The organism is Chryseobacterium sp. c4a (assembly GCF_009900745.1).
GTDB lineage: Bacteria > Bacteroidota > Bacteroidia > Flavobacteriales > Weeksellaceae > Chryseobacterium.
In genome coordinates, this window is the sequence record NZ_WXVU01000001.1 from 461,370 (window position 1) to 922,742 (window position 461,373).

A 461,373-nucleotide genomic window follows, 5' to 3' on the forward strand; every position below is an offset into this window, starting at 1 on the left:
AAAGCTTAATAATATCATGCTGGCTCCACCTAATCCCCAATATATTAATTTCTTCATTTTTTAAAACGTTATCCCTATGCTTGCTGCCGCAAAATTATTGTTCTTTTCCTGAATCTTCTGAGACTGATACTGTACTCCTATAAAGAATGAAGGAAGTTTTTTAAGTTTAAAATCATATCGTGCAACTGCTCCGAAAGTTGTTATATCACTTGTCTGGAAAATATGATCTTCAATAATCCAGGTGTCTACAGATGAATATCCGGAGGTCGTTAAAGCATTTACGTTATTTCCAACCACTCTTTGAGAGAAATAAGGTTGTACAGTAAGTATTTGATTTTCTTTGATCAGTTGTTTGTAATCTGCATTAATTCCAAAGTAATAGTAGGTAAACTTTTGTCCGGCATCAGGGTAGGCTCTTCTTTCTTTAATTTCTTCGTATGTGAAAAACGGAGTTGCTATAATGGAGAAAGTTTCCTGATTATACTGGTAGAAACCTTTTATAGCAGTGGTATAGTCTTCTTTACGATACGATTTTCTTTTATAGATTTGCTGTAAACTTGAGGTATTCAGTGAGTATCCATATTCATAACCTGTTTTTACAGAAGAGATGAAGCTGGCTAAAACCCCGAAACGATTTTTCTCATTAATACTGAAAAATTTAGCACCTTCTACTTCAAGTGTTTTATTTTCAAGATCGGAAAGGTCATAATATAAGTTGGAAGAGGGGCTATTGACATAGCTTTTAATATTATTTGATTTCCCTATAACAGCCTGAAGGTAAAAGTCCTTTCCTTGTCTGTTCATGATCTGTAAACCTCCTTTATAGGCAAATTCGTCAAAAGTAACATTAGGGTTCGCACTTCCGTTAAAAAGATAATTTGAAAACCCAAAGCCAGTCATCTGATATACAAAAGGTCTTCCCAATAAACTTTGGAAAGTAAGGGAACTGTTTTGGTTGTATTTACTGAATTTACCGAATATACCTATCTCATATTCTCTGAACATTTTGTAGTTCACTCCTGTTTGGACATTGAGATCAGCAGTTGTGCTTTTTAGCCTTGGATCTTTGGCTCGGAATCCCATTTGAGCAAGATAGCTTATCTGCGCTGCAAAGCTCCATTTATTCCATTTCTGTAAATATCCTCCGGTAAACTGATACCGCTCTATATTGAGTTTTCCACCCGCAGAATCTACGGTGGTATAAGGGGCTACGCGATCATAATCCAATGATTCATTCCATCTTACAAGCCCTATTTTAAGGTTTTGATAGCTTGCGTTTCCCCAGACATAGCGATTAGGTTTTAGCTTTTGGAATGATTGAGCTTCGACAGTTAAGTCCTTGTCCCCATTTCCCAATTGCTGACGGTAAGCTTTCTTATCATGGTTATGGTAGCCCACTCTGAATTCTGAAAACGAAACAGGGCTGTAACCTGACATAGAAGCAGGGTTGTTAAAAAGATTATTTTTAAAACTTCTTTCCATATCATATTGATTTTTGATCGTCTTAAAAAGACTGATGCTGTCCTGTGCTTTTACAAAAAGAAAGCACAGGTTGGTCAACAACAGAAAGAAAATTGTTTTTCTACTTAGCATAATATATTGAAAAGTGTAACCTTATTTTGGATGAACAATACCGTTTTTTAAACTAGCTTCAGAATCTTTCACGAAGTCATTGGAAGAATTGTTGGTATCCATATACAGGTTGTTATTTGCTCCCATCGTACCAATTATTTTACGTCTTACGGATTTTCCGAAGCGGTTCGGATCACTGTCTATGGTACCAGCAGAAGTCCATCCTGCATCAACGCTTGGTGAAGTCAGAATATGGACAAATTTTGTAGGAACACTATTGTTAACCCCATCTATAATCCATGTATTTGGAATGGAATACGCGCTTCTCGTCATGACAGTTCCTGCTGAAGAGATATAGCTGTAATTGTATTTTTGTTTTTGGAGGAAAGTGTCCTTTGTTTCACTGGCCGGAAAACGGGCAATTACAAAGCTTTCAAAACCTCTGTTATGGATAGTGAACATATTGTTTGCAGCAGTATAGGCCAAATCTGCATTGGGTACATCCGGATTATCAACTTGTCCTAATGCCGGAACTGATGATGGAAATTCAAAATCAGCATTATGGAGGTCAAAGGCTGTGCTTGTCTGTGCTTTGTGATTGATGGCATTATCTGCTACTACAATAAAGTCACCAGGCTTTACAGGATATTTTTTAATTTTCCCTTCCGGATCGGTAGGAAGAATCAACACTCCTTTTACCGGGAAATATTTGGTAGCATCGTATGGGGTGGGGTTATCATCTTCAGTGGTCATGAACCTTGAATTCGCAATGATCAGATTATCCGCATACAGAACCTTGTTTGTATTGTTTACAATTTTAAAGTAACGGCTTGAGTTATAATTTTTACCATCCGGGGTTTTTATTCCTGTAAAAAATATTTCTTCAATGATAAAATCCTCATGAAATGTTTTGAAGAATAAAGGAATCGTAATGTTGTTGGCCAAAGTGACGATGTCAGCATTTGCTGTTCCGGCAACATCAATGGTTTCGAGAGTATTGTTAACCACTTTACCGTTCACCGTAATTTTATAAGAGCCATGAGGCAGTTCTATAGAAACAACATTGGCTTTTTGGCTTTTTCTTCTGGTAATGGCTCCCGTATTTACCTCTATAGCTTCAATATCCAGTGTTTCATAAATGGAAATATTTTCGCCGCTAAAAGATAGGGTGAGTACCCCATTTTGTGCGGTCTGTACTCCGAATTCATCATTTGTACATGAGGTTACTGTGAATGCAGTTCCCATCATGGCTACAAAACTTAATAGTAGAAATCTTTTTTTCATGTTATTTACTTTTTATATTTTAAAAATTGTAGTTTAATTCCATTCCGAAATAAGGTGTATTCATTCTTTTTCTGTACACCTTTACATTGTTGAATGTATAAGGTGCACTATAGTTGAAAAGTCTGTTTATAAATAAAGAGGCACGAAGGGTTTTGTAAATACTTTTGGTGATCTTTATGTTTCCTGTCATTGTAAAAGTGTAAAGTCTGTCTATATTATCAGAGACAGAAACATTTCTTACCAGCCATTGCTTATAGATATCAGTTTTGTCTGCTTCAGTGAAGGGATGTACTACACCATCCAAACCATAATAAGCAATAGGCTCTGCGATTCTTCGGTCATTTCTACTGTGATCATACAGGCTTCCTTGTACAGAAGCTGAAACAATCAGATCGAGGTTTGGAAGATAAGTATCAATAAGCAGGTTATAATTGATATTCGAATTAACATATCCGTTGTCATTTTTGTAGATTCCATAGTAAGGGAATATGTCTGAGCCAATATTAGCAGAAGGCTTGAAAATAATAGGGGTAGAATTTCTGTATTGGGATTTAAACCATGCTCCGGTGAAAGTAAATCTTGTATTGATTGCTTTGATTCTTGGTGATGTATAACCAAATTCAATACCCTGTTTCAACGTTTCACTACCGTTTTCTGTAGTGGAATAGGCTCCAAAGATAGTTTTAACTTCATAAGGAACATTCGTTAAATCTGGCCCATTGGGAGTCCATTGGGTGATATCCACCTTTGTAGGGTCATATTGCTTATACGTATGAACAGCTGTTTGATCCATCGTACGGAACCCATTGGTCATGCTTTCTTTAAAGTAAGTCATAAAGAATTCATGATTTCTGTAAGACAGATCCAGGCGGATCTCCTTTTTAATGCTTTTTGCTGCCTGAAGTTCTTTATTTTCCTTTGATTGAATATAGGTCATGAAGTTTACATATCGGTATTGTGCATCATTGTGATAATAATTCAGCTGAGTATAATCCCAATATTCTTTGTTCGGATAAAGCATTAATAAAGTTGGTTGTTTGTAGAAAAGGCCATACCCTAAAGTAACATCTGTTTTTAAAGGATAATCATTGATCATGAGATGAGGCAGGCTGTATTGAAAGTTTAGCCTCGGTTCAGCAAAAACTTTTTTACTGATGGCATAAGAGTTGTCTATTCCCAGATTTTTTGATAGTCTTAAACCTGCGTATAAAGTGAATTTATGCTGATTAATCGCATAGCTCATCTGATCGCCCACAAAAGCAGCCAGCAGACTGGATGCTGGGATAGCATTATAAGGTCTTGGTCTTGCAATTCCTGTGGTCGCAGAGGGAGGTGTTTTCATATCATACTGAAGCCCTCGGCCATTATTTTTTGAATATTTCCAGTCCACTCCGGCTTCGTATTGATGGGTAATTCCGAAGATTTTCTTTGTACCGTTTACTTGGAAGAAAGCGGTAATGTCTAAAGGTTTTCCTTCTGTAGAAAATTCAGTGATATAGCGTAAATCAGGATAATATCCTACGTTTTCTCCCTGTTCTGTGGCAAGGGAAAAGGATCTTGGCCCAGATAACTGAATTAGTTTTACCTGTTCCAGTTTTTCAAACCCCTGACGGATAGCTGTATTTAAAGTTAATTTGTTGAAAAATGAACTTTTGTCCAACTGATAAATAAAGTTATTTGTTACACTGATTCTCTTATTATTAGATTCATATTTATCAGTGGAGGGATAACCATTGTCCGGATCATATTTTTTATTATCAATATTGGTAGAAAAATCGATGGTAGATTTCCATTCCAAAGGTTTTGACCATAGTGTTGATATTTTCTTTGAACGGACGGATGCAGTGATACGTTGATAGGTTTCAAAATCATCAGTAGGATTAGATTTTGAGTCAAGAAAATCAGCACTTGCACTCAGTTGCCATTTATCGTTAATCTTAAAACCTTTGCTGAGATAATATTGCTTACTGAAACCATCGGCTTTAAATCTTGCCTGTAGAGGCGAAGCCTTTATTCTGCGTTCAATTTTGATTAATCCTGAGGTAAGATCTCCATAGGCTGCTGAGGGAATACCACGGATCACTTCAACCTTTTCAATGTCATTGGTAGAAATGGTTCTCATATCAACTCCTGAAGAAGCCGTTTCTCTATATTTCGGACCTTCAGAAAATTGTCTGTTGTCTACTGAAACCTGCATGTCAGCATTTGAATTGATGATATTGTCATCAATCATGAATTGCACTCCAAGAGATGATGTCTTGTATTCATTCCCGGAATAGCCGGCAGTATTTTCCCGAAGAGTAGCTCTATTCGTTAAATTTAAGACCGGTGTTTTTGATAGTCCACCAGGAAGAAGTTCCATAAGATCAGTAAAACTGGAAGGCTGTAAATGCTGCATGGCCTGTCGATCAATCACTGATTTTGTAGTCAAGCCTTTACTTTCTTTAGAAAATATAACAACTTCTTCCAACTTATTAATTGGCTGAAGTTTAATAATAAGTTGATGAGGAGCAGTAAGACTGATGTTCAGCTCTTTTTCCTGAAAATTAGGATGAAGAACTTTCAAATGATATCTTCCATTGGGAATAGAAATATCTGTATGACCGTTTTTGTCAGTAGTAAAAGAGGTTTGATTGATGGTAACAGAAGTACCTTCTAATTCTTTATTGTTTTCATCGAATACAGTAATGTTCAGTTGAGATTTTTCATTTTGTGCCTGTACGAACTGTACACTGAAAATGGAAAGGAAAACAAAAAATAAAGATCTAGTCATTTTTATTTATTCTAAATAAGCATGCCGCGAAATTATAAAATATAATAACGCTAAACAATGTTTATTTAGAATAAATTAAAATAAAAAAAGCAAAATTCCGGAAAATACCCGGAATTCTGTTATATAATCTGAGTGGAATGTTATATAATATTCACCTCTCTTTCAAGTTCTATTCCGAACTTTTCTTTGACAGAGTTAATGATTTCAGTGGAGAAATCGAAGATTTCTTTACCCGTTGCTTCACCTGTAGCATTGATGATGACCAGAGATTGAAGTTTATGGGAGGCTGCATTTCCGATTTGCTTGCCTTTCCATCCACATTGTTCAATGAGCCATCCGGCAGGAACTTTTACCATATTTCCGTTGGGATATCCTTGTATATTTTCGAATTTCTGTTTTAATTCTTCAAACTGTACTAAAGGGATTGTTGGATTTTTGAAAAAGCTTCCAGCGTTGCCAATTTTTTTAGGATCAGGCAGTTTGCTTTGTCTGATGTTGATAACCGCTTGGGAAACATCCTGAATGGTAGGGTGAGCGATTCCAAGGTTTTCAAGTTCAGAGGTAATGGCACCATATTCTGTTTTGATATGATGTTCTTTTTTGGTCAGTTTAAAAGTAACTTCTAAAATTACATATCTTCCTTTTCCTTCCTGTTTGAAGATAGAATCTCTGTATCCAAATCTGCATTCTTCAAGATCGAAAGTTTTAAGTTCAAGATTTTCCAGGTCTAGTACCAAACAGCTTACAAATACATCTTTGATTTCGGTTCCATAAGCTCCGATATTCTGCATAGGTGAAGTTCCTACATTTCCAGGAATCAGAGAAAGGTTTTCTAATCCTCCATAATTTTTTTTCAGGCAATACATCACGAATTCATGCCAGTTTTCTCCTGCTTTTGCAGTAATAAGAACTTCGTTTTCGTTGAGGTCTTTCTCAGAAATTCCTTTTAAGCCAAGTTTAATGGCAAGGCCGTCAAAGTCTTTTGTTAGCAATATATTGCTTCCGCCTCCTAAAAATAAAAGAGGTAAAGATTTTTCTTTTGAGAAATTAAGAGCATCTTTTAATGTTTCAATGCTGTTGATTTCAGTAAAGTATTTTGCTTTAGCATCAACGCCGAATGTATTGTAAGGCTTTAAGGAAAAATTTTCTTGCATGTTTTTATTTGTATTCTTTGGGAAGAATTTTGTCTAGTTGTTCTTTAAGCTGTTGAAATTGCTTATAGTGAATAGTGTCAACAAATGAGTTGACGTAGATGTGTGCTTTTTTGGGGGTACGGATCTGAAAAGCTTCATCCATTCTGTCTACCGATTGTTGGCTTGGAGAACTTTTGATGTAATCCAGATCTTTAACTTTAATGGATGAGGTAAGTTGCTTCCATGTATCAGGATTGATGCCTGATGCCCATGTTTTGTGTACTTTATTGGAAGTAGTTCCTTTTTCTGCGGTAATTGAATCCTTAGTGACTTTTATGATTCTGTAATATCCATTGCTTCCACCAATATTGGACATTCCGATGAAAGTAATCTCATGTGGATTTTTACTGGTGGTAGGTTGATCAGACTTTTTATGGTCACAAGAAAAAAATGCCGACAGCAAAAAGATCGAAAATAGTATTTTCAGATGTATATTTTTTGTTGTCGGCATCATTTATTATTTATAGGCTAAATTCTTCTCTATACTGTTTTAAAGCTTCTTTCAGAATTTCAACACTTCTTTTAAGATCTTCTTCTTTCAGTACGTAAGCGATTCTTACCTGTTTTTTACCTAATTCAGGATTACTGTAGAATCCTCCTGCAGGCGCTACCATGATCGTTTCTTTGTTGTTGGAATACGATTCAAGCAACCATTGTGCAAATTTCTCAGTATCATCTACCGGAAGTTCAGCAACGCAGTAGAAAGCACCTTTTGGCTTAGGGCAGATCACACCCGGAATAGCATTTAAAAGGTCTACTAAAACATTTCTTCTGTGGGTATATTCTTCTCTTACTGCTCTGATGTAAGCTCCGTCATTCTGGTGAGCGGCTGTTGCTGCAATTTGTCCCAAAAGAACCGGGCTTAATCTTGCCTGTGCAAAAAGGATGGCAGCATTACGGATTTTTTGAGAACGGGTTACCATACATCCGATTCTTACTCCGCACATAGAATAACGCTTGGATTCTGAATCGATAACGATACAGTTGTCTTTTAGTTCAGGGAAATCAAGAATAGATACTTGTTGTTTCCCATCATATACATATTCTCTGTATACTTCATCAGAGATAATAACAATGTCATATTTTAAAGCGATCTCAGCTAATTTTTTAAGCTCTTCACGGGTATAAAGGTATCCTGTTGGGTTACCTGGATTACAAATGATGATTGCTCTTGTTTTTTCTGTGATCTTTTTTTCAAATTCTTCAATCGGTGGCAGGGCAAAACCTGTATCAATTGTAGATGGAACTGCTACTACGTTTACATCGAATGTGCTTGTGAATCCGTTGTAGTTAGCATAGTAAGGTTCAGGGATAATCACTTCATCTCCATCGTCGCACAGTGTTGAAATGGCGAAGTTTAGGGCTTCAGAACCACCATTGGTAACAATAAAGTTTTCTGGAGTAAGATCTGAAAAACCTAAAGAATGGTAATACTCTGTAAGGGCGTTTCTGTAATCTAAATTACCTTCAGAAAGTGCATATTCCAATACTTTAAGATCGATGTTCTTTAAAGCATTTAATGCTGTTTCCGGCGTTTCAATATCAGGCTGCCCGATATTAAGATGATATACTTTTATTCCTTTCTGTTTTGCTTGTAACGCAAAGGGAACCAGTTTTCTTACCGGCGATGGCGGCATATGCAGTGCTCTGTTTGAAATATTCGGCATTGTTCAAAAATTTGTATGACAAAAATAGGATTTAATTTCTCAATAATAAAATTAAGAGTAGGAAAGAAGCGGCTTATTATCCACTTGCAAAGCATATAATTTGAATAGGTTTAATATTAATGTCTTATGTATTTTGATTAATTTGTAAATATTTATTAAAAATAAGTTATTTATGTTAATATTTTTCTTAATTTTCAAAATAAATATAAATAAAATGGCAATAAATTTATTTTTTAGAGTACTTCCTGCAATTGCTCTTCTCTCAGTCGGTTCTATTACGGCTCAAAATTTTCAAACGATGCCTGTTAGCTCTGGGTTTACAGCTGATGTAATTGCTAACGGAGTAGGCTCAGCCCTTAGTTCTACAACAACGGATGTAGATGGTGTATCTTTTGCATTTGTAGCGACAGATTTTCAACTTTCACCAACAAGTACACCTCTTACGTACGGTGTTCCTGCAAATGGTGTTATTAATTCAATTGTTTCCGGTACTCCGGGGCTTACTTATCAACTAGCCAATTTAAGTGCTAATAATTCTTTGAAATTGGCAACTGCGGGAGACAACGGAACTCTTGTATTTACCACTCCAAAGGCTGCTACTAAGTTATATATGCTCGCCACAAGCGGTAGCGGAACATCGGTAGTGAGTGTAACAGTAACTTTTACAGACAATACAACTCAAACATTTTCTAGTATAAGCCTCTCTGATTGGTATGGTGGAAATAATGCTGCTATTCAGGGGATTGGAAGAATCAATAGGGATAACAATAACTTAGAACCCAATACCAGCAATCCCAGATTGTATCAAAATGTTTTGAATATTGATGCCGCTAATCAGACAAAACCTGTACAGAGTGTTACAATTACAAAAAGCTCAGGTTCGGGAATTCCTAATATTTTTGCTTTTTCGGCAGATGTATACACCGATTGTATTGCTCCAACAACGAATGCAGCAACGGCAATCACCTCGAATTCAGCACAAATATCTTGGACTGTTCCTGCAAGCAATCAGACTACAAGTTATGATATTTATTATAGCACAAGTGCAACAACTCCAGCTGGCAATGTAAATCCTAATCACTCAAATGTGCCGGGAACTTCTTATACTCTTAACAATTTATCGCCGAGTACAACATATTATTATTGGGTAAGAGCTAATTGTAGTACGGCAACAAGTAAGAGTGTATGGTCATTCGTTAAATCTTTTACAACACTGTGCGGATCAGTTGTTCCTTCATATACCCATAATTTTGATGTCTTTCCAGGAAATTGCTGGGCAAATGCTCTTTCAGGAGGAACTCCGGATACAGGGTCTACAGGATCTACAACGTATTGGTTTCAATATAACTTCTTAAATGGGGCTGCCAATGCTTCTGCACGAATGAACATATATGGATCAAATAAAACAGGATGGTTAAAAACCGTAGCTTTTGATCTTTCGGCAGGTGGATATAAAGTGAAGTTTAATTATGGAGTAACCAAGTATTCCGGTACAACTTCTTCGGCAATGGATAGTGATGATGTCGTACATTTCCTGATTTCTTCTGATAATGGAAATACATGGAGTATACTGCAAACTTGGGATGCCAATAATACGCCGTCTAATACCTCTAATGAATACACATTCAATCTGGCAAATTATATGAGTGCTAATACAGTATTTGCTTTTTATGGAAGTACAGGCTCAACAAACGGAGGGCTTGATTATAATTTTTATGTAGATGATTTTACCGTTGAAAACGCGCAGTTGAGTACTTCAGAAGTAAACAGTCCGGTGAAAAAAGCATCAGTTCACCCTAATCCGTTCAAAGATATCTTGTATATATCCGATACAAGAGATATTAAGTCTGTAACAGTAACAGATACTACTGGAAGAACAGTGAAAACAGAGGAAGGTTCTGTAAAAGAGCTGGATCTGAGCAGATTGAATTCCGGATTGTATTTTGTGACTCTTTATTTTAAAGATGGCTCTCATTCTACTGTAAAAACAATCAAGAAATAATTTTTTTAGTGTAAATAAAGTGGAGCGGCGGTACATGATTGTGCCGCTGCTTTTTTATATGTTCCAATAATATTTTTTGTTAATTTTAAAACCTAAAAACTTACTGAAAATGCAAATTTTATCCACTTCTGTTGAAGATTATATCTCAAAGATTCCCGAGGAAAGACAAGAGGGCTTTAAAAAACTTTTTGATGTTATTAACAATAATCTGCCAAATGGTTTTGAAGAAGCCACCAATTATGGAATGCTGGGTTGGGTAGTTCCATTGAAAACATATCCTGCAGGGTATCACTGTACACCCGGTACACCTTTACCTTTTATTAATCTGGCTTCACAAAAGAACTTTATAGCATTGTATCACATGGGCTTGTATTCTCGTCCTGAACTTTTGGATTGGTTTGTGGCAGAATATCCTAAATATTCCAAAAGAAAACTTGATATGGGAAAATCTTGTGTACGTTTCAAAAAAACAGAAGATATTCCTTTTGAATTAATCGCTGAGTTGAGCGTAAAAATGACGGTAGAAGATTGGATTGAAATTTATGAATCACAGTATAAAAAGAAATGAGGTAAAGTTGGAAGCTGGAGGAGGGAAGTTGGAAGTGCTTTTTGTGTTACTGACTTCTTCTAGTTTTTGATGGAAACAATTCTCAATTTTGAAAAGGGTAATTAATAGGATTTTGAGTTATTTTGCGACTGGATTAACTTCCATCTCCCTTTCGTTAAAAAGCCCTGTATCATATCGAACTCAGGGCTTTTTTTGAATGAGGAAGACTATTGTCATTTGGTTTATATAGTTGAAGAATGGAAGCTGGAGGAGGGAAGTTGGAAGTACTTTTTGTGTTACCGACTTCTTCTAGTTTTTGATGGAAACAATTCTCAATTTTGAAAAGGGTAATTAATAGGATTTTGAGTTATTTTGCGACTGGATTAACTTCCATCTCCCTTTCGTTAAAAAGCCCTGGATCATATCGAACTCAGGGCTTTTTTTTGAATGAGGAAGACTATTGTCATTTGGTTTATATTGTTGAAGAATGGAAGCTGGAGGAGGGAAGTTGGAAGTACTTTTTGTGTTACCGACTTCTTCTAGTTTTTGATGGAAACAATTCTCAATTTTGAAAAGGGTAATTAATAGGATTTTGAGTTATTTTGCGACTGGATTAACTTCCATCTCCCTTTCGTCAAAAAGCCCTGTATCATATCGAACTCAGGGCTTTTTTTGAATGAGGAAGACTATTGTCATTTGGTTTATATAGTTGAAGAATGGAAGCTGGAGGAGGGAAGTTGGAAGTGCTTTTTGTGTTACTGACTTCTTCTAGTTTTTGATGGAAACAATTCTCAAGTTTGAAAAGGGTAATTAATAGGATTTTGAGTTATTTTGCGACTGGATTAACTTCCATCTCCCTTTCGTTAAAAAGCCCTGGATCATATCGAACTCAGGGCTTTTTTTTGAATGAGGAAGACTATTGTCATTTGGTTTATATTGTTGAAGAATGGAAGCTGGAGGAGGGAAGTTGGAAGTACTTTTTGTGTTATCGACTTCTACCAATATTTTGAAGGGAAAATATCTCCAATTTTAAAAAGGTTAATCAATTGGCTTTTCAGTTATTTTCCGACTGTATCAGCTTCCCCCTTCCAGCCTCCCTCTTCCCTTCTTTTAAAAATTAATATCCCAGATTCCTGCTTTACGTTCAAGTTCGATCAAAGCAGTTGCATTATCTGCAAGAGCCTGATAGTAATCCTTTCTTACTCCATTATAGGTTCTTTGAGCATTAAGCACTTCGAGAATAGAACTTTCTCCTCTTTTGTAGCTGTAGGTGATACCTTCCAATATGCTTTTTGCTTCAGTAAGCATTCCGTTATGAAATTGTTTTACCTGTTTCTGGGTGGCCATGTACTGTTGGTAAGCCTGCATTACTTCAGCTTGTATTCCCTGTTCTATCTGATGATATTCAAGTTCTGCTTGAGAATGTGCCATTTCAGCTATTTTTACCCCTGCGTTCCTCCTGTTTGAAAATTTTAAAGGAATACTGATTCCTAATTTTACAGCATTTACTGTTGGGGAAGGAGCAATTTCATTCGTAGCTTCAGTGTGGCGCTCTGCTCCAGCATTAATTCCAAGGTCTATTTTTCGGTTTGCTTTTTCAAGGTTGATCTGCCTTTTAGCAACTTGTGTATTCTGTTTGGCTGCCAGTAGATCTGCCCTTGTATTTAATGCCTGAATAAGAAGATCATCAATACTAAAATCTCGGTTAAAAGCATTAAAGTCTCCAGCTACATCTCTATTGGTTATTTTACCATCATTAAGAAATATAGCTAATCCGGTCAGTGCTTGTTGTTCTGCACTTTCGGCCTGATATACCTCGTTGAGAAGGGAAGCGGCCTCCAGTTTACTTTGTTTTGAAGTAACCAAAGAAATTGTTCCCAGGCGATACCGGATACTGTCTGATTTTGCAAGCTGCAAGATGTTTTTATAGGAATCCTGTTGTACTTCTAGAATGGCTTTTGATTTTAAAGCATCTACATATCCTAAACTAGCATCAGCGCGTAGATTTCTGAAAAAATCCTGGAGTTGAATTTTACTTAATTCCGATTGATCTTTAGCCAGGTTTATTCTTGCTTTTCTTTTGCCGCCTAATTCTAACGTCCAACCCAAAGATGCTCCGTATACATATCCCATATTCTTTGCAACTCCATTGTTGGTGGTTTCCATCTCCAATTGCGGATCGGGAAACATACTTGCCGTTTGAATTGCAGCTTCAGCCATACCTATATTGTATTTTTGAGCCGCATAACCCAGGTTTTTCTTTCCAACAAGACTCAGGTATTCTTCAAAATTCAGAACTTCTTTTTCCTGTGCCTTTACCTTATTGTTTAAGCTGAATAATAAGGTCGCTATTACGATAAAGAGAACTCTAATTTTCATATGTAAGTGCTTCATCTGATTCTAAATTTTGTTTTTCGTTGCGACGTTCTGCCATAAAATAAATGGCAGGAAGAACGAAGAGTGTTAAAATAGTCGAGAACATTAATCCGTACACAATTACAGTCGCTAGAGGTCGTTGTACATCCGAGCCAATTCCGGTAGCCAATGAGGCTGGAAACAATCCAATTACTGCAACGGTGGCTGTCATTAATACTGGCCTGAAACGGTCTTTAGCTCCTTTTGTTACAGCAAGTTTCAGATCATATCCTTTCTTACGAAGGTCATTGATATGAGAAATCATAATCACACCATTCTGAATGGCGACTCCGAAAAGGGCGATAAATCCTACGGCTGAAGATACATTCAAAGACATTCCACGGATGTTAAGAGCCAGCATTCCTCCAAATAAAGCCAATGGAACAATTGACATTAATACCAATGCCTGTTTGAAATCCCCAAATGCGCCATACAATAACAGGAACATAATAGCTAATGCCAAAGGAACAATGAATGCCAATCTGGAATAAGCTCTGTTTTGGTTTTCAAATTGTCCACCCCATTTGATCTGATACTTTTCATGGTCATATTTGATGTCTTTTTCAATCTTGTCCTGTGCTTTTTTCAGAAAAGAAGAAAGGTCTGTTCCTCTTAAATTAAGCTTTACAGTAAGATGTCTCTTATTCATTTCACGGGTGATGGTACTTTCTCCGGTGCTTAATTTCACTTCGGCAACCTGTGATAAAGGAATTTTGGCTCCTGAAGCTGAGGTTAACATCAGGTTTCCTATTTTATCCGGAGTATCACGGCTGTCTTCTGTGTAACGACAGGAAATATCATAAACTTTATTACCAATAAAGATCTGCGAGATAGCTTTTCCACCTAGAGCAACTTCAATAAGATCTGCAACATCTGCCACATTCAATCCATATTGAGCAATCTTATCTCTGTCTGCAATAATCTGCAACTGGGGTAGAGGAGGTTCCTGGTCAATTGCAAGGTCAGCAGAGCCTGGAATTTTATTTAAAGTAGACAATACATTTTCAGCAATTCTTCTGGTTTCTTTGAAGTCTTCTCCATATACTTTTACTACCAGTTCACTATGAGCCCCGGAAATTTTATCCATTACTCCGTCAATCATAGGTTGAGAGAAACCAACTGTGAACCCTGGCATTTCTTTGTAATCAGCAGCCAATTCTTTGATGAGATCTGCCTTGGTTTTCCCGGATGGCCATTGATCGTAAGGTTTTATTCCTACAGAAACTTCAAAGTGAGAAGCCGTCCATGGATCGGTTCCGTCATCGTTTCGGCCAGCCTGAACCATCATATAAGTGATTTCCGAATGTTTCAGTGTTCTGGCGCGTAAAGTATCACTCATTTCTTTTGCTTTGGCGAGAGAAATACCCGGAGGTAATTGTACCTGCAGCCATATAGAACCTTCATCCAGTTCAGGAAGGAAGTCTTTTCCTACAGTATAAGAAAGTACTCCGGCAGATAATAAGACAATGATTACGGGAATCATTACCTTTTTAGGCGTTTGCATGATTTTTTCAATTCTTTTCCCATAAGCTGCGCTTATTTTTTCAAGCCATTTGTTGTGATATATTTTTTGTGGTTTTCGATAGATCACATAAGCCAGACCTGGAATAAGGAGCAATGCTACAGCAAGAGCACCTAATAAAGCGTATCCTACTGTAAATGCCATCGGTGTAAATAGTTTTTTCTCTACTCTTTCGAAGGCAAACAATGGAAGATAGGCTGTAATAATGATAATTGTAGAAAAAAAGATAGGTTTTGCTACTTCAATTACCCGCTGTGTAATTGTTTTTTCTTCCAATGGTTCTTCAGGGTTTTCTTCTCTTTTCTTCAGGATAGTTTCCAGCATTACAATGGCTCCGTCTACAATAATCCCGAAGTCGATAGCTCCCAGAGAAAGAAGGTTAGCCGGAATATTGGTAAAATGCATCAAAATAAATGCAAATAATAAAGAAAGCGGAATGGTAATAGCAACCAATAAAGCACCTCTCCAACTTCCTAAGAATACAATCAGAACAATAATAACGAGTACAATTCCTTCAGTAAGCGTATGAGAAACCGTGTGAAGGGTAGTACTTACAAGGTCTGTTCTGTCAAGGAAAGGGTGAATTTTTACACCGGGAGGAAGGGTTTCATCATTTAATTCGTCGATAGCCTGATGAACGCCCTCTAATACTTGTGATGGATTTTGTCCTCTTAATAATAGTACAATTCCTTCTACACTTTCAGGATAGTTTCGCTTTCTGTCTGTATATCCCAGAATCCCTTTTCGTTCCAGGTTTCCATATTTCAATGTTCCTACATCATTCAGGAATACCGGTACCCCGTTTTCAGTTTTTACTACAATTTTTCCAAGGTCATTTAAATCTTTTACAAGACCTATCCCTCGAATAACATAGGCTAAATTTCCACGAGGAAGCATGCTTCCTCCGGCACTTACATTATTTTTTGAAATGGTTTCGGTAACTTCCGATAATGAAAGGCCATATTGCTCAAGTTTATGGGGATCTAATTCTACCTGAAACTGAGTGGTAATTCCACCGAAATTGGTCACATCAGCAATACCGGAAACTTGTTTGATACGCGGAATGATTACAAATTTTTGTAAGTCTGTAAGTTCCCGTAAACTGTGATTATTACTTTCAATAATATAACGGTATACTTCTCCAATAGGAGAGGTTAGAGGATCAAGGCCAGGCTGTGCACCATAAGGAAGGGTGACATCCGTAAGTCTTTCCTGGATACGCTGTCTTGCCCAATAGTCATCTATACCATCATCAAAAACCATGGTAATCATAGAAAGTCCGAAGGTACTTTTACTTCGCATAACGTGCATTCCCGGAAGGCCATTAAGAGCTCTTTCTAATGGAATGGTAATTTGCTGTTCTACTTCTTCAGCAGCTAATCCAGGAACTTGGGTAACAACCTGTGAGGTTACGTCAGCGATGTCAGGATAAGCTTCTACAGATAATTTGGTCCAGGAATAATAACCAAAGAATCCCAGTAAAAGGAAGAGTGCCAACATCAGCCACCTCTTCTGTATAGAGATTGTCAAGAGTTTTTTCATGTTCTTAATCGGTATTATGTACAGTACAAATAGGTATTGTACTTTTTACATCAGTTCATTTTACATTATTTTGCATCCAGCATATAAATTCCACCTTCGGTCATAATGGTGTCACCTACTTTTAATCCGGAAGTAATTCTTACCATTTTCTGATCCGTTTCTCCGGTGGTAACCGAACGCTTGGCAAATTGATTTTTGCCTGTTTTAATCCAGACATACTGAGAGCTGTCTTGCTGCATTAATGCACTGATAGGAATCATAATGGTTTTTTCAGGAGTAGTAGCAAAGTTGACAGTCGCATACATGCCGGGTTTTAATTTTCTATCCGGGTTATCGCATTCGATAAGGACTTTTATGCTTCGGGTGTTTTCATCTACTACTTCATTGATGTGGTATACTTTTCCGGTAATATTTCTGTCCGGATAAGCACTTACTTTTACAGAAACATGGTCTCCAACATTGACAAAACGGATATCTTTTTCCTTTGCATCCCCTGAAATCCAGACTTTGGATAATTCGGCAATGATGATAACAGGATCAGCATCACTTTTAAGAAATTGGCCATTGACAATTTTATTGGAGATAATTTCTCCATTAATCGGGGCTCTTACGATGAGAGGACTTCCGATACCTCCGCCTTTACTGTTATAAACCTTCAGGGCAGAAGAAGCATTGGAAAGTGATGTTTTTTTATTTTTGAAATCTGTTTCTGCTTCATCAAGTTCTTTCTGAATCCCGACTCCATGTTTTACCAGATCCTGTTGACGTTTGTAATTTTTCTCTGCAAGCTGTACATCGTTCAATGCATCTGTGTAATCTTTCTGAACGGAAAAATAATCAGAGGAAAGGATTTCAAAAAGTGGACTGTTGGCCGAAACATTTTGCCCAAGCCGAATGAAGGATTGTGTAATTCTTCCTGAAAAAGGGCTGGCAATCTCTGCATAATGATTGGGGATAGCCTGAATTGTTCCGGCAGAAACCACGCCGTCACTATGTTCTTGTTCAGAAACTATTTCTGTTTTTATTTTTTTGAATACCGGATTTTTTTCAGGAACGATTACATTTTCCCCCTTTACCAGGAGATCCTGATCCTGAGAATCTTCACTTTTGGAATTTTTACAAGAGGTAATAAATGTCAAAAGTACTATTGTGAATACTATTTTTCTCATATAAGATGTTTATAACCACTAATTTAATTTTAATTTTTGTTTTATTTCAATATAAGGTGATGTATGTTTTGAATACCTTAGATACTTGTTTTTTGTCGTTGCAAAAGTATTCCCATCCTTTCTGATAGCGGGTTAGAGAACCTTTAGAATGCCATTAGAAAATTATTAGAAAGGATGAGATTTCTGAGAAATTACAGCCATTGGCCAAATTTTTTAATGAACCATTGTTTCACAAACTGAGTAAGGATACAATATCCGGTAAGAATTCCTATCAGATAGGGAAAGTAGCTTAAAGGTAAAGGCTGCATTTTCAGATATCCTGCTAATGAGGTGAAAGGAATCAGTATTCCGATCAGCATGATTAAGCTTGTTAATGCAACTACCGGTGTAGCGGCCCAGCTTTGGATAAATGGAATCTTTTTGGTTCTGATAATATGAACAATTAAAGTTTGAGACAATAACCCTTCCACAAACCACCCGGTTTGAAATAAACCCTGATGTTCCGGTGTATTGGCTTTAAAAATAAAGTACATCACAGCAAAGGTCACATAATCAAAAATGGAACTCAGAGGGCCAATATAAAGCATGAATTTCTTAATACTATCAGCTTCCCATCTTTTAGGTTGTTCCAGAAAATCCTTATCCATGGTATCCCAGGGAATAGAAGATTGTGAAATATCATATAAAAGATTTTGAGTCAGAATTTGTAGGGGAAGCATTGGCAGAAATGGAAGCAGTGCGCTGGCACCGATCATACTGAACATGTTTCCAAAATTGCTGCTGGCTGTCATTTTAATATACTTAATGATATTCCCGAATGTTCTGCGCCCATAAATAACACCGCTTCTCAATACCATTAAGTCTTTTTCAAGCAAAATGATATCTGCACTTTCTTTAGCAATGTCTGCTCCTGTATCTACAGAAATACCAACATCTGCCTCTTTAATGGCTGCTGCATCATTGATTCCGTCACCCATAAATCCTACCGTATGCCCTTTGGATCTTAATATCTTTACGATGCGTTGTTTCTGTAACGGGCTTACTTTGGCAAAAACGGAATATAAATCCATGTCTTTGCTAAGTTCTTCATCACTCATATCCTCCAATTGATCACCCAGCATGATCGTATTGATTGGAATTCCTACATCATTACATATTTTTTTAGCAACAATGTCATTATCTCCAGTAATCACTTTTACTTCAATCCCTAATTTATGTAAGGCTTTGATACTGGGCTCTGCTGAAGGTTTAGCGGGATCAAGAAATCCAATAAAACCTGTAAGGATGAGGTTATTTTCATCTGCAACAGAATAATTCAGTGGATGATTGCCTTCAAATTCTCTGATGGCAACCAGTAAAACACGAAGTCCTTCTGCATTGAGTTTTTCAGACATTCTGATGATTTTTTCCTTCATAAGATCATCCAAAGGAATGATATTGTCATTTTCAATATGAAGGCTATGGTCATCACCCGGATCTAAAGCATATTTACACAAAGACAACATTTCTTCTACGGCTCCTTTTGAAATTATAAGGTGTTTTCCTTTTGAAGTATTTAGAATAACAGACATTCTTCTTCTTTCAAAATCGAAAGGAATTTCGTCTACTTTCAGGTAGAGCTCATCAGCTTTCATGAGATTATGAACTTCGGCATGATCAAGAACAGCCTGATCTAAAAGATTTTTTAGTCCGGTTTGATGAAAGCTGTTGAGGTAAGCCCATTTCAGTACTTCATCATCTTCAAGACCACGCACGTTGAGGTGGGTTTCCAGAACAATCTTATCAAGGGTAAGAGTTCCGGTTTTATCCGTACAGAGAATATCCATAGCGCCGATATTCTGGATGGCGTTCAATCTTTTAACGATTACTTTTTTCTTACTCATGTTAACAGCGCCTTTAGCAAGATTAGCAGTAACAATCATAGGCAGCATTTCAGGAGTAAGTCCTACTGCTACGGCAATAGCGAATAATAATGCCTGCATCCAGTCTCCTTTTACCACTCCATTGATCAAGAAAATAATGGGAGTCATGACCAGCATAAACCGGATCAGTAAAAAGCTTACTTTATTGACTCCGATATCAAATGCCGTTTCAGGTCTTTTAGAAATAAGGCTTCTGCTGATGCTTCCAAAATAGGTGAAAATGCTGGTGTTGGCAACCACAACGGTAGCTGATCCACTCACGACATTGGTTCCCATAAAACAGATGTTTTGAAGGGTGAGTGGGTTTTTATTTTTCGCATCACGGATAGGAAATGCATTTTTTTCAACAGGTAAGGCTTCTCCGGTGAGAATAGATTCACTGATGAAAAGATCTTTGCTTTTTAAAATCCTGCAATCAGCAGGAACCATATCTCCGGCAGAAAGAATCACGATATCACCCGGAACTATTTCAGTGATTTCTATTTCTTCACTTTCTTTAAACTTTCTTTTGGTAAGACAGCTGGTTTTTACCATTTTTTTCAATGCTTCTGCGGCCTTATTACTTCGGAATTCCTGGATAAATCTTAAAACAGTACTGAACAATAGCATTACTGAAATAATAATACTTGTACTGAGGTCTTTTTCTCCTTCAGGAACGAGGATTACATCGATGAATAAAGAAATAACAGCAATACATGCGAGTATATAATTAAAAGGATTAAAGAAAGAATGGGCAAATTGTTTTAACCATGAGGGTGCTTTTTGAGTGGCAATTTCGTTTTTACCGTAAATTTTCAAACGGTCTTTTACTGTGTTTTCGCTAAGGCCTTCTTCTGAAGTTTCAAGCATAGCATAAACCATTTTTTCGTTCTCTGAAGCGGCTTCTTTTAATTTAACAAGAGCGGCTGAGTTGAGATTTTTGTTGGAAGATTTTTTTAACATGGCTTTTAATTGTTATAAATCGTTTTCAGTACCTATAATTTCCCAGCTTACCTTGATGACTTTATCTTCAATGGTAAGTCTGCTTGCTGTTTTTTCCATGAAACTGTCTTGTGGGGTAGAAGCATGAACTTCTGCCGTGATAATAGCATTTTCCGGAACACCGTTATCATCGCTGGTAAGAGATTTCAACAGGACTTTATCATTTCCACTCAATGATTGCATGAGCTGTACCCGAATATGATTTTCTACTTCGCTTTTGCATTTGATGCTAAGTAAATATTCAGTGTAGTGATTTCTGTTGTTGATATTGTTCCCTAGTTTTACTCCTAATGGTCGGAGAATAAGATGGGTGAGGATAATAAAACCACTGGTAATAGCAGCTTCAACGGGGAGTCCCAACGCGGAAAGTGCTCCTACAGATGCAGAACACCAGATAGTGGCTGCGGTATTGAGACCTCTTACGGTAAGACCGTCCTTCATAATAACTCCACCTCCTAAAAAGCCGATACCACTAACAATGTAAGAGGCAATTCTTCCAGTGGCATCGCCTCCGATCCGAATGGATAGAAGAACGAATGCTGCAGAGCCAAGACATACTAGCGTATTGGTTCGGAGACCGGCACTTTTTTGACGCCATTGTCTTTCAAAACCTATGCTGGCACCCAGTGCGAATGCCGTGAAGAGACGAAGAGTAAATTCTAACGTATTCATAACCTTTCTGTTTTTATGGCACTCAGCCGTATACAGAAAAGTATATTGCTGAATGTTAGTTGTTGTAATAATGTGACGGATCAGTATCCATAGTGATTTTCTTTGCTGTAAAGGTATTGTGACTTATGATGAAAAGCTGTTAGAAAGGCTTTAGAATGTTATTAGAAAACTATTAGAGAGCTTAGAGTAAGATTTTTGAAATAAAAATTATATATTTGATAGTATCATATGATACTATCATTAATGAAACCTCCTTATCAGATTACCCATCAGATGTTATTATTAATTGCTTCTATTTCAGAGAGGATAGGGGCGATTAATGCCGCTCTTTTATATAAGCCTACGACGGAATTAAGAAAAAAAAATAGGATTAAAACCATCCAGTCTTCATTAGAAATTGAAGGAAATACGCTTACAGAAGAACAAATTACAGCCTTATTAGAGAATAAAAGAGTAGTAGCCCCTCAAAAAGATATTCTTGAGGTTCAGAATGCTATTAAAGTATATGATCAGCTTATACTGTTTAATCCGTTTAAATTAAGAGATCTGGAAAAAGCTCATACTATTTTAATGAATGGTTTAATTGAAAGTGCAGGTAAATTAAGAGCTACAAATGTGGGGATTGTAAAGGGATCAAAGGTAGAACATATTGCACCTGGAGGAGCTATGGTCGAAGGCTTAATGAAAGACCTTTTTAAGTACTTGAAAAATGATAAGGATTTGTTGCTGATAAAAAGTTGTGTTTTTTATTATGAATTTGAATTTATTCATCCATTTATTGATGGAAATGGTAGAATGGGAAGGCTGTGGCAAACATTAATTCTTATGCAGCAATACCCTGTTTTTGAATTTTTACCTGTTGAGAGTTTAATAAAGCAACAACAAAATACATACTATAATAAACTTTCAGAATCAGATAAAAAAGGAGATTCAACCCCTTTTATAGAGTTTATGCTCGGAATTATTCTGGACGCTTTGGATGAAGTCCTGCAATCACAAAATAAAACGCTTTACACAGAAGATAGAATCTTATTATTTAAGGATAGTATCGGTAAGGGTAGATTTAGCAGAAAGGATTATTTACTCCATTTTAAAAATATATCTGCTCCTACGGCAAGCCGGGATTTAAAATGGGCTACTGAGCAGAAAATTTTAATCAAATTTGGAGAACAGAGATTAACTGAATATCAATTTTTAGATTCTCATTGAAACAGATTTACCAATGGTTACAGATGAGTAATTTTACTTCTAATCTGTAACCCTCTTTTAAGGTGAAATTTCAATACATTTGCTGCAAATCTCTTTTTATTATGGATCCCAGCAGTTTATAATTTATAGACAAGAGTTTGTTTTATCCCTTGCATTCTATGTTTAGGGTTATTTTTATGAATTATAAATAAAAAAAATGAAAAAAATAAATATTGCAATACCTGCAACGCTTTTAGCAATTATCTGTGTGCAAGGCGGAGCATCTATTGCCAAACAGCTTTTTCCGGCTATCGGAGCTATTGGAACAGTTACTTTAAGAATTGTACTTTCAGCCATTTTGCTGACCTTGATCAACCGACCAAAATTTTCCCAATTTAATGCACAAAAATGGAAATATTGCGCGATGTACGGGGTAGGGCTGGCTTGTATGAACCTTATTTTTTATATGGCAATTCAGAGGATTCCTTTGGGATTGGCGGTTACTGTAGAATTTGCCGGGCCTTTGTTTCTTGCATTGGCATTATCCCGTAAAGTTCTGGATGTGGTGTGGGCACTATTAGCCTGTATAGGAATATTACTTATTGTTCCGTGGAAGAGTGATCATATAGATTTAGTAGGACTTGGATTAGCTTTTCTGGCTGGAATATTCTGGGCTATTTATATTGTAATGGGTGGAAAGGTTTCCAAGATCATGGATGGGAAAGATGCAGTAACCACAGGAATGTTATTTGCCAGTCTTGTGATTATCCCTTTTACGATTTGGGATGGTGCTGTTTTCAATATTACACCTGCTATTTTTGCAAAAGGATTAGGAGTTGCTATCTTATCGAGTGCTTTACCATTTTCACTGGAAATAATGGCTTTAAAAAGACTTCCCGCCAAAACATTCAGTATTCTGATGAGTTTGGAACCTGCATTTGCGGCTCTTTCAGGGTTGGTATTCCTTGCTGAAGAGCTAACATTTTTACAATGGATTTCTATCGGCTGTGTAATTGCCGCAAGTATAGGAACCACAATATTCAATAAAACAGCCACGGCTCATAATTAAAGATATTAAGCTGTCTCAATCTCAAATACCACTATAAAAACAGTTGTATTATTTTCTGAGGTAACTTTAATCGCTGCCTGATGCAAATGAATAATTTTCTCGGTAAGGAAAAGCCCGATTCCGTGCCCTTTTTCTTTTTTGGAGTTTTCACTTCTGTAAAAAGGTTCAAAAATGTGAACTAAATCTTCTTTGGAAATAGTGATGCCGGTATTGGTAAAACTTACATAAAGTTTTTCAATATCTGCTTTAACATCGATGGAACATAAATGTTCTGGTGAATATTTACAGGCATTATCAATAAGATTATTGAAGGCAACCTGCAGTAGATATTCATTTCCTTGCATAGTCAGCTGGTGTTCCTCTACGGCATCATCAATATTCAGGGAAACTTTATAGGTCGAATTTTCTTTTATAATCTTGGAATATGATTCCAGAAGGACTTCATCCATCCTTATTTCCGAGAAACTGATTTCATTAGGATCATAACTTGCCTTAGCGAGATCCATTAAACTATTGGATAATTTAACCATATTACGTGCATCCTCTAAAGCAGATTGAATGGTTGATTGATATTCTTCCTTAGTTAGTTCTTTTTCAGAAGCCAGTTCTAACTCAGTGATAATTGCAGATAATGGGGTTCGAAGTTCGTGTGAGATATTGGAAACAAAATATTTTTGGGAGTCAAAAGAATTTTCAAGACGTTCCAGCATTCCATTAAAATTCTGAGCAAGTTCATTAAGCTCATCTTTTTCTCCGGTGGTTTTAAGGCGTAGCTGCAACTTTCCGGCAGTAATTTTTTTGATCTGATTGACCATTTCACTCAGAGGGCTCAGTGTTTTTTTGGAAAGGAATATCCCAGCCAGATAAATCAATAGCAAAATACTGATGAAAGAAGCAATACTGATGGTGAGAAGATGGGTAAGATATTCATATCCATATTTATCATAGGAAGCAGCGGTAACCGCGTAGGTATTTCCATTATGATGATATACCATTCCAACAACCTGTAAATTATCTAGAAAGAAATTTATTTTCTTTTTCTTAAATATCTGAGTAAGCATTTCCGGTGTTTCTTTTACATAATCTACTTTAGCATCATCATGATAAACAAGTTGATCTTTAGAGTTATAGATAGCCACCTGAACTTCATTCAGAGTTCTGTTGTTATTTTTATACAGCTTATGCATTTCCTGCTCCGGCAGTGAGCTTTGGAAAAATAGATCAGCCTTGGCAATAGCTTCATTCTGCAGTTCGCCATAATAGGATTTTTCACGAGCTTCTTTGGAAGAATAATAGATGGTAATACTGTAAACACTTAAAAGCATTGCAGTGATTAATGTAAAAAGCAGGGTAAGCCTTGTTCTTATTTTCATGTTGACGAAAATTACACGTTTACCATATTAAACATTTCCCGTTTCGTAGTCTTTTTTTAGAATAAAGCCCATTCCAGCTTTGGTGTGAATCAGCTTATTTTCAAAATCTCGGTCAATTTTTTTTCGCAGATAATTGATGTAGACATCAATGAAATTGGTTCCGGTATCAAAATGAGTTTCCCACACTTTTTCTGCAATTTCACTTCTGGAAAGTACTTTTTCAGAATTTTCCATCATGAATTTAAGCAGATTGAATTCCTTTGGAGTGAGTTTTATGAGAACATGATCTCTGCTCACTGTTTTTTGTTCCAGATTCATTTCAATACCTTCATATTTAAGAACGAAAACCTTTTGTTGTCTCTGTTGTGAAAAACGTTTCAGCAAAACATTGATTCTTGCCACCAATTCACGCATTTCAAAAGGCTTGGTCATATAATCGTCAGCTCCGGCATCAAACCCTTCCAATTTATCATCTGTTGTTCCCAATGCAGTAAGCATTATCACGGGAAGATTAGGTTTCAGAGTCTTTATTTCATTGCAGAATTCAAGACCACTTTTTTTAGGGAGAACAATATCGGTGACGACCAGATCATAGTTTTTTTGTAAAGCCAGTTTCAATCCTGTTGATCCATCATATGCTGTGCTTACTTCAAATTCAGTTTCCTGAAGTCCTTTTGTAATAAGCTTGGAAAGTCTGTCATCGTCTTCTACTAATAAAATATGAGGCATAAGAATGTGGAAGTGTTTTGTGGGTGTAAAGATGAGGTAATATTCTTCACAAATGTAATGAATTCTATTTTGTAATTTTGACGCATAGAGAATAAATACATGTCAGAATTTAAAATACAAACGGTTAAAAAAGTTAGAATAGTCGGGCTTTTATGTTTATTGCTACTGTTTTTGGTTCAATGTACTGCCCATCAAAATACAATCCAGCTTCAGAATGGAGATTTACTTTTTGTTACGGCTAAAGAAACAGGGCTTTCCGGAGCTATTAATAATGTTACTCAAAAGCAAACAATAGCTTCTTTCGACCATATTGGTATTTTGGAAAAGGAAGGAAAGAAATTATTTGTATTACACGCAGCTCCAAAAGGTGGTTCGCAAAAGCAAAGTTTAAAAGATTTTGTTGAAGATCAAAAAAGAGATCAGCAGAATATTGTGATCTATCGCCTGAAAGCTGAATATCAGAAATCAATTCCTGTTGCTATTGAAAAAGCACACTCCATGTTGGGAAAACCTTACAATTTCAATTATATTTTAGATGAAAATTCTTATTACTGTTCAGATTTTGTAGAGAGAGCATTTCGGGAGGATCATATTTTTAAATTGGAGCCTATGACGTTCAAAGATCCTAAAACAGGAAAAATCAATACCTTTTGGGAAGACTTTTATGGCAAGAAAAATCTGAAAGTTCCTGAAGGAGAGCCTGGTTGTAATCCTAATGGGTTGGCTGGATCAGAAAAACTAGAAAGGGTAGGAGACCTTTAGGATAATTAGAAAGGAAGCTGGAAGAGGAAGGGTGGAAGTTACTATTAGACATATCATTTGTAAAGTTTGCACTTAAAATAATAGAGTATCATGATTGATAAAAAAGATGGTCTTTATTCTTGTAACTTTATGACTTCCAGACTCTATCTTCCGGGTTCCTGCCCATATACTTTTCCCAAATTTGAATTAAAATAATAGAGAAGCTGTGATGGCTTCTTTTTTTTAAAGTTAAAATTTTAAAAAATATTAGTCCACTAATTTGGTGGACTAATATTTTTTTATATTTTTGTGACAGATTTAAATGCAGAACAAAATATGATCTGAGAATGTTTAACTAAAAAATGTTTAGCAATGATTACACCTAACCCTAGTTTGCAGGTTTTTCAAAATACACTGAGCCTGCCTAAAAAAGAATTATTATTGGAAATAGAATTGAATGGCAAAATGAAATTTGAACATTTAATGAATACCATCTATAATCAAATGGGGATCTGCCATAGAGTGTTATCAGCGAACGTGGAATATGTGAACGGATATAGTTTTGGTTCAGTACAATTGTATATTAATATCAATTCAGAAGACTATCAGAAATTGGAAGTCTATCTGAATAAAAATAAACTTTTGAGTACAACGGTGGAGTATCTCTGCCGAAAGTATTCTTAGGAAGATTCATATAGTTTTAATTACTCGAAGTGTCCGGTTCTTTTACTGGGCACTTTTTATTTTTATGCTTTTGTGGATTAAACAGATATTTTAAAATGAAAAGGATAGAATAAAGAATAAAGAATAAAGAATAAAGAATAAAGAATAAAGAATAAAGAATGAATATTCCAGGGTAAATTTTCAGCTGTGTTAAAAATTACAATTGAAGAAGTGAAAATGCTCCTCCTCCGGAGGGGTGTTAAAAATTCTTTGAATTTTTGACGGGGTGGTTCTAAAGAGAACCTCTATTATTTTTTTAACGCAAAGTTTTATTTCCCCAATCTTATATTCTAAGGAAGCAAAGTAAGAATCAATTAAAATTGATTTAACGAAACTTATGCTAGAATGATGAGATATAGTAATAAAAAGCGCTCAGATTTCTCTGAACGCTCTATAGTAATAAAAATAAGTTTAGATTCTTTCGATGTCGGCACCAATTGCTTTTAGTCTACCATCGATATTTTCATATCCTCTGTCGATTTGTTCGATGTTGTGGATAATAGATTTTCCTTCTGCAGAAAGGGCTGCGATAAGAAGGGCGTTTCCGGCTCTGATATCTGGGGAAACCATTGTAGTTCCTCTTAGCGGAGCTTCTTGGTTTAATCCGATTACCGTTGCTCTGTGTGGATCACATAAAATGATCTGAGCTCCCATATCGATTAATTTGTCTACAAAGAATAATCTCGATTCAAACATTTTCTGGTGAACAAGGATACTTCCTTTAGCCTGAGTTGCCACTACTAAGATAATAGATAATAAATCCGGAGTGAATCCTGGCCATGGAGCATCAGAAATAGTAAGGATAGATCCGTCAATAAATTTTTGAATTTTATAATGTTCCTGAGCAGGGATGTAGATATCATCACCGCTTTGCTCAAGCTGAATTCCTAGTTTTCTGAAGGTATTAGGAATTACTCCCAATTGGTTCCAGTTTACATTTTTGATGGTGATTTCAGATTTCGTCATAGCAGCAAGGCCAATCCATGATCCGATTTCTACCATATCAGGAAGCATGGTGTGCTCAGTTCCTCTTAAATAATCTACTCCTTCAATCGTAAGAAGGTTAGACCCGATTCCTGAAATATTAGCTCCCATTCTGTTCAGCATTTTACATAATTGCTGAAGATAAGGTTCGCAGGCAGCGTTATAAATTCTTGTTTTTCCTTTTGCTAAAGCAGCCGCCATTACAATATTAGCTGTTCCGGTTACAGAAGCTTCTTCCAATAAGATGAATTTTCCTGTAAGTTCTTTAGCTTTTAAAGAATAGAAATATTCTTCTTCATCGTAATGGAATTCAGCACCCAGTTCAACCAATCCCTGGAAATGAGTATCCAATCTTCTTCTTCCGATTTTATCACCTCCCGGAGTTGGCATATAAGCTTCTCCATAACGTGCCAGCATAGGCCCCATCAACATGATAGATCCACGAAGTTTGGCTCCGTCTTTTTTAAACTCATTGGATTTTATATAGTCGAAGTTTACTTGATCAGCCTTGAACGTATAGTCTCCATGACCATTTTTAGTAACTTTTACTCCAAAATCTCCAAGAATTTCAATCAATCTGTTAACATCATGAATGTCTGGAATATTTTTAATTCTTACTTCCTCGTCGGTCAATAGAACCGCACATAAAATTTGAAGAGCCTCATTTTTGGCTCCTTGTGGAGTTATTTCACCCTGCAGTCTTTTTCCTCCTCTTATTTGAAATGTTCCACTCATTATTTTCTGTTTTTATGATTGTTATTATGCCTTCTTTTGTTAGGTTGGTTGTTGTTATTATTCTTATTGTTGCTGTTATTCCTATTGTTGTTATTGTTATTATTTCGGTTGTTGTTATTGCTGGTATAGTAGATCTTACTTTTTTCAAGAGAGTCGATTCCTGTAAGATCCAACCTGTTTTCAGACAATTCTTTTAGGTGTCTGAAGATAACATCATCCGTTACGTGTTCTTTATTGTAAACATTATAGGATTTCTTCATATTGTTGGCAATCACTTCAATAAGGGCTTCTTTTTCGTCACCGGTTTCCAGTTCAATTGCTTTTTCTATTAATTGAAGAATACTTTTTCCGTAAAATTTAAAGTCACCCTGAAGTTTTGGATATTCCATTCTTTTAGGCTTTTCTGCCAATTGTTCCATTGTAGGGAACGGGTAAGGAGAATCTACATCCAGATCATAATCTGCAAGAATATAAAGATGATCCCAAAGTTTATGTTTATAATTTTCTTCGTCGCGAAGTTGTGGGTTTCTCTGACCCATAAAATCGATGATTGCCATAGCCATTTCGTTCCTTTCCTCTTTGGTAGGAAGTTCTTTACAGCGCTCAACCAACTGTTGTATAATTCTGCCGTATTCCGGCATATGAAGCTGAGTTTTTTGGGTATTGTATTCCATAGTATGCAAATATATGGATTAAAAGAAAAATTGTTTCGAGAATCTTAAAAATTTATGATTTTTTAATGAAAATTTCAGTTGTGATTCTTATTGAATTATTATTTAAATCTAAAATATTTCTCTTTATTTTGAATTTGTTTTCAATAAATATGTAACTTGTTTAATATATTGATAATTGAATTTTCTCATGAAAAAAACACATTTTATTCTTTCCCTATTGGCTTTAGCACTGGTTAGCTCATGTCAAAGTACCGATGAATTAAGTACTGAGTCCCCGAAGGGGCAAGAGGTACACGATAAAATAGTAAATGTAACCCATCATGATGGAAGACCTTTCAGTACAGGAAAGGAATTCGGATCGGTGAATGGTAAATTTGTTGCCGGCCCTGGCGGAAGCGTTTTGATGCAGGGATTTTACTGGGATGTTCCTGATGGTGGTAATTGGTGGAATACCGTTAAAGATAAATTAACGGCATGGTCTAATGCAGGAATGGGTGCTGTATGGCTTCCTCCTGCTTCAAAAGCCCAAAACGGAGCATATTCTATGGGGTATGATCCTACCGACTATTATGACTTTGGAAATTTTAATCAGAATGGAAGTGTTGAAACCCGATTTGGATCAAGAACAGAATTGGAAGCCTTAATTACAAAAGCCCATGCCGAAAATATGCAGGTCTATGCTGATATTGTAATCAATCATAACAGTGGCGGGCAGTCTGAAGCCAATCCGTTTACGGGAACCAATACTTGGACAAATTTTTCAGGAGTAGCCTCCGGAAAGTTTCAAAGAAATTATAATGACTTCTATAAAAACGCTTATGGAAATAATGATGAAGGCTCTTTTGGAGGATTTCCGGATTTATGCCATGCGAATCCTCATGTACAAGACTGGCTGTGGGGCAGAGATGATTCAGTGGCAAAATATTATAAAAATGTCATGAAGTTTGATGGCTGGAGATTCGACTATGTAAAAGGATTTGGACCCTGGGTAGTGAATACCTGGAATTCTAAAGTAGGAGGGTTTTCTGTAGGTGAATTATGGGATTCTAATGTGAATACCTTAGAATGGTGGGCTAATAATGCCAACAGTTCCGTGTTTGATTTTGCCGCTTATTATAAAATGGATGAAGCTTTTGATAATGGAAACTTAAATGCCCTGAATGATGATATGATGTGGAAAAGAAATCCATACAAAGCAGTAACCTTTGTTGCTAATCACGATACTGATATTATCTATAATAAAATGCCGGCTTATGCTTACATTTTAACCCACGAGGGATATCCCACAATTTTTTATAGAGATTATGAAGAATGGCTAAATAAAGAAAGATTGAATAACCTGATCTGGATTCACAACAATAAAGCTACCGGAACCACTTCTATTTTGTATACTGATAATGATGAATATATCGCAAGACGTAATGGTTACAATGGAAATCCAGGGCTTGTCGTATATATCAACACATCATCAAGTTGGCAGGAAAGATGGATCGACACCAACTGGAGTAATCAGCAGATTAAAGATTTTACAGGAAATTCAAGCTGGTATCCGACAACGCAGGGAGATAAGAGGGTGAAAATTCAATGCCCACCGAACAGTTATTCAGTATGGTCACTGAATTTATGAGTAATGAGTAATGAGTAATGAGTAATGAGTGGCAGATTCATCGCTCAAAATTTAATAAATAAATCATTCTATTTCTCGCGGATTTTGCGGATCATTCAGATTCTTATTATTGTTTGAAATTTTTCTGATTATAATATCGTCATCTGCTTTATCCGGAAAATCTGCGAGAGATTATTTTTTTGAATATAGGGGTTCTATACCTGGATGAATTTTTTCTTCTGATGCTGATCCGGAAGAAAACATTTTTGGTTGGCCAGCTTCATTCTGTTTCTTGAAATAACATCGTAAGCTTTGTCACTTAGAGAAGCCGGTAAGATCTTACCAATGGCTGAAAGTTTATAAATTCCACCCAATATACTAGCAATTTGTAGTACAGCTCTCGATTTTATAAGGTAATATTGTTTAGGTTTCCAAAGGTATAAAGTATTGAAAACTTTAGTTTCTAAGCCTCTTTCAGATAGAAATTGTTGTCCAAAGTCGGATTGCAGTGAGGCAAACATGAATTTGTCTTTTGTATCTCTTTCCAAAATCCATTGTACCCAGAAGTTGCAGACTCCGCAATCTCCATCAAAAAATACAATATGTTTATCTTCCCAGTTTTCCACTACTCTTATTTATTAAACATGATCCTCCTTTCTGTATCTTCTTTGGTTTGTTTGAAGTATTTAACAAGATCCAGACGCTGCTCATCAGTAAGTTTCGCATCCTGATGCCCAAGATAGTAAGATTCAAGTGGCATTTCTTTTTTCTCCACCATCTCTATGCATTCTTCTAATTTACGAAGCTGTCTTTGAGGCTCATATACTGCAAAGGTAGAAAAATTAAGATGCTTTCGGCCTTCATTGATATGATTTTTTACATACCATGAAGCGGGTGAAATATCGGCATACCACGGATACTTGGTTTCATTAGAATGACAGTCATAGCAGGATGTTCTGATGATTTTCGCTACTTTTTCAGGGGTGTTTTTTATTTTCAAAAAGTCCATGCCGGGTGTGGGACGAGGATTGGTCTTGTCAATAGGAAAAAACTGAATGATAACGAAAGCTACGAGGAAAATAATAAGTACTTTTTTCATAAGGAAGTATTTATGTTGGTGAATTAAAGGTAGTTATTTTTTTTGGATGGAGGCTGGAAGAGGGAAGCTGGAAGTATTTGAAGACAAGTTTCAGATGTTGTTTTTTTAACAAAATTTATTCGGAAGCTGTGAATGAACATATTTTAGGCGGGAAGTTGGAAGAGGGAAGCTGGAAGTATTTGAAGACAAGTTTCAGATGTTGTTTTTTTAACAAAATTTATTCGGAAGCTGTGAATGAACATATTTTAGGCGGGAAGTTGGAAGAGGGAAGTTGGAAGAAGGAAGCTGGAGGTATTTGAAGATAAGATTTAAATATTTTATGAAATTTGAAAAGATTTTAAATGTAGCCCTCTTTAATAGGGGCTTTTTCATATTTCTCTGTTAAAATAAATGTCTTAAAGTTGTTATCAACCTGGTATAAACTTTCAACTTCCAGCCTCCATCTTCCTTCTTTTCTCTCTTACATTGAGTTATTCTAAATAGAGCAGAGGGAGTCAAACGGATTTAAAAAATGACTAACTTAATACCACAATTGTGTCTTGAATTCAAGTGCTGTCGAAATATCAGATTATAGTTTTTGACTATCATTGAAATAATTATTAATAGATTGTATTTATTATTTGAACGTTGTAAGTTTGTCATGTCCTTACAACAAAGGAATTACACTAAACTGTATTAATTAATATAAAAAATAAATAAACGACAATGGAAAAAGATTTGAATGACATCAGTAAATGCCCGTTTCACAACGGAACAATGAAGAAGAGTGTAGCAGGTGAAGGTACTCAAAACAAAGATTGGTGGCCAGACCAATTAAGGGTAGACCTTCTTCGCCAGCATTCATCACTGTCTAATCCTATGGATGAGGGCTTTGATTACGCAGAAGCATTTAAAAGCCTTGATCTTGAGGCGGTAAAAAAAGATCTTCATGCTTTAATGACAGATTCACAGGACTGGTGGCCTGCAGATTTTGGACATTATGGGCCATTATTCATCCGTATGGCTTGGCACAGTGCCGGAACTTATCGTGTAGGAGATGGTAGAGGTGGAGCAGGAGCAGGGCAACAACGTTTTGCACCTCTGAACAGCTGGCCGGATAACGTAAGTCTTGATAAAGCAAGAAGACTATTGTGGCCTATCAAACAGAAATATGGTAGAAATATATCATGGGCGGATCTTTTAATTCTTACAGGAAATGTTGCTCTTGAATCTATGGGATTCAAAACTTTTGGATTTGCTGGCGGACGTGCCGATGTATGGGAACCGGATGCTGATGTATATTGGGGATCTGAAAAAACCTGGTTAGGAGGAGATTTACGTTATGCTCATGGTTCTGAAGGGGTAGTTGAAGGACATTCGGCAGTTCTTCCTACAGATGAAAAAGCAGATGGAGATATTCACTCCAGAAACCTTGAGAATCCATTAGCGGCAGTACAAATGGGATTAATTTATGTGAATCCTGAAGGGCCAGATGGAAATCCGGATCCAATTGCAGCAGCTAAAGATATCAGAGATACATTTGGACGTATGGCGATGAATGATGAGGAAACTGTTGCTTTGATTGCAGGGGGACATACTTTTGGAAAAACCCATGGTGCAGGGCCTGCGGATCATGTTGGTAAAGAACCGGAAGCAGCCGGAATTGAACAACAAGGATTAGGATGGTCAAGCAGCTATAAATCAGGAAGTGGTAGAGATGCTATTTCCAGCGGGTTGGAAGTAACCTGGACTGAAACTCCGACACAATGGAGTAATTACTTCTTTAAGAACTTATTTGAAAATGAATGGGAATTAACAAAAAGCCCTGCCGGAGCTCATCAATGGGTAGCAAAGGATGGAGCAGAAATCATTCCTGATGCATTTGATGCTAATAAAAAACATAGACCTACTATGTTGACAACGGATCTTTCTTTAAGATTAGATCCCGTTTACGAAAAAATTTCAAGACATTTTTATGAAAACCCTGATGCGTTTGCAGATGCATTTGCAAGAGCATGGTTTAAATTAACCCACAGAGATATGGGGCCGCGTGCCCGTTATCTGGGATCAGATATTCCTCAGGAAGAACTTATCTGGCAGGATCCTATTCCGGAAGTAAATCATGAATTGGTAAATGATACCGATGTTGAATCTCTTAAAGCTAAAGTTCTGAATTCAGGATTGAGTATTTCTGAATTAGTTTCAACGGCATGGGCTTCTGCATCTACTTTCAGAGGAAGTGATAAGAGAGGCGGAGCTAATGGTTCAAGAGTAAGATTAGAACCTCAAAGAAACTGGAAAGTAAATAATCCGGTACAATTACAAAAAGTATTGGGAGTATTGGAAGGAATTCAAAATGAATTCAATGCTCAGAATGGTGGAAAGAAAATATCTTTAGCTGATTTAATTGTTTTAGCGGGAAATGCAGCAGTAGAAGCCGCAGCAAAAAACGCAGGACAGGAAGTGAAAGTTTCTTTTGCTCCGGGAAGAATGGATGCTTCTCAGGAACAAACTGATATAGAATCTATAGGATATTTAGAACCTGCAGCTGATGGATTCCGTAATTATCTGAAAACAAAATTCACAGTTTCTACAGAGTCTTTATTGATAGATAAAGCGCAGTTATTAACACTTACCGCTCCTGAATTAACTGTATTGATAGGAGGAATGCGTGCTTTGGATACTAATTTTGACGGTTCAAAACATGGGGTGTTTACCAATCGTCCCGGAGCTCTTACCAATGATTTCTTTGTGAATCTTCTGGATATGGGAACGCAGTGGAAAGCAATGTCAGACGATAAAGAAGTATATATGGGTACAGACCGTAAAACAGGTCAGCCAAAATGGACGGCTACCCGTGCAGATCTTGTTTTCGGATCCAATTCTGAGCTAAGAGCGGTTGCTGAGGTTTACGGAAGTGCTGATGCACAAGGTAAGTTTGTAAAAGACTTTGTGGCTGCATGGACGAAGGTGATGAATCTGGATAGATTTGATCTTGCTTAATTAAGCATTTTAAATAGTATAATAAAAAAAGACAGCAGTGATGCTGTCTTTTTTATTTGAAAAAAGAGGATTTAATTACTTGGGTTTATTAAAGGTATATTTATACCTCGGGCATATTGCTCCAAGTTCAAAATCGTATTATTTATATTCCTTTTATTAAATTGATTATAGCGTTCTCTAGCTTTATTATCCATATATGGAGATGGGGTCGCTTTATTACGTATTTTCATGATTTTTTTAATTCTAGGTCTGCTATTTCTTGGTATTGGAGTTTGATGAGCTCTAAAGGGTAGGGTGGTTATTGATTATTCTACTACATCTGATTTAGAAACTTAATGTATTTTCTAATCTTTCGATTAATAGATTGTCCTGACTGCTTATCTCCCAAAAACCTCCGTCAAAATAAGCAATGGTCAGGTAAATATTTCTATACATTATATTTTCTTCCTCAATGGTGTACTTTTTAAACTGATCGGTTGTATGATCAATAAGTAATAATAGATCAAATATCTGACGAACTCCTGAAATTTTTCTTTTCAAATCATCAAGATTCACGATCAGTAGATCACTTTCTTTATTGACATGATCATAAAACTCCATGAATGATCCCTCAAAGTTTTCATTAGGCAAACCATCAAAAGATGGAATTGCAAAAAAATATTCTGTAATAGGAGTATTATGGTTAATTACTATATCCAATATTTTAAGTAATTCTGAGCTCTCATTACCAATGCTGTCTATTTTTAATAATTTATTTTGTACCATGTATGGAATGATTAGAGGTTGAGGATTGGATGTTTTACCTGGTTGATTGTTTTTTCTCGTTAGTGACTAAATTACATTAATAAATGATTAATGATCATTATAATTTATTACATCACAAAATTATATGTTCCATTCAAATTTATCGTAAAAAATAATTAAAAACTAAAAAACAAAACCTTCACTACTGTGAAGGTTTGTTGATATTAAGAGAATGATGTATTCACTAGTAAAAGTTTAATTGGCGTTCTTTTCAAGTGCATTTGGAAATACTAAAAAATGAACTGTTTTATTTTTATTCTTGACCAATAGGTGTTTTTTATGAGTATAATATTTTCTTTATTTCTGTTACATCAAAAAAACGCTCATTATATATATCTGATTTTAAAATATTTTCAAAATATTCAAGATTGCTATTATCCGATTGAATAAGTTCTTTTATAAAAGAGAGATAATGGCTTTTATGTGTAATTCTAAATAAAATCAGACTGGTCAATAATTGTTCATTTTGATCACAAACATCATGCTTGTTCTAACGAGTATTGAAGAGTATTTTAGCAAAACTTCAAAATATAGAGCATGATCATGTATTCTCTAATATGTCTCAATAAAAGTAAAAGCCACTGCAATTGCAGTGGCTTTTTGTTGATTTTATGTATTAATAATAAGCATTCTTATTTCATAATTTTAAATCATTTATCCTAAAGGGGAGTCAAATAAAAGACCTTTCATAACACCAATGGTAAGTATCACTAAAAAGAAGAGTAAAAAATAGGCGAAGAAATTCACAAGTCGCTTTTTATTATCCTGACTTTCCAATGAATTGGTATTATAATTATTTATAAAACTCCTCATTCCTAAAATAAATGCAACAATCATTGATGTAAATGTGATATAAAGGATGATAGGTTGCTTTAGTTCAAAAAAGAATAAGATGACTAAAACATCTATTAACCCAATAATCCAGCTTAATTTAAATATTTTAAGGGACTTTATATCTTTTCCCAGCAATAAAAATATTGCATTTGAAAATATAATGATAAGAAGGATTATTTGTAAGATTGTATTCATTTATAAGATTAGATATTTAAAAATTAATTAGAGAAAGGATTAGGGAAAGTAAGCTTTAGATCTCCACCCAAACCTAGGCCATCTGCTACCTTTCCTGAAACACCTACAGAAAAACTATTATTTTTAGGATTGTAAAGATAAGATGCTCCACCTTTTGCACCTACTGCACCAATAGGAATAGAACCTGTTAGGTTAATTCCCCATTGACCATTAGGAGAAGTAGCACTCCAGTTCCCTTCAATCTCAGCTATTGAAGCAATTGCACCAACATCAGCTGACCATCCATATTTATTAGTCTGCAAATTAGCCCCTGCAAAACCTGTTAGCCCCTTTGCGCCCAGAGAAAAAGCTAAAGTACTTGTTGTGAAACTCAATTTTGCCTCTCCGACAGTTCCTTCTAAATATCCTTGAATATTTGCGTTACTACCGATTAAGTTTGGCGCAGAAAGCCCACCTTTTACATTCAGTAGCTTTATATTAAGATTGGTATCTAAGCCCTCAAAGTTAAGGTTTTTCAAACCAGCATTATAATCAACTGCTGTGAAATCAAATGATGAAGCTGTAAATGAAGAAACGTTTCCATTCAGTTTAGAGAACCATTTACCATAATACATACCGAATGTATGCTCTTTACCTTCATTATAAATCATGGTTTCAGACCAATCTCCCGGCCCTCCTGGCCCTAAAGTAACACTTGAACCACGAGAACTTGTATATTGATTATTTGTAAATCCGTCAGAAAAAGCACTATATCCCATGGATATGTAATTATCTTTTGTCACTTTGTCATGCCATTCCCATTGAGTCCCTTTTAATCCCCAACCCTCAGGTGCTCTTCCATCTGGATCAATAAATCTGATAGGGTTGTTAAATGCATAGTTATATGGACTATAGCGAGTCATTTTTTCTGCAAGTGGATCTGTTACTCCCCATCTACCAAGATCCGGCATATACATCCTTGCTCCATAATCATACATTCCTGTTTCCTGAAGTTCCTTTCCGTTGTACTTATTATGATAAGGTATATCGAAATCTTTAAGATTATCAAAATCATTATATCCCTGATGTGATAACCCAAACGGATAATAATTATTTTCTTTTAAATAAAACCATCCACCACCATCAGCAGCAGCAAACGTAAGTCTAATATTCCCTAAATGATCTTTATAATCATAGATATATTGTGTTCGCTGCAGATCATAAGTTCCTTCTGTTGTTGGAATTAATTTTAAAATACCATTTTCATATTGGAAGCCGTCCAAATATTCTGTTGTTTTATTTCCATATACCTTTTTTAGTTTAGCTCCATCGGCTCTATAAAGATAAGAGGTGTTTCCTTGTGCCGCTAAAATTTGTTTAGGTAAATTCAAATAATTATACGTTATAGATGAAATCCCTTTATCTTTTTGACTCGTCATATTGCCATTGAGATCATAATCAATAGTATTCCCTCCATTAGGGTATCCGGAAGGGTTATTTCTATTATCAGTAACCTTTGTTAGCTTATTTGATAAGTTGGGGATCTCGTATTCATAAACAAGCTCATCAATATGCATTGCAGTTGAAGATCCGGGAGGCGGGGACTGGAATCTATTTAATGTTTTAATATTCCCATTAAGATCATAACTTACCTCTTCGTCATAAAAATGGTTTTGTACATTAGAAGTGAGATAAGGTGTTAAAAAAGTTCCTTTAGTAACTCGGTTTAAAGGATCATAAGTATAAGAATATCTTCTATGGATTTTATCACTTGATGTTTTCCAATCTACTTCAGCAATATTTCCATTGTACTTTGCAATCCCGTTTTGAGTATCTTGAGGGTTTTGATATTTTAATTGCATGGCAAAAAAATCATTCCCTAAATTTTCGGGGTCATTAATGTTTGTTAACCAGCCTCTGATATTATATTTGTAATCAATGGATTGTAAAGGCTCGTAATTGTCTGCATCATATCGCCCTATTTTTTTATTAGCAAGTTGTCCCAATTCGTTGTAGCTGAGACCTGCCAAGGGTTCTTCCTTATAATTATTGACTTTATGCTTATGTGAAACCAACCTATTCTGGTGGTCATAATCAAATACTTCTCTTATCTTAGTTTCTTGATCATTTGCTGTTCTTTTATGATAAACATAGGATTCTTTAATAATACCTGTAAAGTCTAATAATGCCTCATTTTTAGTAAATCCTCCTAAATAATTGATAGAGTGAGAACCAATTTTTCTTCCCTTGGAATCATACCACGTAAAAGTCTTCGTCCAGTTATCATCATCTATATTTTTTACATAGGATGCTACTGCCATAGATTTGGTATTTACCGTCGAATTCTGTGTATCCGTTATGGTATTTTGACCTAAAATAGTGGCAGGTATTGCAGGTGTTCCTGTTGGATAAGTATCATAATAATTCACACTAAGTACGGTCATGCTTCCTGTAGGAAATGCACTCTTAGTATAATAAACATCCAGCCCATTCTGAGAAAACGGAGTGGCACTTCTTGTTTCATTATTTCCGGGATTAGCGGTCATCTTATTGATGGCAGTTTGCATGGCAGTTCTGGTCGCTGTATTTGAAAAGAAGCCACTATATACAACTCTTCCGAACTTATCATATTTGGTAAACAGCCACCCTTTTTTCATGAAATTATTAGTGGTCGTTCCTAATATAGCATCTTGTGATAATATGACTCTGTCCTGTTTGTCATACACCATAAACTCCCAGCCTTTGCCAGGCAATTTCTTTTCAACAAGTCTGCCTTTATTATCATAACGATACTGATAACATAGATTATTGAGCAGAACCTCAGTGATTACTTGATGAACTGCATTTGGAGGTATAACAAATGCCAGCTGATCATATTCATTATATACATAATAAGTATCTACATGAACTGTAGCGCTCATGATCTTTCTTACCAATAAGGTTTGGCCTTTTGCATTCTTGAATTCTACGGTTTGGTTTCCATCTTCATCAGTTACCGTGTTTTTATACAAAGTACCAGGGGCGTAAGTCTCAGTAGTGGGTAAACTTACTTCACTTTTAGTAGCCTCATTTTCCCAAATAGTCTTTGCAGAATACTGATAGACTTCATTGGCACCATTGGTTTCATATTGGAATTTTATAGGTTTATTTGCCCAGTCTTTTCCCACCTGAATCTGTTGTTGAACTCTATCCAAAGGAGAATTTTCAAAAACTTTTTCGGCATAAATTTTTTCTGTTCCGTAGAGCGTACTGCTTACGTTATTTAACGGATCAGTAACAATAGCTCCGTTTAAAGAGTTAGCTTGGGGAATAGGAAGGAATTCTTTGGATTGTCTTCCAAACTGGTCGTATTCGATATGAGTAACAATATCATTTCCCAGTGGAGAGGCTTTTACATTGACAACTTGTTTAGATCTTCCCAGACCATCAAAGTATTCTACAACACGAACTTGCTTAGCGTTATCACTAGGTTGAGTTACAGGTTCCAAATAAGTACGTACCTGTGTGTAATTTTCTGTAGTAGATAATTGAGCCTCTATATGTATTGATATAAGAAGTAATCCTATAGTTATTATTGATTTTTTCATTGCTTATTCGCTTTTTTGAAATTGGAAGGTGAAATTCAGGTAGTTATATCTGCCAGGTGTTATCGTTCCCGATATTAATTTTGCAGATACGTTTCCGATGTTGTCAACTCTGATTTCCCATGTACGATTGGCTGGAGTCGTTCCAAAAGGCCCACCTGGGAGTTCGTCAAAAGTGAAGACTACTGCTGTTTTAGATCGTTTACAATCTCCTTCAATAACTCCTAATGAGCGATTGGTATTAAAAAATGTTGGATTTAACCCTTGGGTAGCAATATAAACTTGGAACTTCACATTTTTCCCATCATTGTAAATTACAGGAGTATTAGAAAGTACTAATGAATTATATGTGACAAAATTACATTGTGAAGCTATACATATAGCATTTTGATTGGCTAAATATTGTCCATTTGCATTAAGATCATTTAATGCTTGCTGCTCTGCGTCATCTTTTGAGGTAGAAGAGTAAGTTTCAGCAGGAACAGTATAAGTATAAGTGCCCCCTGCAAAACCTGGTCCACAATTCCTTCTTGTAAATGTTTGAGTCTGTTCTGAATTGTAAAATATGGTGGGGTAAGTATATGGAGAAGCATAACTATACTTAAAATCTTTAATGATTTCTCCTGATACATTAGTGATTTTATCCAGTCTATTTTTTGTATCGTATATATAATTCTCTCTTGTCCCTGAAGAAGACGTTTTACTTGTAAGACCTACTAAAGGATTATAAGTAGATGTCGTTATTGGGTAATCCTGTAAAGCTGGATTTTTCCTAAAGGTCTCCAATGCATTAATTAATGTCTGCTCTGAGTTGATGTCTTTATCGATATCAGATTTTTTTACGATATCTAAGTTTAAATAGGCTGTAGGGCTTGCAGAAAGACCGAATATTTGCATTAACTCTGCGTAGGTAATTCCCTGAATCTGAGCAATAGGTAAAGTCTGGTGATATCCCCATATTGTTGTAACAGGAATATCTTGTTTTGCTTTATTTTGTAATAGATTTCCTTTATCATCATAGAGTTGATAATACATTTGATCTTCCGTCTGTACATTTGAAATAGAAGAAAAATCAGCATTTAAAAGAGAGTTTCTTGTTGTTCCTACTTTCCAAGTATTTGAAGTATTGGCATCTTTGATATAAATTTTTTCAGATAAATTGCTTTTACCTGTTGTATTTTTTTCTATGGTCATTACAGGTGCTATGAAATTCTCATTGAGCATATTTTTGTAAGTAGCATATTTACCGCCGGCATAATCAAAATCATTGCAGTTCCCTGTAAGGCAGACATCATTTAACCTTAATGCATCTCCTGGATAATAAATATTTTTTGTGATTTCACTTCCATCTGTCAAAGTCTCTTTGGTTTCGATAGGAAAAGGATGCCAGTACAAATATTTATCATTATAATTTTTTTTAATATTTCTCGTAATGCTTTTATTTCCAAAATATTCCGTTGTTGCGATACTATCGAGCAAGTATGGGAGAACAGGAATATACATTCTTCTTCCTTCGGCAGACGGTAAGCCTTCTGTAAATACATAATAATTATTATCTGTGATTTTACAATTTGAACAATTGTCTGTTGGTTCACTTAGAGGCTCAACATTATTTAGAAAATTTTTGTATGTATATTCTGTCGTACTTTTAACAACACCATTAACATCCATCAATTCCACTTTCTTTGGTTTTCCTCTTTCGTATTCTTTCGATAAAAATCTTCCTCCTCCAAGATTCGTTATTCCATGAAAATTAGGATTCTTAAAATACAAAGATTTAGCTTGGTCTGGATTAGTTTTTCTGTTAGTAAAAGAATATTTTCTTATTCCTTTTTCATCAATTTCCTGAACTTCTGTATAATGTATTAAGTCAGAACTATACATATTCGGGGAAAGATTTTCTGAAGATGTGGTTATGGCCCCACTATAAGTGATCAAACCATTTGGGTTCATAAAAACAACAGGCGTGGGTTTTGAATAAACTCCCTGATCTAAAATTCCTGTTGACTTATTTGAGCTATCTACATACTTATAATTTTTAGTGTATGAATGGATTCCATCATTATTAACTTCTTTGTACAATCTTGCTCCATAATATTTGGCTTCAGCGGCATCTTCAACAACATTGCTCTCTTTATAAATCATGGAATACTTGTGAGATTCATAAAAGAATTCTTTGTATCCTCGTGTAGGAATTAATATTCTTTTTAATAAACCTGCTTTGAATATTTCTTTATCTGGGTTCTCAGGATCAGTATAGGTTATTTTACCATTCCAGAAGCCCATTGTATTCTTGTTTCCGGCATTATATGGTGGAAAAACATTTGTTTTATAATAGTCAAAAGAATATTCCTCATCTTTTTCATTCGAAACCTTTTTTAAAAAAGTTCTCTTGTAAGTTCCCCCTAGATTATCATAAGATAAAGAGACATTTTTTACGAGCAGATTATTCGTATCAAAGACTGTTATTTTCTTTAAATAAACCTTTGTAAGCTCTAAGGGATTTGTTGTTTCATCATACTCAAAATTCAATTTTCCAAAATCACTAATATTGATAGTTTCTAATATACATTGTTTAGAATATATAGTTTCCGTATTCTTTTCGCCTGAAACTATTTCACCAATAGTTCCGTCATATACGGAGCGTGATGATGTAGTAATAGCACTATTTTCTTGTCTACCGATAAATAAATTATTGCTTTTTAAAGTTTGTTTGTCTGGAAATGAGATTGTAAAACCACTACTAACATTTTTCCCTTCATTGATAAAATTATTTAAAATACTTTTGTTACTATTTTTGTATGTAGCATCTATTATTCTTCCGTTATATAGGATTATTTTTTTTAAATTCCATCCAACTATATAATTTGTTCTTATATTTCTTTTTGCAGAGGTATTATACACACCTGGAGTAGCGTATTCAGAATAATCAACATTTAACTGATGGTAGTTAATTTCTAATTCATTAGATGAGCCTCCAAAAATAAATGTGTTCCCCTTATCATCCTTTAAAGTGATTTCAGAAAATGTGATTTCTCCAAAAAGAGGTTGGCAGCCCAGATTATTGATATCTATAGTTAGATTAGCGTTTTCACAATAAACAATAGTTTTTCCATTGTGATCAATAACAAAATATCCTTTATATCCCAAAAAGTCAAAGTAATATTTGTCTGTCATCCATGTAAAATAATCATCAGAAGTGTTTATAGGATTTTCCATTAACATCTTCTTTGTAGAAGTAGAAGAACTAGGTCTAAAACAATCTTGCTCATTACCACTTACTTTGTTATAAAATAATGAATATTTTCGAGTTAAAGGTCTCCTTGTTTCTCTTGTAATTTTGCCAAATAAATTAACATTCCAATTAAGACCTACAATATCGGGTTCTATATGTGGTCTAAACCCATTAGACTCATAGCTAAGGTTACTTGCTAATGTTAGGTCATTTCCAAGACTGATTTGATAAAGAGGAACAGAAACATTCGCTAATCCTGAGTATAATTTATTATTGGTTTCTACATCTTTAATCAAGGCGTAACTACTGATACTCTTGTCTTGAGAATACAAAAAAGTATTCATGAGCAGGAGTAGGAGGTAAATATAATTTTTCATGGTACAGTTTTATTTCTTAATTAGCTTCGCATTTGCGGTTTTATTATTATCCGTTTTTATGGTCACCAAATAAGCACCCTGCACCAAAGCCTGGGTATTCATCTTGGTCACTCTGTTTTTCGTTTTAAAATTCTGAAGCTGTCTTCCGCCCATATCATACAACATAATATCAGCCTCCTTGAAGTCAAAGCCGATTTCTACATACGCATAATCGGATACCGGATTCGGGTAAATTTTGATATCGTATTTTTCAATCAGATCATTGACCTGCTTATCAGCCAGCTTTACAATCTTCCAGTTTTCTTTACCCAATTCCTTGGCGCTTGTTCCAGCTAAAACTATAGAACCGTCTCTGTTCAGTTTTAGATCCGAAAGTCTTTCTTCTTTTTGTCTGGATTCTCCACTCACATGCTTTCGCCATTGCTCGTTTCCGTTTCCATCCAGATAAAGCATCCAGAAAGTTTCGTCATTTTCTTGTATTCTTCCTTCTGCTTGGGTATAGCCACCCAACAAAATTCCTTTTGTTACATCTTGATTCTTGGCTCTCGGATCTTGGCTCTGTATCACACTCATTCCCATCAGGATATCACGGTTTTTGAAATTATAGGACTTTTGCCACTGTTCATCTCCTCTTTCATTAAGAGCAATGAGCCATAGGTCTGTTCCTTCTTCAATCCCTACGGTTTTGTTTCCTGATCTTTCGGAACGGGATTCACCACCGATGATGTAACCATTTGAAGTTAAAGCCAACGTTCTGATATGATCGTCTGCTTTACCGCCATAGTTCTTTTCCCATTCTACTTTTCCGTTTTTATCCAGTTTGACGATCCAATAGTCGCCTTCACCGAAGTTTTCTGTGGATTTTGCGATGCGAGATACGGGATTTGAGGTTTGAACGTTTGACACGGAACCCGCATCTCGCATCCCGGAACCTTTCTCAGATCCCGAAGCACGAACCTCGGAACTTCTTGAATAAATCCCTAGAAGAGCTCCGCCATCTTTCGTCGGAATTATTCTCTCTACTTCGTCTAAGCCTTTTCCGCCTAATACAAGCTGAGACAGTTCTTTTCCATCTTTGTCCAGTCTGATGATCCAGACATCTTTTGAACCATAGCCTTTGGAAGAGTTTTGTACATTTCCGGCAACGAAAAAGCCTAAATCTGTGCTCTGAATTACTGCTTTGGCTTCTTCATCGGAAGCGCTTCCTAATGTTTTCTGCCAAATTTCATCACCAAACTCATTGATTCGGATCAGCCAGATATCTGAACCGCCTTTGGAATCATCTTTCTTATCCAGTCCTTTTCCGGAATACGATGTTCCAGCCAGAAGAAACCCTCCGTCCTGAGTGCTGACAGTGGCTGACAAGTAATCATGATTATTTCCTGAAAAATATTTTTCCCAGGCTTCTCCTCCTTGTTGGTTTAATTTAACCAAATGGAAATCGTAACCGTTGTTTTGCTTACTGCCTGAAGTTTGCTGTTTGTCGCTCTGAATAGAGCTTCCTGTAATAAGATACTGCTGATCGATTGTTGTTGTCACCTGACTTAGAAAATCCTGAGTGGAGGATTTAATGTCTTTCTGCCAAACAACTTCCTGAGCAGACATACTTACCATTGTGCATAAAGTATATGCACCGAGATAGAGTTTTTTCATTCCCAAGTATTCTTTGAATTATTATTAGTTAATTTTTTTTGCAAACTTAACGTTTATTAACATTGTTTTTGCTTCATGTTAATGTGATTTAATGTGATTTTTATCACTGTTTGGTGGAGGTATTATTAACAAAAATATGTTTGCAGAACGTCAAATCATGACGTATTAAAATTTAATGTTGAAAGTGATCAATTGGAATGTAGATAGGCAATTTGAAACAAGGTGTGTAATGCTGAATTATAATGAGATTGGAAGAATGAATTAGGAGTAGTTTGTCCTATGAAACTTTTCCACTACTGTTTGGAATTATTATTTCCGAAATTTCTGTATTTATTTTTTTAAGTTTCCATTGGATCTGGATAAGAGAATTTATTGATGAACAATATTACCAATCAGACTATAATAATAGCTAAACGCGAGTAGGAGGGAGAGTATTAACTTATTGGGAAAGAAGGCCGGATTTTTGTCAAATTGTACAAAAAACAAAAACCACCCTTTAAAAAGAGTGGTTTGTAGACCCACAGGATATAACATGTTGTATTTATTTATACTTTATTGAATTTGCTTAGTCTTTTAAAATGCTTATTAATAAATGTTTATGTTTTATTGAATTCAAATATATTCAAATGTATTCAAAAATTAGGGTGACCAAAAAGATGACTAATTTTAGAATTTTAAGTATATTTGTATATGGCAAAAGTAAAAAGATATAACAACGAAACAGGGAGCGTTAATTTTAGATTGAAAGAACCGACAAAAGCAATCTCCCGAATTATGGGACGATATTCGTTCAAGGATTTGAAAGTGGACTTTTCAACAGGTCTGAAAGTTGCTTCTAGCAATTGGGATACAGATACTAAAACTGTTACTTCTGGCGGAGATAAAAGAGAAATCAACCAGAAGCTAGCTAAATTCAAAACTTCGATAGTGGATGCTCACAAAAATTTCAACGAGCATTACAACCGTATGCCAACAAAAGAAGAGTTAAAGACCGTTGTAGATAATGCAATATCAGGGAAAGAACTTACAACTGTACAGAAAAACAAAAAATCTTTTGATGATGTGTTCCAGGAGTTCATGAAGGTAACGGAACTTAAAATCCAACGTGCCATTGCTTCAGGTCAAAAACCCCTGCACAGAAGTTATGTATCATCTTTCAATGTAATGTATACGGATTTGAAGGATTTTGCTAATGAAAACAATATCTTTTTGGATATTGATAAATTTGATGAAGTGCAATGTTTGGAGTTCCAAAACTGGCTACTTGATACGGAAAGAGTCAAGTCATTAAACACGCTCAAAACCCGAATCAAAAGATTATCACAGGTACAGAAACGTGCATTTGAGAGAGGGTATACTGATAACAGAAGTTATATGCAGGATGAATATAAAGTAAAAGTTCCGCCAACGTTCCATACTGTATTAACTGAACCCGAAATCAAAATATTGTACGAACATGATTTTTCCGATGCTCCGAGATTAGAGAGAGTTCGTGATATGTTTGTGTTGGGCTGTCATACCTCACTTAGATTCGGGGATATTACACGTATTGAGGGAGGACATATTGACCATAACAGTAAAATGGTCAACATCCTGTTAAAAAAAGGTTCGGGAGTAGATAACTATAAGACAGTTCGTTTTTCTTTTTTTGGCTATGCAGGTGACATCCTGAGTAAATACAATGATGATATAAAAAGCATTGCCATATCCAACCAAAATACTAATGAGTATTTGAAAGAACTGTTCAAAGCTGTACCTTATTTCAATGAAAAGACAATAACCCGTGAACGCCCTACGAATGACGGAGTGGAGTTTGAAACGATAAACTTTGCAGACAAAATAGCATTTCACGATTCACGGAGGAGTTTCTGTACCAACCGATATATGGAAGGCTGGGACTTATTGGAAATATGGCAGTATACAGGACATACGGATGAATCTGTTTTCAAAACTTATTTCAAACCGACCTTTGAACATGAGCAGATCAGACAGGAAAGTATCAAAGCAAGAAACGAAAAGTTGCAAAAAGCAGATTTACAAACCAAAGAGATTGAAGAGCTGAAAGCCCAGATGCAGAAAATGCAGGAACTCATTGAGAGTGGAAACATAGAGCAGTTGGCAGAAATTATTAATATTAACAAAAATGTTTCATAATCCCCAAAACTTAAAATTTCGGCACGGTATTTGAATTTGTTTTTAAAGTTTCAATTCTGAAAAGTATGATATATCACATAATGGTGATTAATGTGTAAGTAAGATGTGAAACGAGCGAAAAAGTTCTTTAAGATTATTTCAAGTAGTTATATAAGTCTTCACTGGAGCGACCATACCAAGCATAATGCTAAATATTGGGGGAGCAGGATCTTTTTCAGGCGGATAATAATGTCTGAACTTTAAAAAGTGAAATAATTACGCCAAAGATTGTGTAAATACAATTTTTGAAGGTTGCGGGAATCCCTCCGAACTAAAATAAGAGGCGAAGATTTATATTTCAATGGAGAAATTATATTTAATCAACGAAATAATCATATTTTAAACGTAACCAAAAAGACCAATTACTTTAAAGAGTATCAGGGGAGTCACCTATTTAAAAACGATATTGGCAAAAATCGAAGAGTACCTAGAAATAGGGTCGTGGGATGCACACATTATAACGCAATGTTCGGAAAGTACAGGGAAGAATTATGCCTTTTCGGTAAGTCGGAAGCAGTCAACACAACTGCAAAAGGGGTCGCACCTTATAAAAAACGTGTTCTGCGAAATGTCGGGGAATAATTATGCCCGAGCAACAAAATTTTAACAATTATTAACAAATATACAGACTCAACCTTAGCGGTTGGGTCTTTTTTTATGTCTAAACATCAGGAAATCTCGAAAAGGGGTTTCCTTTTTTTGTGCCTGTATGCCAGGAAATTGAACAGATAACAATAAAAAAATATACATTATGAACAACAACAACAACAACAACGGTGACAACAGACCACTATTCCAACTTACAAAAGAAGAACTAATGCAGGATTTTGAACAGGTAGTTCGAAAAGTAGTCAATCAAATGCAGGTTGAGCAACAAACCTCAAAAGACGAGAAACAAGTCTATACACGAGTTGAAACAGCAGAGTTACTAAATGTGAGTGTAACAACACTTCATAACTGGAATAAGCAGGGTATTTTGAAGCCTTCTGCAAAGGTCGGTAAAAGAGTGTATTATTCTAAAGACGAGGTATTATCAAGGCTGAGAGGGGAATAGGTGTGCGCATAAGAAAGATCTTTTTATTATTATACCGTATAAAAACTTAACTTTTTTCTACTCCCGATAATTACAAGGCTGATGAAAGCAGGATCTTTTTACTACTACACTGCGCAACTCTGCGTACACATGCCGTAAAAGCCTCGTAAATACCCCAAAAACCAACTAAAACATTTCGTATAACAATCCCTGAAGACATTGCAAAAAAAAAGCTTTGTACAGCCCTTGTTATGCCTTTTTTATAACATTATTATGAGTGAATATTATATCTTAATACCCAAAAGTCTAAATCTGGAACAAAGATTATCTAAATTTCCACCTGATTTTGAACTGAGCCGAGATTATTGTCATTATTTTATCTCTGAATTGATTAAAGAATCATGTAACAAAGACACGGAAGAATATGGCAGCTTTGAATCAGTAATAAATCATTTTATTCCACGATGCGCAGGAATAAATCAATCTATTTACAGAAACTCTAAACAACATGTAGAATATCTTTATCAGGATTTCGGTGGTGAGGGGCGGATGCTTTGGAAGCGGAATTATAAACCAGGTGGTTGTTATGCTTATCACTTACCTGAATATTATTGGGGTGACGGTAAATTAGAAATGTATTGTATCACTGAAAAAACTTTCGCTCGTAAAATCATAAAAATTAATGCACCACAGATTGACAATACCGTGCGAAAACGTTTTGATTTCACTCGTGGGTATTTTGATGTTTCCCGCTTTGAATTAGACGCAGAATCAGCCTTAAATGAGCTTTATTTGGATTATTTGCAGACAGGGGACTATAACAAGTATCTTTTGAATGCTCAAAGAGTAGTAGATTTTAAAAATGGATGTTTTAATTTCTACAACAAGCCTGAAACGGACGGTAGACTACATACCGCTATAACATCATTTTCTAAAATATGCAGGAAGTATTTGAAATATGATGGTGAGAATCTGGCGGAAGTCGATTTGTCGTCCTCAATTCCATTCTTCCTGTCCTATATACTCTCTATTCCTACTATCTGCGGGGAGACTAAGGCGGGGATACTATGCACACAGCTATGCAGTCAGGATATACTCTATCATTATATGATAGTAGAATCTTTGGTAAAGCCTTCTGACAGGGAGATAGCGGATTTCAGAGAACTTGTGCTGAATAACCGACTTTATGAGTACTTTATGGACAGTTTTATGAACCTGCCAAACTTTGAATCAAGTTTTGAAATTATGTTTAACAGACAATTTGATGGTGATGAAGACGACCTAAGAAAATATAGTAAAAATAAATTCTTAGCCATGCTTTTTGCACATCCTAAAGATTATATTCAGGAACAAGCAGTATTTTACAATCATTTTCCTAAGATATATGAACTTACCAAAAAGTTCAAACGAGTGAAATTTGAAGGTGTTCCGACCTCAGAAAGACATAAAAGACTTTCATATTTATTGTTTCAATTAGAATCTCATTTTATGGTTCACACGATTGCTCGGGAAATAAACAATACTTATAAAAGAAAGATTCCGTTTTTTACATTGCATGATTGCTTAGTAGTAAAAGAATCTGATTTAGAACAAGTTTATGAATTGATGTATGAAATATTTATCCGTGAGATTGGTTATGCTCCTAATATGACCCAAAAGGTCTGGAGATAGGTTTTATTGTGATTAATATATTTACACTCTAAAAATAAATATTATGAGTGAAAAACATCACATTGAAAAAATTAGTGGTTACAATGACAAGATTTCTATTTACAATCTAGTCTACAAAAAATTCAAGTTTAAATGGTGGATTCGCATTATTATTCCGCCATTAATACCAACAGTAGCATCCTTTATGCTTTTATTCTGTCAAAAGGATTTATGGATTCTCTTAACCTTTCCTATTATGGTGTTCTTTAGTGTTGTCTCTGTCAATTATATGATAGGACGAGTTGAAGTAGTCATTAGAACCTATTACAGTTATGCTTTGAATGATAATAACAAGTATAATTATGATTCCTTTTTGGAAATACAAAAACAGGAACTACTTAATTTATTGGGAAATACTCTGACTAAAAAAGATAATTTGCTCTTTTTGATTGATAAACTTTCTGCACAACAAAACAAATATTCTTATGGGCTTTCGGTGCAAACAGTAGTAATAACAATTTCAATTATTACAGGTAGTTTTTTATCTAAGTTTTTAGATTACTCGTCCAATATGCAAGATTTTTACGATGGTTCAAGGATTCTAATTTCTGTTTTACTACTAATAGGATTTACAATAATTATTGTTGATATTTTCTTGGTAAAAGGTTTTGTGAAGCAATATATAAAGAATAAAAACAGATTGGTAAGAACATTAACTAATATTTACTTGGATAAATATATTGAGTGATTTTTAGCTAGTACTTGAAATGATTGACAGATTTTACGTATTTTGCAGAACAAGTTGAGATTATGAAAAAACTTTATATTTTCCCTATTTTTCTGTATTGTTTATCTTTTGGGCAAGAGAAAAAAGATTCTTTAAATTCGGATTCTAAACTTTTATATGAATTTAAGTTCCGTTGTTTTCAGTTGCCAGGCTCAAAATGTCCTCAATCATTTAATTCAAAGGATGATAAACCTAAAGAAACTAAAAAAAACAAGAAAAAAGAGATTCCTAAAAAAGAAGATGAGCCTTCTGCTTACTATATCTATTCAAAACAGGCGTAAATACTAAAAAAACTGGTTCTACTACTTTGGTTGTATAGTAAGACCAGTTTTTGAAAATGTCCCTTTATAAATTTAAGGAGTTTTTGTAACCGTATTTGTAATGACAAATATTAGTTATTTCACGCATTAAAGTTTAAAATATGCCCGAAATCAACTCATAAATTAATTTTCCAGCTTAATCCTCCACCAGTTTCCGAAGCATTATTATCTTCAATCCATTTTATGGCAGAATCTGAATAAAAAAACGTTTTTTCTTTTGAAAATCTTTTTAGAAATTCTTTTCTGAAATCCTTAATAAAGTCATCACACCAAAGAGTAAAATCATTTGATTTTTTTTCTAAAACATCTTCTTCGTTCCAGAAAGATTTTACATAGTAAAACCTACCTCTGTGTAAAATATTTCTATCATAGGGATAAAAGCCTCCCAAATCAAATTCCAATAGGTAACTCTCATCAATGCCAAAATATTTTATATGGTTATTTCCTGTAGTATTTATTTTTACTTTTTTAACAAATTCATTATTTGATAAAAATATTTGGAAAACATCATTCTTTGGAATCTCACTTTGTAATTCTATTTTATCATCACTTGAAATATTTTGATTTAAAAGTATTAAAGCTCCTTTTTTATGAATAAACTCATTTATTTTTTCATGCTCTTCAGGAGTTATATAAAAGTTTAATTGTTTTGAACTCATGTTAACTATAATTATGTTTACGGAGATACTTTTCCAGCACTTCCAACTGTATTATTAATTGGATTGTAAGGCTTAAACTCAGGTCTAACTCCTGTAGCTCCTTCGATGTCATCTAATGCCTTTCTTTCTCTTGAGATAGGTTTACCTTTTTGGGTCTGTTTTCCTACTTGGATTTGTTTTACTTCACCTGTAGTTGGGTTTGTGCCCTCTACATCTACGAATCTTTTTGTTTTGGTGCCATCAGGTGTTCTAACCATTACTTCTTTTTTAATGCTCGTAAACCCTGCATCTTTTAATTCTTCTTCTGCTTCTTTTACTGCTGCCTTATGTGCTGGACCTCCCGTTTTACCATAAGGATTAGGAACTTTACCTATAGTGGTTTCAGCAATCGTACTGACTTCACTTTCTGCTTTAAAAACTCCTTTTATAGCATTCCATGCTCTACCAAAGAAGCCAATTTTTGCAAGACCAGTGACTACAACCTCTTCAATTGCCATTTCAGGTAAGGCTGAGTAAACAGTAATAATTGCTGGTTCTAAAATAGAGTTTCTCGTTTCATTGAATAGTTGATAGTTTTTGCTATCTCTGTAATTGGTAACCCCATCCAATTCAGTCATATACTTAACATTGGGGTCTTTGCTGTCCATGTCAAAACTTGTCATTTCCAGCCCTTCCAACTCTCTACCTAAACCAATTTTATTTTCCTGAAATGCAAAAGGTGAGTTATACGTGTACTTTTCAGCCAAAGGGTCAATATTGAAAAATCTTCCTAACTCTGGAATATTATTTCTCCATTTAAAAGAACTCCATCCTGTTTCCTTTTGTCTTTCCTGACCTTGAAAACCGTAAGTATAGCTTTGCAACTGGGTAAAAGTTCCGTTATAGCCCTGATATTCCAGCCCAAAAGGATAATAATTTGTCTCCCTATCAATGGTTGCTGTGTTGTTTGAATTGTAATAAGCTAATCTTACATTTCCCCAAATATCGGAATAATTATAAACATATCTTTTCTTTTGGTAGTCATAATATCCCTCACTTGTTGGAAAAAATTGTAAATTGTTAAAGCCACTTTGTCCGAAATACTGGAAACCATCGAGATAATCAGTGTTTTCAGTTAAAACAACTCCACTTCTTGGGTTTAAGTAACTGTATGCTTTTTTCAGTTTTATACCATCTGCACGGTACGAAAATAGTATATCATTACTAAATGATGTTCCTTGTTGAAAAGTAACCTTATTAGGGAGATTCAAAAAGTTGTATGAAATATTACTTATTCCTTTGTCAACATGATTTATCATGTTTCCGTTAAGGTCATAGGCAATTGTATTGCCACCATTCGGATAGCCTAAATTATTACTACTGTTATCAATGACATTAAGAAGTTGATTTCCTTTGTAGGAGCTGTAAACCAAATCATCAATCAACATTGCATTATTGTTGTACGATTGGTATCGTTTCAGAGTTTGGATATTCCCATTCTCATCATAAGTCAAAAATTCTCCGTAGCCATTGGTTACTGGAACAGTTGCCAATGGTTCAAGGTATGAAGCATCTGTAAGCCTGTCTAACTTGTCATACTTGTAACCGTATCTTCTCAAAGTGTTTCCATTGGCTGTTTTCCAGTCAAACTCTGAGATACTGCCATTGTATTTTGCTGGTGCAACAGATGATGAAACAGGATTATCATATTTTAATTCAAATCCAAACAACTTGTTATTAAAGCTGGATTGGTTGTTAGGATTGTTAATTGAAGTTAACCAACCTCTGATATTGTATGTATAATCAATAGATTGTAGAGGTGTTCCTGTGGTGTTTCCAGTCTTTTTATTGATTTGTTGCCCAATCTCATTATAGGAATTTTCAGCCAGTAATTCCTCCTGTAAATTATCTACTTGGTGATATTGCTTTAAGACCCTGTTTTGATTGTCATATACAAATCTCTCTTTTACCTTAACTTCGGTATCACTAGATGTTTTTTTGTGATAGATATAGCTTTCCTCAACCAATCCTGTAAAATCTAATTTAAACTCTTTATTGGTATAGCCTCCTAAATGATTAAGAGTCTTTAATGCTACAGGTCTTGCTCTACTGTCATAGTATGTATAAGTTTTAGTCCAATTGTCATCATCAATGTTCTTTACATAACTGGCTACTTGAAGGCTGTTTGTTGAAGCATGGTTATTTGCGTCCAATGTTTGAGGTAAAGTGTATTGACCTAAAACTGTTGTTGGGATTGCTGGGGCTTCTAGTGGGTAGGTATCATAATAATTTAATGTTAAAACGGTCATGCTTCCAGTTGGAAAAGCCTGTTTATCATAATAAATGTCAATCCCTTGCAAATTGAAAGGGGTTCTGCTTCTCCTTTCATTGTTTCCAGCATTGGCAGACATATTATTCAATGCACTTTGCATTGCCTGTCTTGTAGCTGTGTTAGCAAAGAATCCTGTATAAACTACTCTGCCAAACTCATCGTATTTGGTGAAAAGCCAACCTTTAGTATTGAAATTGTTATTTACTGTTCTTAAAACTGCATCCTGTGCTAAAACTGGTCTATCCTGTTTATCATAAACTGTGTATTGCCATCCTTTGCCAGGTATTTTCTTTTCAACTTCTCTATTTCTCCCATCGTATCGGTATTGATAGCATAAATCATCTAAAATAGCCTGTGTTACAACGTTTCCATTGCTTTTAATCTGCTTGACAGCCTTAGGTGGAATTACGAATGCTTTATGATTGTATTCATTGTAGACATAATAGGTGTCAATGTCTTGTGTACCATCGGTATTGCGAATTAGTAATATTTGACCTCTACCGTTTTTAAACTGAATGACTGGATTTCCATCTTCATCAGTTACAGTTGTTTTATAGAGTGTTGCAGGTTTAAAATACCCATTGTTTTCCGCTGTAATGGTTAATGTGGAAATAGTGTTTGTAACATTATTAACTGTGTTTATGGTTGTGTTTGTAACAAATCCTAAAACCTCATTTGCATTGTTAGCCTCATACTTAATTTTTTCAGTATGACCTGAATTCATTTTCCACGAATCACCAGCCTGAGCAAGTTGTAAAACTCGGTCTAGTGGTGAGTTTTCAAGCTCTTTTTCTGCATAAGCATTTGATACACCATAATAAGAGTTTGCTGTACTTTCATTTGTTACACCTGAATGTATTGCAGAGTTTAGGGTACTTAATGGAGTGGGTAAAATTTCTTTTGTTCTTCTCCCGAATCCATCATAAGTGATTGGAGTAACTAAGTCTTTTCCTGTTGTTGTTTCTTTAACATTTACAATCTGTTTAGGTCTTCCTAAGCCATCGTAATATGTTACTACCTCAGACTTTTTGGTACAATCATCATTTAGGCATTTAGTAACCTGCACATAGTTTTCATTTGAGGTGGGTGTTTGTGCGTAGGTAAACGCAGTTACAAGCATTCCGAATAATGCGAGTAAATTTCGTGATAAATTTTTTCTCATAATTACTTGTGAATTTTTTACATATTAATTTTATTTGGGCGACAATTTAAAAAAAATCATTGGTTCAACGTATAGGTATTTTCCCCATATTTTGAATTAATATCTTTCTTTTTTGCAAAGCTATATCTGTGGGGCGACAAAACTTGACGTATCTTTTTTTCTCCAAATTTTCCCGATTAGAATAGTTAGATTAGTTTGAGTAGGATATAAGTAAGATAATATTTGTAGTATGTATTGGTACTATCTTGCAGATTCTTTGTTAACCTTTCTTTTCATCGGTGTTTGCAGAGATAAAACATAAGCCCCAACCTATAAGGTCAAGGCTCTGTTTTTTTACTACATTTTTACCAAATCAAACCAAGTTCCGTTACTGTTATCTTTCCACTGAATCTGAGTTGCTGAAACTTTTCTGAACTCAAAACTTTGTGTTGTGGTTGTGATGTTGTATTTTACAGTAAAGTTATACTGTGTACTGTTGTTAACTGTTTCGTCAACACTTCCACCGTTAGGACTTGATTTGATTGTTCCTGTCATGCTCTGTTCGCTTACACCTGTTACGAGTAAGATAAAATCATCTGCTGTAAACTTATACAGCTTATTTGAAGTTGTCCCATTTGTTACACCCCATGTTCCCTGAATCCACGTGGGAGGGTGAAAATATTGAGTTGTTGCAGGGTTTGTTTGCTGTGTGTTGTTATCATCATCATCATTGTTGCTCGAGCAATTTACGGTTACTAATGATAATGTAGCGGTTAGCGATAATGCTAGGAATAATTGTTTTTTCATAATTGAAATTTTGATGTTAATTATAGTTTTGGTTATTTCTTTTCTGTTCCTCAACCCACATTTCATGCTCCATCTGTAGCTGTCGGGCTTGTTCGTGTTCTTCGGGTGTAATGCTTTTCCATTCTCTGATAATCTGTTCCTGTTCTTCTTTGGTCAAAGTTTTTGGAGTAGGTTTTTGATTAGATAAAGTTGTATTGCGGATTTTAGATATTCTTTCTTTTTCCTGACTTGCTTCTGCATAGCTGTCAAATCTCATCATATATCTTTCAAGAATGTTTTTGTCAAACAGATAGGCATTGCATTTAGCCTGTGTATCGTCTAAAATCATGTATTCCTCATCCATGCTAATAGTGTAAGGTGTATTAAATATTCCTGTTACAATTACAGATTCTTTCCCGAAATATTTGTCTTTTACCTTGAAGACTACAAATGAGTGTTTTACGGCTGTTTCGGGCGTGTTTTGAGGGATTGGTGCGTTTGAGTTGTTTAAGGTTGTTTTTACTGTGTCTATGGCTGTTTTAGGGATTTCAATTGGCTCTTGTTTGGTCTTGTCACAACTCATGCCTAAAATTGGTAGTATCAGAATCAAAACCTTTAGACGGTATCTTTTAAAAAACAGTGCGATGAGTGTGTATGCTAACCAAAATAGTAGGAGATATTTGTAATCGCTAAAAACAGATTTTGTGTATAACACGCCTTTATTAGAGTAGCTCTTGAACTCAGAATCATACAGTAGCTCACTACACATCATGCCGTTTGTAGGTAAATCTATCTTTGTTCCGAATGGCGTAGTCTGATACAATGCACCAACAGGCGTTGTACGGGTGTCGTATGTTCCGCTCAAAACAACCTTATGTCCGTAATCTATTGTGGGATTGCTAAGATTCGGGATATATGAAAATGTACTGAAATGTTGGACTGCAAAAACCGTTACGAATGCTAATACAAAACCTATAAGCACTGATTTAGGGATGTTGCTGTCAACCTGAATAGTTTTCTTTTCCATCGGGTTATTGGTTTTTTAGGTTTGCAATCATTTCTAAAAATATCTCAAAGTAATCCGAGTTTTTCATAAAAGTTTCTCGGGATATGTTGTAGATATTTTGACGATACATCTCGTAATGGCTTTCTGTACCGTATTTGTGGTCGGCATAAGCTGCGTTAATACAAACTTGTCTCAGGCTGTTTTCGTCATATACTTGTGATATGACTAGTGGCAATACCTCTCTGCCATCTTTGAGTGTGATTTTGTCTAGTCCGTAACCTTTGAGTTCACGGTATTTGTTTAGATAATCTGTTTTAGAAAGATTGTTGCAATCAAATTTTTCCTGTGAGAATACTGTTATACCCACGAACAGCAGGAGAGAAATAAAGACTTTTTTCATAGTGATTTATTGCATCACTCAGTCCCAAAGTGAAAGGTTATTAATGCAAAAAGCGTGGGACTACACTCAATTTGCTAACAGAGGTTCTGACAAAACCTTATACCACAAACAAGTAATAGCCCGCACGCCATAGCACGGGCATCAAACTGTTTATTCTGTGGTATGTTGAAACTGTCAGATTTCTGTTAACAGAATAAAAGCAGACGCTTTATATTTTTTTCGTTAAAATTCTAACCGCAAATATATAAATTTTGCTGTTGTTGATTAAAAAAGTTTTGTATTTTGTAAGTTAAAAGAATTTGTGTTTTGAAAAAATCCATAATTGTAAACGACAAAATTGAGAAAACTGAATTGATAAAAGTTTCACCTTTTCGAAAAGAAGTTCGAAAAACTACACCGCACAAGCATAATAATTATTTAGAGATTATTTGTTTGCTTGAAGGAAAAGGTACACATACCATTGATTACGTTCAATATCCAATAAAAGTACCCACTGTTTTCTTTGTGCGCAAAGAGCAGGTGCATCACTGGGATATAGAAACTCTACCAGAAGGTTATGTATTGTTATTGAAAAAAGTGTTTGTAGAACAATCAATGGATAACGAACTTAAAAATCTTCTCGCCAGGTCAAGTGCCTTAAATTGCTTGCATTTGCAGGAAAAGGATACAGTTGAAATTCTCTTTCAGCTACTTATTTTTGAAAAAGATTATACCGTCATCGAAGGAATATTAAAGGCATTATTAGCTAAAATAATTAATAGTGCTCAACCAGTCTCAATGAGTGTAAAAAAGAACAATGATATTATGTTGTTGTTTCGGGAATTGCTTAATAATACAGAGGATTTAAAAAATAATGTTGCCTATTATGCTGAGAAATTAAATACAACACCTCAAAACTTAAATTCTATTTCAAGAAAAACATTAAATCTTTCTGCTTCGAAAATAATAGCGGAACATATCATTGGAGAGGCAAAAAGATTACTAATTTATACAGAGAATAGCATATCTGAGATTGCGTATTTACTTAACTTTAATGATGCTTCTCACTTTGTAAAATATTTCAAACGTCATACAACATTTACACCGCAAGCATTTCGTAACAATTAAAAAAAAACATATTATTTTCAAATATACCATATAATATTAAAAGTGTTGTAGCAATTTTGTATTTACAGATAAACATTATATGCTATGAAATACTTATTTATTATCCCGATTATATTGATATTATTTGCTTGTAATCCATCAAATAATAATTCACAGGCTCTACAAAGCCAATTAGACAGCCTAAATCTAAAATTAGATAATAGCTATAGACCAGGATTTGGTGAATTTATGAGCAATATACAGGTTCATCACAATAAACTTTGGTTTGCAGGTATCAATCAAAACTGGAAGCTTGCAGATTTTGAAATAGGTGAAATTCAGGAAAATATAGAAGGTATTAAAGATTATTGTAGAAACCGTCCTGAAACAAAGTCTTTACCAATGATAAATCCTGCATTGGATAATCTCAGAAAAGCTATTGAACAACAAAGTAGCAAAGCTTTTAAAGAAGAATATATCAATCTAACGAATACTTGTAATACTTGTCATCAGGTAACCAAACATGAGTTTAACGTAATTATAATACCATCTACACCTCCATATAGTAATCAAGACTTTAAATTACACAATGAAAACTAGTATTATCAAAACAAAGGAGCTACCATTGTTAATTCCCAGAATGATAGTTGGGCTTACATTTCTTTCAGAAGGAATACAAAAGTTTATTACGCCCGAAACGGTTGGTTCAGGTCGTTTTGTTAAAATTGGATTTCAAAACCCTGAATTTTGGGCTACAATGGTTGGCGCAGTAGAAATTGTATGTGGTATTTTATTACTTCTAGGTTTATTGTCCAGATTGGCTTCAATATTTTTGCTGATTATTATGGTAGTAGCATTTATTTCTACAAAAGTTCCCATCCTTACTGAAAAAGGATTTTGGAGTTTTGCCCACGAATATAGAACTGATTTTGCAATGACATCATTATTAATAATGCTCTTTTATTTTGGTAGTGGTAATTATTCGATTGATAAATATATAATAAATAGTGGAAAAAAGTCGTAATCTGAAAGATATAGCTCAGCTTTTTCTGAAATTGGGAATGACAGCATTTGGCGGACCAGCTGCTCATATTGCTATGATGCAACAGGAGGTGGTCGTGAAAAAAAAGTGGATAAGCGAACAACATTTTTTGGACTTATTAGGAGCCACTAACCTTATACCTGGTCCTAACAGTACGGAAATGGCTATCCACATCGGTTATGACAGAGGAGGATGGAAAGGCTTAATAATTGCAGGGTTATGTTTCATCCTGCCTGCTGTTTTTATTACTTTAATATTTGCGGTACTGTATCATAATTATGGACAGTTACCTGAAATACAACCTTTTATCTATGGTATAAAACCAGCTATTATTGCAGTTATTATAGGAGCTGTCTATCCATTGGCAAAAAAATCGATAAAATCATTATTTTTAGGTCTAATAGGACTTGCGGTACTGATAGCTTCTCTATTGGGTACTAACGAAATTTATTTAATGTTTGGAGCGGGTTTATTGGCTTATTTGCTATATTCTATTAAGAATAATACGATTCAAAATTTTATACCCTTTGCTTATATTAAAATCTCACAAATATCTTTTTGGGATGCAACCAATATTAAATTGTTTTTGATATTTCTTAAAATTGGTGCAATCCTTTATGGTAGTGGGTATGTGCTTTTTGCTTTTTTAGATACGGAATTAGTACAAACAGGTTTTTTAACAAGAAAACAACTTATTGATGCAATTGCGGTGGGACAATTTACACCTGGTCCTGTTTTTTCATCAGTCACTTTTATAGGGTATCAAATTAACGGATTATACGGTGCAATTGTTTCAACAATAGCAATATTCTTTCCTTCATTTGTCTTTGTAGCATTTCTCAATCCATTAGTAAAAAAAATGCGCAACTCAAAGGGTTTGTCGGTATTTCTTGATGCAGTAAATGTAGCCTCTGTAGCCATTATATTATCTGTTTGTCTTGTAATGGGCAAGGAAAGTATTGTTGACTGGCGAACCATTTTAATTGCAATTATAAGTGGCATCATTGTTTTTAAATTTAAAAAAATCAATACTGCGTTCGTTGTTGCTGGAGGTGCGTTATTGGGATTTGTACTATTTCAAATTTAATTAAGTTGATTAATATTCGTTTTATTTATTATTTAGAATTAATTTTTCATTCAAGAGTAGATGGTAAACCCTTTCGCTAGTTTGAGTTTAAAATCAGTTGATGTAAATAAAAAAATATGAGCTTTGTCAATATATATCTACCTATTTACCCCAAAACCAACTACACAATCTTACCAAACAATCTCTGTAAAGAATTATAAACATAGGTGTTTTCAGGGTTTCTGTAAGATATTACCAATATATACTAATATTTATCTACTAATTTATCTCACTCTAACACACTTTTATTAATCCTAAATCAATATTTCGGAAAACTGTGGTAAACGGTTTGTGATAATCTACGTGGAGTAGTGGCTTTACCTGCGGAGTTTGGGGGAAAGTGTACAATACTTGGGTTACTATTTACACCACCCGTCAAATTTTCATGTAAAAACGTCCCCCCTGTCCCCAATCTCAAAATTTTGAATATGTATCGGGTGTGTACCTACTATGACGGTTTGGGTGTGGGATGTCAGGCTTTTTTCGTAGTGTCCCCTATGCTTGGATTTTGTTTTTCTCAAACTGTTTTTATTTTTCCTGCGCTCGGAGTGGTTAAAAAGATTTTAACTAGTCTTGTAAATTGTTGATATTTTGAGTAAAAAACGTCTGAAAAGCTGGTAGTTATCGTATTTTTTGCGTATCTTTACTCTGTACTTTACTACTAAAACTAGCCTTATACTCACGTGTACAAGGTTTGCATATAAAACAAAAAAATGCCTAGAAGTGCTCGAACACAACTAGGCTACATCAATAAATTTTAACGTATCTAAAACTTATCAACATGACAAATTTACAAAATTGTCTGCGAAATTGTGCTATCTACTGTGGCACTTATGCGAAGTACAACAATTCAAGTATTTACGGCAAATGGTTTAATCTTAGCGAATACGGAAGCTATGACGAGCTACTGGAAGCAATGCACGAACTACACGAAGACGAACAAGACCCTGAATTTATGTTTCAGGATTATGAGGGTTGCGAACTGTTTGAAAAATTAGGATTGATAGGAGAAAGTTTTTTATCTCCCGAAATTTACGACATTGCCGAGCAAATAAATGAATCAGAGTATGATATTGAAGTTTTTGAAGCTGTTTTGAGCAACTTTTTAGATATGGATTTTCAAAGTGCTTATGAGTATGCAAATAATTTTTACTATGGTGAGTTTGCAAATGATATTGAGTTCGTGGAATATCTATATGAAAATGATATACCGTTCAATCTCCCGAGTTTTGTAGTAATAGATTGGGAAGCTACGGCAAGAAACATCATGTATGATTATTTTGAATCGAACGGACATTATTTCCGTAGCTAAAATACAATCAGATTCAAATAGATTCAATTGGATTCACTCCGAGCATTTTTTATCAAAAGTATGACTAAAAAAGTGACCAAACGCCAAAAAGTGACCAAAAATAAAATGCAACTTGCTGTAAATTAGCGAGTTGCATTTATTAAGTGGTAGACTCACAGGGATTCGAACCCCAGATGACTGAACCAAAATCAGTAGTGTTACCGCTACACCATGAGTCTGTTTTGATGCTGCAAAATTAGAAAAATTATTTGAACTACAAAAACCAAAATTAAAAATTTAATAACATAATTGAGTGGTAATGGGCTTATCCGTTGATAGCCAAATAATTATTTTTTACGAAAAATTTTCAAAATGATGAAGATTTTTAATACTAAATAATAAAATCTTATCTTTGCAAAAAAATTGGGCTCCAAAAGTTGGAGTAACCCATTAATAACTTATCCTTAGCGTAGCAAAAAGGATTATTAAACATTTTTTATGTCAAATATTGTCGCAATCGTTGGCCGTCCCAACGTAGGAAAATCCACGCTTTTTAACCGTTTATTAGAGAGAAGAGAGGCTATTGTAGATTCTACAGCCGGTGTAACCAGAGACCGTCATTATGGGAAATCTGACTGGAATGGAGTAGACTTTACAGTAATTGATACCGGAGGATATGATGTAGGTACTGATGATATCTTTGAAGAAGAAATCCGTAAGCAGGTACAATTAGCAGTAGATGAAGCTACTTCTATTATCTTCATGATGAACGTAGAAGAAGGACTTACAGATACTGATCACGAAATTTACAGATTACTTAGAAGATCAAACAAACCTATCTATATTGTAATTAATAAAGTAGATTCATCGAAAGAAGAACTTCCTGCAACAGAATTCTACCAATTAGGAATCGATAAATACTACACTCTTTCTTCTGCTACAGGTTCTGGAACAGGAGATTTATTGGATGATATCGTAAAGGACTTCCCGACTACAGAATATAAAGATCCTTTCGAAGGACTTCCTAAAATCACGATCGCAGGTCGTCCGAACGTAGGAAAGTCTACAATGACCAATGCTTTATTGGATGTTGAAAGAAATATTGTAACTGATATTGCAGGAACTACAAGAGATAGTATCCAAACTTTATATAACAAATTCGGACACGAGTTTGTATTAGTAGATACAGCCGGGATGAGAAGAAAGTCTAAAGTAAATGAAGACTTAGAATTTTATTCCGTAATGAGATCCATCCGTTCTATTGAATATTCTGATGTGGTAATCATCATGGTAGATGCTACCCAAGGATGGGAGTCTCAGGATATGAATATCTTCGGATTAGCACAGAAAAACAGAAAAGGAATTGTAATCCTTGTTAACAAATGGGATTTGATCGAAGACAAGCAGACGAATACAATGCGTGATTTCGAAAAATCAATCAAAGATAAAATCGGTCAGTTCCAGGATATTCCAATTCTATTCGTATCAGCTTTAACGAAGCAAAGAATTCTGAAAGCTGTAGATATGGCTATGGAGGTTTATGAAGACCGTAAAAAGAAGATTAAAACTTCAAAATTGAATGAAGTAATGCTTCCTATTTTCGAACAGACACCACCGCCGGCATTGAAAGGAAAATATATTAAAATTAAATATTGCGTTCAGCTTCCTACACCATCACCGCAGTTTGTATTCTTCTGTAACCTGCCACAGTATGTGAAGGAACCTTATAAAAGATTTACTGAAAATCAGCTTAGAAAAGAATTCGGATTTACCGGAGTTCCAATTGAAGTATATTTCAGACAAAAATAAAAGAACAATGTTCATAAAAAAATCTGGTAAGACAACTTACCAGATTTTTTATTTTAAACAAATTCTTATGTATAAATGATCAGAATGTCTTTATCATAGAGGAGAAATTTCTGCTTTTATAACCATTTTTCATATACTAACCTTGCAGGGCGATAACCTTGTGAAGCCAGCCAACGTTGCATAGTATCATTGTTACATAAGGTAAAACGATATATTTTTCGGATGTTATAATCAGAATATGCTTCTTCAAATGCTTTATTAAGAGCTGAGTATATGCCTTGTTTTCTATATTCTTTTTTTACATATCCTTCAGATACATAGAGGTCGTCAGCGTCTCCGAGTTCAAAATTACTATCATCTTTTTCATCAATATATCCAAACAAGAAGCCTATAGCTCTTCCATCTACTTCTGCAATAAGAAAAGTGCCATCATTTTCTTCCTCACATTCTGCCATAAACCGGAGGTAGTTGTCACGGATATGGTTCCAGTCTGCTGTTTTATCATTCATTTCTTTTTCAGAAATATGCAGCTCACCTACCAACTCATCTACAATAGGTAGATTTTCTGTGATCTTTATTTTTTTAATAGAATAATTCATAATGGTGTTTTTGTTTTTATAGAGAGGGGAGGCAGGAAGAGGGAAGCTATTGTATTTAAAAAATCAATAAAATGATCAATATAAATTCTAATGCGTAAGATAACTTCCATCTTCAGACTTCCATCTTAATTATTTTCCTCTTAATGGGCTTCCGTACCATGAAGTATTATCAGAAAGAACTTCTCCTTTCATCACGAGGGAAAGAGGGTCAATATTAACATTGTTTCCAATTTCCGTATCATATAAAATAATCGTTCTGGAATTAATCGTAGTCTGGCTTCCAATTTTTACACTTCCTACCTTCATGATTCTGTCTTCAAAAAGATGGGTTTGAGGGCCACAGTCTTCATTCAGCATAGATTCATCACCGATGGATACCATGTCGAACTCTGTAATGTCAGTCGTATTAAGCCATACTTTTTTACCGATTTTTACGCCTAGAAAACGCATAAAGAAAGGCAGCCACCATGTGCCACGAAGGAAATCAAGGAAGAATTGTACCGGAAGAGCTTCGTATATTGTGGTTATTCCTTCACTTAGCCATACTTTCAGACTGTACATGGGCATTTCGGTTTTCTTATATTTTCCTATAAATATCCATTTTAATAATGCTGTAAAGAAGAAAGAAGGTAGAGCAACTATTCCCAGATAATAAAACGGAGCAAGTAATAATAGATATACTATTTTCCCTTCAAGATAAGTACTAGTATAAGCAATAAATAAAACACTGCATATAATAATAACGGTTTGTGGAAGAATGATTCTGATTCCTTCTACAATTGCTCTTGCTAATTTCAGACTAAAAGGTGGATTGTAGGTAAGATTATCCTGAAATACATCCGATTTCTGTCTTGAAGGTAGACCTATTGGCGGAGAGCCGAACCAGTCTCTTTCAGAAGAGTTTTTAAGTTGATCTTCAGAAGGCGCTTTGCTCAATACACCAATCAGCATATTGTCACCCAATTCATATCCTTGTGGAATAAGTCCGCTGTTTCCTACAAAACTGTTATTTCCAATGGTTGTTTTGGATAAAATTAATTTTTCATTTCTCACATCATGTTCTCCAAGAATAACGGCATCAGCAATAAAAGAGCCTTCACCAATTTCCAAAAGATGGTGTGAAACATCGCTGGCTGTTGATATTTCAGCATTTTTCCCCACTTTTGCACCCATCATTCTATAAAATTTACTGATATAGATTGAAGCAAAAAGCGGATGCACAATAATAAGCGATAGATTAAAGATCTGATCCTTGATCCATTTTCTGTAATAGGTAAAACTGTATACAGGATAGATTCCCGGTTTCATTTTATATTGTAAGATTCTTGTAAGAATGCTTACTACTGCTATAAACAGTAAAATATACACAGTGGAAAGTATAGGAGCCTGCCATAGATAATAAAAACTATAGTCAGAGGAACGGTCATCCAGATAATACAGGGTATACAACGTTGGTGCTAGTGGCAAAACGATCAGAAGTGGAAAGAAAAATAAAGAACACGAATAAAGCAATGCATATCTGTTTCTCTTGGCAGCTGATGATAGTTTTGGAATTTCAACTTCTTCTCCTGTTTTTACTCTTATCTTTTCAGCGGGACTGCCATTCCATACTTCACCGAACCCAATTTTTCCACCTTCATTCAAGCAGCTTAAATCCTGAAGCTCACCAAACTCTTCAATTACTGTATCTCCACATACGATTACGGAAGATCCCAGATAAGAATGAGCTTTGATATGAACTTTTCGGATTCTTAGAATACCATTTTCAACAGAAGCATTATCAATGCTGCAGCCTGAGCTGGTATTTACATTTTCATCAATGGTAACAAGATCCTCTGCAGCAATAGGCAATAAACTGAGCTGCGCACTTGGATGCACTTTTACACCAAGTAATCTTAAATATTTAGGATATAAAGGGGTTTCCACAATAAATTCAGAAGGCATCAGTCTTTTGATGGTTTTCCATAGCCACCATCTGAAATAATACCAGCTCCAAAGCGGGTAATCTCCTTCCTTGATTTTGCCAATCACTAACCATTTGGTCAAAACAATAATGAGTGAGTATACTGGCGGAATTAAAGTATACAATAAAAATGCACTCAATAAGGCATAATGTAACCCATAGCCATTAAGCTGAAAATAATAATAACTTAAATAGGGAAAGAATATTTGAATACTCAATAAGGCAAACACTACCAGAAGGCTTATGGTTTGAGCAATATTACAAGCGATATACTGTAATGTTGAAACCCTGTGGAAAGGTTCATGATGTGATGCTTTTTGGCTTTGCTTATTTTTAAGACATTCTGAATAGGCAGATAAGGGACGATTTTCATAAATCTCCTTCAATGAAGCGGTTGGAATTCCTGCTTTTTGACGTAAATGGGATACCAGTGTCGCAGCAAGGAGAGAATGTCCGCCAAGATCTGTAAAAAAATCTTGATTCAAATTAATTTCTTTTCCCGGAAAGACCCATTTTAGAGTCTGTAATAATCTTTCTTCTACAGGAGCTTCAGAATCAATCTTTATATCTTCATTCTTTTCATGAACAGTAAAGCTTTCCGGGATAGGAAGGCGTTTTCTGTCAATCTTACCACTTGGCATCCTTGGCATTTCCTTCATCTGAACAATGGAAATAGGAACCATATAGGGAGCCAGAAATTTAGCCAGCTCTTTTCTCATTTTATTTTCATCAAATGAGGTGTCGTTGCTCATAACAGCATACCCAACAAGCTGTCCCTGTCCGTTGGAGTCCTCTTTTACCGCTACAGCAGCTGAAGAGACATCCTGAAGTTGATTCAGGCGTGTTTCTATTTCTCCAAGTTCAATTCTATAACCTCGAAGTTTAATTTGATCATCTATCCTCCCTTGAAAATCAATGAACCCATCTTCTCTGATGACAACAGCGTCACCTGTTTTATAGATTTTATCTCCTGGAAGCTCAGGAAAAGGATTAGATAGAAATTTTTGCTCAGTGAGTTCCGGAAGATTAAAATATCCATTACTTACCCCCGGCCCGGAAATAATCATTTCACCACGTTCTCCTCGGGGAACGATATTCATATTTTCATCAACTACAGCGATATGATAATTGGGAAGAGGTGGGCCAATAGTGAGCTCATCCTGAATCGTCAGCTTAACCATGTTGGAGGAAACAGTAGTTTCTGTAGGGCCATAGCTATTAATAAAAATTCTGTAAGGCTTTGCCCATTTTTCCTGAACTTGTTGAGTACAGGCTTCTCCACCTGTATTAATAAACCGTATGTTGGGAACTTCATCAATAATAGCCAAAATACTAGGCACAGCATGAAGTACCGTGATTTTATTTTCTGTTAAAACCTGGCTGAGTTCATCAATAGCTTTTACAGTAGTAGCATCGGCGATCCAAATGGTAGCTCCGGCAAAAAGACTGATCCATACTTCTTCGCACCACATATCAAAAGAAACCGAGAACCCTTGATAGACAATATCTGTGTCTTTTATTCCTAGAAAATCTTGTTCAGAACGGATCAGATGGCATATATTTCGGTGGGAAATAGGAATTCCCTTAGGATTTCCTGTACTTCCTGAAGTAAATAATACATAAGCCCAGTTATCCGGATCTGGAATGTTATTAGGAGCAGGAACGATTCCTTGAGGTTGGGCTGGAATTGCTGATGGCGCACAGTGGATATGAGCATCTGTATCAGAAAAATAAGTTTTAACATTGATATCAGTAAAAACTTTCTTAATTCTGTCTTCCGGCATTTCCCTGTCTAAAGGAATGTAAGAGGCACCGGCTTTTAAAATTCCAAGTATGGCAACAGGAAGTTCAAGGCTTCTGGGATACCAGACTCCTACACGATCACCAGGCTGTATGCCCTGGCTTTGTAATTGTGCAGCGACAGTATTACTCCAGCTGTCTAATTCAGCATAGGAGATTTTTTTATCTTTAAATATAAAGGCCGTTTTGTCTTTATATTTTTCAAAGGTAGGAACTAATAATTCAGGCAGAGTTTCATCTTTTATAAACTCCGGACTGATTTTACCTAAAATCAGGCTTTTCATCATTAAAAAATATCATATATGTGTTGGGAAAATTACATAAATATAGTGTATTTCCACTCATGTTCAATCTGCAAATTCGTTTTTTAGTTGTAATTTTGCTGCAATTAATGTTTACTAACTCTAATTAAAAACCTAAAATCTTCATGCTTACTATTTTATCGCAAAATTTTTCCCTTGTTAATGAATGGATTAATGAACTTCGAAACGTTGAAGTTCAGCATGACCGAATGAGATTCCGAAGAAATATGGAACGAATCGGAGAAATTGCGGCCTTTGAAATCAGCAAAGGACTGGAAGTAAGAGATGTTGAAATCCAAACTCCTTTAGATACCATCAAAAGCAGAGAAATTGCTGTACAGCCAGTGATTACAACTATTTTAAGAGCAGGTGTGCCATTATTTGAAGGAATTCTTAATTATCTTGACAGAGCAGACTGCGGTTTCGTTGCGGCTTACAGAAAGCACGATGCCAACGATTATTTCTCCATCAAACAGGATTATCTTACTTGCCCTAATATTGAAGGAAGACCTCTTATCGTAGCAGATCCTATGTTAGCAACCGGAGCTTCACTCATAGAAGCAATCAAAGATTTGCTTACTAATGGAAACCCAACCCAGCTTCACATCGTAGCAGCGATTGCTTCAAGACAAGGGGTAGAAACCGTTCAGAATGCATATCCTGATGCTCATATCTGGGTAGGAGCTATTGATGAAGATTTAACATCAAAAGGATACATCACTCCAGGATTAGGTGATGCCGGAGATCTAAGCTACGGAGAAAAATTGCAAAGATAATTTTAAGAAAAATTCCAGAAATCTTTTATTAAGTTCAAACATAATTTGGTCGTACAAATCCTCTTGGGTAAAGTACGGCCAATTTTGTATGGAGTGGTGCCTTAAAAAAGTGTTTTTAATTTTGTCAATAAGCTCACTCACAACAATGACTGTCTTTTAAACATCCATAGCCATCACCAGTATGCTCACCTTATTATTACCAATATTTAAAATTTCCCAGGCAATAGATGAAACAGTAGTTCCTGTTGTAAAAACATCATCAATCAATAGAATGTGTTTTCCTGTAATGGGTTGGGTCACAGAAAATGTATGAATGGTTTTGAGCCGATGTTGTTTATCCTTTAAAGCTTGGGCTTTGGAATAGTGATTTCTTTTAATCAAATGATGATCAAATGGTATTTCGTAGTGTTTTGAAAGCGTTTCTGTAAACAAATGAAGTTGATTGTATCCTCTTGCTCTCAATTTTTTAGGGTGTAAAGGAACACTTACCAAAAGATCTGGTCGCTGGTCTTTAAAATCCAGTCGTTCAGTAGTCCAGTTGGCAAGAATTTTTCCTGTTATTTCTCTGTTTTTGTATTTTAATTCATGAATGATTTTTCGGCTTAAACTTTCTTTTTCAAATTGTATGAGTGCATAGGTATTCTCAACGGGGAAAAGAGTTTTGCACTTTTCTTTAACCGGGTTGCTTTCGAAATAATCATAATGTGTAAAATGAATTTGATTAAAGCATACATCACAAACCAAAAGATCTGCTTCAATGATTCTGTTGCAATGAAGGCATCGGTTGGGAAAGAGCAAGTCTAATATCATAAGTGTGTTTTTACTAAGATATGAAATAGTTTTCAGTCTCTATTTCAAACACTCAGACACTCAGGTTTCAATTTAAAAATCCTTTCTGATTTTCTCAATAGCATTTTTCATGCTTAGATTAAAATGTTCCTTTTCCAATCGTACCGGTGGAGCCTGTCTTACCTCACAATCCGGGATGCTGCAGGATTCACAGGTTACCCCTACATTAATGGTTTTTAGCGAAGGTGATTTTATAAAACCAATTTTTTTGATCGTTTGTGTATTGAGCAAGATTCCCAAGCAATAACTTCTATTGCTGCCGTCAGAAAAAGGATTTTTTTGAGAGGTAGAAATCACAAGATAGCTTATTCCCTGATCTTTGTAATGAGAGATTTGGGCATCTGTAAGCGTTTCATTTTCCTTTAAATGATGGAGGTTTTTTACAGCGATCCACCTTCTGCAATAATGTTCATTGGTGGCGTTCGCGTGAGGAGCCTGTTGATGATTAAGGTGAAGTTCTTTAAGTATTTGAATTTTTTCTGAACCTTTCTTTTTAACCAGACATAAATAGAATAAGTCTTTAATACCCATTTCAGCAGAAAGAATATTGGTTAATCGATAATAAAAAGTTTCAGGTGAGTTTGTGAAACTATTGATAAGAGCCGCAAACTTCTCGGGCTCCCATGCATTTTGTTGAAAAAACTCAGACGCTTTTTCAATAGCGTGTTCCTTTGAAATTAATAAAGCTCCTGCAAAATAAGAAGCATAGAAATTATTCAGAATTTCTTCAAAACTTCCAAAATCAAGCCATGAATAAGTGGTAGGACGAACTTTCAGTTCCAGAACATTAAATCCTATTTCTTTGGCAAGAATAAATGTCTTTTGATCCTTTTCGAGCTTTTTATTCAGAAGTAATAATTTCTTTTCAGGAATAAACAGAGAACGGAGATTGTCTAATGCTCCATATTTTTCAAAATCCTCCGACTGAATCGTATAACTGAAGGTTTCTGTAAGAATATTTTCCAGAATATCAGATTTTAAGTTTTTATCAATCTGAAGATGATTTTCTTCCGTGAATAGGCTTACTTTTTCTTCAATTTCCGGGAAATAATTGTCATACAATTCCTGGAATGATCTTAAAACAGCAAAATAGAACCTTTCCTTCCCAAGGTTATAATTCTGAGAAATTTCTATCAACGCATTAATAAAGGCGGTTACTTTTCTGGGGGCATCACTAATAATACTGATGAGGTTATTCTTGTTGATCCCAAATAATTCCAAAGGAACTTCCTTAAAAAAATCAGATTGTAAGATTTCATTAAAAGGAGCAAGACTTTTATCCAGTTTTGTGGAAACAAGGTCATCGAAAGTACAGCTTAAAGCTTCAGAAAGCTGAATGATTTTGTCATGTTTCGGATATTTCTTTCCATTTTCAATCTCGTTGAGGTAAGATTTTGATAATCCGGTTTTTATAGCAAGATCCTGCAAAGACCAATTTTTCTTTTGCCTCTGTTGTTTCAGTTTTAGCCCGAAAACCGTTTTGATAAAGTCACTTTCTGGATTCATTACTCAAATATAAATAATTAGATGCGATTATTCGCATAATAATTTTTAAATAAATTTAGCGAACGTTCGCTATTTGTGAAAATTTTTGTTTATGTTTGTAACATCAAGTCACAAAATCAATATGTTATGGAAACCAAGACTCAATTAAAAATAACGGCTCAGAAGCAGTTTGAAGAAATTTTCACTCCAGATTTGATCGATTTTTTAATCGCATTGCATCAGAATTTCAATCATAAGAGAGTAGCACTGTTGGAAGAAAGGAAAAAAACGCAGAAAGAATTTGATCAAGGTATACTTCCAAAATTTCTAAAAGAAACAGAAGATATCAGAAATGGAAATTGGGTTTGCGCACCTTTGCCTGATGATTTATTAGATAGAAGAGTAGAGATTACAGGGCCTGTTGATCGTAAAATGATCATTAATGCTTTAAATTCCGGAGCATTTACCTTCATGGCGGATTTTGAAGACAGCAGTGCACCAACTTGGCAAAATTGTATGGAGGGACAGATTAATCTTTCTGATGCAATTAGCCGAAACATAGATTTTGTCAACGAAGCAGGAAAAGCTTATCAGCTAAATGAAAAGACCGCTGTACTATTAGTACGCCCAAGAGGATTGCATCTTCCAGAAAAACATATTAAGATCAATGATGAAGAAGCATCAGGATCACTTACGGATTTTGGAATTTACTTTTTCCGAAATGTAAAGAATCTTTTGGAGAAGGGAAGTGGCCCGTACTTTTATCTTCCAAAATTAGAACATTATAAAGAAGCAAGATGGTGGAATGAGGTATTTGTTTTTGCTCAAGATTATCTTGGAATTCCACAAGGTACAATTAAAGCAACCGTTTTAATTGAAACCATTACAGCTTCATTCCAGATTGATGAAATTTTATATGAACTAAAAGAACACAGTTCAGGACTGAATTGTGGAAGATGGGATTATATTTTTTCTTACATCAAAAAATTCAGAAACCTTCCGGAATTTATTGTTCCCGATAGAGATCAGGTAACTATGACTTCCCCTTTTATGAGTGCTTATTCAAAAAGAGTGATCGAAGGTTGCCACAAAAGAAATGTTCATGCCATGGGCGGAATGGCAGCACAAATTCCGGTGAAAAATGACGATGAAGCCAATAATATCGCTTTTGAAAAAGTAAAAAGTGATAAAGAAAGAGAAGTGAAAAACGGACATGATGGAACATGGGTAGCACATCCTGCATTAGTTTCAGTAGCCAAAGATGTTTTTGATCATTATATGCCTTCCAAAAACCAGATCGATAAGAAATTTGAATACAATATTCAGGAGAGTGATCTGCTGGAAATTCCGAAAGGTGAAATCACAGAGAAAGGTGTGAGAAAAAATATCAATGTGGGAATTCTGTATCTTGAAAGTTGGTTGATGGGAATAGGTGCAGCAGCTATTTATAATCTAATGGAAGATGCTGCTACTGCAGAAATTTCAAGAACACAAATCTGGCAATGGCTAAAGAATGAAGCTGTATTAAGTGATGATAGAACATTAACCCGAAATATGATTCTTCAATGGGAATCTGAAGAAATGGATAATATTGAAAAATATGTTGGTGAAGCCCGTTTTAAAAATGGAAAATTTAACCTTGCCAAAAATCTTTTCAATGAACTGATATTCTCAGAAAATTTTGAAGAATTTTTAACCCTAAAAGCATATCCTTTTATTTAATTTGAGCAGTGCAGAGTGTTTTAGAGTTTGAATTTTATATCCATTTAATCGCTCTAATTCTCGTATCCTGCATCTCGAACCCCATATCTCAACAAACAAAATCCAAATATTATGAAAACAAGACAAGAACAAATCCAGGCTCTAGAGCAAGATTGGTTAACAAACCCACGTTGGAACGGTGTAAAAAGACCTTACACAGCAGAAGAAGTGTTAAAACTTCGAGGTTCTTATAAAATTGATTACACCATTGCAACAGAAATGTCTAAAAAATTCTGGGATAAACTTAATACCCAAGATTATGTAGCAGGATTGGGAGCCTTAACGGGTAACCAGGCTGTTCAGGAGGTCGATGCAGGATTGGAAGCGATCTATCTTTCAGGATGGCAGGTAGCAGCAGATGCCAACTTATCTGGAGAAATGTATCCGGATCAGTCTTTATACCCGGCGAACTCAGTGCCTTCTGTAGTGAAGAAAATCAACAATGCTTTATTAAGAGCAGATCAGGTGCAATCTGTAAGTGGTAATGGAGAGAAAGAATATCTTGTGCCTATTATTGCAGATGCTGAAGCCGGTTTTGGAGGAAACCTGAATGCATTTGAGCTTATGAAGCAGATGATCGAAGCAGGAGCTGCCGGTGTACACTTTGAAGATCAGCTTTCTTCTGCTAAAAAGTGTGGCCATTTAGGCGGAAAAGTATTAGTTCCTACTCAGGAAGCTATTAATAAATTAATTGCGGCTCGTTTGGCGGCAGATGTATTGGGAGTTCCAAGTCTTATTATTGCGAGAACAGATGCTGATGCAGCAGACTTATTAACTTCAGATATTGATGACAGAGACAAAAAGTTTGTAACAGGAGAAAGAACATCCGAAGGATTCTACGTCGTAAAGAATGGAGTAGAGCAAGGGATAGACCGTGGTTTATCTTATGCACCTTACGCAGATCTGATCTGGATGGAAACCTCAAACCCAGATTTAGAGCAGGCTAAAAGATTTGCAGATGGGATTCATGCACAGTTTCCTGGAAAAATGCTGGCTTATAACTGCTCACCTTCATTCAATTGGGCTGCTAAACTGAGTGTTGAAGAAATGTCTACTTTCCGTGAAGAGCTTGCAAAAATGGGGTATAAGTTCCAATTTATCACATTAGCAGGATTCCATGCATTGAATACAGCGATGTTTGAGTTGGCTTTAGCTTATAAAGAAAGAGGAATGGCAGGATATTCAGAACTTCAGGAACGTGAGTTTGCTTTACAGCAAAAAGGATTCCGTGCTGTAAAACATCAGTCTTTCGTAGGAACAGGGTATTTTGATGAAGTTCAGAATATTGTTACCAACGGATCTTCAGCTACCGTAGCGATGAAAGATTCTACAGAAACAGCACAGTTTCACTAATAGTCAGTTTTTTGCATTATACATATTTTCGAAGTCCTCCCCGGTTTTTGGGGAGGACTTTATTTTTTATAGATAATATTTTGAATGATTTGATTGGCTTTTAACAATGTTTATGGCTTCTTTAGGCAGAAAAAAAGAGAATCGTTGTAAATGAAAAATTATATTATATTTGGACACTGAAAAAAAGTAAAATTTTCGAAAAGTATATATTATTATAATGAAACTAATTAAATTATTTTTTATTGCAGCAGGATTAACTTTAACTGCGAATGTTGCTAATGCTCAACAGAAGATCGGGAATATAAACACTGATGAAGTTTTCAATAGCTTACCTGAACTAAAAGCTGCTGGAGAAACAGTTAATAGTCTGACAAAAACGAAGCAGGCTGAAATTGATAAAATTATCAATGAATATCAAACTAAGCTTAAAACAGCGCAGGATAAAGAAAAGACTTTAACGGAAGCGAACAGAGCTGCTTTGACTAAAGAATTGGAAGCTGCACAAGCAGAATTAGATATTTTAGCTAAGAAAATAGAAGATACAAGAGCACAAGCGGCTAAGGAAATTTCTACTAAACAAAGTGAATTGTATGCTCCATTACAACAAAAAGTAAAAACTGCTATTGCAGCAGTGGCTAAAGAAAAAAGCCTAAACTATGTATTTGATATTTCAGCAAGAGGTTCCAATCTTGTATATACAGAGGGTGGAGAAGATATTACCGATCAGGTAAAAGTAAAATTAGGTGCTTCTGGAACAGCTAAGCCTAAAAAATAATTTCAATCTATTGAATATCATAAACGGAATCAGATCAATCTGATTCCGTTTTGTTTTTTATAAATAGCTATTTTGTTCCAAAAGTATTGAACAACTTTTTTTTAAATCATACATTTGAGTAAATATTTCAGCAAGATGAATTTAATGTACGAAAAACAAATCAAAGTAACCCAGGAACATATAGACCAAAATAACCATGTGAATAATGTTCAATATGTACATTGGGTGGAAGAGATTGCTGCCGAACACTGGAATCTTTTAAAACAAAAAACAGAATATGAAAATGATGTCTGGATGCTTCTGGATCATCATATCCGATATAAAAAACAGGTTTATCTGGATGATATTATTACGGTAAAAACGTATCCGCAAACACCCGAAGGTGCAAAGCAGCCAAGAAAAGTAGAATTCTATTGTAATAATGAACTGGTAGTGGATTCAAGTACACTTTGGGTTCTGTTTGATACAGCAGCAAAGAAGATAAAACGGCTGGAAACTGATTGGCTGGAGAAATTAGAAAAGCAGATTGAAAAATAAATTAAGAAAAATAACGATAGAACATACAGAGTATTTGTATGCTGTTACCGATAAATATGATGCTGTTTCCGAAACTAATACCCTTACGGTAAAAGTATTTTTAAGTGGTGAAAAACAGACTCCATTAATTATTGATTTTCTAACCTTTGAACATTATTTCATGGGGCAACCTCTAAAATCAGGAATCAGTTTGATGAATGCAGTAACAGATTCCTTAGAAAATGTCAATATCAATGAACCAAAATACATTCAAAAATTTATTGTAAAAGGAATAGAAAAGGGCTGGAATGGAAAGAATAAAATGGAAAAACAAAATGGTTTGAATTATTTAGCTGAATTAGGGTATGAAATAGGATCACTAAAACCTAAATGAAATATGCCGACAGTGTATTAAAATAAAATTCAAAAATTCTGTAACATAATAACGTTCCTAGATGTCTTATCAATAATAGATCAACAGACAATGACGAAATCCGTTTTAGCAGCTATTTTTTTTAATATATCCATTTTAGGCTTCAGCCAGACAGCAGAACAATCCAAAGCAATTGACAGCTATATAAAAAATGTTATCCAGATCAATGAAATTCCCGGGATGGCCGTAGGAATTGTAAAAAATGATAAGGTGACATTTCAGCAATACTATGGGCGTGAAAATCTGGAAACTGGTAAGAAAGTGAGTGCCACATCCATGTTCAGGATATTCTCTATTACAAAACTTATTGCCAATATAGGTCTTTTTAAACTTATTGAGGAAGGAAAAGTATCGTTGAATGATAAAATTTCAAAATATGTAGACAACCTGCCCAAAGGCTGGGAAAACATACAGGTGAAAAATCTTCTTTCCCATTCTTCTGGACTTCCGGATATGTTTGATATTAACGATTTCCCAGAAAAAGCAACTCCTAATGAGGTTATAGATCGCTTATCAAAAGAAAAAATAGAGTTTGAAGCCGGAGATCATTACCGGTATAATCAGACCAATTACCTTTTGATTACAATGATTATTGAAAAAATAACGGGGAAAACTTTTGAAAAATATATTCTGGAAAATCAATTTCCGGACTCTAAGAATAAGGTGGCAGTTTCTTCCAACTCGGTGGAGGAAATTCCTAATAGAGTAGTGAGGTATATTTATAATCCGGAAAAGAAACAATATGAAAAATTAATGGCTATTCATGGGCTAAGATCTCATTCTTCCAATGGCCTGGCCGTTACCCTTCCTGCTTTTTTACAGTGGAGTATCCATTTCAGCAAAAATGATTTTCTGAAACCGGAAACAAAAAAAATGATGTGGAAACCATTTGATTATAAAAATAACGATTGGGAATTTGGGCATGGTTGGGAAATTACGGATTCTAACAATACAAGATCATACGGTTTTTCCGGTGGAAATGTAAGTGCATACAGTATCTTCCCGGATCAGAATATGGCGATTATTGTGATGTATAACGGAAGTAAAGGATTTCCAGTAATGTATCAGATGGTCAATCATATTGCAGGAATTATAAATAAAAATCTGATGGATCCCTATACATTGGCTGAAGAAATTGCTATTTCTGAACCGCTTGCTCATCCTGATCTGAAAAAGAAAATCTATGGTTATAGGTTAGAAGGAGACAAAGTGATTTTTTCCTATCAGTATCCTGAAAATTTAAGTACAGAGTTTATTAAAAGTATTTCTGTGGCAGGTAATTTTAATAATTGGAATCCGAATGATGCATCTTATCGGATGATTCCCAAAAAGGATAATGTTTTTGAATTGGCAGTACCTAAATCTCAGTTTGAAAAAGGAAAAACTTATGGATTTAAGTTTGTAATGAATAATAAAACCGGATGGTTAACAATACCATACAATGCAGCGAATACAGACGGAACTTCAGATAATAATCTCACCCTGAAAATTGATTAGAATTTTATTTGAAAATCATTGTAATAGAGACAGTCTTTTTCTTTGTTAAGCGGTTTTGTCATATCTTTGCAATATGATACGTATTACAAAAATTTTTACATTCGAAACAGCCCACGTACTGTACAACTACGATGGGAAATGTAAAAATATGCATGGACATTCCTATAAACTGTTCGTAACAGTGAAGGGAAAACCGATTAATGATATTGATAACCCTAAAAATGGGATGGTGGTTGATTTCGGAGATATCAAAAGTATCGTAAAATCTGAAATCGTAGATGTTTGGGATCATGCAGTGCTTCTGAATGCGCTGACTCCTCACAAAGAATTGGGAGACGATCTTGAACAAAAGGGCCATAAGGTAATCTATTGCAGTTTCCAGCCAACCTGCGAAAATATGCTATATGCTATTGCTGCTAAAATAAAATCAAGACTTCCCGAAGGAATTTCCCTGGCTTATCTTAAACTTCATGAGACTGAAAATTCTTATGGAGAATGGTTTGCAGAAGACAATCAATAATTATTATCTCATAAAGCTCACAAGGTGTTAAAAACAACAATTAATTTAGAACCTGGAAAAAAAGTATACTTTGCTTCGGATCAGCATTTCGGTGCCCCTACACCTAAAGAAAGTAAGGTGCGTGAAGAAAAGTTTATACGATGGATGGATCAGATCAAGGAAGATGCACAGGTTTTATTTTTAATGGGTGACCTTTTTGACTTCTGGCATGAATGGAAACATGTGGTACCCAAAGGATACATACGTGTTCTGGGAAAAATTGCTGAACTGAAAGACCGAGGAATCCAAATTTATTTTTTTGTAGGGAATCATGATCTGTGGATGAAAGATTATCTTGAAGAAGAAATCGGATGTACCGTTTTTTATCAGAAACAATATTTTGAAATGGGTGGAAAACAATTTTTATTGGCTCATGGAGATGGTTTGGGGCCTGGTGATAAAGGCTATAAAAGAATGAAAAAAGTCTTTACCAATCCAATAGCACAATGGTTTTTCAAATGGCTTCACCCTGATATTGCCATGAAAGTAGCTTTGTATATGTCTCAGAAAAATAAAATGATCTCCGGAGAAGAAGACAAAGAATTCTTAGGGGAAGACAAAGAGTTTCTGATCATTTATTCCAAAGAGAAGCTGAAGACTGAAAAAATTGATTATTTCGTATATGGACATCGTCATCTTCCGATGGTGCTGGATTTAGGACACAATTCAAAATACATCAACCTTGGAGATTGGATTTCTTATTTTACCTATGGTGTTTTTGAAAAAGACTTTGAATTAAAGACATTCGAAAAATAAAACAAAAAAATTACCCCTAAAAGAGGTAATTTGAGAATGAGTGGGGGACTCATTCTGTTTTTAATCCATATTCCATTTAGGTACTTGCAAGAAGTTTACCAAACTCAAATTCAGATATTAAAAAAAAGTTAAATAAAAATATTTTATTCAGATCATTACTTTACACTGAAGTAATAGAAGATTGAAAAAAAATTATGGAGACGCAAAATATATTCAACATACAGACCGAGCAGGATTTCCTGAATGCAGCATTGAAAACATTTCGTTATCAGTATGAAAATGTTGAGATATATAAAAAGTTTGTAGATTTTCTAAACATCAATCCGGATGAGGTTGATAACCTGTCAAACATTCCTTTTCTGCCCATCGAAATGTTTAAAAATCATCAGATTCTGGATAAAAATATGACAACGAATCTTTATTTTCAAAGTTCAGGGACTACACAGATGAATCTTTCCAAGCACTTTATTGCTGATACAGGTTTGTATGAAGAAAGTATTTATAAAAGCTTTGAACAGTTTATCGGCAAACCTGAAGATTTTATTTTTCTCGGCTTGCTTCCTAGTTATCTCGAAAGACAGAATTCATCCCTGATCTATATGGTAGATTATTTAATGAAAAAATCTGCGAAAGCTGAGAATGGATATTTTCTTTACAATCATGCTGATCTTTTTGATCTTTTAAACCAATTGGAGGATAAAAAAGTAATCCTTTTCGGAGTTTCTTTTGCTTTATTAGACTTCTTGGACTACTGTCATTCTGAGCGTAGCGAAGATTCTTTGAGTATTCTTGAGAACTTAATCATTATCGAAACCGGAGGAATGAAAGGCAGAAAAGAAGAAATGACAAAAGATGAGCTTTTGAAAATTTTGCAGGATGGTTTCAAGACTGATAAGATCTATTCAGAATATTCAATGACAGAATTGTTATCCCAGGCATACTCTCTTGGTAATAACGAATATCTTTGTCCTAATTGGATGAAAATTAAGATCCGAAATGCAGAAGATCCTTTCTCTTATGAAAAAGAAGGAAGAACAGGGGCAATCAATATCATCGATTTAGCCAATACTCATTCCTGTTCATTCATCGCTACTCAGGACTTGGGTAAAATAGTTGGTGATAAATTTCAGGTGCTGGGAAGAATAGATCATTCTGATATCAGAGGATGCAGCTTACTGGTAAGCTAAATAAACCCTGCTTGGGGATTCATGATGCAGGATTTCTGAGAATAAAAAGAGGTCTCATTTCAAATTCTAAATGATGCTTAAAATAGAAGAACTTGTTCACGCATATATCCACACCCATTGCGATTTTGAAAAAGAACTCGTGCTGACTAATTATTTTCAGGCAGATTGGGAAGCAGATATACTCATTATTGATGCTGAAGGAATGAGTCATGAAATTGAGATCAAGCTCTCCAAAAGTGACTTTAAAAATGATTTCAAAAAATCATATCTTAATAAAGATACAGGAGAAAAGTTTCTGAAACATGATAAAATTTCCTGTGGAGATTATGTCTGTAATGCTTTCAGCTTTTTGTTGCCGATGGGAATGGTAGAATCTAATCTAATTCCTGAGCATTGTGGAATTATTGAATTTTATCATAATGCTGACACCTGGGACACCGAATTCTATCTCATCCGTCCTCCCAAAAGGCTTCATGAAGATTCTTATTGGAAACTGAATGATAAAGATCTGTTCATCAGAAAAATGGCTCTCAATTTATTACAACGCAAAATGGAAATCAAAGGCAAACATGAAGAACTGATTTTCAAAAATCCTTTTGATCTTAAAAATAAAAAATAATATCAGAGTACTTATAACAAGAGTAGATGAAATTATTTTTGTTACTTACATTTCATTTTTTACCACCACATAGTCACATAGATATAATCCTTTATTAGTGGCAAAATCTTCCTAAAAGTAAAGCATTTTCATCATAAACCTGCGTCTAATAATAAGAATAAGCTTCTATATAAAAAAATCCTGTCTGATGACAGGATTTTATAGTGATTTGTAATTCTAAAATTAATTAATCCGTGATTTCTGCAGAATCTCTCTGAAGTAAGAACTTGTAGATCAATCCGCCCACAATTCCACCAAGAATCGGAGCTACCCAGAACAGCCAAAGCTGTGACATAGCCAAACCGCCAGTGAAAACAGCCTGAGAAAGTGATCTTGCAGGGTTTACGGAGGTATTGGTGATTGGAATAGAGATCAAGTGAATTAAAGTAAGGGCAAGTCCGATAGCGATACCCGCAAACTTACCATTAGCCCATTTATCTGTAGCACCCATAATCACGATAAGGAAGAAAGCTGTTAATAAAAACTCAGCAAGAAATGCTGCACCCATGCTAAATGCTTTTCCGTTGTATACTGCTTCTCCATAAAAATTGGTAGCAAATGCTCCCGGTTTTGAGAAATCTACAACTCCGGCTCCATTAAGGATCGTGTATAAACATCCTGCAGCTACAATAGCTCCCAGACATTGTGCTACAATATAAGGAACAAGATCTTTTGCAGAAAACCTTCCGCCTGCTAAAAGTCCAAAAGAAACTGCGGGATTGAAGTGCCCACCTGAAATATGTCCTACCGCATAAGCCATTGTAAGAACAGTAAGACCGAAAGCTAAAGCAACTCCTAAAAGTCCGATACCGATGTCAGGAACACCCGCTGCAAAAACAGCGCTCCCACAACCTCCGAAAACAAGCCAAAATGTGCCGAAAAATTCAGCAAAAAGTTTTTTTATCATATTGTTTATTTTTAAATGTAACTCAAATGTAAAATTTATATCTTAAAGTAAAAAGTTAAAACTGAAAAAATATTTCAAAATTGGAGCAATAAAAATTACAAATTCAGCAAATTGGTTTGATGTTTGTTTGGGATTTGTGGGGATACTATTATAGATAGATTTGAATGAAATAACATAATTGTTTTATTCTTCGTAAGTAATTTAAAGTGGTGGTTAATGAGAAAGTTTCTTTGTGTGGTCTTTGTACCTTTTATGTATAGTTTACATTATTCGCAGGCAGCAAAAAAAGCGCTTCCCTGCTATGATCTTACAACTGTTTTAAAGGTGGAGCCTACTGCGCTTTATAAACCCCATCTGGACGCGTCCAAAAGTTTCGGGATCCATTTGTTAAAAGATTCCAAAACCCTACAGAAGTATATTAATAACGGGAAGTTTCATAAAATAAAAAAATCTGGAAAAGGATATCAGGTACAAAAGCTTGATTATAGCAAAGCCTATATGGTTTCTAAAGGGAAAACAACCTTGGAGAATATCGGATCCAAATTCAGTAAAGCAACAAAAGGAGGAACATTCACGGTTTCATCCATAACCAGAACACTGGAAGATCAATGCAGGTTGAGAAGGGTCAACTCCAATGCTTCTCTTGGAATAAGTTCTCATAATTATGGGAACTCCTTTGATATTTCTTATGTAAGATTCAATAATGTTCTCAAAAATAATCCGAAAATGGAAGTAGCTTTAGAGAAAGTTTTAAAGCATTATGCGGATGCTGGGAGAATTTATTACATCAAAGAAAGGCAACAGAGTTGTTATCATATTACAGTGAAAAATTATTAATTAAATTCCTACTTGCACAGCATGTTTAGTTTGTATAATTTTATACAACTAAAAAACCATGCTTATGACAACATTAGACATCGTAGAGTATTTGCTTCCTGTGGAAGAGTGTATAGCTGCCGCAAATAGATGGGACTCTTGCCGTTCCGATTTTTCCAAAATGAAAGATTTAATTCCTACGAATTATGTCTTTAACATTTCTGATGGCACACTCAATTGGATGAAAAGCTACAAAGATTATCCTGAATTTTGTGCTGCAATGGGAATATGGAAAGATCAGGTGATTTTGATCTTTTATCCATTGAATGAAAAAGGAGACCGAATTGATCAAAGAGAATATCCTTTTAGCTCTCTTAAAGAACTTGATACTGATTTACCCCTGCAAGAAGTTCAGGAATATACTATTGTTAAAAATGCAATTCTTTCCAAAAGCCTTGAAAAAGTAGAACAAACCTCAGATATGGCTTACCCTATCTCTAATAAACCTATTCTGGATCAGGATGTAGCGATAGAGGCTATTGAAACTTGGAGAGAATCAGGGATGGATTGGTTCTATAAAGAGTATCAGGAGTCTAAAGGAATGAGCATTTTTAAAAGATTCTATGTGCCTACAGCAGATTTATGTCTTGCCGATTATGGTTTGAGAGAGATTAAATGTTCTTTTGGACTTAAATATAATAAGGTGTATGGAAGGATGCTGGTAACTCTGATCTTTATTTCATTCCACGAAAATCTTCAAAACTCACCACGTGCAAATATGATTTCCAATTTGTATGACTGGGCAAAACCATGTCCCCCTATTTGCCGTATCCCGGAGATGGAAAATGGATTTTAAAATAATAAATTAAGGAATGGCAGATCTTTATAAGACGATTTTATTCCTAAACTATGGATTGCTTCTTGGCGTTATAGTGCTGGGAGCTATTAAATACCGCATATTAAATCATAAAGAAAAGCAATATTTTTATTGTATTGCTTTTCTGTTTTTTATTGAACTGCTGAATCTTGTTCTGCCTTATATTTTAAGGCTTAATGATACTTCATTCCTTTACCCGTTTTACATTGCTGGAGAATTTTTTCTACTAACGGGTTTATTTATTAGAAAATTAGGGTTCTCGAATTTATTTTTGAAATTGGGTGCAGTGCTTGCTGTTGGCTTTATGATTTTAAAATATGGCTTTAATTATCCTGCCAATAGTGATATTGTAAAGGTAGTTTCCAACATTATAATCATCTGTCTTTCGGGATTTACATTGATTGGTGAAATTAAAAATACATCAGTTCAGAATCGCTTTCTTTGGGTAGATACCAGTATTTTTTTCTATTATTCAGTTTCAGTATTTATTTTTATTATCCAGCATCAGATTGTCAATCTTTCAGAGAACAATTATTACATTCTCTTCAGTGTTAATAATATTCTTTCCAGTATATTATATTGCTCACTTATATATACCTTCATCCGATTAAAGAAGTAACTTTAAATATCAATCTTTTAATTCTTATAATTGTTACCATAGCAGTTATAGTCTCTTTTATTTTATTGGCTTACAGGGCTTTTATCAGTAGAATTATTAAGGAGAAGAATGCTCAGCATGAAGTAGAGGTTCTTTATCAGAAAAAATTAATATTAGAAAACATCAAAGCTCAGGAAGAAGAAAGGAAAAGAATGGCTGTTATGATTCATGATGATATCGGAAATAGGCTTAATATTCTTTCCTTATGGCTCAATAACCTTGATACCCAGGGGGATGAGCTTATTAAGCAAAATATTTATAGCCAGATGTCTTCACTGATTGATGCTTCCAGGAGTATTGCTCATTCATTGTATCCGGTTAATCTTGAATCGGTAGGGTTGGTTTTATATGTAGAAGAGCTCATTGCCAATCTTTCTCATAAAATAAATATATCTATGCAGGTAATACCCGGATATGAGAAGAAGGATCTCTTTGTAGAAGTACAGTTATACCGAATTATTCAGGAGTTTACCACCAATGTCATCAAGCATTCCACAGCGACAGATCTTTGGATCTATATTAAAGATTATCCACAGAATATGGCGGTTGTTATTTCAGATAACGGGCAGGGATTTGAGTATGAAAAGGTGAAAAAAGGCATGGGAATCAAAAACATTGAATCCAGAATCAAATCGATGAATGCCATTCATAAATGGAAAAAATCTTTTATAAATAAAGGAAGTCGTTTAATTATTAAAATTCCAAAATACCATGAGTTCCCAAATCAAAATAGCACTGATTGATGATGAACAGCTCATCCTTGAAGGAGTAAAAATGCTGCTGTCCAATGAAAAAAATATATCAGTGTCTCTTACTGCCGATAACGGCCCAGAGTTTATAGAACATCTGGAAAAGCTTTCTGAAAAAGAATTTCCAGATATTGCACTGGTAGATGTTCAGATGAAACCCATGAATGGATTTGAGCTGGTAGAAATTCTTAAAGAAAAATATCCAGATCTTAAAATCATTATTTTGTCCTCTCATTATAAGACCTCGATCCTTGGTTATATGGTCAAATTAGGGGTTTCTGCTTTTCTGCCAAAAAATTCAGATAAAAAAACGTTTATTGATGCCATTACGATGGTAAATAAAAATGGTGTTTTTTTTACTGCTGAAGATCATCAGATGTTGTTCACTTATATGAATAGTTCAGCTAAGAAAAACTCACTTTTTGAAACTGAAGATGAGCTCTCTGAAAGAGAAAAAGACGTTGTGAAGTTGATCTGTCAGGAGTTTACAAACAATGAAATAGGAGAAAAACTTTTCATTAGCCCCAGAACAGTTGAAAGTCACAGGCAGCGTATTCTTGAAAAAATAGGCGCTAAAAATACAGTGGGAATAGTGATTTATGCCATTGTTAATAATATTTACACTCTTGAAAAAATATAAAAAATATAATAGGATTCCGTAGAAATACGGAATTTTTTATTTAGTACTTTTCACTCTAGCCAAACTGCTCTTTCTTCCGTTATTTTGGAATGTCTCTTTGAGGGATTTTAAATAAAAACATAAATGTACAGAGATGATCTGTAATAAAAATTAGCAAAAGAATGAATGGCAGTAGAGTGATTTCCGTTGGGATTTTTTTTGACGGTACGGGAAATAATGGAGTAAATGCACTTTCATCAGATAAACCATTGAATAATAATGAAAGCTATCATGGTGCATTCACCAATATCTATAAACTATATAAATTATTTATCGGTAACGAAAAAATATACATTGAAGGAATAGGAACTGTAACAGGAAGTGAAGACAATAATTTTGCTATAGCAACATGTGCAAATCCGCCTTATGGAAAAGGATATTCTTCAGATGATAAGCTTCAAAAAGCAGAAGACTTTGTCCGGAAGATCATTCACGACCAAGACGATGAATATCATTTTTATTTATATGGATTTGGAAGAGGAGGTATGTTGGCAAGAGCTTTTAGCCATTGGTTATTTTCAAATTATTCTTTTACCAATATCAAAATAAAGTTTTTAGGAGCTTTTGATACTGTAGAATCAAAGCCCTTTAATACTTATAATTTGAACGTATCTCATCATATAGAAAAGGCACTTCATATTTGTGCAGCTAATGAATCCCGATTCTTTTTTCCATTGACTGGCTTTTTTGAAAACTCAAGCATGATGAAGGATTCTCAACTTCAAAATAATACCTCTGTTCTCAAAGAGATTTTTGTGCCGGGAGTGCATGCAGATATTGGAGGTGGATATTTGGAAGGGCCACAGTCTGTTTATATTTCTACAGATTTTGCCAATTCGGATGATTTGAAGAATTATGTTCAAAATATAAGAAATGGAAAACAAGGAATGGAAGGGAATCAAGTTTGGGATGCCTTACTTTCTGGATTTGGAATTGAAAGAAAAGATGCTTTTTCAAAAGCTTATATCTCCAGGGATAAAGTATACAGTGAGCTTTCAAAAATATATGGAAAACTAATGTTGAAAGAATCTAATGAGGTTTCCCCAGTATTTAAGATAGGAAATGATCTTGAAATAGACTATAACAGACATGCTGTATTAGAAGATTTTTATGAAGAATTACAGGATTATATAGAGCAGTTTTCCGTAGCTGAAAAGCCTTCCTATAATTACAGAAAACTGGTTGATTATATTCATATTGCTGCCAATTTCGGGCTGTATCATGATCGATTGAAGAATAGATCTGAGTATGAAATGAATGTCGAGCTGCTCAATAATGGATTGAACGTTTCGAGCAATACTACGGTAGATCAGAAGAATAACGTAAGACTTTCTGTTGAACTTCATCTTCCTGAAGATAGTTTCGTGACTGATTTTTTATACGGAACCAATGTTCCTAATAATGATATTTGGACTCGGTCAATTATCAAAACTCCGGTGACGAGACTGGTGAAATAAATAATGAGTGTTAGTCCTTTAGTTTTAAATTTAGGTTGTAAGGGCATCTGATATGATGCCCTTTGTATTTTTTTAGAAAAAGAACTTTATTATATTTCCTTTTGAGCATTAGAATAAGATTCCTCTTTAAGATCCTGAATCAGATGTTCTATCATCTTTTTTGTAATTCCGGGTCTAATGATGATATGACTGAATTTACCATGGGTAGCCAGTTGCCATTTATATTGCAGTTCTTTATTGACGCGTGGAATAAGAATGGTTAGACTATTTGGATTTTGCCATGCATCAATGCCGAAGTCTTTCATTTTTGTCAGGGCATAGGCTGTGAGGGTAAGGCATTCTTCAAGGCGATTACGCAGACCTTCAGCTCCTAAATATTTGATACTATACCAAAGAAGGAGAGGAGTAATAGCATTTCGTGAACCTGTAATTGTATCATCAAGGCTGTCAAGGACATCTACATAGCTTGAAACCTTTTCTTTATTGTGTTTTAAAACAATAACAACTCCACAAGGAATAGGTGATCCTATGAATTTGTGACCACTTACAATAATAGAATCAGCGCCTTCACTAAAATCAAAATAAGGTTTGGGAGTTAAAAATTGGGCATAGGCCCCACAAAAAGCTGCATCACAATGGATATAACGCTTCTTGATATTAAGTTTGTCTAAAATATGTTGAATTTTCTGTATATCGTCTCTTGCCTCTTTAAGAGTAGTTCCAATATTAGCAACCATAATAACAGGGTGCTCAGCATTGATAAGAATTTTTTTTTCAAGATCACTATAGTCTATTTCACCAGTAATCTGAGTCTTGATTTTCTGATATTGCAAGCCTAAAATATCAATATTCTTCTCAATACTGTAATGAGCTTCCTCTGAAAAATAAACAATACCTTTTGGATATAATCGCTTGGCAAGATAAAGAGCATATAGGTTACCTTCTGAGCTTCCATTGGTGACATATCCCCAATAATTGTTTTCTGGAGCCTTGAGCAAATCAGCAAAAAAGCATACAACCTCCCGTTCAAAAGAATGCGTATTCATATGATAGGAACCTCCATGGTAAAATGAGTCGCCAGCATTGTTAATTGGAAATTTTAGAAACTTATAGAGAGGACTGTAATCAAAATCAAAAGCTACAGGGTATCCAAGAAAATAATTGATCTTTTCATCCAGATAGCTCTCAAGCTGATCAATTTTTTTTTTGTCTTCTGGTAATAAATTTTTATTCATTGGGTATTAATGGTTTTGTGTTTCATAAAGATAAGAATATTTTATTATGTTTTCATTTTGATGGTAATAAATTTTTATTAATATTTTATTTTTGTTAAATTGATTTTATGTTTAGAAAAATATTTGTGATATTTAATAATGTAATGATGCCTTTTAAGTAGAATCGTTGAGTTTTAAATTAGATATTTTATACTGTAATTTTGAGATTCTCATTTTTGTTACTTTGATATTGAGTTTGATTTTAGATAAAAAGAAGGAGAAGAAATATTAAAATTTCTGTAGGCTGATGATTACTTACTAATAAAAGAATATTCGGAACGAATAAGATCTTTTTAATGTTCTATTTTGTTGGAAAATAAATTGATTAAAAGCTGTCCGTTTTTGGCAGCTTTTTTATTTCTGGAGTATTCATTTCTTTTTCCGTACTTTTGCCCCGAAAATTCAATTACTCATTACTAATTATTAATTAAAATGCTTTCGGTTCAAAGTTTAGGATTACATCATTCAGGAAATTATTTATTTCAAAACGTAAATTTCACCATTAAAAAGGATGATAAAGTAGGGCTCGTAGGAAAAAATGGAGCTGGAAAATCTACTTTATTGAAAATGCTATCCGGAGAAATTAACTTCTACGAAGGAGAAGTAGTTACAGAAGGAAGCATTACCATTGGTTTCCTGAAGCAGGATCTTGATTTTGTAAAAGGAAGAACTGTTTGGGATGAAACTATGCAAGCTTTTGAACAAATCAATGCTTGGAAAAATGAGTTAGAAGAGGTTAACCATCAAATGGCAACCAGAACTGACTATGAAAGTGATTCCTACACAGATTTAATTAATAAAATGACCGAGCTGAATGACCTTTTAATGAACCATGATGCCTACAATTTGGAAGGTGATATGGAAAAAGTGCTGTTTGGTCTAGGGTTTAAAGCAGATGATTTCCAAAAGATCACGGATGAGTTTTCAGGAGGATGGAGAATGAGAATCGAATTGGCAAAATTACTTCTTCAAAAGAATGATATTATGCTTCTCGATGAGCCTACCAACCACTTGGATATGGAATCTATCATCTGGCTGGAAAATTTCCTTAAAGATTATCCGGGAGCAATTGTTCTGGTAAGTCACGATAAGCAGTTCATGACTGCAGTTTGTAACCGTACCTTTGATATCAACAATAGAAAAGTAGACGATTATAAAGCCAACTATACCAAATATCTTGTGATGCGTGAAGACCGCCGTGAAAAGCTGATTCAGGCTAAAAAGAATCAGGATGCGGAGATCAAGCAAATGGAAGATAACATTAATAAGTTCCGTGCAAGTGCTACAAAAGCTTCTTTCGCACAGTCCCTTATTAAGAAACTGGATAAAATTGAACGTATCGAAGTAGATAACGAAGACGTTTCAAAATTCAATATCCGTTTCGTACAATCTATGGTTCCTGGAAAAGTAATTTTCGAAGCAGCAAACCTTGGAAAAGCTTACGGTCAGAAGCAGATCTTTGATAATGTAGATTTCATCGTTCAAAGAGGAGACAGAATTGCCCTTTTAGGACAAAACGGACAAGGAAAAACAACATTAGCTAAAATTTTAGCAGGAGATATTAAAGATTATTCGGGAGACTGGAACCTTGGACATAATGTAAACATCGGGTATTTTGCTCAGAATCAAGAAGAAGTTTTAACACCGAATAAGACAGTTCTTGAAGAAGCAGAAGATGCAGCAACAGAAGAAACAAGACCAAGAGTAAGAGACTTATTAGGATCTTTCCTATTCCAGGGAGATGCGGTTACAAAGAAAACAAAAGTACTTTCCGGAGGAGAAAGAAACCGTCTGGCTCTTTGTAAACTGTTACTTCGTCCTTTCAATACGTTGATTATGGATGAGCCTACCAACCACTTGGATATTCAATCTAAAGAGATCATCAAATTAGCGTTACAAAATTTTGAAGGTACACTGATTGTAATCTCTCACGACAGAGAATTCCTTCAGGGACTTTGTGATAAAATCTATGAATTCCGTGATGGTAAAATGAAAGAATTCCTAGGAGATATCAATGAATACCTTGAATACAGACAAAAAGAAAGCATCAGAGAAATTTCTGCAGAAAAAGCTAAACTACATGGTGCTGAGGAGGTAAAGGCAGAAGCAAAACCAAAAGTGGAAGAAAAGCCGGTGGTGAGCAGCAGCCAGACATCCAACATCATCACCAAGGAACAGAAAAATATCCAAAATAAAATCAAAAAGGTAGAAGAGAAAATTTCTGAGCTTGAAACGAAAGTAGAAGAAATGGAAGCTTCTTTCACTAAAGAAAATCCTTCCGATGAAACTTTAGAAAAATATAATAAAGCTAAAGAAGAGCTGGAAAATGCTCTGCAGGAATGGGAATATTTAGGTTCTCAATTGGATTAATAATGAATACAAAATACTAGGGTTCGGAACTCGAGATACGGGTTCCGAATTTTTTTATTGGAAAGACAGATTAGACTTCAGCATCACATCATAAATATATAATGATCAATTTATCCATCAAAATGGTGTTTTAACTTTCAAATTTTAGTTGCTAATTTCCATCATCATTAATAGATTATTCAAAATTAACACGAAGTTTTAAATTATTTTCCTAATTTTGAACCATGATTAAAGAAAGCAGAAACTTAAAGAGTTTTATCTCCAGACTATTGTGTGGAGTGTACTTCCTCGCGCTGCTTTCTCAGAGTTTTCACCATCATGATTCAGTAGACTATTTTAAGGCGTTTAATCTTAAAAAAGTCGAAAATTCAATGACGAAAGCTACACATAAAGAGAAAGCTGGCGATTGTCTGGCTTGTCATTTTTTGGCTACCGGGCATACTTTAGCTCCTGAAGAATTCAGCTTTAGCTTTGAGCATTATACGCACGAAGTAAAGCAAATTATTGCCATTCAGGAGAAAATCTGGTCACAGACCAAATTTACCTTTCAACTTCGTGGGCCACCCGCAATTTCTTAATCAATACTCTTATTGGGTTGAAACTCTATATACTTTAGAGGTCAAAAATTAATGTTCAGCGTTTAACGTTTATATTTAAAGTTGTTGTAGAACAACTGTCGGTTTGTAATAGGCAGTAGATATCTCAAAGATTTTCTATGGGCTGATGTATAATCCGGGACTTCATCATTAATACATTGTACTCTTGTACAATTGAATCGACCCATTCAATAAATTTTAACGAAAAATGTACCCTTTATTAGAGGGTATGCAATCAATCTATTTACAATGAAATTGATATATTGCCTGTTGCTGATCTTTTGTGGATCGGTATTTACGAGTGCACAGAAAACGTATACTGTACAAGGAACTGTTCAGGATTTTCATGATAAAACCATGTTGGAAAATGCAGTGGTGAAAATCGGAAACTTTACAGCAAAAACAGATAAAAAAGGAATATTTTCCTTTGGTAAAGTCCCTGCTGGGAAGTATACACTCATTGCAAAACATCCTGATTGCAATGATTATACTGAAAATATAGGAGTTGATCAGGATCTTCACATCGTTATTACACTGGAACATCATAGTAATGATATTGAAACCATTACAATACATGGAAATCATAAAAATAATGGTTCATTGGTTATCAAAACAGTCAGTAAATCTGATATAGAGAAGAATTCTACCGATAATCTCGGGAATTTATTATCTAGAATTTCAGGAGTAACTGCTTTGAAAACTGGAAATAATATTTCAAAACCTGTTATCCATGGTCTTTATGGAAGCCGTATCAGTATCTTAAATAATGGAGTACGATTGGCTGAACAGGAGTGGGGAGTAGAGCATGCTCCTAACGTTGATATCAATAATTTTCAACACATTGACGTAATTAAAGGGGCATCAGCATTGAAATATGGAAGTGATGCAGTAGGCGGAGTCGTAGTAATGGAGCCTGAAATTTTTCCTAAAAAGGATACCATTAAAGGGTCTGTCGGACTTACCGGAATTTCCAATGGAAGAGGTCTTGGGATAGATGTAGATGTTGCAAAGACATGGAAAAACGGCTGGGCTGTAAAATCTGGCGGAAGCATTAAAAAATTGGGTGATCAAAGTGCTCCTGACTACAATCTGAAGAATACAGGAATGGATTTTTCATCCTTCAATTTTACGGTTCAGAATAATACCTTTGATAGGGGAATCTCATTTGATTATTATCTAACCAATCAGAATATTGGAATTTTAAGAGATTCACATGTTTCTACATCCGAAGATTATGAAAGAGCAATGACTGCCAATCCTCCTGTTTATTCAGGAAAATTCAGTTATGATATTGATAACCCGAGACAGGTCGTTGAGCATCATATTGCCAAGGTCTCTGCATTCAAAAGATTTGAAAATATCGGAAAATTATCAGCAACATACAGTTATCAGTATAACCATAGACAGGAATATGACATCAGAAGAGGAGAATTGAAAGATACTCCGGCTCTTGACCTGGAATTAATGACCCATCAGTTTAATATTAATGACTTGATAGAAAGAGGAAAATGGTCTTTGGAAACAGGAATTGATGCAGGTTTTCAGAATAACTATTCTGATCCGGCAACAAAAGCAAGACGTCTGATCCCGAATTATGATAAATATTCTGCAGGTGCTTATTCTATTTTCAAATATAAAATTTCTCCAGAATTCAACTTCGAAGCAGGTGCTAGATATGATTTTACCCGTTATGATGTAACCAAATGGTACGATAAAAGTGACTGGGAAAAATCGTATGCAGATGCTTATCCACAGTTTTATGTGAAGACGGATCAGAACAGAATTCTTACACGTCCGCAGCTTAATTATAACAACGTTTCTTTCAACGCAGGATTGGAATACCGTCCCAATGCCAACTTTGATCTGAAATTTAATTACGCTAAAGTGGGAAGAGCTCCTAACGTAGCTGAATTATTTTCAGATGGTCTCCATCATTCTGCAGGAGTAATTGAAACCGGAGATATGAGTCTGAAAAATGAACAGGGACATCAGTTTAATCTGAATATTGATTCCAAATTCAATGTTCTGAAAGGATTGAGCGTTTCCGTAAATCCTTATTTTTTCATTACTAAAAATTTCATTAATGAAGTTCCCGTGGGAATTAAGGCTACAATCAGAGGTGTTTTCCCGGAATGGGAATACCAGCAGATTGATGCGAAAATGTATGGTGTAGATTTAGATGTTAACTGGAAACTGACAGATGACCTGACCTATGTAGGAAAGGGAAGCTATGTATATGGACAGGATGATACGAATAACGAACCGTTGATTCTAATGATGCCTCCTAATTTTTCCAATGCGCTGCAGTTTAAAAAAGAAAAATGGAATAACTTCTATTTCACAGTTGAAAATCAAACGTTTCTAAAACAAACCAGATTTCCAATCCGTAATGTACCATTGGAGCTTTATGAAAATGGTGAGCTGGTGGATAAAATACTGGACATCAGTACTCCGCCAAACGGATATTCACTTTGGAATATCCAGACCGGAATTAATATCAGCAAAAACTTTTCTGCAGGACTTATCGTCAACAATCTGTTCAATACTTCATACAGAGAGTATCTGAACCGTTTAAGATTCTTTGCGAATGAGCCTGGAAGAAACTTTATTTTAAGCTTTAGATACAAATTCTAGAGGCCTTAAAAAAACTACTTAATCAAAATTTTACAATTTTAAAATCTTAAAAATGAACAAACTATTCAATACTAAAAATATTATCAAATTATTAGCTGTTTTATTTATTACTGTTACTACGGTTATTTCCTGTCAGAGAAATGGCTCTGCAGAAGAAGATGATCTCCCTCAGGAAGAACTTACCAACATTATTTTGCTGGTAAAAGAAGAGGGAGCGGCAAATGCTATTTCTTATGATTACAGTATAGGAGCAGGAGGAACACCCACTATTCCTCTTAAAGACGGGAAGAGCTATATTGTTGAAGCAAAATTCAGAAATGGTAATGAAGATGCTACGAAAGAAATTATTGATGCTAAAAATGAACACTTTTTGATTTTCGACTTTCCAAAGTCTGATATTACAGTAGAAAGACAAGACGGTGGCGATTTAAGAAATGATGGAAAAAGAGTAGGGCTAAGAACAAAATGGACGGTTGCAAAAGCAGTAAATGGTGATGCACCATTCTTAAAATTAACTCTTATCCACTCTCCGGAAAGTGTAAATGACGCTAAATCAGGAACTGCATGGGGAAGCGTGACAGGAGGTGAAACCGATGCAGAAGCGAAATATAACCTAAGTAATTAGGAATAATTAATCTTGTTTAAACCACCGAAACTCTCGGTGGTTTTTTATTTAACAATATTTGGCTGTTTTAGTTGATTTTAAATGGGTGATTTTCATAAAAAATTCATATTTTTGCAACCTAAAATTTTAATCAATAATGAAGGTTACCGCACAAAACCATGATGATGTAAGTGCATTACTTACTGTAACATTGGAGAAATCTGACTACAAAGAAAAAGTAGAAAAGCAATTGATTAATTATGCTAAAAATGCGCAAGTTCCTGGATTCAGAAAAGGGAAAGTGCCTTTGAGTATGGTTAAAAAACAATATGAAGCAGGAATTGCATTTGAAGAAATCAACAGACAGGTTTCTGATGCTTTGAACAACTATGTTAACGAAAACAAGTTAAGATTAGTTGGTCAGCCTATTCCTCAGCCTGTAAACGAATTAGATTACAATGCTGATCAGGTAACAGTTGCTTTCGAAGTAGGATATGAGCCTGCATTCACTATAGATTTAGCTAAATATGAAGCACCTCACTATAAAGTAGAAGCTTCTGATAAAGAAATCAGCAAGAGTATTGAAAACATGCAGAAGCGTTTCGCTGAGCAAGTTCCTCAAGATAAAATCACTAAAGATTCTTACATCGCTTTAGAAGTTTCTCAAGTTGTGGAAGAAGATGCTGAAGGAGAGCACCACCACCACCCAAAGAACGTTACTATTACAGCTGAAAACAAAGAAGCTTTCAAATTAGTAAAAGCGTTGAAAATGGACGGATCTGTAAAAGTAACTAAAGAAACTCTTGCAGGTGATGAAGAATTAGCTAAAGAATTAGGATTCAGCAAAGAAGAAGTAGAACACCTACACCACAACGAAATTGAAGTTAAAGTAAAAGACTTCTATTCATTGAACTTAGCTGAGCTTAACCAGGAGTTATTCGACAAAGTATACGGAGAAGGAAACATTAAGTCTGAAGACGAGCTTAAAGATAAAGTTAAGACTGAATTAGACGAGTATTTCCAACAAAATGCTGACGTTCACTTCGTGAATAAAGTATTGGAGCAAGTTACTGAAAAAGAAGAAGTAGCACTTCCTGAAACTTTCTTAGTAAAATGGTTAATGTTCTCTAACCAGAACATCCAGTCTGAGGAGCAAGCTAAAGAAATTCTTGAAAACGAGAAAAACCAATTGAGATACCAGATCATCGAAGGTAAATTGATGACTGATAACGAAATTAACCTTGATTATGCTGATGTATTGGCACAAGCTGAGCAATTAGTGAAAAACCAATTGGCGATCTACGGAATCCACCACTTAGGTGAAGAGGAGATCCAAAAATATGCTGTTGAGATGTTGAAAGATCAAGAGCAAGTAAGACAAATCTCTTCTGAAGTTGCTATGGCTAAATTAAAAGATGTAATTCTTGAAAAAGCTAGCAAAAAAGAAACTAAAATTTCTCACGACGAATTTTTAGAAGAGCTTAAAAAATAATTATACGCAGATATAAATATTTCAAAACCGCCAAGTATTTGGCGGTTTTTTTATTTCCACTCCTTTGTTCTTTGTCTGAGTATCTTTCAGCATTGTGACTGCCTTTTATCAATCGTCATTCATCACTTATTACTCATTAATCATTACTCATATTCTTATCCATGTCCGCCAATATTCCTATATTTACCCTTTAAACTTATTACATATATGAAAAAGATCATCATTCCATTTTTCTGTGCCGTACTTTTCTCTGTTCCGGCAGCAGCTCAGAAGAAAGATGCCGCTTCTGTAACAACGGAGGCTGTAAAATCAAAATTAACGCCTAAAGAAGTATTGGATAATTACTTTAAAGCATTAGGAGGAAAAGAAAAATTAGAGGGTGTAAAAACTCTTTATATGGAAAACACTATGTCTGCTCAGGGAATGGAAATTAACATGACCACTAAGAAAATGGGCAACAAATTCAAATCTGTACAGTCTTTGATGGGACAGCAGATGGTTCAGTTTTTCGATGGAGAAAAAGGATATTTTGATCAGATGGGGAACAAAACTGCAATTCCTGCAGACAAAGTTGCTGAGCTAAAAAAAGCAAAACCAGTGGATGCATTAGCATTTGATGGAGCTACTTTTCAAAATGTTACTGTAGAAAAGCTAGACGGTAATGATTATAACGTATTGTCTTCAGATAAAGGAAAATTTTATTTTGATGCAGCTACAGGACTTTTATATAAAACGATTGCCGGAGAAGGTAATGTGACTATAGAAAGTTATATGTCGGCAGATGGATTAAAGTTCCCTCAGGTTGTTGAAGCAGAAGGTTCTGGTCAGAAAGTGACTATCAGAACGACAAAAGTTACAGTGAATTCCGGAGTTACGGATGCTGATTTCAAATAAGCAGAGTAAGGTAGTTGGAAGTTATTGAGAGTAGTGGTTACTATTAATACATTATCTTTCATCTGTTTTATATACAATATAGAAAGCCGAAATTTATTTTCGGCTTTTTTATGATCTTATTTTAACAATACTTTAGAACGCACTTTTTTATTAGTCTATAAATAATATATACTTTTGTCGGGAAAAATAAAGTATATGAAGAAAAGGTTAATTCCATTGATGATTGTCAGCTTGATTTCCCCAAGATTTTTCGGACAAAATATTCCTATAGATCCTTCCGTAAAAATCGGTACTCTTTCCAATGGAATGAAGTATTATATCAAAAAAAATACATTGCCTGAAAAAAAAGTGGATTTTCGTCTGGCAATTAATGTAGGTTCCATTCTCGAAGATGAAAATCAAAGAGGTCTGGCTCACTTTATGGAGCATATGAACTTTAACGGAACCAAAAATTTTCCTGATAATAAACTCGTAGATTTTCTACAATCCATAGGTGTAAAATTTGGACAACATCTTAACGCATATACCAGTTTTGATGAAACGGTTTATATGCTTCCTGTTCCATTAGATAAGCCAGGAAACCTGGATGCCGGATTAAAAGTTATGGAAGATTGGGCATTCAATGCAACGCTTTCGGATAAACAAATCAATAAAGAAAGAGGAGTTGTATTAGAAGAATTGAGACTGGGACTTGGTGCCGACAAAAGAATGCAGGACAAATATCTTCCCAAACAACTGTATAAATCCCAATATGCAGAGCGACTTCCTATGGGAAAGAAAGAGGTGATTCAGAATTTTAAGCCTGAGGTTATCAGAAAATTTCATCAGGATTGGTACAGACCAGATTTGATGGCCATCGTTGTCGTAGGAGATATTGATGTAAAAGATGTTGAAAAAAAGATTAAAAATAATTTTGAAAAATACAAGAATCCGTTACATCCAAGAGAAAGAAAAAGTTTCAATCTTCCCAATCATAAAGAGACATTGGTAGCGGTAGAAACAGACCCTGATGCTACAAGCTCAGGAGTACAATTTATCATCAAAGATACCGGAATATATCAGCCGGACATCACAATTGAACAGTATAACCAAAGTATTGTGGAAGGGTTAGTCAATATTATGCTGAATAATAGACTGGGAGAATTAATTAACTCAAATAATCCTCCTTTTACTTACGGAGCCGTTTATCACGGAGGAACGTATGCAAGGTCAAAAGAAGCATTTCAAGGATCAGCGATAACCAAAGAAGGAGATCAGCTGAATGCTTTGAAAATTCTTCTGGAAGAAGTAGAAAGAGCCAAAAGATTTGGATTTACACCATCTGAGCTGGAGAGAGCAAAAACTCAAATTCTTTCTTCTTATGAATGGGCTTATCATAACAGAGATAAGAATGAAAGCGGAGATTTGATTGGCGGTTTCGTGAGTAATTTCTTAAGGAATGAACCCATTCCCGGAATAGCTTGGGAATTTGAGCAGGTTAAAAAGTTTTTACCGACGGTAACACTTACAAAAACCAATGGGATTATTGAGAAGCTTGTAAAAGATGATAGCAGAGTAGTGGTCATTACAGGCCCTCAAAAGGACAATATCACAATGCCAACAGAAGCGATGGTTCTTGAAACGTTTGATCAGCTGAAATTGGCTGACCTGAAGCCTTACGAAGAAAGGAATAAAGTTGAAAGTTTGATAAAACCTTTTAAATCCGAAGGGAAAATTACCAAAACAGACATAGATGTTCAACTGGGAACAACAACCTGGACTTTAAGTAATGGAGTAAAGGTTACCTTTAAAAAAACGGATTTTAAAGATGATGAAATTGTATTTGCAGCTTTAAGTTTAGGAGGAAGTTCAATAATTTCTGATGTAGACTATAACAAAACACAATTTGCCTTTGATGCCTTATTAGAGGCCGGAATAGCAGGACTTTCCAAAACAGATTTAGCACATTATCTGGCAGGTAAGCAGGTAAGTGCCAGTTCCTACATCGGAGGACTTACAGAAGGTATTTCCGGAACCAGCTCTAAAAAAGATCTGAAAACTGCTATGGAATTAATATATGCCTGCTTTACAGATTTAAATTATAATCCCGATTCTTTCAATGCGTATAAAATAAAAAAGTCTGCAATGCTGACTAATCTGGCTTCGGATCCTGAATATTATTTTTCCAGTGAACATGCAAAATTTGTCAATCAGAAAAATCCAAGATTTATTGGCCTTGAGCCAACCGAAAAAGATTGGGTTAATACAGACTATAAAAAAGCCTATGATATCTATCGGAAAAAATTTGCTAATGCAGGAAACTTTCAATTTTATTTTGTAGGAAATATTGATGAAACCCAGTTTAAAAATGAAGTTTTGCATTATCTTGCAGGCCTTCCTGCTTCAGGATCACCTTCTACCTTTAAAGATACGGGATACAGACCGATAGAAGGAGAATATACAAAGGTTTATAAGAAAGGGAAAGAACCTAAAAGCCTTGTAAACATTTCTTATAGTGGAGAAACTACCTATAATGAAAAAGAAGCATTTGCCTTATCCGCTCTTGGAGAAGTAGTAACTATTAAAGTTCTTGAAAAGCTGAGGGAAGAAGAAAGTGGGATTTATGGAGGGGGAGCAAGCGGAGGAATGAGTAAAATTCCTTACAGTACTTATAGTTTCAGTATTAATTTCCCTTGTGGCCCTGAAAATGTAGATAGGCTTACGAAAAGTGCTACTGCTGAACTTCAAAAAATTATTGATAACGGCCCTGAACAAAAAGACCTTGATAAATATAAAGAAGGAGAATATAACGAGTACAAGACAAGCCTTAAAGACAATGGATTCTGGCTGCAGGGAATTGCTCAGAACCAAGTAGACGGAAGTGATAAACATGATATTCTGAATTATCAGGATAAAATAAAAGCACTTACCGTAAAAGACCTTCAGAATGTTGCCAGAAAATATCTATCTAAAGGTAGAAATATAGCGATATTAATGCCTGAAGATGGCTGGGAAAAAACAGAAAAGGCTGACAGTAAAAAAGAAATTAAGGATAGCGCAGGAGCAAAACAATAATAAATTACCTGTTACTCATAATAAAAAAACCGCAGAGTATATCTCTGCGGTTTTTTTATTCAAATCTCGATAAGATTATGAACCATATTCTTTCTTCCATTCATCAGCAGCTCCGCTCAGAACATTATAAAATTCTTCGCCATACTTTCTGATTAATGGTGTTTTCAGGAATTTATAAACAGGAACCTGAAGCTCTTTTCCAAGCGTGCAGGCATCACTGCATACATTCCATTCATGGTAATTTAAAGCCGTAAATGAAGAGTATTCTGTAACACGAATAGGATAAAGGTGGCATGAAATAGGTTTTTGCCAATCTACAGCACCATCTTCATAGGCTTTTTCAATACCACATTTTGTAATTCCTTTATCATCAAAAGTTACATACGCACATTCACGGTTTTCTACCATAGGAGTAACATACATTCCGTCGTGTGGGTCGGTAGTCCATGTACCTTGCTCTTCCAGGGCTTTGATACCCTCTTGAGTAAGATAAGGCTTAATCTTGTCAAAAATACCGTCCAGTATTTCAAGCTCATTTTTGTCCAGGGGAGCTCCAACATCACCTTCCACACAACATGCACCTTTGCATTTGCTAAGGTTGCATACAAATTCTTCGGAAAAGATTTCCTCAGAAATCAATTTATCGTCTATCTGAATCATAATTTTTTAAAATAAATCAAAAACTGTACCTGCTTTAAAGGTCAGTAAACTCAAAATAATAAGCCACAAACCTACTTCCTGCATCCAATATTTGGGTAAGAATCTCATCATTCTGCTTAGAATAATACTTGATGGAAATGCCAGAAGCAGCAAATATTCATAGCTTTTATTCATGTAGAGAATGATTGTAACAAGCTGAGCTAGGGAAAAGACCAACAGAAAAGTATATTTATATCTGCTTATAGGACTTTTCTTATTATAATTTTGAAAATGGTCATACACAGCATAAATAAGCATTAATACTACAGGAATTAAAGGAAATAATTCTGTATAATCTGTGACCGGTTTCATCTTTCCAAATGGGAAATAATCGATATTCCATGAAGTAAACTGTACAAAGTACATCACAGAAAAATAACTGAATACAATCAGAATCATTCCTAAAAGGAACCTGAAAAGGTTTAATCCTATTTTAGCAGAGGTAGCAACCACGTGAATGATTACAAAAACAGCCATCGGCCAGGTAGTAGGTAAGAAGATAAAGTTCAGAGCAACAATAGCTCCTACCAATACATATGATTTCTTCCTTATATCTTCATCTGCACTCGTTAAAAGTAAGATAAGAAACGAATTGGTTAACAATGAAACTGCAATTCCTATGTCTAAATTACCCGGATACAGTCCAAAAATAAAGAACGTGTATAAAAATAACGGCAGATGAGTCTGATAATTAAGGGCAACACTATGAAAACAAAAATATCCAAGAGCAATTCCCAGAAAGGTAATTCCGGCAATAATAGCTTCATAAGTATTGAAATTCAGTATGTTAAATATTACAACAACTAAAAGAAGACAACCAATATAAACAGGAATTGAAAAAATATTGCTTTCTTTTGAAAGTAATTTAAACATTTTTTATAAATTTGTACAAAGTTAATTTAAAAAAGGAAAATAATGACGTCTTTCTTTCTATTCTTAAGCAAAGTTTTCAAATCGAGTTTCGGGTTCTTTGATGCTTTTGGAAATGTTTTAAACTGGATTCTGTTTGCAGTTTGCTGTGTATTGTTCACTTATTGGTGCTATGTACTAGTTGTAACACTAGGTGGTGACAAAGATAAAGACTATTATTCTCCAACGGAAGGTAAGCACCCTTACTACGATCCGAATATCTACAAAAAAGAAGGTTAATTAATTGGTTATATAGTAAAAAACCGATCAAATAATTTATTTGATCGGTTTTTTTATTACTAACGATTAAAATTTTCTTTTACTTAGTCGTGGATAGGAAGTACCAGAACAGGAATATTTGAACTTTTTGTAAGTCCTTTGGTAAGACTTCCTACGAATACATCATAAATTCCACTTCTTCCATGGGAGCCCATCACAATATAATCTGCATTTTTAGCTTTGGCGTGCTCTAGAATGATGTCTTTTGCCAATCCTTGTTTTAAAAGATGTTCACAATCGACATCATGGGCAATGATTCTTTGCTCAATCCTATTAAGCTGAACCAATTCTTCCCTGATTTCATTCGCTTCCACTTCCGGGAAATATTGGAATCCCATATCACCAATGGCAAAGCCGATATCTGATGGTGCAACATGGATCAGGTAAATTCTACCATTAAGTTGTTTTGCAAATTTTATGGCACCGTCTACCAATTGGTCTGTTTTGTCCCCAAAATCTACGGGTAATACAATATTTATCATAACCTTTCATTTTGTTACCTAAAGATAGGAAAAATTTACCAAACTTTTATGTTAAATACTTATAATATTCGGATGTCAAGCATTTTTTCTTCGCCAAGGTAGGCTTCCAGAATATCATTTTCCTCTACTTTTCCAACTCCTTTTGGGGTACCTGTATAGATGAGATCTCCTACTCTTAAAGTGAAGTACTGAGAAGCAAAAGCAATAATATCATCGAAATGGAAAAGCATATCTTTCGTATTTCCATCCTGAACTTTCTCTTTGTTTTTAAGAAGTGAAAAAGAAAGGTTCCCAAGGTCAAAATTTTCCTTTTTGAAGAAGTTTCCTACAACTGCTGAACCATCAAATCCTTTGGCTAGTTCCCAAGGCAGCCCTTTTGATTTTAATTCGCTTTGAAGGTCTCTGGCTGTAAAATCAATTCCTAAACTCAGTTCTTCGTAATGTTTATGAGCGGTTTCTTTCTGAATATACTTTCCCCCTTTAGAAACTTTTATAACCACTTCCAGTTCATAGTGGATATCATTGGAGAATTCAGGGATATAAAAATCATTTCCCTTTAAAACCGCTGTATCCGGTTTCATAAAAATAACAGGGTTCTCCGGAATTTCGTTTCCTAATTCTTTAGCATGTTCGCTGTAATTTCTTCCTATGCAGATGATCTTCATAACTCTTTATTTATTTTTAGGTTGTTCCATTGTTTTTCAATGAAGCAGCCTTCTTATTAATGTAAATATTATTTTGTGCTTATTCGTGGGTAAATTCATTCCCACAATAGTAACACACAAACTTGTGGCTCGTTAAAAATGAAATACCAAAAAAACTGGTCGCTCTGTCATCTCTGTAGATATGATTGGAGCCACATTTCGGACAAACAAAATCAAATTCCGGATCTTCAATAGTGTGCTCTACTTCTAATGAGTATTGTTCATTCTCTTTATAATCCTGTAGAACCTGACCTGCTTTTTCCAGATCTTCCTCAAAAACCTGAAGTTGAATACCGCCTACAGCTTGAGACAGCAGCCAATCCGATTGGATTAGCTGTTCATTCGCAATGAAACTATTGATTCCGTTTTCAGCCAGAATCTGTTTGTCCCTATTCGCTTCAAGGGCAGTTTCATAAAATTTAAAACGAACCAGATCAGACATATTTAAAATCTGCTTGACAGTTGAATTTTAGTAAATACTTTCTTGGTATACAATGGGAAATCAGCATTCTGAAGCCATCCGTAATATCCAAGATCTTTTTGGAAGACCGCTTTTACCCCTTGTCCTTTATATTTTCCGAAATTGAAGATCTCCTCCTGCTTATCATTATATCCGATAAATCCAGCAAGATCTGCGTTTTTATTGTGGAAAGTAAATTCACTTAAAGGAGCAATTTCGTTCGGAATATCATCATATTTTCCTACTTGTGCATCCAGCACTTCAAAAGTGGCCATTACATCAGCTTCTGCAGAGTGTGCATTCTCTAATGTTTTTCCACAATAAAACTGATAAGCAGCTCCAAGGTTTCTAGGTTCTTTTTTGTGGAAAATAGTCTGTGCATCTACCAATCTGAATTTACTAAGATCAAAATCCATTTCTACTCTTAATAATTCTTCAGCCAAAAGAGGTACGTCAAATCTGTTAGAATTAAATCCTCCTAAATCAGCACCGGTAATCATTTCCATTACTTTAGGAGCAATGTCTCTGAAGGTAGGGGCATCTTTTACATCTTCATCATAAATTCCGTGAATTTCACTGCTTTCTTTGGGAATCGGCATTTCTGGATTCACTTTCCATGTTTTGCTTTCTCTGGAGGCATCCGGATTTACTTTTAAGATACAGATTTCAACAATTCTATCTTTTCCGATGTTGGTTCCTGTTGTTTCCAGATCAAAAATACAAAGGGGTTTATGGAGTTTTAAGTTCATGTTAATCAATAATAATTTGAAAATATGTTCATCAAAAATCAAAAGGTTTCTAACCTCTGATTTCTATTTTAATTGTCTTTGAAAAATAAGTGATATCAATATATAGTAGATTACCAGCATTGGGATTCCTACCGTTTTAAAAATAGTAAGAATTGCAATACCACCTACTAGCAGTACTATTTTGGGATAGTTATCCTTTAATGCTTTAGATTTAAACTTCATTGCCATCATTTTGATAGGGCTTATCAGAAGCCATGAAGTAAGGAAAGCAAGGATGATAAGCAGTAATTCGTTTTCAAAAAGGAAACTGAAATTTCCGGTTTCTTTAAAAGCATAATACAGTCCGAATAATAAAACGGTATTGGTTGGTGTATTTAATCCTTTAAAATAATATCTCTGTTCCTCATCAAGGTTGAAAATAGCAAGTCTTAAACAAGAGAACATCGTCACTACTAATCCAATGTATTTAATTTCAAATGGAAGCTGAAGCCCAAGAAGTTCACTGTCAAATGGTTCTAGTGCTTTATACATAGTAAGTCCGGGAATTAATCCGAAACTTACCATATCAGCAAGAGAATCAAGCTGAAGACCTAAGTTGGAGTTTGATTTTAAGGCTCTGGCTACAAACCCGTCAAAGAAATCAAAGATAGCGGAGAGGATAAGGCATATTGCCGTTGTTTGATAGTCTCCTAAAATAAGATGTATTGCACCCACACTGCCTGCAAATAAATTAGCCAGGGTCAAGGCATTGGCCAGATTATTCTTTATAAAATCCATAGACACAAAATTACAGTTTTTAAAAATTCTATCTCAAAATAATATGCATTAAAAAATGCAATAAAGTGATTTTGATGTAAATTTGCCCCATGAAATTTTTAAAAGGATTTAGAAAACAGGAAGTTCTGGCATTGCTTTACAGAATTTTTTTAGCCTATTTTTTTTATCAGATTGCAAGACTTTTATTCTGGTATTTTAATAAGGATCTGATTAAAGTAGATTCTGTTTCAGAATATTTTAAACTGGCATATCATGGGACAGCCTTCGATACTACGGCTATTTTGTATGTCAATGCATTATTTATACTATTGAGTCTTTTGCCACTGGTAATTAATACCAAGAAAGGGTTTCAGAAAGTTCTTTTCTGGATTTATTTTCTAACGAATGGGTTGGCGTATGGAATGAATTTCGGAGACTTTATTTATTATAAATTTTCTCAGTCCAGGCTTACATCAGCCGTATTTCAGGTGGCAGAACATGAATCTAATGTCTCTCAGACTCTGATGATTTCTGTAGGACAACATCCTTTTGTCCTGATTTGGTTTATCGTTTTAATGGGATTGTGGGTTTTCCTTTATAAAAAAGTAAAGGTGGATGAAACAAAACCAACTCATTTACTTCCTTATTTTTTATCCTCCATTGTTACTTTATGTATTACAGCAGTTTTAGTTGTAGGTGGGATTAGAGGAGATTTCAAACATAGCACAAGGCCTATTAATATGGTGGATGCTACCCGTTTTGTAACGAATCCGCTGCAAGGAAATTTAGTTCTTAACAGTACATTCTCATTTTTCAGAACTTTAAATACCAATAACTTCAAGGAAGTTCATTTTGTAGATCAAAAATATATTGAAGAAAATGTACAACCTTATAAAGTGTATGACAGAAAGGTGGAAAATCGCCCCAATATTGTGATTTTTATTGTAGAATCATTCGGGAGAGAGTATTCCGGAGCCTTTAATAAAGATAAAAATATTAAAGATTATGTTTCCTATACACCGTTTATGGATAGCCTGGCAGCTCAGAGTCTTATTTTTCCGAATGCTTTTGCCAATGGAAGACAGTCTATTCATGGAATGAGCAGTGTATTAGCAGGAATTCCGAGTCTTACTGATGCCTTTACAGGTTCTCCTTATTCCAATCAAAAAATCCAGTCTATCGTTTCGGTTTGTAATGATCTGGGATATGATACCTCTTTTTACCACGGAGCACCTAATGGCTCTATGGGTTTCCTTGGATTTGGAAATATCTTAGGATTTAAACACTATTTTGGTAAAACGGAATATAATCATGATGAAGATTTTGATGGAATGTGGGCTATTTGGGATGAGCCATTTCTCCAGTATTTTGCTAAAAATGTAGGAAAGAAACAGCCTTTCATGACGACCGTTTTTACAGCGTCTTCTCATCATCCATTTAAGATTCCTGAAAAGTATCAGGGGAAATTTAAAAAAGGAAAAATAGAAATGCATGAACCTATTCAATATACGGATTATGCAATTAAAAAATATTTTGAAACAGCTAAAAAAGAGCCTTGGTTCAACAATACGATTTTTGTTTTTACAGGAGACCACACCAATCAGATTTATTATCCTGAATATGAAAAGGCAATGAACCGTTTTGCAGTACCTTTAATTTTTTATTCCCCAAATCCGGCATACCAGCTTAAGGGTGAAAACTCTGAAATTGCTCAGCAAATAGATATTTACCCAACGCTTGCTGATTTAATAGGATATAATAAACCAATCAGAAGCTGGGGGAGAAGCTTGGTGAGTGATAAGAAATATCCTGGAATTATGGTAAACTCAGATGGAAATAATGAACAGTTTATTATTGGAAATTATATTTACAGATTTGATGGTAAGGATATTGTAGGAGTATATGATAAATCCGATCTTGCTCTTGAAAAGAACCTGATTAATCAGTTAAAAACACCTGAAGTAGAACAAGGAAAACAAACCGCAAAAGCTTGGTACCAGGATTATATGGATAGAGTAATTAATAGGAAGCTTCAATAAATAAAGTCATTTATAAGCTCTTTTATGCTTTGTATAATAAAAGTTTTTGTTCGTTAAGAATTAATTTATATTTTTATCAATACATAGAAAAGTATTTTGTATTAAAATTAAAACTATAAGAAATATGAAAAAAATAATGTTAACATTCGCGCTTTCTTTATTTGGTGTGATGACATTTGCGCAGATAGAAGGAAAGTGGAAGACGATAGACGATGAAACCAAACAGGCTAAATCTATTGTAGAGATTTTTAAGAAGTCTGATGGTAAGTATTATGGGAAGATTTCTCAGTTATTGACGAAGCCAGCAGATCCTAACTGTACAACCTGTAAGGATGACAGAAAAGGGAAACCGCTTGTTGGATTGGAAATCATCAGAGGATTGAAAAAAGAAGGTGATGAATTTTCCGGAGGCAACATTACCGACCCTAAAACAGGAAAAACTTACAAATGTACCATTACAAGAAGCGGAGATAAGCTTAATGTAAGAGGGTATTTAGGATTATCATTATTAGGAAGAACCCAGGTTTGGGAGAAAGCTAATTAATATAAGTTTAAATAGAATTTTAAAATGACATTTCAGAAATGAGATGTCATTTTTTTTTGAAAAAGATGTAACGAAAATAAAATCTCCCCACTTATAGAATATGAGAACAGGACAGGAGAAAATATTTGTAGAATTTTTTAAGCCCAATCAAAGGCTTATCCACAAAATATGCAGAATATATACAAACAATGCTGAAGATCATGAAGACCTTTTTCAGGAAATCACGATTCAGTTATGGAAGTCTTTTCTGGGGTTTAAAGGAGAGGCTAAGTTTTCTACCTGGATGTATCGTGTAGCGCTTAATACAGCGATTACATTATTCAGAAAACCTCGGAAAAAGGATTCACAAGCAGTAGATATTGACGTTTCATCCCTTAAAATGGAATATGAAGCATATGAAGATGACGAACATAAATTGCAAAAGATGTACAAGGCCATCTATGAACTGTCTGATGTGGAAAAAGCTTTAATCATGATGTATCTTGAAGATAAACCTTATAAAGAAATTGGAGAAATTCTGGGAATTACAGAAGGAAATGCAAGAGTAAAGATGAACAGGGCTAAGAATAATTTAAAAATCAAAATCAACACAAAATAATATGGACGAATTAGAATTACTTAAAAAAGACTGGAATAAGGAATCCACAGATTTTAAAGAATATTCAGAAAAGGACATTTATAATATGATAAAAAATAAATCTGTTTCCATTACCAAAACCTTATTGCTTATTGGGCTGATAGAAGTTGTATTATGGAGTTTATACGGATATCTGGATCAGGAGTTTCCTTATATAAGAATTGCAATGTTTTTAGTTTTTACAGGATTGATCATTTTTCTTTTCATTAGAATGAAAACCGGACAGGACAGTATTACATTAATGAAAAGTATTCTGAATCTGAGAAGATTGATCTTAGGATATGCAGGTATTTCACTGATTCTCCTGGTTACAAATAATATTCTTTATTTTGATCATAATGTGAGGGATTTTATGGCAGGGTGGAATGACGGCCTGAATAGTAATAGCAGCATAAGAGTTTTACCTACTAATCCTGATGCTATAGTACCTGTACTTGGAAATTATATTATTTTTGGAATTGTTTTACTTATTACTTTTTACTTATTATACAGAGTTTATAAAAGAACTTACGGTAGAATTTTGCAGGATTTGAGAAAGAATTACAAAGAACTGAGTTATCAGGATGAAAAATAAATCTAAGAAAAGAAGTCGTAAGTTATCATTAGCCGTTTTAAAATAATGGTTTTAATTTTAAAAAGTCAATGAAACGATGTTCATTTATTCTTTCAAACTAGAAGAAACTTCCCTCTTCCAGCCTCCAGCTTCCTTTCCCGTAAAAATCCTTTTTTGAATTATTATTAATATTGAGACTTCTCATTCAAATGAAACGCCTTTTTATTATGTGTATAATAAAAAAACACTATTTTTGTAGTCTAAATTTTTCAAGAAAATATGGCAGAATATACTTTTCGTGAGGTAATTGCACAGGCAATGAGCGAGGAAATGCGTAAAGACGAGTCCATCTACCTGATGGGGGAGGAAGTTGCAGAATATAATGGTGCATATAAAGCTTCAAAAGGAATGCTGGATGAATTTGGTCCAAAAAGAGTGATCGATACACCGATTGCAGAACTTGGATTTACAGGAATCTCTGTAGGAGCTGCAATGAATGGAAACAGACCCATCGTAGAATTTATGACTTTCAATTTCTCTTTGGTAGGAATTGATCAGATTATTAATAATGCTGCGAAAATCCGTCAGATGAGTGGAGGACAATGGAATTGCCCAATCGTTTTCCGTGGACCTACTGCTTCTGCAGGACAATTAGGAGCTACTCACTCTCAGGCTTTCGAAGGTTGGTTTGCCAACTGTCCGGGACTTAAAGTGGTAGTACCTTCTAACCCATACGATGCAAAAGGATTGTTGAAAACCGCAATTCAGGATAATGACCCAGTTATCTTCATGGAATCTGAGCAGATGTATGGTGATAAAATGGAAATTCCTGAAGAAGAATACTATTTACCATTAGGAAAAGCTGATATTAAAAAAGAAGGTAAAGATGTAACTTTAGTTTCTTTTGGTAAGATCATGAAGTTGGCAATGCAGGCAGCTGAAGATATGGAAAAAGAAGGGATCTCTGTTGAAGTGATCGATCTTAGAACAGTTCGTCCTTTAGATTTCGATACTATTTTAGCATCTGTAAAGAAAACAAATAGATTAGTAATCTTAGAAGAAGCTTGGCCATTCGGATCTATATCTTCTGAAATTACATATATGGTACAGCAAAAAGCATTCGATTATTTAGATGCTCCAATCAAGAGAATTACTACTCCTGATGCACCTGCACCTTACTCTGCTGCATTATTTGCAGAATGGTTCCCTAAACTTGAAAAAGTAAAAGAGGAAATCAAAAAAGCGATGTACGTTAAGTAACTATAATAGAAAAAAACTTCCGAAAGGAAGTTTTTTCATTTATTATATTCATGAAGAAAAATTCTTGGGGTCATAAAATTGATATAAATTTGCGCTTTTAAAAATAAATTGGCTGATATGGCAGAAGTTACAGAAGGCGGTCATCACTTTGACTTAAAGAAGCTTTCATTTGTAGGCGTTATAGTTTCGCTTGGAATCGTTTTCGGAGATATTGGTACCTCACCACTCTACGTAATGAAGGCGATTGTGAACGCAAGAAAAGATGGCGCAACAATGCCGTTTGATGAGTACATCGAAGGAGCATTATCCTGTATCATCTGGACATTGACGCTTCAGACCACCCTGAAATATGTGATCATTGCTTTAAGAGCAGATAACAAGGGTGAAGGAGGAATTCTTGCGTTGTATTCACTCGTAAAAAAACTCAAGAAAAAATGGCTGTATGTAGTCGCCATTATTGGAGCTTCCACGCTCGTCGCAGATAGTGTAATCACCCCCTCCTTAACGGTGATGTCTGCAATTGAAGGGTTAAAAATCTATAACCCCGAAACTCCGGTAGTTCTCATTACCTTAATCATTCTATTCATTGTATTTGTCGTACAGCAGTTCGGAACAGCGTCCATTGGGAAGTTCTTCGGGCCGGTGATGGTGACCTGGTTCCTTGTTTTAGGAATTTCCGGATCAATGCATATCTTTGATCATATTGAGATTATCAGAGCTTTCAATCCAATGTACGCGTACAACCTGATTACGCACTCATCCAGTGCTATTGTGATTATGGGAGCCGTATTTCTATGTACCACAGGAGCAGAAGCTCTATATTCCGATTTAGGACACTGTGGAGCAAAAAATATTAGAATCAGCTGGATTTTTGTTAAGCTTATGCTTATTCTTAATTATCTTGGACAAGGATCATGGTTATTGGATAATTACCATCAAGTACACAATGGAGTAAATCCTTTCTTTGGAATTATGCCTGAGTGGGCTGTTTTACCAAGTGTAATTCTGGCTACAGCAGCAGCAATTATTGCCAGCCAGGCGGTTATTACAGGATCATTTACCATGTTCTCAGAAGCAATGTCTATCTCTTTCTGGCCAAATCAGCATATTGAATATCCTTCAGGGATTAAAGGGCAGATGTATATTCCTAGAATTAACTGGGGACTGATGGCTTTTTGTTTTGTAGTGGTGATATTCTTCCAGAAATCAGAACGTATGGAAGCGGCTTATGGGCTTACCATTACCATTACCATGTTGATGACTACCATTCTTCTCTTATTCTGGCTGAGCCGTACAAGAGTGAGTAAGATTTTTATTGCTGGTTTTGCTGTTGTATATCTGTTCCTGGAGTCAGGATTCTTCTATGCTAACGTAATTAAGTTTGTAGATGGAGGATGGTTAACAATGGTATTAGGTGGATTTATTGCCGTGTGTATGTATGCGTGGTATAACGGAAGATTGATCAAAGCGAATTTTATCCAATATGTAAAAATTGATAAATACATTTCTATCCTTAAAGATATGAAGCTGGATGAAACCATCCCTAAATACGCTACAAACCTTGCTTATCTGAGCAGAGCTAAAAGAAATGATGAGGTAGAATCAAAAATCATTTATTCCATCATCAAAAAGCAGCCGAAGAGAGCCGACCATTATTTCATTCTGAGCATTGTTAATCAGGAAGATCCATATACATTCAAATATACGGTAGATGAAATCTTGCCTGGAACTGTTTATAAAATCAATTTCCTTTTAGGATTTAAAGTAGATAGAAGAATCAATGATTATTTTAATATGGTATTGAGAGATCTAATGGCAGACGGAACGATTCCTTCAAGAAGCAGTCATCCATCTTTAAGAGCTCACGATATACCACCAGATTTGAAATATGTGATCATAGATAACACCTATATCAACGATATACTTTTAACTGTTAAACAGAAGATTACTCTTAATATTTACAACTTTGTGAAGTATATCGGAAGTGATGACTTTAAAGCCTGGGGAGTGTCTTCTCACAACGTAGAAGTAGAATCTGCTCCGATTACAGAGCTTACTGTTTATGACAATAAAATTGAACAGTCCGGGTACTTCAGACACAACTCTTAGCTCTCAGAGCATTTAAACCATAATATCTATTTAAATAAAAATCAATAAATTTGTAGATAATTTTTTTAATGGATACAGTACAAAAAGAAAAAAATATAGCTTTGATCAAGGATGTTTTAAGAAACTACCTATTAGAAAAGGGGTTCAGAAACACACCTGAAAGATATACGATATTAGAAGAAATTTATAATATGGATCATCACTTTAATGTTGATGATCTATATCTTCTGATGATGCAGAAGAAATATCACGTTTCTAAAGCAACCATTTACAATACTATTGAGATTTTCCTTGATGCCGGATTAATCCGTAAACATCAGTTTGGCGAAAAGACACTAACCTCTTCGTCTTATGAGAAGTCTTATTTTGACAAACAGCATGACCACTTGGTGATCTACAAAAAAGACTCCGATAAAGAAATCGAAGAAATTATTGAATTCTGTGACCCTAGAATCCAAGGAATCAAAGAAGCCATTGAAGAAGCATTTGGCGTAAAAATTGATTCTCATTCGCTATATTTCTATGGCACTAAGAATGACTAATTAATGAGAATAATCCTTTTTCTGTTCATCTTTATTTCTGCGTTCAGTTTTGCGCAGGACAAAACTCCTGTGAAGCGAGATCCCTATTTGCAGACTCCTTCCTCAGCCCAGCCCAAACAGCTGAAACCAGAAGATAAAGTGAAAATCATCCATGCGGATGAAATTAGAAAAGACCCGGCCAAATATGACGGGAATCAATATTTTATAGGCAATGTTCAGATTGAACACAAAGGTTCTGTGCTTACTGCAGATGAAGTAATTATCTATAGTGATGAGAATTTCGTAAAAGCAATAGGCAATACAAAACTTCAAAATGCCGATGGTTCAGTAATCACAGCAGGAGAAATGGAATATGATGGTAATTCTCAAAAAGGTGTTGCCCGAAAGAATGTTGTCCTTACAGACCCTAAACAAACTATAAAAACAGATATTCTGTATTATGACAGACTTGCTAATCAAGCCTATTTTAATACAGGAGGTACCATTTCCGATAGCCAAGGTAATGTGATGTATACAAAATCTGCAACCTATTTTCTCAATACCAAAATGATTGATTTTGTAGGAAATGTAAAAATTGATAACGCTCAATACATCATTGAAGGTGTTAATATCAAGCAGAATCAGAATACTAAAGTGGCTGAGTTTTTTGGCCCAACTACAATTACCAACAGAGCCAATCCTAAAAACAGGGTATATACCGAAAGAGGAACTTATAGAATGGAAACTAAAGAAGCTTTCCTGAATAAAAATTCCAAGATCTTTTATAATGATAAAATCCTTACCGGTGATGATATGTATTTTAATCAAATCACAGGTTTTGGGAAAGCAACAGGGAATGTAACGCTGGATGACCCTAAAGAAAGGAGATATATAAAAGGCGGATATGGAGAAATTTTTGAGAAAAAAGATTCTTCTATGATGACTAAAAATCCTTATGCTGTTAAAATTATGGAAAAAGATACCGCGTATTTTGCAGCAGAGAAAATTATATCTTTTCAAAAACCAGATTCCTTAGATATCAGAATAAAAAAGAGTTTTTTAAGAGCTTATAAAAAGGCAAGAATCTATAAATCCAATGCGCAGGGAAGAGCTGATTCTATTTCTTTTAATGAAACGGATGGGATTATGCATATGTTTACAAAACCTATTTTGTGGAGTGGAGAAAAGCAGGTGACAGGTGATAAAGTAGAAGCCTATTTTAATACTAAGAATGAAAATATAGATTCTTTAAAAGTGATAGGAAATGCCCTTGCTATTAGTAAAGTTGATTCTTTAACCTTGAAAGATGAGTTCAATCAGGTAAAAGGGAAGTATATGACCGTTTACTATGAAGGAAATGATATTAAAGAAGCCAGAGTCGTAGGAAATGCCCAGTCTATTGCTTATGTAGATGATGTAAATAAAGAAACCCAAAAACCGGAAAGAATAGGAATTACCCTTTCAGCTTGCGGTATTATAGGAGCTTTATTTGAGGAAAGAGCTTTGCAGATTATCTCATGCAGTATAGGATCTACTTCAGATACCTATCCGATGAGTAAGATAGAGCCTTCAAAAAGAAAATTCCCTGATTTTAACTGGAATACAAAAGATAGGATCAGAAAGTGGCAAGATATTTTGGTGGATACTCCGAATTATGAAGAAATAAAGTATTCATCAGACAATGAACTGTACAATCAGGCTCAGGAAGCTATAGAGAAAGAGCAAGCCAAAGAAGAGGCTAAGAAACCAAAAAGAACAAGAAAATAATACAAAAGAACCGCTTATTACAGCGGTTCTTTTTGGTAGGAGTAAGATCACTATTCTTTAATGAAGGTATATTTATTTTGATTAGCGGTTTTCAGAATGTAAACCCCTTTTGATAAATTATGTACAGGAATAGTACTTTCTTTAGTATTCCCGGATTGTATCAGTTGGCCTGCTGCATTGTAGATTTCATATTTCTGATCTTTGCTGCCTTTTATACTGATCATGCTTGTTGCAGGATTAGGAAATAAAATGCCCGCTTCTTTGTTGTTTTTTACTTCACGGGTGGAAAGATTAGGTAATACTAGGTTTTGTGCATAGATCCTGCTGGTAGAATCCATAGATTTCATTTCCTGAAAAGTAATAACATTTTGTCCATTAATAGGTTTTAATGTCGTTATATAAGTCTTGGATGCCTGAAAGGTTGCCATTGGAAGAGTTTGTTGAGGCCAGCTGAAATCTCCATTGTTATTTAGTAGTACAGCATACAAAGCATTGGAGTTGGCATCTATTTTTTTCTGAATAACAAAAAAAGGATTCCCATTTACCAGATCCAAATCTCCTACATGGTGCATTAAATTGTTATCAACAGGGAAAATCTGTTTGGCATTGTCTGTTAGAAGTCTGCCACCTGTATTTTTATCAAACTTTTGAACAAATTCTCCACGCATTCCCTGGCCGGAATCTGTATAATGAGCAATAGCCCAGATATGGGGTGAACCCGGTACAGTATTTATTTTGACATCTATCTGGTAGTTTGAAGAATCTGAGGTAAAACGAGTTCCATCATTTCCCCACGGTAGATTTCCATCAACATTTATTCTTTGTACATAGCCGTACAATGCATTATTGTCTATACCTATAAATGCACAATACACAGAATTTCCGTCAGTAAAACTACTGTAATCTGAAGTGATAGTGGTGGTTTTTGTTGAAATCTGTTTAGGAGCGTTCCATACAGTTGTTCCATTCAGATTAATCTTCTGTGCAAACAGATTGGCATTAATTCCTCCGGTATTTTTATTGAATAATATGATACATTCATTGTTGGATAGTTCCAATATATTTACCGGGATCGTTTCTTTAGTAAGGTCATCAGATTTTATTTCCAGGGGAGCAGACCAAACAGCTTGCCCGTTCGGATTAAAGCGCTGAACTTTTGTATACTTTTCACTAGTTGGCGCATAGGCTGCCAGGATATCACCATTGGATAAAGTAAGAATTTTAGGAAAAGTGGCTTCCCCAAGCGCAATGCCATTTGGCCAGGCTGAAGTTCCCTGTGGTGTTACCTTAAATAAATAACCGGGATTTGAGTTTTCTGTACCTGTAACTCCAAGGTATAGATTGTTGGAAGAATCAACAGCTATTCCATGTACAGCGATATAGGTAGACATGGGAATTTGGCTGCTGAGCAGGATGCCATTAGCCCCCAATTGTCTGTTGCCATTTTGATCCAGGATCTGCAGCCATAGTTCAAAATTTTGTGGCGCATTTACTTTTTTCCAGTATGCTACATAGGTTTTTCCATTATTCATAGGAGCTGAAAATGCATACACTTCGGAATCAATGTCTATTACTTTTAGGTTTTGATTGAGATCAGGATTCCATTGAGATTTTAGTGTTGTGATACTGCAGACGATTGCAATGAGAAAAAATAGACTTTTCATAATGTGTTATTTTTAGTATCCCTAAAATATGTGATAAATCTCCAGATCTGTATAAAAATGGGTGTTAAATAATGTCAATTTTATAGTCTGTTTTATAATTCTTTTTAAAAAGTAAAAATAATACAGGGTATTAGCGTGTTTTAGCGAAAATATCATGATGAACTGGCCTGTAATGATAAAGCAGGATCATTGTTATCATATAATAATGCGGAGATTGAATATAAAAATGAATCTATTATTTTCAAATGATGTAAGAAAATGTAATTTTATATCTACATGTGGTGATATTTTTTAATAAAATATCATCCGAAAAAGTGAAGTAATCCTATTTCTGACCTTTGATTTTTAATTTTTTTTTCTGTTGTAAATATCGATTTTTTCCTTTCTGTACAGTTATTTTTATTGATTTTGTTTTCTTATAACATATTTGAATTATTATTTTTTTTATTGGGACATAATTATGTGATTATAATATTTTATACATTTAATAAGTCAAGCCAATCTAAAAATGACAATATGAAATTAGAATTTATTACCCTGATTTTTATTATTTGCAATATAAAGATCAGTGCGCAAGTTGGTATTTCAAAAACTGCAGGTTTTCAGCCAGATGTTCGCGCTCAATTGCATGTAAAACAAGATGATTATGCAACCAGACTCCCTAGAGCGAATACAGCCTCAGTATTGCCAGCCTCATTAACGGGTACTACAGGAGATGGAACACAAGGTTCTGTAATTTTTAACCGTGAAACGGGAAGTGTTGTTCAGAATGATGGAACAAGTTGGAAAATTTCAGATCCTATTGTAACCACCATGAAGAATAATAAAATGGCTCGTTTTATAAGAAATGCTACCGTTACTACTACTTGTGATCCATGTGTGCTTTTGCCGTTTCCGAATTGTATTCTGGGATCTAATCAACAATGTGCGGCAGTAGATGTCCCTTTTACCACTGGAGTACCAGCACTGAATGAAATTTCAACTGATGTAGATCTGTTAAGTACAACAAGCAATGTGATCAACTTTAAAACAAGAGGGCTCTACAAAATATCATTTAAAAGTGGTGCTATTAATGTAGGAACTCCTACTTGTGTCGGAGCGTCAACTAACTTGTATTCCAGATTGAATTTAGAAGTAAGTTCTGATAATGGAACAACATGGAGGCCTGTTAATAATACAGTAAGTAATACTACAGGCGGATTACTTTCATTATCGTCAATACCTGTTGGATCCATTGATGTAGGGCAGTCTCTTGCATTTACTTATGTAGGTGTTTTTAATGCGAATGACAGAGCAAGACTAAGATTTTTTGGTAACCAGACGATGTTGGTAGGTGGTTGCTTGGGAAATAATATGTTTTTTGCCATGAATACTACAGGAAACTCGATATCAGATATTATTGTTGAAAAAATAAATATGCAATAAGATGAGAAAGATTACATTAATTATATCGCTTTTTAGCCAATATCTTCTATATGCTCAGGTAGGTATTGGAGGTAACATCTATAGCACAAAGAATATTGTAAAAGTTTTGGATGGAACCAAGGGAGCCCTACTATCTTATTCCAATAACTTTACCTCATTTCCACAATATAATGCTGGTGTAACAGATGTATTTAACGATTATCCAAATTTGGTAGGAGGACTTATTTACAATAAAAGTGATGATCAGTATTACAAATACGATGGCTATGCGTGGAATCCTGCAAGACAAATTCAAGGAATATACCAGCCTAAAGGCTCAAGATTGGGAATTTCTTCAGGAATTTCAATCCCTTGTATAGCTTTCGGTTTAGGGATATGCCTATCAACAGGTTCTGCTGTTTATTTAGCTCCTGATGATAAAAGTGAAGTTCTTGTGGATAATCTTACATTAAAAAATACAAGTACTGTAACGATAAAACAGGCCGGAATCTATGATGTAGGTGCAGCTTTAGGCTTTACCGGTGGATCTCTTGGAGCTCAGGTTGGAGTTACAGAATTTAAATTAACATTACAGGTTAGGTATACTTCGGGCGGGGCATGGGAAACCGTTGTTACCAAGTCAAACTATTCCCTCATATTTGTTATTGATACCAATGGAAATAAGACATGTAGTTTTGCTCATACTCTTTCGCTGCCTGTTGGAGCTGAGCTAAGAGTAATTCCTACAATCAGAACCATTGGTGGGTCAGGAGGCTCACTAGCGGCTTATGGTACCGATTCCAATTCAATCAATTCTTACCTCGCAGCACGTTTAATTAAAGCTTATTAAGATGAAAAAATATTTATTCGGACTGTCTTTATTGGCGATCAATATGTACAGTGCACAGGTGAATTTCACCAATATATCTAATCCGGATTCTAATGCCAGTGGAAATGATAAAGTAATGATGTATATTACTAATACCAGTGAAGCAACTGGTGTAAAAGGTTTTGGACTTCCGGCAGTAAATGCAGCAACAGATCTTCCTTATACAGGGGCAAGCGCTCCGGCAAGTAGAATAGAAGAATTAAGAGGAATGCTTTTGTTCGTTAAAGCCACAGGTCAAGTCATGGTCTTTGATGGTTTAGTATGGAGCAAAGCTTTTGAAATTGAATCCGACAATATTTCAAGATTCCAGCTTAATTCTGTTTCAACGACTACTGGTTCTGTTTTTCTACCCATCAATAGTACAATTGATAAGGCTAATTTTCTGGCAGATCCATTAAAGCTTAAAACAAATGTTCCAACAACAGGAGCAAATCTTAATCGATTATATATAAGACAAACAGGATTATACAGAGTTAATCTGAATCTGAATTTTACAGGGCCGGCAGGATCATTTAGTAACAGATTGGGAGCCAGTTTATATTTGAATGATGTGAAAAGGTTTCAGCTATTGGAAGACACCGTTAATTTTGACGGAACCAATCGAAAGATCAGCCTAGATATTTCAGTATATGCGGTTCAGGGGCAGTATATTACTCTGGATGCGATTTCAGAAGTGGGAGGAACTACAGCTTATACTGTAACGACAGACAGCTATGTAACTGTAGAAAAAGTATTATAACACAAAACAAACCTTTATATTTTAATTGAAAGTCACTCTTCATACACGAAGAGTGACCTTTTTATTCTTGATCAATTATTTCGGCGTTTGATGAATCTTTTATAGCTTTGCTGAAATTTTTTGAGACAATGGAAATGCACAAAGATTTTTTTATATATCAGGCACAAACCACAAAATTTGCTGCAGGTTTTGAAGTTGAAAAAGCAGAAGGAAATTATATCTATGGTACAGATGGAAGAAAATATCTTGATTTTGTAGCAGGGGTTTCTGCTAATACACTAGGGCATTCACATCCAAAAATAGTCAATGCAATCAAGGAACAAGCTGATAAATATCTTCATGTAATGGTGTACGGAGAATATGCTCAGGAAAAGCCCATTGCATTATGTAAACTACTTGCAGAAGCTACTCCGGAGCCTTTGGAGGTAACATATTTGGTAAATAGTGGTGCCGAAGCTATTGATGGAAGTTTGAAGCTCGCTAAAAGATATACCGGAAGAGAAGAAATTATTTCCTTTAAAAACTCTTATCATGGGAATACCCATGGAGCATTAAGTGTTTCAGGAAATGAAAATCATAAAAGAGAGTTTCGTCCTTTATTACCAATGATTACTTTTATCGAATTCAATAATGAAAATGAGTTTGATAAGATTACAGAAAAAACAGCGTGTGTAATTCTGGAAACTATTCAGGGAGCTGCCGGATTCCTGGTTCCGAATGATGATTATCTGATCAAGCTGAAAAGAAGATGTGAAGAAGTAGGAGCTCTTTTGATTTTGGATGAGATTCAGCCTGGATTTGGAAGGACAGGAAAATTATTCTCATTTGAACACTTTGGAATCGTTCCCGATATTCTTGTTATGGGAAAAGGAATGGGAGGAGGTGTTCCAGTAGGAGCATTTATGAGTTCCAGAAAAATTATGGAAACTTTATCCCACTCTCCAAAGTTGGGACACGTTACTACTTTTGGAGGAAACCCACTGATTGCAGCAGCCAGTTATGCTACTTTAAAAGAAGTATTGGAAAGTGGTTTAATGGAAGAAGTTGAGGAAAAGGAAAAACTATTCAGAGAACTTTTGGTGCATCCTAAGATTAAAAATATTAATGGTAAAGGTTTAATGCTTGCTGTTAATCTTGGAGATCCGGAATATACATTAAGCGTTGCTAAAAAATGTATGGAAAGAGGACTTATTGTTTTCTGGCAGTTGTACAGAAATGAATATTTAAGAATCTCTCCACCGCTTACATTATCGCTGGATGAAATCAGAAAAGGCTGTCAGATCATACTTGATATTCTTAATGAAGATTAAAGATAGAGTCTCTCCAAATGGAGAGATTTTTTTTATGCTTTACATCATAGTTTTATGGGTTCATACTTAACATAATACATATTTATAATCTCTGATAAATATCATGCAGATTCTTTAAAAAAGTAACTGCAATTTTGTGTAATAAAAAAATTAATTTATATATTGCGGGACGATAAAAACAAAGATTATATGGCGAAACATAAAGTCCATTACGAATTTCCAATGCACTGTTTATCAGAGATTTTGTATGAATATCTGGCTACTGCAGAGGGATTGTCTGAATGGTTTGCGGATGAGGTTACAGAGAAAGGCGATGATTTCTTTTTTAGCTGGGGCGGAGGTCCTGCTGAAAAGGCCACTTTGATCAGATATAAGCCTGAAGGTTTCGTGCGTTTCAGATGGGAAGAAGACGAAGGAACTAAAAACTTCTTTGAAATGACTATCGTAATAGACGATATTACAGAAGATTTATCACTTAATATTACAGATTTCTGTGAAGAAGGTGATGAAGATGAAAACGCAATGTATTGGGAAAATCTTATTGAAAACCTCAGAATAAAATTAGGTGCTGCATAATGTAGACCTGTATCAAATGATAAAACTGATGAACGATTTATCGTTCATTATTTTTTTGTAAATAAATCACATCAAAATTTGGAAAATCAATATTTTACATCTGACACATTAAATGTGAGAAATAGAGCCTTTCTTTTGGGCGATGCAGTGAAAGTTTCTTTTTTTATAAGAAATGGTAAATTGATCATGGATGAAGAATGCTATTTCTTCCTGATGGCTTCCATGAGAAAGATGAGAATGAATATTCCCTTAACCTATACACTGGAATTTTTCCAGTCGTTATTCCAGAAGGATATTGTAGATGGTAAAGGAATACAGAATGGGATTATCAATTTCCAGGTATTTAGAAATCAGGATGCTTTAACATTGGCAAAATCTTCAATTTCCTATTTTTATGAAGTTGTAGAAGCAGATGATGTACTAGCTGTTCAGGAAAGACCATTGGAGTTGGATATGATCAAGGAAATCAATGTTAATAATAATCTTTTAAGTAATATCAGAGTACATTGCCCGGAGAATATCTATGGTGGAATTTATGCCCAGGAAAATGATCTTGATGATGTTATCCTTTTAAATCCTAATAAAAGAATTGCCCGTACGACTTCCGGGAATCTTTTGTTTATGGAAGGAAATGTAATAAAAGTTCCCAAACAAACCGAAGGAGCTTACATTTCTCCTTTAATGGAAAATTTTGTTACTTTCTTACATAAAAACAATCTAGCAGATATTCAGGAACATGAGATTATTGCATTTGAATCTCAGAAAGCAGAAGAAATTTTGATGATTTCTGATGAGAAAGGCATATTTTCTGTAGGTAAAATAAGAAATAAAACCTTTGAAACTTCCCGATTCACAGAGTTGGTAGAAAGTTGGAAAAAGAGTTTTAACTCATAAAAATTGACAAACCCGGTAAACAACAACGTTGCAAAGTCCTTTACCGGGTTTTATTCTGAATAAATCAGAAATTGTTTCTTTATTTAATTTCCGTTGAAGATTTCAACGAATTTTTTTGCGATTTCTTGCTGTCCATTTTCACTGGTGATATAAGCTCTGTCTGAAGAATTATTAATAAACCCTAGTTCTACCAATACAGCAGGGGCTTTAGTCTCTCTTAAAATATGAAAATTACGCTCTTCAATTTTACGGACTTTGAATTTTTTATAGATTTTTCCCGCTAGTTTCTTAGACTCGTCAGCATTCTGAACATATATTTCAGCTCCATGTTTAGTTTCTTCCATAGGTGAAGTATTGACATGAAGAGAAATGACCATTTCCGGGTTCAATGTATTAATGAGATCGGTTCTTTCTGAAAGACTGGGATAAGTATCTTCGTTTCTTATTAAAATCACTTCATATTGATCTTGTTTTCCGCTAAGTTTTTGAATTTTCTTTGCAATACTTAAAGTGATGTTTTTTTCAGTAAAGTTACCATATACAGCTCCATGATCATTGCCACCATGACCAGCATCTATGACAATGTATTTCTTGTTAAGAGGAGTGAATGATAAAAAAGCAGTCGAAAAGATTGATAAAGCAAGTAATGTAATACCTTTCATTTCAGTGATTTTTGGTTTTTCAAAGAACGTGAAAACTTTCTTTAAAATTGGTTAACGAAATCCTAAAATTTGTTAATTGTTTTGCTGATTTGAAAAGTATATGCTTAATTCAATGAAATATCCTCAGGAGAATTGGCCCAAAGTAAAAATTCACCACCAAGATTCTGCATAATAGATTTCCATAACGTTTGATCATTAGGAAGGGTATAATCTAAATTATAAACATCTACTACTGTCCACATCTTTCTCTGAACCTCACTATCCAATTGATTAGGTGCCCATCCGGAGTATCCCGAAAATATTTTTACATTATGAATATCCAGCTCATTAGCCAATACAGCGTTGATGATGCGTTCTATATCTTCAGTAAGATAATATTCATCAGTAATATCAGTGTAAATTTCAGTAACCTTTTCATTGCTTTTTACAATGAAGAATACCTTATCATTTTCCACAGGACCACCATCATATACCTCGATTTTGAAATCAAAGAAATCTTTGAATTTACTGCTCATCTGGCTATTCTTTTTGTTTAGTATCAAACCAAAAGCTCCGCTTTCGTTATGTTCAATAACCAATACTACCGATCTGGAAAAAATATCGCCGGAAATGTCAGGTGTCGAGATTAATATTTTACCTTTGTATGAGTGATTCATACTCAAATTTAATAAAAAATATTTATGGAAAACCTGCACGACAAAAGAAAAGTGTACGATAAATCCCAACTTATTGAAAGTGAGATAAAACAAAATCCAATTGAGCAGTTTAGAGACTGGTTTTTGGAGGCTAGTGAGAGCGATATGATCTCAGAAGCTAATGCTATGGCGGTTTCTACAGTGGAAGAAGATGGTTGTCCCAGAACAAGAATGGTACTGTTGAAGGCATATACTCACGAAGGATTTATTTTCTATACCAATTATAATAGTAAAAAAGGAAAAGCAATAGAACATAATCATAAAGCTTGCCTGCATTTTTTCTGGCCTAATCTGGAGAGACAAATCATTATTAAAGCTAACCTTGAAAAAGTAGCAGATAATCTAAGCGATGGTTATTTTCATTCAAGACCAAAAGGAAGCCAGCTGGGGGCGGTAGTTTCTCCACAAAGCCAGGAAATTCCTAACCGGGAATTTTTGGAAGATAAATTAAAAGATCTGGAGAAAGAATACGAAAATACAGAAGTTCCAAGACCAGCTCATTGGGGAGGATATCTGGCAAAACCTTATGAAATTGAATTCTGGCAAGGAAGACCTAATCGTCTTCACGACAGAATTGTATATACATTGGAAGATCTGGACTGGAAGATATCAAGATTGGCTCCATAAGATAGACGGGCATAAGATCTCTATGAAATAATAGCATTAAAATTCTATAGAAGCGGGCTTTAGCCCGCTTATTTTTTATTGTGGTATCTGAGGCTTTAGCCTAAACTTAATCATCTTGATGCCTTTATTCTCCTTAATGGTTCTTTTAATGGTCGTTTTATTCCATTCTTGCGACTTTGTTTGGTGTCTTGTAAAGATCTAAACAGTAGAAAGGTTCGCGTTGAGTTTAGAAATTCGGATTCATAATTCAGAATCGATTCAATGTCAGTAATAATTAGACATAAAAAAAGACCGTCTCTTAGAAACGGTCTTGAATTTTTGTAATCTGAATGATTATTTTTTCTTAGCACCAGAAACTGCATTAGATAAATCAGCTCCAGCCTTGAATTTAGCAACTTTTTTAGCAGCAATTTTAATTGGTTTTTTAGTTGCAGGGTTGATCCCTTGTCTAGCTGCTCTCTCAGCTACTGAGAAAGTACCGAAACCTACTAAAGAAACTTTTCCGTCTTTTTTCTTTAAAGTAGAAGTTACGTTACCAATGAAAGATTCTAAAGCAGCTTTTGCTGCAACTTTAGTGATACCTGCATCTTTTGCGATTGCGTCGATTAATTCAGACTTGTTCATAATTTTTAATATTAAAGTTAGTTCGTAATTATAGCAAATATAATACTATTTTCTAATTGTGCAATTTTTTTATAAAAACTTATGCAAATTTTTTACTTTTCAGTGAAAATAGTTAAAATATGATAATTCGTATTTTAACGAAAAATCTACGTTACGGGTTACTAAAATCGTGCCAAATGCTTATGTTTATTGACTTTAGCAAAAACTTAATATTATTTCCTGTATTTATTAAATCCTAAATTGTGTATAAAGTATTGATGTTTTTAAGAATATAATTATTAATAATATAAGTAATGGTCTATTTCTTTGTGTTTTACAAAATTAAACCCCATTGTTTATGGGAGTTTTTTAATGGTAGTGAAGGTCTGTTTTATTAATTTTTATTAATAAATTTGCAGCATGTTAATAGAAGTTTTTAAGTCAAAGATCCATAGGGTAAGAGTTACAGCCTCAGACCTTAATTATATAGGAAGTATAACGATAGATGAAGATCTTATAGAAGCTGCAGGTTTAGTAGTGGGAGAGAGAGTCTATATCGTCAATGTAAACAACGGAGAACGTTTTGATACGTATGTGATCAAAGGGAAAAGAAAATCCGGAGAAGTATGTCTTAACGGGCCTGCTGCAAGAAAGGTACAGAAGGATGATATCATCATCATTATTGCCTATGCACAGATGACTCCTGAAGAAGCTAAAGACTTCCAGCCGAAGATCGTTTTCCCGGATGAAAAAACAAACCTTCTTACGTAATTCATGGAGAAAACATCAAAAAGTCCTTTAAAATCAATACTTACAATAGTAATATCGCTTGCTTTTGCAGGCTTTTTTTTATGGCTTGCCTTGCGTGGGCTTGATTTTAAAGTGATTCAACAGTCATTGGCTAAAGCCAATTATCTTTGGGTATTGTTTGCCTCTGTATTTGGCCTTTTGGCGTATTGGTTCAGAGCGATTCGTTGGAATCTTATGCTGGAACCCATGGGACATCGCATTTCCAATTCCAATTCACTTTGGTCTATTTCATTCGGATATCTTATGAACCTTACTATTCCCAGAAGTGGAGAAGTGGCAAGAGCTACAGCTTTGTATGGGGTGGAAAAAGTTCCTGTAGATAAATCTTTCGGAACAATCATCCTGGAAAGAGTCGTGGATCTGGTTTGTATGCTTGGTTTTCTTGGGCTGACATTATTATTTAAGTATGAAGCGATTTTATCTTTCTATGAAAATTCAGGAGTAAATATTAATCCAAGCAAGATTTTACTCGTTCTTTCTATATTAATTGGTGGAACAGTTTTGTTTTTTGTTTTTAAAAAGAGATTAGCTAGTGTTCCATTTTTAGGTAAGATAGTAAATTTTATAGACGGAATATTTCAGGGATTAACCACTATCTTTAAATTAAAAGAAAAAGGGAAGTTCATATTATATACATTAGGAATTTGGATTTCGTATTATTTTGCAGCATATCTTGTATGTTTTGCGCTTCCTGAAACTTCCGCATTTACCTTTGCAGATGGTTTCTTTATTATTGTTGTGGGAACCATGGGAATGATTATTCCTGCCAGTGGTGGTATTGGAGCTTATAATTTAGCCATGAAGTATGGTTTTATGGCTCTTTTTATCTCTGTTGGAAAAAGTGCTGATCTTGGAGGGGAAATGGGGCTTACCTATTCTTTTATTTCCTTGCCGCTTCAGATTGTGATTATGCTGGTAATGGGACTTATTTCTATTCCAATGCTGGCAAAAGCAAGAAATGAAGCTGCTTCAAAGAAAGATTTTTAAAAATTAACTCAATAATTATATAATACAAAGGTTCAATTTTTTAATTGAACCTTTTTTGTTGGCTTTAATTTAAGTGGGAAAATTAGACTTAATTGCTTTGTACCCATTATTTTTAGTAAATAAATTTGGTCAATTCGTAAATCAAATCTATCTTAATGCGAAAATAATTCATAACATAAAATACTATGGCAATTAATCTACAGAAAGGACAAAAAATCGAGATCGGATTGACTAAAATGACGATAGGACTTGGTTGGGATCCTAATGAAGGGACAGGCTACGACTTTGATCTTGATGCGTCTGCAATCATGATCGATTCTGATAGAAAATTAGTAAGCGAGGAATATTTTGTTTTTTATAATAACTTGAACTCACCGGATGGTGCTCTTACCCATACGGGAGATGATCCAAACGGAAAAAATAGCGATGGAGATGATGATGAAGCGATTGTAATTGACCTTGATAAAGTAGATTCAAGGGTAGAGGAAATTCTTTTTGTAGTCACTATCGAGGATTTTGAAAGAAGAAAACAAAACTTTGGACAGGTGAGAAATTCTTACATCAGAGTAGTAGATAACAGCACACACCAGGAGATTGCAAAATATGAACTGGATGAAGATTTTTCTATTGAAACCGGAGTCGAGTTCGGAAGGCTGTATAAAAGAAACGGAAGCTGGAAATTTGAAGCTTCAGGAATAGGCTACAGAGCAGATCTTGGATTCTTCCTTGAAAAATATTATAAAGGACAAATCATCAAATAAAAATTAAATACACAAAATAACTATGGCAATTAATTTACAGAAAGGTCAAACAATTGATTTAAGGAAAAATGACCGTGGAGAAAGTGTTTATGATCTTTCAAAAGTAACGATAGGTTTGGGATGGGATGTAAGAAAGCAAGGTGGTTTCTTTGGTAAGCTGTTTAATAAGGAAGCAGAATATGATCTTGATGCAGTAGCATTTCTTTTAGATGGAAACGGAAAAGTAGCTAATCTTGGAAGAACGGTTCAGACTAATGATGGAAGACAGGTTGGCCTTTATCAAGGGGATGTGGTTTTCTTTAATTCTATGCAGCACCCAAGTGGAAATGTATGGTTGACAGGAGATAACAGAACCGGTGCCGGAGATGGAGATGATGAGCAGATCATTGTAAAACTAGATCAGCTGGATCAAAGCTATCAGAAAATTGTATTCCTGGTTACCATTTATCAGGGGAGAAGCAATAATCAGCACTTTGGAATGATTGAAAATGCATTCATTCGTGCAGTAGATGCTTCAGGTAAAGAAATTACGAAATACAGCCTTTCCGGTGATTCAAGTATGAACGGAATGTGTGCAATGGTTTTTGCTGAGGCTTACCGTCATAATGGTGACTGGAAGTTCCGTGCAGTTGGAGAGCCTCACAATACAGATAACTTTATTGATATCCTGAGACAACAGTATTCGTATTCAAACTAAGTTTTAGATTTCTATTCAACATACAAGCCGGCTGGGAAGTCTTCGACTTCCTCCGCCGGCTTCAGAATTAATAACCACTTTATGACCAGAAGATTATTAGCCTATTTTTTACTGGATACTTCGGGCTCTATGAATGGGGAACCGATCCAGGCACTGAACAATGGATTCAGTGGGCTCATCAGTATGCTTCGTGCAGATCCGCAAGCAATGGACAGCCTTCATTTAAGTGTCATTACCTTTGATAGAGAAGTTAAAAATATCATTCCATTAACAGCTCTTGCCAATTTTTATCCCATGGAAATTACCTGTCCGGATAGTGGCCCTACTCATACGGGAGCAGCTCTGGAAATGGTAGCTGAGCTTGTTCAGAAAGACCTTGTAAAAGGCTCTGGAGATGAAAAAGGAGACTGGCAGCCTTTACTTTTTATCTTTACTGATGGAAAACCATCGGATATTCAAAAATACAGACAAATGATCCCTGTTCTTAGAGGTCTTGAATTTGGAGCCATTGTAGGCTGTGCAGCAGGCCCTAAAGCGGATGAACAGTTTCTTAAAGAACTGACAGATCATGTTGTAAAACTGGATACCACAGATGCTATCACACTTTCTTCCTTTTTCAAATGGGTGAGTTCTTCTATTACGCAAGGAGGGCACTCTCAAAATACGACAGATCACGTAACATTGCCTCCGCCACCATCGGAGCTTACTATTATTATTTAAAAAATTGTCTTTACAGTTATGAGAAGACTGCCTATTTATTTTTTGATTGATGTCTCCGAGTCAATGGTAGGAGACCCAATCGAGCAGGTACAGGAAGGTATTTCCAATATTATCAGGGAATTGAAAAAAGATCCATATTCATTGGAAACGGTTTACATTTCCGTGGTTGGCTTTGCTGGAGAAGCTGAAGTGATTACTCCGCTTCAGGATATTATTAGTTTTTATCCGCCTAAAATTCCGATTGGAAGTGGAACTTCACTGTCTCAAGGTTTGATTAAGATCATGGACTGTATTGACCAGGATATTGTAAAAACAACTTATGACAGAAAAGGAGATTGGAAGCCTATTGTTTTTCTGTTTACAGATGGTGTTCCTACAGATGATGCTACCAAGGCGATCGAAAGATGGAACAGCAAGTATAATGGAAAGGCAAATACTATTGCCGTTTCTATAGGTGAGAATACCAATTATAAGCTTTTGGGTTCACTGGCAGATAACGTTTTACTATTCAATAATACAGATGAAAATTCATATAAAGAATTTTTCAAATGGGTAACGGATTCTATTAAAACCACCAGTCAAAGTGTTACAGAAGCGAAGAAAGAAGGAATTAATTTGTCTAAAATTGATTCCATTATCCTTGAAAAAGTAGATCCACAAATGGAACAGCGCTTCCCGGATAATAATTTTGTGGTTTTGAACGGAAAATGTTCAGAAACGGATAAGCTCTATCTGATGAAGTTTAAAAAAACATTCGGAGAATCAAGTATTCCGGGGATGTCAACCAGATATTATAAATTAGAGGGAGCGTATAAAATTGATGAAAAATCTTATTATCGGCTTTCTTCTGCCCAAAGAAGTAATCTGAAAATTTCGATAGAAGAGCTTCAGGGAGCAACTTCTTGCCCACAGTGTGCCAATCCTATTGCGCTGGCAACCTGCTCATGTGGAGGAATTCATTGCCTGCAGGGAGAAGGGTATAATAAGTGTCCTTGGTGTGGTACTTCCGATTATTACGGATATTCCGGAGGCGGATTTGATATCAACAGAACGTTAGGATAATCCTATTGCCTATGAAAATACCTTCATTTTATTTTGGGATCGGGAAAAAGCCTATGGAAAAAGGAATAATTTATAAAGAAAAAGAAGAATTTAAAGAAGTTCACTGGGTATTACAACCTGCTCATTCGGGGAAGTTCTATGAATTCAGCTTTGAGATGGATGATTTTCCGAATATCAAAATTAAAGATATTAAAAACCTGAAAGAAACCGGGCTTACGTTTGAAAATAACCGGATTTCAGGAACTCCGATGGCCAGCAATCTTTACCATTTGGATATTGAATTTTTCCATACAGAAGATAAAGAGAATATTGAGGAGAAAAGAGTTCAGCTAATGGTCAATATAGATCCCAAAGATTTATGGAAAAATGTTCCCAGTGATCAGAGTGCAGATTTTTATAAAGAAGATGAGGTTTCGTTTCAAGGAATATTTTCAGACAGAAAAATTGTTGTAGCTTCCAAACGAGGTCGTTCTCATGCTCATGAAGGAAAATTTAGGGAAGATGATTTTGCAGTGAAAGAACTTCCTGCCAACTGGAATATTGTCTCTGTTTCTGATGGAGCGGGTTCTGCTATCTTAGCAAGAGAAGGATCAAGATTAGCTACGGCTTCTATGAATCAATTTTTCAGCTCTGCTGAAATTCTCAATGAGATTGAGAGAAATGTTAATATCCTGTATGGAGCAGAATGGTCAAAAAATGAACAGGATAGAGCTAAAGAGAATCTTATAAGACAACTTTATGAAGGGGTTTTAGATGTTCATCATACATTGGAGAAAACAGCTTTAGAAAATAATTTTTCTATCAGCGATCTGCATGCTACTCTTATTTTTACCTTAGTTAAAAAGTTCAGTTTCGGATATGTCATTCTGAGTTTTGGGGTAGGAGACTGCCCAATCAATCTTATCAGTCCCGATTTTTCCAAGATAGAGCTTTTGAATACCATGGATGTGGGAGAATTTAGTGGTGGAACCCGGTTTATGACCATGAAGGAAATTTTTAACGATCAAATTGTTTCCCGTTTCAGGATCACTTGTGTTGAGGACTTTTCATATCTGGTGCTCATGACAGATGGAATATATGATCCTAAGTTCCTTACCGAAAATAAGCTTGAAGATACAGAAAGCTGGAAAGCATTCTTTAACGATCTTAATGGGGCTAATGATGATGGCTTGAAGGTAGACTTTATCAATGATATGGAGATTGCTCAACAACTTCTTCGTTGGACTGATTTCTGGAGCCGTGGAAACCATGACGACCGTACGCTTGCCATAATCTATTAATTAAAATATGAAAAACACTATAAAGGTTGTTTCTGTTCTGGATGCAGACAAATCTTATGAATATGTAGATGAAAAACCAATTCAGGGCGGAGTAAAAGATGTGTACTTTTCTCCGGATAGAAAGTATGTAGTTGCATTTTACAGAAATCCCTTGGATGAAGGCCAGAAGGAAAGGATTAGAAGAATTGTTTCTACCTATTTGCAAAATATTCAGAATGGTAATTCTGCTGAATATTTTCTGAATGAAATCTTCAGATGGCCTTATGATATTGTAGAAAAAGAAAAATTGACAGGGATTGTAGTTCCTATATACCATCAAAAATTCTCTTTTGCCAAAGGATATATAGGTTCAGATAATATTCAGGGTGAAGATAAAGTAGGAAAGTGGTTCACAGCTCCTATGTTCAGAAATCCACAGTATCCATTAAGACTTGATCAATCTGAACTGGGAGACTGGTTAAGTTATTTTCAAATTGCCATTAATATCAGCAGAGGAGTGAAGAAGCTTCATCAGATGGGATTAGCACATTCAGATTTGTCTTATAATAATATTCTGGTAGATCCTGTTACCAAATCTGCTTGTATTATTGATATTGATGGACTTGTTGTTCCAAAATTATTTCCTCCGGAAGTTATAGGAACTGCAGACTTTATTGCTCCTGAAGTTTTAAAAACTCAACATTTGGGACTTCAGGATCCTGGTAGGCATCTGCCCAATCAAAAAACCGATTTACATGCTCTTGCTGTCCTGATCTATATGTATCTGCTGAGGAGACATCCGCTTCGTGGCGGAAAGATTTGGGATCTGGATTCTGAAAAGGATGAGCTTATTTCTATGGGTGAAAAAGCTCTGTTTATAGAACACCCTAATGATCCTTCTAATAATGTAAGAGCTGAACACCTTAGAAAATGGGATGCCTTTTGGGGAGATCCGCAAAAAATTCCTTATACCATAACAGGTCCATACATTGCAGATTTGTTTAGAAAAACATTTATAGAAGGATTGCATGATCCAATCCGACGCCCCACAGCCAATGAATGGGAAACTGCTTTATTGAAAACCGTAGATCTCATACAGCCTTGCCAGAATTCCGACTGTACTGAAAAATGGTATGTTTTTGATAATACCAGTAATCCTAAATGCCCTTTCTGCGGAACTCCACATCAAGGAACACTTCCGGTTCTGGATTTGTATTTTAGGTTTGAAGATGATGTATGGAAACCAGAAAATCATAGATTGATGGTATATCATAATCAATATTTATTCAAATGGCATGTATCCAGAAAGGTGATTAGAAATGAAAACTTAACCATACAGGATAAAATGCCTGTAGGATATTTTACATTTCATCAGGGAAAATGGGTACTGGTGAATCAAAGTTTATCAGGAATGAAAGATATTACTGAGCAGAAAGAAATTCCGCCAGGATCTATGGTAGAACTTACTGATGGGAAAAAAATATTGTTATCTGCAGAGGAGGGTGGAAGGCTGATCTATGTGACAATGGCAAATCAGTAATTCAATTTAGAAAGAGGTATAATCTCAAAAATAGTATAAAATATTTAAATTCAATAGAAGCGGGCTTTAGCCCGCTTTTTATATTTTGTTCTAGTTCTAATGGCTTTAGCCAAAACTTATTATTGGTGATTACTCGTGTAGAGTATTTGTGCTATTAGTGTTTTCAAAAGGTGAGAATTCCATGAAGTAGGAGTGTTCATCCTCACTTACCGTTTTGAATCCCAGACTTAGGTAAAGATTTTGTGCTTTGTTGGTTTTTAAAACACTTAAAGAAGCTGTTTTTCCTGTTGCAGAAGCTTCCTCCAGAATATCCGATAGAATCATTCTTCCTAATCCTTTACCTTGTTGGATGGGATCAATCTGAAGCTGTAGAATATCAATATTTGTGTTGGATTTGTCTATTTTTAGAAGTCCAATGGGCTGATTATCCAGGAAAATAATATGAGCTTTGTCAAACTGATAAAGAATCCGCTGAAGGGTTGTTTCCCGGTCTGTAGGAAGGTTGGATTCAGCATAATGAGGAACCATAGTTTTTGTCCTAAGTTCAAGCAGGTAATCAATATCGTTTTCTGTAGCTTGTTGGTAGATAAGTGGAGTTTTCATAGTCTTTTTGAATTCGAATTTCAGGCCATACTGAAAAATTAATAAGAATCTACAATGACAATTCTTGGATTTCTTTGAATGTCAATCTTTGATTTCATTTCGATAGATCTGATCAGAAAATCATAAGCATAGCAAATGGTCTGTGAATAGGGACCCTTACTATCTGTAGCAGACACCTCTCTAATGAAATTTACTTCATCTTCAATAACTTCAAATAGAAGGGAATTGCTTTGATTTTCAGTTTTAATACCATCAACAATTTTTTCCTTTTCTTCAGTCAACTGATAATCATAACCATCCAGTTTATTTTCGAGAATTTTTTTCATAACGAGGATGACATAATCGTTGAAGCATAGAAAATCTTCAGAAAGGATATTGGTACCACCATCCTCGCTTTTTATTTCGTCAACAGGAAAATAATGGATATAATTCGCATATTGAAACATATAGGCATAGCATACCGTAGTCGATGGAATTTCATAGAGAAGGTTAATTCCAGAATGATCATATAGCTTTTCGAAATATTGATCACGTAGATTCGGAAAAGATTTGCGGAACTGGGGATATACTTCATTATCAAAAAATAAAGTGAGCTCAAACAGCTCATCAGGAGTAATCATATTAATATCATTTTTAACAGTTTCCAGAATTTTGTCAAGGCTGATATTATATGGGTAACTGCTAAGTTCCTTTTTTCTGTCTTCAATATGATCTTTGAATGTTCTTGTATGATATATTCTGTGCTGGAGATCTTCATGAAGATTAACTGCAGCTTGTTCTCTATCAAACATATAAATTGAAGTATGTCTTCCCATGGATTAGTTTGAGTATATATTGAAAATTTATTTGCTGTTTTGCCTAATCAAATGTAATATTTCTTTGCTGAAGATAGGCTTCATCAATATTTTCTTTTTCAAGACAATCCGGATACATGGTGATCTTTATAAACTCTTCATCATGGTAAAAACCACCTAAAAATAATTCATTCTCTATTATTTTTACCTGGATGGTAAGCGCATTAATCAGGATTTCCTCATCCTTTAAAGTCTGAATATTAAAAATAAAAAGTCGCTGATAATGATTGTCTTTATACTTAATAATCAGATAATTTTCATAAAAATACAACAGGCCATCCCGGAAAATTGGCTGTCCCAAAGTAGTAATAGTCGGGTTCCAGGTAATCACTTTTTTTTCCTGCAGCCTAACCCGAACCTCTTCTTTACCGGCTTTATTACATTGCCACCATGCAATAACTCCATGACCATTGATGGCTGTTTGATGTGGAGATACCGAATTTTCTGTACCCGAATGATCCGTCCATACAATTTTTTGTGGACTCATTTCAGTTTGTACGTCATCGGTGGTTAGCTCTTCATCAATCAGCGTAAGGATTTCAGCCTGCGTCATTATTTTTGTTTCTAGGAACGAAGATATTGATTTAATTGGATTTGGAAATAAAAGTTAATATTAGATCGGAAAGAAAAGCCGGAAGTTATATACTTCCGACATTTACGCTCTCATTATATCAGCTCAAAAAAACTTCTTCTACCGATTTTTATTTTCATTGCTTTTACAAGTTCTATTGGCCTATCAGGATCTACTATTTTTATGGAATCCACCTGAACACCGCCACTTTCAATCAATCTTCGGACTGCAGATTTACTGAGATCTTTTTTTAGTTGATGGCAAAGCTCAAGAACTGTTGTTGTACGCTGATTTAAAGTAGTGATGGGAACAGGCTCAAAACTTTTTTCATCAAAATTTTTATTCTGAAATTGTTTATTGAAGAACTGTTCTGCATTTTCAGCAGCTTCACCATCATGGTATTGGGTGATAATATTTTTAGCCACGATTTTTTTGATGTTCATCGGATTTTCACCATTTTCTATTTTTGATTTCAAACTAGCTTTCTCTTCTATGGAAAAATCAGTCGTAAGGTCGATAAACTCATCAATTAAAGCATCAGGAATAGACATGGTTTTTCCAAACATTTCATTCGGTTCATCAGTCAGACCAATAATATTGTTTAAAGATTTGCTCATTTTTTCTTTTCCATCAAGACCTTTCAGTAACGGCATGCACATGACAATTTGAGCAGACATCTGATGAACTTCTTGTAGCTGTCTTCCCATAGTGCAATTGAACAGTTGATCGGTTCCTCCCATTTCGATATCACATTCAATCTTTACGGAATCGAAGCCCTGAAGAATAGGATATACCAGCTCATGCATAGCGATAGGAGTATTTTCCGTAAACCTTTTATTAAAATCATTTCTATGCATTAGCTGAGCTACGGTAACATTTGATAATAGCTGAATAATTTCAGAAAAATTTAAAGCATCCAGCCAATCAGAGTTGAAAACAATCTTTGTTTTTTCAACATCAATGATTTTAGAAAGCTGATTGATATAAGTTTGGGCATTATTTTGAACATCCTCAGCGCTTAATGGTTTTCTTGCTTTATTTTTTCCGGTAGGATCACCAATTCTTGCTGTAAAACTTCCTACCACAATAATAATTTGATGACCAAGATCCTGAAATTGTTTTAATTTTTTGAGAACAACGGCATGTCCCAAATGCAAATCGGGAGCAGTAGGATCAAAGCCCAGTTTAATAGAAAGCTTTCTGTTTTCTTCTTTAGCTTGTTTTAATTTCTCTTCCAACCCGTTTTCCGGTAGGATGATAGAGACATTTTCTTGTAATGTACGAATCATGTTGCAATAGTTTTAAATGAAAAAAGCCCGGACAATGCTGTCCGGGCTCTATATGTTAATTGAGATTATTTAATTTAGAATACAGATATAGAAAGTCTTCCCGAACGATAATTCGGAACGTAATATTCACTGAAGAATGGAAGACGCAATATGCTGTTTAAATGTTTCATTAATATTGTAAATATAACAGGATTTTTCCTGAAGTTCCAATATTTAAACCATTAAGATGTATTGTAGTGGTTATAACAAGATTTGTTTTTTAAAGAAAAAACTTAACCATTTACGAATCTTAATGGTCTAAAATAATGGTTCAAAACAATTTTACTTGCCATTTGTTTAGCTAATTCTGTGCCACAAATCTTTAAAAAGGCGCTTATATGTTTTTTATCATGTTATAAACGTTTTTCCATCTTATAATTGATGAGGTTAACCCCTTTTATATGCACCGTTTGTTCCTGAATGACCTTAAAATTCATTCTTTCAAAAAAAGGTTTAGCTGTTTTGCTGACATCAGCAGTTAGATATTTTTGCTGTTGTAGTAAAGCCTTTTTTTCAATTTGTTGGTAAAGTTGAGAGACAATTCCCTGATGTTGATACTCTTTGTGAACAAATAATAGATCGATATAATTTTGCTGATCAATAGTGCAGAAACCAACCATTTTATGTTTAACCTCAGCAATTAAAATATATTGTTCCTTCATCACAGTCAGCCATCTTTCTTTATTCTGCGCACCAGATTTCCAGGCTTCCAGCTGACGGGGATTGTAATCATCCTTACAAACCGTTGTAATGGTATCTTGAAAAAGAATAAGCATTTCTGTAAGGTCTTCCTTATTTCCTTCTCTGATGATTAAGTTATCGGATATATTGTTGTTCATAAAGCTTTTGTTGTTCTTTATTGAGCAAAGGATAGAACAGATTCATCAGTAAAAGGGTATAAGATTGTATGGCTGCTTTTTTATTAAGTTTTGAAATCAATCTGTTGTGGGTAAGCCAATTATCTGCAATGATGAAAATCTGCTCTGTAAGGCTGTTGATAATAAAATCGGGAATATCTTTTTTTAAAACATCATTCCTTTGAAGGTCAGAAAAAATCAGTTGAAATTCTTCTCGTCTGCTGAAATTGATGCCTTCATATTGTTCCTCAACCTCCGGAATTTTTTTTAAAACATCTACTAGGTTAATGAAAATAAATCGATAATGGTAAAAGATCTCACAGGTAGAAGAAGTTAAGTGATAGAGATCTTCCAGCCTTTTGTTTTCTTTAGCTTTCATTTTGTTGAGCAGTTCATCCATTTTCAAGGTGAGTTCTGCAAACAGAATTTTAATAATATCTTCAGAATGTTTGAAATGGTAATGAAGATTTCCAGGGCTTATGGAAAGTTCAGCCGCAATATGCCTGGTGGTAATATTGTTGTAACCCCTTTCATTAAAGAGTTCCAGTGCCTTAGCCAAAATTTTTTCCTTCGTGCTCATTCGCCAAAGATAAGAATATTAGGAAAGGTAATAAATCATATTCCTTAAATTAGAACATTTGTTCTAATTTAGTATATTTGCCTTTCAAATCTTATCACAATGAAAGGAAAACAAAAATTTGATTACGAGGCTGCTGGAAGTCGTGAAAAGAAAGATGAAACCGATATCCAGGATATAATGGCAAAAGTACTGCAGGTGCTTATAGGATTTATTATGGCAGTGCTGCATATGTAATGAAAAAAAAGATTTCATATTGGTTTTTGCTGGGATTAGCTGCCTGGGTACTTATTGTTCAGCTAAGAAAGAATGGTATGTTTATTCCTTTTATCAATAATCATTTTACTGATTGTATTACCGTTCCGATGTACTGTTACTTGATAGAATATATCATGAATTCACTATTGGGATTTCGCTGGAAACCGGATTTCAAATTTGTAATGACTTCAATTTTATATCTGTCTTTTTTATTTGAAGTACTCTGTCCAAGACTATCACCCTTATTTACCGGAGATATTTTTGACGTACTGGCTTATTTTCTTGGCGGAATGCTGTATTACTTTTTCAAGATTAAATCATTTTTTACTATCATAAAAAAGACCGGCAGAACCTTATTCTAAAAAAGGCTGCCGGTCGAGGGTTATTGTTTTTATCCTGTTTTTGTACGCTGTGAAGAGTAGGGGAACTGTTAATTATTACCGCTGTTCGCTCTGTTGGAATCTTCAAACTTCACCTGTTTTGTAGCTCCTTTTACATTATTATTCCCGAATTTATAGGTAAGAGAAAGGTGAACATTTCTGATAATTCCCTTGTATTGGTAATCAATATTGTAATCCGGATAATATTCTATTCCTTTTTCACGGTTGGTATTCAGTACATCATTCAAGTACAAATTAACCAGAAGCTTTTTATCCATGAATGCTAATTTCACTCCGGTGTACAATGATGCATTGGTATAGTAATAGGTATTTCCATCTCTGTTGGGAAGGCTTCCCCATAATCCCAGTAAGAATGTTACTGTTTTATCTTTATTGAGGAAGAAATTATTGTCTATGTTTACATTGGCACTGTATCCTGGAGGAACAGGCAGAATGGAAGGATCATAAGATTTTGCTTTGGTATAATATCCATTCACAAAAATGTTGGATTCCAGCCATTTCAATTTGTTGTAATTATAACTGATGTTGATTCCGGTTTGATTTTCATTATAGAAATTCTTAGCAATGGTATATCTGTAATTTTCATCAATCATCTGAATTCTGTCCCAGCTATCTTTATTATAGCTGTGATAAAGTGTAATGTTGAGGTTGTTATTCAAAACATATCCGAATTCAAAGTTATCAGAGAATGATGGCAATAGATAAGGATTCCCAGTGGTATACTCAAAATTGGAAGTGAAATATTTAAACGGATTCAGGTTTCCAAAATAAGGACGTGAAATTCTTCGGGAATAACTCAATGAAAATGAATTGTTTTCATTAGGCTTATAGCTTAAATAAGCTGTAGGGAATAGTTTACCATATTTGATCTTTGTAGAAATATTATCATTCATAGAAATACCTTCCAGAGTGGTGTATTCATAACGAAGACCTGCTTTTGCATCCCATTTATCGTTGATTTTAAAGTTGGTCGAAAAATAGGCAGCATAATTTTCTTCATTATAAAGGAATGTATTGGTTTTACCTGCATTAAGCTGATTTTGTCCGTTGATAATATCGAAGAAATTAAATTCAGAATCATTTTTGATCTTCGTATATTTTAATCCTGATTCTGTTTTTATTTTACCAAATGTTTTTTCCAGATCAGCCTGTCCTGAGTAAATTCTGTATTTGCTGATAGGATTAGCCATTGTGTAGATCTCTTGAGGAGTATAAGTATTGGAGAAATTTCTAGCATTGGAATTATTGAGCATTATATTAGCTGTTACATTCAGTTTGCCTCCTGCACTGTCAATTTTAGCTTCATAAAATGCAGTAGCATTGTGAACACTCCTGCTGTTTCTGTTATTGAAATCAGAAGAAATATCAATAACTTCTTTTCCATTGAAACGTGTCGATTCACTTACTCCTATTTCTTTTGGATTGCTGTGTGAATAATTATAGTTGATGCCGAAAAGATTTTTATCATTAATCTTATATTCTGCCTTTATATTTCCGCTTTTATATTTATAATTATTAAGGTTGTCACCATCTTTGTTCCAGTAATGATTATTTGAAATACCGGACATATTATTGTATGTATTATACTGCCAGTAATTATCTCCGGCAGATAAATTTGTACTTAGAGAAAGCTTTTCTCCCTGATAATTAAAAGTAGCTCCCCCTCTTGATGAAACGGTAGGTTTTCCCCAAAAATAATTTCCCGAAGTCTGAATAGATCCGTTCCAGCCTAGATTGGCATTTTTTTTAAGAATAATATTAATCAATCCACTTTTTCCTTCCGCATCGTATTTTGCAGGGGGAGTGGTAATGACTTCAATTTTAAGAATATCATCGGAGCGGATTGTCTTCAGGTAATTGATAAGTTCCTGTCCGTTTAGATTGAGCAGCCTGTCATTGATCATTACGGCTACATTACTTTTCCCTGCAATACTTATTGCTTCATCACTGGTTTTTACCATTGGTGTTTTGGCTAGAGCTTCTATAGCATCAATACCTTGTGATGCTACAGAATTCTCTACATTGAAGACCAGGCGGTCTACTTTTCTCTCGAATAATTTTTTCTTTGCAGTAATGGTTACTCCTTCTACTTTCTGTAGCATCGGTTCATCCTTGATCTGAATGTCCTTTCTGATGTTCCCTTTTACTGTAATTTTCTCATTGTTGGTTTTTACCCCGTCTTTTATGATCTCAAGTACATAATCTCCATTCTCCTTTAAAGGAATTTTAAATATTCCTTTCTCATCTGTAATGGCGGAAAATTTAGTTTCATTTTTTGTGATGAGCACTTCTGTTTCTGCTACAGGTTTATTTTCTTTGTCTGTAATCGTTCCTTCCACACTTTGTGCCCATGCGAAAGAAGAAGAAACAAAACTTAAAAGAATAATAATTTTCCGGTTCATAGTTAGCTTTTTTATACAAGACAATTATTTTGGAGAAAATATTACATCCATTTGTGAAAAATCTTTTATTTGAAAAAATACCTGAGTATTCTTTTGGCTATTTTTGTATTGTCTATAAATTTTACATCCATGCACGCCAAGCTTTTACAATACATGAGTTCCATTCATGAATTTTCCCAAAAGGAGATTGAAATGATTCAACAGTATTTTGAGCCTATCTCTTTTTCAAAAAATACAGTAATAGAAGAAGCTGGGAAGGTTCCCAATTATCTTTATTATATTGTTTCAGGATATCTTAGATTGTTTTATTTGGATGAAAATGGAAATGAAGTGACGACTCATATCAACTGTCCACCTGGTTTTTTTACCTCCTATTCTCATTTTATCAGTGAAACAGTCTCGGATCACAATGTAGAGTGTATTACAGCGTGCGAACTTCTAAGAATTACAAAACAAGATCTCGATCACCTCATCAATGAGAGCCAGGCAATGAAAGACTTTAGTATTTCGGTATTTCAACACTCAATAACTTATAATGAAAACCGTTCCAGAGAGTTGTCTGCACTCAATGCAGAACAACGGTATCTTAAACTTTTAAAAGATTATCCTGAAATTATTCAGCATGTTCCTATCCGGTATATTGCATCATTTTTGGGAATGAAACCGGAAAGCCTGAGCAGAATCAGACGAAAAATAATTAACTAACAAAAGTCAAGTGGTTCCTGAAATAAGTGGCTGAACTTTGCTGCATTAAAATGAATGTAATGACAAAGAATAATCTAAGCCTTGTTTCAGGTGCTAATGGACATTTGGGAAATAATTTAGTCAGATTTTTATTAAAACAAGGTATTCCGGTGCGGGCAACAGTTCGTAATATCCACAATACAAAACCGTTTGAAGGCTTGAATTGTGAATTGATACAAGCCGATATTACGGATAAAGCATCTTTTGTAAAAGCACTTCAGGGAGTAGAAACGTTTTATGCGGTAGGCGCTTCTTTTAAACTATGGGCTAAAGATCCAAAGAAAGAAATTTATGATGTCAATATCAAAGGAACCAGAAATACCATTGAAGCAGCTGCTGAAGCTGGTGTGAAAAGAATAGTTTACGTAAGTTCTATCGCAGCTCTTGATTATACACAATTGCCTACAAAGGAAAGCAACGGCTACAATCCGGATCGCAGAGACATGTATTATAATTCCAAAAATGATGGTGAAAAACTGGCTTTTGAATTGGCAGCAAAACTTGGAGTAGAGCTTGTTTCTATTATGCCGTCAGCTATGATTGGGAGTGAAGCCTTTTTACCTTTAAATGTTTCCTATGGAGTCTTGAAGCTTATTCTGAATAAACAGATTCCCGTGGATACCAAAATTACTTTGAATTGGGTGGATGTGAAAGATGTAGCGGAAGGATGTTATCTGGCTGCCCAAAAAGGCCGTCCCGGAGAACGCTATATTCTTGCCAATGAAAAATGTATGACCATTACAGATACAACAATTCTGGCCAATAAGTTATATCCGGATTTGAAATTGAAAGTTCCAAGCTCTGTTCCCAAAGGAATTCTTTTTACCATTGCAGCAATGATGGAATTCTCTGCAAAACTGAGCAGAAAAGCTCCGGTATTAACGAGAAAAGATATTTCAATGTTTTCAGGATTGCAACAGGATTTTGATATTTCCAAAGCCAGAAATGAGCTTGGTTTTAATCCTAAAAGCCCTGAAAAATCTGTACAGGAAGCTTTTGACTATCTGATACAGCATCCTGAATTGTTGAAATAAGTTTAAAACTATAGTTGAATGATAGAGCCCTTATAAAATTTAGTAAGGTCATACAGATCGGTAAAGTATTTTTGGAGATCTGTATTGCTTTTATCATCGAGGGGTTTTATTCCGGAATGATTTTCTGCCAATGCATATAAAGATGGGTAATCAGGTTTCAGATAATCAGAAAGAATATTTTCTTTGTTCTGTTCTCTGCCGATTATTTCAGTGAGGAATATTCCGTAGATCAAAAATTGGGTGAAATTCTGGGCATTTATAATATAATTCAAATTTTCTTTGGACAGTTGCTCATAATTGGTAAGAACCTGCAGGTAGTTTTGTGTATGTAAAGGTGATTGTATTTCGTAAAAAAGATCAATACCATTAATGAATAGTTGTGTTTTTATTTCTTCATGATCAGAAGGGTAGCTTTTACTAAACCATAAAAATATATTGAGAAGCTCTTGCTGAGTAAGTTCTTCCACTGAGTCCTTTACTTTATCTTTTATGATCTCAAGGCTGGCTTTTCCGTCAGGCTGAAGGAAGCTCAGAAAATTCTCTTCTTCACGGCAAAGCTTATTGTACAAATTGATTTTGGCAATATTTGGGTTGGTTTTGATGAAATAAAGTTCTTCTGTCATAACGAATCACCAAATATTTTTATAAAAATGGTAATTAAAGATACAAAATATGCTGAAACATAGATTGAAAAATGTTATGCGATGAATGGAATCCGTTTTTAATATGGAAGCGGGAAGATGGTGGCTAGAGGTTTTGGATCCTATAGAAACAAAGAATTTTCTGATATCAAATAGCGTTTTAAAAATTATTTTAAATCGAAAATAAGCACGTCGCAGATAATCGCGCTTACGTGGTTCATACTTAATACCGAAATAATCAATTATTTTATTAGTAAAACTCAATGTTTCAATAACGGAAAATTTTGCTTGTATGTACTTCATAACTTCCATCCTCCATCTTCCTTTCCTAATACTTTCAAATCGTTTCATGCAAAGCAATCCTGTTTCCTTCGGAATCTTCAAATTCAGCCACTGCAAAACCATATTTTTCATCCGTTCTTTTGGGATAAAGAATTTTTCCTGCATGCTGAAGAACCTTCTCCAATGTCGCATCAATACTTTCTGTTTTAAAATAAATAATAACCCCGTTTTGAGTAGGCTTATACACATCGCCTTTAGCTAAAGCTCCGGTAATTCCACTGTTTTTTTCCTCAAAAGGGAAGAGAGCCATTTCATACTGATCGATAATTTCCTTTTCAAAACTGAAATTGAATACAGCTGAATAAAATTTTTCTGCACGTTTAAGATCATTAACAGGGATTTCAAAATAAACAACAGGATTGGATGAATTCATGAAAATTTATTTTTTAAATGATGGAAGTTCTTTTATTTCTGGCTTAAACTGTATTTCTGCAGCTATTGATTGGAGAAGAGATCTGGCAACGGAAAGCGGATGTTCCGGGAATTCATGATCGTATTTCTCCAATTCGGATTTATTCATCAGTGTTCCTTGCTTAAAATCGGGATCATAAGGATCTTCAAACCAATTAGCTATCGTCTCTTCTTCAATGGTTACTTCTCCGGTTTCAATCAGGTTGTTGAGAATAACGGCATCTCTCATTCCTGTAATGCCAATTTCGTTAGCCTGAATTTTCACAACATAGCTACAGTTTTCAAAAGGAATGGTGATAGAGGCAATATAGATCATCCCGGTTTCCTGCTGCGGAACTTTGATAATGGTTTTTACGCAAGGAATATCGTGGATTTGGACAATATCCGTTTCAATAGTACCACCATTGGAGGTTGCAGCAATATTTCTGTAAAATTTCTTCAGATAGGCAAGATCTTTAGCTGTAGGAAGATCAGGTTCTTTGTCAAAATAATGTAAAACAATCAGTGCAGACTGTTGTGGATTTACCCATCTGATAGCATGATGATCCTCAGATACCTTCTCCCATCCCTGATCGGGAATGATTACAGAATGGAGATTAACTTTTATTTTTTTCTTCTTGCTGAAAAATTTGAACATGGCTGATCTTTTAGCTTAAAGATCGTATTATTTTGACAATTAAAAGAATTTCAGGAAAAGAAATTTGAAGATATTTTAATGAGCAGATAGACATTCTCAATCAATAAAAATAGATAGACTTCTCTATTTTTTATGTAGCTTTGTTAAAATTTTCAGGATGAAAAAAGAAAAAGTACGCGATAGGATCATTAGAGTAGCTTCTGAATTATTTTATAAACAAGGATACAATTCTACAGGAATCAATCAGATTATTGCTGAGGCAGATATTGCGATTGGATCGTTGTATAATCATTTTGCATCCAAAAATGACCTTCTTCAAGCCTATCTGATTAAAGAAGAACAAGATTGGTTTCAAGGGTTTGAAAAAAGTATTGCCTCTATTTCTCATCCGAAAGAAAAGATATCAGCCATCATCGATTATCGTAAAAAATTACAGAAATCATCAAAGTTTGCAGGTTGCCCTTTCATCAAAATTGTTTCGGAAACCGGAGATGGAAATACAGCTGTATCTGCTTTTGCAAAAAATCATAAAGAAAAACAAAAGGTGATGATCAGCAATATTGTAAAAGAATATGATAATGAACATCAGCTATCGGACTCTGAAGCAACTACCGAAAATATATTTTTACTAATAGAAGGAGCCGTGATAACATCTACCATTACTAAAAATAATGACTCTTTTGATCAGGTTAAAAAAATGATTCAGGGTTTATTACCCTAATTTTTTTATGAATTTAAAAATAGATATATCTATATAATTATGAAATGTAACTATTTGAAATTGTTTGTTATACTTTTTGGTCAGTTATTAACGATCATGGATATTTTCATTATTAATGTCTCCATACCCTCTATACAGCGTGATATTCAGGCTTCTAATGGTGAAATGCAGTTGATGATTGCAGCTTATCTCATCGGATTTGCTTCTTTTCTGATTACTGGAGGCCGAATGGGAGATGTATATGGGAGAAAAAAGATTTTTATTCTTGGGTTGATTTTCTTTATGGTAAGTTCAATAGCTTGTGGAATTTCACAAGGAGCGATACAACTCATGATTTCAAGGCTGGTACAGGGAATAAGTGCGGCATTGATGGCTCCTCAGGTGCTTTCGATGATTCAGATTTTATTTACTAAGCATCAACAGCGTACCAAAGCAATGGGTTGGTACGGAATTACTATTGGAATCGGAACCATTGCAGGGCAGTTTCTGGGCGGATACTTTTCATCATTGACAGCTTTTGAAGAGCCATGGCGGCTTATTTTTCTGATCAATATTCCAATAGGTCTGATCGCCATTATTTTTAGTCTTTGGATACTGGTAGAATCTAAAGTGAATACTAAAGAATCCTTTGATGTGGGAGGTGTTGTTCTATTATCCATGGGACTTTTCAGTATAACATATGCACTTACCGCTTCTGAGAAAGACGGTTTTTCAATTCAGAGTATAGTATTGATTGTCATTTCTATCTGTATTTTGATCTACTTTATAAAAAATCAACAGCTTAAATTAAAAAACAAAAAATCATACCTTGTTGATTTTGAATTATTTCATTATAAAAATTTCAATCTGGGGATTATTGCCGTTTCTTTCTTTTTTATCATGCTGGATTCTTATTTCTATATTCTGTCTTTATTCTTTCAGGATGGATTGAAGATGAGTCCGTTGAGTGCAGGTGAAATTATTGTGTTTCAAGGCTTTGGATTTATACTGGCTTCTGCTTTTTCAGTAAAATTGATTCTGAAATATGGGAAAAAAGCCTTGTTGGCAGGACTTGGCTTTATTGTGCTGGTGCTGATTCTTCAGATTATTTTCTTCAATAGCGATACTGAATTTTACCTGTTTTATGTATTGTTGTTTTTGCATGGAGCAGGAGTAGGCTCTGTAATTCCTTCACTAGCCAATATTGCTCTTTCGGGAATGCCTGAAAAGCTGATAGGAAATGCTTCCGGAGTTTATAATACCTTCCAGCAGATTGCTGCGATCATCGGAATTGTAGCTGTCGGAAGTGTGTTTTATTATTTTCTCGGAGATAAACCTTTGGTAGAGCATTATCATACCGCATTTACAATAGCTATCCTGATTAATATTATATGCCTGATTATCGTTTTGGCGGCTATTTTTAAAGTACCGGATCATGTTCTTCCTAAAAGCAGAAGATAATTATTGAATTGCCCATTCAACAAAACGGTTCATCACTTCTTCCCAATGAGGTTGATCATGATTAGGTTCTCCGTTTTCCACTTCAAAAAAATGATGATCGGTATTCAGGTATCTTTTATAGGTTAAATTATTCTTATAGGCTCTGATGAAATAAAGCGGAACAAGGTCGCAAAGGTCACTGGCAATATCATTGGATCCGTACGCCATATAAATCGGTTTATTGAAGGCTAGCCAGTCATCAAGCAAAGGAACGGAAAAGGATTTCCAAGACAATAATGAAGGTTTCTTTTTCAGTATTTCAGGATCATTGGCATCCTTGTAGAGTTGATATTGTTCTGCAATAACAAGTGTTTCAGGCATTGAAACAATCACCAAATGATAGTACTTTTTAATGTTTTTGATATCAAAATTGGCAATACCGTCGCCAATCATTCACATTCCTTTTTTGAATTTACATACGTAGATTCATTGTTGATAACCTTTCCGCTTTGAGAAAAAAATAAAGATGAGGAAAGAATGAATAAAGGTGATAAGTATCTAAGTAAAAATTTCACAGAGAATAATTGATTTTAAAATTTCGTTTTATTAGAAACAAATTTCTTTTGAGAAAATAATAACAGGTTTAAATGTTTCATGGAGTATAGTTTTAGTTATACAGAAAATGATGTAGTAGCAAGTAGGAATATTTCACCACTGGCAGGGGTTAGTCCATCTGTTCTGTCAGAGAAATAGAGATTTCGGATATCGGATGTAGAAATAATCTCGGTGCGATCAAAACAGGCATCTTGAGCTAAAAATAAAACTTCAGAAGGGCTAAAGAAGCTCACAAACGGAGTTCCTGCTTCACGAGCCCCTTTTTCGGCCATTTCCTGCATAGGCTGATCTTCTTCTTCCAATAAATCTATGGGAAGATAAAAAGCCATGGCTAATGTAGAACTGGGAGCCAGTGTTGCTATTTGTTTCAGGGTAGAAATTATGGCTTCTTTGGTAAGATAGAGCGTAACTCCGGTACAGACAATTACAGCAGGTTTGTCAGAATTGAAACCTGCTTTTATCAGTTCATTCCACCATGAAGAAACTTCAAAATCAACCGGAACAAAATGAAGATTTTTTGGTAATCCGTATCCTGTTTCTTCTAGCCGTTTTTGCTTCCACGCCAATGTTTCAGGTTGATCTATTTCAAAAATTTGTAGTTTTGAAGCAATATCCTGCCTTCTTTGCGCAAAAGTGTCAAGTCCTGAGCCAAGGATAACATACTGATGAGTTCCTTTTTCACTTTCACGAATTATTACATCTTCGATGAATCTGGAACGAGCTACAATAGAGGCTCTTAGCCTTTTGGTATATTTCATATCCGGACGTTCCTGCCATCCTTCCTCGGGAGCAATAAGCTGTAATCCTATTTCATCTTCAAGAACATATGGGGCATCATCAATCTGAACATGTAAACCTCTCCATAAAGCTGTTCTTACAGCAGTATTGTCAGGTTGGAGAAGAATTTGATCGTTCATAGGATTTATTTTTCTGCGGAGATTAATAACATCATAGGTCTGCGGAGTTCTTCTTTCATTTCCGGAATTTCTTTCAGCATTTCAGAGCTGGGTTCCGGTTCAATAATTTCTTTGATTTTGAAACCATGTTTCAGTAAAGTATTCAGATAAGAGGTGAGAGTTCTGTGGTATTTAATAACGTTTTCACCTAAAAATGTTGTATTTCTTTTTCCCTCCATAAAATATCGATCAACGGGCCAGCTGGTTTTTTCTCCCTCTTTATCGTAAACCCAGTCCTGACTTCCTTCAGCGGTAAAGACAGGATGTTCCACTGAAAATACAAAATGCCCGCCTGAAGTTAACCATCGATAAATATTTTGGACAATGGTATCGAATGATTCCATATAATGTAGGGTAAGTGAACTTAAAATAATATCAAACTGCTCTGCCGGATAGTCAACATCTTCCAAAGCTTTTCTTTCGTAGATAATACCTTTCAGAGTATTGATCTCTCTTGCTTTAGTAAGCATTTTTTCAGAAAGATCAATGCCAATAACGGATGTTGCTCCGTTTTCTATTGCATATCGACAATGCCATCCGAATCCACAGCCAAGATCAAGTACATTTTTCCCTTTAAAATTGGGTAACATATTTTTCAAAGCATGCCACTCTCCGGCACCTTCCAGCCCCAATTGGGAACGGAGCATTTTCTCATACTGGTCAAAAAAAGACGGATTATCGTATTTATTTTCTTTCATGGCAGAGAATATTTGCTGTTTATGAAATTGAGATTAATGAATGATAAAATTACAACTATTAGCCGGGAAATTTTAGAACGAGGATTCTGTTTTTTCAAAAAAAAATCCTTTACCGAAATAAAGGATTGAATGTATAGTGTAAAAATGATTTTATTTTCTGCCCTCACGAACTGCTCGAATTAAATCTTCGTTTCGCTTGTTAGCTCTGTCATTATTTAGAGACATCACCGCCCAAATTGCAGCCGGAAGCCATCCAATTAAGGTAATCTGTAAAATAAAACAGATAATTCCGGTGAGAATCTTTCCTCTGACAATAAAAGAGAGAAAAGGAAGTACAATAGCTAAAAACATGATTTAAATTTTTAAGGTTATTATATCGTTTTAGGTATTAAATATATTGATTTTTAGGGTAATGAAAAAAAAAGGGAACCGATTAATCTTTCATATTCTTATTCCATAGAGCTTCAGCATAGTCTCTGAATTCTTTTGGGCCTTGCTGGAAAGCCTTGTCAAAAGTATAAGATCCTCCTGCAAATACAGGCTTACCATGATTTTCCATTCCGGTTTGTATTTTTGTTTCTCCACGCATGGCAAACTTTTGTTTTCCTTCATACATGATGATTTTTAAATCGGAAGGACTTACATCTCCTTTACAGGCCATTTTATACATCATCCAAACTTCAGCGATCCCGTTTTTATCAAGATCTGTTACCGCTAAAGTATTTTTCTTGAATTCAGCATCAATGTCTACCATACAGTCTTTAACGAAATCATTAACTTTCCATACGAGCTGATTATTTTCCAAAGAATAGCACTGGGCAAAAACTTCAGCATCACTGCCATCATTTTCATGGGGAAAATTTTCATTGATATAGACTCCGGTTTCGGAAGTAATAACAGCATATTCTCCGGTTTTATCTTTCCATCGGAATCCGTCTTTAAAGTTTCCTTTATATTTCAATGCTGCTGGAACCTGAGCAGAGTCTATTTTGGTAGTGGTTAAAGAGTTTGTTTTTTCTACCTGATTAACTTCCGGAGATTGAGCTTCTGAAAGAGTGTCTTTTTTTTCTTCTTTACAGTTTAAAAGGAATAGAAACGGAAGGCAATAGAGTAGATGCGTTTTTTTCATAGATTATTTTTTGGTCTGCTAACAGGGCTCGAACCTGTGTCCTCCCGGATGAAGAGCCGGGTGCTCTGCCGCTGAGCTATATCAGAAATTAGGATAGGTGCAGGGCTCGAACCTGCGTCAATCCGGTTAAAGAGCCGGATGTTCTACCACTGAACTAACCTATCCTTTATTTTTTCTTCAGAGTTTTCCAGAAAAATATTTGTTTTTTTCCTATTTTATAAAAGAAAATTTTGAACAAAGGAACAACGAACGGCAATCGTTTTGAAAAAACGGGTAGTCTGAGGAAGTGACGACTGAAAAATTTATTTATTATTATTTAGCATATTGCGTAAAAAAAGAATTTCGTTCTTCAGTTCCTCTAAGTTCCTGTCTTTCTCCTCCAGTCTTTTTTCATACTGTTCTTTCAGTTCTTCAGAAAAATTTTTATTGATAATAGCAGCATTATCTCCCTTGTCATTATGCTGGTTAAAAACAATCCCTTTCTCTGCTAACCAGGATAAAATATCCACTTCTAAAACAGCTTCTATTTTAGCTAGATAGTCTAACGAGGGAGTGCTCTTATCACTCTCCCAGTTGGAGATTGTTTTTTGTGTTGTTTTTAGCATGAGTGCCAATTCTTCCTGGCTTATCCTTTTACTTTCTCTTGCTTGTTTAAGTTTTGCACCTATTACCATATTGTAAAGATAAATAATTTAGGAATTCTTTTCTGAAAATTAGAAAAATACGTTATAAGCTTATATAAAAATATTGTTTACTTTCGATTAGTGCAAAATAAGAAAAAAATGCGACATGTTTAATTATTCACTGTAAGTACCTTTGTATAAACTATTTAACATAATAAAAAACTCACTATTAATTAGAGTTATTTATTAAAATTTTATATTTTTAACTTATAAACAAAATCAATTATGAAAAAATTAACATCATTAAAAAATGGTAAAGTACTTAACACAGGTAGCCTAAAACAGATTCAAGGAGGCAAAAGGCTTCCTGATGGTGTATGTAGTGGTACCGGAACTGCTAACGATCCTTATGTTTTAGCATCAGTAGTTATTCCTTCTGGCGCATCTGATGGATGCTAGTATAGGACTTTAATTATGGCTTCTTCTATATGGGGAAGCCTTTTTTTAATTATGATTTTAATTTTATCTACTACCCATGATGACGATACCAATGTTGTTATGGAACATTTAGCGAATATGGGGGAAATCTGTATTCGTATCAACGATATCGATATTTTTAATGGAACAACAAGAATATATTATAAAATTTCTTCTCCTACTTCTTTAACTGTTGAGAATGAATTAATTGGGAGCGTAGATTTGAGCCAGGTTAAAGTAGTATGGTATAGAAAATGGGGTAATTTTAATAAATATAAAGATTTACTTAATGAGAATATTTCAAACGAAATGTTCCAATATTTACACTCAGAGTATTCTGGTATTTTAAAAACGATCCTATATTTTTTGAATGATAAAAAATGGATAAATCATCATTCTAATATCAGCAGATTGAATAAAATTGAAATGTTGACTATTGCAAGCAATATAGGACTAAAAATTCCTTCCACAGTAATTGCAAATAATTTTTATACTGGGGAGAAAGATTGGATAACCAAGTCTATTAATGAAGGAACTGTAATTAGCCATAATCAAAAAAACTTTCCTCTAATGACAGTAGAATATAATAATTCTATAATTTTCTTTTTTCCAAGCCTATTTCAGCAGCATATTTATAAAGAATATGAACTTCGGGTTTTCCATTTAAATGGGAAAAATTATCCTATGGCTGTATTTTCTCAAAATGATAAGCAAACTTCTGTAGATTTCAGGAATTATAACCAGAATAAACCGAATCGATTTATCCCTTACCAATTACCTGAAGATTTAAATAACAAAATTTGCCAACTAATGAAAACATGCCACATAGATACAGGTTCTATTGATATTATAAAAGGGATAGATGGGGAATATTATTTTTTAGAAATTAATCCCTCTGGACAATTTAGAATGACATCTTACCATTGTAACTATAACCTGCATTATGAACTGGCAAAACAGTTAAAAAGAATGAATGATGAATAAAAGCTTACTACAGGAACTTAACCCGCATAAAAAAGAATTATTTCCTGCTATTTTTGCTCAGGTTACCGAGAATAAAAAATTAGTAACACAGTCACTAAGAAAAATTGAGGCTAAAAAGTATCAGTCAGAAATTTTTTGTTTAAAATCTTATAAAGATGGAATTAACCCACCTAAACCTTGATATTAATAAAAGATGTTTTTTTTTTGCATGTTGTATCCCAGTGAAAGGCATTCAATTAGGGGCTATTTACGATTTGCAAAGGGATGATATTGAACGGGTTCCTAATTCTATTATTGATTTTATTCATAATATTCATTCCAAAACTGTAGTGAGTATTATAGAAGAATGGAAAGATGATGAAATTGCGCAGGAATATATAGAATTTCTGATTGAAAAAGAGTTTATTTTTTTTGCAAATGAAGACCATTTTCCAAATCTTTCAGATGATTGTTTTAATGATGATGTTTCAAAAATTGAATTTGCTACAATTCTTTTATCAGATGATTTGATAAAAGAAGCACAACATATTTCGGATAGGGTTGATTATTTGGGAGTTAAACGTTTACATTTACATTTTTCGCCTGATATGGACGTGCAAGAAATTCATAATTTACTAAATTCTCTTCAAAAATCATGTGTTATAGATTTATCTGTATCATTGCCTTACCAGAAAAATTTTACTACGTCTAGAGTATTAAAAGAACAAAGATTAAAAAGTATTTATTTCTATCAATCTCCCTATTCTAAGGAAGATAACTATGGTAGAATAAATTTATATTATTTAAAGCAAAATGAGAATAGTTTATTTGTACCCAAATCGAGTATTGATACAATAGCTATCAATCATAGAGCATTTCTGACAGCAAAAAAATATAATCTCGGCTTATATAAAACTATCCTCGTAGATTATTTGGGGAGAATAAGGTTAAATGGTACAGATAAAAAAGACTATGGCTCATTTTTAGGCTCTAAGGATGAAATTGACAGAAGTTTATTAATCCTCTCCGAATTATGGAATTTAAATAGGAATAAAATTAACCCATGTAAGAACTGTGAATTAAGATATGCCTGTACTGCTAGTTTTATTCCAGAATATGACCAGGAAAAAGAAGAATATTTCGTAAATTGTAATTATAATATTCACACTAATGAATGGATTTATTAAATATATAATTATATTGGCTTTATTCTGCTTAACGAGTTGTCAAAATTTTTATTTTTTAAAAGAGCAAAGAGTAGAATCTGACAAGCACTCATACTGGAAGTTTAAGCTATACTTTGATCAAGGCAAAAATCAATTAGATTTTTATACTTATGGGGATTATGTATATAACAAAGTAAATAAACAATATATATATTTCACTTCTTCAGAAATGAAAAAATTGCTATATCATAGTATCCCACAAAATTATACAGAGCAGTTTTTATTTATGTATACTTATCAGCCTACATTTTCAAATATTTTAGGCTTTTATTATAAAGGAGTTTCTATTGAGGAAGTGAAAAAAAGATATTCTGAAATACCACATAAAGAAGACCTAAACCAAGTTTTTTCTTGTTACCCTTTCGAAAAATTTCAGGTTTTTGATTTGTTCAAAAAAGTAGATGGTGGAGTGATAAGGTTTGTAGCAATAAATAATCCTAACTATCCTAAAGATCCCGACTATAAAATGTTTAACAAAGAAATTAATGATATGTTCTTTGAAAATAATAATTTATTATGGGATGGATATGTAGAACCTCTTAATTAAAAAGCTTTATGAAAAAAAATATTTTAACTTTCCTTTTTATTTTATCCTGCTTTGCTGCTTTTCAGGGACAGACATTTAGAACTTATTATCAGATGACATACAAAGTAGATTCTACAAAAAATGAATCAGTAAATAAAAAGATGCTATTAGATGTCAAAGATGAAATTTCGAAATTTTACTCTTACGATTTGTATCATATAGATTCGTTAGCACTTCATAATGTAGATGTTCGGACAAAATCAACGGATTTTGATTTTTTGATAACAAAAAACAAAAAAGAGAATAAAATAGAGAAATATTATATAATTGGGTTGGACAGGTATTCTCTGAAAGAAGACTGGCCTAAATTAGATTGGAAAATTACAGAAGAAACAAAAAATATTGATAATGTAAACTGCCAAAAAGCTACTTTACATTATAAGGGGAGAGACTGGACAGCCTGGTTTGCTAAAGAAATTCCTTTTCAGGAAGGACCTTATGTTTTTAACTCTTTGCCTGGTCTTATAGTAGACATGAGAGATTCAGGATATAATTATATTTTTACAATGACTGAACTTAAAAAAGATAATGGAGAAGTTAATATGGAAAACGATTTCATTCCGGTTACTCAAAAACAATTAAACAAACTTTATTTGGATTATTATAATGATCCTTACAAGGAACTCAAAGCAGGAAAAGCAGTAATGAAGGTTGTGGATGAGTCAGGAAGAGTAATAACCCCTAACTTTAAGCAGCTTACTGAATTTAAACAAAAGTTTATAAAAAATAATAATAATCCTATTGAGTTGGCAGATGCTGTAAAGTATCCATAAATGACCGTCCTTTGAACTGTTTGGAAGCCAGTTCATGAATAGCTAATTGTCCTCTCATTAATTCAACGATCATTTCCGCAACATCTTCGGGGCGGCGGCGCTGATCTAATGATTGATAAAGTTGTTCAATGGTGTTCATTCCTTATTATTTTGCTTTTTTTATGAAATTAATTCTTTCAATGTTTTATCCGTTTTCATCAGCTCTCCCTGAGGAATCTGATGATTAAGATAAGTAAACAGCAAATCGGTTACCCAAGTATTTTCAAGATCATGGATATAATAAGACGATATTAATCCAAAGTCATCTGAAATATAAGCGGGTAATTCAGATGAGCCTGTAGCTTTGAAAATAGAGATGAAAATTTCTTTTCGGAATTGCGTAATAGCATCTTCAGTTTCTTCATCTATTTCTTTTCCATCCACAGTTTGATAAGCTTTCATCCAAGCATCAGAAAACTCTGAGGAATCTCTGTTGTCCAGGATTTTATCAATCTTTTCTGAATCAATATGGTGAAGAGCAGCTTTTAATGCATAATTAAAAGCTGTTTCTAATGTATTTAATTTTTCTGTCATAATTAAAAAGATACCACAAAGACATTTATTGAGCTTGAGGATCAAAATAGGCTTTAAAAGTAAGTGGGTTCTCCACTTTTTCTTCAGCTTCTTCAAGATATTCTAAATATTCTGACTGATGTTTTTCCATATAAACCATCACAATGGCTAGATTTACAAAAAGATTTTTATCCTCAGAACCTAATTTTAAAGCTGTTTTTAAATAATCCAATGCCTTCTCATTTTCTCCTATATCAGAATAAATTGCCCCAATGTTGATGAGTGCAGAGGTATTCTCCGGTTCAATAAGTAGAATTTCATCTAGTTCTTTAACCAGAAGATCGTTTAGAGCATCCCAATGGTCATCATTTTCCCATCTTTTCGCCTGGAGCTTTTTTACGTTTTCTAGTCTTTTTGTTATTGTATTCATGATTTAAAATTACTGAATTATTTTTCTTCCGTATAATCCCTTCTTTCAGTTGTGGTTTCCAGTGTAGCAGGCCGGAATATCTGATAAAAATTTCATTTATAGCAGACAATTTCAATTGTAAAATTGGGATGACTTTGAGATGTTTTTAATCCTGTATTGTAGATAAGATTCCATTATTGAAATACAGATAGGTTCCAAAACCATAAACCCATTGTTCATGAGCGTATCCTTTCATGGTAATTCTGTTGATATCCAAAGGTTCTCCCCATGCAATTCTACACATTTCCATACTCATTCCTATGGCAACTCTATGGTCAGCAATCATACTTCCGAATTTTGCACCATACTTGTTGATGTATATTTGTTTGGATTTTTTATCTTCTGCAATACGTTTTTGCTCATCTGCTTTTTCCTGCTTCATCTTTTGAGCTTCTGCTAATTTTTTCTCCTCCTGAATTTTATTGTATTGGGCTTCAGTAATGAAAGAACTGCGTAATTTGTCGATGTCTAATACTACTGAATAGTTTTTATTCGTAAGATAAAAAAGAGGTGTTAAATATTTTTGATTAGAAGTTTCAGTTAAGCTTAAATCTTCACAAAACCATATTTGTTTAGGTTCAATATCCAGAACTTTTCCCGTTTTACTGTCAATTAATTCTGAAATGTATTTTTTAGCAACCAAGTTTTGTCCTACAAAATCTTTTTTAGCTTTTTCAAAATAAGGAACGAGAAGAAAAGGATAATTTTGAATAGAGCTTGCCATATCTACATGCCAATATAAAGAATCTCCGGTTTTATCATCTTTTAGTTTTACCTTCAATTCTGCACTATTTTTAAGAACATCCGAAGGCATATCTTCCAGTTTTTTATAATGTCGATTACTGGAATATTTATCTCTTGCAGTAATATCCAAAATGGTAAAGTATTTTCCATCTGCATCGGATAAAATATCCAGGTAATTCATACTGCTAGAAGATTTGTATTTCTTTGACTGGGGTTTATAAAATACTTTATATCCTACATATTGTTTATAATCCACAAATCTTTGCTGTAGTTGAATGTTGCTTAAACTGTCAAAAGCCTTTGGTTTATAATAAGGTTTTTCAACTAAGCTTTCGTTTCTGATGGTAACTTGTGAATAGACGAAATTCGAAATAAAAAGGAATAAAAATAATATAGTTTTCATAATTGTTTTTAAGGTGCGAAACTATAAAAAATATATAATAAAGAAAATTAATATTGATACTTTGTTTCAGCATCCGGCCTATTCTCAATGCTGAAAATGTAATCCAAATTCAAAGGATTTTCCATCATAATAAACTTGACAGACAATATCTCTGATTATTTCCATTGATTCGGTATAAAAAAAACCATTAAGCTTTACTAAGTCTTAATGGTTTTCAATATTATTTTTTATCCAAACGCCCTCTTCAGCAAGCTTTCCACTTTAGGCTCACTTCCTCTAAAGGCTTTATACAGTTCCATAGGATCTTTTGTTCCTCCTGAAGAAAGAAGTACTTTATATTTGGCTGCAATTTCCGGATTGAAAATTCCATTTTCTTTAAAATACTGGAACGCATCAGCATCCAATACTTCTGCCCATTTATAAGAATAATATCCTGCAGAATAACCACCCTGGAAAATGTGTGAGAAACTTGGGCTCATTGCTGTCTCAGGATTGGAAGGGTAAAGTGCTGTCGCTTTAGTGTATCGATCTTCAAACTCTTTTACACTTTCATTCTCCAGCTCTGCCACTTTGGTGTGATAATTCATATCCAGTAATCCGAAACCTAATTGTCTTAGCGTCTGGTAACCTTCCATAAAGTTTTTAGATTGTTCGATTTTTTCAATTTTTTCGTCAGGAAGAACTTCTCCTGTTTTATAATGTTTCGCAAAAGTTTTCAAAAATTCTGGCTCATAGCAGAAGTTCTCCAAAAACTGAGAGGGTAACTCCACAAAATCCCATTTCACGGAAGTTCCGGATAAAGTAGGGTATTGTGTATCTGCCATCATTCCGTGAAGCGCATGTCCGAATTCGTGGAATAACGTCGTTACCTCCTGAAATGTTAATAAGCTAGGCGTATCTTTTGTCGGCTTGCTGAAGTTACAAACAATAGAAATATGTGGACGTGAGTTTTCTCCGTTCTGTTTATATTGATTTTTATAGCTGGTCATCCATGCTCCGGCTCTTTTCCCTTTTCTTGGGAAATAATCTACATAAAGGAGAGATTTATAATTTCCGTTTTCTTTTACTTCGTACACTTTTACATCTTCGTGGTATTTCGGAATATCATTTCTTTCCTCAAAAGTTAATCCGAATAGTTTTCCAGCCAATCCAAAAACAGCATCCTGAACCTGGTTTAATGGGAAATAAGGCTTCAGCTCTTCATCATTAAGATCATATTTTGCTTTACGAAGTTTTTCAGCATAGAAAGCATGATCATAGCTTTGCATATCTTCAATTCCATCTGCTTTTGCTAAAGATTTCAGTTCATCAATTTCTTTGCCAGCGTAAGGAGTAGCTTTGGTTAAAAGTTCATTTAAAAAATCAACAACTTTTGCCGGAGATTTTGCCATTCTTTCTTCTAACACATATTCTGCATAGTCTTTATATCCTAAAAGCTCAGCTTTCTGTTGTTTTAATTGTAGAAGTTCTTTGATGAGGTTTTGATTGTCGTGTTCTCCGCCATCAAAGGATTTTTTACCATTTGCTAATGCCAGTTCCTTTCTCAGTTCACGGTTTTCAGCATAGGTCATAAATGGAATATAGCTTGGATATTGTAAAGTTACTACCCAGCCTTCAAGATTTCTTTCTTTAGCTTCCTCAGCAAACTGTTCAATAATCGCTTCCGGAATTCCTGCTAATTGTTCTTTATCCGTAATATGTTTGAAATAGGCATTAGTAGAAGCCAGTACATTTTGTCCGAACTGAAGAGATTTTATTGAAAGATCCATGCTGATCTTTTTTAACTTTTCTTTGTCTTCTTCATTTAGAAGAGCACCGCTTCTTACAAAACCTTTATAAGTTTCATTTAAAAGCATTTTCTGCTCTTCATTAAGAGTATATTTTTCCTTTTCATCATAAACCTTTTTGATTTTGTTGAAAAGCGCTTCGTTCTGAGAAATTTTGGAAGAATATTCTGTTAAAATCGGAGAAACTTCCTGAGCAATCTGTTGGATTTCATCGCTGGTTTCTGCAGAATTTAAATTGAAAAAGATATTAGAAACCACATCCAATTGCTCGCCGGAATAGGCTAATGCTTCAATAACATTCTCAAAAGTAGGAGCTTCGGGATTGTCAACAATAGCATTGATTTCTTCCTCAGATTTTTGAATTAATTCCTTAAATGCTGGAAGATAATCTTCATTTTTAATGTCACCGAATGGTGCTGAGTGATATGGAGTGTTAAATTTTTCGGTTAAAATATTCATTTTTCGATTTTTAGTTAAACGTAAATGTAAGGATTCATCAGGGAATCCCAGCTGAAATGCTCAAAAATAATGCCCAAAAGCCAAGGTGTGACAAAAATGCCTTATCTTTAAATAATCTTGTCCTATGCAAAGAGGGGATGATGTCAGAATATTTAATTTTGAAAGCAGATGAGAGACTCATTTTGAAATAAAACAACCTTAAATAAATAGACTATGAAAACACTCTTAAAATTTATCGGCATTATTCTTTTGCTGGTTATCGTATATGCTGTTATTGCCATGCTGGCTTTCAGTAAAGATTATCACTATGAAAAATCTGTTGTTATTAATGCCCCAAAGGAAAAAGTATGGCAATATGCAGGCTCCTTAAAAGGATATAATATGTGGGATCCTTTTTCAAAAGAAATAAAAAATATTAAGATCACTTATTCCGGAGAAGGAGATAAAATGGGTGATTCCTATCACTGGAAAGGGGATGATAGTGAAGGTGAGCAAACTATTACAGAAATAGCTCCTAATGAAAAACTGGGTACCCAGCTTCATTTTATAAAACCTTTTGAAGGAAATGCCAAAAGTGCAATTGTACTAACTCCTGAAGGAAATGGAACGAAAGTAACATGGATGATTGATAATGAGTTGAATACCATGATGAAGATCATGAAACCTATGATGGACAGTAATATGGATAAAATGTTCGGCCAGGGACTGAATGACCTGAAGAAATTATCAGAAAAATAAATAAGAAGCCTTGTAAATATTGTACAAGGCTTTTTTATTGGATAGGAGCTTCTCCGTATTTGTTTTTTCCAGTATCTCCTTCGTTAATAAGCATCAGAAAACCATAAAAAGGGATGAGCTGATACCAGCCGCTTTCTCCCATATCGTGACACCTTTTGGTTCCCTGTGCGAACAGGAAAAGCAGTCCTGGAATAAGTACAAAGATTGAAATGGTTAATAATAATAAAGGAGGAACTATTCCCTTACAAAGTTTAAGTGTTGTTGTAATTCCGAAATCAATCAATAAAGTGAGTGCATATTCTTTATTGGAGATTCTCCCTTCAAAAGCAAAAGGATTTTTAAACATGATTCTATTTTAGTTTTTATAATTTCAAAAGTATAAATTATTTTTAAAATATTATCTTTATATAAAGAAACGATTCTATGGAGAAGATTGTATTTGAAAAAAGCGACATTAGAGACTTCGTAAAAAACACCATTGCAGAAAAAATTGAGAAACTTAAAAACTTCATCGAATTTACTCTGGAAGCCAGTCGTGATATCAAGAAAATACCGAAATATGACAGTATGCGGGAAGAAATGCAGGAAGAAATCTACCAGATGCAGCGTCAGTTGGGTGCTTTAAATGATCTCAAACGAAACATGGGCAAAGTTCTGAATACTGCAACAGATCGTATTCAGATCGGTTCTTTGGTGATAACGAATAAGGCTCGTTTTTATATCTCTGTGTCGTTAGGTGAATTTTTCTTTGAAGGTGACCGGTTTTATGCCATTTCTCCTGAAAGCCCCATGGCCAAAAAAATGATGGGAATGAAAGCCGGTGACGAATTTACTTTGAACAAAATTCATCAGAAAATAGTGGAAGTGTTGTAGATTTGTCAATTGTAAATTTAGCATCACAAATGAATAGGGAATTAATGTTGTCTGCAAAAATTGAAAAGCGCAGCAAATTGCCCATTCCCATTGACTCTGATATCATTTCTCAGCCAATACCACATTTACCACTCGAAACCTTGTACCCCGAATCTCGTACCTCGAACCCCGACTCAAAATCTTTCCCCATTCTCCTGTAAATTAACTAACATGTCGTATTTTTGTCTCTATGAAGAAAGCAGAAGTTTTAAAAGAAATAATAGAGCAAAGAAGAAGTATCTTCCCAAAAGATTATACTGACGCAGAAATTTCTCAGGAGGTTATTGATGAGATCTTACATTCGGCAACTTTGGCTCCCAATCATAAGCGTACTAAACCTTGGCGTTTCAAAATATTTAAAGGAGAAGAGAAAGCAAAATTGGCTTCAGAAATGCAGACTATCTATAAGGCTACTCAACCTGAGCAACTTTTCCTTGAGAAAAAATATAATGATATTGGCTTTAAAATTAATAAAGCTAATGTAGTGGTTTCTATTGTTGTTAATTTCAGTGGAATGGTTCCTGAATGGGAAGAGATTGCGGCCACTTCAATGGCGGTTCAGAATATGTATTTAAGCTGTACAGCAAATAATGTTGGTTGCTACTGGAGTTCTCCAAAAATTGTTGATCATTTGAAAGAATCTCTTACCATTGAAGAAAATCAGAAATGTCTGGGACTTTTCTATATGGGAGAAGTATAATGGATGAAGAATATTTACCGTAATTATAATGAAGAAGATCTGATTGTTGCCTATCTTCATATGACGGATCATACCGGCACAATAAATAATGAGATGCGTGAGGTGATCAATCAAAAATTTGATTATAATGAATTTGTAAGTAAAGCTGAAAACCGAAAAATTCTGATTAAAGAAAAGGGTAGGGTTGCTTTTGAAGTTTATCACAGTGTACAGAAAGATGAAACAATCTATTCTATTCTTAACAATATTTCATCAGAAATGATGGATAAAGAGGAATTGAAAATTTTTATTCTTGAAAAATTTGATCAATTTTCAAGAGTGAAAGAAAATGACAGGATTGATAAAAAAACGATTTATAGAAGTCTTTTAGGAATTATTATAGCTTCTATTAATGGTTTACTTTTTCTTTATACTATACTTTCATTTACTTCTGAATTTTCATTCTTTTTACTTATACCGATTTATATCTTAAATTATTTGGTGATTAGATGGATTACAAAGAAAACCAGAGATAACATCATTGTATTTTTAGCTGTTTTGATTTCTGTTATTATTTCAACTGTTTTGCCTTTTATTTTGTTGGTTTGAAAAAAATATGAAATTATATCAATTTAAGATTATCTAATTGGAAAATTTATTCTATCTTTGCACTCTTAAATATTTAACTGGGACGAGTTCCCGTAAAATTCAAACATTATGTCAGTAAAAATCAGATTACAAAGACACGGTAAAAAAGGAAAACCTTTTTTCCACATCGTGGTTGCAGATTCTAGAGCTAGAAGAGATGGTAGATTCATCGAGAAACTAGGAACTTACAACCCAATTACTAATCCAGCAACTATCGAGTTGAACGTTGATTCTGCTGTACAGTGGTTAAACAACGGTGCTCAGCCTACTGATACTGCTAGAGCTATTTTATCTTACAAAGGTGCTCTTTACAAAAAACACTTACAAGGTGGTGTAGCTAAAGGTGCTTTTGATGAAGCTGAAGCTGAGAAAAGATTCAACGCTTGGGTAGAAGCTAAAGATGCTAAAGTACAAGGTAAAGTAGAAGGTTTAGCTACTGCTAAATCTGATGCTAAGAAAGCTGCTTTAGAAGCTGAAGTAAAAGTAAACGAAGCTAGAATTGCTGCTGCTGCACAAGCTGAAGCTGATGCTAAAGCTGCTGAAGAAGCTGCAAACGCACCTGCTGAAGAAGTTGCTACAGAAGGAGAAGCTGCTGCTGAAACTGAAGAAAACACTGAAGCTTAAGAACATTTCCGGTTATGCGTAAAGAAGATTGCTATTTGTTGGGGAAAATAACACGCAGACACGGACTTGCGGGCAACGTTATCCTTAAATTGGATACCGACCAGCCTGAGCTTTACAATAAATTGGAATCAATATTCGTTGAAATCAACGGATTATTGGTTCCATTTTTTATTGCAAAATCATCATGGAGCAAATTAGATGCTCTGAACCTTGCGTTCAAAAACTCTTCTGAAGCTATGGTAGACCAGTCTTTAGGCAAAAATGTTTACCTTCCGTTAGCTTCTCTTCCCAAACTTACAGGGAAACAATTCTATTACCACGAAATCATTGGATTTGAAATTCTTGATGAAAATGATAACAACTGTGGAGTGATCAGATCTGTAAACGATCAGACGGCACAGGTGTATTTCATCACCAATCTGGATGGAAAAGAAGTAGTAATCCCTATGATCAAAGACTGGATTCTTGAAGTTAACCGAGAAGAAAGAACGATCAAAATGGTACTTCCTGAAGGTCTTATTGACGTTTTTCTAGTTCCTTCTAAGAAAGACGAATAAATTTCTATCTTATTTTTCTATTCTTCTTCCCAAGAATAAACTATTTACCTATTTCAGGTAATAATTTAATTAAACAATTTTCTGAATTCTCCAGGCGATTGCTTGGTCTTCTGTTTAAAGAGTTTACTGAAGGACTGCGGATGTTCAAAACCGAGTTCATAGGCAATTTCACTCACTGATAAACTCGTTGTGCTTAAACGTTCTTTTGCTGAATCAATTAATTTATTCTGAATATGCTGCTGTGTGTTTTGTTGTGTATGAAGACGAAGTAAGGTTCCAAGATAGTTGGGTGAAATATTCATTTGTTCGGCGATACACTTCACAGAGGGAATTCCATTTTCTATCAGGCTTCCGTTTTCAAAATATTGGGAGAGAATCTCTTCAAATTTATAAAGCAATTCATGACTTGATTTTTTTCGGGTAAAAAACTGACGTTCATAAAAACGGTCAGAATAAATCAGTAATGATTCAATCTGTGAAATAATCAGTTCCTGTGTGAATCTATCTGTGTTTGACTGATATTCACGTTCAATATTTTTAAAGATTTCAATCATGATATTTTCTTCTTTATCTGAAAGAAAAAGGGCTTCTTTCACCTGATAACTAAAGAAATCGTATGATCTTATTTTTTTGGTTAATGAGGTATTCCAAAGAAAATCAGGGTGAATCAGCAATAAAAATCCTGTAGGCTCTACCTGGATATTCTGTCTTATTTCCAGACTTAAAAATTGTTGTGGTGAAACGAAGCACAGTACTCCCGAATCAAAATCATACTGCTGTTGCCCGTAATTGAATTTTTGATGGACATTTTTCTTTAATCCGATTGAATAAAAATTCTGAATCCATCTCAATTCTTTGTCTTCTACAATATAATGCACTTTACTGTAATCTATCAGACTGATCAGAGGGTGCTCAGGATTTGGAAGATTACAGAAAGCATGAAAATCTGCAATAGAATCAAAGCGGATGGGTGTTTTCATAATAGCTAAGTTAACTGTTTTTTGTGAAAAGTATAAATGCATTGTTTCAGAAATCTTCAACTCCGCTCAGCATGAACGAAGATGAAGGATTTCATGATGATATTAAATGGCTGTTGAAACAGTCAGCTTCTCCCATTTTTCAGCATCTTTCTTTAAGATATCAATTTTATTATTGAGAAATTCCATTGTTCCTACGCCTAATAATAAATGAACAGGAGGATTTTTCTCTTTACTGATCTGAATCAGAACATCAGCTGCCTTTACGGGATCATTAGGTTGGTTACCATTAATTTCATTAAGGTGAGCCTGCTCAGAAATTCTCGCTGCTTCATAGGCCTGAATAGGATTTGAAGGGGTTTTCACAGAATCTTTATGTAAGAAATCCGTACGGAAGTATCCAGGGTAAACAACTGTAGCATGAATTCCAAAATCTTTTACTTCTTCCGCCAATGCTTCTGTAAATCCGGCAACCGCAAATTTTGTTGAACAGTAAATTCCCCAGCCCGGAAAATTTGCTGAATATCCACCTACAGAAGAAATATTGAAGATGTTTCCTGATCTTTGCTCACGAAGATAGGGAAGGGCATTTCTGATGACATTTAATGTTCCGAAAACATTCACTGCATAATTTTCTCTAGCCTCTTCATCAGTAAGCTCTTCCAGAGTTCCAATTTGTCCGTATCCTGCATTGTTGACTACTACATCGATTTGCCCGAAATGTTCCACTGTTTTTGAGATCACAGATTTTATGTCATCGTTGTCTTTAATATTGACATTAAGTGGCAGGAAGTTTTCAGATGTTTTTCCAAAGGCGGAAATTAGAGATTCAACGGTACGGCTGGTAGCCGCAACCAGATATCCTTCGGATAATAATTTTTTTACCAATTCGAATCCCAAGCCCTTTGAAGCTCCTGTCACAAACCATACTTTTTTTGTTTCCATTTTTAAATATTTTTTGTTTAAATGATGGTACAAAGATGAAAACTTACACTCATGAAAATGTAGCCGAATCGGAGAATGATGTATCCAAATCGTGAATGCTCATTCTATTTGAAAAGATTTCAGCGAACTTTCAGTAGCTTTCTGAATTTCAATGGTGTGATTCCAATATTTTCTTTAAAATACAGGGTAAAATGACTTTGATCTGCAAAACCGCATTCCAGAGCAATATCTGTCAACGAAGATGCGAATTGAGAAGTTCAATTGATTTATTAATTTTTAATTTCCGGAGATATTCTCCTAGATTGCAATGGAAATATTTATGAAATTCTCTGCTTAAATGAATAGGATGGATGTTCAACGCCTTAGAAAGCTCAGACAGATTAAGGGTTTCAACAACATTTTCATATAGAATCTCATTAATCTGACCTACCCACAGCGGTTTTCTTTCTTTCTTTGATTTCCCTCTCCTGGGTTAATTAACTGAAAAGGTGTAGTAATAGCTGACTGATCGCCATTTCAAAAGATGTACTATTGGTTTTTGTTTCTTTAAAAATCTGCTGAACCAATAATTTGAAGGCCGGATTTTTTATATTGAAGCTGCCTTCAATCTTGTTTTTCTGAAGATCAAAATGCTCAAACCAATTTTGAGTGATTTTAATGTGGAAACCTCTGGTTTAATATTATAGTGCGGATCTTCCCAATGATGATACTATAATGTTCCTGCTGAGCATCCGTATGTTTCTTTTTTGTTTCTTTCTGTCATATTACCTTGAAGGAGAAAAGTAAAGTATGCATTTTCGTGATAATGCCAGTCCACTTAAGGATGAGTATATTCGGTATCAGTGATCGTTAATCCTTCTAAATTGATCCTTTGATTGGTTTCCCCAAAATATTCGCCGTTACAAAGACTTTTCATGATAGATTTTGTTTTAATTGGTCAATCTGTTCATACATTTTATTAAAAAATTTTTTCCTGTCACGATTTCCTGAAGTATTCAGTGATTTTGAATTTTTAATCTGATGCTCAAAATAATTCAGCGTTTCCTGGCAGGTCTTAGCATCATTTATTAAGATATATCCAAACATATTTGTAGGCAAAGCAAAAAGTGACTGCTGTGGGTGATGGAAAAAAATGTCATTGGAAAGATGCATCAACTCATTTTCGTATAAGTGGAACTTTGGATTGTTTTCTGTCTTTTGCTCGATGTATTCTATCAACTCTCTTAATTCCTGCAAAATAATTTGTGCTTCGTTTATTTTCAGAAGATCGGTTTCGTAATAAAATAAAACTTGTTGTAAAATACTGGAAACTGTCATATCATTCCATAATTCAGCAACATTTTGCTCTTCATATATTCTTCTTAATTTTTGAGTGTCGGCTTCAAATTGTGGTGGAGAAAACTGTAGAAAAGGGATAAAAACCTGTTTGGCATTTAGTAAATTCATCCAGACATAAATCTTAAAACGGGAAAGTAAAGTATCCGAAAGGGTATAGAAAAACGGAATATCCTTTGCCGAATAATAAATGGTCATTTTATCAGAAATGGGTAAGTTTTCAAAAACACTCAGATTATTCTGAAAGAAAGACTGGAGATCCTCTGTTGTAGTAACAGCAGAAGTTTTTTTAACCAAAATCTGATGATCTGAAGAGAGAAATTGATCTAACGAGATCTGGTAATATTTTGCCAACTCCAGAGCTTCTTCAAAACTGAATTTTGCTTTCAGGGAAGTTCTTCTGTGGGCAGCATCATAGCTAATATTAAGAATATTGGCAATCTCATCATTCAATGATTTATCACCGATTCTTCTTCGGATTTCCTTTAATAATGCTTCTTGGTGCATGTTTTTGCGATTTTCACAAATTTACTATTTTTTTTAATTTTTTTTCACATTTAATACTGGGTTTTCTGCTGATAATTTTGAGCTATAATTTTAAAATCATGAGTTATGAAAGCACAATTTTTTTTAATACCAATGCTTTTATTCGGTAGTCTTATATATGCTTCAGACACGATAAGTGTTGATTCGTTAAAGCACAGATTCATTGCGGCTTCTCCTTCAAAAAATATCAAAAATGTAAATGGGCTTCTGTTTAAATATTTTGATCAGGAAGAAAAAATGATTCCCAAAAAAGTCAATGGGTTGGGAATGGGATTTAATCCTTTAGGACTTTTCTTTCCTGCTTTACTTATTGTGTATTTGCCTGGTGCAGATCGATGGAGCTTAAACAATGATTATGGAGTTGTTCCTGAAAACAAAATGAATAAAATTAATGGAGTTCAGTTGTCATTGATTAATATGGAACCAACGATTACCAATGGGTTGGAGATCAATGTTTCCAGTAATATCAATACGTATGCGGTAACTCATGGAGTTGCTTTTTCTCCTATTCTCAATTTTCATCATGAAATAAAAGGGGTTTCTGTAGCTCCATTGGCCAATGTAGGGCAAAAATGCAGAGGGCTTCAGATTGGACTTTATAATAGTTGTAAAGATTTCCGGGGCATCCAGATCGGCGGATGGAATGAAAACGGAAAACGAAAATTGCCTTTTATCAACTGGAATTTTAAGAAACAAAAAAACAATGATCAACCATGAAAAATTTAGTATTAATTGTGTTTACAGCAATAGGATTGAGCCTGAATTCCTGTGTCAGTTTCAGCAGAAAAATGATTCAGGATGACCTTTTGGAGCTAAGAAAGAAAATGTTCAGATGATTGATGGACAATATGAATATAAAGGCTATGAACATATTGTGAATAACAATACAAAATCTGATAAAATAGGAAGTGTTGGAGAAATGTTGGCTATGAAAAATGGAGAAGTGAGGGATTTTGATAAACTCATTATAAAATCAGTACCACTAGCGAAAAATAAAATATATGAAGTACAATTCATTTTTTTGAAAGATAATACTATTGGATATACTTTTAAATATAAAGCTAAGTTGAAGAATGGTTTGTTTTTACTGGATAACTTCACTTCTCATTGTGATGAAATTCCTTATTTGTTTGGAGGCTGCCGTAATTTTCAGTCAAGAATAGGTTTGACACAAGATCATAACCTTCTTATTCAGGATTATTATGATAACAATGGAGCCTTATTACTCTTTTTCTGGTCAGGATATACCATCAATTACGCAGAAAAATATAAAAGAATTAATTAAAAATAAATATCATGAAAAATATACCTTATCTATTGATCTTATCCCGTTTTATTTCAGCTTTTGTTATTCTGTATCTGGGATATTATGTTGGAGATTCAGCCAGAAAATATATTCTGATCCTAATGTATCTGGGATTGTTTACTGATATTTTTGATGGAATTATAGCCAGAAAAACAGGTGTTTCTTCAGAAAAATTAAGAAGATTGGATAGTCAGACCGATCTTGTCTTCTGGTTATCTCTGGGCTTTGCTTCTTATTTCCTGAATCCGGAGGTGATAATTAATGAATGGAAAAGCATTCTGTTGATCTTTATCATGGAGGCCTCATGTTATATTGTAAGTATCTGGAAGTTTAGAAAAGAAACCTGTACGCACGCTTTTATATCTAAAATGTGGGGACTAAGCCTACTGCTTGCCTTCACTTATCTTATAGGTTTTCAGGAAGCAGGCTGGGCTTTTAATTTAACAGTGATTCTGGGGTTAATTTCCCATCTTGATGTTATTCTGATTATTATATTCCTTCCGAAATGGCAATATGATGTTCCGAGCTGTTATCATGCCTTGAAAATCAAGAACGGAAAGCAGCGAAAAAAGACCATTTTCTTTAATTAAAATAGTAAATAATTGATAAATGATTTTTAAAGAGGGCGCAATCATCAAGTTGCGCCGTTTTTTTGTAACTTTGCAACCATTAATTTTTATACAAAAATTTATTATCAACAAATGAAAAAGCAAACGATCAAAGAAATCCTAAAGGATTACAAGAAAGTATTACATCATGACATTACAGTTTACGGATGGGTAAGATCATTCCGTGCTAATCGCTTTATTGCACTTAATGATGGTTCTACGATTAATAATTTGCAGATAGTTGTTGATTTCGAAAATTTTGATGAAGAACTTATCAAGAATATTAGCACAGCTTCTTCTCTTAAAGTTGTAGGTGAAGTAGTGGAAAGCCAGGGAGCAGGACAATCTGTAGAAATTGTTGCTAAAAAGATTATTATTTTAGGAGATAACTTTACAGAAGAGCTTCAAAGCACCATTCTTCAGCCTAAAAAACACAGCTTGGAGAAACTTCGTGAGCAGGCACACTTAAGATTCAGAACCAATTTATTTGGAGCTGTTTTCAGAGTGCGTCACGCAGTGAGTTTTGCTGTTCATTCATTCTTCAACCAAAACCAGTTCTTCTATATCAATACTCCAGTTATTACAGGAGCTGATGCTGAAGGAGCAGGAGAAATGTTCGGAGTTACCAACTTCGATCTGAATAATATGCCAAGAACTGAAGAAGGCGAAATTGATTTTGCTCAGGATTTCTTTGGCAGAAAAACCAACCTTACCGTTTCAGGACAGCTTGAAGGAGAAACTGCAGCGATGGGATTAGGAAGAATCTATACATTCGGGCCTACTTTCCGTGCAGAGAACTCAAACACTACAAGACACCTTGCAGAATTCTGGATGATTGAGCCGGAAGTGGCTTTCAACAACCTTGAAGATAACATCGATCTTGCAGAGGATTTCTTAAAATATGTAATTCAATATGTATTGGATCACTGTAAAGATGATCTGGTGTTCTTAGACAACCGTTTTGCTGAAGAACAAAAGTCAAAACCTGAAAAGGAAAGAGCTAAAGAAGGTCTTATTGAGAAACTTGAAAATGTAATTGCTAAACGTTTCAAGCGTGTGAGCTATACAGAAGCTATCGAGATTTTAATGAACTCAAAGGAAAACAAAAAAGGAAAATTTGCTTACCCTGTTGAAAGCTGGGGAACAGATCTTCAGTCTGAGCATGAAAGATTTTTGGTTGAAAAACATTTTGAGTGCCCGGTTGTATTATTCGATTATCCAAAAGAGATCAAAGCTTTCTATATGAAGCTGAATGAAGACAACAAAACGGTAGCTGCAATGGATGTTCTTTTCCCAGGTATCGGTGAAATCATCGGTGGATCTGAAAGAGAAGCAAGATTAGACGTTTTAAAACAGAAAATGGCAGATATGCATGTAGATGAGCACGAACTTTGGTGGTATTTAGATACCAGAAAATTCGGTTCTGTACCCCATGCAGGTTTTGGTTTAGGATTAGAAAGACTCGTTCTTTTCGTAACAGGAATGACGAACATCAGAGACGTAATTCCTTTCCCTAGGACACCGAAAAGCGCTGAATTCTAGAAAAATAAAAAAAAGCCTTCATCATCAGATGAGGCTTTTTTTATTTTTCAATAGTTTATTATATTAAAAGTATAAAGCAAAAATCATGCTAAATGTATTTTTTATCAAATAAATTTATTAAATTCGTAGAATATGTTATGTTAAAACGCCAATATTAATATGCTTAAACAACACTTACAACTCAAATTAGGACAGAAGCTGGCTCCTCAGCAGATCCAGTTGATGAAGCTTATTCAGCTGCATACTCTTGAATTTGAAGAGGAGTTGGAGAGAGAGTTAGAAGAAAACCCTGCTTTGGAAATTGCCAAGGAGGATTCTAAGGAAGATGAGTATTCTTCCCTGGAAGACGCTTATCAGGATGAGGGTACAGAAAGCATTGAAACAGACTTCGACGTTAACGAATATCTTTATGACGACGAACCAAGCTATAAAACTGCATCCAGTAACTACTCTCCGGATGATGAAGAATTTGATAATGAAAGTCTTTTAACGGAAGGACAGTCCTTATACGATTATCTTACAGAACAGATTCATCTGGTCAATATCAGTAAAGAAGATCTGAAGATTGCAGAATACCTGATCGGGAACCTTGATACGGATGGATATCTGAGAAGAGAGATCAAATCGATTGTAGATGATCTTGCTTTTTCACAGGGAATTTATACTACAAAAGAAAAAGTAGATGATATCCTTGAAAATTATGTTCAGAAGCTGGATCCGCCTGGGGTGGGTGCCAGAGGACTTCAGGAATGCCTGTTATTACAGATCGAAAAGAAAGTAAGCTTTGATAAAGCTGTTTCTTTAGCTGCCAATATCCTGAGATTCCAGTTTGATGCTTTAACGAATAAGCATTATAACAAGATTATCCAGAAATATGATATTGAAGAAGATGACCTGAAAGATGCTTTGGACGAAATTTCAAAATTGTCACCAAAAGTAGGAGGAAACTTCGATACTCAAACGATCACCATCAACCAGGAAATTATTCCGGATTTTGTGATTCAGGTGAAAGATGGACAGGTTATTCCAATGCTTAACAGTAAAAATGCACCTACATTAAGAGTTTCTGAAGAATATAAAGACATTCTTACAACGTATTCTCACGATAAAAATTCTTCTGAGCACAAACAGGCTGCTTTGTTTATCAAGCAAAAATTAGATGCTGCAAAATGGTATATCGATGCAATCAATCAGCGTCAGAATACCTTATTGCAAACGATTACAGCCATTGTTAAATTCCAGAAAGATTATTTTATTACAGGTGATGAGAAGTCTCTGAAGCCAATGATCTTAAAGGATGTAGCAGATATTACCGGATTTGATATTTCTACCATTTCAAGAGTGGTAAAAAGTAAATATGCAGATACTCCAAACGGTATTGTTTACCTCAAGGATCTTTTCTCAGATAGTTTAACTAATGATGATGGTGAAGAGGTTTCTACTAAAGAAATCAAAACTCATCTTCAGGAGGTTATTAATAAAGAGAATAAGAGAAAACCATTGACAGATGATGCTTTGGTTGTCATTTTAAAAGAACAGGGATATAATATTGCCAGAAGAACGATTGCAAAATATCGTGAACAGCTTAATATTCCGGTTGCAAGGTTAAGAAAAGAATTATAAAAACTTGTAACATATCCAACAATATAAAAAGGTGAACAAATAATGTTCACCTTTTGTTTTTATATGATTCGATAAGTATATCTATTACGCTATCAGAAATACAGTATCACTTATTCTTTTGAAAAGACTGAATGTATTGATCTGTTTTCCAAATTCTTTATTTTCCCAATATACTTTTCCGTCTTTATAATCATTAATCAGCGCAAAACTACCACCATTGATTTTTAAGAATGCAATAGCAGGAAAAGGCAGCTCTTCCAGATCTTCATGTTCCAGTTTTACTACCATGGCTTCAATATCAAAATCATCTTTTAATATATTATAAAAACTGAAAAAATTGTAATCTTCCACTGGAATATGGTAGTCTTTTATTTTTTTTGTTTTTATATTTTGTTGTATAAATTTTTTCAACAAAAAATTAAAAGAAGTTAAGTAGTTATTTTTTTCAATCATAAATGCGGGTAGTTTTTAATAAATATAGTATGCATTTTCACTGATACGGCTTAGAGGATTTCTTATACTTATCTTATAAGGAATGCTTTCTTCATTTTTGAAATGAAAATCAATCGTACTAATTACCTTTTTACTTTTTCCTATCCACTGATTATCTTTAAGCTTATAGAGAGAAAATTGATTGTAATGAAGATTTTGTTCTAGTATATTGAGAATAATAAGTTTGTTCTGATCTTGCGGATAAAATATAAGATGAGATCTTCCAATTTTATACGACTGTTCTTCAAGAAAGTTAATATGTTGTTTTTCAGTATAGGAAAGAAGCTTCGATTTGAACAATAAAAACCTGTAATAGATATGTCTGTTATTTTTCTTTATTTTTTCCTTTATTTTCTTTAAGGAATAGGTGAACTTATTGAACGAATAATTGATTCCCTTCGGGGAAATTGAAAAATTACCTTTAGATCTAATCGGATCAATAAAGAAATACGGATTATCTTTAACATTGATAAGGTGAATCAATAGGTATTGCTTTTCAGTTATACTGTTAATAATATTTCCTTCTATCCAATGATGAACAACTCCTGAATAGGTAAATTCCTGTACTATATTTTTATGGTAATATTTAATTTCTTTTTGAAGTTCGAGTCTTCTTAAAACAAGGGTAAAGCTTTCAATTTCCGTAGTAATATCTGTAATGTCTTTGGTGTGAACAAGGTCAAACTCAAAGTTGCATTCATCAAAACAAAAGTGTCGTCTATTTTCTAAAATATGAGCGTAATCTTTACTTTGTTTAAAAAGATTAATGCATTGCTCATTGTTTCTGAATAAAGTAAAGAATCCGGCGGGATAATTTTTAAGAGGCGAGATCACATCATATTTTTTCAGCATTTTCTCGGTAATAAAATATCGGATATTGCCAAAAACAATATCAATATCACAATATCCCCAAAAGTCATAATTTTTCAAATATTTCTGAAAAATAAGACCATAAGTAGGTTTAAAATCACATAATTTATAACCATCCAAAATATTGATAGAAAGATTCAGCTTTTCACTGGCAATTTTACTGAATTCATTTAGATCATTTATTTTTATAAAATGGACATTAGCTATATGAAAAGGGGCTTCCAAATTGGTAAATATGAAAAAATCTACATCCGAATTGTATTTGCAGCTAAACAAGAAATGGTCGAAATAGGAAGGCCAGCTTTTCCCAAAATAACAGTTTATTAAAGCAATTCTAGTCATTCTATGTAAGTCTTTTCATATTTAATAATGAATCATAACTTTTGTGTAAGAAATAATACAAAATAGATTCATAAAGATTAGGTTTTGAGGCAAACATTCTGTTGATAAACATGTGAATGTAGCTTATTACTAACGATTTAACCATTTGTTCAGGCTGTAGCTTTCTAATGTCAACAATATAGCCGGCAGTTCTTTTTGTTCTGAGGTTTATTATTTTATTAAAGTCACTATTTTCTGTCAAAAGATTGAGAAGATCACTTCTATTGTTTCTGTATTTATCTTTTAGGGCTGTTTTTGAATCTTCATCCACCATATTCCCGTATCCATGGGCTAGCTGGTTCATGATATCTCTCTTTTCAGTTGGGGTATAGCCAAAATCATTCAGGATTCTGTCAACTCCTACAACGGCCAATTTCCAGGTAACTGTTTCCGTTAATTCTGCTTCTTTTAATAATGAACAAATACACTCACTGTCAAAATGGAAAATACTCTCCATGTGATCAATGGTAGATTCTCCATATCGTTCAATCTCTCTGTTGTAGGTATCCATAACAATTTTATGGATAATCATTTCCTGAGTCAAATATTTATCAAGTAGCTGATAAACCTGATTTGAAATGCTATGATTCTCAGATGAAGTTAAAAAACGAAGCCTGATATGGTGATCCGGATCATTATATCGCATGAAAAACCATTTTTTGATGACACCTTTTTTAATAAGGCTATTGGCGAATTTACAAATGACATTTTTGATAATTTGATCGGTCACTTTTGGACTACAATAGATCTTATAGAAAAGCCATTCGCTTCCCGGAACAAAATTTCTGGTCACCGTATTTTTAACGGTAGGGATTGATAATATTTTATTTTTTTTACTGCTTATATTATTCCATGGAATAAGAAACTCATTGCTGTGTATATTTCCATCGATATCTTTTACGATACTTTCATACTGATGAGAAAGATTTTCAAAAACCCGTATATTCTTTTCTTTAGTAAGATGATCCAGCAAAATTTCCAGAGAAACATTCTCATTCATAAATACAGGAAGCTCCATATCTCTTTCTGCAAAAGTAAAGATCTCAGGAATTTTCCTTTCCTTTAAATAATCTCTGAAACTGCTTATAGATGGTTGTTTTCCATTAAAAATTTTCTCATAAGACAGATGCCATGATGTTCTTGATAAAATAACATTATTGACCATGACCCTTGGAAGATAATCATAATTGGTGAACATCCCCCAATTCCATGAATAAGAAGGAGTTGCATTCTGATACTGGAGATCACAAAGAAAATGATAAAGAGGTACTTTATGTAAATTATAATTGTGAGCAGATGAAAGACTAGGAATAACTTCTTTATTGTATTTTTTGGAACGAAGAACAATTCTATCATTTTTGATAGAAATCATCAGGTCATTCAGATAAATAGGCTCACTGCCAGTGTTATGAGGAGTAAGAATTGGGATTTCGTATTTTCTTAAACAGGGTCTAAGAAGAATATTTCCAACTCTTGGTTGTGGAGTATGAGCAATTTCTGCAATGATTTGATTTTCAAAGAAATTTTCTTCCTGCAATAAAGCCGCTTTTACAGATTCTTCCAACTGGTCATCCAGATGACAAAAGCGTCCGATAAACGTTGATGATGACGGCCCATCTGTGAATTTATTGAAAATAATAGGTTGTTTTTCCTGATCCTCATAAATTTGTACCAGCGAAGACATTGAAAATGGTACATTCTTATCTTCATGTAAAAAGGGTACCAAATCATCCTGTGTAAGCTGTATTAATTGATTATTGTTTTGGACAGCATCAATTAATTTTTTACCTAAAAATTCATTCCACTTTAGAGATCCCCGAACTACATTGGAAGTATTTTCAGATTTAAATTGAATTCCCTCAGTCAAATCAGGAGTGTCATGATCTGAATGTAATGGATAATTGATACCTGACAACGGATCAAGCGCTAATAATAAAGGGATTTCCTGCTGATCGTATCTTGCTGTAAATGTTTTTTTGAAATTTTCAAGTGCATCAATAGTGTCCTCTGCTCCAATTTGAAAGGCTAAGGAAATTACCTTTTTAAAATCTTTAAAAATATTCTTATTAAGTGAATTCGAGGTATTGCCTTTTAATAAATCGGTCTGAAGAATGTTTTTCTTGCTGCTTATAATCCCTATGGTATTTAATATTTGATAAATCTTATCAATAGCATTACCAATTTCGTAGGTTTTATTTACTTCCTGTACAATTTCAAATATGGAAATTAGTTTAGTTATAAGCTGTGCATCATCACTATCTTTTTCCGAAGCAGGGATCTTTATTTCTTTTAAAAACTGATAGATAGAATCCTGATAATGTTTATCCGTCACTTTTGGAAAAAGTTCACTAACAAGAATTTTTGAATCGATAAGTTCATTGATATAGTCAAAACTATCTTCATAAGAAATACCTTGATTAACCAATATCTCTATTATAGATGGAAGTTTTAGTCCACTTTGACAAGCTTTTATAATAGAGTTTAGGTATTTATTTTTTTCTGTAGAAATAACTTCATAGCTCAGCCTTCCATCTTTTGATGAAGGTTCAATATAGCGATATTTGTTTTTAGTGCTGTATATCGTATTGTTAGGATAGAATTTACAGGATTGTCTTATAAATATTTTTTGATCTAATATTTCAACAATATCATGGATAATTTGCATGTCTAATCTGGCGTGCACTTTATCCTGTTTTTTATCCAATGTTACCAGGGTATGATCATCCCATTGTCCCATGCTTACTCCGGCATTGGTACCAAATGGAATCGTTCTGAAATGAATTCTTAGCCAATATTTAAGTAAAGATTTCTTCATTTTATCAACTTTCTCCTTTGGAAGTTTTTTTTCATCCCAAAGAATAAGCTGACTATATAAGTCTGGTGAAGATAGATAAATGGCTTTTCTGAAACTTTCTGTATTGAGATCTTTTTCCCACTCTTCAATATTTGTTTGTGGAAATGAAGGAGTTCTCAGCACATAAAAGTTTAATCTTTCTATATCGTTATATTTCATCCTATGTTCATTAAATAAATTTTATCCCAATCCTTAGCTTTGTCAGGATATTGATAATCCAATAATACCATTCCTACTCCGGAAATACCTTCCAGAAGCCCGGTGTGTTCTATCCATACATCATTTTTAGGATCATAAGGGAATTTTATTCCTTTTTCCAGTTGTTGCAATGTAATAGACATCCAGTAATCGTGAGCCTCTTTGAGTTCCTCTCGTTGAAAAATTTTGAAAAATTTATTGAAAATATGAGATATCCCCGATGTACCATGACAGATCCCTGTGTCGATACAATCATGTGTTGTACTAGAAAATACGCCCGATTTATCCAATCTGATTTTTGCAGAATTTAAAATCATATAAAGGCAGATGTCTTTAAGATTTTCATCTTGCAAAACGATATAAGCCTTCCATATGCTAAGTGCTACACCTAAATCGCCATAGCACCATGCCAGCCTGTTTGATAATTGTTTTTCACCGGTAACCACATTGATCTTGGAAGGAAATATATGGGTTGCATTTTTATTTTCTTCATAGAGGTTTATAAGAAAATTAACAGTTCCTCTGATTAATTTCTCACAGGTTTCTTTCTCACAGTTTTTATCATAACATTCTGCTAAAAAAGAAATGATGGATGGCAAACCATGCGCCAGACCAAGATCGCAGATATTATCCTCTTTTACTATATGATCAATCCAAAAAAATGAATTGTTTTGTTCATGTTTTAAATGGTCAATATATGACACTATTTTTGCTACTGTATCAAATCTTTGAATTTCAATGAAATAAAGACCTAATCCAATAAGACCTGTGAATAAATCATATTCTTTTTTGTCTACACAGGTAGCAAGTAATTCTAAGAAAAATTCGATGGAATCTTCTTCTATTGCATCAATATCTTCATCAGTAAGAATGTCGGCAGTATGTAAAAGCCTCATAAAATAGGTTACCGCCAGACTGCCACTGGCAAATGAATAATAAGGAGCTTCAGAAGCCAGGTCGATGAGGGTTTCAACTCTTTCAATCTCTACATCCTCATGGTAAAATAGTGAATAATAACTGCTACCCAGGCTGAAAGTAATATTTTCAGCTGTGTCCACATTACATTTTTTTGAAATTTCGTTTAGAAAAAAATCAATTTTATCTTTATACATATTGGCTTAATATTTCGATAGCGGTTAAAGAATCCTTGTGTGTTCTGGAGATATTATTAAAGATAAATTCATTATATCCGTAAAGTTCTTTGAACTCCAGAAGTTTTTCATGAAAAAAGTTTCCGTCCCCGATAAGATTTATATTATTTAAATCATCATTGGTACTGCTTTTGGCAACTTTTATCGCTTTTTGTTTTGTTTTATGACAGCAGCCGGAAAAGGTCAATACCATTGAAGGTTCTTTTCCATGTTTTGCTTTGTATTCTGCTTTAAAGTTTTGTAACTCTTCTTTTAAATAGTCTTTGTTGGATCCTACATGAAATATAGATCTCGCAAAGTTAAGATCATGCTGTAAAGACACATTTAACCCAGAATGTGAAGAGCCCATATACCATACATCAGGAATATTACCTTTATAAGGCGGAATAATTAAATCCTTTTTAAGAAATTCACTTTCTTCCCTTAAGAAACTTAAAGTAGATTCCAGTTTTGGAAGGAAAGATGAATAATAGGTATCCTTATCAACACCTGCATTAAAGTATTGAAAATCATATTCACCTACCAGACCTTTTACAAATCCAAGATCTATTCTTTTAGGGTATAAGCTGGACAACAGTTTGTAATTATGAGCTACTCTGAATGGACTTTGCAGAGGCAGAATAATTCCTGCAATTCCTATTTTAATTTTATCTGTTAATCCTAATAAGATGGGAAGCAGCATTTCAGGAGTAGACCAGGCCATATCATGTGCTTTTGAAAAATAATTTTCAGTAACCCAGAATCTTGAGAAACCTATTTCGTCTGCTCTTGTAGCATAATCGATAATGTCGTATAATGACTTTTTAGAATTGTTGAGTGAATTTTCTCTGATCCCAAACTCTAAAAGACCTATTTTTAATTTTTTTGCCATGATAAGCTTTTAAAAGCAGCTACTCCCTGGGGAGTAGCTTTCTTTTGTAAAATGTTCTGATTTAGAATGATCCGCAGATACATGCATTAGAAGATCTAGTACTTCCTGCTGTACATGTCCAGTGTGTACAGTCTGCAATAGATGTAAATGCTAATTTTCCTGCCTTTACAGACTTCATTTCATCAGAGTTCAATTGTGATAACTTCTCTTTTTTAAGAGTTAACTTTTTTGTAAGCTTTTTGCTCATGGTTAAAAAATTTAAAATTTACCTACTCGTTAGCTTTTCGGTTTCCGCTTTATATGTATTAATTATAATACCTTATTGATGGATAATGTTAAGTGTAAGACATTGTTTGGAAGAATAACTGGAGGTTTTAAAAATCCTCAAAACTGAGTGTATTCTTTTTTATTCAACAAATTAGTCGCGTTTATTTTTAGTGTAATTAACATCTATATTTGAAATAAAACTTCCCATGCTGGTTTCCCAATTTCCTTGACTCTGGTAGTGATATAACAGATCATTTGACAATGTCTTCTTGGCTGATATTCCAAATATGAAATCTATATCATCCTGAGGAATACTTTCTACAAGTTGTAAGGTAATAGCTAGTTTATCCAGATGAGTATAGATGAGTTTATATTCTTGCAGATCAATGGTTTGCCAGCCTGTTGTGGTCGTTTTGAATATTATATTTTCATTAAGAAGTGATTCATAGGGTAATCCATCCTTAACGCTATATATATTTAATTTTAAAGTAATTTCTTTAAATCTTGAACTGGGAATAATATGAAAACTATAGCTGTTAAGCTTAGTCCAGTTATAGATACTGAATATTTGCCCTTGTTCAATGGTAGGAACGTTTTGATCAAACATTTTAGAGAAGGTAAACATAGGTCTTTTTTTTACCCCTATAATTTCTTGTTTAGTTTTCTGTCCGGTTAAATTAATTTCCCGGATGGGATTCACCTTTCGGCTTAATTTGATATCGGAATTCTTTATGATCTGATTTACTGTAATTTTTTTACTTTCATATCCGCTTGCTTCAATGATAACATTTTCATTTTTATTGGTATCATTAGGAATTTCCAAAGAATATTTACCATTGATATCGGTAATAGTACTTATTTTTTCTTTCCCTATACTGATTGAACCGTATGAAATAGCTTCTCTATCTTCATTCGTGACAGTACCTGAAATTTTTTGTGAAAAAACACGTATAGTAAGTAATAAGGCGCAGATGGCCATTACAATTCTCATCGTTGGTTATTAGATTTTTAATTATTAATTTTTGTTTAGCCAATATAGGAATTATTTCATATTAATCACAGGGGAAGGAATAAAATTGTAGTATTTTTTTAGTGAATATATTTTTTTTGACCGTAATATGTGTTTTGTTTTTATAATATATCAAAAAATAGTGTTGAATTTGTAAATAAGCAAAATCAGGCTGCAGATACTTATTGAAGGGGCGGTAAGCTTACATATATTCAAAATAATTCTAATTTTAAGGATATATATAAATTACAATTTCATTTTTTATAAAAAAAAATAAAATTCACCTTGAATTAGGTGAATTTTTTGTCTTTTTTGTTTCATTTTTTTAATAAAAATATGATTTTTTTATAGTGAGGATGCTTGACCGATATTTTTCGTTATAAATTTTTCACATTTTCCAGCCCCAATTCCTTCATAGAAATCTCCCGCATTTCCACTTTTCTGATCTTTCCAGAGATTGTCATTGGAAACTCATCTACAAATTTCCAATATTTCGGAACTTTATAATGGGCAATTTTTCCTTTACAATAATCTAAAAGTTCAGCTTCAGTAATCGTAAATCCTTTTCTTACTTTTACCCATGCCATTACTTCCTCTCCAAATTTTTCACTTGGGATACCAATGATTTGAACATCCAGAATATGGGTATAGGTGTATAAAAAGTCTTCAATTTCTTTAGGGGAAATATTTTCTCCACCGCGGATGATAAGGTCTTTAATTCTTCCGGAAATGGTAATATATCCATCCTTATCCATCACTGCCATGTCTCCGGTGTGCATCCATCGGGCATCATCCAGTACTTTCTTTGTGTTTTCAGGATCATTCCAATACTTGAGCATCACAGAATATCCTCTTGTACAAAGTTCACCATGTTCACCACGCTTCAATATTCTTCCATTCTCATCAACGATCTTTATTTCAAGATGATCCTGAACTGTTCCCACCGTACTGACTTGTTTTTTTAACGGAGTGCCAATTAAAGTCTGAGTAGATACCGGTGACGTTTCTGTCATTCCATAACATATACTCATTTCTTTAATATTCATCAGGCTTTCTGCCTTTTTCATGATTTCAGGAGGGCATACAGATCCGGCCATTACCCCGGTTCTTAAACTTGAAAAATCATAAGATTCGAAATTTTTTACAGCAAGTTCGGCAATAAACATGGTAGGGACACCGTAAAGAGAAGTGCATTTCTCATCCGAAACAGTTTTTAATGTAATATCCGGATCAAAACTGTCATTAGGGATGACCATACAAGCGCCATGAGTTGTACAACAGATATTTCCGATGACCATTCCGAAGCAGTGATAAAAAGGAACAGGAATACATACACGATCTTTTTCCGTATACTTGAGCCGGATACCAATAAAATATCCGTTATTTAAAATATTATGATGGGAGAGGGTAACACCTTTTGGAAACCCTGTAGTTCCTGAAGTATATTGAATATTAACAGGATCATCAAATTGTACATGTTCCTCGAAGCTGTGAAGTACCTCATCAGAAATATCCTGTCCATTGTTAACAAATGCTTCCCAGTTATCATCAAAGAAAATTTCATGCTCCAAAGTTGGACATACTTCCTTAGCATATTCAACCATTTCTTTGTAATTACTGGTCTTAAAGCTTAAAGATGAAAAAATAAAACGAACCTCAGATTGATTCAGTACATAGGTAAGCTCATGGGTTCTGTAAGCCGGATTGATATTCACTAAAATGGTTCCTATTCTGGCTGTTGCATACTGAAGAAGTACCCATTCATAACGGTTGGAAGACCATATTCCGATTCTGTCACCGGTTTTAGCTCCTAAAAATATCAATGCTTTGGCAATAGCGGTGGTTTGATTGTAAAATTCCTGATAGGTGGCTCTGTAATCCTGATGAACACAGACAAGTGCTTCTTGGTTGGGGAATTTTTCGACAGTACTTTTCAGATTTCCTCCAATAGTCTGTCCTAATAATGGAACCTCAGAAGCTCCATACACATAAGATAAAGGCATAGTAAAAGATTTGGTGAAATAAAATTAACAATAATATCTTGAACTATAGCCTATGAATGCTAATTTTCCTGTGAATCGATCTCTTTGAGTTGTTTTAGGTTTTTATCAAGTTTCTTGATGATGCTTCCATACACCAGCTTGTAATAAAACCAGATCATGGATACAGCTAATAAAGTACTAACTGTAATTCCCACAATAATAATGGTAAGATTAGAGCTGCTAGGCTGGATATTTTGAGTATTTAAGGTATAAAAAATAAATGCAATCAATACAAACGTGAACATAAGAAGTAGCACAATACTGATCAGAATAAAAGCATTCACTGTCTTTTTGAAATTAATAATTCTGGTAATAAGACCTTTCAGATTTTCCTCAATTTTAATTTTTCGGTAATTCTGATAAAACTTCAATACAAAATAGGCTGTTATAAATAAGCTTAAAATTTTGATAGCAAGATAGAAATGTCCAAAATTATTTTCTACTTCTGTAGCTTCCTGTGCTCCCAATCTTTCCAGTACATTACGGAAACTATCAGATTCTTCTTCCTGAAAGAAGTAGAATAACCCTAAAACAGAAAATAATAAAAACTCAGCAACACTGATCCAAAAAATATACTTTACATAATTGCGTGATTTTCTATTCAACATCTGAAGAATTTCACTGTTGTCATATTTTGGTTGTACAGGCTGTTCCTGCCATGTTTTTTTAAAGCTATCTAAATCAAATTCAGGCATATTTTTCCATCTGTTCTTTAAGGGTTTTCTTTAATCTGTTCATTTTCACACGTGCATTAACTTCAGTGATTCCGAGGTTTTCTGCGATGTCCTTGTAAGGCAGATCATCAAGATACATCATGACAATGGCTCTTTCTATATTAGGAAGAGTCTTGATTACAGTATACAAAAGCGAAATTTGTTGTTGTTTTTCATCATCATCTTCCACAAAATCCTTGTGGTTGATGTCCAGTTCATTCGTAGGAAGGCTTTTGCTTTTTTTTCTAAAGAGGGTAATGGCTGTATTAAGCGCTACACGGTACATCCATGTTGAAATCTTGGAGTTTCCTTTAAAAGAATCATAACTTCTCCAGAGTTGTAGTACAATTTCCTGAAAAAGATCTTCTTCGTCCTCCAGCGAATTGGTATATAAGCGCGATACTTTAATAATCAAACCCTGATTATCTTTGATAAGCTGCGCAAATTCTTTTTCTCTGGAATTCATAGATGTATAATGGCACGAAGATAATAATAATGTGGTAATTGCGGAAGAATAATTATGGCGAAATCAAAGATAATTCTGATCATATCAGGAACCCTGAAGCTGGAGACTGAAAATTATTCTAAAGACTTACTTTAACAAACCTTAAAATCTGATCAGGCAGCCTGGAAAGAACTAATATAAAATGTCTGATAGTTCAACCTTTGTACCTCAGTGACTTCCAGTTTCTAGCCTTTAACTTCCAGCCTTCTTATACTTTTCCCGTGAAATTTCTGTATCTTTGCACTCGCGAGAAAATCGGCTTGTTGATTTCCCATTTATGGGAGGTAGGAAAGTCCGGACACCATAGAGCAGCAAAGCGGATAACATCCGTCACCCGTGAGGGTAGGACAAGTGCAACAGAAAGCAGGTACAGTTCGGCTGTAGTGAAACCAGGTAAACTCTTTGCGGTGCAATGGTAAGTATATCGGTTCTTTTCAGCAATGGAAATAGGGGCGGCTCGTCCTGAAAACCGAGGGGTAATCAGCTCAAGTTTTGCAGCAATGTAAGACGTAGATAAATAACAGGCGCTTCTTCGGAAGTACAGAATCCGGCTTATAGATTTTCTCGTAATTTTATAATGAAAATTTCATTGATAAAAAAAGTCCTCAGATCATTATCTAAGGACTTTTTTTTTATTCACTTTCCAACTGTTTCTTTGCAGCCTCTAAACCTGATTTTTCTTTATCTGAAAGTTGAGGATACTTTAGATTCATTTTTTCAAGAGTATCTATAATGATCTGAATTGCTGCAGTTCTTGCAAACCACTTATTGTCCGCAGGCAGAACGTACCAAGGAGCATGGTCTTTTGATGTTTCGTTGATTGCGGTTTCATAAGCTTCCATATATTGATCAAACAGAGCTCTTTCTGGAAGATCTCCCGCAGAAAATTTCCAGTTTTTTTCCTGTTCGTTGATTCTGTCCAGAAGTCTTTTCTTTTGCTCATCCTTAGAAACATGCAGGAAGATTTTAATAATGGTTGTTCCGTTTTGAGCCAGATGTTTCTCGAAGTTTCTGATGCTTTCATAGCGGTTTTCCCAGAATGTATTGTCAAAATCTTTTACAGAAGACCATGTTTTTTCATTTAAATTATATTCAGGATGAACTTTACATACTAAAACACTTTCGTAGTGGGAACGATTGAAGATTCCGATCATGCCTTTTTGAGGTAAAGCCAGATAATGTCTCCAAAGAAAATCATGAGAGTATTCCTTTGAACTCGGGGTTTTAAAGCTGGTTACATTACATCCTTGTGGATTTACACCTCCAAAAACATGTTCTATCATGCTGTCTTTTCCGGCTGCATCCATAGCCTGAAGTACCACAAGAAGAGATTGGCTGCCATCAGCATATAGCTTTTCCTGTAGTTCACGAAGTTTTTCTTTTTCCTGAATTAATAATTGTGTTCCTTCTTCTTTGGTAAGTTTTCCCTTATAAGAAGTAGAAGTTTTTTTTATTGAGAATTTTCCACTTACCTTAAAGTCGTCTGAGAAATTGGTGTCCATATATTTTTTTATTTAAAGATAAAAGATAAAAGATAAAAGATAAAAGATAAAAGATAAAAGATAAAAGATAAAAGATAAAAGATAAAAGATCTTGTCGCTAAACTACTATTATCTGTTTAAATAGTCACTGTTTAAATAGCCATGCGGATATCAACATCAATAGGGGCGGGCTTTAGCCCGGCCGGTTAAATAAATAAAAACTCCATTGGCTTTAGCCAAAACCTAAATGAAAGATTTGTATGGTGATGAAATACATTTATTTTGTTCAATATCTATTACCATAAATATAACAAAAAACCGCCTCCATAGAGACGGTTTCTTTATTTTTAAGTAGAGAATTACTTCGCAGCAGCTTTTTTAGCAACTTTAGCAGCTTTTTTCTCAGCTTTAGCAACTTCTTTCTGCTCAGCAGGAGTTAATACTTTTGGTTCAGGAGCGTTAGCATCTACGTTTCCTTTGATGTAAATTACGCTTCTGCTGTTAGCAGGGTCGTTAGAGAAAACTTCAATCATTTTGTTGAATCCACCTGTAAGGGCAGTGTTGTATCCAACTTTGATCTTAGCAGATTTCCCTGGCATAATCGGATCTTGGCTGAATTCTGGAGTTGTACATCCACAAGATGGTTTTACATTTGAAATGATCAAAGGCTTATCACCAGTGTTGGTTACTGTAAAGAATCTTGTACCATCAGAACTAGGCTTAATGTTACCATAGTCGAAAGTAGTTTTATCAAACGTAATAGTTTGTGCAGATGCTAGAGCAAATGTTCCGAATAATGCAATTCCTGCGATTAATTTCTTCATATTCTTGAATGTTAATATGTTTGTTAGATAAATTTTGTGAAACAAAGTTAAAAATTATTTTAATTCATGCTTAAAAATTTTTTTCTTTAGACTATTTTTGCAAATTGCAAGCCAAAGAAATAGAATTTATGCAGATTTCAGAAAAGTACAATCCACAGGAAACAGAACAGAAATGGTACAATTACTGGTTGGAAAACAAATATTTCCACTCAGAACCTAATGACAAACCACCATATACCGTGGTCATTCCACCGCCAAACGTAACGGGGATATTACACATGGGACATATGTTGAACAATACCATTCAGGATGTTCTGGTCCGTCGCGCAAGAATGCGCGGGTTTAATGCTTGTTGGATTCCGGGAACAGATCACGCTTCTATTGCTACCGAAGCTAAAGTTGTTGCTAAGTTGAAGTCTGAAGGAATCAGCAAGTCCGATATTACCCGTGAGCAATTCCTTGAGCATGCTTGGGAATGGACAAATAAATACGGAGGAACAATTCTTGAACAGCTTAAAAAATTAGGATGCTCATGTGATTGGGACAGAACCCGTTTCACTTTAGAAGACAAGCTTTCACAACAGGTTATCAAAAGCTTTGTAGATCTTTATAATAAAGGTTTGATCTACAGAGGATACAGAATGGTAAACTGGGATCCGGAAGCCAAAACCAATATCTCAGATGAAGAGGTAATCTTTAAAGAGCAGAATGGAAAATTATATTTCCTTAAATATAAGATTGAAGGCTCAGAAGAGTTCCTTTCAGTAGCTACGACACGTCCTGAAACTATTTTCGGGGATACTGCCGTATGTATCAATCCTAATGATGAGAGATATGCTCATTTGAAAGGTAAAAATGTAATTGTACCCATTGTTGACAGAGTAATTCCAATTATCGAAGATGAATATGTGGATATTGAGTTTGGAACAGGAGCTTTAAAAATTACTCCTGCACACGATATCAATGACTATGAGATCGGGCAGAAACATCAGTTGAAAATGATTGATGCATTGGATGATGACGGTAATCTTAACGAACATGGTCTTCATTATGCAGGTCAAAACAGATTTGATGTAAGAAAGCAAATCGCAAAAGAATTAGAAGAAAAAGGTCTTTTACTAAAAGCAGAAGATTATGTAAATAAAGTAGGAACATCTGAAAGAACAGGGGCAGTTATTGAACCTAAAATTTCTGTACAGTGGTTCCTTAAAATGTCTGAAATTGCTAAACCTGCATTGGATGTAGTAATGGATGATGAAGTGAAATTCTATCCTGAAAAGTTTAAAAACACTTACAAATACTGGATGGAAAACATCCGTGATTGGAATATTTCTCGTCAGCTTTGGTGGGGACAACAAATTCCAGCTTATTATTACGGAGCAGGAGATGAAGATTTTGTAGTTGCTGAAACGAAAGAAGAAGCTTTAGAATTGGCAAAACAAAAAACAGGAAATCAGGAGCTAACGGTAGAAGGTCTTAGACAAGATGATGATGCTCTAGATACTTGGTTCTCTTCATGGTTATGGCCAATGTCTGTATTTGATGGATTATTGGATCCTGAAAATAAGGATATCAACTATTATTATCCTACCTCTGACCTGGTAACAGGGCCAGATATCATTTTCTTCTGGGTAGCTAGAATGATTATGGCAGGATTGGAGTATAGAAAAGAAGTTCCATTTAAGAATGTTTATTTCACAGGAATTGTAAGAGATAAGCAGAGAAGAAAGATGTCAAAATCTTTAGGAAACTCTCCGGATCCACTTGAATTGATGGAAAAATATGGCGCTGATGGTGTTCGTGTAGGTATTCTATTAAGCTCTGCAGCTGGAAATGACCTTCTTTTTGATGAAGATTTAATGCTTCAAGGAAGAAACTTCATGACGAAGATCTGGAATGCTTTCCGTTTGATCAACATGTGGAACCATGAAGATAAACCAGCCATTGCTACCGATAATCAGGCTATCGAATGGTTCGAAAATAAATTAAATAAAACCATTGTTGAGATCAATGATCAATTCGAGAAGTTCAGAATTTCTGATGCACTTCATTTGATCTATAAATTAATTTGGGATGATTTTTGTGGTTGGTATCTGGAAGCCATTAAACCTAACTATGGAGAAGGTATTTCTAAAGAAGTTTATAACAAAACAATATATTTCTTTGAAGAATTGATGAAACTGCTTCATCCGTTCATGCCTTTCTTAACAGAGGAATTATGGCAGACGATTTCAGAAAGAAATATTGAAGATGCTTTAGTTATTGCACAGCAAAAAGAAGCTACTACCTTCGATGAGACGATCATTAAAAACTTTGAAACAGCTGCAGAATTGATCTCTGGAGTTAGAAATTACCGTCAGACAAAAGGTATTTCTCCAAGAGAAGCTGCTGAAATATATACCAATGCTGCTGAATTTGCTAATGAAGCAGTCGTAAGAAAACTGGCAAACGTTTCTGATATTCATTTTGGACAGAAAACTGATAAGCCAAGCTTTACATTCCTTGTGGGAGCAACGGAAGTTTCAATTCCTTTAAGTGAAAACTTAGATTTAGGAGAAGAAAAAGCTAAAACTGAAGAAGAATTAAAGTATCTGAAAGGATTCTTAATTTCAGTAGATAAAAAACTTTCCAACGAAAAGTTTGTAGCGAATGCAAAACCTGAAATTGTAGAGGTTGAGCGTAAGAAACAAAAAGATGCTCTTGATAAGATTGCGATCTTGGAAGAGAAGCTGAAAAGTTTATAAATTTAAAATAAAGACAATACGTTGTCTTAATATCAGGCTGGGTACAGATGAATAACTTGTATCCAGCCTGATGGTTTAAAGAAAAGATATAAAATGACACATATAGAAAACATAAAGAAACTATTTTCGAAGGACTTTGTAGAAAGCCCGTTGTTAGAAAGTTTTGAAGTAGGAAAAATCTATCTATCCAGCGGTAAGCTGGTAGCTTGTGATCCTTTGATCACGAATGATATGCTTCCTTTTTCTACAGAGTTTCCGAAAGGAGAATTCTCTGTGATGTTGCATAAGGAGAAGGACAGTAATTGTGTAGCCTATGCAGAAATTATTTTTAATAATACAGAAATTGCAGACTGGAAATTAGCGACTACTGCTGGGCAGAAAGTAAAAGAATTGGCAGAGGGAGAGGTTTTTGGATATCCTGTAGAAAGTGGCATGGGCTGTTTCATGGATGTAGATACTCAAAACAGTCTTAACGAGCTGGAGCAAAAGCTTTATAACAATAAAGGAGCAGATTTCATGGGGATTTATGAAGAGTTTTTTCATGGGCATTTCTTTGATGAAAAAGGAGCAATAGACCAATATGCATTTTTAAAACCTTCAGACAATCATCCAGGAACTATATTCGCTTTTGAGACAGGATATGGTGAAGGTTTTTATGCCAGTTATGTAGGTTATGATAAAAATCAATCACCAGTGAAAATTATTACAGAATTTATTGAAATAAGTTAGGTAAATTTAATTATTTTTGGCACGGAATTTAGTCTGTTATAATTTTTAAACTAATATCAAACACAATGAATTTCTCATCAGAACAACCCAAAATTATCGTTGTAGGAAGCTCCTCAATAGATCTTGTTTTGGAAACCGATAAACTTCCCCTTCCTAATGAAACAGTACTCGCTGTAAACTCAGAGAGTTATTTTGGCGGGAAAGGAGCCAATCAGGCTGTAGGAACTGCAAGATTAGGGGCAAGCGTTTATTTTATAGGTTGTGTTGGAATGGATCCCCTGGGGCAGCAAATTATGAGAAATCTGGTGGGTGAAGGCGTAAATGTTGGTTTTGTACATGAAACAGACAAAGAATCAACAGGTACAGCGTATGTAACAACATGTGAGGGAAATGCTGCTATTGTTGTGGTGCCCGCAGCCAACAAGTATCTTAAAAAGTCTCACATTGATGAGGCTGACCGCTATTTCCATACTTCTGATCTTATCCTTATACAACTTGAAGTTTCTATGGATGTAGTAGAGTACACCGTAAAGAAAGCTAAGAAATATGGTAGAAAAGTAGGTTTGTACGCTTCACCTGCCATGAGAGTGAGTGATGAGGTTCTGGAGCAGGTAGATTTTATTGTAGCTAAAAGCAATGAGCTTTTTATTATTTTTGGTGAAGAGAAACGAGAAGAGGTTCTTAAAAAATATTTCAATAAGGTATTTGTAAGAGACGATACCAATTCTACGGTTTACTTTGATGGTACAGAAATGAAGTACTATAGAAAGAATAAAGAAAAGACCGTTTATAAGATGGGAATGGGTGATGCATTTACTTCAGGATTTGCCATTGCATTGTGCCATGGGAACTCTATTGAAGACTGTGTGAAATTTGGAAATGAAGTTTCATCAAGAGTTTCAGGAAGTAAGGGATCCCAAACCGGATTACCAAGAATGTCAGATTTCTTTTCTTAAAACTATTTACGGCATATCGAAAGTTTAAAACTAAACGTAAAAATATACTTAAAATGTCCACTTTTATAGTGGATTTTTTCTTTTACCCCCTATGGAAAAACTAATACTCACCACAGAAGACCATGCTTCCCTGACTGCCCATCTTTTTCAGCCTGAAAAAAGTAATGGAAAATTATTGCTTATTAATTCTGCAACAGGTGTAAAACAGCATGTCTATTTTTCTTTTGCCAACTATTTTTCAGAGCAAGGATTTACGGTAATTACTTATGATTACAGAGGAATAGGACTATCTAAACCAGAGAATATGAAAGGCTTCCATGGATCTATGAGAATATGGGGCTCAAAGGATTATAAAACCTTAACAACATATATTCAAAATCAATTCTCGGAGTACAGAAAATTTTGTTTAGGACATTCGGTGGGGGCTTTAATACTAGGAATGAATAAAGATTCTAAGATATTTGAAGAATTGATATTTGTTGGAACTCAGAATGCTTTTGTTGGAAACCTCAGACTGAAAACAAAGATCGAAGCCTATCTGGGCTTTGGAATTGTACAGCCATTAACGACTTCATTATTAGGGTATTTTCCTGCAAATTGGTTTGGGCTTGGAGAAAGTCTTCCAAAAAATTGTGCATATGACTGGAGAACCTTAATTTTAAACAAAAAATCAACCAATAGATTGTTGGAGAAAATTGATGATTATTCTAAAAATTTAACACAAAAAGTTTTTGTAATTCGTGCAGAGGATGATGTTTGGCTGACAGAAAAAGGAGTGATGAGTCTTTTAAATAATACTTATCCTAATCTTAGGCCAACGTACAGACTGATTAAAACAGCTGAATCTGAGAAAAAAGAAATTGGACACGTTAATTTTTTTAGAAGTTATAATCACAAGCTCTGGGATATTATTTTAAATGAACTGATAGATTAATGAAAAGCACGATTAACAACACCGTAGAATTTGTAAAAGAAAAATTAGAAGGAGCAGAAGCAGGACACGATTGGTTTCATATTGAAAGAGTGTGGAAGCTTGCTAAAAAAATAGCAGAAAAAGAAAAAGAAAGCGATCCGGTTGTAGTAGAACTATCTGCATTATTGCATGATATTGCAGATCCTAAATTTCACAATGGAGATGAAACAATAGCTCCGAAAATATCCAGAGAATTTTTAGAAAGCCAGAATGTTCCTAATGAAACCATTGAAAAGGTTTTATTTGTGATTGAAAATATTTCATTTAAAAACAGAAGCCAGGCACCTGCCAATCCACCTATTGAACTTAAAATTGTACAGGATGCTGATCGTATTGATGCCATTGGAGCAATAGGAATTGCCAGAACATTCAATTTTGGAGGATTTAAAAACAATCCGATGCATGATCCCGATGTTCAGCCTAATTTAAATATGTCTAAAGAACAGTACAAAAAATCTAATGGGACAACGATTAATCATTTTTATGAAAAATTATTGTTGCTAAAGGATTTAATGAATACTGAACATGGTAAAAAAATGGCCCAGGAAAGACATGATTATATGCTGAATTTCCTAGACCAGTTTTACAAAGAGTGGAATGTAGATTAACATGCTCTCAAAAAATCTGAAATCAGTATCTTTGCAATATGGTATTTTTCATTCTTGTTATCTTTTGGGCGTGTATCTTTTCTCTGATTTTATATAAAGTAAAATCGGGAAGACTGGCAAAATGGGCAAGACTGTTCCGTATTGTGACAGTAGTTTCTTCGATCTCTATTTTTACGTATTGGTTTATTAAGAAAAGTGCCGTAGCATTTGTTGATAATTCTGTAGGACTACAGGTTATTAATAAGCTTCCGCAAGCACTCGATTTCTATTTGATCAACGTTAATAAAATCGATAAAAACACTAAGCTTGAACCTAAGCATATTGGAAAAATACGCCCGGAATATTACAGAGTAGAATATCTGAAAATGGATAAATCTGATGAATACTGGATTGTAGGCTATCTTGGAAAGAAGAATCTGGTTTATTTTTCACAGCATTCTGTTCCTAACAAGAATATTGACCAGATTGTAGAAGTACAGAATTATATCAACCAAAGTATGAAGTTGTCTGAAGCTGCTAAAAAGCAGGTGGATGCTTACAATTATGAAAATACAAAGCTGGGGATCTGGATCACATTAGATTTTCTGCTTTTATTTCTCAACCTGGTATTGCTTCTGAAGAAAAATAAATAAGAAACTAAATTATATATTCTCTCGCAGATTTTACTGATTGTGCAGATGATTAAGTTGTATTAATCTGCTTGATCTGGAAAATCTGCGAGAGTTTTTTTATTAAGGATAATCCAGAATGAGCATAATCTGCTCCTTATAGTCTTCTGGGCAGGCTTTTATCAATTTATCCTTATTTTGTTTACTGATCTGTTGGGGTTCCAGCCATTCTGTTTTATTAGAGTTCAGACTGTGATTGTCATATACTCTTTTTATAGTATGGTCTTCATAGAAGATGTATTCATCTCCAAGCCAGTTGCCGGAGATGCTGATTTTGCAAATTTCCTTTTTCATGACATTTATTTTTTTAAGTATGCTTTATTCATGCAAATAGAGCATTACTCTAATGTATAAAATTTTCCGTTATGAAAAGGATTTTATCGGGGTATGACCAGTAAATTAAAATTAGTCTATTTAAAATTTTAACTAAAACAGACTTCCTGTACTTTCAGTGGCCATTTTGGGAATATGGATATCTGTTTTCCATTCGTCGTTCATTTTTTTGATAAAATAAGCGGAAAGAAGGGGAGATGCCTTTTCAATATTCTGGTGAACAAAGAAATACAGATTTTGAAGACCATCTTTTTTCCATTGGGAAAGATGTTTTAGCCAGTCGTCTAGTCTTTCATAGTCACTTTCTGCATTGGCTCCTACATAACGGATGAATGCATTGGGAGTGGTAAGACGCATGTGAAGCATATCTCTTCTTCCTGCAGTATCTACGATAATGTTGGTGATATTATAGGCTTCAAAAAGCTCACAGGTGGTATTCAGAATTTCTTTATTGGTAAACCATTCTGTGTTTCTAAGTTCTATGGCAAGGGGAACTTCTTTTGGCCATTCTTTGACAAATTTTTCCAACCTGTCATAATCTTTGGGCTTAAAATTATCATGAAGCTGAAGAAAAGCCATTCCTAATTTTTCATCAAAATTAATGACTGCAGATGCAAAATGGGTCACAGGATCCGTAACATCAATGAGTCTTCTGAAGTGAGAAACGGTATTGGTAATCTTAGGGAAGAATTTAAAATTTTCAGGTGTTTTTTCTTTCCATGTTTTCACCTGGTCCGGAGTGGGCATTCCGTAAAAGGTCGCATTTAATTCAATCGAATTAAATTGAGTGGCATAATATGTTAGTTCATCCTTAGTTCCTTTAGGATAGAATCCTTTAAGGTCTGTTTTGTTCCATTTGGCGCATCCGATGGAAATGTTTTCAAGCCCTTTTTTATTAAGGCTCAAAATTTCTTTGGTTCTGGAGTGATCTTTAGGAAGGGTGAAGTCTATTTTTGATGGGTCTTCTACTTGTCCGAATTTCATATTAAGCGATTTTAAACTTTAAAATTAAGCATTTTTTTGCTGTAATCTTCATGGAAATAGTGAAAAAACATGCCATAGATCCCTCATGTATATTAAGTTTTTTTTAAGGAAATATTAAACTTTGTGTTACGCTATGTTAATTGTATGTTACCATACTTGATATTTTATCGATCTAATTTTACAGCAAGTTTTGTAGCATTAAAAATTATGAAGAAAAAAATTATCTGTGCATTTGCTTTATTATCTTTTGGGTTTGCATTTTCACAGGAGACCAGCTCTAAGATTTTCGGGAGATTAAAAGGGATATCTTCCGAGGTTACTGTGAAGGTAGTGCATATTCCTACCAATAGTACTTTTGAAACTAAAAGTAATAACAAAGGACAGTTTAGTTTAGATAACCTCCAGCCGGGAGGGCCTTATAAGATTGAGATATCTGATGGCTCACAGGTTATTTATGAAAATCCTAATTTACAACTTTCTTTAGGAAGCAATGATCTGCCAGTGGTAGACGTTGGTAATAAAGAGAAGTCAATTGATGAGGTAAAGATCACTTCAAAAAAAGTTAACGTAAAAAATGGCGTTGGGATCAGCCAGGCTCAAATTTCAGGACTTCCTAACATTAACAGAGGAATACAAGATGTTACTAAATTAGTGCCTCAAAGTGCTAATAATTCTTTTAACGGAACCAATTTCCGTTATAATAATGTTACGATTGATGGTTCTATTAATAATGATGCAATTGGTTTCAGTCCTTCATTAGGAGGGCAGACTGGGACTTCAGGAATGCCCGGAAGCAGTACCCGTTCCAACTCTATCAGTTTAGATGCTATTCAGGATGTACAGGTTTATATTGCTCCTTATGATGTGAAACTGGGAAATTTTCTTGGAGGAAGTATCAATGCAGTGACCCGAAGTGGAAGCAACGATGTAACAGGGTCTCTGTATGTATATGGAAGAAATGCTGCGATTACGGGAAGAAACAGAGTAGGAGATAACTCCAAAATGCCAAGTGATTTCTCCGATTTTATCTATGGTGGAAGAGTAGGACTGCCAGTGGTAAAAGATAAGGTGTTCTTATTTACGAACCTGGAGTATACCAAAAGGGTAGACCCAATATTTTATAACGCCAATGATCCTAATGCCCTGATAGATGAATCTGTCGCTCGAAAAATTTCAGACTTTGTACAGCAAAAATATGGATTCAATGTAGGGAGCTTTAATGGATACAATAACTTTTCTGAAAGTGCTAAGCTTTTTAACAAGTTAGATTGGAAGATCAACGATAAACATACTTTATCCATCAAAAATAATACGGTATTTTCACAAGCATCCAACCTTGAAAGAGATGGTGCCAATTTCAGATTTTCGAGTATGGATTTTGTTCAGAAAAATACAGCATCCACAACAACTCTTGAGCTGAAAAGCCGATTTAATGATAAATGGAGTAATAATTTAGTAGTCGGATACTCCTCGATTCATGATTATAGAGATCCAACATCAGGAAATGTTATGTTTCCACAGGTTGAAATCAGCCATAACGGTGGAACTATTTTATTGGGAAATGATAGAGAAGCAACTGTTTTCAATATGAAACAGAAGACTTTTGAAATTACAGATAACCTTACTTATAAAACCGGAAACCATACTTTCTTGTTAGGAACTCACAATGAATTGTATAATATCAATTATGGTTTTGTAAATGCTTTGAACGGAAGAATATCTTACGGATCACTTGCTGATTTTTATAGTGGTACTCCTGCAAGGGTAAGAGGAACCTATCCTTTTGGTGGGAATAGCAGACAGGATCTTTTCGACAATCCTTATGCTCAATATAAAGTAAATCTTCTTTCGTTGTACTTACAGGATGAGATCAATTGGGGAAGAGTAAGACTTTCACCAGGAGTAAGAGTAGATTATACAGACTTGCCTAATAAACCACAATTAAGCCCACTTGTTAATCAATCCCCTCAGGATCCTTATTTCGGAAATACCTATAACTATACTCCATTAAGTCAGTTAACGAACACTTATCTTAATAAACCAACATTATCTCCACGACTTGGTTTTACCATTGATGTTACAGAAGACAGATCTATGGTACTAAGAGGAGGATCCGGTATTTTTGTGGGAAGAATTCCCTTTGCATGGCTAGGATACGCTTATTATAATGACGGAGTTGGTTTTGGAAGTTATGATATTAATAAGCCAACGGCAGCACAGATTGCTCAGTACGGTGATCCATTGGTTGGAACTAATCTTCCAACTTGGCAGAACCCAACGAAAGATCCGAAATCATCTAAAGTACAGGTTGACCTTATTGATAACAACTTTAAAATGCCAAGAGTATGGAGAAGTTCCCTTGCATTTGATTATACTCTGGCAGGATATAAACTGACATTGGAAGGTATTTATACGAAAGTACTTTATGACTTAAAATTCCAACAGGTAAATAAAACGGATAATGTGACGTATTACAGTTATGATGTAAATCATGAAATGCCGATTTATACAACCAATATCAATAGTAAATTCTCTAATGCTTACCTTTTATCCAATACAAAAGAAGGATATCGTTACAACCTAACGGCTCAGATCTCGAAATCATATAATTTTGGATTTAATTTCTTCGCCGCTTATACCTATGGAGATGCTAGAGATATTACCAATGGTATCAGAAACTCTATGGAAAGTAACTGGCAGATGAATCAATCATTAACACCTAATGAGCCTCAGTTAACAACTTCCAACTTTGCTATCAAACACAGAGTTGTAGCCAATCTTGGATATGCTTTTAATATTTCTAAATCTAACAGATTATATACCAATGTGTATTTTAATGCACAGTCAGGAAACCCTTTCTCATGGGGATTTATAAACAATACGATTGCTAATACGGGACAAGCTGCAGGTCTGGCTTATATCTTTAAAGATGCTACAGAAGCAGCGAAATATATTGTTCCTGTAAAAGATGCTTCAGGAAATGTATTGGTAAGTGCTCAGCAGCAAATTGCCGATTATGAGAATTATGTTAATAATAATTCGTATCTGAAGTCAAGAAGAGGAAAGTTTACAGAAAGAAATGGAGACAACACCCCTTGGAATATTCAGGCAGATATTCGAATTATGGATGAGATAAGATTAAGCGAAAAATCTAAAAACACGCTTCAAATCTCTTTAAGCATCATCAACTTTACCAACTTATTGAATAAAGACTGGGGTAAAGTGTATTTTGTACCTAATACCTTTAATTCTACAGCAAGTGTAGGACTTACCAAAGTTGGAAATATAGCTACAGGACAACCTTCAGCTGGAGATCCTACTTATAACTTCAAAACCCCTGGCTCTGCTTATACTATCGATCAGTTTGCATCACGATTCCAGGCTCAGATAGGAGTAAGGTATAATTTCTAATTAGTACTTTTTATATTACTCAATATACTTCTTTTTCAAAGGCCCGGATTTTCTTTCCGGGTCTTTTTTTGTGAGTAATGATAAATGATTGGAGATATTGGCCAGTCCATTAGGTAATTGTTTATTCACTTCAATAGGAACGGGCTTTAGCCCGTTTTATAAATAAATAATATTTCCAATGGCTTTTAGCCAAAACTTATTTAGGAAGAAGATGATTATCAATAAAAAAGCACACCTAAAAAGGTGTGCTCCACTATATAATGTGTTTATTATTTGATCTTATGCTTCACAGCTTGAACAAGATACAAAGTTCACCATCATTTCTTTTGAAACAGAAGAACTTCTTTGGTAGTAAAGAGTTTTTACACCTTTTTTCCAAGCTTCGATATACAGATAATTTACATCTTTCACAGGCATTGTAGAAGGAATCTGAAGATTCAGTGATTGTGCCTGGTCAATATATTGTTGTCTTTGTGCAGCCTGAGAAATAATCTCCATTGGAGAGATCTCTTTGAATGTTTTGAATACTGCCTTTTCATCAGGAGTAAGCTCATTCAGGTGTTGTACAGATCCATGGTTCAACATGATGGTTCTCCATGTTTCCTCGTTGTCTAACCCTTTTTCTTTCAATAGCTTTGCAAGATATTTGTTCTTACGCATAAAGTTTCCTTTAGCAAGACCTGCTTTGTAATAGTTAGAAGAGAAAGGCTCAATTCCAGGAGAAGTTTGTCCCAAGATGGCAGAACTTGAAGTGGTAGGAGCAATAGCCATTGTAGTGGTATTTCTTAATCCATATCCTTTCAATACTTCCGGCTCTCCGTAGATGTTAGCTAACTCTCTTGAAGCCTGTTCAGCCTGTTCTTTGATATGTCTGAACGCTCTTGCATTGAACTGAGTCGCTTCAAAGCTTTCAAACGGAATCATGTTTTTCTGTAGGTAAGAGTGGTATCCTAAAACGCCTAGTCCAAGTGCTCTGTGACGCATTGCGAAATTTCTTGCTCCTTGTAAGTAGTAGTTTCCTTCAGTTTTATCGATGAATTCAGATAATACAGCATCAAGGAAGTAAACGGCTAATTTAACAGCATCTGTATCTTTCCACTCATCATATAATTCAAGGTTCATAGAAGACAGACAGCAGATGAATGATTCTTCCATCGTGGAAGGAAGCATGATCTCAGAACAAAGGTTACTTGCGTTTACCGTCATTCCAAGGTCTTTATATACCTGTGGCTTATTTCTGTTTACGTTATCGGTGAAGAAAATATAAGGAAGACCTTTTTGCTGGCGGCTTTCCAATACTCTTGCCCAAACTTTACGTTTGTCCATATCCCCATCAATCATATCCTGCATCCAGTAATCTGGTACACATACTCCGGTGAATAGGTTTTGAATCGGGCTACCAATATCTTTAATGGATAAAAATTCTTCAATATCTCCGTGGTCAATGTCTAAGTAAGCCGCGAAAGCTCCTCTTCTTACGCCTCCTTGAGATACAACATCCATTGCTGTATCAAAAAGTTTCATGAAAGATACTGCTCCGGAAGATTTTCCGTTATCGGTTACCGCTGTACCTCTGTTTCTAAGTTCTCCAAAATATCCTGAAGTTCCCCCTCCGATTTTTGTCTGCATGATTACCTCACCCATTTTATGAGTAATTCCTTCAATGCTGTCCGGAATGTGAGCGTTGAAACAAGAAATAGGAAGACCTCTCTCTGTTCCCATATTAGCCCATACAGGAGAAGAGAAACTGATCCATCCTTTGGTAATCATTTCTTTGAAAGCTGGCTGAAGTTCTGGTTTGTATAACCTTTTTGCAGCAGCAGTGGTAATTCTGTCGATAGCTCCGTCTACCGTTTCACCTTTCAACAGATATCCTCTGTTTAGCATTTGCTCAGACTCTTCATTGAGCCACCATATATTTGAATTTTGCTCTTCCATAGATGTTATATTTTCGAATTCCGGAATGAGATTGTCACTCCGGAATTTCGTTTTTTTTATATTATTGATTGTAAAAATTCTACTTTATGAGAGTCGTTCAGTCCACTTTCATCTCTCAATTTTTGAAATTCCTTAAAAGATGGAACATTCAAAACTTCATGCTGAACTTCTTCATTAATGTAGTTTGAATAATGTAGAAAAGTAACGCCATCCTCCTTTACAAAGACCTTATATTCAAATGTTGATTGATCCAAATTTTTGAAATCATTCAGGAACTTTTCAATGTTGGTCTTATTTGTAGGAACAAATTCAGGTTTTACGGTATAGCTTACAATTACATTAATCATAGTTTGTATTTGTGTTTATCTTGATTTAAAAGCTTATGATCCTTTCGGAAAATAAATGTGCTAATACTATCTGCTTTGACGCTCGCTTCGCTCGCGCCCTTACATTAGAACAAATCGTTCGCTGTAATACTCTTATCGTGTTTCGTGTAATCTACAGGTCTTTTTGCAAAGAAATCATCTAATGAATTGGCGAAAACTTCCTCTTCGAACCATACCATTGGTCTGTATTGTTCCGGAGTGATGTTGTATCTTGTTTTCATGTTGATTTTCTTCAAGCTGTCATCTACACGGTATTTCATGAAGTTCAATAGATCTTCTTTAGATACGTTATCAATTTCTCCTAATTCGAAGATCCATGTAAGGATATCACCTTCTTTTTCGATAGACTCGTCTACAAGAGTATAGATATCTTCAATATCACTTTCAGTTAAAAGATCTGGTTGTTCTTCACGGATTTTGTTGATCAGGTAAATTCCTGCATTAGCGTGAATTTGCTCATCTACTGAAGTCCATGCGATAATGTTAGATACATTTTTCATGAACCCTTTGAATCTTGTGAAAGAAAGGATGATGGCAAATTGAGAGAAAAGAGATACGTTTTCTACTAAGATACTGAATAACAATAGTGCAGAAACATATTCTTTTGGAGTAGCTGAGTTGGCATGCTTTAAAGCATTTCCAAGGAACTCAATTCTACCTTTTACAGCAGGAATTTCAATAACATTAAGGAATTCGTCATTATATCCTAATACCTCTAATAAACGGGAATATGCTTCAGAATGACGGAACTCACATTCTGCGAAAGTAGATCCTAATCCATTGAATTCCGGTTTCGGAAGGTGGTTGTATAAATTCCCCCAGAATGTCTTTACAGACACCTCGATCTGTGCAATGGCTAAAAGCGCATTTTTCACAGCATGCTTTTCATGTGGTTCCAACTGCGAATGAAAATCTTGTACATCTGCAGTAAAGTCCACTTCCGAATGTACCCAGAACGATTTATTGATGGCTTCTACGAATTGTAGAACCTCTGGGTATTCAAATGGCTTATAGCTTACTCTCTTATCAAAAATTCCCATATTAAAATATCTTTATAATTAAATAATTCAGATCTCTGTGGATAATGTTCAGAAGATGTGTAACTTTTTGTTTTTGTGGTGATTGTGAATTGAAGTTGTTCACAAGAAAAGCTTTCTTTTCTGATCAGAATCTATTGACAAAGTTCGAAAAAAAGAACTGATTTTGAAAGAGGTAAATACTAATAGGTTGACTTTTAGCTGTAAAAGTTTTCCACATTTACATGAAACTGGCTCGAATAATAGGCTAGAAGGGGATATAGGGGGTAAATACATGGAAAACTTCAGTTACGGTTAAACAAAATTTTATAAACTATTATAAATAAAGGTTTAATGCATTAAACAAAAAAATATTTGAATAAATTATCATTCTTGTAACAATTTGAAAATATCATCTACTTATTGGGTATAAAACATACATCACTTAATGTTAGTAATTCAGGATTTACATAAGTCATACGATACAGGGAAAAGCAAGCTTCATGTTTTGAAGGGGATCAATCTGAATATTTCAGAAGGAGAGTTTGTTTCAATTATGGGGAGTTCCGGTTCCGGAAAATCTACCCTTCTTAATATTATTGGTATTCTGGACGAAAAAGATTCCGGAATCTATGAATTGGACGGGGTTCCTATTGAGCATTTATCAGAAGTAAAAGCTGCAGAATACAGGAGTAAGTTTTTAGGGTTTATTTTTCAGTCCTTTAATCTTATCAGTTACAAGACTGCTTTAGAAAATGTAGCTCTTCCTTTATATTATCAGAATGTACCCAGAAAAGAACGAAATCAGAAAGCTTTAGAATATCTTGAAAAAGTAGGACTGGCACAATGGGCTAATCACCTTCCTAATGAACTTTCTGGAGGGCAGAAACAAAGAGTCGCGATTGCGAGAGCTCTGATTACAGATCCTAAAGTGGTATTGGCAGATGAGCCTACTGGAGCATTAGATTCAAAAACAACTCACGATATTATGAAACTTCTTCAGGATATTAACAATGAAGGAAAAACAATTATTGTGGTAACCCACGAACCTGATGTGGCTGCACAAACCAAAAGGAATGTCGTGCTGAAGGATGGAGTCATTGAAAGTGATGAGTTTATTAAGCAGATTGTATTATAGGTGAATAGTGAATGGTCAATTTTGCTTCGCAAGTGAATTCTATGATGAGGAAGATAAATAATTTATAACACACACAGATGAATATGAAAAAAAATAAAAATGTTTTTAAATCTGAACCATTATAAACTTGATGTTTATCAGTCAGCCAGAGAATTAAGAATAGAATGTTATAAGATTTTATCTAAAATTCCTGATCATGAAAAGTTTAATATAATCGACCAGATACGAAGAGCTTCTACTTCAGTGGTATTAAATATTACCGAAGGATGTTCAAGAAAATCTGAACTGGAAAGGAAAAGGTATTTTGAAATTGCCAGAGGTTCGGTTATTGAGTTGGATTCTTGTTTTGATATCGTTATAGAATGTAATTATATTAAAATAGAGGAATTATCAAAAATTGGAAATTTAATAAAAACAGCATTTATCTTGTTAAGTAAAATGTTGAAAAAAGATTAGAAATGTGAAAATGAATTTTGCTTCGTAGTTAAAGTTTTGTGAAGAATAAATTGACAACAAAGTTAATTGACTTCGAAGAAAATTGACAGCGCAGCTCATTGACTTTTTACATCGTAAAAAATAAAAACTATGTTTGACCTAGATCGTTGGCAGGAAATATTCAGTTCTATCCGTAGTAATGTACTTCGGACGGTACTTTCAGGTTTTACAGTGGCTTTAGGACTGTTTATTTTTATCGTACTTTTTGGAATAGGAAAAGGACTTCAGAATGCTTTCTCAGAAGGATTTGCTGGTGATGCTAAAAACCTGATTACTATTTATACAGGAAAGACAACCCTAGCTTATAAAGGATTACAGTCCGATAGAACTGTAAGTATGAATAATGACGACTACGATTTTCTTGTGAATACAGATAAAGAAAAAGTAGGCGCAGCCAGCCCAAGATATGCCACCAACTTAATGGTGAAATATGGTAAGGAAAGTGGACTGTATCAGGTTCATGGAGCTGAACCGGGAGAGCAGGTTATTGAAAACAGAAGGCTTGTTGAGGGACGTTACATCAATTCTTTTGACTTGTCGAGAAAACAGAATGTAGCCGTTATCGGAAGAATGGTTCAGAGAGATCTTATTAAGAATGGAAGTTCTATAGGTAAAGAACTGGATATTAATGGAACCATGTTTAAAGTTGTAGGAGTATTTTCAGATGACGGGGGAGACAGAGATGAAAGACATATTACAGTGCCTATTTCAACTCTGCAGCAGATGAAAAAAGGCTCTGATACCGTGAACACAATTTATATTGCCTATAACGATAAAATGCTTACCCCTGATGCGGCGATTAAATATGGAGACGAGCTAAGAGATAAATTAAAAGTGAGAAAAAAAGTTTCTCCTGATGATGAAAATGGAGTTCGTGTTTGGAATAATGCCAAAAATATGAATGATACTTTCGTTTTTATGGCAGTTCTTACTGCAATTGTAGGGTTTATTGGATTGGGAACATTATTAGCAGGGATTATCGGGATCAGTAATATTATGGTGTATATCGTAAAAGAAAGAACCAAAGAAATTGGGGTACGAAAAGCCATTGGAGCTAAACCGGCAGGGATTGTTGCTTTAATCGTTCAGGAAAGTGTTGTAATTACTGTGATTTCCGGATTTGTTGGAATTGGAGTGGGAGTTTTAACATTAAGCCTGATTGGAGACAGTCTTGAAGAGTTTTTTATCAAAAGCCCAAGCGTAGGATGGGGGGCTATTTTTATGGCATTTATTGCATTGGTTTTCTCTGGATTAGTAGCAGGATTTGTTCCGGCATACAGAGCCTCGAGAATTAAACCGATTGAAGCATTAAGAACAGAGTAATAATTTGAAAATAGAATGATTTGAAAATGAAGTAATGAAAGCTGTTGGCTTGTTTACTCTTTTACAACCATTAATAACTTATAATTCAGAGAGGTGAATATCATATTTAAAAAAGATACTTGGCAAGAGATTTATTATTCATTGAAAAATAATAAACTTCGTACATTTCTTACCATGATTGGGGTAGGATGGGGCATGTTTTTATATGTGAGCCTTCTTGGGGCAGCAAAAGGGATGGAGAATGGTTTTGATAAATTGTTTTCCGGGTTTGCAACCAATTCCATTTTCATGTGGGCACAGAAGACCTCTATTCCATACGAAGGATTTCCGAAAGGAAGAGAAATTCATTTGAACTTGTCTGATATGGAAATGCTGAAAAAGAAATTGACTGACATTGATTATATATCACCTCAAAATTCAAGAGGAAGTTTCACAGGAGCACCAGGAGAATCCATGGCAAGAAATGGGAAAAATGCCACCTATGGTCTTACTGGGGATTACTCGGTAGGAAATAAAATTTCAGAAAAAAAACTTATTTATGGACGCTACATCAATGATGCAGACGTTGCAGGAAATAAAAATGTTGTGGTCATCGGAGAAGAGATCTATAAGAACCTCTTTGATTCCAAGAAAAAAGAAAATCCAATCGGAAAATCCATTAATATTAAAGGGTTATTCTTTAATGTGATTGGTGTTTTTAGAGTAAAGAAAGGGGGTGGTTTTGAAAACGATCAGAGTGCTTTTATTCCCTTGTCCACTTATACTAAAATGTATAATGCCGGTGAACAAGTTGATTTATTCGCTATTGTCGGAAAGCCTACTGCTAATCTTGCTACTCTGGAAGATCAGATAAAGCAAATTTTAAAAACAAAAAATAAAGTTTCACCTGATGATACCAATGCTTTTGGAAGCGCTAATGTAGCCAAAGAATTTAAAAAGCTAACGGGTTTTCTTACAGGGATGCAGCTTCTGACGATAATTGTAGGAACATTAACTATTCTTGCAGGGGTTATTGCGATTTCAAATATTCTTTTGATTACCGTAAAAGAAAGAACCAAGGAGATAGGAATCCGAAGAGCATTGGGAGCTAAACCGGCAGAAGTAAGAAACCAGATTCTGTTAGAAAGTGTTGTGATCACACTATCATCCGGATTGCTGGGGTTTATGTTTGGAATCTTTGTGCTGATGATTTTAAATATAGCCACTCAAGGACAGGATTCATTTCCTTTCTATAACCCAACGGTAAACTACGGGAATGTATTTGCAGCGATGGCGGTAATGGTGATATTGGGATTAATTATTGGGATGATCCCAGCACAGAGAGCGGTGAAAATTAGACCAATTGAGGCGTTAAGAACAGAATAATAATTTGAAAAATGATATAATTTGAAAATTTGAAAAATAGAAGAAAACGTCTTTTAATTTTTAAATCATTCAATCTTTAAATAAAAAATAAACTATACATATGAAAAAGAAATTCACTTGGAAAAAAGCCATTTATATAGTCTTGGGGCTTTTATTTGCAGTGGCATTGTTCTCCGGGATTGGTTATCTTGTAAAATCAAACTCCAAAGAAAGCGAAGCTTTCCTTACCCGTAAACCTAGTATTCAAAATATGGATGACAAGGTAATGGCCACCGGGAAAATTGTTCCAAAGGAAGAAATTGAAATAAAGCCCAATATTACAGGGATCATTGATAAAATTTTAGTAAAAGAAGGAGATAAAGTAGAAATAGGACAACTGATCGCTACAGTGAGAATTGTACCTAGTATTTCCGAGGTGAATGCTGCACAGCAAGAAGTTCAGAATGCACAGATTCAGATTAGCAATGCCCAGATGAATGTAGGAAATATGCAGAAGCAATTTGATATACAAGACAAACTGTATAAACAAGGAGTAGCTTCTAAGCAGGATTTTTTAAACTCTCAGCAGCAACTTTATTCTCAACAGCAGACTCTTAAAAATGCTCAGCAACAGCTGAATACAGCACAGAAAAGATTACAGATTGCAAAAACCGGAGCAACTCCTGAACTTCAGGGACAAGGGCTGGCAACAACTCAAATTCGTTCAAAAGCTTCAGGAACTGTTCTGGAAGTTCCTGTGAAATTAGGAAGCCAGGTGATTGAAGCGAATAACTTCAATGCCGGAACAACAATTTGCTCCGTAGCAGATTTGAACTCTTTGATCTTCAAAGGAGAGATTGACGAAGCTCAAGCAGGAAAATTAAAGCAGGGAATGGGAATGAATATTGTAATTGGTGCTTTACAAAACAAAACTTTTCCTGGAAAGCTAACGATGATTGCTCCAAAAGGTAAAGATAATGCAGGGACGATCAAATTCCCGGTAGAAGGAAATGTAGAAAACCCTAACAACGAATATATCAGAGCCGGATTCTCAGCTAACGGAGAGATTGTATTAAGCTCTCAAAAAAATGCTTTACTGCTGGATGAATCCTTAGTTCAATATGAAAAGAAACAAGGGAAAGATGTTCCTTTTGTAGAAGTTAAGCAACAAGATGGTAAATTTAAGAAAGTATACCTGAAACTTGGTGCAAGTGACGGAATCAACGTTCAGATTCTTCCAGGATCAAATATCACTAAAGATTCTGAAATTAAAGTTTGGAACCCATCAGATAAAGACAAAGAAGAATTGAAAGAAAAAGCGAAAGCAAAATAATAAACTTACACTATACATTTTAAACAGTTTTAGATCCCGGAGAGATATTCTTCGGGATTTTTTTTGATTATAATTTAGGATGAAATGATTCGTTAAAAATTTAAGTTTGTTTAAAATAATTTGTTTTTTTAGCGATAAAGTATTTTAAGATGTAATAAATCAGAAGCTTAAAATGTCTTATTTTTAGTTTTAAAATATTGCCATGAAGAAAAGTAACCTTATTCTTATTCTTTTTATCATAGTCAAATTTATTCTTCAATACTCATTGATCAGTCCGGAATACGAATTGCAGCGGGATGAATATCTACATTTGGATCAGGGAAACCATCTTGCCTGGGGGTATATTTCCGTTCCTCCTGTCAGTTCATGGATATCTTGGGTGATAGAGGCATTAGGTGGTTCTGTATTTTGGATTAAATTTTTTCCGGCTTTATTCGGAGTATTAACGATAGTCGTTGTATGGAAAGCTATTGAAGAACTAAAAGGCGGCCTTTTTGCTTGCGTTCTTGCATCACTGGGATTGCTGTTTTCCGCATTACTTCGTTTGAATATGCTGTATCAGCCCAATTCACTGGATGTTCTATTGTGGACTTCTTTTTTCTATATTCTGATAAAATACGTCAATACAGAAAAAACAAGCTGGCTTTATTGGGGAGCTGCTATTTTCGGAATCGGTATTTTGAATAAATACAACATTGTCTTTCTTGCATTAGGATTTATTCCTGCGCTGCTAATAACGAAACAAAGAAAAATTTTTACAAATCCACATACTTATGGTGCTGTACTTTTAGTTTTAATAATTATTCTTCCCAATCTTATCTGGCAGTATAATAATAATTTTCCGGTAGTTCATCACATGAAAGAGCTTTCCGAATACCAATTGGTAAATGTCAATAGATTTGATTTTTTGAAATCACAGCTTTTATTTTTTATCGGGGTAACTTTTGTTATTCTGTTTGGGTTTTATGCTTTATTGTTTTATAAGTCTTTTGAAAGAATCAGATTTTTCTTCTGGGGGTATGTTATCACAATATCAGTATTTATGTTTTTTAGAGCAAAAGACTATTATGCGGTAGGTATTTATCCTATTTACATCGGCTTTGGGGCTGTTTACCTTGAGGAAATTTTAAAAAGCGGATGGAAGAGGTTTCTCAAACCTATTTGTATTCTACACCCTATTCTTTTGTTTTTGCCAATATATAATCTGGCATTTCCTAATAAACCTCCGGAATCTATAGTTCAGAATCCGGATTCTTATAAAAAAATTGGACTCTTACGTTGGGAAGATGGGAAAGATCATTCTTTACCTCAGGATTTTGCAGATATGTTAGGTTGGAAAGAATTAGCTCAGAAAGTAGATAAAGAATATTCGAGATTGTCAAAATCCGGAAATACCTTAGTACTTTGTGATAATTATGGGCAGGCAGGAGCTATTAATTTTTATTCAAAAAAAGGAGTAAAGGCCGTGTCATTCAATGCAGATTATATCAATTGGATGGATTTAAGCAAGAAGTATAAAAACCTAGTTAGAGTTAAGGATGCCCAAGAAAATGAACTTCAAAAGACGGGTGCTTTTTTCAATTATTCGATATTGGCGGATTCTGTCACTAACCCATATGCAAGAGGAAGAGGAACCGTTATTTTTAGCTTTGAAGATGCAAAAATTGACATTCGTAAAAGACTTCAGAATGAAATTGATGAAGTGAAAAGCCGAAATTAACGAACATATAGCTATAGTTGAGGCTAATAGGTGTAAGAGGTGTGGAAAAAAAAATGCTTAATCCAGGTTAATTTTTAGAATAGTTTATTCTTGAGGTTTATGATTAATGAATGTTGTTGAGCATGGTACGTTTTATATATTATTTATTTCGGATTTGTTGTATCCTTTAGTTCTGATTTAATATTGTGAATAGGTTTTATTATTTTTAATTTCACCTAAAAACATAATATGAAAAATTTAATTTTAATATTGGGGCTTCTGATATTATTTTCATGCAAGGGAAATAAAGAGAAGACAGAAACCGATATTCCGCTAATCCCTATGTTTACCGAATTGCAAAATAAAGCAAAAGCTATATTTGGTGCTTTACCTGGCTTTGTGGATAATCCAATGAGCCCTATAAGTGACGAAAAAGTGCTATTGGGAAAAGCATTGTATTTTGATCCTATCCTTTCAAAGAATGGAACCCAAAGTTGTAATACGTGCCATAATTTAAACACCTACGGAGTAGATAATAAAGCTTTTTCCCCTGGAGATGCTAAAGGTTCTGTAGGAGTAAGGAATTCACCTTCTACCTTGAATGCAGCGCTTCATACAGCACAATTTTGGGATGGAAGAGCAAAGTCTCTTGAAGAACAAGCCGGAAAGCCTATTCTAAATCCTATAGAAATGGGTATTCCTGATGAAAATTTTGTTATTGAAAGACTTAAGAAAAACGAAAAGTATCAAAAAATGTTTGCCACTGCTTTTCCAAAGGATAAGAGTCCTATCAATTGGGATAATCTTACCACTGCAATTGGAGCATTTGAAAGAAAATTAATCACTCCTTCCCGTTTTGATAAATACATGGAAGGAGATAATAATGCTTTAACGGATAAAGAAAAACTCGGACTTCAAAACTTTATTGATGTGGGATGTATCACTTGTCATACTGGTCCCGCTTTAGGAGGTAATTCTTTTCAAAAATTCGGAGTATATAAAGAATATTGGAAAGAAACTAAAAGTACTAAAATTGATGAAGGTAAGTCGGCTATTAGTAAAAATGAAGCCGAAAAATATATGTTTAAAGTTCCTTCTTTGAGGAATGTTACTAAAACTTCGCCTTACTTTCATGATGGGAGCGTGACAGATTTGAAGGAAGTTATCAGAATAATGGGGAAGATACAATTGGATAAAGAATTAACATCAGAGCAAGTCGATAATATATATGCTTTTTTAGAATCATTAAAAGGGGAAGTTAATCCTGAATTAGCAAAAGCACCCTAATCTTTTGAGCAGATATTTTGTCAAAAAATGATTCCTGAACATCTGAATTCAGGAATCATTTTTTATTTACTAATTAATTAATGCAATAAAGTTGCATTAATTAATTTTTATTGTAATTTTGTATATCAATAAATTAAATCTCGACAGAAGATATGCAAAACAAAAATTTTGATGTTATTATCATAGGAGGGAGTTACTCCGGATTATCTGCAGCAATGGCATTAGGAAGATCTCTAAGAAACGTTTTGGTTGTAGATCATGGAAGACCATGTAATAAACAGACTCCACATTCCCACAACTTTATTACCCATGATGGGAAAACTCCAAAAGAAATTACAGAGTTAGCCAGAAAAGATGTTGAAAAATATAAGACGGTTCAATTTTATGATGGTGAAGTTATAAAAACAGAGAAAAGTGCAGCTGTTTTTCGTGTTGAATTGTCTTCCGGTGACGAGTTTTATGCTAAAAAACTCATCTTGGCTTCCGGAGTGAAAGATGTAATGCCGGATATTCCCGGATTTTCTGAATGCTGGGGGATTTCTGTTATCCATTGCCCCTACTGCCACGGTTATGAAGTAAGAAATGAAATAACAGGAATTTTGACAGACGGTGATTTAGCATTTGAATTTTCAAAGCTAGTCTTTAATTTGACAAAAGAACTCACACTATTTACTAATGGGAAAACAAAACTTACCCATGAGCAAGTTGAAAAATTAAAACAGAATAAAATCAATCTTAATGAAGGAGAGATTGAGAAAATTGAACATGAAAACGGACAGATTCAGAAACTCATCTTTAAAAATGGAAATGCCGTTTCCTTAAAAGCATTATATGCAAAAATACCCTTTGAGCAGAATAGTAATGCTTCAGATGATTTAGGATTTGAACTGACGGAACAAGGGTTTGTTAAAGTAGATTTTATGCAGAAAACATCAGTTCCCGGAGTCTTCGCTTGTGGAGATAATGTAAGCATGATGAGATCCGTAGCTAATGCCGTTGCACAAGGTAATTTAGCAGGTGCATTTGTGAATAAAGAGCTTTCTGAAGAAGAGTTTTAAAGATTTGCCTTACACAATCGGAGGATGTAAATGATTTGATTGTTTTTCCGTCTTTTCATTGTTTTGTGTTTAAAAATCATTCCTGTTGATACTAAAATCTCAACGAAAAATCCGTACATTTGGGGTGAAAAATTTCAAAAACTAAAAGTAAAATGGATATTATTTTCGACCTGATTGAAAAGGAAAGACAAAGACAAGCCCATGGATTAGAACTTATCGCATCAGAAAATTTTGTTTCTGAAAATGTGATGAAAGCAATGGGGAGTGTACTGACAAATAAATATGCTGAAGGGTATCCCGGGAAAAGATATTACGGAGGATGTGAAGTGGTAGATGAGGTTGAAACATTGGCCATCAACAGAGCAAAAGAACTTTTCGGTGTAGATTATGTAAACGTTCAGCCGCATTCCGGATCTCAGGCAAATGCAGCCATTTATCTTGCAGTTTTGAAACCAGGAGATAAAATCATGGGAATGGATCTTTCAATGGGAGGACACCTTACTCATGGTTCTGCAGTGAACTTCTCAGGAATTCAATATGAAGTAGTTTCTTACGGAGTAGAAAGAGAGACTGGTCTTATCGATTATAACCAAATGAGAGAAGTTGCTTTAAGAGAAAGACCGAAAATGATGATCGCAGGATTCTCAGCTTATTCAAGAGATCTTGATTATGCTAAATACAAAGAGATTGCAGACGAGATCGGTGCAACACTTTGGGCTGATATTGCTCACCCTGCAGGTCTAGTAGCTAAAGGATTATTAAACTCTCCATTTGAGCACTGCCACGTTGTAACGACAACTACTCACAAGACATTAAGAGGACCTAGAGGAGGGATGATCATGATGGGGAAAGACTTTGAAAATACATATGGCCACAAAACTCCAAAAGGAGAAACAAAAATGATGAGCCAGGTATTGGATGGAGCTGTATTCCCAGGAATTCAAGGAGGCCCGTTAGAGCACGTAATTGCTGGTAAAGCAGTAGCATTCGGTGAAGCTTTGGATGGTCAGTTCGAAACGTATGCAAAACAAGTGAGAGCTAATGCTCAAGCTTTATCAAAAGCAATGATCGACAGAGGATTTGATATTGTAAGCGGAGGTACAGATAACCACCTGATGTTGGTTGACCTTAGAAATAAAGGAGTAAACGGTAAAGAAACAGAAAAAGCTTTAGTGCTTGCTGATATTACATGTAACAAAAACATGGTTCCTTTCGATGATAAATCTCCATTTACAACATCTGGTATCAGATTAGGTACAGCGGCGATTACAACAAGAGGACTTAAAGAAAACGATATGGAAACTATTGCAGGATTAATCTCTGAAGTAGTAGATAATATCAAAAATGAAGAAGTTCTTGCCTCTGTAAGAAAGAATGTTAATGAATTAATGGAAGGGAAAGCATTATTCAACTACTAATATATAGTATAATATAAGATAAAGAATGGGCGAAGGCTCATTCTTTTTTTATTCACATGGAAAAGAAATCTTTTACTTTTGATGAAATTAAACAGAAATTGGTGAGCTATTGTGTTTATCAGGATCGTTGTCATGCAGAAGTGGAACAGAAAATGAGGGAGTTTTTGCTGATAGATGAAGCAAAAGAAGAAATTATTCTCTACCTTATGAAAGAGAATTATCTCAATGAAGAAAGGTTTACGAGAAGTTATATACGCGGCAAGTTTTACATCAAACACTGGGGGAAAAACAAGATTAAAATGAATCTTAAACAGAAGCAAATATCTGAAAAACTGATCAGTATGTGTTTTGATGAAATATACGAAGACGATTATATCAAAACCATCACAAGGATTTATGAAGATTATTCTTCCAAGCAAAAAGGTCTGCAGGAATATCAGAAAAAAGCAAAGACCATAAAATATTTGATGAGCAGAGGTTTTGAATATGAGAAAATAAATGATATTTTTGACTGAAATGTAAATAAATCAAAAAAATAAATACATTTAGAACTAATAAAAAAGGAAAGATAAATTTTTAAAAAAAGAGTGTATTGATTGTAAATTTCACCTTACACTGAATTTTTATGGTATGATTTTTGTCAATCATTTTGCTCTATTGACTGACTTGTAATAATTTCAATAAATAGTTAAACATCAAATTTATTTTTGATTTCAGTAACAGAATAGAATTTTATTTTATTTTTGCATAATTGTATCGAAATTATCATTGGTGGATAATGGGATCTTACACTAATTAAAAATATGGACACAAATATAGACAATGTATAATTCTCTTAGAAAAAAAATATTTGGAGGAGATAATATTGTCAATCTCTCAGACGTAAGATATCTTCCTAGATGGATAATACTTGTAATAGATATTATTATTCTGGTTATATCTTTATTTCTTTCTACCTACATTATAGAAAAAATTACCCAAAAGGAATTTGTTTATCATGAAGATAAAAGTATTGTTTTTGCTTTTATTATAATGGTAAATACATTCTTTATGTATATCTTCAAAACCTATGCGGGGATTATCAGACATTCTACCTTTATAGATCTGTTTAAACTTCTTATATCGTGTTTCTGTACAATGTTTGTTGTTGCCACGATCAATGTAGTATATTTTTGGATAACAGGTGGAAAGTTTATTCTAACCCCTTATCTTGTTTTATACTTTGTAATCTCTTTTATGGGATTATTTCTATTCAGATTATATGTGAAAGAGTTTTTTCACATTGTGAGAGAGTATAGAAGAAGTGCATTGAAAAAAAGAATATTAGTACTAGGGATTGATGAACAATCTATTGCCATTGCAAGAGCTATTTTGGATAATCCTAATCTTCCTTATCAGGTAGTAGGTTTTTTGACCCAGAGAACCGATTCAAAAAGAGCCTCGTTACTTGGCAAACCTATCTATGGAAAAGAAAAGATTGAAAATAGTACTAAGGATGATCTTGTTATTGATGGAGTGATTATTGTAAAAGAAATGATGGCTAAGGATGAAATGAACTCTTGGGTCAATTTATTCCTGGAAAAAGATTTGAACGTCTTTAAAGCTCCATCCGTTCAAAAATTAAGAGATAGTGATTTAGGTGGTTCAATAAGAAATCTTCAAATTGAAGATTTACTTAATAGAAAGCCAATTAAAATCGAAAATGAGGAAGTTAAAAGCAGGCATTTTGGTAAAAATGTCTTAGTAACAGGTGGTGCTGGCTCTATCGGGAGTGAAATTGTTCGCCAGGTTGCTCAGTTTACTCCTTCCTTAATTGTTGTTCTTGACCAGGCTGAAACTCCATTATATGACATTGAACTTGAAATGAAGGAAAAATTTCCTCATATAAGGTTTAAGTTTGTTCTGGCTGACGTATCCAATATGAATAGAGTGGAAACGTTATTTCAAACCTATAATTTTTCAATGGTTTATCATGCTGCAGCTTATAAACATGTGCCATTGGTTGAAGATAATCCTAATGAAGCAATTCGTGTAAATGTGTTGGGATCAAAGAATATCGCACTTTTATCAAGCAGATATAAAGTGAATAGATTTGTAATGATCTCTACAGATAAGGCTGTTAATCCTACAAATGTAATGGGAGCATCAAAAAGAGCTGCCGAATTATTTGTACAGTCATTGCAACATGCTGAAGGAAATACAACAAAATTCATAACCACCAGATTTGGAAATGTTTTAGGGTCAAACGGTTCGGTTATTCCTCATTTTAAAAAGCAAATTGAAGCAGGTGGGCCCGTTACTATAACTCATCCGGATATTGTAAGGTATTTTATGACAATTCCTGAGGCTTGTGAACTTGTTTTACAGGCTGGAACCATGGGACAAGGAGGCGAAATATTTGTTTTTGATATGGGTGAACCTGTTAAGATTTTAGATTTAGCCAACAGAATGATAAAGCTATCAGGGTTTGAACCTAATATTGATATAAAAATTATTTATACTGGATTAAGACCTGGAGAGAAACTATATGAGGAGTTATTAAGTGATAACGCTAAAACTCTTCCTACACACAACGAAAAAATTATGATTTCAAAAGACCCTGCAATGTCATTTGAAGAAATAGATAATCTGATTCATCTCATTACAGAGGCTTCCATAATGAAAGAGAAAGTAGAGGTCGTAAAAATTTTGAAATTAATAGTTCCTGAATTTAGAAGTAATAATTCTATTTATGAGGTTCTGGATAAGTAAGAAAAGAAGAAAAATATAAATGTATATTTGTACAATTTAAAAAATATGAAGGGAAAAATATTGGCAATATTTTTGGCATTAGCATTCGTTTCTTGTAAAGTAAACCAAACTAAGCCAAATGACTTGAACTATATGCAAAATATAGAGAAAGTTGCTATAGAAGCATCAGAAAAAAATTCTAAACCTACAATACAAGCAGGCGATCAAATGATTATTTTGATCACTGCAAAAGATATGGACGTGGTAAAACCGTTCAATCAAAATTATTCATCATCAGAACTTGTACAAAGTAATACAATGGCTGGAGGAAACACACCCAATCAAGGAATGGTGACTGTCTCAGGGCCTACTTATATTGTAGATGCTAATGGTAATATTGATTTTCCTATTCTAGGAAAAATAAATACTTCAGATAAAACATTGGTTCAGTTCAAAGAGGAATTGAAACAAAGAATGACGAAATACATTATTGATCCAACAGTGAATGTTAGATTGGTAAACTTCAAGGTTACTGTTTTGGGAGAGGTAAATAGGCAAGGTGATTATGTAATATCTAATGGACAAGGCACTATTTTAAATGCACTGGGGCTAGCAGGAGATCTTACAATGTATGGAAAAAGAGATGATGTTTTGGTTATCAGAACAGAAAACGGTCAGGTTACCCATGGAAAAGTAAATTTAAGGGATGCTAATTTGATCAATTCACCATATTATCATCTTAGACAAGGAGATGCAATTATAGTGGCATCAACTAATACTAAAGATCTTACAGCGAAACAAAATCCTAATACAGGACTTTACCTAACTGCAGCTTCTATTGCTATTACCGCAGTAGCAGTTGTCGTAAGTTTAATCAAGAAGTAAAATAATTAATGGACAATCAGAGCTTTCACCGACCAGAAGAAAAGAAAAGTATCCTTGAAAATTTAGATGTAAAAGAAATTATTAAGCCATATGTAAGAAGATGGCCATGGTTTATTGTAACTTCAATTATAGCCGTTATAATTGGTTTTGTTGCATTAAAATTCATGACTCCTATATATAATGTTCAAACAACAGTTCTTATAAAAGATGCTAAAAGTTCTTCACCTGGAGTTGCAACAACAGATTTAGGTGTTTTACCTGATTTATCTAGTTTTGGTGGTTTGAAAACCAATAGTATTGCCAATGAAATAGAAATACTAAAATCCAAAAAGCTAATGAGAGATGTTGTCATTAGCCAGAATCTTCAAACGAATATCATTGCTAAAGGTAAAGTAAGAAACTTTGAGCTTTACAAAGAAACTTCTCCTATCGAGGTTAAAGTTATTAATGAAAAGAAAGATTTTGTATCGTCAACTGAAACAGGAGTTGTAAAGTTGAATATTGATGGGGATAAGCTAACTCTAAATTTGGACAAACCTGAAAAACAAATCATTTCAGGCTTTGGGAAAACAATCAGTCTTCCGTATGCTAATATTATTATAGTTAAGAATAAAAAATTTGACCCAGCGTCTATTAAAGATATAGATGTTAAGAATTTAGAATTATATATCTCATCAATTGAGACTAAAACCAATAGCTTACAATCTGATCTTGAGGTAAATTTGGTGAACAAAGATGCTACGGTTGTGAAGCTGGACATGAAATATCCACAGATTAGTAAAACAGAGGATATTCTTAATTCCTTGATTATAGCATACAACATGGATGCTATTGTAGATAAAAACTCAGAGTCTAAAAAGACCCTTGATTTTATCGAAGATAGAATTAAAAAATTGTCTGTAGAACTTGGACAAGTTGAGAATCAGAAAGAAAGCTTTAAATCACAAAACAATCTTACAGATCTTGAAACTGAAGCTAAAATCAATCTTCAAAGTTCTGCTGAAGCAAGAGCAAAACAATTGGAAGTGGACGCTCAGCTGGAACTTACGAATTCTTTAATTAATTTCGCTTCCAGACAAGGGCAATATCAGGTTTTACCTTCTAATGTTGGCCTCAATAATGCTGATGCTACAGCAGGAATTGTTTCTTATAATCAATTGATTATACACAGAAACCGATTGTTGGAATCTGCAACTACAGAAAACCCAGCTGTTGTTGATGTAACGAAGCAAATTAATGCGATGCGTACTTCAATAATGCAAAGTTTGCAAAGAAATAAAACTGGTTTAGAGCTTGCAAGAAATGAATATCAAGGAGAGCAGAATAAAGTTTCAAATAAGATTTCAAAATTACCATCTATAGAGAAAATATTCAGAGGTATTGAAAGACAACAGCAAATTAAAGAGAATCTATATCTTTTATTATTACAAAAGAGAGAAGAAACTGCAATCGCACAATCTATCACGGCTCCTAAGGCTAGAGTAATAGATACAGCATATGCTTCTAATGCTCCAGTTGCTCCTAAGAAGAATATTATTTTGGCAGTAGCTTTCCTTATAGGACTGGTTATTCCTTTTATTATTATTTATTTATTAGAGCTGCTGAACAATAAAATAACAACTAAGCATGATTTAGAGAAATTGATTCATGCCCCTGTAATTGCAGAATTACCAAGTCTTGAAAAAGGAGATTCTGAAGTGGTTCGAATGAATGATATTACGCCTATGGCGGAAGCATTTAGAATTTTGATTACCAATATGAATTTCATGCTTCCTAAAACAAAGAACAAAGGGAAAGTGATATTTGTTACTTCTACAGTAAAAGGAGAAGGGAAAACTTTTACCTCTGTAAATTTGGCTTTAACATTAGCTAACCCAAAGAAAAAAGTAATTATCATAGGATCGGATATTAGAAATCCTCAGCTACAGAGATATAACCCTGCTAGAAAAGGATTAATGGGACTTACAGAATATCTTTATTCGGATAAAACAAAGCTGGAAGATGTTATTCATGTTTCAACTTTTAATCCATACCTAGATGTTATTTATTCGGGGATGATACCTCCTAATCCTACTGAGTTATTGTCTAATGGACGTTATGAAATACTTCTTGACGAACTTAAAACGAAATATGATTATATCATTTTAGATACAGCACCATTATTATTAGTAACAGATACATTCTTGATCGCGGAGCTTGCGGATGCTACATTATACGTATCAAGATCCAAGTACACAGAAAAAGCTTTGACTGAATTTGCGAACAATAATATCGACCAGAAAAAAATTAATAATGTAGGGTTTGTATTAAATGATGTCAATAGAGAAAACTTAGGCTACAGTAATAAATATGGATATGGATATAATAATGTAGAAGAAAAAAGCCTATTTCAAAAAATTAAAAACCTGTTCACAAAATAGATGAAAACTTATAAAATTGCCATTATTGGTCAAGGATATGTAGGGTTACCATTAGCTCTGGAATTTGCAAACTATTACCCTGTTTTTGGTTTTGATATTAATACTGAAAGAATTAGCCAACTTAATAATGGTAATGATATAACATTTGAAGCTGATCCTGACAAGCTTTTAAAAGGATTGAGTAGTTATACATCTTCCCATGGGAAAATAGGATATAATCCTACGAGTGAACTATCAGATATATCAGATTGTAATATCTTTATAGTTACAGTTCCTACGCCTATTGATAAATATAATGCACCTAATCTAAATCCTCTGATCTCTGCTTCAAAAATGCTTGGCGAGATCATAAAAAAAGGAGATATTATTATTTATGAGTCAACCGTTTTTCCAGGCTGTACAGAGGAAGAGTGCGTTCCTGTTTTGGAAAAATATTCAGGGCTTGTATTTAATCAAGATTTCTTTGTAGGATATTCTCCGGAAAGAATTAATCCTGGAGATAAAGTAAATACACTTACAAGTGTGAAAAAAGTTACATCTGGGTCTACTGCAGAAATTGCAGAAGAAGTGGATGAGCTATATAAAAAAATTATTACAGCAGGAACTCATAAAGCTTCTAGTATTAAAGTGGCAGAAGCTTCAAAAGCAATTGAAAATGCACAGCGTGATGTTAATATTTCTTTTGTTAATGAACTTGCTCTAATTTTTGATAGAATAGGTATTGATACCCATGATGTTTTAGAGGCGGCTGGAACTAAGTATAACTTTTTAAAGTATAAACCAGGGTTAGTGGGAGGTCATTGTATTTCCGTAGATCCTTATTATCTGGCACATAAAGCAGAACAACTTGGCTATCATCCTGATGTAATCTTATCAGGAAGACGTGTGAATGACTCTATAGCAAAGTTTATTGCATCAAAAGTAGTGAAGCTACTCATTGAGAAGGGCGGTGTTATTAAAAATTCTGAAGCTCTAATCTTAGGAGTTACTTTTAAAGAGAATTGCCCGGATGTTAGAAATACAAAAGTAGTTGATATTTATAAAGAACTCATTGACTTTGGAATTAATGTAGACATTTATGATCCATGGGCAAATAAAGAAGAAGTGGAGCATGAATATGGAGTTCATATTTTAGCGAAACTTGAAAATAAAAAGTACGACTCTATTATTCTAGCAGTATCACACAACGAATTTTTGGAAATGGATATTCAAAAATTGAAAAAAGATAATGCAGTGGTCTTTGATGCAAAAGCTTGTTTAGATAGAAGCTTAGTAGATGCTCGGCTTTAATACACCTTTATAAAACAATATTCAAACAAAATAAAAACATTCATAATGAAGAAGAATTTAGTCATTTTTGGAACGCGTCCAGAAGCTATAAAAATGGCTCCTTTGGTGAAGCAGTTACAACAGGAATCTACTTTTGAGACTAAGGTTTGTGTTACCGCTCAGCATAGAGAAATGTTAGACCAGGTTTTGAATTTCTTTTCAATTACTCCAGATTATGATTTAGATATTATGAAGCCTAATCAAAATTGATTTAATAAATTAAAGAATAGATTTAAATAATATTTGGTATATATTAAACTGGACTGAACATAAATAGAATTTATTATGAGTAAATACAGATGATGAAAGAAATTAATAAGATATTTAAGAATTTAAAGAATAATAAAAATTTAGTAGGTAATTTTTCTTATTTATTTATTATCAATATTGCTAATTATATTATTCCTTTTATCACATTTCCTTATATCGTTAGAATAATTGGTGTTGAAAAATTTGGGTTACTATCATTTGCTTTATCAATAATTACTTACTTTACCATAACAGTTGATTACGGATTTAATTTATACGCTACTAGAGAGGTATCTATACATAGAAATTCTATAACAAAACTAAATGAAATATTCAGTAATGTTATCTTTATTAAGATAATGTTATCCATTCTATGTTTTTTCGTATTATGTATTATTATAAGTTTTTTTCCAATCTTAGCAAATGATCCACAAGTATATCTTTATACATTTGGTATTGTGATAGGCCAGGCTTTATTACCTGTATGGTATTTTCAAGGTATAGAAAAAATGAAAATAGTTTCTGTACTGTTCTTTATTTCAAAATTTTTGTCATCAGTACCTATTTTTTTTTTAGTAAAATCAAAAGAGGACTATTTAATAATACCTTTATTAAATTCCATACTTTCTATAATAATGGGAATTATAGGGATTGTTATTGTATATAAACAAGGTGTTCGGTTCATTTCTATTTCTAAAAGCTCTGTATATGATTACCTGAAAAATGGATGGCATTTGTTTTTGTCTAATCTTTCGGTATCTCTTTATACAATTTCAATAACTACAATTTTAGGGTTCTTTTCAAATAATACGATTGTTGGTTATTACAGTATTTCAGATAGGCTTATAAGTGCTATTAAAAGTGTTATTTCTCCTTTCTCTCAGGTATTTTATCCATACCTTAGTAATATATTATTGACCTCTAAAGAGAAAGTGATCGCAATAAATAGAAAATTATTAATTTTTGGGGGGATCTTTTTTTTAGTTCTTTGTTCCGGATTGTTCTTGTTCGCTAATGAAATAATATGGGTTATATTTCATAATAATTCTAAAGAGGTTATAAATGTTTTCAGAATAATGTCATTCATTCCTTTCATTATTTATGTACATACTGTTTATGCTTTATTTACAATTTTAGTTTTTGGCTTTAATAAAGAGTATAGTAAAATAATTATTTCTGGTGGAGTTATTAATTTATTAATTGCATTTATATTAATACCCTTATATTTCCATATTGGAGCAGCACTATGTGTTGTTATTATAGAAATATATATTGGTGTACGATATATATTATTCTTAAATAGTAAAAATATAAAACTTATCTAATAGTGAAAAAAGTATATATATATTTATTAGCTTCGTCCATTAAAGATGGAGGAATGGCTAGGAATTTTGCTTTTAAAAATTACATATATCCTGTAGATGTTAACATTAATGTTTATTGTAAAAATATTTTTGAGAGGGTACTTTTAATGATAAGAATGACATTCTTTTTTCTTTTTAGCAAAAAGAAAAAAGTTTTTATACATCAAGGGACACTTATATATATATATCCTATTATTCTATTGAAATTCGGTCTCATTCGATTTTTATTCAAAAGAGGAATAGAAATTTTTATTAATAATAATACGGTGTATTTTGAAGTTAATGATTTGCCATATGAGCAATCAATAGATCTTGGATATGAAGTTAAACAAGAAAATCTTTTCTTCGAGAAATTTTTATATAGTCAATTGAAACTAAATTTCATATTTGCTTCCAAAGAAATGAGAAATTATGCTTGTGAGCAATATAACATTGATATACGTAATACACAGGTTATTTTAAATGGAGGATATGATCTTGAAAGTAATTTTGAAACCAATAAAGAATTATTAAGTTCAAAAATTAAATATGTTTATTGTGGCACCCTAAATAAAGGAAGAGGGATTCAGGAAATTATAGAAATATTTAAAGAAAATACAGATTTACTTTTAGTCCTCCTAGGAACAGAAGGAGAATGGATTTCTGAAGATACAGAAATTACTGAAAATATTATTTACTTGGGTAGTTTAGAAGAACAAGAAGCTCATAAAATTGTCGCTCAATGTGATATTGGTATCATCAATTATGATGAGGATAAACTTTATTATAATATTTGTTTTCCTACAAAGGTATCCTTTTATATAACAGCTGGTATAGCTGTTCTTTCTACCCCTTTAAAGGAATTAGTAAATGACTTTGGGGATGTATTTATTTTTTCAAAAATTAAAGATTTTGAAAAAACGATTCAACAGATTTCCCATGAAGATGTTGTAAAATACAAAAATAAAGTTATAAGTATTAAAAATAATTACAGTTGGAAAAGTCTACTTTCACAACTTGAATTTTAATAAAGATTATTCTATAAGTAAATAGACGAATTAATTATGTGGATATATTATATAGTTTTTTTGGGAATAGCTCTTTTAGGAGGGATGCCTATCAATAGAACAATCAAGACACTTGCGATAATAATAGTGCTCACACTATTTGCAGGAAGCAGATTGTATATTGATAATGATTATTTTTTATATCGGTTTTTTTTTGAATTTATTCCCAGAAGCTTTTCTGAATTTAAGCAGGAATTTGGGGTTGATAATTGTATTTACTTTGTAACTTCATTTTCAAGACTTCTCTTTTATAATACAGAGAGTATCATCAATTTTTCATTTTTAGTCTTTGCTTTTTTGGGTGTTACCACAAAAATGATTACCATCTCAAAGTATGCTCATTATTATTTTTTATCCGTATTAATATATTTTACAAATCTTTTTCTTATTCAGGAAATGACCACGATTAGAGCTGGAGTAGCTGCCGGAATATTTTTAATGGCACTTCCGGATATGATTGAAAAGAAATATTGGTCATTATGCCTGAAAATTGCATTATGCTTTGTTTTTCATTCCAGTAGTGTATTTTTTATAATCGTTTTTGTATTAATTAAATTTGTTAAGGATATTAAGTACTATTATATTGCTTTAGGAATTTCAGCTTTGTTAGTTCTTTCAAATGTAGATATTGTAAGCCTCTTAAGATTAGATCTAATATCCCCTAAAGTAGCAGTTTATCTCGAAATTATGCGTTGGCTTGATGAGGGAAAAGTTAATATATTTAATTTTAGAATTATTATTTCATTATTTTTCTTAGTATATTTTGCTTTTGTTTATAAAAAGCATATAAAGAATGATGCGACTTTCGATATGTTATTTAAAATTCACATTATTTCTTTATTCTTATTTTTTGCTTTAAGTTTATCTGCAGTTACATTCTCGCTAAGATCCTTTGAGCTTTTAAGTGTAATTCATATTCTTCTTTATCCACTTATCATAAAAACAATGCATCCAAAGTTTAAAATTTTTGGACCCATTATTATTATCATTATCTGTATATTCCAGCTTTATTATATGTTGGATATAGCTATTATGTTCAAACCATATAAATCTTGGCTTTAATATGATCTTATTCGGAATTGTCACCTATAAAGAAATATTTTGGGAATGTAAAACCTTTCAGACCCTTTTACACTCTTTTAGAAAAAATAAAAAAGAGGGTGAAAAAATACATGTATTTGTATTTGATAATACAGATATAGATACCTGGAATTTAACAATACCAAGTTTTGACGATATCAAGCTTTATTATATACATAATAAAACGAATCCGGGAATTTCTTTTGCATACAACAGTATCGCTGAGTATGCTAAAAATGAAAAAATTAATTATATAACATTTCTGGATCAGGATACAGAATTACCGTTAAACTTCTATGAGGTATATAGTAATAGTTGCTTGACCAATCAACCATTGTATGCTCCTAAAATTTATGCTGAGGATAAACTTGTTTCTCCAAGCAGATATGTTAATTTTAGGTCTGTTTTATTTGAGGAGATCACTGAAAAAGAACTACCCTTACAAAGAATTTCTTGTATCAATACAGGAATGATGATAAAAACAGAAACTTTCTTTATGAATAAAGGATATAATCCAAGTCTTAGATTAGACTTTTGTGATCATGAATTCATTGAAAGGCTTTCTCGCTTTAATATAAATATGTCAATTCTTCAGGTTAGGATTAACCAGAATTTTTCATTTTTAGAAAATACCAAGCAACAAGACATCTCAAGATATAAATTATTTGTAAGAGATCTAAAAGTATATGCCAAATCAAGTGGAAAGGAAACAAAAATGTTTTTTTATGTAGATTTACCAAGGCTGTTAAAACTTACATTTAAACATAAAACCTTGGCGTTTTTTAAAATCAGATTAGGAATCAATTAAGAATTAAAATGGAGAAGAACAATAGTGTATCAATATGCATGGCAGTATATAATGGAGAGAAATATATACAAGGACAGCTTATCTCCATTCTTGATCAACTGGATGAAGGTGACGAAGTCATTATTGTAAATGATTTTTCCAAGGATAATACCGTTGATATTATCAAATCATTTCAACACCCCCAGATCAAGATTTTTGAGAACGAAAAAAATATGGGCCATGTAAAATCATTTGAAAAAGCAATAGCACTTTCTCAAAATGAATTTATCTTTCTGAGTGATCAAGACGATCTTTGGATGCCTAGTAAAATAAAATTTTTTAAGGATTATTTAGATAAAAATAATGTACAATTAGTCTCTTCAAGTTTTATATGTTTTGATAATGATTATAATATTAATAATGACAAAATTTATAAATTAGATAGAAATACATCTGATAAATATTTTGAAAATATTATTCGTATTTTCTTAGGCAATATTCCTTATTTTGGATGTGCAATGGCATTCAGAAGAGACTTTTTAAAAGTTATACTTCCTTTCCCAGATTACATCGAGGCGCATGACCTATGGATTGGGATGGCATCAAATATTATAAAATCTAATTTACATATTGAAGAAAATAGTATTTTGCATAGAATTCATAATGCCAATGCAACAACATCTAAAAGATCAATTATAAAAAAAATAAATTCCAGATATATCTTTTTAAAATCTTATATTGAGCTGAATAAGAGGAAGAAAAATATATAGATTATTTGAAGCCAAAACATACACAAAAACATAAATGAGGAAATATCAAATTTGTACTAAAACCATTATGGACACGTCTGATTCGGGTATCATTTTTAATGAAGCTGGAGAAAGTGACTATTATACAAATTTCATTGAAAATATATTGCCTGTTTGGAATTATGGAAAAGGGAGAGAAAATGACCTAAATGAAATCACAGCAAAAATCAAGAAAACCAATTCTAATAAAGATTTTGACTGTATTATAGGGTTAAGCGGAGGATTAGATAGTTCCTATACTGCTTATATTGCCAAAGAAAAAATGGGGCTTAGGCCTCTGTTGTATCATGTAGACGCTGGATGGAATACACATCAGGCCGTAGGTAATATAGAAAAACTTGTTAATGGTTTGAATTTAGAGCTGTATACAGATGTTATCAATTGGGGGGAAATGAAAGATCTTCAAAGGTCTTTTTTCCATGCTCAGGTACCAGACGTAGATATGCCACAAGATGTGGCTTTTTTTTCAAGCTTATATAAGTTTGCGAGAAAGAATAATATTAAATACATTTTAACAGGATCTAATTATAGCACAGAATGTTGTAGAGAACCTGAAGAATGGGGAGCATACCCAGGGATTGATTCAATTTTAATTAATGATATTCATGCTAAATATGGTAATAAAAAGCTGAAAAGCTTTCCAATCATAGATATTTTGATGTACAAAATTTTCTATCGATTTATTTTAGGAATGAAGGTTTTTCATCCTCTTAACTATGTTGAATATGTAAAGAATGATGCAGAAAAGTTGTTAAATGAAAAATTTAATTGGCAACCTTTTCAGCATAAGCATCATGAATCTCGTTTTACCAGCTTTTATGAAGACTTTTGGCTTCCGCAGAAGTTTGGTTACCAAAAAAGGAGAGCTCATTTTTCAAGCCTTATTTTAACAGGGCAGATGTCAAGAGAAGAAGCTTTGAAAAGAATTTCTATACCAGAAATCGATGATCAGTCACTTAAAAATGAATTTGATTTCGTCGCACAAAAACTAGGTTTTGAAATTGAAGAATTTAAAAATATTTTTGATAAGCCTAATAGAACCTTAAATGATTTTAAATCTAAACGTAAGCTGATAAGTTTAGGTATAGAAATGACAAAATTTTTAAAACTAGAAAGAAGGCTGTTCAGATGATTACAGTTATAAATTATGGAGTAGGTAATATAAATGCATTTATAAATATTTATAAAAAGCATGGCATCCCAGCCAATATTGCAACCCATTTTCGAGATTTAGATAATGTAAATAATCTTATTCTACCAGGAGTCGGATCATTTGATTATGCTATGCAAATGTTAAATGCTTCTGGGATGCGGGAAAGATTGGATGAGCTTGTCTTGAATGAAAAAAAAAATGTGCTTGGTGTATGTGTAGGAATGCAAATGATGGCTATGTCAAGTGAAGAAGGAAAATCTGAAGGATTAGGTTGGATAAGAGGTAAAGTAAAGAAAATAAATACTGCACCAATTAAGCATAGATCAAAATTACCTCACATGGGATGGAATATGGTGAAATCCATCAAAGATCATGTGATTTTTAAAGATATGCAGGAAGAAGAACTTTTCTATTTTCTACATTCATATTATTTTGAAGTTGAAAATGAAAAAAATTGTTATGGATTGACACATTATGGAAAAGATTTTGCAAGTATTATCCACGAAGAAAATATATATGGAATACAATGTCACCCTGAAAAAAGCCACACAGCAGGAGAAACTTTTTTAAAAAATTTTGCAAAATTATAAAAATATGCTGCAGCCCAGAATCATAGTAAACTTATTGTTGCAAGAGGATGAGCTTGTGAAAACAAAAAAGTTTAAAAATCCACAATATATAGGTGATCCTATAAATACTGTGAAAATTTTCAACGAAAAAAAAGTTGATGAACTTTCTATATTTGACATTGGGGCCACAAGAAATAATATTGAACCCAATTATAAACTTATTGAACAAATAGCAGCACAATCCAGAATGCCGGTTTGCTACGGAGGGGGAATAAAAAATGCAGCGCAGGCTCAGAAAATTTTTAATTTAGGTATTGAAAAAATTGCTTTAAGCAGTGCAATATTTCAGGTACCCAACATCATAGAAACTATTTCTGAAAAAGTGGGAGCCCAAAGTGTCGTTGCTGTTTTAGATATTAAGAAGAGCTTATGGGGTGGCTATGAGGTATTTATTAATAATGGAAAAACTCAAGTAAAGGATAATCTTTTGTCCATATTAGCTATGCTTGAGAAGAAAGAAGTTGGTGAAATTGTAATCAATAATATAGACAATGATGGTACAGGAAAAGGATATGATTTCCATCTTATTGAAAAAGTAAGTAAAGAAATCTCAAAACCTTTAACTGTTTTAGGAGGAGCAGGCTCCTTAGAAGATATAAAAAAACTTTTTAAAAATTTTGGAATAATAGGAGCAGCTGCAGGAAGTCTATTTGTCTTTAAAGGAAGATATAATGCGGTTTTGATTAATTATCCAGATGCAGAAACAAAAAATACTCTTTATAATATAGATTATGCAAATTAAGAATAAAACACTTTTAATTACAGGTGGTACAGGATCTTTCGGAACCGCGGTATTGAGAAAATTTATAGAAACAGACCATTTTAAAGAAATCCGTATTTTTTCCAGAGACGAGAAAAAACAGGATGATATGAGAAATCAGTTTAAAAATAATAAATTGAAATTTTATATTGGAGATGTAAGAGATTTTAATAGTATAGAACCTGCTATGAGAGGGGTTGATTATGTTTTTCATGCTGCTGCATTAAAACAAGTACCTTCTTGTGAGTTTTTTCCTATGCAGGCAGTAAAAACAAATGTTGAAGGAACACAGAATGTTATTGAGGCAGCTGCTAAAAATAAAGTACAAAAAGTAATCTGTTTAAGTACTGATAAAGCAGCTTATCCTATCAATGCCATGGGAATTTCTAAAGCAATGATGGAGAAAGTAGCCGTAGCAGCTTCCAGAAACTTAGAAGACACTGTTGTATGTCTTACCAGATATGGTAATGTAATGGCATCAAGAGGATCTGTAATTCCTTTATTTATTAAGCAGATTAAAAATGGAGGAGAGATCACCATCACAGATCCTAATATGACCCGTTTTTTGATGTCTTTAGAAGAAGCCGTTGATTTGGTATTGTTTGCATTTGAACATGGAAATCCTGGAGATCTATTTGTGAATAAAGCTCCTGCAGGAACTATTGGAGACTTAGCACAGGCGTTGAAGGAAATGTTGAAAGCAGACAATCCTATAAAAATTATTGGAACGAGACATGGTGAAAAATTATATGAAACACTATGTACTCGTGAAGAAATGATCAAGGCAGAAGATATGGGAGATTTCTATAGAATTCCTGCAGATAATAGAGATTTGAACTATGCTCAGTATTTTTCTGAAGGAATAGAAGATATATCAAAAATTGAAGATTATCATTCTCATAATACTCAGCAGCAAGATGTAGAAGGAATGAAAAATCTTCTATTAAAACTTCCTTTGATTAGAAAAGAGGTTTTGGGAGAAGATGTGATGCAGTATCCTGATTAAAAATTAAAAATGAAACTCCCGGAAATTTTTGAAGGAGGACAGTTTTCTGATGAAAGAGGAAGACTTATTTTCAATAATATCTTTGATGCCTCTGAAGTTAAAAGGCTATATTATCTTGAAGATATAGATACTGAATCGATAAGAGGCTGGGTTGGGCATAAAGTTGAACAACGTTGGCTTTCAGCAATACAAGGAAAATTTATAATCAAATTGATATCTATTGATAATTGGGAAGTTCCTTCTAGGAAGTCCGAAATTATGGAATTTGAATTAAGCTCCGGAAATTTAAATATTTTACATATTCCTCAAGGATATGTAAGCGCAATCGAAACCAAAGAAGAAAAATCAAAATTATTAGTAATGGCAGACTATTCTTTAGGTGAAATAGACGATAATTATCGTTTCCCTATTGATTATTTTGAAAATTTATAAGATGAAAAAAATAGGAATTACAGGTCAAAATGGGTTCGTAGGATCTCATTTATATAATACATTAGGTTTAAAGCCAGATCAGTTTGAGAGAATAGATTTTGAAAGAGATTTCTTTGAGTCTCCTGAAAAACTGGATGAATTTGTGAAGCAGTGTGACGTAATTGTCCATTTGGCCGCAATGAATCGTCATCCTGAACCTCAGGTGATCTTTGATAGTAATATAGACCTAGTAAATAGGTTAATCAGTTCGTTAGAAAGAACAGGATCAAAGGCTCATGTTTTATTTTCATCTTCATCACAGGAAGAAAAAGATAATTTATACGGCAGATCCAAAAAAGAAGGAAGAGAGCTTTTTGCTGCATGGGCTGAAAAATCTGGAGGTCACTTTACAGGATTAGTAATTCCAAATGTTTTTGGTCCTTTCGGAAAACCCAATTATAATTCATTCATTGCAACTTTTTGTTATAAACTTACTCATGGAGAATATCCTGTTATTGACCATGATGATGAGGTGAAACTGATTTATGTGGGAGAACTTGTAGAGGAAATTATCAATAAAATAGAAAGTGAAACATCTGAAAAATTATATGAAGTTCCATATACCTCAGCCAATAAGGTTTCAGAAGTACTTAAAAAATTAGAAAATTATAAGAATCTATATTTTGAAAATGGAGAAATTCCGGTATTGGAAACTACATTTGATCTAAATCTTTTTAATACCTTTCGTTGTTATTTTGATATCAAAAATCATTATCCAGTCAAGTTTACACAACATATAGATCCAAGAGGAGCATTTGTAGAAGTCATCAGATTAGGAATAGGGGGTCAGTGTTCATTTTCAACAACAGTTTCGGGAATTACAAGAGGTAATCATTATCATACCCGAAAAATAGAACGATTTGCGGTAATAAAAGGCAAAGCCTTAATTCAATTGAGAAAAATTGATACTGATGAAGTGATGGATTTCTATTTGGATGGAACGGAACCAGCTTATGTAGATATGCCAATCTGGTACACTCACAATATTAAAAATATTGGAGAAGAGGAACTATATACTATTTTCTGGATTAATGAACCATTCAATCCAGAAGATCCCGATACCTATTTTCTAGAAGTTTAAAAATTATTTTTGATCTATAATTTTTGGAGCCTTAAAGGATGAATTTCTATTTTTCATAAGTTCATTTTTTAGGGCTCTATTGCTATCAGGATCCATATCAATGGTATTCCTTGAAAGATCAGCATCATCACTTACAATAACTTTTGTAGGACGCGAGCTTACAGTAACATTTTTTTCAAAAATATTATTGCTGGTGCTGCCTACTAGTTGGTAGAGTGTCTGAGATTTATCCTTATTAGCAGTATCTCCGTCTCCGTTTACAGCAAAAAAATTGTTGTTGATTACGTTATTATAAGAATTACTGACAGATACACTTACATAATGTCTTTCAAAATAATTATTATTAATCATATTGTTGGATGCTTGATCGATAACAACGCCTCTTCCCGTGCTTTTTAAATTGGATAATTGAGATGTTTTATCAACATTCAGATAACCTGCAAGGTTATTTTCTATCATATTATTATTGATGAAATTAGCAAATGATCTTCCCGTAATATAAATTCCAATAGAATTATATCTCATTTCACTTTTAGTAAGATATACACTTGTAGATTCTTTGTCAAGTAAAACACCAATACCATTATTGCGGATAAAACAATTCGTTATAAAAGTATAGTATGCTGATAGAATCTCAATTCCGTTATTAGCAAAGCCCTCTATTTGAATATCCTCAACTCTGGTTCTTAATCCAAAAATTTTTATACCCGTACTTTTGGTGCTGTTTGCATACTGAGGTTTAGGATCAAAAACATTTTTATCATCACAATTAGGGCCTAATAATGTCAGGCTTTTAATATAATTATACCCATCTATTATGTGCTCATCACCATTTCTTTCCAGAATGATAGCTTCAGAATTGGGGTTCTTTACTTTTATGATTGTACTATTTATAAACTCACCTGTTATACTAATAAACTTATTGAGGATTATAGGTTTTGAAATAATGTAGGTGCCAGACGGAATAAAAAGATTTACATGTCTCTTTTGTTTTCCATATTTCATGTTGATATCGTTTACTGCTTTAGTAAAGGCATTGGTGTCATCAGATACACCATCACCTTTTGCCCCATAGTTTTTAATATCGATATTTTGGGAGAATGAGAAAACAAATACTGTTAGGAAACACAATGTTAAATAACTTTTCATACATTATCATTAAGGAGTTTAAATATAAAAAATTATCTTTGTAATGGCAAAAAAAATGCAATGAAGAGATTAAAAGTAATGACTGTCGTAGGAACACGACCAGAGATTATCAGATTATCAAGAGTGTTATCTGCTTTAGACAGTTCTGAGGCTATTGAGCATATCATCGTTCACACAGGACAAAATTATGATTATGAACTTAATCAGATTTTCTTTGAAGATTTAGGGCTTCGCAAACCAGACTATTTTCTTGAAGCAGCAGGAAAAACTGCTACAGAAACTGTAGGGAATATACTTATTAAAATTGACCCGCTTTTAGAAGAATTAAAACCTGATGCATTTCTTGTTTTAGGAGATACAAATTCTTGTTTGTGTGCAATTCCTGCAAAAAAACGTCAAATCCCGATTTTTCACATGGAAGCTGGAAACAGATGTTTTGATCAAAGAGTTCCGGAAGAAACTAATAGGAAGATTGTAGACCACACTTCGGATATTAATCTAACATATTCTGATATTGCAAGAGAATATTTACTAAGAGAAGGCCTTCCTGCAGACAGAATTATTAAAACAGGTTCACCAATGTTTGAAGTGCTCAATCATTATTTACCTCAAATAGAAAGTTCTGACGTTTTATCAAGATTAAATCTGAAAGAAAACAAGTATTTTGTAATTTCATCCCACCGTGAAGAAAACATTAATTCTGAAAGAAACTTTAAAGGATTAATGGAATCTTTAAATGCGATTGCAGAAAAATATCAATACCCGATAATTGTCTCTACGCATCCACGTACCAAAAATATGATTGATAAGATGCAGATCGAAATGCGTCCTGAAATACAATTTTTGAAACCTTTAGGTTTTCACGATTATAATGCCCTTCAGATGCGTTCATTTGCTGTACTTTCAGATTCTGGCACAATTTCTGAAGAATCTTCAATTTTAAATTTTAGAGCCCTTAATATCAGAGAAGCTCATGAAAGACCTGAAGCAATGGAAGAGGCCTCAGTAATGATGGTTGGACTTTCTCCTGAAAGAATTTTACAAGGGCTTGTTCAGCTACAACAACAGCACAAAGGAAGTGAAAGAAATTATAGACAAGTAGCTGATTATTCAATGCCAAATGTGTCCGAAAAAGTAGTTCGAATCATTATAAGTTATACTGATTATATTAACAGAGTTGTCTGGAGAAAAGGATAGGATGAATATATTGTTTCTTACCTTAGTTAAAATAAATACCTTGCAGGAGCGAGGTATCTATCATGATTTGATGCGTGAGTTTTCAGATCATAACCATCACGTTTATATTGTAAGCCCAATAGAAAGACGTGAAAATCAAAAAACTGATGTGAAAGTAGAAGGGAATGTAACCTTTTTAAATGTAAAAACCTTAAATATTCAAAAAACAAATTTTATTGAAAAAGGTATTTCTACATTGACCATAGAAAAACTATTTTTACATGCTGTTAAGAAATACTTTTCAAAAGTAAAATTTGATCTGGTAGTTTATTCTACTCCTCCTATTACATTTACAGGAGTGATTAAATATATCAAAAGAAGAGATAATGCTAAAACATATTTACTCCTTAAAGACATTTTTCCGCAAAATGCAGTAGATATGAAAATGTTATCAAAAAAAGGGATCTTATATAATTATTTCAGAACTAAGGAAAAAGACTTGTATACCATTTCAGATAAAATTGGTTGTATGTCTGAAGCTAATGTAAAGTTTGTTTTAGATCATAATGCCTATTTATCTAAAGAGAAATTAGAAATTAATCCTAATTCTATAAAATTACAACCATCCGCAGATATTTCAGAGGTTGAAAAAAAACGGATTAGAGAAAAATACCAGATACCAGATCAAAAAAAGGTTTTCATATACGGCGGTAATTTAGGAAAACCTCAAGGGGTAGATTTTCTTATAGAAACATTACAGGCAAAATCTAGTGATAGCAATGTGTTTTTTGTTATTGCAGGGTCAGGAACAGAATATGATAAGTTAAAAAATTGGTTTGATAATTTTAAGCCTAAAAATGCATTATTGTTTTCAGCCATCCCTAAAACAGATTATGATCTTTTAGTTCAATCCTGTGATATAGGGCTTATTTTTTTACACAAAGATTTTACTATTCCTAATTACCCTTCCAGGTTACTTTCTTATTTAGAATTTAAAATGCCGGTATTGGCTGCTACAGATCCAAATACAGATATCGGTGATGATATTGTTAGAAATAATTGTGGTATGGCAGTTTATTCAGATGATCTGAAGGCAATGATTAATGCTATTGACAATTTTAGGGACATGGATGATGCACAATTTGAGATATTCAGACAAAATAGTTTTAACTTTCTAAAAAAAGAATTTCAAGTTAATCACTCTTATTCCAAAATAATTAATGCTTAATGCTATGTAAAGAAATATGTTTTTCCTACTCAGTTTTAATATATAATTCAGCAATCAGTTTTAATAGAAATTTTAATACAATAAGCTTTATGAAGAATGAAATGAGATCATTCAAATGTATATTTTTTAACATATCTAAATTTTAAAAAAAGATGTATAAAACTTTTATAAAGAGATTTTTAGATATTATTATTGCACTTACGGTTATCATTTTTTTATTCCCAATATTTTTGATAATTTATATTTTGGTTAAAATTGATAGCCCTGGTAAGTTTTTTTTCTTTCAGGAAAGGTTGGGTTATCAGGGAAAAGTTTTCAAAATATACAAAGTGCGTACAATGTATGATAAAGAAAGAGTTGCGGATCGAGAAATATTAAAAGGAGATGCAGAGGTTACAAAAGTAGGAGAATATTTGAGACGTTTCAAAATAGATGAATTGCCACAAATTATTAATGTTTTTAAAGGGGATATGACATTGGTGGGACCCAGACCATGTTTACCAAGGCAATTAGCAGAATTTAATGAGGATGGAAAAAAACGCATTGAAGTAGTGCCTGGCCTTACAGGATTATCACAGGTAAATGGTAATATTCATTTATCATGGGAAGAAAGATGGAAATATGATAGAGAATATGTGGAAAAGCAAAGTTTTTTACTAGATACAAAAATCATATTCAAAACATTTTTAATACTTCTTAATGGAGAAGACAAGTATATAAAACGTCCAAATGTATAAAATTTTAGTAATAGGAGCGGTGAATTCTACCGCACGGATTATTCATAAATTGGCTGAACATAACTTAGAAGTTGTGGGAGTTTTAGGGCATGAACCCAAAAATAAAGAGAAAGTTTCCGGATGGGCAGACCTCTCATCATTATCCTCGAAATTTAATATCAATTATAGAGGCTTTACAAAAATTAATGATGAAGAAAACCTAAGCTGGGCCTCTGAATTAGCTCCGGATATTATTTTTGCGGTAGGCTTTTCACAACTATTATCTGAGAAATGGTTTGCCATTTCAAAATTAGGATGCATAGGTTTTCATCCTACTGTGCTTCCCATTGGAAGAGGAAGAGCTCCTATGGCTTGGATTACACTAGAACAGACTTCTGGTTCTGCTTCATTTTTCCTGATGGGAAAAGGAGCTGATGATGGACCCATTTTTGCTCAATCAGTATTTAAAGTAGAAGAAAATGATGATGCCCAATGTGTAGAAGCAAAAATATTAAACCACATCGATATTGCATTAGACCAATGGTTGCCAGAACTGAAAGAAGGACTATGGAATCCTATTCCCCAATCAGAATATTTGGCCTCTTATTATGGTGTTAGAAAAGAAGAAGACGGGTTAATCAATTGGAATGATAATGCTGATTATATCGATCGATTAATTAAAGCAGCATCCCATCCACACCCTGGTGCCTATACCTATTGTAAAGATGTAAAGGTAACGATCTGGAAATCTAGAAAAGAAAAGGAAATTCAGTTCAAGGGAGTGATTGGCAGAGTTTTATTAAAGGATGAAACCGGAAAACTTCTTATCCAAACCGGAAATGGCCTCCTATGGATTGAAGATTATACATCGGAAGAAGGAGGAGATCTCTCTATTAATGTAGGAGATAAATTAGGGTATAATATTGAAGATGAAATTTATAAAATAAAAAACATTTTAAAAAATAAAAGATGAACAGAGTCGTTGTAGTAGCCCCACATCCTGATGATGAAATAATTGGATGCGGTGCAACCATTGCAAAGCATATCAAATCTGGAGATGAAGTAACCGTGATTGTTGCAACCAATGCCTCAGAAGGTGCTCCTGAACTTTTTCCAATGTCACAAGTAGAAAGTGTTCGGGCAGAAGCTCTTGCTGCGCATCAGTTTTTAGGAGTAAAAGAAACCGTTTTTCTTGATTTCCCTGCACCTGCGCTTAATGCATTCCCTGAATTTAGAATTTCGTTGGAAGTCGCTAAAATATTTCAGAGAATTAAACCTACTCATTTATACCTTCCTCATCCTGGAGATATTCATCAAGATCATAAAGCAATTTATCGAGCATCTTTAGTGGCTGCAAGACCGCAAGGATCCGATAAAATACCAAATATTTATTGCTATGAAACCCTTTCAGAAACAGAATGGACACCCATGCAGGAGAAACCCTTTGTGCCTAACCATTTCGTAGATGTGACGGATGTTTTCTCTAAAAAAGCAGAAGCAATGAAGTTTTTTACATCACAAATTAAACAGTTTCCACATTCTCGTTCAGTAGAAACTTTTGAGGCTTTGGCAATGTATAGAGGATCTACCGTAGGAGTTGAAAGAGCTGAAGCATTTTCCGTTGAAAGGCAGTTAGTTTTATAAAAGTAATCGAATAGTAGTATTATAATACGGTAATACTCTGTAAATTTACTTTTGGAGCTAAGTATTACTTAGGTTAAAAAATGATATAACGATGAATTTTCAACATCAATAGTGGGGGAAATATTTACACAAAAAACAAATGAATAATATACTTATAAGTTCCGCTGGTCAAAGAGTATCATTGGTTCGAGCATTCCAAAAAGAACTTAAAAAAATAGACCCAGGTGCAAAAGTCTTTACAGTAGATCTAAATCCTGTCCTGGCTCCTGCTTGTCATGTTTCAGATGGATTTGACAAAATTGATCGGGTTACAGCCCCAGGTTATATTGCTGAGTTATTGGAAATCTGTAAAAAGAGGAGTATCAAGATGATTGTTCCTACTATTGATACTGAACTTTTAGTATTGGCCGAAAATAAAGACCTTTTTTTGCAAAATGGTATCATTCCTGTTGTTTCTTCATTAGATTTTGTGAAAAAGTGTAGAGATAAGAGAATTATTAATGAGTTTTTTCTGGAAAATAATATTGATATTCCTAAAAAAATGGATAAAGATAATTTAACCTTTCCATTATTTATAAAACCTTATGATGGATCATTAAGTGCTGATACGTTTTTAATAAAACAAGCTTCTGATCTCACAGATTATCACTTTCAGAATCCTAAGCTGATGTTTATGGAATACATGGATCATCAGATTTATGAGGAATTTACAGTGGATACTTATTATAATACAAATGGAGATCTTAAATGTGTTGTACCTCGTAAACGTATTTTTGTAAGAGCTGGTGAAGTCAATAAAGGAGTTACCAAGAAAAATGAAATTGTAGAATATGTTAATGAAAATCTTTCTCATATAGAAGGGGCTGTAGGGTGTTTAACCATGCAGTTTTTCTTACATCCGGAAGAGAAAAGAATAGTAGGAATTGAAATTAATCCTCGATTTGGTGGTGGATATCCGTTAAGTTATCTTGCCGGAGCTAATTATCCTGAATGGTTGATTAAAGAATATATTTTGAATAATGATATTTCTTATTTCAAGGATTGGGAAGAGAATTTATTAATGCTGCGCTACGATGATGAAGTTTTAGTTAGAAATTATGAAGGGTAAATACATTATATTTGATCTTGATGATACATTAATGTATGAGATCGATTATCTTGAGTCTGCATACTATGAAATAGCCCATTTACTTGATCCAAATGATCAGGATAATTTATATCAGGATATGATGAGGGATTATCATGAAAATAAAGACGTATTTGGAATGTTGGAAGAAAGATATTCCCACAATAAAGTAAAGTTATTAGATATGTATCGGAATCATTTTCCTATGATTAAAATGGGAGATGACGTGAGAGACGTTTTAAACTATATTAGCCAAAACAACTATAAATTAGGGTTGATCTCAGATGGAAGATCAATTACCCAAAGAAATAAATTGAAAGCTCTAGATATAGAAGATCTTTTTGATAAAATTATCATTTCTGAAGAATTCGGAAGTATGAAACCTGATCATAAAAACTTTGAAACTTTTATGGACGATAAAAATTTTGAATATTTTTATATTGGAGATAACACTAAAAAAGATTTTGTTACTCCCAATAAATTAGGTTGGACTACAATTGCATTGAAAGATGCAGGTAGAAATATTCATAAGCAGGATTTTGATTGGTCACCAGAACATAAGCCTCAGTTTATTGTAAATAATCTAAAAGAAATAATAAATTATATAAACTAATACTCACCTTAGTTTTAATTAAATAAGAACATACAATGTCACAAAAAATATGGTTATCCTCTCCACACATGGGAGGCAATGAATTAAAATATATCAACGAAGCATTTGATGAAAATTGGGTGGCACCACTTGGTCCTAATGTTAATGGGTTTGAAAGTGACCTTGAACAGTTTTTAGGTAAAGACTCGAAAGTGGCAGCTCTTTCTGCAGGAACAGCAGCTCTTCATTTAGCTCTTATCGAATGTGGTGTACAATATGGAGATGACGTTATTTGTCAGTCGATGACATTTTCTGCTTCAGCGAATCCTATTGCGTATTGTGGAGCAACTCCTGTTTTTATAGACAGTGAATCTGATACGTGGAATATGTGTCCAAAAGCTTTGAATGAAGCAATTGAAGATAGAATTCAAAAAGGTAAAAAACCTAAAGCAATTATTGTTGTTCATTTATATGGTATGCCGGCAAAAATGGATGAAATTACGGCTATTGCAGAGAAATATCAGATTCCTATTATTGAAGATGCAGCAGAAGCTTTAGGTTCCACTTATAAAGGACAAGCTTGTGGTACATTTGGCCGTTTTGGAATTTTGAGCTTTAACGGGAATAAAATCATTACAACTTCAGGAGGAGGCGCTTTAGTTTGCCATACTCAGGAAGATAAAGATAAAGCTGTTTTTCTATCTACTCAGGCTAGAGATAATGCTCCTCACTATCAGCATTCTCATATCGGTTTTAATTACAGAATGAGTAATATTGTTGCTGGTATCGGGCGTGGACAGATGGAAGTCATTAAAGATAGAGTACAAGCACGCAGAAATATGCATGAATTTTATGTTGATATTTTTAAAGACATTAAAGGTGTAACTGTCTTTTCAGAACCTGGAGATAACTTTTATTCTAATCATTGGCTGTCTGCAGTAATCATTAATCCTGAAACAGGCAAAGATAGAGAAGCTTTACGATTAGCATTTCTTGAAGACAATATTGAATCCAGACCGCTTTGGAAACCAATGCATTTACAACCTGTCTTTGAAAACGCACCATATTATGGGACAAATATTTCTGAAAAATTATTTGATAATGGATTGTGCTTACCATCAGGATCTAACTTATCAGATGAAGATAGAGAAAGAATATCAAAAGTGATCAGAACATACTTTGGATCTTAATTTTGAAAAATAAATGAATAAGTATAAATATTGGAAAATAGTATTTGACCTTATTCTTGCGGTAGTTCTGATTATTTTTCTGATGCCATTACTACTTATTTTATTTATCATTGCAAGTTTAGATACATCTTCTAATGGAATTTTTTTTCAAAAAAGGATTGGACAGTATGGAGAGAGCTTTACTATTTTTAAGTTTAAAACCATTCATAGCAAAAATAGAAATTGCTCGAAGGTAGGAAAGATTCTTAGAAAATTTAAATTGGATGAACTTCCCCAGCTTTTTAATATTTTAAAAACTGAAATGAGCTTTGTTGGCCCAAGACCTGATATAGAAGGTTATTATGACTTACTTGAAGGAACAGATCGAAAAGTATTAGAGCTTAAACCTGGTTTAACGTGCGAGGCGAGTATTGTGTATCGAAATGAAGAAAATATACTCCGAAGACAAGAAGATCCTTTGAAATACAATGATGAAATATTATTTCCACATAAAGTAAAAATGAATCTTGAATATCTGGAACATCTGTCCTTTAAAAATGATATTAAAATTTTATTTAATACTTTATTAATTATTTTAAAATAAACAATATAGAATTTCTCCCTAGTTATGAAAATTAAAGAAACCCCACTTAAAGACTGTTACATTATTGAACCTACCGTTTTCGAAGACGAAAGAGGGTATTTTTTTGAAAAGTTCAACGAAAAAAAATTCGAAGAACTTACAGGAATGAATGGCCACTTTGTTCAGGATAACATTTCAAAATCTTCTTATGGCGTGTTGAGAGGAATTCATCTTCAGAAAGGTGAACATGCACAAGCCAAACTAGTTTCATGTCTGGAAGGAAGTGTGTGGGATGTAGCAGTAGATCTTAGAGAAGACTCTCCAACATTTGGACAATGGTTTGGAATTGAACTTTCAGCCGAGAATAAACTGCAGCTTTATGTTCCAAGAGGTTTTGGACATGGTTTTTCCGTATTAAGTACAAATGCAGTATTCTCTTATAAATGTGATAATTTTTATAATAAAGAAGCAGAAGGAAGCGTAAGATTTAACGATCCAGATCTTGGGATAGATTGGAAAGTAGATGAAAAAGACGCTGTACTTTCAGAAAAAGACCAGAATGCACCTGGCTTTAAAGAAAAAAACTTTTAAATATAATATTGAAAACCACTTTTTTAAAGTGGTTTTTATTTTTGTAATCATTACTCTTTTAATATTTTGTATCTTTGCAGACTCAAAATCAAAAAGATGCGTACAAAATCTGTAGGGAAGAAGAAAATCAATGTAGTAACACTTGGATGTTCCAAAAATGTATATGATTCCGAAGTATTAATGAGCCAGCTAAAAGCCAATGGTAAAGAAGTGGTTCATGAAGATCGTGGAGATATTGTTGTTATTAATACCTGCGGATTTATTGATAATGCTAAAGAAGAGTCTATTAATACTATTTTAGATTATGTAGAAGCTAAAAACAGAGGCGAAGTAGAAAAAGTATTTGTTACAGGTTGTCTTTCCGAAAGATACAAACCGGATTTGGTAAAAGAAATTCCAGATGTAGATCAGTATTTTGGTACAAGAGATCTTCCTATGTTGTTAAAGCATCTTGGTGCAGATTACAAGCATGAATTGGTAGGGGAGAGATTAACAACCACTCCAAAGCACTATGCATACCTTAAAATTTCAGAAGGATGTGACAGACCATGTTCTTTCTGCGCAATTCCTTTGATGAGAGGAGGTCACGTTTCTACTCCTATTGAAAAATTAGTTTCCGAAGCTCAGAAATTAGCAAAAAAAGGAACGAAAGAATTGATTCTTATTGCTCAGGATCTTACCTACTATGGATTAGATATTTATAAGAAGCGTGCATTAGGAGATCTACTTAAAGAATTAGTAAAAGTAGAAGGAGTAGAGTGGATTCGTCTTCACTATGCTTTCCCAAGTGGCTTCCCTGAAGATGTTTTGGATATTATCCGTGAAGAACCTAAAATTTGTAATTATATAGATATTCCTCTTCAACATATTAATTCAGATCTGTTGAAATCTATGAAAAGAGGGACTACCCATGAGAAAACCGATGCTCTTTTAGGAAAATTCAGAGAAAAAGTTCCGGATATGGCTATCAGAACAACACTGATCGTTGGTTACCCGGGAGAAACAGAAGAAAGATTCCAGGAGCTTAAAGATTGGGTTAAAGAACAAAAATTTGACAGATTAGGATGCTTTACATATTCTCATGAGGAAAACACTGGTGCTTATGTTTTAGAAGATGATATTCCACAAGAAGTAAAAGAAGCCAGAGTAGAAGAAATCATGGAAGTACAATCACAAATCTCTTGGGAAAAAAACCAGGAGAAAGTAGGACAAGTGTTCAGATGTATCTTCGACCGTAAAGAAGGAAATTACTTTATCGGAAGAACAGAATATGATTCTCCTGATGTGGATAATACGGTTTTAGTATCTGCTGAAGATACTTATATTTCCATTGGAGAATTCGCTGATGTGAAGATTACTTCCGCTGAAGAGTTCGACCTCTATGGAGAATTGGTATAGAAATATAAAATACTATTAATCAGTGAGAAAAGTTTTGATTTCTCAATGAGAAAAGTTGAAATATTAAGAAAATCAACAGATTTAAAAATTATGTTAAATTATATATCTGTTTGATTTTCATGTAATTGTGTTTTTGAATGTTAAGATTTTTTAATTTTCTTTTATAAAGTATGCAAATTAAAAAATTATGTCTTAAATTTGCGCCATAAGCAATGTTTTTAAATCATGTGCTATCAATAAGTTATTTATTAAAATTGAGCTAAAAATTCAAAAAAAATGTTTTTTTTACCTATATTAGCCATAAGATAATAATCGCAAGTTGAGATACATTTTCCCTTTGGAAATATTGATGAAAAATAATGTAATTAAAATCTTTAAAAACTTATGAAAAAATTTTTATTAACAGCGACAATGCTCGTTGCCTTTACGGCTCTTTCCAAGGCTCAGCAAGGGCGAGTGGGGATTAACACAACCACACCTGCCACGACTCTAGATGTAGTAGCCAGTACTGATGCTACTAGACCTGATGCCTTATTAGTCCCTCGTTTGTCAAGAGCTGATTTAGAAGCTAGAACTGGAGCTTATGCTAATGGTAATGCTACTGCTGCAAGTGCTCAGAATGGTGCTCTTGTATTTGTAAACGCATTAGGAGGTACAGGAACTGGTAAAACAGTGAATGTTACTGCTACAGGATTTTACTACTATGATGGTACAAACGGTAATAACGTTTGGAAAGCTTTAGGTGGTGGTGGTGCAGTAGCTCTTCCAACTTGGAGAAGTGACAATGCTGCAAACGTAGCCATATTAGAATCTGATGCCAACAACTTTGTAAGATTAATTGGAGGTCTAGCCACTACTGTTGTTACTCTCCCTGCTCCAACTCCTGCAATGATAGGTAAGGTGTTTACAGTTCTTGAAGTAACCGGAGCTGGTGCTCCTGCTATTCAAACTGCAGGTGGTACTTATAAAGGAAATAACGTACCTAACATAAATCCTTTTGGAGGGTATCAATTCGTAACGGATGGTACAGACTGGTTCAATACAGGTTCTAACTAATTTAAAAACATCAAAATGAAAAATACATTTTTATTAATCCCATGTGTTGTTGCTGCTTTGTTTGGAACAAAAGTTTCAGCACAGGTAAAAGGTAACCAAACCCTTGGAAATTCATCTATTAACTTAAGTACTGCTTTTTTTGATGCTTCCAGTTCAACCTTATGGAACGGCGCAAGCCCAGCAGCAACGAATGTTGGTAAAGGATTTATATTCCCTAGAGCTGACCTTAGAAGTTTAGTTCTAACAAATAATGGTACTTATTTAGCCTCTAACAACCCTAACAGATTTGATGGTATTATTGTTTATAATACAGCTTCTGGTACTACTCCTGCTACAGGTTCAGGTATCGGAAACCAAACAGTAACTCCAGGATTCTATTATTTCTCCAACCCTGGGTCTCCAACAACTACTGCAACAGGACAATGGCTACCATTGGGAGGAACTCCGCCTAAGGTGAATGTCCTTACAACAGAAACTGTAACCAATACTTTAGTGAATAACGCTCAGGTATATGCTATCAAAGGAACTTTCAACGCTACTGGTACTACTACAAGTGTGAGCATTCCTGCACCGGCTGGTATCACTGCTATGTATGCTATTACAATCTACAAAGCTGGAACAAATACAGTATATGACAGAAGTTTATATTCTTATGATACAACTTCCGGTAATGCAGTTACAGGATCTCCTAACATGTCTGTAGTATATCCTAACGGAACTTATGACTATGTATTAGAATACTTAAAATAAAAAAAATATTTAATTACATATTAAGACCAATGAGTTCACTCATTGGTCTTTTATTTTTGATGGGAAAGAGCCAGATCAGATTTTTATGTTATGAATCTTTAATCATCACATCATAGGTCATCAGATCAGATATAAAGGTTTTTAAGCCTTTTTAGAGCCTTTACTGGTTCAATATTGATTAAACCCAGATATTGAGGCTGCTTTGTTGGTATTTTTAATCGATATGAATTGACAATATAATATAGAAGAATTGGTGTCATTTTTTATAGAAAAGCTTTTTAATCTGATTCTTAACCCCTATTTTTGAAGAACAAAATTAGAAAGAGAAAAAGATCTTTACATAAACTTAGGGTTAAAATTGAAAATAAAGAAGACAATAATTCATTTAGAATGAGATTTGAAATGAATTTAGCTGTTAAAATAATTTAGAAAGATGAAGCTTTATGGTGTTAGAGCTATTCTATAAGCTAGTTTACCTTGATTAGCTTCTTAACACTTTTATCTTTTTATCATTCAGATTTATGTTGAAAATTAATAATTGTTCATTTTATAACTTGTTGATTTTTAGATTTTTAGTTAATTTGTTTTTTAGAATTATGCATGAATTAGTTAATTAAATTAACAAATCACCTATTTTTTTAACACTTTTTAACAGTGTTCTTTAAAATGCCTATTCATAGGGGCTTACAAAGATAGTTAACATATGTTTTGGTTTTTGTTAACGGTTTTTAACATTTGGAATAGGGAGATCAAAAGATTCCTGATACATTTGCCCAGTCAAAACCAATAAAAGTTCAAAATGATGAAAAGATTCATTCTCGTAATCATAATGATGATTTCAACCTTAGGTGTTTACTCGTTTACAAGTAATGCCTTAGATGCGAAAAAAACAAGTTATGCATCGTACTACCACGATAAATTTAACGGTAGAAAAACTGCTAGCGGAGAAATCTTTGATAACTCAAAGTTTACTGCAGCAAACAGAACGCTTCCATTTGGAACAAACGTTAAGGTTACTAACCTTAGGAATGGGAAAGAGGTAATAGTGAGGATAAATGACAGAGGGCCTTTCCATTCATCAAGATCTTTAGACATGTCTAAAGCTGCGTTCGATGAGATCGGAGATATCAATCATGGTACTATTCCGGTCGAATATGAAATTGTCGATTAATCTTATGATTTAAATTAAAAAAGCCAGCTGATTTCAGCTGGCTTTTGTGTTGATAAGATATACAATGTATCTATACGTTTAATTCTAATAGAGCAGGACAGTGATCTGAATGAACAGCCTCCTTTAAAATAACAGCGCGTGTAAGTTTATCCTTTAAACTATAAGAAGTAAAGTTATAATCTAATCTCCAGCCTTTATTTCTTTCCCTTGAGTTTTGCCTGTAGCTCCACCATGTATAATTGTCGGGTTCATTGTTAAAGAATCTGAAACTGTCAATGAGTTCACATTCATTGATAAAACTGGTCATCCATTCTCTTTCCATAGGAAGAAACCCTGAAACGTTCTTTAAGCCAACAGGATTGTGAATATCGATAGCTTCGTGGCAAATATTAAAATCACCAGATATAATCAGGTTAGGAATCTCTTTCTTTAAATTCTTGATGTATTCAAGGAAATCATGGCAAAACTGCATTTTGAAATCAAGTCTTTCGATATTTGAGGCAGAAGGTACATAGACTGAAATAGCAGAGAATTCGTCAAAATCAGCACGGATAATTCTTCCTTCATTATCATAGCTTTCAATACCACAACCATACTCTACATGATTAGGTTTTATTTTGGAAGCAATTCCGACCCCACTATATCCTTTTCTTACTGCTGAATGCCAATAACTGTGGTATCCTAATTTTTCAAGACTTTCGATGTCTATCTGATCGTTTCCGGCTTTACTCTCCTGAATACAGATCACATCCGGATCAGCAGTTTTGAGCCAACCCAGAAAATCTTTGGTAAATGCAGCCCTGATTCCGTTGACGTTATAGGTAATTAATCTCATTGGTTTTCTATAAATATTTTAAAATTCTCGTTGTATTTCGATGGGATAAATTCGGTGATATCATAATCCGCGATCTGATGGATATGGAAAGGATCTTCTGTAATGATCCGTTCGATTTCATTTTTCGATGAAGCCCTACAGATAATAATTCCTCCGGTTCTAGGTTCTTTCCTTCCAGAGGTAATAAACAGCCCTAAGTCATAATATTTTTGAAGAAAGGAATTATGTTCCGGAATATGGTGCTCTACATTTTCTATAGCTACCTTATACGTAAGCGAAATAATGAACATATTTTTATTTTCTACGAAGATATGAACTCTCAGAGACTCTATAAAAAAGAAGCGGGAAAAATAATTTTATAACTGCTTTCTGTTATTTCTTTTTTTTTTAAATGATTTAAAATATTGGAAAGAAAAATGGTTCTTCATCACATCATGATGAAGAACCATTTACTTTTAATGACAACATATCCTTTTTAAAATATGTATAAGCTGATATTCGTATGGACTAATTTTTACTTAATAATTACTTTGGAATATCCAGATTAGCCTTTGCCCAGCTCATGATTCCAATGACCGGAATTTGTTGCTGATGATTAAAGGTTTGCTCCATAGGCCAGCTTACCCCTGGATGTGTAAATACCAGTCTGTATTTATGGAAAATATTTTCCGGATCATTTTCGAGCGACGTTTTTAAATGTTCATTATCCCATAAAATACGGTCAAAGGGCTTATTATAAAGTGTTTCCAAATGTTGAGCAATTTGTGTGAATGTTGCTGTTTCTCCTGATATAAAAACCGACATATTAATAATTTCTGGTTGATGAAATAATACTTCGACCGTTAATTTACCAATGTCTTCACAACAGGTGAGTGTCAATGAATTTTCCCAAGATCCTAAAGCATGGATGGTTTCGTTTTCTAAACTTACTACACCAAAATCCTCTCTAAAAAGGAAACTGGTTATCATTCCTGTAGATACAATAACCCATTTAGTGTTAGACTGGCTGCGTAATAAATCACGCACATCAAGTTGTTCATCAAATACAGGTTGTACGCTGCCACGACCTATTTTATCATAATTTGCACCAAATTGCCAAGGTACATAGCGAGAAACTCCACCTTCTAAAACCGCTTTAGTAATTTTTACCTGCATGCCTTTTCCGATAGAAAAACCACTGCAGCAGATGACAGTATCATACTTGGAGAAAACTTTTGCCAGCTCATTAGTACTGCTTTTAACTAAATCAATCGGCTCGAGAGTGGTGTTCTCAAAGACTTTGTTTCTCGATAAATCATGAATGGAATTTGTACCTGGTTGTACAAGCGCTGAAATTTTGAATTCTACCTGATGAGTACTCTGATAATCATAGAGAGCCTGAAGCATTGATAAGCCAACTTCTCCCGTACCAATAACTAAAAATGAATGATTCATTGTATTTACTATTATTTGTTTCTGATGCAAAATTAGAATGCTTAAGAAAAATAGTTAATGCAAAAAAACGTGCAATAATTGCAAAAATTCTAGTTGGTACGATATTCCATTGGTGTTTTGCCTGTATTCTTTTTGTAGAAGTTAATAAAGTGTGGCGTTTCCTGAAAATGAAGGCACCAGGCAATTTCTTTTATTGAATAATTAGAATGTCTTAGCAGGACATCCGCTTCTTCTATAATACGGTCATGAATTAATTGTTGTGTAGTTTTACCGGTATTTCTTTTTAGATATTGATTGAGATTGCCAGTACTACAATTCAGTTTAGAAGCAAAGTATAATGGTGTTTTACCTCGCAAAGGCTGATCAGGATTAATAATGAAGAATTCGGTTTCCAATTGTTTAAAAAAACGCTCATCAAGGGTATCTTCATTTCGATTTGATGAAATGATACTTGCCGGGATTGATTTTTGCACATAATGGATAATGTCAAAGATCCGTCCACGGATTACCAGTTCTTTAAATGCATAATCCGATGTGTTTTCCTTTTCTATATCATTAAATAATGTAAAAAGATGATGGTATTCCGATTCAGTTAGAGAGTGTGCAAATACTTTTCGATCATGAAAAACCGGCCAGTTACGTAAGTTGATCTTGGAGGTTCCCCGCAGAAAATTATCAGTACATATACAATATGTTCCTTCAAAATTTTTGTCATTGGTCTGAAAAGAAGATCGTGTTAGAGGATCTGTGAATACAATAGAATAACCAGAAATAGGGATATAAAGATCATTGCATTGATACATCCCTTCACCTTTAAGCAAAGCAATTTTGAAAAATGGCTTTCGTTGTAGTCTTTCACAAGCAGATAAGTCTCTTTTTAGATCTTTCCAATACAGCAAATCGAAATGTCCGGTATAATTCGTTTCAACGATCTTTTCACTATTTACATATTGATTGTAAAATAGCTCAATATCAGGTTTGTTCATTTTACTCAATTTATTAACTCAGAACCTTTATGTAATACCTTTTGATCATAAGTCGCTAACAAATGTAGTGAAGAATTTTCATGATAGGCTATTAGAGTTTTTTTACTTCTTTCGGAGTGATAACAATCTGGTAGAAACTATTTTGATAAGATCTGAAATTATCATATTAAAAAAGCGGGAAAAATCAATTGATTTTTCCCGCTTTAAACCCAAAATTAAATAAACTATGAAAAAAACTACTTGGGTTCTAAAATGCTGATAGGAATGATACATTCTTCCAATGAGATTCCACCGTGTTGATAGGTTTCTTTATAGTAATTTACAAAATGATTGTAGTTCTTAGGATAAGCAAGGAATATGTTGTTTTTAGCAAAAATATATTTCGAGCTCAGGTTTCCTTTGGGAAGGAAAAGTTTTTCCGGATTGGTAATCGCCCAAACATCACTATCATCATACGTTAAACTTTTACCTGTCTTATATCGGATATTAGTAGAGGTTTCTCTGTCGCCCACTACTTTACTTGGTTTTTTAACATAAACAGTTCCGTGGTCTGTGGTAATTACTAATTTATATCCGTTTTCAGCTGCTGTCTTAATAATTTTCAGTAATGAAGAGTTTTCAAACCAGTTAAGCGTTAGAGAACGGAAAGTCTTATCATCACGGATAAGCTGATCCACAATATGGTTGTCTGTTTTAGCATGAGAAAGGATATCGATGAAGTTGTAAACAATCACCAATAAATCATTGTTTTTATGCTGATTGAAATCATCATAAATTTTTCTTTCAAAATCCGCGTTCAATACTTTCAGGTATTTCATAGATTTTGAACCAAGACCAATTCTTTTCATTTGATCTTCCAGGAAGTCACGTTCAAATTCATTCTTGTTTCCTTCTTCATTATCGTTAAACCATTTATCTGGAAAACGTTTTTCTATTTCTGATGGCATTAACCCTGCAAAGAAAGAGTTTCTTGCATATTGGGTAGCCGTTGGAAGAATACTGTAATAATAATCTTCAGAGATTTTATTGTAATATTTTGTAAATAATGGTTCAATCACTTTCCACTGATCATATCGAAGATTATCAACCATTAATAAAAGTACCTTATCTTTTTCTACCTCAGGTTTTACTTTCTCTTTGAAAAGGGTATGGCTCATAAGAGGTTTGTCCGAATCAATAAGCCAGTCAGCATAATTCTTTTCAATAAATTTGGCAAACTGGATATTAGCTTCCTCTTTCTGAGACTGTAGAAGATCAGCAAATTCATTATCTGCCACTTTGTCGAACTTAATCTCCCAGCTAAGGATTTTTTTATAATATTCTGCCCAGTCCTGATACGTTCTCAAATAAGAAAGTTCCATAGACAGATTTCTGAATTCCTGTTGGTATTGTAAAATTGTTTTTTGTTCTACAAGATTATCTTGCTGAAGGTTTTTCTTCAATGAAAGCAAGATCTGGTTCGGATTTACAGGTTTTAGAATATAATCTGCAATTTGAGAACCGATAGCCTCTTCCATAATATGTTCCTCCTCACTTTTGGTTACCATTACTATTTTTAAAGAATTATCTTTATCCTTAATCATAGGAATTGCTTCCAATCCGGAAATACCCGGCATATTTTCATCAATGAGCGTTAGGGCAAATTTCTCTGAATCCATAAGTTCCAAAGCCTCATTCACATTGTTAACAGGAGTTACCTGATAACCTTTCTTTTCTAAAAATACGATATGAGGTTTAAGTAAATCTATTTCATCATCGATCCATAATATCTTTTCTGACATAATTTATTTTTTACATGGTTATTGTATCAAAATGTTGACCAAATCCTTTTAAAATCTCACAAAATAGGAAGTTTAAAAGTTAAATATTAGTTAAATGGAAATACCCCTTGATATTTCCCATTTCAATACGTTTCAATTCTTATTTTTTATATACAGCAAAGCTCTTTCCAAAACTTCATCTTTTCCGTTTTTTATTCCTTCTACATTTGGTTTTACCAGAATATCCGGGATAATTCCGATTCTTTGGGTTTCTCTGCCATCAGGATAATAAGCACCGAGTCCGGTAAAGCAAGTGTCTAAGCCGGCCAATTTAAATCTGATAACATCTCCATTGGCACCTGAAGTATTACTACCAATTACTTTGGCTTTTGGATGTTGCTTGAACATCATGGTTGTAGTCTCTGCCTGGCTTTGTGTATTTTCGTCTGCCAAAACAATTACATTTCCTTTATAATAATCGGGATTCATTACACCAATATTGTTCTTTCTGCTATAAAATTTTCCAGGGTAAGTAGTTTCTGAGAAGTTAAACAGATAATAAGTGCTGGATTGAGGGAGTAGCAGTTTACTTAAATGAATGATAGTCTGATTGGGGTAATTTCTACTATCGAAAATGATAGATTCTGTGGATTTCAGATTTTTATACATTTCATTCACATCATCTTGGGTAAGAATTCCCATGTTGACATATCCGATTTTCTTTTCTTCATCTAAAAATTTCCATTTTTGAGGAGTCGGAATCTTTACCATGATGATATCTTTAAGAAGATAAGTTTTGGCAATGATTTCTAAATTTTGTCCATTTCTTTCCAGCTTCACCGAAAGAGAATCACTTTTACTAAAAAGAAGCTTATTTTTTATCTTATTTACTTTACCCCATGAATTAGACGCTGGGACATATTTTCCAAGGGAATTGACCATTTGAGGAATTGTTTTTCCATTGACATCGTAAATAGCATCACCAATATTAAAAGGTGTCTCTTCGTGAAACTTGTTTCCATTGATTTTTGTGATCACCAATTTTCCTTCGGCATAAGAATATTCTACCGGAAGTTTTTTGTCGCCATATTGAGTAAGGTTTATCGTTGGCGATGAAAGAAAAGCATGCGAATCGTCAGTCTTTGTTACCAGTTCAGCTAAGGTCAGCTGATAATCCTTATCGTTATTGATGCTGACAAATTTGGGAATCATTTCTTTTAATACATCATTCCAATTTTGATCTGTTTCATATTTATAAGGAAAAAAATATTCCACATAATTCCAGTATCTGAAAAGTTCTAGTAAGCTGGTTATTTTTAAGGTAAATCGTGACCCATAAGAATTTTCATTCCGGAAGAATATTTTTCGCCCTCCCGTTCCTATATAATGATTGCTTCCAATATTACGATTGCTTTCAATATAGCGAAGCTTTTGAGAGATTGCTTCCGTGAATATATCACGATTATCCATCCAGCTTAGGTCAAAATTTTTCAGAAAATAAGTTTTATCATTTTGAGGTAAGCACCCCGTACACTCATCAATTTTTCCAAGACTTGTAATCCAATTAGAGTACAACGCGTTCAATGTGGCCTTATCATTAATTTTTTCAAGCTCATTAATTTTTTGAAAAAGTTGTTGATCCCAATTCAGAGTTCCCTTGGCTACGTTGGGATGGTAATACTTTAAAAATCCCCAGACTCTGCAGAGAGATTCCAGTTTTTGATTTTCAGATAAAACCTGTGCGGAAAAATGTAGACTTAAAAATAAAAAAATGAAAAGAGAATACTTTCTCATCAAAAGATTGAGTTTTTCTCAAAGATAAGTGATTAATGTAAGAATAGCAAAGGTTTTTTGAGGAATAATTAAGTAGGAAATCCGGGAGTTGGAAGAAGGAAGTTCCTGGATGTTGTAACAGTCAATATATAGTAATGATTTTCAAAATCAGCCAACTTTAATTATTCATTGTGCTCAATAACTTCCAGCCTCCCTCTTCCAGCTTCCTGCCTTAATACTAATTTAATCCTCCCTCAAAATTAAAATCCCTAACTTTGTTTACTTATATAGAAGTTCCAATGCAGAATAAGCTAAAAATTATCAACGATCCTGTTCATGGATTTATCAAAATACCTCACGAAATTTTATTTGATATTATTGAACATCCTTATTTTCAAAGATTGAGGAGGATTGGGCAGACCGGCCTGTTGAACCTGATTTTTCCGGGAGCGACGCACACAAGGTTTCATCATGCCCTGGGAGCGATGCATTTGATGTTTACAGCATTAGAAACCTTAAAGCAGAAAGGCGTTAAGATTTCTGAAGAAGAAGAAAAAGGAGCGATGCTGGCTATTTTAATGCATGATATCGGACATGGGCCATTCTCTCATGCTTTGGAGAGTATGCTGATGGACGATTGGCATCACGAAAAACTATCTTTGCTTTTGATGAATAAGCTGAACGAAGAATTTGATGGTCAATTATCCATGGCCATTGAAATGTTTCAGGGGCAATACCACAGAAAGTTTTTTAATCAACTGATTTCATCTCAGCTGGATGTAGACCGATTGGATTATCTGAAAAGAGATAGCTTTTTTACAGGCGTGTCGGAAGGAAATATTAATACACAGAGAATTATTTCCATGATGAATGTTTGTGAAGAAGGAGAATTGGTTATTGATGCAAAAGGTATTTATTCTATAGAAAATTTTTTAACCGCCAGAATGTTCATGTACTGGCAGGTATATTATCATAAAACCTCTGCTTTGGCAGAATTTCTATTAGTGAAGATTCTTGAAAGAGCAAAATATCTGATTTCTCAAGGGGTTGAATTGCCGGCTACAGAGAATTTAAAGTATTTTTTATACCGTGGAAAAAGCACTGCAACGGATGAAGATATAGAAAGATTTACCAAATTGGATGATAATGATGTGATTCAAGCCATGAAAGAATGGCAGAATTCCGACGATTTTGTCTTATCCTATTGGTGTAAAAGTGTTATCGAGAGAAATCTTCCAAAAACTATTATTTCATCACATCCTTTTGATCAGAAGATTATTGAAGAAAAAATAAAAATTACCAATGAATTTTTTGAAATTGATAACGGGACAGAATTGGTTCATGAGATAAAAAGAAAACTTTTACCATACGATACCGAAAAGCAACCCATTTATTTATTGCAGAAAAATGGGAAAAGAATGAAGCTTCACGAGTCGGAAGATCAGCTTTTATCAGGGTTGATGGTTAATAAAACCACTCGTTATATTCTTATGTTTCCAAGAGATATATCCCGTTTAGATTCTTAAATAATATTAAAATTGAATATCTGAAATCAAAAAATGTTTGCAAATTATAGAATTTCTTATCTTTGCAGAATATGGAATTCACAGCTTCGCAAATTGCAAGTTTTATTGACGGAAAAATAATAGGTGATGAAAATGCACTTATTACAGGGGTTTCTCCAATTGAAAATGGAGAATCAGGACATCTTTCTTTTATAGCACAAGATCGATTTTCTCATTTTTTAGATACCTCAAAGTGCTCTGTAATCATCGTTTCGGAAAAACTTCTGAATAAAAATAGTTATAACCCTACCTTAATTGTAGTAAAAGATGCTTATTTATCTTTTCAGATTCTGATGAACTTATATCAGGAGATGAGAGGAAGAAAAGAAGGCATTGAAGATGGTTCATCCATTCATGATTCAGCTGTGATAGGTGAAAAAGCTTATATAGGAGCATTTACGTATGTTTCCGAAAAGGCTAAGATTGGTGATGGGTCGCAGATTTATCCACATGTATACATTGGAAAAGGAGTAAAAATTGGTAAAAACTGTAAAATAGACAGTGGTGCCAGAATTTATGACTACTGTATCATTGGAGATAACTGTGTCATTCATTCTAATACAGTAGTAGGAGGAGATGGTTTCGGGTTTCAGCCCACGGCTGAGGGATTCAAAAAAATTCCACAGCTTGGAAATGTAATCATTGAAGATGATGTAGAAATTGGTTCAAACTGTAGTATAGACAGAGCCACTATAGGTTCTACCATTATTGGAAAAGGAACAAAAATTGATAATCTGATCCAGATTGCTCACAATGTGAAAATAGGACAAAACAATGTTATTGCAGCGCAAGCTGGAATTGCAGGTTCTACGACTATTGGAGACTGGAATCAAATCGGTGGTCAGGTAGGTGTTGTCGGACATATCAAAATCGGAAACCAAGTGAAGATTCAGGCTCAGAGTGGCGTGAACTCTAGTGTTAACGATAGAGAAACTTTATATGGTTCTCCGGCAATCAGCTATAATGACTATTTAAGAAGCTATGTACATTTCAGAAATTTCCCTGAAATAGTCAACAGAATAAATAATCTTGAGAATAACTCAAAAGATAATACTAATGAGTGATATGCAAAAAACGCTTCAGGAAGAGGTAACACTTTCTGGAATAGGCCTTCATACTGGTAAAGAAGTAAAACTTACCATCAAACCCGCAAAGGAAAATACGGGATTTGTATTTGTAAGAACCGATTTAGAGGGCAACCCTCAGGTTGAAGCTGATGTTAATTATGTAGTAGCAACAGAAAGAGGAACAACGTTAGAAAAGCTTGGCGTAAAAATCACTACCTGTGAGCACCTTTTGGCAGCTTTGGTAGGTTGTGATATAGACAATGCAATATTGGAAATGGATGCTTCTGAGCCGCCTATTTTAGATGGATCTTCAAAATATTTTGTAGAAGCTATCGAAAGTGTAGGAGTGGTAGATCAGAATGTTGCCAGAGAATATTTGGTTGTAAAAGAAGTACTTACTTACAGTGATCCGGCTACAGGTTCGGAAATTACAATCATTCCTTCAGATACTTACGAAGTAACTACTATGGTAGATTTTGGAACTAAAGTATTAGGAACTCAAAATGCTACCCTTAAAAATATTTCCGAATTTAAAGACGAAATCTCTTCAGCGAGAACATTCAGTTTCTTACATGAATTGGAAATGCTTTTAGATCACGGATTGATCAAAGGTGGAGACATCTCCAATGCGATCGTTTATGTAGACAAGGATCTTACTCCGGAAACTACAGAAAAATTGAAAAAAGCCTTTGGTAAGGATAATGTATCCATCAGACCAAACGGTATTCTTGATAACCTTAACCTAAACTATCCTAACGAAGCTGCAAGACACAAATTACTTGACGTAATCGGTGATTTAGCTTTAGCAGGAGTGAAAATTAAAGGGAAAGTTATTGCTAACAAACCAGGCCATTTCGTAAACACTCAGTTTGCGAAGAAACTAAATCGTCAGTGGAAATTGCAGAAAAAGAAAAACGTTCCGGATTTTGATCTTACGAAAGAACCGGTATTCGATATCAACGGAATCATGAAGCTTATGCCTCACAGACCTCCGTTCTTATTAATTGATAAAGTTCTTGAACTTTCAGATTCCCACGTAGTAGGATTGAAGAATGTTACCATGAACGAACCTTTCTTCGTTGGACACTTCCCTAAAGAGCCTGTAATGCCAGGTGTACTTCAGGTAGAAGCATTAGCTCAGACAGGTGGTATTCTTGTGCTGGCAAGCGTTCCGGATCCTGAAAATTATTCTACATATTTTATTAAAATAGATAAAGTAAAATTCAAGAGAAAAGTAGTTCCAGGAGATACTATTATTTTCAAAATTGAATTAATAGAGCCTATCAGAAGAGGAATCGTACACATGCAGGGGTACGGATATGTAGGAGATACAGTGGCAGTAGAAGCAGAGCTTATGGCTCAAGTTGCAAAAAATAAAGTTGATTAAATGATTCATCAGTTAGCAGCCGTAGATAAACGTGCGAAAATCAGCAAAAATGTAATTGTAGAACCCTTTACTACAATTGCAGGAGATGTAGAAATTGGAGAAGGAACATGGATTGGTCCAAACGTTACCATCATGGATGGGGCAAGAATAGGAAAAGATTGTAAGATTTTTCCCGGGACTGTAATTTCTGCAATTCCTCAGGACTTAAAGTTCGATGGAGAAGATACACGAACCATTATTGGAGATAATACTACTTTAAGAGAATGTGTAACAGTAAATAGAGGAACAAAAGCTTTAGGGTATACCAAAGTAGGAAGTAACTGCCTTATCATGGCGACTTCTCACGTTGCTCATGACTGTATCATAGGAGATAATGTGATTATTGCCAATGGTTGTGGTATTGCAGGACACGTTGAAATCGGAGACTTTACCGTAATGGGAGGGTTATCTGCTGTTCAGCAGTTTGGTAAGATCGGAAAACATACCATGATTTCAGGAGGATCTTTGATCAGAAAAGATGTTCCCCCTTATGTAAAAGTGGCTAGAGATCCTATTTCTTATGCGGGGATTAATTCAGTAGGTCTTAGAAGAAGAGGATTTTCCAATGAGAAGATCTTTGAAATCCAAAAGATTTACAGAGCCATTTTCCAAATGAAGATGAACGTTTCCCAAGCGTTGGCATATATTGAAAAAGAAATGCTTCCTACAGCTGAAAGAGATGAAATCCTTCAATTTATCCAAAACTCCCCAAGAGGTATTGTAAAAGGATACGGAACAGGTAAAGACAGCAACTAATGAAAAAGTTGTTCTTCTTTTGTATTTTAGTTATTTCTAACTTTTATCTGGGACAAGATCAAAAAATAAAAGGGATGGAGTTTTACTACGGGTTTTCAGATTATAAAAAAGATAGTTTGGTTAACCCCAATGTGTATGCAGAAGTAAAAAGCCAAAATGAGGATTATATAAAAATGTCAGCTTTCAGATTTATAGATACTGACAAAAAAGCCAAGAAAGCCAATAATGCATGGCTGATGAAATACCAGGATAACCTGTATTTTAGTATGACTTATGCCTCTTTCATCTATTCCTTTGATACATTTGCAAAGGTGAATGTAATTGGAAAGAAGTATTTCTTGATTTATTTAGATGAAACAAAAGACAGAAAAGCCATTTCATACAATAATCCTTATGGAGGAAGCCTTGTAGGATTAGCTATAAATGCAGGTTTGACACCAAAATCTGCATGGAAGGATAAAAAGGGAAACTCTTATAAAGTTCTTCTGGTAGATGTTGAAAAATCAAATAATACTTTTGATAAAAGAGATGTTAGTTTTGGATTCATTGTAGATACAAAATTAATTCTTAAACTTGTGGATAATGATCCTGAAGTAATTTCAAAATTAAAAGATAATAAGTATTATTTAGAAGATATAATCGACTTAGTGAATAAAGAGAATAATAAATAAAAGAATATAATATATTAATGGCAACAAGTAACGATATTAGAAAAGGTCTTTGCATCGAATTCAGCAATGATATTTTTAAAGTAATTGAGTTCCTTCACGTAAAACCAGGAAAAGGTCCTGCATTCGTAAGAACAAAATTAAAGTCTGTGACAAACGGAAAAGTATTAGATAATACATTCTCTGCTGGTCACAAAATTGAAGAAGTAAAAGTAATCACAAGAAAGTTCCAGTATCTTTATGATGACGAGAACGGATTCCACTTCATGAATAACGATGATTTTTCTCAGTTATATTTAAATAAAGAAATGATTGAAAACTCAAACTTGATGAAAGCAGGTGAAGAAGTTACCATCATTTTGAAAGAAGCTGATGAAACTCCACTTTCTGCTGAACTTCCACAATCAGTATATCTGGATGTTATTGAAGCTGATCCAGGGGTAAAAGGAAACACTGCTACCAACGCTCTTAAAAACGCAATCGTTGAAACAGGAGCAAGAGTAATGGTTCCTTTGTTCATTGAACCGGGAGACAAAATTAAAGTAAGCACTGAAGACGGTAGCTACTTAGAAAGAGTAAAAGAATAAATAAAATTTACATAAATTCGGGTTGCATTAGCAGTCCGAATTTTGTTTTATAAGAAAATCTATTGTTATGAGATTCCATTCTCCGCAAAAGCTTAGAACAATCGCAGATTTAATAGGCTCAAAATTTGTTGGCCCGGAAGACTTTGAAGTATTGGGTACCAATGAAATTCACATGGTAAAACCTGGTGATATTGTTTTTGTAAACCATCCCAAATATTATGATAAGGCACTGAACTCTGCTGCTACCATCATTTTGATTGATAAAGAAGTAGACTGCCCGGAAGGCAAGGCGCTGCTGGTTTCTGATGATCCTTTCAGGGACTTTAATAAGATCAATACCCACTTTACGAGAATTTATAACTTTACAGAAGAGCTTCACGATGCTGAAATTGGCGAAGGAACAAAAATTCACCATTCTGCAGTAATCGGAAACAATGTGAAAATTGGGAAAAATACTTTAATTTTCCCTAACGTTGTTATTGGTGACAGAACAGAAATAGGAGATAATGTGATTATTCAGTCCGGTACAGTAATCGGAGGCGATGCTTTCTATTACAGAAAACTGGATGGTAATTTTGACCGCTTAATTTCTGTAGGAAATGTAGTTATTGAAAATAATGTTGAAATCGGAAATAATTGTACAATTGATAGAGGAGTTACAGCCTCTACAGTTATTGGCGAAGGTTCTGTTTTGGATAATCTGATCCAGATCGGACATGATACAGTTATCGGGAAAAAATGTCTTATTGCTTCCCAGGTGGGAATTGCAGGATGCTGCATCATTGAAGATGAGGTAACCATGTGGGGACAGGTTGGAATCGCTTCAGGACTTACCATTGAGAAAGGAACAGTATTATTAGCTAAAGCAGGAGTGAATAAAGATCTTGAAAAAGGAACTTATATTGGGCTCTTTGCCGAAGATTTCAAGACTTATCTGAAAAAAGAAGTAAAACTGAGAAATCTCAAATAAACAATTCCAAAGGTTTTGTCCAAAATCAAAGAAATTTGAGTAAATTTGTGAGCATTAATAAAATAATAAATAAATTAAAACAACAATAAAATGTCAATTTTAGTAAACAAAGATTCTAAAGTAATTGTACAAGGATTTACAGGGAACGAAGGAACTTTCCACGCTGGTCAGATGATTGAATACGGAACAAACGTAGTAGGTGGTGTTACTCCAGGAAAAGGAGGTAGCGAGCACTTAGGGAAGCCGGTATTCAACACAGTAGCTGACGCTGTTGAAAAAGCAGGAGCAAACGTAAGTATTATTTTCGTACCGCCGGCATTTGCAGCAGACGCTATCATGGAAGCTGCTGAAGCAGGAATCAAAGTAATTGTATGTATTACTGAAGGTATTCCTGTAGCTGATATGGTAAAAGTAAAATCTTACATCGCTGACAGAGACTGCAGATTAATCGGACCAAACTGCCCTGGAATCATTACTTCTGAAGAAGCTAAAATTGGTATTATGCCAGGTTTCGTTTTCAAAAAAGGTAAAGTAGGTATCGTTTCAAAATCAGGTACCCTTACTTACGAAGCTGCTGATCAGGTAGTAAGAGCAGGTTACGGTATTTCTACAGCAATCGGAATCGGTGGTGACCCAATTATCGGAACTACTACAAGAGAAGCTTTGGAATTATTTATCAACGATCCTGAAACTGAAGCTGTTGTAATGATTGGTGAAATCGGTGGAGGACTTGAAGCAGAAGCTGCTAGATGGTACAAAGCTAGTGGATCTACTAAGCCAGTTGTAGGATTTATCGCTGGACAAACAGCTCCAAAAGGAAGAACAATGGGTCACGCAGGTGCTATCGTAGGTGGTGCTGAAGATACAGCTCAGGCAAAAATGGAAATCATGAGAGAGAATGGTATCAACGTTGTTGATTCTCCTGCTGATATCGGTTCTACTGTAGCTAAGATCCTAGGATAATATAAAACCACATACTATGAAAAAACTTTTATTAGCCTCAGCTTTAGTCCTTTCTACATTATCCTTTGCACAAGTGCAGTGGAAAAATACTAGATTTGGACTTACAGCGGGTTTAAACTATTCAAGAGTATCTAATGCCCATAATCCTTCAGGCCCAAGATATGCCTTTCAAGGTGGAGCTTTGGCTTTAATTCCCGTAGGAAAGGCAAATCAGTTTTTTATCCAGCCTGAGGTTTTATACTATGGGGCAGGAGAAACTGGTAAAGATAGTGATGCTAAGAATGCTAGTGGTTATAATGCAGTATATGCTAATAACTATCTGAGTGTGCCTCTTTATTTTAAAGGGTACTTTTCAGAAGCTGAATCTGAATTCTTCGGATTAGTAGGGCCTAGATTTAACTTTTTGCTTAATCAAAACGTTAAAGATGTTCCAGCAAACAGACCTTATTATGATCCTAATGTTACTGACCCTTCACAACCTCCGGGAGTGAATGGAAAAGCAAATAGCTTTAACTGGGGAATAGGATTAGGAGTAGGATATAGCTATAAGAGACAACTTGAAGTAGCTTTAAAATATGATTTAGGTCTTTCAGATACTTATCCAAATCTTGCAAAAGAAAAAGGAGGTTCTGATAAGAAAAAATCTGAACAGGTTATAGCACTTACATTAAGTTACATATTCAAATAAATTATTTTATTCAGAATATAAAAATAGAAATCCCGGAAAGTATTTTTCGGGATTTTTTTATGGTTCAAATAAGCAGTAAATAAGCCTGAGAGTTTTAAAAAAATGTTCTAAAAATACTTGTAGCTGATTTCCGAATAGATATCAGATGTTTATTATTTAAAATAAAAATGACAAATCTGCTATTTGCAAATTTGCCATTTTAAAAATTATTTGTTTATAAGACTAGCCTTTGATCCACTTCCAAAGCTCCTTCAAAGTAGCTTTATTCCCATACATCAAAATTCCTACACGATAGATTTTTCCGGCAAGGAAGATCATAAAGATAGTGGTTGCCAATAATAATATAATCGATAAAGCAATCTGCCATGCAGGAACTCCAAAAGGTATTCTTGCAATCATCGCAACCGGCGAAGTAAATGGTATAATTGATAACCAGAAGCCCAATGGGCCGTCAGGGTTGTTCATTAATGAAAAACTACCATACATTCCTAAAGTTAAAGGCAAGATGGCAAATAGAGTGAATTGCTGAGTTTCTGTTTCATTATCCACTGCAGAACCAATAGCCGCATAAATTGAGCTGTAGAAAATATATCCTAAAAGGAAGAAAACAATAAACACAAAAATGATCAATGGAAAATTAAGTTCCAATAAACTGTGTGAAATCTGAGTAGCAAGCTGAGCGATATCCAGTTTACTTGCAATTTGTTCGTTAGCACCAGGTACATTTTGCTGAAGAGAGGAGAAGCCGGTATTAAGAACAAGAGCACCAATTACAGACATTGTAATCCAAATAAGAAACTGTGTAAGGGCTACCAGAGTTACTCCAAGGATTTTCCCCATCATAAGTTCAAATGGTTTCACAGATGAAATAATGATCTCTACAACACGATTGTTTTTTTCCTCCAAAACACTTCGCATCACCCTTACTCCATAAATAATGATGAACATGAAGGTAACATACATCAGAACCATACTTAGCCCGGATTTTACCCCAAAAGTAAGATCAGAATCCTCTTTGTTGTTATCTGCAACATTAATGGTCTTCAGACTGAAACTCTTATCAAGATCATTAAGCTGAGTTTCCTGAATCCCTAATTGCTTTATTTTTTCCTTTTTAACAACATTCGTAATATCGGAAATGATTTTCTGCTTGGTATCAAATCCCATTTTACTGTTGATGACCAATCTCGCTCCGGTTTCAAGTTCTTCATAATTTTGTCCTTTTAATTCAGGTAAAATTAATATCCCATCCAGAGATTCATTTCCTTTTAAATTATTGATTTTAGACTTTTCATCGGCAGCGGAAACATATACATAATTTAGTTTATCATTAGACTTCAGCTGATTGGTGAATAGTCCACTTTTGTCAACAACTTCAATAACACTGTGTGACTCGTTGGCTTTAAACATTAAGCCGATCACAGAACCAAAGGCAATAATCAGGATAGGAGCCAATAAAGTCAATATGATAAAGGATTTTTTCTTAACCTGCGTAAGAAATTCCCTCTTTGTAATTAAAAAAATATTTTTCATAAAATTAAGAATGGTTACTTACAGCGTTAATAAACACTTCATTCATACTAGGAATTCTTTCATCAAATGATCTTACTTTTCCTACATGAACAAGATCAAGAAGAATATTATTCTGATCCGCTTCATTTTTCAGGTCAAAAGAAACCAGGCTGTTTTCATTTGAGAAGTTGAAGATCTCGTATTTGTTTTTGAAGCTTTCTAATTGTTCATTATTCACTTCGGAAAGGGTAATTCCAAAAATATTTTTCTTGAATTTTTCCCTTACATCGAAAACTCGTCCATCTATAATTTTTTTGGAGTTGTTGATCAATGCTACATAATCACACATTTCTTCCACACTTTCCATTCTGTGGGTAGAAAGAATGATGGTTGTTCCATTATTTTTAAGATCAATAATCTGATCTTTGATCAAATTGGCATTTACAGGATCGAAACCTGAGAAAGGTTCATCAAGAATTAAAAGATGAGGTCTGTGAAGTACAGTGACTACAAACTGAATCTTTTGTGCCATTCCTTTAGAAAGTTCAGAAAGCTTTTTCTTCCACCATTGGTCGATATTAAGTTTATCAAACCATTTTTTTGCCTCGTTCAGAGCATCATTTTTACTCATCCCTTTCAGTTCTCCGAAATAAAGAATCTGATCACCCACGCTCATGTTTTTATAAAGACCTCTTTCTTCAGGCATATAACCGATATCTTTGATGTGATTTTGGTTCAGTTTTTCTCCATTGATTAAGATCTCTCCGGAGTCGGCCTGGGTAATTTGGTTGATGATACGGATGAATGATGTTTTTCCGGCTCCGTTAGGCCCTAAAAGTCCATAAATACTGCCTTTAGGAACATGGATGCTGAAATCATCCAATGCAACCTTTTTCCCGGCATTATAGGTCTTTTTAATATGTTCAGCTTTTAGCATTAAGTTGTTTTTTACAATTAGTATAAAAAAGTCCTTAAAGTTACGGAAATATTAAAAGAGATTGGTATAAAAGAAAAAATCCTGATGATTATCAGGATCTTAATTTATTGTTTTACGATTTGAGTAACTTTCTGCGTATTGTCGCTTAAAAGATAACGAATCAGATATTTTCCGGGTTTTAATTTTTCAATATTAATCTCTCCGGAGTTCATATTGACAGTATAATTAGCGACTTGCATACCCAAAATAGAATAAAAAGTCACACTTTTGATTCTTAAAGAAGAATCTTTTGCCTTAATGATAAGGAAATCCTTTGCAGGATTTGGATAAGCAAGCAAAACACCATCATCTGCTTTCTGAGTGATGGAACTCGGCTCTCTAAGCTGAGCTTGTAAATTGTTGGAAAAACCAACAAAAGTGCCTACAATTAGAATTAAAAGTAAAAGTTTTTTCATCAAATTTATAATTTCTCGAATATATATAACAAATATAACAAATTCTACAATTTCTTACAATAGTTTTTTGTATAACTTGTATTAAATTTGTAGAAACTTATTCAAAAAGTATTCCAAAATGATACATTCAAGAAATAGAAGACTTAGAGTTAATGAATCTATCAGAAGTTTGGTAAGAGAAAATGTGCTTACAACTGATGATTTTGTAATGCCGATCTTCGTAATGGAGGGCGAAAACATGCAAGAACCGATCCCGTCGATGCCGGGAATTTTCAGGCGAAGCATAGATTTAACAGTAAAAGAATGTAAGGAATTATTTTCTTTAGGTGTAAAAGCTGTCAATTTGTACATGAAGGTGTCCGAAAATCTGAAAGATAATACCGGAAAAGAAGCATGGAACAAAAACGGATTGATGCAGAATACGATCAAAGCGATCAAAGATGCTGTTCCGGGAATGGTGGTAATGCCAGATGTTGCATTAGATCCTTATTCAATCTATGGACACGACGGAATTATTGAAAATGGAAAAATCCTAAATGATGCTACCAATGAGGCACTGGCAAAAATGTCAGTATCCCATGCAGAAGCTGGAGCAGATCTTGTAGCGCCAAGTGATATGATGGATGGCAGAGTGCAGGTGATTCGTGAAGCATTGGAGCAAAGTGGATTTACAGATGTAGGTATCGTAAGCTATGCTGCAAAATATGCAAGTTCTTTCTATGGGCCTTTCAGAAGTGCTTTAGATAGTGCACCAAAAGAAAATGTTGAAATTCCAAAAGATAAGAAAACATATCAGATGGATTTCCACAACACTCGTGAAGCGTTGAACGAAGTATTTAAAGATATTGATGAAGGAGCAGACGTTATTATGATTAAACCGGGACTTCCTTATCTGGATATCGTTTCCAAAGTACGTGAAGCGATAGATCTTCCAATTGCTGTTTATAACGTAAGCGGTGAATATGCAATGGTGAAAGCAGCGGTTCAGAACGGGTGGTTAGATAATGATAAAACCATCATTGAGAATCTTACATGTTTCAAAAGAGCAGGTGCAGATATGATCTTCACTTATTTTGCTAAGGAAGCAGCAATGATCCTCAACAAATAATAAATTTTACATCCATAAAAAAGAGATTACTTCATCAGTAATCTCTTTTTTCTATAATGATACTCTGTTATCCAAAACATACTTTGTAATAAGGTTTCCCTATTTATCATCTACACAGATATTGGTAGGGCATAGGTACCAACCAGCCGGACATTTGTCATGTGAATCAGGAAAACGAATATTTCCGCCATTGATATCCTTCAACTCTTTTTTGCTTCAATTTTTATACTAATTATTTTTTTGGTTTGTTGTGATCTAAGGTGATAAAAAATATCACATAGCTTTAAAATATTTGTCTTTTTACAAAAAATGGATTTATGGTCAAATTTTATTATCATTGCACAGGAATTTCAACAGGTCATCATGAAAAATAATGATAAGGAGTTCCGATGTAAGCTGGACAGCACAAAACCAGATCATTTTTCTTAAACAGTTTTATACCTATTGGTCTTTTTCAGGATTTATGATTTTAGAAAAGACCTTGTTACAGCTATCAATAAAATATAATATAATAAGCCAATGAATATCACTCTTAAAGAACATTATAGAAAACCGATTCAGTATGTATTAGGGATTTTATCTGTAATATATCTTTGTTTTATATGTATTTATAGTGTTGATCAATTTGATTTGGGCTTCATTCCCTCCATTGTAGGAAGATTGCAGCAAGGGCAGGAAATGTATAAGGATTTTGATTATATACGTCCTTTTTTCACTTTGATATTCTGGGATTGTTTGCTTAAATGGATTCCTGCCAATTCACCATACTTTATTTTGATTTGCAGAGTCTTTTTTATAATGCAATGTTTTGCTACTACTTTAATTTTTCAGAAACTTCTTTTTGATAAAATCAGATATGAGCTCAGTTTCCTTTTTGTGATCTGTTTCATGCATGTATTTCCAATTATGCCATGGCATACTGTAGACGGGATATTCTTTGGAACTATTTCCCTTTATTTTTATAAAAGAAAATGGTTGTTGAGTACACTGGTATTTCTTGGCATAACGGCACTTACCAAACAATCTTTCTTTATCTTTAGTTTTGGCTTGTCTCTTTTTGTATTTTGGGATATTTTTAGAAAAAGAACCTTCATCCGAAAAGATATCGTTGTTGCTGGGATCTCATTTTTGCTATTACTCTTTGCTGTTTTTCAGTATCATATTATTGAAAACTTTACCTCATTTTGGCATCTGGTTTTTAATACTTCAATAGCATCAAGCTTCTATGATAGTAGTATTGCGCCTTACTTATTTAAAAGCAAATGGCAATCTGCAATCCTGATCTGTTTTTTAATCATTATTTATTTTGCTAAGATTAAAAAAGAAGTCTTTGAGTATATTTTGCTCATACTATTTCCTGTTTTGGTCATTTATCCATTGTTTAATCATGGAGGTTATATAGGTATTAATACTTTATTTTTAGTGCTGGGAGTTCTGTTTTTAAAGTACTCACCTCATGAAAAAAATGTATTCTTTTTGTTATTTTTAGGTTGGACTTCCACAATATCATGGGGAGCAAATACACCCACTTTCTTTGTCTTTATCCTTATGATTAAATTTCTGGAAGACAAAACCCGTTTCTTTTGGAGTTTATGGTTAGTATCTTTAAGCTCGTTCTTACTGATCAGACTAAATTATCCTTATTTCTCTGAGAATGTATTTTCTTCTCGCTATATTTTTGTAAAAGATATTCCTGCCGTTTCCGGATTATGGATCTCAGAACAAGAATATGAATATATTGTAGAAGCTGAAAATCTTGAAAAAGAATATCCTTACATTATATTCCTACCAGGTTCTCCATTATTAGACGTGATTAATGGAAAATATCTGGATAGGGCATCCTGGGAAATGGATGTGGAATATCCGACATGGAAGACTGATCTGCCTAAACTTAAAGCCCATACCTTTGCAGTAGATGAAAAGAAATTTTCCCTTTTTAAAGATGGATTTTATAAAAGTTCATTTACAGTGGAGGTTATGAAAAATAAAAAGATCATTAAGAAAACAAAACATTTTGTTATTTATGGAGAATAATAAATACCTTAGTTAGTTTTTGTGATAACTCAAAATAAAAAAAGGCTGTTCTTATGGGAACAGCCTTTTTCTTATCCAAAGCAGAATGAGTCTTTTGGATTAATGGGCTTATTTCCTCCATCATCAAAAATGCAAACATTGGTAGGACAAAGATACCATCCTGGCATGCAATTACCATAATCATCAGGATATCCAACAAACCCACCATTAATTTTCTTTAGATCTTTTTTAGTTAATTTTTTCATGATAAATTTTGTATTAATTTGTAATTCTAAAATAATTAATATTTATCACAAAAGGTTGATTTTTTGTTGAAAACTAATTTTTAAGATGTTTTTAAATGATGATATTGTTTTTATAACCAGCTTTTTCTTCCGTATACATAAGTATCATCAAACTGTTTGTCGCTCATAAATAAATAGAGAATCCCTTCAATAAAAGGAATAACGGAAGCAACACCACAAGTCACTATATTCAGAACTAACTGAATGATACCTTCCTTAGTATACCCGAGGTAAAATTTATTTAAAGCCAACCAACCTACAAGAATTCCTAATAAGGCAGCAGGAATTTTTTTTTCTGAACGGTAAGGCATATTGTTCTGCTGCTGGTTTCCTGTACCTTCTGTTTTGGTATAACCGTAATTTTCCATTTCTTAATGTTTGTAATTGATTTTGTATAGTATAAGTAGTTTGAAATGATGGAAAGTTACAAGAGATTGAAAGTGAACAAGTTTAGATTCCTGATAAACAAAGTTTATATTGGTAATAAAGAAAGTTTATATTTTTGATATATTTGCCTTATGATTTTACGAGGAGAAAACTTAATCAAAGAATACGGTCCTAAAAAAGTTGTAAAAGGCGTTTCTGTACAGGTTCAGCAGGGAGAAATTGTTGGTTTGCTTGGTCCTAACGGAGCAGGAAAGACTACATCGTTTTATATGATCGTAGGATTGGTTAAGCCCACTTCAGGAAAAATATTTCTGGATAAACAGGAAATTACTACCGATGCAATGTACCGAAGAGCTCAAAAAGGGATTGGTTATCTGGCACAGGAAGCTTCCGTTTTCAGAAAATTGTCTGTAGAGGAAAATATTATGGGAGTATTGCAGTTGACAAAACTTTCTAAGCGTGAGCAGCAAATTAAATGTGATGAGCTGATTGAGGAATTTTCTTTACAACACGTTCGTAAAAACAGAGGAGATCTTCTTTCCGGAGGAGAGAGACGTAGAACGGAAATTGCCCGTTGTTTGGCAACAAGTCCCAACTTTATCCTTCTAGATGAGCCTTTTGCAGGAGTAGACCCAATTGCGGTAGAAGATATCCAAAAAATTGTAAGAAGTCTGGTAGATAAAAATATCGGAATTTTGATTACCGATCACAACGTACAACAAACGCTTGCGATTACCAACAAAACATATATTATGTTTGAAGGAAAGATCCTTAAAGAAGGACTTCCGGAAGATCTAGCCAATGATCCACAGGTAAGAGAAGCTTATCTGGGGGAAAACTTCGTATATCAAAGCATTTTAGACAAACCTAAAAAGAAAAAATACGCGTACAATATCTGGGCAGGTAATTTTGATTCCAAAGCTCACTTACAGGGATTTGTTGATGAAAATTTCAAGGAATATGATAATCTGAGACTGATGTATGGTTTTGAAGATGTCAGTTTTGCTTCATTAGGTAACTCAGAGATTGAGCATATCTTTAGTGAGGTAGTGGATAAAAATGCAAACAACTCATTTGTTTTTCAGAAAAAAGAAATCAATTCACAATATAGCCTGGAGCAGGCGGAGGCAGAATCTAAAAAAGTAAGCCACCCGGAATTGCATTATCTTACGACATATATGTATGAAGGATAATCGATATTGAATAGGGGGACTAAAAGTGTTACCGGTTGCAGCATGACTTCTTGGTGGAAACAATCATGAATCAACTTTTTTAGAATCGAATATGATTTCCCAATTATTAAAAGCAAGATCAGATAAATAATGTTGATTCATACTGCTTATAAACGCTTGATAAGCAGTGTCTAAAAAAGATTTCAATTTACAATTGTATGAAACAAATACACAGGGCTTCGAAATACAATTGATAATAGGAGTATCATCTTGTTCTAATAGATCTATAAGACTGCCCAGTCCTGTTGTATTAGCCTTCTCAGAAATAGTTATTCCTCCACTCTTTCCTCTTTTGGTAATTACTAGATTGTTTTGAGCCAGAAATTGAACCACCTTAATAAGATGATTACGGGATATGTTCATTTTTTCTGATAATTGATCTAAAGAGCAAGAGATTCCTGTCTTATTATTTTGATTCAGATATATTAAAACCCGCAAACTATAATCTGTAAAGTGGTTCAGTTTCATTGATGATTAATTAAAATGGAGTAATTGAGGGCCGAATTCTTCATAAAGGATATTTTCTTTGCCAATACCAAGCTCTATTAAAGAATTGTATTGTGCTTTTATAAAAGCTTCGGGCCCACAAATATAATACTTTGCCTTATCAATCAGAATTTCCTCTTTAATTTTGTGTAAATCAATTCTTCCCTTTTTTATCGTTTCAGAATCTCGATCAATTGTTTCATAAAAAAAGTGAGTTGTTAACCATAGATTGTTTTTGTTGAGATCTTCAATATGATCTCTGAATGCATGTACTTTTTCGTCTCTACAGCTATGAAGCCAGATGATTGTATTGTTCTGCAACGTTTTCTTTTTCGTCTCCAACATGCTTAATAATGGAGTAGCACCTATCCCTCCACTAATTAATACTAACGGATCTTCTGAAATTGGATCTGCATAGAAAATACCTGCAGGAGCACTTACCCATATATCATCACCAATATTTTTCTGATGAAGCGTGTTGGATACCATACCGTCCGGAAAGTCCTTATTGTTTTCTTTTTTTACAGAAATTCTATAATAATCCGGGGAGAATGCAGATGATAAACTATATTGCCTTGGCTGCTCATGCCCCAATGAAGGAATGAATATTTTTACAGAAATAAATTGTCCAGGAAGATATTCTGCTATTGCTTTGTTGTCTTTTGGTTTTAGATAAAAAGATTTTATTTCTGTACTTTCTTCTATGATATCTGCAATGATGAATTCTCTCCAACCTTTCCAACCTCCATTTTTGTTCAATGTTGATTGGTATAGATCATTTTCAATGGAAATCATCACTTGTGCCAGCTCATTATAGGCTTGCGTCCATGCTTCAATAAGTTCAGTATTTGCCGCTTCTCCAAGTACTTCCTGTATGGATGAGATCAAATGTAATCCCACAATTTCGTATTGATCTGGTGTGATGTTTAAACTTACATGTTTATTTCCGATAGATTTTAATGCATTAATGAGAACCTCTGGGTTTTCAATATTTTCTGCATAGGCAAGGACGGCTCCAGCTAATGCATTTTGTTGTTTACCACTAACCTGATTACCCATATTGAAGATATTTTTTAATTCAGGATTATGTTTAAACATTCTGGTATAAAAATGTTTTGTCAGATCTGTTCCGTTACTTTTTAAAATTGGAACTGTTGTTTTTACGAGTTCTTTTTGTTTTGTATTCATTTGCTTTTTTTTATTGATGTAACAAATGTACAAAAAATATTTAATTGTTGTATTTAAAATACAACAATTAAATATTTCGATTTATAAACAATAAGAAATAGGTTTAATTTGTTTTTTATAGGTTGTTTTTGAAAAAAGGGTTAATTTTACTTAACATCATTTCCCTATGGCAAAACCATTCAACAGAACAGTTACTTTATTTGGGATTTATAAGCAGCTAGTTCCATTCATCAGACCTTATCGATTAATGATCTACGGAACTTTGTTTCTAACTTTTCTTGGTGCTCTGGCAGCACAAGTGAACCCGATCGTCCTTAAATATACAGTAGATGAGGTGACCAAACTAACCCATCTTCCCCATCCAATGACTGAAGGGATTCATATTTTGATCATCATTTCTATTATTTTGCTAGGAAAGGAACTGTTGAATATTTTCATCAACTTCGGACAGAAATTTTATGGTGAAAAAATCAGGATTAATGTCAGCTCTGTTCTTGCACAATCTGCTATTGATAAGATTTTGACCTATCGGGTAGCTTACTTTAATGATGAAAACCATGAGTCCGGGAAATTACAGATCAGGATAGACCGTGGTATTGAAAGTTTGACCAAGTTGGTACAGAATTTTTTCATTGATATTCTTCCTCTTTTTTCCAACGCGATTATTGCACTCATCATCATGTATATGCAGAATGTATATGTGGGATTAGTTTCTACGATTATTGTTCCGATCTATTTTTACATCAGCTCACTGCAGGCTAAGAAACTGAGTGGTGTGCGAAGACAACTTAGGAATCGACGAGAGAAAAAAACTTCAGGACTTTTGAATCTTGTTAATTCTATTATGGTGATTAAAAGTTTTGTCCGTGAAAAATTCGAAGGTAAAAAACAATATGACCTTCAGATGCAGCTGATGGAAAGCCAAATGTTTACAAGAAGAACCAATTTTATTTATGATGGTTTAAAGACTTTCATCGAACAGTTTGGAGTTGTTTTAATTATTCTTTTAACCGTTTATTTGGTACTGGATCAACAAATGACCATTGGTGCTATTATGCTTCATATTATGCTTTTTAACAACGTATCTGCGCCTATCCGTCAATTGCACAGGATTTATGATGATATGAACGATGCAATGATCTATGCTGAAGGCTATTTTGAGATTCTTAATGCTGATGATGAAACAGAGCCTAATGGCAATTTTGTAGAAAAAGATATTAAAGGCAATTTTGAGCTTAAAAATGTAAATTTTGCTTATCCTAACGGAACCCATGCCCTACATGATGTTTCCATGAAAATTGAAAACGGAAAAACTACAGCACTGGTTGGATTAAGTGGAGCCGGAAAATCAACAGTGATCAATCTTTTATGTAAATTTTATCTTCCCAATTCAGGTGAAATTCTTTTGGATGGAGTAAACTTAAATGAATATGATAATACCTTTTTGAGAAGTGACCTTGGGCTTGTTCTTCAGAAAAACCATATTTTTCAAGGGAGCATTGAGGATAATATTCGTTATGGAGATATGAATGCAAGTTTTGAAGAAATTCAAGCTGCAGCTAAAAAAGCATATCTTCATGATCAGATTATGGATCTTCCTACAGGTTATCAACATGATGCTACTCAGCTTTCAGGGGGACAACAACAGAGAATTGCGATTGCAAGACTGTTTCTAAAGAATCCTCCTATCATATTCCTTGATGAGCCCACAGCCAGTCTGGATGCGATTGCTACCGAACAAATCAAAAACTCATTAGATGCCATTAAAGAGGGAAGAACTGTTATTATTATTTCTCACTCATTATCTCAGATTTTAGATTCAGATACAATTTATGTTATGAAAAAAGGAAGAGTTGTAGAAAATGGAACTCATGATGAATTGTACAATAGGGAAGGAACCTATCGTGAAATTTTTGATGCTTCAGCTCGAAGCTTAAATCTAGATAAATTGGTGAATACTCTTAAAGAAAATTAATATTTTTGCTCACTTACGACCTCAGCCAGCAACTGCCACTCCATGAATGATCACTATCTAAAAAAACTCGACCGCGTAACCGCTATTCTTACTCAGCTTCAATCTAAATCTTTAGTAAGAGCTCAGGATTTGGCTGAAAAATTTGATGTTAGCATCAGAACTATTTATAGGGATGTTAAAACCTTAGAAAATGCAGGAATTCCGATTGTTGGAGAAGCAGGAAACGGATATTCTTTGATGGATGGCTATAAACTTCCGCCAATCATGTTTACCAAGGAAGAAGTTTTGAGTTTTATTACAGCAGAGAAGTTAATGCAAAAGTTCTCCCATCAAAGTTTGGGGAATCATTATCAAACAGCCATGGAAAAGGTACGCTCAGTATTGAGACATTCTGATAAAAATCTGATTCAGAATATTGAAAAGCAGATTGATGTTTTTAATTTTTACAATCAAAAACCAGATGATTCCCTAAAGAACGTCATTCCCATTATTTTGGAAAGTATTGCAGAGAAAACTCAATTGAATATTGAATATCAAACAGTAGATTCAAGAGTGACAAACAGAACCATTGAAGCTGTTGGGATTTTCTTTGAATTTAATTTCTGGTATATCATGGCTTACTGTACACTGAGAAAGGATTTCAGACAGTTCAGGATAGATAGGATTCTGCAGATTTCCAAAACACAGACTCCTTTTTTACAGGAATATGGTCAGATCAACGACTACAGAAAGTCACATGGAAATAAAGTTAAGGCTAAATTGTTGGTTGATAAAAAAATAATGGCCCATCTTGTCAATTCTAAAAAATACTATGGATTGATTGAAGAAGTGGAAACAGATCAAGGGATGGAGCTTACTTTTGAAACAGAATGGATCAATGATGGATTTCCCCGTTGGGTCATCACTTTTGCAGATTATGCCACAATTCTTGAGCCGGAAAGTCTTCGGACAAGAATGAATGAACTTCTTGTTAAAATGATGGGAAGACATCAATAAAAACCTCAGCAGAAAGCTGCTGAGGTGGATTGACTTTTATTGGCAAATAGATGAAATGGTTTTTTAAGACTTTTTATTAAAATCTCTCCCAGAAAAATGGCGGCTCAATACCTAATGCTCTTAAATAAACATATCCCTGTGCGCGGTGATGAATTTCGTTGTCTACGAAATAAAGGATATTCTCATATACCGGAAATTCATATTCTCCGAATAAGTTGAAGGTCTCCTGGAAACGTTCTTCAGAGATTTGTCCGAAATAATGATTGATTACTTCAGTCTCTTCATCCCATTTTTTTAGAATTTCCTCTTTAGAAGTCGGATTAAAAGCTTTTTCATTGTAAGCTTCCATCTGATTTTCAACGATTCCCTTTAAAGCAGCTCCTCCAATCATGATGAGTTCTACTGCCATTTTAGAGAAAGGTCTCATTCCACCAATAGAAAATTCAAATAATTCTTTTTCAGGAAAAGCTTCAATAACTCTTCTTGTAAGGTTTCTGTGTCCCTGCCAGTCTTTTAATAATTGCTCAGTAGTCATGAATTGCTGGGTTGCTGTTGCTGTAGTTGCCATAATGTATCGGTTTTGTTTGTTATTGTTGATACAAAGGTAACCATGAGTGGTGACAACAGTTTGTCAGTAGGATTTTTGATGCTGAAAAAATATTTTATTTCTTTGCTAAAATATTGAGGTATACTTTTCCGTTAAAGAGAAGTATATTAGTAAAGAAAATGATTATTTAGAATTATGAAGAAGTATATTTTGCCTGTTATCACCACTTTTTTATTAGTATCATGTAATAAAATTGAAGAGAAAATTGACCAGACGGTTCAGGAAACCAAGGAAAAGGTACAACAGAAGGCTCAGCAAGCAGTAGAAGAAACTGTTCAGAAAACAGTGAACGAATCTATTAATTCACTGACCAATTCCGAGGATGTGAAATTCAGTAAAGTTTTTCCTAATGTAGGATCTGAAGTAATCTCAGAAGAAAAAGGGAAAAAAATAAAGCTTCCAACAGGTACCGAAGGCTATATCTTTAAGTACAAAGCAGACATTGCAGTATTGCTTCCTCTTTTAGAAAAACAGGCCACTTCAAATGAAGAGAAATCGGATAAAACAGCTAGAAAAATTGACGGACAAACCATTATCAATAAAATAAGTCTTCTTTCAAAATTTCTTCCTGATAATACTTTTGATACAAGCTTTTTAGAAGATATAAAAACGGATAAAAGTATTCAGTATTATAAACTGAAAAGATTTCCAAACAGCAGTACAATTATCTTCAATCCCAAAAACAAGACCATCATACAGTATGTAGAGGTAAATAAATAATTTGGATATGGCCGGTTTCTCCCGGCCATTTTTTATACCCAGTCATTACGAGACATGGGTGAGGTAATTTCAACCTATTGAAATTATTTATCAGAAAGAATAAAATAATGCTTTTTTGCAATATCAGTTAAATATTTTTCATATAGAAAAGAAAATTGTTGCTATGTTTCTTTTTTAGAGTGCTAATAAGCTATTTTATACTTTATTTTATATTTGTGAATTAGTAACATTTTCTTGTTTATGTGATGAATTTTTTATTTTTAATTTAATTTTCATGTTTAATATTAAGTATTTTTATAAATTTATTTAATTATTAATACTTGACATGAAAAATAAAATCTTTAAAAAAAAAATCTGCGCATTAGTATTAAGCGGAGCTGGTACTATGGCATTTGCTCAGGAAACTGTAAAAGAAAACAGTATAGATGAAGTTGTGGTTACTACGGGTAGAACTAAACCCAGAACCATAATTACCTCTGCAATTCCTATTGATAATATTTCGGCTGTACAGCTAAAATCCACGGGGCAGGTTACTTTTGATAAAGCTTTGACATATGCTGTACCCTCTTTCAACTCATCACAGCAAACCGTTTCTGATGCAACGGCTCATTTTGATCCGGCAGATTTAAGAGGATTAGGGCCATCCAGAACATTAGTTTTAGTCAACAATAAAAGAAAAAATCAAAGTGCTTTAATTTATGTAAATGATACGCCAGGAAAAGGAGAGGTAGGTACAGATCTGAAAAGCATTCCATCAGCAGCCTTACAGAATGTAGAGGTATTGAGAGACGGTGCCTCTGCACAATACGGCTCTGATGCTATTGCAGGAGTGATTAATATTATTCTTAAGAATAGTGTTGGAAAAAGTACAGTCAATCTTTTTTCAGGTATTACGTCAGAAGGAGACGGCTTTAATATCGGAGCAGACTTTAACACAGGTATCAGAGTGGCGAAAAATGGAAGTTTAAATCTTACTTTGGGATATTCTTCTCAAAATAAAACTAACCGTGCAGGCTCTATTACAAAAGATGAACTTTTCGGGGTAGATAATGCCTGGACGCAAGCTCATCCTGGCTTAGGAATGATTATAGGCCAGCCGGAGACAAAAGTGGCTAATATGTTTGTCAATTTTGAATTACCAACAAGTGAAACAGGTAAATTTTATGCTTTTGGTGGTACAACTTATAGGAATGGAACCAGTTATGCTCTGTATAGAACACCCTACTGGGTCGCTTCAGATTTTGGTTTGTTAACTCCAAAAGGACAACCTTACAATGGATTTCAGCCTGAATTTAAAACAGATGTTTATGATTATAATTTAACCTCCGGATGGAAAGGCATGTTGGGAAAATGGAGTTTTGATGGGAGTGCAACCTTTGGCTCTAATGCGGTAAATTATGTTGTAAACACCATAAATACATCTTTGGGGGCAAATTCACCAACCCGTTTTAAAGCAGGTGGTCATCAATTTAGTAATATTATAGGGAACATAGATATCAACCGGGATTTTGGAGCAGTTGTTTTAGGAGCTGGAGTGGAAGTGCGCAATGAAAACTACCAGGCAACCGCAGGAGAGGAAGCATCTTATATTGGAAGTGGTGCAGAATCATTTCCAGGACTGCAGCCACAAAATGAAATCAATAAAAATCGCCAGAATATTGGAGCCTATATAAATGCTGAATGGGATGTTACGAAAAACTTTCTAGTCGGAGGAACTGTGAGGTATGAAAACTTCAGTGATTTTGGAAATAATGTTTCCTGGAAAGTAAATGCAAGATATAAGTTGCTGGATGATAAATTAGTTTTCCGAGGGTCTGTTTCTACAGGATTTCGAGCCCCTTCATTACACCAAATTTATTATTCCAATGTTCAAACCAAAATTACAGGAAATACTGTAGCTAACCAAGGTACCTTTAATAACGACTCTCAAATTGTAAAATCTGATCTTGGTGTCCCCAAATTAAATGCTGAAAAAGCCTTTAACATTACTGGAGGATTTGCCATAAAACCTATTAAAAACCTTACTATTACAGCAGATTATTACAGAATAAAAATTAAAGACCGTGTACTTTTCTCAGGAGATATTGGTTATAAAACCGGATCTCCGGGTAGTCCGGATGTTACAAACCCTGTGGAAGTAATATTAAACAATAATAAAATAACCTCTTTGAAGTTTTTTACCAATGCAGTAAATACAGTTACTGAGGGGGTAGATTTCGTAGCTAATTATACTTCCGCTATAGGTAAAGGAAGATTGGGAATTATTGCTGCCTTCAATTATAACGAGACAAAAATAGTAGATAATATTGCTGTTCCACCTATTTTGGCTGCAAATGGTTACTCGGAAAACTTTTTTGATAGAAAAGAACAATCCAGAATTATCTCCGCAAGACCAAAAACAAAAACAATTCTTAGTCTTTCGTATGATATTTCAAAGTTTAATTTTAACCTTAATAATACTTACTTTGGTTCTGTTACATGGCAGCATGCCACTGATCCTGCCAAAGATCAGACATTTTCTGGTAAGGTAATTACAGATATTGTTTTAACATATAAAATCACGAAAGACCTTAAGGTTTCCGGAGTTGTAAATAATTTATTTAATATTTATCCGGATGTTATAGATAGCAAAGGAGATGTAGTAACAGATCTTGGAGGAAGATTCAAATATCCTTGGGAAGTAAATCAGTTTGGATTTAATGGAACCACTTTTCAGCTAAATGTTAATTATACTTTTTAATCTATACTCAAAAGATATAAGATCCTCATCTGTAAATATAAACTGACATTCATTCCGAATGTCAGTTTATTATTTTTCAGATAGAATAGGAAGTTATTGCTACATTTTACTTTTTACATTGTACAAAAAAAGGTATTTTAGTAGTATGAAAATTTATACAAAGACAGGAGATAAAGGTCAGACGGCGCTTTATGGCGGAACAAGAGTTTCCAAAGCCAGTGCAAGAGTTGACAGTTACGGAAATATAGACGAACTGAATTCATTCATAGGAATTGCTAAAAGTCATATTGAAGATGAAGAAGTTTTAAAGCAATTGAAAAAAATCCAGTTCGATTTATTTACCGTAGGTTCAGAAGCTGCAACACCAGTGGATAAACTGATGTTAGCCAATGGAAAATCGCGCCTTCCAATCATCATTTCAGAAACAGAAATTGAAGAATTGGAACAATGGATGGATGCTTTTGATGAAAAATTGGAACCTCTTCAGTATTTTATTCTTCCTGGTGGTGGAAAACCTGCAACATTTTTACATGCAGCAAGAACCATCTGTAGAAGAGCAGAGCGTTCATTGGTATTCTTAAATGAATCTGAAGAAGTGCGTCCTGAATTAATTAAATATTTAAACCGATTATCAGATTATCTTTTCGTACTGGCAAGATATATATCAAAATTAAACAACGAACCGGAAGAATATTGGAATCCGAATGAAAGATAAAACATTGCTTTTCATCAACGGAGAAGCTCCAAAATCCTTTCCGAATCCAGATCATTATGATTTAATTGCTTGTACAGACGGTGCTTTTCATTATTTAAAAAGAATGAATTTTCCGTTAGATAAACTCGATTTTATTTCCGGTGATTTTGATTCTCACTCAGGGTCAGATGAAAATATTTATCAGGAAAAATTTATCCACACTCCGGATCAGAATCATACCGACTTTTATAAAGCTTTGGATATCATTGTTGAAAAGGGTAGTAAGCATGTTGAAGTTTTTGGTGGAAGTGGGGGTGAACAAGATCATTTTTTAGGAAATCTTACGGTTGCTTATGCTTTTAAAGATAAATTGGAAGTGAAATTTTATGATGAACTATCAGAATATTATTTCATTCCTAAAAACTTTACAGTAAAAGGAGTAAAAGATAAGATGGTTTCTTTGTATCCGTTTCCTGCGGCTGAGAATATTACAACAAAAGGACTAAATTGGCCTTTGGATAATGGAAGCCTAAGCATAACTTCAAGAATTGGAACCCGAAACTTTGCCGTTGAAGATGAGGTTTCCATTACCTACGAAAAAGGAGACCTGTTGATTTTTATCGGGAAAAATTATTTGTGATAGAATTTAAATAAAACCCTGCAAATAATTCAATAGGAACGGGCTTTAGCCCGTTCAATAAAAAATAAAAAATTCATTGGCTTTAGCCAAATAAAAAATATTGAATACATTTATCAAAATACCAATAGTTACCATTTCATTATTCTGTATTTTCTCATGTAAAACACAGCATTTTGAAACCCCTGAATATGGTAAAAGTGAAACGGAAAAATCCCTTAAAATCAAAAAAGTTCATAATTTCCGAACGGTAGGAAATATTAAAAATATGGACGGACGAGCTTTAAAAGAAGGAATGTTTTACAGAAGTGCCCATCTTCATAAACTGAAAAAGAAATCTTTTGATGAATTCGGAAAATTGGGAATTGCAGAAATTATAGATTTAAGGAACTCAAAAGAGATTTTTGAGAAACCAGATCATCTTCCCAATGGGATTACCTATAAAAAATATTCAGCTTTTGAAGATGAAGGCGATCAATTGTCACAGGCAAGGAAACTTGTATTGAAAGGAAAGGTGAATGGATCTGATGCTGATAAAAGAATGATCGACTTCTACCGTGAATATGTTACTGAAAATCCGGGAACGATCAAAACGATTATTACAGAGATATTAGAATCTGAAAAACCGATCCTTTATCACTGTACGGCAGGTAAGGACAGAACTGGTATTGTTACTGCTTTAATTCTTACCATACTGAAGTTTGACAGAGCAACTATTTATAATGAATATCTCTTATCGAACAACTTCAGAAAACCCTTAGTAGAGAAAAGATTAAAACTAGCGAATAACTTACATTTCCTTTATCCGAAGATGGATTTACATGTTTTGGAAAAGTTGAGCTGGGTTGAAAAAAGATACCTTGATGCAGCTTTTGGAGAGATCAATAAAAAATATGGTTCTACAGATGCTTATATTCAACAGGTATTAGGTATTTCTGAAACCAAAAGAGAGGGATATATTCAAAAGTTTACGTATTGATTATCAGTAGTAAATTTCTCTAAACAACAATATTGTTGTTTTATTTAAAATTATAATAATTTTAACACCTAAAAATCAAACTTTTTTAGCAATTTTGCATTTCTTAATTCACTTGTTTAGAAATGAAAATAAAGTACTCGGAACTTATTGATCAGACATTATACTTTCCTACGGAGGAATTTAATGTTTCTGAGAACAATTTGTTGTTTCACGACGTTCCACTGATGGACGTAGTTGAACAATTTGGCACTCCGCTAAAGATTAGCTATCTGCCGAGAATTTCTCAAAATATTCAGAAAGCGAAAAGCTGGTTTAAAGAAGCTTTTGAAAAAACTGAATATAAAAAGAGTTATACCTACTGTTATTGTACAAAATCCAGTCATTTCAATTTCGTATTGGAAGAAGCATTGAAGAACGAAATTTCTATTGAAACTTCTTCCGCTTATGATATGGATATTGTAAAATCTCTTTATGAAAAAGGGAAAGTAGATAAAAACATTGAAGTGATCTGTAATGGATTCAAAACTGATGATTATCTGAGTAATATTTCAGATATGATCAATAGTGGTTTTGAAAACATTACTCCAATTCTGGATAATTACCGAGAATTGGATAAACTTACAGAAAGTATTGATTCTACATTCAACATCGGAATCAGAATTGCTTCTGAAGAAGAACCTAAATTCGAATTTTATACCTCAAGATTAGGAATCGGGTATAAAGATATTATTCCTTATTACAGTCAAAAGATCGCTGAGCACCCGAATGCAAGATTGAAAATGCTTCACTTCTTCATTAATACGGGGATCAAGGATACTTCATACTACTGGAATGAATTGTACAAATGTCTTCGTGTATATGCACGTTTGAAGAAAATTGCTCCGGAAGTGGATTCATTGAATATCGGAGGTGGTTTCCCAATCAAAACGTCTTTGAACTTTGATTACGATTACCAATATATGGTAGAGGAAATCGTTTCTCAGATCAAGAAATTCTGTGAAGAGGAAGGAGTAGAAGAACCAAATATCTATACTGAATTCGGAAGTTTTACCGTTGGAGAAAGTGGGGCTAACCTTTATAAAATCATTTCTCAGAAACGTCAGAATGACAGAGAAAAGTGGAATATGATCGATTCTTCTTTCATGACAACTCTTCCTGATACATGGGCGATTTCAAGACACTTTATTATGCTTCCGCTAAACCGTTGGGAAGATACTTATGAAAGAGTATTTTTAGGTGGTTTAACGTGTGATTCAGATGATTATTATAACTCTGAACAGCATACCAACGCTATTTACCTGCCAGTTTTCAGTGATACGAAACCTTTGTATATCGGATTCTTCCATACAGGGGCATATCAGGAAACGATCGGAGGTTATGGTGGAGTTCATCACTGTCTGATGCCTCAGCCGAGACACGTTCTGATCCAGAAAGATGAAAACGGTGAGTTACAATATGAAATTTTCCGTGAAAAGCAGGAACCGGAAGATGTATTGAAACTTCTTGGATACAAATAATTTTGTTATTAATAGAAATGGGCTTTAGCCCGTTCAACAAAAAATAAAATCTATTGGCTTTAGCCAAAACTTAAACAAAATAAAAGCTCTCAGATTCTGAGAGCTTTTATTATTTAAAAATATTTTGAAATTTTATCCAGTTCAAGGTCTTCATAATCTGAAACCACAGTGTCTGCCAGTGTATAATCCTGGTTTTTTGAATGTGGACTTCTGTACGCGGCACAGAAAATTTGTGCTCTGTGGGCAGCCAGAATTCCGTTCGTAGAATCTTCAATCACCATACAGTTTTCAACAGGTTCACCAGCCATCTCAGCTGCCAGGAGAAAAACTTCCGGATGAGGTTTGGATTCCTTTAAATCGGCACCACTAATTTTTCCGCTGAAATATTTTTCCAATCCGAACTTTTCAAACACCATATTGATGGTTGTCATAGTCGCAGAAGAAGCCAGAATGAGTTTAATACCATTTTCATGATAGTGCTGAATCAGGTTTCTTACACCGGGAATCAGATCAAACTCATCATCATTGTAAAAATAATCTTTGAAATGAGATCTTTTGATTCCTGCAATAGACTCGTAAGTCTGATCTAAATTAAATTCCTTAATCAGAGTTTCTGAAACCCTTTTGGTAGATGCTCCCGTAAAAGAGGTGTATAAATCTTCGGAAACTGCAATTTCCAATTCATCAAACGTTTTGAAATAGGCTTTTCTATGTAAGGGTTCTGTATCTACAATTACCCCATCCATATCGAAAAGAACAGCTTTTAAAGACATATATTAAGTTTTACACAAAAATAGGAATTTGAGTTGAAAGGGGAAAGCTCAATAAAGCAGGAAGTCTGAAGAGGGAAGCTGGAAGTTATTGTAGAGTAAGTTTTACTATAACTTTGATAAATAAATTGAAAAAAAATTAATAAAATGGAATTGAAATTCTTTTCTTGAGCTTCATGACTTCCTACTTCCAGCCTCCAGCTTCCTGACAAATATTAAAGGATAATTATCATCTACAAACTCTCCCAGCTCTTACTCTCCAACTCACAAACTCTTCGTATCTTTGCGATTAATTACAACATTAAAATTTTTAAATAAAGCATGAAAACATACGCAGGAATTCCAGAGGAAAACGCAACGTTGGAGAATTCGAAAGTAATGTTGGTAACAGTTCCTTACGATGGAACTTCAACATGGGGAAAAGGAGCTGATAAAGGTCCTGAATTATTCCTAGACGCTTCTGAAAACATGGAACTTTATGACATTGAAACTCAAACTGAGCCTTATCTTCAGGGTGTGTATTTAGCTGGAGAAGTTTCTGAAAACTCTACTCCTGAAGCAATGACAGAAGCTGTTTATCAGAAAACAAAAGAGCTTTTGAATAATGAAGGAAAAGTATTTACTTTATTTGGAGGTGAGCACTCTGTATCTATCGGTTCTATCCGTGCAGTAGGTGAAAAATTTGAGAATCTTACCGTTCTTCAATTAGATGCTCATACAGATCTACGTCCTGAGTTCCACGGTTCTACTTCTAACCACGCTTGTGCAGTGTTTGAAGCTAACCAGAAGCATAACTTAGTTCAGGTGGGAATCCGTTCTATGGATGCTGAGGAAGCTCAATATTTACCGGAAGGTAGAGTATTCTTTGCTCACGAAATCGCTAATAACGAAAACTGGGTAAATGATGTATTGGAAAAAGTTTCAGGAAACGTTTATATCACGATTGACCTTGATGCTTTTGATCCTGCTATTGCTCCATCTACAGGAACTCCTGAGCCAGGGGGATTACAATGGTATCCAACATTGGAATTATTAAGAAAAGTATTTGAGAAATGTAACGTAGTAGCATTTGATATTGTAGAATTAATGGATTCTCCAATGGCTAAGCCAACAGCTTTCCTTGCCGCTAAGCTATATTACAAAATGCTTGCTTATAACGATATTTATAACAACAACTAATATTCCGCAAGAATCGGATTTTTTCTGCCGTATATTCTTTGGAAATTTGTGAGGTAAAAACAACATATAATGTCCACACAAAGTCAAATAGATTACAACAGAATTGCTAAAGCGATAGAATATATCCAAAGCAATTTCAGACTTCAGCCAAGTTTGGAGGAAGTGGCAGAGAATATTCACTTGAGTCCGGCTCATTTTCAGAAGATCTTTACAGATTGGGCAGGAACAAGTCCGAAAAAATTTTTACAGTTCATCAGCCTTGAACACGCTAAAAATTTATTGAAGGAAGAAAAGGCAAGTATTTTTGATACCGCTTATGAAACGGGGCTTTCCAGTACAAGCAGATTGCATGATTTGTTTGTAAAAATAGAAGGAATGTCTCCGGCTGAATATAAAAATGGTGGAAAAAGCCTTGCGATTAATTATAGTTTTTCAGAAAGTCCGTTTGGAAATATCCTGGTAGCTTCTACAGAAAAAGGAATCTGCTATATGGCTTTTGAAAACGATAAAGAAACGGCATTAGGGAATTTACAGCATAAATTTCCTAATGCTTCTTTTTTTGAAAAGCAGGATGTACTTCAGAAGAATGCATTGTCCATATTCGATAAAGACTGGACGAAACTCAATACCATCAAGCTTCATTTAAAAGGTACCGATTTTCAGTTAAAAGTTTGGGAAAGCTTATTAACCATTCCTATGGGAAAACTGTCTACTTATGGTAGCTTAGCAGAGAAAATAGGAAATCCTAAAGCTTCTAGAGCCGTGGGAACGGCAATAGGCAGTAATCCTGTAGCATTTTTAATTCCCTGTCATCGTGTTATTCAGTCTACCGGACATCTCGGCGGCTACCGATGGGGAAGTGACAGAAAACAGATGATTGTAGGTTGGGAGAGCTCGCAGCTTTATTCGTAACTATTTAAACCACAAAAGTTACAAAAGTTTTTTAGACCCTTAAGCTTCCGAGAATATACGATTTTCACTAATATCTCAGTTGAAGACGTAAATAATCCCTTTCTTTTGACGGGGTGTTTTATAATAAACTACAATTCCTTTTCAAAAACATTATGTAATTTGTATTACCAAAATCAAAAGCAATGCTCAGCCTGTTCGATGAAACACCAGATTACCCTTTAAGTCTCCTTCCAAATGATGGAACTGTTCTGTACTATGGAAAAGTTTTCTCAAAAGAAGAGACAGAAACTTATTACGATTATCTTTTCAATCAAATTCCATGGGAACATGATGAGGCCGTGATTTTTGGAAAACTGATCCTTACCAAAAGAAAAGTAGCCTGGTTCGGCGAAAAAACTTTCGAATATACTTATTCCAATAGAACAAAATATGCAAAACAATGGACTCCCGAATTGCTGAAATTAAAACAGAAATGTGAGGAAGTTTCAGGAAAAACCTATAATTCCTGCCTGCTTAATTTATATCATGATGGCAGTGAAGGAATGGCTTATCACAGCGATGGAGAAACTGATCTGAAAAAACACGGAGCCATTGCTTCCCTGACTTTCGGAGCGGAAAGAAAGTTTTTATTTAAACATAAAACCACTAAAGAAAAGGTTGAAATATTCCTGGAGAACGGAAGTCTGCTTATTATGAAAGGAACAACTCAGGACAATTGGCTTCATAGGTTACCACCTACCACCAAAGTGAAAACTCCAAGAGTGAATCTTACCTTCAGAACGATTGAAGAATAAACCCTTACCGATTAAGCTAATCCCGCAGATATATAACGTAATCATCTGCAAAATCCGCTTAATCCGTGAGAGCATAAAACAAAAAAGCTGTTCGAACGAACAGCTTTTTCAATTTATTTTAAGACATCAGCTTCAATAGAGCTGTCACCATACACTTTAATAAATGCTTTAGTGTAATCTTCCTTCGAAGCAAAATTCGGATTATCCATGAATTTCTGAGGGTTTACAGCAAAAAGCGGAAACCACGTACTGCTGATCTGGATCTGAATTTTATGCCCCTTTTTGAAAGTGTGAACTACATCCTGAAGTCTGAAGTTCACTGCTGTTTTCTGATCCGGAACTAAAGCTTCTCCTTTCTCTTTAGTGTTTCTGAATCTTGCAGGCATTATTTCACTTCTTACCATTTGGTGGTAGTTTCCATAAATTACGCCATCTTTCTTTTCAGTCGGTTTGAAATCTTCAGGATATACATCGACTAATTTTACAGCAAAATCAGCATCCGTAGAAGAAGATGAAATATTAAGTTTTGCCATGATCTCTCCTGCGAAGGCAATATCTTCTGTCAGGACATCGGTGGTAAACGTTAATACATCAGGTCTTCCGACAGCAAACCTTTGGTCTTCCGACATGTAATTTTTTGGAGTGAATCCATTAAAATCTTTTAAATGATCTGAGCTTAAAACCGGATTATTTGGATCACTATAATATTCAGAATATCCTTGCCCTGAAGTTTGCTTTAATGTTTTATCAGAAAGATAGAAATTAACTTTTTGAGCATTTTTAGGAGGATAAGAAGCAAATTCTTTCCATTGTTTTGATCCGGTATCATACATTAAAGCTTCAGGAAGCCCTGCATCTTCTTTTGTATTTCCTTTCAGATAATGACTGAAGAATTTTGTTTCTACATTTTTTTGGTAGTAGGTTGCAATACTATCTCCGAAGTAAGTCTCACTGTGAAAGTGTTTCCCTTGTTCCTGAGACCACCCACCATGCGAAAATGGCCCCATTACAATTGTATTTTTCGCTTTAGGACTTGTTTTTTCTATTGTTTTATAAATGTTTAAAGGCCCTGAAAGATCTTCAGCATCAAACCAGCCCCCGACAGTCATTACTGCATGATTGATATTTTTCAGGTGAGGAAGAAGGCCTCTCTTTTGCCAAAATTCGTCATAGTTGGTATGATTCATAATTTCCGTCATAAAGAAATTATTTTTATAGTATTTTTCATAGCCATCTTTAAGAGTACCCATGTCTCTATAGAACTTTAGGCCATCTTCGGAAGTTTGTTTCACGAAAGAATCCATATACCATGCCTTTTGTTCCGGTTTTGTTTTCTGAACGCCAAAAACGGGAAGCGTTCTGAAATATCCCAGCATAAATCTTCCGTTATGAAGAAAATCATCATTCCAGAAATCAGAAATTGGTGCTTGTGGGGAAGAAGCTACTAAAGCAGGGTGCTGTGCCAATGTTCCAACAGCTGTATAAAACCCAGGATAAGAAGTTCCAAATTGTCCTGCTTTGCCATTATTATCTTTAATGTTTTTCAAAAGCCAGTCGATAGTATCGTAGGTATCTGTACTTTCGTCAACATCTTTTTTTGTTTTACGTTCTACCTGTGGAGTCATATTGGTAAATGTACCTTCACTCATATATCTTCCACGTACATCCTGATATACAAAAATATATTTGTCTTTCATCAGGTAGGTGTTAGGTCCCACTTTTGTTTTATATTCATTTTCACCATAAGGAGCAATGCTGTAGCAGGTTCTTTGCATGAGAAACGGATATTTGTTCTTATTTGAAATATCCTTAGGAATATACACTGCAGTGAAAAGCTTCACACCATCACGCATTGGAATATAAAATTCTTTCTTGGTAAAATTATCTTTAACGAAATTGTCTTTTGGCTCAGCTTTCTGGGCTTTTCCAAGAGCGAAAAGAAGAATGAATAAAACTGAAATATGGGTTTTCATAAGTAAAATTTGTGGCTAATTTAGAAATAAAAATACTTTCCCACCATTTTCTCAGATGAATCTTCTTTTAAAAGTAGATTTGTTTTGATTTTTTACTGTTGATTGTGGAGTTTGTAAAAGAATGTTTTGTGATGAGGAGAGAATTGTATAGATAAAAACCACTTCGTCAAAAATTCTTTGGATTTTTGACACTCCTCCGGAGAAGGGGAATGTTCACTCCTTCAACTGAGATATTAGTGAAAATCGTAGATTCTCGGAAGCTTAAATGTACTTTTCAAACAGTTCGCAGTAATTTAATAAATAATTTAAGTGTTTAAAAAGCTTTTGTGGTTAAAAAAAAGCCGGAAAAATTCCCGGCCATTGATTTAAAGTATATAAAAGTATGGTGTTTATTTCTTTTTCGGTTTTTTGCCTGCAAATTTATTCAGTTTCATACTAAGAGAAAACATGATATAGCGTTTCAGAATAAGATCTTCACGGTCTTCAAAATAAGAATCTGTAATGGTTCTTTTTACGCTTTGGTTTTGATTCAGTACATCATAAACCTTTATTTTTGCTGTCAGCTGCTTATTATAAAATGAATATCCCAGGCTGGCATTCCAGAAATAGAAGTCTTTTTTAAATCCTGGAGCAATATTCGAATTGGTGTTGTAAGAAAAATCATTTCCAATAAAAAAAGCCTTTTGAAACAGATAATTAGTTACTTCAACTCTTAAAGATTGATTGGTGGTATTTACGGTATTTACATTATAATTGGTATAATTTGAAAAACTATATCCAAGGCTATAGGATGGTTTTATGGTAAATATATCTTTAATTTCATAATTCAGGTTAAGTCCCGGATTGAAGCTATAAGCTCTGCTTTTATATTCCTCTCCATTAATAAACCCATTATTAAAATTATAATTCATACTAAATCTTGGAGCAATTCTGAGTTTATGGTCATTCCATTTAAAAGTTTTAGTAAGGCCAAAACTGAAACTGAAATTTTTGTTTCCGCTTATATTGCTGTAAGTAACAATTTGCCTTCCGGAATTATCATATTTGGAATAATTGATAACATCATTATTTCTATAGGTAAATCCAGCCATAACATAATAGTTTAGATTTTTAACCATATTATAACTATTGAAAGCGATATTAGATTCGTTTGTCCATGTATTTTTAAGGTCAGGATTTCCGGTATTAGTAATAAGAGGATTGGATTCATCCTTAAAAGGAATGAGCTTTCCGGCATCAGGAATGGTGAAACTCGAAGAGTTGGAGATAATTAATGTTTGACGGTCAGCAAAAGAATATCGGAAATTGGTTGAATACTTGGGAAGTACAAAGTTTTTCTGAAAATTATACAGCTTTCCATCAAAGACAGAATTAACATTCATATCCGAAATATCAGCATTTACAGTGGCCCAGACACCGAATTTCTTTTTATAAAGATAATAGGATAATTCAGGAGAAAACTGATTAATTCTTTGATCCATGCTGTTGGAGAGGCGACTGTTATATTGAGAATACTGCCCCGTAACAGGATCAAAATCATTGAAATCCTTTATATCCTTTGATAATTTAGAGTTGTATTGCAAGCTGATCCCTATGGTGGCAGAATCTGAAATAGGTTCAGTATATTTTGCCATAAAATTATAGTTATTATCTTGAGAACGGGTTTTCTGTAGCTGATTACGGTTGTCAGTGGTGATATCAGAGTCTTTATAGAACGTATTCAGAGACTGATTGATATTGTCATTATTAGATTCAGAAATAGTAGTATTGATCATAGCCATGATCGACCTGTTCTTTTTCTTAAAATTTTTGAAAAAATTAATATTAGGACTGAAGCTATTGCTTTCTCCTTTAGTTCTGGTTATATTCTTACTTTCATTCAACAGTTTATCATCCCTTAAAGTTGAAGAGGTAGATTGCCCTGTATTGAATGTTTCTGATTTAGAAAATGAGGGAGCTATGTAGATATTGGTCAACGAATCCAGTTTGATCCCTACAGAACTGTTAAAATTATATTGTTTTGATTCATTTTCATTGTTGCTCTCAGAATCTGTTTTGAGAGTGAAATCAGGGAGAAGTGTTGTTTTTGAGGCTTTGGATCGGGTTTCATTATTAGAATTTGTGTATTGTAGGCTAAGATTTTCAAGATTGCCATCCTTTCCAAGTTTGTCATTATAGTTCAGTCCAAAGCTGCTGAACTTTTGAATCCCACTTCCTTGTCCTCCACTTGAGCGTCCCATTGTATCAAAGATCTGATCTCCTGAACTGCTCTTTGAATTGATGTTATTAGCAGATGCCAAAACACTGATTTTGGTATCTCCTTTAAAATAGTTTAAGAATGCATTCCCTTCATATCGTTTATCAGAACCATAGCCTGCCAATATTTTTGAGATTAAACCTTTGTTTTTCTTTTCGTCAATATTGAAATTAATGGTGGTGTTTTGAGATTTTGGAGCTCTTTTGGTCAGTTCCTCCTCTTTAGTTTTAGTTGTAGTAAATTGGATGTTTTTAATAATATCTGCTGGTAAATTTTGTAGTGCCGTCTTTCCTTCTTTGTCAAAGAACGGTTTTCCATTGACCATAATCTGATCTACGGCTTTTCCATTTACTGTTATTTTCCCATCATTACCGATTTCTACTCCGGGAATTTGTTTCAAGAGCTCATCGATTTGACTGTCCGGACGTACTTTAAGAGCAGAAGCATTGAACTCTATGGTGTCATTTTTTATTTTCACCGGCAAAACGGTAATCTTTACCTCATCAATTGTAATTACTTTCTTTTTTTCAAGCTCTATATCCCCCAGAGATAGTGATTTTTGGATTTTCTCAAGAGTCTTTGAATAAGAATATTTTTCGGTGTCAATCTTTAAAAAGGAAGGCTCATTTATCTCATCAGTCTGTAATGAAAATTTACCTTCTTTATTGCTTGATGTATAATTGATGATTGATGAATCTTTTGCCTTTAGTAAATATATGGTAGCATTTTCCACGGGCTTTTTTTCCGGATCGGATACTTTTCCGTCAACATATAGTCTTTGGGAATATACAATCAGGAAATTGCATATCAAAAACAATAATAATAAGATTTTCTTCATTGAGCTTTCCAAAACGTAAAAATAAAAAAACATCCCAATATAGGGATGTTCCTTGTGAATATTTCAAAAAATATTTTATGCTCTTAAATATCTTGAATAAGCATATCCTTCCTGGCCGTCAGCAGTTTTTACTTTCCACCAGTCATCAGAAGTCTGCTCGATTAAAGTTACTGCAGAACCTTTTGCAGCTTTCCCTACTACAGCAGCTTCAGTAGAAGGCTCTTGTCTGATATTCAGATTAGATTCATCTGTAGCTACCGTAAGAGAAGCACCTGAAGCAAGACCTGCAACTTGTACATCGATGTTGATATCTGAAGCAGAATAAGTAGAATCAATAGCTCCTAAAGCATTCCAAACTGCATCTTTTGCTGCAGTATTAGAAGCATCTCCGGAAACATATAGAATTCCGTCCTGTTCCTGAACCTGTAGGTTTGAAATCCCAGCAGACTGAGCCGCTGAAACTACGCTTGAATATTTATCTTGTAATGTACTCATCTTAATTTAATTATTTTACTGTGTAGTTAAATTTAACTTTACCAACTTTTAAAGCGTCAACAGACTGCTTGATTTTCTTAGCTTGTTCCTTAGAAACATTTCCTGTAAGGGTAAGCTCATCATTGATAACTTCTACTTTTACTGTTGGGAAATCTTTTACTGCATCCTGAACTTTTTTCTGAACAGCAGGATCTACAGCAGATTTAGTTTCAACAGGTGCAGGAGCTGGAGTAGCTTCCACTTTAGACATATCCATTACGTCTTTTACTCCTTTGATTGCTTTTAATTGTGCAATCATAGCATCTTTAGACGCTTGATCCGCGAAAGTTCCGCTTAAGTGAGCCACACCTTCTTTTACTTCAACAGAAGCATTGGGATTAGAAGTTACTACAGTGGTAGCCTGAGTCTGAAGATCGGCATCAGAAACTTTCTTTTTACAAGAAACTGCCCCGAAAGATACAGCTACAGCTAATGCAGCCATTGCGATAGTTTTTTTCATATTGTATATTTATTAATGTTGTTATACAATCAAATGTAATAATAAAATTTGTACCAAAAGAATAAAAATTCAATAAATGTTTCTTAAATTTTTTACAATATTTTCTGAACCAGCGATTTAATTTTTATGTTTCAGAAACTTAATATGGCCTTAGCGTGATTAGAATAAAATATTCTGCCAATTCAAAAACCATTATATTTGCGCAAATTGAACTATATATATGAAAGGACAGAATAAACTTTTTATAGCAATTATCATCGCTCTTATCCTGGGAGTAGGAATCGGAGGAGTTGTACACGTACAATATCCGGACAGTGCAGAACCATTTTCCAAGAATATTAAATTATTGGGAACCGTTTTCATCAGGTTGGTACAGATGATTATTGCGCCTTTGGTTTTTACTACCCTTGTGGTGGGAATTGCCAAAATGAGTGATATCAAAATGATCGGAAGAGTAGGAACAAAAGCAATGCTTTGGTTTATTTCCGCTTCTTTGGTTTCTCTTTTTATCGGGTTAATGCTTGTGAACTGGTTAGAGCCAGGACACGTCACTAAATTACCTGTTCAGGACGTTGCTTCAGCAGAAGATCTACTGAAAAGCAGTAAAAGTTTCTCTTTAGAAGACTTTGTAAAGCACATGATCCCTAAAAGTTTATTTGAAGCCTTCGCAACCAATGAAGTATTGCAGATTGTAGTATTTGCGATTATGTTTGGGGTTGCTTTAGCGAATTTAGGAGAAGAATATTCTAAACCGGTGGTGAAACTTTTTGACATCATAGCTCATGGTATCCTTAAAATGGTAGGATATATCATGTGGTTTGCTCCTCTTGGAGTGCTGGGAGCCATTGCTGCTGTGGTAGCTACCAATGGTTTTGAGATATTTAAAGTATACGCCATCTACTTGAGAGACTTCTTCTTTGCATTAGGTGTGCTTTGGCTGGTTCTTTTATTGGTAGGATATTTTATCTTAGGAAACAGATTGTTTGATCTATTAAAAAGAATCAAAGAACCATTGTTGATTGCTTTCTCTACAACCAGTTCAGAAGCGGTATTCCCGAAACTGGTAGAAGAACTTGAGAAATTCGGATGTAACAGCAGAGTAGTATCTTTTATTCTTCCTTTAGGATATTCTTTTAACCTGGATGGAAGTATGATGTATATGACATTTGCTTCAATCTTCATTGCACAGATCTATGGTGTAGAAATGACGATTGGGCAACAAATTACAATGCTTTTGGTATTGATGCTTACTTCAAAAGGGATTGCCGGAGTTCCAAGAGCTTCTTTGGTAATTATTGTAGCAACCTGTTCAATGTTTGGAATTCCGCCGGAAGGGATTGCATTGATCTTGCCAATTGACCACTTCTGTGATATGGGAAGAAGTATGACGAACGTATTAGGAAATACGCTGGCTACTTCAGCAGTATCAAAGTGGGAAGGACAGCTAACCGAACCTTTAGACAAAATTTAAATAATGAGTTTAAACAACTTATCAACTTATAAAAGCCATATTGAAAAATATGGCTTTTCAGTTATCAATGACGTTTTCTCCGATGAAGAAGTTGACCAGATCATTAAGGTTTTGGATCATATAGACACTTCCAAAGACAACTTCAGGAAATCAGAAGACTTATTTGCTATAAGACAGTTTTTAAAAGAAATTCCGGATGTTAAAGACCTCATCTTTAATGATAATGTTAAAAAGATCATCAAGGAAATTTTTGGTGACCGATATTTTGTAGTAAAGAGTATCTATTTTGATAAACCTGAAACTTCTAATTGGTATGTTGCTTATCATCAGGATTTGACGATTTCTGTGGATAAAAAACTGGAATTATCTGGTTTTGGCCCTTGGACAACTAAACAAAATCAATTTGCTGTACAACCGCCATTGAACATCCTGGAAAACATCTATACGATCAGAATTCATCTTGATGAGACCGATGAAAATAACGGAGCTTTAAAAGTGGTTCCGAAATCTCATGCTAAAGGAATTTACAGACCGGAAACAATAGACTGGAATGTAGAAACTGAAGCTATCTGTAAAGTAGAAAGAGGTGGTGTAATGCTTATGAAACCCCTTATACTGCATGGCTCAAACAGAACTACCAATGGAAAGAAAAGAAGAGTTATTCATATAGAATTTTCTGATAGAGAACTTCCGGAAGTCCTTCAATGGGCAGAAAGAATGAATTGATAAAATACAAAGCCCTTCAAAAAGTTTGAAGGGCTTTGTATTTATAGTGAACGATCTTGAATGAACCTTCATCTATTCCTACTATTTTGCTGAAATTTCATCAACAAAGATATACGTTTCACCACCTGTTTTCTGACGCGATCCGGGAAGTTTTCCAAAATAATAAGCTTTCACTTTAAGGTATCTTGCTTCAGTAGGAAGAATTTCTGTGGTAAAATCTTTGGTTTGTACTTTTTCATCTTTAGGATCAATATCATTTTCGATGGTATCCAGAAGAATAAAATCTTTAGCATTCATGGAGGCATAGTATTCTACTTTTTTGGGGATCAGAATTCGTGCTTTATTGTCCTGAAGGTAAGTAGAAGAAATCTTGGTGATTTGTTGAGGCGACTGAAAATCAATGACAGCTTCAAAATTTTGTCCCAAATATCCCTGCCAGTTTCCGTTTTTCCAATCTATATCTCCTCTTATTCCGTCAATTAATGCGAATTTTCCTGTGGCTGTATATTGAGGATCAATTTTTGAAAGGGTAGTAACTTCCCAATAATTAGGTCTTTTATTGAAGTTGGCTGTGGCTATTGGACTTTTTTCCCTTTTTCTTTCTGCATACGCCTGAACTTGTGTTGTTCTGCTGATAACAAATGGCTTTTTATAAGCTATAAACTTCTTTTTTTTGTTGATATCACGGGCATCCATGGTCATATAGTAGATTTTATCTCCAATAGCTTGTGGAGTGATCTCAACTTTGGTAGAAAAATCAAAGATTCTGTCTGCTTTAATGATTGGAGAAGCAATACCTTCTTGAAAAGCAGCGGGATGATCATTGACATCAATCACAGGATTAGTATGTTGAGAAGAATTTTGTGCATTCATAATCTGGGTCATCAATAAAGACAATGCAAGCAGCCCTTTTTTCATGTTCTGATATTATGAAGGGATATAAATCAAGTACAATACCAAAGGTGAGAAAAGAGAATGGGAAATTGTGAAAAAGTGGGTTGGAAGCTGGGAGGGGGAAGTTGGGAGTACTGTTAGTTGAGGAATAACTTTCAGTTTATTAATGGTAATTAATTGTTAAGTTTTGAAGAGAGTGGGAGGGAAGAGGGAGGTTGGGAGTGCTTTTAGCCGATGAATAACTTTCAGTTTATTGTGGGTAATTAATCCACAAGTTTAGAGATTCTGTTAAGGAAATATCAGTTATAATCAGACTTCAATAACTTCCCTCTTCCAGCTCCCAGCCTCCTTTCCTCTTAATATGTAATAAAACTCAATCTCAGATTGTCTTATATAAAACTATGATTATCAAATTATATGAAGAAGATATTACTTTCAGCGGTTATTTTATTACCTGCAGCTCTTTTTTCTCAAACCATTACAGGGAAGATTACACAAACGGGAAAAGCGGTTTCTTATGTTGAAATTATGGCAGTGAAGGATCAGAAAAAGCAGACTGCTATTTCTGATGAAAAAGGAAATTATTCACTGAAACTTTCTGAGAAAGGGAATTATAATATTAAACTGATACAGGACGGAACTGAAGTTTCTGTTATGGACATTGCTATACAAGGTGATGTAAAACAGGATTTTTTTATTGAAGAGAAAAAAGAAAAACAAATTGAAGGGGTAACACTCACTGCCAGAAAAAAATTGATTGAAAGAAAGGCTGACAGATTGGTTTTTAATGTTGCAAATTCTGTGGCCTCTCAGGGAATGGATGGCGCAGATGCACTATCTACAACACCATTAGTAAAGATTGATGAAAATACCGGAGTGTCCATTGTTGGAAAAAGCGGAGTATCCGTTATGATTAATGACAGAATTCTCAACCTTTCTTCAACCGAACTTATTACTTATCTTAAAAGTTTAAGGTCAGAAAATATAGAAAAGATTGAAGTAATTACTGCTCCTCCGGCCAAATATGAAGCCCAGGGAAACAGTGGTCTTATCAATATTGTTCTGAAGAAAAATCAAAATTTGGGATGGAGCGGAAGTCTTACAACAAGTTTTCAGCAACAGACTTATCCTGGTTTTTCAAACAGTACAACGATCAATTATCAGAATGAAAAATTACGCTCCTCATTAAAGTTGAGACAAAGCAAATACCAAAAACATTCTTTTGAAAACTACAGAATAACGGGAATAGAAGGACTTAAAAGCCATGATGACAGGAAAGATTTTGGAGATGGACTTGGAGCTAATTTGAGTGTTGATTATCAACTCAATGAAAAATCAAATGTAGGCTTTATTTATGATTATGGATTTGGACATTCCAATATGGATATTGAGAATACTTCGGATTACTTTCAGAATGATCAGTATACCAATACGCTTTCTACTTACGCTGAACATAGGGGGAAATCTGCGCAACATACAATAAGTGCTTACTATGACTTTAAGTTTGGAAAGCAGGATAATAAATTGAGCATTACAGGAAATTATTTTTCCAATCTACCTAAAACGACTATAGATTTTACAACGATAGAAAACTCCGGGAATGAATTTGTTGTGAGATCACCATCAGTAGTGGATTATAAAATTTATTCAGGTCAGGCAGATCTTACTTTGCCTTATGAATTTGCTAAAACAGAAGCTGGAATAAAATTTACCAATTTCGATAATAATTCAAGTATCTTTTACCAAAACCTTGAGAGTGGTAGGTATGTAACGGATGTTTCGAAGAGTAATGAATTTAAGTACAATGAGAAAAATTATGCTGCTTATTTCAGTCTTGAGAAATCATTCAATGAAAAATGGTCGGCAAAAGTGGGTCTTCGCTATGAGTATTCTACGGTGAATGGAAACTCTCTTACTTCCGGACAGCAGTCAGAAAATTCTTATGGTAAGTTTTTCCCGACCGCTTATGTGAGTTATAAGAGTGATGAGAATAATACATTCAGTCTTAATTATTCTAAAAGGATCAACAGACCGGGATTCCGTGCGATTAATCCGTATCGCTGGTATATCAATGTAAACTCATACTTTACAGGAAATCCTTTTTTACAGCCTTCCATTAATCATAATTTTGAATTTTCTCATGTCTATAAAGGGAAATTGTCAACTACGCTTTATTTTCAGAGAACATTGGATGGCTTTGGTCAATTGGCTAGTCTGTCCGGAGAAAGCAGAACAAGTACCTTTTTCAATTATTATCATCAAAACAGTATAGGTGCGACCATCAACTATTCAGATACTTTTTTCAAACGTTGGGAAGCCAATTACTCGGCAGATTTATCGTATACCAATATGGGCGTTTTTACTACTGACGCTTCTTCTAAAAAAGGATATGGTTATGATTTTGATATTCAGAATAATATATCACTCAATAACAAAAAAACGGTTCAACTTATTGCCAACTATTGGTTTAGGCTGCCTTCGAATTACGGAAATATACGATGGGAATTTATAGGGAATTTTACAGCTGGGTTAAAGATGAATCTGATGGATAAAAACTTACAGGTTAATGTCATTGTTTCAGATATTTTCAAACAATCAAGAAGTAAAGGAGAAATATTTTATACCACCGGGTCTCATTATTTCAACAACTATTATGATGCAAGAAGGCTTACTGTATCGGCAACTTATACATTCGGAAATAAGAAGGTAAAAGGAGCCAACCGTAATGTCAATTTTGATGAAAAGAACAGAGCGAATTGATGCTGGAAGCTATGATTAATTGTAAATACTTAATAAGATTAATCAGAGGAAGGGTATTATGATGATTGTATTATTAAATTTAACGAAAAGATCTTATAATATAGCTGTAATATTTTGAGGAAGCAAAGCTGGAATCAATTTCATTGATTCTTTTGAAGCGGACGCATAGTACAGCTTAATCGGCGACTTTGTCACTGTCTTAGCTCCCTTAAAATAATACATAATCTAAATGAAATCTTTGCGTTTTAAAAATATAATGTAGGTTTATGTAAACGTTTTTATAATCATTTAGTTAATTGAAAGGCTGGAAGTAACCTCAAGCCTCCGCCTTCCAGCTTCTTTATCTCTACACCTCACCTTCAAACAGGTCATTAAGATATTCTTCCTTATGGTTTTCCAGTCTTGCGGTTCCCAGGTATTTTTTCCATGCCTGAGACTCATGATAAACGATGCCCATTTCCCAAACGCAGTACGTTGGAAGATGGGTTTTATTTCTATCCCAGATCTCGAATTTTCCGGTTCCATCGTAATAGACACTTTCCCATAATTCATTCTCACTTCGCCAGGTACAGACTAGAAGAAGGTAATTTTCACCACATCGGTGCATAATGACAAACCCAAGATCTTCAATATCCTGAAAGTTTTCACTGGCATTTTCAATACACATTTTAGCATTTTGAATATCCTGTGCAGAAACATCTACAGGATTTTTAGCCAGATTATACCATTTGAATCTGGTTTTTCCTACAACGAATATTTCTTTGGGTAATGCATATTTAGACGGATAAGCAGTCGTTTCCATAGATTTTATTTTAATGACGGGTGATTCTTCATGATGAAAAAACAGGATAAACAAAATTTTTAACGATCTGATTTATCACCTGATATTATAGATTTTATTGATTCTAAATTACCGAAAAAAAACGTAAATTTGTAAACAATTTATATTTATATGTTGACGAAAGAAAAGGTTCAGGAATTCCTTAAAGAAATAGAAGTAGATGACTTGGTGAATAATCTTCAGATTATGGGTAATGATGTTTATATTGACATGACGGCTCATTCACCGGCAATGCACGAAAAGAAAAAGCTGGAAGCTGCCATGAAGCAGGCTTTTGCTAGTGAGTTTGGAGAAGACGTTCATTTAAAACTTAAAATCGTATCTCCGGAACCTAGTGAAATTCAGCAGAGTCAGATTAAAGGAAAACAAATTCCAGGAATTCAAAATATTATTGCTATTGCTTCAGGTAAAGGAGGAGTAGGAAAGTCTACAGTTTCTGCAAATATGGCAGTAACTTTAGCTAAAATGGGTTTTAAAGTAGGATTATTGGATGCTGATATCTATGGACCTTCCGTTCCTACAATGTTTGATACAGAAGGTGCAAAGCCAATTTCTGTAGAAGTAAACGGAAAGAGTATGATGAAGCCTATTGAGAATTATGGCGTGAAAATGCTTTCAATAGGATATTTCTCCGGAGCTAATCAGGCGGTTGTATGGAGAGGGCCAATGGCTTCTAAAGCATTAAATCAAATGATCAGAGATGCTGCTTGGGGTGAATTGGATTTCTTATTAATTGACCTTCCTCCGGGAACAGGTGACATTCACTTATCAATCATCCAGGAAGTTCCTGTAACAGGAGCTGTAATCGTAAGTACACCTCAGCATGTGGCTTTAGCAGATGTAAGAAAAGGTATTGCGATGTTCCAGATGGAAAGTATCAATATTCCGGTTCTTGGATTAATCGAAAATATGGCGTATTTTACACCGGAAGAACTTCCTGAGAATAAATATTATATCTTTGGAAACCAAGGAGCACAATATCTGGCAGAAGATCTAGGAATTCCGGTACTAGGAGAAATTCCTTTGATCCAAAGTATCAGAGAAGCAGGAGATGTAGGAAGACCAGCAGCGCTTCAGGAAGATTCTAAAATTGCAGAGATCTATACTGAAACAGCAAGAAAAATGGTAGAAAGCCTTGTAGAGAGAAATAAAAACCTTCCTCCAACAGAGGCTGTGAAGATCTCCACAATGGCAGGATGCTCTCCAAAAGCAAAATAATAATAACTTTCAATCAAATTTGAAAAAACCGAATTGAACTGAAAAAAATATGGAAACAAACATAACGCACGAAGATACAGTAACAAGAGTAATGGAAGCTCTAGAAAGCATCAGACCGTTTTTAAATAAAGACGGTGGTGATATTGAGCTTATTGACGTGAAGGATAATCAGGTTTTTGTAAAACTTCTGGGTAACTGTTCCGGATGCTCGTTGAATTTTTCAACCTTAAAATTAGGGGTGGAAAACACAATCAAACAACACGCACCGGAAATTGAAAAGGTAGTCAACGTAGAATAATACTCTATCTGAGAAATTATAAATAGACAGGCTTTTATATAAGGCCTGTCTTTTTTGTTTTGATGAAATTAGCTCAATATAACTCTCACTTTGCGTTCTTCAAAGATCTCAATAATTATGTCAAAATATTCTTTTAAGACTTTTTTACTTCTATTATGATTTTTCCAATTAATTTCAGCCATTGATTTAACTCCAAAACCTCCGTAGAAACAGTCTACTAATGCATTTAAATTTCTGCCAAAATATCCTCCAGATCCATTAACTGTCTCTCCAATGGCACAATAGAATTCATTGATATTATCAAATAAATTTCCATCAAGTTCTATTTTTACATTTGGATGATCTATTTCTGGGGTTTGAATGTGAAATGCAAAACCAAGCCAGCCCTGTAATTCTTTTTTATGAAATTTTTTCCATAAATTTTTTTCAATGATTTCATTATTGATATACATTTTCAAAGCTTTCTGATAGCCAAAAGACTCATTCCAAACTATACCGTTTATTGTTAAATCATTTTCTTCACATCTTACAATCCTGAAATTAGAAATGAATGTTCCATGCAAAATTTTTTGATTCGAATCTAATGAATAAATAAATCCATTATTCTCTTTATTTTTAATTGATTGTTTGATTTCTTGTTTTGCTTTAGCAGTGTCACTAACATTAATCAATTTAATTTTGCGGTAAACGTATCTTGATTTTCTGCTTTCTAGAGAATCTACCTCATCTATATAGAAAATAATTTCTGGATTATTATCTGTGTCTAATGCAAATCCAAACATTATGGTTAATAGTTTTAAATAATAGTTATTATTTCTATTGTTTTACAACCTTGTTCCCTACTCCAGTAAGGGAAGCATTAGGTTTGCCTGATTTTGTGCCGGAGGTTCTATAGTATACCGTATTATTTCCGCCTTCTATATTGACGTTGTCTACTTTATCAATATATACTTTGTTTCCGGTTCCCGAAACAGAGATTTTTCTTGCACTTCCTTTAATTGTTACGGTATTATCACCTCCAGAAATTTCTGCATTTCCCCCATTGAGAGTATAATTAAGTTTATGCCCAACACCGTCTACCTGTATTGTTTTACCATCAGTTTGTTCCACTCCTTTTGTAGATTCTGTTTTTTTGGATTGAGAAAATGCTGTACCTGTTCCCAGTAATAGAATCGCTAAAATAGCTCCTGTTTTAATACTTTTCATATTGAATTTGGTTTTTTTGTTGGGATAAATATAAGTACAAAATAATTTTCTTATAGTTAATCAAAAGTTAAATGATTACTTTTTTGAAGATGAAACGTGCCTATTTAAAAAGAATAGATAGAATGAATACGGCTTGTACTCTAAATTCAAATTAAGGGTTTGTCCTCATCATAAAAAAAGCCTCTAAAATTAGAGGCTTCAATCAAATCGTAAAAATGTAGATTACTTTACAATAATTCTTTTCAGATGACCTTCTGACGTTTTCACAAGGTAAACTCCTGTAGAAAGATTGGAAGTATTTATTGTTAATGCATTTTTTTCTTTTCCAATCAATTTTCCGGACATATCGTATAATTCATAGTCTTGTTTTCTGTTGAAATATAAGGTGTTCCTTTTATTGACAGGATTCGGAAATATATTGAATGTCGCTTTTTCAGATTGTATTTCATCGGTTGCTAGAGTAAGAGGAAGAGCCACTTCATACATCGATAAAGTTCCGCTGATTTCATTCGCGATAATCACGTATCCTTTATGAGTAGTGGTATTTTCCGGAGCTATATAAATAATTCCTTCAGGGCCATTGTCTCCACCATAGGCTGAGGTAGAACGAGAATGTTTATAATCAGTAAAAGTAGGATTGTTGGGATTTGTAATATTATAAACCATTACCCCTCCTGTTCTTTCCAGAGTAATGAAAGCATAAGTTTGTCCGTTGATGTTTCCAAGAGCAACCCCTTCCGGCTCTGGGCCTTTTGCACGGCTTCTGCTTTTAATGGTGTTGGATTCATTATCTGCATTGAAAATCAATGGGTGATTAGCGGCAATATATCGTTCAAACTGATCTCCACTGTCATACACTTGCTGTTTAGTATCTGCATTAAAAATAGAGAATGAACGAGCTCCCAATGCTGCAATTTCTTCAAAATCTGCATCACCATCCGTATTTCCTGTAGCAGAGGAAACTCTGAATCTTCCCAGATTATAAGATGCTTTTAGTATGCTGGAATTCGGGAAAATAGCAGGATCTAAAGTATAATTGTTGGCTCCTACCGTAGTTCTCTCACTGTATCCTGAAAGATCTTTTTCATCTCCTTCATTGGCTGTTACAATATAATGGGTATTTCCTACTTTATAATTTTGTACAGCATCAGGAAGATAATAGGCTTTTACAGGCCAGTTGGCAATAAGAACCTCACCATTATTGTCGGAAGCATCAAAACCATTCCCCGGAAGGCTCATATCTTTTTTACCCAATCCCCAGATTCCTGTAATATTCTTAGTGGTAAGGTCAACCTCAGCAATGGCATTGTTTTCCTGTAGTGTTACCCACGCTTTTTGGCTGTCTGCACTTACTGTAATGTATTCAGGTTCCAGATCCTGAGACAAAGTATTGTTGGTTCTTACTTTTCTTAAACCAGTAGCTGTTAAAGCAGTAACCTGAGAATCAAAATTATTAAAATTAAGGGTTGTTACATTACTTTGGCTAAGAGTACCAATACCTCCGGAAATATCAATGATACTGATGGTTCCTTCTGGATCTATGGTATAAGCATCATTAGGCTCTCCTTCGTTGGCTGTCATTACTTTTGTTCCGTCTGGTGTAAAGGTTACCATATCCGGTAAAGCACCTACAGTTACCTGTTTTAGGAAGTTTCCGTTGATGTCAAAGAAAACTACAGATCCGTTTTGTTGTGGATTGGGATTTGGAGACGCTGCAGCAATAATTCCATTTTTTACAGCAATACTGGTAATTCCCCCATAAGCCGCCATATTGATTGTATTAACAACCGATGGTGTAGTAGGATTACTGAAATCAATAATATCAAAAACATCTGTAAGAGAACTGATGGTAAACAATCGTTGAGTAGCCGGATCATGAACTACAATTTCTGTAGAACTGTTATTGTTTCCGGAAGGATCAAAGCTTCCTATATAATTCAACTTAATCTCATTGGAAGGAACCGGTGCTGGCTTATCATTATCTACAATATAAATAGTTGCAGAATTATCCCCTGAAATGGTTGCTCCCGCTGGATTTTCTAAACTTACTACAAAATATTCAGCTTTTTGTTCTTCCAAAGTATCATCAATAATAGGAATGTTGACGGTATAGCTCGTTGTGGAAGGATTGATATTGATGGTCTGATTCGTTAAAGTAAAATCATTGCTATCTGCAGTACTGAAAGGAGCAGGTTTTACAACAAGATTAACTGTTGCTGCAGAAGGATTTGCTACATTAATTTTGAATGCCAATGTTCCGGCGTTTTCATTCACCTTAATAAAATTTTTCTCAAGAGAAACAGAAGTCCCGGCAGTTGTAAAAGTGGTGGATGTTCCTATAGTGATGGCATTATCACTGAAATCTTCAACAGTATTAGGTTTAAGAGTCAGATAATACGTTTGTCCCGGCACTAAGCCGGAAGTTGGGATGATGGTGATGGTATTATTGCTAAAAGCAGTGGTAAAGGGAACTTGTGTACCTGTAGCGTTTCCAAGGCGGAATTCTACAAGATTTTGTGCATTAGAATCGTTTATCGCAGAATTGTCCGTTAATCTTACGTTTTCATTAAAGGAAATAGTAGGATTAACTGTTGTTGAAGCATTGTTGGTATTGTTTGCAGGCAGATAGGTTGTTGTAGGTGGTGTGGTATCTGTACTTCCTGCCGGTGTTGCATCCACTGTAAAATTATCAAAACGGTTGTTACCACTTGTTCCGCCTCCTGTGGCGGAGAACTCAACTTTTAGTTTAAAATTAGGATTATTGGAAACTCCAGCCACTGCTGAAAAATCAAAACTAATTAACTGCGGGTTGGCATCCTGAGGAGAAACTGTTTGATACGGGATAAAAGTAGTGCCGTCTGTCGTATATGACCACGACTGAGTTCCTGCTCCCTGCCCGGATCTTCTTGTCGTAAACTTTACAATGACATTATTGTAACCTGTTGTTGGCAGATTAAACTGTAATGCTCCACCAATAGGGTTGTTGAACCTTAAATGAGTTCCGGATATATCGCCGTTTCTGGAATTTAAATTGTCAATATTAAAATTTTGTCCGGTACCACCAGTAAAATCAATTACACTTGTACCTCCGGCTATTGCAGTAAGAGAGCCGTTTACCAATGTAGCAGAAGGGGTCGTAATGGTCGCTTCGGACACATTATTGTTAAAATTCCAGTAATGGATAAGTGTCTGCCCGAAAAGCCCAGTCTGAAAAAAGAATGCGGCAATGACAGACCCTTTTAAAAGGTAGTTGTTGATCATTTTTGACTTTAATTAGATAAATACAAAAATGAACTTTATGTTTCGTAATTATTTTAATGTAATTTTAAGAAATGTTTAAAAAATAGGTCTTTTTCTGATAAAAGATAAAATAATAGTGTAGTTTAAGATTCAGCTATTTTGCAACCTTGCCTGAAAAATTTAACATTGTTCCTGATTTGGCACCTTCCAAAGGATGTTTCTGCATATAAAAATACCCTGAAACTGCAGTCAGAACCAAGAGTACAAAAATAACCAGAACAATTCTTTTTAACATGTCTCTCATATCGCTAAATTTTTAATATCTCTAATTTCTAAAGTTGAAGAAGGATACCCTTTTTTTACGGTATTGATCATCGCTTTTCCAACTTCGTGTAAAGTTAATGATTTTGATGGTAAAAAAATAGGAAAAAACCAAATAAAAGGTTTGAAAAACCATTTTACATTGATCTGGCCGTCAACAGGTTTCATAAAACCGGGTCTGAAATTGTAAGCGGCTTTAAAATTCATTTTTTTCAAAGCATTTTCTGTGCTGCCTTTTACTCTTGCCCACATCAGTTTTCCGCTTTCCGTGCTGTCGGTACTAGCTCCGGATACATAATTGAATACCATTTCCGGGTTTTGGTGTAAAACAACTTGTGCAAAATGTAGCGTCGTATCATAAGTGATTTTAGTGTAATCTTCTTCATTCATTCCCACACTACTGATCCCGGCACAAAAGAAGCAGGCATCATATCCTTTAAGATTTTCATCATTGAGATCGATGGATAAAAAATCGGAAACGATATATTCTTTCAGCTTTGGATGGTTTTTTCCTGATGGTTTTCGGCTGGCACTAAGGATCTCAGAAACATTCGGATTTTCAAGGCATTCCATAAGAACACCTTCACCTACCATTCCTGTAGCTCCAGTAAGGATTATTTTAATTGAGTTCATTGCTTTGCTATTGATAGTTGTATGACGAATGAGAGTGGGGGATTACTTTAAAAAAAAGATAAAAGATAAAAGATAAAAGATAAAAGATAAAAGATAAAAGATAAAAGATAAAAGATAAAAGATAAAAGATAAAAGATCTTGTCGTTAAACAACTTTTATCTGTGTACATATGCATGAGGATATCAACATCAATAGGGGCGGGCTTTAGCCTGGCCGCTCAATAAATAAAATAAACCAATTCATTGGCTTTAGCCAAAACTTAAAAATGGTGGATTGGTAATGAATATTTCAGTTTATAGGTATAATGAGATTGCTTCCTCAGCTCGCAATGACGATTAAGAATGGTAATAGATGCGTATATTCTAGCCCTGATTGCAGTGGCATCCTTTTTCTGATTGGGGAAGGAGAGGGCGAAAAAGATACAGCGGAAAGCAGGAAATAGCTCCTAAAAATAAAACCGGACGAAAACTGCCCGGTTTTGATTGAAATTATGTTTTAAAAACTATTTCTTATGTTGTAATTTACTGTAAATATTCTGGATTAAACCATCAGCTACAGAGATTTTTGGAACAAAAATTTTATTAATATCCGACCAGGCCATTACATTATTGAAGATACTCAGGGCATGTACCAAAACATCAGCCCTATCTTCCCTTAGACTGTATTGGGTCATTCTCTCTTCTACAGAAAGTTCATTGAATTCTTTGTGAACCTTTTTCAGATGAGATAGAGACATTGGCTTTCCGTCTTTGGTTTTACTCATGGAGAATACTTTATTGATGTTTCCTCCTGACCCGATGGCTACAATTGGTTTTTTGCTGACAATATTCTTTTTGATCTCTTCCTTCATTTCTTTCCAGTTATCCAGAGTAACCAGATTGTTGAGGAGACGGATGGTTCCGATATTGAAAGATCTTTCATAGATCATTTTACCATTTTCATAGAAGGTAAGCTCTGTAGAACCACCGCCTACATCAATATATAAATAGGCAAATTCTTTGTCAAGGCCTTCAGCGACATGGTTTTCATAAATTAGAGTAGCTTCTTCATCTCCTGAAATGATCTCAATATTGATTCCTGAAGCTTCTTGTACCTGCCTGATAATTTCATCACCATTGGCTGCATCACGCATCGCACTGGTGGCACAGGCTCTGTAATGGTCTACTTTGTATATTTTCATCAGGTCACTGAAGATTTTCATGGAATCGATGACCATTTTTTCTCTTTCCGGGCCTATTTTTCCGATAGTAAACACATCCATACCTAATCTCAGAGGGATTCTCAGAAGGTTCAGTTTGATGAATTCCGGTTTTTTGTTGTTTATCTTTACTTCATTGATGAGAAGTCTTGCGGCATTACTTCCTATGTCTATTGCTGCGATCTTCATTTCTTGCTTGTTTTAGCTTTTAAATACTTATAGGTTTCTATTTGTGATCGACATTCTTTTTTATCATTCCTTATGTATTCATTGCTCAGTTTTTTGTCTAAAATCCTTGCTTTTACGTTATCACGAAGTTGGATATCAAGAATGTCTTTCAATTCTTTTTTTAGGTTCTTGTCGGTTATTTTAGCGGCAGCTTCAATTCTGTAATCAAGGTTTCTGGTCATCCAGTCGGCAGAAGAAATATATATATCTTCAGCCCCTTTATTGTAGAAATACATGACTCTGGCATGTTCCAGGTATTCATCTACAATACTGATAGCCTTAATTTTCTCCTTGAATTCCTTTTGATTAACGGCACAATAGATTCCTCTTACAATAAGTCTTATAGTAACTCCTACAGTAGCAGCATCATATAATTTCATAATTAATAATCTGTCACTCAGGGAATTTGCTTTAACAATAATCTCAGCTTTTCTTCCTGCTTTAGCCTCTTCAATCTCCTTATCAATATGGTGAACAATCTTTTCACGCATAAATTGAGGGCAAACTAATAAATTTTTACAAGTTTTCAAAATCGGAAGATAATCATCTTTCGGTTTTTTCAGCACGTTGAACACTTTATTGATATCCGCCATAATGCCTCGGTCAGAAGTCAGAAGCAAATGATCACCATAAATTCTTGCTGTTTTTTCATTAAAGTTTCCGGTACTTACAAATCCATATTGGATGGTTTTGTTGTGGGCCCTTTTTTTAATCACACAAAGCTTGGCATGAACTTTTTTACCCGGAAGTCCAATAAGTACTGTAATTCCTTCCGGTTCCAGCATTTCTTTCCATTCCAGATTGGATTCTTCATCAAACCTAGCCTGAAGCTCAAGCATTACAGTCACTTCTTTTCCGTTTCTCGCCGCATAGATTAATGCATTACTGATCTTCGAGTTGCTGGCCAGTCTGTACGCTGTGATCTGTATGGACTTTACATCCGGATCCATGGCTGCTTCACGCAGAAGATCAATCACCGGATTGTATTTGTGGTAAGGAAAAGTAAGAAGTACATCTTCTTTCATGATAACATCTGTCACTCTTTCTCCATGTTCAAACGCCTGATGGGTGAAAGAAGTTCGTTCTTCAGGTCTTTCATATTTTTCAAAAACATCAGGGAAGTCCATGAAATGTTTGAAATTATGAATTTTTCCTCCCGGAATAATACTGTCTTTCTTGGTCAGGTTCAGTTTTCTGATAAGGAGTTCCAGCAAAGCCTTATCCATATCTTTGTCAAAAACAAACCGGGTAGGTTTTCCTTTTCTACGGTTTTTAAGTCCTTTTTCTATCTTTTCTGCAAAGTTGGTACGGATGTCATTGTCAAGATCCAGTTCTGCATCTTTCGTTACTTTAAAAGCATTAGCTGCAAACTCATCATATCCGAAATAAGAGAAAATATGTGGTAAATTGAAGGTAATTACATCTTCTAGAAGCATTACATTTTTTTCTTCAGGATCTTCAGTGGGAAGCAGTACAAATCTTCCTACAAAACGGGAAGGAATTTCGATAATGGCATAATTGCTGGAATATTGCCAGTCTTTTTTCCTCATGGCAACGCCCAGATAGAGACTTTTATCTCTTAGGTAAGGCATTGGAGTATTTTCATGAAGGAGAATTGGAATGACATTAGATTCCACCACTTCGTCAAAGTAGTTCCTTACAAAATCCTTTTGTGCTGTTGTCAGGTTCTTGGAATTCTTGATGAAAACTTTGTGATCTGCCATTTCTGTCTGGATTTTTTTCCAGGTTTTATCGAAATTCAGCTGTTGTCTCATCACTATTTCATTGATTCGCTGAAGAATTTTGGAAGGTGGCTGATAAAAGGATTCGGCTATTACTTTTTCCTTAAAATCCATGGCACGCTTTAATCCGGCAACACGAACCCGGAAGAACTCATCCAGATTGTTGGAGAAGATTCCAAGGAAACGTATTCTTAAATGCAGAGGAACTTTTTCATCCATGGCTTCCTGCAAAACCCTTTCATTAAAGGCTAACCATGTAATATCTCGTGGATTAAAGTGTAATGACATTCTGAATGTGTATATTTTATCAAAAATAATAATTCGTACTGTTTCCGGCTCTATTTCTTAGGTTAAACTTTGATTAATTTTAACGAATTGTGATAAATGATTGAAGCGTAAAGACTGGGAAATGGAAAGTAAGGAGTTGGATAGTTACTTTTAGTACTTGAATAGTCTGTTTTCGTTATAAAATGGTTTAAAAATTCTAAAAATAAAATGGATCATTATCCTTTGTGATCCTAACTTCTCATCTTCACCCTCTTATTTCAAACCTTTGTAAACCAACTTTATCCTTGAAAGTGGGATTATAGTAATATTGTATGTATTCCATACTTTGTGATTTATTTAAAATATTTTTTTACATTTGAATAAACACCAAAAAACAACACAAATGATCTCTATTTTCAATCACTTTCTGCGTGATTCCTACTTATTTTATGAAGATAATGTAAGGTTGCCTACAATGCATCCTCTGATAAAATCTTAGCTATGCCAAAATATATAACCCTCGATATTCTTGATGAATATTAAGGTTTTCTTTGGAAGAAACAGAACGGGTAAATTTCAGTTAAAAAATTTAGGAAGCATTTTCTTCCTGTCTGAAATAAGAAATAATACAATATCAATAAAGCACAAATGAAAAAGAAAATTATTAACGAAAAAGAAATTCCTTCCAATGAGGACTATTCAAAGTTTAAAAAAGCGCCCTTTGTACAAGAGAGCAATGCTAAAAGTATTTCTGATCATCTGATAGCAGGAATCAATCGTGTGGTAAAACTTGAAGTTCATGCGAATGGAAAACCTGTTATCCATTTTAAACATTTCAAATTAACGCAAAGTGCGGTAAAACATCATGAATTTGAAATCATTCTTGCCCATGACAGCCTGGAAAACAGACAGACCCAGAATCTTGAAGATGCCCATAAACTATTGGGAAAAAGATTAACCGCTACTTTCTCTTATAAAGATGTAGAAAATAGTCCGAATATGTCATTTGTAGGAGTAATAACTAATGTAGGATTCAGCCGGGAAAAAACCAGTCTTGGAGATGTTGTACTCAAAGGGTATAGTCCTACAATTTTATTGGACGGAGCTCCCCATACTCAAAGTTTTGGCGGAACCCAACCTGTAAATATGGGAATTATTGCCAATGAAGTGATCAAACAAGGATTAGACAGTTCTGATTTTGATTTTAATATTGATACGAACGACAGTTCTCAGATTTTGTACAGCAGCCAATACGAAGAAACCCATTACAATTATCTGGCAAGGATGGCTGAAGCGTATGGTGAACAATTCTTTTATGACGGCTATGTTCTTCACTTTGGAAAACTTCCCAAATCCGGCAACCAGCATATCCAATTAATTGAAGGAAGCAACGTAAATGATGTAAGAATAGAGCTCAAAGCTGTACCCATTAAACCTCAGTTTTATGGATATAACAGTAATGAAAATGAAAAATTGACCTCGGGAGATACTTCTGTAAAGCACCTTGGAGATCTGGCAAGAACAGCTTATAACAATAATGATAAAATTTATAAAACACCTTCTTTAAAAGTTGCTCCTATCAGAGCAGTCACCCATCTCGATGTGGAATACTCCCAGAAAAGTGCTTCCGGAAGCAAAGCAGTAGAAGTGATGAATGTTTCAGGCTCAACTTCCATTCCTTTTCTTCATCCGGGATGTGTGGCAGATATAAAAATCCGGGAACAGGATTCTAATAAAACCCGCCATCTTACTACCCTTATGATTACCAAAACGGTTCATGAGGTGAATGCCAGAGGATATTATACCGGAAGTTTTGAAGCCATTTCCGAAGGAACAGGATATATGCCCCAACCGGAATTTTACATGCCAAGACCGGAGCCTCAGATTGCAACGGTAGTTTCTAATACTGATCCTGCAGGGCAGGGAAGAATTAGTGTGAGGTTTGACTGGCAGCTGAATGAAACTACTGATTTTATTCGGATGATGAGTCCGGATGCCGGAGGAACAAATCAGATTACACAAAATCGTGGCTATGTAGCGATTCCTGAAGTAGGAGATCAGGTGATGGTTAACTTCCAGCATGGTCATCCTGACAGACCTTTTGTAATGGGAGCCATGTTTCATGGTGGAACAGGTCTTGGTGGGGGAGTTAATAATCATATGCGTTCTATACAGACCAAGTCCGGTATAAAAATTTTGATGAATGATAACGAAGGAAGTGCCAACATCATTGATCCAAGCGGAAATAATTACCTGATGGACGGGCAGGGAAATATTATCATGACCGCACCCAATGATATTACCTTCAATGCAGGGGGGAATTTATCCATTAACGTGGGACAAAATATGAGTACTACCGTTCAGATGAACTCCAGTGAATCTATTGGGGTCAATAAATCCCTGAGTGTAGGAATGATGAATATGCTGACCGTAGGAAAAGATTTTGTCACCAATGTTATTGGAAAACTTAGCCATTATGTAAAAGGAGATATGGAAACTTACGGTGAAAAAGAGCATAAAACTACTTCTCTAAAAGAAATGCAGGTAAGCAGTGGAAATAAGATAGAACATCACGCAGAAAAAGAACTAAACAACAACAGCAATGAGAAATCTAAAAATCACTGATCCCTATCTTTTTCCGAGGATGGAAATCAATGATATTTTCGTTAATATCATGGGAAGCCAAAGCGTAGCCTTTCAGAACGAAAGAAATGGAGCCTGTTTTTTCTTTTCTCGAAAAGAGGAAGAGCTTCAGGGCGAAATTATCTATTATCATCTTGTGAACGGAAAACAAAATGTTTTCTGTACCAATGGTTTTCGTTTTTCCTTCCAGGGAAAAACCTATGAACTGAATGCTCCCGGAGACTCTGTAAATGTAGAGGACGGATCCATCGTTGTTTGTTTAAAGTATAGCTATATGCTGGAGTTGCTGCAGAACAGTTTTTATGCGGAAAGTCAGGAAAAGGTATATGATTTTATAAAAGAAGAATTTTTAATACTATTATCATGAGCATAGAATATTTCGTAGAAGGAAAAATAAAAATTGAGGTAAAAGGAGATTATAAGGTATTTTCTAAGGGAAATATCACCTTCAATAGCGAAAACTCTCTGGAACAATCCGGAAAAGAATCCGGGGTTAGCTATAATAAAGCAAAAACGATACACCCCAATGATAGCCCCGTAAATTTATTGGAGGTAAGTCTCAATCTTTTTTTTGATGGCACTCAAAACAATAAAACCAATACTGATCTTGGGAAGGATTACGAGGAATCTAACCATGATGATGACAGCTATACCAATGATTATTCTAATGTAGCCAGAGGGTTTGATGCTGTAGATCCTACTGTTGAACATCAAATCCGTGTCTATATAGAAGGTATCGGAACTAAAGATGGGGAGAGTGAAATGCATTTTTTTGGGAATGTTCCTAATACTGGGATCTTATTTGGGACAGATGGGCGTGGAGTAAGAGCAAAAGTAACGAAAGGCTGTGTGGAAGCAGGAAAAAAGCTGGCAAAATATACCCAGAAAGACATTCATCTGAAAATAAATGTATTTGGTTTTAGCCGTGGGGCGACTGCTGCAAGGCATTTTCTGCATATTGCTACGAACCGTGCCAGAATTCTTAAAGGATCTAGCAAAGATGGAATGGCGATTCCACCTCATGAAGCAGAAGGTAAACGAATTAAAGTAAGACTGGATGACGATCTGGTATTGAACTATGGTTATTTTGGAGCTTGTTTGATTGATAATAAGGTAGTTCCTAAAAAAATAACATTCAACTTTGCCGGGCTATATGATACGGTAGCTTCTTACGGGATGAATCACCGGGAAAAGTCGGTGGCTGGAATACCCATTATTCATGGGGATACCAAACAGCTTGGGTTGGATGCTGTAAAAAAGTCCTATTTTACTTTACAGATTGCGGCTGATAACGAATATCGTGATAATTTCGATTTAACAAATATTGATAGTACAGGAGTAAAAGGATTACAATTTATATTACCTGGTGTGCATTCTGATATTGGAGGCTGTTACGTCAACCAGAATGAAGAAAAAGTAGATCTGTATACAGAAAGAGAAAATGGAGGAAGAAGGTGTGAACAGTTCAGGAAAATATTAATAGAGGAAGGTTGGTATACTCGGGATGAAATTGAAGTAAAAAAGATCATCTCTGTACACAAATATGGTGTCAATACAAAATACATATTAGTAGGGACAAGAAGACCATTTAATACTTATGATAAGGTATCGCTCAATACAATGTTTTATTATTCAAGTCAAGAGCAGTTTGGAGTTAAATATAAACAAAAGATGATTGATAGTCACAAAATCACAGATCCTTTCCTAATTGAAATACATAATCAGTTAAAAAATTATATGAATGCTTGCAGTACATTACGAAATACTTATATAGCAGAATTCAACAGAAATAATTCATCGGGAGACTACTTATCAAAAATAAAAACTTTGCATTATGAAGATTTTGTAGATTTGGACAAACTTAAAATATTGAGAAATAAATATCTTCATTGGTCTGCCAGTGCCACTAAAATAGGATATGGGCCAAGAGTAGGAAAGGTTGAGAGTGGAAAAAATCGTACAAGAAACATACAATATGGGTAAGATAATTTTTAAATCAACAACATTGAATAAAGTATTATATATTTTAGGTATACTTTGTGGTATTATTTGTTCGGGGCAAAAGATTCCCAACTTGGAAGGAGAATATTATTTAAAAGAAAGCAAAGCAGGTCTTTATATTTTTAATAAAAACCAGTTTCTTGTTTTAGGGTATGCTACTGCAGTTAAAGGAAAAGTAGAGGTGATGGATGATGAGGTGATTTTTAAAGTAGATAATCCTGATAATACTTTTTTATTGTACGGAAGAGACTCAGGAAATGATCGGATATTTTTTGACGAAAATATATTAAGACATGGCATTCTCTTTGGATATGCGCCCACAAAAGAAACGGAACCGTTGCTAAAATCTGTACAAAAAGAAAAATCTATTTACTGTTGGTCTCAAAAATATTTTTTGCCTTATAAGAATGATGATTTTTTTATAATCAGATCAGAAGATGATCCCAATTTATTGACTTATTTTAATAATGATAAGAAGTACACAGATCTTTTATTGGAATATCTTCCTGCAGATCAAGATGTGTCCTTTTTAAATGAAATATTTCTTATTAAAAATGGGAAATTACATTTTGATAAGAAAAATGTACAAAAGAGAGACTTACATCTTACAGCTGAAATTAAAAAAATTATAACTGAAATTGATCAGGTAGATTCTGTGTTCAATAAAGAAGTTATATATCTTAATGAAGAATATCAACCAGTTGTGAGTGAGGCTGTTGATCTTAAACAGTATTCTTATAATAAATTATCAAATCAGTATACAAGAAAGAAAATATTAAAAACTGATCAAGAAAGTATTAATATTTTATATAAGTATGATAAAATAACTCCTATAATATATTCAAATGCTAAATTCAAACAGGATACTAATAGTTTTTTTAATGTGAAATGTTTAAAAACACCTAAAGCATTTATAGAGGAAAATAATGACAAAAAAGCAAAAGATAGTACGGTTTACATAGAACCTATGAAGTGAGTTAAACTAATTTTACATTTTAATAACTAAAATATGAAAACTATTTTTTACTATTTAATTTTCTTATTAATTTTTACACAATGTCAAAAGATGGATGATAAAAAAATGGCTTTCCAGGTAGAAATATCGCAGCCTGATAATAAATATGAAATTACCCCTGTTTTTGATAAAATAAAAACGTTGGAAGGAAACCGTGCAGGATTGCCTTATGGAAGTTCTTCCGGGAATTGGGGAGATTCAGGATCATCGTGGACGGAACAATATGGAACCCCTATTGGTGCAGATATTACTTATTATGCTGATTATGAAAATAAGTATTATCATCTGGATGCAGATTTTTCAGTGGATATTATAAAAGATTATATGGAACGGGCTTATTCCAGATGGGATGATTTAAAAGGCGAGACTCAAGAATATAAGAAATTGGGTAGAGGATATAGTGCCTCCAATGGTGTTAATGCTTATGATAGTTTTTCTACATTAGTTTTTGGCTTTGCCCCTAAAGGCATGGTGGTGGTATGGCTCAATTTTGGAAATACCCGTATAGAACTGGGAAGATATCAGGCTGAGCCTGTTACAGATCCAGCAGAGATAGCCAAAGCAAAAGAAAAATACCTTAAGATGTATCGTATAAGCCCTGAACGTTATGTGGAGTCCCAGAAAGAATATTTTATTCCTGATGCCAGTCCAAAAGAATGGGATGATTACAGACAGCGTTACCATTGGCGTCCGGTGGTTACATCTGCCAATCCAAAATTCAGATTGTTTGAAGTACTCAATTATACTTATAACGGGGAAAAAGAAGGGGCATTAAGGCCGTGGGTTTTAAATATGCCTTATAAAGAAAGAGCGATTCCTCAGGAAATGGTATTTACATGGGAAACCGGAAAAGAAAAACAGGAACAACGAAATGCCCGTGCTTTTTTCAACTGGGAAAAGACCAATGAAGCGTTTAAACAGGCAGGAAATAAGATCGATATGCAAGTGAAAATTGCTCCGGATAATGATTCTATAGAAATTTTACTCAATGGTAAGCCTTTGGAAACGGACAGTATCCGTATTTACCAATGGTCAGGAGATTATAAGGAAAGCTATAAGTAAGTTTTTCAATCAGTTTTTCTTTTAAAGCGTCTGTCAGAACAATCCCTTTTCTAGTCTTTTTTCGGAAGATAAGAGAAAAAATTTCCACATTAAATAAAATAAAACCCTGATTATTTCAGGGTTTTTGTCTTGATTGTGTCATTTTGTCACAAAAAAAGGTATGGTATAAATGTTGTGAAATAGACAGTGTAAATTAAATATTAAAAATTAGAAAAAAATAAAAATATTATGAGTAAAATAATTGGAATTGACTTAGGAACAACCAACTCTTGTGTTGCTGTAATGGAGGGTAAAGACCCTGTTGTTATTCCTAACGCAGAAGGTAAAAGAACAACTCCTTCTATCGTAGCATTTACAGAAGATGGAGAAAGAAAAGTAGGTGATCCTGCAAAAAGACAGGCTGTAACCAACCCAACTAAAACAGTTTATTCTATCAAAAGATTTATCGGAACGCACTTTAAAGAAGATGCTAAGGAGATCTCAAGAGTACCTTATAAAGTGGTTGCAGGTCCAAACGATACTGTAAAAGTAAAAATTGACGATAGAGAATATACTCCACAAGAAATTTCTGCAATGACTCTTCAGAAAATGAAGAAAACTGCTGAAGATTATCTTGGACAAGAGGTGACAAGAGCAGTAATCACTGTTCCTGCATACTTCAACGATGCTCAAAGACAAGCTACTAAAGAAGCTGGTGAAATCGCTGGTCTTAAAGTAGAAAGAATTATCAACGAGCCTACAGCTGCAGCGTTAGCTTACGGTCTTGATAAAAACCATAAAGATCAGAAAATTGCTGTTTATGACCTTGGTGGTGGTACTTTCGATATCTCTATCCTTGATTTAGGTGATGGTGTATTCGAAGTATTATCTACAAACGGTGATACTCACTTAGGAGGTGATGACTTTGATGATGTGATCATCAACTGGATGGCTGATGAGTTCAAAGCTGAAGAAGGTGTAGATTTAAAATCAGATGCAATTGCACTTCAAAGATTGAAAGAAGCTGCTGAAAAAGCAAAAATCGAATTATCTTCTTCTCCACAAACTGAGATCAACTTACCATATATTACTGCTACAGCTACAGGGCCTAAACACTTAGTGAAGACTTTAACTAAAGCTAAATTCGAGCAATTATCTGCAGATCTAGTAAGAAGATCTATGGAGCCAGTTGCTAAAGCATTAAAAGATGCAGGTTTATCAACTTCTGATATTGATGAGGTAATCTTGGTAGGAGGTTCTACAAGAATCCCAATCATCCAGGAAGAAGTAGAAAAATTCTTCGGTAAAAAACCATCTAAAGGAGTTAACCCGGATGAGGTTGTAGCTATTGGTGCAGCAATCCAGGGAGGAGTATTAACAGGAGACGTAAAAGACGTATTACTTCTTGACGTTACACCACTTTCTTTAGGTATCGAAACTATGGGTTCTGTATTCACTAAATTAATTGAAGCGAATACTACAATCCCAACTAAGAAATCTGAAGTATTCTCTACAGCTTCTGACAACCAGCCAGCGGTAAGCATCAGAGTAGGACAAGGAGAAAGATCTATGTTCAACGATAACAAAGAAATCGGTAGATTCGACCTTACAGATATTCCACCAGCACCAAGAGGAGTTCCTCAAATTGAAGTAACTTTCGATATTGATGCAAATGGTATCCTAAGTGTATCTGCTAAAGATAAAGGAACTGGTAAAGAGCAGTCTATCAAAATCCAGGCTTCTTCAGGTCTTTCTGATGAAGAAATCGAAAGAATGAAAAAAGAAGCTCAGGAAAACTCTGCAGCTGATGCTAAGAGAAAAGAAGAAGTTGAGATCTTCAACAAAGCTGATGGATTGATCTTCCAAACTGAAAAACAATTAAAAGAATTCGGTGAAAAACTTTCTGCTGACAAAAAAGCAGCAATTGAAGCAGCTCACGGAGAATTGAAAACTGCTTTCGAAGCTAAAAATGTTGATGACGTAAAAGCTAAAACTGAAGCGTTAGATGCAGCATGGATGGCAGCTTCTGAAGAATTATATGCAGCAGGTCAACAGCCGGGTGCTGATGCTGGTGCTCAAAACGCTGGCGGAAACAACGCTGGTGCTGAAGATGTACAAGATGCAGACTTTGAAGAAGTAAAGTAAGAAGTTTCAATAACGATTACTACTAATAATAAATCGCGGTAAACTAAGTTTGCCGCGATTTATGTTTTCTAACCATTAGCATACACTGTTCAATAGACAAGCAGAACAGCTATAGTTGGTATTGAAGTCTGAAAAAGAATATTCCCTGTTGTTGACAATTGCCTTAACAAAAATAATGTTACCCTGGTTGGCACCTGTAAAGACTCCTATCAATCTTACTTCTACTTTTTATATACTTCTCCATCCAGCATAATCTGTCTTGTCGTTCTAGTTGGAGCTCCACTACTTCCGTTCATAGGAATTCTCATTATTTACCCTGATAAAAAATGCTTAAAAGTTTGTCACAAATGAATTACACTGTGTGTCTTTATTTCGGAAATGTAATAAGGGCTTTTGGTATGGTCAAAATTTTAGCTTTAGAATATTTTTTTTGTTTCTGAAGATGAAATTATGGTAGAGAATACTAAATAATCTGATGATATTGGAAAAGCTTGAAGATATTGTTTATCCCTTTTATACTTTAATCATAATGACAAAAATAAAAAATTTAATATATGAAAATGATTTTGCATATCACATCAAGTGCTAGAGGAAACGATTCTTATAGTAGACAATTAGGTAAAGAAATAATTAATACTTTAAAAATCAAAGACCCTTCAATCCGGATTAAAACATGGGATCTGGTAGAGGAGCATCCGCCATTATTTACGAATACGATGATTCAGGGATTTTATATGTCACCGGAAGATCCTGCTTATCATTCTTTTGAAGATTTGAAATATGCTAAGAATTTAGTAGGCAGAATTAATGAAGCAGACATTATTGTTATAAGTACTCCTACCTATAATTTTTCAATTTCTGCTCATCTTAAAGCTTGGATTGATCAACTGGTTCGGGTAGGTATTACGTACAGATTTGATCAAACGGGGAATAGAGTAGGACTTATTACGAATAAAAAAGTCTATTTGGCAGTTGCTTCAGGTGGCAAAAAAGTTTCAGATCATCAGCAAAATGATTATATCTCCGATTATATAAAAGATGTTTTAAAAGCTTATGTAGGGATAACTGATGTTGTTACTTACAGAATAGAAGGAACTGCTTTCCCTGGGTTTATTCCTAATTATGAAGAATCATTAAATGATTTTCAATATTAGCAGAGGCACACAAAAACGCTGATCTAAGAAACACAAAAGGATAGCATTTCTTCAGAATAGATAAAGCTCAAAAGATTGATCTCTGAGCTTTATCTTATAGTTAATAAATACTGATATACGACTGGTAAAAAGTGAATTTCTTTGCTTATAGCTGAAAAAAAAGGTGATTCTGATAAAAAAGCACCGGCTGATTCTTGGATTTTCAACCAAACAAATTGCAACTTATACTTCAGTAGCAGTGCATGCTGTAGAAATACGAAAAACCAGATTCTGTAAAAAATATTCGATTCCTTCCGATATCGATTCCCATTTATGGATGAAAAATTTGATTAAATAATTAATTGATCTATACTTATTTGTAGTAATATTACACCATTAAAATTTGAAAAGAAGACGGAAATAGGAAAAGTATTTTAATAGTTACAAATTGATTTTTTATAGTATAAAATTACCATTACCATGAAAAAAAATCTTTTAAAAAAAGAGGCAGCGGATTTCCTTGTTACAAGAGTTAATAATCTGTCAGCTACTCACCAGCCTCAATGGGGAATCATGACAGCCAGTGAAATGCTTCTTCACTGTAATTCGTGTAATCAACAAATTTTAGAGGAAAGCAGAGGCAATGAAAGAACTAAAATAAAGCAATACCTTTTAAGAATTCTGGCTCTTTATCTTGCGCCTAATTTTAAAAAAAACATTCAAAGTGAATCCAGACACAATACCAAAGGAAAAACCAATGATCTCTATTTTGAAAAATATAGAAATGAGTTTATTCGTTTAATTCATGAGTTTCCTGTAAATACTCACCCTTTAACACTTTCCCATCCGGCTTTTGGTAATATTTCCACTCATGAATGGGGAATTGCTGCATACAAACATATGGATCACCATTTGCGACAGTTTGGAGTGTGAATTTTCAAAAGAGATTTAAAATTTGTTTAAAATTGAGATGGAACTATCATATTGAAGTATATTTATCCCCTCAATTTTAACATGGGAAATACAAAATATATGAAAAAGGTTATCGGTATGGTAGGGCTGCTGGCTATGCTCACAAGCTGTAACAATTCTGATCGTAAGGAGCACACAAAAGATGTATTGAAAGAAGAAAAATCTTCATCCAAAGAAAAAGAATCAGCCGCTTCCCAAAACAGGATTTCCAAAGAGGAAGCCGTGAAATTGGCTGTAAAACAATTTGAAGCTTATTTACCTAAAATTCTTAAAACCTACGATGATGGAGTTATTGATCTTCAGGATCCTCATGTAGGAGATTTTACCGGGGACGGAATAGACGATGTCGCTATTTACTGGAATATAGCACCTGAAGGAGGAAATGCTCTGATAGGACAAGGATTATCATTATATAAAAATGACGGACATAGCGTTAAAGTGATTGCGGGATATGAGCCGGATTACCTCTTTGCTTTTGATACGATTAAAAATGGAAAAATTATCGTAGAAAAACTGGAATATACTGAAGAGGACGGAAGATGCTGCCCTTCAATAAAAACTAAGCATGCCTTAACGATTAAAGGAAATAAAGCGTATTAAGCTAAATAGACATCTTAAAAATCTGAGCAATCGGTCAGGTTTTTAAGATGTTACTTTTTTTCTAAAATATTTTTGCCCCAATCATTGATATTATCCAGCAAAGGAAGGAATGAAGTTCCCAAATCGGATAAACTATACACTACTTTTACAGGTGGCTTTGTTCCGAAAACAGTTCTGGTAATGAGCCCATCTCTTTCCAATTGCCTCAGTTGAAGACTTAAAGTTGTTTCTGTAATAAAAGAAAGTTCCTTTTTGAGCTCTCCAAACCGTTTGTCTCCGTTTTTTAAATGACAAAGAATGACTCCTTTCCATCTTCCGCCAATAAGATCCATCACAAAACTTACCGCACAGGGATAAGATTTTTGCCCTACGTTGATGTAAGACGTTTCACACTCTTTTTCCATATTTTTTTATAGTATCTAAATTGATAGTTATTTTATGCTAAGGTTACAGACCCTATTTTTACACAATAATAGACATAAAACAGGAAATAATAAAATGTATCAATTAGCACAGATTAACGTAGCCAAAATGATTGGAGTCAATATTGATGATCCGGTAATGAAAGAATTTGTTGAGCATTTTGATTCAGTGAATCAATTGGCAGAAGAAAGTAAGGGTTTTGTCTGGAGATTAAAAGATGAAGACAATAATGCTACCGGTTTTAATCCATTTCATGATGAACAAATTATTATTAATCTTTCGGTGTGGGAAGACCAGGAATCACTGGAACACTTTACCTATAAAACATTTCATGTTGATTTTTTACGAAGAAGAAGAGAGTGGTTTCAAAAATATGGGAAAGCGTACTATGTACTCTGGTGGATCAAAGATAACCAATATCCAAGTATAGAAGAAGCACTCGAACGCTTAGAATATCTACAACAGAACGGATCTTCTGAATATGCCTTCAACTTTCAAACACCATTTCAGAAACCGGAATTGATTATTTAATTGTTGTAGAGAAAATATTCTTGAATAGTTTCATTAAGTTTATTAATATTAAATCTATAAATATATTGCGGTAAAAGTGTTTTTTGAAAAATTACAATTAATTCTGGGATGAAGATGATTACTTTTAAACTGCTTAATAAGTAATTGATTGATGTATATAATATTAAATTCATTAAATTTATAGTGTGGATAGTTATTATGCTCAAAGTATTCACAAAATAATGTATGAAAGTAAACCATGTGACCAGATTAATTTTAGTAATTTTCTCTTTACCTTTTGGAAATCTCACTTTTGCCCAAACGAAATATCAAACCGACTTTCTCGAGTTCTGGTCTAATATAAATAGTCGTTATGCCTATTTGGATCAACAACATATTGATTGGAAAAAAGTTCGAGATATCTATGAACCACAATCAAAAAAGGTAACCAAAGATTCAGAATTTGTGAGGCTGCTTGAAGATATGCTGCATGAATTATACAATGGGCATAATTCTTTAAATATCAATCTAAGCACATCGAATAGATTAATTCCATCAGAATCTGATATGTATGTTGAAAAAATAAACGGACGGTATTTTATCAAAGATTTAAGAAAGGGTTTTGGTGCGGATCTGTCTGGATTGAAAATCGGGATGGAAGTTGTACTTTTCAATGGAAAGCCAGTGGAAGAACAATTGGCGCAATTCCTTCCTAAATTTACCCATCACCATAATCAAAAAATGTATCGGTATGCAACGGATATGCTTTTTGCCGGAACTCATGATGTACAAAGAACAATCACTGTTTTGGAAGATGGCAAAGAAAAGGTGTTTCAACCTATTACATGCGAAGAGGTAAATGAATTATTATCTAAAAAAGTAGTCAATAAAAATACCGCATACATTAAAATTAATAATTCATTAGGTAATGATGGCGTAATTGCTGAGTTTGATAAGGCTGTGGACGAGTTTTTACCCTATAAAAATCTGATAATTGATTTAACAGAAACTCCAAGCGGAGGAACTTCTACTGTGGCCCGGGTAATAATGGGGAGATTTATTCAAGACGTTTTGCCTTATCAAATTCACGAATTTGATGAAAAAGAATATGATACAAAAAGACATTGGGTGGAATATGTAACACCTAGAAAAAAGAACTATAAAGGAAATGTTTATATCCTGGTGGGAAGATGGACAGGAAGTATGGGAGAAGGAATTGCAATTGGATTTGACGGGATGAAACGTGCCCAGATTATTGGAACTCCAATGGCGGGATTACTCGGAGCTATTTCAAATTTTCAACTTACTGGAACCAAAATAAGTGTTCAGTTTCCAACTGAACGTTTATATCACATCAATAATACTCCGAGAGAGTTATTCGTACCTGGCATTTTGACGCAAAATACTGAAGAAACAATTCAAAAAGCAAAAGAAATACAATAGTCTCCTAATTATTGAGAACATTTTTATTTTCTTCTTCACTCAGACGATTCAAAAAGTAAGATGGAGGTATGCGATACCTTTCCTGAAAGTTTTTTGCAAATGCCTGTGTAGAATTATAACCTGCTTTGCTCGCGATGTCCTGAAGACTCATATATCGTGTTTTTCGTTTTGTTTTCCATTGATTAACAATATATTCTAGTCTGAGATTGTTGAGGTATTCAGCGAAATTAGCATGTTTATAATGATTGATTATTTTTGATAAATAGGAAGTATTGGTACCACATTTTTTAGCCAATAAAGGAAGAGTGGTTTCTTTTTTTAAGAACTGTTTTTCGTCTTCAAATTGAGAGAGTGCTACTAAAACTTTTTCAACAGTAAGGGGGTTTATATCCAGCTCATTATAATAAGTCTCTTCTTTTTCAATTTGATTTTCCTGTAGCAAACTTTCCTCTACCTGTTCCTTTCCTTTTAGAAAACCTTCATACAAGTTTTTAAAATATCTTTTTCTATCGTAATATTTTTTCAAAAGAACGATAAGAACAATGATAATGATAGAACCTAAGACTAAGAGAGATAGATATATATAATGCTGCCTTTTGATCTTTTTTTCTAGGGTATATTTTTCGGTTATAAGCCTTTTGGTGTCATATTCTTTGTTTAGCGTATTGGATAAATATTGATAGTCTTTTTCAAATACTTTATCCAGTAGAATGAGCTTATTGACGTAATCCAGCTGTTTTTCAATATTACCTGTTTCTCTATAATAAAGGATGAGGTTTTCAAAAGCAGGTCGAAAAAAAGGGTCTAGTTTTCCGGTATCATCGTAATCTTTATCCAATTCCTGAAAATAAAGTAATGCTTTTTCCCTTTGATCCAGTTTCCAATAAGACATTCCCAGATAAAACTTATTCGTAAGATGTTTCCAGTTATCATTATAGAGTTTCAAAGCTTCATTTAATTTGGTTATAGAAGCTGTATAATTCTTTTCAAAGTATAGATTTACTCCTTCTGCAGAGATAAAGTAGGGATAATACTGTTGAAAATTTTTATTTTCTTTGATAAAATTTTTTCCTTCATTGATCAAATCAATGTTTTTTTTAAGCTGATGAATATGAGTATTATTATCAATATAATTAATGAGTGCATATAGATAATAATATTTATAATCAGTTCCTTTTACCTTTTCATGATTTTGCCTGAAAAAATGGACACTGGCTTCAAATAGCTGATCCGCTTCTTCATAGGATCCCATATAGTTTTTTACTGTTGCTATTTGATATTTTGCATTATGAATGAGATATTGATCATGCTCTTTTTGGATATAATGATAGCCTTTTAAATAACTGTCAAGGGCTTTGGGGTAGTTTTCATTGCTGGCATAGGCCATTCCTAAGGAAAGATAACTGTCTCCTATAAGGTTATTGTCTTTTATTTTTTTTGCTAAAGCAACAGTACTATCTACATATTTGATTTGTTCTTCTCCTTTTTTACTAAAACTGGCAAGAAGATAAGCATGACCTAGCTGAGGTAAGTTATTCTCTTGTTTAGCCTTTTTAATAAAATAGGTGATGTATTTCCATTGCTCCGGGGGATTTTTTTCCAACGTTTCTATTTTCATTTCAAGATCAGAATAAGATGTTTTTATTCCATAACTGTTTAAATCCTGAGCAGAAAACAAAGGAATGCAGAAGAATAAAATACCTATTTTATATAAATGAAATTGAAAATATTGCTTCATTATAAGCAATGTAGAAAAAAAATATCATATATGTGTGATATTTTTTAATGAAATTTCAATTATTTGATTTTCAGTGTTTTGTAAAATTAAATTTATATTTATAAAGATCTTTTTTATAAATATATCATCATCTTAATACTTGTAAAAATACTTTTTATAAGTGTAGCATCGTAGGTGTTGTCAATATTTGGAATCCTGGATTAAGCTATCCTACTTTTAGAAAAGCAAAAATATTGATTATGAAAAAGATAAGAATTTATAGTTGCCTGCTTTTATTATTCTCAGCCTCGTTAATCTCTTGTAGAGGAGATGATTTTGAAGAAGAGCTGCCAAGTAAAAGTCTATCAGTAAAAAATTCTAAAATAATATCTTCAAATGTTGTGCCTACTTCTTTCGGAACGGATAGTAACAAGATAGATACTTTACGCTCAGGAGAATATCAGGAGATTGAACCTGATATTGATCAGGAACCTAAAGGCATACCACCAAAAAAATAATCAAATTGTTTTTTGAAATGATTGCCATATTGTACATAATGAATATGCTATGCCAAAACTCAAGTGTCTATTTTACCTTTTAGGTCTTTTTTTTACAGGGAATATCTTGCAAGCGCAAAGTATACATGGAAGTATTTTTAGCAATGGCGGTCAATCAGTATCCTATCTTGAAATAATTATTAGCAAAGGGAATATCAGAAAAACAACCCTTAGTGATAAGGAAGGAAAGTTCAATTTGAAATTACCTGAAAATGGAAATTACATCTGTGAAATATTTGATAATGGGATCCATATATATAGGAAAAATATTGTAATCAATGGAGATATCCTGGAAAAATTTAATGTATCCGGGAGAGATGAAAAAGCGATTCAGGAAATTGTTCTTACGAAGAAAGTTATAGAGCAAGTAGGAGATAAGACTTTTTTCAATGTTGAGAATAGTGTTTTATCAAAAGGAAATAGCGGGCTTGAAGTTTTACAGAAAAGTCCCAAACTGAATGTAAATGCTGCCGGAGAACTCACTCTTAAAAATAAAGAGGTAAGTGTTCTCATTAATGGAAGGAAAATGAATTTATCAGGATCAGAGTTGAATTCATATTTACAAAGTTTAAGTTCAGAAGAAATCAAGAGAGTAGAAATTCAGGATATGGCATCTGCAGATCAGGATGCTACTGTTACAGGAGGGGTTGTAAATATTGTGTTAAAAAGAAATCCGAAAGGGCTTCGGGCAATCGCAAAAACGTATTATTTATTCAGAAAAGAAAAATATCAGGTTTATAATGGCGGTTTGAACATCAATTATGGAGATGAAAAATGGAATATGTATTCTGATATAAGCTATAATGAAAATAATGACTATGGAACCTCCAACGGAGTTTTTAAATACTGGGATGGGCAACGGAATATTAATGAAAATAGGTTTAAACAGTATTATGATAATACAAGTTTTCGTTTAGGATCTGTTTATTATCCTAATGATAAGAATACAATAGGGATAGAAGGATATTACAGCAAGAGCAATTCTAAAATGAATTCTGAAGGAACGCTGAACATCTTCAATGAAGATATACAGACTGTAAATAGTAGAAATAATTCATTGTCAGCTTCACCATCAGATTTATGGTATCTAACAGTCAATTATACATTAAAAACTGATGACTTGGGAAGCTCCATTAAATTCATTGGGGATGTAGGAAGAAATATTATGAAACCTTTTAATGATGTTATTTCTGCCTATCCAGAAAGTCCACAGAAAGACAGCCACTTTTTGTATGAAACTCATTTTGTTTCTAAATATTATACAGGACAGCTAGATTGGACGCAGAAGTTGAAACAAAATTGGGAACTCAATGCAGGAATAAAGCTGGCCAGTGTAAAGAGAGATAATTTGCTTGATGTACATTATATAGACAATATGGAATGGTCTGAGGATCTGAATCAAAAACAGAATTTTGATAACCGTGAGAATATTGTGGCTGGATATGCGATGGGGAGTAAAACTTTTGGAAAACATTTTCTGAAAGGAGGGCTGAGAATAGAAAATACAACAATAAAAGGATTTAATAGAGTTAATGGACAAGAGGTAAAACAAGACTATACTAAGGTTTTTCCAAGCTTATTTTATAAGTATGATCTTGGAAATAATAAGAATATTTCATTTGCATTTAAAAGTGGTATTGTGAGACCCTCATTTAGGGATTTGAATCCATTTGTAATTAAACAAAATGACTTTTTATATCAGATAGGAAATTCAAATTTATTGCCTCAGTATAATTATAATTTTTATCTGGATTATACTCAGAATAAACAGACTGTTTCATTGTATGCAGCCCTTACTGAAAATATGATCCACAACGTGTATTATAATGTAAATGAAATAACCTATAACCAACCTTTGAATTATGGAAGTGCGCAAGGATACGGATTAGATTATACCTATAACTCAGATGTTTTTAAAGGAGTATATCTTAATCTGACAACAGGGATTTTTTATAATGTGTTTAAACCTATAGACCTTCAGTCTATTCAAGGAATTGCATTTTATAATAATGTATATGCCCAGTTTAAGATATCAAAGACTACTCTTATTGAGCTCTTTAATAATTATACAACAACCAGTAAATATAGAAATGTAGATATGGCTCACAATTATAAGATGGATATCGCATTTCAAAAATCAATACAGGATGGGCAGATATTAATCAAGTTTAAAATATTTGATCTTTTTAATACCCAAAGAGACAAAAGCCTGTCACATTATAGAGACTTTGATTTTAATTTTTATCAAAAGAGGGTAACGAGAGGATGGTTGATTTCTTTTCAATACACTTTTGATAATAAGCAAAAAATGAATAATAAAACAGTCAATTCTGATAATGAAAGCAGAAACAGACTATAAAAAAAGTGATCACTAAAAAGGAGAAAGCTGAAAATCCTTACAAAGAGTAAGCACTAATTTCAAAATCAAATTAAAATGGAAAAGAAGCAATTAAACCCAGCTGCATTCCTAGGAATCGAAATCTTATCACCTCTTGAGAAAAAAATGATTAAAGGAGGATATCAAGAACAACAACAGCAGCAACAACAGCAGCAACAGCAACAGCAGTTGTCGCCGCAAACTCCTCAAACTCCTCAAACACCAACAACTATTTTGGTGTAACTCATTCACTTGCCTTGAGGGTAAATCCCTCAAGGCTTTTAAATCAAAATATTATGAAAAAAATACTTTTAATTTTAAGCTTAATTTTTATGTCTATTACGATATCTGGGCAAAGTACTCCCACTACACCTATAGCTAATGCAGGAGTTACTGCAGCAGGAATCACTTATTCTTATAGTGAAAATAATACCTCAATAGCCATTTCTCTTGCTTATAATCAGGCATTACAACAAAGAGTTTTAAATGTTGTTTCAGCGAACTTTCCTCAGTTTGATGGAAGCCAGTATGTTAATGATAACAGTATTTATTTTGAATCGATAACAACTCAAGGGTATTCGATGAAGATTGAACTAAGACTAAAAAATAATGTATCATCAAGTAATCCGGATTTTCAGAAAGCAAAATCGGATGTGAAGAAAATGTATAATGAAATTTATGGATTATGAGTACTCTGACTCAAAATAAATTCACTAAAGAATGGTGGGATGATTTCCTGGATAATACCGATTCTCTCAAAAAAACAAACGTTTTTTCTGATTGTATGCCTCATGATGAAACTGAAGAAATGAGAGCCGGAGTTTTAGATATCATAAGATTGATTATTAAGAACAAAGCTCCTAATTATGGATTCAGATTATTTATTGAAGGCAAAACACTCACCGAAAAAGAATTAGAACTGTTCTTCGAAACCTCTATTCCCGAAGAGGGCGAGACATTTGAAGATTGGTCTGATAGATGTTTTGGAGATAAAAAATATGGTATTATCATTAATCGAGGCGAAAAATTTAACCCATCATTGGTAGAGCAAATTGCCAAAAAGATACAGCCTTTAGTGAGCAGTGTAGGCATTCCTAGGCTAGGGGTTACTTTTACCATTTTTATTGGAAATTATGGATGGACTCCTCTAGGTATACATACCGATGGAATCGGAGAAAATGTAATGCATTTCCATTTAGGAAAAGGCAATAAGACCATGTACACCTGGGACAGGAATACTTATGATCAGCTGGTAGAACCTGAGAAAAGATTTAATAATACCAATATTGAGGAAATTCTTGATCATGCCAATGTATTTGATTTTGCCAATGGTGATATCTATTTTATGCCTTATGGTGAGTATCATGTAGGTAAATCTGATGATTTGTCTATAGGTCTTACCCTGTGGTTTAATAACCATACGAAGACGGCTCTTTTCAAAAAAATTATGGACAACTTTCTAACGGAGAATGTGAATGAAAGCGTTGATATTTTACCGATGGATTTATCAGGTTATGATGAGTTGAACAATTTTAATGATATTGAGGATCTATTTATTGGCGAAAACCTTTCTGAATTAAGCTTTGTTGATCTTTTGAAGGATGCTTATAGAGATTATAAAATAGCCCTGTACAGTAATTGTGGTTTTTGGGAATCTCCTTTTCCTAAGGCCAAAAAAGTAGATCATTCTCAGGATTTTAATGTACAAATTGTTCAGCCATTTAAGATTCTATATTATCAGGATGAGCTTCTGCATTTGTTTATCAGAGGTAAAAAGATTAATATGAATAGTAATGATTCTTTCTTGAATCTTATAGAAGAGCTTAATAAAGGCTCGAAATTGAACAAAATGGAAATATTTGATGTATTAGATGATTCCTGGGATCATTCAATCAAAGAATATGTTATAGACCTACTTAATGAACATCATATTATAAATGTAGAATATGTTTAAGTTCATTCCCCAACATGACCAAATGGACTGCGGCCCAGCTTGTCTTGCCATGATTTGTGCTTATTATGGGAAGGATTTTGGGCTGCAGTATCTTCGGGACAAAAGTTTTATTACCCGTGAAGGAGTATCATTGTTGGGAATAAGCGAAGCCGCAGAAAAAATAAACTTAAAACACATTGCAGGTAAATTGAGACCACAGGATCTCAATAGTGATCTTTTGCCTTGTGTTCTCCATTGGAACCAAAATCATTTTGTGGTTCTTTATAAAATATCAAAAAGTATTTATTCTGATAAACTTATTTATAAGATTGCTGATCCCGGACATGGAACGGTTTCCTTGTCGGAAGATAAGTTTAAAAAATCCTGGTTATCTGATGGTGAAAAAGGAGTTGCTCTTTTCCTGGAACCTACCGACGAGTTTTATCAACAAATTCCGCCAGAAGAGGAAGAAATTTCAGCAAAATATATGTTGAACTTTTTTAAGCCATATAAAAAACAAATATTTCAATTGTTTTTTTTACTGCTTGCCGGAACACTCACTACTTTAGTATTTCCTATCCTTACACAGAAACTTATTGATGAGGGAGTTGCCCAAAAAAATCTGTCAATTATTACTTATATCCTGTTGGCTCAACTTGCCTTTTTTATGGGGAATATCATTTTTGGGATTTTCCGTAACTGGATTATGCTGATTTTAGGGACTAAAATAAATATTCAGATTATTTCAGACTTCTTAAAAAAACTTTTAATACTTCCTATTAAGTTTTTTGATACTAAGCTTATGGGAGACTTTAATCAACGTATCCAGGATCATGAGAGAATTGAGAATTTTCTTACCTCTCAAAGTCTTTTAACCTTATTCTCGATGATTACATTTTCTGTGTTTTTTGGAGTTCTTTGGTATTACGACTTCCGGATCTTAGCAGTATATGTAATTTTTACAGTCATTTCTGTTGTCTGGTCTTTGTATTGGCTGAACAAAAGGAAAATATTGGATTACTTTCGTTTTCAGCAGAAAAGTGAAAACCAAGAATCAATCTATGAGATCATCAACGGAGTATCCGAAATAAAACTTAATCAGTTTGAAGACTACAAAAGACAAAAGTGGGAGGGAATACAGCAAAAATTATTTAAAATCAATATTCGTATTTTAAAACTTGATCAGCTTCAGCTTTCTGGTTTTGACTTTATTAATCAACTGAAAAATATTGTAGTAACTTTTCTTGCTGCATCATTTGTTGTCAAAGGAAATATGACATTGGGAGCCTTGTTAAGTGTTTCATATATTATTGGACAAATGAATTCTCCCATAGGCCAATTGATTTCATTTTTCCGGTCTTTACAAGATGCAAAATTAAGTTTAGCCCGCTTGAATGAAGTACAAAACCATCCTGAAGAAGAAAAGGATAGCCATTTACCGTTACTTAGTCCTCAATATACAGAGCAAAACGGCATACAGAAAGGTATTTATTTTAAGAATGTGTCATTTCAGTATGAAGGGCCTCAGTCGCCATTTGTTCTAAAAGATATTAATCTTTTTATTCCGGAAGGAAAAATAACAGCCATTGTAGGAGCTAGTGGCAGTGGAAAAACTACTTTGATGAAAATGTTATTAAAGTTTTATGAACCGGTACAAGGTGAGATCAGCTTTAATCATCTTAATATAAAAGATATTTCACCTAAAGATTTGCGTAAGAATTGTGGAGTAGTCATGCAGGATGGCTTTATATTCTCAGATTCAATAGAAAGGAATATTGCTACCAATGATGAAAATATAGATGAGCAAAAACTTGAAAATGCATTACGGATTGCTAATATAAAGAGTTTTATAGAAGAGCTTCCTTTAGGTGTAAATACAAAAATAGGATCTGCTGGAAACGGTATTTCAGGAGGTCAAAAACAAAGAATACTTATTGCCAGAGCAGTGTATAAAAACCCACACTTCATTTTATTCGATGAGGCTACCTCTGCATTGGATGCAGAGAATGAAAGTATTATTCATCACAATCTGCTTTCATTTTTTAAAGGAAAAACAGTTATTATTGTAGCACATCGTTTAAGTACCGTTAAAAATGCTGATCAGATTATTGTGCTTAAGCATGGGAATATCGTTGAGCAAGGAAACCATCAACAGCTTGTTAATAAAAAAGCAGATTACTATAATCTGGTAAAGAATCAGCTTGAATTGGGAGACTAAATCAATTGATCAAAAAAATATAAGAATATTATATTCGGTGCTGATGAGGCCAAGGTTTTCCTTTTCCTGTTTCACATAATAATTTTAAGCTTCTCAGAAACTGTCCCCAAGTATAGTTGCATTCTGCAAACATAGGAGAGTAGGTTTCCCAACCTTTATGATTAAAAAATAATAAGGTTCCGCTATCGTATACCAACTGTTCTATCTGTCCTTCTAATTCGGGGTGCATTTTACGCAATGTTTCCTTATCTCCGGAAATAAGGTGAAAGGAAATATCCGTTCCTATCCATTCATGGGCACCTGTAATACAATGCCATTGAACTTCCTCAAAAGGAGTAAGTTTTACAATTCTCATTTCTTTAAAATAGTCGGGGCCAAAAGAAAATCTGGCAATACTACCGGGTTCTGTATTGGCTTTTGTATGGGGAGTCCACCATGCAGACAATCCAGACTGGCTGCTGATGGCGCTGTATACTTTTTCCTTTGATGAGCCAATCAGTAAAGAATGATAAATATTAGGCATGTATTAAATGTTATAAAGGTTTAGTTTTTAATAGAATACTAAAAATACAAAATAAAAATAAATCATAAAAAGATAAAATGCTATTATTCATTATTTTAGATTTTGGAACGGTAAAGCTAGAGATAGGAATTGTTTTTTGTACTTTAGTATTGATAAAAACTGTTCTGATGGGATAAAACTTTGTTTTTCAATCAGATTGTTTTACCCCTATAAGTAAAATTAATATATGAAGTATTATTCTATTGTATTTTTTGTCATTTTGATGCAGGCTTGTGAGAAGAAAAAGGAAGCTCAATCTATTATACCAGCCAAGACTGAATTAAAAGAAAATAAAGATAAAACAGATTCCACCATACACCATACCCATAAGATTTCAGAGACAATAAAAGATGGGCAGGATGACGTAATGCTGGCTGAAGATATCCGGTTTAATGGTAAGGTCAAAAGGATTTTTGATCTTAATGATTTTGAAAAGGTTTTCGGAAAGGCAGATAGTACTAAACTAATGGCTGATGAACAGCCATGTGCCTATATTTTTGAAGATGGAAACGTAAACGATAAATATCTTTATAAAAACAGTTCATGTTTTGAAAATAGCGAAAAGAAAGTAGGAGTTAGCAGCTTTAGATTTCTCAATGGAAATTTTATTCTGTACAAAGGAATCAGAATCGATTCAAAAACTACGTTGGAGGATATTAAAAAGATATTTCCCAATTCAGTACGAAACTTGAGCCATCTAGAAACATATAGTGAAGGAGAACTTCCCATGATCACATTAAGAGAAGATAACAATGGAGTCTCTGATGGACACATTAATATATACTTTAAAAACAACAGAATATATTCAATCAGCTGGTGGTTTCCATGTTAAAAAATGGAATTGGTAATGAATGCAACCGGAATTGAAAAGAGAATGATTACAAGGAAATAATAAGAATACAATCACCAAAAATATTGAAAATGAAGTTTACGAAATACCTTTCATTATTTTTTCTAATTGGATTACAGTTTATATGTTATGGACAAACACAATCAGGAAATCAGCCGCTGCAAACAAAGGCTGAAGCATTTATCAAAAAAATAATTCATCTCATTATACAGAAAGATTATGTTGCATTGAATCAGTTAACGACTCCAAAAGTGTACTGTTATCTATGTTTTGAAGATACTCCGAGAAAGAGTTCATTGATTAAAAAAGATGTTTTTTACAAGCAACATACCACTAAGATTTTCAATAAAGATCTGATTGATAAACTGAACCGAAATGAAATAAAGTTTTCCTATGACGGATCTGACTCCGGCTTCAAAGACAGAGATTATATCGTATTGTACACCATTGCTCGCCCAAATGAATTTGGAGACGGTCATGAAGGAGCCCAATTTGTTTTTTGGCTAAAAGAGGAAAAAGATAACTTTAAACTTTCAGGCGTTGAAACAATACCTTAAAGATCAAAACCCATTATACATTGTAGAAGCATACAATCTAAGATAAATCTATTTTTCTGAAGTTTTTGGTCTTATAAGATAATAGAGTTGGCGTTCTTCATCAATCAGTAACAAGTAATCTCCGTTTTTAGGCTGGTACACAAAATAAGAAAAAGGATCTCTTACCTGGTTGCCTGAAGAATCTATGAAAACCTCCTGCTTGTAATGTAGTTTTTTCTTGGGCATTTTGATGGAAAAATAAGAAGTCCCAGTCCATCCATTGCGACTGGATCCATTTCCCGTTCCCCAGCTAAGGTTTTTGAGACTCCAGAAAGTACGATCACTCCATTTTTCTTTTTGAACATGTTCTCTTTTGATGATTCCGGAAGGCTTATCTACCTCATAACCGGAGTTTCCATAGTTAATGGCTTTTGGGTTTGGAGTATTCTTTGGGTAACCATGCCAGTCTTTTTCAGCATAAAAGTAATTCCAGACATTATCTTTAAATACAGTCAGTTTGTACTTATATTCATTCCCGGTTGTATCAGAATGAATGATGTCATCATACATATATTCTCTGTCAGAAGTAATGGCTTCTGTTTCAGCTACTGAGAATATTTTAGCATCGTTTATATTTTTATATGGATAATGAGTAGTATCTCCGTTCTTCATCCAGTTGGTATAGGTATTTTGATCTACATCCAGAATATAATCATTGAAGGTTTGGTAATTATGAACTCCATTCTCAGTATTGTATTTGTATTGGAGGCTATCTGTTATCTGGCCTTTCAGATTGATTTTATACCAAGTATAAGTATTGTCAGCACCCTCTTTTTCAGAATCATGATCTCTTTTGGTAATGATGATAATCGTGCTGTCGTTTTCCTGAATAACAGGTTCGTGGATGCCTCGGGAAAGCTTAATGACTTCATAGTCATTATCTTTCAGACTATCCAGTGTTGTGTAGGATTTGTATTGTTCCGGAAGTCTTTCTGACCTCAGTTTATACCGTTGATAATACATCTCGGAATCAGGTAGGATGATGATGGCAACAATAGCAATACCCCAGAATATAACAGCCTTTTTTGTAAGATTAAATTTCATCGCAGGTTTTTTAGTTTTTTATGAGGGTTGGCAAAATACGACAAAATACAGAATCTTGAAAATAAAATGTTATTCAAAAGCATATACAACCAGCAATAAAAGTTTTTTGGTGTGATAGAAAAGATAAACCTGTAATGAGAACTGGCTCATCACAGGTTTGATTTAACTAATATATTTTTCAATTAAAGGATCTCCACCTCTTCCGGAACGATAAATAGGATGATACATCCATTTTCAGATTGTACTGCATGTTTGAAATTAGGTGGAGTATACAAATAATCTCCTTTTTCAAGATGTCCGCCGGCAATAGCAGCATCACCTTCCAGAATGAAAAGTTCTTCCCCTGCAGGATGATTATGATAAGGATAACTTGCTCCAGCTTCAAACTTTAAGAGGATTGTCGTAGATCTGTTTTTCTCAGGATCAAATTTTAATGATTTTACAAAAATGCCTTCATAATGAATTCCTTTTTCAATTAAAGGCTGCCACTCTTTTTGTTCTGTTTTTACGATGTAGTCGTAGATGGTAGTACTCATGATAGTATTATTTTAAGTTATTTTATTATGGATGTAAAAGTTGTTCTAAAGACCAAGGATATTTAGGAAAAGTACTCAATAAGAATGCAGCAGCACTGAATACAAAAACAGAATAATCCAAAGGTTCTTTACAACCAAAAGAAATACTCATGGCGACAGCAAAGAAAAGAGTCAGAACAGAAGCAGATAATGCTGCTTTACGTACCTGATAGCCTGTCAAAAGTAAAATGCCAAGAGTAAATTCTGCAATGGTAGACAATACTGAAATAGAAGGAACCCATGAAAGTGGGACAAATGAATTGACTTCAGCAGTATAGTGAACAAAATTTTTCCAACCCGAAGAGGAAATTCCCCAAAGATTCAGTCGACTGGCCACAGCAGATAAAAATCCGGCTGCTAAGGCTATTCTTAATAATAAAATGGCGATGTTCTGTCTTGTTTTCATAACGAGTAATTGTTAAATCTTATTGACAGGTACAAAGTTCAGAGAAAGAGTGCCCTTAAAGAATAGACAATTCTGGGAAAAACATATAATATTTGAGGGAAATAGATTTTATTAGATGTGTGTGTCAAATAAAAATTCTATTTAATTGTGCTTTTTATTTGAAAATGTGGTATTGTTATAAATATGTAATTTAAAAAGATTACAGCTGCTGAAGTTTTTTATGTAGACCATGCAGGTGAATCTTGTGGATTGGTGGATCATCAAATGCCTGATTTTATAAAGAGTAATTTTCATAGAATTTAAAGCGATCTGCAGCCGATATTGAATGAAACAGTGAGTGACATTCAAAAAGCAGAATATACTAATATGCCATCAGAACAAGTGCTATGCTGCTGTTAAAAAATGGATTATTGCGGAATTGCCCATTCTCTTGGTTGGAAATCATTTAAGCTATAGGCGGGTATCCCTGAGTAACTTATCTGTGATCTTTGAAGAGATAGCGCCAGTTTGTTTTCATTGAACTACAAGTAGATCCTGAACAACAATTAGGAACAAATCCAAGATTAGCCAATTGATAACTACATTTTTACGGCTTTCTGATAGTCTTTTGGAGATTTTGAAGTATGCTTTTTAAAGAAATTTGAAAAATAAAAAGGATCATTGAAACCAAGCTGGTAGGCGATTTCTTTTATACTTAGTTTTTCATACAGTAATAATCTTTTAGCTTCAGAAATGGTAAGGCTGTAGATTACATTCTGTGCGGTTTTATTGGTATGAAGCTTAGAAACTTCATTCAATTTGGCTTCAGTAGTTCCAAGGATGTCTGCGAAACGGGAGACAGGAAAATTTTCTGAAAAATGATTACGAACACTCTCTAAAAACTTTAAAAATAATGCATCCGGTTTCCATATTTCGTCACCATTGGCAATTTTACTTCGGTTAATTTCCACCAATAATAACTCTACCAAAGAATGTGTAGATATCAGATATTGGTAAGGCTTTTCCTGGACTTCCTTTTCAATAAGGGTAAGAGTGTTGGTAAAAAACGTAGGGTGTTGCACAGTGATCATTTCATTCATTCCAAAATGGCAAAATAATCCGTTGTGAAAAATCAATTCAATATCGCTGTCACTTTTACAGAAAAAATCCAGGGTAAATTCAAGAGAGGTGAGATCGCCTTCCACAGAAATCAGCTGATGAAACTGTCCGGAAGTAATGGTTACCGTTTGGCCGCTTTTCAGGATAAAAATATTTTCGTCAATAAGAATTTCAGCAGTTCCGGTATTGCACCAGAACAAAGTATATTTTATCACCCGTCTTGGTTCACGGTGTACTTTCTGATCAGAATATTTATTTACTTCAATCATTTTTATTCATGATAATTTCCTGTGACTGATGAGGATAAAAACTTTTAGACTAAATTACAAAAAAATGACAATGCAAAATATAGACTTTACATGATGAATTTCAGTGAACCAACAAGAGAAAAATCCCTACATTCGTATAGCATAAAATAAAATTCAATGAAATATTCAAAAATTATTGTAGTGGTGGCGCTATTGCTGTTTCAGCTGGGTGTAGCACAAGAAAAGGCTGATGTTGTATTAAAGAAAGCATCTATTGAAGCTAAGGCAAGCAAGAAAAATGTATTATTGGTATTTCATGCTTCGTGGTGTAAATGGTGTAAGATGATGGAAAAAAATATGAATCTTCCGGAAACACAGCCTATTTTCGGAGACAGATTTGTGACAGCGTATGTAGATGTACAGGAAAGAGGAGAGAAGAAATCTCTTGAAAATCCTGGCGGGCAGGAATTGATGAATAAATATAAAGGAGAAAATGCAGGGCTTCCGTTTTGGCTGATTTTAACGCCAAAAGGTGAAGTATTGGCAGATTCTTTTAATGCTAAAGGAGAAAACTTAGGATCACCTTCCACTCCAGAAGAGGTGACAACTTTTATTGCAAAACTTGATAAAAGCTTAAAACTGAAAAAAGAAGAAGCTCAGATCATCGAAAAGGTATTTACCAAGAAATAAAAATTATTGATGTACAGACCAAATAAAACCCGCCTCAAATAAAAGTATTTGAGGCGGGTTTTTATCTATTGAATCTTATTTTATAATGATCTTTATTGGTGAAATCATTATTCATTTTCTTTGCATTTGAAGTCTGCTTTTTCTTTATATTTTATTTTCCAAAATAAATCTGATCTTGCTTCTGTTGTTCATTGTAAATGATCTGGAAGCTTACAGGCATATACTGATAAAGGAGTTTCCAATGAGCAATCTTAGCATGCTTTTTAAAGCTTTCAAAAGATCTTACAAAGATGTTTTCGATCATTGTTCTTACATAGGAATTTCCATTTCTGTAAAGTCCGTCCATCAGCTTGATGTGATGGGCAATAATGTTGATCTTCGATTCCTTCAACAGTCCTTTCAGATAATTGACTGTCGCCTGCATAATTCCTGCAAAGTTGTCCTGTCCAGACAGCTGTATGATTTCATTGCGAAGTCGCGGATAGAAAAATTTTAAGTATTCAACAGCTATTTTTTGATTAATAGTTTGCATTTGTACTTTCATCATAATTAAGAATTTTTCAAACACTTTTTATTGCAGCGAAATGTATACCAAAATTTAAAGGCAAGCTGCAAAAATAAATACTCCTACAATCACAGCGATGTGAGTGAGTAATATCTCTGCATTGTGTCTGTTAGTCGTGCTTTTCCAGGTTTTCCAATCGGAAATTCTTCTGATTTTATTTTTCATAATCTATTGATTGTGAGTTATTTTTAATTTTGTTTAATTTAAACACTTTGTAATGAAACAGCTGAAAAATGTAATAAAAACTTTATATACCGTGGCTGTAAATTTGTCTTGAATAGCTGTTTTTCAAGTCAGAAGAGATATGACTGAAGATCATTTGGCGGTATTCTTTGCTGCAAAATGCTGTAAAATTGTCCAAAGAGTAGATAAAAGTGTTCTCAATGGCATTTTTTAATAGGTTGTCACCATTAAGGTACATTTTGTCAATCTTTTGTAAACTTTTGAATAGCAGATTGCTGTCATTCTGACGGATCATATTTTTGATACGTTCCGTGAAAGTCCGGATTACACTGTATGAGTTGGTACTTTTCGATTCATTCAATTCCGTTTCAAAGTCAGGAAAGAGCTCATTGATTTCCTGTACAGCTTGTAAATAGTTCATAGTATATATTGTTAAATGTGGTTTTGTTCCAGCAGTTTGATGAAAGCTCCAAACATGAAAATGATTAAAAAAGCAATAAAGAGAAGGTGATAAGGTTTCAGCCACTTAGGGGTTTGTGGGCCTCTGCTTTTTAATCTTCTTAATTTGTCTATTCTGTTCAATGTTTTCAAGTCCATTTTTTTATGTTTTGAAAATCATGATGCCAATGGTGTACCTTTGAAAATAGAATTTATTTAATGTTTTGATATGTAGTGTTTTATGTGGTTTATGCTGATGGTTTTAATTGTGAAAAGCATTTCAAAATGATAAGGGTTTTATCAAATTGGAAGAAATAGGAATTACTTTACCTTCTAAACTTGTTCTTGATGAACCACAAAAGCCACAAAAGAATTTAAACGCTTAAGCTATTTTAAGTGACATGCTTGATGCATAAGAAGTACACAAAAGCTTTGAAAATCTTAGATTTTCGTCTTATGTGAACTTTTCAGCAGTATTATTTTAAACTTCTAAAGTGAACTAAAGTGTTTTAGAAATAAAAACTTTTGGGTCTTTTGTGGTTTAAAAAATTCAGTTTCATGTGAAGAATAGAATGAATATCTTTGCAATCCAAATATTCAGAAGATGTTTTCAAAAATAATAGTACACAGAGTCGGAAATAAGATCAATGGAGATTCTCTAACGCTTTCCCAGGAGGAATTGAAGCTGGAGGAAGGTATGGCAGAGATGCTTGAAGATTACTTTTTAGGATCATTCAAGTCAGAAGAAACGTTTCATTTTTACAGTGACACTTACCTGGTAAACAATCCGGTTTATAGTGCGGTATCTGAAATTTTTGAAGATAAGTCCAAATTCATCTGGGAATCTGAAAATATTGCTAAACACCTTTTCGAAGCGGCTGAAAACCCTAGAGTTCAGAGTGGAGAATTGTTTATCGTTCTTTTTGAAGACGAAAGCGACCGTCCGGACAGAGTAGACAAGATCGGGATCTTTAAAACGGAGAAAAGAGAATCATTCCTGAAAATTAACCCATCAGAAGAAACATTTGATATTGAAAAAGATCAGGGAATTGGTTTGTCTAAAATTGATAAGGCAGCTTTAATCTACAACAATAATAAAGATACCGGATATGTACTTTCTGTGGTTGACAACAACAAAAACGGAGATATGTATTACTGGTTCGAGGATTTCTTAAAAGTAAAACAGCGTGATGATGAGTATTTCCATACTCAGGAAGCATTAATGGTTTACAAAGATTATATCACGAAACAGCTTCCACAGGAATTTGAAGTTTCAAAAGCTGATCAGGCAGATTTCCTGAACAAATCGATCAATTTCTTCAAAGAAAAAGAAGAATTCAAATTGGATGAATTCGCTAATGAGGTATTGGGAGATGAGCACGTAATCGAAAGTTTTGTGAATTTTAAAACGGATTACGAACAGGATATGCAGGTGAATATTGCAGAGGAATTCCCAATCAATGAAGCTGCAGTAAAAAAGACTCAGAGACACTTTAAAAGTATCATTAAACTAGATAAAAATTTCCATATTTACATCCACGGAGACAGACAGAAACTGGAAATGGGAGAGGATGATAAAGGGAAATATTACAGATTGTATTTCGATAAAGAAGTATAATTAAGAAGAGTTTTTAGAAAGCCGGAAGAGGGAAGTAGGAAGATGGAAGTTATGAAGGCCATAAGGACAGCTGGCTATCTGTTTTATCTTCTTTGGGATAAAATTAATTAAGTAGTTGATGGTCAATTATTATGACGAAAAATCACTTCCATCTTCCTTCTTCCAGCCCATAATTAATAAATAATATCATAACTTTATTGCTGATTGCAAAACAGTAGTTATGAAATTTATGCTCATTTTCTGGGGAGCTTTCCTCTTCTTTTTTTGCGTACCTTTTCCGATTTTCATTTATTTGATGAGTGAAGAGACTGCAACAGAACCGAGAAATTCATTAGCTGTGAGCTATGGGTATCTCGGTTTTTCGTTGTTGATTTGGCTGTATATTCTGGTGTTTTTTGTTAATAATCTTTTTATTAAAACTTTCAAACAGAAGAATACTATTCATTCGATTTTGAGAAACGGAATCCCAAGAGAGGCAAAAATCATCCGTTATCAGCTTATCAAATACTTTCCGAAAACCAATATGAATGCCATTCGGATTGTGCTTTCGTTTCCAAACCTTAGAAATATAGTGATTGAACATGAGATGATGTTTCACGATTCCAAACCGCAGGAAAAGAGATTCGATGTAGGAAACAGAGTAAAAGTACTATTGAATCCTAATGTTTCTCAGGAACCCTACTTTATTTTGAGCGATCAGAAAGTCGGGTTCAATGCATCAGGAATGGTGTTAAGAATCGTATTTATAGTACTGTTTATTGCTTATGTGATCGGACTATATTATTATTTCTATGTGCGGGAATCTTTTGATTTTGGATGGAGGTTTCTCACTTTCATGCATCCGATTATTTTCAGTGGAGTGATGACGCTCATTTATGTTTTAGTTTTCCAGCTGATTGTAGGGAGATTTTTTAGGAATACAAAAGAAGAAAAGATTCTGTTTGCCGGAAGAAATGCTGAAGCCAATATTATCAGTGTGAGCCAGACGGGTACTACAGTTAATGATCAGCCAGAAATTATATTTCAGGTAAGTTTTAAAGATTTGAGAGGAAATCAGCATATTGCTACTTATAAGAAAATTGTAAGCCTTTTGAATCTTGCCTCTGTACCCAAAGCTGGAATGATAGAGATTATGTATGATGAAAATGATCCGAAGAAGATTATGATTCCGAAGATGTTTTAAAAGGCAGGAAGCTGGAAGTCATTTTCCGTTATAATTACAGATCATTCAGCTTACGATTCATTTTAAATTTTGAAAGGCGGGAAGCTGGAAGAAGGAAGCTGGAAGTCATTTTCCGTTATAATTACAGATCATTCAGTTTATGATTCATTTTAAATTTTAAGAGGCGGGAAGCTGGAAGAGGGACGTGGAAGTTACTTTTAGTTATAATTTATTAATGGCCAACGATATTATTTTGCCTTAAAAAAGTTAGAAATGAACGAATAGCTGTTCTTATAACCTTCATCACTTCCATCTTCCATCCTCCTTCTTCCATCTAAAATTCTTATTCTGAACTGGCGTTATTTACTATCTTTATTTCCTAACCCAATCTTATGAAAACAACCATCATCGATTTATCAAAACCCATTCAATACAATGCAGGAGATCCATGGTTTATGAGGGTGAAAATAAAACATAAGGCTCATAAAAAATCTCATTGGCTGATTCGTCTCGCATTGAATCTTCCGTTCAGGCTTTTTCCTAAAAACTGGACTGGTTGGGCAGATGATACGATTAAAAATATGGGACTTCATGCGACAACCCATATTGATGCTCCATGGCATTATGGGCCGGTTGTGGAGGGTAAGCCTGCTAAAACAATCGATCAGATTCCCTTAGAATGGTGTTACGGAGACGGTATTGTTATAGATTGCAGCCACAAAGAAGATTTTGTAGCTATCACCATTGATGATCTGAAAAAAGATCTTGATAAAAACGGAATTACTATCCAGGAAGGAAATATTGTTTTAATCAGAACCGATCGCGATCAATTGATGGGCACTCCCGATTTTGTAGAAAAAGGAACCGGAATGAGCAAAGAAGCTACAGAATGGTTGATTGATCAGGGAGTAAAAGTGATGGGAATCGATCAATGGGGATGGGATTTACCACTAAAATTTATGGCTAAAAAAGCCAAAGAACTCAATGACCCGGAATACTTCTGGGAAAGCCACCGTGTAGGAATAGAGAAAGAATATTTGCATATAGAGCAGCTTACTAATCTTCAGGCATTACCGCCTTCAGGATTCAAAGTCTGTGTATTTCCTTTAAAAATTGTGGGTGGTTCTGCCGCACCGGCAAGAGTAGTAGCCATTATGGATTAATAAAAATCGATTAAATGCAAAATTTGATTATTAGTATAAACCTTTACTGTTTATTGAAATAACAGATTATTTTTTAATCACAAAGAAAGATGTTTCAAATGTTTTATTTTAGGAAGCTAAGAAGCGCGACTTGTCACTAAAGAAGCTCAGTGGATATGCATTTGTTTAGAAAGAATTAATGAAATTGATTCCATACTTTGTTCCCTTGAAAATATGAGATAATGTGCTAAAAACTTTGTTTTAAATTAAATTCTATAAATACCAACAATATTATTCCCCAATTTTTGAGACTGATCCGTAAAAATTAATTTTAAAAATAGAAAGAGCAAACCTGCATTTGCAGATTCACTCTTTCACATAATATCATTTTTAATGTTCTTCGTTTATTTACCCTTTTTTATTGAAAAATAGAGCTCTGTTATATTCAAAATTCATCCTGGCAATATTCAGGACAGAGATGCCTTGCGGACATTCTACTTCACACGCTTCTGTATTGGAACAATGGCCAAATAATTCGGTATCCATCTGGTAAACCATATCCAGAACACGTTTACTTCTTTCCTCTTTACCCTGAGGTAATAATGCCATGTGAGCAACTTTTGCAGAGGTAAACAAAGCTGCACTTCCGTTTTTACAAGTTGCTACACAAGCACCACATCCGATGCAGGCCGCAGAATCAAAAGCTTCCTCCGCAGTCTGATGGGTAACCGGAATCGCTGTAGCATCAGGAGCCTGGCCTGTATTTACTGATACAAAGCCGCCGGAAGAAATAATTCTGTCAAAAGCAGAGCGATCTACCTTCAAATCTTTTTTTACAGGAAAAGCTTCTGCTCTGAAGGGCTCTATCAAGATCGTTTCACCATCTTTAAAAGAACGCAGGTGAAGCTGGCAGGTCGTTGTATTTTTTAAAGGCCCATGAGCGATTCCATTAATCATCATTCCGCACTGTCCACAAATTCCTTCACGACAGTCGTGATCGAATTCAACTGGTTCATCTCCTTCGGTAATCAGTTTTTCGTTTAATGTATCTAGCATTTCAAGGAAAGACATGTGAGAATTTAATCCTTTAAGGTCATAGCTGACCAGTTTTCCCTCACTTTTTCTGTCTTTCTGTCTCCATATCTTAAGGTGTAAATCCATAATTTTTGTTTTTTTTTATTTGTAACTTCTTACCGTTGGCTGTATTTCTTCGAAGGTCAATGGTTCCTTAACCAGTTCAGGTTCGCCATTTTCACCTGTCCATGCCCATGCTGAAATAAACTGGTATTCTGCATCATTTCTCATGGCTTCACCATCCGGAGTCTGATATTCTTCACGGAAGTGAGCACCACAGGACTCATTACGGGTTAAAGCATCATAACACATCAGTTCTCCGATTTCAAAATAATCCGCCACACGGCCAGCCTTTTCCAGCTCGGCATTCATTGTATTGCCATTTCCAGAGACTCTTACATCTTTATAGAACTCTTGTTTTAGTTTTCTAATCTCCTGAATAGCATATTTCAATCCTTCTTCATTCCTTGCCAGCCCGCAATAATCATACAGCAGCTTTCCTAACGTTTTATGAAAATAGTCTACGGTTTTAGTTCCTTTGATACTCATTAAATCCTGAATCTGATTTTTAATGGCATTCTCAGCCTGTTCAAACTCTGGAGCATCCGGTGAAATTTTCCCGGTGTGAATTTCATCCGCCAGATAATTGGCAATCGTATAAGGAGCAATGAAATAGCCATCTACAGAAGCCTGCAAAAGAGAATTGGCTCCCAATCTATTGGCTCCATGATCTGCAAAATTAGCTTCTCCCAATGCAAATAGTCCAGGAACGGTAGTCATCAGTTCGTAATCTACCCAAAGGCCACCCATGGAGAAGTGGGCAGAAGGAGAGATCATCATAGGTTCTTTATAAGCATCATATCCTGTGATTTTAAGATACATATCGAATAAGTTTCCGTATTTCTCTTTGATTTTTTCTTTTCCTTGTTCTTTAATGGCTTTTGAAAAATCAAGATATACAGCATTCTTTAAAGGCCCAATTCCAAAACCTGCATCAATTCTTTCTTTAGCGGCACGTGACGAAATATCTCTTGGAGCTAAATTTCCAAACGCCGGATATCTTCTTTCCAGATAATAATCTCTTTCATTTTCAGGAATGTCATTGGGAGCTCTGTTTTCATCCTGTTTTGCAGGAACCCAGATTCGTCCGTCATTACGTAATGATTCGGACATCAATGTCAATTTGGATTGATAATCTCCGGATTGCGGCAGGGAAGTAGGGTGTACCTGAATCCAGCTTGGGGAAGCCATTAAGGCTCCTTTTTTATGCGCTCTCCAGATGGCTGAACCATTACATCCCATGGCTAGTGTAGATAGATAATAAATCTTTCCATAGCCTCCGGTTGCCAGAATTACAGCATGAGCCGCATGTCTTTCTATTTCTCCCGTATCTAAATTCCTTACTATAATTCCTCTTGCCTTTCCATCAATTGTGACCAGATCAAGCATTTCATGTCTCGAAAACAATTGTACAGAACCCTTTCCGACCTGTCTCATCAAAGCCTGATAAGCTCCCAGTAGCAACTGCTGTCCGGTTTGTCCTCTTGCATAGAAAGTACGGCTTACCTGAACTCCTCCAAAAGAACGGTTGTTAAGGTAACCACCATATTCACGTCCGAAAGGAACTCCCTGTGCTACGGCTTGATCGATGAGGTTTAAAGAGCATTCTGCCATTCGGTATACGTTGGCTTCACGGGCTCTGAAGTCACCACCTTTCAAGGTATCAACGAACATTCTATATACACTGTCACCATCGTTTTTATAATTTTTAGCAGCATTTACTCCACCTTGTGCTGCTACAGAGTGCGCTCGCCTTGGACTGTCCTGAAAACAGAATGCCTTTACATTGTATCCCATTTCTCCTAAAGAGGCAGCAATAGAGCTTCCGGCAAGACCTGTTCCTACAACAATCACATCAAGCTTTTTACGGTTGGCCGGGTTCACAAGCTTGGCTTTCTTTTTATAGTATGCCCATTTATCTTCCAACGGGCCTTGTGGTATTTTTGAATCTAAAATCATGATGAGGTCTTTTTAATGATAAGTAAAGAATACATAAACAGGCATAAGGGCAAAACCTAAACTGATAATAATGGAATAGGCTGTTCCAGCAATTTTAACCCATTTTACAAACTTCGGGTGGTATAACCCAAGTGTTCTTACAGAGCTGTACAATCCGTGGATTAAGTGATAGCATAAAGCAATCATAGAAAGTACATAAATAACCACGTACCACCATTCTTTAAATACTGTTACTACCAAGATATACAAGTCTTTATTTCCATTCTCATCCAAAGGCGGATTTCCGAATTTATAGACATACCAGAAATTTTGAAAATGAATTACCAGGAAGATCAGGATCAACGTTCCAAGGATACCCATATTTCTGGAAGCCCATTTGCTGGCTCTTCCGCGTCTGTCATTTTGATAGCTGCCACCGGATTTTTTATTTTTAAGGGTGATCATCAGCCCATCTACAGCATGCAGAATAATACTGGCATACAAAACGTAAGAAACTATTTTGATAATGATATTTCCTGATAAAAAATGCGAATAGGCATTGAATTGCAGATGTGCTTGCTCCTGAGGGAGAAAAAGTTGAAGATTTCCGAGGAAATGAATCAACAGGAAGAATCCCAAAAAGAGTCCTGTAAGGCACATCAGCATTTTTCTTGACAATGTTGATAACATATATTTGATTTAATAATTAATAATATCCTAAAACTTTCATCCATAGACCTCCTACAACCATATAGATAATTAAGAGTACCACTCCTATTTCAAGACCTCGAAGCCACCAGACTTTAAGATCAACATATCCGCTACCAAAGAATACCGGAGCCGGGCCATGTCCGTAATGGGTAAGTACCCCATAAATAGAACCCATGAAACCAAGCATCATTGCTAATAACATAGGAGGAATTCCCAGAGAAACACCTACCCCTAACAATGCTGCATACATCGCTGCTACGTGAGCTGTAGCACTAGCGAAAATATAGTGACTGAAGAAATAAACGACGATAATAACCGGGAAAGCTACCTGCCAGCTCAATCCTCCGATTTGTACCTTGATAAGGTTACTGAACCAGCCAATGAAACCTAATTCATTTAAAGAACTAGCCATCATCACTAAAACAGCAAACCATACAATGGTATCCCAAGCTCCTTTTTCACCTTTTACATCTTCCCAGGTCAATACTGAAGTTAAGAGCAATAATGTTAACCCGATAAATGCAGTAGTTGTAGCATCAATAGAAAGCGCTCCACCAAAAATCCAAAGGAATAAAAGAATGAAGAAAGCTAGTAACATCAGCCATTCGTTTCTTGATATAGGCCCCATTTCTTTTAACTTCTGAGCCGCCATTTTCGGTGCATCACCTGTTTTTTTCAATTCAGGCGGATATAATTTATACAATACCAATGGAACAACGAAGAATGCTACTAAACCAGGGACAAAACCAGCTGCTGCCCACGACATCCACGTAATATCAATACCAAGGTTGGCTGCAAATTTCTGACACATCGGGTTACTTGCAGTTCCGGTTAAGAACATAGAAGAAGCGATGAGGTTCATATAATAACTATTCAATGTTAAAAATGAGCCCAGCTTTCTATGGGTTTCCGGTTTTTCAGGAACGGAATCAAAGCTTATCGCCATAGATTTCATGATTGGGTAGATAATTCCTCCTCCTCTGGCTGTATTACTTGGAATAGCAGGAGCCAGACAAACGTCTGCAAGCCCTAATCCGTACGCCAATCCTAATGAACTTTTACCAAAAACTCTGATGAATAAAAAGGCAATACGGTTTCCTAGCCCCGTTTTGATAAATCCTCTGGCAATAAAGAATGAAATCCCAATCAGCCAGATTACTTTATCTCCAAATCCGGAAAGTGCTTTGGTAATAGATTTTCCAGCATCTCCGGGAGCTACAACCTGAGTAAGCGCTGTGAATCCAATCGCCATCATACACATTGTTCCCATAGGAGCTGCTTTTAAAATAATTCCTAAAATGGTTGCTGCAAAAATGGCAAACAAATGCCAGGCATCCGGAGTAACCCCATCCGGAGCAGGAATGAACCAGATGATTAACGCAACGACAAATGTGATCGCAACGTTTTTAATATTAATTTCTTTCATGATACTTACTATTTAATCCGTTAAAATCTACTTTGTACTTGCACTATGAATAGATTGTTGTTGTATTGATTCGTATTTTCTACCTGATATTTATAGCGGTCGAATTGTACTCCCAGCTGAATTCTTGCTCCATAGTTTTTAAGGAACTCAAGGCCTACCATTGGAGTAATTGTTTGTCTTGGATTAGAAGCCATTCTGAAATTGGTATCCAGATATTCATAACGGCATGATAATTCGAATGCACTGAGGTTTTTATGATTGATTTCATATCTTACATTCGGAAGAAAATATACTCCTCGTACCAGATACTGATCCGGATTTTCTGGTCGTAACTCGGGAGCAATGGAGTTGTACAGGATATGGTTAGTGGCTTGTTTCGCTTCCAATTGCATATCAAGACTCCATTTCGGGTCAAATTTGATCAGAGAGCTGAGATCAACTCCCAAAGCATATACTTTTTTACTGAAAACTTCTCCTATCCCTCCATTCAAACCAACATTGAAGTTATATTTTTTCGACAATCCGAAAACCAAACGGGTAGAATATTGTTTTCCGTTGTCATTATCATTGATTTGATTTTTCCCGTTTCCGTTCACTACAGAAACCGCATACTGGAAAGGTATTTCTCCAAGTTGAATTTGTCCTGTTGCAGACATACCAATCTGGAAACTTGTCCAGCCCAGTTTTCCAAATTCCGAATACTGATTAGACCAATCCAGGGATTTTATAATATCAATAGGATAAGTTTCTTCAATACCGAACCAAGGTCTGAACTGCCCTACGGTCAATGCCAACTTGGGACTGAAAGTATACTTTAGGTAAGCATTTTCAAGAACTCTGCCTTTAGGGTCATTTTTAAAATCTGCAAGGTTAGCCAAGGCAACGACTTCCGTACGTTTACTGATCTGTGCCCGAACTTGAATTCTCATGTATTTCAACATAAAGTTATTATCCGTTCCGGATCCGTCAGTATGATGAAGGCCATTTACATCAACATCCTTGCTCATTCCTACCAGATAACGTGCCTGAAAAAGCCCTTTGATCTGAAGCTGCGGATATTTTACATTATCTTCTTCCTGTGGTTTTGGTGTGGTCTGTAGAGAATCCTGGATCTGTGCATTTGCTGAAAACCAGCCCATGAGTATGCACAGGATCAAGCTTCTCTTTTTTAATGAAAAAAAGGCCATATCTATTTGTTTAATTTTTGCTTTTTTGAAATTGTATTTAAGCATAAAAGTTCCTGTCTCTATCTTTGAAAAGTTGAGGTAATGCACTATGCGTGCTCATATAATGATAAAAACTTTTGTTACTTAAATCCTTCCGTTAAACCTCCTACTTATACTTCTTCAGAGGAAGGAAATGATCTTATATCTCATCCTGAATGTCGTCATTCACGATTTACAGAATCCTAAGTGTTTTCTGGGTATTTCACAAAGAAACATTTAAGATTATATCTTTATTTTTAAGCTTACTTTTTTTATTCTAAGCCTAAGAATTTGAAAGATGGAGTTTCTTTGAAGCTAGTGTTCGATTTTCCGTGATAAGTCTGGTAGTTACTTAGATCCAGTTTCATCACCTTTCCTTTTGCACTCAGGTCAAAATCTTTAAGATCTACCCAGAAAGTGTTTGGAGTGAAAACAGTTTCAAAATAATACACCAGATTTTTCTGATCTGAAACGGAACGCCATCTTGTAGAGGCAATATTAGGCTCTGTGGCTGAAGAAATTCCGTAAGGTACAGAGCAGTTTCTGATGACACTGAAAATACTGGCCACAGCAGTACGGGTATCAGCGGTTTGTGGGATGGCATTGATATAGTAAGATGCTCTTACAAATCGGTCTGCTGCGCGATTAGTTCCTGGAAGCATTACAGTCCCTGGAATTCCCTTCCAATAATTGTTAAGAGCAAGCTGCTCATCAAAAACAGGAGAATTAGTCATTACCGTGTAAGACGGATCGTGATGGATGACTAGTTTTCCGTTGATATATTCAAATACGGCATTGTCTCCCGTAGCATCTGAAAGTGAAAGATGGATGGTTGTAAATCTTTCTGTTCCCGGAATATAATCACTGACAACGACGAACGGTTCTTTTCTTGAAAATTCCACCGCTTCTTTCACTGTAGAGAAGTTGTCAAGATAATACTGAGCCCATAGAGAGATGGCAAGCCCCTTTTTTCCTCCCTTAGGATCGAATTTTGGATATTGAGATTCCCCTAACCATAGCAAATTGGCTACAAGTCCTTTTTCGTTCATTCCATCTGCAGAAGCAATGTCCCAGCTGGAGCTGATGACGCTGCCATATTTGGAAGTCCATTTTACAGATTTAGGGCCGGTTTGGCCATTGCGATCTATTCCTTTTGGAAAAACCCAGAGGTTAGCAGGAATCTCATCACGCCAGTCCATAGAGCGGGCTGTAAGAATGGTATTTTGCGGGCCTTTATAGACAACTCGGGTACAGGCTTCTGATGGATTCCATAATCCCACTGAAAGGACAAGAGAAAATAAAATTAATGGGAACTTTTTCATAATAGTATTATTTGATATTAAATTTTATATTGAATTCGTTGTGAATAATTCAATTGATTCTGATCATATTCATTATTTGGTGATATAAATTTAGCAAAATTTAGTTAAATAACATAATTATTTTAACTGATAAACTGTATTTCATGTTATGAATCATGGTTTAGGGTGTAAAAACACCATTGTTGGAAATTTTTTCGTATATTTTAGAAATATCGTAGTGAAATCATGTGAAAATCGATAAATTTTTAATGGAGTTTAATGCTGTTTTTTCCTGCGGTATGATACCATATGATCAGGGTGAAAATTAAATACCACATCACCAAAACCAGTTAAAAAAAAGCTCTATATTTGATAGATAGATTGAAAAGAGATATGAATTTTATAGAATGTCACGAAGAACCTATCCATATTCCAGGCTCTATACAAAGTTTTGGTTATCTGATTGGCATTGATGCAGAATCTCATTCCATTACTTTTTTAAGCCAGAATATATCGGATATTTTTAAAATCGGGAACCTGGATGAGGTATTCGGTAAAATACTGACGGATTTCCCGGAAAGTTTTCAGAATATCACAGAGTCGGATATTTATACTTCTCTGGATCGGTTTACAAGACGGGAAAATGAAACGTATTTTGACAAGATTTTTATTAATGAAAAGGAATATCATTTCTCTGTTTTCAGAAGTGGTGGAAATATCTTCCTTGAATTTGAGGAAGTTCTTATTAATCCTGATAAAAGGATTTCCAATAAGTATGATAATTTTTATGTCATAGACAATGAACCTGAGCTTTGGAATCATTTGTTGGAAACACTTTCTAAAGTAGTGAACTATGACCGAATGATGGTTTATAAGTTTATGATGGATGGCTCAGGAAAGGTAATCGCTGAAAAGAAAAATGAAGAAATGGAAAGTTTTCTGGGACTTCATTATCCAGAGTCGGATATTCCAAAACAGGCTCGGGATCTTTATCTTAAAAAAAGAAAGCGAATCTTTAGCAATGTATATGCAGATACAGTTCCGATCCTAAGTAAAACAAACAAAGATATTGATCTTAGTTTTTCTGCATCACGTGGAATGTCTCCTGTTCATGGGCAATATCTTAAAAATTCAGGTGTGTCTTCCAGCTTCAGTGTATCAATTATTATAGATAATCATCTTTGGGGATTGGTCACCTGCCAAAATGTAGAACCCAAACACATTGATCTTGAAGATAGGGTACAGGCCGGAATTTTCACTGCATTAGCCGCTAATGCTTATTCTTCTTTTAAATCTAAAAAAGAACTGAATTACCGTCTGGAGCTCAATGAGAGAATCTCACAACTGAAAACGGAGTTTTTAAGACATAATAATTTATTTGATTCTCTGCTTGAGAGCAAAACAGAAATAAAGAATTTACCAGAAGCGGACGGCCTTGCCATTGTTTCTGATGAAAATATAATCACTGAAGGAGCTGTTCCTACAGCGAAGTGCATCAGCCGAATTGTACATTGGGCATTGGAAAATACCAGTGACAGAATCTATGTTAACAGAAGCTTTCTTAAAAAACATAGTGAGGAGCTGGAGTTATCCGAAAATGCAGCCGGAATTATCATTTATTTTATTGAAAGAGATAAAAATGAGATGCTGATCTGGTTTCGAAAAGAATTTGATGAACATATCGACTGGGCTGGAAATCCGGAAAAGAAAATAGGCGTGTTTTCTCAGAATGGAGAAGACCGACAGATGATTTCTCCCAGAACTTCGTTTCGTATTTTTACAGAAAATATTAAAGGTCATTCCAAAAGATGGAATTCCAGAAATATACATGCTGTACAGGCCGTTAGAGATCTTATTTTAGAAACCTCTCACAAGAATTATAATGCGATTAAAAGGCTTAATGATGAGCTTAAAAAAGTGAATGAAGAACTTGATAGTTTTTCTTACACAATATCTCATGATCTGGGAACTCCATTAACGGTTATGAAACTGAATGCACAAATGCTTTTGGGCAATCTTACCGATGATTCTGAAAAGAGTAAAACGAAAATTAATACAATCATTGAGGAAATTGATAGTATGGCCGAAATGATGCGTGATGTTCTGCAGCTCAGCAGAGCAAAACATAGCGAAATACAGCTTGAAAGCCTTAAAACTGATGCTACAATTCAGAAGATCTCAGACAATGCAAAAATTACCTATGGAAGCCCGAAAAGTGAAATTGTTATTAGGGAGTGTCCGGATGTTTTAGCAGATAAAACCATGCTTCATCAGGTGTTTTTGAATATTATCAATAACGCGGTAAAATATTCGTCTCATAAAGACCAGCCTAAGGTGGAAATTGAAGGAACGGAAGATGGTCAAACTATTGTTTACAGGATTTCAGATAATGGGATTGGTATTCCTGAAGAGGAAAAACATAAGATGTTTAAAATCTTTAACCGTATGGATAACGCAAAGACATTCAAAGGAAATGGAGTGGGGTTGTCCATTGTTCACCGTATTATGAAAAGAATAGGCGGAAATGTAGATTATGAGAGTAATAAAGATGGTACATCATTCATTTTAACGTTCAAAAAACCTTACATTTGAGAAACTTTTAAAACGTTATTATGGTATCAGAATATCTTAAACAAAATACAGCAGACTATCACGATGCAGCCGAGAAACTTTTTAATTCTGAAAAGATTTTTAATAAAACTTTCACGTTAGAAGACTATAAAAAGATCATCCATACCAACTATCTGATGCTTCTTCACAGTGAAGATAAAATATTCAACAGTCTTTCCGACAAGTATGCTGATAAGCTTCAGCTTACAGATAGAAAGAAACTTTCTCTTATTGAAAAGGATCTTGTAAGCCTTTCTCTGGAAAATCAGTCAGCATCTCACAACCTGGAATTTGAAAATGAACATGAAGCCTTAGGTGCAATGTACGTGATTGAAGGTTCTACGTTGGGTGGGAACGTAATTGCTAAGCAGCTTTCTAAAACGGAAGGTTTTGATGCCGTAACTTTTAATTTTTTCGGATGCTATCAGGAGAATACGGGGGCAATGTGGAAGAACTTTAAGGAGGTTCTTGATACTGAAGTTTCAGAGGAAAAGTATGGAGAAGTGCTGTCTGGCGCGAAAAAACTGTATTCATTTTTACTGAATGTCAACTAATTCCTTTTAATGCTAATAAATTTTCTGAAAAATTGTGCATTTTTTCAGGATTTATTAAATTTGGGAAGTTTCAAATTTAAATAGTAACTAAACAATAAATAATTTAAAAAGTAACAATATGAAAGTAACTGTAGTAGGTGCAGGCGCTGTAGGAGCAAGCTGTGCGGAATACATCGCAATGAAGAACTTCTGTTCAGAAGTAGTTTTGGTAGATATTAAAGAAGGATTTGCTGAAGGTAAAGCAATGGATTTGATGCAGACAGCGTCGCTTAACGGATTCGATACAAAAATTACCGGAACAACAGGAGATTACAGCAAAACTGCAGGTTCTCATGTAGCCGTAATCACTTCAGGGATTCCAAGAAAACCTGGAATGACAAGAGAAGAATTGATCGGTATCAACGCTGGTATCGTGAAAGAAGTTACTGAAAACTTAGTAAAACATTCTCCGGAAGTAATCATCATCGTAGTTTCTAACCCAATGGATACGATGGCTTATTTGGTACACAAAACTTCAGGTCTTCCTAAGCACAAAATCATCGGAATGGGTGGTGCATTAGACTCTGCAAGATTCAAATACAGATTGGCTGAAGCATTAGAAGCTCCAATTTCTGATGTTGACGGTATGGTAATCGCTGCTCACAGTGATACAGGCATGCTTCCATTATTGAGCAAAGCGACAAGAAATGGAGTTCCTGTAACTGAATTCTTGAGCGAAGACCAACAAAAATATGTTATTGAAGAAACTAAAGTTGGAGGTGCTACCCTTACAAAATTATTAGGAACTTCTGCTTGGTATGCGCCAGGTGCAGCTGTTTCTGTAATGGTTCAGGCTATTGCTTGTGACCAAAAGAAAATGATCCCTTGTTCTTTAATGCTTGAAGGTGAGTACGGACAAAACGATATCTGCCTAGGTGTTCCTGCAATCATTGGAGCAAACGGAGTAGAATCAATTGTAAATGTAACATTGACTGCTGAAGAGCAATTGAAATTCGCTGAAGCTGCTAATGCAGTAAGAGAAGTGAATGGAGATCTTAAATTCTAATATACTGAATTTTATATAGAACCCCCGCGCCCGAAGGGCGCGGGGGTTTGTTTTTAAAAATACATAAGTATTTTTTAACACTCAGATTACTTTTCAGTACCGAATTTGTTGAAAAATTTTTCTCTTCCATTTTTCTCATAGACGTAAGGATCAACGAAATCTTTTGTCCAGTTATCTGTTATTTGTGAAAAATCTTTTCCAATAAATTTTTCTAAATCTGTTTTTTTAACATCAATTTTATAGACTTTGTTCTCTAGCGGAAGTATTATTTCAACTTCATGAATAAAACTCAATTTTTTCAACAGTTCTCCGGATCCTGAAATAAGTGATTTTTGAACTGCATGGCCGGTTGACCAGTATTCTTTGAGATCGTTTTCAGTCAATTTAGATTGTGGATTGAGTTCTTTGTATTCACTATAGTTTTTTACATAGGTAATAGTTGCCTTTCCATTTTCTAGTTCAACAGTATTAACAGATCCTCCGGCTCGAAGTCTTGAAGCCTCTCCTTTTAGTAGGTCTAAATTTGATGTTACTGATTGTTCTTCATGGCTCATTTGAGGATTTTCAGATTTTTTTTCATTACCACAACTTGCTAATAAACATAAAGTAGTAATTAAGAATACCTTCTTCATTGTAATAGAATTTCAGATTATAAGTGGGAATTAATATAATTCAGTTTAATTAATTTCAATAGATTGAGTTAGACTTTCGAGACTATTTTTTTCATAGTAATCCAACTTACTATATCCGTTAATGTTGTTAATTGTATATGTTGCTTTGATATTTTTGAGATCTTCATCTTCCAAGTACATTCCTGTTACAGGATTATCCGGAAATCTTGCTGCATCAGCTTTTTTGAAGAATACCAAAATTTGAAAATAACCATGTTGGTAATCAGGTTTTACTTCTGAACAATAGTTCTTTAGCTCTTCAAGGTTGATAGTGTCATCTACTTTAAATAGTGTTATCTGATTGAAATTGCCATCACTTCTAATTTCTTTTTTAGTATCAATTTTTGAGATTCCAATATTAGTTTTCATAGTTAAATTTTTAGTTAATGTATTAGAATTGTTAATTTGATTTTTTGAGTCTATACTTTTTTGACAACAACTTAAAATAATTGTGGCCATGAAACATACTAGAAAATGGATTGCTCTATTCATAGTTTAAAAAAATTATTACTCAAAATTAGTTGTCTTAGTAAAAAATAAATTACGGGAAACCATAAACATGTTTTAAATAGATTCGGCGAGGCCAAAGGCCTCGCCGAATCTATTTCATAAAACTATTCAGGTACTTATTGAAGTTAGATAATATTATCTTCCTTTCGCTTTATCACCTCTTAATGTCATAATTGTACTGGTCACTGCAGCCACTAATTTACCTTCAGTATTGGTGATTTCACAGAGATAAACAGTGATGGTTTTTCCGGATTGGATGGGTTTGGCGTGAGCGGTCAGGGTATCCTTCCAGGTAGGACGGAAAAAATTGATCTTTAATTCGATGCTGGTAAAGCTTTCTCCTTCATTCATTAGAGTAGAGTGAGCTGTTCCAATGGCTGCATCCGCCAATTCACAAAGTAAGCCACCATGGATAGTTCCTTGTTGGTTTCCGTGGATTTCAGTATCTGCACGGATGGAAACTTTTGCTTCTCCTAATGCAATATTAATGATATGAAAGCCTAACGTTTTTGAAATAGCAGTAGGGTAGATCTGAAAAGTGGTGAATTCTTCTACATTTTCACCGTTGACTATCTTTTTAATATAGTCCAGAATTGGAATTGTTGTCATGGATTCAGTATGTTTATAAAAGTAAATATACTGATCTTAATAAAGGCTTATTTATACAGAATACAGCCATTTATTTTTTCTATCGCAACAGGTTGTAAACATTGAGTGGTATGATCCTTAAAGTTCGATGAATAATCATATTTTTGTTTGAAATTATATTAAAACCATGCAATTATATACAGAAAGGTTAGTGTTACGAGATATAACTATTGAAGATAAGCAATCTATTTTCGATTATCGTTCGGATGCAGAAGCCAATAAGTTTCAAAGCTGGATTCCTGAAACGTTAGAAGAGGTGGAAAGCTTTATTTAGAGAAATAATAATGAATTTAATACACCGGAAAGTTGGTATCAGCTTTTGATCACTCATAAAGAAACAAAAGATGTTATCGGAGATATTGGAATTCATTTTCTAGGAAGTGAAAACTTGCAGGTAGAATTAGGAATTACATTAAATACAGCTTTTCAGGGGCAAGGATTTGCTTCTGAAGCATTAAAAGGAGTTATTGATTTCCTTTTTAATGATTTGAATAAACATAGAATTAGTGCTTCCATTGATCCTGATAATACAGATTCTATTAAATTAATGGAAAGAATTGGTTTAAGAAAAGAAGGTCATTTTGTGAAAAGTCTTTTCTGGAAAAACAATTGGGTAGATGATGTCATTTATGCGGTTCTTCAAGAAGAATGGGTTGGAAAATAAAAAAACATCTCAACTGAGATGTTTTTTATTTTTGAATAACCAGCTGTTAAGTGTTCAGCTATATTTTACCAAACTTTAATGGTTCCTTTTTGATTTCCTGAACCTTCAATTTTTATTCTGATGGTATCTTTTATATATGGATTTTTTAAATACCCCCATACAACATCGGCACTATCGAGTTTCTCTTTATCTTCTTCGTAAATGTCTAATGTTATTATGTCTTCTTTATTTCTATCGTACGTTAAGTTGTAAGGATAATCTGTAAAATGATCAATTCTGGTCTCATCCATAGAATGGTAACCATATCGAAATCCTTTTTCAATATAAGGTATAAAATAAAATCCTTTTAGGTTGGCAGAATCCACAATTGTATAATTCAGTTCTTTTACAAAAACTTTTCTTTGCTTTGAATCTGCAATAGTATCTGTTTTAACTCTGTATTTCCATTTTTGATAGCCATACCAACCAAACAATGATGAAAAATATCCTAATGCATAATATAATAGAATTCCAAGTAAAATAATACCTATCGCTCTATTAATCCATTTTTTCATTTATATTAATTTCTGTTATGCTATTTTTTATTAATTACTCTGTTGATATTTTTTCAAATATAACTTATCAATAAAAATCATAATACAAACTCCATTCTCCGGTCTCCTTATTCTTTGCAAACATAAGGCTGCCACTGTCAATCACATTCAAGTTAGCTTTGCCGTCTGAGGAAACCTGAAAAACAAACTCGAAGCCTTCTCCAAAACCATCCTTAAACCCAATGCCAGGCTGGCAAAATGATGGATAACCACCTAATTTAGTGCTGTAACAGTGATTAATGATGTCAAAATAGCTGTCGAAAAGTCCTTCTCTTTCAAGGGTAAGGATTTCGGACGTTATATTATAATCTATGTCTTCAATTCCACCGCCGTCCCATAAAGGAGCATCATTAGCGTAGAACTGGGAACGCATTGGAAATGGATTTAAATAAGAAACAGGGCTTTGTAAGTCTTTGATGACAATATTTTCCAGACTATCATATTCCCTGATAAGCCAGTTTTCACCCATTTTTTCAAAAGTTTCCGGAAAATCCTGAGTGATAAATACCGTAATCAGTTTTTTATCCTTTATCAGTTCCGGCACAAAAGGTTGGTTGGGAAGGTAAAACTGAATAAGCGGCATCATTGGATCTCCATTTTTATCCAAAGGAATCTCTTCATCTTCAGCATAGGCAAATACCCGTCCGATCCATGATTCTTCCAAAATATTCAGAGGTCTGAAGCCACCAGTGAAAAATTCTGTAGCAGGTCTTTCGATCTTATTTTTGATTTCCTGAATTCTGTTGTCCATTTTTGTGATAAGGTATTAGTTTTCTTCTTCTTTAAAATCTTCCATCATCAAATGATGATAACCATTGTATTCAGCTTTTTCTTCATCTGTAAAAGCATCCAATTCCAATGTGAGATTTTTGGCTTCTAAAGTGGAAATTTGCTGGTTATGCTGGGTAAACGCAAAACATCCCAGATAGGAAAGTCCGTTGTCCTTTAATTCTCTTATTTTTTTACTCAGCTCCTGTTGGTTTAGAATGCCACAAGTAAGGGCTGCTTCTTTTATTTCGGCAATAGTCATAGTGATTGTTGATGTGGAGCCAAAGATAAAAAATTGAATAAGGATAAAGAAATTAATGTTGAACAGATTAGATTTTACATTTCAGCTATTTTATCAAATAGTTTAGGATAATTAACAACCAGGCCATTTTCGTCCACTACGATATCCGATTTGAAATCAGTTTGCAGATTGTCATAATGATAAGTATGAGTTGCAATTCTGGTGTATTGCTGAGTAACCGGTTTTACCAGATTATTTAAAACATCAATATAAATAACCTTAATTTCCTGAGTGTCATTTTCAGCCAGTTTCAGGTTGTTAATAGGTAAAGTATTGGTGAAAGGGGTTAAAGAAATATCAATAAAGTTGAAACCATCAAAATCAGCGTTAATCATATTGTTAATTTTCCATTCATGCTGATATTTCTTGCCTGTCAGCCTATTTTTAACAGTATTGATTTCAGATTCAATCATAAATTCCTGAATATTCCACTCCGAGTCAATGGTTAACTGATAATCTACAGCATATATTTTATCTTCATAACAGCCAATAATTTTGGAGGTTACCTGTAGGTCTTTATCATTTTCTTTAAGTTTGAAATATTCCAGAGACTGAAAAGCAATTCCTTGCCAGATCAATGTTTTCATTTTGTTTTGGATTAGGTGTGATCGTAATTTTTAGATTGGATTGCGAAGAAATTTCTATTATTGGGAAATTCTTCGTTTTCTGATCCGGCTTAATGTTTCCCTGGCTACTCCTAGGAATGAAGCCAGTTGGGTAAGAGGAATCCGTTGTAACATTTCGGGATATTTATTTTCAAGATATTCCAGTCTTTCCTGCGCTGAATATAGCTTAAACAGATTAGAAAACTCTTCCTGTTTATAAGCAATCTGTCGGATACAGTTTCGTCCTAGTGATTCTACTTCAATGTACTGCTCTGCTATTTTAAACAATTTTTCCTTATCAAAGACAATAGCGTGTAGTTCTTCACAGGCCATCATATTGAATTCGGAAGGTTTTCCGCTTCCGAAGCTGCTGATATTGGTTGCAATTTCATTTTCAAAGAAAAATTCGGTGTTTTTTACAACAGCATTTATTTCATAATAACTTTTGCAAAAGCCTTTATTAATATAAAATAACGATTTACAAATTTCCCCTTCCTGAAGCAGCAGTTCATTTTTTTTATACACTTTTTCTGAAAGAGCAGGTTGCAGTAAAGCCCAGCTTTCATCAGAAAATGGAGTAAGAGAACGGAGATAAATAAGAAGGTTTTCCAGAATATTTTTCTTTGTATCCATCTGCTGTAAGGTTATTTTTGCGAAAATAGCGAAATTGGATTAGATTTATAATCAGAGATTATTGGTTTAACTTTAAAAAAAATAAAAGAGCGGCAAAAAACCACTCTTCATTTTATATAATAATGTGAATTTTAATATCTGCATCCACATCCGGTTTCTCCATCCTGGCAGAAACGTAAGGGTTCATGACAAGGTATACCACCGCCTCCAGGGTTACTACCACCTCCAGTGGATCTTCTATAACAAGTGTTGCCACTACAATAATAAGATCCGGTAGTAGGAGGGCAATATCCATCTAAACAAACTGCATAAGCAGTGTCACCACCACTGATCAATACCAATTGATTTCTTTTTAATTTTTTTGAATTTTTCATAGTAACTGATGTTTAATTTGTTGATTACTAATATCTAAAAAAATAATACACCAGCAAGTGTCTAATTCTAAATTAAAGATCATTGTTAATGAAATTTACCAACTTTGTTTGTTATTCTACTAATTAAAAATAAATTGCAAAAGATTAATTGATCTCCGTATTATGAAAAAAATACTTTTCACTTTATTTTTTATTCCTGTTGTATTGTGCGCTCAACAAACAATTCATCAGGATCCCGAAATCCTGAATCAGGTTTCACAGGTAAGTACAGATTCTCTTAAAAGTCATATCAATTCTTTGGTGGGCTTTGGAACGAGGCATACGATGAGTTCTACTACAGACCCGAAAAGAGGAATAGGAGCAGCAAGAAAATGGGTATTGAAAAAATTCAATAATTATGCGAAAAACTCTGGTGGAAGGATGGAGGTTTTTATGCAAAATCAAATGCTTCAGCCAGATGGGAAAAGAATTGACCGCCCTACCGATTTGGGAAATGTTATTGCCATTATCCGTGGAACAAATCCTAGTGATAAAAGATTATTTATGGTAAGTGGACATCTGGATTCGAGGGTAAGTGATGTTATGAATGTAAAAGACAATGCTCCGGGAGCCAATGATGACGGAAGTGGGGTAGCTGCCCTTATAGAAAGTGCAAGAATATTGAGCAAATCTAAATTTCCGGCAAGTATTGTGCTGGTTGCTTTTTCCGGTGAAGAGCAAGGGTTGCTAGGATCAAAAATGCTGGCGGAGAAAGCAGTTAATGAAGGCTGGCAATTGGAAGCATTGCTGAATAATGATATGATTTCAAATAATCTCAGTAGTGACACTCATTTAATAAATAGTCATCAACTAAGAGTTTTTTCCGAAGGCCTACCTCAGTACGAATTGGATAAGAAAGCGGCAGATATCAGAAAGTTTGGATTGGAAAACGATGGCGAATCAAGGCAGCTGGCAAGATATATTAAAGAAATAGGAGAACGGTATGTTGATAATCTTCAGGTTAAATTAATCTATAGAAATGATAGGTTTCTGAGAGGCGGAGATCATACTCCGTTTGTAGAAAAAGGTTTTGCTGCGGTACGACTGACTGAATTTAACGAAAACTTCGATCATCAGCATCAGGACATCAGAAAAGAGAATGGAATAGAGTATGGAGATCTGCCTGAGTTTATGGATTTTGAATATTTTAAAAAGAATGTAGGGGTAAATATTGCAGTTTTAGCCAATCTTGCAAAAGCTCCTTCAAAACCTGAAAATGTAAAAATAGAAGTCAATAAGCTTACCAATTTTACAGACCTTTCCTGGGAAAAACCCAAGTTGGGAGAAATAGCGGGATACTACGTTTTGATGCGTGAAACGGATGCTTCGGTGTGGCAGAAAAAAATCTTTACCCAAGAGAATTCTATTCAGTTACCTTATTCTAAAGATAACTATTTCTTTGCAGTACAGGCGGTAAATGCTTCAGGAAATGAAAGTCTGATTGTTGTACCAAAAATAAAATAAAATTTAAATTACACATCAATAGAAGCGGGCTTTAGCCCGCTTTCCTTATTTATAATAGATATCCATTGGCTTTAGCCAAAATCTAAAAATAGATAGTGGTTATTCGATATCCACAGTCATAAAAAGAGCAATCTCTTCGGATTGGTCATACAGTCTTGTATTGATTCCGGTAATATTGAATCCCATTCTTCTGTAAAATTGTATAGCTGGGTAGTTGGTATTCTGGGTTTCAAGTTCAATAACTCTACAATTTAACTTTCTGGCTTCTTTGATCGCGCTTTTAATCAACATAATACCGATTCCCTGTCTTCTGTATTTTTCATTGATCAGGATGTTTTCAATGTAAAAGCTGTTGTTCCAGGTTCTGTGTTCGCAGATGATCCAGCCTTGAAGTTCATTATCAGCAAAAGCTCCAAAGGAATGATCCTTTTCAATAATGGTATTGAGTTCTTCTATGTCATCGGAATCGGTTGTCCAGACTTTGTTATAGGAAAGTTTTTTTTCTCTCATGATAAACTCAAAGGAACCATTGAATTCAATAGAGGAAACAGAATAGATAATATTTGTTGAATATCCGTTGTACCCCCAATTTAGGCTAGGATTGGAGGTTAACTTTTGAAGTTTTTTTATTTCCATTGAAGAATGTTTTTATTGAATTTCTGTACAGATTTCTACTAAATAATTATCAGGATCTTTGATATAGGCTGTTTTTTGTCCCCATGGTTTTACAGCAATATCTTCATAAAGAATAGCTCCGTTTTTTATTGCTTTTTCAATCAGACCTTCTACATCATCAGTTACAAATCCAAGTTCAACTCCAAAAGGTTTAGCTTCGGTTTTTGAAAGCAGAAATCCCTTTTTAATATTAGAACTGGCTAAAGCAATGGAGGCAAAAGATAGAGTGGTTTCTCCTGTCAGTAGCTCTCCATAATCTTTTTCAGGGGTAATGAATTTGATCTCTGCATCAAAAGTGTTTTGGTAGAAATTCATGGATGATTCCACATTTTCTACATACAGAATGACATATTTAAACTTGATCATATTATCAGATTTAGCATTGTTGGGTTTAAATTTATTTTTGATGTATAATATATTCTTCATCTACCATCAGCTCTATGTGAGGCTTGCTTTGAGGATAATATTGTAAGCCTTCGAGATGACCAAAATGAAACGGATATTTTTCAGCAAGCTGCCTTATTTTATTTCCAAATGAATTAAGATTGACGGTCTGAATAGAATCTGTCTTCTGACGGCCATTCGTGAAGAAAAGCATCAGATTACAGTGATTTTTGAAGTCATGGTTTTTGTAATAGAATGCATTCAGGTTTTCTTCTCTACAGATAGAACCCAAATCATTAATGAAGAATTCTTTGTCTGCTAAAGGCAGGTTACAGTCAATTCTTATGGAGAGATTTTCGGCATTATTCTTTTTAAAATCTGAACCCACAATCTGTAGAAAACGATGTTCAATATGGCCAAAATTTTCTACTTCACTATGATAGGTTTTAGTAGATAATGTTTTAAACGGAATACTAGAGTCCTGCAATATGGCGTTCTCACGGGTAAGCAAGGTTTCTATTTCAAGAGCAAACTGAAACTGAAAATCAAAAAGCTGATAACCACCAATATTAATGATAAGTTGGTTTTCATTGATATTAAGAAACAAGAATGCTTCTTTAAAACGGGTTTTCAAATCTTCCAGCTTCCCGATAAAATCATCTGTATTTTCAACCTGAACTCTTGCAGCCAATTCAGCTGCATTATCAGCATGACCGCCATATCCCTCAAAAAACTTAAAAAACTTGAAATGATAGAGATCTTCAGGGAATTTAAAGTACCAGTATACTCCTAAAATCATGTTGTTTTAATTATTAAAATTTAAAAAAGTGAAGTAATCTTGACCATTTTGATGATGGTTTAAGTACTTCAAAGTAATCTTCTGGAGTGAAAGTATTAATTTCAATCTTTTCTCTATCCTTTATGACAATTCCGGTATGTCCTTCCAGGTTTGAGTTAATCTTTTCTAATAAACCTAAGTTAAATAGAACTTTAAGTATTCTATTACCATCATGATAATCTTTATGAAGATCAACGGGTAATGGTTGAAATTTTGGTGTAGATTTTATAAATTGGACAAAAAAGTAAGGATCTAAAACGCCGAATTCCATTCCAAACATGAAAGGAACTTCAATTTCCTGACCTGTTTTTATATTCTTGAAATGACAATGAAAGCCATGAATAAAGTACTTCCATTTTCCCACTTTTCCTGATTGGTTTTTCTTGTCTTTCAGATTGTTAAAAATTAAACTAGGGAATTTTTCATTAAGTTTAATTTTCTTTTCTTTGCAGAACAAGTGAACTAATTGATTTCCAAGTATTCGATAATCTTTTGCACACTGTATAAAGAATGCTTGATTAAGAATAATTTCTTCATCTGAAATAAGCTTACTGATATTAATCTCCGGATCTATTGTATGGATAGCAATGAGATGGTTGGGAAGTGTTTCCTTTAAATCTTCACCATAACTTTCTCTTAAATGTAAAACAGAAGGCTCAAAAAGAATTTTAATTTGCTGATGTCGAGGTCTTCTGATAATATCTTCAATTCTAGGTAATTCCTCGACAGATTTTATATTTATTAAATGAATAATCGTTTCCAAAACTTTAAATACGGGTAATTATTCAAATTTAAATAAAATTTCATGTTCTAAAACATTCAAAACCCCTAAATTTGTGATCAATAAAATTTTACTTGGATGCTTAGGAACATTTCAATTGCGGCAGCTACTTTTTTGTCCGTAGTTACAATCAATGCGCAGAAGAACAAAAATTCTCAATTGGAGAGACCCAAATTAGTAGTAGGTCTTGTTGTAGATCAGATGCGTTGGGACTATTTATACCGTTTTTATAATAAATATGGAAATGACGGTTTCAAAAGACTTTTGAATACAGGATATTCTTTAAATAATGTACACATTCCTTATGTTCCTACCATTACAGCTTTGGGACATACTTGTATCTATACAGGATCTGTACCTGCGATTCACGGAATTGCCGGAAACGACTGGACAGATAAGGAAACAGGTAAAGGAGTATACTGTACCGCGGATGATAGTGTTCAGCCGGTAGGAACAACCAATACAAAGACAGGAAGCCATTCTCCAAAAAACTTATGGTCTACTACAGTAACGGATGAGTTAAGATTGGCAACCAATTTCCAAGGGAAAGTAGTCGGAGTTTCACTGAAAGACAGAGCTTCTATTCTTCCTGCAGGTCACACACCCAACGGAGCTTTCTGGTTTGATGACAGTACCGGAAATTTTATCACCAGTACATGGTATATGAATGATTTACCTCAATGGGTAAAATCATTCAACTCTCAGAATTTACCGGAAAAATTGGTAGCAAACGGTTGGAATACTTTACTTCCAATCAATCAGTATACAGAAAGTGCACCAGACAATTCTCCTTGGGAAGGATTATTGGGTAGTGCAAAAACGCCTACATTCCCATACAATGATCTTGCAAAAGATTACCAGACAAAAAAAGATAATATTCGCTATACACCTTTCGGAAATACATTGACTTTGAAGCTGGCAGAGGCTTCTGTAGAAGGTGAAAAATTAGGCGGTGATAATATTACAGACTTCTTAGCAATCAATTTGGCTTCTACGGATTATGCAGGACATAAGTTTGGGCCGAACTCTATTGAAGTAGAAGATGTTTACATCAGATTAGATCAGGATTTAGCACAATTCTTCAACTATCTGGATTCAAAAGTTGGAAAAGGACAGTATACAGTTTTCCTTTCTGCTGACCACGGTGGAGCACATTCTGTAGGATTCTTGAAAGAACATAAAATTCCGACAGGTTTCTTTGGAGAAGGTGCTGAAAAGAATCTTAACCAAAAATTGAAAGAAAAATTCGGAGCTGATAAATTGATTAACGCAATTGATAACTATCAGATTTACTTTGATAGAAAAGTATTGGCAGATAGCAAGCTTGAATTGGATGATGTAAGAAACTTCGCTGTGAAAGAACTTGAAAAAGATCCAACTGTTTTATATGCAGTTTCTGTAGATAGAGTGGCTGAATCAAGCATTCCGGAACCTATCAAACAAAGAATCATTAACGGAATCAACAGACAGAGAAGTGGTGATATCCAATTGATCTCTCATGATTCTATGCTTCCGCCATATTCTAAAACAGGAACTACACACAGTGTATGGAACTCTTATGATTCACACATTCCATTGATCTTTATGGGTTGGGGAGTTCAGCAAGGAGAAAGCAATAAACCTTATCATATGACTGATATTGCTCCAACAGTTTCTTCACTACTGAAAATTCAATTCCCAAGTGGAAATGTTGGAAATCCAATCACTGAAGTTATGGGTAAATAAGCTGACTAACATACATGAAAAACATTCCAATTCGGAATGTTTTTTTTATTGTATATAAGTTATGAAGTCCTGATGATTTGCTGGATCTCTTTTTGAAACTTCTTATTCTGTTTTCTTATTTTTAAAATAAAATACAACAGGAGAGGAATAAGAATCCCGGCAATAGCAAAGGATATGATCTTCAGATAATAATACTGAGACTTCAGTTTTTTACTTTTTATGGAAGTTTCTTTATTGTGATTATCGATTACCTGATTGATAGACATTAATTCATTTTGCTTTCTTTTGAAACTCATCTCCATGTATTTCTTATTGTACAATTGATATAAATCTTGTTCCCCTATAGCGAGATAGTTATCTGCCATCTCTTTGTAAATACCTTCGTTCAAAATGATGTCTCCTGTATTTTTACTTAGATGCTCAGCTTCTGTTAAAAGGTTCAAAGCTGTTTGATTTTCGTGTTTTTGTTTATGTAGTTCAGACATTCCTTTTAATGCAAATGCTTCCAGACTCTTGGCGTTATTTTTTTGAGCATAGTTCCTGGATTGTAAAAATGCCTGTTCTGCTTTGTCAATTTCATTTAGATTAAGATAGCAATAGCCAATGTTGTAATATACCACACTCATATTGGAGTAAGTTGTTTTCTTGGAAGGAACCTTTTCAAAATTGTCTATTGAAATTAAGAACTTCTCCAGAGCAATTTCGGAATTAGACTGGCTTTTATAGATCATTCCCCTGATGGCATTGCTTGTTGCTGTTTCTATATACCTTGCGGGAGTATTTTCGGGGATTTGGGTTAAATACTGATCTGCTTCATTCAGTGTTTCAAGGCTTTTACTGAACAATTCCATTTGTTGATACTGTATAGCCACAGAAATGAGAACACTTACCTGGCTTTTGGGATCATTGATTTTTTGTGAAAGCTCTTTAGCTTTTAAAATGTATTTCAAAGATTCATCAAAATTTCTTTTCGCAATATTGGCGGTAGAAAGAAGCATATAAAGCTCAATCGATGTTTTAATATTATTGCTTTTTTTTAATAATTGTTCTCCAATCTGAATCGTTTTATCAGGGTTATCATAGATTTCCTGTTTAGCTTTTTTTATCAGAGCAGTATCTGAAGTTTTCTGCCCATTTATAAAAACAATGGATAGAAAGACACAGAATATTATTTTCAATGTTAATTTCATGACACTTTACTTTTACTGATTTCCTGAATATAAGCATTGGGAGACATTCCGGTTACCGATTTAAAAACGGTTGCAAAAGCACTATGAGAAGAAAACCCGGAATATTCAGCCAGATAGCTCACTTTATAATTGAGAAACGTAGAATCGTTTTTTAAAAGTTGGGCAATGTGATTGATCCTTAGTTTGTTGATATAGCCGTTAAAGTTTTTTTCCTTGTTATTATTAATGACTTCCGAAAGATATTTGGTATTAACTTCCAGTTGGGAAGAAAGCATAGAAAGGGACATATTTTTATGCAGGTATCGATCAGATTGTTCAAATTGTTTAAGTTTTTGAAGAATTTCTTCTTCTTTTTCCTTAGAGATTTTATTAGAACTTTTCTCTGCATCTGATATTTTTTTTACTAATCCAGAAACTGAAGATATTGCCTCTTTTTGTCGGTTATCTTGCTTTTCAAAGAATTCAAATTGCCTTTTTAAGTCTTTATTTTTGTTGTAGATGATTATAAAATAGGTAAATAAACCAATGATAATGAAAGCTAGTATAAGTGCGGAAATCCAGAAAGATTGTAAATAAGTTTGTTTTTGAAATTCAATATTTTTATTTTGATTGGTTTCCACCAGTTTTACAATATAGCGTATCCCTTCTCTGGTGCTGGAATTTGTTTTGGTTTTTAAATCATTGTAGTATTTATTGTATTGATGGTATTTGGCATCATCATGAAGAGCAAAATAGGTTCGGGATAAAGATTCGTAGAATTTGATTTTTAAATTGTTGAAAGGAAGGTTTTCAATCAAAGAAAGCCCCAATTCCAGTTTCTGGGCAGAGGTTTTATAATCTTGTATCAAAAAGTAGTACCGGGATAGATTTTCATAAGCTAATCCAAGTAGAAACGGTTGATTTGGCTGTTTTTCAAGATCAGAAATAATACTTTCTATGAGTTTTCTATACTCAGACAGCTTATTTTGCTTCATTAAATAAGAAGAGCGGAAAATTCTGTTTTCCATTTTTATGATTGAATGCTCTTCGTTATAGAGATCAATATACTGGTCACTTTTGTCAAGGTTTTTTAATGCATTTGGGTAATCTCTGTTGATTCCTAGGTTTAGAGCCTGTAATTGATAGAGCTTGGCTGTGGTTATCCTTAATTTAGGATCATTACTTGTCAGAAGTTTCTGATCTGATAGGAGATGAACAATAATCTTTTTTGATTGATTGTATAGGCCCAGATTCTGATATTGGTCTGCAAGATTATAATCTCCAAAAACCTGCATGAAATAAGATAAATTCTGATTCTGATCCTCTTTTTGAGAAAAACTATTGACAGACTGCATATAATCGCCCTTCATAGCAAAAGCCTGTGAAAGTATATTTTGTAAAATGATTTTATGTTCAATATCCTGATCACTTACGAGAATGCCTTGAGTATAACTGATGCAGTCGTCAGAATTTTGATAGAGTTTCTGGAATGCCTTATCAGCGATAATATTAAAATCCGAGCCAGATTGTCCGTTGATAACAATGGAATATACTATCAATATTAATAATAAAATCCGGCCACTATTTTTAAACATTTTGCTTAATAATAATTTGTTTTTCATAATATCCTCTGAAATCAGTCTTTAAAATAGATTGTATTTAAGTGTTTGATTATTAATATTTTAAAATTTTTATTCTTTTGAAATTCACGAATTGTGAAAGCCTTTTTCTTTTGTTTGGGTAAATATAATATTAATATTGTTTCTGTTAAATTAAAATGTTAAATATAAAAATATATGAAAAAACTTTACAAAATGACAATGAAATTATTAGCTGCTTATTTCTTTCTGAATTTTGGTATAGCTGAAGCACAACTGACAGTAATGGGATATGGAAATTATAATGTAGGAGCTGTTTCTGATAAAGGTATAGTAAGTATGCATACCACTGGTGGCGGAATTTTTATGTGGGATGCCAACAATGGGATTGTACAAATAGGATCTATATCAAATGGGTATCCAGCTTCTGGAAGAACAGTTATTTCTAATAACGGAATGAAAATCACATCTTCAGTAACCAATACGACAACAGGCTTCAATGAAATTTCAACCTATGATGTACTTTCTGCTACATGGGTAAACAGAGGAGGGCTTGTTCCTATGGGCTGGGATGGTAGTGTAAGTTCTGCGTGGGGAATGTCTCCTGATGGAAATACTATTGTAGGACTAGGTTGGCTTACTGCAGCGAATGCACATGCCGTTAAATGGGACGAGACAAATGGAGTCGTAGATCTTGGAAGTATAGTTGCAGGACGTAGTTCAAGAGCAAATGCTATAAGCTCTACAGGAAATGTAATTGTAGGTTGGCAGGATGAACCGACAGGAACGAGAAGTGGCGCAAAATGGGTAGATGGGGTAGAAAGTTTTATTACCGATAATAATGGCAGTAATGTAGGTGAAGCAGGAGCAGTTTCTGCGGATGGAAATACAATTATTGGTTCGGCCAATCCTAATCCTTATGTGTGGAAAGCAGGAACAGGAGTAACCTACATAACGCACCCTAATGCTTCATTCTTTTTTAAAGGGGGTGCTACCGGAGTTTCCGGAGACGGAACAAAGGTTATTGGATATTATCGTGCCTTTGCCGCGCCACCAATGTCTGGTGAAGGCTTTATCTGGACTGAAGCTAATGGACGTATTAACCTTAATGATTATGCTCAGAGTTTAGGAATTGATACGAATGGAGTCACAATGGGACTTCCGTTGGCCATTTCTCAGGATGGGAATAAAATTGCAGGAATGGGGGTAGATTCTTCCAATCAGATGGTCGCTTTTTATCTGGATATTACAGAGTCTCTATCCGTAAGGGATGTGGAGAAAAATAAAAATAAAAATACAATTGGCATTTATCCTAATCCGGTAACTGATATAATCTACTTTAAAGGAGCCGGAAAAATTGAAAAAGTAGAAATTTATAATATGGTTGGGCAAAGAGTAAAAGTATTCACAACGGTAGAAGATCATGTTGATGTATCCTCTTTACCAAAAGGAAATTACATATTACAGTTTTCAGAAAAAGGAGGAAAGCAACAGAATCATAAATTCATCAAAAAGTAAGATTCAACAAATTTTAATAATAGTTATACATTGAATGGCTGTTTTCATCATTGAAGACAGTCATTTTTATGTTGGAAGCTGAATATGAAAGCTGATGGTTATCCCTGAAGGATTCGGATTCTTATCTTCCTTAATGACTGTTATAAAATTCATTTTTTTGCCTAATACATTTAAAAAACTATCTTTGCAAAAATTATGGTTTCCAGTATATTGGAATGAAAAGGGAATTGGGTGAAACTCCCAAACTGTCCCCGCAACTGTAAATCGCAACAATAATTTCTGTACGCAGCCACTGTATAAAAACGGGAAGGCACAGAAAGCGAAAGTCAGGAGACCTGCCAGAATAATAATCAAAAAAAAACATATTGCTTTCGGAGGAAAAGTAGAAGAATATGGATATAAAAAGATCTTTAATACTGTTTTTGTCATCTTATGGCTGCTTTCTTTTCGGACAGGAGAAAGTTGTTGATACGATTTATATTTTCGACAGCCAGATGAATAAGGCGAAACTTTTCCATCCTGTAAAAATAATTACGCCGGTAGAAGCTCAAAAGAACTCCACCAACCTTTCCGAATTGCTGAGGTTTCAATCTAATCTTTATATTAAGGAAAATGGCCGTGGCGCTGTTTCTTCACCTTCTTTTAGAGGAACATCAGCCTCACAGACAGCTTTTGTCTGGAATGGTATTAATATTAACTCTAATTTTTTAGGCCAGGGAGATATCAATAATATTGCTCTGTTCGGATATGACCAGATCGGAATAAAACCGGGCGGGGGAAGTGTTGTCTATGGTTCAGGAGCTATTGGAGGAAGTATCCACCTGAACAATACTCTAGACTTTAATAAAGGATTTCATGGTTCTTTATTTTCAGAAGTTGCTTCTTTCGGGACTTATAATAATTTTGTAAAAGGTTCTTACAGTAATGATAAATTCAGCTTTAAGGCTTCTGCAAATTACGCTGTAAGTGCAAACGATTATGAAGTACCGGAATTCGTAGTAGGCAGAACTCCGTTTAAGAATATCAACGGAAGGTATTACAATACCACCTTTAATATTGGTGCTGCTTATAAAATAGCAGATGCTCATACTGTTTCATGGCAAAGCCAGATATTTGATGCATCACAGCATTATGTAATTTATGAGGAAAATGGTAACAGATCAAAGTATAAAGCGAATACCTTAAGAAGTTTGATTTCCTGGGATTTTAATAAAACCAATATTTCCAATAGCTTAAAAGCAGCTTATACTGAGGATAATTACCGCTATTTTTCAGATATTCATTCTCCTAAATTTAGTGGAGGAGAAGGAAAGAATTATATCTTTAAAAATGATTTTAATTACTTTATAACTCCCAAAATCAATATTAATGCTATTGGAGAGTTTCAGGTGAACAAAGCTGTGGGATATGAGACGGGAATAACAAATATTAGCCGAAATATAGGTTCTTTATCCGGAATGATAAGATATTTTGCTTCTAAGGACTTACGTTTTGAAGCTGGTATAAAGAAAGATTTTGTAGAAGGGATTTCATCTCCGATTCTATATTCTTTTTCTGGAAAATGGAATGCTTTGAAATGGTATCATATAGGCGCAAGCTTTTCAAGAAACTTCAGATATCCTACTTTTAATGATCTTTATTGGAAACCGGGAGGAAACCCGGATTTAAGGCCTGAGACTTCTTATAATCTCGATATGGATCATGAGTTTCATTTTGGAGATTTTAAAATTATGCTTAGCCCATATTACATGGATATTAAAGATTATATTAGCTGGCTTCCTACTCCTTATGGATATTGGTCGCCTTTTAATACCTATAAATCCGAATTTTACGGGTTAGAATCACAGGTTACCTGGAATAAAAACTTTGGGAGACACAATCTGAAGATCAATGCGGGCTATACCTATTCAAAATCTACGAATAAGGAAACTCGAAAACAATTGATGTACGTTCCTTTGCATAAAGCAACAGGATCTATAGAGTATCAATTTGACTTCCTTAAAATCTATGCTCAGGGACTTTTTAACGGACTTACTTATACCACAGCAGACCAAAAACGATCGGTAGCATTAGATCCTTATTTTATTTTAAATGCAGGAGTTTCTGCAGATATTTATAAAAGATATACATTAGGATTTAAAATGAATAATATTACAGATACCGTTTACCAAACTGTAGCTGATTATCCGATGCCGAAAAGAAACTATAGTATTTACGCAACAATTAATTTTTAAATAATATGAAACTGAACAAATTTTTACATCTTCTTTTTGCTTTCACGATTCTTTTTGGGGTAGCATCATGTAGCCTTGATACTACTGAAGAGCTAACGATACAGCCTAGAGTTGATTATAGCAACGGATTCCTGATTGCTAATGAAGGTAAGTATGGAACACCTAATGCAGAAGTTACCTTTGTTACTCCGGATCTAAGCGTTAAGCAGGATAATATTTTCTTATCTAATAATGGAGGGAAACTAGGAGATGTTTTGCAAATGATTGCTTTTAATGGAAACAATGCTTATTTATTATTAAATAACTCAAACAAAATCCAAATTGTAAACCGTTATACTTTTAAAGCGACTGGTGAAATTACAGCAGGACTTAACACGCCTCGTTATATGGCATTTGCTAATAATAACATGTATGTAACCAATGATAAGTACAATGGAGATAAATTTGTAAATGTTTATAAAACTTCAGATAATTCTCTTGTTAAGAAAATTACTTTTACAGAAACTGTTGAGAGAGTTGTAGAAGCTGGAAATAATATCTTTGTACAAAATGCGTCGTTTGGATATGGAAATAATATTACCCTTATCAATACAACAACGAATGAAATCCAGAAGACTATTACTGTAAATGGAAATATCAGTAAGATCATTTCAAACAATCAGAATGTTTATGCGATTGCAGCTGGAACTACAGATTCTTATATCTACCAGATTTCAAGTGCGGGAGATATTGTAAAAACAACAACGTTAACAGGAATAGCTAGTGCTAAAAACCTAGAGATTTCAAACAATAAATTCTATTTCAGTTCAGGTAAAAGTGTTTATACAATGGATATGAAAGGATCAACTGTTCCTACTTCACCATTATTTACTGTAGCAAGCAGCATAGATCCATATTCTGATCTTTATGGATTTAGTGTAGTAAAAGATTTGATCTTTACTTCTGATGCCAACGGATTTACACAGGATAGTAAGATTGTTGTTTACAATACATCTGGAGTAGTTGTTAAAACGTTCTCTGCAGGGGTAGCTTCTAATTCTGTATATTGGAACTAAAATAAGACACGCCTCAGGCGTGTACAAAATAATTTTTTATTTTTTCATCATTTGTGTTTTTTTCCGGGCAGGTTTCTCAAGAACCCGCCCGGCTTTGGTATATATCTGATTGAAACACAAAAAAATAGCTGGATATTGATCCAGCTATTTTTTTTGTATTTAATAAAATTTAGTTCACTTTTAATCCCAGCTTTTCAGCTTCGATAATGACAAATTTTGTTGCTTCTTCCTTTTCATTAGCAATTTCACCTTCAAGGATCGCTTCTTTTACTTTCTCCTTTAAAATACCGATCTCACGCCCCGGCTGAAGGTTAAACATTTCCATGATTTCTTCTCCGGTAATAGGAGGCTGAAAGTTTCTTACCTGATCTTTTTCCTCTACCTCTTTGATCTTCACGGCTACATATTCAAAGTTTTTCTTGAATTTTTCCTGCTTTTTAGAGTTTTTAGTCGTGATATCTGCCTTACAAAGGGTGAATAGATCTTCAAGGTTTTCTCCGGCATCAAATAGCAATCTTCTCAACGCAGAATCTGAAGCATCATCCGTAATTAGAGCGATAGGTCTGGAAGAAAGTTTTACCATTTTCTGAACATACTTCATATCAGTGCCCAATGGTAACTTCAATCTCTGGAAAAGAGTTTTTACCATTTTAGAGCCTAAAAACTCATGTCCATGAAATGTCCATCCTGTCCCTTCTACAAATTTTTTAGTAGGTGCTTTTCCTACATCGTGAAGTAAAGCTGCCCAACGCAGCCAAAGATTATCTGTATTGGTAGAAATATTATCTACTACCTCAAGGGTATGGTAGAAGTTATCTTTGTGAGTCTGGCCTTCAACTTCTTCCACGCCTTTCAGTTCAATTAATTCAGGAATAACAAGCTTTAGAAGTCCTGTTTGCTCCATTAATCTTAATCCTACAGATGGTTTCTCAGATAACATGATCTTATTGAATTCCACCATGATCCTTTCCATAGAAACAATCTTGATTCTTTCAGCTTCCTGTTGGATTGCATGTAAAGAATTCTCTTCAATGGTGAAACCTAAAGTGGAAGCAAATCTTACTGCTCTCATCATTCTCAATGGATCATCAGAATAGGTTTGAGCAGGCTCTAATGGAGTTCTTAAAATTTCTTTTTCCAGATCTTCAATACCATTGAACGGATCAATCAGTTCTCCAAAATTGTCTTTATTCAGAGAAATAGCCATCGCATTGATGGTAAAATCTCTTCTCTTTTGATCATCTTCCAAAGTTCCGCCTTCTACTTCTGGCTTTCTGCTGTTTTCGGTATAGCTTTCTTTTCTGGCACCTACAAATTCCAGCTCCAGATCTTTATATTTGATCATTGCTGTTCCATAGGTTTTGAATACTGAAACCTTTAATTTAGGATCAATATCCTGAGCTACATTTTGAGCCAGCTCAATACCGCTCTGCTCTGTCACAAAGTCTATATCTGTAGAAGCCTTTCTCTTCATCAACAGATCACGAACATAGCCACCAACAATGTATACCGATTGGTTATTTTTTTCTGCAGCTTCAGAAATTATTTTAAAAAGTTTTAAATTCTTATTTTGAGTAAGATTAATTTTCATCGTTTATAATAGCGTCAATTTCAACCAAAGCCGATCATTAATCATAATGAGCGAACATTTTATTTATTTTTCCTTCTTCATCAAAAAACATCACTTCTACAGCATGTTTATCCATGATAGATTTATAAAATAATGCTACAGAATCTACACCTTCTGTGGAATGTACCAGATCAAAATGCAGATTCGGAAATTTATCCAGAGCCCTTCTCCAGTATTCACGAACTGCTTTTTTTCCTTTTAAAGAACTTTCTTTTCCTCCGGTAGCAATGGAGATCATAGGAGTTGTAATTTCAATATCCTCAGAATAGTGGGAGAGTATATCATCTAAATCATGAGAGTTCCAGGTATTTACCCACATCTGAGCGAATTCTTGATGATTCATAGCATGTATTTTATGTATTGGATTTTGCAAAGATAGAATTAAAAAAAGAAATCCTGCCGATATACACAGACAAGACTCTAAAAAGATAAATCTATAACTTTGAATTTGAGAGAAGATTCCAAAAGAAATGTGAAGATGGGGACAGAAAATGAAGGAAAGACTGTTTTAACCTTTGATTTTCTTCTGCTTCTTATCCCAATTCACTAGATCACCTTATTCTCTAAGAACTTTGATCCTATTGTCATTCCATATTTTGATTACTGAAGATCCTGAATATTTTGAAACTTTATCTCGGTCTTCTTCTACCGCATAATCCACAAGACTGATGATTTCCTGTGAAATATCGGAGAACTTTAATGGGCTTTTATCACCACTAAAATTAGCTGATGTAGAAACCAAAGGCTTGTTCAGTTTGGTGATTAGTTTTTTGCAAAAGTCATTTTTCACCAATCTGATTCCAATACTTCCGTCTTCCGCCAACAATTCCTTAGGAAGCCCTCTTGGATTTTCGTAAACAATGGTGACTGGTTTTTCACTTAAATCAATAATTTCCCAAGCCATTTCGGGAACATCTACCAGATCCTGAAGCCTCTTTTCAGATTCTACCAGAATAATCATGGATTTGTTTTTCTCACGTTTTTTGATGTCAAAAATTTTGTTGACAGCTTCTATATTCGTAGCATCACAACCAATTCCCCAAATGGTATCAGTAGGGTAAAGAATTGTTCCGCCAGATTTTAATATATCAATAATAGGTTCCATAATTTATTTACATTCAAAACAGAGGATAAAGGTAGAAAATCTGCGAATTTTGAACAAAAAATTGGCGATAAAAAGGAATGTGTATTTATGATTGATAGGTTTTGGCTAAAGCCAATGGATGGATTTATAAAATTAAAAGATGGGCTAAAGCCCATCCCTATTGATGATGTTATTCGTGTAAATTGTAAATGTATTATTGATTGATGAAGAAAAATAGCCTGATTATATCATGTAAATAATTTTACGGTATTTTATCAAATTCAATTAGGAAATAGGGGATAGCCTAATTCAATAAATAAAACTCTATTGATGTTATTCTTGTAAATGATGATGTATTATTGATTGATGAAGAAAAATAATCTGATTATATCATGTAAATAATTTTACGGTATTTTATCAAATTTAATAGAAACGGGCTTTAGCCCGTTCAACAATAAATTATCCACTCCAATGGCTTTAGCCAAAACCTATCGTTTCATTACATCCATCCCAATTTAGACAAATACCTTTCCTCAATAATATTTAGGTGGTGATAATTATGTCCGATAATCAGTTTTCCTATGGTTTCCACAGAAATTTCATGACCGTTAGCCTTACCAATATTTTGTAAAGCAGCTGGGTTCATAGTTTCCAATAGAATTTGAGAAGATTTTCTTACCAATTTATATTCTTCCAATAAAGATTCTAAAGATCTCTCATTAGCGAAAGATTGTTCTGCATATTCATTTTCATCAAATCCAGGAAGATTATTTTTATCGCCTCTAGCAAAAGCTAATATTCTGTATTGGAAAACCCTTTCTGTGTCGGATAAATGAAGAAGGAGTCCTTTCAGTGTCCATTTACCTTCAGCGTAGGCAAATTTTGATTGTTCTTCTGTAAGGTTAGAATAAATTCCTACTGTTTTGTTTTCTGATATTTTTAATTCAGCCAACCAATCTCCTGATGGGATCTGATCTAAATATCTTTGGATATATTTTTGAAATTCTGTCATGTTGTTTTGGGGTATAGATTAGGTTCTGGTTTCGGGGTGTAAGTATGAATAGTAGGTATTTTATTATTCATTATTCATGAATTGCTCCATTCATAAAAATTAACGGAGTCATAGCGTTCAAAGCCGCAGGCAGGGTATAGTTGATTCCCTACATCATTCCCTTTTCCTGTTTCAAGAAGAATTCCGCATGCATTTGAAGCTTTACATAATTCTTTTGACTTTTCAATAAGTTCTTTGGAGTAACCTTTTCCTCTGTGGTGAGCGTTAACATATAGATCATTCAGTAGCCAATAGCGCTGCATTCTTGTAGATGAGAATATAGGGTATAATTGCACAAAACCAGTGAGGATACCATTTTCTTCGGCAACAAAAATTTCAGAGTCTTTGTTTTCGATTCTTTCCTGAAGAAAATCTGAAGCAGCAGGGATATCTGATGATTTATGGTAGAATATTCTGTATTGATCAAATAGCTCAGCCAGTTGAGGTAAATCTGCAAAGACTGCTTTTCTTGTGTTTTTCATATATATTTGGTGGTGATAATAAAAATGAGAAAGATAGTAAATCCTTCTCATTTTATTTATTGTAATGTTATGAAAATGCTTTTTCCAGATCTGCAATAAGATCTTCTGCATCTTCAATACCAACGCTTAAACGTACAAGGTCATCGGTGATTCCCAACTCAGCACGTTTTTCTGCCGGGATAGAAGCGTGAGTCATTAAAGCCGGGTGGTTAGCTAGAGATTCTACTCCTCCTAAAGATTCTGCTAATGTAAATACTCTTACTTTTTCAAGAAACTTAATTGCATCTTCTTTCTTTCCGGATTTGAAAGTGAATGATACCATTCCTCCGGATTCCTTCATTTGAGACTTTGCAAGCTCATACTGAGGGTGAGATTCTAATCCCGGATAAATTACTTTATCTACTGCTGGATGAGTTTCAAGATATTTTGCAACTGCAAGACCGTTATCAGAATGTCTCTGCATTCTTAACGCTAATGTTTTGATTCCTCTCAATACAAGGTAAGAATCGTGCGGCCCTAAAATACCACCACTTGCAAATTGAATAAAGTGAAGTTTTTCACCCAATTCTGCATCTTTAGCAATAAGAGCACCTGCAATAACATCAGAATGTCCTCCTAAATATTTGGTAGCAGAGTGCATTACGATATCAGCTCCAAGATCAATAGGTCTTTGGATATAAGGCGTTGCAAAAGTATTGTCTACAGCAACTAAGATATCTTTTCCTTTAGCAATGTCTACCACAGCTTTGATATCTACCAACTTCATCAATGGATTTGTTGGAGTTTCTACCCAGATTAATTTTGTTTTATCTGTGATGACATCAGCAATTTTAGAAACATCGTCAAAATTCACAAACGTGAACTTCAGTTGATATTTTTCAAAAAGTCTGGTGAACATTCTGTAAGTACCACCATAAAGATCATCTACAGCAATAACTTCATCACCTGGGTTTAATAACTTCAAAACGCAATCGATAGCTGCAAGTCCGGAACCGAAAGCTAAACCTCTCGCTCCGTTTTCAATGCTTGCTAAAGAATCTTCTAACGCTTGTCTTGTAGGGTTAGCAGCTCTTGAATATTCATATCCGGAGTGTACTCCAGGGCTTTTTTGAGCAAAAGTAGAGGTTAAAAATACAGGGACATTTACAGATCCCGTTGCAGACTCGTGGTGCTGCCCTCCGTGAATTACTTTAGTATTAAAATTCATAATATTTTATAATTTATCAATCTAACATTGTACCAATTTACCAGTGTTTTAGAATTGTTACCCTCCTAAATTGTTACATTGTTACACTTTTTTTGTGAACGTTATTATTTAATAGCTGATTTTACAGCAAATTCTTCCGCTACTTCTTCCAACCATTGTGCCACATCTTCCTCTCCGGTTGCTCTTTGGTAAGTATTTCCAAGAGAGACTAAAATCTGGTGGATAAACATCTTCATTTGGTCAACAGGCATTTCTTTTGTCCAAAGGTCAATTCTTAAAGCCTCCATTGTTTTATCATCCCATACAGAGATCATGGTAGCCTTTGTTTCTTCCTTTTCAACACCGCCATCCTGAGCATTCCATGTAATGTTTTCCGGAACGTGGTTTTCGTCTAGCTCTACATCTATCGTAATCTGAGTTTTTCTCATATCAATCTAAAATTTTTAGCAAAGTTAATACTTCTTAAGCTTATCTAAAATTTCTACGAAATTATCTTCATCAGGAAATGGAGTATTTAGGTTGAAAACTTTACCGGCAGGATCTATAATAATAAATCTCGGAATAGATTGAATTTTATATTGGGTCATAAACTCAGCCGCATTATCCAGCCAGAACTGAGGAACTTTTGAAGGTTTCGTTTTTAAATAATTCTGCCATTTGGATTGGCTTTCATCCAGACTGATTGAAATAAACTGAATATTATCAGAATAACGGTACTGGCGGCTTCTGGTATCAAATACCGGGCGGATCTGCTTACATGGCCCGCACCATGTTGCCCATAGATCAATAATTACATATTTTCCTCTATATTCCGATAGAAGATGAGGTTTTCCCTGAGCATCAAGGAATTTTAAATCAGGAAATTGAGCTCCTTTCTGAGATATATTGAGTTGTTCCAGCTTAGATATGGCTAATTTTTTATAATCATTATTGTTCAGCAACTTAAATTCTCTGCCAAAAAGTTGATTTCTGGAAGTACTGTCAGATTCCAGTTCTATACTTTTTACAAGATGTTTTGTTAATAAACGGTCTTTATCAATCGTGTTGGGTAAAGCATTTAATTTTATAAAAAGAATACTGTCAGGATTAGATAATCTTTCTTTATCTGTAAGCATTTGATCCAGTTTATACTGCAGGTAATCATCATTTTTACTTAACAGAGCGGTTGGTTTTGTAATTCTTGAATTCAATTCATTTAAGAAAGCTTTTGGAGCTGCGAATTTAGGATCACTCCAGGAAGTCATTTTTCTGTAATTACTGATCTCATTCAAATATTGAATAGCCAATAATTGTTTTCTGTAAGCAAGATATTCATCAGATAACGCATTATTTTCAGTATCGGTGTAATGGCTAAGTCTGTCTATATTTTTTTCCCAATCAGCCTGTGCCAGTTCATAGAATTTTTTAGGATCATCATTATATTTTTGTTGTTCAATAGAGTAGGAGAACTCGTATCCCAATCCGTCTTCCTTGTTTTTATATTCCTGTTCTGCAGAACGATTAGTCGTAAGGGAATAATCAATATTGGAAGCATTACAGCGGATGTCAAAATTAAAATGATCGCCGCTTCCCATCATAAAATCAATTCTTTTAGTACCAAATTCAAGGCTATATTGGTCAAACGGGAGCTGTTGTTGGGTTTCCCATACAAAGACTCCGTTTTTTATAGCTACACTTCCTATTTTTTTATGGAAATCTTTAGAGAAGATTTTAACAGAATCTATCTTCAGGTCAGTTTCAATTTTTCCCTGTACAAAGACTCCTGTACCTTCATTTGAATAAGGTTTAGGCTTCTGTAAAAGATAAAATGCTCCGGTTGTTACAATAATAAATGCAGATGAATAGACGATCTGTTTTTTATGGTTTAAAAAAGCAGTTTTAAATCCTTTTCCTTTATACCAGAAATACCCGACGATAAGAAATACAAGAGCCCAAAACAGACTTAAATACTCACTGTAGGTAATAAAATGATTCAGGTTCTTAATATTGGGAGCTTTACACAAAATATATAAGGTATTGTAGGGAGAGAAAGGGAGTGTAATTTTCTGAACCAAAGAAAAAATATTAAGAATAAGCCCAAGAATTCCTAACAGAAAGGCCCATATAAACCCAGGAAAAGCAACAGACACACACAATTGAAGTGCTGCAATTCCCAATACAGCAATACATAGTCTTATGAATGTTTTTAAAATCCATACCGTATCGAAAGTGAGCAGTTTTACCTCATTAGGATTAATATAATAATCTAATAACGAAAAGAGAATCGTAAATCCTATGTAAGAAGCAATACACAGAAAAGTTAAGATCAATACAACCAGATATTTTGAGAAATAAAGCTGAAACTTACTGATAGGTTGTGTTTCCATCAGTTGCCAGCCATTGTTTTTATGGTCAGTTTGAGCAATTCTGTTGGCTGCAATTACAATATAAAGCAACAGAAGAAACATACAAAATGCTTTAAGGTTGCCGGTGATACCCTCCTCAAAAACTGAAAAAGGAAGATCTTCCGAAGTGATGAATCGTGGATTGGAAATTTGAAAGAAAAATCCTGTAACAGGAATTAAAAGTCCCATAATCAATGCCAGATATACCAGCCCCAGACCCTTTATTTTCAGCCATTCGGTATTGACTAATGTAATTAATTTTTTCATCGGTGTTAATTTTTAGTGATTTCCATAAACCAGTCTTCCAACCCTGCGCTGTTTTTGATTTCAAAAATTTCAGCATCTTTAAGAACCAGTATTTTAGCTAGCTTAGCAATATCTTCTTTAGACTGAACTGATACTTCTATTGTATGATTGTCAATTATTTGTGCAGTGTAGCTCTCCGGAATGTATTGCAGAAATGCAGATGCTTCATTTAAACCTATTCTTACCCGGTTATGTCGATAATAAGTATTCAGTTCTTCAACACTTCCTGAAAATTTAATAGAACCATTGGAAATAATGGCAAGGTGTGTCACCATTTTCTCTACTTCCTGCAATAGGTGGCTTGAGATAAATATAGTAATTCCTTGCTCTTTATTTAATTTAAGTAACAACTCACGTATTTCCAGCATTCCATTTGGATCAAGACCATTTACAGGTTCATCAAGAATTAAAAGTTCCGGAGATCCCAAAAGGGTCATCGCAATAGCCAATCTTTGTTTCATTCCCAATGAATACTTTTTCGTCTTTACATTTCTGTTTTCCCAAAGATCTACAAGATTCAAAACTCTTTCACATTCCGAATTGGGGAGATCTCTTAATTGCGAAAGAATAATAAGATTATCCCATCCCGACAAATGATCATAAAAAGCAGGACTGTCTATTAGACTTCCGATTTTTTGAAATCCGTCAGGGTAAAGTGCTGTAAGATTTTTACTAAAGATTTCAATGGCGTTATTTTCGTCGGGAAGATTTCCCAACATAACTTTCATGGTTGTAGATTTTCCGGCTCCGTTGGCTCCCAAAAATCCAAAAATACTTCCCTTAGGAACAGCAAGACTTACATTTTTGAGAATGAGTTTATTTTTAGTGAATCCATAGTTGAGATTCCGTATATTAATGAGGTTTTCCATAGATATTTGTGTGACGGTTATAAATAAAAAAAGACTTTCTGTAGTTACAAAAAGTCTTATATAGGTATGAAGTTCAGGTTATTTTGTTACACGAGGCTTGTAACCTGATTCGTTAAAAATTTTGGTAGCATCCATCTTTAGAAAATCTTTCAGTTGTGTGTCTGGCTTTTCCTTAAAATATGCTTTACAGATCTGCCATCCTGTGAAAATGCCGATCTGCGGGGAAGATTCGTTGTCGATTTCAGTGTAGAATTTTGAGAAAGGCCCCGGAGCAATAAAACGTTCACCCAGTCTTGGATCATCACCAAATAATAAATTGCTTTCCACAAAATAATTCCAGATGTTGGCTTCATTGTAAGTGGCCCATTCGTATTGTTTTTGGGTGTAATTCATTTTCAGATAATCAGGGAAATCAGGAAGAAAAGCGTCCTGTAAGATCATTACTTTTCCATTAAGAATGACCTGATCTATAAATTTCTGATGATCCGGAGATTCTGTGACAATATTTTCGGCAAAAAGCTGAGATACTTTAGGAACAATGTTCTGTGGGTTCATCGATTTCTGGAAATATTGTTCAAGTCCTTTATAATGAGCATTACCATCTCCCATAAAACCTGTAATATCTATAAATAAAAGATTTTTTGCTTCATCATAAAAGATAGGATCCTGAGCCATTTGCAAAGCTGATGAAAATAGATATACCTTTGGGCTTTTAAACTGTGGAAAGTAATGTTTAATATGAGAAAATAATCCCTGAAGTTCTGTCTGTAATTTAGCCTGATCTATTTTACCAATAGCTTCTTTATAGATTTTTATTTCTTCTGCATCCACTCTTCTTTTGGTAAAGTCAGCATCAGAAACGGTTCCCTGAAACCATGGGAATTGTGCTTTAAATTGCTCTAACGGAATATTGGGATTATAAAGCTCTTTAGAAATATCCGTCATTTCAATTTTTTCGGCGGTATCTTTTAGCTCTACTTTCCATTGGTTTTCCGGTTCTTTTTTGCAGGAATTCAGTCCTGCAATTAAAATAGAAGAAAGGGCAATATATCTGAAAATCTTCATTATTTTTACATAGATTTAAGGTTTACAAAAGTAAGGATTAAATGCAAAATTCATGATGAAAATTAAAATATTTACAACCCTCTTCTATATTTTCGGATTTATTTTTTTTCAAGCTCAAAAGCTTGAGTTTAAAGATAAAAATCTGGAAAAAGCAATCCTTGAAAATTTTGATTTAAACAAAGATGGAATGATTACTCATTCCGAGGCAGAAGCAATTAATAACCTGTTTCTGGTTCAAAAAGGAATTACTTCCACAGATGATCTGCATTTCTTTAAAAATGTAAAAATGATAATGTTGGATGATAATACAATTTCGGTGATTGTTCTGAAAGATATGGACAAGTTGAACCTGTTTTCGTGCACAGGTTGTAAAGCCACATCATTTAAAGCAGAAAACTTGAAAAATTTGACTTCTTTATACGTAGATAATAACCTTTTAGAAGGGATTTCATTAAAAGATACTCCAAAAATTGATCAATTAACATTATCTTTAAATCAACTAAAAACAGTAGAACTTTCTCAGCTGAAAAATTTAAAAAAGTTAAATGTAGAGCACAACAGAATCCAACACATTGATATTTCAGGAAACCCTTTCCTACAAACTTTAAATGTAGGCGGAAACAACATGAAAGAATCAGACATAAAGAAAGGAATAAAGACAGAGGTAGCCATTTTTGGAACTGATGAACAAAACTAATAGTATGAAAATAGAAACTCAAAGACTTATTTTAAGAGAACTTGAAGACACGGATTTTGAACGAATGTTTCTTCTGGATTCTGACCCTGAGGTAATGAAATACCTTGGAACTCCCGTAACAAGTGTAGATGAATCAAAAGAGATCATCAAAATGATCAGAAAACAATATAAAGAAAATGGAGTAGGAAGATGGGCGGTCATTGAAAAAGAAAGCGGATTACTGATAGGATGGTGCGGTTTAAAACTATTGAAAGAACCTATCAACGGACATGTAGAAACTTTGGATCTTGGGTATCGCTTTATTCCTGAGTTTTGGGGTAAAGGATACGCTTGGGAAGCAGCAAAAGCAACACTGGATTATGGTTTTAATGAATTGAAAGCAGATACAATATATGCTTATGCCGATGCCGGAAATTCGGGTTCTAATTATATCTTAACAAAAATGGGCTTTGAAAATACAGGAGAATTTGATGACTCAGGAGTCAAATGCTTTTGGTATGAACTGAAGCGTGAAAAAAACATTTAAAATCTTATGACAATACGACAAGAAGAGGAGAAGGATTATCAAAAAGTGTTTCAGCTTATAGAAGAAGCATTTCGAGAAATGGAACATAGTGACCATCAGGAACATTTCCTCGTTGAAAAATTAAGGAAATCTGAAGCTTTTATTCCAGAACTCTCATTGATAGCAGAAGATGAAAATGGGAATATGGCTGGTCATATTTTGTTTACAAAACTTAAAATTGAAAATGGTTCAGAGACTTTTGAATCGCTAGCGTTGGCACCTGTTTCTGTTAAACCTGAATTTCAGAACAAAGGAATTGGTGGACAATTGATTCTTTATGGTCATCAAATTGCGAAAGAGCTGGGATATGACTCTGTCATTTTAATTGGACATGAAAATTATTATCCAAGGTTTGGTTACGAAAAAACAAGTAATTTTGGGATTTCATTTCCGTTTGAAATTCCGGAAGAAAACGGAATGGCCATTGAGCTGGTAAAAGACGGGTTAAAAAATAAAAAAGGGATAGTGAAATATCCTAAAGAATTTGGAATAGATTAAAAAAAATAAACGATGCAGACACAAAAAGTGATAGATCATATCGTTGGCTGGTTAAAAGATTATGCAACGAAAGCTAGAGTAAATGGATATGTAATAGGAGTTTCAGGAGGTGTTGATTCCGGAGTAGTTTCTACATTAGCAGCAATGACTGGATTAAAAACATTACTGATTGAAATGCCGATCCGCCAGAAAGCCGATCAGGTAGATCGTGCAAAGGATCACATGAATGACCTGAAATCCAGATTTTCAAACGTGGAAATCATGTCTGTAGACTTAACACCGGCTTTTGAAGAACTTTATAAAACCTTTGATGTAAAAGATGATCTGTATCCGAATGAAAAATTAGCATTTGCCAATACAAGATCCCGTTTGAGAATGCTTACACTGTATTATTATGGTCAACTTAACGGACTTTTAGTGTGTGGAACCGGAAATAAGGTTGAAGACTTTGGAATCGGTTTTTATACCAAATATGGTGATGGCGGAGTAGATGTATCTCCAATCGGAGATCTTTATAAAACCGAAGTTTATGCCTTAGCAAAAGGATTGAATCTGATCAAAAGTATTCAGGAAGCTATTCCTACAGATGGACTTTGGGATGTTGATCGTACGGATGAACAACAGATTGGAGCCACTTATCCGGAATTGGAGAAAATTCAGAAAGAATACGGAACCAAAACAGCAGAAGATTATGAAGGAAGAGATAAAGAAGTATTCCTGATCTTTGACAGAATGCATAAAGCTGCCAAACATAAGATGGATCCTATCCCGGTTTGCGATATTCCTGAAGATTGGAGAGAATCATAAATAGGGTGTAATCATTTAGTAATGTAATATTGTATTCACTATTGTTACATTGCTATACTGATACATTGTTACATTAAAAAACATTGCTACTATGAACAGTAAAATAAGAGCCGTATTTTTTATCTGTCTGGGACTTCTTTTCGGAATGTCTGTGATGTATCTCTATAATAATTTTATTAAAGGTAACGATCATTCATCTTCTGCTAAAACAGAAAACGTAAGCTATGGCAGTTCTACTACAGAAGATCAATATAGTAATACAGGTTCATCATCTCAGGTTTCTATTGAAAAACTGACAGAGGAAAAAACGGTGATCAGCTATGTAAAACAAAATCATAGGCTGCCAGATTATTACATTACAAAAAGTGAAGCCAGAAAACAAGGATGGAATCCTTCAAAAGGGAATCTTTGTGAAATCCTTCCGGGAAAAGCCATTGGTGGAGATAAATTTGGAAACAGAGAAGGAAGATTACCGGATGGAGACAGATATTTTGAAGCCGATGTCAATTACCGTTGTGGCGGAAGAAATGCAGACCGCATTATCTACACTAAAAATGGAGATGTTTACTTGACTAAAAACCATTACAAAAGTTTTGACAAGCAGTAATTGTCATCGCAACGAAGCATAACTGATATATAATTTGCATTTAAATCAGGATATATAGTAATTTTGAAAAATAATAGTTTTGTTTATTTACTGTTTTTATTTCTGGTAATTTCATGCTCAGAAAAGCAAAAAATTGTAAAAGAACCAGAACAAAAAGCTGTGATGACCATACTGATTCAGCCATTCAGAGACATACAACCTGAAAAAGTGGAAACAGTAGCAGAAGGAATTAAAAAAATATATCCCAATGTTAAAGTTTTGGAACCTATAGACTTTCCGGAAAATGCTTATTATAAAGAGAGAAGCCGCTATAGAGCCGATTCGATCATCAAGTTTTTAAACACCAGAACAAAAGAAGGTTTTGTTACGATTGGACTTACTTCAAAAGATATCAGTGTAACCAAAGGAAAAATAAAAGATTTTGGAGTTATGGGCTTAGGGTATAGACCGGGAAAAGCTTGCGTAGCTTCAAACTTTAGGTTAAATAAAGAAAATTCGGATGAGCAGTTTTATAAAATTGCTATTCATGAGCTTGGTCATACCCAAGGGCTGCCACATTGCCCGGAAAAAATGTGTTTTATGAGGTCTGCAGAAGGTAAAAATCCTACAAATGAAGAAACGGATTTTTGTAAGAAATGCAAGACTTTTTTAATCAATAAAAATTGGAAATTTAGTTCAATATGAAAACAGTATATATAGATTTTATAGACATAGGCGATTATGAGGATTTCTATGCTCAGTTGAAGGAGAAAATTCAACTTCCTGAACATTTTGGAGATAATCTTGATGCGCTTTTCGATACCATTACCGGAGAATTGGAAATGCCACTCCACATCGAATTTGTAAATATGACGGTGGATCAGCTTGAAATCTTTGAAGATCTTTTAACAACATTGGAAGATGCAGAGGAAGAAGTGGAAGATTTCACTTTCAGCTACTATCTGGAGCAATATGAAGATGATGAAGACGAAGAAGAAACGGAAGATTAATCGGTAATATAAAAAAGTAAAAAGGTTGTTTTAGAAATAAGACAGCTTTTTTATTGGATTTTTCTTTTTAAAAAGATCCTCTGCATTAGTGTAATCAGCGAAAGCTTACAATTATCTAGAAAATATTTTTCTCGCAAATTGAGGAGATTTTGCAGATTTTCTTTGATGTATCTATTGAAAAACTAAAGGACGCAAAGTTTTTAAATAATATGCTTTTTTTAAGGCGCTAGAAAATCAAAGATTTTCAACAAGCGTATGTTTTTAGGATAAACTACATAGTCATATAATTTTCAGGTGATATATCAGTCATGAATTATTTTATTAGTGGATTCATGGTTATATGAATACAAGCATAATTGTATTAAATTTTATCGTAGATAAAATCTTAGCGCCTTAAAAATATTGCATTTAGAGAATCATTTGCGCCTTTGCGTTTTCCAACTTGAATATCCAAATAAAAAAACCAACAGAACTTCTGTTGGTCTAATCATATAAAACTTACCATAAAATGTAAGTCCATATTATTTTAAATATCACAGCGAAGGCTGAATATTTATTTTAAAATCATGTTTGCAATTCTACAAATTGATCTTATAAAAATGTAGAATCAAAATAGAAAGGCAATAAGTCCTTTACCGCATGCACTTTCACAACCTCTTCATTCATACTTGAGAAATAAAGATCGATGTTTTCGTCTTGCTTGGTTTCGTATTCTATTAAACTCTGACGGCAGGCTCCACAAGGTGGAATTGGCGGGTTTTTCTCATGAAACTCCTTTGGCCCACCCACTACGAAGATCTTTTTTACCTTCACATTAGGAAAGTTGGCTGCTACCCAGAAAAGAGTAGTTCTCTCTGCGCAAAGTCCTGAAGGAAAAGCTGCATTTTCCTGATTGTTTCCGGAATAGATTTCTCCATTCTCAAGCAGCACAGCACAGCCTACAAAAAACTGAGAGTAGGGTGCGTAAGCATTTTCACGAGCCTCTTTGGCTCTTTCAAATAATGTTTTTTCTATATCACTCAGTTCACTGCTATTTTTAAAATATTCGTAACTGATCTGTATGTCTTTTTTCATATATTGTACAGTAAAAAAGGGGGGTAAAATTAGTTCTTTTTAATGAGGTGGGCAATATTTTATTCTTCCAATGAAAAGTTCAATTTTTAAAGCAATAAAATGTTATATACTCCAATAGAATTCAGGAAGGTAGAGTTGAAAAACCGCTGGGTAATGTCTCCCATGTGTATGTATTCATGTGAAAACGGAATGGCCAATGACTTCCATTTTGTGCATTACGGAAGTAGGGCACAGGGTGGAACCGGGCTACTTATGGTAGAAGCTACAGGGGTGGAACCAAGAGGAAGAATTACCAATCACTGCATGGGAATTTGGAATGATGAACAAGCGGAAAAACTACAGCGAATTGTAGAATTTGTTCACCAAAATTCAGATAGTAAGATAGGAATCCAGCTGGCTCATGCAGGAAGAAAAGGCTCTACATGGAATAATCTGCAAATTTCTGTTGAAGAAGGTTGGGAAACCATTGCGCCAAGTTCTATTCCTTATCATCCGTCAGAAAGAATTCCACACGCTTTGAGTACTGCTGAGGTAAAGGAACAGGTTCATTATTTTAAAAAAGCAGCCCGAAGAGCTGTAGCAGCAGGTTTTGATGTTATTGAAATTCATGGAGCACATGGATATCTTATCCATCAGTTTTTATCTCCATTATCCAATATCCGAACTGATGAATACGGCGGAAGTTTTGAAAACAGAATCCGATTTCTCCTTGAAATTGTAGATGCTGTGAATGAGGAATTAAACGAAAATACAGCACTTTTTGTAAGGATTTCCGGAACTGAATATGCTGAAAATGGATGGGATATTGAGGATAGTGTTGCCCTTGCAAAAGTTTTAAAAGAGCATTCCGTTGATCTTGTAGATGTATCGAGTGGTGGCAATATTCATGGAGCAAAAATTTCAGTTTTCAACGGCTATCAGGTTCCGTTTTCTTCTCAGATAAAAATTGAAGCTGGTGTGAAAACCGGAGCAGTAGGATTAATTACAAAAGTTGAGCAGGCAGAGGAAATTCTTCAGAGCGGAGAGGCAGACCTGATTTTTGTGGCAAGAGAAATTTTAAGAAATCCATACCTTGCAGTTCAGGGAAGCTTTGAGATGAAAGAAGACTGCTTTTTTCCACATCAATATACAAGAGCTAAAATCTCTTCATAATACGATCAGAACATTATAATGCTAAGAAAATGAACATAGAAGACTTTATGCTAACCTGCCCCAGTAAGAAATTTCTGGGCGTGGAATGTTTGGGATGTGGTGCTCAGCGAGCCATCGTTTTGGTCTTTGAAGGAAAGTTTTCGGAAGCATTTAAAATGTATCCGGCAGTATATACTGTATTGCTGTTCTTTTTTATTTTAGGACTAAGTGTTATCGATCAGAAAAGAAAGTATTCATCGGTTCTTATGAAGCTGGTGATCGTTAACCTCGTGATTGCTGTTATTTCTTATGTTTATAAACATTTTTGATTATATTTTAGAGAATATTAAAAATTGAAGCTGTTTTTTTAATATTATTTAATTCTAAAAGAACGAAAGTCGTAGAATTACTACAATTTTTGAAACAGTGGTCTTAAAACTTTTTAAATTAGAACATGAACTCTATCTTTGTTATGAGAAATCCTTTAAACAGGGCTATCATTAATGATTTAAATTTAAGAATATGGCAGGAAATTCAAGAGGAATCTTAAAATTCAATGGAGGTGAAGGTCAGAAGTTATTAAAACTTAATTACAGCGTTTCAAGAGCTACTGATGTTTCAGGACGTGTAGCATCAGATCCGTCAAATGCACTGATTAAAGTAACCATCGAAGCAACAGAAAAATCTGATGTTTTGGAAAGTTTACTAAACAGCAAATATAAACCTACAACAGGAGAAATCAATTTCAATAAATCTCACGAAGAAGGAACATTAATTACTTTGAAATGGGARAACGGATATGTRATYCARCAYGAAGTAGACTTYGAYGCARTAGACAGCAACARTATGCTGATTAGCTTTGTCGTAAGCGCTGAAACGATTACTTATGGTAATTCTGAATACGCAGGACTTTGGCCAAGCAGCTAAGTCTTTGTCACTTAAAAATAAAAAGACTGTCTTCATAAGACGGTCTTTTTTACCTTATTCATGCCTATTCTAAAAGGAACTTAAAATTTCCTTTTCCTAAACACTATTTAAAAACAAATCGCCACAAAATATGTCAAATACACCCGGAATATCCAATGCTGCATTTCGTCCTACACAAAATGCGGATGGTATATCTGAAAATCATCATACAGGTATTAATCGCTTGGTAAAGCTTTCCATCGTGATAGAGGGAAAGATTATCAAATACTATAAACATTTCAAGCTTAAACAAAGCACAAGAAGACATCATGAATTCACATTGACTCTAGCTCATGATACCTTGGGAGAAAGGCAAACCCATTCATTGGAAGATGCCAACAAATTCCTTGGAAAACGTCTTACAGCCATTATTTCATATAAAGACATCGATAACAGTCCTGAAAGAACTTTCGTAGGTGTTATTACAGGAGTAGGATTCAGCCAGGAGAAAATGAGTTTGGGAAATATTGTCCTGACAGGAAGTAGCCCGACAATTCTATTAGATGGAGCTCCGCATATTCAGAGTTTTGGAGGAAATCAATCTGTAAATATGGGAATCATCGCAGAAGATATCATCAGACAAGGAATAGATAAAAGTCGCTTTGATATCAGGATAGATGCGAATAATTTTTCTCAGATCATCTATAGCAGTCAGTATGATGAAACACATTATAACTATCTGGCCAGAATGGCTGAAGCTTATGGTGAGCAGTTCTATTATGACGGGGAAGTGCTTCATTTCGGAAAACTTCCACCGCAAAATAAGCCGATTATCCTTACTTATGGAAGCAGTGCCAATGATATAAAAGTGGAATTAAAAGCAGTTCATACCAAGCCCCAATTCTATGGATATAACAGCAGCAAAGATGAAAAACTGACTTCAGGTTCTACACCAATTAAACATGTAGGAGATCTGGCAAAAAAAGCATACAGCCATAACGACTCTATTTATAAGACCCCGGCATTACAAGTGGCTCCAATGAAAGCAAATACTCATCTGGATGTTGAATATTCACAGAAAAGTGCTTCCGGAAGTGAGGCTGTAAATGTCTTCACTATTTCAGGGAATACCACTGTTCCTTTTTTACACCCGGGTTGCGTAGCTGATGTACAGATGCGTAAACCAGATTCTAATGAAACGTCTTATTTTACAAGAATCATGATCACGGAAGCTGAGCATGAAATTGATACAATAGGCCATTATCAGGGAAGTTTCGTGGGAATTGCTGCCGATACAGGATTTCTGCCAAGACCGGAATATACTGTTCCAAAAGCAGAACCACAGACCGCCACAGTGATTTCTAATACAGACCCTTTAGGACAAGGCAGAGTACAAGTAAGATTCGATTGGCAGACCAATGACACTACCCATTTTATCCGTATGATGAGCCCCGATGCAGGAGGAACAGATCAGGTATCTCAAAACAGAGGATACGTAGCCATTCCGGAGGTAGGAGATCAGGTAATGGTAAATTTCGTTCACAGTCATCCGGACAGACCTTTCGTAATGGGAGGAATGTTTCACGGCGGAGTCGCTTTAGGTGGCGGAATCAATAACCGATTGAAATCGATACAAACCAGAAGCGGAATCAGAATTTTATTGAATGATGATGAAGGAAGTGTGACGATTCTAGATCCGAGCGGAAATAGCTATTTTATGGATGGAAAGGGAAATATTAATATGAAAGCTCCTAAAAATTTTACTTTAAATGCAGGAGAGAATATCAATATTACTGCAGGAAAAGAAATCTCTATTGATGCAGGAGCAAGTATTACCAGTACAGCCAATGAAGATATTAATTCAACCGCAGGAAAAGATATTATGCAGACCGCATCGGGAGATATCAGGGAATCCTCAGATACCAGAACGGAATTGGTAGATAAAGAATTTAAAAGGCAATCTGAAACCTCCAACGAAATAGCAGGCGAAATTTCCATGTTCAGCGAACAGGAAAATATGACCATGCAAAGCGGAAAAATTGTAGAATTCAACAGTGCTGAAAAATCAAAACTTTTCTAATATGGCAATCATTAAAACAGCAACTAATATTCATATAAAAGTTAAAGACTCTTACCACTTGAATGTTGGACAAAAGGTTGAAAAAATTGCTCAAAAGATTAATGTAGAAGCAAAAGATGAAAACCTTGTACTAGCAAGCATGAAGAAAATAGTATCAGAGGGATATAAGAAAAACAAATAACAGAATAAGATCTAATAAGAATCTATGTCAAATATAGTTTTTGGAAATTATACACCTTCCGAAGAAGAAGATGACGGGATACAGGAAGTAATCATAGGTGTCTTTTTTGATGGTACCCTGAATAACGAAAGGAATACCTATCTCCGAAAAGAATATCAAAAGAAAAGAGCGAAACAACCCTATGATGAAGATGCTGTAGACGATTATCCTATACTAAAAGCTGATGCTGATAGTTATGATAATGACTATTCTAATGTTGCAAGAATGTATCATTTTTATAATAATAACAGTCAGAATTCAATCTATGTAGAAGGAATTGGGACAGAAAACGGAGCAAGAACAGATGCCAGTCAAGGATATATTACGGGAACAGGTAGCACCGGAGTGCCTGCCAAAGTGAAGATAGGGTGTAGACTTGTGGCTGAAAAAATTAAAAGTTTTGCCACAAAGAAAAAAACAGTAAACCTTATTCTTGATGTATTTGGCTTTAGTAGAGGAGCTGCAGCCGCACGTCATTTTGTGCATGAGGTAACACAATTAAGAAATGGAAAAAATCCAGCAAGAGGAGTGTTAGGACAGTTGTTGGCTAATTATAATATTCAGATTAATAAATTTCAGATAAGATTTGTCGGATTATATGATACCGTGTCTTCTTATGGTGGTGATTTTGGTAATGATGTGGAAGATTTGGGTCTAGATTCTATAAGAAACAGTTCTGTGAAAAATGTTGTACAGTTTGCAGCAGGTCACGAATGGAGAACTAATTTCAGTCTTACTGATATTACAAGTGCGGGAGAAAAAGGGAAAGAATTTACAATTCCTGGTGCCCATGCCGATGTTGGTGGATGTTACGAAAGTGAGGTATTTAAACAAGATCACAGTCCCTCTTTAACGCCAGCAAGAGTTATTAATGACCCTGTGGAATATAACCGTATTGCAGAAGGTAAAAAACAGGTTTTTATTGATCAAGGATGGTATCTCAAAGGACAGATTAAAACAGGTCCACACTCTAATAAATATGTCAACCATATTTATTTACAGGGTGAAAGATATATTGATAAAAGATACAGCTATATTCCTTTACACTTTATGTGCCAGATGGCTAAAGATAAAAAATCGGAATTTAATACCTCTTCTGTGGAGTTCAAGTTTCAGATTCCACAAAAGGCAGGGCAAAATGGGACTCACATTCTAAGCTATGTCAAAACTAGACTACAGAAATATATTGATGAAACAAAAAATCTGAATGCTTTTGAAAGAAACAAGATTTCTTATAAAAAATATCTTGATTTTGAGAATGAAAAAAAGCTTATCAATAATTACGTACATTGGTCTGCAACAGGGAAAGCAGGACATGGTCCAAGAAACGATGGAAGAAGAGAAATTATAAACGGCTAATCCATGAAAAAAATAATACAAATATTTCTATTATCTGCAACTCTAAGTAGTTTGCTCTATAATTGTCAAAAAGGTAATGTAATGAATGATATATATGTTTATGAAACCGGTTCCGGATGTGATGAAAACTATCCTATAGATACTTACCGACAGGTATTTTATTCTAAGGATAACAAAATGATTCAAATTGACGGACTTGGATTTCAAAGAGGACCATGGGGAAATGGAGGAGTAACCTATGTGAAAAATGAAAAAGAAGATAAAAAGTTACCTGCTACAATGAAAGTAGGTTATTATTCTTATGCAGAAGATAAATTTTATGAAGGAGAGTTCAATCTTCCTAGTGATAAAATCAAAGAATATCTTAATGAAAAAGCAGATGATCCGGAATACGCCAATAAAAAAAATGAAAACAGCAAAGACGGCTTTTTTCATAAATATAACCGTATAGAAGTTGGATTTACATTAGGCGGAATGGTAGTTGTATGGATGAAAGGAGAAGATGCTCAAAAAGTACTTTCTACATTTACAGCTAAAGAAGCTTTTCCTAAATGGAGTTCTGTTTTTGAAGACTCAGACCGCAAAGAAAAAGTGGAATATGGGTTAAATAATAATGTCTACACTCCAAAAGTTAAAAACGAAATCCTGACCAAAACACTTCCTTTAGGCCTTTGGAAAACTTATGAAGAGAAGTTCAGTTGGGTACCTGCTGTAAATCTGCCATCAGGAAGTAAATTGGAAAATATTTCGATAAAAACAATTAATGCTGAAACAGAAACACTCTATAATGCTGATCACAAAGATAGAAAAAGAGCAGTACCTTATAATATAGAATTCTTTTGGTCACTCAATGGAAAGCATTATAATTCAAGGATTGTTTTTGGGGATAATATGAATTATTATAATGCTATTTATAAAGCAACTAAAGCTTCTGCAACAGATGCAAGACCTTCAGACTTCAGACAAGAAGAAGTATACAAAAATTTTCACCTATTGAAATCTGATCAATCTGCACAACTAGCAATTAATGTAGGAAGTGATCAATCTATCAATGTTTCATTAAAACAAGGAGATCAGAATCTTTCCTTCAAAGGTATTATCACAAAAACTTTTGAACAGTAGAATAGTTCCATACCATTATGAATGATGATTGTAATTAATGACTGAGATATGAAAAGGCTCTTAATTTATATACTGATATTTCAATATTTCTTAATCTCATGTCAAAATAAAATGGAAAAATACAAATGGCTTCCTACAGAAAGCTCACCTTTTTTATATCCTATGAACATATATAAGGGCAATCTTTATCTTGAAGATGGTACCAATGTGTATATTCCATGTTCCGGGATTTCTCATACAGGTTGGGGATATGGTGGTTCTACCCATACTCAGGGAGAGGATTTAAAAGCAGTTCCTGTAAAACTGGAGGTAACCTGGGCTTCTTTTTTAGAAAATAAATTTTATACCGGAAGTTGGGAGTTGCCTGTAGATAAAATAAAAAAGCTTTTTAAAGAAGGAACAGTGAATTGGAGAAACAATGAAAAGGGAACTTATTCTTCAGTAGTTGTAGGATTGGCACCAGGAGGAGTTGCTGTAGTCTGGATGTACGGTAATGACCAGCAAATAGAAATAGGTAGATATCAGGCAAAAGAAACTCAAGTTGCCATGAAAGATTATGTTCCCGGAAATCCAACCATCACTCAGAAAGAATATTTTGATATGAGCGCCTTTGTTCCCGAAGCCTATGAAAATATGATGAAAAACGGAATCCCGTTTGGAATCTGGGATACTTATCGTAAAAAATACAATTGGAAAACAAGCATAGAAATTCCTAATCATACATTGAAAAATGTGACGATGGAAATGTACAATGGAGAAATGGAAACATTATTTAATGAAACCATTACTAAGAATCCTTTTAAAGAAAGAGCTGTTCCGCGTTTGTTATCTTTTTTGTTTGAAGATAAGAATGGGAAACAGACTGTTTTTGAAGTAAGATATTTTGATGAAGATGAAATCTTTTCATTATTTAAAAAGACAGATGCAAACCAACCTATAGAAATTATCCTTCAAATGAATGAAGATCTTACCAACAGAAAGCTGATTTTGAAACAAGGAGATAAAGAATTCCCAATACAGAAAATAGATTATGAAAATATGTGGGAACTTAAAAAGTATAAGTCAAAATAAATGTACATCAATAGTATATAAAAGAATTAGGTTCAGAAAAACAATGAAGCCGACTTATTATGAAGAAGTTTAATATACATTCCGTTCAGAAAAATGAAAAGCTAAAAAGCATTGCTGCTCTTTATGATATGGATGCAGATGCTTTAAAGTTATTCCATAACAATCACTGCGAGGTAAAAGATATGATCCTTATAGACCTTACCAGACAGGAAGAGCTTTTTATTCCTAGAACTGCTGTTGCAGACAAGAATAAATTGGTAAGATTTGGAAGAGGAAATCGTCTTATTTTTCAGCCGGAACATTCCTTCTGCAAATATGGAGTAACCATTAATTTTGAAACTGGAGAACATAAAAATGAACTAAAATATAATGCCTCAGTCCGTTGGTTGAAATACGAGAATAAGCAGCATTTTTTTGAGATCAACCGTACTTCAAACTTATATCTGAACCAGGAGGAAGTCAATGAAATTGCAGATATGCTGGCTTATAAAACCTCAAAAGTTTTGTATCCATTACAAGTAAGTGTAGATGAGAGAGGAAAATTCAATCAGGTAGAGAACGTTTCATGCTTTAAAGAAAGATGGGAAAGTGTTAAAGAAGAAGTTTATCAAGAGTTTGAAGGAGAAATTGTAGATGAATATTGCCTGAGAATAGAAAAAATTATAGAGGAGGGCGATGCTGTAGACCTTTATCTTAAAAATGATTATTTCCTGAGAACATTGTTCTTGGGAATTTATCAGAGCTTTGGAGAAAACTATCAGCTGGAGCTGGAGGAGAACTTTCCAGTTGTCAGCAACCCGATAGAACCCAACTATAAAATACATATAGAAACAGATCCCATAAAAGATGAATATGATCTGATCAATATAGCAGGAAAAGGAAGATTATATGATGAAAGAAGCATATCCGATTTTATCAATGAATATCCTTTCTCAATGATTATTACAGATGATCCGACCATGAATGAAGAAGGTAACTTTAGAATACAATATTATCTGAACGGAGAAACTTTACTGCCAGAATCTTTATATCTGGAATGCAGTATGATGCTAGAGGAAGAAAAGAAAATATCAGTGGTGGTTTCCACAATAGCAGAATAAAAAAACAAATAAAATGAAATTTAAATTAGACGATAAACTATTTACCTTGATAGGGCTGCTGTGCTTCAGTTTATCTTTTGCACAAAAAGTAGAATTTACGGTACCAAAGAGTATTGAGGTTTTGGAAAATATCATTTTTGATTTTCAAAATGACTTTACGAAGAATATCGCAATGGATGCGGCAGCTGTTCCCGATAATTTTTCAACTACAGTAGATCTTTTTAACCTGAAAGATGATGCAGATAAAAAAAATCCTTATCTAAATCTTGCTTTGAATAAAGGAGCAAAAGCCAAACAGTTTATTGAAAGAGCAAGCTGGACAGTAACCTTTAAGAAAATATCTAAAAAAAGTACAAAAGTAAGCATCGATATTGAATCTATCATTCCCGATCGATGGTCAAAGAAAGAGGTAGATATAAAACGTACCCAATCCACAGGAAAAGTAGAAAACGAAATCAAAGAATTTCTGCTAAACTATAAAAAAACAAAATCCTCATCTGCGTGGGCAACCGCAGATGCCGCTGCAGAACCTACAGCAGCACAGATCGCTGTTGCGGAAGCACAAGCCAGAGTTCAGATGGAAGAACTGGAAAATAGAAAGCTTATTCAGAAAACAACTTCAAAAAAGCTACAGGCATTATTCAGTAAAAAGCAATTTATTACTCTGCCGACAACGGCTGAAACCTTTACAAAATCATTACAGATACAACCCCAGGAACTGAAATGCGAAGATTGTAAAGGAGGAAAATATGCAAGCTGGGATATTGATGAAGTATTTAATCTGATCTATACTAAAATGAATGGCGGCGAAGAGTACTATGCCCTACAGTATTACGGTGACAAAAAAGTTTCCGGATTACCTTACGGACTTGTATTCAATGAAAGCTCTGCTTCAGAATGTAAAGCCAAGTTTGCAAGATATAATGCCAAGCTTTATCAAACAACGGTAGAAGTTGATGCCAATACAGCAACAGCAGTAACGGTAGTTACTTTCAAAATGAATAATAGTTTTGTTCAACTTGAATTTGGAAACCAATACCTGACAAAACTTCTAGTATCCAATAAAGAACAATAACCATGGCTGAAAAACATATTGTAGTACAGGGAGCCATGTGCAAGTGCCAGTTCGGACAGGCTCCGGATAAACTTAAAGTACTTTCACACCAAAAAGAATATGCTAACGATAAAAATGCTTCCAAAAAACTCATCGTTACCACAAAAGAAATAGGAGGAGCAACATTTGAGAAAAATACATTCGGAAACTGTACCAAAAACGGAGGGCCACCACCGCCATGTAAGATCATGGTGACCGAATGGCAGAATTTCTATGATAAAGTACAATTAAGTAACGGCGGATATATTATTTTGGAAGACAGCAAAGCCATCTGTGCCGTTGCTGGAACTCCATGTATAGAAATTACAGATCATGGCCAAAGAGCAGAAGCCAGTCAGCAAAACTTTAAAAATGCCAATAAGGATGTGCAGCAGCAGATCAATCCTTTGGTAAATACGGAATCAATGTATAACGATCAGCCTACCCACCAAGGAGAGGACAATGTAATCTAAAATGCAAAGAAATGGAGAAAGGCGTTAAAACAATAAAATTTCAAGGCCCTCATTATCCAGGCATGACTGTGCCTGGAAAAAGAATTACCCTAAAAGCAGATCAATATGGTTTTTTTGAGGTAGATCAGTGGCTTCCGGGAACGACTGCTGAAGATAAAAAGAAACCCGTAGTTTGGATGAGCGAGAGTATGGACAGATTATCCATTCTTAGTAAAAAACAATCGACATCCGGATTTAAATTTGTAATCGGGAAGAAATACTGTGGAAATTATTACTACTATATAGAAGCCAGCCTTTCAGGAAACAGAGATAAAAAACATAACTCAGGACTCTATGTAAAAGGATGGTGTGAACCTAAAATTGTAAACAGTAGATGGTGCATGAAGGAAGGAGGTGATGATGTAAGAAAGACGTATGTTTTTTCTTATGGCCATATTATCTATCTTCATTTAGATACAGAAGGGCTTAATGGTGATAATGTAACTGTAGAAGTTTATAAAGTAGTAGAAGGAGGAAGAGGCCTTAATGACGATAAACTGATTACAAATTATAATGCAAAAGTAATAGATGGTCAGATCAACCTCAAAATGGGAAATACCTATCAGTGGTATGGTAAAATCGGCAGACCTAAAGACAAAGAAGAATTTTATGTAAAAGTAAAAACGGCTTCAGGGCTCGAAGTAACCGATGGTAAAGATAAAGTTCATGCTCGTTTTCTGAGGATTCAAAATAGAGTAGTAAGTAAAGCTGTAGAAAGTTCGGTTAATAATACCCCAACGAAAGTAGGTTTACCCGATAAAAATCAAAAGAATACCCACTCCTGCAGATTCCAGGAAATCAGTGTAGATGATAATGGAGACCATTTTGTAGTCTTTAAAGAAGGAAGTACCAAATTCAAAAAAGTAACTTCCGAAACCCAGTTGGTAACCAGAAGAATACATTTTGCTTTTGATAAATCAGAGATACGCCCGGAAGAAAGAGCATTTCTACAGACCCTGCTTGATTTTCTACTGTATAACCAACACTTGGATATGACCCTTTCCGGGCATGCCGATGATAGAGGAACGCTGGATTACAATCAGGCACTTTCAGAAAGAAGAGCCCAAGCCGTAAAAGATTTTTTTGTGAATGGAGGACTTATCAAAAACCGAATTAAAACAAGAGGTTATGGTGAGGTAAACCCTGCTGTAATGGGTAAAACAGAAGAAGCCTATAAAAAGAACCGCAGAGTAGAAATTGATTTCAGTTATCTGGAATACAATCAGGAAGCATTGATCTATGAGACCATTGCCCCGGATGCCAAGAAAGCGAAGGAAATTACAGTGAATGTAAGAGAACGTATAGATAAAGGATGTTTCAGAAAAGAAAAGCATGACAAAAATATTATCTATATCAATGAAACCGGAGGTAAAGATCTAATTCCTAAGAAAGGAGATAAAGTTAAACAATCCGTATTTTCACAACAGTCTGCGTTTCCTAAAAACTATGCATTAATGCTGTTGAAATATCTCAATCCGTTTTCTACGATTGATTATAAATTCGCATTTTATATCAATAGCTGTGCTTATTACGCCAGTAAGAAAAATGCAACACTTGAAGTAAGAGTATATCCGGATATTATCTGGATCGGTCATTTCCAGTATAATGGGGATGAGAAAGTAATGCCTTACTATTTTCATCAAAAAAACTTTGACCTGGAACAAGGAATTACCGATGTTCTAAATGAATTGAAGAGTACTATTTTCTATAAAATATTCAGACTGTTCCCAGCCAACTTTATTGTGGAGCAGACCCTTCTGAAATATATTGAAAGCCAGGCGAAAAGTTATTTCTACGGAATTCATACCATCCACAACCGTACTATAGAAAAAGCCGGTCAAGAGCTTTCTTTAGTAGGAACTCAGACAAACATTATCAAGCAGACGGATTATACAAGATTTGCTGCGGCAGCCGTTATTTATGGTTTTGTAGTTATAGGAATTCTTGTCGAACTTTTGATGATCTACCTCACAAGAGGTCGAAATATTGCTACCAAGCTTCAGAAATTTGCTAAAATGGCAAGAAGAGCAGAGTCAGTTCTGAAAAGAATGGATGATGCAGGAGTAGAGCTTATTCCACCGGCAATAGCAATAAATGCAGGAATGTATTATCAGAAACAGAAAGACGGTAAGGTGGGGGTAGTATACAAAGCTAATTTAAAAGCAGATCCTTTAATTGCGTTGAATTTCAAAAAAGAGTTTGACCTGTTGAAGCTAATAACTAAGACGATAGAGGATATAAAAGGGGCAATGTATCCGAAAGATAAGGTAGCTAAGAAAAAATTAGACTTAAATAAAGAGAATAATAACAACATTGCAGAATATTTCAAAAATAAAGGAGTACCTGAGATCAAAGGCATTATAGAGATCAAAGGCGATATAATGTTTGAGCATAATGTGAAATATAGCCTTCTTACCAATACATACTCCATAATTGATAAGCTAAAGAATGGTATTTTTACAGCAAAAGATGAAGTTCTGCTTAAAGATCAGATAAAATTTACAGCAACGGTATTAGGATCATACAAATATGAGTTTGAATTTGATCCATTACAGACCTCAATACAAGGAAAGCTCAATATAACAATTCAAGGTTCATGCGGATCCCGATTGAGATATGGAGTAGATAATAAAGGGGGAAAAGGCCTCTTTGTTAAAAAAACATTATATTGTTCTGGTATTGAAGGAACGTATCTGGGAGAGCTCAAGATTAAAAATAGATTTACTGATATTTTTGATACATCTACTAATAAAGGAAAGCCGGTGCCGTTTACATTAATAGAACCTTTTGAAATGCCAATGTATGAGATTCAATTATTTAAACCTTAAATAAAATGAAAAGAATTATCCCAATACTTTTAACATTAATCAGTTTACAAAGCTGTTCACAAGAAAAAAATAAGACTATGCAAAATTCCAATATTACAGCAGATAATATTGTCACAGAAATATCAAAGCAGGTAAAGAATTATCCTATAGAACCTAATTATGGCTTCAGATATGAGAATAATCAATGTTATTTTGAAGTATTTATTAATGACTTTCCCGCTTTTAAACAATTTAAAAAGCCAACAAGTTCTGCATTTGAGATAAACCTTTTTATTTTTAAAAATGGTACTCAAAAAATAACCTACAAATTATACCCGGTCAATTCAGCAGCTTTATCTGAAGAGACTTCTTTAACGTTGAATCTGGAATCTTTTGATATGAAAAATGAAAGCCAGGGAGATGTTGTAGTACAAGAATTTAAAACCCCTTCCACAGAAGTAAAAATAGCTGATAATTATTCTAATCAAAAATTTGTAGGTGCAGGGAAAAATTATTACGAAGGAAGTTTTGATGTCAAAGTAAATGTTCCATATCAATTACATTCAGTCTTTGAGAACGCACAGGATCTCCAAAAGATGGATAAAAAAGAGTTGGAAGCTAAATTACTGAAGAAATATAAAGAGATCTGGAGTATTTATCAGAACAAAGAGCTCGATAATATTGCAAAGCTTGAGTATGATAGCTTCAAAGACTTGTTTGTCTCCGGATACAGTAACAAAAATGAAATTGAAAATAATTGGAAAGAGCTTAATCAGGCATATACATCTTCTACTTTCAAGATGCAGCCTATAGAAAAATATAAGCTACAGTTTTTTGCAGGTGGTAAATTGGCGGCATTAATGCTTGATACAACAGACAATCAATTAAGAGGAAACACAGCCTTATGGGCAAAAGTTGATTATGATGGAGGCATGAGAGGAATGTTTATTAACCGATATTTTTACATCCCACAAGGAGAAAAAGAATTTAAAGTTTACTAAGTGAGGCCTTTGATATGATAAAGAATATAGCATTAATAGGAGCCTGGTCTATATTGCTTTTCTCCTGTTCTCAAAATCAGAAAAAAGAAACAAAAGCAAATGACGAACTGAGAACTGTAATTGCAAAATATAAACCTACTGGAGATACTCTGAAGTATGTTAATTCATTTCTTAAAAAACTGGATGATAAAAATACAGAAGTCGGCATCTTCATCAATAGATATGAATATCAGATAGAAGATTCATGCTTTAAAACCCAAAAAAAACTTTGGGATTCTTTGAGTTTTCATCAAAATGAAACAGCGCAAGAAACCTTTGATAGCCTCATTATTACTCCTCAAATAAAAAAGTACAGAGAACATTTCGCTATCACCTTTGATGAATATGCTATAGCCAGAGAATTTTTAGTGTCCCGCAACAGCACTGTGAAATACCTCAATAAAAAATACAAATTAGGACTGTGGGATCCCACCTTAGATCCTGTCAAAAAAGATCAATAAAAATTATTTGAATAATAAAAAACAAAGGCCGATCTCACAAGAGACCGGCCTTTTATAATAAATATACTTGAATTATTTTACCAAAAACTGCATAGAAGCACCATCTAGTTTTAATATATAAACACCTTGGTTAAGCGCTCCGATTCTGATCACGTTTCCGTTTTTAAAAGGTCTGTCAATGCTCTGAAGAACCTTTCCTTGTAGCGTGTAGATTTCAGCTTTTTTTACATTCTGAACATCACCTTTTACTGTAAGTTCCTGGTTGGTTACAGGGTTAGGTGTGATTCTAAAGCTTGGCGCGATACTCTCTGGAGCGATGCTTTGAGCTTGTCTGGCAGAAGAACCTGAATAGCATGTCCATTTAAGATCATCAATAGCCACTCTGTTACTCGCAGAATTGTTTACAAGGCTTACCGTTACATTTCCGGAAACATTAATATTATTAATGGTTGTTGTTGTAGCAGTAGTATTGTAAGGAACTGTTCCTACTGTTGTTCCATTTACTTTTACATCAAGAACTCCGTTTGTTCCCGAAAATTTTAACTGGGTTGTCACCGTTAGAGAACCAATACCATTTGTAGAGCTTCCGGAAGTTAATGATCCACTTCTTACCGTAATAGCTTTATTATTGATTGTCTGGTCAGTTCTTGAATCTGTAGCAGTCCATGAAATACCACCATTGCTCCAGGTTTGGGTTACATAGCTAGAACTTCCAGCAGGAATGCTTTCAAAATTTTCATTGATACATTCTGTAGATGGAGTAGTAGTTCCTGTATTGGTTGTTCCTGAAACTGTAGAACTGTTGGATGAAGAATTTCCTGCAGCATCTTTAGCTACTACATAAAAACTGTAAGTTGTTGATGGATTTAGTCCTGAAATAGTCGCTGTAGTTGAATTTACTGTCGTTTTCAGACTTCCGTTCATATAAACATTATAAGCAGTTACTCCTACATTATCGGTAGAAGCATTCCATGTAAGAGAAATACTGTTCGATGTTTTGGTAGAAACGGCTAGTCCTGAGGCTGTTGTCGGAGCCTGGGTGTCTGCTGTAGGCTGTTGAGAACCCCAAATAAGATTCACATAGCTAGGATTATCAATAAAAGGGTTTCTGTTACCCTGATAAGCGTAAGAAGCATTATTTCTTTTGATCTCAGCCTGAGAAACCGGATCCTGATTATGCCATGCTAAAAGAACATTCAGCTCCCAAGTCTGAAGTCCTGGAAATGTAGAACTTCCCAACATATCTCCGGAAGAAAAAGAAGAAAGCTTACTCTGATAACGCGTTACGAAATAAAAGATCATACGGGCTACATCCCCTTTGAACTCATCAATGGGTTCAAAAACGGTACCCGAATATCCTGAAGATGCAGAATTACCAAGCTTTGAGCCATTTTGGGAAGTAAAAGTAGCTGAGCCTACCTTTCCGAAAGGATAGTTGCTTCTCATTCCGTTCACCTTTCCATCCGTAGCACGAATGAAATGAATATCAGCTACCATAGGCGAAGCTTTGTTAAACAAACTCTGAGGAACAATATGTTCTCTGTTATAGCAGTTTCCTTCCGTGGAATAAGTTCCGCATTGTTTTGTACCTGGAGTGTATTTATAAGGATCAGCACCTGTAGGTTTTTCTGAATAAATATCTAGAATAGAACCATCATTTTCGTAGTCTTTATCAATATCAGTTGTTTTATAGGCAGTCCATAATCCGTTGTACCCTTTGTCCTGATGCCCACTGGTAATAATGCTGCTTAATGCTGTTTTTAGCGCTGCACCACTCAATCCGTTGGCAGAGTTGTAGTATCCGGCAGGAGCTTGAGCATAGGTAAGTCCCGAGAATACAGTGAATAAGATAATTTTTTTCATATTAATAAAATTTCCAACAAGATTACTACATTTTTGTGAAAAAAAAATTACATTATTATTAATTTTGAATGTACAGCATTTAGCTTTCACGAAAATGTGATAAACGATAATTGATGGACGATCACCGATGAATAATAATAAGTACAGCGGATAAAATTATTTTATATTCGTTGATTGTGAACTTACAATCTATACTCCGAATTTCAGAGATCATATTTCGAAATCTGTACCCCTGATCTCCTTATAAAAACAAAAAAGCCGGCACAAAAGTACCGGCATATATAATAATAGCTAAAAATCTTATTTTCTTTGTGGCGGATAATTTTTCATAATCTCGGCCATGATTTCAGGAATCTGTCTTTGTTTAGATCTTGGAGAATCTACAGAAATCCCACTTCCGATACCTTGCCATACCAACTTATTGCTTTTTGAATCAATAAGGTCAACGATAAGGGCACCTTCATTATAATTGCTTGTATAGGTTCTGCTCATTCCAACTCCCCATCCGAAAGGGCCGCCCCATCCCCACATTCCGTAAGGAGAAGAAGTATTTACATCCGTAATTTTTTTATGGTTTGCTTTTACGTTGACAATAAGATCAGGATTCTCTCCGGACTGAAGTCCTTTACTTTGAAGTTGTCTTGAAAGTTCGTTCAGAACTCTGTCTTTATCAATATCATTCAATTTTAGATCATCAATTCTTATTTTGTAAGTTTTGTAAGAATTGAAATTGGCGGTGTCAGCGTAGTCTGAACGTACCTGAAACGGGCTACAAGAAGTTAAACCTAATGTAGCAGATGCCAACAAAATAAAAATATATTTTTTCATTTTATTTATTTTTTTTATCATTTTTAATGAATGTATCAGTCTTTTTATCGTACCCATAAGGACAGTGTCTGCAGCCGCTTTTACAGCAATGCCCTCTTTTTAGATGGAACTTTTCTGTAAAAACTTTGTATCCTTGTTCATTATAATAAAAGTCTTCACCTTCTTTGATGTCATAATGGGCCATAAGTTAAATGCAAGTCAAAAAACTTTTTATATTTGTTAGTATGATAATTGTATGCCAAAAGCCATTAAAAAAATTAAAAATTAACGGCATTGCTCTTTTTCCCTTTATCTTCATTAGGAAACCCGAAGATAAGGAAAATAATACACTTATTAATCATGAAAAAATCCACCTACGACAACAGCTGGAGATGCTGGTCATCTTTTTCTACATTTTCTATGTTATTGAATATTACTACTGGTTTTTCAAACTGAAAGACGGCTATAAAGCCTATATGAGAATCTCATTTGAAAGAGAAGCCTACGCCAATGAAAGTAATCTGAACTATTTGCGTAAGAGAAAATTCTGGAACTTTAGAAGGTATTTGTAGAAGATAAAAGATAAAAGATAAAAGATAAAAGATAAAAGATAAAAGATAAAAGATAAAAGATAAAAGATAAAAGATAAAAGATAAAAGATAAAAGATAAAAGATAAAAGATAAAAGATAAAAGATAAAAGATAAAAGATAAAAGATAAAAGATAAAAGATAAAAGATAAAAGATAAAAGATAAAAGATAAAAGATAAAAGATAAAAGATCTTGTCGTTAAACAACTTTTATCTGTGTACATATGCATGAGGATATCAATATCAATAGGGGCGGGCTTTAGCCCGTCTAATAAATAAAATAAAAATTCATTCGGCTTTAGCCAAAACCTCCAATTTAAACTCACATATCACCTATAATTTCACAAATCACACCAATCACATTAAGCAACATTATGAATGCAATCATCTGTGAAAATCTGTGTCATCTGTGGTTAAACAACCTCCAAAAAAAATTATTAATCTTTTCCTATTTTTGCACTCATAAACCATGAGTATTTCCAAACACTAAAATGCTATTACAATTCCCTACAGAACCTATTCCTATCCAGGAAATCCAGATTCATAAAAACATAAAACTTTTCATTAAAAGAGAAGATCTTATTCATCCTCAGATTTCAGGTAATAAATACTGGAAACTGTTTTATAATATCAATCATTATCTGGATAATAATCCGGAAAAACCTTATATCATTACGTTTGGAGGTGCTTTTTCTAATCATATTGCAGCCGTTTCTGCCGTAGGAAATCTTGCGGACATTCCCACATTAGGAATTATAAGAGGAGAAGAGTTGCAGCATAAATGGCGCGATAATCCTACTTTATTGTTTGCTAAAAGAAATGGGATGAACCTGAAATTTGTCACCCGTGAAGAATATCGTCACAAAGAAAAACTGACAGAATTCCTGCAGCAGGAGTTTCCTGAAGCCTTGGTAGTTCCGGAAGGAGGAACGAATGAAGAGGCTGTAGAAGGAGTGAAAATGATGCTCAATGAGCAAACAAAAGATTTTGACTATCTTTGCACCGCAGTTGGAACTGGAGGAACCATTGCCGGAATTTCAAAATTCTGTGAAGATAATCAGAAAGTTATAGGATTTAAGGTCGTTGATGATGCTTCACTTGAAAATAAAATATTTGAATTAACTTTGAAACAGAATTTTAATCTAATAGATTCATGTTTTGGAGGTTATGGTAAAATAAGTGATGAGAATATCCGTTTTATCAATGATTTCAAAGAGAAATACGAGATACCTCTGGAACCGATTTATACAGGAAAGATGATGCAGAAAGTTTTTGAACTGATTGAAGAAGGCTACTTTCCTGAGAACAGCAGAATATTGTGCTTTCATACTGGTGGATTACAGGGGATTGAGGGAGCTAATCTGCTTTTGGAAAAACAGAATAGAAATTTAATTATATAAGTAAAATTGAAAAACATGAAAAGACTTTTCCTATCCATAAGCCTTTTAGTTTTATCAAAATTTTCTGCCCAAAGTTGGGCAACCGAAGATCAGTACATCCAAAAATTTGCTAAATATGCAGTAGAGGAAATGGAAAAATATAAAATTCCGGCTTCTATTACCCTTGCTCAGGGGCTTCTTGAAACAGGAGGCGGGCAAAGCAGATTGGCACAGGAAGGAAAAAACCACTTCGGAATAAAATGTAAAGAAGACTGGACTGGTAAAACGATGAAACATACGGACGATGCTCCCAACGAATGTTTCCGTGTATACGATGATCCTAGACAGTCTTATGAAGATCATTCTATCTTCTTATCTACCAGAAAATATTACGCAAATCTGTTCAATCTGGACATGAAAGATTATAGAGCGTGGGCTTACGGTTTGAAAAAATCAGGCTATGCAACCAATCCTCGTTATGCTTCTATTCTTATTACAAAGATTGAAAAGTATAAATTATACGAGTACGACAATACCAATTCTAATGAAGTGTTGTATGCTGTTCTTAAAATGTATCCGGATCTGAAGGATGACAGAACCTTTATGGCACAGCTGGAACCTGGTAAAGCTGTAAAAAAAGTAAAAGAACCAGTTACAGTAGAGGTTCCTTACAAGCAAACTTCTTATGCACAGCAGCAGAAAAGAGTGGAAAGAATTAAAACAAAAGCTGAAATTCTTAATTCCATTCTGATCAAAAGTCATCCAAATGACGGACTGAAATATATTGTCATTCCAGAAGATACAGATATTAAATTCATTGCCAATAAATTCAAAGTCAGCGAAAGCCGCCTAATGAAGTGGAATGAATTAGAAAATGAAACATTGAAGAAAAACGACATCGTCTTCCTTGAATCTAAAAATTCCTCAGGAAATACAGCTACTTATAAAGCAATGTCAGGAGAAGATATGCATGACATTGCCCAGAAATTCGGAATCAAACTCCATAAGTTATATGCTAAAAACAGAATGGATGAAGGACAACAGCCATCTGCAGGACAGCTGATTTATTTGATTGATAAGAAACCAAGAAATTAATCCCCTTTTACTCCCATGAAAATAGTAAATATCACTTCTAAGTATCTCTGGATATTTTTGATGTTGATGTCATGTACACTATTTTCTCAGGAACAAGATTATATTCCTTACAGAAAAGGCCAACTATGGGGACTGTGTGATACTAGGAAATTTATAACAGTACAACCACAATACAACAGCATAAGCTGGTATGATGATTCTGCAAAAGGTTTTCATGCCGAACAAAACGGTAAATTTGGAATCATTGATTCCAATTCCATCATGGTAATGCCATTTATTTCCAATAAACCAATAACAGTGGATGACGGTAAATTCTTGGTTTTTGATGGATGGGATTACTATTATTATTCCATGGCAACAAGAATACGTCTTGAAAAACAAATCCTGATTGAGAGACCTCCAATTAATGATAGAGGATGGGGCGGATATGATGCAGAAGCAAACCACTGGAAAGGTAAAGGGGAAAAGGTTCTGAGTTGGGATGACCTTAGTGATGAAGATATTGAAATGTTATATGCTTATGATAATGATCAATATGACCTGACTTTTAAAAGAGATTTTATAGAAATAAGTTCTGCTGATGGCAATACCTATATTGGGATTTACATTCCTCAGCTTAAGAAAATATATTTAAATACACCGGAGCTGGCACATATAGGTTGGCAGTACTATAAAGGGGTTCCTTATATTTATACCATGAATACTTCGAATTTAATGGGGCTTGTAGATGCATATTCCCGTGAGGTATATCCTAATAAATATCATGAAATTACTTTGATAAATGACTATCAGTTGGTGTATCTTTCAGAACCAGATCCTAATCATCAGAATAATTTAATTTTTAGAACAATTCTGCCCAATAATAAGGTATTAGACGGAAAATTTGAACCGGATGTTCAACTTTTGAAAAATGGTAATCCTTTTCAGTTGTATTATATCATGATCAATGGGAAGAAAAATTATGCAGGAGAAGATGGTACCCTTTACTTTGAGGGTTAAACAATAAAAAATAGAAAATGAAGTATCAAAGAAGTTCGGCTTTATTTGATGAAGCCTACAAATACATTCCGGGAGGAGTAAACTCTCCGGTGAGAGCATTCAAATCAGTGGGAGGAGTTCCTGTTTTCATGAAATCAGCAAAGGGTGCTTACCTTACTGATGCCGATGATAATACGTATATCGATTACATCAATTCATGGGGGCCGGCTATTCTGGGACATACGCATCCGGAAGTATTGGAAGAGTTAAAAATCCAGGCTGAGAAAGGGTTTTCTTTCGGTGCACCTACAGAACTTGAAACTGAAATTGCAAAATTCATCATTGAAAATGTTCCTAATATCGATCAAATCAGAATGGTTTCTTCGGGAACAGAAGCATGTATGAGTGCTATCAGATTAGCAAGAGGGTATACTGGAAGAGATAAAATAGTAAAATTTGAAGGTTGTTATCATGGGCATTCAGATTCTTTCCTGATTAAAGCGGGAAGTGGTGCAGCTACCTTTGGAAATCCAAATTCTCCGGGAGTAACGGAAGGTACAGCAAAAGATACTTTACTAGCTCGTTATAATGATATTGAGCAGGTTGAAGATTTATTCCGTCATAATCAAGGCGAAATTGCAGCCATCATTATTGAACCCGTTGCAGGAAATATGGGATGTGTGCTGCCTGAAAATAATTTCTTACAGAACCTAAGAAAGATCTGTGATGAAAACGGAGCTTTATTGATTTTTGATGAGGTAATGACAGGGTTCAGATTAGCATTCGGTGGAGCGCAGGAACTTTTTGATGTAAAAGCTGATTTGGTAACTTATGGGAAAGTAATCGGAGGTGGACTTCCAGTGGGAGCTTTTGCCGGAAGAAATGAAATTATGGATCACCTGGCTCCAAAAGGAGGTGTATATCAGGCTGGAACATTAAGTGGAAACCCATTAGCCATGAGAGCGGGATTAAAAACACTTCAGTTGATTAAAAACGATCCTGAATTTTTCAACAGACTAAGCAAAACAACCCAAACTTTAGATCTTGAAATCGGAAAGATTTTAAATGAAAAAGGAATTGCCCATAAGATCAACAGAAAAGGGTCTATGATGTCTGTATTTTTCCATACCAACAGAGTGTCAAACTTTGATGAGGCACAGGATGCTAACCATTCATTGTTCAATAATTTCTTCCATCAAATGCTTCAAAATGGAGTGTATCTGCCACCAAGTGGTTATGAAACCTACTTCATCAGTGATGCAATCAAAGATAAAGAAATTGATATGACGCTGGAAGCCGTTAGAAAATTTGAATATTCTAATCACTAAAAATAACAGAGACTGTCCCGGAAGGCAGTCTCTTTTTTTCTCTGTATTGTATTCGGTGGATTATGCCAAACCGTAGCAAAATAAGCACATCCATCGCCCTTCATTGTTTGCTGCTTCTGCATCAAAGATATAAAGTCCCTTGCTGTCTATATATTCTCTTTGGCTTTGTTTGTCTCCTCCGGAAATATCAGTAACATAGATGATGGCACCATCTTGCTCCATTCCATATAAAGTATTTCCTTTTTCTGTAAGTTCTGCACGTGTTAATCTTGGAGGAAGGAGCCCGTCAATAGTCAGAATATCTTTTTTAGCAGTAACGTCCAGGGTTGCTTTTGGTGTTTCAGTATTAATTCCCGTTTGGGCAAATACAACCGATGATACAGCTACAGTAAAACAAATAATAATTTTTTTCATATATTTTTTTTAAGGTAGAATTAAAATTCAGTCTCTTTTTTGTATTTGTAAGTTGATTAAAGTGGAGCGTAACAGTATAAGCACATCCATCGTCCCTCATTGTTGGCTGCTTCTGCATCAAAGATATAAAGTCCTTTACCTTCAATATATTCTCTCTGGCTTTGTTTGTCTCCTCCAACAATATTAGTAATATAGATGATAGCACCATCTTGTTCTGCTCCATATAAAGTATTCCCTTTCTCTGTAAGTTCTGCACGGGTTAATCTTGGTGGCAATAAACCTTCTATTACCAGAGTACTTTTTTTTGTGGTAATATCCAGGGTTGCTTTAGGATTTTCAGTATTGATACCTACTTGCGCAAATGCAATGGATGCTGTACTTACTAAAATCAAACTTATCAATTTCTTCATATATTTTTTTCTTACAAATATAAATTATACAGAAAAAAATAATGGTTATTTTTTATTGCGTTAAATTTATTAAGCTGTTGATTTATAATTTGATCATCTCTATATAAATGGTTATTTTGGTGATAAAATAATTAATAATGTATTATTGTAGAAGTTTTTATTACAATGGTAAAAAAGTATAAATGATACAGATTTTGTAATAAACCATACACTTTGTTCAGGGCCCTTCTTTTTAATTTTGTCATAAATAGATTGGAAATGAAGACTTCAGACAATAATATGTCCCGCAAAGATTTTATCAGAAATTCAGCATTGGCAGTGGCAGGGCTAACTTTAATACCTAATATAATGACAGCATCTCCTTTTTTCGATGAGAAAAATATTCCAGCAAAAGGAAAACTGAGCCTTAAAAATGTTCGTTTAGAAACCGGTTTTGACTATGATGAAGGAGAAGTTTCTGCGACAAAAACAGCCCTTTTTTATGTGGAAGTTGAAAACGGAAAGATTTCCAAGATTGCTCCAAACCAACCCAATGCAAAAGCTATAGATGCAAAAGGGCTATTGATGCTTCCTGCTTTCAAAGATATGCACATTCATTTGGATAAGACATTCTATGGAGATAAGTGGCAGGCTGTAAGAAAAAGAACGGGGGGAGTAAAAGGAATGATCGAGCTGGAGCAGAAAATGCTTCCAGACATGTTGGAAAATTCAACATTCAAAGCTGAAAAATTGATTGAATTACTACAATCAAAAGGAACATCCTATGCAAGAAGTCATGTAAATATTGAACCTACTTCGAAACTTCAGTCATTAAAAAATCTACAGAAAGCTTTAGATCATAAAAAGAAAAGTTTTGGAGCAGAACTAGTCGCTTTTCCACAACACGGAGTATTCTATACAGATTCAGTACCTTACTTGAAGGAAGCTGCAAAAATGGATATCGACTTTATTGGTGGAGTAGACCCGTTCAATATAGATGGAAATATTGAAAAAGTAATAGACTTCACGGTTCAGCTGGCTTTAGATAACAAAAAAGGAATTGATATTCACCTGCATGAAACAGGAGATTCCGGATTGAAAACCGTAGAATACCTTATTGATAAAGTGAATGAAAATCCAGCGCTGAAAGGGAAAACCTATCTCAGCCATTGTTTTATACTGGCAAAACTGGATGAAGCAAAACAGGAAGATATTGCTGAAAAACTGTCGGAAGCACAAATAGGAATTGTTTCAACCATTCCGTTTGGAAGATTGATTATGCCAATTCCTACATTATACAAACATAATGTAACGGTATTGACAGGAAATGACAGTATTGTAGACCATTGGAATACTTTCGGAACGGGAAGCGTACTTCAGAAAGCTAATTTAATGGCACAGCTATACGGATATTCAACAGAATTTTTATTATCGAGAAGCTTAAAACTGGCAACTGGAAATATTCTTCCATTAGATTATAAAGGAAATCAGCAATGGCCTAAAGCAGGCGATAAAGCAGACTTTGTCTTATTGAATGCAAGCTGTTCTGCTGAAGCGGTATCAAGAATTTCAAATGTGGAATCATTGGTACACCAGGGAAATATTGTTTTTTAAATAAATCTTAATTTAAAATGAAGAAAGTATTGGTATTTCTTTTAGCATTCGGAAGTTTGAGTGCCTGTCAGGAGAAAACTGATGATTTTCCAAATGAAGAGATTATGCAGGAAAAAGATATCATCAATCAGGTAAAGAAAAATAATATTGCTGCCGTAAAATCCGCTCTAGAAAATGGAACGGATGTAAATACTCGGGACAAAAGAGGACGTTCTTTATTGTTAATAGCAACAATAGAGAAACAGATCGAAATGGCCAAACTTTTGGTTTCCTATAAAGCCGATGTTAATCTTCAGGATGATCAGCTTGACAGTCCATTTTTATACGCAGGAGCCAGTGGGCAAACAGAATTGGTGAGACTGTACCTGGAACATGGAGCCCGTTTTGATTTGTTCAATCGTTATAACGGAACGGCTTTGATACCTGCCTGTGAACGCGGACATGTAGAAACAGTGAAAGTTTTGGTGAAAACAAAAGGTTTTCCAATCAATCATGTGAACAAATAGGATGGACAGCCCTTATGGAAGCGGTAATTCTTGGAAACGGGAGTCAGAAGTATCAGGAAATTGTACAGATATTGAAGGATAACGGAGCAGATCTTACGATTCCAGATCATGCAGGTAAAACACCTTTACAACATGCAGAATCATTAGGCTTTGAAGAAATTGCCATGATTTTAAAATCATAAAACAACGTTATTACATTTTATCGGAGATAAAATCATTGCGCCTTAAAAACAGCATAATTCGCTAAATCTTCGCGTCGTTGCGATGCAAATATTTGCCTTTTAGCATTATTCCTATGTGCTTATGGGTGAAAAATAATTTTTACTACATAGACACATAGATTAGCTGCAAATGGATTATTTTACTGAAAAGGAATATGATTCTTCGCCCTATTCCAGATTATTTTAGGATTTCCAAGACGTATAATTAATAAAATTCAGATATATAATTTAGTTGGTGTGTTTAGCCACAAAGGATACATTTATTTCTTTTGTGGCTATTTTAATGTTTTCTCTCATAAATTTTATTAATTTTAGAAGAAATTCAGATAGGTGAGTTATCATACGGATCATTTTCCCATCTTGGGAATTCAGGAGTTTAGCGAGAACCAGCTTAAAGGCTGTAATTTGCTGTTCAATGAACTCTATGGGGCACGTTCCATTGATGATCCTCATAAGCATGACTTTTTTATCATCAATCTTTTTGAGCATGGCGTGGGTTCACATACCATAGATTTTACAGAATATCAGGTGAAAGATCATCAGATTCATCTTGTTTTTCCGGATCAGGTACATCAGTGGGTCATTGAAAAAGAAACAGTAGGCTATCAATTGATGATCAGCAGAGATTGGTTTGAAAGTTTTTTACCATCATTAAGGTTCTCCGCTTCCTATTATCAGAATCATCCGGTCATCAATCTTTCTCAGGACGTTTTTAAAACATTTTTGTATGAATTTCAGGCAATTCAGCAAGAATTGGCTGGTGAAAAAGTATTCTGGGAACTTATTCAGAAGAGAAGTGAGCTGATTGGTTTATTGGTGAGTAAGACCGTGGAAGGAACTTTCAAAGATTTTGAAGTATATCATTCTAATCCGATTATTTCTAAATTTCTACATCTGATCGATAAGCATTTCAAAACAGAAAGATCAGTCTCTTTTTATGCAGATAAGCTAAATATCTCAGCAAATTATCTGAATATTGTCTGTAAAAAGAATCTCAATACATCTGCATCCTCTCTTATTCAGGATCGTATTCTACTGGAAGCGAAACGCCTTTTAAAAGTTTCGGAAATGTCTGTAAAAGATATTGTGTACGACTTAGGTTTTTATGATCATGCCAGTTTTTCGAAATTCTTTAAAATGCAAACAGGAATGACCCCTTCTCAATTCAAAGAATAATTTATACAAAATAAGACATAATTGATACACCGGTTTTCCTTTGAAGCTGATGTAATTTTGTAGGGTTAAAATATTAAATCATGCAATTTCCCTATCAATTAACTGCAAAAGGAAACTATTCCCTTAAAAATGTACGTCTGGAAACAGGCTTTGAATACGAAAATGAAGAGGTGATCGGAACAAAAACAGATCTTTTCAGTATCGAAATTGAAGACGGAAAAATTAAATCAGTAAAGGCTAATGATCCTGCCTCCAAAGCAATTGATGCCAAAGGATATCTGATGCTTCCTGCTTTCAGGGATATGCATATTCATCTGGACAAAACATGGTATGGCCTTCCTTGGCAGGCACTTTCTTCTAAAAGAAAAACAGTAAAGGATATGATTGCCTACGAACAGGAAATTATTCCTGAATTGCTAAAAACTTCAGTAGAGAGAGCAGAACAGCTAATCAGCCTTCAGCAGCATTACGGGACTCATTTTGCAAGAACCCATTTCAATATTGATCCTACTTCAGGATTAAAATCTTTAGAAAATTTAGAACAGGCACTCCAAAATAAAAAAGATTCCTTTAAAGCAGAATTGGTTGCTTTCCCTCAACATGGAGTATATTATACAGAAACAGCCCCTTTAATGAAAGAAGTTGCGGCATTAAAAAGTGTAGCTTTTATTGGTGGAGTAGACCCGTTAAGTATTGACGGAAGCATAGAAAAAGTAATGGATTTTACGGTTCAGCTGGCATTGGATCATAATAAAGGAATTGATATTCACCTGCATGAAGTAGGAGAATCTGGAATGAAAACCATCAATTACCTGATTGATAAAGCAATTGAAAATCCTGCACTTCAAGGAAAGACTTTTGTAAGTCATGCGTTTGCTCTGGCTCATCTTTCACCCAAAGAAGCGGAAGAAATTTCAGAAAAACTGGCTGCAGGAAAAGTAGGAATAGCTTCCTCTGTGCCTTTTAAAAAGACCATTATGCCTATCCCGACGATGAAAAAACACGGCGTAAACGTTTTGATCGGGAATGATAATGTACAGGATTTTTGGAGTACTTTCGGATCCGGAAGTATGTTGCAGAAAGCCAATCTGATTGCAGAACTTTATGGCTACGCAACGGAATTTGCATTGTCAAGAACACTACAGTTTGCTACTCAAAGTATCGTTCCTTTGGATGATAAAGGAAAGCAGCAATGGCCTAAAGCCGGGGATGAAGCAGCCGTTGTCTTGGCAGATGCCTCATGTTCTGCAGAAGCCGTTTCCAGGATATCTAATATACAAGCCCTGATGCATGACGGGAATTTATTCTGGAGAAGTTAAAATTTACGTATATATATTTTTTATACACTTGTTTTTTGTGAATCAGCCATCGGAGGTTTTCCGATGGTTGTTTTTTATTGATGAAAGTAAAGCCTTTTCTTCAAACAACTATTAGTTATAGCTATTATGCATCCGGATATCAATATCAGTAGGGGTGGGCTTTAGCCCGCCCTAACAAATAAGTCATCAAATTCCATTAGGCTTTAGCCCAAATCTATCTTGAATGTTAACTCCTCTTAATATTGAATTTTCCTGAAACCTGTTATTTTAGCAGATGACGTAAAAAAAAGCCTTCGGAAAAAACTTCCGAAGGCTTTTTATGAATAAAATCTAACTACTATATTATCTTATAGATTGAAGTTTGTCCATCCAGCATACCAAGTATCATTGATGTCTGCTACCGCACCTTTGTAAGCTACTTTCTGGAACCAGTTACTTACCTTAGTATTGGTAAATTTAGCACCATTCAATAGTGGTGAACCTGAAGCAGGAGCAAAGTTTGGAGTTGTTCCGGCAGGAGCCCATGCATTAGTAAGTTTTACATCAGTTGTAGCACCTAAGATTGAGTTTCCACCATTATTGAACCAAGTTGTAAGAAGCTCAATTGAATACGTTGTAGGTGTAGAAGGTCCAAATTTCAAAGGAGTTGTATTCCCTGCTAAAACATTGTTTTCAAAGAATAATCTATTTCCTGTAATATTAAGATCTGTTGCAGTTCCTTTAGTAGCATCAATAAATAATCCTACAGGATATCCTGTGAATACAGAGTTGAATACTGAAATAGATGAGTTTCTTCTGATTTGTAATGCATTTTGGAATAAAGCATTGATTTGACCAGGAGCAGCAGAGTTGATTGGCCCAATTACAGTCATGTTAGAGAATGTAGCAGAAGTCTGAGGAGCAGTTGAAGAACCATTCGCATCATTATCAGATTCAAATGCATTAGATCCTGAAACGTCAGCTACCTGAGAATCTCTTACAGCAATACCAAACTGTACATTTCCTGAATATCCGTTGTCTGTATCGAAATCATCATCAAGACCTTTGTAAGCAATAAGGTGAGAACAGTTTACCGTTCCTCCGAACCACTCAAAGCTGTCATCATTAGCATACGCAACTTCTACATAGTCTACTAGAGTTCCGTTACCTACACCACCGAATGTGATCCCGTTAATTTCTTTATCTGGTAAGAATGCATATCCTGCATATTCTACTCTTACATATTGTAATACACCACTGTTGTCAGCAGGATTATTTCCTCCATAAAGTCCAAGACCATCAGCATCATTGATACCTCCTTCCATTTCTCCAACACCATTTTGTCCTTTAAATGTAGCATTGGTAGGAGCATTTCCTAAGATAACAAGACCTGCCCAGTCACCTCTTTTAGGGTTTGGTTTTTCTGAAGTGAAGATAATTGGATTGGTAGCTGTACCTTTTGCCATGATCTTACTTCCTCTTGTAATGATCAAAGCTCCATTTTTGTCTGCTTCACCTACAATTTTTGTACCTGGTTCGATCGTTAAAGTCGCTCCCTTAGTTACATATACTAGTCCTCTTAATTTATAAATTTTATTAGCTTTAAGAGTCATATCTGATGTGATCTTTCCTGAAAGAATTAGGTTTTCAGTATCTCCTCCATTTCCGTTACCACCGTCTTTAATAATGGTAGGGCCATCTTCTTCTATATTTCTACATGCAGTAGTTGACACTAAAGCACCAAGCATTAAAGAATATAAAACGAACTTTTTCATATTGTAAGAATTAAATTATTTTTATTAGATTATTTGAGTGAATTATTAAAAGCTGTACCCTAATGTTAAACTGAAGTTGGTACCTGTTAATCGATCTATAGCAAGAGCGTCAGAATTGTCGTACTTCTTGTTGTTATTCAGATCGTGATAGAATTTAGCGCGACGATTCAGAATATCGGAAACGTTTAGCTTGATTTCTCCTTTTTTATTCCATATTTTTTTAGCAACCTGGAAGTCTAAAAGTGGTCTTGGAGCTTCCCAGATTGGTGGAACCTGATCATTTCCTACATAAAGGATTCTTCTTCCGATCATGTTGAATAGTACAGTAGAAGACCATCCTGATTTCTCAGCATCATACTGAAGGCTTAGGTTGATCGTGTATGGAGACTGTCCCTGCATCGGTCTGTTGATTCTGGTAGCCTCATCCGTAACTTTATTTTTAATATAAGCGAAGTTACCACCTAATGTGAAGTCTTTAAGAGTGCTTACAAAATCCAGTTTTTTTCTGAATTCCAATTCAACTCCATAAGCATCAGCTTTGTCTACATTCAGGTAGTTGAACGTGTTACTTGTTCCTACCCCAGACTGGTTGAAGTATAATTCAATAGGCTTTTTAAAGTTTTTGTAGAAAGCAGCTACGGAAAGGATCTCACCATTTCTTGGATAGAATTCCCAACGAAGGTCGGCACTTGTAATTTTAGTTCTTTCAATATCTTTGCTACCAATTACTGTAGCTCCCAAATCAAAATCATAATAAGCCAAAGGAGAAACCTCTCTGAACTCAGGTCTTACTACAGTTTGTGAACCGGCAAGACGAATATTCATTTTAGGATTTACTTTGAAAGTTAAGTTAAGCGCTGGTAAGAAGTCTGTAACACGAGTGTTTACAAAACGGTCATCACTTCTTTTTGTGCTCCCCACTAATTGGTCAAAGTTTTCAACTCTTAATCCCCAAACAGCTCTTAGCCAAGGTGTAAAGTTGTTGTCAAACTGTAAATACCCTGCGTTAAGGATCGTATTGGCAATATATCTGTATTGATTTCCTGCAATTTCATCAAAAGTAAATCTACCGTCAGTTCCAAAGTTATCAGGATTAAAGATCGTCTCAAAAGGCTGAGAAAGTAATCCCTGATTGTATTTTTCAAGCCTTACAGAGAATGGTCTTGAATTGTAGATTCTGTCTTTTACCTGGAATAAATACCCTCCTTTGATGGTTTGCTTTTCTCCGAATAAAGTAAATGTTTTAGAAACATCACCCCCTGCGTTATACAGGTAATCACTCAATGTAGAATAGAAAACACTTCCTGATTTTTGAGAAAGACCATTAGAGATCAAAGCTAGGTAAGGGCTTCCTGGCATATTCGTGTACTGGTTGTATTGTAAACGCTGTAGCAAAGGAATGTATTGATCCAAGATCCCGAAGCTTCCATACCAGTTCAATGTAAGCCCACCAAGAGCATCTATTTTGTGTGTTCCGGTAAGCGTTGAGTTATAGAATATGGTTTGTTTAAATCCTATTTCTCTTGCCAGGATATTGGTTCCGTTGATTGGGTCAAATTCAAAATCTTTTCCTGATCTGAAAGACATGTGGTTCACCGTATTATTGGTGATGATGTTCTTTAAGGAAATTTTATTGTTGCTGTTAAACTTTAGAGCAAGGTTCAACATCCCGCCTAGAATAACATCGTTGGTATATTTTTCAGTGTAATAATCGAAGTTTGTATTGGCAGTTTCATCGTTAATCGTGAAGAAACGGTTGTTCGTTACAGTTCTTCTTTTGTTGTTACTGTAATTTAAAACTGCAATAACCCCTAAATCTTTTCCGAAAACCTTCGTATTAAAACCACCATCTACCTGTAAGCTTACGTTTTCAGGGTAACCCAATGTATTGAAACCTAAATTTTTAGTAAACCCTTTTCCAATATCTGTTTTTTGACCCTCATTCAAAATACTGAAAGCATTCTTTGCAGGCATATTGGTAGGCAGTTTTCTATAGCCGTCATCAATTCCTAAGAAATCCCATTTTCCTCCTTTCTGTATAAAGAACTCGTGGTTCATGGTAATGTTATTACCACCCACACCTACTTGTACATTGAAGAAATCCTTATTAGGAATATCTTTAGTATTCACCTGGATCAAACCACCTCCCCATTCACCAGTATACTCAGGAATAAAGGTTTTGTTGATAACAAGTGTTTCGATAACGTTAGCAGGGAAAAGGTCAAAAGAGAAAGTCTTTCTGTCTGGCTCTGTACTGGATAACTGAATACCATTTAGCATCGCCTGGTTGTAACGATCAGATAATCCTCTTACAACGATATATTTTCCATCGAATAAACTCACACCCGAAACTCTTTTCAGAACTTCACCTGTGTTTCTGTCCGGACTTCTTTTAATAGCTTCAACACCAATAACCTGAGAAACTACCCCTGCATTTTTTTGCAATCCGATGGTAGAGGCTATGGTTTCTTTTCTTGCGTTTGATTTGATTACAACTCCCTCAATTTCTTTTTCTTTGGCAGTTGGCTTTTCCAGCACAATATCAAGGTGAGTGTTACCATCGTTTTTTACAATAACTTCACTGATTTCCTTTTTGTTGTATCCATTGGAACTTACCGTTATTATATAATTGGTACCGGGAGAAAGGTTGATAGAGTAGTACCCTGCAAGGTCAGTGACTACTTCCTGGTCATTTACCTTTACTTTTACCCCCTCTATAGGAGTGTTGTCTTTCTCATCCAATACCCTACCTTCAAGAATCTGGCTTTGTGCAAAAGCATAGCCAGCAGAAAACAAGGCAAGTAGCACAATGCTCTTGTGGAGTTGTTTTTTCATTATTACTTCTTTTACTTCTTTTTCAAGGGCAAAATAAAGGCTAAGTTTTTAAGAAAACTTTAGGAGAATTTTAATTAATTATGAAATTTATATGAATGAATAACGGAACTTTTCCGTTATTGATCTTTGTTTTTTTAATCAAATTATTTTATTTGTTTTTTGTATAATCTTTCGTATATTTGATTTAAATGTATTTATTTGTTCTTTTTGTTGTTAATTTTTTAATTTCAAATAAGAGTTTAGCTTTTTAATAATTAGTTAACATTGGGAGAATAGATGAAATCAATGAAAATAGTTACTTTTGTGGGAATTCTTAAACTAGAAGATGAGCAAAAAAATTCTTTTAATAGACGACGAACTGGACATTTTAGAGATTCTATCTTATAACTTAGAAAAGGAAGGATATGAGATCTATACAGCTACCAATGGTAATGAAGGAATAGAAAAAGCAAAGGAAATTATTCCGGATCTTATTCTATTAGACGTAATGATGCCTGAAAAAGATGGTATTGAAACTTGTCAGGAACTTCGTAAAGTGAAAGAACTCCAAAAAACACTTATTGTTTTCCTTTCCGCAAGAAGCGAAGAATTTTCTCAATTGGCAGGTTTCCAGGCAGGAGCTAACGATTATGTAGTGAAACTAATCAAACCAAAAATCCTTACCTCTAAAGTAAATGCCTTATTACAACTAACCTCTCAGGTTTCGGATAATGCCAAGTTGATCGAAATTGGAGATCTTGTCATTGATAAAGATAATTTCAGAGTTTCCAAAAGTGGGCAGCAGTTTCTTCTTCCCAAAAAAGAATTTGATTTACTTTATCTCTTAGCTTCCAATACTGAGAAAGTATTTAAGAGAGAAGAAATTCTTGAAAAAGTTTGGGGAAATGATGTGATCGTAGGAGAAAGAACTATTGATGTTCACATCAGAAGACTTAGAGAAAAATTGGGGATCAATACCATTCAGACTTTAAAAGGGATAGGGTATAAGCTTATCGTTTAATCGATTAGATACCTTATCTTTACGTTCAATATTAAAACTTTGTAAAATTGAAATTTTACAGGCTTACGCTCATTGCCTCCTGTCTGTTGACGTTGGTAATGCTTTTTCTGGTGGTCATTTTCGATTCACTAAAAGATATCTATTATGAGACCCCTTTATTTAAAACGGGTCTTTTAATCTGTGTAATTCTTATCTTTATTATCAACTGTGTAGTGTTGGAATTGCTTTTCAATTATTACGGAAGAAAGCAGGTGAAAGGACTTTCCGGAATTCTGCCTCAGGAAATGGTTCATAATAACGATGAAAATATTACGATCAAAGAACTGGGTGAAAGATTCTCAGATCTCAATCAGCAGCAAGCCACCGAAATCGATATGATGAAGGAAATGGAAAGCTACCGTAAAGAATATATCGGTAACGTTTCTCATGAGCTTAAAACTCCGTTATTTTCTATCCAAGGGTATGTAGAAACGCTAAGAGATGGTGGAGTGGATAATCTAACGATTCGGGATAAATATCTTGAAAGGATCGATAAATCAGTAGAAAGGCTTATTGCCATTGTTACAGACCTTGATATGATCAACAGGCTTGAAGCAGGAGAGATCAATCTTACCGTTTCCAAGTTTGATGTCAATCTTTTGATCAAGGAGATTTTTGACCTGCTTGAATTTGAAGCTGAAAAACACAATACTACATTACAGATCCAGACTTTACATCCACAAATTTTTGTAGAAGCTGATAAACAAAAGATTTCTCAGGTCTTTATTAATCTTATTTCAAATGCCATTCACTATGCCAATAGACAAGAAGCAAAAGTGATTGTAAAAACCAGTGTTTTAAAAAATAAAGTACTGATTGAAGTGATTGATAACGGAATGGGAATCAAATCAGAAATCCTTCCGAGAATCTTCGAGCGTTTCTATCGTGTAGAAACCAGCAGAAGCCGAAGAGAAGGCGGTTCCGGACTAGGACTTGCCATCGTAAAGCATATCCTTGAAGCTCATAACGAAAACATTACCGTAGAAAGTGTTTACCTTGAAGGAACCAAGTTTAGTTTTATGCTCGAAAAAAGTAAATAATTCCGGCAAAATGTAAGAAAAAAAAATATTTTAAAAAATCCTGAAATATTTTTTTGTCACATGTCATTTATTATATATTTGCACCAGAGATTTATCATAATTATAAAGGCAAAAAAGTAATTTAAGAAACTGATATGGTTTACAAAATCCGCGTAATATTAGATGCGAAAGAGGATATTTTCCGTGATATTGAAGTTAAGGGAAAACAAACGTTATGGAACTTACATTTAGGAATTAAAAGTGCATTCAGTCTGCAGGGAGATGAGCTTTCTACTTTTAATCTGTTAGAAGAAGACGGAACGATCGTAAAAAGTGTCCCATTGGAAGATATGAGCGATGATGGTGATGGTGAGATTATGTCAGACGTATACATTGATGAAGCTTTTGAAAACAAAGGAGACAAAGCACAATTCCAATATGGGCTTCTTGATCTTTGGGAATTCTTCTGTGAGCTTATAGAAATTGTTGATGAAAAGAAAGGACTGAACTATCCGATTACAGTATATAGATTCGGAAATGTTCCTTTGAAAGCTCCTAGTAAAAATGGAACTGGAGGATCTAAAAAGAAATCAGCAATGCCTTTGGTAGATGATGAGTTTGGTTTCGATGAAGATTTTGGAGCTAGCGGAAACTTTTCTGATGAAGACGATAACTACGATGACGAAGAAGAAGATGACTACAACGACGATGTCTTTGATGATGAAGATGATAACGATGACGAAAGATAAGATGTAGATACATAAAAAATACAGCCCCGGATTTTTTCCGGGGCTTTTTTATTGAAAATTCAAATGATCTGATTTGATCTTGGTTCTCTTTGTATCGGTAATGAGAAAAAATGAATAAAGCTAAATTCATAAGAAAAGTGAAAATTGCAAGGCAGTGATTTATCCAAGATAAATCTAGGTATCAGCTTTATAATACGACTATTCCCTTAACTGTTCTTATTCTTAAAAAAAATAATGGTTTAAATATTTTAAAAGGTTGATTTTATCTTAATTTTTAACCTTTGTGTTTCCTCTCGATTTTATAACTGATTTCAGATAATACAAAACTCCATTTAATCTAATTGTTTTTATAACCGATATTATTTCGAAAGAGCTTTCGTAATTTTTCCTTTTACCCCCTTTCCCTGAAAAACAATCCTTATTTTTGTTAAAATTAGATTAATGAAAAAATTAATTTTATTAGCCGTAATTGGTCTGGGAATTGTTTCCTGTACCACTCAAAAAAATACAAGGAAGATGACAGAGCTGCCAAAAGAATGGAAACATACTACAAATATCTACGAAGTAAATATCAGACAATATACTCAGGAAGGAACTTTTAAAGCATTTGCAAAAGAAATGCCCCGCCTGAAAGCTATGGGAGTAAGAACACTCTGGTTTATGCCGATTACACCGATTGCCCAACAAAATAAAAAAGGAAGCCTGGGAAGTCCTTATGCTGCCGCTGATTATACCTCTATCAATCCTGAATTCGGGACAATGGCCGATTTTAAAGATATGGTAAATGAAGCGCACAGACTGGGGTTCAAAGTCATTATAGACTGGGTAGCCAATCATACAGGCTGGGATCATGTTTGGACAAAAAGCCACCCTGAATTTTATCTGAAGGATGCAGATGGAAAATTCCATATAGCTTCCGGAATGGATGATATTATTGAGCTGGATTATAAAAATCAGGAGATGCGTCAGGCAATGATTGATGCTATGAAGTTCTGGGTAACGGAAACGGATATCGATGGCTTCAGATGCGATCTGGCCTCATGGGTGGAAGTAGATTTCTGGGAACAGGCACGTCCCGAAGTAGAGAAAGTAAAGCCGCTTTTCTGGCTAGGAGAATTTGATGAGTTGGAAAGTCCGGAGTATGGGAAAGTTTTTGATGCCAGCTATTCATGGAAATGGATGCATAAATCTGCCGATTACTACAAAAAAAATGAACCACTTCAGGAATTGAAAGACCTGTTGGTGCAGTATTCTAATATTGGAGATCGCTCAATGAGAGCTTGGTTTACCGCTAATCACGATGAGAATTCATGGAATGGAACAGAATATGAGAAGTACGCAGTGATTGCAAAACCAATGGCTGTATTTTCAGCAACATGGAATGGCGTTCCGTTATTATACTCAGGACAGGAGCTTCCTAATATGAAGAGACTTGAGTTTTTCGAAAAAGATCCGATCAAATGGACAAAAACGTATCAGGTAGCTGATTTCTATAAAACATTATTGGATTTAAAAGCCTTCAATCCAGCTTTAAGAGGCGGTGATCCGAACGTGACTACTTATTTATTGAATACCACTGCGAATGACAAGATTTTAGCCTATGTAAGAAAAAATGGAAAAGATGAAGTGCTTGTTGTTTTAAATATGTCAAAAGAACCGGTAAACTTTACCATTGAAGATGGAAATATATCAGGAATATTCAGAAATGTATTTGAAAAGACAAAAAGAAACTTCGATGAAGGCAAAGATTTTAATTTCAAAGTTTCAGACTACGCCGTATTTGAAAAATAAAAGCTAACCCTATTGAAGTTCTGACTGAACCTATAAAATTCAACCATTATTTCTTAAATGATACTAGATTTCCCTCCTTTGTAGGGGAATCTATGATTTTGACGGGATGGTTCTATCCATTCACCAAATAATTATTCCAAAACTACAATGAACAAACAGGATATCATAAACATTATTAAAGCTAAAATATCAGATAAAATCCAGTATTTCGAAAACCTGATTGCTGAAACCCGCGCTTCCAATAATGATACGAAAAGCTCAATGGGAGATAAATATGAAACCGGACGTGAAATGCTTCAGCAGGAAATTAATAATCTGCAGAGGCAGCTTAATGAAGTGCTGAATCAGCAGGCTGTTCTACAAAAGATAAACGCAGACCCTTCTGAGAAAGTTCAAAACGGAGCTTTGGTAAAAACCAATAAAGGATTATTTTATGTTTCAGCTTCGATGGGAGAAATTTTATTTGAAAATCAGAAAATTATGACTGTATCTTCAAAATCGCCTTTAGTAAAAGCAATGTTTGGCAAGAAAATGGGAGAGACATTTACCATTAACAATATCAATCAGAATATTGAACATATCTGGTAAATCAATCTTTAATATTATGAAATTTAAAAATTTACTTTTCCTGGCCTTTTTATTCGGCAGCTTGGTGATCAATGCACAAGTTCGTGCTACAGTTTCATCAAAAACGTATGATCTGACATCTGTAAAACTTACAGTGGACGGTTTTGTATTCACCCTTGATGGAGATGGTGTAATCACTGATTTTAATGCTCCCAATTTGAATGGTAAACTTGAATATTATGATAATCAGGTTTTTGATCAGGTTAAATATGGAAAGCTTAAAAGCATCGGGAACGTTAAAATAGATTATTGGGATGATTCTGCATTTACAAGAGAAAAAGCAGGGAAACTAAAAAGCATCGGGAATGTGACTGTGGATTATTGGGAAGATTCAGCCTTTACTAAAGAAAAAGGAGGTAAAGTAAAAAAGATCGGAAATCTTGCTATAGACTACTGGCCAAATGATGTTATTGATAACAGCAGAATGGGAAAACTGAAAACCATAGGTAATATTTCCATAGATTACGGAACTAAAGATATCATAGACCAAAGTAAGTTTCAGAAACTTACAAAGTTTGGCCCTGTGAAATTGGAGTATTCTGATGATAAATTTATTGATACAAAGAGATACGGACAGTTGAAATCAATAAGTGGAAATAGCGAAGAAATTAGTGTTTCTGTATTGTAGTTCTATTGAATCCTAAAGGCCTGTGCATATTGAATATAAACTTGTTTAATAGGAAAAAAATATACTTCTTATAAAAAGCATCCATGAACCGGGTGCTTTTTTTGATGCTTTTTTTTTACTAAATTTGACCCATAAATCCCTTTTCAAAATGCAAAACTACCTGGATCTTTTACAACATATTTTAGACAACGGAACTGATAAAACCGATAGAACCGGTACCGGAACAAGAAGTGTCTTCGGGTATCAGCTAAGATATGACCTGTCTAAAGGATTTCCATTGGTAACTACAAAAAAAGTGCATTTGAAATCCATTATTTATGAATTGCTTTGGTTTCTAAAAGGAGATACCAATATCAAATACCTTAAAGATAACGGAGTAAGCATCTGGGATGAATGGGCAGATGAAAATGGTGATTTAGGGCCTGTTTACGGAGCACAATGGAGAAGCTGGAACGGGGCAGACGGAAAAGTAGTAGATCAGATCACGGAAGTTATTGATCAGATCAAAAAAAATCCGGATTCCAGAAGGCTGATTGTCTCTGCATGGAATGTAGCTGAAATCCCGAATATGGCATTGGCACCTTGTCATGCATTATTTCAGTTTTATGTAGCAGATGGGAAGTTGTCGTTACAACTTTACCAAAGAAGTGCAGATGTTTTCCTTGGTGTACCCTTCAATATTGCAAGCTATGCTTTATTATTGATTATGGTTGCCCAGGTTTGCGATCTTGAAGTAGGAGATTATGTACATAGTTTTGGTGATGTTCATATTTACAACAACCATTTTGAGCAGGTAAACAGACAACTTTCAAGAGAAACAAGACCTCTTCCAACGATGAAGCTTAATCCTGAAGTTAAAAACATCTTTGATTTCGACTTTGAAGATTTTACTTTAGAAAACTATGATCCACATCCAGGTATTAAAGCTCCTGTAGCAATTTAATATAAAGACAGATTTCTTTATTATCTTTTGTAATTGACGGATTTCTATTATTTTTGAAGCTTGTGACAATCCAACGATCACCACAAATTTTGAAAAAATAATATGGAAAAAAAAATAAGCAATAGTTATCTGATATTTTTAAATATCCTAATCATTGTTTACAACCTCTATATATGGCTGTCCGTTTTTATAGAAAAAGTAATTGTAGCAGATGATTTAAAGGAAGCTTATAACTCAAGATACATTTCGAAACCTTATTTCAGCTATATTTACTCCTATCTGGATTCCTCTAATATGGCGGCAAGGCCGGTATCAGGATTGGTGACAGGAACTTTGGTTTTTCTTTCACAATATAATGCCTCTATTTATCTTTTAGGAATTCTGTTTTTTCCACTTTCCTTAATTGCTGTTTATTGGGTAGCACAAAAAATTTTATCAAAAGAGTTGGCGAGTTTGGCAACCCTGCTATACTCATGTTCTCTGATCGGTACAAGCATTCAGTTTTCTCCGATTATGCTGAATTCAAATCTGGCTACTATATTCTTTTCTCTGAGTATTTATTACGTATATATTCGTAAAAATATTGCACTTAGTTCTCTGTTTTTTATACTGTCAATACTCAGCTACGAAATTTTTCTGCCCCTTATTCTTTTACCTTTATTTTTAATCAAAGAAAATAAAAAACGAATTGTATTTCTGTTATTAACTCTTGGAACAATTGTCCTTTTCCGAAAGGTAATTCAGCCCATGATATTTTCTCATTCCTATCAAAGAGATGAAGTAGAAAAAATCTTTGAATTGAAAAGAGTAATAAAAGTGACTGTTTTAACGGCAAAACTGTTTTTCAAAGATATTTTTGTGGGAATCTATAAAGGAGTACTACATCTTAAAAATCTTCATATTATAGAATTATTATTGGCTATAATCATGTCTTCTGTTGTATATAAGATATTTTCCCGCTATGATTTTAAACATAAATTGAAAGAAGTAAAAAAACTTAGGTTTGATCTCTTTGATTTCACTTGGGCTTGCCGTAAGTGTTTTCTATGTTTCATCTTATATTCCCACGCTCTTTGGATTTGATAACCGCAGTCTTGGCGCTATAAGATTGTTTTATACTTTTTTTATCATTTCGGGAATCATTTATCTGTGTTTTAAACTGAAACTGGGAAATAAAACGATAAGTACTCTTTTTGCAGGGATTACCTTTCTTCTTATTACAACCAATATAAGTGTGAAAAATGCCTGGATCTATGCCAGTCAGTTTAATCATGAAATGTTTTATCAGCTGAGTATTGCTCTTAAAGCAGATCATATTGAAAATGGAGTAGTCTGTTTGAAATATGATATGTTCAATGAGTTGAAGACAAATCCACACTTTATTTTGAGAGAACCTATTTTTTATAACAATTGGGAATGCCGTATGTTGTCTGAAATGAATGGCATTGATTTAAAAAAAATACGTGTTTATAATGCAGACAGACAAACAAAATGTGAAATGGTGTTTTTGTATAAAAACGGAAAAGTGATCAGAGAGAGATAATATTGCAGTCAGAAAGTCACTCTCGTTTAATGATTAACTGCTTGTGTACTATTATTCTGAATGATACATCGTGAAATGAAAATCTCATGTATGGTGTTTATACCTATCCCTTGATATACCTTAGAAAATCTGCATTTAGTTTCCGGTTGACTAGTAACCTCCCTTCCTTTAAGTCCTTCCTCCGCAAAAATCTTCGTTAAAAAAGAGCTAACAGACTTATTCTTTCTAAAATAAGTTTTAAATTTGAAAGAACTTGATGTTAACCCCTTTAACAAAAGGGTAAATTATAAATCCAATCACAAAATCATGAAGTATTTAAAAATAAATATTGAAGAAAATGCCGACCCTGAAGTCTTAAAGAATATTGTACTTCAGTTAAAAGGTGTAGCTTCAGCAGAAATTGTTGACGACGAAAACCCGCAAAGTGAACTGAAAAAAGCTTTTGCTAAAACAAAAGAACAACTAAAAACGGGGGATTATGAAACTTTAGTCAATGATATTTTTGACATCATAATAAAAAAATAACTCTAAAATTATAAAGTAGACAGATGAGAAAGGCCATTTTATCGATTGCTATACTCGGAATCTTTTTTTCCGCCAATGTATCAGCACAGACCGAAACTTCAGGAAGAGAAAAAGTGTACAGAGCGACCCATACCAAGGTAACAGAACTGAAACACACAAAACTGAAAGTGAACTTTGACTATCAGAAAGAGCAGATGAATGGGGAAGAATGGTTGACTGCTTCACCTTATTTCTATCCTACCAACGAACTGATCCTTGATGCAAAAGCCATGCTGATTCATGAAGTAGCTCTTGATAACAATGGTAAAAAATCTCCTTTAAAATACGAGTATAAAGACGATATCTTGAAAATTACGTTAGATAAAACGTATCAGAAAAATCAGGATTACACAGTGTACATCAAATATACATCCCGTCCAAACGAAGTGAAACAACAGGGAAGTATGGCGATTAATGATGCAAAAGGACTTTACTTCATCAATGCACAGGGAACAGATCCGGATCTTCCAACACAAATCTGGACACAGGGAGAAACAGAATCATCTTCTGCATGGTTCCCAACCATCGATAAACCGAATCAAAAAACTACCCAGGAAATCTATATGACGGTTCCTGATAAATATGTAACCCTTTCAAATGGTATTTTAAAAGACTCTCAAAAAGAATCTAATGGCCTTAGAACCGATCACTGGGTAATGGATAAAAGACACGCTACTTATCTTTTCTTCATGGGAGTAGGAGAATATGCTATTGTAAAAGATAAATGGAAGAATATTCCGGTTGATTATTATATCGAGAAAGAATATGAGCCTTATGCGAAGCAGATCTATGGAAATACTCCGGAAATGATCGACTTCTTCTCCAAAAAAATGAATTACGACTATCCATGGGCAAAATATGCACAGATCTCAGGTAGAAATTATGTGAGTGGTGCTATGGAAAATACAACGGCTACTCTGCATGGAAGTGATATCCTTCAAAAGCCGGGTCAGCTTATTGATGAAAATAAATGGGAGGATACTATTGCTCACGAATTATTCCACCACTGGTTTGGAGATTTGGTAACAGCAGAAAGCTGGAGTAATCTTACTGTGAATGAATCTTTCGCTAATTATTCCGAATATCTTTGGAATGAATATAAGTACGGAAAAGATCAGGCAGATTATCACCTGATGTCTGATGTGAATATGTATATCCATAATCCGTCTGATTTTAAGAAAAACCTGGTAAGATTCAATTACGCTTCCCGTGAAGATGTGTTTGATCTGGTAACTTATCAGAAAGGAGGCGGAATTCTGAATATGTTAAGAAACTATTTAGGAGACGATGCTTTCTTTGCCGGAATGAATGATTATCTTAAAACGAATGAATACCAAAATGCGGAAGCTCATCAATTGAGATTATCCTTTGAAAAAGTTTCCGGAAAAGATCTGAACTGGTTCTTTAATCAATGGTATTTCGGAAGCGGAAACCCGAAGATCAATTATTCATCTACATTTGAACCAGTGAAAAAACAAGTGTCCGTGACTATTAACCAGACTCAGGATCAGATGTTTGAATTCCCTTTGGCTATCGATGTTTATGACAATGGAAAACCAAAGAGATACAATGTTTGGGTAAATGCTGATGCGAAGAATACATTCAATTTTGATGTTTCTAAAGCTCCGGACTTGGTGAATATCAATGCGGATGGTGTTTTGTTGGCTGATATTACCGATACAAAAACTCCGGAGCAGAATCTATTACAGTTTACCAATTCTAAAGAATTTAAGAGCAGATATACTGCTTTAACAGGAGTAAAAGATCAGGTTGGAAAAAGCCCTGCTGCAACAAAACTACTGGCAGCTGCTTTGAAAGATCCATTCTTTAGAGTAAGAATTAAAGCTTTAGAATTAATAGATCTTAGCAATCCTGAACAAATGAAAGCATTGGGGGCAGAGGTTGAAAAATTGGCTTCTAATGATCCTAAAACGTTAACTCAGGCTGCTGCGATTGCTGCCTTAGCTAAAACAAAAGATAAAAAATACCTTCCGATTTTTGAAAAAGGAGTAGGTGCAGTTTCTAACGCAGTAAAAGGAAGCTCTCTTGGAGCGGTTCTTACCATTGATCCTTCCAAAGCGAACTCATTGGCTGATAAGATTGATCTTGATGGGGCATCAGAAGATTTACAGGCACAGTTACTTCCTGTGATTGTAAAAAATAAAGTAACTTCTCAGATGTCTAAAATTGCTCCATTGGCGGCATTTTATCCGTTTATTAAATTCCAGAATCCTGAATTAGGAAAATCTGCAGAAGAAGGATACAACTGGATCATGACCTCTGATAATTTGAAAGCTACCGAAAGTATTACTAAGATTTTAGGATACGCAAAAAATCAAATGGGAGATAATCCACAAGCGAAAATGATGGTGGTGCAGATGCTGAAGGATGGTTTAAGTAAAAAAATGGAATTGCTTAAACAAAATCCGCAGAATGCAGCAAGCATTAATAAGCAAATCGATGTCATCAATAAAACTATTGAAAATTATAAGTAAAATATAAAGCCGGCCAATTGAGCCGGTTTTTTTATGAAGAATTTTAGTATATCTGAAGAAGATTTATCCAATTTTAAATAATATAGGATTGTTATAAGGTTTATATAAAGTCAATAGGTGGGGATTGTTGTAAATTTTTAATATAAAGGATGTGTAAACTTTAATTTTTAAATACAAATTAGCGATGTATTTAAAAAATACTTTGCATGATATAGTTGAAATGGGTTTATTTTTAAGAATATTACAAAAATCAGTAATTTTTACTGCTGTTTTTTACGTTATCTTTCATAAATTCGTTTAAAATTTAAAATATTATGAGTTTTGGAATAGAAGCGGCAAGCTATTATGTGCCTTCTTTATATTTGGAAATTAAAGATTTAGCTGAAAAAAGAGGTATAGAACCAGCAAAATTGGAGAAGGGATTAGGACTTCATAAAATGGGATTGCCTGATGTACATGAAGATGCTGCAACTTTTGCGGCAGAAGCATTATTAAGGTTGATTCAGGATTATACAATTAGTCCTAAAGAAATTTCAAGAATTTATCTGGGTACCGAAAGTGCTTTGGATGCGGCAAAACCCACTGCTTCTTATGCCATGCAGATGGTTGAGAAAGAATTGGAAAAAGAATTTGGTGAAAGAGTTTTCAGAAACTGCGATGTAGTAGATTTAACTTTTGCCTGTGTAGGTGGAGTAGATGCTCTGCATAATGCCTTGGATTTTGTGAGAGTAAATCCTGATAAAAAAGCTGTAGTAATTGCCAGCGATTATGCAAAATATGAATTGGCTTCTTCAGGTGAATATACCCAGGGAGGTGGAGCTGTTGCCTTATTAGTCTCTTCAAAACCGGATCTTCTTGAAATCGAAAATAATTGGGGAGTAGCTACAGAAAGCGTTTTTGATTTTTTCAAACCGAGAAGACAATACAAAAAAGAAGATCTCAACGAAGCACCGGAAATGTATCCTGACAAGATTGAGGTCTTTACGGATGAACCTGTTTTCGATGGGCAGTATTCCAACCAATGTTATCAGGACAGAATCAGAGAGGCTTATCAACATTATAAAGATATTACAGGTCAGGAAAAGCCTTATGAGAATTGGAAATATATTGTTTTTCATCTTCCCTATGCTTTCCATGGGAAAAGAGTATTTACAGAAATCTACAGTCTTGAAAATGGAATTTCGTATGAAACTCCGGACGAGCAAAAAGCGGTTGCCAAGTCTGAGAATTATTTGCACTTGATCAATGAAGCTATTGAAAAGACCCAAAGAGCATCTTCGGAAATAGGAAATATGTATACAGCTTCTATTTTTATGGCATTCCTTTCCGGATTGCAGACCTCTTTTAACGAAAATGAAGATCTGTCTGGTAAGGAAATTGGTTTCTTAGGATATGGTAGTGGCTCCAAATCAAAAGTATTTGCGGGTAAAATGTCTGCCAATTGGAAAAAGGTGGTAGAAAAATGGAATTTATTTGAAAACCTGAACCAAAGAACAGCTATTGATTTCAATACTTATGAAAAACTTCACAGAAAACAGTTAAATGAATCTGTAAATCCTGATTATAAAGGATTTGGGCTTGTTGCTATAGAAACTGAAAATCCTGTTTTAACGGGAGCAAGGTATTATAGCCGCCAGAATTAAAAAGAAGTTTAAAATTATTAAAAGAATTCTAAATCTTAGAATGCTTTGTCTTTTTTGTATTTTTTGGTTAATTTAATTGTCTATTTTTCGTCATTTTATCTGTTTTGGTAGTAAATTAATACACTTGAATTTGTATATTATTTATATAAAACAATATTTTAATAAAAAATTTTCATTCATTTTATAGATTTTATATAATGTGTTGAAATTTTTAACGGTTATTAAAATTCTCATAATATTATTTTTTTTAATAAATTTTTAATTGTTTTTAACAAAATACTTATTTGTATTTTGTTATTTTTTTATAAAAACGAAATTAATAATTAGTAATCATTTGTTTTTCAGTGTTTTAATGTTTGGATTTTTTGTTTTTATTAACAAATTTACTTCAGAAAAAAACTGTTAATATGAATGTGAAACTAAGTGTATTAAGTACCGGAGTACTGTTCTTTATAGGACAAGGGATTTCGGCGCAAAAAGTAAAGAAAGATACAACATCAACTCAAATTGATGAAGTTGTAGTTATTGGATATGGTGCCAAATCAGTCAAAAAAGTTACTACATCAATATCCAGAGTAAAGGCAGATGACTTGACGAAGGTATCAGCATCTAGTGCTGATGCTCTATTGCAGGGAGCAAGTACAGGTTTACAGGTTTCCCCTACATCAGGAGCGCCGGGTGCTGGTTTTAATGTAAGATTAAGAGGAGTTTCTAGTATTACTTCAAGCAATGACCCACTGTATGTAGTGGATGGAGTTCCGATATCATCCAACTCTCCTAGTGGTAATGTTGCATACGGAGGTCAAACAGGAAATTTATTGTCCCAATTGAACCTTGCTGATGTAGAAAATGTTGAAATTTTAAAAGATGCCGCAGCGGCTGCTATTTATGGATCGAGAGCTGCAAATGGTGTTGTTTTGATTACTACTAAAAAAGGAAAAAAAGGACGAATAAGCTTTAATTTAAACTCTACTATTGGTTTTCAGAACCCAATTAAGAAGTTTAAAACTATGAAAGCAGGAGAATATTATAGAATGCTTGATTTAGCGGAATTTAATACTACCCCAGGAAATGGTAGAAATTATTGGTCTATAACCAATGGGGTTTGGGATCCAAAATCAGGTCAATCTATAAGTGATTTTTATAAATCAGATTTTGGAGATAATTATTTAAGTCAAATTTACAGGAAAGATCAACCTCTGTATGAATTAAATGCTAGTGCTTCCGGTGGAAATGAGATGACAAGCTTTTATGTTGGATTCTCTAATTTTGATCAATCAGGAGTTGTAAAAGGACAAGAATATAGCCGACAGACATTTACTTTGAATTTAGATCAAAAGTTAAATGACATGTTTAAATTGGTCTCTTCTGTAAGGCTTTCTAATGAAAAAATTGATAGAATTAATGGGGATAATAATATTTATGCCCCTTTAACTGCCGCAATATTAGAACCACCAGGGCAAAGTATAAGGAATCCTGATGGAACTTATAATACAAGTACTTGGAGCTTTTCGAATCCATTACAAAATGCCACGGATGTTAAAAGCTTAACTAAGGTTTTTGGAGTGAATACTTCTCTGGGATTAGAATCTAAGTTTTCTTCCAAGCTTAGCATGGTCACAAGGTTTAATTTAGAAAGGATTAATTATGATGAAGCTAGATTATTCCCATTAGATACTTATCAGGGTAGAGGTTCAAATGGGCAGGCTGATTATAATGGACGTTTATATAATACTTTTACAGCATTTAATACGTTAACGTATACTGAAAAATTAAGCGATAAATTTCGTTTTACTTTAATGGGTGGGTTGGAATATTTTAATCGTAAGACAACATTAACAGATATACAAGCACAAAATGTACCTTTAGGAGCTACTTCCCCAGATGCGGGTTCTCAAAAAACGATAGCTTCATATTACCCATCTTTGGGAAATAGAACGTTTTCATACTTCTCTAGATTAAGTTTAGAAATTTTCAATAATTTATTTGTTGATGCTACTTTTAGAGCTGATTCTTCTTCAAAATTAGCTTATGATAACAGAACTGAGTATTTTCCTTCTGTTTCAGCAGCGTATGTTATTTCAGATAATGATTGGTTTAAAAAAGATGTAATTAGTTTATTAAAATTAAAAGCAGGATGGGGAGAATTAGGAAATCAATCAGGATTAGGAAATTTTGAAACGTCTGCTGCTGCACAGACTTATGCGTATGGTCTGCTTCCTGCTGTAAATGTGAATCCGCTTTCCGGATCTGGAGTTTCATTAGCCAATGCTGCTTTAGTTTGGGAAAGAACCTCTCAAACAGATGCTGGATTAGAAATTGGGTTATTTAAAAATAGAGTTAATGTGACCTATGATTTTTATTACAAAAAATCAAAACAACTTTTAGTAAATGCTACAGCAGCTTTAGAAAATGGAGCTGAGAATTATAAATCTAATGCTGCCGAGATGTATAATAGAGGGCATGAGATTGGTATAAATGCTACTATTCTTAAAGGGGAAAATTTGGGATGGAATTCCCAGTTTAATATTACATTCAATAAAAATGAGATTACAAAACTTTTAGGAGATAAACCAGTTCCGATTGATTTTGGATTTGCTACAAGAATTGATGTAGGACAGCCATCAGGGGCTTTTTTTGGACTGAAAGCGATAGGGATTTACAGATCCGATGCTGAGGTTCCTCAAAATTTATTTAATCAGGGAATTAGAGCAGGAGATGTGAAATATCAGGATACCAATGGAGATGGAGTAATTAATTCCAATGATAGGGTATTTATTGGAAAAGCCCAGCCAGATTTCTTCGGGAACTTCCGTAATACCTTCAGGTATAAGAATTTTGACTTGTCAGCTAATCTAATCTTTGTTTTTGGACAGGATATGTATAATTCGTCTTTGAGATTTGCTGGCGTTTCTGGAAATCCATTATTTGGGAAACTTGAAAATCAAACCAATTATTGGACACCAGATAATCCAAATGCTGATTTACCACGTCCTGTAAGAGGGTTCGCTCAATCTTGGAATAATCAAGTCTCATCAAGATTTATTGAAAATGCCTCTTATATTAGATTGAGAGAACTTCAATTAGGATATACTTTACCTAAAACCATGCTAGATATAGGCAGTATGACACTGAGGTTTTTCATTGCTGCGGATAATTTATGGACCTGGACAGATTATAGTGGCCCGGAACCAGAAGTAAATGCCTTTGGTCAAGCCAATGTAGCAACCGGAACCGATTTCTTTACGCAAGGAATGAACAGGACAATAAAATTCGGAATTAATTTAAATTTTTAAAGTAACAACATGAAAAATAGTATAATTAAATATATGTTAATATCCTCTGTTTGTTTGACGGCTCTAAATTGCGGTAGAGATATGGTAGGGAATGAAACAGTAGATACCGATAGACAGCCGGGTGAATCATTTATAAAGACAGATGCTACAGCCAGAGCAGCAACCAATGGAATATATAATGATATGCAAAATCGTTATGTATATGGTGGAGAACTTCATTTTTTTGAGGGACTTTTTGCAGATGATTTTATGCATACAGGAACCTTTTCCGAATTTGCAGAAGCAGGAGCTAGTAACTTTTTGGATACTAATCTATCAATAAGACGTATCTATGGGGCACATTATACTGTAATAAGAACATGTAATATTGTTATTGATCAGGTTCAAACAAGGCCTATTGCGGGAAGTACAATTACTGAAACTGTAAAGAACGGTGTATTAGGTGAAGCATATGCAAGTAGAGCATTAATGTATTTTAATTTGGTCAGATTATTCGGGGGGGTAGCCTACGTTAAAACACCTGTTTATACTGCTGCTGAACTTATTACTCCTAAAAGAGATTCCAAAGATGATGTGTATCGATTTATTATAAATGATTTAGAAAAAGCAATCGAGTTTTTTAAAAAAAATAATAATACTTCTAAGACCTTCTTAAACTTAGATGCAAGCCAGGTTTTATTAGCTAAAGTCTATATGGAAACGGGAGAGTATGATATTGCTAAAGGAATATTAGAGAAAATTAATGGGTATTCTCTGGCTCCAAACTATGAGACATTATTTACTGCTAACTCCACATCTGAAGATATTTTTAAAGTGAATTTTACAGCTACAGATGGTGGAAATCAGGCTTTCTTTTTCTATCCAGCTGCGGTAGGAGGTAGAGGGGAAGTGTCTTTAAGAACACAATTTATTAACATTTTTGATGCTAATGATAAAAGAAAGATGTTCGCTACTGCCCAAGGAAGAAATTATTTTAAAAAATATAGTAATCCTGGTAGTGGAGCAGATAATGTACAGATTGTAAGGTATGCCGATGTATTACTCTCGTTAGCAGAGTGTAGATTAAAGACTACTGGTGATGCTTTAACTCCTCTTAATGCGGTTAGGGTTAGAGCAGGATTAGCACCATTAACAGCAGTGACATTGGATGATGTGTTACTGGAACGTAGAAAAGAACTATATGGGGAAGCTGACAGATGGTTTTCTGTGAAAAGATTTGGGAAAGCTAAAGAAGTAATAGAAAGTAAAGGACGACCTTATTTTGCTAATAGATTAGACTTATGGCCGATTCCTGCGTGGCAGCTGATAAATAATCCAAATACAAATCAAAATCCAGGGTATTAATAATACACTACTATAGCAAATTTTAATATATTTTTAGAAAAGGCTGTCTTCTCAATAGGACAGTCTTTTCGTTTTTAATCTCAGATTGCTTTTCTATTATATTAGGGTTAATTAAGAATATTGGTATAACTCTGGAATAAATATTGAGCGTTTGGGATATGAAAAATATAAGTTAAATGCCTAAAATTAAGCTAGAAAATATACTTGAAAATGTATTGGTTTTGACTCATTTTTGATTCCTGTTTATTAACAAAATTTTAATTTTAATTTCACTAAAACTGTTTTTTTAGAGGGTCTTCCTGATATTTATCAGTTTATTTTTAATAATATTTCAGTAAAAAACACCTGTTTTTTTACCGTTTTTAGTCAAAAATCAAGTTGTGTTTGTTTTATTTTTTTAATTGATATTTATGTTTATTGTTAATTTTTTTAATCTATTTAAACAAATTAATGGATGTTTATTTTTATTTTGTTTTTCTTTAAAATTCTATTAATGTTTAAAAAGCTTTATTTTTCTATAAAATTTAAATTATAATTAAAGTTTTTTATCATCATTTTTTAGAGTTATATGCGGATAATCCTTTTCTGGAGCTGTTTTTTCAGGTTTTAATAAATTGATGTTATTAATATTTATTAACATATTTGTTCCCTTGAATATATTAAAATCTGTTAATATGAATGTGAAGTTGCATGTATTAAGTGCTGGAGCTTTGTTTTTTTTAGGACAAGCTGCCTATGCGCAAAAAACTAAGAATGATTCTATTCTGAAGGAGAATAAGATCGATGAGGTAGTCGTTACGGGGTATCAGAAGAAGAAAGCAGATGAAGTTACCCAGGCTCAGGCCGTAGTAAGTGGTGATGCGATCAGAAGAAACTCTCCTACAACATCTATCGGAAACTCTTTACAGGGTAGAGCTTCAGGGGTTTATGTACAAAGTGCTACTGGACAGCCAGGTTCTGTTGCTACAATCATGGTAAGAGGGGTTGCCGGTGTTGGTGGTTCTTCTGAACCTACTTACGTAGTAAATGGTATGTATATGAGTGCTAGACAGTTTAGTGCGATTAACCCTGCTGACGTAGAATCTATTTCTGTTCTTAAAGATGCTGCTGCTACGGCTCAGTATGGTGCAAGAGGGGCAAATGGGGTAGTTGTAGTAACAACTAAAGCTGGAAAAGCTGGAAAAACTCATTATTCATTTGAAAGTAAATTTGGTTTCAGTGAAAAACTGAAGGATAACAACTTTACGATGATGAATTCTAGAGAGTTGATGAACTTCCAAAATGAATTAGGATATCTTAATGTAGCGCCTAGAACTCAACAGGAAATGGATGCACTTGCTGCTAATGATCACAATTGGCAAAAAAGCTTATTGAGACCATCAAGCATCCAATCTTATTTGTTTAGTGCACAGGGAGGATCCAGAGAAAGTACATTCTACTATTCATTAGGATATGATGCTGATAACGGTATTCTTAAAGACATAGACGGGCTTAAAAGATATACAGGTAACTTCGGATTTACAAACAAACTGAGTGAAAAGCTAAACGTTGGTATCAACTTAGGTGTTCAGTATCAGGTTACACAAAATATTAGAGACAGAAACAATACACAGAACCCATTCGCTGCGATGTATAAATATGCTCCTTATGAGGCAATTTATAACCCAGACGGAAGCTACAACCAAAAGATGAGAGCGGGTTCAAACACTGTGGAGCAAATCCGTAACAACAGAGTAGAAGATCAGAGATTAAGAATTCCTGCTACTTTATTCGCAGAATATAAAGTGCTGGACGGATTGAAATTTAAAACAAATTTCAATGGACTTTTCGACTGGTTCATGTCTACTTCATGGATGAAAAAAGGATCTAACCTGGATTTAACAACCAATAAGATTCCTACAGGTTCATTAGCTAAAAACTCATTCTATGGATTTAACTATACATGGAATAACTCAGTAAATTATAAGAAATCATTCGGAAAACACAACCTTGATTTCTTAGGATTTATCGAATATAACGATAACTTCAACGAAACGTTGAATGCAAGTGCTTATGGATTAAAATCTACTCAACTTAGCGTTCCATCGATCACTACTCCTTCTGATAGAAATACATTTACCGGAGTTAAAGCGAGAAACACGCTATTCAGTTTAGCAGGTATGGTAAACTATGATTATGAAGGTAAATACTTATTAACAGGATCTTTAAGAAGAGATGCTTCTTCAAGATTCGGAGCTAACAATAAGAGTGGAATCTTCTGGTCAACAAGTGCTGCTTGGAACATCGCTAAAGAAGACTTCATGAAAGGTGGTTTCATCAATGACTTGAAACTTAGAGCTTCTTATGGTACAACAGGAAATGATGGATCATTATCTGACTACTATAACGTAGCAAACGTTGGTTTCGATTTATATGGAAACAACGCAGCTTTATTCCCTGGAACATATAACAAAGACGAAAAAGTTTACATCATTGGAAACCCAAATCTTAAATGGGAATCAAATGCAGTAACGAATGCAGGGGTTGACTTCTCAATGTGGAAGAGAAGAATTCGTGGATCGGTAGAAGTATACCAGAATAAGAGAAAAGACTTCGTACAATTAGTACCATTAGATAAGCAAGAAGGTGCATTCTATCAGTATATTAACGCTGGAGATATGTCACAAAAAGGTCTTGAAGCTGAATTAAGCGTAGACGTAATGAGAAAGAAAGACTTCCAATGGACTGTACGTGCTAACATTTCTTTCCAAAAAGCGACTCTTGATAAATTATCAGACGGGCAAACTGAAAGAAACTTAGGGGATACTTATCTTAAGGTAGGTGAAGCTCCATACGTATTCTATAACGTTAGATTCGCAGGAGTAAATCCGGCAAACGGAAACGCTCTATATTATGATAAAGCAGGAAACATTACTGAAACTTATAGTGCTTCCAATGCAGTTCCAATTACAGATAAAACTCCTTTCCCAAAAAGCTTCGGAGGTTTCGGAACTACAATTCAATATAAAGGATTTGACTTTAGTGCAGACTTCACATTCAAGTTAGGTGGATACACATATAACAATATGTATGCTGCTGCTGTTGACCAGAGTTTGGCTAAAGGAGGTAGAAACATGGCACAGGCTGCTACTAACATGTGGAGAAAGCCGGGTGATACTGGAGTATTCCAAAGAGTAGATACTAACGGAATGCGTGATTCTGATCAGTGGATTGAAAAATCAGATTATTTAAGATTAAGATCCCTTACTTTAGGATATACATTTGATAAAGCAGTTCTAGGAGAAGGATCTCCAATCAATAAGCTAAGAATGTATGTACAAGGACAGAACTTATTTACAGTAACTAAATTCCACGGAGAACCAGAAGTATCTGTAGGATCTGCTGAATCTACAGCATTATTCGTTCCTGGATCATTTAACCTTTATACTTATCCTACTGTAAGAACGATCATGGTGGGAATGCAATTAGAATTTTAATATTGAATAGCTTTATGAAAAAGAATATAATAACAATAAGTTTAGCTGCGTTGACCGTTTTTGTATCGTTAACGTCTTGTGAAAGAAACTTGGATCAGATCTCATCTGTGAATGAAGCAGAAGAGCAGGCGATGACCAGACCAGAATCATTCAGACAAGCTTTAGATGGAGCTTATACTGCATTTAAATCTACAGGATATTACACAAGTGATACAGGTAACCAGCTTATTATGGGTGACCTTACTACTGATAACCTTATTATTACAGATTCAGGAAGAAACTCTAACGCTGCCGCTTCCAACTTTGAATTTTCGTCAGATAATTCACAAACAACAGGTTTGTTTAGCGCTGCATATGCTGTAATCAGCAGAGTTAACTTTGTTCTTTCTTATTTAGATAACGGAGTAGTAACAGGAGCAACGAAGGATAATGTAGAGGCAGAAGCTAGAGCCATCAGAGCAGCAGCTCATTTTGATGTTTTAAGAGCATACTCTGTAATTCCAACACAAAATTCTTCAGCAAAGAACCAATATGGAATTTATTATTCAGAATCTTATAATCCATTAAATAATAATTCAGCTAGAAATCTTACCGTAGCACAAGCATACGATAAAGTAATTGCAGACCTTTTAATTGCTGCTGATAAAATTACACAGAACGATGCTGATAAAGGAAGATTTAGCAAAGCTGCTGTGTACGGATTACTATCAAGAGTATATCTTTATAAAGGAGATTATACTAATACTGCAAAATATGGTAAACTAGCATTAGGTCTTTCACCAAGTATTACAACATTGAATAATTTTAACAGCATCTGGAAAGAAAACGAAGGATTGGCTAAAATTACTGATGGAGTTTTATTCCAGATTTCAAATGCAGCACCTGAACGTAATACAGTAGGGGTTGCTTACAATCAGTTAATCGACGGACAGTACAGATCAGAATTTGTTGCAGATTACGATTTCTTCAATTCTTATGCTGCTAATGACGTAAGAAAAACTACTTATTTTACTACAGCTTCTTATAACAAAAAAGTATACAACCACATTACAAAATATGCAGGTAACGGTGGACCGGTAAATATCGTTCCAATCAAATATTTAAGAACTGCTGAAGTATTGTTGAACGTAGCTGAAGCGTCTTACAGATCAGGTGATATGGGAACTGCTCTTACTTTGTTAAACCAACTGAGAAAAGAGAGATATACTTCATTTACACCTGGATCAGAGGCAGGGCCAGCTCTATTGGATGCTATCCTTAAAGAAAGAAGACTAGAGCTTGCTTTTGAAAATGACAGATGGTACACACTGAAGAGATTAGGTCTTGGTGTTACGAGATCTGGTAAAGGAGATATAGCTGATGGTACTGGGTCAAAAGCAATTAAGCAGACTCTTGCAGCAAACAGCGATTTATGGCAATGGCCAATTCCTGTAACTGCAGTTCAGGCTAATCCGAACATTAAGCAAAATGACGGTTATTAATAATTAATATTTTTAATATATAAGAGCTCCATAAATATGGGGCTCTTTTTTATTTCTATGAGATTCAGATCAAAGATTAATTGGAGTATTGAATGCCTTACTCTAGCTCTATTCATTTCTTTGCAGCTATTTATTCCCGAACAATTATTCTGTTCTGATAACTTTTAGGGGTTACTCCTTCCAGTTGTTTAAAAACCCGGGTAAAGTAATTGGTATCCGAAAATCCGGTTTGAAAAGCTGTTTCTTTTATACTGTTTCTTCCAGCGAGCAATTCCTTGGCTTTACTGATTCTTTCTTGCAAAATAAAATCATTCGGAGAAGTTCCCAGCTCATCTTTAAACATCTTAAAAAAGTTTGATTTACTTACATAGGCAAGTTTGGCAATACTCTCAATCGATAGTTTCTGATGTAAGTTTCTTTTAATATAATCTACTGCAAATCCAATTCTCGATTTATTCTTTACAACATTTCTTTCTACAATACTTCTGGCTTGGGTCTGCATAAGCCGTATAAGGAGTTCTTTTAAAGCGAAATCAGCCATAATATCCTTTTGGGAATTGTCATCCATTGCAATTCTCATAATGTTGTTGGTAGCAGATGCCAATGCCTGATTATTAAAAAGGAAATATTCATCCAGCTGAATATTCCATTGTGAAGCTTCATCTACCTTGGGAAGATGGTAATTCAAGTAATTAAGAGAATCCTCTATAAAGTCGGGATTTAAACTTAAAGAAATGCATTGGGTAGGAGTTTCATCTGCTTCCGGAAAATCAATAACCATAGTTTCCCCTGGAGCTACCAGAATACTTTCTCCCGGGAAATAATCAAAATAATTGGTTTTGTTATCCAATTTCATATATTTTTTTCCTCTCAGCATTGCTGTAAAAGCTATATTCTCAAAATGAAGTTTAACACCAAAAGCTGCTTTATGCGTCTCATAAATACTAAATTCACAATTGTTTAGATTGAATTTAGTCTGGTTTTCAACAAGACTCAATAGCTGGTTTTCCTTATGCAATTCAGGAGTATTTAATAAAATCTTACTATTGTTATTCATTTCTAAATATTTTACTAAAGCTGGTGACTCAAATATAGAGAATTTGCTTCAACGTTGCTGTTAATAAAATAATAAAATTGAATTCTGTACTATTTTGCACTTTTTTTATACGATTGTGCTATAGGTTTTTCATGTATCCGTGTAATTTGGCAGTATCGAAAAATTAAAATAAATACTGATATGAGCACTCTTACAGAACCAAGATCAACAACGCTTTTACAGCGTCCCGAGTTCAAAAGCAGATATGATAATTATATTGACGGAAAATTTACACCACCCGTTAAAGGCCAATATTTTGATGTTGTTTCACCTGTTGATGGGAAGAATTTTACCCAGGTGGCACATTCTTCTAAAGAAGATTTAGAACTGGCTGTAGATGCTGCAGATAAAGCATTTCAGACATGGAAACATACATCTGCTACAGAAAGAAGTATTATCCTTAATAAAATTGCGGACAGAATTGAGCAAAACTTAGAATACCTAGCCATTGTAGAAACTATTGATAACGGAAAAGCAGTCAGAGAAACATTAGCTGCAGATCTTCCTTTGGCTATTGACCATTTCAGATATTTTGCCTCTGTTATTCGCGCAGAAGAAGGATCTCATAATGAACTGGATAAAGATACAGTTTCTCTTATTGTTCACGAACCATTGGGAGTTATTGCACAGATCATTCCGTGGAATTTCCCGATTCTTATGGCCACCTGGAAGCTGGCTCCGGCGTTAGCCGCTGGAAATTGTGTAGTTCTAAAACCAGCAGAAAGTACACCCGTATCTATTATGATCCTCATGGAGCTGATAGGAGATTTATTACCTGCAGGAGTCGTTAATATAGTCAATGGATTCGGAGCAGAGCTTGGAAGAGCTTTAGTAACCAATCCTAAAGTTTCTAAAGCAGCTTTCACAGGATCTACAGCTACCGGGCGCATGGTAATGCAGTATGCTACAGAAAATATCATTCCTGTAACCCTTGAATTGGGTGGAAAATCTCCGAATGTATTCTTCAATTCAGTGATGGATGCTGATGATGAATTCTTAGATAAAGCTATTGAAGGAGCTGTCCTTTTTGCACTTAACCAAGGTGAAATTTGTACTTGTCCGTCAAGACTTCTGGTTCAGGAAGGCATTGCAGATGCATTTATAGAAAGAGTAATTGAAAGGGTAAAAGCAATTAAAGTAGGGAATCCGCTTGATAAAACAGTGATGATGGGAGCACAGGCTTCAAAAATTCAAAAAGATAAGATCCTTTCTTATATCCAGTTGGGAGTAGATGAAGGCGCTGAAGTACTAGTAGGCGGCGATGTCAATCATCTGGGAGAAGACCTGGAGGATGGATATTATATTCAGCCTACCATCTTTAAAGGGAATAACAAAATGAGAATTTTCCAGGAAGAAATCTTCGGGCCTGTATTGGCATTTACGACTTTTAAGGATGAAGAAGAAGCTGTAAAAATTGCCAATGATACCATCTATGGACTAGGAGCAGGAGTATGGACGAGAGATGCTCATCAATTATATAATATTCCGCGCCAGATTGAAGCGGGAAGAGTTTGGGTGAACCAGTATCACTCATATCCGGCAGGAGCTCCTTTTGGAGGCTATAAACAATCCGGAATCGGAAGGGAGAATCATAAAATGATGCTTGATCATTATCGTCAGGCTAAAAATATGTTGATCTCTTATAATAAAAATAAGTTAGGCTTCTTTTAATATTATGTAGGACGTGCCCGATTGCCTTGGTTTTTTCCAGGGCAAACCGGTCGGGCTATGCAGGGCTTCACTTCGTTTCGGTGCTCCATTACATTGCGCACCGGCTCGTTCCTCGCCGCCCTTACTATCCCTCACGCATAAAATAGAAGTCATATACGGATTTTCGGAGTTTAAAAATAAAATTGGGGAAACCCGAATTTGCTAAAAGATGAAGACTTTCAATGACAGAATCAAGGACTCAAATTAAAACATGATGAGTTATGTCCGGCAAATTATATTTGCCGGACTTTTTAGATAGATAGCAGAAAAGAAGATATACCATCAATCTGTTATTCTGGTTGTAGAATTTAAGAAATTCAAATAAAAGAAATGATAAATGGCAACACCAATAGGAAGACTTTCCGCAACAGAAAAAGCTCTTGAGGTCATCCGTGAACTTGAAGAAAAATATGGCGCATTAATGTTCTATCAGGCAGGAGGCTGCTGTGAAGGAACCCAGCCGCAATGTTTCGAAAAAGGAGGTTTTTTCCCAAGAATGAATGATGCAATGATCGGAACCATTAACGGATATGAATTCTGGATAGACCGCGATCTATTTGAATACTGGAAGTACTCGCATTTTACATTAGACGTTACAGATGGTTTCGGGCCAGGAGGCTTCTCATTAGAAACTCCCCTAGGAAAAACATTCAAAGTACAATACAGACTTTTTACTCCCGAAGAATATGAAAATCTGGAGCCTGTAAAAAGAAGCGAATAAACGTTAAAAATTTAGTAAAATCAGTCCTTTACAAACCGACTGACAAACATGGCAGCGACCACATCTCCCACAGAGTTGAGAACTGTAGCCAAAGGATCAACCAGGGTTCCGATAATCATTACAGCAGGAATAGCTTCCTGAGGTAATTTATACACTGAGATCATCAGCATTTCTCCAATATAACCCCCATTCGGGATTCCTCCAGCTACAATACTTACAAAAACCGTGATTCCTAGAGCTAATAATAAATTGGCAGGATCAAAAAAGTCTTTACCAATAATTAAAAAGGCTACATAGATTTTGATAATAGAGGACATGGAAGATCCATTTTTATGCAATGTAGTTCCAATAGGAATCACCAGATTGGCAATCGAATTGGGAATTCCGATTTTGGATGCTGCTTGTAGGTTGGCAGGCATTGTAGCAAAGCTGCTGCAGGTACTTATAGCAGTAAGAGTAGGGTAGATAGCATTAGTCCAGAAACTTTTTACACCTTTCTGCCCGCTTGCCATAAATGCATAGATGGAAAAGAAAACAAGGAAATAGATAATTCCGGCAACATAATATAACCCTAAAGGTTTAGCATAAAATCCAAAAAGTTGTGGCCCTAATGTCGCTACCTGATAAGCAAAATAAGCTCCTAAACCAATAGGTGCCATTTTCATCACCAGTAAAAGAAGTTCTTTCATCACTTCATATCCTGAAGCAATAAATACCCTGAAAGGCTGTCCTGCTTCTCCTGTTTTTCTGGCAGCAAATCCCGTCATAAAAGCAAAAATAAGCAGTGCCAACATATTCTGTCTGGAAAAAAGTGCTGTAAATTCTCCTACTGTAAAGAAACTTACAATCCTATTTCCCCAGCTTTCATCATTCGCAGCCTCTGTTACCATTTCAGAACTCCCTGAAACCCCTGAAACCGGAAATAAATACACCGCACAAATCGTAAAAATAGCAGCTGTCAGAATGAAAAACAGAAAGGTAAGAGCCATTATCAGAATGATCTTTCCAAATTTTGATTGCTGCTCCAAAGAGGCAATAGAATTAGATACAGCAAAGAATACCAGAGGAACTACACTTACAAAGAGAAGATTCAGGAAGATATCCCCCAAAGGCTTAATGTATTCCACAAAACCCGGTGCAACAATTCCTATAATGCTTCCGATTGTGATTCCCAGGAGTAAAAATATGATCCCGGAATAGTTTTTCAGTACCTCTTTCATGTGGTGGTTTTTATCAAAGATAAGTTTATTTTTAACACTCTGCTATGCAATTTTCAGACCTAAATTTCATAAATTTGAGTAAACATCGTTTTTATGGCTTATATAGATTATTATAAAATTTTAGGTGTAGATAAAAGCGCAACTCAAGATGATATCAAAAAGGCTTATCGGAAATTGGCCAGAAAGCTGCATCCGGATCTTAATCCCGATGATAAAGAGTCTGAAAGAAAATTCAAAGAGCTGAACGAAGCCAATGAAGTGCTCAGTAATGCCGAAAATCGTGCGAAATATGATAAGTATGGAGAACATTGGAAGCATGGTGATGAATATGAAAAAGCTCAGCAACAACAGCAACAACAAAGACAATATCAGCAACAAGATTACGGTGGCGGTTTCTCTGGAGCTGATTTTGGCGAAGGAGAAGATTTTTCCGATTTCTTCCAAAATATGTTTGGCGGGACAGGAGGTTTTGGTAAAAGTTCAAGAGGAAGAGCTTCAGGAAAGTTTAAAGGTCAGGATGTACAGGCAGAACTGAACCTGAATTTAAGAGATGCAGCGATCACTCATCCGCAAACTTTTGAAATTAATGGAAAGAAAGTAAGAATCACCATTCCTGCCGGGGTGTATGATGGTCAAAAAATCAAATTAAAAGGGCATGGAAATCCGGGCGTAAATGGAGGCCCAAGCGGTGATCTTTACATTACTTTTAATATTCCTGTTGATCCTGATTTCGAAAGAATAGGGGATGATCTTAAAACAAAAGTTTCTATTGATTTGTATACTGCTGTTTTAGGAGGAGATGTAAAAGTGAATACACTGAATGGAAGTGTCAATCTTAAAGTGAAACCGGAAACTCAAAGCGGGTTAACCGTAAGACTAAAAGGAAAAGGTTTTCCTGTGTATAAGAAAGATGGAGAACATGGCGATCTTTTTGTAACCTACGAAGTGAAACTGCCTACCAACCTTACCGAAAAGCAGAAAGAACTTTTTGAACAACTTAAAAATTCCTAGGCTATGAGTGAAAGAATATCACGAGAAGAACTCGTAAGAATATACAATATCGAAATCACTTTTTTTGATGACCTTGTAGAATATGGTCTGCTGAATATACAGATTGAAAATGAGACTCATTATTTGATGTATGAAGATCTGCCGGATCTGGAAAAATTTGCCAACTGGCATTATGATCTTGAAATCAACCTTCCGGGGTTGGAAGTCATCCATAATATGCTGAAAAAATTAGAGGCTTTAAAACGTAGAAACCGGGAGCTGATGAATAAACTTTCTGCGATCAGTGATCAATATGAAGATATTTAGCTTAGTTTTGTAGCTTTTTAAAGCAACTGTGTATTATGAGCGAGGAAAAGGTAATTACATTAAAACCTGAGAGAAAGAATTTTGAAGATATTTATTTTAGTGGGAATCAGAATAGCCTGCTGTTTTCTCCTACCACTAAAAGTAAAACAATAACGACGATTGCTGCTGCTGTTATTTTACTGATTGCATTTCTTTTGAAAGATAACTTCAGTAAAGAGAGCCAAGGTATTTTATATTTTTTTAGCTTTATTTTGTTGCTTTGTGCTGTTTACTTGTCTGTAAGCGTTAATAAAGTTTCAAGATGGAAAAAACAGGTGAATCGTTATCTGAATACACTCGAAAAGTGTAAGGTGTATGAAATCAGATTCGATCAGAATTTTTTTACAGTCAATATTGATGGTGAAAAAGAAACCAGCGAATGGAAAGACTTTACTTTTTTTGACAGTCATCACGATTTCATTTCTCTTGAAGGAAAATATAATTATATGTTTCCCAGAAAATCAATGAGCGAAAGAGACTATTCTTTACTCAAAACTATTTTAAAAGATCATATTCAATCATAAAAAAAAATCAGAGCAAAATGCTCTGATTTTTTGTTTTATAGTGTTGTATTCTTGCTTAGTCCAGCCAACCCATTTCCTTCATCCACTCATCATTGTAGATCTTTCCTACATATCTTGAACCATGGTCATGAAGTAATACTACGATAACATCATCTTTCGTAAACTGATCTTTCATCTGTACCAATGATGCAATAGCACTTCCTGCAGAATATCCACAGAAAATTCCTTCTTCTTTAGCTAGTTTTCTTGCATAGATCGCTCCGTCTTTGTCAGTCACTTTCTCAAAGTGATCAATAACAGACATGTCATAGTTTTCCGGAATGATATCTTCACCAATTCCTTCCGTAATATAGGTATAAGCGTGATCGTAGTGTAATTCTCCGGTTTCGTGGAATTCTTTAAGAATAGAACCGTAAGTATCCACTCCGATTACTTTAATATTTTTATTTTTTTCTTTGAAAAATGTTCCACATCCTGTAATGGTACCTCCTGTTCCTGCTCCTGCTACAAAGTGAGTCAGTTGTCCTTCAGTCTGTTCCCAGATCTCAGGTGCAGTAGACTCATAGTGAGCTGTTCTGTTGGATAAATTGTCATATTGGTTTACATACCATCCGTTCTCTGTTTCCTTAGCCAGCCTTTTAGATACTGAGTAATAAGAACGTGGGTCTGTAGGTTTTACATCGGTAGGGCAAACAATTACCTCTGCTCCTACAGCACGAAGGATATCGCACTTTTCTTTAGATTGCTTGGAATTGGTCACGAAAATACATTTGTAACCTTTGATGATTGCAGCCAGTGCTAATCCCATTCCTGTATTTCCTGAAGTTCCTTCAATGATGGTTCCTCCAGGTTTTAATCTGCCGTCTTTTTCGGCATCTTCGATCATTTTAAGAGCCATTCTGTCCTTCACAGAGTTTCCAGGGTTGAATGTCTCTACTTTTGCTAAAACTAATGCTGGAAAATCTTCACCCAGGACATTGTTAAGTTTTACCAATGGTGTGTTTCCTATAGTTTCAAGGATATTTTTTGCGTATTTCATAAATGTTTTATAAGCGCTGCAAAGATAAGGCTTTTAAAATTATCTATACTGAGATCGTGCGCGATTAAAGCTTAAAAGCAGATGATTCAAAGTTTGATTTTTAAACCGTATACTAAGGTTAGTTATACTTAATGGCCTTCACTGGAGAAATCTTACTGATCAGATAACTCGGAATAATTAAAGCAAGAGCAGATATCGCTAAAATTCCTAACGAAATGGAAGCAATAGCAATCGGATTAAGATCTACCGGAACTGTACTTACGTAATAATTTTCAGGATTAAGTTTAATAACTCCAAAGAATTTTTGAATAAGAATTAATCCTAACCCGATGGCATTTCCGTATAGAAGACCAGGAATCATAATGATAAGGGTATAGTTGATAAAAGTTGCTCTGATCTGTGCATTGCTGGCTCCTAAAGTTTTAAGCAAACCGATGGAGTTTGTTCTTTCAATGATAAGGATCAGAAGAACCATAATGATATTAATAACCACTACAATCAGCATGATGATAATGATGAGAGCAATATTGGTATCAAAGATACTGATCCAGTCTGTAATTTGTGGGAATTTCTCAGTGGCTTTTTCAGCATAGTTTTTATAACCGATCAGTTTTTCAATTTCTGGAAAATCTTTGTCTATATCATTTACATTCTTCAAGAAAATATCAATTCCACCGATCTCATCAGGTTTCATATCCTGAATTTTTCTTGCATGATTAATTCCGCCAATCACAAATTGTTCATCAATGAGCTTGATATCTGTTCTATAAATTCCAATAATTTTAAATTTACGGTAAAGAGGCTTTTGATCTGCTTTTAAGAAAACAGTAACGATACTATCATTGACTTTAAGGTGAAGGTCATTCGCTATTTTTTGGGAAACGGCAACATCATTGTTAAAGCCTACTTCTGTTACTTTAGGAGTAGTTCCGGCAATAAGGAATTTTTTAAACCTTAAACTGTCAAAATCTTTTCCTATTCCTTTAAATATAATACCTGCAAAATTATGTTCATTACGCATAATGCCGGTAACCGTTACATACTTTTGGATGCTTTCTACATCTGGAAGTTCTTTAATTTTAGCAACATTCAACCCTTGGTTATCCAAAACGGAAGTGTTATAGGAAGAATTGGATCGGGTAGATCTTACAGTGATATGTCCACTGAAATCTGCCAGTCTCTCCTTAATAGCTTTTTTAGAACCGAATCCGGTGGCTACGGTAATTAGGGAAACAATGATTCCCAATGCTACGGAAAGCCTGCCAATGAAGATAATAACCCTTGAAAGGTTATTTTTGTTATCTTTGGAAAATGCTATTTTTCTAGAGAAATATAAAGGAAACTTCAAGCTTATGAATTTAGATTTCAAAATTAAAAATTTACTTCTGATTTGCCTAATTTTTTTAGGAGTATTCAACCAATATTATTCCCAAACTCAAGTTCAAACGGATTTTAAAACAGGTGCAGACCAACCTGAGCTTTATTTACCTTTATTAAAAAATAAAACGATTGGTATTGTAACCAATCAGACCGGATTAATGAGTGATAGAACACATTTGGTAGATTTTTTAGTGAAAAATGGAGTAAACATCAAGGCTATTTTTGCCCCTGAACATGGTTTTAGAGGAGATGCTGATGCAGGAGCAAAAGTGAAAAATGGAATAGATGTAAAGACTGGAATTCCCATTATTTCTTTGTATGCGAGCAATAAAAAACCAAAACCAGAACAATTAGCAGGAATTGACCTTGTAGTTTTTGATATTCAGGATGTAGGAGTAAGATTCTATACTTATATTTCTACTTTAACTTATCTTATGGAAGCTGGTGCTGAAAATAATGTTGAAGTAATGGTTCTGGATCGTCCCAATCCACATGATGGATATACTGATGGCCCGGTTTTGAAAAAGAAATGGGCAAGTTTCGTAGGAATGCATGAAGTTCCGGTAGTGTATGGATTAACGATTGGTGAGTATGGAAAAATGGTAAATGGAGAAAAATGGCTGAAAAATGGAGTTCAGGCGAAATATACTTTGATCCCAATGAAGAATTACCATAAAAAACAACGTTACCCGATATTGGATAAGCCATCACCCAATCTACCTAATGATAAAGCGATTAATTTATATCCAAGTTTGTGTTTTTTTGAAGGAACTCAGGTTTCTGTAGGAAGAGGTACAGATCAGCCTTTTCAGATATATGGCTCGCCATGGACTGAAAGTTTGCCTTATCAGTTTACTCCTAAGCCAAGTTATGGTGCTAAAGATCCATTCCTGAATGGGAAGTTATGTTATGGCGAAGATTTGTCTAATTATCCTAAGGATTTAAGAGAACTGAACCTTGAATGGGTTATCAAAGCTTATCAAAACTACAAAAATCCTCAGTTGGATTTCTTTTTGAAGAACTTATGGTTTGATACTCTTTCGGGAACGGATGAGTTCAGAAAGCAGATTATTGCAGGAAAATCAATTCCGGAAATTAAAGCTTCATGGAAAAAGGGTCTTGAAGATTTTGAAAAGATAAGAACGCAGTACGTCGTGTATGAAGATTAATAAAGGGCTGGAGGTTTTGAGGCGGGAAGCTGGAAGTTATGAAGGTCAAAAAAGATGACTTATATTCTTTTTAAAAATCATCGAGTGGTAGTACGACTGTAAGTAACTTCAAGCCTTGTATTTCCCAACTTCCAACCTTTAACTAATCAAAATTTTGAGGCGGATTTTTATCGTTTTTACCCTTATTTAATATAAAGAGTCCGATTGTTAAGCCGACTACACCTGCAAAAGCAGTTAATAAAGCTCTTTGTAATTTGTCTGGAAGATCATTTCCAAGATAATTCATTAAAAAAAGGATCACAAAAGTGATCACTGAAATGATAATATGATTTTTTCCGAATGGTTTCATTGTATTATTTAAATTTATAGGAGATCATGACTCCCCCTCGGTAAGGCATAATTTCACCGCTTTTATTTAATTTTTCTGCATCATCATAGCGTTTTCCTGTAGTTCTGTCGTACCCTTTATAAAAACCTTGAGAAGTTCCAATGGTAGCATAAAGGTCAAGATTCCATCTTTCAGATAATTGAAATTGATACCCTCCTGTAACTCCCAACATGATAGCAAAACCTCTTTGATAGAGATTAGAGATCACAAATGAATCTCCATTGTCTGATGTAGAAATAGCGTTACTATTCCAATAGTTCCATTTCTGTGCATTATAAGCCGCAAAAGAAATGTTGGCACCTAGATACCAATGTTTAAAAGCTTCTTTGAAATAATATCTTCCCTCAGCAGAAACAGAGTAAATCTGTAATTCGTGTCCTGCAAAAGACTTCCATGGGGAGATAAATACATCTCCCTGAAGGGTATATTTAGGGCTAATCTGTTTTTCTATACCCAAATTCAAAATCCCTATTGGTAAAAAAAGAGCATTACCTTTTACATATAAACTTTTCTCTTCGCTTTGTTCCTGTTCCTGAGCTTTTATAGAGCCTATACTCAGAAATACCAAAGCTGCCATTAATACTCTGTATTTCATCAATATGTTTATTTTATTTGTTGTAATAATTCCTCTGCTAGCTTAGAGTCTCTATTAGCCTGAACTGCCATGTTTTTAGACATTTCAACATAATTTTTTGCCATTTCTTTATTTCCGGTTAAGAAGTAAAGTTTACCAAGGATATAGGTGTTTTCAGAGTTTTCACCTCTCATCACAGACTTTTCAGCCCATTCAGTTGCTTTCTTTAGTGAAGATGGCGTTTTTACATGATCTACAAATACCCATGCTGCTCTTAAAAGCTCATCAGGATTAAATTTTTCTGCGTCTTTATAGTAATCCAAAGCTGCTTTTTCATATTCCGGAAAATTGGCACTTCGCTCATAATAGTTCAGCTTAATTTGATTGAGTTTTGTTGTTGCCACTTGTTTTCCTACTAATGGTTCTGCCATTTTCATGAAGTACTCATCGTTGACCTTTTTACTTTTGTCATCAATAGCTTGTTCCATAATTTTTGATAACTTTAGCTGAGCGTCAAACTCATTGTAGGTTTCTTCAGGAAGGAATTTTATAATCTCAGCTTTTCTCGAAGCAAAAGCTTTATAATTAGAATCTTCTGTTGATTTTAAGAAAAATAGCATTAGTCCTATTTCATCCTTTGTAAGAGGTTCGGATGCTTTTTTATTTTCAAAATATCTTTCAGATGCTTTTTTAGCGAACTCATAATCAGTATCAGAGTTAAGTTTCATAATATTAATCAGAAACTCAGGATCTTTTTCCCCATTAGCAAATCTTTCTTTGAGGGATCCTTTTTTACTGCCTTGTGAATTGATATCCTGAGCCATAGCTACAAACATACTTTCTTCCATGTAGCCTGTGTTTCTGGAAACAAGCTCACCTTCACCGTTCAGGAAAAGGTAAGTAGGGTAAGAGCGTACCCCAAATTTAGAAGCAAGATCTCTACCTTCTCCTTTTTCCATGTCAAATCTTGCATTGATGAAGTTGGTATTGAAATATTCTCTCACGGATTTCTGAGGAAAAACATTTTTTTCCATCATTTTGCAAGGGCCACACCAGGAAGCGTAAGCATCAATGAAAACCAATTTCTTTTCTTTTTTGGCTTTGGCTATAATTTCTTTAAATGGCAGTTCCTGAAACTGTATACTCTCCTGAGCGGAGATGACAATAGAGCAAAAAATAGATATCCCGGAGATGATCTTCTTCATTTTCAAATAAGATTTGTAGCGAAGATAAATAATTTTCAAAATATAAAGGATGCATTCCGAAGGTTGAATCGTTATATTAACTAATTTTAAGACTTACCCCTTTTTGATTATAATTTTTTAAACTCATGAAAAATGATCCTATTTAGAATAGGGGGATTACTTTTTTTTCTTAGATTCTTTATGTTCCTTGCCCCAAATCTCCAGTTGACTAAGCACCGGAAGTAATTTTTTCCCTATTTCTGATAATTCATATTCTACCCTAAGAGGAACTTCTGCATAGACCGTTTTTACAACCAGATTTTCTTGTTCCATTTTTTTTAGTTGTAGAGTAAGCATTCTTTCAGAAATATTAGGAATTCTGTTTTTTAGTTCAAAGAACCTTAATTTTTCTTGTTTGAGATGATAACAAATGGAAAGAATCCATCTTCCACTGATCAGGTTTACAGCATATATTTCGGAACAGCTGGATTCCAATGATTTTTTATTCTCGTTATTGGTAGATGATTCTTTAATACTCATACTTACATTTTTGTTCGTTCCCCACAATCTGTTGTAGGTTTGTATTCTTCAATATTGATGAACTAAATTCGTATACAAAAATAGAAAACATAGATGAAGTATCCCGTTTTTGTGGGGTATTTGTTGAATTTTATAATAAAGAAATATGGATTACAGCAGAATTAATAAGGAGTTGAAAGAGAGTATGGAAAGCGTTCCATATTCATTAGAAATTGATGAAAATGTGTTTTTGAATAATCCTGAAATTATTCAGCAGGAAAGAAATGAGTTTACTAAGAATAACCCTTTTAAACAACCTGAACATATTATAACGAAGGATATTTTTATCCCAAGCTCAATAGATGGAGATGATATACGGCTACATATCTATCAACCAAAAGAATTTAATAAAGATAGAACGTTGATCTATTTTCATGGTGGTGGTTATGTTTTTGGTGTGCCGGAGCAGGTGGACAGCCAAATGTTTGAAATAGCAAATGGATTACAGACTACCATCATATCTGTTGATTACAGACTGGCTCCTCAATATCAATTTCCTATACCTGTTTTAGATGGTTTTGATGCCTTGAAATGGATCATAAACAATGGTGAAGTCGAGTTGGGAATAAATGCTGAACAAATTACAGTAATGGGAGCCAGTGCTGGCGGCCACCTGGCAGCGGCAATAACCCAAATGGCGGCAGATCAAAATATAAACAATATAAAACATCAGTTTTTATTATACCCAGTGATTCATAACAGATTGAATACACCTTCTATGGAAGAGTTTATAGATTCACCATTATGGAACAGGAGATATGCTGAAATAGCCTGGCAACACTTTTTAGGAAAAGAAAATAAGGATCAAAGTATTACTTACTCTGATTTGACTCATTATCATGACTTTTCTGCATTGCCTAATACAACAATTGTAGCTTGTGAGCTCGATCCTTTACGAGATGAAGATATTGAATTTTCTCAGCTTTTATATCAGGCAGGAGTTGCTACCGAGCTGTGGGTAGTTCCCAGAGCGGTACATGTATTTGATCTCTTTAATTGTTCTTTAACAGATGAATATGAAAAATTCCTAATGACCAGACTTTTTAAATAAAAACAAATGAAACTACAAGATAAAAAAACAGCTTTGATTCTTATTGATATTCAAAAAGGATTTCTTGACGAAAACTATTGGGGTGGAAACAGAAATAATAAAGATGCAGAAAGAATAAGCGGGACGATATTGAAAAAATGGAGGGAATTAAATTGGCCTATATTTCATATTCGACATAGCTCAACGAATCCTAAATCTAAATTGCATGAATCTGATCCGGGGTTTGAATTTAATGATTATGTGGTACCTCAAAGCGATGAATATATTATTACAAAAAATGTAAACAGTGCTTTTATAGGGACTGATTTGAAAGAAAAATTAGATGCTCAAAATATAAATACCGTAGTTATTTTAGGAATTACAACGAACCATTGTGTTTCTACAACGGCAAGAATGGCAGGAAACTTTGGGTATGAAACGTATGTTATTTCAGATGCTACAGCAGCTTTTGACAGAGTGGGAATCCATGGAGAAAAATATAATGCAGAACAGGTTCATCTGATGGCATTAGCCAATTTGAATGAAGAATTTGCCTCCATTTTGAGTGCTGAAGAACTGTTTAAAAAATTGTAGATTGTATTTTATATTGAATTTTTACTTGAATTATAGTTCTGTTTATCGAAATTTTTAAGATAAATTTATTTCACCCAATAGTCCTAGAATCTTTGTTATATCTTTGCAAACTAATAATTTATCCACAAAAGATATTGTAAATTATAGGCTTTATTTCACATATTGCCAGGTTTTCTTTTGTGATAATAAGAATGCAGAAGAAATTGAGTATTAATTTTAAACACGCCTTATCCCAAAAATCTATTTACGTTGCTGCCTTATCCACTTGCTTGATTGCAGTAGTGGCTTTTGCTGTTTTAAGTCATTTAATTGCTGAAGATAACAGGAAAAATAATGAAGGTTTTGCTAAAAAAACGTTCTTCAGAAAATATGAATCAGTAGAAAGTGAGTTTAGGAATATTGAGGATTATCAGTACCTCCTTCGTGAATTGATTCAAAAAGACGGATTGAAAAACTATAGAGATTATTCGTTGGTTTTAAATGATTTAAATAAAAAAAGAAATCTCTTAACATACAGCTGGTATTACTATGATAATAATAAAACGGGAAAGTATGAAAGCAATAATCCTCTATCTGGCCTTTTCAAAGAGAGAAACAATAGAGAAGGATCCATTGCTATAAAAAATACAGGTTCCGGTCATTTTAAAGATTTTTTAATAAGCCGTAAAGACAGTATGTTCTGGGTCAGCTATGATTCTCTGGCATTGCCTGAAAAAAATATTCTTTATTATGGTTCCACGGTAAGCTTAGATGATCTTCATCAATATTTTACCAATGTAGATAAAAGCTCTAATACGTATGCTTATGTTTTTACTAAGGAAGGAGTTTGTATCACTCATCCAGAAAAAAAGTATATCGGGAAAAATGTTTTCAATTTTACAGATATTCAAGCAAAAGATACTTTATGCAGTAAGGCAAAATCAGGATATACCGAAGGTCTTGCAGCCTCTGAGTATTTAGGAATGGAAGTCACTCGCTTTATAAAACCATTGAAAACAGAAAACTTCGATGGATATGCGGTTGTTAACTATGTCAATTTTATTACAGATGAAAATACAAATAAAGTAAAAGCGTATACGGTTTATATATTTTTGGCTGCTTTATTTCTGATTGTAACGGTTTTTATTTTATTCCAAAGGTCTACAAGTATCACATACAAGGAAAAAGAAAAGATACAATCTGAAAAAAATCTGTTGCTGATCGAAAATGAAAAAATGCATAAAGCGGATGTAATTAATCAGCTTCAGCAACTTAAAAATAATATCAATCCGCATTTCCTGTTCAATTCTTTGAACTCTTTATATATGCTGATTGGAATTAATAAAGACAACGCTCAGAAGTTTACGATGAATCTTTCCAAGATCTATAGATATCTCATTGTTCCGCCAAAAGAAAATATTGTATCCGTTTCTAAGGAAATTGATTTTATTCAAAAATATATGGAGCTTTTGAAAAGCAGGTTTGATGAAGAACTGAATTTTCAACTTATTATAAAAGATCCCGGAAGTTTAGAAAAACGAATTCCTTATTTATCTCTTCAGATCGTAACGGAAAACGCTATAAAACATAATATTGCAACAATAGATCATCCTTTGGAAATTACAATAGAGGTAGAGGAGAGTGGGATTACCGTAAAGAATACTTATCAGCCCAAAACGGAAGCTGTTCAGGGAGAAAAATTCGGAATTGATTATTTGAATCAGGTTTATGAGTATTTTAGAGAAAATCCGCTTCATATTTCTGTAGATGGTGAATATTTTATATGTTTTTTACCATTAATGAAATAAAATGGAAAAATCCATTCACTCCCGAATAATCACCTTTCACTCCCTAATACATATAATATAAGTCACTATACCTATAGCTTTGCCAGCTGAAACTAAGATATTTACTATTTGGAATGAATCGGACTATTTTAATGAAGAATTACAGGCTTGCACTGTATCTGGGACTGGCTATGGCATCGCCGGCAGTTCTTGCACAGAAAAAAGATACTGTAAAAACGACCAAGGACAAAACTGAAAAAGCAGATCTTTCATCATCAAAGAAGACAAAAAAAATTGACGAACTGATTAAGAAAGGAACTTACAAAAAAGGGATTTTCAATACCATTCAGGTAAAAACAGATCTTTATTTTGAAATTCCTGACAGCTTGATGGGACGCCAGTTTTTGGTAGTGAACAAACTATCTCAGGTACCTATGCAGGTAAATGAGGCAGGTTTGAACAAAGGCATGAACTATGAAAATAAGATCATTTCTTTTCACAGAGATAAAGTAGCTAAAAAGGTATGGGTAAGAACTTCTGAAGCGAAGGTGTCTTCTCCTAAAAATGATGCTATTACAAAATCTGTGAAGGATAACTTCTCAGAATCTGTAATTGAAGTTTTTGACATTGAAGCTCAAAACAATGATTCTACTTCGGTAGCTATTAAAGTGAACAAGGTTTTCGACGGAAACCAGAAAAGCTTTAATGATGTTTTGGCAAATGTAGGTCTTGGCGGATCAGTAAAATCAAGTCTTTCTTTTATTGAAGGAGTAAAAACATTTCCGGAAAATCTTGTAGTTAAATCTCAGCTAAGTACTTCAGTAAATGAAGGCGGAGTAGATTTACCCGTAACACTTGGAGTAACCAGTAACCTGGTATTGCTTCCCAAAGTTCCTATGAAACCAAGGATTGCAGATGCTAGAGTAGGGTTTTTCAGCGAAAAGCATTGGTTCTTTAATGACCAGCAGCAGAAAATGGATGAGAAATTTTTCATTACGCGTTGGAACTTAGAGCCTAAAGATGAAGATAAAGAAAAATATCTGAGAGGGGAGCTTGTAGAACCTAAAAAGCAGATTGTTTATTATATAGATCCATCAACACCAAAACAATGGCGTGAGAAAATCATTGCAGGTGTTCATGACTGGCAGGTTGCTTTTGAACAGGCAGGTTTCAAGAATGCAGTGATTGCTAAGATGCCGGATGAAAAAGATGAAGATTTTGATATTGATGATGTAAGATATTCCGTGATTACCTATGCTGCTTCTCCTAAATCTAATGCGATGGGGCCATCTGTAGTAGATCCGAGAAGTGGAGAAATCATCGAAGCGGATATCATCTGGTGGCACAATGTAATGACTTCTCTTCAGGAATGGATGAGAATTCAGATAGGGCCTATTGATGCTAGAGCAAGAGGAAATAAATTCAGTGATGAATATATGGGTGAAGCGATTCGTTTTGTATCCTCTCATGAAGTGGGGCATACTTTCGGATTGAAACACAATATGGGATCTTCTTTTGCATTCCCTGTAGAATCACTTCGTTCAAAAGAGTTTACAGATAAAATGGGGGGTACCGCTCCGTCTATCATGGATTATGCCCGTTACAATTATGTAGCTCAGCCGGAAGATGGTGTTACTGCCATCACTCCAAAGATCGGAATTTACGATAAATATGCTATTGAATGGGGATATCGTTGGTATCCGGATGAATTCGTTGAGAAAAAAGCATTGAAAAATCTGATCGATAAGCATGAAGACGATCCTTTATATTTCTATGGTGAGCAACAGAGCTATCTGGAAACAATAGATCCGCGTTCACAATCGGAAGATTTAGGAGATGATGCGATGAAAGCCAGCGAATATGGAATGAAAAATCTTAAGGTCGTAGCCAATAATCTTTTAAAATGGACTTATGAAGACGGTAAAGATTATACAGATGCAGGAAGATTATACATGGGCGTTATTGGCCAATGGGATCTGTATACAGGGCATGTAATGGCTAATGTAGGTGG

Annotated in this window: 428 protein-coding genes, 3 tRNA genes, 1 other RNA gene, 3 pseudogenes and 1 riboswitch (1 of these 436 cut by a window edge); of the genes and pseudogenes, 258 read left to right on the forward strand and 177 right to left on the reverse strand. The window is 34.4% G+C overall.

Annotated features, from left to right (window positions below; genetic code table 11):
• Positions 1 to 60 precede the first annotated feature (60 nt).
• The 6 genes from GTR01_RS02145 to GTR01_RS02170 form a co-directional block, all read right to left on the reverse strand.
• Positions 61 to 1,482 carry a DUF6850 family outer membrane beta-barrel protein gene (locus GTR01_RS02145; RefSeq protein ID WP_160136222.1) on the reverse strand — a complete coding sequence of 474 codons (1,422 nt, stop codon included), beginning with the start codon at positions 1,480 to 1,482 and terminating at the stop codon, positions 61 to 63.
• Positions 1,483 to 1,614: 132 nt separating this feature from the next.
• Complete coding sequence (locus GTR01_RS02150; protein ID WP_160136223.1) at positions 1,615 to 2,856, reverse strand: DUF4876 domain-containing protein; 1,242 nt, start codon at positions 2,854 to 2,856, stop codon at positions 1,615 to 1,617.
• A 19-nt stretch (positions 2,857 to 2,875) separates the two neighbouring features.
• Complete coding sequence (locus GTR01_RS02155) at positions 2,876 to 5,629, reverse strand: TonB-dependent receptor plug domain-containing protein (protein ID WP_160136224.1); 2,754 nt, start codon at positions 5,627 to 5,629, stop codon at positions 2,876 to 2,878.
• A gap of 140 nt (positions 5,630 to 5,769) precedes the next feature.
• Positions 5,770 to 6,783: a UDP-N-acetylmuramate dehydrogenase gene (murB, locus tag GTR01_RS02160; RefSeq protein WP_160136225.1), complete on the reverse strand. Its 1,014-nt coding sequence runs from the start codon at positions 6,781 to 6,783 to the stop codon at positions 5,770 to 5,772.
• Positions 6,784 to 6,787: 4 nt separating this feature from the next.
• A complete protein-coding gene (locus GTR01_RS02165) occupies positions 6,788 to 7,273 on the reverse strand; it encodes a hypothetical protein (protein ID WP_160136226.1) in 486 nt (161 codons plus the stop codon).
• Positions 7,274 to 7,283: 10 nt separating this feature from the next.
• Entirely contained in the window at positions 7,284 to 8,489 is a 1,206-nt protein-coding gene (locus tag GTR01_RS02170) for a pyridoxal phosphate-dependent aminotransferase (protein WP_160136227.1), read from the reverse strand.
• Between the two features lie 214 nt (positions 8,490 to 8,703).
• On the opposite strand from GTR01_RS02170, the gene GTR01_RS02175 reads away from it, so the two are divergent.
• A complete protein-coding gene (locus tag GTR01_RS02175) occupies positions 8,704 to 10,491 on the forward strand; it encodes a T9SS type A sorting domain-containing protein (protein WP_160136228.1) in 1,788 nt (595 codons plus the stop codon).
• Between the two features lie 109 nt (positions 10,492 to 10,600).
• Positions 10,601 to 11,059: a DUF1801 domain-containing protein gene (locus tag GTR01_RS02180; RefSeq protein ID WP_160136229.1), complete on the forward strand. Its 459-nt coding sequence runs from the start codon at positions 10,601 to 10,603 to the stop codon at positions 11,057 to 11,059.
• 1,089 nt (positions 11,060 to 12,148) lie between these two features.
• Here GTR01_RS02180 and GTR01_RS02185 read toward each other — a convergent pair.
• From GTR01_RS02185 to GTR01_RS02205, 5 genes are all read right to left on the reverse strand, one after another.
• A complete protein-coding gene (locus tag GTR01_RS02185) occupies positions 12,149 to 13,432 on the reverse strand; it encodes a TolC family protein (RefSeq protein WP_228452136.1) in 1,284 nt (427 codons plus the stop codon).
• On the reverse strand, positions 13,407 to 16,517 hold the full coding sequence (locus GTR01_RS02190) for an efflux RND transporter permease subunit (protein WP_160136230.1): 3,111 nt from the start codon (positions 16,515 to 16,517) through the stop codon (positions 13,407 to 13,409). The genes GTR01_RS02185 and GTR01_RS02190 overlap by 26 nt, the downstream gene beginning before the upstream one ends.
• A 65-nt stretch (positions 16,518 to 16,582) precedes the next feature.
• Positions 16,583 to 17,686 carry an efflux RND transporter periplasmic adaptor subunit gene (locus GTR01_RS02195; protein WP_160136231.1) on the reverse strand — a complete coding sequence of 368 codons (1,104 nt, stop codon included), beginning with the start codon at positions 17,684 to 17,686 and terminating at the stop codon, positions 16,583 to 16,585.
• A gap of 191 nt (positions 17,687 to 17,877) precedes the next feature.
• Positions 17,878 to 20,550: a magnesium-translocating P-type ATPase gene (gene mgtA, locus GTR01_RS02200; RefSeq protein ID WP_160136232.1), complete on the reverse strand. Its 2,673-nt coding sequence runs from the start codon at positions 20,548 to 20,550 to the stop codon at positions 17,878 to 17,880.
• A gap of 12 nt (positions 20,551 to 20,562) precedes the next feature.
• Entirely contained in the window at positions 20,563 to 21,261 is a 699-nt protein-coding gene (locus GTR01_RS02205) for an MgtC/SapB family protein (protein WP_160136233.1), read from the reverse strand.
• A gap of 243 nt (positions 21,262 to 21,504) precedes the next feature.
• On the opposite strand from GTR01_RS02205, the gene GTR01_RS02210 reads away from it, so the two are divergent.
• Together GTR01_RS02210 and GTR01_RS02215 are read left to right on the forward strand one after the other, a co-directional pair.
• Positions 21,505 to 22,470 (forward strand): Fic family protein, encoded by a 966-nt coding sequence (locus GTR01_RS02210; RefSeq protein ID WP_185155089.1) that lies wholly within the window; start codon positions 21,505 to 21,507, stop codon positions 22,468 to 22,470.
• Between the two features lie 196 nt (positions 22,471 to 22,666).
• Positions 22,667 to 23,518 (forward strand): EamA family transporter, encoded by an 852-nt coding sequence (locus tag GTR01_RS02215; RefSeq protein ID WP_160136235.1) that lies wholly within the window; start codon positions 22,667 to 22,669, stop codon positions 23,516 to 23,518.
• A gap of 5 nt (positions 23,519 to 23,523) precedes the next feature.
• Here the strand turns inward: GTR01_RS02215 and GTR01_RS02220 are convergent, their stop codons facing one another.
• Positions 23,524 to 24,891 (reverse strand): ATP-binding protein, encoded by a 1,368-nt coding sequence (locus tag GTR01_RS02220; RefSeq protein WP_160136236.1) that lies wholly within the window; start codon positions 24,889 to 24,891, stop codon positions 23,524 to 23,526.
• A gap of 27 nt (positions 24,892 to 24,918) precedes the next feature.
• Entirely contained in the window at positions 24,919 to 25,620 is a 702-nt protein-coding gene (locus tag GTR01_RS02225) for a response regulator transcription factor (protein ID WP_160136237.1), read from the reverse strand.
• A 99-nt stretch (positions 25,621 to 25,719) separates the two neighbouring features.
• Here GTR01_RS02225 and GTR01_RS02230 point away from each other — a divergent pair, with 99 nt between their 5' ends.
• Together GTR01_RS02230 and GTR01_RS02235 are read left to right on the forward strand one after the other, a co-directional pair.
• Complete coding sequence (locus GTR01_RS02230) at positions 25,720 to 26,382, forward strand: YiiX/YebB-like N1pC/P60 family cysteine hydrolase (RefSeq protein ID WP_160136238.1); 663 nt, start codon at positions 25,720 to 25,722, stop codon at positions 26,380 to 26,382.
• A 351-nt stretch (positions 26,383 to 26,733) separates the two neighbouring features.
• A complete protein-coding gene (locus GTR01_RS02235; protein WP_160136239.1) occupies positions 26,734 to 27,045 on the forward strand; it encodes an NIL domain-containing protein in 312 nt (103 codons plus the stop codon).
• 450 nt (positions 27,046 to 27,495) lie between these two features.
• Here GTR01_RS02235 and murA read toward each other — a convergent pair whose 3' ends face one another.
• A complete protein-coding gene (gene murA, locus GTR01_RS02240) occupies positions 27,496 to 28,803 on the reverse strand; it encodes a UDP-N-acetylglucosamine 1-carboxyvinyltransferase (protein WP_160136240.1) in 1,308 nt (435 codons plus the stop codon).
• Positions 28,803 to 29,477, reverse strand: a complete 675-nt coding sequence (locus GTR01_RS02245; protein ID WP_160136241.1) for a DUF4290 domain-containing protein — start codon at positions 29,475 to 29,477, stop codon at positions 28,803 to 28,805. Before GTR01_RS02245 ends, murA begins: the two co-directional genes overlap by 1 nt.
• 187 nt (positions 29,478 to 29,664) lie before the next feature.
• On the opposite strand from GTR01_RS02245, the gene GTR01_RS02250 reads away from it, so the two are divergent.
• Positions 29,665 to 31,104 carry an alpha-amylase gene (locus GTR01_RS02250; protein ID WP_160136242.1) on the forward strand — a complete coding sequence of 480 codons (1,440 nt, stop codon included), beginning with the start codon at positions 29,665 to 29,667 and terminating at the stop codon, positions 31,102 to 31,104.
• Between the two features lie 194 nt (positions 31,105 to 31,298).
• On the opposite strand, the gene GTR01_RS02255 is transcribed toward GTR01_RS02250, so the two are convergent.
• A complete protein-coding gene (locus GTR01_RS02255) occupies positions 31,299 to 31,709 on the reverse strand; it encodes a thiol-disulfide oxidoreductase DCC family protein (protein ID WP_160136243.1) in 411 nt (136 codons plus the stop codon).
• 5 nt (positions 31,710 to 31,714) lie between these two features.
• Complete coding sequence (locus GTR01_RS02260) at positions 31,715 to 32,182, reverse strand: heme-binding domain-containing protein (RefSeq protein ID WP_160136244.1); 468 nt, start codon at positions 32,180 to 32,182, stop codon at positions 31,715 to 31,717.
• Positions 32,183 to 32,310: 128 nt separating this feature from the next.
• On the opposite strand from GTR01_RS02260, the gene GTR01_RS02265 reads away from it, so the two are divergent.
• Together GTR01_RS02265 and katG are read left to right on the forward strand one after the other, a co-directional pair.
• Positions 32,311 to 32,481 carry a hypothetical protein gene (locus GTR01_RS02265; RefSeq protein WP_160136245.1) on the forward strand — a complete coding sequence of 57 codons (171 nt, stop codon included), beginning with the start codon at positions 32,311 to 32,313 and terminating at the stop codon, positions 32,479 to 32,481.
• 406 nt (positions 32,482 to 32,887) lie between these two features.
• Positions 32,888 to 35,164: a catalase/peroxidase HPI gene (katG, locus tag GTR01_RS02270; RefSeq protein WP_160136246.1), complete on the forward strand. Its 2,277-nt coding sequence runs from the start codon at positions 32,888 to 32,890 to the stop codon at positions 35,162 to 35,164.
• 324 nt (positions 35,165 to 35,488) lie between these two features.
• Here the strand turns inward: katG and GTR01_RS02275 are convergent, their stop codons facing one another.
• The 5 genes from GTR01_RS02275 to GTR01_RS02295 all read right to left on the reverse strand — a co-directional run bounded on the left by GTR01_RS02275 (position 35,489) and on the right by GTR01_RS02295 (position 45,825).
• Complete coding sequence (locus tag GTR01_RS02275; RefSeq protein ID WP_160136247.1) at positions 35,489 to 35,929, reverse strand: hypothetical protein; 441 nt, start codon at positions 35,927 to 35,929, stop codon at positions 35,489 to 35,491.
• 693 nt (positions 35,930 to 36,622) lie between these two features.
• On the reverse strand, positions 36,623 to 36,997 hold the full coding sequence (locus GTR01_RS02280) for a hypothetical protein (RefSeq protein ID WP_160136248.1): 375 nt from the start codon (positions 36,995 to 36,997) through the stop codon (positions 36,623 to 36,625).
• A 23-nt stretch (positions 36,998 to 37,020) separates the two neighbouring features.
• Positions 37,021 to 40,563, reverse strand: coding sequence for a DUF6443 domain-containing protein (locus GTR01_RS02285; RefSeq protein ID WP_160136249.1), 3,543 nt, complete (start codon positions 40,561 to 40,563; stop codon positions 37,021 to 37,023).
• 3 nt (positions 40,564 to 40,566) lie between these two features.
• The gene (locus GTR01_RS02290; protein ID WP_160136250.1) at positions 40,567 to 44,172 is read right to left on the reverse strand and encodes a DUF5977 domain-containing protein; all 3,606 of its coding nucleotides are present in this window, start codon (positions 44,170 to 44,172) and stop codon (positions 40,567 to 40,569) included.
• A 9-nt stretch (positions 44,173 to 44,181) separates the two neighbouring features.
• On the reverse strand, positions 44,182 to 45,825 hold the full coding sequence (locus tag GTR01_RS02295; protein ID WP_160136251.1) for a T9SS type A sorting domain-containing protein: 1,644 nt from the start codon (positions 45,823 to 45,825) through the stop codon (positions 44,182 to 44,184).
• Positions 45,826 to 46,515: 690 nt separating this feature from the next.
• On the opposite strand from GTR01_RS02295, the gene GTR01_RS02300 reads away from it, so the two are divergent.
• The 5 genes from GTR01_RS02300 to GTR01_RS02320 all read left to right on the forward strand — a co-directional run bounded on the left by GTR01_RS02300 (position 46,516) and on the right by GTR01_RS02320 (position 51,769).
• Positions 46,516 to 47,979: a tyrosine-type recombinase/integrase gene (locus GTR01_RS02300; RefSeq protein WP_160136252.1), complete on the forward strand. Its 1,464-nt coding sequence runs from the start codon at positions 46,516 to 46,518 to the stop codon at positions 47,977 to 47,979.
• A gap of 790 nt (positions 47,980 to 48,769) precedes the next feature.
• On the forward strand, positions 48,770 to 49,072 hold the full coding sequence (locus GTR01_RS02305; RefSeq protein WP_160136253.1) for a helix-turn-helix domain-containing protein: 303 nt from the start codon (positions 48,770 to 48,772) through the stop codon (positions 49,070 to 49,072).
• 252 nt (positions 49,073 to 49,324) lie between these two features.
• Positions 49,325 to 50,722: a hypothetical protein gene (locus tag GTR01_RS02310; RefSeq protein ID WP_160136254.1), complete on the forward strand. Its 1,398-nt coding sequence runs from the start codon at positions 49,325 to 49,327 to the stop codon at positions 50,720 to 50,722.
• 43 nt (positions 50,723 to 50,765) lie between these two features.
• Positions 50,766 to 51,449, forward strand: a complete 684-nt coding sequence (locus GTR01_RS02315) for a hypothetical protein (protein WP_160136255.1) — start codon at positions 50,766 to 50,768, stop codon at positions 51,447 to 51,449.
• Positions 51,450 to 51,511: 62 nt separating this feature from the next.
• Positions 51,512 to 51,769 carry a hypothetical protein gene (locus GTR01_RS02320; RefSeq protein WP_160136256.1) on the forward strand — a complete coding sequence of 86 codons (258 nt, stop codon included), beginning with the start codon at positions 51,512 to 51,514 and terminating at the stop codon, positions 51,767 to 51,769.
• A 155-nt stretch (positions 51,770 to 51,924) separates the two neighbouring features.
• On the opposite strand, the gene GTR01_RS02325 is transcribed toward GTR01_RS02320, so the two are convergent.
• From GTR01_RS02325 to GTR01_RS02345, 5 genes are all read right to left on the reverse strand, one after another.
• Positions 51,925 to 52,467: a hypothetical protein gene (locus GTR01_RS02325; protein WP_160136257.1), complete on the reverse strand. Its 543-nt coding sequence runs from the start codon at positions 52,465 to 52,467 to the stop codon at positions 51,925 to 51,927.
• 17 nt (positions 52,468 to 52,484) lie between these two features.
• Entirely contained in the window at positions 52,485 to 55,940 is a 3,456-nt protein-coding gene (locus GTR01_RS02330; protein WP_160136258.1) for a DUF6443 domain-containing protein, read from the reverse strand.
• A gap of 336 nt (positions 55,941 to 56,276) precedes the next feature.
• Entirely contained in the window at positions 56,277 to 56,726 is a 450-nt protein-coding gene (locus GTR01_RS02335) for a hypothetical protein (protein ID WP_160136259.1), read from the reverse strand.
• A gap of 16 nt (positions 56,727 to 56,742) precedes the next feature.
• A complete protein-coding gene (locus GTR01_RS24480) occupies positions 56,743 to 57,732 on the reverse strand; it encodes a hypothetical protein (RefSeq protein ID WP_185155084.1) in 990 nt (329 codons plus the stop codon).
• 4 nt (positions 57,733 to 57,736) lie between these two features.
• On the reverse strand, positions 57,737 to 58,111 hold the full coding sequence (locus GTR01_RS02345; protein ID WP_160136260.1) for a hypothetical protein: 375 nt from the start codon (positions 58,109 to 58,111) through the stop codon (positions 57,737 to 57,739).
• A 306-nt stretch (positions 58,112 to 58,417) separates the two neighbouring features.
• On the opposite strand from GTR01_RS02345, the gene GTR01_RS02350 reads away from it, so the two are divergent.
• From GTR01_RS02350 to GTR01_RS02370, 5 genes are all read left to right on the forward strand, one after another.
• Positions 58,418 to 59,218 carry an AraC family transcriptional regulator gene (locus GTR01_RS02350; RefSeq protein WP_160136261.1) on the forward strand — a complete coding sequence of 267 codons (801 nt, stop codon included), beginning with the start codon at positions 58,418 to 58,420 and terminating at the stop codon, positions 59,216 to 59,218.
• Between the two features lie 84 nt (positions 59,219 to 59,302).
• Positions 59,303 to 59,797, forward strand: a complete 495-nt coding sequence (locus tag GTR01_RS02355) for a hypothetical protein (RefSeq protein WP_160136262.1) — start codon at positions 59,303 to 59,305, stop codon at positions 59,795 to 59,797.
• Entirely contained in the window at positions 59,787 to 60,221 is a 435-nt protein-coding gene (locus GTR01_RS02360; RefSeq protein ID WP_160136263.1) for a DoxX family protein, read from the forward strand. Before GTR01_RS02355 ends, GTR01_RS02360 begins: the two co-directional genes overlap by 11 nt.
• 37 nt (positions 60,222 to 60,258) lie before the next feature.
• On the forward strand, positions 60,259 to 61,326 hold the full coding sequence (gene chrA, locus GTR01_RS02365) for a chromate efflux transporter (protein ID WP_410492565.1): 1,068 nt from the start codon (positions 60,259 to 60,261) through the stop codon (positions 61,324 to 61,326).
• Between the two features lie 820 nt (positions 61,327 to 62,146).
• Positions 62,147 to 62,677 carry an antirestriction protein ArdA gene (locus tag GTR01_RS02370; protein ID WP_160136265.1) on the forward strand — a complete coding sequence of 177 codons (531 nt, stop codon included), beginning with the start codon at positions 62,147 to 62,149 and terminating at the stop codon, positions 62,675 to 62,677.
• A 144-nt stretch (positions 62,678 to 62,821) separates the two neighbouring features.
• On the opposite strand, the gene GTR01_RS02375 is transcribed toward GTR01_RS02370, so the two are convergent.
• Positions 62,822 to 62,895: transfer RNA gene (locus tag GTR01_RS02375), tRNA-Gln, on the reverse strand.
• A 259-nt stretch (positions 62,896 to 63,154) separates the two neighbouring features.
• On the opposite strand from GTR01_RS02375, the gene der reads away from it, so the two are divergent.
• Positions 63,155 to 64,465 (forward strand): ribosome biogenesis GTPase Der, encoded by a 1,311-nt coding sequence (gene der / locus GTR01_RS02380; protein WP_160136266.1) that lies wholly within the window; start codon positions 63,155 to 63,157, stop codon positions 64,463 to 64,465.
• 116 nt (positions 64,466 to 64,581) lie between these two features.
• Here the strand turns inward: der and GTR01_RS02385 are convergent, their stop codons facing one another.
• Positions 64,582 to 65,064: a GNAT family N-acetyltransferase gene (locus GTR01_RS02385; protein WP_160136267.1), complete on the reverse strand. Its 483-nt coding sequence runs from the start codon at positions 65,062 to 65,064 to the stop codon at positions 64,582 to 64,584.
• 129 nt (positions 65,065 to 65,193) lie between these two features.
• The gene (locus GTR01_RS02390; RefSeq protein WP_160136268.1) at positions 65,194 to 69,114 is read right to left on the reverse strand and encodes a Pls/PosA family non-ribosomal peptide synthetase; all 3,921 of its coding nucleotides are present in this window, start codon (positions 69,112 to 69,114) and stop codon (positions 65,194 to 65,196) included.
• A gap of 140 nt (positions 69,115 to 69,254) precedes the next feature.
• Here GTR01_RS02390 and upp point away from each other — a divergent pair, with 140 nt between their 5' ends.
• Complete coding sequence (gene upp, locus GTR01_RS02395; RefSeq protein ID WP_160136269.1) at positions 69,255 to 69,905, forward strand: uracil phosphoribosyltransferase; 651 nt, start codon at positions 69,255 to 69,257, stop codon at positions 69,903 to 69,905.
• Positions 69,906 to 70,061: 156 nt separating this feature from the next.
• Here the strand turns inward: upp and GTR01_RS02400 are convergent, their stop codons facing one another.
• The gene (locus GTR01_RS02400; RefSeq protein WP_160136270.1) at positions 70,062 to 70,715 is read right to left on the reverse strand and encodes a ComF family protein; all 654 of its coding nucleotides are present in this window, start codon (positions 70,713 to 70,715) and stop codon (positions 70,062 to 70,064) included.
• 72 nt (positions 70,716 to 70,787) lie between these two features.
• Complete coding sequence (locus tag GTR01_RS02405; RefSeq protein ID WP_160136271.1) at positions 70,788 to 72,260, reverse strand: helix-turn-helix domain-containing protein; 1,473 nt, start codon at positions 72,258 to 72,260, stop codon at positions 70,788 to 70,790.
• A 126-nt stretch (positions 72,261 to 72,386) separates the two neighbouring features.
• On the opposite strand from GTR01_RS02405, the gene aceB reads away from it, so the two are divergent.
• The 10 genes from aceB (at position 72,387) to GTR01_RS02455 (ending at position 81,695) form a co-directional block, all read left to right on the forward strand.
• The gene (gene aceB / locus GTR01_RS02410; protein WP_160136272.1) at positions 72,387 to 73,961 is read left to right on the forward strand and encodes a malate synthase A; all 1,575 of its coding nucleotides are present in this window, start codon (positions 72,387 to 72,389) and stop codon (positions 73,959 to 73,961) included.
• Between the two features lie 111 nt (positions 73,962 to 74,072).
• The gene (gene aceA / locus GTR01_RS02415) at positions 74,073 to 75,353 is read left to right on the forward strand and encodes an isocitrate lyase (RefSeq protein ID WP_160136273.1); all 1,281 of its coding nucleotides are present in this window, start codon (positions 74,073 to 74,075) and stop codon (positions 75,351 to 75,353) included.
• Positions 75,354 to 75,570: 217 nt separating this feature from the next.
• Entirely contained in the window at positions 75,571 to 76,128 is a 558-nt protein-coding gene (locus tag GTR01_RS02420) for an OmpH family outer membrane protein (RefSeq protein ID WP_160136274.1), read from the forward strand.
• Positions 76,129 to 76,263: 135 nt separating this feature from the next.
• Positions 76,264 to 76,665 carry an acyl-CoA thioesterase gene (locus tag GTR01_RS02425; RefSeq protein WP_160136275.1) on the forward strand — a complete coding sequence of 134 codons (402 nt, stop codon included), beginning with the start codon at positions 76,264 to 76,266 and terminating at the stop codon, positions 76,663 to 76,665.
• A complete protein-coding gene (locus GTR01_RS02430; protein WP_160136276.1) occupies positions 76,655 to 77,038 on the forward strand; it encodes a hypothetical protein in 384 nt (127 codons plus the stop codon). Before GTR01_RS02425 ends, GTR01_RS02430 begins: the two co-directional genes overlap by 11 nt.
• 90 nt (positions 77,039 to 77,128) lie before the next feature.
• Complete coding sequence (locus GTR01_RS02435; protein ID WP_160136277.1) at positions 77,129 to 78,574, forward strand: serine hydrolase; 1,446 nt, start codon at positions 77,129 to 77,131, stop codon at positions 78,572 to 78,574.
• 73 nt (positions 78,575 to 78,647) lie between these two features.
• Positions 78,648 to 79,094, forward strand: a complete 447-nt coding sequence (locus tag GTR01_RS02440; protein WP_045500594.1) for a 6-pyruvoyl trahydropterin synthase family protein — start codon at positions 78,648 to 78,650, stop codon at positions 79,092 to 79,094.
• Positions 79,095 to 79,118: 24 nt separating this feature from the next.
• Positions 79,119 to 79,889: a UDP-2,3-diacylglucosamine diphosphatase gene (locus tag GTR01_RS02445; protein ID WP_160136278.1), complete on the forward strand. Its 771-nt coding sequence runs from the start codon at positions 79,119 to 79,121 to the stop codon at positions 79,887 to 79,889.
• Positions 79,890 to 80,083: 194 nt separating this feature from the next.
• The gene (locus tag GTR01_RS02450; protein WP_160136279.1) at positions 80,084 to 81,076 is read left to right on the forward strand and encodes an acyl transferase; all 993 of its coding nucleotides are present in this window, start codon (positions 80,084 to 80,086) and stop codon (positions 81,074 to 81,076) included.
• Positions 81,077 to 81,149: 73 nt separating this feature from the next.
• Positions 81,150 to 81,695 (forward strand): hypothetical protein, encoded by a 546-nt coding sequence (locus GTR01_RS02455; protein WP_160136280.1) that lies wholly within the window; start codon positions 81,150 to 81,152, stop codon positions 81,693 to 81,695.
• A gap of 226 nt (positions 81,696 to 81,921) precedes the next feature.
• Here the strand turns inward: GTR01_RS02455 and aqpZ are convergent, their stop codons facing one another.
• Positions 81,922 to 82,638, reverse strand: coding sequence for an aquaporin Z (aqpZ, locus tag GTR01_RS02460; RefSeq protein WP_160136642.1), 717 nt, complete (start codon positions 82,636 to 82,638; stop codon positions 81,922 to 81,924).
• 219 nt (positions 82,639 to 82,857) lie between these two features.
• Between aqpZ and GTR01_RS02465 the strand changes: the two genes are divergently transcribed.
• From GTR01_RS02465 to GTR01_RS02490, 6 genes are all read left to right on the forward strand, one after another.
• Positions 82,858 to 83,478: a DUF5715 family protein gene (locus tag GTR01_RS02465; protein ID WP_160136281.1), complete on the forward strand. Its 621-nt coding sequence runs from the start codon at positions 82,858 to 82,860 to the stop codon at positions 83,476 to 83,478.
• A 64-nt stretch (positions 83,479 to 83,542) separates the two neighbouring features.
• Entirely contained in the window at positions 83,543 to 84,313 is a 771-nt protein-coding gene (locus GTR01_RS02470) for a hypothetical protein (protein WP_228452137.1), read from the forward strand.
• Between the two features lie 16 nt (positions 84,314 to 84,329).
• Entirely contained in the window at positions 84,330 to 84,953 is a 624-nt protein-coding gene (locus tag GTR01_RS02475; RefSeq protein WP_160136283.1) for a hypothetical protein, read from the forward strand.
• Positions 84,914 to 85,735 carry a sensor histidine kinase gene (locus tag GTR01_RS02480; protein WP_228452138.1) on the forward strand — a complete coding sequence of 274 codons (822 nt, stop codon included), beginning with the start codon at positions 84,914 to 84,916 and terminating at the stop codon, positions 85,733 to 85,735. The genes GTR01_RS02475 and GTR01_RS02480 overlap by 40 nt, the downstream gene beginning before the upstream one ends.
• Positions 85,704 to 86,381, forward strand: a complete 678-nt coding sequence (locus GTR01_RS02485; RefSeq protein WP_160136284.1) for a response regulator transcription factor — start codon at positions 85,704 to 85,706, stop codon at positions 86,379 to 86,381. The genes GTR01_RS02480 and GTR01_RS02485 overlap by 32 nt, the downstream gene beginning before the upstream one ends.
• A gap of 161 nt (positions 86,382 to 86,542) precedes the next feature.
• Positions 86,543 to 87,877, forward strand: coding sequence for a T6SS phospholipase effector Tle1-like catalytic domain-containing protein (locus GTR01_RS02490; RefSeq protein ID WP_160136285.1), 1,335 nt, complete (start codon positions 86,543 to 86,545; stop codon positions 87,875 to 87,877).
• 89 nt (positions 87,878 to 87,966) lie between these two features.
• Here GTR01_RS02490 and GTR01_RS02495 read toward each other — a convergent pair whose 3' ends face one another.
• Entirely contained in the window at positions 87,967 to 89,112 is a 1,146-nt protein-coding gene (locus GTR01_RS02495) for a histidine decarboxylase (protein ID WP_160136286.1), read from the reverse strand.
• 471 nt (positions 89,113 to 89,583) lie between these two features.
• Here GTR01_RS02495 and GTR01_RS02500 point away from each other — a divergent pair, with 471 nt between their 5' ends.
• The 7 genes from GTR01_RS02500 (at position 89,584) to GTR01_RS02530 (ending at position 100,795) form a co-directional block, all read left to right on the forward strand.
• Positions 89,584 to 91,521, forward strand: a complete 1,938-nt coding sequence (locus GTR01_RS02500) for an ABC-F family ATP-binding cassette domain-containing protein (RefSeq protein ID WP_160136287.1) — start codon at positions 89,584 to 89,586, stop codon at positions 91,519 to 91,521.
• A gap of 224 nt (positions 91,522 to 91,745) precedes the next feature.
• Positions 91,746 to 92,099, forward strand: coding sequence for a hypothetical protein (locus GTR01_RS02505; RefSeq protein WP_160136288.1), 354 nt, complete (start codon positions 91,746 to 91,748; stop codon positions 92,097 to 92,099).
• A 267-nt stretch (positions 92,100 to 92,366) separates the two neighbouring features.
• Positions 92,367 to 94,751 carry a TonB-dependent receptor gene (locus tag GTR01_RS02510; RefSeq protein WP_160136289.1) on the forward strand — a complete coding sequence of 795 codons (2,385 nt, stop codon included), beginning with the start codon at positions 92,367 to 92,369 and terminating at the stop codon, positions 94,749 to 94,751.
• 52 nt (positions 94,752 to 94,803) lie between these two features.
• Complete coding sequence (locus GTR01_RS02515) at positions 94,804 to 95,376, forward strand: hypothetical protein (RefSeq protein WP_160136290.1); 573 nt, start codon at positions 94,804 to 94,806, stop codon at positions 95,374 to 95,376.
• 136 nt (positions 95,377 to 95,512) lie between these two features.
• Positions 95,513 to 96,847, forward strand: coding sequence for a trigger factor (locus tag GTR01_RS02520; RefSeq protein ID WP_160136291.1), 1,335 nt, complete (start codon positions 95,513 to 95,515; stop codon positions 96,845 to 96,847).
• Positions 96,848 to 97,054: 207 nt separating this feature from the next.
• Positions 97,055 to 97,741 carry a hypothetical protein gene (locus GTR01_RS02525; protein ID WP_160136292.1) on the forward strand — a complete coding sequence of 229 codons (687 nt, stop codon included), beginning with the start codon at positions 97,055 to 97,057 and terminating at the stop codon, positions 97,739 to 97,741.
• A 195-nt stretch (positions 97,742 to 97,936) separates the two neighbouring features.
• A complete protein-coding gene (locus tag GTR01_RS02530; protein WP_160136293.1) occupies positions 97,937 to 100,795 on the forward strand; it encodes a M16 family metallopeptidase in 2,859 nt (952 codons plus the stop codon).
• A gap of 75 nt (positions 100,796 to 100,870) precedes the next feature.
• Here the strand turns inward: GTR01_RS02530 and GTR01_RS02535 are convergent, their stop codons facing one another.
• Together GTR01_RS02535 and GTR01_RS02540 are read right to left on the reverse strand one after the other, a co-directional pair.
• Positions 100,871 to 101,455: a DUF3109 family protein gene (locus tag GTR01_RS02535; protein ID WP_160136294.1), complete on the reverse strand. Its 585-nt coding sequence runs from the start codon at positions 101,453 to 101,455 to the stop codon at positions 100,871 to 100,873.
• A 6-nt stretch (positions 101,456 to 101,461) separates the two neighbouring features.
• Positions 101,462 to 102,367 (reverse strand): DUF6427 family protein, encoded by a 906-nt coding sequence (locus GTR01_RS02540; protein ID WP_160136295.1) that lies wholly within the window; start codon positions 102,365 to 102,367, stop codon positions 101,462 to 101,464.
• Between the two features lie 42 nt (positions 102,368 to 102,409).
• On the opposite strand from GTR01_RS02540, the gene GTR01_RS02545 reads away from it, so the two are divergent.
• Positions 102,410 to 102,643 carry a DUF6341 family protein gene (locus tag GTR01_RS02545; protein ID WP_160136296.1) on the forward strand — a complete coding sequence of 78 codons (234 nt, stop codon included), beginning with the start codon at positions 102,410 to 102,412 and terminating at the stop codon, positions 102,641 to 102,643.
• Positions 102,644 to 102,726: 83 nt separating this feature from the next.
• On the opposite strand, the gene GTR01_RS02550 is transcribed toward GTR01_RS02545, so the two are convergent.
• From GTR01_RS02550 to GTR01_RS02570, 5 genes are all read right to left on the reverse strand, one after another.
• Positions 102,727 to 103,164, reverse strand: a complete 438-nt coding sequence (locus GTR01_RS02550) for a universal stress protein (RefSeq protein WP_160136297.1) — start codon at positions 103,162 to 103,164, stop codon at positions 102,727 to 102,729.
• Between the two features lie 59 nt (positions 103,165 to 103,223).
• On the reverse strand, positions 103,224 to 103,829 hold the full coding sequence (locus GTR01_RS02555; protein WP_160136298.1) for a fumarylacetoacetate hydrolase family protein: 606 nt from the start codon (positions 103,827 to 103,829) through the stop codon (positions 103,224 to 103,226).
• A 79-nt stretch (positions 103,830 to 103,908) separates the two neighbouring features.
• On the reverse strand, positions 103,909 to 104,310 hold the full coding sequence (locus tag GTR01_RS02560) for a putative signal transducing protein (protein ID WP_160136299.1): 402 nt from the start codon (positions 104,308 to 104,310) through the stop codon (positions 103,909 to 103,911).
• Between the two features lie 2 nt (positions 104,311 to 104,312).
• Positions 104,313 to 105,077: a 3'-5' exonuclease gene (locus tag GTR01_RS02565; protein WP_160136300.1), complete on the reverse strand. Its 765-nt coding sequence runs from the start codon at positions 105,075 to 105,077 to the stop codon at positions 104,313 to 104,315.
• Between the two features lie 63 nt (positions 105,078 to 105,140).
• On the reverse strand, positions 105,141 to 105,854 hold the full coding sequence (locus tag GTR01_RS02570) for a CDP-alcohol phosphatidyltransferase family protein (RefSeq protein ID WP_160136301.1): 714 nt from the start codon (positions 105,852 to 105,854) through the stop codon (positions 105,141 to 105,143).
• 89 nt (positions 105,855 to 105,943) lie between these two features.
• Here GTR01_RS02570 and GTR01_RS02575 point away from each other — a divergent pair, with 89 nt between their 5' ends.
• The 8 genes from GTR01_RS02575 (at position 105,944) to GTR01_RS02610 (ending at position 115,263) form a co-directional block, all read left to right on the forward strand.
• Positions 105,944 to 107,872: an LTA synthase family protein gene (locus tag GTR01_RS02575; RefSeq protein WP_160136302.1), complete on the forward strand. Its 1,929-nt coding sequence runs from the start codon at positions 105,944 to 105,946 to the stop codon at positions 107,870 to 107,872.
• A 124-nt stretch (positions 107,873 to 107,996) separates the two neighbouring features.
• Positions 107,997 to 108,416 carry a DUF2147 domain-containing protein gene (locus tag GTR01_RS02580; RefSeq protein WP_160136303.1) on the forward strand — a complete coding sequence of 140 codons (420 nt, stop codon included), beginning with the start codon at positions 107,997 to 107,999 and terminating at the stop codon, positions 108,414 to 108,416.
• 100 nt (positions 108,417 to 108,516) lie between these two features.
• Positions 108,517 to 109,014, forward strand: coding sequence for an RNA polymerase sigma factor (locus tag GTR01_RS02585; RefSeq protein ID WP_160136304.1), 498 nt, complete (start codon positions 108,517 to 108,519; stop codon positions 109,012 to 109,014).
• A gap of 1 nt (position 109,015) precedes the next feature.
• Entirely contained in the window at positions 109,016 to 109,627 is a 612-nt protein-coding gene (locus GTR01_RS02590) for a hypothetical protein (RefSeq protein WP_160136305.1), read from the forward strand.
• Between the two features lie 258 nt (positions 109,628 to 109,885).
• On the forward strand, positions 109,886 to 110,866 hold the full coding sequence (locus GTR01_RS02595) for a pyruvate dehydrogenase complex E1 component subunit beta (RefSeq protein ID WP_160136306.1): 981 nt from the start codon (positions 109,886 to 109,888) through the stop codon (positions 110,864 to 110,866).
• A gap of 117 nt (positions 110,867 to 110,983) precedes the next feature.
• The gene (locus tag GTR01_RS02600) at positions 110,984 to 112,975 is read left to right on the forward strand and encodes a KUP/HAK/KT family potassium transporter (protein WP_160136307.1); all 1,992 of its coding nucleotides are present in this window, start codon (positions 110,984 to 110,986) and stop codon (positions 112,973 to 112,975) included.
• Positions 112,976 to 113,043: 68 nt separating this feature from the next.
• A complete protein-coding gene (locus GTR01_RS02605) occupies positions 113,044 to 113,517 on the forward strand; it encodes a Fur family transcriptional regulator (RefSeq protein WP_027374694.1) in 474 nt (157 codons plus the stop codon).
• A gap of 3 nt (positions 113,518 to 113,520) precedes the next feature.
• Complete coding sequence (locus GTR01_RS02610) at positions 113,521 to 115,263, forward strand: OstA-like protein (protein WP_160136308.1); 1,743 nt, start codon at positions 113,521 to 113,523, stop codon at positions 115,261 to 115,263.
• A gap of 50 nt (positions 115,264 to 115,313) precedes the next feature.
• Here the strand turns inward: GTR01_RS02610 and GTR01_RS02615 are convergent, their stop codons facing one another.
• Positions 115,314 to 116,927, reverse strand: a complete 1,614-nt coding sequence (locus GTR01_RS02615; RefSeq protein ID WP_160136309.1) for a T9SS type A sorting domain-containing protein — start codon at positions 116,925 to 116,927, stop codon at positions 115,314 to 115,316.
• A 516-nt stretch (positions 116,928 to 117,443) separates the two neighbouring features.
• Here GTR01_RS02615 and GTR01_RS02620 point away from each other — a divergent pair.
• The 6 genes from GTR01_RS02620 to GTR01_RS02645 all read left to right on the forward strand — a co-directional run bounded on the left by GTR01_RS02620 (position 117,444) and on the right by GTR01_RS02645 (position 122,739).
• Entirely contained in the window at positions 117,444 to 118,352 is a 909-nt protein-coding gene (locus GTR01_RS02620) for a hypothetical protein (RefSeq protein WP_160136310.1), read from the forward strand.
• Between the two features lies 1 nt (position 118,353).
• On the forward strand, positions 118,354 to 119,181 hold the full coding sequence (locus GTR01_RS02625) for a hypothetical protein (protein ID WP_160136311.1): 828 nt from the start codon (positions 118,354 to 118,356) through the stop codon (positions 119,179 to 119,181).
• 1 nt (position 119,182) lies between these two features.
• Positions 119,183 to 119,959: a hypothetical protein gene (locus GTR01_RS02630; RefSeq protein WP_160136312.1), complete on the forward strand. Its 777-nt coding sequence runs from the start codon at positions 119,183 to 119,185 to the stop codon at positions 119,957 to 119,959.
• 134 nt (positions 119,960 to 120,093) lie between these two features.
• Positions 120,094 to 121,269, forward strand: coding sequence for an aspartate aminotransferase family protein (locus tag GTR01_RS02635; RefSeq protein ID WP_160136644.1), 1,176 nt, complete (start codon positions 120,094 to 120,096; stop codon positions 121,267 to 121,269).
• Positions 121,270 to 121,458: 189 nt separating this feature from the next.
• The gene (locus tag GTR01_RS02640) at positions 121,459 to 121,845 is read left to right on the forward strand and encodes an START-like domain-containing protein (protein WP_066694078.1); all 387 of its coding nucleotides are present in this window, start codon (positions 121,459 to 121,461) and stop codon (positions 121,843 to 121,845) included.
• A gap of 78 nt (positions 121,846 to 121,923) precedes the next feature.
• On the forward strand, positions 121,924 to 122,739 hold the full coding sequence (locus GTR01_RS02645; protein WP_160136313.1) for an aminotransferase class IV: 816 nt from the start codon (positions 121,924 to 121,926) through the stop codon (positions 122,737 to 122,739).
• An 83-nt stretch (positions 122,740 to 122,822) separates the two neighbouring features.
• Here the strand turns inward: GTR01_RS02645 and GTR01_RS02650 are convergent, their stop codons facing one another.
• A complete protein-coding gene (locus GTR01_RS02650) occupies positions 122,823 to 123,401 on the reverse strand; it encodes an N-acetylmuramoyl-L-alanine amidase (RefSeq protein WP_160136314.1) in 579 nt (192 codons plus the stop codon).
• 104 nt (positions 123,402 to 123,505) lie between these two features.
• Positions 123,506 to 124,057: a YqgE/AlgH family protein gene (locus tag GTR01_RS02655; RefSeq protein ID WP_160136315.1), complete on the reverse strand. Its 552-nt coding sequence runs from the start codon at positions 124,055 to 124,057 to the stop codon at positions 123,506 to 123,508.
• 24 nt (positions 124,058 to 124,081) lie between these two features.
• Here GTR01_RS02655 and pdxH point away from each other — a divergent pair, with 24 nt between their 5' ends.
• Entirely contained in the window at positions 124,082 to 124,723 is a 642-nt protein-coding gene (pdxH, locus tag GTR01_RS02660) for a pyridoxamine 5'-phosphate oxidase (RefSeq protein ID WP_160136316.1), read from the forward strand.
• Between the two features lie 333 nt (positions 124,724 to 125,056).
• Here pdxH and GTR01_RS02665 read toward each other — a convergent pair whose 3' ends face one another.
• Positions 125,057 to 125,347 carry an HU family DNA-binding protein gene (locus tag GTR01_RS02665; RefSeq protein ID WP_027379880.1) on the reverse strand — a complete coding sequence of 97 codons (291 nt, stop codon included), beginning with the start codon at positions 125,345 to 125,347 and terminating at the stop codon, positions 125,057 to 125,059.
• A 399-nt stretch (positions 125,348 to 125,746) separates the two neighbouring features.
• On the opposite strand from GTR01_RS02665, the gene panD reads away from it, so the two are divergent.
• The 8 genes from panD (at position 125,747) to GTR01_RS02705 (ending at position 133,162) form a co-directional block, all read left to right on the forward strand.
• A complete protein-coding gene (panD, locus tag GTR01_RS02670; RefSeq protein WP_002976902.1) occupies positions 125,747 to 126,097 on the forward strand; it encodes an aspartate 1-decarboxylase in 351 nt (116 codons plus the stop codon).
• 3 nt (positions 126,098 to 126,100) lie between these two features.
• The gene (locus GTR01_RS02675) at positions 126,101 to 127,123 is read left to right on the forward strand and encodes a lysylphosphatidylglycerol synthase transmembrane domain-containing protein (RefSeq protein ID WP_160136317.1); all 1,023 of its coding nucleotides are present in this window, start codon (positions 126,101 to 126,103) and stop codon (positions 127,121 to 127,123) included.
• Positions 127,124 to 127,308: 185 nt separating this feature from the next.
• A complete protein-coding gene (locus tag GTR01_RS02680; protein WP_160136318.1) occupies positions 127,309 to 127,884 on the forward strand; it encodes a TerD family protein in 576 nt (191 codons plus the stop codon).
• A gap of 22 nt (positions 127,885 to 127,906) precedes the next feature.
• Positions 127,907 to 128,581, forward strand: a complete 675-nt coding sequence (locus GTR01_RS02685) for a TerD family protein (protein ID WP_160136319.1) — start codon at positions 127,907 to 127,909, stop codon at positions 128,579 to 128,581.
• A gap of 81 nt (positions 128,582 to 128,662) precedes the next feature.
• Positions 128,663 to 129,301: a vWA domain-containing protein gene (locus GTR01_RS02690; RefSeq protein WP_160136320.1), complete on the forward strand. Its 639-nt coding sequence runs from the start codon at positions 128,663 to 128,665 to the stop codon at positions 129,299 to 129,301.
• An 18-nt stretch (positions 129,302 to 129,319) separates the two neighbouring features.
• The gene (locus tag GTR01_RS02695; RefSeq protein WP_160136321.1) at positions 129,320 to 130,363 is read left to right on the forward strand and encodes a TerY-C metal binding domain-containing protein; all 1,044 of its coding nucleotides are present in this window, start codon (positions 129,320 to 129,322) and stop codon (positions 130,361 to 130,363) included.
• Between the two features lie 11 nt (positions 130,364 to 130,374).
• Positions 130,375 to 131,643: a PP2C family serine/threonine-protein phosphatase gene (locus GTR01_RS02700; RefSeq protein ID WP_160136322.1), complete on the forward strand. Its 1,269-nt coding sequence runs from the start codon at positions 130,375 to 130,377 to the stop codon at positions 131,641 to 131,643.
• A 7-nt stretch (positions 131,644 to 131,650) separates the two neighbouring features.
• Positions 131,651 to 133,162, forward strand: coding sequence for a helix-hairpin-helix domain-containing protein (locus GTR01_RS02705; protein ID WP_160136323.1), 1,512 nt, complete (start codon positions 131,651 to 131,653; stop codon positions 133,160 to 133,162).
• Positions 133,163 to 133,291: 129 nt separating this feature from the next.
• Here GTR01_RS02705 and GTR01_RS02710 read toward each other — a convergent pair whose 3' ends face one another.
• The 6 genes from GTR01_RS02710 to GTR01_RS02735 all read right to left on the reverse strand — a co-directional run bounded on the left by GTR01_RS02710 (position 133,292) and on the right by GTR01_RS02735 (position 137,955).
• The gene (locus tag GTR01_RS02710) at positions 133,292 to 133,765 is read right to left on the reverse strand and encodes a GNAT family N-acetyltransferase (protein WP_160136324.1); all 474 of its coding nucleotides are present in this window, start codon (positions 133,763 to 133,765) and stop codon (positions 133,292 to 133,294) included.
• Positions 133,766 to 133,803: 38 nt separating this feature from the next.
• Positions 133,804 to 134,580, reverse strand: coding sequence for a hypothetical protein (locus GTR01_RS02715; RefSeq protein ID WP_160136325.1), 777 nt, complete (start codon positions 134,578 to 134,580; stop codon positions 133,804 to 133,806).
• A 43-nt stretch (positions 134,581 to 134,623) separates the two neighbouring features.
• Positions 134,624 to 135,172, reverse strand: a complete 549-nt coding sequence (locus GTR01_RS02720; protein ID WP_160136326.1) for a hypothetical protein — start codon at positions 135,170 to 135,172, stop codon at positions 134,624 to 134,626.
• A gap of 113 nt (positions 135,173 to 135,285) precedes the next feature.
• A complete protein-coding gene (gene tyrS / locus GTR01_RS02725) occupies positions 135,286 to 136,479 on the reverse strand; it encodes a tyrosine--tRNA ligase (RefSeq protein WP_160136327.1) in 1,194 nt (397 codons plus the stop codon).
• A 392-nt stretch (positions 136,480 to 136,871) separates the two neighbouring features.
• Positions 136,872 to 137,357, reverse strand: a complete 486-nt coding sequence (locus GTR01_RS02730; RefSeq protein ID WP_160136328.1) for a GNAT family N-acetyltransferase — start codon at positions 137,355 to 137,357, stop codon at positions 136,872 to 136,874.
• Positions 137,335 to 137,955, reverse strand: coding sequence for a TetR/AcrR family transcriptional regulator (locus GTR01_RS02735; RefSeq protein WP_160136329.1), 621 nt, complete (start codon positions 137,953 to 137,955; stop codon positions 137,335 to 137,337). Before GTR01_RS02735 ends, GTR01_RS02730 begins: the two co-directional genes overlap by 23 nt.
• A 99-nt stretch (positions 137,956 to 138,054) precedes the next feature.
• On the opposite strand from GTR01_RS02735, the gene GTR01_RS24735 reads away from it, so the two are divergent.
• Positions 138,055 to 138,189 carry a hypothetical protein gene (locus GTR01_RS24735; RefSeq protein WP_262885738.1) on the forward strand — a complete coding sequence of 45 codons (135 nt, stop codon included), beginning with the start codon at positions 138,055 to 138,057 and terminating at the stop codon, positions 138,187 to 138,189.
• Positions 138,189 to 138,572: a hypothetical protein gene (locus GTR01_RS02740; protein WP_160136330.1), complete on the forward strand. Its 384-nt coding sequence runs from the start codon at positions 138,189 to 138,191 to the stop codon at positions 138,570 to 138,572. Before GTR01_RS24735 ends, GTR01_RS02740 begins: the two co-directional genes overlap by 1 nt.
• A gap of 68 nt (positions 138,573 to 138,640) precedes the next feature.
• Here GTR01_RS02740 and GTR01_RS02745 read toward each other — a convergent pair whose 3' ends face one another.
• Positions 138,641 to 141,013, reverse strand: a complete 2,373-nt coding sequence (locus GTR01_RS02745) for an outer membrane beta-barrel family protein (RefSeq protein ID WP_160136331.1) — start codon at positions 141,011 to 141,013, stop codon at positions 138,641 to 138,643.
• Positions 141,014 to 141,082: 69 nt separating this feature from the next.
• Between GTR01_RS02745 and GTR01_RS02750 the strand changes: the two genes are divergently transcribed.
• Positions 141,083 to 141,718 (forward strand): Crp/Fnr family transcriptional regulator, encoded by a 636-nt coding sequence (locus tag GTR01_RS02750; protein WP_228452139.1) that lies wholly within the window; start codon positions 141,083 to 141,085, stop codon positions 141,716 to 141,718.
• 59 nt (positions 141,719 to 141,777) lie between these two features.
• A complete protein-coding gene (locus GTR01_RS02755) occupies positions 141,778 to 142,791 on the forward strand; it encodes an NAD-dependent epimerase/dehydratase family protein (RefSeq protein WP_160136332.1) in 1,014 nt (337 codons plus the stop codon).
• An 8-nt stretch (positions 142,792 to 142,799) separates the two neighbouring features.
• Here GTR01_RS02755 and GTR01_RS02760 read toward each other — a convergent pair whose 3' ends face one another.
• From GTR01_RS02760 to GTR01_RS02770, 3 genes are all read right to left on the reverse strand, one after another.
• Entirely contained in the window at positions 142,800 to 143,414 is a 615-nt protein-coding gene (locus GTR01_RS02760; protein ID WP_160136333.1) for a hypothetical protein, read from the reverse strand.
• A gap of 355 nt (positions 143,415 to 143,769) precedes the next feature.
• Complete coding sequence (locus GTR01_RS02765; protein ID WP_160136334.1) at positions 143,770 to 144,147, reverse strand: VOC family protein; 378 nt, start codon at positions 144,145 to 144,147, stop codon at positions 143,770 to 143,772.
• Positions 144,148 to 144,153: 6 nt separating this feature from the next.
• Positions 144,154 to 144,822: a hypothetical protein gene (locus tag GTR01_RS02770; RefSeq protein ID WP_160136335.1), complete on the reverse strand. Its 669-nt coding sequence runs from the start codon at positions 144,820 to 144,822 to the stop codon at positions 144,154 to 144,156.
• Positions 144,823 to 144,979: 157 nt separating this feature from the next.
• Here GTR01_RS02770 and GTR01_RS02775 point away from each other — a divergent pair, with 157 nt between their 5' ends.
• Positions 144,980 to 145,543: a TetR/AcrR family transcriptional regulator gene (locus tag GTR01_RS02775; protein WP_160136336.1), complete on the forward strand. Its 564-nt coding sequence runs from the start codon at positions 144,980 to 144,982 to the stop codon at positions 145,541 to 145,543.
• A 39-nt stretch (positions 145,544 to 145,582) separates the two neighbouring features.
• Positions 145,583 to 146,983, forward strand: coding sequence for an MFS transporter (locus GTR01_RS02780; RefSeq protein ID WP_160136337.1), 1,401 nt, complete (start codon positions 145,583 to 145,585; stop codon positions 146,981 to 146,983).
• Here the strand turns inward: GTR01_RS02780 and GTR01_RS02785 are convergent, their stop codons facing one another.
• The 8 genes from GTR01_RS02785 to GTR01_RS02820 all read right to left on the reverse strand — a co-directional run bounded on the left by GTR01_RS02785 (position 146,984) and on the right by GTR01_RS02820 (position 151,034).
• Positions 146,984 to 147,415, reverse strand: a complete 432-nt coding sequence (locus GTR01_RS02785; RefSeq protein WP_160136338.1) for a hypothetical protein — start codon at positions 147,413 to 147,415, stop codon at positions 146,984 to 146,986.
• A 218-nt stretch (positions 147,416 to 147,633) separates the two neighbouring features.
• The gene (locus tag GTR01_RS02790) at positions 147,634 to 148,494 is read right to left on the reverse strand and encodes a class I SAM-dependent methyltransferase (RefSeq protein WP_160136339.1); all 861 of its coding nucleotides are present in this window, start codon (positions 148,492 to 148,494) and stop codon (positions 147,634 to 147,636) included.
• Between the two features lie 5 nt (positions 148,495 to 148,499).
• Positions 148,500 to 149,231 carry a class I SAM-dependent methyltransferase gene (locus GTR01_RS02795; RefSeq protein WP_160136340.1) on the reverse strand — a complete coding sequence of 244 codons (732 nt, stop codon included), beginning with the start codon at positions 149,229 to 149,231 and terminating at the stop codon, positions 148,500 to 148,502.
• A gap of 150 nt (positions 149,232 to 149,381) precedes the next feature.
• The gene (locus tag GTR01_RS02800; protein ID WP_185155085.1) at positions 149,382 to 149,582 is read right to left on the reverse strand and encodes a YqaE/Pmp3 family membrane protein; all 201 of its coding nucleotides are present in this window, start codon (positions 149,580 to 149,582) and stop codon (positions 149,382 to 149,384) included.
• Between the two features lie 82 nt (positions 149,583 to 149,664).
• A complete protein-coding gene (locus GTR01_RS02805; protein WP_160136341.1) occupies positions 149,665 to 150,360 on the reverse strand; it encodes a M949_RS01915 family surface polysaccharide biosynthesis protein in 696 nt (231 codons plus the stop codon).
• Positions 150,361 to 150,373: 13 nt separating this feature from the next.
• Positions 150,374 to 150,446, reverse strand: a tRNA-Lys gene (locus GTR01_RS02810).
• 4 nt (positions 150,447 to 150,450) lie between these two features.
• Positions 150,451 to 150,525, reverse strand: a tRNA-Lys gene (locus GTR01_RS02815).
• 137 nt (positions 150,526 to 150,662) lie between these two features.
• The gene (locus tag GTR01_RS02820; RefSeq protein ID WP_160136342.1) at positions 150,663 to 151,034 is read right to left on the reverse strand and encodes a helix-turn-helix domain-containing protein; all 372 of its coding nucleotides are present in this window, start codon (positions 151,032 to 151,034) and stop codon (positions 150,663 to 150,665) included.
• 234 nt (positions 151,035 to 151,268) lie between these two features.
• Here GTR01_RS02820 and GTR01_RS02825 point away from each other — a divergent pair, with 234 nt between their 5' ends.
• From GTR01_RS02825 to GTR01_RS02850, 6 genes are read left to right on the forward strand one after another with little or no spacing between them, the layout of a single operon-like run.
• The gene (locus GTR01_RS02825) at positions 151,269 to 151,442 is read left to right on the forward strand and encodes a hypothetical protein (RefSeq protein ID WP_160136343.1); all 174 of its coding nucleotides are present in this window, start codon (positions 151,269 to 151,271) and stop codon (positions 151,440 to 151,442) included.
• 15 nt (positions 151,443 to 151,457) lie between these two features.
• Positions 151,458 to 152,444, forward strand: a complete 987-nt coding sequence (gene gwsG / locus GTR01_RS02830) for a grasp-with-spasm system ATP-grasp peptide maturase (RefSeq protein WP_160136344.1) — start codon at positions 151,458 to 151,460, stop codon at positions 152,442 to 152,444.
• Positions 152,437 to 152,625 (forward strand): hypothetical protein, encoded by a 189-nt coding sequence (locus GTR01_RS02835; protein WP_160136345.1) that lies wholly within the window; start codon positions 152,437 to 152,439, stop codon positions 152,623 to 152,625. Before gwsG ends, GTR01_RS02835 begins: the two co-directional genes overlap by 8 nt.
• Positions 152,600 to 153,610, forward strand: coding sequence for a hypothetical protein (locus GTR01_RS02840; protein WP_160136346.1), 1,011 nt, complete (start codon positions 152,600 to 152,602; stop codon positions 153,608 to 153,610). Before GTR01_RS02835 ends, GTR01_RS02840 begins: the two co-directional genes overlap by 26 nt.
• Entirely contained in the window at positions 153,594 to 154,196 is a 603-nt protein-coding gene (locus tag GTR01_RS02845) for a hypothetical protein (protein WP_160136347.1), read from the forward strand. Before GTR01_RS02840 ends, GTR01_RS02845 begins: the two co-directional genes overlap by 17 nt.
• An 8-nt stretch (positions 154,197 to 154,204) precedes the next feature.
• The gene (locus tag GTR01_RS02850) at positions 154,205 to 155,008 is read left to right on the forward strand and encodes a GLPGLI family protein (protein ID WP_160136348.1); all 804 of its coding nucleotides are present in this window, start codon (positions 154,205 to 154,207) and stop codon (positions 155,006 to 155,008) included.
• Here GTR01_RS02850 and GTR01_RS02855 read toward each other — a convergent pair.
• From GTR01_RS02855 to GTR01_RS02875, 5 genes are all read right to left on the reverse strand, one after another.
• The gene (locus tag GTR01_RS02855) at positions 154,974 to 155,147 is read right to left on the reverse strand and encodes a hypothetical protein (protein WP_160136349.1); all 174 of its coding nucleotides are present in this window, start codon (positions 155,145 to 155,147) and stop codon (positions 154,974 to 154,976) included. The two genes, GTR01_RS02850 and GTR01_RS02855, sit on opposite strands and share 35 nt — an antisense overlap.
• Positions 155,148 to 155,167: 20 nt before the next feature.
• On the reverse strand, positions 155,168 to 155,581 hold the full coding sequence (locus GTR01_RS02860; protein ID WP_160136350.1) for a hypothetical protein: 414 nt from the start codon (positions 155,579 to 155,581) through the stop codon (positions 155,168 to 155,170).
• Positions 155,582 to 155,606: 25 nt separating this feature from the next.
• On the reverse strand, positions 155,607 to 155,990 hold the full coding sequence (locus GTR01_RS02865) for a tetratricopeptide repeat protein (protein ID WP_160136351.1): 384 nt from the start codon (positions 155,988 to 155,990) through the stop codon (positions 155,607 to 155,609).
• 145 nt (positions 155,991 to 156,135) lie between these two features.
• Entirely contained in the window at positions 156,136 to 157,176 is a 1,041-nt protein-coding gene (locus GTR01_RS02870; RefSeq protein WP_160136352.1) for a hypothetical protein, read from the reverse strand.
• Positions 157,177 to 157,403: 227 nt separating this feature from the next.
• Complete coding sequence (locus GTR01_RS02875; protein ID WP_160136353.1) at positions 157,404 to 159,422, reverse strand: M3 family metallopeptidase; 2,019 nt, start codon at positions 159,420 to 159,422, stop codon at positions 157,404 to 157,406.
• Positions 159,423 to 159,635: 213 nt separating this feature from the next.
• Between GTR01_RS02875 and GTR01_RS02880 the strand changes: the two genes are divergently transcribed.
• Positions 159,636 to 160,160: an SRPBCC family protein gene (locus tag GTR01_RS02880; RefSeq protein ID WP_160136354.1), complete on the forward strand. Its 525-nt coding sequence runs from the start codon at positions 159,636 to 159,638 to the stop codon at positions 160,158 to 160,160.
• Positions 160,161 to 160,194: 34 nt separating this feature from the next.
• Here the strand turns inward: GTR01_RS02880 and GTR01_RS02885 are convergent, their stop codons facing one another.
• Entirely contained in the window at positions 160,195 to 160,506 is a 312-nt protein-coding gene (locus tag GTR01_RS02885) for a DUF805 domain-containing protein (RefSeq protein ID WP_160136355.1), read from the reverse strand.
• 77 nt (positions 160,507 to 160,583) lie between these two features.
• On the opposite strand from GTR01_RS02885, the gene GTR01_RS02890 reads away from it, so the two are divergent.
• The 5 genes from GTR01_RS02890 to rimM all read left to right on the forward strand — a co-directional run bounded on the left by GTR01_RS02890 (position 160,584) and on the right by rimM (position 163,580).
• Positions 160,584 to 161,033: a GreA/GreB family elongation factor gene (locus GTR01_RS02890; RefSeq protein ID WP_160136356.1), complete on the forward strand. Its 450-nt coding sequence runs from the start codon at positions 160,584 to 160,586 to the stop codon at positions 161,031 to 161,033.
• A 229-nt stretch (positions 161,034 to 161,262) separates the two neighbouring features.
• Complete coding sequence (locus GTR01_RS02895) at positions 161,263 to 161,772, forward strand: nitroreductase (RefSeq protein WP_160136357.1); 510 nt, start codon at positions 161,263 to 161,265, stop codon at positions 161,770 to 161,772.
• 3 nt (positions 161,773 to 161,775) lie between these two features.
• A complete protein-coding gene (locus GTR01_RS02900) occupies positions 161,776 to 162,360 on the forward strand; it encodes a hypothetical protein (protein ID WP_160136358.1) in 585 nt (194 codons plus the stop codon).
• A 108-nt stretch (positions 162,361 to 162,468) separates the two neighbouring features.
• Positions 162,469 to 163,023 (forward strand): 30S ribosomal protein S16, encoded by a 555-nt coding sequence (locus tag GTR01_RS02905; protein ID WP_160136359.1) that lies wholly within the window; start codon positions 162,469 to 162,471, stop codon positions 163,021 to 163,023.
• A gap of 14 nt (positions 163,024 to 163,037) precedes the next feature.
• Positions 163,038 to 163,580, forward strand: a complete 543-nt coding sequence (gene rimM, locus GTR01_RS02910; protein WP_160136360.1) for a ribosome maturation factor RimM — start codon at positions 163,038 to 163,040, stop codon at positions 163,578 to 163,580.
• 65 nt (positions 163,581 to 163,645) lie between these two features.
• Here the strand turns inward: rimM and GTR01_RS02915 are convergent, their stop codons facing one another.
• The 4 genes from GTR01_RS02915 to GTR01_RS02930 form a co-directional block, all read right to left on the reverse strand.
• On the reverse strand, positions 163,646 to 164,560 hold the full coding sequence (locus GTR01_RS02915; RefSeq protein WP_160136361.1) for a helix-turn-helix domain-containing protein: 915 nt from the start codon (positions 164,558 to 164,560) through the stop codon (positions 163,646 to 163,648).
• 102 nt (positions 164,561 to 164,662) lie between these two features.
• A complete protein-coding gene (locus GTR01_RS02920; protein WP_160136362.1) occupies positions 164,663 to 165,502 on the reverse strand; it encodes an SDR family NAD(P)-dependent oxidoreductase in 840 nt (279 codons plus the stop codon).
• 119 nt (positions 165,503 to 165,621) lie between these two features.
• Positions 165,622 to 165,738 (reverse strand): helix-turn-helix domain-containing protein, encoded by a 117-nt coding sequence (locus tag GTR01_RS02925; protein ID WP_160136363.1) that lies wholly within the window; start codon positions 165,736 to 165,738, stop codon positions 165,622 to 165,624.
• 676 nt (positions 165,739 to 166,414) lie between these two features.
• On the reverse strand, positions 166,415 to 167,344 hold the full coding sequence (locus GTR01_RS02930; RefSeq protein WP_160136364.1) for an XRE family transcriptional regulator: 930 nt from the start codon (positions 167,342 to 167,344) through the stop codon (positions 166,415 to 166,417).
• Positions 167,345 to 167,449: 105 nt separating this feature from the next.
• Between GTR01_RS02930 and GTR01_RS02935 the strand changes: the two genes are divergently transcribed.
• From GTR01_RS02935 to rpoN, 6 genes are all read left to right on the forward strand, one after another.
• Positions 167,450 to 168,100, forward strand: a complete 651-nt coding sequence (locus GTR01_RS02935) for an LA_2272 family surface repeat-containing protein (RefSeq protein ID WP_160136365.1) — start codon at positions 167,450 to 167,452, stop codon at positions 168,098 to 168,100.
• Positions 168,097 to 168,219 carry a hypothetical protein gene (locus GTR01_RS24740; protein WP_262885739.1) on the forward strand — a complete coding sequence of 41 codons (123 nt, stop codon included), beginning with the start codon at positions 168,097 to 168,099 and terminating at the stop codon, positions 168,217 to 168,219. The genes GTR01_RS02935 and GTR01_RS24740 overlap by 4 nt, the downstream gene beginning before the upstream one ends.
• A complete protein-coding gene (locus GTR01_RS02940; protein ID WP_228452140.1) occupies positions 168,216 to 168,668 on the forward strand; it encodes a hypothetical protein in 453 nt (150 codons plus the stop codon). Before GTR01_RS24740 ends, GTR01_RS02940 begins: the two co-directional genes overlap by 4 nt.
• Positions 168,669 to 168,679: 11 nt before the next feature.
• The gene (locus GTR01_RS02945) at positions 168,680 to 169,279 is read left to right on the forward strand and encodes a CDP-alcohol phosphatidyltransferase family protein (RefSeq protein WP_160136366.1); all 600 of its coding nucleotides are present in this window, start codon (positions 168,680 to 168,682) and stop codon (positions 169,277 to 169,279) included.
• A 111-nt stretch (positions 169,280 to 169,390) separates the two neighbouring features.
• Positions 169,391 to 170,839, forward strand: coding sequence for an asparagine--tRNA ligase (gene asnS / locus GTR01_RS02950; RefSeq protein WP_160136367.1), 1,449 nt, complete (start codon positions 169,391 to 169,393; stop codon positions 170,837 to 170,839).
• Between the two features lie 159 nt (positions 170,840 to 170,998).
• Positions 170,999 to 172,462: an RNA polymerase factor sigma-54 gene (gene rpoN / locus GTR01_RS02955; protein ID WP_160136368.1), complete on the forward strand. Its 1,464-nt coding sequence runs from the start codon at positions 170,999 to 171,001 to the stop codon at positions 172,460 to 172,462.
• Positions 172,463 to 172,546: 84 nt separating this feature from the next.
• Here the strand turns inward: rpoN and GTR01_RS02960 are convergent, their stop codons facing one another.
• From GTR01_RS02960 to GTR01_RS03005, 10 genes are all read right to left on the reverse strand, one after another.
• Positions 172,547 to 172,915 carry a cysteine peptidase family C39 domain-containing protein gene (locus tag GTR01_RS02960; RefSeq protein WP_160136369.1) on the reverse strand — a complete coding sequence of 123 codons (369 nt, stop codon included), beginning with the start codon at positions 172,913 to 172,915 and terminating at the stop codon, positions 172,547 to 172,549.
• Positions 172,916 to 172,930: 15 nt separating this feature from the next.
• Positions 172,931 to 174,166, reverse strand: coding sequence for a DUF6625 family protein (locus tag GTR01_RS02965; RefSeq protein WP_160136370.1), 1,236 nt, complete (start codon positions 174,164 to 174,166; stop codon positions 172,931 to 172,933).
• A gap of 1 nt (position 174,167) precedes the next feature.
• Positions 174,168 to 177,218, reverse strand: a complete 3,051-nt coding sequence (locus tag GTR01_RS02970) for a lantibiotic dehydratase (RefSeq protein WP_160136371.1) — start codon at positions 177,216 to 177,218, stop codon at positions 174,168 to 174,170.
• Positions 177,215 to 178,315 carry a lanthionine synthetase LanC family protein gene (locus tag GTR01_RS02975; protein ID WP_160136372.1) on the reverse strand — a complete coding sequence of 367 codons (1,101 nt, stop codon included), beginning with the start codon at positions 178,313 to 178,315 and terminating at the stop codon, positions 177,215 to 177,217. The genes GTR01_RS02970 and GTR01_RS02975 overlap by 4 nt, the downstream gene beginning before the upstream one ends.
• Before the next feature lie 46 nt (positions 178,316 to 178,361).
• A complete protein-coding gene (locus GTR01_RS02980) occupies positions 178,362 to 179,279 on the reverse strand; it encodes an LLM class flavin-dependent oxidoreductase (RefSeq protein WP_160136373.1) in 918 nt (305 codons plus the stop codon).
• A gap of 61 nt (positions 179,280 to 179,340) precedes the next feature.
• Positions 179,341 to 179,526, reverse strand: coding sequence for a class I lanthipeptide (locus tag GTR01_RS02985; protein ID WP_115970152.1), 186 nt, complete (start codon positions 179,524 to 179,526; stop codon positions 179,341 to 179,343).
• Positions 179,527 to 179,697: 171 nt separating this feature from the next.
• Positions 179,698 to 180,537 (reverse strand): carboxypeptidase-like regulatory domain-containing protein, encoded by an 840-nt coding sequence (locus GTR01_RS02990; RefSeq protein ID WP_160136374.1) that lies wholly within the window; start codon positions 180,535 to 180,537, stop codon positions 179,698 to 179,700.
• A 395-nt stretch (positions 180,538 to 180,932) separates the two neighbouring features.
• Positions 180,933 to 182,558: an AMP-binding protein gene (locus GTR01_RS02995; protein ID WP_160136375.1), complete on the reverse strand. Its 1,626-nt coding sequence runs from the start codon at positions 182,556 to 182,558 to the stop codon at positions 180,933 to 180,935.
• 59 nt (positions 182,559 to 182,617) lie between these two features.
• The gene (locus tag GTR01_RS03000; RefSeq protein ID WP_160136376.1) at positions 182,618 to 183,292 is read right to left on the reverse strand and encodes a beta-carotene 15,15'-monooxygenase; all 675 of its coding nucleotides are present in this window, start codon (positions 183,290 to 183,292) and stop codon (positions 182,618 to 182,620) included.
• The gene (locus GTR01_RS03005) at positions 183,285 to 183,776 is read right to left on the reverse strand and encodes an RNA polymerase sigma factor (protein WP_027374652.1); all 492 of its coding nucleotides are present in this window, start codon (positions 183,774 to 183,776) and stop codon (positions 183,285 to 183,287) included. Before GTR01_RS03005 ends, GTR01_RS03000 begins: the two co-directional genes overlap by 8 nt.
• 286 nt (positions 183,777 to 184,062) lie before the next feature.
• Between GTR01_RS03005 and rnpB the strand changes: the two genes are divergently transcribed.
• Positions 184,063 to 184,386: RNase P RNA component class A (rnpB, locus tag GTR01_RS03010), an RNA gene on the forward strand.
• Positions 184,387 to 184,447: 61 nt separating this feature from the next.
• Here the strand turns inward: rnpB and GTR01_RS03015 are convergent.
• Both GTR01_RS03015 and GTR01_RS03020 read right to left on the reverse strand, forming a co-directional pair.
• Positions 184,448 to 185,317, reverse strand: coding sequence for a polyphosphate kinase 2 family protein (locus GTR01_RS03015; RefSeq protein ID WP_160136377.1), 870 nt, complete (start codon positions 185,315 to 185,317; stop codon positions 184,448 to 184,450).
• A gap of 338 nt (positions 185,318 to 185,655) precedes the next feature.
• A complete protein-coding gene (locus GTR01_RS03020; RefSeq protein ID WP_160136378.1) occupies positions 185,656 to 186,120 on the reverse strand; it encodes a DUF1573 domain-containing protein in 465 nt (154 codons plus the stop codon).
• Positions 186,121 to 186,248: 128 nt separating this feature from the next.
• Between GTR01_RS03020 and GTR01_RS03025 the strand changes: the two genes are divergently transcribed.
• The 6 genes from GTR01_RS03025 to GTR01_RS03050 all read left to right on the forward strand — a co-directional run bounded on the left by GTR01_RS03025 (position 186,249) and on the right by GTR01_RS03050 (position 192,762).
• The gene (locus tag GTR01_RS03025; protein ID WP_160136379.1) at positions 186,249 to 188,864 is read left to right on the forward strand and encodes a valine--tRNA ligase; all 2,616 of its coding nucleotides are present in this window, start codon (positions 186,249 to 186,251) and stop codon (positions 188,862 to 188,864) included.
• 93 nt (positions 188,865 to 188,957) lie between these two features.
• Positions 188,958 to 189,593 carry a DUF4241 domain-containing protein gene (locus GTR01_RS03030; protein ID WP_160136380.1) on the forward strand — a complete coding sequence of 212 codons (636 nt, stop codon included), beginning with the start codon at positions 188,958 to 188,960 and terminating at the stop codon, positions 189,591 to 189,593.
• Between the two features lie 65 nt (positions 189,594 to 189,658).
• Complete coding sequence (locus tag GTR01_RS03035; RefSeq protein ID WP_160136381.1) at positions 189,659 to 190,549, forward strand: ribokinase; 891 nt, start codon at positions 189,659 to 189,661, stop codon at positions 190,547 to 190,549.
• Positions 190,550 to 190,640: 91 nt separating this feature from the next.
• Positions 190,641 to 191,483: a serine aminopeptidase domain-containing protein gene (locus GTR01_RS03040; RefSeq protein WP_160136382.1), complete on the forward strand. Its 843-nt coding sequence runs from the start codon at positions 190,641 to 190,643 to the stop codon at positions 191,481 to 191,483.
• Positions 191,483 to 192,130, forward strand: a complete 648-nt coding sequence (locus GTR01_RS03045) for an HD domain-containing protein (protein WP_160136383.1) — start codon at positions 191,483 to 191,485, stop codon at positions 192,128 to 192,130. Before GTR01_RS03040 ends, GTR01_RS03045 begins: the two co-directional genes overlap by 1 nt.
• 38 nt (positions 192,131 to 192,168) lie before the next feature.
• On the forward strand, positions 192,169 to 192,762 hold the full coding sequence (locus tag GTR01_RS03050) for a hypothetical protein (RefSeq protein WP_160136384.1): 594 nt from the start codon (positions 192,169 to 192,171) through the stop codon (positions 192,760 to 192,762).
• Positions 192,763 to 192,861: 99 nt separating this feature from the next.
• Here GTR01_RS03050 and GTR01_RS03055 read toward each other — a convergent pair whose 3' ends face one another.
• Positions 192,862 to 193,092, reverse strand: a complete 231-nt coding sequence (locus GTR01_RS03055) for a hypothetical protein (protein ID WP_160136385.1) — start codon at positions 193,090 to 193,092, stop codon at positions 192,862 to 192,864.
• Between the two features lie 132 nt (positions 193,093 to 193,224).
• On the reverse strand, positions 193,225 to 194,115 hold the full coding sequence (locus GTR01_RS03060; RefSeq protein ID WP_160136386.1) for a DUF72 domain-containing protein: 891 nt from the start codon (positions 194,113 to 194,115) through the stop codon (positions 193,225 to 193,227).
• A gap of 207 nt (positions 194,116 to 194,322) precedes the next feature.
• On the opposite strand from GTR01_RS03060, the gene GTR01_RS03065 reads away from it, so the two are divergent.
• Positions 194,323 to 197,526 (forward strand): TonB-dependent receptor, encoded by a 3,204-nt coding sequence (locus GTR01_RS03065; RefSeq protein ID WP_160136387.1) that lies wholly within the window; start codon positions 194,323 to 194,325, stop codon positions 197,524 to 197,526.
• A gap of 279 nt (positions 197,527 to 197,805) precedes the next feature.
• Here the strand turns inward: GTR01_RS03065 and GTR01_RS03070 are convergent, their stop codons facing one another.
• From GTR01_RS03070 to GTR01_RS03080, 3 genes are all read right to left on the reverse strand, one after another.
• The gene (locus tag GTR01_RS03070) at positions 197,806 to 199,464 is read right to left on the reverse strand and encodes a ribonucleoside-diphosphate reductase subunit alpha (protein WP_160136388.1); all 1,659 of its coding nucleotides are present in this window, start codon (positions 199,462 to 199,464) and stop codon (positions 197,806 to 197,808) included.
• 56 nt (positions 199,465 to 199,520) lie between these two features.
• Positions 199,521 to 199,811, reverse strand: a complete 291-nt coding sequence (locus GTR01_RS03075; RefSeq protein ID WP_160136389.1) for a hypothetical protein — start codon at positions 199,809 to 199,811, stop codon at positions 199,521 to 199,523.
• Between the two features lie 104 nt (positions 199,812 to 199,915).
• The gene (locus GTR01_RS03080; protein WP_160136390.1) at positions 199,916 to 200,890 is read right to left on the reverse strand and encodes a ribonucleotide-diphosphate reductase subunit beta; all 975 of its coding nucleotides are present in this window, start codon (positions 200,888 to 200,890) and stop codon (positions 199,916 to 199,918) included.
• A 424-nt stretch (positions 200,891 to 201,314) separates the two neighbouring features.
• Between GTR01_RS03080 and GTR01_RS03085 the strand changes: the two genes are divergently transcribed.
• From GTR01_RS03085 to GTR01_RS03210, 26 genes and pseudogenes are all read left to right on the forward strand, one after another.
• Positions 201,315 to 202,004 carry an ABC transporter ATP-binding protein gene (locus GTR01_RS03085; protein WP_160136391.1) on the forward strand — a complete coding sequence of 230 codons (690 nt, stop codon included), beginning with the start codon at positions 201,315 to 201,317 and terminating at the stop codon, positions 202,002 to 202,004.
• A gap of 99 nt (positions 202,005 to 202,103) precedes the next feature.
• On the forward strand, positions 202,104 to 202,460 hold the full coding sequence (locus tag GTR01_RS03090; RefSeq protein WP_034699058.1) for a four helix bundle protein: 357 nt from the start codon (positions 202,104 to 202,106) through the stop codon (positions 202,458 to 202,460).
• A 129-nt stretch (positions 202,461 to 202,589) separates the two neighbouring features.
• Positions 202,590 to 203,822, forward strand: a complete 1,233-nt coding sequence (locus GTR01_RS03095) for an ABC transporter permease (RefSeq protein WP_160136392.1) — start codon at positions 202,590 to 202,592, stop codon at positions 203,820 to 203,822.
• Positions 203,823 to 203,915: 93 nt separating this feature from the next.
• Positions 203,916 to 205,187, forward strand: a complete 1,272-nt coding sequence (locus GTR01_RS03100; protein ID WP_160136393.1) for an ABC transporter permease — start codon at positions 203,916 to 203,918, stop codon at positions 205,185 to 205,187.
• A 100-nt stretch (positions 205,188 to 205,287) separates the two neighbouring features.
• A complete protein-coding gene (locus GTR01_RS03105; protein ID WP_185155086.1) occupies positions 205,288 to 206,499 on the forward strand; it encodes an efflux RND transporter periplasmic adaptor subunit in 1,212 nt (403 codons plus the stop codon).
• Between the two features lie 202 nt (positions 206,500 to 206,701).
• On the forward strand, positions 206,702 to 208,219 hold the full coding sequence (locus GTR01_RS03110; RefSeq protein WP_160136394.1) for a glycosyltransferase family 39 protein: 1,518 nt from the start codon (positions 206,702 to 206,704) through the stop codon (positions 208,217 to 208,219).
• Positions 208,220 to 208,447: 228 nt separating this feature from the next.
• On the forward strand, positions 208,448 to 209,485 hold the full coding sequence (locus GTR01_RS03115; protein ID WP_160136395.1) for a cytochrome-c peroxidase: 1,038 nt from the start codon (positions 208,448 to 208,450) through the stop codon (positions 209,483 to 209,485).
• 152 nt (positions 209,486 to 209,637) lie between these two features.
• Positions 209,638 to 210,543 (forward strand): NAD(P)/FAD-dependent oxidoreductase, encoded by a 906-nt coding sequence (locus GTR01_RS03120; RefSeq protein ID WP_160136396.1) that lies wholly within the window; start codon positions 209,638 to 209,640, stop codon positions 210,541 to 210,543.
• Positions 210,544 to 210,695: 152 nt separating this feature from the next.
• Complete coding sequence (glyA, locus tag GTR01_RS03125; RefSeq protein ID WP_160136397.1) at positions 210,696 to 211,961, forward strand: serine hydroxymethyltransferase; 1,266 nt, start codon at positions 210,696 to 210,698, stop codon at positions 211,959 to 211,961.
• 50 nt (positions 211,962 to 212,011) lie between these two features.
• The gene (locus tag GTR01_RS03130; protein ID WP_410492566.1) at positions 212,012 to 212,476 is read left to right on the forward strand and encodes a regulatory protein RecX; all 465 of its coding nucleotides are present in this window, start codon (positions 212,012 to 212,014) and stop codon (positions 212,474 to 212,476) included.
• A gap of 307 nt (positions 212,477 to 212,783) precedes the next feature.
• Positions 212,784 to 214,712, forward strand: a complete 1,929-nt coding sequence (locus GTR01_RS03135; protein ID WP_160136399.1) for a polysaccharide biosynthesis protein — start codon at positions 212,784 to 212,786, stop codon at positions 214,710 to 214,712.
• 45 nt (positions 214,713 to 214,757) lie between these two features.
• Positions 214,758 to 215,576, forward strand: a complete 819-nt coding sequence (locus GTR01_RS03140) for a polysaccharide biosynthesis/export family protein (RefSeq protein ID WP_160136400.1) — start codon at positions 214,758 to 214,760, stop codon at positions 215,574 to 215,576.
• A gap of 8 nt (positions 215,577 to 215,584) precedes the next feature.
• Positions 215,585 to 217,996 (forward strand): GumC family protein, encoded by a 2,412-nt coding sequence (locus GTR01_RS03145; protein ID WP_160136401.1) that lies wholly within the window; start codon positions 215,585 to 215,587, stop codon positions 217,994 to 217,996.
• A complete protein-coding gene (locus tag GTR01_RS03150; protein ID WP_160136402.1) occupies positions 217,997 to 219,286 on the forward strand; it encodes a nucleotide sugar dehydrogenase in 1,290 nt (429 codons plus the stop codon).
• 45 nt (positions 219,287 to 219,331) lie between these two features.
• Positions 219,332 to 219,532, forward strand: a pseudogene (locus tag GTR01_RS03155) (UDP-N-acetylglucosamine 2-epimerase); the annotation flags it as partial.
• A 92-nt stretch (positions 219,533 to 219,624) separates the two neighbouring features.
• Complete coding sequence (locus GTR01_RS03160) at positions 219,625 to 220,899, forward strand: flippase (RefSeq protein WP_160136403.1); 1,275 nt, start codon at positions 219,625 to 219,627, stop codon at positions 220,897 to 220,899.
• Between the two features lie 2 nt (positions 220,900 to 220,901).
• The gene (locus GTR01_RS03165) at positions 220,902 to 221,945 is read left to right on the forward strand and encodes a hypothetical protein (RefSeq protein ID WP_160136404.1); all 1,044 of its coding nucleotides are present in this window, start codon (positions 220,902 to 220,904) and stop codon (positions 221,943 to 221,945) included.
• A 60-nt stretch (positions 221,946 to 222,005) separates the two neighbouring features.
• Positions 222,006 to 223,046 carry an EpsG family protein gene (locus GTR01_RS03170; RefSeq protein ID WP_160136405.1) on the forward strand — a complete coding sequence of 347 codons (1,041 nt, stop codon included), beginning with the start codon at positions 222,006 to 222,008 and terminating at the stop codon, positions 223,044 to 223,046.
• A gap of 1 nt (position 223,047) precedes the next feature.
• Complete coding sequence (locus tag GTR01_RS03175) at positions 223,048 to 223,872, forward strand: glycosyltransferase (RefSeq protein WP_160136406.1); 825 nt, start codon at positions 223,048 to 223,050, stop codon at positions 223,870 to 223,872.
• Between the two features lie 8 nt (positions 223,873 to 223,880).
• On the forward strand, positions 223,881 to 224,621 hold the full coding sequence (locus GTR01_RS03180) for a glycosyltransferase (RefSeq protein WP_160136407.1): 741 nt from the start codon (positions 223,881 to 223,883) through the stop codon (positions 224,619 to 224,621).
• Positions 224,622 to 224,655: 34 nt separating this feature from the next.
• Complete coding sequence (locus GTR01_RS03185) at positions 224,656 to 225,792, forward strand: N-acetyl sugar amidotransferase (protein ID WP_160136408.1); 1,137 nt, start codon at positions 224,656 to 224,658, stop codon at positions 225,790 to 225,792.
• Positions 225,789 to 226,403, forward strand: coding sequence for an imidazole glycerol phosphate synthase subunit HisH (hisH, locus tag GTR01_RS03190; protein ID WP_160136409.1), 615 nt, complete (start codon positions 225,789 to 225,791; stop codon positions 226,401 to 226,403). Before GTR01_RS03185 ends, hisH begins: the two co-directional genes overlap by 4 nt.
• A 4-nt stretch (positions 226,404 to 226,407) precedes the next feature.
• Complete coding sequence (locus GTR01_RS03195; protein ID WP_160136410.1) at positions 226,408 to 227,184, forward strand: AglZ/HisF2 family acetamidino modification protein; 777 nt, start codon at positions 226,408 to 226,410, stop codon at positions 227,182 to 227,184.
• Positions 227,174 to 228,208 (forward strand): polysaccharide biosynthesis protein, encoded by a 1,035-nt coding sequence (locus tag GTR01_RS03200; RefSeq protein WP_160136411.1) that lies wholly within the window; start codon positions 227,174 to 227,176, stop codon positions 228,206 to 228,208. The genes GTR01_RS03195 and GTR01_RS03200 overlap by 11 nt, the downstream gene beginning before the upstream one ends.
• A gap of 9 nt (positions 228,209 to 228,217) precedes the next feature.
• Entirely contained in the window at positions 228,218 to 228,640 is a 423-nt protein-coding gene (locus GTR01_RS03205) for a WxcM-like domain-containing protein (protein WP_160136412.1), read from the forward strand.
• Position 228,641: 1 nt separating this feature from the next.
• On the forward strand, positions 228,642 to 229,760 hold the full coding sequence (locus tag GTR01_RS03210; RefSeq protein WP_160136413.1) for an NAD-dependent epimerase/dehydratase family protein: 1,119 nt from the start codon (positions 228,642 to 228,644) through the stop codon (positions 229,758 to 229,760).
• 3 nt (positions 229,761 to 229,763) lie between these two features.
• Here the strand turns inward: GTR01_RS03210 and GTR01_RS03215 are convergent, their stop codons facing one another.
• Positions 229,764 to 230,909: a glycosyl hydrolase family 28-related protein gene (locus GTR01_RS03215; RefSeq protein WP_160136414.1), complete on the reverse strand. Its 1,146-nt coding sequence runs from the start codon at positions 230,907 to 230,909 to the stop codon at positions 229,764 to 229,766.
• Positions 230,910 to 230,969: 60 nt separating this feature from the next.
• Here GTR01_RS03215 and wecB point away from each other — a divergent pair, with 60 nt between their 5' ends.
• From wecB to GTR01_RS03285, 14 genes are all read left to right on the forward strand, one after another.
• Complete coding sequence (gene wecB, locus GTR01_RS03220) at positions 230,970 to 232,106, forward strand: non-hydrolyzing UDP-N-acetylglucosamine 2-epimerase (protein WP_160136415.1); 1,137 nt, start codon at positions 230,970 to 230,972, stop codon at positions 232,104 to 232,106.
• A gap of 1 nt (position 232,107) precedes the next feature.
• Positions 232,108 to 233,313 (forward strand): glycosyltransferase family 4 protein, encoded by a 1,206-nt coding sequence (locus GTR01_RS03225; RefSeq protein ID WP_160136416.1) that lies wholly within the window; start codon positions 232,108 to 232,110, stop codon positions 233,311 to 233,313.
• Positions 233,314 to 233,465: 152 nt separating this feature from the next.
• The gene (locus tag GTR01_RS03230) at positions 233,466 to 234,050 is read left to right on the forward strand and encodes a sugar transferase (protein WP_160136417.1); all 585 of its coding nucleotides are present in this window, start codon (positions 233,466 to 233,468) and stop codon (positions 234,048 to 234,050) included.
• Positions 234,043 to 235,002: a formyltransferase family protein gene (locus GTR01_RS03235; RefSeq protein WP_160136418.1), complete on the forward strand. Its 960-nt coding sequence runs from the start codon at positions 234,043 to 234,045 to the stop codon at positions 235,000 to 235,002. The genes GTR01_RS03230 and GTR01_RS03235 overlap by 8 nt, the downstream gene beginning before the upstream one ends.
• Positions 234,999 to 235,673, forward strand: coding sequence for a PIG-L deacetylase family protein (locus GTR01_RS03240; protein ID WP_160136419.1), 675 nt, complete (start codon positions 234,999 to 235,001; stop codon positions 235,671 to 235,673). The genes GTR01_RS03235 and GTR01_RS03240 overlap by 4 nt, the downstream gene beginning before the upstream one ends.
• 139 nt (positions 235,674 to 235,812) lie before the next feature.
• A complete protein-coding gene (locus GTR01_RS03245; RefSeq protein ID WP_160136420.1) occupies positions 235,813 to 236,781 on the forward strand; it encodes an ATP-grasp domain-containing protein in 969 nt (322 codons plus the stop codon).
• Positions 236,771 to 237,412 carry an HAD family hydrolase gene (locus GTR01_RS03250; protein ID WP_160136421.1) on the forward strand — a complete coding sequence of 214 codons (642 nt, stop codon included), beginning with the start codon at positions 236,771 to 236,773 and terminating at the stop codon, positions 237,410 to 237,412. The genes GTR01_RS03245 and GTR01_RS03250 overlap by 11 nt, the downstream gene beginning before the upstream one ends.
• A 35-nt stretch (positions 237,413 to 237,447) precedes the next feature.
• Positions 237,448 to 238,581 (forward strand): aminotransferase class I/II-fold pyridoxal phosphate-dependent enzyme, encoded by a 1,134-nt coding sequence (locus GTR01_RS03255; protein ID WP_160136422.1) that lies wholly within the window; start codon positions 237,448 to 237,450, stop codon positions 238,579 to 238,581.
• A 13-nt stretch (positions 238,582 to 238,594) separates the two neighbouring features.
• Positions 238,595 to 239,164 carry a sugar transferase gene (locus GTR01_RS03260; protein WP_160136423.1) on the forward strand — a complete coding sequence of 190 codons (570 nt, stop codon included), beginning with the start codon at positions 238,595 to 238,597 and terminating at the stop codon, positions 239,162 to 239,164.
• A 24-nt stretch (positions 239,165 to 239,188) separates the two neighbouring features.
• Complete coding sequence (gene rfbC, locus GTR01_RS03265) at positions 239,189 to 239,734, forward strand: dTDP-4-dehydrorhamnose 3,5-epimerase (RefSeq protein ID WP_160136424.1); 546 nt, start codon at positions 239,189 to 239,191, stop codon at positions 239,732 to 239,734.
• Between the two features lie 96 nt (positions 239,735 to 239,830).
• A complete protein-coding gene (gene rimO, locus GTR01_RS03270) occupies positions 239,831 to 241,132 on the forward strand; it encodes a 30S ribosomal protein S12 methylthiotransferase RimO (RefSeq protein ID WP_160136425.1) in 1,302 nt (433 codons plus the stop codon).
• A gap of 384 nt (positions 241,133 to 241,516) precedes the next feature.
• Positions 241,517 to 242,188, forward strand: a complete 672-nt coding sequence (locus tag GTR01_RS03275; protein WP_160136426.1) for a hypothetical protein — start codon at positions 241,517 to 241,519, stop codon at positions 242,186 to 242,188.
• Positions 242,189 to 242,203: 15 nt separating this feature from the next.
• Entirely contained in the window at positions 242,204 to 242,938 is a 735-nt protein-coding gene (locus GTR01_RS03280) for a hypothetical protein (protein WP_160136427.1), read from the forward strand.
• 799 nt (positions 242,939 to 243,737) lie between these two features.
• Complete coding sequence (locus GTR01_RS03285; protein WP_160136428.1) at positions 243,738 to 244,109, forward strand: septal ring lytic transglycosylase RlpA family protein; 372 nt, start codon at positions 243,738 to 243,740, stop codon at positions 244,107 to 244,109.
• A gap of 70 nt (positions 244,110 to 244,179) precedes the next feature.
• On the opposite strand, the gene GTR01_RS03290 is transcribed toward GTR01_RS03285, so the two are convergent.
• The 6 genes from GTR01_RS03290 to GTR01_RS03315 form a co-directional block, all read right to left on the reverse strand.
• Entirely contained in the window at positions 244,180 to 244,944 is a 765-nt protein-coding gene (locus GTR01_RS03290; protein ID WP_160136429.1) for an exodeoxyribonuclease III, read from the reverse strand.
• Positions 244,941 to 245,234 (reverse strand): YciI family protein, encoded by a 294-nt coding sequence (locus GTR01_RS03295; protein ID WP_160136430.1) that lies wholly within the window; start codon positions 245,232 to 245,234, stop codon positions 244,941 to 244,943. Before GTR01_RS03295 ends, GTR01_RS03290 begins: the two co-directional genes overlap by 4 nt.
• A 235-nt stretch (positions 245,235 to 245,469) precedes the next feature.
• A complete protein-coding gene (locus GTR01_RS03300) occupies positions 245,470 to 246,378 on the reverse strand; it encodes an aromatic alcohol reductase (protein ID WP_160136431.1) in 909 nt (302 codons plus the stop codon).
• Positions 246,379 to 246,467: 89 nt separating this feature from the next.
• Positions 246,468 to 247,364 carry a helix-turn-helix transcriptional regulator gene (locus tag GTR01_RS03305; RefSeq protein WP_160136432.1) on the reverse strand — a complete coding sequence of 299 codons (897 nt, stop codon included), beginning with the start codon at positions 247,362 to 247,364 and terminating at the stop codon, positions 246,468 to 246,470.
• Positions 247,365 to 247,600: 236 nt separating this feature from the next.
• Complete coding sequence (locus GTR01_RS03310) at positions 247,601 to 249,145, reverse strand: bifunctional response regulator/alkaline phosphatase family protein (protein ID WP_160136433.1); 1,545 nt, start codon at positions 249,143 to 249,145, stop codon at positions 247,601 to 247,603.
• Positions 249,146 to 249,277: 132 nt separating this feature from the next.
• Positions 249,278 to 250,918 carry a S41 family peptidase gene (locus GTR01_RS03315; protein ID WP_160136434.1) on the reverse strand — a complete coding sequence of 547 codons (1,641 nt, stop codon included), beginning with the start codon at positions 250,916 to 250,918 and terminating at the stop codon, positions 249,278 to 249,280.
• Positions 250,919 to 251,196: 278 nt separating this feature from the next.
• On the opposite strand from GTR01_RS03315, the gene GTR01_RS03320 reads away from it, so the two are divergent.
• The 9 genes from GTR01_RS03320 to GTR01_RS03360 all read left to right on the forward strand — a co-directional run bounded on the left by GTR01_RS03320 (position 251,197) and on the right by GTR01_RS03360 (position 259,587).
• Positions 251,197 to 252,423, forward strand: a complete 1,227-nt coding sequence (locus GTR01_RS03320; RefSeq protein ID WP_160136648.1) for an HD domain-containing protein — start codon at positions 251,197 to 251,199, stop codon at positions 252,421 to 252,423.
• 71 nt (positions 252,424 to 252,494) lie between these two features.
• Positions 252,495 to 253,526 (forward strand): UDP-3-O-(3-hydroxymyristoyl)glucosamine N-acyltransferase, encoded by a 1,032-nt coding sequence (gene lpxD / locus GTR01_RS03325; RefSeq protein WP_160136435.1) that lies wholly within the window; start codon positions 252,495 to 252,497, stop codon positions 253,524 to 253,526.
• Positions 253,519 to 254,916, forward strand: a complete 1,398-nt coding sequence (locus GTR01_RS03330; protein WP_160136436.1) for a bifunctional UDP-3-O-[3-hydroxymyristoyl] N-acetylglucosamine deacetylase/3-hydroxyacyl-ACP dehydratase — start codon at positions 253,519 to 253,521, stop codon at positions 254,914 to 254,916. The genes lpxD and GTR01_RS03330 overlap by 8 nt, the downstream gene beginning before the upstream one ends.
• Positions 254,917 to 255,711 (forward strand): acyl-ACP--UDP-N-acetylglucosamine O-acyltransferase, encoded by a 795-nt coding sequence (gene lpxA, locus GTR01_RS03335; RefSeq protein WP_160136437.1) that lies wholly within the window; start codon positions 254,917 to 254,919, stop codon positions 255,709 to 255,711.
• Positions 255,711 to 256,382, forward strand: coding sequence for a hypothetical protein (locus tag GTR01_RS03340; protein ID WP_160136438.1), 672 nt, complete (start codon positions 255,711 to 255,713; stop codon positions 256,380 to 256,382). Before lpxA ends, GTR01_RS03340 begins: the two co-directional genes overlap by 1 nt.
• Positions 256,383 to 256,399: 17 nt before the next feature.
• Positions 256,400 to 256,966 (forward strand): elongation factor P, encoded by a 567-nt coding sequence (efp, locus tag GTR01_RS03345; protein WP_045500255.1) that lies wholly within the window; start codon positions 256,400 to 256,402, stop codon positions 256,964 to 256,966.
• Positions 256,967 to 257,033: 67 nt separating this feature from the next.
• On the forward strand, positions 257,034 to 257,936 hold the full coding sequence (locus GTR01_RS03350; RefSeq protein WP_160136439.1) for a UDP-3-O-(3-hydroxymyristoyl)glucosamine N-acyltransferase: 903 nt from the start codon (positions 257,034 to 257,036) through the stop codon (positions 257,934 to 257,936).
• A 90-nt stretch (positions 257,937 to 258,026) separates the two neighbouring features.
• Complete coding sequence (gene sucD, locus GTR01_RS03355; RefSeq protein WP_160136440.1) at positions 258,027 to 258,899, forward strand: succinate--CoA ligase subunit alpha; 873 nt, start codon at positions 258,027 to 258,029, stop codon at positions 258,897 to 258,899.
• 16 nt (positions 258,900 to 258,915) lie between these two features.
• On the forward strand, positions 258,916 to 259,587 hold the full coding sequence (locus GTR01_RS03360; protein WP_160136441.1) for a porin family protein: 672 nt from the start codon (positions 258,916 to 258,918) through the stop codon (positions 259,585 to 259,587).
• A gap of 222 nt (positions 259,588 to 259,809) precedes the next feature.
• Here the strand turns inward: GTR01_RS03360 and GTR01_RS03365 are convergent, their stop codons facing one another.
• The 3 genes from GTR01_RS03365 to GTR01_RS03375 form a co-directional block, all read right to left on the reverse strand.
• Positions 259,810 to 261,120 (reverse strand): ABC transporter permease, encoded by a 1,311-nt coding sequence (locus GTR01_RS03365; RefSeq protein WP_160136442.1) that lies wholly within the window; start codon positions 261,118 to 261,120, stop codon positions 259,810 to 259,812.
• 4 nt (positions 261,121 to 261,124) lie between these two features.
• Positions 261,125 to 262,036, reverse strand: a complete 912-nt coding sequence (locus tag GTR01_RS03370; RefSeq protein WP_160136443.1) for an ABC transporter ATP-binding protein — start codon at positions 262,034 to 262,036, stop codon at positions 261,125 to 261,127.
• A gap of 104 nt (positions 262,037 to 262,140) precedes the next feature.
• Positions 262,141 to 262,491 carry a T9SS type A sorting domain-containing protein gene (locus GTR01_RS03375; protein WP_160136444.1) on the reverse strand — a complete coding sequence of 117 codons (351 nt, stop codon included), beginning with the start codon at positions 262,489 to 262,491 and terminating at the stop codon, positions 262,141 to 262,143.
• A gap of 118 nt (positions 262,492 to 262,609) precedes the next feature.
• Here GTR01_RS03375 and hemB point away from each other — a divergent pair, with 118 nt between their 5' ends.
• Together hemB and GTR01_RS03385 are read left to right on the forward strand one after the other, a co-directional pair.
• On the forward strand, positions 262,610 to 263,599 hold the full coding sequence (gene hemB / locus GTR01_RS03380; protein ID WP_160136445.1) for a porphobilinogen synthase: 990 nt from the start codon (positions 262,610 to 262,612) through the stop codon (positions 263,597 to 263,599).
• 519 nt (positions 263,600 to 264,118) lie between these two features.
• Complete coding sequence (locus GTR01_RS03385; protein ID WP_160136446.1) at positions 264,119 to 265,633, forward strand: hypothetical protein; 1,515 nt, start codon at positions 264,119 to 264,121, stop codon at positions 265,631 to 265,633.
• A gap of 71 nt (positions 265,634 to 265,704) precedes the next feature.
• Here GTR01_RS03385 and GTR01_RS03390 read toward each other — a convergent pair whose 3' ends face one another.
• Complete coding sequence (locus GTR01_RS03390) at positions 265,705 to 265,878, reverse strand: bacteriocin (RefSeq protein ID WP_160136447.1); 174 nt, start codon at positions 265,876 to 265,878, stop codon at positions 265,705 to 265,707.
• A gap of 110 nt (positions 265,879 to 265,988) precedes the next feature.
• A complete protein-coding gene (locus GTR01_RS03395) occupies positions 265,989 to 266,285 on the reverse strand; it encodes a TM2 domain-containing protein (RefSeq protein ID WP_160136448.1) in 297 nt (98 codons plus the stop codon).
• Positions 266,286 to 266,435: 150 nt separating this feature from the next.
• Here GTR01_RS03395 and lptB point away from each other — a divergent pair.
• Positions 266,436 to 267,161: pseudogene (gene lptB, locus GTR01_RS03400) on the forward strand (LPS export ABC transporter ATP-binding protein); the annotation flags it as partial.
• Between the two features lie 399 nt (positions 267,162 to 267,560).
• On the opposite strand, the gene GTR01_RS03405 reads toward lptB, so the two are convergent.
• The gene (locus tag GTR01_RS03405) at positions 267,561 to 268,004 is read right to left on the reverse strand and encodes an RrF2 family transcriptional regulator (protein ID WP_160136450.1); all 444 of its coding nucleotides are present in this window, start codon (positions 268,002 to 268,004) and stop codon (positions 267,561 to 267,563) included.
• A gap of 6 nt (positions 268,005 to 268,010) precedes the next feature.
• Positions 268,011 to 269,210: an NO-inducible flavohemoprotein gene (hmpA, locus tag GTR01_RS03410; protein WP_160136451.1), complete on the reverse strand. Its 1,200-nt coding sequence runs from the start codon at positions 269,208 to 269,210 to the stop codon at positions 268,011 to 268,013.
• Between the two features lie 247 nt (positions 269,211 to 269,457).
• Here hmpA and GTR01_RS03415 point away from each other — a divergent pair, with 247 nt between their 5' ends.
• Together GTR01_RS03415 and GTR01_RS03420 are read left to right on the forward strand one after the other, a co-directional pair.
• Positions 269,458 to 271,185, forward strand: a complete 1,728-nt coding sequence (locus GTR01_RS03415) for an ABC transporter ATP-binding protein (RefSeq protein WP_160136649.1) — start codon at positions 269,458 to 269,460, stop codon at positions 271,183 to 271,185.
• 42 nt (positions 271,186 to 271,227) lie between these two features.
• Positions 271,228 to 272,181, forward strand: a complete 954-nt coding sequence (locus GTR01_RS03420) for a helix-turn-helix transcriptional regulator (protein WP_160136452.1) — start codon at positions 271,228 to 271,230, stop codon at positions 272,179 to 272,181.
• Positions 272,182 to 272,257: 76 nt separating this feature from the next.
• Here GTR01_RS03420 and GTR01_RS03425 read toward each other — a convergent pair whose 3' ends face one another.
• Complete coding sequence (locus GTR01_RS03425; RefSeq protein WP_160136453.1) at positions 272,258 to 272,749, reverse strand: DinB family protein; 492 nt, start codon at positions 272,747 to 272,749, stop codon at positions 272,258 to 272,260.
• Between the two features lie 174 nt (positions 272,750 to 272,923).
• On the opposite strand from GTR01_RS03425, the gene GTR01_RS03430 reads away from it, so the two are divergent.
• The 6 genes from GTR01_RS03430 (at position 272,924) to GTR01_RS03455 (ending at position 280,075) form a co-directional block, all read left to right on the forward strand.
• Positions 272,924 to 273,508, forward strand: a complete 585-nt coding sequence (locus GTR01_RS03430) for a hypothetical protein (RefSeq protein ID WP_160136454.1) — start codon at positions 272,924 to 272,926, stop codon at positions 273,506 to 273,508.
• Positions 273,509 to 273,833: 325 nt separating this feature from the next.
• Positions 273,834 to 276,248: a TonB-dependent receptor plug domain-containing protein gene (locus tag GTR01_RS03435; RefSeq protein WP_160136455.1), complete on the forward strand. Its 2,415-nt coding sequence runs from the start codon at positions 273,834 to 273,836 to the stop codon at positions 276,246 to 276,248.
• 145 nt (positions 276,249 to 276,393) lie between these two features.
• Positions 276,394 to 276,963 (forward strand): cob(I)yrinic acid a,c-diamide adenosyltransferase, encoded by a 570-nt coding sequence (locus GTR01_RS03440; protein WP_160136456.1) that lies wholly within the window; start codon positions 276,394 to 276,396, stop codon positions 276,961 to 276,963.
• A complete protein-coding gene (locus GTR01_RS03445) occupies positions 276,953 to 277,582 on the forward strand; it encodes a thiamine diphosphokinase (protein WP_160136457.1) in 630 nt (209 codons plus the stop codon). Before GTR01_RS03440 ends, GTR01_RS03445 begins: the two co-directional genes overlap by 11 nt.
• A 100-nt stretch (positions 277,583 to 277,682) precedes the next feature.
• Positions 277,683 to 278,558 carry a tyrosine-protein phosphatase gene (locus GTR01_RS03450; RefSeq protein WP_160136458.1) on the forward strand — a complete coding sequence of 292 codons (876 nt, stop codon included), beginning with the start codon at positions 277,683 to 277,685 and terminating at the stop codon, positions 278,556 to 278,558.
• A gap of 122 nt (positions 278,559 to 278,680) precedes the next feature.
• Positions 278,681 to 280,075 carry an arginine decarboxylase gene (locus tag GTR01_RS03455; protein WP_160136459.1) on the forward strand — a complete coding sequence of 465 codons (1,395 nt, stop codon included), beginning with the start codon at positions 278,681 to 278,683 and terminating at the stop codon, positions 280,073 to 280,075.
• Between the two features lie 113 nt (positions 280,076 to 280,188).
• On the opposite strand, the gene GTR01_RS03460 is transcribed toward GTR01_RS03455, so the two are convergent.
• Positions 280,189 to 280,848, reverse strand: a complete 660-nt coding sequence (locus GTR01_RS03460) for an HAD family hydrolase (protein ID WP_160136460.1) — start codon at positions 280,846 to 280,848, stop codon at positions 280,189 to 280,191.
• A 318-nt stretch (positions 280,849 to 281,166) separates the two neighbouring features.
• On the opposite strand from GTR01_RS03460, the gene speB reads away from it, so the two are divergent.
• From speB to GTR01_RS03475, 3 genes are all read left to right on the forward strand, one after another.
• Positions 281,167 to 282,024: an agmatinase gene (speB, locus tag GTR01_RS03465; protein WP_160136461.1), complete on the forward strand. Its 858-nt coding sequence runs from the start codon at positions 281,167 to 281,169 to the stop codon at positions 282,022 to 282,024.
• Positions 282,025 to 282,093: 69 nt separating this feature from the next.
• Positions 282,094 to 282,936, forward strand: coding sequence for a bifunctional helix-turn-helix domain-containing protein/methylated-DNA--[protein]-cysteine S-methyltransferase (locus GTR01_RS03470; protein ID WP_160136462.1), 843 nt, complete (start codon positions 282,094 to 282,096; stop codon positions 282,934 to 282,936).
• A 182-nt stretch (positions 282,937 to 283,118) separates the two neighbouring features.
• A complete protein-coding gene (locus GTR01_RS03475; protein WP_160136463.1) occupies positions 283,119 to 283,730 on the forward strand; it encodes an alpha-ketoglutarate-dependent dioxygenase AlkB family protein in 612 nt (203 codons plus the stop codon).
• Positions 283,731 to 283,843: 113 nt separating this feature from the next.
• Here the strand turns inward: GTR01_RS03475 and GTR01_RS03480 are convergent, their stop codons facing one another.
• From GTR01_RS03480 to GTR01_RS03495, 4 genes are all read right to left on the reverse strand, one after another.
• A complete protein-coding gene (locus tag GTR01_RS03480) occupies positions 283,844 to 285,703 on the reverse strand; it encodes a CocE/NonD family hydrolase (RefSeq protein ID WP_160136464.1) in 1,860 nt (619 codons plus the stop codon).
• A gap of 389 nt (positions 285,704 to 286,092) precedes the next feature.
• The gene (locus GTR01_RS03485; RefSeq protein ID WP_160136465.1) at positions 286,093 to 288,798 is read right to left on the reverse strand and encodes an outer membrane beta-barrel protein; all 2,706 of its coding nucleotides are present in this window, start codon (positions 288,796 to 288,798) and stop codon (positions 286,093 to 286,095) included.
• Between the two features lie 75 nt (positions 288,799 to 288,873).
• Positions 288,874 to 289,293, reverse strand: a complete 420-nt coding sequence (locus GTR01_RS03490; RefSeq protein WP_045500166.1) for an SH3 domain-containing protein — start codon at positions 289,291 to 289,293, stop codon at positions 288,874 to 288,876.
• A gap of 10 nt (positions 289,294 to 289,303) precedes the next feature.
• Positions 289,304 to 289,792, reverse strand: coding sequence for a BON domain-containing protein (locus tag GTR01_RS03495; RefSeq protein WP_160136466.1), 489 nt, complete (start codon positions 289,790 to 289,792; stop codon positions 289,304 to 289,306).
• Between the two features lie 220 nt (positions 289,793 to 290,012).
• Between GTR01_RS03495 and GTR01_RS03500 the strand changes: the two genes are divergently transcribed.
• Together GTR01_RS03500 and GTR01_RS03505 are read left to right on the forward strand one after the other, a co-directional pair.
• Entirely contained in the window at positions 290,013 to 291,263 is a 1,251-nt protein-coding gene (locus GTR01_RS03500) for a dicarboxylate/amino acid:cation symporter (RefSeq protein ID WP_160136467.1), read from the forward strand.
• Positions 291,264 to 291,266: 3 nt separating this feature from the next.
• Complete coding sequence (locus GTR01_RS03505) at positions 291,267 to 291,989, forward strand: phytanoyl-CoA dioxygenase family protein (protein ID WP_160136468.1); 723 nt, start codon at positions 291,267 to 291,269, stop codon at positions 291,987 to 291,989.
• Positions 291,990 to 292,070: 81 nt separating this feature from the next.
• Here GTR01_RS03505 and GTR01_RS03510 read toward each other — a convergent pair whose 3' ends face one another.
• Entirely contained in the window at positions 292,071 to 292,907 is an 837-nt protein-coding gene (locus GTR01_RS03510) for a discoidin domain-containing protein (protein WP_185155087.1), read from the reverse strand.
• A gap of 393 nt (positions 292,908 to 293,300) precedes the next feature.
• Here GTR01_RS03510 and GTR01_RS03515 point away from each other — a divergent pair, with 393 nt between their 5' ends.
• Positions 293,301 to 295,643 (forward strand): outer membrane beta-barrel family protein, encoded by a 2,343-nt coding sequence (locus tag GTR01_RS03515; protein ID WP_160136469.1) that lies wholly within the window; start codon positions 293,301 to 293,303, stop codon positions 295,641 to 295,643.
• Between the two features lie 346 nt (positions 295,644 to 295,989).
• Here GTR01_RS03515 and GTR01_RS03520 read toward each other — a convergent pair whose 3' ends face one another.
• On the reverse strand, positions 295,990 to 296,445 hold the full coding sequence (locus tag GTR01_RS03520) for a hypothetical protein (RefSeq protein WP_160136470.1): 456 nt from the start codon (positions 296,443 to 296,445) through the stop codon (positions 295,990 to 295,992).
• Positions 296,446 to 296,595: 150 nt separating this feature from the next.
• Between GTR01_RS03520 and GTR01_RS03525 the strand changes: the two genes are divergently transcribed.
• Both GTR01_RS03525 and GTR01_RS03530 read left to right on the forward strand, forming a co-directional pair.
• Entirely contained in the window at positions 296,596 to 297,702 is a 1,107-nt protein-coding gene (locus GTR01_RS03525) for an Mrp/NBP35 family ATP-binding protein (RefSeq protein WP_160136471.1), read from the forward strand.
• Positions 297,703 to 297,751: 49 nt separating this feature from the next.
• Entirely contained in the window at positions 297,752 to 298,000 is a 249-nt protein-coding gene (locus tag GTR01_RS03530; protein ID WP_045500144.1) for a NifU family protein, read from the forward strand.
• A gap of 68 nt (positions 298,001 to 298,068) precedes the next feature.
• On the opposite strand, the gene GTR01_RS03535 is transcribed toward GTR01_RS03530, so the two are convergent.
• From GTR01_RS03535 to ppk1, 7 genes are all read right to left on the reverse strand, one after another.
• Positions 298,069 to 298,782 (reverse strand): barstar family protein, encoded by a 714-nt coding sequence (locus GTR01_RS03535; protein ID WP_160136472.1) that lies wholly within the window; start codon positions 298,780 to 298,782, stop codon positions 298,069 to 298,071.
• 34 nt (positions 298,783 to 298,816) lie between these two features.
• Positions 298,817 to 299,206: a DUF3060 domain-containing protein gene (locus tag GTR01_RS03540; protein WP_160136473.1), complete on the reverse strand. Its 390-nt coding sequence runs from the start codon at positions 299,204 to 299,206 to the stop codon at positions 298,817 to 298,819.
• A 222-nt stretch (positions 299,207 to 299,428) separates the two neighbouring features.
• Positions 299,429 to 302,467 carry a choice-of-anchor I family protein gene (locus tag GTR01_RS03545; RefSeq protein WP_160136474.1) on the reverse strand — a complete coding sequence of 1,013 codons (3,039 nt, stop codon included), beginning with the start codon at positions 302,465 to 302,467 and terminating at the stop codon, positions 299,429 to 299,431.
• Positions 302,468 to 302,600: 133 nt separating this feature from the next.
• Positions 302,601 to 302,750: a hypothetical protein gene (locus tag GTR01_RS03550; RefSeq protein ID WP_160136475.1), complete on the reverse strand. Its 150-nt coding sequence runs from the start codon at positions 302,748 to 302,750 to the stop codon at positions 302,601 to 302,603.
• Positions 302,747 to 303,400, reverse strand: coding sequence for an NAD-dependent epimerase/dehydratase family protein (locus GTR01_RS03555; RefSeq protein ID WP_160136476.1), 654 nt, complete (start codon positions 303,398 to 303,400; stop codon positions 302,747 to 302,749). Before GTR01_RS03555 ends, GTR01_RS03550 begins: the two co-directional genes overlap by 4 nt.
• A 502-nt stretch (positions 303,401 to 303,902) precedes the next feature.
• Positions 303,903 to 304,787 (reverse strand): exopolyphosphatase, encoded by an 885-nt coding sequence (locus tag GTR01_RS03560; RefSeq protein ID WP_160136477.1) that lies wholly within the window; start codon positions 304,785 to 304,787, stop codon positions 303,903 to 303,905.
• A complete protein-coding gene (gene ppk1 / locus GTR01_RS03565) occupies positions 304,784 to 306,856 on the reverse strand; it encodes a polyphosphate kinase 1 (protein WP_160136478.1) in 2,073 nt (690 codons plus the stop codon). Before ppk1 ends, GTR01_RS03560 begins: the two co-directional genes overlap by 4 nt.
• A 627-nt stretch (positions 306,857 to 307,483) precedes the next feature.
• Here ppk1 and GTR01_RS03570 point away from each other — a divergent pair.
• From GTR01_RS03570 to GTR01_RS03610, 9 genes are all read left to right on the forward strand, one after another.
• Positions 307,484 to 309,460: a type VI secretion system Vgr family protein gene (locus GTR01_RS03570; protein ID WP_228452141.1), complete on the forward strand. Its 1,977-nt coding sequence runs from the start codon at positions 307,484 to 307,486 to the stop codon at positions 309,458 to 309,460.
• Positions 309,438 to 309,845 (forward strand): hypothetical protein, encoded by a 408-nt coding sequence (locus GTR01_RS03575; RefSeq protein WP_160136479.1) that lies wholly within the window; start codon positions 309,438 to 309,440, stop codon positions 309,843 to 309,845. Before GTR01_RS03570 ends, GTR01_RS03575 begins: the two co-directional genes overlap by 23 nt.
• On the forward strand, positions 309,842 to 311,461 hold the full coding sequence (locus GTR01_RS03580; RefSeq protein WP_160136480.1) for a phospholipase effector Tle1 domain-containing protein: 1,620 nt from the start codon (positions 309,842 to 309,844) through the stop codon (positions 311,459 to 311,461). The genes GTR01_RS03575 and GTR01_RS03580 overlap by 4 nt, the downstream gene beginning before the upstream one ends.
• 22 nt (positions 311,462 to 311,483) lie before the next feature.
• Positions 311,484 to 312,455 carry a hypothetical protein gene (locus GTR01_RS03585; RefSeq protein ID WP_160136481.1) on the forward strand — a complete coding sequence of 324 codons (972 nt, stop codon included), beginning with the start codon at positions 311,484 to 311,486 and terminating at the stop codon, positions 312,453 to 312,455.
• A gap of 90 nt (positions 312,456 to 312,545) precedes the next feature.
• Positions 312,546 to 313,556, forward strand: coding sequence for a DUF2931 family protein (locus tag GTR01_RS03590; RefSeq protein ID WP_228452142.1), 1,011 nt, complete (start codon positions 312,546 to 312,548; stop codon positions 313,554 to 313,556).
• Between the two features lie 228 nt (positions 313,557 to 313,784).
• Entirely contained in the window at positions 313,785 to 315,680 is a 1,896-nt protein-coding gene (gene dnaK / locus GTR01_RS03595; RefSeq protein ID WP_160136483.1) for a molecular chaperone DnaK, read from the forward strand.
• Positions 315,681 to 316,234: 554 nt separating this feature from the next.
• Complete coding sequence (locus GTR01_RS03600) at positions 316,235 to 316,834, forward strand: FMN-dependent NADH-azoreductase (RefSeq protein WP_160136484.1); 600 nt, start codon at positions 316,235 to 316,237, stop codon at positions 316,832 to 316,834.
• 459 nt (positions 316,835 to 317,293) lie between these two features.
• A complete protein-coding gene (locus tag GTR01_RS03605) occupies positions 317,294 to 317,746 on the forward strand; it encodes a DUF1569 domain-containing protein (protein ID WP_160136485.1) in 453 nt (150 codons plus the stop codon).
• 99 nt (positions 317,747 to 317,845) lie between these two features.
• Positions 317,846 to 318,385: a hypothetical protein gene (locus GTR01_RS03610; RefSeq protein ID WP_160136486.1), complete on the forward strand. Its 540-nt coding sequence runs from the start codon at positions 317,846 to 317,848 to the stop codon at positions 318,383 to 318,385.
• Positions 318,386 to 318,435: 50 nt separating this feature from the next.
• Here the strand turns inward: GTR01_RS03610 and GTR01_RS03615 are convergent, their stop codons facing one another.
• Positions 318,436 to 318,789 (reverse strand): winged helix-turn-helix transcriptional regulator, encoded by a 354-nt coding sequence (locus GTR01_RS03615; RefSeq protein ID WP_160136487.1) that lies wholly within the window; start codon positions 318,787 to 318,789, stop codon positions 318,436 to 318,438.
• A 94-nt stretch (positions 318,790 to 318,883) separates the two neighbouring features.
• Here GTR01_RS03615 and GTR01_RS03620 point away from each other — a divergent pair, with 94 nt between their 5' ends.
• Positions 318,884 to 319,339: a DUF3291 domain-containing protein gene (locus GTR01_RS03620; RefSeq protein ID WP_160136488.1), complete on the forward strand. Its 456-nt coding sequence runs from the start codon at positions 318,884 to 318,886 to the stop codon at positions 319,337 to 319,339.
• A gap of 225 nt (positions 319,340 to 319,564) precedes the next feature.
• Complete coding sequence (locus GTR01_RS03625) at positions 319,565 to 320,761, forward strand: S41 family peptidase (protein WP_160136489.1); 1,197 nt, start codon at positions 319,565 to 319,567, stop codon at positions 320,759 to 320,761.
• A gap of 4 nt (positions 320,762 to 320,765) precedes the next feature.
• Here the strand turns inward: GTR01_RS03625 and GTR01_RS03630 are convergent, their stop codons facing one another.
• Positions 320,766 to 322,499, reverse strand: coding sequence for a helix-turn-helix domain-containing protein (locus GTR01_RS03630; RefSeq protein ID WP_160136490.1), 1,734 nt, complete (start codon positions 322,497 to 322,499; stop codon positions 320,766 to 320,768).
• A 239-nt stretch (positions 322,500 to 322,738) separates the two neighbouring features.
• On the opposite strand from GTR01_RS03630, the gene GTR01_RS03635 reads away from it, so the two are divergent.
• From GTR01_RS03635 to GTR01_RS03660, 6 genes are all read left to right on the forward strand, one after another.
• Complete coding sequence (locus tag GTR01_RS03635) at positions 322,739 to 322,996, forward strand: hypothetical protein (RefSeq protein ID WP_160136491.1); 258 nt, start codon at positions 322,739 to 322,741, stop codon at positions 322,994 to 322,996.
• A 49-nt stretch (positions 322,997 to 323,045) separates the two neighbouring features.
• Positions 323,046 to 325,394, forward strand: coding sequence for an outer membrane beta-barrel family protein (locus GTR01_RS03640; protein ID WP_160136492.1), 2,349 nt, complete (start codon positions 323,046 to 323,048; stop codon positions 325,392 to 325,394).
• 75 nt (positions 325,395 to 325,469) lie between these two features.
• Positions 325,470 to 325,655, forward strand: a complete 186-nt coding sequence (locus GTR01_RS03645) for a hypothetical protein (RefSeq protein ID WP_160136493.1) — start codon at positions 325,470 to 325,472, stop codon at positions 325,653 to 325,655.
• A gap of 53 nt (positions 325,656 to 325,708) precedes the next feature.
• Positions 325,709 to 326,101, forward strand: a complete 393-nt coding sequence (locus GTR01_RS03650) for a hypothetical protein (RefSeq protein ID WP_160136494.1) — start codon at positions 325,709 to 325,711, stop codon at positions 326,099 to 326,101.
• Complete coding sequence (locus tag GTR01_RS03655) at positions 326,098 to 327,366, forward strand: hypothetical protein (RefSeq protein WP_160136495.1); 1,269 nt, start codon at positions 326,098 to 326,100, stop codon at positions 327,364 to 327,366. The genes GTR01_RS03650 and GTR01_RS03655 overlap by 4 nt, the downstream gene beginning before the upstream one ends.
• Positions 327,359 to 329,563, forward strand: coding sequence for a peptidase domain-containing ABC transporter (locus GTR01_RS03660; RefSeq protein WP_160136496.1), 2,205 nt, complete (start codon positions 327,359 to 327,361; stop codon positions 329,561 to 329,563). Before GTR01_RS03655 ends, GTR01_RS03660 begins: the two co-directional genes overlap by 8 nt.
• Before the next feature lie 28 nt (positions 329,564 to 329,591).
• On the opposite strand, the gene GTR01_RS03665 is transcribed toward GTR01_RS03660, so the two are convergent.
• Complete coding sequence (locus tag GTR01_RS03665; protein ID WP_160136497.1) at positions 329,592 to 330,086, reverse strand: SRPBCC family protein; 495 nt, start codon at positions 330,084 to 330,086, stop codon at positions 329,592 to 329,594.
• A gap of 226 nt (positions 330,087 to 330,312) precedes the next feature.
• Here GTR01_RS03665 and GTR01_RS03670 point away from each other — a divergent pair, with 226 nt between their 5' ends.
• Together GTR01_RS03670 and GTR01_RS03675 are read left to right on the forward strand one after the other, a co-directional pair.
• Complete coding sequence (locus tag GTR01_RS03670; RefSeq protein ID WP_160136498.1) at positions 330,313 to 330,957, forward strand: hypothetical protein; 645 nt, start codon at positions 330,313 to 330,315, stop codon at positions 330,955 to 330,957.
• Positions 330,958 to 331,046: 89 nt separating this feature from the next.
• Entirely contained in the window at positions 331,047 to 331,532 is a 486-nt protein-coding gene (locus GTR01_RS03675) for a hypothetical protein (protein WP_160136499.1), read from the forward strand.
• Positions 331,533 to 331,580: 48 nt separating this feature from the next.
• Here the strand turns inward: GTR01_RS03675 and GTR01_RS03680 are convergent, their stop codons facing one another.
• The 4 genes from GTR01_RS03680 to GTR01_RS03695 form a co-directional block, all read right to left on the reverse strand.
• Positions 331,581 to 332,615: a hypothetical protein gene (locus GTR01_RS03680; RefSeq protein WP_160136500.1), complete on the reverse strand. Its 1,035-nt coding sequence runs from the start codon at positions 332,613 to 332,615 to the stop codon at positions 331,581 to 331,583.
• A 182-nt stretch (positions 332,616 to 332,797) separates the two neighbouring features.
• Positions 332,798 to 333,151 carry a cupin domain-containing protein gene (locus GTR01_RS03685; RefSeq protein WP_160136501.1) on the reverse strand — a complete coding sequence of 118 codons (354 nt, stop codon included), beginning with the start codon at positions 333,149 to 333,151 and terminating at the stop codon, positions 332,798 to 332,800.
• Positions 333,152 to 333,176: 25 nt separating this feature from the next.
• Positions 333,177 to 333,596 carry a DoxX family membrane protein gene (locus GTR01_RS03690; RefSeq protein WP_160136502.1) on the reverse strand — a complete coding sequence of 140 codons (420 nt, stop codon included), beginning with the start codon at positions 333,594 to 333,596 and terminating at the stop codon, positions 333,177 to 333,179.
• Between the two features lie 578 nt (positions 333,597 to 334,174).
• Complete coding sequence (locus tag GTR01_RS03695) at positions 334,175 to 334,963, reverse strand: AraC family transcriptional regulator (protein WP_160136503.1); 789 nt, start codon at positions 334,961 to 334,963, stop codon at positions 334,175 to 334,177.
• Between the two features lie 156 nt (positions 334,964 to 335,119).
• Between GTR01_RS03695 and GTR01_RS03700 the strand changes: the two genes are divergently transcribed.
• Positions 335,120 to 335,632, forward strand: a complete 513-nt coding sequence (locus GTR01_RS03700) for a thioredoxin family protein (protein WP_160136504.1) — start codon at positions 335,120 to 335,122, stop codon at positions 335,630 to 335,632.
• 151 nt (positions 335,633 to 335,783) lie between these two features.
• Here GTR01_RS03700 and GTR01_RS03705 read toward each other — a convergent pair whose 3' ends face one another.
• The 4 genes from GTR01_RS03705 to GTR01_RS24485 all read right to left on the reverse strand — a co-directional run bounded on the left by GTR01_RS03705 (position 335,784) and on the right by GTR01_RS24485 (position 336,977).
• Complete coding sequence (locus tag GTR01_RS03705) at positions 335,784 to 336,179, reverse strand: hypothetical protein (RefSeq protein WP_068944310.1); 396 nt, start codon at positions 336,177 to 336,179, stop codon at positions 335,784 to 335,786.
• Positions 336,180 to 336,230: 51 nt separating this feature from the next.
• Positions 336,231 to 336,362 carry a hypothetical protein gene (locus GTR01_RS24745; protein WP_262885740.1) on the reverse strand — a complete coding sequence of 44 codons (132 nt, stop codon included), beginning with the start codon at positions 336,360 to 336,362 and terminating at the stop codon, positions 336,231 to 336,233.
• Positions 336,363 to 336,444: 82 nt separating this feature from the next.
• The gene (locus GTR01_RS03710) at positions 336,445 to 336,801 is read right to left on the reverse strand and encodes a hypothetical protein (protein ID WP_160136505.1); all 357 of its coding nucleotides are present in this window, start codon (positions 336,799 to 336,801) and stop codon (positions 336,445 to 336,447) included.
• Between the two features lie 11 nt (positions 336,802 to 336,812).
• Positions 336,813 to 336,977 carry a hypothetical protein gene (locus tag GTR01_RS24485; protein WP_164464455.1) on the reverse strand — a complete coding sequence of 55 codons (165 nt, stop codon included), beginning with the start codon at positions 336,975 to 336,977 and terminating at the stop codon, positions 336,813 to 336,815.
• Positions 336,978 to 337,422: 445 nt separating this feature from the next.
• On the opposite strand from GTR01_RS24485, the gene GTR01_RS03715 reads away from it, so the two are divergent.
• The 3 genes from GTR01_RS03715 to GTR01_RS03725 all read left to right on the forward strand — a co-directional run bounded on the left by GTR01_RS03715 (position 337,423) and on the right by GTR01_RS03725 (position 340,761).
• Complete coding sequence (locus GTR01_RS03715; protein WP_160136506.1) at positions 337,423 to 338,436, forward strand: nucleoid-associated protein; 1,014 nt, start codon at positions 337,423 to 337,425, stop codon at positions 338,434 to 338,436.
• A gap of 295 nt (positions 338,437 to 338,731) precedes the next feature.
• Positions 338,732 to 339,619, forward strand: a complete 888-nt coding sequence (locus GTR01_RS03720) for a hypothetical protein (protein WP_160136507.1) — start codon at positions 338,732 to 338,734, stop codon at positions 339,617 to 339,619.
• A gap of 371 nt (positions 339,620 to 339,990) precedes the next feature.
• A complete protein-coding gene (locus GTR01_RS03725; RefSeq protein ID WP_160136508.1) occupies positions 339,991 to 340,761 on the forward strand; it encodes a cyclase family protein in 771 nt (256 codons plus the stop codon).
• Between the two features lie 387 nt (positions 340,762 to 341,148).
• Here GTR01_RS03725 and GTR01_RS03730 read toward each other — a convergent pair whose 3' ends face one another.
• The 6 genes from GTR01_RS03730 to GTR01_RS03755 all read right to left on the reverse strand — a co-directional run bounded on the left by GTR01_RS03730 (position 341,149) and on the right by GTR01_RS03755 (position 348,476).
• Positions 341,149 to 341,901, reverse strand: a complete 753-nt coding sequence (locus GTR01_RS03730; RefSeq protein ID WP_160136509.1) for a succinate dehydrogenase/fumarate reductase iron-sulfur subunit — start codon at positions 341,899 to 341,901, stop codon at positions 341,149 to 341,151.
• Positions 341,902 to 341,916: 15 nt separating this feature from the next.
• Positions 341,917 to 343,833 (reverse strand): fumarate reductase/succinate dehydrogenase flavoprotein subunit, encoded by a 1,917-nt coding sequence (locus tag GTR01_RS03735; RefSeq protein ID WP_160136510.1) that lies wholly within the window; start codon positions 343,831 to 343,833, stop codon positions 341,917 to 341,919.
• Between the two features lie 12 nt (positions 343,834 to 343,845).
• The gene (locus GTR01_RS03740) at positions 343,846 to 344,502 is read right to left on the reverse strand and encodes a succinate dehydrogenase cytochrome b subunit (RefSeq protein WP_160136511.1); all 657 of its coding nucleotides are present in this window, start codon (positions 344,500 to 344,502) and stop codon (positions 343,846 to 343,848) included.
• 16 nt (positions 344,503 to 344,518) lie between these two features.
• Positions 344,519 to 345,949, reverse strand: a complete 1,431-nt coding sequence (locus GTR01_RS03745) for an anion permease (RefSeq protein WP_160136512.1) — start codon at positions 345,947 to 345,949, stop codon at positions 344,519 to 344,521.
• 20 nt (positions 345,950 to 345,969) lie between these two features.
• Positions 345,970 to 347,136 (reverse strand): porin, encoded by a 1,167-nt coding sequence (locus tag GTR01_RS03750; RefSeq protein ID WP_160136513.1) that lies wholly within the window; start codon positions 347,134 to 347,136, stop codon positions 345,970 to 345,972.
• Between the two features lie 290 nt (positions 347,137 to 347,426).
• A complete protein-coding gene (locus tag GTR01_RS03755) occupies positions 347,427 to 348,476 on the reverse strand; it encodes a linear amide C-N hydrolase (RefSeq protein WP_160136514.1) in 1,050 nt (349 codons plus the stop codon).
• 372 nt (positions 348,477 to 348,848) lie between these two features.
• On the opposite strand from GTR01_RS03755, the gene GTR01_RS03760 reads away from it, so the two are divergent.
• The 3 genes from GTR01_RS03760 (at position 348,849) to GTR01_RS03770 (ending at position 352,664) form a co-directional block, all read left to right on the forward strand.
• Entirely contained in the window at positions 348,849 to 351,047 is a 2,199-nt protein-coding gene (locus GTR01_RS03760; RefSeq protein WP_160136515.1) for an ATP-binding protein, read from the forward strand.
• Between the two features lie 20 nt (positions 351,048 to 351,067).
• A complete protein-coding gene (locus tag GTR01_RS03765; protein WP_160136516.1) occupies positions 351,068 to 351,619 on the forward strand; it encodes a biliverdin-producing heme oxygenase in 552 nt (183 codons plus the stop codon).
• A gap of 118 nt (positions 351,620 to 351,737) precedes the next feature.
• Positions 351,738 to 352,664, forward strand: coding sequence for a malate dehydrogenase (locus GTR01_RS03770; RefSeq protein WP_045500033.1), 927 nt, complete (start codon positions 351,738 to 351,740; stop codon positions 352,662 to 352,664).
• Positions 352,665 to 352,750: 86 nt separating this feature from the next.
• On the opposite strand, the gene GTR01_RS03775 is transcribed toward GTR01_RS03770, so the two are convergent.
• The 3 genes from GTR01_RS03775 to GTR01_RS03785 all read right to left on the reverse strand — a co-directional run bounded on the left by GTR01_RS03775 (position 352,751) and on the right by GTR01_RS03785 (position 354,454).
• On the reverse strand, positions 352,751 to 353,296 hold the full coding sequence (locus GTR01_RS03775) for a hypothetical protein (protein WP_160136517.1): 546 nt from the start codon (positions 353,294 to 353,296) through the stop codon (positions 352,751 to 352,753).
• Between the two features lie 45 nt (positions 353,297 to 353,341).
• Positions 353,342 to 353,704 carry a hypothetical protein gene (locus GTR01_RS03780; RefSeq protein ID WP_160136518.1) on the reverse strand — a complete coding sequence of 121 codons (363 nt, stop codon included), beginning with the start codon at positions 353,702 to 353,704 and terminating at the stop codon, positions 353,342 to 353,344.
• 276 nt (positions 353,705 to 353,980) lie between these two features.
• Positions 353,981 to 354,454 carry a PaaI family thioesterase gene (locus GTR01_RS03785; RefSeq protein ID WP_160136519.1) on the reverse strand — a complete coding sequence of 158 codons (474 nt, stop codon included), beginning with the start codon at positions 354,452 to 354,454 and terminating at the stop codon, positions 353,981 to 353,983.
• Between the two features lie 190 nt (positions 354,455 to 354,644).
• Between GTR01_RS03785 and GTR01_RS24555 the strand changes: the two genes are divergently transcribed.
• Positions 354,645 to 354,767 (forward strand): GNAT family N-acetyltransferase, encoded by a 123-nt coding sequence (locus GTR01_RS24555; protein WP_228452143.1) that lies wholly within the window; start codon positions 354,645 to 354,647, stop codon positions 354,765 to 354,767.
• Positions 354,768 to 354,794: 27 nt separating this feature from the next.
• Positions 354,795 to 355,157 (forward strand): annotated as a pseudogene (locus GTR01_RS24560) (GNAT family N-acetyltransferase); the annotation flags it as partial.
• Positions 355,158 to 355,222: 65 nt separating this feature from the next.
• Here GTR01_RS24560 and GTR01_RS03795 read toward each other — a convergent pair.
• From GTR01_RS03795 to GTR01_RS03820, 6 genes are all read right to left on the reverse strand, one after another.
• The gene (locus GTR01_RS03795; protein ID WP_160136520.1) at positions 355,223 to 355,711 is read right to left on the reverse strand and encodes a hypothetical protein; all 489 of its coding nucleotides are present in this window, start codon (positions 355,709 to 355,711) and stop codon (positions 355,223 to 355,225) included.
• Positions 355,712 to 355,778: 67 nt separating this feature from the next.
• Positions 355,779 to 356,501 (reverse strand): DUF1963 domain-containing protein, encoded by a 723-nt coding sequence (locus GTR01_RS03800; RefSeq protein ID WP_160136521.1) that lies wholly within the window; start codon positions 356,499 to 356,501, stop codon positions 355,779 to 355,781.
• A 15-nt stretch (positions 356,502 to 356,516) separates the two neighbouring features.
• Positions 356,517 to 356,780 (reverse strand): hypothetical protein, encoded by a 264-nt coding sequence (locus GTR01_RS03805; RefSeq protein ID WP_160136522.1) that lies wholly within the window; start codon positions 356,778 to 356,780, stop codon positions 356,517 to 356,519.
• Between the two features lie 74 nt (positions 356,781 to 356,854).
• Positions 356,855 to 357,406: a putative glycolipid-binding domain-containing protein gene (locus GTR01_RS03810; protein WP_160136523.1), complete on the reverse strand. Its 552-nt coding sequence runs from the start codon at positions 357,404 to 357,406 to the stop codon at positions 356,855 to 356,857.
• A gap of 57 nt (positions 357,407 to 357,463) precedes the next feature.
• Complete coding sequence (locus GTR01_RS03815; protein ID WP_228452145.1) at positions 357,464 to 358,057, reverse strand: Crp/Fnr family transcriptional regulator; 594 nt, start codon at positions 358,055 to 358,057, stop codon at positions 357,464 to 357,466.
• Positions 358,058 to 358,188: 131 nt separating this feature from the next.
• Entirely contained in the window at positions 358,189 to 358,431 is a 243-nt protein-coding gene (locus tag GTR01_RS03820) for a hypothetical protein (RefSeq protein WP_160136524.1), read from the reverse strand.
• Between the two features lie 162 nt (positions 358,432 to 358,593).
• On the opposite strand from GTR01_RS03820, the gene GTR01_RS03825 reads away from it, so the two are divergent.
• On the forward strand, positions 358,594 to 359,934 hold the full coding sequence (locus GTR01_RS03825; RefSeq protein ID WP_160136525.1) for a M28 family metallopeptidase: 1,341 nt from the start codon (positions 358,594 to 358,596) through the stop codon (positions 359,932 to 359,934).
• A 99-nt stretch (positions 359,935 to 360,033) separates the two neighbouring features.
• Here the strand turns inward: GTR01_RS03825 and GTR01_RS03830 are convergent, their stop codons facing one another.
• The 4 genes from GTR01_RS03830 to GTR01_RS03845 are packed head-to-tail and all read right to left on the reverse strand — an operon-like array spanning position 360,034 to position 362,594.
• A complete protein-coding gene (locus GTR01_RS03830; protein ID WP_160136526.1) occupies positions 360,034 to 360,570 on the reverse strand; it encodes a GNAT family N-acetyltransferase in 537 nt (178 codons plus the stop codon).
• 12 nt (positions 360,571 to 360,582) lie between these two features.
• A complete protein-coding gene (locus GTR01_RS03835) occupies positions 360,583 to 360,975 on the reverse strand; it encodes a VOC family protein (RefSeq protein ID WP_160136527.1) in 393 nt (130 codons plus the stop codon).
• A gap of 31 nt (positions 360,976 to 361,006) precedes the next feature.
• The gene (locus GTR01_RS03840; RefSeq protein ID WP_160136528.1) at positions 361,007 to 361,792 is read right to left on the reverse strand and encodes a hypothetical protein; all 786 of its coding nucleotides are present in this window, start codon (positions 361,790 to 361,792) and stop codon (positions 361,007 to 361,009) included.
• Positions 361,793 to 361,805: 13 nt separating this feature from the next.
• On the reverse strand, positions 361,806 to 362,594 hold the full coding sequence (locus GTR01_RS03845) for a DUF6896 domain-containing protein (protein ID WP_185155088.1): 789 nt from the start codon (positions 362,592 to 362,594) through the stop codon (positions 361,806 to 361,808).
• Positions 362,595 to 362,690: 96 nt separating this feature from the next.
• On the opposite strand from GTR01_RS03845, the gene pafA reads away from it, so the two are divergent.
• A complete protein-coding gene (pafA, locus tag GTR01_RS03850) occupies positions 362,691 to 364,337 on the forward strand; it encodes an alkaline phosphatase PafA (RefSeq protein ID WP_160136529.1) in 1,647 nt (548 codons plus the stop codon).
• Positions 364,338 to 364,396: 59 nt separating this feature from the next.
• Here pafA and GTR01_RS03855 read toward each other — a convergent pair whose 3' ends face one another.
• Both GTR01_RS03855 and GTR01_RS03860 read right to left on the reverse strand, forming a co-directional pair.
• Positions 364,397 to 365,527 carry a hypothetical protein gene (locus GTR01_RS03855; RefSeq protein WP_160136530.1) on the reverse strand — a complete coding sequence of 377 codons (1,131 nt, stop codon included), beginning with the start codon at positions 365,525 to 365,527 and terminating at the stop codon, positions 364,397 to 364,399.
• Positions 365,524 to 367,128, reverse strand: coding sequence for a helix-turn-helix domain-containing protein (locus GTR01_RS03860; protein ID WP_160136531.1), 1,605 nt, complete (start codon positions 367,126 to 367,128; stop codon positions 365,524 to 365,526). The genes GTR01_RS03855 and GTR01_RS03860 overlap by 4 nt, the downstream gene beginning before the upstream one ends.
• Positions 367,129 to 367,302: 174 nt before the next feature.
• On the opposite strand from GTR01_RS03860, the gene GTR01_RS03865 reads away from it, so the two are divergent.
• The 3 genes from GTR01_RS03865 to GTR01_RS03875 all read left to right on the forward strand — a co-directional run bounded on the left by GTR01_RS03865 (position 367,303) and on the right by GTR01_RS03875 (position 371,911).
• Complete coding sequence (locus GTR01_RS03865; RefSeq protein WP_160136532.1) at positions 367,303 to 368,622, forward strand: T9SS type A sorting domain-containing protein; 1,320 nt, start codon at positions 367,303 to 367,305, stop codon at positions 368,620 to 368,622.
• Positions 368,623 to 368,801: 179 nt separating this feature from the next.
• A riboswitch (cobalamin riboswitch) is annotated at positions 368,802 to 368,980 on the forward strand.
• 34 nt (positions 368,981 to 369,014) lie between these two features.
• Complete coding sequence (locus GTR01_RS03870; RefSeq protein ID WP_160136533.1) at positions 369,015 to 370,856, forward strand: TonB-dependent receptor plug domain-containing protein; 1,842 nt, start codon at positions 369,015 to 369,017, stop codon at positions 370,854 to 370,856.
• A gap of 5 nt (positions 370,857 to 370,861) precedes the next feature.
• Entirely contained in the window at positions 370,862 to 371,911 is a 1,050-nt protein-coding gene (locus GTR01_RS03875) for a YncE family protein (RefSeq protein WP_160136534.1), read from the forward strand.
• Between the two features lie 169 nt (positions 371,912 to 372,080).
• On the opposite strand, the gene GTR01_RS03880 is transcribed toward GTR01_RS03875, so the two are convergent.
• The 10 genes from GTR01_RS03880 to GTR01_RS03925 all read right to left on the reverse strand — a co-directional run bounded on the left by GTR01_RS03880 (position 372,081) and on the right by GTR01_RS03925 (position 381,989).
• Positions 372,081 to 373,502 (reverse strand): CCA tRNA nucleotidyltransferase, encoded by a 1,422-nt coding sequence (locus tag GTR01_RS03880; protein WP_160136535.1) that lies wholly within the window; start codon positions 373,500 to 373,502, stop codon positions 372,081 to 372,083.
• Positions 373,503 to 373,539: 37 nt separating this feature from the next.
• A complete protein-coding gene (locus tag GTR01_RS03885) occupies positions 373,540 to 373,884 on the reverse strand; it encodes a nuclear transport factor 2 family protein (protein WP_160136536.1) in 345 nt (114 codons plus the stop codon).
• Between the two features lie 213 nt (positions 373,885 to 374,097).
• Positions 374,098 to 374,646 (reverse strand): L-threonylcarbamoyladenylate synthase, encoded by a 549-nt coding sequence (locus tag GTR01_RS03890; RefSeq protein ID WP_160136537.1) that lies wholly within the window; start codon positions 374,644 to 374,646, stop codon positions 374,098 to 374,100.
• Positions 374,647 to 375,124: 478 nt separating this feature from the next.
• Positions 375,125 to 375,637, reverse strand: coding sequence for a DinB family protein (locus GTR01_RS03895; protein ID WP_160136538.1), 513 nt, complete (start codon positions 375,635 to 375,637; stop codon positions 375,125 to 375,127).
• 74 nt (positions 375,638 to 375,711) lie between these two features.
• Entirely contained in the window at positions 375,712 to 376,158 is a 447-nt protein-coding gene (locus GTR01_RS03900; protein WP_160136539.1) for a GNAT family N-acetyltransferase, read from the reverse strand.
• Positions 376,159 to 376,225: 67 nt separating this feature from the next.
• Positions 376,226 to 377,365: a cystathionine gamma-synthase gene (locus GTR01_RS03905; protein ID WP_027374511.1), complete on the reverse strand. Its 1,140-nt coding sequence runs from the start codon at positions 377,363 to 377,365 to the stop codon at positions 376,226 to 376,228.
• Between the two features lie 104 nt (positions 377,366 to 377,469).
• Positions 377,470 to 377,793, reverse strand: a complete 324-nt coding sequence (gene gldC / locus GTR01_RS03910) for a gliding motility protein GldC (protein WP_045499959.1) — start codon at positions 377,791 to 377,793, stop codon at positions 377,470 to 377,472.
• Positions 377,794 to 377,817: 24 nt separating this feature from the next.
• Positions 377,818 to 380,016 carry a thioredoxin-like domain-containing protein gene (locus GTR01_RS03915; RefSeq protein WP_160136540.1) on the reverse strand — a complete coding sequence of 733 codons (2,199 nt, stop codon included), beginning with the start codon at positions 380,014 to 380,016 and terminating at the stop codon, positions 377,818 to 377,820.
• A 5-nt stretch (positions 380,017 to 380,021) separates the two neighbouring features.
• The gene (locus GTR01_RS03920; RefSeq protein WP_160136541.1) at positions 380,022 to 380,924 is read right to left on the reverse strand and encodes an ABC transporter ATP-binding protein; all 903 of its coding nucleotides are present in this window, start codon (positions 380,922 to 380,924) and stop codon (positions 380,022 to 380,024) included.
• A gap of 78 nt (positions 380,925 to 381,002) precedes the next feature.
• Positions 381,003 to 381,989, reverse strand: coding sequence for a gliding motility protein GldB (locus GTR01_RS03925; RefSeq protein WP_160136542.1), 987 nt, complete (start codon positions 381,987 to 381,989; stop codon positions 381,003 to 381,005).
• A gap of 52 nt (positions 381,990 to 382,041) precedes the next feature.
• Here GTR01_RS03925 and GTR01_RS03930 point away from each other — a divergent pair, with 52 nt between their 5' ends.
• The 7 genes from GTR01_RS03930 (at position 382,042) to GTR01_RS03960 (ending at position 386,152) form a co-directional block, all read left to right on the forward strand.
• Positions 382,042 to 382,686 carry a leucine-rich repeat domain-containing protein gene (locus GTR01_RS03930; protein WP_160136543.1) on the forward strand — a complete coding sequence of 215 codons (645 nt, stop codon included), beginning with the start codon at positions 382,042 to 382,044 and terminating at the stop codon, positions 382,684 to 382,686.
• A 4-nt stretch (positions 382,687 to 382,690) separates the two neighbouring features.
• A complete protein-coding gene (locus tag GTR01_RS03935; protein WP_160136544.1) occupies positions 382,691 to 383,212 on the forward strand; it encodes a GNAT family N-acetyltransferase in 522 nt (173 codons plus the stop codon).
• Positions 383,213 to 383,218: 6 nt separating this feature from the next.
• Positions 383,219 to 383,749, forward strand: coding sequence for a GNAT family N-acetyltransferase (locus GTR01_RS03940; protein ID WP_160136545.1), 531 nt, complete (start codon positions 383,219 to 383,221; stop codon positions 383,747 to 383,749).
• Between the two features lie 12 nt (positions 383,750 to 383,761).
• The gene (nadE, locus tag GTR01_RS03945; protein WP_160136546.1) at positions 383,762 to 384,556 is read left to right on the forward strand and encodes an NAD(+) synthase; all 795 of its coding nucleotides are present in this window, start codon (positions 383,762 to 383,764) and stop codon (positions 384,554 to 384,556) included.
• Between the two features lie 91 nt (positions 384,557 to 384,647).
• Entirely contained in the window at positions 384,648 to 385,163 is a 516-nt protein-coding gene (locus tag GTR01_RS03950) for a ribonuclease domain-containing protein (protein ID WP_228452146.1), read from the forward strand.
• A gap of 162 nt (positions 385,164 to 385,325) precedes the next feature.
• Positions 385,326 to 385,847 carry a Zn-dependent protease gene (locus GTR01_RS03955; protein ID WP_160136547.1) on the forward strand — a complete coding sequence of 174 codons (522 nt, stop codon included), beginning with the start codon at positions 385,326 to 385,328 and terminating at the stop codon, positions 385,845 to 385,847.
• Positions 385,844 to 386,152: a barstar family protein gene (locus tag GTR01_RS03960; RefSeq protein ID WP_160136548.1), complete on the forward strand. Its 309-nt coding sequence runs from the start codon at positions 385,844 to 385,846 to the stop codon at positions 386,150 to 386,152. The genes GTR01_RS03955 and GTR01_RS03960 overlap by 4 nt, the downstream gene beginning before the upstream one ends.
• Before the next feature lie 591 nt (positions 386,153 to 386,743).
• Here GTR01_RS03960 and GTR01_RS03965 read toward each other — a convergent pair.
• Positions 386,744 to 387,226, reverse strand: coding sequence for a cytidine deaminase (locus GTR01_RS03965; protein ID WP_160136549.1), 483 nt, complete (start codon positions 387,224 to 387,226; stop codon positions 386,744 to 386,746).
• Positions 387,227 to 387,325: 99 nt separating this feature from the next.
• Between GTR01_RS03965 and namA the strand changes: the two genes are divergently transcribed.
• The 14 genes from namA (at position 387,326) to GTR01_RS04035 (ending at position 402,128) form a co-directional block, all read left to right on the forward strand.
• Positions 387,326 to 388,378 carry an NADPH dehydrogenase NamA gene (gene namA / locus GTR01_RS03970; RefSeq protein ID WP_160136550.1) on the forward strand — a complete coding sequence of 351 codons (1,053 nt, stop codon included), beginning with the start codon at positions 387,326 to 387,328 and terminating at the stop codon, positions 388,376 to 388,378.
• A gap of 29 nt (positions 388,379 to 388,407) precedes the next feature.
• Positions 388,408 to 388,686 carry a DUF2752 domain-containing protein gene (locus GTR01_RS03975; protein ID WP_160136551.1) on the forward strand — a complete coding sequence of 93 codons (279 nt, stop codon included), beginning with the start codon at positions 388,408 to 388,410 and terminating at the stop codon, positions 388,684 to 388,686.
• 193 nt (positions 388,687 to 388,879) lie between these two features.
• Positions 388,880 to 389,284 (forward strand): type VI secretion system tube protein TssD, encoded by a 405-nt coding sequence (gene tssD, locus GTR01_RS03980; RefSeq protein WP_160136552.1) that lies wholly within the window; start codon positions 388,880 to 388,882, stop codon positions 389,282 to 389,284.
• Between the two features lie 130 nt (positions 389,285 to 389,414).
• Positions 389,415 to 391,343, forward strand: coding sequence for a type VI secretion system Vgr family protein (locus tag GTR01_RS03985; protein ID WP_160136553.1), 1,929 nt, complete (start codon positions 389,415 to 389,417; stop codon positions 391,341 to 391,343).
• 1 nt (position 391,344) lies between these two features.
• Positions 391,345 to 391,524 carry a hypothetical protein gene (locus GTR01_RS03990; RefSeq protein WP_160136554.1) on the forward strand — a complete coding sequence of 60 codons (180 nt, stop codon included), beginning with the start codon at positions 391,345 to 391,347 and terminating at the stop codon, positions 391,522 to 391,524.
• A 24-nt stretch (positions 391,525 to 391,548) separates the two neighbouring features.
• On the forward strand, positions 391,549 to 392,922 hold the full coding sequence (locus GTR01_RS03995; RefSeq protein WP_160136555.1) for a phospholipase effector Tle1 domain-containing protein: 1,374 nt from the start codon (positions 391,549 to 391,551) through the stop codon (positions 392,920 to 392,922).
• A gap of 81 nt (positions 392,923 to 393,003) precedes the next feature.
• On the forward strand, positions 393,004 to 394,044 hold the full coding sequence (locus GTR01_RS04000; RefSeq protein WP_228452147.1) for a DUF2931 family protein: 1,041 nt from the start codon (positions 393,004 to 393,006) through the stop codon (positions 394,042 to 394,044).
• A 111-nt stretch (positions 394,045 to 394,155) separates the two neighbouring features.
• Positions 394,156 to 395,115 (forward strand): DUF2931 family protein, encoded by a 960-nt coding sequence (locus GTR01_RS04005; RefSeq protein ID WP_228452148.1) that lies wholly within the window; start codon positions 394,156 to 394,158, stop codon positions 395,113 to 395,115.
• A 59-nt stretch (positions 395,116 to 395,174) separates the two neighbouring features.
• Positions 395,175 to 396,215: a hypothetical protein gene (locus GTR01_RS04010; RefSeq protein ID WP_160136558.1), complete on the forward strand. Its 1,041-nt coding sequence runs from the start codon at positions 395,175 to 395,177 to the stop codon at positions 396,213 to 396,215.
• A gap of 13 nt (positions 396,216 to 396,228) precedes the next feature.
• The gene (locus GTR01_RS04015) at positions 396,229 to 397,290 is read left to right on the forward strand and encodes a hypothetical protein (protein WP_160136559.1); all 1,062 of its coding nucleotides are present in this window, start codon (positions 396,229 to 396,231) and stop codon (positions 397,288 to 397,290) included.
• 2 nt (positions 397,291 to 397,292) lie between these two features.
• Positions 397,293 to 397,781: a DUF4280 domain-containing protein gene (locus GTR01_RS04020; protein ID WP_160136560.1), complete on the forward strand. Its 489-nt coding sequence runs from the start codon at positions 397,293 to 397,295 to the stop codon at positions 397,779 to 397,781.
• A gap of 11 nt (positions 397,782 to 397,792) precedes the next feature.
• Positions 397,793 to 400,648: an OmpA family protein gene (locus GTR01_RS04025; RefSeq protein WP_160136561.1), complete on the forward strand. Its 2,856-nt coding sequence runs from the start codon at positions 397,793 to 397,795 to the stop codon at positions 400,646 to 400,648.
• A gap of 77 nt (positions 400,649 to 400,725) precedes the next feature.
• A complete protein-coding gene (locus GTR01_RS04030) occupies positions 400,726 to 401,628 on the forward strand; it encodes a hypothetical protein (protein ID WP_228452149.1) in 903 nt (300 codons plus the stop codon).
• Between the two features lie 14 nt (positions 401,629 to 401,642).
• Complete coding sequence (locus GTR01_RS04035) at positions 401,643 to 402,128, forward strand: hypothetical protein (RefSeq protein WP_160136563.1); 486 nt, start codon at positions 401,643 to 401,645, stop codon at positions 402,126 to 402,128.
• 72 nt (positions 402,129 to 402,200) lie between these two features.
• Here the strand turns inward: GTR01_RS04035 and GTR01_RS04040 are convergent, their stop codons facing one another.
• The 3 genes from GTR01_RS04040 to GTR01_RS04050 form a co-directional block, all read right to left on the reverse strand.
• The gene (locus GTR01_RS04040; protein ID WP_160136564.1) at positions 402,201 to 403,991 is read right to left on the reverse strand and encodes an endonuclease; all 1,791 of its coding nucleotides are present in this window, start codon (positions 403,989 to 403,991) and stop codon (positions 402,201 to 402,203) included.
• 300 nt (positions 403,992 to 404,291) lie between these two features.
• Positions 404,292 to 404,819, reverse strand: coding sequence for a DUF4136 domain-containing protein (locus GTR01_RS04045; RefSeq protein WP_160136565.1), 528 nt, complete (start codon positions 404,817 to 404,819; stop codon positions 404,292 to 404,294).
• Between the two features lies 1 nt (position 404,820).
• Positions 404,821 to 405,003, reverse strand: coding sequence for a DUF5522 domain-containing protein (locus GTR01_RS04050; RefSeq protein ID WP_034745671.1), 183 nt, complete (start codon positions 405,001 to 405,003; stop codon positions 404,821 to 404,823).
• 40 nt (positions 405,004 to 405,043) lie between these two features.
• Here GTR01_RS04050 and GTR01_RS04055 point away from each other — a divergent pair, with 40 nt between their 5' ends.
• The 5 genes from GTR01_RS04055 (at position 405,044) to hemL (ending at position 410,166) form a co-directional block, all read left to right on the forward strand.
• Entirely contained in the window at positions 405,044 to 405,370 is a 327-nt protein-coding gene (locus GTR01_RS04055) for a hypothetical protein (RefSeq protein WP_160136566.1), read from the forward strand.
• A 507-nt stretch (positions 405,371 to 405,877) separates the two neighbouring features.
• A complete protein-coding gene (locus tag GTR01_RS04060) occupies positions 405,878 to 406,786 on the forward strand; it encodes a 1-aminocyclopropane-1-carboxylate deaminase/D-cysteine desulfhydrase (RefSeq protein ID WP_160136567.1) in 909 nt (302 codons plus the stop codon).
• 15 nt (positions 406,787 to 406,801) lie between these two features.
• Positions 406,802 to 407,860, forward strand: a complete 1,059-nt coding sequence (locus tag GTR01_RS04065) for a glucosaminidase domain-containing protein (RefSeq protein ID WP_160136568.1) — start codon at positions 406,802 to 406,804, stop codon at positions 407,858 to 407,860.
• 15 nt (positions 407,861 to 407,875) lie between these two features.
• Entirely contained in the window at positions 407,876 to 408,859 is a 984-nt protein-coding gene (locus GTR01_RS04070; RefSeq protein ID WP_160136569.1) for a hypothetical protein, read from the forward strand.
• Between the two features lie 17 nt (positions 408,860 to 408,876).
• Positions 408,877 to 410,166: a glutamate-1-semialdehyde 2,1-aminomutase gene (hemL, locus tag GTR01_RS04075; protein ID WP_160136570.1), complete on the forward strand. Its 1,290-nt coding sequence runs from the start codon at positions 408,877 to 408,879 to the stop codon at positions 410,164 to 410,166.
• 60 nt (positions 410,167 to 410,226) lie between these two features.
• On the opposite strand, the gene GTR01_RS04080 is transcribed toward hemL, so the two are convergent.
• Together GTR01_RS04080 and GTR01_RS04085 are read right to left on the reverse strand one after the other, a co-directional pair.
• Complete coding sequence (locus tag GTR01_RS04080; RefSeq protein WP_160136571.1) at positions 410,227 to 410,580, reverse strand: hypothetical protein; 354 nt, start codon at positions 410,578 to 410,580, stop codon at positions 410,227 to 410,229.
• Between the two features lie 56 nt (positions 410,581 to 410,636).
• Entirely contained in the window at positions 410,637 to 410,990 is a 354-nt protein-coding gene (locus GTR01_RS04085) for a hypothetical protein (protein WP_160136572.1), read from the reverse strand.
• A gap of 258 nt (positions 410,991 to 411,248) precedes the next feature.
• On the opposite strand from GTR01_RS04085, the gene GTR01_RS04090 reads away from it, so the two are divergent.
• The 5 genes from GTR01_RS04090 to GTR01_RS04105 all read left to right on the forward strand — a co-directional run bounded on the left by GTR01_RS04090 (position 411,249) and on the right by GTR01_RS04105 (position 415,805).
• Positions 411,249 to 412,583, forward strand: coding sequence for an amidohydrolase (locus GTR01_RS04090; protein WP_160136573.1), 1,335 nt, complete (start codon positions 411,249 to 411,251; stop codon positions 412,581 to 412,583).
• A gap of 17 nt (positions 412,584 to 412,600) precedes the next feature.
• The gene (locus tag GTR01_RS04095) at positions 412,601 to 413,089 is read left to right on the forward strand and encodes an ankyrin repeat domain-containing protein (RefSeq protein WP_228452150.1); all 489 of its coding nucleotides are present in this window, start codon (positions 412,601 to 412,603) and stop codon (positions 413,087 to 413,089) included.
• A gap of 14 nt (positions 413,090 to 413,103) precedes the next feature.
• Positions 413,104 to 413,271 (forward strand): ankyrin repeat domain-containing protein, encoded by a 168-nt coding sequence (locus GTR01_RS24565; protein WP_228452151.1) that lies wholly within the window; start codon positions 413,104 to 413,106, stop codon positions 413,269 to 413,271.
• A 369-nt stretch (positions 413,272 to 413,640) separates the two neighbouring features.
• Positions 413,641 to 414,486 (forward strand): helix-turn-helix domain-containing protein, encoded by an 846-nt coding sequence (locus GTR01_RS04100; RefSeq protein WP_160136574.1) that lies wholly within the window; start codon positions 413,641 to 413,643, stop codon positions 414,484 to 414,486.
• A gap of 80 nt (positions 414,487 to 414,566) precedes the next feature.
• A complete protein-coding gene (locus GTR01_RS04105) occupies positions 414,567 to 415,805 on the forward strand; it encodes an amidohydrolase (RefSeq protein ID WP_160136575.1) in 1,239 nt (412 codons plus the stop codon).
• A gap of 347 nt (positions 415,806 to 416,152) precedes the next feature.
• On the opposite strand, the gene GTR01_RS04110 is transcribed toward GTR01_RS04105, so the two are convergent.
• Positions 416,153 to 417,559: a hypothetical protein gene (locus GTR01_RS04110; protein ID WP_160136576.1), complete on the reverse strand. Its 1,407-nt coding sequence runs from the start codon at positions 417,557 to 417,559 to the stop codon at positions 416,153 to 416,155.
• A gap of 45 nt (positions 417,560 to 417,604) precedes the next feature.
• Positions 417,605 to 420,394, reverse strand: coding sequence for a TonB-dependent receptor domain-containing protein (locus tag GTR01_RS04115; RefSeq protein ID WP_160136577.1), 2,790 nt, complete (start codon positions 420,392 to 420,394; stop codon positions 417,605 to 417,607).
• 325 nt (positions 420,395 to 420,719) lie between these two features.
• On the opposite strand from GTR01_RS04115, the gene GTR01_RS04120 reads away from it, so the two are divergent.
• From GTR01_RS04120 to GTR01_RS04195, 16 genes are all read left to right on the forward strand, one after another.
• Positions 420,720 to 421,394 (forward strand): response regulator, encoded by a 675-nt coding sequence (locus tag GTR01_RS04120; protein ID WP_160136578.1) that lies wholly within the window; start codon positions 420,720 to 420,722, stop codon positions 421,392 to 421,394.
• A 47-nt stretch (positions 421,395 to 421,441) separates the two neighbouring features.
• The gene (locus tag GTR01_RS04125) at positions 421,442 to 422,473 is read left to right on the forward strand and encodes a sensor histidine kinase (RefSeq protein ID WP_160136579.1); all 1,032 of its coding nucleotides are present in this window, start codon (positions 421,442 to 421,444) and stop codon (positions 422,471 to 422,473) included.
• Between the two features lie 134 nt (positions 422,474 to 422,607).
• Positions 422,608 to 423,201 (forward strand): IS1096 element passenger TnpR family protein, encoded by a 594-nt coding sequence (locus GTR01_RS04130; protein WP_160136580.1) that lies wholly within the window; start codon positions 422,608 to 422,610, stop codon positions 423,199 to 423,201.
• A 441-nt stretch (positions 423,202 to 423,642) separates the two neighbouring features.
• Positions 423,643 to 424,992, forward strand: a complete 1,350-nt coding sequence (locus tag GTR01_RS04135; protein ID WP_160136581.1) for an alpha-amylase family glycosyl hydrolase — start codon at positions 423,643 to 423,645, stop codon at positions 424,990 to 424,992.
• 147 nt (positions 424,993 to 425,139) lie between these two features.
• Entirely contained in the window at positions 425,140 to 425,580 is a 441-nt protein-coding gene (locus GTR01_RS04140) for a hypothetical protein (RefSeq protein WP_160136582.1), read from the forward strand.
• Between the two features lie 16 nt (positions 425,581 to 425,596).
• Positions 425,597 to 426,247, forward strand: coding sequence for a hypothetical protein (locus GTR01_RS04145; protein WP_160136583.1), 651 nt, complete (start codon positions 425,597 to 425,599; stop codon positions 426,245 to 426,247).
• Positions 426,248 to 426,395: 148 nt separating this feature from the next.
• Complete coding sequence (locus GTR01_RS04150) at positions 426,396 to 427,190, forward strand: thymidylate synthase (protein WP_160136584.1); 795 nt, start codon at positions 426,396 to 426,398, stop codon at positions 427,188 to 427,190.
• Between the two features lie 102 nt (positions 427,191 to 427,292).
• Entirely contained in the window at positions 427,293 to 428,273 is a 981-nt protein-coding gene (locus GTR01_RS04155) for a hypothetical protein (RefSeq protein WP_160136585.1), read from the forward strand.
• A gap of 25 nt (positions 428,274 to 428,298) precedes the next feature.
• Entirely contained in the window at positions 428,299 to 428,733 is a 435-nt protein-coding gene (locus tag GTR01_RS04160; RefSeq protein WP_160136586.1) for a hypothetical protein, read from the forward strand.
• Between the two features lie 243 nt (positions 428,734 to 428,976).
• Positions 428,977 to 429,258: a hypothetical protein gene (locus GTR01_RS04165; protein WP_228452152.1), complete on the forward strand. Its 282-nt coding sequence runs from the start codon at positions 428,977 to 428,979 to the stop codon at positions 429,256 to 429,258.
• A gap of 23 nt (positions 429,259 to 429,281) precedes the next feature.
• Positions 429,282 to 431,792 (forward strand): M1 family metallopeptidase, encoded by a 2,511-nt coding sequence (locus GTR01_RS04170; RefSeq protein WP_160136587.1) that lies wholly within the window; start codon positions 429,282 to 429,284, stop codon positions 431,790 to 431,792.
• A gap of 314 nt (positions 431,793 to 432,106) precedes the next feature.
• On the forward strand, positions 432,107 to 433,435 hold the full coding sequence (locus GTR01_RS04175; protein ID WP_160136588.1) for a hydroxymethylglutaryl-CoA synthase family protein: 1,329 nt from the start codon (positions 432,107 to 432,109) through the stop codon (positions 433,433 to 433,435).
• A gap of 407 nt (positions 433,436 to 433,842) precedes the next feature.
• A complete protein-coding gene (locus GTR01_RS04180; protein WP_160136589.1) occupies positions 433,843 to 436,731 on the forward strand; it encodes a SusC/RagA family TonB-linked outer membrane protein in 2,889 nt (962 codons plus the stop codon).
• 33 nt (positions 436,732 to 436,764) lie between these two features.
• A complete protein-coding gene (locus tag GTR01_RS04185; protein ID WP_228452153.1) occupies positions 436,765 to 438,075 on the forward strand; it encodes a RagB/SusD family nutrient uptake outer membrane protein in 1,311 nt (436 codons plus the stop codon).
• 674 nt (positions 438,076 to 438,749) lie between these two features.
• Positions 438,750 to 441,551: a SusC/RagA family TonB-linked outer membrane protein gene (locus tag GTR01_RS04190; RefSeq protein WP_160136591.1), complete on the forward strand. Its 2,802-nt coding sequence runs from the start codon at positions 438,750 to 438,752 to the stop codon at positions 441,549 to 441,551.
• 14 nt (positions 441,552 to 441,565) lie between these two features.
• A complete protein-coding gene (locus GTR01_RS04195) occupies positions 441,566 to 443,032 on the forward strand; it encodes a RagB/SusD family nutrient uptake outer membrane protein (protein WP_160136592.1) in 1,467 nt (488 codons plus the stop codon).
• A 130-nt stretch (positions 443,033 to 443,162) separates the two neighbouring features.
• On the opposite strand, the gene GTR01_RS04200 is transcribed toward GTR01_RS04195, so the two are convergent.
• Positions 443,163 to 444,089: an AraC family transcriptional regulator gene (locus tag GTR01_RS04200; RefSeq protein WP_160136593.1), complete on the reverse strand. Its 927-nt coding sequence runs from the start codon at positions 444,087 to 444,089 to the stop codon at positions 443,163 to 443,165.
• A gap of 180 nt (positions 444,090 to 444,269) precedes the next feature.
• Here GTR01_RS04200 and GTR01_RS04205 point away from each other — a divergent pair, with 180 nt between their 5' ends.
• Positions 444,270 to 445,799, forward strand: a complete 1,530-nt coding sequence (locus GTR01_RS04205) for an aldehyde dehydrogenase family protein (protein WP_160136594.1) — start codon at positions 444,270 to 444,272, stop codon at positions 445,797 to 445,799.
• A 376-nt stretch (positions 445,800 to 446,175) separates the two neighbouring features.
• Positions 446,176 to 446,559 carry a DUF779 domain-containing protein gene (locus tag GTR01_RS04210; RefSeq protein ID WP_160136595.1) on the forward strand — a complete coding sequence of 128 codons (384 nt, stop codon included), beginning with the start codon at positions 446,176 to 446,178 and terminating at the stop codon, positions 446,557 to 446,559.
• A 20-nt stretch (positions 446,560 to 446,579) separates the two neighbouring features.
• Here GTR01_RS04210 and GTR01_RS04215 read toward each other — a convergent pair whose 3' ends face one another.
• A complete protein-coding gene (locus tag GTR01_RS04215) occupies positions 446,580 to 447,779 on the reverse strand; it encodes a dicarboxylate/amino acid:cation symporter (RefSeq protein WP_160136596.1) in 1,200 nt (399 codons plus the stop codon).
• A gap of 93 nt (positions 447,780 to 447,872) precedes the next feature.
• Here GTR01_RS04215 and GTR01_RS04220 point away from each other — a divergent pair, with 93 nt between their 5' ends.
• The 3 genes from GTR01_RS04220 to GTR01_RS04230 are packed head-to-tail and all read left to right on the forward strand — an operon-like array spanning position 447,873 to position 449,659.
• Positions 447,873 to 448,790 (forward strand): DnaJ C-terminal domain-containing protein, encoded by a 918-nt coding sequence (locus GTR01_RS04220; RefSeq protein ID WP_160136597.1) that lies wholly within the window; start codon positions 447,873 to 447,875, stop codon positions 448,788 to 448,790.
• Positions 448,791 to 448,793: 3 nt separating this feature from the next.
• Positions 448,794 to 449,096 carry a chaperone modulator CbpM gene (locus GTR01_RS04225; protein ID WP_160136598.1) on the forward strand — a complete coding sequence of 101 codons (303 nt, stop codon included), beginning with the start codon at positions 448,794 to 448,796 and terminating at the stop codon, positions 449,094 to 449,096.
• A gap of 35 nt (positions 449,097 to 449,131) precedes the next feature.
• On the forward strand, positions 449,132 to 449,659 hold the full coding sequence (locus GTR01_RS04230; RefSeq protein ID WP_160136599.1) for a hypothetical protein: 528 nt from the start codon (positions 449,132 to 449,134) through the stop codon (positions 449,657 to 449,659).
• A 55-nt stretch (positions 449,660 to 449,714) separates the two neighbouring features.
• Here GTR01_RS04230 and GTR01_RS04235 read toward each other — a convergent pair whose 3' ends face one another.
• Entirely contained in the window at positions 449,715 to 450,698 is a 984-nt protein-coding gene (locus tag GTR01_RS04235; RefSeq protein WP_160136600.1) for a PLP-dependent cysteine synthase family protein, read from the reverse strand.
• A 118-nt stretch (positions 450,699 to 450,816) separates the two neighbouring features.
• Positions 450,817 to 452,046: an ABC transporter permease gene (locus GTR01_RS04240; RefSeq protein WP_160136601.1), complete on the reverse strand. Its 1,230-nt coding sequence runs from the start codon at positions 452,044 to 452,046 to the stop codon at positions 450,817 to 450,819.
• A 4-nt stretch (positions 452,047 to 452,050) separates the two neighbouring features.
• Between GTR01_RS04240 and GTR01_RS04245 the strand changes: the two genes are divergently transcribed.
• Positions 452,051 to 453,247, forward strand: a complete 1,197-nt coding sequence (locus GTR01_RS04245) for an exo-beta-N-acetylmuramidase NamZ domain-containing protein (protein WP_160136602.1) — start codon at positions 452,051 to 452,053, stop codon at positions 453,245 to 453,247.
• 142 nt (positions 453,248 to 453,389) lie between these two features.
• Here GTR01_RS04245 and GTR01_RS04250 read toward each other — a convergent pair whose 3' ends face one another.
• The 4 genes from GTR01_RS04250 to GTR01_RS04265 form a co-directional block, all read right to left on the reverse strand.
• A complete protein-coding gene (locus GTR01_RS04250) occupies positions 453,390 to 453,596 on the reverse strand; it encodes a hypothetical protein (RefSeq protein ID WP_065398796.1) in 207 nt (68 codons plus the stop codon).
• 4 nt (positions 453,597 to 453,600) lie between these two features.
• Positions 453,601 to 454,230 carry a DUF3575 domain-containing protein gene (locus GTR01_RS04255; protein ID WP_160136603.1) on the reverse strand — a complete coding sequence of 210 codons (630 nt, stop codon included), beginning with the start codon at positions 454,228 to 454,230 and terminating at the stop codon, positions 453,601 to 453,603.
• Between the two features lie 8 nt (positions 454,231 to 454,238).
• Positions 454,239 to 455,414, reverse strand: coding sequence for a thioredoxin family protein (locus tag GTR01_RS04260; protein WP_160136604.1), 1,176 nt, complete (start codon positions 455,412 to 455,414; stop codon positions 454,239 to 454,241).
• Between the two features lie 156 nt (positions 455,415 to 455,570).
• Positions 455,571 to 455,933 (reverse strand): winged helix-turn-helix transcriptional regulator, encoded by a 363-nt coding sequence (locus GTR01_RS04265; RefSeq protein WP_160136605.1) that lies wholly within the window; start codon positions 455,931 to 455,933, stop codon positions 455,571 to 455,573.
• A 145-nt stretch (positions 455,934 to 456,078) separates the two neighbouring features.
• Between GTR01_RS04265 and GTR01_RS04270 the strand changes: the two genes are divergently transcribed.
• The 4 genes from GTR01_RS04270 to GTR01_RS04285 all read left to right on the forward strand — a co-directional run.
• The gene (locus tag GTR01_RS04270; protein WP_160136606.1) at positions 456,079 to 457,023 is read left to right on the forward strand and encodes an alpha/beta hydrolase; all 945 of its coding nucleotides are present in this window, start codon (positions 456,079 to 456,081) and stop codon (positions 457,021 to 457,023) included.
• 6 nt (positions 457,024 to 457,029) lie between these two features.
• A complete protein-coding gene (locus GTR01_RS04275; protein WP_160136607.1) occupies positions 457,030 to 457,596 on the forward strand; it encodes a cysteine hydrolase family protein in 567 nt (188 codons plus the stop codon).
• 191 nt (positions 457,597 to 457,787) lie between these two features.
• Positions 457,788 to 459,383 (forward strand): histidine kinase, encoded by a 1,596-nt coding sequence (locus GTR01_RS04280; protein WP_228452154.1) that lies wholly within the window; start codon positions 457,788 to 457,790, stop codon positions 459,381 to 459,383.
• Between the two features lie 113 nt (positions 459,384 to 459,496).
• Positions 459,497 to 461,373 carry the 5' portion of a zinc-dependent metalloprotease gene (locus tag GTR01_RS04285; RefSeq protein WP_160136608.1) on the forward strand. The gene runs 709 nt beyond the window's last position, so only the first 1,877 of its 2,586 coding nucleotides appear in the window; the start codon lies at positions 459,497 to 459,499; the stop codon falls past the right edge of the window.

Excerpts from the sequence above, each read along its gene's own strand:
- GTR01_RS03505 (WP_160136468.1), top strand. The coding sequence starts at position 291,267 with ATGAGTTTAAACAACTTATCAACTTATAAAAGCCATATTGAAAAATAT.
- GTR01_RS02930 (WP_160136364.1), bottom strand. The coding sequence starts at position 167,344 with ATGCACCAAGAAGCATTATTAAAGGAAATCCGAAGAAGAATCGGTGAT.
- GTR01_RS02190 (WP_160136230.1), bottom strand. The coding sequence starts at position 16,517 with ATGAAAAAACTCTTGACAATCTCTATACAGAAGAGGTGGCTGATGTTG.
- GTR01_RS02180 (WP_160136229.1), top strand. The coding sequence starts at position 10,601 with ATGCAAATTTTATCCACTTCTGTTGAAGATTATATCTCAAAGATTCCC.
- GTR01_RS03305 (WP_160136432.1), bottom strand. The coding sequence starts at position 247,364 with ATGAACAAACCTGATATTGAGCTATTTTACAATCAATATGTAAATAGT.
- GTR01_RS02940 (WP_228452140.1), top strand. The coding sequence starts at position 168,216 with ATGATTGATGGACAATATGAATATAAAGGCTATGAACATATTGTGAAT.
- GTR01_RS02580 (WP_160136303.1), top strand. The coding sequence starts at position 107,997 with ATGAAAAAAATAATGTTAACATTCGCGCTTTCTTTATTTGGTGTGATG.
- GTR01_RS02170 (WP_160136227.1), bottom strand. The coding sequence starts at position 8,489 with ATGCCGAATATTTCAAACAGAGCACTGCATATGCCGCCATCGCCGGTA.
- GTR01_RS03290 (WP_160136429.1), bottom strand. The coding sequence starts at position 244,944 with ATGAGATTAATTACCTATAACGTCAACGGAATCAGGGCTGCATTTACC.
- GTR01_RS03645 (WP_160136493.1), top strand. The coding sequence starts at position 325,470 with ATGGAAAAGAAGCAATTAAACCCAGCTGCATTCCTAGGAATCGAAATC.
- GTR01_RS02185 (WP_228452136.1), bottom strand. The coding sequence starts at position 13,432 with ATGAAGCACTTACATATGAAAATTAGAGTTCTCTTTATCGTAATAGCG.
- GTR01_RS02630 (WP_160136312.1), top strand. The coding sequence starts at position 119,183 with ATGAAAAAATATTTATTCGGACTGTCTTTATTGGCGATCAATATGTAC.
- GTR01_RS03825 (WP_160136525.1), top strand. The coding sequence starts at position 358,594 with ATGAAAAAAATACTTTTCACTTTATTTTTTATTCCTGTTGTATTGTGC.
- GTR01_RS02915 (WP_160136361.1), bottom strand. The coding sequence starts at position 164,560 with ATGAAAACACCCATCCGCTTTGATTCTATTGCAGATTTTCATGCTTTC.
- GTR01_RS03235 (WP_160136418.1), top strand. The coding sequence starts at position 234,043 with ATGTATAAAATTTTAGTAATAGGAGCGGTGAATTCTACCGCACGGATT.
- GTR01_RS03420 (WP_160136452.1), top strand. The coding sequence starts at position 271,228 with ATGAATGATCACTATCTAAAAAAACTCGACCGCGTAACCGCTATTCTT.
- GTR01_RS03445 (WP_160136457.1), top strand. The coding sequence starts at position 276,953 with ATGAAAGATAAAACATTGCTTTTCATCAACGGAGAAGCTCCAAAATCC.
- GTR01_RS03615 (WP_160136487.1), bottom strand. The coding sequence starts at position 318,789 with ATGGAAAAAGAGTGTGAAACGTCTTACATCAACGTAGGGCAAAAATCT.
- GTR01_RS02780 (WP_160136337.1), top strand. The coding sequence starts at position 145,583 with ATGAAATGTAACTATTTGAAATTGTTTGTTATACTTTTTGGTCAGTTA.
- der (WP_160136266.1), top strand. The coding sequence starts at position 63,155 with ATGTCAAATATTGTCGCAATCGTTGGCCGTCCCAACGTAGGAAAATCC.
- GTR01_RS02475 (WP_160136283.1), top strand. The coding sequence starts at position 84,330 with ATGGCAGATCTTTATAAGACGATTTTATTCCTAAACTATGGATTGCTT.
- GTR01_RS02285 (WP_160136249.1), bottom strand. The coding sequence starts at position 40,563 with ATGAAAAAATCAATAATAACTATAGGATTACTTCTTATATCAATACAT.
- GTR01_RS02620 (WP_160136310.1), top strand. The coding sequence starts at position 117,444 with ATGAAATTAGAATTTATTACCCTGATTTTTATTATTTGCAATATAAAG.
- GTR01_RS02855 (WP_160136349.1), bottom strand. The coding sequence starts at position 155,147 with ATGAACACCATTGAACAACTTTATCAATCATTAGATCAGCGCCGCCGC.
- GTR01_RS03025 (WP_160136379.1), top strand. The coding sequence starts at position 186,249 with ATGCAGATTTCAGAAAAGTACAATCCACAGGAAACAGAACAGAAATGG.
- GTR01_RS03865 (WP_160136532.1), top strand. The coding sequence starts at position 367,303 with ATGAAAAAACTTTACAAAATGACAATGAAATTATTAGCTGCTTATTTC.
- GTR01_RS02985 (WP_115970152.1), bottom strand. The coding sequence starts at position 179,526 with ATGAGCAAAAAGCTTACAAAAAAGTTAACTCTTAAAAAAGAGAAGTTA.
- GTR01_RS02680 (WP_160136318.1), top strand. The coding sequence starts at position 127,309 with ATGGCAATTAATCTACAGAAAGGACAAAAAATCGAGATCGGATTGACT.
- GTR01_RS04120 (WP_160136578.1), top strand. The coding sequence starts at position 420,720 with ATGAGCAAAAAAATTCTTTTAATAGACGACGAACTGGACATTTTAGAG.
- nadE (WP_160136546.1), top strand. The coding sequence starts at position 383,762 with ATGCAGACACAAAAAGTGATAGATCATATCGTTGGCTGGTTAAAAGAT.
- GTR01_RS03795 (WP_160136520.1), bottom strand. The coding sequence starts at position 355,711 with ATGAAAAAATGGATTAATAGAGCGATAGGTATTATTTTACTTGGAATT.
- GTR01_RS03550 (WP_160136475.1), bottom strand. The coding sequence starts at position 302,750 with ATGAGAGACATGTTAAAAAGAATTGTTCTGGTTATTTTTGTACTCTTG.
- GTR01_RS03730 (WP_160136509.1), bottom strand. The coding sequence starts at position 341,901 with ATGGATTTACACCTTAAGATATGGAGACAGAAAGACAGAAAAAGTGAG.
- GTR01_RS03375 (WP_160136444.1), bottom strand. The coding sequence starts at position 262,491 with ATGAAAAAACTTTTACTTTTAATTCTAATTGTAGGCACTTTTGTTGGT.
- GTR01_RS03050 (WP_160136384.1), top strand. The coding sequence starts at position 192,169 with ATGGTATTTTTCATTCTTGTTATCTTTTGGGCGTGTATCTTTTCTCTG.
- GTR01_RS04065 (WP_160136568.1), top strand. The coding sequence starts at position 406,802 with ATGAAAAGACTTTTCCTATCCATAAGCCTTTTAGTTTTATCAAAATTT.
- GTR01_RS03575 (WP_160136479.1), top strand. The coding sequence starts at position 309,438 with ATGAGAAATCTAAAAATCACTGATCCCTATCTTTTTCCGAGGATGGAA.
- GTR01_RS02900 (WP_160136358.1), top strand. The coding sequence starts at position 161,776 with ATGAAGAATATTTACCGTAATTATAATGAAGAAGATCTGATTGTTGCC.
- GTR01_RS03620 (WP_160136488.1), top strand. The coding sequence starts at position 318,884 with ATGTATCAATTAGCACAGATTAACGTAGCCAAAATGATTGGAGTCAAT.
- GTR01_RS02635 (WP_160136644.1), top strand. The coding sequence starts at position 120,094 with ATGCACAAAGATTTTTTTATATATCAGGCACAAACCACAAAATTTGCT.
- hemL (WP_160136570.1), top strand. The coding sequence starts at position 408,877 with ATGAAGTATCAAAGAAGTTCGGCTTTATTTGATGAAGCCTACAAATAC.
- GTR01_RS02675 (WP_160136317.1), top strand. The coding sequence starts at position 126,101 with ATGGAGAAAACATCAAAAAGTCCTTTAAAATCAATACTTACAATAGTA.
- pafA (WP_160136529.1), top strand. The coding sequence starts at position 362,691 with ATGCTTAGGAACATTTCAATTGCGGCAGCTACTTTTTTGTCCGTAGTT.
- GTR01_RS03760 (WP_160136515.1), top strand. The coding sequence starts at position 348,849 with ATGAATTTTATAGAATGTCACGAAGAACCTATCCATATTCCAGGCTCT.
- GTR01_RS02385 (WP_160136267.1), bottom strand. The coding sequence starts at position 65,064 with ATGAATTATTCTATTAAAAAAATAAAGATCACAGAAAATCTACCTATT.
- GTR01_RS03950 (WP_228452146.1), top strand. The coding sequence starts at position 384,648 with ATGAACAGTAAAATAAGAGCCGTATTTTTTATCTGTCTGGGACTTCTT.
- GTR01_RS03215 (WP_160136414.1), bottom strand. The coding sequence starts at position 230,909 with ATGAAAAGTTATTTAACATTGTGTTTCCTAACAGTATTTGTTTTCTCA.
- rpoN (WP_160136368.1), top strand. The coding sequence starts at position 170,999 with ATGCTTAAACAACACTTACAACTCAAATTAGGACAGAAGCTGGCTCCT.
- GTR01_RS02505 (WP_160136288.1), top strand. The coding sequence starts at position 91,746 with ATGATTAAAGAAAGCAGAAACTTAAAGAGTTTTATCTCCAGACTATTG.
- namA (WP_160136550.1), top strand. The coding sequence starts at position 387,326 with ATGTTATATACTCCAATAGAATTCAGGAAGGTAGAGTTGAAAAACCGC.
- GTR01_RS03255 (WP_160136422.1), top strand. The coding sequence starts at position 237,448 with ATGTCACAAAAAATATGGTTATCCTCTCCACACATGGGAGGCAATGAA.
- GTR01_RS03960 (WP_160136548.1), top strand. The coding sequence starts at position 385,844 with ATGAAAACAGTATATATAGATTTTATAGACATAGGCGATTATGAGGAT.
- GTR01_RS02705 (WP_160136323.1), top strand. The coding sequence starts at position 131,651 with ATGAAAAACACTATAAAGGTTGTTTCTGTTCTGGATGCAGACAAATCT.
- GTR01_RS03800 (WP_160136521.1), bottom strand. The coding sequence starts at position 356,501 with ATGGACAACAGAATTCAGGAAATCAAAAATAAGATCGAAAGACCTGCT.
- GTR01_RS04035 (WP_160136563.1), top strand. The coding sequence starts at position 401,643 with ATGATAAAGAATATAGCATTAATAGGAGCCTGGTCTATATTGCTTTTC.
- GTR01_RS02465 (WP_160136281.1), top strand. The coding sequence starts at position 82,858 with ATGAGAAAGTTTCTTTGTGTGGTCTTTGTACCTTTTATGTATAGTTTA.
- GTR01_RS04195 (WP_160136592.1), top strand. The coding sequence starts at position 441,566 with ATGAAAAAGAATATAATAACAATAAGTTTAGCTGCGTTGACCGTTTTT.
- GTR01_RS03285 (WP_160136428.1), top strand. The coding sequence starts at position 243,738 with ATGATGAAAAGATTCATTCTCGTAATCATAATGATGATTTCAACCTTA.
- GTR01_RS04245 (WP_160136602.1), top strand. The coding sequence starts at position 452,051 with ATGAATTTAGATTTCAAAATTAAAAATTTACTTCTGATTTGCCTAATT.
- GTR01_RS02235 (WP_160136239.1), top strand. The coding sequence starts at position 26,734 with ATGATTACACCTAACCCTAGTTTGCAGGTTTTTCAAAATACACTGAGC.
- GTR01_RS03150 (WP_160136402.1), top strand. The coding sequence starts at position 217,997 with ATGAAAACTTATAAAATTGCCATTATTGGTCAAGGATATGTAGGGTTA.
- GTR01_RS02330 (WP_160136258.1), bottom strand. The coding sequence starts at position 55,940 with ATGAGAAAAAATTTATCACGAAATTTACTCGCATTATTCGGAATGCTT.
- GTR01_RS03765 (WP_160136516.1), top strand. The coding sequence starts at position 351,068 with ATGGTATCAGAATATCTTAAACAAAATACAGCAGACTATCACGATGCA.
- GTR01_RS03905 (WP_027374511.1), bottom strand. The coding sequence starts at position 377,365 with ATGAATTTTAATACTAAAGTAATTCACGGAGGGCAGCACCACGAGTCT.
- GTR01_RS02560 (WP_160136299.1), bottom strand. The coding sequence starts at position 104,310 with ATGTCTGATCTGGTTCGTTTTAAATTTTATGAAACTGCCCTTGAAGCG.
- GTR01_RS02625 (WP_160136311.1), top strand. The coding sequence starts at position 118,354 with ATGAGAAAGATTACATTAATTATATCGCTTTTTAGCCAATATCTTCTA.
- GTR01_RS03695 (WP_160136503.1), bottom strand. The coding sequence starts at position 334,963 with ATGATTGAAGTAAATAAATATTCTGATCAGAAAGTACACCGTGAACCA.
- GTR01_RS03005 (WP_027374652.1), bottom strand. The coding sequence starts at position 183,776 with ATGAATTCCAGAGAAAAAGAATTTGCGCAGCTTATCAAAGATAATCAG.
- GTR01_RS02735 (WP_160136329.1), bottom strand. The coding sequence starts at position 137,955 with ATGAGCACGAAGGAAAAAATTTTGGCTAAGGCACTGGAACTCTTTAAT.
- GTR01_RS03545 (WP_160136474.1), bottom strand. The coding sequence starts at position 302,467 with ATGATCAACAACTACCTTTTAAAAGGGTCTGTCATTGCCGCATTCTTT.
- GTR01_RS02775 (WP_160136336.1), top strand. The coding sequence starts at position 144,980 with ATGAAAAAAGAAAAAGTACGCGATAGGATCATTAGAGTAGCTTCTGAA.
- GTR01_RS03520 (WP_160136470.1), bottom strand. The coding sequence starts at position 296,445 with ATGGAAACGACTGCTTATCCGTCTAAATATGCATTACCCAAAGAAATA.
- GTR01_RS04185 (WP_228452153.1), top strand. The coding sequence starts at position 436,765 with ATGTTAATATCCTCTGTTTGTTTGACGGCTCTAAATTGCGGTAGAGAT.
- GTR01_RS02700 (WP_160136322.1), top strand. The coding sequence starts at position 130,375 with ATGAAAATACCTTCATTTTATTTTGGGATCGGGAAAAAGCCTATGGAA.
- GTR01_RS03680 (WP_160136500.1), bottom strand. The coding sequence starts at position 332,615 with ATGAAATTTAATCTTACAAAAAAGGCTGTTATATTCTGGGGTATTGCT.
- GTR01_RS03515 (WP_160136469.1), top strand. The coding sequence starts at position 293,301 with ATGAAGAAGATATTACTTTCAGCGGTTATTTTATTACCTGCAGCTCTT.
- GTR01_RS03640 (WP_160136492.1), top strand. The coding sequence starts at position 323,046 with ATGCCAAAACTCAAGTGTCTATTTTACCTTTTAGGTCTTTTTTTTACA.
- GTR01_RS04115 (WP_160136577.1), bottom strand. The coding sequence starts at position 420,394 with ATGAAAAAACAACTCCACAAGAGCATTGTGCTACTTGCCTTGTTTTCT.
- GTR01_RS03820 (WP_160136524.1), bottom strand. The coding sequence starts at position 358,431 with ATGAAAAATTCAAAAAAATTAAAAAGAAATCAATTGGTATTGATCAGT.
- GTR01_RS03535 (WP_160136472.1), bottom strand. The coding sequence starts at position 298,782 with ATGTTTGGATTTGCATTAGACACAGATAATAATCCAGAAATTATTTTC.
- GTR01_RS03590 (WP_228452142.1), top strand. The coding sequence starts at position 312,546 with ATGGATGATAAAAAAATGGCTTTCCAGGTAGAAATATCGCAGCCTGAT.
- GTR01_RS02610 (WP_160136308.1), top strand. The coding sequence starts at position 113,521 with ATGAGAATAATCCTTTTTCTGTTCATCTTTATTTCTGCGTTCAGTTTT.
- rimO (WP_160136425.1), top strand. The coding sequence starts at position 239,831 with ATGCGTACAAAATCTGTAGGGAAGAAGAAAATCAATGTAGTAACACTT.
- GTR01_RS02965 (WP_160136370.1), bottom strand. The coding sequence starts at position 174,166 with ATGACTAGAATTGCTTTAATAAACTGTTATTTTGGGAAAAGCTGGCCT.
- GTR01_RS03425 (WP_160136453.1), bottom strand. The coding sequence starts at position 272,749 with ATGGCAACTACAGCAACAGCAACCCAGCAATTCATGACTACTGAGCAA.
- GTR01_RS02840 (WP_160136346.1), top strand. The coding sequence starts at position 152,600 with ATGGAATTAACCCACCTAAACCTTGATATTAATAAAAGATGTTTTTTT.
- GTR01_RS04145 (WP_160136583.1), top strand. The coding sequence starts at position 425,597 with ATGAAATTTAAAAATTTACTTTTCCTGGCCTTTTTATTCGGCAGCTTG.
- GTR01_RS02570 (WP_160136301.1), bottom strand. The coding sequence starts at position 105,854 with ATGGATTTTATAAAGAATAATCTGGCCAATGCCTTGACCCTGGCTAAT.
- GTR01_RS02650 (WP_160136314.1), bottom strand. The coding sequence starts at position 123,401 with ATGAAAGGTATTACATTACTTGCTTTATCAATCTTTTCGACTGCTTTT.
- GTR01_RS04230 (WP_160136599.1), top strand. The coding sequence starts at position 449,132 with ATGAGCGAGGAAAAGGTAATTACATTAAAACCTGAGAGAAAGAATTTT.
- GTR01_RS03405 (WP_160136450.1), bottom strand. The coding sequence starts at position 268,004 with ATGAAACTGAACCACTTTACAGATTATAGTTTGCGGGTTTTAATATAT.
- GTR01_RS03205 (WP_160136412.1), top strand. The coding sequence starts at position 228,218 with ATGAAACTCCCGGAAATTTTTGAAGGAGGACAGTTTTCTGATGAAAGA.
- GTR01_RS02290 (WP_160136250.1), bottom strand. The coding sequence starts at position 44,172 with ATGAAAAATTATATTTACCTCCTACTCCTGCTCATGAATACTTTTTTG.
- GTR01_RS02590 (WP_160136305.1), top strand. The coding sequence starts at position 109,016 with ATGGACGAATTAGAATTACTTAAAAAAGACTGGAATAAGGAATCCACA.
- GTR01_RS03940 (WP_160136545.1), top strand. The coding sequence starts at position 383,219 with ATGACAATACGACAAGAAGAGGAGAAGGATTATCAAAAAGTGTTTCAG.
- GTR01_RS03370 (WP_160136443.1), bottom strand. The coding sequence starts at position 262,036 with ATGCTAAAAGCTGAACATATTAAAAAGACCTATAATGCCGGGAAAAAG.
- GTR01_RS03090 (WP_034699058.1), top strand. The coding sequence starts at position 202,104 with ATGTTTTTAAATCTGAACCATTATAAACTTGATGTTTATCAGTCAGCC.
- GTR01_RS03665 (WP_160136497.1), bottom strand. The coding sequence starts at position 330,086 with ATGCCTAATATTTATCATTCTTTACTGATTGGCTCATCAAAGGAAAAA.
- GTR01_RS03395 (WP_160136448.1), bottom strand. The coding sequence starts at position 266,285 with ATGGAAAATTACGGTTATACCAAAACAGAAGGTACAGGAAACCAGCAG.
- GTR01_RS04070 (WP_160136569.1), top strand. The coding sequence starts at position 407,876 with ATGAAAATAGTAAATATCACTTCTAAGTATCTCTGGATATTTTTGATG.
- GTR01_RS02195 (WP_160136231.1), bottom strand. The coding sequence starts at position 17,686 with ATGAGAAAAATAGTATTCACAATAGTACTTTTGACATTTATTACCTCT.
- GTR01_RS03175 (WP_160136406.1), top strand. The coding sequence starts at position 223,048 with ATGATCTTATTCGGAATTGTCACCTATAAAGAAATATTTTGGGAATGT.
- GTR01_RS03655 (WP_160136495.1), top strand. The coding sequence starts at position 326,098 with ATGAGTACTCTGACTCAAAATAAATTCACTAAAGAATGGTGGGATGAT.
- GTR01_RS03675 (WP_160136499.1), top strand. The coding sequence starts at position 331,047 with ATGAAGTTTACGAAATACCTTTCATTATTTTTTCTAATTGGATTACAG.
- aceB (WP_160136272.1), top strand. The coding sequence starts at position 72,387 with ATGGAAACCAAGACTCAATTAAAAATAACGGCTCAGAAGCAGTTTGAA.
- GTR01_RS02585 (WP_160136304.1), top strand. The coding sequence starts at position 108,517 with ATGAGAACAGGACAGGAGAAAATATTTGTAGAATTTTTTAAGCCCAAT.
- GTR01_RS03160 (WP_160136403.1), top strand. The coding sequence starts at position 219,625 with ATGATGAAAGAAATTAATAAGATATTTAAGAATTTAAAGAATAATAAA.
- GTR01_RS03480 (WP_160136464.1), bottom strand. The coding sequence starts at position 285,703 with ATGAAAACCCATATTTCAGTTTTATTCATTCTTCTTTTCGCTCTTGGA.
- GTR01_RS03055 (WP_160136385.1), bottom strand. The coding sequence starts at position 193,092 with ATGAAAAAGGAAATTTGCAAAATCAGCATCTCCGGCAACTGGCTTGGA.
- GTR01_RS02405 (WP_160136271.1), bottom strand. The coding sequence starts at position 72,260 with ATGAATCCAGAAAGTGACTTTATCAAAACGGTTTTCGGGCTAAAACTG.
- GTR01_RS03965 (WP_160136549.1), bottom strand. The coding sequence starts at position 387,226 with ATGAAAAAAGACATACAGATCAGTTACGAATATTTTAAAAATAGCAGT.
- lpxD (WP_160136435.1), top strand. The coding sequence starts at position 252,495 with ATGGAATTCACAGCTTCGCAAATTGCAAGTTTTATTGACGGAAAAATA.
- GTR01_RS02605 (WP_027374694.1), top strand. The coding sequence starts at position 113,044 with ATGGATACAGTACAAAAAGAAAAAAATATAGCTTTGATCAAGGATGTT.
- GTR01_RS04030 (WP_228452149.1), top strand. The coding sequence starts at position 400,726 with ATGCAAAATTCCAATATTACAGCAGATAATATTGTCACAGAAATATCA.
- GTR01_RS03250 (WP_160136421.1), top strand. The coding sequence starts at position 236,771 with ATGAAGGGTAAATACATTATATTTGATCTTGATGATACATTAATGTAT.
- GTR01_RS02655 (WP_160136315.1), bottom strand. The coding sequence starts at position 124,057 with ATGAATCACTCATACAAAGGTAAAATATTAATCTCGACACCTGACATT.
- GTR01_RS03600 (WP_160136484.1), top strand. The coding sequence starts at position 316,235 with ATGAAAATGATTTTGCATATCACATCAAGTGCTAGAGGAAACGATTCT.
- GTR01_RS04270 (WP_160136606.1), top strand. The coding sequence starts at position 456,079 with ATGGATTACAGCAGAATTAATAAGGAGTTGAAAGAGAGTATGGAAAGC.
- GTR01_RS03735 (WP_160136510.1), bottom strand. The coding sequence starts at position 343,833 with ATGATTTTAGATTCAAAAATACCACAAGGCCCGTTGGAAGATAAATGG.
- murB (WP_160136225.1), bottom strand. The coding sequence starts at position 6,783 with ATGCAAGAAAATTTTTCCTTAAAGCCTTACAATACATTCGGCGTTGAT.
- GTR01_RS04130 (WP_160136580.1), top strand. The coding sequence starts at position 422,608 with ATGGTTTACAAAATCCGCGTAATATTAGATGCGAAAGAGGATATTTTC.
- GTR01_RS02710 (WP_160136324.1), bottom strand. The coding sequence starts at position 133,765 with ATGAAAACTCCACTTATCTACCAACAAGCTACAGAAAACGATATTGAT.
- GTR01_RS02885 (WP_160136355.1), bottom strand. The coding sequence starts at position 160,506 with ATGTTTAAAAATCCTTTTGCTTTTGAAGGGAGAATCTCCAATAAAGAA.
- tyrS (WP_160136327.1), bottom strand. The coding sequence starts at position 136,479 with ATGATTCGTACATTACAAGAAAATGTCTCTATCATCCTACCGGAAAAC.
- GTR01_RS02865 (WP_160136351.1), bottom strand. The coding sequence starts at position 155,990 with ATGAATACAATAACAAAAAGACTAGAAAACGTAAAAAAGCTCCAGGCG.
- GTR01_RS02980 (WP_160136373.1), bottom strand. The coding sequence starts at position 179,279 with ATGGCAAAAAAATTAAAAATAGGTCTTTTAGAGTTTGGGATCAGAGAA.
- GTR01_RS03650 (WP_160136494.1), top strand. The coding sequence starts at position 325,709 with ATGAAAAAAATACTTTTAATTTTAAGCTTAATTTTTATGTCTATTACG.
- GTR01_RS02145 (WP_160136222.1), bottom strand. The coding sequence starts at position 1,482 with ATGGAAAGAAGTTTTAAAAATAATCTTTTTAACAACCCTGCTTCTATG.
- GTR01_RS03725 (WP_160136508.1), top strand. The coding sequence starts at position 339,991 with ATGAAAACAACCATCATCGATTTATCAAAACCCATTCAATACAATGCA.
- GTR01_RS03540 (WP_160136473.1), bottom strand. The coding sequence starts at position 299,206 with ATGAAAAGTATTAAAACAGGAGCTATTTTAGCGATTCTATTACTGGGA.
- GTR01_RS02790 (WP_160136339.1), bottom strand. The coding sequence starts at position 148,494 with ATGAACGATCAAATTCTTCTCCAACCTGACAATACTGCTGTAAGAACA.
- GTR01_RS03315 (WP_160136434.1), bottom strand. The coding sequence starts at position 250,918 with ATGAGAAAGTATTCTCTTTTCATTTTTTTATTTTTAAGTCTACATTTT.
- GTR01_RS03860 (WP_160136531.1), bottom strand. The coding sequence starts at position 367,128 with ATGAAAAACAAATTATTATTAAGCAAAATGTTTAAAAATAGTGGCCGG.
- GTR01_RS03885 (WP_160136536.1), bottom strand. The coding sequence starts at position 373,884 with ATGAATCATCAAGAATTCGCTCAGATGTGGGTAAATACCTGGAACTCT.
- GTR01_RS04265 (WP_160136605.1), bottom strand. The coding sequence starts at position 455,933 with ATGAGTATTAAAGAATCATCTACCAATAACGAGAATAAAAAATCATTG.
- GTR01_RS03060 (WP_160136386.1), bottom strand. The coding sequence starts at position 194,115 with ATGAAATTCGGACAAGTAGAAGACCCATCAAAAATAGACTTCACCCTT.
- GTR01_RS03030 (WP_160136380.1), top strand. The coding sequence starts at position 188,958 with ATGACACATATAGAAAACATAAAGAAACTATTTTCGAAGGACTTTGTA.
- GTR01_RS03320 (WP_160136648.1), top strand. The coding sequence starts at position 251,197 with ATGCAGAATAAGCTAAAAATTATCAACGATCCTGTTCATGGATTTATC.
- GTR01_RS03080 (WP_160136390.1), bottom strand. The coding sequence starts at position 200,890 with ATGGGAATTTTTGATAAGAGAGTAAGCTATAAGCCATTTGAATACCCA.
- GTR01_RS03895 (WP_160136538.1), bottom strand. The coding sequence starts at position 375,637 with ATGACAGAATTTCAAAAATATATCCAAAGATATTTAGATCAGATCCCA.
- GTR01_RS03210 (WP_160136413.1), top strand. The coding sequence starts at position 228,642 with ATGAAAAAAATAGGAATTACAGGTCAAAATGGGTTCGTAGGATCTCAT.
- GTR01_RS02535 (WP_160136294.1), bottom strand. The coding sequence starts at position 101,455 with ATGATTCAGATAGACGATAAATTGATTTCTGAGGAAATCTTTTCCGAA.
- upp (WP_160136269.1), top strand. The coding sequence starts at position 69,255 with ATGCTTACTATTTTATCGCAAAATTTTTCCCTTGTTAATGAATGGATT.
- GTR01_RS02435 (WP_160136277.1), top strand. The coding sequence starts at position 77,129 with ATGACGAAATCCGTTTTAGCAGCTATTTTTTTTAATATATCCATTTTA.
- GTR01_RS02960 (WP_160136369.1), bottom strand. The coding sequence starts at position 172,915 with ATGATTGAAAAAAATAACTACTTAACTTCTTTTAATTTTTTGTTGAAA.
- GTR01_RS02370 (WP_160136265.1), top strand. The coding sequence starts at position 62,147 with ATGACAAATTTACAAAATTGTCTGCGAAATTGTGCTATCTACTGTGGC.
- GTR01_RS02945 (WP_160136366.1), top strand. The coding sequence starts at position 168,680 with ATGAAAAATATACCTTATCTATTGATCTTATCCCGTTTTATTTCAGCT.
- GTR01_RS03985 (WP_160136553.1), top strand. The coding sequence starts at position 389,415 with ATGTCAAATACACCCGGAATATCCAATGCTGCATTTCGTCCTACACAA.
- GTR01_RS02310 (WP_160136254.1), top strand. The coding sequence starts at position 49,325 with ATGAGTGAATATTATATCTTAATACCCAAAAGTCTAAATCTGGAACAA.
- GTR01_RS02220 (WP_160136236.1), bottom strand. The coding sequence starts at position 24,891 with ATGAAAATAAGAACAAGGCTTACCCTGCTTTTTACATTAATCACTGCA.
- GTR01_RS02165 (WP_160136226.1), bottom strand. The coding sequence starts at position 7,273 with ATGCCGACAACAAAAAATATACATCTGAAAATACTATTTTCGATCTTT.
- GTR01_RS02320 (WP_160136256.1), top strand. The coding sequence starts at position 51,512 with ATGAAAAAACTTTATATTTTCCCTATTTTTCTGTATTGTTTATCTTTT.
- GTR01_RS02935 (WP_160136365.1), top strand. The coding sequence starts at position 167,450 with ATGAAAGCACAATTTTTTTTAATACCAATGCTTTTATTCGGTAGTCTT.
- GTR01_RS03875 (WP_160136534.1), top strand. The coding sequence starts at position 370,862 with ATGAAACTGAACAAATTTTTACATCTTCTTTTTGCTTTCACGATTCTT.
- GTR01_RS03810 (WP_160136523.1), bottom strand. The coding sequence starts at position 357,406 with ATGAAAACATTGATCTGGCAAGGAATTGCTTTTCAGTCTCTGGAATAT.
- GTR01_RS02295 (WP_160136251.1), bottom strand. The coding sequence starts at position 45,825 with ATGAAAAAACTCTATCTCGGTGCATATACTTTATGCACAATGGTAAGT.
- GTR01_RS02920 (WP_160136362.1), bottom strand. The coding sequence starts at position 165,502 with ATGGAAACAAAAAAAGTATGGTTTGTGACAGGAGCTTCAAAGGGCTTG.
- GTR01_RS03930 (WP_160136543.1), top strand. The coding sequence starts at position 382,042 with ATGATGAAAATTAAAATATTTACAACCCTCTTCTATATTTTCGGATTT.
- GTR01_RS03280 (WP_160136427.1), top strand. The coding sequence starts at position 242,204 with ATGAAAAATACATTTTTATTAATCCCATGTGTTGTTGCTGCTTTGTTT.
- GTR01_RS03120 (WP_160136396.1), top strand. The coding sequence starts at position 209,638 with ATGCAAAACAAAAATTTTGATGTTATTATCATAGGAGGGAGTTACTCC.
- GTR01_RS02640 (WP_066694078.1), top strand. The coding sequence starts at position 121,459 with ATGGCGAAACATAAAGTCCATTACGAATTTCCAATGCACTGTTTATCA.
- GTR01_RS04010 (WP_160136558.1), top strand. The coding sequence starts at position 395,175 with ATGAAGAAGTTTAATATACATTCCGTTCAGAAAAATGAAAAGCTAAAA.
- GTR01_RS03510 (WP_185155087.1), bottom strand. The coding sequence starts at position 292,907 with ATGAAAAAAGGGCTGCTTGCATTGTCTTTATTGATGACCCAGATTATG.
- GTR01_RS03230 (WP_160136417.1), top strand. The coding sequence starts at position 233,466 with ATGTATAAAACTTTTATAAAGAGATTTTTAGATATTATTATTGCACTT.
- GTR01_RS03815 (WP_228452145.1), bottom strand. The coding sequence starts at position 358,057 with ATGGATACAAAGAAAAATATTCTGGAAAACCTTCTTATTTATCTCCGT.
- GTR01_RS04180 (WP_160136589.1), top strand. The coding sequence starts at position 433,843 with ATGAATGTGAAACTAAGTGTATTAAGTACCGGAGTACTGTTCTTTATA.
- GTR01_RS02995 (WP_160136375.1), bottom strand. The coding sequence starts at position 182,558 with ATGCCTTTATCTTATGTGTATGGAGCTTCTGAGGTTCCATTATTAGGA.
- GTR01_RS03710 (WP_160136505.1), bottom strand. The coding sequence starts at position 336,801 with ATGAACTATTTACAAGCTGTACAGGAAATCAATGAGCTCTTTCCTGAC.
- GTR01_RS02515 (WP_160136290.1), top strand. The coding sequence starts at position 94,804 with ATGAACAAACTATTCAATACTAAAAATATTATCAAATTATTAGCTGTT.
- GTR01_RS03745 (WP_160136512.1), bottom strand. The coding sequence starts at position 345,949 with ATGAAAGAAATTAATATTAAAAACGTTGCGATCACATTTGTCGTTGCG.
- GTR01_RS02260 (WP_160136244.1), bottom strand. The coding sequence starts at position 32,182 with ATGAAAAAAGTACTTATTATTTTCCTCGTAGCTTTCGTTATCATTCAG.
- GTR01_RS02850 (WP_160136348.1), top strand. The coding sequence starts at position 154,205 with ATGAAAAAAAATATTTTAACTTTCCTTTTTATTTTATCCTGCTTTGCT.
- hmpA (WP_160136451.1), bottom strand. The coding sequence starts at position 269,210 with ATGAATACAAAACAAAAAGAACTCGTAAAAACAACAGTTCCAATTTTA.
- GTR01_RS03275 (WP_160136426.1), top strand. The coding sequence starts at position 241,517 with ATGAAAAAATTTTTATTAACAGCGACAATGCTCGTTGCCTTTACGGCT.
- GTR01_RS24740 (WP_262885739.1), top strand. The coding sequence starts at position 168,097 with ATGAAAAATTTAGTATTAATTGTGTTTACAGCAATAGGATTGAGCCTG.
- GTR01_RS03900 (WP_160136539.1), bottom strand. The coding sequence starts at position 376,158 with ATGAAAAACACAAGAAAAGCAGTCTTTGCAGATTTACCTCAACTGGCT.
- GTR01_RS02280 (WP_160136248.1), bottom strand. The coding sequence starts at position 36,997 with ATGAATACAATCTTACAAATAATCCTTCTTATCATTATATTTTCAAAT.
- GTR01_RS03890 (WP_160136537.1), bottom strand. The coding sequence starts at position 374,646 with ATGGAACCTATTATTGATATATTAAAATCTGGCGGAACAATTCTTTAC.
- GTR01_RS04000 (WP_228452147.1), top strand. The coding sequence starts at position 393,004 with ATGAATGATATATATGTTTATGAAACCGGTTCCGGATGTGATGAAAAC.
- GTR01_RS02420 (WP_160136274.1), top strand. The coding sequence starts at position 75,571 with ATGAAACTAATTAAATTATTTTTTATTGCAGCAGGATTAACTTTAACT.
- asnS (WP_160136367.1), top strand. The coding sequence starts at position 169,391 with ATGAAAAAGCAAACGATCAAAGAAATCCTAAAGGATTACAAGAAAGTA.
- GTR01_RS03935 (WP_160136544.1), top strand. The coding sequence starts at position 382,691 with ATGAAAATAGAAACTCAAAGACTTATTTTAAGAGAACTTGAAGACACG.
- GTR01_RS02225 (WP_160136237.1), bottom strand. The coding sequence starts at position 25,620 with ATGCCTCATATTTTATTAGTAGAAGACGATGACAGACTTTCCAAGCTT.
- GTR01_RS02315 (WP_160136255.1), top strand. The coding sequence starts at position 50,766 with ATGAGTGAAAAACATCACATTGAAAAAATTAGTGGTTACAATGACAAG.
- GTR01_RS03635 (WP_160136491.1), top strand. The coding sequence starts at position 322,739 with ATGAAAAAGATAAGAATTTATAGTTGCCTGCTTTTATTATTCTCAGCC.
- GTR01_RS03580 (WP_160136480.1), top strand. The coding sequence starts at position 309,842 with ATGAGCATAGAATATTTCGTAGAAGGAAAAATAAAAATTGAGGTAAAA.
- lpxA (WP_160136437.1), top strand. The coding sequence starts at position 254,917 with ATGATTCATCAGTTAGCAGCCGTAGATAAACGTGCGAAAATCAGCAAA.
- GTR01_RS02360 (WP_160136263.1), top strand. The coding sequence starts at position 59,787 with ATGAAAACTAGTATTATCAAAACAAAGGAGCTACCATTGTTAATTCCC.
- GTR01_RS03530 (WP_045500144.1), top strand. The coding sequence starts at position 297,752 with ATGGAAACAAACATAACGCACGAAGATACAGTAACAAGAGTAATGGAA.
- GTR01_RS04225 (WP_160136598.1), top strand. The coding sequence starts at position 448,794 with ATGAGTGAAAGAATATCACGAGAAGAACTCGTAAGAATATACAATATC.
- speB (WP_160136461.1), top strand. The coding sequence starts at position 281,167 with ATGAAAACATACGCAGGAATTCCAGAGGAAAACGCAACGTTGGAGAAT.
- GTR01_RS02355 (WP_160136262.1), top strand. The coding sequence starts at position 59,303 with ATGAAATACTTATTTATTATCCCGATTATATTGATATTATTTGCTTGT.
- GTR01_RS04235 (WP_160136600.1), bottom strand. The coding sequence starts at position 450,698 with ATGAAATACGCAAAAAATATCCTTGAAACTATAGGAAACACACCATTG.
- GTR01_RS02540 (WP_160136295.1), bottom strand. The coding sequence starts at position 102,367 with ATGTTTAAATTACTTTCAAAAGAAAGCAATATTTTTTCAATTCCTGTT.
- GTR01_RS02990 (WP_160136374.1), bottom strand. The coding sequence starts at position 180,537 with ATGAGAATTGTAATGGCCATCTGCGCCTTATTACTTACTATACGTGTT.
- GTR01_RS03020 (WP_160136378.1), bottom strand. The coding sequence starts at position 186,120 with ATGAAGAAATTAATCGCAGGAATTGCATTATTCGGAACATTTGCTCTA.
- GTR01_RS03200 (WP_160136411.1), top strand. The coding sequence starts at position 227,174 with ATGCAAATTAAGAATAAAACACTTTTAATTACAGGTGGTACAGGATCT.
- GTR01_RS04015 (WP_160136559.1), top strand. The coding sequence starts at position 396,229 with ATGAAATTTAAATTAGACGATAAACTATTTACCTTGATAGGGCTGCTG.
- chrA (WP_410492565.1), top strand. The coding sequence starts at position 60,259 with ATGACAGCATTTGGCGGACCAGCTGCTCATATTGCTATGATGCAACAG.
- GTR01_RS03500 (WP_160136467.1), top strand. The coding sequence starts at position 290,013 with ATGAAAGGACAGAATAAACTTTTTATAGCAATTATCATCGCTCTTATC.
- GTR01_RS02215 (WP_160136235.1), top strand. The coding sequence starts at position 22,667 with ATGAAAAAAATAAATATTGCAATACCTGCAACGCTTTTAGCAATTATC.
- GTR01_RS03925 (WP_160136542.1), bottom strand. The coding sequence starts at position 381,989 with ATGAAGATTTTCAGATATATTGCCCTTTCTTCTATTTTAATTGCAGGA.
- GTR01_RS02275 (WP_160136247.1), bottom strand. The coding sequence starts at position 35,929 with ATGGTACAAAATAAATTATTAAAAATAGACAGCATTGGTAATGAGAGC.
- GTR01_RS02550 (WP_160136297.1), bottom strand. The coding sequence starts at position 103,164 with ATGATAAATATTGTATTACCCGTAGATTTTGGGGACAAAACAGACCAA.
- GTR01_RS03040 (WP_160136382.1), top strand. The coding sequence starts at position 190,641 with ATGGAAAAACTAATACTCACCACAGAAGACCATGCTTCCCTGACTGCC.
- GTR01_RS03990 (WP_160136554.1), top strand. The coding sequence starts at position 391,345 with ATGGCAATCATTAAAACAGCAACTAATATTCATATAAAAGTTAAAGAC.
- GTR01_RS03240 (WP_160136419.1), top strand. The coding sequence starts at position 234,999 with ATGAACAGAGTCGTTGTAGTAGCCCCACATCCTGATGATGAAATAATT.
- GTR01_RS03085 (WP_160136391.1), top strand. The coding sequence starts at position 201,315 with ATGTTAGTAATTCAGGATTTACATAAGTCATACGATACAGGGAAAAGC.
- GTR01_RS03770 (WP_045500033.1), top strand. The coding sequence starts at position 351,738 with ATGAAAGTAACTGTAGTAGGTGCAGGCGCTGTAGGAGCAAGCTGTGCG.
- GTR01_RS03560 (WP_160136477.1), bottom strand. The coding sequence starts at position 304,787 with ATGAAGATCGCAGCAATAGACATAGGAAGTAATGCCGCAAGACTTCTC.
- GTR01_RS03245 (WP_160136420.1), top strand. The coding sequence starts at position 235,813 with ATGAATAATATACTTATAAGTTCCGCTGGTCAAAGAGTATCATTGGTT.
- GTR01_RS02300 (WP_160136252.1), top strand. The coding sequence starts at position 46,516 with ATGGCAAAAGTAAAAAGATATAACAACGAAACAGGGAGCGTTAATTTT.
- glyA (WP_160136397.1), top strand. The coding sequence starts at position 210,696 with ATGGATATTATTTTCGACCTGATTGAAAAGGAAAGACAAAGACAAGCC.
- GTR01_RS03300 (WP_160136431.1), bottom strand. The coding sequence starts at position 246,378 with ATGAATCATTCATTTTTAGTTATTGGTACGGGAGAAGTTGGCTTATCA.
- GTR01_RS02860 (WP_160136350.1), bottom strand. The coding sequence starts at position 155,581 with ATGACAGAAAAATTAAATACATTAGAAACAGCTTTTAATTATGCATTA.
- GTR01_RS04215 (WP_160136596.1), bottom strand. The coding sequence starts at position 447,779 with ATGAAAGAGGTACTGAAAAACTATTCCGGGATCATATTTTTACTCCTG.
- GTR01_RS03260 (WP_160136423.1), top strand. The coding sequence starts at position 238,595 with ATGAATAAGTATAAATATTGGAAAATAGTATTTGACCTTATTCTTGCG.
- GTR01_RS02755 (WP_160136332.1), top strand. The coding sequence starts at position 141,778 with ATGACAAAGAATAATCTAAGCCTTGTTTCAGGTGCTAATGGACATTTG.
- GTR01_RS03430 (WP_160136454.1), top strand. The coding sequence starts at position 272,924 with ATGAAGAAGTATATTTTGCCTGTTATCACCACTTTTTTATTAGTATCA.
- GTR01_RS02525 (WP_160136292.1), top strand. The coding sequence starts at position 97,055 with ATGAAAAAGATCATCATTCCATTTTTCTGTGCCGTACTTTTCTCTGTT.
- GTR01_RS03195 (WP_160136410.1), top strand. The coding sequence starts at position 226,408 with ATGCTGCAGCCCAGAATCATAGTAAACTTATTGTTGCAAGAGGATGAG.
- GTR01_RS04060 (WP_160136567.1), top strand. The coding sequence starts at position 405,878 with ATGCTATTACAATTCCCTACAGAACCTATTCCTATCCAGGAAATCCAG.
- GTR01_RS02765 (WP_160136334.1), bottom strand. The coding sequence starts at position 144,147 with ATGAATTCATCCAATCCTGTTGTTTATTTTGAAATCCCTGTTAATGAT.
- GTR01_RS02825 (WP_160136343.1), top strand. The coding sequence starts at position 151,269 with ATGAAAAAATTAACATCATTAAAAAATGGTAAAGTACTTAACACAGGT.
- GTR01_RS02770 (WP_160136335.1), bottom strand. The coding sequence starts at position 144,822 with ATGTTCAAATTTTTCAGCAAGAAGAAAAAAATAAAAGTTAATCTCCAT.
- GTR01_RS02305 (WP_160136253.1), top strand. The coding sequence starts at position 48,770 with ATGAACAACAACAACAACAACAACGGTGACAACAGACCACTATTCCAA.
- GTR01_RS02155 (WP_160136224.1), bottom strand. The coding sequence starts at position 5,629 with ATGACTAGATCTTTATTTTTTGTTTTCCTTTCCATTTTCAGTGTACAG.
- GTR01_RS03330 (WP_160136436.1), top strand. The coding sequence starts at position 253,519 with ATGAGTGATATGCAAAAAACGCTTCAGGAAGAGGTAACACTTTCTGGA.
- GTR01_RS02345 (WP_160136260.1), bottom strand. The coding sequence starts at position 58,111 with ATGAAAAAAGTCTTTATTTCTCTCCTGCTGTTCGTGGGTATAACAGTA.
- GTR01_RS04045 (WP_160136565.1), bottom strand. The coding sequence starts at position 404,819 with ATGAAAAAATATATTTTTATTTTGTTGGCATCTGCTACATTAGGTTTA.
- katG (WP_160136246.1), top strand. The coding sequence starts at position 32,888 with ATGGAAAAAGATTTGAATGACATCAGTAAATGCCCGTTTCACAACGGA.
- GTR01_RS03705 (WP_068944310.1), bottom strand. The coding sequence starts at position 336,179 with ATGATGAAAGTACAAATGCAAACTATTAATCAAAAAATAGCTGTTGAA.
- GTR01_RS02895 (WP_160136357.1), top strand. The coding sequence starts at position 161,263 with ATGAAGAAAGCAGAAGTTTTAAAAGAAATAATAGAGCAAAGAAGAAGT.
- GTR01_RS02695 (WP_160136321.1), top strand. The coding sequence starts at position 129,320 with ATGAGAAGACTGCCTATTTATTTTTTGATTGATGTCTCCGAGTCAATG.
- GTR01_RS03340 (WP_160136438.1), top strand. The coding sequence starts at position 255,711 with ATGAAAAAGTTGTTCTTCTTTTGTATTTTAGTTATTTCTAACTTTTAT.
- GTR01_RS02615 (WP_160136309.1), bottom strand. The coding sequence starts at position 116,927 with ATGAAAAGTCTATTTTTTCTCATTGCAATCGTCTGCAGTATCACAACA.
- GTR01_RS02520 (WP_160136291.1), top strand. The coding sequence starts at position 95,513 with ATGAAGGTTACCGCACAAAACCATGATGATGTAAGTGCATTACTTACT.
- GTR01_RS02890 (WP_160136356.1), top strand. The coding sequence starts at position 160,584 with ATGGAGAAGATTGTATTTGAAAAAAGCGACATTAGAGACTTCGTAAAA.
- GTR01_RS03180 (WP_160136407.1), top strand. The coding sequence starts at position 223,881 with ATGGAGAAGAACAATAGTGTATCAATATGCATGGCAGTATATAATGGA.
- GTR01_RS04020 (WP_160136560.1), top strand. The coding sequence starts at position 397,293 with ATGGCTGAAAAACATATTGTAGTACAGGGAGCCATGTGCAAGTGCCAG.
- GTR01_RS03690 (WP_160136502.1), bottom strand. The coding sequence starts at position 333,596 with ATGAAAACAAGACAGAACATCGCCATTTTATTATTAAGAATAGCCTTA.
- GTR01_RS02245 (WP_160136241.1), bottom strand. The coding sequence starts at position 29,477 with ATGGAATACAATACCCAAAAAACTCAGCTTCATATGCCGGAATACGGC.
- GTR01_RS03295 (WP_160136430.1), bottom strand. The coding sequence starts at position 245,234 with ATGTTCATTATTTCGCTTACGTATAAGGTAGCTATAGAAAATGTAGAG.
- GTR01_RS03115 (WP_160136395.1), top strand. The coding sequence starts at position 208,448 with ATGAAAAATTTAATTTTAATATTGGGGCTTCTGATATTATTTTCATGC.
- GTR01_RS04080 (WP_160136571.1), bottom strand. The coding sequence starts at position 410,580 with ATGAAAAAAATTATTATTTGTTTTACTGTAGCTGTATCATCGGTTGTA.
- GTR01_RS02760 (WP_160136333.1), bottom strand. The coding sequence starts at position 143,414 with ATGACAGAAGAACTTTATTTCATCAAAACCAACCCAAATATTGCCAAA.
- GTR01_RS04255 (WP_160136603.1), bottom strand. The coding sequence starts at position 454,230 with ATGAAATACAGAGTATTAATGGCAGCTTTGGTATTTCTGAGTATAGGC.
- GTR01_RS02685 (WP_160136319.1), top strand. The coding sequence starts at position 127,907 with ATGGCAATTAATTTACAGAAAGGTCAAACAATTGATTTAAGGAAAAAT.
- GTR01_RS24745 (WP_262885740.1), bottom strand. The coding sequence starts at position 336,362 with ATGAAAAATAAAATCAGAAGAATTTCCGATTGGAAAACCTGGAAAAGC.
- GTR01_RS03070 (WP_160136388.1), bottom strand. The coding sequence starts at position 199,464 with ATGGAAGAGCAAAATTCAAATATATGGTGGCTCAATGAAGAGTCTGAG.
- GTR01_RS04105 (WP_160136575.1), top strand. The coding sequence starts at position 414,567 with ATGCAATTTCCCTATCAATTAACTGCAAAAGGAAACTATTCCCTTAAA.
- GTR01_RS02490 (WP_160136285.1), top strand. The coding sequence starts at position 86,543 with ATGAATGGCAGTAGAGTGATTTCCGTTGGGATTTTTTTTGACGGTACG.
- GTR01_RS03975 (WP_160136551.1), top strand. The coding sequence starts at position 388,408 with ATGAACATAGAAGACTTTATGCTAACCTGCCCCAGTAAGAAATTTCTG.
- panD (WP_002976902.1), top strand. The coding sequence starts at position 125,747 with ATGTTAATAGAAGTTTTTAAGTCAAAGATCCATAGGGTAAGAGTTACA.
- hisH (WP_160136409.1), top strand. The coding sequence starts at position 225,789 with ATGATTACAGTTATAAATTATGGAGTAGGTAATATAAATGCATTTATA.
- GTR01_RS03625 (WP_160136489.1), top strand. The coding sequence starts at position 319,565 with ATGAAAGTAAACCATGTGACCAGATTAATTTTAGTAATTTTCTCTTTA.
- GTR01_RS02565 (WP_160136300.1), bottom strand. The coding sequence starts at position 105,077 with ATGAACTTAAAACTCCATAAACCCCTTTGTATTTTTGATCTGGAAACA.
- GTR01_RS02450 (WP_160136279.1), top strand. The coding sequence starts at position 80,084 with ATGGAGACGCAAAATATATTCAACATACAGACCGAGCAGGATTTCCTG.
- mgtA (WP_160136232.1), bottom strand. The coding sequence starts at position 20,550 with ATGTTAAAAAAATCTTCCAACAAAAATCTCAACTCAGCCGCTCTTGTT.
- pdxH (WP_160136316.1), top strand. The coding sequence starts at position 124,082 with ATGGAAAACCTGCACGACAAAAGAAAAGTGTACGATAAATCCCAACTT.
- GTR01_RS03110 (WP_160136394.1), top strand. The coding sequence starts at position 206,702 with ATGAAGAAAAGTAACCTTATTCTTATTCTTTTTATCATAGTCAAATTT.
- GTR01_RS03095 (WP_160136392.1), top strand. The coding sequence starts at position 202,590 with ATGTTTGACCTAGATCGTTGGCAGGAAATATTCAGTTCTATCCGTAGT.
- aceA (WP_160136273.1), top strand. The coding sequence starts at position 74,073 with ATGAAAACAAGACAAGAACAAATCCAGGCTCTAGAGCAAGATTGGTTA.
- GTR01_RS03485 (WP_160136465.1), bottom strand. The coding sequence starts at position 288,798 with ATGAAGAAAATCTTATTATTATTGTTTTTGATATGCAATTTCCTGATT.
- GTR01_RS02745 (WP_160136331.1), bottom strand. The coding sequence starts at position 141,013 with ATGAACCGGAAAATTATTATTCTTTTAAGTTTTGTTTCTTCTTCTTTC.
- GTR01_RS04055 (WP_160136566.1), top strand. The coding sequence starts at position 405,044 with ATGATAATTGTATGCCAAAAGCCATTAAAAAAATTAAAAATTAACGGC.
- GTR01_RS02530 (WP_160136293.1), top strand. The coding sequence starts at position 97,937 with ATGAAGAAAAGGTTAATTCCATTGATGATTGTCAGCTTGATTTCCCCA.
- GTR01_RS02820 (WP_160136342.1), bottom strand. The coding sequence starts at position 151,034 with ATGGTAATAGGTGCAAAACTTAAACAAGCAAGAGAAAGTAAAAGGATA.
- GTR01_RS24735 (WP_262885738.1), top strand. The coding sequence starts at position 138,055 with ATGAAAGGAAAACAAAAATTTGATTACGAGGCTGCTGGAAGTCGTGAA.
- GTR01_RS02870 (WP_160136352.1), bottom strand. The coding sequence starts at position 157,176 with ATGAAAACTATATTATTTTTATTCCTTTTTATTTCGAATTTCGTCTAT.
- GTR01_RS02740 (WP_160136330.1), top strand. The coding sequence starts at position 138,189 with ATGAAAAAAAAGATTTCATATTGGTTTTTGCTGGGATTAGCTGCCTGG.
- GTR01_RS02875 (WP_160136353.1), bottom strand. The coding sequence starts at position 159,422 with ATGAATATTTTAACCGAAAAATTTAACACTCCATATCACTCAGCACCA.
- GTR01_RS03035 (WP_160136381.1), top strand. The coding sequence starts at position 189,659 with ATGAATTTCTCATCAGAACAACCCAAAATTATCGTTGTAGGAAGCTCC.
- GTR01_RS02500 (WP_160136287.1), top strand. The coding sequence starts at position 89,584 with ATGCTTTCGGTTCAAAGTTTAGGATTACATCATTCAGGAAATTATTTA.
- GTR01_RS04260 (WP_160136604.1), bottom strand. The coding sequence starts at position 455,414 with ATGAAGAAGATCATCTCCGGGATATCTATTTTTTGCTCTATTGTCATC.
- GTR01_RS02495 (WP_160136286.1), bottom strand. The coding sequence starts at position 89,112 with ATGAATAAAAATTTATTACCAGAAGACAAAAAAAAAATTGATCAGCTT.
- GTR01_RS02210 (WP_185155089.1), top strand. The coding sequence starts at position 21,505 with ATGAAACCTCCTTATCAGATTACCCATCAGATGTTATTATTAATTGCT.
- GTR01_RS04025 (WP_160136561.1), top strand. The coding sequence starts at position 397,793 with ATGGAGAAAGGCGTTAAAACAATAAAATTTCAAGGCCCTCATTATCCA.
- GTR01_RS04155 (WP_160136585.1), top strand. The coding sequence starts at position 427,293 with ATGGAAAAAAAAATAAGCAATAGTTATCTGATATTTTTAAATATCCTA.
- GTR01_RS03415 (WP_160136649.1), top strand. The coding sequence starts at position 269,458 with ATGATCTACGGAACTTTGTTTCTAACTTTTCTTGGTGCTCTGGCAGCA.
- GTR01_RS03880 (WP_160136535.1), bottom strand. The coding sequence starts at position 373,502 with ATGAAAATTAATCTTACTCAAAATAAGAATTTAAAACTTTTTAAAATA.
- GTR01_RS03720 (WP_160136507.1), top strand. The coding sequence starts at position 338,732 with ATGAGTGAAGAGACTGCAACAGAACCGAGAAATTCATTAGCTGTGAGC.
- GTR01_RS04220 (WP_160136597.1), top strand. The coding sequence starts at position 447,873 with ATGGCTTATATAGATTATTATAAAATTTTAGGTGTAGATAAAAGCGCA.
- GTR01_RS02470 (WP_228452137.1), top strand. The coding sequence starts at position 83,543 with ATGACAACATTAGACATCGTAGAGTATTTGCTTCCTGTGGAAGAGTGT.
- GTR01_RS03135 (WP_160136399.1), top strand. The coding sequence starts at position 212,784 with ATGTATAATTCTCTTAGAAAAAAAATATTTGGAGGAGATAATATTGTC.
- GTR01_RS02795 (WP_160136340.1), bottom strand. The coding sequence starts at position 149,231 with ATGAAAGAAAATAAATACGATAATCCGTCTTTTTTTGACCAGTATGAG.
- GTR01_RS03915 (WP_160136540.1), bottom strand. The coding sequence starts at position 380,016 with ATGAAAAAATTAATTACATTAGTCAATACCGAATGGCTGAAAATAAAG.
- GTR01_RS03490 (WP_045500166.1), bottom strand. The coding sequence starts at position 289,293 with ATGAGTACATTACAAGATAAATATTCAAGCGTAGTTTCAGCGGCTCAG.
- GTR01_RS02555 (WP_160136298.1), bottom strand. The coding sequence starts at position 103,829 with ATGAAGATCATCTGCATAGGAAGAAATTACAGCGAACATGCTAAAGAA.
- GTR01_RS03145 (WP_160136401.1), top strand. The coding sequence starts at position 215,585 with ATGGACAATCAGAGCTTTCACCGACCAGAAGAAAAGAAAAGTATCCTT.
- GTR01_RS04005 (WP_228452148.1), top strand. The coding sequence starts at position 394,156 with ATGGAAAAATACAAATGGCTTCCTACAGAAAGCTCACCTTTTTTATAT.
- GTR01_RS03670 (WP_160136498.1), top strand. The coding sequence starts at position 330,313 with ATGAAGTATTATTCTATTGTATTTTTTGTCATTTTGATGCAGGCTTGT.
- GTR01_RS02545 (WP_160136296.1), top strand. The coding sequence starts at position 102,410 with ATGACGTCTTTCTTTCTATTCTTAAGCAAAGTTTTCAAATCGAGTTTC.
- GTR01_RS03495 (WP_160136466.1), bottom strand. The coding sequence starts at position 289,792 with ATGAAAAAAACTATCGCAATGGCTGCATTAGCTGTAGCTGTATCTTTC.
- GTR01_RS02905 (WP_160136359.1), top strand. The coding sequence starts at position 162,469 with ATGTCAGTAAAAATCAGATTACAAAGACACGGTAAAAAAGGAAAACCT.
- GTR01_RS02510 (WP_160136289.1), top strand. The coding sequence starts at position 92,367 with ATGAAATTGATATATTGCCTGTTGCTGATCTTTTGTGGATCGGTATTT.
- GTR01_RS03000 (WP_160136376.1), bottom strand. The coding sequence starts at position 183,292 with ATGCCTGAATTTGATTTAGATAGCTTTAAAAAAACATGGCAGGAACAG.
- gwsG (WP_160136344.1), top strand. The coding sequence starts at position 151,458 with ATGGCTTCTTCTATATGGGGAAGCCTTTTTTTAATTATGATTTTAATT.
- GTR01_RS03805 (WP_160136522.1), bottom strand. The coding sequence starts at position 356,780 with ATGACTATTGCCGAAATAAAAGAAGCAGCCCTTACTTGTGGCATTCTA.
- GTR01_RS03075 (WP_160136389.1), bottom strand. The coding sequence starts at position 199,811 with ATGATTAATGTAATTGTAAGCTATACCGTAAAACCTGAATTTGTTCCT.
- GTR01_RS02440 (WP_045500594.1), top strand. The coding sequence starts at position 78,648 with ATGATACGTATTACAAAAATTTTTACATTCGAAACAGCCCACGTACTG.
- wecB (WP_160136415.1), top strand. The coding sequence starts at position 230,970 with ATGAAGAGATTAAAAGTAATGACTGTCGTAGGAACACGACCAGAGATT.
- GTR01_RS02880 (WP_160136354.1), top strand. The coding sequence starts at position 159,636 with ATGAAAACACTCTTAAAATTTATCGGCATTATTCTTTTGCTGGTTATC.
- GTR01_RS02325 (WP_160136257.1), bottom strand. The coding sequence starts at position 52,467 with ATGAGTTCAAAACAATTAAACTTTTATATAACTCCTGAAGAGCATGAA.
- GTR01_RS02600 (WP_160136307.1), top strand. The coding sequence starts at position 110,984 with ATGGCAGAAGTTACAGAAGGCGGTCATCACTTTGACTTAAAGAAGCTT.
- GTR01_RS03630 (WP_160136490.1), bottom strand. The coding sequence starts at position 322,499 with ATGAAGCAATATTTTCAATTTCATTTATATAAAATAGGTATTTTATTC.
- GTR01_RS03740 (WP_160136511.1), bottom strand. The coding sequence starts at position 344,502 with ATGTTATCAACATTGTCAAGAAAAATGCTGATGTGCCTTACAGGACTC.
- GTR01_RS03140 (WP_160136400.1), top strand. The coding sequence starts at position 214,758 with ATGAAGGGAAAAATATTGGCAATATTTTTGGCATTAGCATTCGTTTCT.
- GTR01_RS03365 (WP_160136442.1), bottom strand. The coding sequence starts at position 261,120 with ATGAAAAATATTTTTTTAATTACAAAGAGGGAATTTCTTACGCAGGTT.
- murA (WP_160136240.1), bottom strand. The coding sequence starts at position 28,803 with ATGAGTGGAACATTTCAAATAAGAGGAGGAAAAAGACTGCAGGGTGAA.
- GTR01_RS02845 (WP_160136347.1), top strand. The coding sequence starts at position 153,594 with ATGAATGGATTTATTAAATATATAATTATATTGGCTTTATTCTGCTTA.
- GTR01_RS03225 (WP_160136416.1), top strand. The coding sequence starts at position 232,108 with ATGAATATATTGTTTCTTACCTTAGTTAAAATAAATACCTTGCAGGAG.
- GTR01_RS04190 (WP_160136591.1), top strand. The coding sequence starts at position 438,750 with ATGAATGTGAAGTTGCATGTATTAAGTGCTGGAGCTTTGTTTTTTTTA.
- GTR01_RS04205 (WP_160136594.1), top strand. The coding sequence starts at position 444,270 with ATGAGCACTCTTACAGAACCAAGATCAACAACGCTTTTACAGCGTCCC.
- GTR01_RS03920 (WP_160136541.1), bottom strand. The coding sequence starts at position 380,924 with ATGGAAAACCTCATTAATATACGGAATCTCAACTATGGATTCACTAAA.
- GTR01_RS24480 (WP_185155084.1), bottom strand. The coding sequence starts at position 57,732 with ATGGAAAAGAAAACTATTCAGGTTGACAGCAACATCCCTAAATCAGTG.
- GTR01_RS03310 (WP_160136433.1), bottom strand. The coding sequence starts at position 249,145 with ATGTCAGAAAAGATATTATGGATCGATGATGAAATAGATTTACTTAAA.
- GTR01_RS03440 (WP_160136456.1), top strand. The coding sequence starts at position 276,394 with ATGAAAATTTATACAAAGACAGGAGATAAAGGTCAGACGGCGCTTTAT.
- GTR01_RS04150 (WP_160136584.1), top strand. The coding sequence starts at position 426,396 with ATGCAAAACTACCTGGATCTTTTACAACATATTTTAGACAACGGAACT.
- GTR01_RS03715 (WP_160136506.1), top strand. The coding sequence starts at position 337,423 with ATGTTTTCAAAAATAATAGTACACAGAGTCGGAAATAAGATCAATGGA.
- hemB (WP_160136445.1), top strand. The coding sequence starts at position 262,610 with ATGATACATTCAAGAAATAGAAGACTTAGAGTTAATGAATCTATCAGA.
- GTR01_RS03385 (WP_160136446.1), top strand. The coding sequence starts at position 264,119 with ATGAATATCACTCTTAAAGAACATTATAGAAAACCGATTCAGTATGTA.
- GTR01_RS02665 (WP_027379880.1), bottom strand. The coding sequence starts at position 125,347 with ATGAACAAGTCTGAATTAATCGACGCAATCGCAAAAGATGCAGGTATC.
- GTR01_RS24565 (WP_228452151.1), top strand. The coding sequence starts at position 413,104 with ATGGAAGCGGTAATTCTTGGAAACGGGAGTCAGAAGTATCAGGAAATT.
- GTR01_RS02455 (WP_160136280.1), top strand. The coding sequence starts at position 81,150 with ATGCTTAAAATAGAAGAACTTGTTCACGCATATATCCACACCCATTGC.
- GTR01_RS03470 (WP_160136462.1), top strand. The coding sequence starts at position 282,094 with ATGTCCACACAAAGTCAAATAGATTACAACAGAATTGCTAAAGCGATA.
- GTR01_RS03185 (WP_160136408.1), top strand. The coding sequence starts at position 224,656 with ATGAGGAAATATCAAATTTGTACTAAAACCATTATGGACACGTCTGAT.
- GTR01_RS03605 (WP_160136485.1), top strand. The coding sequence starts at position 317,294 with ATGAAAAAAAATCTTTTAAAAAAAGAGGCAGCGGATTTCCTTGTTACA.
- GTR01_RS03775 (WP_160136517.1), bottom strand. The coding sequence starts at position 353,296 with ATGAAGAAGGTATTCTTAATTACTACTTTATGTTTATTAGCAAGTTGT.
- GTR01_RS03755 (WP_160136514.1), bottom strand. The coding sequence starts at position 348,476 with ATGAAAAAGTTCCCATTAATTTTATTTTCTCTTGTCCTTTCAGTGGGA.
- GTR01_RS04110 (WP_160136576.1), bottom strand. The coding sequence starts at position 417,559 with ATGAAAAAGTTCGTTTTATATTCTTTAATGCTTGGTGCTTTAGTGTCA.
- GTR01_RS02175 (WP_160136228.1), top strand. The coding sequence starts at position 8,704 with ATGGCAATAAATTTATTTTTTAGAGTACTTCCTGCAATTGCTCTTCTC.
- GTR01_RS02485 (WP_160136284.1), top strand. The coding sequence starts at position 85,704 with ATGAGTTCCCAAATCAAAATAGCACTGATTGATGATGAACAGCTCATC.
- GTR01_RS02335 (WP_160136259.1), bottom strand. The coding sequence starts at position 56,726 with ATGAAAAAACAATTATTCCTAGCATTATCGCTAACCGCTACATTATCA.
- GTR01_RS04090 (WP_160136573.1), top strand. The coding sequence starts at position 411,249 with ATGAAGACTTCAGACAATAATATGTCCCGCAAAGATTTTATCAGAAAT.
- GTR01_RS03105 (WP_185155086.1), top strand. The coding sequence starts at position 205,288 with ATGAAAAAGAAATTCACTTGGAAAAAAGCCATTTATATAGTCTTGGGG.
- GTR01_RS02400 (WP_160136270.1), bottom strand. The coding sequence starts at position 70,715 with ATGATATTAGACTTGCTCTTTCCCAACCGATGCCTTCATTGCAACAGA.
- efp (WP_045500255.1), top strand. The coding sequence starts at position 256,400 with ATGGCAACAAGTAACGATATTAGAAAAGGTCTTTGCATCGAATTCAGC.
- GTR01_RS03475 (WP_160136463.1), top strand. The coding sequence starts at position 283,119 with ATGCTCAGCCTGTTCGATGAAACACCAGATTACCCTTTAAGTCTCCTT.
- GTR01_RS03045 (WP_160136383.1), top strand. The coding sequence starts at position 191,483 with ATGAAAAGCACGATTAACAACACCGTAGAATTTGTAAAAGAAAAATTA.
- GTR01_RS02690 (WP_160136320.1), top strand. The coding sequence starts at position 128,663 with ATGACCAGAAGATTATTAGCCTATTTTTTACTGGATACTTCGGGCTCT.
- GTR01_RS03570 (WP_228452141.1), top strand. The coding sequence starts at position 307,484 with ATGAAAAAGAAAATTATTAACGAAAAAGAAATTCCTTCCAATGAGGAC.
- GTR01_RS02230 (WP_160136238.1), top strand. The coding sequence starts at position 25,720 with ATGTCAGAATTTAAAATACAAACGGTTAAAAAAGTTAGAATAGTCGGG.
- GTR01_RS04050 (WP_034745671.1), bottom strand. The coding sequence starts at position 405,003 with ATGGCCCATTATGACATCAAAGAAGGTGAAGACTTTTATTATAATGAA.
- sucD (WP_160136440.1), top strand. The coding sequence starts at position 258,027 with ATGTCAATTTTAGTAAACAAAGATTCTAAAGTAATTGTACAAGGATTT.
- GTR01_RS03015 (WP_160136377.1), bottom strand. The coding sequence starts at position 185,317 with ATGGACACCAATTTCTCAGACGACTTTAAGGTAAGTGGAAAATTCTCA.
- GTR01_RS24485 (WP_164464455.1), bottom strand. The coding sequence starts at position 336,977 with ATGGACTTGAAAACATTGAACAGAATAGACAAATTAAGAAGATTAAAA.
- GTR01_RS02730 (WP_160136328.1), bottom strand. The coding sequence starts at position 137,357 with ATGAACAACAATATATCCGATAACTTAATCATCAGAGAAGGAAATAAG.
- GTR01_RS02250 (WP_160136242.1), top strand. The coding sequence starts at position 29,665 with ATGAAAAAAACACATTTTATTCTTTCCCTATTGGCTTTAGCACTGGTT.
- GTR01_RS02205 (WP_160136233.1), bottom strand. The coding sequence starts at position 21,261 with ATGAATACGTTAGAATTTACTCTTCGTCTCTTCACGGCATTCGCACTG.
- GTR01_RS03700 (WP_160136504.1), top strand. The coding sequence starts at position 335,120 with ATGAAATATTCAAAAATTATTGTAGTGGTGGCGCTATTGCTGTTTCAG.
- GTR01_RS03455 (WP_160136459.1), top strand. The coding sequence starts at position 278,681 with ATGAAAATAAAGTACTCGGAACTTATTGATCAGACATTATACTTTCCT.
- GTR01_RS04275 (WP_160136607.1), top strand. The coding sequence starts at position 457,030 with ATGAAACTACAAGATAAAAAAACAGCTTTGATTCTTATTGATATTCAA.
- GTR01_RS03460 (WP_160136460.1), bottom strand. The coding sequence starts at position 280,848 with ATGTCTTTAAAAGCTGTTCTTTTCGATATGGATGGGGTAATTGTAGAT.
- GTR01_RS03855 (WP_160136530.1), bottom strand. The coding sequence starts at position 365,527 with ATGAAATTAACATTGAAAATAATATTCTGTGTCTTTCTATCCATTGTT.
- GTR01_RS03785 (WP_160136519.1), bottom strand. The coding sequence starts at position 354,454 with ATGACAACAATTCCAATTCTGGACTATATTAAAAAGATAGTCAACGGT.
- GTR01_RS03750 (WP_160136513.1), bottom strand. The coding sequence starts at position 347,136 with ATGGCCTTTTTTTCATTAAAAAAGAGAAGCTTGATCCTGTGCATACTC.
- GTR01_RS02150 (WP_160136223.1), bottom strand. The coding sequence starts at position 2,856 with ATGAAAAAAAGATTTCTACTATTAAGTTTTGTAGCCATGATGGGAACT.
- GTR01_RS04210 (WP_160136595.1), top strand. The coding sequence starts at position 446,176 with ATGGCAACACCAATAGGAAGACTTTCCGCAACAGAAAAAGCTCTTGAG.
- GTR01_RS02595 (WP_160136306.1), top strand. The coding sequence starts at position 109,886 with ATGGCAGAATATACTTTTCGTGAGGTAATTGCACAGGCAATGAGCGAG.
- GTR01_RS03685 (WP_160136501.1), bottom strand. The coding sequence starts at position 333,151 with ATGAGTACTACCATCTACGACTACATCGTAAAAACAGAACAAAAAGAG.
- gldC (WP_045499959.1), bottom strand. The coding sequence starts at position 377,793 with ATGAGAAAAACTCAGATTACGATAGATGTAGAGCTAGACGAAAACCAC.
- GTR01_RS02390 (WP_160136268.1), bottom strand. The coding sequence starts at position 69,114 with ATGATGAAAAGCCTGATTTTAGGTAAAATCAGTCCGGAGTTTATAAAA.
- GTR01_RS04040 (WP_160136564.1), bottom strand. The coding sequence starts at position 403,991 with ATGAAAAAAATTATCTTATTCACTGTATTCTCGGGACTTACCTATGCT.
- GTR01_RS03840 (WP_160136528.1), bottom strand. The coding sequence starts at position 361,792 with ATGATTTTAGGAGTATACTGGTACTTTAAATTCCCTGAAGATCTCTAT.
- GTR01_RS04280 (WP_228452154.1), top strand. The coding sequence starts at position 457,788 with ATGCAGAAGAAATTGAGTATTAATTTTAAACACGCCTTATCCCAAAAA.
- GTR01_RS02800 (WP_185155085.1), bottom strand. The coding sequence starts at position 149,582 with ATGTTTTTAGCTATTGTACTTCCTTTTCTCTCTTTTATTGTCAGAGGA.
- GTR01_RS02970 (WP_160136371.1), bottom strand. The coding sequence starts at position 177,218 with ATGAAATATAACGATATAGAAAGATTAAACTTTTATGTGCTGAGAACT.
- GTR01_RS02715 (WP_160136325.1), bottom strand. The coding sequence starts at position 134,580 with ATGGGAAGACATACTTCAATTTATATGTTTGATAGAGAACAAGCTGCA.
- GTR01_RS04175 (WP_160136588.1), top strand. The coding sequence starts at position 432,107 with ATGAGTTTTGGAATAGAAGCGGCAAGCTATTATGTGCCTTCTTTATAT.
- GTR01_RS02575 (WP_160136302.1), top strand. The coding sequence starts at position 105,944 with ATGAAATTTTTAAAAGGATTTAGAAAACAGGAAGTTCTGGCATTGCTT.
- GTR01_RS04095 (WP_228452150.1), top strand. The coding sequence starts at position 412,601 with ATGAAGAAAGTATTGGTATTTCTTTTAGCATTCGGAAGTTTGAGTGCC.
- rimM (WP_160136360.1), top strand. The coding sequence starts at position 163,038 with ATGCGTAAAGAAGATTGCTATTTGTTGGGGAAAATAACACGCAGACAC.
- GTR01_RS03780 (WP_160136518.1), bottom strand. The coding sequence starts at position 353,704 with ATGAAAACTAATATTGGAATCTCAAAAATTGATACTAAAAAAGAAATT.
- GTR01_RS03835 (WP_160136527.1), bottom strand. The coding sequence starts at position 360,975 with ATGATCAAGTTTAAATATGTCATTCTGTATGTAGAAAATGTGGAATCA.
- GTR01_RS02835 (WP_160136345.1), top strand. The coding sequence starts at position 152,437 with ATGAATAAAAGCTTACTACAGGAACTTAACCCGCATAAAAAAGAATTA.
- GTR01_RS03830 (WP_160136526.1), bottom strand. The coding sequence starts at position 360,570 with ATGGAAATAAAAAAACTTCAAAAGTTAACCTCCAATCCTAGCCTAAAT.
- GTR01_RS02785 (WP_160136338.1), bottom strand. The coding sequence starts at position 147,415 with ATGATTGGCGACGGTATTGCCAATTTTGATATCAAAAACATTAAAAAG.
- GTR01_RS03525 (WP_160136471.1), top strand. The coding sequence starts at position 296,596 with ATGTTGACGAAAGAAAAGGTTCAGGAATTCCTTAAAGAAATAGAAGTA.
- rfbC (WP_160136424.1), top strand. The coding sequence starts at position 239,189 with ATGAAAATTAAAGAAACCCCACTTAAAGACTGTTACATTATTGAACCT.
- GTR01_RS04085 (WP_160136572.1), bottom strand. The coding sequence starts at position 410,990 with ATGAAGAAATTGATAAGTTTGATTTTAGTAAGTACAGCATCCATTGCA.
- GTR01_RS02425 (WP_160136275.1), top strand. The coding sequence starts at position 76,264 with ATGAATTTAATGTACGAAAAACAAATCAAAGTAACCCAGGAACATATA.
- GTR01_RS03955 (WP_160136547.1), top strand. The coding sequence starts at position 385,326 with ATGACCATACTGATTCAGCCATTCAGAGACATACAACCTGAAAAAGTG.
- GTR01_RS03065 (WP_160136387.1), top strand. The coding sequence starts at position 194,323 with ATGAAGAAAAAAATTATCTGTGCATTTGCTTTATTATCTTTTGGGTTT.
- GTR01_RS03350 (WP_160136439.1), top strand. The coding sequence starts at position 257,034 with ATGAGATTCCATTCTCCGCAAAAGCTTAGAACAATCGCAGATTTAATA.
- GTR01_RS03870 (WP_160136533.1), top strand. The coding sequence starts at position 369,015 with ATGGATATAAAAAGATCTTTAATACTGTTTTTGTCATCTTATGGCTGC.
- GTR01_RS03555 (WP_160136476.1), bottom strand. The coding sequence starts at position 303,400 with ATGAACTCAATTAAAATAATCCTTACTGGAGCTACAGGAATGGTAGGT.
- GTR01_RS04135 (WP_160136581.1), top strand. The coding sequence starts at position 423,643 with ATGAAAAAATTAATTTTATTAGCCGTAATTGGTCTGGGAATTGTTTCC.
- GTR01_RS02805 (WP_160136341.1), bottom strand. The coding sequence starts at position 150,360 with ATGAAAAAAACGCATCTACTCTATTGCCTTCCGTTTCTATTCCTTTTA.
- GTR01_RS03435 (WP_160136455.1), top strand. The coding sequence starts at position 273,834 with ATGAAAAATAAAATCTTTAAAAAAAAAATCTGCGCATTAGTATTAAGC.
- ppk1 (WP_160136478.1), bottom strand. The coding sequence starts at position 306,856 with ATGTCATTACACTTTAATCCACGAGATATTACATGGTTAGCCTTTAAT.
- GTR01_RS03360 (WP_160136441.1), top strand. The coding sequence starts at position 258,916 with ATGAAAAAACTTTTATTAGCCTCAGCTTTAGTCCTTTCTACATTATCC.
- GTR01_RS04170 (WP_160136587.1), top strand. The coding sequence starts at position 429,282 with ATGAGAAAGGCCATTTTATCGATTGCTATACTCGGAATCTTTTTTTCC.
- GTR01_RS04250 (WP_065398796.1), bottom strand. The coding sequence starts at position 453,596 with ATGAAACCATTCGGAAAAAATCATATTATCATTTCAGTGATCACTTTT.
- GTR01_RS03390 (WP_160136447.1), bottom strand. The coding sequence starts at position 265,878 with ATGAAAAAATTAACTAAAAAAGATCTAAAGAAAATTAATGGTGGGTTT.
- GTR01_RS03660 (WP_160136496.1), top strand. The coding sequence starts at position 327,359 with ATGTTTAAGTTCATTCCCCAACATGACCAAATGGACTGCGGCCCAGCT.
- GTR01_RS04200 (WP_160136593.1), bottom strand. The coding sequence starts at position 444,089 with ATGAATAACAATAGTAAGATTTTATTAAATACTCCTGAATTGCATAAG.
- dnaK (WP_160136483.1), top strand. The coding sequence starts at position 313,785 with ATGAGTAAAATAATTGGAATTGACTTAGGAACAACCAACTCTTGTGTT.
- GTR01_RS04140 (WP_160136582.1), top strand. The coding sequence starts at position 425,140 with ATGAACAAACAGGATATCATAAACATTATTAAAGCTAAAATATCAGAT.
- GTR01_RS02720 (WP_160136326.1), bottom strand. The coding sequence starts at position 135,172 with ATGACGCAGGCTGAAATCCTTACGCTGATTGATGAAGAGCTAACCACC.
- GTR01_RS03610 (WP_160136486.1), top strand. The coding sequence starts at position 317,846 with ATGAAAAAGGTTATCGGTATGGTAGGGCTGCTGGCTATGCTCACAAGC.
- GTR01_RS03995 (WP_160136555.1), top strand. The coding sequence starts at position 391,549 with ATGTCAAATATAGTTTTTGGAAATTATACACCTTCCGAAGAAGAAGAT.